Origin of the sequence: Phaeobacter cretensis, from assembly GCF_047372505.1 — a bacterium.
GTDB lineage: Bacteria > Pseudomonadota > Alphaproteobacteria > Rhodobacterales > Rhodobacteraceae > Phaeobacter > Phaeobacter cretensis.
Genome location: NZ_JBKBEU010000001.1, coordinates 2,382,501 through 2,843,873, shown reverse-complemented (window position 1 = coordinate 2,843,873; position 461,373 = coordinate 2,382,501). Strand labels below are relative to the sequence as shown.

The window sequence follows — 461,373 nt, the reverse complement described above, 5'->3', positions numbered from 1 at the left end:
CCACAGCCGTAACCGGGGCGCATATTCATCACTATACCGACGACCTGACGGGGTTTCTCGGATTGCTGTAATCCGCGCCATCTGCACAGCCAGCAAGATCGCCAGCGCTTGACGCCCCATCCTCTCGCCCCTGTGTCGCACTGCCGCGCCTGCCCTTCCCGGCGCTAGATCGTCCACAATGTGCTTTAGTGACCCCGATAAAAAGGACAGTATGTCGCTTGTCATTTCGACTGACCCAGGCCTATCTCAAATACAGTGATGAAAGGCAGGTTCGATGGCTGACAGCTGTGACATTCTGATTTCCGGTGGCGGTATCGCAGGGCTGATTGCGGCAGCGACCTTTGGCGCGGCCGGGTTCGATGTGATTTGCGTCGACCCCACGCCCCCGGTGACGGCCCGGGATGATGCTGGTGCCGATCTGCGTACAACGGCAATCCTGCAACCTGCAAAAGCGCTGCTGCAGGTGGCTGGGATCTGGGCCTATCTCGAAAGCCACGCAGCTCCGCTCGAGGTCATGCGTATTATCGATGCAGGCGGTGCCGAGCCTGAGGCCCGTGTTGTCAAAGATTTCAAATCCGCAGATATCTCTGATCAGCCCTTTGGTTGGAACCTGCCAAATTGGCTGCTGCGCCGTGAACTTCTGGCACGACTGAACGAATTAGATCGTGTGGATTTCCGACCCGGCCTTGGTACCGCCAACCTGTTCACCCGCACTCAATCCGCTCAGGTTACGCTAAGCGATGGCACTCAAGTTTCTGCGCGTCTGGTTCTGGCCTGTGACGGGCGCGACAGCCCAATGCGTCGGGCCGCAAACATTCCCGTGCGCACGACTCGCTATGGGCAAAAGGCGCTGGCCTTTGCAGTCATACATGATTTGCCCCACCAAAATGTCTCAACCGAGATCCACCGCTCCGGCGGCCCTTTCACACTGGTGCCGTTGCCTGACCACGATGGCAAACCCTCTTCTGCTATTGTCTGGATGGAACGCGGCCCGCGCGCGCAGGCCTTGCACCAAATGGAGGCTGACGATTTCGAGGTTGAAATGAACCGGCGCAGCTGCGGTGCCCTGGGGCAACTAAGGCTCGCATCGCGCCGCAGCATCTGGCCGATCATCAGCCAATCTGCTGCTCGCATGTCGGGCGAGAGAGTGGCTCTGATGGCCGAGGCCGCACATGTCGTGCCGCCGATAGGGGCACAGGGCCTGAATATGTCGCTGGGTGATCTGCGCGTGCTTCTGGATCTAGCGCAATCCCGGCCAGAACGGCTCGGAGATGCGACAATGATGGAGGCCTACCACAAGGCCCGTCACGGTGACATTCTGATGCGCGTGAAAGGGATCGATCTTTTGAACCGGACGTCCATGCTGTCACCCCGCCCGTTGCGCGACCTGCGTGCATTTGGTCTCAATGCGCTCTACTCTCTGGCACCAGTACGCAAAACATTGATGCAGATGGGGCTGGGCGTGAAATAACTATGCAGGCCGCAAAGCAGTTCATCAGGGGGCATTGGCAACTCATCTGCCTGACGCTTGCAATCGTCATTCTCTGGCCAACTCAGGCGGTCGTGCCCCTACGTATCCTGACCGTGTTTCTGCATGAACTGTCTCACGCTTTTGCCGCCCTTCTGACGGGGGGCGAAGTGGTTAGCCTCACCATTGATCCCTACGAGGGCGGCAGTGTCGTCTCGCGTGGCGGCAGCCGCTTTTTGACCCTGTCAGCCGGGTACACCGGATCGCTGTTGATTGGGATTACGCTATTTCTCATCGCTTTGCGCACAGACTGGGATCGCAAGGTTCTGGCGTTGTTCGGCGTCATTACGCTGCTAGTCGCCACGATCTACGTGCGGGAGCTCTTTGCGCTTGCGTTTACACTTACGACCGGTATCGCGATGCTGGCAGCCGCCCGCTATCTCAGCCTCAACGTGAACGACATGATACTGCGGATCATCGGCGTCAGCAGCATGATCTACGCTCCGCTCGACATCTATGACGACACAATCGCCCGCTCCTACCTACGCTCGGATGCCCGCATGATGGCCGAGGCATTCGGCGGTGCGACATTGCTGTGGGGTGGCCTTTGGCTGGCCATCAGCCTTGTCGTGATTGGTCTCACCTTGCGATACGGTCTCGGACGCGCCAGCAACATCAGCCTGCGGTAGTTCACCCCAGCGGACCTGGCCTGCGCTCTTCGCTCAACAGAACATTGGCATCAACACTGCCGACGCCTGGAAGGGTCATTACCCGACGCCGTAGCACCCGCTCGAAATCAGCAATATCGCGGGCCGTCACGCGCAACCGGTAGTCATACATACCAAGGACATGCTCCACCGTCTGCACTTCAGGAATGGCGGAGACTGCGCGTTCAAAATCATCCAGACTGACGCGGCCTTTGGTGCCCAGTTTTATGCCCAGAAAAACAGTCACACCAAAGCCCAGCTTGCCAGCGTCCAGATCCAGCTTGCGCCCAACGATAATGCCTGCATCTTCTAACCGTCGGATCCGGCGCCACGCAGCAGGTTGGCTGAGGCCAAGCGCACGTCCAAGCGCGCCAGCCGACTGCGTTGCATCCCGCCCGAGCGCCCGCAGAATTCCGTGATCAATCTCATCCAGTTGGCTCATATCGGCAGCGCCTCATCCGATTTGATCCGCGCCACATGCATCAAGGCCTCAATATCGGTGATATGCGGCAACGTCAGAATACGGGCACGGTAGATCTCTTGGTAATGCGCCATGTCGCGGGCAATTACTGACAGGCGCACATCCACCTGCCCTAGGAAGGTCTGAATTTCCAAAACCTCAGGTATCTCGCGCGCCGCCGGGATGAACTCATCGAAAGCGCGCGGGTTGGTTTTATCCAGCGTGATACGCAAAGACACCTCAACTTCATACCCCAGCGCGCGCCAGTCGATCACCGCACGTTGCCCCAGCAGGATCCCGGCCTCGCGCAATTTCTCCAGCCGCCGCGACAGACGCGAGGCCGTTAGGCCCAGCCGGTCCCCCAGATCCGGGAGCGACTGTTCGGGATCAGCCTGCAGGTGGCGAAGTATACGTCGATCAAGGTCATCAAGCATGACTTTTACAATATACGATAAAATTAAGAATGACTATTGCATCATCTATGCAATTTTCGCCGAAATCGGGGGTCTCTTGTTACGCAACGCCGCCTATGATGCCCTCAAACACGAACGAGAGGAATATGATCATGCGTGTATACTATGACCGCGACTGCGACGTTAACCTGATCAAGGACAAGAAAGTGGCCATCCTGGGCTACGGCTCCCAAGGCCACGCCCACGCGCTGAACCTGCGTGACTCTGGTGCCAAGAACCTTGTTGTTGCTCTGCGCGAAGGCTCCGCCTCTGCCAAGAAAGCCGAAGGCGAAGGCCTGCAGGTTATGGGTATCGCAGAAGCAGCCGCATGGTGTGACGTGATCATGTTCACCATGCCCGACGAGCTGCAGGCAGAAACCTACAAAAAATACGTCCACGACAACATCAAGCCCGGCGCAGCGATCGCGTTTGCCCACGGCCTGAACGTGCACTTCGGTCTAATCGAACCAAAAGAAGGCGTTGACGTGATCATGATGGCCCCCAAAGGCCCCGGTCACACTGTGCGCGGCGAATACACCAAAGGCGGCGGCGTGCCCTGCCTCGTAGCCGTTGACACCGATTCAACCGGCAAAGCACTGGAAATCGGCCTGTCCTATTGCTCCGCCATCGGCGGCGGTCGCTCCGGCATCATCGAGACCAACTTCCGTGAAGAATGCGAAACCGATCTTTTCGGTGAGCAGGCAGTTCTCTGCGGTGGCATCGTGGAACTGATCCGCTGTGGCTTTGAGACTCTGGTTGAAGCCGGTTACGCACCTGAAATGGCCTATTTCGAATGTCTGCACGAAACCAAGCTGATCGTTGACCTGATCTATGAAGGCGGTATCGCCAACATGGACTACTCGATCTCCAACACCGCAGAATATGGCCAGTACGTCACCGGCCCACGCATCCTGCCTTATGAGCAGACCAAGAAAGCAATGAAGGACGTCCTCACCGACATCCAGCAGGGCAAATTCGTCCGCGACTTCATGCTGGAAAACGCCGTTGGTCAGCCCACGATCAAAGCATCGCGCCGTGCCAACGACGAGCACCAGATCGAAGTTGTCGGTGGCAAGCTCCGCGACATGATGCCCTGGATCTCCGCGGGCAAAATGGTCGACAAAGCAAAGAACTAAGGCACCTGTGGGGCAACCCGCTGCCTTTTCCGCTGCAAGGCGTCCCCGATGGGGGCGCCTATTTCTTTTTCGAGTAATGCGACCTTAGCCCCAGATATCAGACGAGTGACGAAATGGACCATTCACCCGGCACCGCCAACTGGACCAAGCTGCTATTCTTGGGGGTTATCTGGGGTGCCTCATTCATGGCGGTGTCTCTGGCATTGCAGGGGTTTCCGCCGCTGACCATTGCCGCACTCAGAATTGCACTTGGTGCGGTCTGCTTGCTTTCATTGATCTATGTCATGGGCATCGGTCTGCCCTTGCTACGCTCTCGCGATGGCCGCATCATCTGGGCCTGCGCCTTGGGCATGGGGGTTTTCAGCAACGCCCTGCCCTTTACCCTGCTCAGCTGGGGTCAGGTCTATGTGGCCAGCGGCTTTGCCGGGGTTTGCATGGCCGTTGTGCCGCTGTTTGTGCTGCCACTGGCGCATCTGTTAGTGCCCGGCGAGCATATGACGCTGCGACGCACCATTAGCTTCCTCATCGGCTTCGCCGGAGTTGTCGTTCTGATCGGGTTGGATGCGTTCCGCACGGCCGGAACGGATTTTGAGTCGCTGGCGCGACTGGCCTGCCTCGGGGCATCGCTTTGTTATGCGGTTGGGTCTATCATTACCCGGCTCTGCCCAGAGGTGAACATGCTGTCGCTCTCAGCGGCGGCTCTAACCTGCGGTGCCGCGATCATGATCCCAGCCGCGCTCTGGAGCGAAGGCGTCCCCAAGATGCCTGCCCCGTTGTCTGTTGCGGCCGTCATCTACCTCGGCCTGCTGCCAACCGCACTGGCACAGCTATTGCTGGTTCAGGTGGCACGTACCGCTGGCCCCGCGTTCCTGTCCACCGTGAACTATCAGGTTCCGGTCTGGTCGGTAATCTTTGGTGCAGCACTGTTGGGAGAGGCGCTACCACCGCAACTCTTCGCCGCACTGGCGCTGATTTTTAGTGGCCTGCTGCTCAGCAGTCGCCGCCGTCCTCGCACAGCCTGACAAGTGGGAAATCGGCGCAAAGAGTTCGTTCCATACCAAAGCAATTGCCATTGACCCTGCCTGCCCGGCGGGGTCTTGTCCCGCGAAACACCGACGGAGCCCTCCATGCCTGACATCGCCCCCCGCTACTGGCTGATGATTGCCACCCTTGGCTTGGTCTGGGGCGGAACCTTTCTGTTGATCAAGCTAGCATTGGAAGGCACCACACCGATCTGGCTTGCCGCCAGCCGTATCGGCTTTGCAGCGGTTCTGCTCTGTGTAATCTGGGGCTGGCGTGGGTTCAGACTGTTCAAGGATCAGACCAATTGGCCCTCTTTGACCATTGTCGGCATCCTCAGCACTGCCCTGCCTTTCATGTTGATTTCCTGGGGCCAGCAGCATGTGTCTTCCGGGTTCACTGGAGTCAGTATGGCCGCGATCCCCCTGATGGTGCTGCCGCTGGCACATGTCTTTGTCCCCGGCGAACAAATGACCCTGCGCCGTGTTATCGGTTTTTCCATTGGCTTTGCAGGGGTCGCTGTGCTGATCGGTGGTAAGGCATTTGAGAGCACCGGCGGCGCGCTTGAAAGCTATGGTCGCATGGCCTGTCTCTCCGCCGCCGCCTGCTATTCAATCAGCTCGATCCTGACCCGCCGCCTGCCAGCGGTCGATCCGCTGGGGTTGGCCGCGATTCTACTCGTGATCGGCGCAGTCATCATCGTCCCAGTAGCCTGGCTCACAGAGGGTCCACCCGCGGTCCCTGACCAACGCACTCTGATCATTGCTGCCGTGTTGGGGCTGATACCAACCGCTGCGGCAAATCTGCTGCGCGTGATCGTCGTTCGTGAGGCCGGTCCAACCTTCATGACCCTAACAAATTACCAGGTGCCTATCTGGGCCGTGGTACTGGGCGCGGTCTTCTTGGGAGAAGAGCTGCCACCCTCAATGTTACTGGCGATGGTAATGATACTGGGTGGTCTCTGCATCAGTCAGTTTGGCGCATTGCAGCGGTTGTTTGGCAGCGCGCGAAAACGCTGATCTGCGCATAAGAAAACCCGCCTCCGAAACTGGGAGACGGGTTTACAACCTAATGATACTGCGGCCAGTGGGATTACTTCGCCACAGCCACCTCAACGGCCGCGACAACACTGTCGACTGCCGCTGTCAGCAAGGCAGCATCTTCGCATTCCGCCATGACCCGAACCAATGGTTCAGTGCCAGATTTCCGGATCAACAATCGGCCTTGCCCCACCAACGACTCTTCGGCGGCCTTGATCGCACTTTGCACCTGATCGCTCTCCAATGGCGTCTGACCAGCCGCAAAACGTACGTTTTTCAACAGCTGTGGCACCGGGGTAAATTGCTGTGCCAACTCTGACGCTGGTTGACCCGAACGCACCATTTCAGCCAGAAAATGCAATCCAGCCATCAACCCGTCACCCGTGGTTGCATAGTCCGTCATCACAATATGCCCGGACTGTTCTCCACCAAGATTGAAACCACCTTCGCGCATGCGTTCCACCACATATCGGTCACCAACCGAGGTCCGTTCCAGCCCGATGCCGCGCGTCTCCAGATGGCGTTCCAGGCCAAGGTTCGACATAACAGTAGAAACCAGCGCATTACCGGCGAGCAAGCCATCCTCGGCCCAGCGGGTGGCCAGTAGCGCCATCAGCTGATCACCATCCGCAACCTTACCCGTCTCGTCGATCAAGATCACCCGGTCCGCATCGCCATCAAGGCAAATCCCCACATTGGCCCCATGGGCCACGACAGTCTCGGCTGCGGTACCGGGATGCGTTGACCCGCAATCCCGGTTGATATTGGTACCATCAGGCGACACCCCTACTGGGATCACCTCAGCCCCAAGCTCCCACAGGATTTCCGGTGCGGCCCGGTGGGCTGCACCATTGGCACAATCGATCACAACCTTCAGGCCATCCAACCGAATATCACGGGGAAGCGAGCTTTTCACACGCTCACCATAGCGAAAACGCGCATCATCAATCCGCTTAGCCCGACCGATATTTTGCGCCTGCGCCAACTCAACGCCTGCCTCGATCAACGCTTCCAGTTCCATCTCTACGGTATCAGAAAGTTTAAAACCATCAGGACCAAAGAACTTTATCCCATTGTCCTCAGCCGGATTGTGACTGGCAGAGATCATCACGCCGAGGTCAGCCCGCATAGACCGGGTCATCAAACCGACAGCAGGCGTCGGCACCGGGCCAAGAAGCAGCACATTCATGCCAGTCGACGTCAGGCCTGCGGTCAGCGCGCTTTCGAACATATAGCCGGAAAGGCGGGTATCCTTGCCAATCACCACACGATGTACATTTGACGCATCACGGCGAAAATATCGCCCCACCGCCGCGCCAATGCGCAGTGCCATATCAGCAGTCATAGGATGAGTATTGGCGGTGCCACGCACGCCATCAGTGCCAAATAATTTGCGCATATTAGCCCTTTCGGTCGGGGTCTTTAACGGACGGCTTGCCACAGGCGAACTGCCTGCGCCGTCTCTGCAACATCATGCACCCGCAGGAATTGCACGCCTTGGGCCAAGCCCGCAAGCCCTACTGCGATTGAGCCCGGCGCGCGAGCGGCAGCATTCGGCTCATGGCCCAGCTTGCCGATAAACCCTTTACGAGAAACACCAAGTAGGATCGGGCAGCCCAACCCATGAAACAAGCTTAAATTGCGCAACAGTGTCAGGTTGTGCTGCAGTGTTTTTCCAAAGCCGATACCCGGATCAACAACGATCTGTTCGCGCACCAGGCCAGTATCTTCCAACCGGTCAATCTGCGTCTTGAGGAAATCATAAACATCCAAAAGCACGTTGTCGTACTGAGGATCGTCCTGCATGGTTGTCGGGTCGCCCTGCGCATGCATGATGCAGGCTGGCACCCCAGCCTGCGCCGTCAAAGGTGCAAGCGCCGGATCAAACGTAAAGCCCGAGACATCGTTGGTCAGGCTCGCCCCTGCGTCCAGCGCCTCGGCCAATACAACGGCCTTGCGCGTATCTATTGAGATTGGCACTTGCGACTTACCTCGGATCGCGGCAATCACAGGTGCAGTGCGGCGGATCTCTTCTTCTTCGGGAACCACTGATGCACCCGGACGGGTCGACTCACCACCAACGTCTATGATGCTGGCTCCGTCCTTCACCATCTGCAACGCCGCGTCGCATGCAACGCTGATATCATCATGCTGACCGCCATCCGAAAAACTGTCGGGTGTTACGTTCAGAATACCCATGACCTGTGGCTGGGTCATATCAAGTCCAGCGATCGTCGCACGCCGTGCCGTCAGCCGGTGGCGCACATCGTCGGCCAGCAATCCCGCCGGCATGATCCGGGGCGGCGCCCCTCGATCCAGCACTTCGACTTCGGTAAACCAGAGCGCGCCACTGATCAGCGACAAAGCTCCTTCGGGGCGATTTTCACCGTGTTGAACCAGCGGTCGGTAATAGCTCACAGTTGGATCTGCTCCACATCCACGGCGCGCAAGCGCACCCCCGGAATATCAGGCAGTGCAGCGCCAATCACAATCATCTCGCCAGCCTCCAATGTGGCGGCGAACCAGGCAGCCAGCGCCACCGCTTCAGAAGGCGCAGCCGAAGGGCCATCTACCGCATCCAAAACGACTTTTGACGGCGCCCAGACGCAAATCTGCCCGTTTTTCATCGCCCAGTCCAGCTCCGTTCGCGTGGAAACGACAACGCAGCGATCATCCTTCGCGGCCAGACGCCAGGCGTTCTGTTCAATAGCCAGAAGATCGATCCGTCGCTGGGTCCATTTGTGCCCAGTCTGCGGCGTGGCCAACTCATGCGCACCGACACATAGGATAAGAGGTCGCTCGCGGCATTCCATCTGATCGATCCATGCGGTCAGCCTGTCGCTGTCGATGGCGTTATTGGAAAGATACATCAATCGTGGGTGCGGACGCTCCTCCGTATCCACCTCGCTCGCAACCTGATCGCGCGCTCGTACGATTTCAACGCCCAACGCACCGGGGCCGCGATCCAACTTCTCGATCCGTACAAAGGCGCGGACGGCCTGCGGTTCCAACAGGATCCGCTCGGCAATCCGTTCAGCGAGGGTTTCCAGCAGGTTTAACCGCTCTTCCGACAGCTCATGTGCAATGGCTTCGCTAACGCGGTCATAAGACAGGATACGATCCACGTCGTCATCCAGATCCGCAGGCAGCGGGGCAATCTCAACAACGACATTGAAACAGATACGCTGCGTGGTTCCCCGTTCGGCCTGAAACGCGCCAATCTCAACTTCTACCGTATGATCACGGAGAGAGATCCGGTCCAGCGGTCCACGGGCCGCAGTTGCCTCCGACCGTTCGGAAGGATGCGCAAATGCGAGACGAATTTCTGACGACATGACGATCGGGCCCCTGAACTGGCTGTTTGGCGGTGAGGTTCCAGCATAAACATGCGGCGATCGCATAGCAGGCCTTCATGCGCCATACCAGTAGTCGAAAGCGGCGCAACCGTGGTTTCCACCAAAGTATGCGCCGTTATCGCACAGCTATTAGTTGTTCAGCGCTGTCCGGAAACGATCATCACGGTAGAACAGATGCACTCCAATACGCGCAGTCTTGGTGAAACTCTTGCTCCAACGCGGGCGTACTGCGTTTGTATGGTAGTATGTCGCCCCATCGGTTATGCCAGTAACCGCGCCATCTATGACCAGACGCGCCACCTTCGACACACGTTCGAAAGCAGTCTTCTCCCGGATCACTTCCTTGTGGCCATCACAGGTGTAAGTGAACTGGCACTGGTACTTACGGCCCGTTCCCTGCTTGATCACCCCACAAAGGCTGTTTGGGAATTGCGCAGATTTCACACGGTTCATGATCACTTCGGCCACAGCGAACTGACCTTTGACAGTCTCGCCACGCGCCTCGAAGTAGAGAGCCTCGGCCAGGCAGGCAAAATTCGCGTCACCTTTGGCAGCAGGGACAGTATCCAGCCAAGCCTTGGTGAATTTAACTTCAGTCGGTTTGGCCTTCTTGACCGGACGTTTGAAGTTGAAGAAATTGTTCAAACGCCCCGTCGGTACGGCGTTCAAGGTGGATTGCTCGCGTTCGAACAAAACGTCCAAACCAGAATCCGCATATACATCTTTTGCCACTGCCAAGGCGGCAGCGAACACGGCAGCTACAGTAAGAAACTTCATCAGGGTATCCCCACTAGAAAGGTCGCGCACGGCCATCCCAACGTCACGCGATCGCACCTCCTAGTCGAAATCTCCACAAACGTCCAGCTGCGGGTCAGCGCACCCCGCCGCCCACGAACTAAGCACTATTCCGCCGCAATGCCCCTCTTCGAGGAAATCCCCTTGTTTTCCTTAGGATTTCACCGATTCGCGTGGCACATTTCCAGTTTGGCTGGAAATCGCCAATTGCGCCGCAGCAAGCCGCGCGACGGGGACCCGGAACGGGGAACACGAAACATAATCGAACCCTGCTTCGCGACAAAACGCAATCGATTCGGGGTTGCCACCATGCTCGCCACAGATCGACAAAGTAATATCTGGGTTCTCGGCTCGCCCGCGCTGCACGCCCAGCTTTAACAGCTCACCCACGCCGTCGGTGTCCAGCACATGGAACGGGTCTTCGGGGAAAACACCTTGGTTGACATAGGCCGACATAAACCGTCCGGCATCATCGCGCGACATCCCGTAGGTCATCTGGGTGAGGTCATTGGTCCCAAAGCTGAGAAACGCCGTATGAGGCGAAATCTCACCGGCGCGCAGGGCTGCCCGCGGTGTCTCCACCATGACGCCCAGCCGGTAGGTGAAGTCCTCGCCGCGCTCAGCCTTAACCGCTAGCGCGACCGCATCAATACGCGCCTTGACCAGCTCCACTTCCCGCTTGGCTGAAACCAGTGGTATCATGATTTCCGGAACCACCGGATCGCCCTCTTTGGAGGCATCCAGTGTTGCCTCAAAAATAGCGCGCGCCTGCATGTCGTAGATTTCAGGGACCGTCACCCCCAGCCGCACCCCGCGCAGGCCAAGCATGGGATTATATTCTTCCATCTCTTCTACACGCCGTGTCACATCGCTGACCGGAATGCCAAGCGCTTCTGACAGCTCGCGCTGCCCCGATTTGGACGTCGGCAAAAATTCATGCAACGGCGGGTCAAACAGTCGGATACAGACCGGCAGCCCTTCCATGATGCGAAACAGCGCAAAGAAATCCTCCCGCTGTATCGGCAGCAAGCGCGCCAAAACAGCAGCGCGCCCGTCCGAGGTCTCGGCAAAGATCATCTCCCGCATCACCGTTAACCGACCGGGATCAAAGAACATATGCTCTGTCCGGCACAGGCCGATCCCCTGCGCGTTAAACGTGCGCGCAGTCTTGGCGTCCTCCGGCGTATCGGCATTGGCACGTATATCGATATCGCGCACTGCATCCGCCCAGGTCAACAATGTTTGGAACGCACCGTCTTCGGCGGCTTCCAGCATTTCCGGCTCGCCAGCCAGCACCTCTCCACTGCTGCCATCAATGGTGATGATATCACCCCGGCTGAACACACGATCATCCCGGGCGATCAACTGCTTGCGTCGGCTGTGGAACTTTAGGTTTGAGGCCCCAACGATACAGGGCAGGCCCAAGCCCCGGCCGATCACCGCCGCATGGCTGGTAATACCGCCCCGTTCCGTCAGAACCCCAACCGAAGCATGCATCCCCCGCACATCCTCGGGCGAAGTTTCACGCCGTACCAGAATGCAAGGTTCACCCCGCGCGGCACTCGCCTGTGCTTCCGCAGCGGTGAAGACCAATCGTCCTGTTGCCGCACCCGGGCTGGCGGCGATCCCGTCGCCGATAACATCACGGATCGCACCAGGCGCGACCTGTCGGTGCAACAACTCAGTGAGGATATGCGCATCTACCCGCATCACGGCTTCCTGATGCGGTATGATCCCATCCTCAGCCAATGCCACCGCAATCCGTACAGCCGCCTGCGCAGACCGGCTGACCCGCACCCCATCCAGAATATGAACCGCGCCGCTGACTATCACAAATTCCACCTGCATCTCTTCGCGCAGGCGCTGGCGCATCAGCCGGGCGTGGGTCTTCAGTTCGGCGAAGGCTTCGGGTGCGGAATCTTCAAGCGATGGCCCCCGTGAATCACACTCTAAAAACAGTGCCTCTGTGCCAGCGCCCAGCGCATCGCGGCCCTGGCTTTGGCTCAGGTAGCGACCGGTGATCTGTGGCTGGCCCGTCTTGGTATTGACCAGCTGCAACACGCCCGACCCGCATTCTCCCTGCCCGAACCCCGGCACCATTTCCTGCACCACAAGGCCCAACCCCGCATCCGCAGGCGCGCCCTTGGCTTGCCGCAGCAAACGCGCTGATGTGCCCTCCCAGGCGCGTGCCATAGACCGCAAAACAGCCGCAAGCTGCTCGGCCGGGTCCTGCGGAAACGGCTCGTCTGTCTCCGCCTCATAGGCGTGCAAAACTTCGCTCAGCGCATCCGGTCCACCATCCTCGACATCGTCGAACACATCCGGGTCCAGCCGCGCAACATGCACCGCATAAGATTGCACGAACCGCAGATACAGCGCCGCCGCGCCATCGCGCCCAAGACTGTCGCAAAGATCGACATAGCGCGCATCATTCATCCCGATATTCAGGATTGCACCCGGACCACCCCAATCAGGATCCTGTGACGACGGGCGCACACAAAGCAGCGCATCAGCGGGAAAGGCCTCAACAATGGCCGCCATATCCGGCATCTGCCCATTGGCGATACCATGCACAGCCTGAAACGACAGCGCAACGGTACGGGGCACCGGTAAATCGAGCCGCACCAAACGCTGCAGACATTTGGCCCGTCCACCATGGGTATAATTGGCAATCGGCGCAACAGATGTGATCAACACCGAGTCAGGCGTCTCCTCATAGGGCGGCTGGGTCATGTTATGATCATTTTTCTGCACTGCGGCGCCTTTCCTTTGCTATGCAGCATAGTCCCGTCACGCGGTCCCGCAAGGAAAAGCACAAGCGCAAAACAGAAAACCGGCGCGCCGCGCGGGCTGCACCGGTTTTCCCTGTCTGATTTGGGGCGACAGCTCCGCTTCGGCGACGACTGGTTGTCGCGCTCAGCCTTCGATTCGGGTCAACTCTGCAACTTGCCCGCAGACCTTGCGGATCTGGCTCAGCAGGTTGAGGCGGTTGCGGCGCACAACTTCGTTATCGGAATTCACCTGTACCGCCTCGAAAAACGCATCCACCGGTGCTCGCAACGCCGCCATGCTGCCCATGGCAGCCGCGAAATCTTCGGCTTCGATGGCTGAAGAGATCGCCCCCTCGCTAGTCTCCAACGCATCAAACAGAGCAATCTCGCTGTCATCCTCGGCAAACTTCTTGTCCGCGCCATAGGAATATTCGACGCCATCCTTCTCCTCGGCCTGCGCGAGAATGTTGTTGGCGCGTTTGAAGCCCTGCAGCAGGTTGGTGCCGTCTTCGGTCTTCATGAAATCTTCGAGCGCCCGAGCCCGTTTCACCAGCAGGGTCAAATCGTCGTTGCCGTCCATCGCGATGCAGGCATCGATCACGTCGTGGCGGATGCCCTGATCGCGCAGGAAAACTTTTAGGCGGTCGTGGAAGAACGAGAGGAGGTTTTGTGCCATTTCTCCAGCAGATGCATCCAACTCTTTGGCAACTTCTACAAATGCCGCGAAATCCGCATGCAATGTCTTCGACATTTTCGTTGCCCAATTCTGAGCAGCCGTGAGGTGGAAGCCTCCTTTTTCTGCGTCACCGACAACATCCGGGACTGCATTATACAGCGTTCTCAGCGTTTCCTCATCAGCAGAGGCTTCAATAACAGCCTGTGCGAAATCACCATGCATCCACGCTCCAAACAGTCGCTTGAAACTTGGGAGAAGCTTGGCTTGAGCATCATTCTCCAGCACCAGCCGGATCACCCCCAGCGCGGCGCGGCGCAGGGCGAAGGGATCTTTGGAGCCCGTCGGCTTTTCATCAATTGCCCAGAACCCAGTCAGCGTGTCCAGCTTGTCCGCCAGCGCCACAGCGACCGAGACCGGCTCGGACGGCACATCATCCGACGGGCCAAGCGGCGAATAATGCGCCTCGCAGGCGTTGGCCACCGCTTGCGGCAGGCCCGCAGCCTCGGCGTAGTAGCGGCCCATCAGGCCCTGCAGCTCCGGAAATTCATAGACCATTTCGGAGCTCAGATCGGCCTTGGCGACCCGTGCTGCCTGCTCCGCCAGATCTGCATCAGCGCCCACCAGCGGCGCAATCTCGCGCGCCAGCGCGGCAATGCGGTCAATCCGCGCCGCCTGCATGCCCAGCTTGTTGTGAAAGGTCACATTGCCCAGCTTTGCAACCCAAGGCTCAAACCCCTGCTCGGTGACCGTGCGCAGATCGTTCTCCCAGAAGAACTTCGCATCCGCCAGACGTGCCGACAGCACCTTTTGGTTGCCCGCCAGAATGGTTGCGCCATTGTCGGCGGTCTCGCGGTTGGCAACGGTGATGAACTTTTCGATCCGCCCGGTCTTTGGATTGCGCACCGAGAAGAACTTCTGATGTTCTTTCATCGAGGTCTGCAGCACCTCCGGCGGCAGCGTCAGGAACTCATCATCAATGGCGCCCATCAGGACTACCGGCCACTCCACCAATCCGGCGACCTCGGCCAGTAACGCCTTGTCGTCAACAACCTCAAGCCCGCTGGCAAAGGCCTGATTGGTGGCATCCTGCCAGATCGTGCCCTCGCGTTCCTTCGGGTCCAGCACCACATGCGCGCGCTTCAGCTTGGCAGCATAATCATCAAACCCGGTGACCGTGATCTGATCGGGTGCCATGAAACGGTGGCCGTAGGTGGTATTGCCCGATGCAATGCCGTCGACATCCAGCGGCACAACTTCGGCACCATCTTCGGTAGACAACAGGCACAGGATCGATTGCAGCGGGCGCACCCAGCGCAGAGAGCCGGTGCCCCAACGCATGGATTTCGGCCAAGGGAAGTTGCGGATCGTATCTTCCAGAACCTCGGCTATGATATCTGCCGCCGGGCGACCGGGCTTCTCGATGGTCGCAAAATACACCGCACCCTTGGGCGTTTCACGCTCTTCCAACTGATCGCGGGTTAACCCTGCACCGCGCAGAAACCCCTCAATGGCCTTATCCGGTGCGCCAACCTTGGGACCTTTGCGTTCTTCACGAACCGTCGGGGAATGATCCAACAGCCCTTCAAGCGCCAATGTCAGGCGGCGCGGCGTCGACAGTGCATGAGCGCCCGCATAGGTCAGACCTGCCTCGACCAAACCATCGGTCATGCGCTTTTTCAGATCCTCAGCCGCACGCGCTTGCATACGGGCCGGGATTTCTTCGGAAAAGAGTTCAATCAGCAGATCGGGCATCGGGAGTCCTCAGAAATTCACTATCGCCTGAATGACGATGGCATTGGCGATATCAACAAAGAAGGCGGATACAAGGGGGAGCACAACAAAAGCAATAGGTGAAGCCCCATAGCGTTTGGTCACAGCCGTCATATTCGCAATGGCTGTAGGGGTCGCACCAAGGGCAAACCCACCAAAGCCTGCTGCAAGCACAGCAGCGCGGTAGCCCCGCCCCAACATCGGAAAAAGAACGAACAGCACAAAGGCAACTGTAAAAGCGGTCTGGGCGAACATGATCACCGCAATGGCCAGTCCAAGACTGGCGATCGTCCACAATTGCAGGCTCATCAACGACATTGCAAGAAAAGCTCCAAGCGAAAATTCGGAGATTAACGCCAATGCGGGGGTACGTGCCACAGGCGGTGCAGCGGGCAGCAAAGCAGTGCGCAGATTGGCGATCAAGATTCCCGCAATCAGACAGGGCACAAACAGCGGCAATTTCAGCCCTGCAGCAGTCAGCGCAAGAGATGCAAAATAGCCAACAATGATTGAAATGTTTAAGTACAGCATGACACGCATCAGCGTCAGATGATCAATCGCGGGCACATTCTCCAAGTCATCGGCGAGACCAACAGTTGGCTCTTCTTCAGGGCGCGCCGGAATCAACCCATAGCGCTCGATCAGAAACCGCGCGATCGGCCCACCAACCAATGCTGCAAGCACCAACCCAAGCGTGGCCACTGCTACACCTAGCTCTGCGGCCCCAATCAGACCACTTTGCAAAGCCACCTCCGGCGCCCAGGCAATCGCAGTGCCATGCCCGCCGATCAGTGCTGCGGATCCGAACAGCACAGACACCTGCAAAGGAAATCCAAACAGCATTGCGCCCACCGCCCCGATAGCGTTCTGCGCAAGGATCGCGAGACAGGTCAGGATCAGCAGCAGCAAAAGCGGGCGCCCCCCCGCCATCAGATCCGCGAACCTTGCATTCAACCCAATGCCTGCGAAAAACAACACCAATAGATAATCACGCGCCGCAATCTCAAAGGTGATAGCCCAGCCGCTGACCAAATAGACACCCATCACGACCCCGGCTGCCAACAGACCGCCGCTGACCGGCTCAGGGATATTAAATCTTTGCAACACCGAAATACGCGCATTCAGCCTTGCGCCCAAAAGGTAGACAGCGAATCCCAGCGTTAGCGAGATAAAGTCCGGTATGGTAATTTGCAAATCCATATCAGATGAGATGTGGCCTTTCGCACGTTGTCGTATTGCGCTGTATTGCGCCGCACCGGCTGGTCGCGTGATCGCAGAAACCTAGCAAAACACCGCCACTTGGCACGTTCAGGTCGGATCAGCTGTCGTCACGGCTGGGCGGTGGCGGGCATTCCTCACCAACGACCGTGCCATCATAGGCCTTCTTGCCGCAATTGTTCAGCTCATGCCAAACATATCCGCGCCCATCATCAGTGACGGCCACGATCCGGTCTACGCCGTAGGATATGTTCTTGGCGGATAGAAAGCTCTGCGCCCGCCCCTCGGCCAAAGCAGACCCAATAGCGACCGCATCAAAACAGTCGAACCATCCCGGTGCATTGCGCGGATCCTGCTGCTCAGAAAGAGTGAACAGCTGTGCCAGTGCCTCGGGCTTCAGATCGGTACGGAAACAGGCGCGATAGCGGATCGGAGAACTGCCCGCATCAATCGCTTCAAAATCACTGTAACGGATCGGCTGAGAGACCTCTTCGCCTAACGGCACCAGCATCACATCGCGGCCCGGCTGCAGCGCCACCTCTTTGTAGTAGCCATAGACCTGTAGGTAATACATCGCCCCCCCGGCCAAAAGGCCCGAAAGGATAAGGATCAGCGAGAGGAACTTGCCCATGTCAGTGGACTCCTACTGGAAATCAGGCTGGGAACCGGGACCGGATCAGGCCGCGTGGCCGCCGGCCTCGGTCAGGACAAAAGCATCGGCGCATTGTTTGGCGAGCGTCCGCACCCGGCCGATATAGGCCTGACGTTCGGTGACAGAAATCACGCCGCGCGCATCTAGCAGGTTGAACACATGGCTCGCCTTGATGCATTGGTCATAGGCGGGATGCGCCATGATGATGCGTTTGCCGGTCTTCGGGTCCAAATGCTCTTGCGCGAGGATCGCCGCACATTCGGCCTCCGCTTCCTCAAAGTGGCGCAGCAGAACTTCGGTGTTGGCGACGTCGAAATTCCAGCGGGCGTATTCTTCTTCGGTTTGCTTGAAGATGTCGCCGTAGCTGAGCGCGATCGGCGTTTGTGGGTCGTTGAATGGCATGTCCATGACGTGATCAACGCCAAGGATGTACATGGCGAGGCGCTCGAGGCCGTAGGTCAGCTCGCCGGATACGGGATGACAGTCGTGGCCACCAACCTGCTGGAAATAGGTAAACTGGCTGACTTCCATACCGTCGCACCAGACTTCCCAACCAAGGCCCCATGCACCGAGTGTCGGGCTTTCCCAATCGTCTTCGACAAAGCGGATGTCGTGCATCTCCATATCGACGCCAATCGCCTCAAGGCTGCCAAGATACAGCTCCTGCAGGTTCGGTGGCGAGGGTTTGATCAAAACCTGATACTGGTAGTAATGCTGCAACCGGTTGGGGTTCTCACCATAACGCCCGTCAGTGGGGCGGCGCGAGGGCTGCACATAGGCAGCGGCCCAGCTTTTGGTCCCAAGAGCACGCAGCGTGGTCGCAGGGTGAAACGTGCCTGCCCCCACTTCCATGTCATAAGGCTGCAAGATGGCACAGCCCTTGGCCGCCCAGTACGTCTGAAGCCGCAGAATGATCTCTTGGAACGAGCGCGGAGCGCCTTTGGTCTCGGTCATGTTTCTTCCCTTTGGGGGCAGCAAATCCGGTGTTCTTCCTATGCAAGCCCCGGCGCAGGGTCAACGGCGCATCGCAGCGCAGGCCAGCTCGACCCCTGCTCGCAGCTGCCAGTTGTCAAAAAACGTTGTGTCAACCCGACGCTAAAGTCCGAATATGGTATCAGCCCCACAGTTTTCCCCCTGCGATCAGGAGTTCCATTTACGCCCCGAAAGTGGTTATGTGCGCGCCAACGACAGATCACCCCGATAGAGGCCTTTTGATGAAGACTTTGATTGCTACGCTGGCACTATCCCTGATGGCGCTGGCATCCGCCTTTTCAGGCGCCGCCACGGCTCAGACCAGCACCCAACAATCCGCACAGGATACCGTCTGGATTCAGATCGCCGCCCGCGCGTCCCTGCGCGAAGCACAAGCCGAAGCCCAAGAATTCGCAGCACGGCTGCCCGATGTCTCGGGTTTCTCGCTCGGTGGTGGCTGGTACGGCATCGTGCTCGGTCCCTATGCACGCGATGACGCGGACCGGGTTTTGCAGGTCTATCGCGCCGAACGCCAGATACCTCGGGATGCGTTCATTGCGTTCGGCCGCAATCTTGGCAATCGATTCTATCCTACAGCGGCATCCACTAATACCGAACAGCAGCCAACCGTCGAAAGCCCAGTGCTGGAGCCCATCGATCCGGCCGTGGTGACACAGGCACCGGCAGAGGAACCAGTGGAGACAGCCCTGCCCGATGAAACCCCGGCCGAGGCCCGTCGCAGCGAATCCCGCCTTACCCGCGACGAGCGTAAGGATCTGCAAGTCGCACTTAAGGCTGCCGGGTTTTATACATCCTCGATTGATGGTGCCTTTGGTCGTGGCACCCGCGGTTCTATGTCAGACTGGCAGTCGGCGCGCGGCTATGCGCCAACCGGCGTGCTGACCACTGCTCAGCGTCAGGCACTAATGGATGAATACAACGCACCGCTGATCTCGGTTGGTATGGCACCTTTGACCGACGCCAAAGCGGGCATAGCCATGCAGGTCCCTGCTGGCGAGGTAACCTTTGATCGCTATGAATCGCCCTTTGCCCTCTACAAAAGCAACGGCGATCTTGGCGCACAGGTGCTTCTCATCAGTCAGCCCGGCGACAAGCGCACACTCTACGGTCTTTATGACATCATGCAGACCCTGAAGATCGTACCTCTGGAAGGCCCGCGTCAGCGCAGCGGAAATAGTTTCACAATCGAGGGCCGCGGCAATGGGATCGTCTCTTACACTGAGGCCCGAGTTTCCAATGGCGAAATCAAGGGTTTCACGCTGGTCTGGCCAATGGGAGATGATGATCGCCGCGCCCGTGTACTGGCCGAGATGTTATCGAGCTTTGAACGTATCGACGGCGTGCTTGACCCCGCAGCCGGCGCAGATGCACCACAGAATGTCGATTTGGTCTCTGGTCTCGATGTGCGCAAACCGCGCCTGTCGCGTTCGGGTTTCTACGTTGATACCAATGGCAGCGTTGTTACCACCTCCGACGTGGTGGCCGGTTGCAGCCGTGTGACACTGGATCATGAATACCAGGCGGAGGTCGCCCTAAACGACGCGGCCGCAGGTATCGCGGTGCTACGTCCGGTGGACGCACTGGCCCCAATGGCCATCGCCAAGCTGGCCAGCGCGTCAGCTCGCCTACAGTCCGATGTTGCCGTTTCCGGTTTCTCTTACGAGGGTGTTCTGGGCGCGCCCAGCCTAAGCTGGGGTACCTTGCAGGACGTCAAAGATCTGGCCGGCAATGCAGGCGTATCGCGACTGCAATTGGCCAGCCAGCCCGGTGATGCCGGTGGTCCGATTCTGACAACAGACGGTGCGGTTCAAGGTATGCTGCTAAGCCAATCCAATGGTTCCACTCAGCTTCCGGATGGTGTCAGCTTTGCTGCCAACGCCGAAACCCTGCGCACCGCGCTAACTGCTGCTGGTGTGACCGCTGCGAGTGCCGGTGCCAATGCAGCGGCGCAGCCCGTAGGAGCGCTGACCCGTCAGGCCAGCGGCATGACCGTATTGGTAAGCTGCTGGGATTAATCTGAGCCCCCGCACTAGGGGCTATGGATTAATCATTCTAACAACTAAAGGCCGGAGCATCTGCTCCGGCCTTTTTATATCGTTCGAGATAAATGCGCTTCGGCCTGAGCCTGAGCCTGAGACATCATCCAGAATATATTTATCAGTAGGCGTGGATGCGCCCATCCCAGGTGTGAAAGCATCCTGAGGTCTCCGTGGTCAGCACGTCAAATTCATGCATCAGGCCTTTGACGGATTCCTCCACCGAAATCTCGCCCTCTTGTCCGCCCATGTCTGTGCGCACCCAACCCGGATGATAGATGCCAACAGCAATCCCCTCGGGCAACAGATCCGTGGCCAGATTGCGCCCTATGTTCAGTGCCGCTGCCTTGGAGGCGCGATAGGCATAGCTGCCACCCGGTGCGCGTGCATGGCTCGCCATCTGCGAGGAAATAATCGCGATCTTGGGATCAGCGGCAAGCCGCAGGTTGGGCAACAGCGCCTGAACGGTCAAAAACACACCGGTCACATTGGCCGCCAGTGTCTTGCCCCAGACCTCGGCGGAGTAATCTTCCAACCCCATCGATTTATCAAGGTAGACCCCGGCATTACACACTAGGAGATCCACCGGGCGCTCTTTGAGTTGTGCCGCGAACCGTGCCTGTTGACCGGGATCGGTGACATCAAGCCGCACGCCCGACGAATGATCGCGCGAGGTTCCCGTCACGTCGTGACCGCCCTCGCGTAGCTTGCCCACCAATTCGCGGCCAATGCCTCGGCTGCTTCCTGTCACAACGACATGCATTAACGGTCTTCCTTCAATTGGTTTTTCTATTGGGCATAAACGGCAGTGGCAGCAGCGGCACGCCATCCTCGATCAATGCTTTTGCCTCTTCGGGCTTAGCCTCGCCGTGAATGGCCCGCTCTGGCGTATCACCCAGATGCATGGCCCGCGCCTCACTGGCAAAATCCTTGCCCACATAATCTGAATTTTTCTCAATTTTACGCCGCAGTTCGGCCACCGCAGCTTCCAGCTCTCCTGACGGGGTACTAAGCGCACCAGCACCTGCCATGGCCTTCGGTGCGGTATTTTGCGAGGGTGCGGGCAATTGACTTTCAGATGCTGAGGCTGCCGCAGAGGATCCATTGTAGCGCGGCCCACTGTCCCCGACCGATGATACAGCATTACGACCCGGGCGTACCCGAGGCGCCATAATCGCCTTTTCAATCTTGGTTGACCCGCATTGCGCACAAGACACCAATCCAGCCGCCGCCAGTTTGTCAAAGGCAGCAGCCGACTGAAACCAGCTGTCAAAGCTGTGTCCTTCGGCGCATTTCAGAGCGTATTGTATCATGGTGATCACTCTTATCAGGAAGGGATGATTAAATCTGCAATCGGCGTAAGTGCAAGGGCAGAAGCGACAATGCGCGCAGGTTCACCCATCGTTCCATCGCAGATCGTTGGTCACGGCCGCAAACGCAGCCCTTAGCGCGGTGCCAGCAACCGATCCTGCAGCCGTGCCACCAACATCTCGTGCGGTTGGTCCGCCGCAACCGCCAGCCGACGCAGCCCAAAATGCACGCGCGCCATTTCCTGATAGTAGCCCGAATAGACAAAATTGGTCGTCGCACCCGCGATAGCCCCCAGAACCGGCAGCGTCTGTGCCGCCAACTTCTGACCCAGAACCATGCTAAATCGCGGTGCGACCTGCGCAATCAACTTTTGAACCGCACCACCAGTCAGTCCCAGCCGCAGCGACAGAAATCCCAGATCCGCTCCGTCATCAGCGGCCAGTGGTCCGGCTGCCGCAAAAACCCGGATGCAATCAAACCGCACGCTCTCGGCGTCCGGGTCAAATCCCTCTTCTGCAGCTATGCCCTGAATGCTGCGCAACAAAAACGCCGTTGTTGCCGGAAGTTCGACCAAAGCTCCCGGTAGCCCCCCCATGCCGCCAGCTGCACCCATGGCCGCACTAACCGCGCGGTTGACCCCGCCGGGTTGGTCCGGCACCAGCCGCCGCGATCCCGCTGCGCCCTGCATCGCCAAATGCAACGCTTGTTCGGTGGCACCGTCCAACCGGCTGCGTACCGGTACAGGCAGTTTGTCCAGCAACCCCTCAACCGATCCACCCAAGAGGTTCAGAATCTGAATCCCAAACCCTCCAGCCGCGCGGTAGCGTTTGGCCAGCGCTTCCAACTCCACCTCTACGGCAGCAGCATCAAGCGGCTTGGTCAGTGTCAAATCCGACGTCGGTGTCTCGGTCATGTCGTACCCCATCATCCCGAAAACATTTGTATTCCCGCTCCGTATTTCAAGGTTGCAGCAGTCATACGTCGCAGTCAGCGTGGTCTTAACCCGGCTGCTGCGGTCCGCGCCAGCTCAGGATCTGACCATGTACATCAGCCCAGCCGTCGGCCACCAAATCCAGGCCAAGCACCCGATCGGGGTTTGTTGGCGGTGGCATATCGACCGCACGCAGCGGAGCAAACCCAAAACGCCTATAATAGGGCGCATCACCGACCAGCAGAACCCGTGACCAACCCGCTTCTGCTGCTTTGGCAAGACTATCGCGGATCAACGCACCGCCCAAGCCTTCGCCCTGATGGGTTGGGTGAACCGCCACGGGCCCCAAAAGCAACGCAGGATCGGCCGCCTCGCCAACCCGTACTGGCCAAAACCGAATTGCGCCTGCAAGAATTCCGCCTTCGTCTCGCGCCACCTGACTTAGTCCACTTACAGGCGGCACAGCTTCACGCAGCCGGTAGGATGATAGTGCCTCGCGGCCCGGCGCAAAACACAGATCATATAGCGCCTCGACCTCCCAGCGGTCTGCTGGCTGCTCTGCCATCAACTCAATCACGCTGCCTGCCTCCGCGCCTGTCGCCTTCCTGCCATCTATTGAGGGTCAGCACGACCGAGGGTTTTGCCCCACAGCACGCCGCAAACTCCCCTCGCAGGCTAGTCATCGGCCTAACACGGGCGTAAGCCTTGGGCAAACCCCGGCAGTCGGATCCGTGAGCAAAGACAGCACACTACCGCTCCGACCCAGATTTTTTTGGAGACCCATAGATGTTCTACCGCCCCGAAAATGGACATGGCCTGCCCCACAACCCATTCAACGCGATTGTCACGCCCCGTCCAATCGGCTGGATTTCCTCACGTGCGGCAGGTTGTACCAACAATCTTGCACCCTATTCGTTCTTCAATGCAGTCGCCTACGAGCCGCCACAGGTGATGTTTGCCTCTACCTCCGCCAAAGCGGATCAGGACGGCACCAAGGACAGTGTTGCCAATATCGAAGAAACCGGTGTCTTCTGCGTCAATGTCGTATCCTACGCCCTGCGCGATGCAATGAACGCGAGTTCCGCTGCATTGTCCAAGGAGGTCGACGAATTTGATCACGCCGGTTTGGACATGGCCCAATGCGAGACCATCGACTGTGGTCGGGTGCTTGCAGCGCCTGCCGCGCTCGAATGCCGTCTGACCCAGATTGTGACCCTGCCCGGCGCGGCCAATAAGGTGGTTTTTGGCGAGGTGGTCGGTGTACATCTCAATGACAGCTGCCTGATCGACGGCGCCTTTGATGTCACCCGTTTCCAGCCACTGGCACGCCTTGGCTACCGCGACTACTCTGTGGTGCGTGAGCTGTTCTCTCTCACCCGTCCCGACGAATGAGGCCCCGAAATGCCCCTTCCTGATCCCAATAACCGCAACCCTATTACCCTGCCCGATGGCACGGCACATGCAGGCACCGTGATGCTGGCCGAGGCCATAGATCATCCGAATTTCACCGTCGGTGCCTTTACCTACGCCTCCGCCTTCGATCCTCCATCTGACTGGGCCAGCTGTCTTGCGCCCTATCTTTTTGCCGGGTCACGCGAACGGGTGGTGATCGGCAAGTTCTGCCAGATTGCAGAGGGCGTGCGCTTTATCACCGCCTCAGCCAATCACGCGCAGGATGGCCTCAGCTGCTATCCCTTTCCGGTATTCGATCAAACCCGGATGACCGGGTTTCAGCCGGATACCCGCGATACAACTGTCGGGAATGACGTATGGATCGGCTACGGTGCAATGATCCTGCCCGGTGCGCGTATCGGCGATGGCGCGATCATTGGCGCAGGCGCTGTCGTGCGCGGAAATGTACCGTCCTACGCAATTGTCACCGGCAATCCTGCGACCACCGTGCGGCACCGTTTTTCCAAACCGCAAATCGCCCGTCTACTTGCGTTGAAATGGTGGGATTGGCCGACAGATCTGATCACACGTGCAGAACCTGCCTTGCTGGCGGGCGATCTCGACATGCTGGAAGGGCTGGCCCCGGACTAACCTCAGACTGAAAAACAGCCTAAGCACCGCCCTTCGAGGGGCACGAAAAACCCGCGACGCCGATGGTGCCGCGGGTTTCTTTGTCTCGATTATCTCGTCGGCCTAGTGCCCGCCCAAAATCCCGGTTTTGACCGAATAGTCCACGGCGATCTCATAGTCCGGATCATCATCGCTATCGACCATAAGATGGCCTGCCTTGGTCAGAAGCTGGTGACAATCGCGGCTCAGGTGCCGCAGAACGAGCGTCTTGCCTTCAGCCTCATATTTTCCGGCCAGTGTCTCTATCGCCTGCAGCGCCGACTGGTCCACCACACGGCTGCGAACGAAATCAACGATCACATGATCCGGGTCATTCGCAACATCGAACAGCTCGATAAACCCATCGGTGGAACCAAAGAACAGAGGACCCTCGATCTCATAGACCTTCGCACCTTTGTCGCTCTCGGACTCGCGGGTATAGGCGTGAATCCGGCGCGCGTTGTTCCATGCATAGGCCAGCGCCGACACGATGACGCCCACCACAACCGCAATCGCGAGGTCGGTCATCACCGTCACCACGGTCACCAGCACAATCACAAAGGCGTCCATCAACGGCACTTTGGTCATCACCTTGAAGCTGTTCCAGGCGAATGTACCGATCACAACCATGAACATCACCCCAACGAGGGCCGCCAGCGGGATCTGCTCAATCAACGGCGAGGCAACTACGATGAACGCCAGCAGGAACAGCGCCGCAGCGATACCGGCAATCCGTGTCCGACCACCGGATTTCACATTGATCATCGACTGGCCGATCATCGCACAGCCCCCCATGCCGCCAAAGAAACCGGTCACCACATTGGATGCGCCCTGTGCAATACACTCCTGCGAGGCACCGCCGCGCTTGCCGGTGATTTCCCCCACCAGGTTCAAGGTCAACAGGCTCTCAATCAGGCCAATCGCCGCCAAGATCACAGCATAGGGCAGAATGATCCACAGTGTTTCCAGCGTGAAGGGGGCCAGAGCAGCGCCATAGAGCCCTTCGCCGGTGCCAAACGGGTTGTGGAACGACGGGAAGCCGCCCTTGATCGACGCCATATCACCCACGGTCGGCACGTTAATGCCAAAGACAATCACCAATGCGGCCACGATACCAATCCCGGCCAACGGCGCCGGTATGATCGAGGTGATCTTGGGCGTGCCCCAGATGATCAGCATGGTCAGTCCCACAAGGCCCAGCATCATCACCAGCTGCGAGCTGGCCAGCCAGGCCTCGGTATTGTTGGGATCCTTGAACTGGGTCAGCTGCGCGAGGAAGATCACAATCGCCAGACCGTTCACGAAACCCAGCATAACCGGATGCGGCACCAGCCGGATGAACTTGCCCCAATGCATCACCCCCGCGATGATCTGCAGGATCCCCATCAGCACCACAGTGGCAAACAGATACTCAACCCCGTGCTGCGCCACCAGCGCCACCATCACCACTGCAAGTGCGCCCGTGGCACCCGAAATCATCCCCGGCCGACCACCGAAAACGGCGGTAATCAGCCCCACCATAAAGGCCGCATAAAGCCCAACCAGCGGGTGCACCCCGGCCACAAAGGCAAACGCCACGGCCTCCGGCACCAGCGCCAGCGCGACGGTGAGACCAGACAGCAACTCGGTGCGCACGCGGGAGACGGTAAATCCCTCGTCCTGCATGATGGAAAGATTGGGCGGGGAAATCTGCTTGGCCAACAGGGCCATCGCGGCGCGTCTCATGGGCATACCTGTGTTCGGAAGGAGGGTGTCTAACGCCGCCCCTAGCGGAAAACCGCCTTTGGGGCAAGGGGACCGGGTGGTTGCCCCCCTTGCGCACAGGGCGCGCCGCCGCAAAACCGCAATTAGATCAGCATTACTGCCGCAATATTTCGCCCGCGAAACATTTGATCAAAGGGGCTGACGTTAAACTTTAGCGTTTGTTATGGTCTGACACCTCGCCCCAGGGCTTGCCAAGCCCCCGCACCTGCGCATGAATACGCCACTCAGCCAAAGGACACCCCAATGCAGCGCTATACCTCCTGGGCAGAGATCGAACCAAGCGCCACCCCGGCGGAAAAGAAGTTGAGAGACGCCGTTACAGCGGCTGCGTTCTGCCATCTTGGCGGCGGCGGCCTGCCGGATACCCCGGATGACTGGACTGCCCCAAATCCCGCCCGCCACATCCGCGCCGATGTCCTGCGCTTCTTTCTGCGCGGCGGCTGCGCAGACTGCCCGGCAACGGAACTTGGGGTCATGCTGGACGGCGCGCTTGTCACCGGCACGCTTTCACTGACGGATTGCAACCTCTCCGGCAATATGCTGCTGCACAATTGCCGGTTCCAGAACGGCATCAACGCCACCCGCTGCAGGACAACGAAAAATTTTCGGCTGGCTTCCTGCAGAGTGCCGTTTCTGGAGGCTGGCGGCCTAAAGGTTGACGGGCAGCTTTCCTGCATAGGCGCGGAATTTCAGAACAAGGGCGGAACGGCCCTGAACCTCCAGAACGCAGAGATCGGCCAAACCCTTTTCCTACGTTCCGCAAAAATCCTTGGGGCGGCGCATCTGAATGGCCTCAAAACCGGCGACCAGCTGGACTGCGATGGCGCGGAGTTCCAGAACAAGGGCGGAACGGCCCTGAACCTCCAGAATGCAAAGATTGGCCAGGCCCTTTTCCTAGACTCCGCAAAAACCCTTGGGGCGGCGCATCTGAATGGCCTCAGAACCGGCGGCCAGCTTTCCTGCATAGGCGCGGAGTTTCAGAACAAGGACGGAATGGCCCTGAACCTCCAGAATGCGGAGATTGATCAGGACCTCTTCCTACGCTCCGCAAAAATCCTTGGGGCGGCGGATCTGAATGGCCTCAGAACCGGCGGCCAGCTTTCCTGCATAGGCGCGGAGTTCCAGAACGAGGGCGGAATGGCCCTGAACCTCCAGAATGCGGAGATTGGCCACGACTTCTTCTTTCCAAGCCAGGACAAAGTGCAAGGCGTAATCAACCTTACCACTGCCAGCTGCGGTGATTTGGTTGATCAACCGGCGGGAGGGCCGGACGGCTGCACTCTCATCCTCAACGGCTTCTCCTACCGCAGTATTCACCGCTTCACCGATGCCCGCACCCGGCTTGACTGGCTGGCGCGGGGGGATCACTGGAAAGGCGAGTTCTTTCCGCAACCCTACAAACAGCTCGCCAAGGTCCTGCATGATATGGGGCATGAGGCTGACGCCCGCGAAGTGCTTTATGTCATGGAAAAGAAACTGGGACAGGAACGTCGGAAATCACTTCGGCAAGAGATAGCTAACCTCCGAAGTGAAACCCCGTCACTCGGCCAGCGTATAGCGAGATATTTCCTCCTGACAGCCGAATACGCGTCAGATTGGCTACAACGTGTCACGGTTGGCTATGGGCGCAAACCCTTTCGCAGCATCGGTGTGCTGGCAGGTCTGATCATAACATTTTGGCTGTTCACCCTTGCCGCGTGGCACAGCGGTGGTTTTGCTCCGAACTCCAGCATTGTTCTCACCTCGCCCCAGTGGGCAGCTTATGACACGCGGGATAAAACACCCAATCCCGCAAATCCCGCCGATCATTGGAGCAACAAAACCATTCCGGGCCGCGACTGGGAGAGTTTTAATGCCTTCGCTTACGCGGCGGATGTCGTTGTACCCATCATCGACTTTGGCCAGACAGAGGCCTGGGCGCCATCAACCACCCGTGGACCGGCGGGCGTTGTCCTCTGGTGGATGCGCTGGGTCTTTACGATATTGGGCTGGATCGTCACCGCCCTTGGCGCTGCCGCTCTCACCGGGATCATCCGGCGCGAATAGGTCGTTCTTTTCAAGGGTCGCGCCCCAATGGCCCGGTGGCTGACGCTGGCGCGGCACTACGTATATCACCTTTGACGCATATCACCTGTGGCGCTTGTCAAACGGGGGCGTCCTCAGGCAAAACCGGACACAGCACAAGCAGGAGAACAGCGCGTGACACAGGAAACAATGATTGCCGTCATCGGCGGCTCCGGCCTTTATGAAATCGACGGGCTGCAAGATGCCGAATGGGTCACGGTGGAAACGCCCTGGGGGTCGCCCTCGGATCAGATCCTGACGGGTATGCTGGAGGGGGTAAAGATGGCGTTCCTGCCCCGCCATGGCCGTGGCCACGTGCATTCCCCGACCGAAGTGCCCTACCGCGCCAATATCGACGCGCTGAAACGGTTGGGGGTGACGGATGTCTTTTCCATCTCTGCTTGCGGATCGTTTCGTGAAAACATGGCGCCGGGGGATTTTGTCATTGTCGATCAGTTCATCGACCGGACCTTTGCCCGCGAAAAGAGCTTTTTCGGGACCGGATGTGTCGCCCATGTCAGCGTGGCCCATCCCACCTGCGACCGGCTGAGCGACGTCGCAGAAACCGGCGCGCGGGATGCAGGCATCACCGTGCATCGCGGTGGCACCTATCTCTGCATGGAAGGGCCACAGTTTTCCTCGGCCGCCGAAAGCAAGATGTACCGCAGCTGGGGCTGTGACGTGATTGGCATGACCAATATGCCGGAGGCGAAACTCGCCCGTGAAGCGGAGCTGTGCTATGCCTCGATCGCTATGGTCACGGATTTCGACAGCTGGCACCCGGATCACGGCGCGGTTGAGATTACCGACATAATCGCGACCCTCACTGGCAATTCCAGCAATGGGCGTGCCTTGGTACAGCGATTGCCTGCGCTGCTGGGACAGACCCGCGATGCCTGCCCCCAAGGCTGTGACCGCGCATTGGACCACGCCATCATGACAGCCCCAGAAAAGCGCGACCCCGCCCTGCTGGCAAAACTGGACGCTGTTGCAGGTCGCGTTCTGGGCTAACGCTGGGTTGAACCTGCCAAGGGTCGGTGGGGGTCGTTCACCTGCGCCAGCCTCCGCGACTCCTGCGCTCAAGGCTCGGCTGGTTCCGAAAGGTCACAGCTGCGTCCCGTGACCGGGATGCATGCGCACCGCCCTTGCCTGCGCCCACGGCATCGGCGACAAATTCCGGGTCGCGTTCCCCGGATGGGCCACAGGCGGCACAGATCAGAAACCCAACTCCGACGACCAAAAAGGGGACACCCCATGGCCCGCAAAACCGCTGTAAAAGACTACATCCGCACCATCGTGGATTTCCCCCACGAAGGCATCATGTTCCGCGATGTCACCACACTCTTTGCTGACCCGCGCGGATTTCGCATGGCAATCGACCAAATGCTGCACCCCTATGCAGGCGAGCAGATCGACAAGGTTGTGGGTCTTGAGGCGCGCGGCTTTATCCTTGGGGGTGCGATTGCGCACCAGCTGAGCGTTGGCTTTGTACCGATCCGCAAAAAGGGCAAGCTGCCCGGCGCGACCATCAGCCAAGAGTATAAGCTGGAGTATGGCGAAGCGATCATGGAAGTGCATGACGACGCAATCCAGCCCGGCGAAAAGATCCTGGTGGTTGATGACCTCCTCGCCACTGGCGGCACTGCGGCGGCCGGCATCAAACTGATCGAGCGACTTGGGGGGGAAATCGTCTCCTGCGCCTTTATCATCGACCTACCCGAATTGGGCGGCCGCAAGGTGCTGGAAGATCTGGGAATGGATGTCACTGTGCTCTGCGAATTCGAGGGTGCCTGAGGCCAGTTTGAGGCTGCAGTTTCTGCAAAACTTAGATTGGATCACCTCAGAATTGTAGCCAGACCACATTACTCAATCACATAAATGTGAGTGGAATTTAGCGAGGTGCGTTGCTTAGGCGGCGCGCCTTTTTTGTCAACTGACGCATGGCGAAAACCCGCCGGATCCAAACCACATCTCTCGCCGTAACACCGTCATTGCCAGCTAGGGCATGCTACAAAAACAGAGGAATGTACTCATGATCCGCAAGACACTTTTGACCGCCGCCGCAACCTTTGCTCTCGCGACCTCCGCCTTCGCCGGCGGCCACTCGAAGGACATCGTCGACACCGCTGCCGGTGCAGGCGACTTCTCGACATTGGTCGCAGCCGTGAAGGCCGCAGGTCTGGTCGACACTCTAAAAGGCGATGGCCCCTTCACGGTCTTTGCACCGACTGACGCCGCTTTTGCCGCGCTACCTGCCGGCACAGTCGAAGAGCTTCTGAAGCCTGAAAATAAGGATAAATTGGTTGAGATTCTGACCTATCATGTTGTTCCTGGCAAAGTGATGTCCGGCGATCTGTCTGATGATATGAAGGCCGCAACTGTTCAGGGTGGTGAAGTCACCATCGATCTGGATAGCGGCGTGATGGTCGATGGGGCCAAGGTCGTGACCGCCGATATCGAAGCTGAAAACGGTGTGATCCACGTCATTGACGCCGTGATCATGCCCTGATTTTTCAGCGGGGCTGGCTGGCGAAGCGGTTCGCGCGGCCTGCCCACCCTGAACGCGTAAGCTTACCCTGACGGCCTTGTTCCTTTCGGGCCATAGGTGTCGTTCTGCGCGATCGTCGTCGGCGACAACCCAAGACGCCCCCGCCGACGCTATGCACCACGGTTTTCACTCTTCTCACTGCTCTGTTTTCCATGAGAGGCGTGATTATCTTTGTAGCATGTCGGCACGTCTCCTGACGTGCCGACATGTCCACCTCATCTATAATTGACAGCTGCTATTCCTGGTCGTGACTTCTGATCACGCTCGCCATTGCCGCCGTGGCAAATGTTGACATGTGGGCCGTAATCGTGGTGATGCCCGCCGTCGAAGTGGAGTTTGGCGCAGATCGCGCCTCAGCATCGTTTCCCTACATATTGACGATGATCGGGTTGGCAATCTGGTGATTGGCCGCCTGGTTGATCGATTTGGTTGTCGGCAGCGCATCTGTTTCTAGGTCTGGGCTCTGCGGCAGGATTTGGCCCGCTGATTGCAGATATCTCACATTGGTTCCAACGTCGGCGCGGTATCGCAGTCGCGTTGGTGGCCAGTGGAAACTACCTGTCTGGAGCGATGTGGTCCACCGCCCTTGCCGGGATGCTGGCTGACAGTTGCTGGCGCAGCGTTTATGCGACTCTGGCGGTTGTCACACTTCTGGTTGTGATCACGTTATCTGTGGTGCTGCGGCGGCGGATCTCTCTTAGTGCGCAAAGCAGCAGCGCCGCCATGTCGGCCGGCGATGCAGCCCGTGTAGGCCTGACACCGCGACAATTACAGTGGATACTAGGATTGGATGGCATCGGCAGTTGTGTCGCAATGTCGATGCCGCAGGTTCATATCGTCGCCTATTATGTCGGGCTGGATCTATGATGCCCGCGGATCCTATGAGCTGGCCTTTTTAAACGGGATCTTCTGGAACGGGCTCAACATCGCGATCATGGTGCCGTTATTGATGCGCAGCCGACCGGCGCGAGCCCGGTTGCAAACCGCCTGATCAGGCCTTAACACCTTGCGTCTTGGTCTAATTTGCCACTGGCACAACTGCGCCCGGGTTCATAATGCCATGCGGATCGAGCGCCTGTTTGATCACCCGCATTACCGCCAGTTTCACCGGGTCACCATAGTGCCCAAGATCGGCAACTTTTAGACGACCGACACCATGTTCCGCACTGACTGAGCCGTCGAACTCATGGGTCAGATCATGCACAGTGCGTTTTATATCATCTCGAAGATGCTCATAGGCGCTGCGATCCCTGCCGTTGGCCGGAAAGACATTGTAGTGCAGATTGCCGTCGCCCAGATGGCCAAAGCAGTTGATCCGCATATCACCCAAAACCGCAAGTCGCTTGCCGCCCTCTAGGATGAAATCGGGAATACGTGAAATCGGGATCGAGATGTCGTGACTGGAGACCGAACCGATCAGGCGATTGCCTTCCGGAATATGTTCACGCACCGACCAGAGCGCCTGTCGCTGCGCCTCTGACTGGGCAATCACCCCGTCTTGGCTCAGGCCCGCCTCCAGCGCAGTCTCGAACAGACGGGACAGCGCCTCCTCAGGGCTACGGCCCTCTGATAAGCCCAGATCAATCAGCACACACCATTCAGGCAGATCTGCAAAGGGCAGCCGTAGGTCCGACAATGTCTCACGCAGAAATTCTAGCCCCTGACGGTGGATCAGTTCAAAGGCGCTGATTGTCTCGCCCAGTTGGCCACGGGCGATCGCCAGCAGATCAATCGCGGCGGCGGGTGAGGCAACGGTCAGGATCGCTGTGCCCTGCTTCGCCGGGATCGGTGACAGCTTGAGCGCAGCTGCAGTGATGATGCCCAATGTGCCCTCAGCCCCAACCAAGAGGTTGCGCAAATCGTATCCAGTGTTATCCTTGCGCAGTCGGCTTAGGCCGTGCCAGATCTCGCCGGTCGGCAACACCGCCTCCAGCCCCAGACACAGATCACGGGCATTGCCATACCGCAGCACGTTAACGCCACCCGCATTGGTCGCCAGCGTGCCGCCGATGCGGGCCGTGCCCTCGGCCGCAAGTGACAGCGGGAACAGGCGATCTGAATCCTCCGCCGCCTTCTGCACGTCGGCAAGGATCATACCCGCCTCAACACACAACACATTCTCCTGCGGATAAACTCCGCGCAGACCTGTCATCCGCTCCAGTGAAATCACCAAAGGCGCGGGGCCATCCCCCCCCATGATCTGTCCGCCGACCAACCCGGTACCGCCGCCATAGGGCACCACCGGTACATGCGCCGCATGGGCTGCACGCACCAGGGTCGCGACATCTTCCGTACACCGCGGCAACCCAATAGCCCCCGCCTGTCCGTGGTATCGGCCCCTTGGTTCCTCAAGATAGCGCGGCTCAGGTGGACGCAACACATCGTCCGGCAGCTGCGCACGCAGATGATCCACAAAACCAGTGTCGGCAGGGTTCAGACTCATGCGTGTTTATCCTTTTGCCATCTGTTTAAGTTCGACCATTGTGATCCGTCGGAGCAATTGGTTCGGCAATTGGCTCGGCCCTGTTGTTGGTGGCCTCAGGCCTGACCAACCTGCGTGCGTCCGCGCCGATCATGGCGCAAGGAAGCATATAGGACGTGGGTGCGCCAACGCCCGTTGATCTGCAAATATGATTGCGCCACGCCTTCGTATTTGAAGCCAGCGCTTTCAAGTAACCCCCGTGAGGCAGCATTTTCCGGCAGGCAGGCGGCCTCGATCCGTGACAGATCCAGCTTGATAAATGCATGATGTACGACGGCGCCAATGGCCTCTCGCATGTAGCCATTGCGGGCAAAGGACTGCCCCGTCCAATAGCCCAGTGTACCCGCTTGCGCAGGACCGCGACGGATATTGTCGAGTGTAATGGCTCCAATCAGCGACTGGTCGCTGCGGCGTATCAGGAACAAGGGCAGCGCCGAGCCGGAACTGACCGCCCGGCGCGCCCAGTAGACACGGTTGGTAAAACTCTTGCGGCTCAGATGATCGGCTGCCCAGCTTGGTTCCCAAGACGTCAGGTAACCCTGGCTGTGTTGCCGCAAAGCGGCCCAGTCGCGAAAATCCGAATGGATCGGCGGCCTGAGCGTCAGGCGTTCGGTCTCGATACGCACCTTGCGTCCGGTCAGCAACATCAGGCCGCGCGCCTCTCCTGCAAACCCGCCAGCGGAGCGGCATCGCCCACCGGACCATAAAGCGCCAAGGCCATTGAGGCACCGTGGGCCATATCTTCGGCCATAGCGCGCACATCGGCGGTGGTCACCGCGTCAATCCGCGCAACCGTATCCGCCAGCGGCGGCACGTCATCCCATATCTGCACAAGCCGTGCCAGACGTTCGGCGCGGTTGGTCGGGCTTTCGAGCCCCATCAACATCCCGGCCTTCATCTGCGCCCGCGCCCGGTCCACCTCGGCGTCGCTCATATCGCAGGCGGCACGCTTCATTTCGTCGATGGTGATACCGGCCAATTCATCCAGCTGATCCCCCGAGGTACCCGCATAAAGCGTCAGCGTGCCGGTATCTGCATAGGCGCCGGTCTGAGCAAAAATAGTGTAACACAGGCCCCGCTTTTCTCGCACCTCCTGGAATAGACGGCTCGACATGCCCCCACCCAGCGCGCTGGAATAGATCTGCGCGGTGTAAATCGCATCATCGCGATATCCCGGACCCTCAAAAGCCAACGCGATATGGGCCTGTTCAAGCGCCTTTTCGTACCTGGCTTCGCCACCAGTGAATGTCGCGCCTTTGGGCATCATCAACGGCTTGGAGGCTAGATCGCCAAAGAGATCTTCAGCCATTTTCACAATCACATCGTGATCCACCGCACCTGATGCCGACAGGATCATCTGGCCCGGCCCATAGTGTTCGCCCACGAAACGCTCCAGATCCGCACGATCAAAGGCCCGCACCCGTTCCGCCGGGCCAAGGATTGTCCGCCCGATGGGTTGGTCGTGATAACTCTCTTCCTGAAGCCAGTCGAAAATCACGTCGTCCGGCGTATCCAACGCCTGACCGATCTCCTGCAGGATCACTCCCCGCTCAATCTCGATCTCACGCGGGTCAAACACTGGATTCAGAACGATATCTGCGACAACATCCAACGCCAGCGGCACGTCTTCCTGCAACACACGAGCATAGTAGGCGGTTACCTCACGGCTGGTATAGGCGTTGATATAGCCGCCTACATCTTCGATCGCCTCAGCAATATCCAGCGCGCTACGCCGCTTGGTGCCTTTGAACGCCATATGCTCTAGAAAATGGGCAATTCCGTTCTGTTCGATCCGCTCATTCCGCCCGCCGGCGGTCACCCAGACGCCGATGGCTGCAGACTGCAGCCCCGGCATGGTTTCGGTGACGATCCTGAACCCGTTAGCGAGTTGGTGTTGTTGAACTGTCAATTGGCGATGTGCTTTCTGATATGGGTCTCAAGCGCCGTCAGATCATTTGCAATCCGCGTCACCCGTTCTAATCTGTCATACAGATCTGCCATGCGCTGGGGAAGGGGCGGATGCACGCCGCTGGCATCTTCCACGGCCGCCGGGAATTTCGCCGGATGTGCGGTCGCCAGCGTCACCATCGGAACCGTCTGATGGCGGTGTTCATTGGCCACCTTTACGCCGATGGCACTATGCGGGCACAACAGTTCCCCCGAGGCAGCACGTTCCGATTTTATGGTCGCCGAGGTTTCATCCTCAGAGCAGCGGCCCGAGACATAATGCTCCTGCAGCGCCTGCATCGCACCCTGACTGACCTCAAAGCCACCTGTCTTCAGCTCATCCATCAGCTGTGCCACGGCCGCGCCGTCCTGCCCATAGGCATAGAACAAGGCGCGCTCAAAGTTTGACGACACCTGAATATCCATCGAGGGCGAGATTGACGGGATGGTTTCCCCCTTGTGATAACCTTGGCCACTCAGGCAGCGGTGCAGAATATCGTTTTGGTTGGTCGCAACCACCAGCTGGTCGATCGGCAGCCCCATCTGCTTGGCAATGAAGCCTGCAAAAATATCACCGAAGTTGCCGGTTGGCACGGTAAAGCTGATCTTGCGATCCGGCGCTCCGAGCGACACAGCGGAGGTAAAGTAATAGACCACCTGCGCCAGCACGCGGGCGAAGTTGATGGAGTTCACACCCGCCAGACGCACCTCATCGCGGAAGTCAAAGTCGTTGAACATGTCCTTCAACGCCGCCTGACAATCATCAAAATCGCCATCTACCGCCAGTGCATGCACATTGGCATCAGTGGGGGTGGTCATCTGCCGGCGCTGCACCTCGGAGACCCGGCCATGCGGGTAGAGGATAAAGACATTGACCGCATCCAACCCGCCAAAGGCCTGGATCGCTGCCGATCCGGTATCGCCGGAGGTCGCGCCAACTATGGTGACGCTTTCGCCGCGTCGTTTCAGAGCGGTCTCAAACAGCTGCCCGATCAGTTGCATGGCGAAATCTTTGAACGCCAGCGTGGGGCCATGAAACAGTTCCAACAAGAAATGGTTGGGCCCAAGCTGCACCAATGGCGCACGCGCAGCATGGCCGAAGCTGGCATAGGCACGGGCGATGATGCCCCGGAATTCCTCATCGGTGAAACAATCCCCAAGGAACGGGCGCATTACACGGAACGCGACCTCCTCGTAGGATTGCCCTGCGAGATCGGCGATCTCATCTTTGGACATTGTGGGGATTTCAGCTGGAACATAGAGACCGCCGTCACGGGCAAGCCCGGTCAGCATGGCGTCTTCAAAGGTCAGCTCAGGCGCTTGGCCTCGGGTCGAGATGTATTTCATCGGCTCAGCCTTCGGATTTTGGGCGCGAGCGCCACAGGAAATAGATGGTCATTGCGGCCCAGATTACGGCCAGCGAGAACCAGGTGATCGCGTATTGCAAGTGATTGTTCTGGATGCCCACGGTGGTGACGGGCTGCGGGACTACGGTCGCCTGAGGAGATGCGCTACGGGCAACAACCAGAACAGGTTCGGTGCCAAGGCGCTCTGCCATATAGGTGACATCGCGCGCATAGAGGATGTTGGTGTCCAGCTCAGGCGTGGGGGTGGTCCAGTCGCCTTCATCCGGCCAAAGGAGGTTGCCAGTAATCGAAATGGTGCCATGGGTACGGGCTGCATCCTTGTCCGCAGCAGGAACAAACCCACGGTCGAGCAGCAACCGGCGCCCGCCTTCGGTCACCAAAGGTACGATGATGCGATAGCCGGTTTCGGCGTCTTTTGTCACCCAGAAGACGTGCAGCTCGCGATCCTCGATCTCACCGGAGACAGTCACGGCGCGGTAGCGGTCCTGATCTTCAATCGGGGTCTTCGGCACGACTACAGACGCAGCTGTGATACGGGCCTCGATGGTCTGCAGAAGGTCTTGCTTCCATGCAAGCCGCTGCATCTGCCAGACCCCCAGAGACAGCAGCGCCGTCAGGCCCAGACCGCCGACAAGGGAAAGAAAGATCAACCGCCGCATCACGCTATCCTTGCGAATGAGAAAGCGCGCGGAGCATGGCTCCGCGCGCTGCATGTCTTACGGGGTCAGGTCAGGATTCGAAACCACAAACCTGTACCCGTTACAATTCAGATCAGTTCCTTAGTGGGCCAGACCGGCGGTGCCCCAGACGTAGACAGCCACGAAAAGGAACAGCCAGACCACATCAACAAAGTGCCAGTACCAGGCAGCTGCCTCAAAACCGACGTGCTGCTCCGGTGTAAAATCACCCTTCATCGCGCGGATCAGGCATACGGTCAGGAAGATGGTACCGATGACCACGTGGAAACCATGAAAGCCCGTCGCCATGAAGAAGTTCGAGTAGAACTCGTCGCCGCCGAATTCCCAACCTTCATGCAGCAGGTGGATGTATTCATAGCCCTGCAGGAAGGTGAAGAACACGCCCAAAGCGATACCAATGGCCAGCCCCTGAATCAGCGCCTTGCGATCGTTGTTGTGAACCAGCGCATGGTGCGCCCAGGTCACAGCACAACCGGACAACAGCAGAACCAGCGTGTTGATCAGTGGCAGGTGGAAGGCATCAACCGGGTAGATGCTCGGCGCCACATACTCGGTGCCAAAATAAGTCTCCATCGGGTAGATCGCGTGTTTGAAAAACGACCAGAACCAAGCGAAGAAAAACATCACTTCGGACATAACGAAGAGAATGAAGCCGTATCGCAGACCGATACGCACCACAGGGGTGTGATCGCCCTGACGTGCCTCGGCTACAACCTCTGCCCACCAAGCATAGGCGCTATACAGCACCATAGTAAAGCCGCCCCAGAAGGCATAGGCCGTGATACCGTGCATCCATAGAACCGCACCGAACAGCATGATGAAGGTGCCAAGCGAGCTGAGCAGCGGCCAGATCGACGGCGGAAGAATATGATAGTCGTGATTTTTAGCATGCGCCATTTAAGTGTCCCTCACCAAAGCGGCCTAGTTCGTGTTTGTGCCTGCCCCGGCTGTATCACCGGTTTCAAGGGCGGCATACCCTTCTGGCAGATCGATTTCATAGAATGTGTACGACAGCGTAATCGTATGCACGTATTTTCCGTCCCGATCCTCGACAATTTCTGGATCGACAAAGAAGGTCACGGGCATTTCAACCCGCTCACCCGGTTGCAAGACCTGTTCCTCAAAGCAGAAACAGGCAATTTTCTCAAAGAAAGCACCCGCCGAATAGGGCGTCACATTGTAAGACGCCTGCCCCGCAACTGGTCGATCTGTCGGGTTGAAGGCTTCGTAGAACGCCAGCCCGGTCTCTCCGATCTTGATTTCCATCTCACGCTCAACCGGGGTGAACTCCCACGGCATGTTGCGTTCTTTTGAGGCATCAAAGCGCACGGTGACGGTATTATCCAAAACTGTCTCGGAGCCTTGTTCGGCAACACCTGTTACGCCACCAAAACCAGTGACCCGGCAGAACCAATCATAGAATGGCACCGACGCCCAAGACAGACCACCCATCAGGACAACGACACCAACCAATTGAACAACGGTTTTCTGCGGTCCCTGCAAAGCCATCAATCCTTACCCTCGGTTTGTTGCGTAGCGGCAGAGGTGTTCGGGAATTTGAACCCAGCCGATGTCACCTTGACCATTGTCAGTGCCAAAACCAGCACCACGAAAGATCCCAGCAACAGCCCGACGCCGATATTGCGCCCCTTGCGCCGCTGGTGCAGCTCATGTTCCTTGTGCAAGCTCATCTTACCAGCCTCCAAATCCGTAGGGTTTCAGGACCGCTTCGACCAGAATCGCTCCGAAGTGCAGGAACAGATAGAGCAGTGACAACTTGAAGAAGCTGCGCTCCACCTTGAAGTCATCCGCCTCGGAATCATTCTCATTACGACGAGAGATCTTCCAGGCACCGTGCAGGAACAGTGCGTTCAGTACCAGTGCAACAGCCAGATAGACAGGGCCACCTATGCCAGAAAACGCAGTGCCAATCGCCAGCAGGGCCAGCAAGGCAGTATAGATCAAGATGTGGTTGCGGGTGGAACGGCGCCCGTGTGTCACGGTCAGCATTGGCACGCCGGCATCATCGTAGTCAGACCGCATGAACAGCGCCAGCGCCCAGAAATGCGGTGGCGTCCACATAAAGGTAAGGGCAAACATCAGCCATGGCTCCACCGACATAGATCCCGTTGCCGCGATCCAGCCAATGACCGGCGGAAAGGCACCCGCTGCGCCGCCAATAACGATGTTCTGTGGCGTCGCCCGCTTTAGCCACATGGTATAGATCACCACGTAGAAGAAGATCGTGAAGGCTAGAAACGCTCCGGCAAACACATTGGTCGCAAGCGCCAGCATAATCACCGACAAGCCGGATAGGGCCAGCCCCAGCGACAATGCTTCGCCGGGTTCAACTTTGCCTGCGGGGATCGGACGGCTCTTGGTGCGTTTCATGATCTGATCGATATCAGCGTCCCACCACATGTTCAGCGCACCGGAGGCGCCGCCGCCGATTGCGATAAACAGAATTGCGCAAAAACCGATAACTGGGTGCACGCCGATGGGCGCAGCCAACAGACCAACCAGCGCCGTGAACACCACCAAAGACATCACCCGCGGCTTGAGCAGGGCAAAGTAGTCCCCAAACTCCGCGTCCGCTTGCTGGACGGTGCTGGCATTGATGCTTGCGTCAGTCATTGTGCTCTCTTTTGGTCGTGATCTGTCTTAGCGAAAGCGGGCGCGCAACACCTGCGCGGCCCGATCCGTTTTCACGTGATAGCTAGGCGGCATCTGCCCGAAGGCAAGCGCCAGCCGGATCGCTCAGTTAGAAGCGACCTGATAGGATTGTGGCAGACCGGCGTATTCTTCGATCGCGCCCTGTAGCCATGCGTCATAGACCTCTTGGCTGACCACTTTAACAGTGATTGGCATATAGGCGTGGTCTTTGCCGCACAGTTCGGAACACTGGCCAAAGTAGATGCCTTCTTTGTCAGCCTTGAACCACAGTTCAGCCAGACGACCGGGAACCGCGTCCTGCTTTACGCCAAACGCCGGGATGGTCCAGGAGTGGATCACGTCCGCACCGGTCACCTGCATCACGACGGTCTTTCCAACAGGCACAACAACAGCAGTGTCTGTTGCCAGCAGATATTCATCCTCGGCATAGCCGTTATCGGCCAGGTCTTCTTTGGCCAGTATGAAGCTTTCAAAACCAAACTCATGATCGACATACTCATAGCCCCAGTACCACTGGTAGCCTGTAACCTTGATGGTGATGTCACCCTCGGGGATCTCCTGCTGGCGGAACAGCTCCGGCAGGGAGAAGGAGCCGATGAACACCAGAATAATGATCGGAACCACGGTCCATGCGATTTCGATCGGGGTGTTGTGCGTGAACTGCGACGCCGTTGGGTTGGCACGGCGGTTGAAGCGTACAATCGCATAGAGCAGAAGCCCGGCAACGAACACACAAACGGCCGTAATGATCACCAAGATCATGTAGTCTAGAGAATGGACGCCTTCGGCTAGCTCGGTCGCTGCCGGCTGAAAACCAAGGCCGCCGTCGACTGGCTTGCCAATGGTTTCCAGACCTTCTTGCGCGATAGCTGGAAGGCTCGAAAGGCCGGAGAAAAGGCCGGAAAGCATCAAAGCGTTCTTCATGTCATGTCCTGATCAGTTGATCGGTTGATCGAGTTGTTCCTGCGCCGACGTCCTATGATGAAATTTTGATTCCACAAAACGCGTCGGACCCGTTGTCTTTGACGCTGCTAAAAATCATATTCTATCGTGCAGTTAAAGAGGAATGCTCGCGTCAAAGCGTCGCTTTCTTGATTTAGATCAAAAAAACCGAGGTCAACCATGGATACCGCAGCCTTCCGCCCATTTGAAACCAACCTGCCCGAGGACGAGGCGCTCGTCGTATTGCGTCAGGCGCTCTCAGGCGCGGACGACGGGGAGATTTTTGTCGAGCGCCGCAAGTCCGAAGCGCTCGTGTTCGATGACGGGCGGTTGCGCAACGCCAGCTATGACGCCGCGGAAGGTTTCGGCCTGCGCGCCGTGAATGGCGAGGTGGCCGGTTATGCCCATTCCACCGATGTGTCCATTGCAGGGCTAATGCGCGCCGCGGAAACAGCCCGATTGGCCGTCGGAGACGGTGGTGGCACCATGGCCCCGCCGCCACCACGCACCAATACCAAACTCTACGCCGACGAAGACCCCATCGGTGCCATGCCATTTGCGGTAAAGGTCGAGACGCTCCGGGAGATCGACGCCTTTGCCCGCGATCAGGATCCGCGCGTTGTGCAGGTCTCAGCCATGCTGGCCGCCTCGCTGCAGGAAGTGGAAATCCTGCGCGCAGACGGCGACCGCGTACGTGATGTACGCCCCATGACCCGGCTCAATGTCTCAGTAATCGTTGAACAGGACGGCCGTCGCGAAAGCGGATCTGCGGGCGGTGGCGGGCGGCTTGGCCTGGATGGTCTGGTTGATCCCGCAGATTGGCAAGCCAAAGTACGCGAGGCCCTGCGTATCGCCTGCGTTAACCTGGAGGCCGTGCCTGCCCCTGCCGGAGAAATGGATGTGGTGCTCGGCCCTGGCTGGCCCGGCATTCTGCTGCACGAGGCGATTGGTCACGGGCTGGAGGGGGATTTCAACCGCAAGGGCTCTTCAGCGTTTGCCGGGTTGATGGGCCAGCAGATCGCGGCCAAGGGTGTCACGGTTCTGGATGACGGCACGATCCCTGACCGGCGTGGCTCCATCACAATTGATGACGAAGGCACCCCGAGTCAGAAAACCACCCTGATCGAAGACGGCAAACTGGTTGGTTTTATGCAGGATCGTCAGAACGCACGGCTGATGGGGGTTGCCAGTACCGGGAATGGCCGTCGCGAAAGCTATGCCCACGCGCCGATGCCGCGCATGACAAACACCTATATGATGGGTGGCGACGCCAATCCCGATGATCTGGTTGCCTCAATCAAGGACGGCATTTGGGCCGTCGGCTTTGGTGGCGGACAGGTTGATATCACCAACGGTAAGTTCGTGTTCTCCTGCACCGAGGCTTATCGCGTAAAAGACGGCAAGGTCGGCGCCCCGGTAAAAGGGGCAACGTTGATTGGCGATGGAGCGACAGCGCTGAACAAGATTCGCGCCCTTGGCAACGATATGGCGTTGGATCCCGGTATGGGTAACTGCGGCAAGCAGGGCCAATGGGTGCCGGTAGGGGTAGGACAACCCACAGTTCTGATGGGCGGGTTGACCGTGGGTGGCTCTGCGACCTGATTGTTCTGCCAAAAAAGGTGACCCTGCCCTGTGAACATTTTGATCGGGATCACCCCTCCTGAATCGTAGTCAGAATCGCCGCCGTGTCGCTGTCCCAACCTCAGAAGGGCCGACTCGGCGGCAATTTTCGCTAATTTTACGATATAGGGAAGGTGGGCCAGGAAGTGGCTATTTATGCGCGTCTGCACCGTTGCCAAAGCTTGGTTTTTTTTCACATATAATAGAATGAGTTAGAAATGAGTTTGTTAAAATATTTCCTTTAATTCTCCGTGTTCACCACCTGTTAACCACTCAAGAGTTAATCATAGTCTTGCAACAAGGCGGAGCGCAGGATGACCGAAGAAGCAAATTCTTCCACTCACCCCCCACTCCCACCCACCACGGAAGATACACGGATTTCCTGGCTCCGTCTTTTGCGCTCAAGACGTGTTGGCGCGGTGACGTTTCACCGTCTCCTCGCGAAATATGGATCAGCGCAGAACGCGCTATCCGCGTTGCCTGAAATGGCACGCGCCGCTGGCATAAAGGGGTATGAAACATGCTCTGTCGATGCGGCACTCGCCGAAATCAAGGCCGCAGAAGCCGCCCATGCGCGGCTTTTGTGCTTTGATGAGGCAGGGTATCCTCCCTATCTAACCGCACTGCGTGATGCCCCACCCATTCTATGGGCTGTGGGCGATATTGCGCGTCTCACCCAGCCCACCATCGCCATTGTCGGCGCGCGCAACGCCTCTTCACTAGGGGTACGTATGGCACGCGCTCTTGCCCGTGATCTTGGAGAAGCCGGGTATTGCGTGATCTCGGGATTGGCGCGGGGAATTGATACCGCAGCGCATATGGCTGCGCTGCGCACCGGCACCTGCGCCGTAATGGCTGGTGGTGTCGATGTGATCTACCCCGCAGAGAATACGCGGCTTGCCGGAGACATCGCTGAACAGGGTGTAATGATTTCCGAACACGCCCCCGGACTGTCACCGCGATCCCGTCATTTTCCGGCACGCAACCGCATCATTGCCGGCGCGGCGCAAGCCGTTGTCGTGGTCGAGGGAGCGGCAAAATCCGGATCTCTCATTACAGCGCGGGATGCCCTGGATCTGGGTCGCGACGTCCTTGCAGTGCCCGGCCACCCGTTTGATGCCCGGTCCGCTGGATGCAATATGTTGATCCGCGACGGTGCCCAACTGGTGCGCAATGCGCAGGATGTGATCGACGCACTGCCACCAGTAGATCTGACCGATCGTATGGTGCAGGACGCACCGACCAATGTACTACAACGCCAAGCATCCAAGACAGTAACCAGCATCGCCGATCTACCACCGCCGCCGCCCGAACAACGCAGCCTCCAGGAAACAGCGGTCTTGCATCAACGCATCCTAGACCAGCTCGGCCCTTCGCCCACCGCGGAGGACCAGTTAATCCGCGATCTTGCGGTCACATCGCGTGATCTGTCGCCCGCGCTCACCGATCTGGAGATGTCGGGCGCTGTCACCCGAGAGGCAGGTGGACTGCTGCTTCGGGGCGATTTCAGCGATGCATCCTGCGCCAAAGATTCCCCCAAACACCGGCGTTGATTGTCGCAACAACGCAAAGTCATTCGAAGCCGGATTGACAATCTCCCCTTGCACCCCACATGTTGCCCCGCCATAGAGCGCTCGCACTCCTGCCCCACAGAGGTTTACGAATTTATGCCCGTTGTTGTTGTAGAATCCCCAGCTAAAGCTAAGACAATCAACAAATATCTTGGCTCCGACTACACGGTGCTTGCCTCTTACGGACACGTGCGTGACCTGCCTGCGAAAAACGGTTCGGTCGAGCCGGATGATGATTTTGCAATGACTTGGGAGGTCGGAGCCGACAGCCGCAAGCACGTCAAAGCCATTGCCGACGCCCTGAAAGACGACAACGCATTGATTCTCGCGACTGACCCCGATCGCGAAGGCGAGGCGATCAGCTGGCACCTGCAAGAGGCGCTCACCAAACGCCGCTCGATCAAGAAGGACACACCGGTCAGCCGCGTAACCTTCAACGCGATCACCAAAGAAGCGGTCGCTGAGGCGATGAAAAATCCGCGCCAAGTCGACATGCCGCTGGTCGAAGCCTATCTGGCTCGCCGCGCGCTGGACTATCTGGTGGGTTTCAACCTGTCACCGGTACTGTGGCGCAAACTGCCAGGCGCGCGGTCCGCCGGTCGGGTGCAATCGGTCTGCCTGCGCCTGATCGTTGAGCGTGAGACAGAGATCGAAGCCTTCAACCCGCAGGAATACTGGTCCGTAAGAGCACAGCTCGTAACCCCGCGCGGTCAGGAACTAGAAGCCCGGCTGACCGTTCTGGCCGGTGACAAGCTGGACAAGTTCGGATTGGCCAACGCCACCGCCGCTGAATTGGCGGTTCAGGCTGTCAGCAGTCGCGCCCTGTCGGTGGATTCGGTCGAGGCTAAACCCGCCTCCCGGAACCCTTCTGCGCCGTTTATGACATCGACACTGCAACAGGAAGCCAGCCGCAAATTTGGCATGGGCGCGAAGCAATGTATGAACACAGCCCAGCGGCTTTATGAAGCGGGCTACATCACCTACATGCGGACAGATGGCATCGACATGGCGCCCGAAGCTGTACAGGCAACCCGAGCCGAGATCGAAAGCCGTTACGGGGCCAACTACGTGCCGTCCAGCCCGCGAATCTACAAGAACAAGGCAAAAAACGCCCAAGAGGCGCACGAGTGCATTCGCCCTACAGAAATGGGACGCGATGCCGCCAGCCTGAAGCTGAGCGAAGACGATCAGCGCAAATTGTATGATCTGATCTGGAAACGGACCATAGCCTGCCAGATGGAAGGCGCCCGGATGGAGCGCACCACTGTCGACATTGGCTCCGACGACAAGCAAGTCGTCCTGCGCGCAACCGGCCAGGTGGTGCTATTTGACGGCTTCCTGCGTGTCTATGAAGAAGGCCGCGACGATGTCGCCGACGATGATGACAAACGCCTGCCACAAGTGATGCAAGGCGAGCCGATGAAATTCGCCTCTTCGCTTGCCGCCCAGGCTGAAAAAGCAGGCCGCGACGCCTCGGTCCTGTCTGACAATGGCGCAGTGCTCGCCCTACAGCACCATACTCAGCCACCGCCCCGCTATACCGAGGCGACACTGGTCAAAAAGATGGAAGAGCTGGGCATCGGCCGCCCCTCTACCTATGCCTCTGTGATCACAACGATTCAGGACCGCGAATATGTCCGCAAGGACAAAAACCGCCTGTTCCCTGAAGACAAAGGCCGGATCGTCACGATCTTCCTGCTGAACTTCTTCCGCACGTATGTGGGCTATGAATTTACAGCCGAGCTGGAAGGTGAACTGGATGATGTCAGCGCTGGCCAGCGCGACTATAAGGATATCCTTGGCCGGTTCTGGCGCGATTTCTCCGCCGCCATCGCCGAAACCTCTGATCTGCGTATCGCCGAAGTTTTGGACGTATTGGATGAGGCGCTGGCGCCGCAGCTTTATCCCCCGCGCGAGGACGGCACTGATCCTCGCGTCTGCCCCAAATGTGGTGCAGGTCAGTTGCACCTGAAAACATCGCGCACCGGCGGCTTTGTTGGGTGCGGCAACTATCCCGAATGCAATTACACCCGCCCTATCTCGGGTGAAGGTGCCGAAGGCTATGAACGTATTCTGGGTGAGGATGAAGGCGATGAAATCCATCTGAAATCCGGTCGCTTTGGCCCCTATGTACAACGTGGTGAAGCAACGCCTGAGAACAAGAAACCACCGCGCTCCTCGCTGCCCAAACAGGGCCGGGACTTCCTGCCGAGCTGGGGCCCGAACGAGATCAGGCTGGAACAGGCGGTCACCTTGCTGACACTGCCACGCGACGTGGGCCAGCACCCGGAGGGCGGCACCATTCAGGCCAATCTCGGACGGTTTGGCCCCTATATTGCGCATCAAAAAGCGGACGAAGAAAAGCCAGTCTACGTGAACCTCAAGGAAACGCTCGACGTTTTTGAAATTGGCATGAATCGGGCCGTCGAAATGCTGGCTGAAAAACGCGCCAATCCCGGTCGTGGCCGTCGTGCTGCGGCCAAGGCGCTGAAAGAGTTGGGCGATCACCCGGAAAGCGGCGGTGCCATCAGTATCATGGATGGCCGCTACGGCCCCTATGTCAAATGGGAGAAGGTCAATGCGACCCTACCAAAGGACGTGGAGCCCAAAGACGTGACCGTCGAGTTGGCCATGCAGCTGATCACCGAGAAAGCAGGTAAATCGGGCGCAAAGAAAAAAGCCCCCGCAAAAAAGACCGCGGCAAAGAAGACCGCCGCCAAGAAAGCTCCGGCCAAAAAGACCGCTGCTAAGAAGACGACTGCGAGCTCCGGCAACGACAGCTAGTCCTGCTCGGAAAAACGCCAGAGAGTGGAAGGTAGCCCGTAGGGCGCAAAATGAATTGGCTCCCTACGGCCACGCATCTCTTACCAAACGTTCGCGTAAAATGCGCTACGTCTGCTCAGCAATGGCGTCTGCAATACCTGGTGTCAGTTTAAGATCCGCCAAGCGCCATCTCAGTAAGATCGAAGGAATAGACTGCGGCCCCACGGGACCACAGTCCGCAGGTCTGCCCATTTACTGCTTAGGCAGATCCGTAGAAATACCCATCTTTATCCGTATCGTTGACTCTGCTCCCAGCGGGCGTCAGAACTTTGCCAACCTGGCTGATGATCATGGGAGATGGATATGAAAAAGGTTTATTCCAACGCTGCCGAAGCGCTGGACGGTCTACTGCACGATGGCATGTTCATCGCAGCTGGCGGGTTCGGGCTCTGTGGTATTCCGGAGCTGCTGCTAGACGCGATCAAGGACTCGGGCACCAAGGATCTGACCTTTGCCTCCAACAACGCCGGCGTTGATGATTTCGGCATCGGTATCCTGTTGCAGACGAAGCAGGTGAAAAAAATGATCTCTTCCTACGTGGGAGAAAACGCCGAATTTATGCGTCAGTACCTCTCGGGAGAGCTGGAGCTGGAATTTAACCCGCAGGGTACTCTGGCCGAACGGATGCGCGCCGGTGGTGCAGGTATCCCCGGCTTTTTCACCAAGACCGGTGTTGGCACTGTGATCGCCGAAGGGAAGATGGAAAAACAGTTCCCCACTGGCCCTGATGGCGCCATGCAGGATTACATTATGGAAGAAGGGATCTTTGCTGATCTTGCCATCGTAAAAGCCTGGAAAGCCGATGAGACCGGCAATCTGGTGTTCCGCAAGACTGCGCGAAACTTCAATGCGCCGGCCGCCACCTGCGGTAAAACCTGCGTCGTGGAAGTGGAAGAAATCGTACCGACCGGGTCATTGGACCCCGACTCGATCCACCTGCCCGGCATCTATGTGCATCGCATCATCAAGGGCGATCACGAGAAACGCATCGAACAGCGCACCACGCGCCCAGCAGCTGAATAAGGAGACCGCGACATGGCATGGGACCGCAATCAAATGGCCGCCCGCGCGGCACAAGAGCTGCAAGACGGCTGGTACGTGAACCTCGGCATCGGCATTCCGACGCTGGTCAGCAACCATATCCCCGATGGCGTCAACGTGACGTTGCAATCTGAGAACGGCATGTTGGGCATGGGCCCCTTCCCCATTGAGGGCGAAGAGGATGCAGACCTGATCAACGCGGGCAAGCAAACGATCACCGAACTGCCTCAAACCGCCTATTTCGACAGCGCACAATCCTTTGCGATGATCCGCGGCGGCAAGATCGCCATGGCGATCCTCGGCGCGATGGAAGTTGCCGAAAACGGTGACCTCGCCAATTGGATGATCCCGGGCAAGCTGGTGAAGGGCATGGGCGGCGCGATGGATCTGGTGGCCGGTGTTGGCCGCGTGGTCGTGGTGATGGATCACACTAACAAACACGGCGACAGCAAAGTCCTGACGGGCTGCACGCTGCCTCTGACTGGCAAGGGTGTGGTGGATCGCATCATCACCAACCTCGGCGTGCTGGACGTGGTCGAAGGTGGTCTTAAGATCATTGAGACCGCAGATGGAGTCAGCGAGGACGAATTGCGCGCCGCAACACAGGCGACCATCGTCAACTGATCCAATTGGGACTGCACTAAAAGATACGGCCCGCCAGATTATCTGACGGGCCGTTTTTTATGCCATGCACCAACGCGTAGGACCTGCGCGGGTGCTCCGGTCGAATTTGCGGCCGCAGAAACGACCAAAGTGGCAGCGTTAACGGGTTCAGGATCTCATAGATATAGACGCGCTTATCATACCAGTTGACGCTCATCTCGCGCCCCTGCTCAAACAGCATGACGCAACAATCATCGCTGGCCAGATCGCGGCTATCCCGACCAAGCACCGTGACGATGATAGGATCCACAAGATGGCGTTTGAACAGAGTCTGCGCCTTGGCCATCTTGCCCGACACATTCAGCGCCACGGCCAACAGAACGCGCCCAAAGCCCGAGAAATTCTTGAGCGGGTTCGCATTTGCCAGACCCGGCCCAAAGGCTACAAAGACCAACCGTCCAAAAAATCCTACAAAAGCGATCGTGCCGAACATAGCAATATTATCGGTCACCGCATGAGACCCGCAGCAATAGCTGACGGATCAATTCTCAAATATAATGCCTGTCTCCAAACTACTTGAGGCAGACAACACGCTCCGTAGATCGGCCAATTTGGGTGGAAAAATGATGCAAAAGAGTCTTTACCAATAGCTAAACGCAAAACCCTAGTTCACTACCTGAAGAGCGCATCAACACCTAATTCATCTGGCGGAAGACACAGCCGTCGGTAATCAGCTCAGGCGGTGTCATGCACAATCCACGCGCCACCTGAAACGCTGCCAGCACCTTGGGCACATAATCGCGCGTCTCAGCAAAGGGAGGCACGCCCTTATGGCTGCGCACTGAGCCTTCGCCTGCATTATATCCTGCCAACACCAGAATTGGGTCGCGGTCAAATTCACCCATTAGCCAATTGAGGTATTTCACACCCCCAGCGATATTCTCGCCGCTATTCAGCGCATCACTAACCCCAAACCGCGTTGCCGTATCCGGCATCAGCTGCATCAACCCTTGCGCACCAGCACCGCTGACAGCCTTGGCCTTACCTGACGATTCCACCGCAATCACAGCCAGCACCAGGGCTGGCGACACATCGGTTCCCACGCTTGCCGTCAGAATCTGCACGCCACGTTCACTGGCGATGTCCTGCAATAGTTGAAGCCGTGGTGCCGCTACGGGCGTGTCGCCATCCAGCGCGCGCAATGCTTTGGCCAACCGTCCGGGTCCACTATCCGCCAGACTGTCAGAGATATCCCGCCAGAACCCGGTATAGCGACCGGTATCTGTCGTTACCGCAGAGGCCGCGCCGTTATCAGTGGCGACAGCTGTCGTTGCAACGGGCGGGTCAATCTGAATGGTGATGCGCTGTTTGGTGCCCGGTTTGGGTGGGCGCACCCGCTTGGCCTCAAACTCCGGGAACGGTGCAGGAGCAGCCCCATCCCTATCCTGAGCACGGCCCGGGACCGTAGCAGTGCCCAAAATGACCACAGACATCGCTATCGCCGCGACTACATTGCACAGCTGCGTCCAGTTTGGGGCGATTCTACCGATAAATCGGTACCTACAACCCGCCATTCCCCTTGGAATGAGGGCCATAGGAAAGCAAACGGGTCGTTTACGTCTCATTGGGCTGCTCTGCCTCTGCGTTTTCGCAAAGGAGACTCGCCCAGACGCTGCCAAAAATCCAGTTTCGCACCCCAAATTCTGGCAATTTCGCCATATTTACCATGATCTGCCGCCCCAAAGTCACGGATCCTGACAAGAGGTAAATATTAAGATCATTAAAAAACAATATCTTACGTGAAAAATTAGCCAAAAGTTAAAGTAGGGCAAACGAGTCCGTGTTTCAGCCCAAATCCTGCCACGCTCCACTGGCTATATAGCTTCACACCAAGTCGAACGGAGCCGAGCAGGAGAGAGCAGGTTCACAAAACGGGCGACAAGGTCGAAACACACTTTTAGATCCTTTGGAGGGACGAACCATGATCAAATTTATCAAAAACTTCCGTAAAGACGACTCTGGCGCCGTGACTGTTGACTGGGTTGTTCTGACAGCCGCTGTCGCCGCTCTGGCAGGTGTTGTTTACACCTCGATCGAAACCGGCGCGTCGAACCTGACTTCGGCAACAGGCTCCTACCTGGGTACCCAAGCTCCAACCTAATCCTAGGTCACTTATGACCTGACGAGTTTGAGGGCCGCGCCTTTTGCATAAGGTGCGGCCCTTTGCCCAAGGAACCTTCGGTTAGCGAGGTCCACTATGAACAGGTTCAAGCAATTTTTTGCCAAAGATGACGGCGCAGTCACCGTTGACTGGGTGGTTCTGACCGCTGCGATCGTCGGATTGGCCGTGCTCATCGCCGCCTCAATGGAGGATGGTGCATTGGGACTGGCCGACATGCTGGCAGCCTATATGACCAATTGGTCATTCAGCTGATCGGGACGCGCTAATCGCGCGTCTCGGCCGCCAACCCTGATCGACATAGGCGGCAGCGCTGGGACAGAACGCCCGGTTCAGGCAACGGTTTGACCGACCCAGGCACCGGTGTTGCATCAGCAACGCCGGCGGCCACTGATGAGAGGTACCACTATGCGTGCAGTATTCGGACTTGTCCTCATTGTCGGAGTCGCCCTTGCAGGGGGGGCTGTGATGATGGCCAAGAACTATATCACCGCCTACCAGAACGAATTGGCCCGCGAGCGAGCCTCGCGAGGTGAAAACATTCCGTTGGTTGATGTCCTCATCGCCAATGGCCAGTTGAAATACGGCGAACGGCTTACAAAAGAGAATGTACGCTCCGTACGCTGGCCTGAAAACGCCATTCCCGAAGGCGCCTTCCTGACAGTGGATGCGCTCTTCCCGCCGCAATACCCCGATGATCATCGCGTGGTGCTGCGCCGCATGGAAAAGGATGAGGCGATTCTGGCCGTCAAAGTTACCAAACCCGGAGAAGACGCGGGCATCACCTCGCGTCTTGCCAAAGGAATGCGCGCCTTTGCCATCCGCGTCGATGTATCGTCAGGCGTGTCGGGTTTCCTGCGCCCCGGTGACCATGTTGATGTCTACTGGACCGGTTCATTGCAGGATCATAATAGTGGTCGCAATGGCGAATTCACGCGTCTGATCCAGACCAATATCGAACTGATCGCCGTCGATCAGACCGCTGGTGGCGATCTGGATGGTGCTGTCATTGCGCGCACCGTCACCGCCGCAGTGCGTCCCGAACAGGTCGCCGCCCTAGCGCAAGCACAATCCACGGGCCGTCTATCGCTGTCCCTTGTTGGTGCCGGCGATGATACCGTCGCTTCTTCGGTGATTGAAGTAGATCAGCGTAGCCTTTTGGGTCTGGGCGCCATAGAGGCCCCGCAACAAGCTGAGCAGGAGAAAGTCTGCACCATCCGCACGAGACGTGGCGCGGAAGTGGTGGAGATCCCGATCCCCTGTACCAACTGATCCCACACCAGGCATTCCTGCAAAGGTTTCAGGTGGATAATAAATCAAACATCGCTCTTCCGAGGGCGGTGTTTTTTCGTGATTGTTGCCGACACCCCACAGGTGAACCAATGTAGCTGCACCCCGGAAGCCATTGATTCTTGCAAAAATTCGCCGATGGGCGCAGAGTAGCGCAAACTTGGGCGAAAAGACCCAACATTGAGGCGTGATCGGAAAGGCAGGTCACATGGCTTTTAGACGGTATGTAGCAGCGGCCCTAACCGGGCTTTCGCTGGTGTGTTTCCCGGTCGCAGATGCGGCCTGGGCGAATGGGTTGCGCGTTGTCAAAAAGGGCACCGCCGCCAATCTTGATGTGCCAATGAATCGGGCGGTGGTGGTCGAAAGCGACGTCCCCTTCTCCGAACTCAGCATTGCAAACCCTAGCATCGCCGATATCTCTTCTCTTTCGGATCGCACCATTTATGTGCTTGGAAAGGCACCGGGGCTGACCACACTGACCCTGTTGGACGCCTCCGGCCGACTGATCACGAATGTCGATGTCCGCGTCGCAGCAGATGTTAGTGAATTTAAGGAACGACTGCGGCAGATCCTGCCCGGTGAAAAGATCGAAGTACGCACCGCCAATGACGGCATCGTACTTTCGGGTGTTGTATCCAGCTCTTCGCGCCTGCAACGCGCGCTCGATCTGGCGGAACGTTACGCACCCGAGCGGGTCAGCAACCTGATGTCCGTCGGCGGCGTGCAACAGGTCATGCTCAAGGTCCGTTTTGCCGAAATGCAGCGCACGGTCTCCAAATCTCTTAGCGCTTCACTGGGTGTGAATGGCGGCAATAGTGTTGGCGTCAATGGTGGCACCAGCACACTCAATACCCAAGGCGCGCTGACAAACAGCCTTGCCGGCAACATACCCGCTGCCAACGACAACACCGGTGCCTTTGTCTTTGGCTTCAATGCTGGAGCGTTTCAGGTCAACCTGTTGCTGGAGGCATTGGAACAGAAAGGCGTCGTACGTACGCTGGCCGAGCCAAACCTTTCGGCCCTATCGGGCCAGGAGGCCAAATTCCTCGCAGGTGGTGAATATCCTATCCCCGTCGCTCAGGAAGACGGCGTTATTACAATCGAATTCAAACCTTTCGGGATCGAGCTCAACTTCGTTCCACGAGTGGTCGATGCCGACGTCATCAACCTCGAAATGAAGGCTGCGGTCTCTGCAATCGACCCTACCAACTCGATTGAGCTGAACGGCCTTAGCATCGCCGCCTTCTCTCGACGCGAAACCTCGACCACGGTGGAACTGCGCGATGGTGAAAGCTTTGCCATCGCTGGGCTGATACGCGACGAGTTCCGTGACAGCTCTTCTCAACTGCCGTGGATCGGGGATGTCCCTGTTCTGGGGTCCCTGTTCCGTAGCGCCAACTACCAGCGCGCTCAGACGGAGCTGGTCATCATTGTCAGCGCCCATTTGGTCACGCCGACGCGCGGTGAGGCACTGAGCCTGCCAACCGACCGGATACGCCCGCCAAGTGAGAGCGAGCTGTTCCTGATGGGTCGGGTCTCCAAGGGCCAGAAAGGCCCTGCCAGCGAAGTCGCTAAACAAGACTTCAACGGCTCTTATGGCTATGTGATGGATTGAGCAGAGGATAATGGGGCAGATGATCAGATATGCAGCACTCTTTGGCCTGTCCCTGACAGTTGCCGCCTGTGGATATGAGGCCGGTGAACCTCTGGATCGCTCGGTCTTTGGCAATGCCACCAATTCCAACGCGGCCGTCATGTCGGGTGAGCGCGATTTTGCAATCCAGCTTGCCACACGCTTTGCTGAGGAAGTGCCCACTACGATAAACTTTGCCTTTGACAGCGCACAGCTGGACGGCAATGCCCGCGCTGTGCTTGACCAGCAGGCCCATTGGATCAAGCAGTTCCCAGAGGTGCGATTCCGTGTCTTTGGCCATACCGACGCCGTTGGCTCCAGTGGCTATAATAAGGCGCTCGGCCTGCGGCGTGCCCGCAAAGCCGTCAACTACCTCGTGTCACGTGGCATCAGTCGCAACCGACTACAAGCGGTTGTCTCGTTTGGCGAGACCCAGCCACTGATCCCGACGTCTGATCGCGAACGCCGCAACCGCCGCACGGTGACCGAAGTCAGCGGTTTCCTGAAGCGCCATCCCACTGTTCTCGATGGAAAATACGCTCAGGTCATCTACCGCGAATACATCGAAAGCGCGATTCCTCGCACCTCGCTGACCAGCGAACGCTCGATCAAAACGACTCTCGAATAACGGCGCTGAAACAGGGTTGCCATCGGTTAACCCTGTTCACGCTTCGTTAGGAATACCCCACAAATGGGCGGCCTTGGCCCCAATCTCGCCCAGATCTTCCCCGACATTGTTCTCAAGAGGTAATGTGCGTCCAACTTCCGGACGTACGTGCTAGCGTGCTCCGACCAACATGGCGCGACACGCCCCGAGAGAAGGATAGTGGTGATGAGCAGCGGTATGCCGCAGACAGAAGCGAATGCGATTGTCGCCTGTACGATCAGTCGGGACGTTCAGAATTTCGACCTATTGATCGAAGACATGGAAGCGACAATGGGCGAATCCTGGGGCGATCTGGGCTTTTCCGAGGCGCTGGCCTTTTTCAACCAAAGCGAAGCCGAAGCACTGGAATTCGTGGCGCTCGCGCTCGACAGCGACGACGAAGACAATCTGCAGCTGATGGGTACCATCATCACCGAGGCAAAATCCCGCAATATCAAGGTGATCCTGATCGCCGAGGATGTAACCCCAGCGGCGTTGCACAGCCTGCTGCGCCAGGGGGCTGATGAATTCATCCCCTACCCCTTGCCCGAAGGTGAATTGCAAGCCGCCATCGAACGGATGCGTCTGGCTGAAGCAGAACGTAACGCCGAACCCCAGCACGCCCTTAAGACCGGCAGTCAGCGCGACGGCGCCGTCATCGTCTGCCATGGTATCGCCGGCGGCAGCGGTTCCACCACGCTGGCCGTGAATCTCGCATGTGAACTGGCACAGCTCTCTACCGCAGAAACGCCACGTGTCTGCCTGTTGGATTTCGACCTGCAATATGGCTCGGTTGCGACCTATCTCGATCTGCCCCGTCGAGAGGTTGTGATGGAAATGCTAAGTGATACCGAAAACCTTGACGAAGATATCTTTGGCCAGGCCCTGGTGACCTACGAAGACAAACTGCAGGTACTGACAGCCCCGGTGGATATGATCCCGCTGGAGTTCATAACACCCGAAGACATCGAACGTGTGGTCACGCTGGCGCGCAGCCACTTCGACTTTGTGGTCATCGACATGCCCCATACGCTAGTGCAGTGGTCAGAGACGGTACTCAATATGGCGCATGTCTATTTCTCCATGGTGGAGCTGGATATGCGGTCGGCGCAGAATGCGCTGCGCCTGAAACGGGCGCTGCAATCCGAAGATCTGCCATTTGAAAAACTTCGGTTTGCGCTGAACCGGGCTCCGAAGTTCACGGACCTGAGTGGCAAGAGCCGGGTAAAGCGTATGGCAGAGTCCTTGGGCATCTCCATTGACTTGCAGCTTCCCGATGGCGGCAAGCAGGTTGCGCAGGCTTGCGATCACGGCACCCCCTTAGCCAGTGCCAACGCTAAGAACCCACTGCGCAAGGAAATTCTGAAATTAGCCCAATCGTTGCATGACCTCGGTCAAAGCGACGCGGCGGCGGCCTGAGACCAGATTTAACCAGGGGCATTCCTTTCATGTTCTCCAAGTACAAAAAACAATCCGCCACACCCAGCGCTGCTGCGCAGCCTGCCGCCGTGGCCGCCCCGACCAAAGCTCCGGCTCCAGCCGCCGCATCTGCTGCATCCATGCGCAAGCCCCTGGCTCGCAAAACTGCCGAAGTCGCGCCAGGCGACAAGGAACGCAAGCGCAAGGAGCGGATGGGTGAGATCAAAATCCAACTACACCGCGAGTTGTTGGACAATCTTAACCTTGCCGCATTGGAACGCGCCAGCGAGGCTGAGCTGCGCACGGAGATTTCCTCCATCACCACTGAAATCCTTGAGGAAAAAGGCATTGTTCTCAACCGTGAGGATCGTCAGACCCTGACTAAGGAACTCTATGACGAGGTCACCGGCCTGGGCCCGCTTGAGACCCTCCTGCAGGATGACACCGTCAACGATATTCTGGTGAACGGCCCGCAGCAGGTTTTTGTCGAACGCGACGGCAAGCTGCAACTCAGCGATGTGACCTTCAAGGATGAAAAGCACCTGATGCGGATCATTGACAAAATCGTCTCCGCCGTGGGACGCCGTGTCGATGAAAGCAATCCTTATGTGGACGCCCGTCTTGCCGATGGTTCGCGTTTTAACGCAATGGTCCCGCCAGTTGCTGTGGACGGCTCGCTGGTGTCGATCCGTAAATTCAAAAAAGACAAGCTGGGCATTGATGATCTGGTCAGTTTTGGCGCCTTCACCGATGAGATGGCTGCCTATCTTCAAGCCGCAGTTTCAACCCGCCTGAATGTCATCGTATCCGGCGGGACCGGCTCTGGTAAAACCACTACGCTGAACGCCCTGTCGTCCTTCATCGACAATGCCGAACGTATCTTGACCATCGAAGACACGGCGGAACTTCAGTTGCAACAGACCCATGTGGGACGGATGGAAAGCCGCCCGCCCAACGTCGAAGGTCGCGGCGAGGTATCGCCACGCGACTGTCTGAAAAACGCCCTCAGGATGCGTCCGGATCGGATCATCGTTGGCGAAACCCGTGGCGAAGAAGTTATCGACATGCTGCAGGCCATGAACACCGGCCACGATGGCTCCATGACCACGATCCACGCAAACTCTGCTCGCGATGGTATCTCGCGTCTGGAAAACATGATCGCCATGGCCGGAATCGAAATGCCGATCAAAGCGGTGCGCAGCCAGATCGCATCGGCTGTGAACATCATCGTACAGGCGTCGCGCCTGCAAGATGGTTCGCGCCGCATGACCTCCATCACTGAAATTACCGGGATGGAAGGTGACGTGATCTCTATGCAGGAAATCTTCCGCTTCCAACGCGTTGGCTTGACGCCGGAAAACAAGATCATTGGCCATTTCACTGCCACTGGCGTGCGCAGCCACTACTCCGAGCGCTTCCGTCTTTGGGGTTACGACCTTCCGTCGTCGATCTATGAACCCACCGTGATGGAGGTCCGCTAATGCAACTGAGTGCAGAACCAATTATCTATGGGTTGATCTTCATCGGCGTTCTGGTGCTGGTTGAAGGTCTCTATCTGGTGACATTCGGCAAATCCATCAGTCTCAACAGCCGCGTCAACCGCCGCTTGGAGATGATGGACAAGGGCGGCAATCGCGAACAGGTACTGGAACAGCTGCGCAAGGAAATGCGTCAGCATATGAGCGCCAAGTCAATCCCGCTCTATTCTCTGCTGGCAGAGCGCGCGCAAAAGGCCGCGATCGCCTTTTCACCGCGCCAACTGATCCTGATCATGGGCGCCGTTGCAGCCATTGCCTTCGTCGGGCTCAGCGTTGGTACGAGCGCCGAACTACCGCTGCGCCTTCTGGCATCTGTGATCATCGGCGTCGGCGCTGTCTTCTTCTGGGTCAACAAAAAAGCCGCCAAGCGCATGGCAATGATCGAAGAACAGCTCCCAGATGCGGTTGAATTGATGGTCCGGTCCCTACGCGTCGGCCATCCGTTTTCCTCAGCTGTGCAGATCGTCGCCAACGAGGTCGAAGATCCGCTGGCCACCGAATTTGGCGTCATCGCCGACGAAAGCGCCTATGGTCGCGATGTGGGCGAAGCGCTCAAGGAAATGGCCGAACGTCTGGATATGCAGGACATGCGTTTCCTTGCTGTGGCCGTGACCATTCAGCAGCAGTCCGGTGGTAACCTGGCTGAGGTTCTGGCCGGCCTGGCCAAGGTGATCCGTGCCCGCTTCCGCCTGTTTCGCCGCGTAAAGGCGATCACCGCCGAAGCGCAATGGTCAGGCAAGTTCCTGTCGGGTTTTCCATTGTTCTGTCTCGGCGGCATTATGGCCAAGGATCCCGGATATTATGATGGTGTGGTTGACCACCCATGGTTCATCCCTGCCTGTTTCATTGTCGGCGCAATGCTGACCATAAACCTCTTCGTCATGCGCATGCTGACAAACATCAAGGTGTGAGGCAAAATCCATGACATCCTTAAGCGATCTCAATGACCTGCTGGTAACACATCTCGGCCCCTTCGGCCCGCTGCTGGTGGTGGGTCTGGGCGGCCTCTTTATGATTTTGCTGGCAATTCCGCTGCTCTTGAACCAGCCCGAAGATCCGCTGAAGAAGCTGCAAAAAAGCATGTCCGCCAGCACCCAGACCAACTCCAAGAAGGAGCGTTTGCGTCAGGCCGATCGCAATGAACAGCTGCAGAAATTCGCGTCCTTCCTGGAACCGCAAGACGCCACTGAGCTCTCCAAGATGGAGCTGAAGCTGCGTCAGGCTGGGTATCAATCCAAGGACTCAGTGCGCTTCTTTCATTTTGCGCAATTCGCATTGGGCCTGATCGGCCTCGCTTTCGGCTTGTTCTATGTCTACGTGCTCAATGCAGATATGGAGTATGACAGCCAGCAGATGGTCATCCGCATCATCGGGCCGGGTGCTGTCGCCTATATGTTGCCCAAGTACTGGATCACCCGACGCGTTGAAGAACGCAAGCAAGAGATCACCTCCGGCTTTCCTGACGCGCTCGACATGATGCTCGTCTGCGTCGAAGCCGGTCAATCGCTGGATCAGGCCATTGTGCGCGTCGCAAAAGAACTGCACGCCTCCTACCCTGCTCTTGCTGATGAATTCGAGGTTGTTTCTCAAGAAATGAAAGCCGGTAAGGACAAAGACAAGGTATTGCGTGACATGGGCACCCGCTGCGGTGTGCAGGATGTGTCTTCTTTTGTCACCGTGATGATCCAGTCTGCTACGTTTGGTACCTCCATTGCAGAGGCCTTGCGGGTCTATGCCGGGGAAATGCGGGACAAACGGGTAATGCGCGCCGAAGAGGCCGCAAACAAGTTGCCAACCAAAATGACCCTTGCCACAATGACCCTTACGGTGCCTCCGCTGCTGATCATTCTGGTCGGCCCATCGGCGCAGGGCATCTCCAATCTGGGCAATATGAGCAAATAACACATGATGACACTGGGTTGGGCTTTCCCCTCCCGTCTCTGTAAAGCGATCACCGCCATCCTCGCGCTTGCGTTGGTGGCGGCTTGCATGTCACCAGGCGGAAAATCAGATCCCAAGGATCCACTGGGCGGACCGGCATTGCCCGGCGTCGATCCGCGAGGAAAATCCGAAAGTGGCCTTCTTGTCGGTCACCGGTTGATGGCTGCGGCCGAATATGAGCTGGCGTTGGATGCATTTACCCGCGCTGCGCTGGAAGACGGGCTCAGCGCTGAAGTGCTCTCGGGCCTTGGCTCAGCCAACCTCGGATTGGGGCGTCTGGGACAGGCTGAAACCCATCTCCGCCGCGCTGTTGAGCGTGACCCGGACTTCCCCGCAGCCATGAACAATCTTGGCGTGGTGCTGATGGAACGGCAAAAATACCCCGAGGCCGAGCAGATCCTGCGCCGGGCCTTTGCGCTTGATAATGGCGAAAGTGACGCAATCCGTGAAAATTTCCGCCTTGCTCTCGCAAAACTTGACCAGAGCACGCATAGTGATCCCCAACAAAAAGGCTACGCATTGGTGCAGCGCGGAGGGGGGAGTTACCTGATTCGCACGTCCCAGTGACGCAAAGCCTCAGGCAGAGCAGCACAGAGGACGCAAAAAATGCGCCAGCAGATTTTCGTATCCGCATGTCTGGTCGGTGGGCTTGTCCTGTCGGCCTGCGCCAAGGACGACACCGAAGCCGTTGACCGCGCCTTTCAAGAGGTGAACGTGGTCGATGAGAGCAATCTCAACGATGTGATGTTGACTGTCGCAGACCCGAATGAGGCCGTCACCTACTTTCAGCGCACGGTTAAATCCGCCCCGGAACGGATCGACCTCAACCGAGGGCTCGCGATCTCATTGATCCGCGCCAGGCGAAACACCGAGGCCGTCACCGCCTGGAAAAAGGTGGTCTCCCTCCCCGAGGCAACCGATGCCGACCAGGTGGAGCTGGCCGACGCCCTGATCCGCACCAGCAACTGGGATGATGCCAAGTCCACGCTTGATAAGGTACCCCCCACCCACGAGACTTACAAACGCTACCGGCTTGAGGCGATGGTTGCCGACTCCGAGCAAAACTGGAAACGCTCCGACAGCTTTTACCAGACCGCTGTTGGCCTTACGACCCAGCCCGCCCGCGTTATGAACAACTGGGGCTATTCCAAGCTGACGCGCGGCGATTATGCTGAGGCCGAACGCCTGTTTGGCGATGCCATCCGACAGGATCAATCGCTGTTTACAGCCAAGAACAATCTGGTGCTGGCCCGTGGCGCGCAACGCAACTACACACTCCCGGTAATCCCCATGGATCAGGTTGAGCGCGCGCAGCTGTTGCACACTCTGGCACTCTCGGCAGTCAAACAAGGCGACGTCCAGACCGGCGAAGGCCTGCTGCGTCAGGCGATCTCGACCCATCCGCAGCATTTCGACGCTGCTGCCCGCGCACTCGCTGCGCTGGAAAACGGTTAAGACCGGAGCCAGCGACCAATGTTGATCTCGGCCCATGTCGCCCTGTGGTTCCTCCCCTTTGTGTTGCCGCTCTGTTGTGTGGTGGCCCTGAACGATCTGCGCCATATGCGGATTCCCAATTGGACCGTAGATCTTCTGGCGGCAATTTTTGTAATTGTCGGCCCCTTTTTGATGAGCTGGACAGACTACGGCTGGCAATTGCTGCACCTGCCGATCGGCATCGGCCTTGGCTTTCTCTGCTATAGCGCTGGCATGGTGGGTGCGGGCGATGCCAAATTCGCAGGTGCTGCCGCGCCATTTGTTGTGTTTGGTGATCTGTCGGTCGTAGTCATGATCTTCTCTGCTATGCTGCTGGCCGGTTTCCTGACCCATCGCATTGCCAAATATACCCCCCTGCGCCGTCTGGCCCCCCATTGGAAGAGCTGGGATGTTGGCAGCAAGTTCCCTATGGGGCTCTGCCTTGGCGGAACGGTAGTGGCCTATCTGGTGCTCGGCAGTCAGTTGGGCCAGTCCGCTCCGATCTGAGCAACTGAAGCCACCGCAGACAAGCTCCTCGAGTTCCTAAAATGCGCCGCATGTCGCGCGCACGGACGCGGAAAAGCACCAGCTTTGCCCCGCTTGTGCCACAGTACTGAATAAACTCTTGTCTACCAGTTCAACGCGCCACCAGGCGTGACTTTGTTCAATAGAGACAGGCAGGCCGCACCATGAACATGCAGACATCAGCCGTAATGGCGCCCCCCACTCCGCGTGGCTTGGAGCAGATGCAACTCCCAATGGTGATGATGCGGGACATCTTGCTGAAAACGATCTTCCGCAAAACCTGTGAGAACGTCAGCGAAATCGCCGCCGCTATTTGCCTGCCCATCCCGGTAACGCAGGAACTGGTGGATATCGCCCGCGAACAAAAGCTGCTGGAGGCCACCGGCACCCTCAATGCCAATTCGGGCAATGAGATGGGCTATCAGCTGACCGAAGCAGGTAAGGCGCGCGCCCTCGATGCCCTGAGCCAGTCGGAATACTACGGCGCAATGCCGGTGCCACTGGATATCTACCGAGAGCAGGTCAAACGCCAATCAATCCGCAATATTCTGGTCACCCGTCAGCAACTCCTAGGGGCCATGGGCCATTTGGTTCTGCCCGACAGTCTGCTGGATCACCTTGGACCCGCTGTCAGCGCCGGCCGCTCGATCCTGATGTATGGTCCACCCGGCAACGGTAAATCCTCCATCTCAAACGGCATTCGCGATGCCTTGGGGGATCATGTCTATGTGCCCCGTGCTATTGAATATGCGGGCCAGGTTATCACCGTTTACGACCCGATTGTACACACCGCCGTACCCCTGCAAGAAGATGACCCCAACAGCCTGCGCCGCGCCCGCCGCTTTGACAGCCGCTATGTGTGTTGCGAACGCCCGACGGTGGTCACAGGCGGCGAGCTGTCATTGTCGATGCTGGATCTGGTCTATAACCCCACCGCGCGCACCTATCAGGCACCGCTACAGCTGAAGTCCACCGGTGGTATTTTCATCGTCGATGACCTTGGGCGCCAGGCCGAGCCGCCGCAGGCGCTGGTCAATCGTTGGATCGTACCACTGGAAGAAAGTCGCGATATCCTCTCGCTGCAATCGGGCGAAAAATTCGAAGTGCCTTTTGATACGCTGGTGATTTTCTCCACCAACTTCCACCCGAATGAGATTTTCGATCAGGCTGCCCTACGCCGGATTTTCTTCAAAATCAAAATCGACGGACCGGACCAGGAGAACTTCCTCAAGATCTTTGCCATGGTTGCCCAGAAGAAAGGCGTCCCGCTGGACGAGGCCGCATTGGTCCACCTGCTGAAACGTAAATATCCAACGATCGACAATGTATACGCCAACTATCAACCGGTGTTCCTGATCGATCAGATGAAGGCGATCTGCGATTTCGAAGGCATCCCCTATAAGATGTCTCCCGACCTCATCGACCGCGCTTGGGCCAATATGTTTGTGAAGGACGAGCATATCGTCAAATAACACGCTGCAGAATTTTCTCTTAGTTTCGATCAGAACATTTAGAAAATCGCAGCCACCGCGACTACATAAGTCGGATGAGCAGTCTTCCACATGTCATAACAGATTGGTTCGTCACCCGTGGTTGGACCATTCACCCGCACCAGAAGGACATGCTGGCCTGCGCCGATGATCCGGCCACCCTGCTTATTGCACCCACAGGTGGTGGCAAAACCATGGCAGGGTTTCTGCCAACACTGGCAGATCTTGCGGGCGGTGATCATGCCGGCCTACACACGCTCTATGTCTCGCCGCTAAAGGCACTGGCGGCAGACATCAAACGGAATTTGCGCACCCCTGTCGATGACATGGGTCTGCCCATCCGCATTGATGATCGCACCGGGGACACCCCCGCCAGCCGCAAGCGCAGCCAGCGCGCCGATCCACCTCATATCTTGCTCACCACCCCCGAAAGCCTTGCTTTGCTGACCTCCTACGAGGATGCAGCGCGCATGTTTGCAGGGCTGAAACGGGTGGTGCTGGACGAAATTCACGCGCTCGCCGAAAGCAAACGCGGCGATCAACTGATGCTCGCATTGACCCGGTTGCAGGCGATTTGCCCCGATATGCGCCGCGTCGGCCTGTCCGCCACTGTGGATGACCCGGCCGCCATCGCACACTACCTCGCACGCCACCCCGATCCTTGCAATATCGTGCAGGCCGATCCTGGGCCCGCACCGGACATCCAGATGCTGCACACAGACGCAGCCCCGCCCTGGGCCGGAGGCGGTGCCGCTCATGCCATCCCCGCTGTGCTGGAGCAGATCCAGGCGCATAACACCACACTGATCTTTCACAACACTCGCGCCCAAGCTGAGATTTTCTTTCGCAACCTGTGGCTCGCCAATGAGGACGCCCTGCCTATCGGCATCCACCATGGGTCTCTGGATCGGGTTCAACGCGACCGGGTTGAGGCGGCAATGGTGCGCGGTGATCTGCGTGCGGTGGTCTGTACCGGGTCGCTGGATCTTGGAATCGACTGGGGTGACGTGGATCTGGTCATCCAGATCGGAGCGCCCAAAAACGTGAAACGATTGGTCCAGCGCATCGGGCGCGCCAATCACCGCTATAACGCCCCGTCCAAGGCGCTCCTTGTGCCCGCCAACCGGTTTGAGGTCGTGGAATGCCGCGCAGCACTTGAGGCCGTCGAGGCGGGCACTCTGGATGGCACCCCACGCACGCCCGGACCGCGCGATGTGTTGTGCCAGCACATCCTGATCCGGGCTTGCGCCGGATCTTTTGCCGCTGATGATCTCTATACTGAAGTCACAAGCGCCGGTGCCTATGCCAGCCTCACGCGGGCCGAGTTTGACGCCTGTCTCGATTTCTGTGCCACCGGGGGCTACGCACTTCGGGTCTACGATCAATGGCAACGTTTGCTGCAACGCCCCGATGGGTTATGGCAACTGCGTGATCCCCGAGCCGCCCTCCGAATTCGCATGAACATTGGCACTATTCAGGACGCCGATCTTTTGAAGGTCCGCCTGAAACGCAGCCGCGGCGGCAAACCACTGGGCGAGATCGAGGAAAGCTTCGCGGCGACTCTGACCCCCGGTGATACCTTCCTGATCGGAGGTCAGATTGTGCGCTATGAATCCTTGCGCGAAATGACTGTCGAAGTCAGCCGCAACCCCAGCAAGAAACCCAAGGTGGCAGTGTTCTCCGGTACCAAATTCGCCACCTCCACCCAGCTCAGCAGACGGATCCTTGATATTCTGCAACGCGATAGCTGGCCTGACCTGCCCGCCCACACAGCCGACTGGCTAGCCCTTCAGCGCGAAGTCTCTCAAATGCCGCGCCGGGGCCACTTACTATTGGAGAGTTTCCCGTTTCAGGGGCGTGAACATCTCTGCGTCTATGGTTTCGCCGGGCGCAATGCGATGCAAACGCTCGGTCTGTTGCTGACCAAACGGATGGAGGAGCTCTCGCTCGACCCGCTTGGCTTTGTTGCCAGTGACTATGCGACGTTGATCTGGGGGCTCACCCCGGTCGAGGATCCCGCCCCGTTGCTTAATCCAACAGAGCTACGCGCCGGACTTGAGGGCTGGTTGGCTGGCAATGCTGTCATGAAACGCAGCTTTCGTACGGTGGCCAATATAGCTGGCCTCATTGAACGCAATACCCCCGGCCGACGCAAGAATGGCCGACAGGCAACGTTTTCCTCCGATATCCTCTACGACACTCTGCGCAAATACGATCCAGACCACCTGCTTCTGGGCATCACCCGGCAGGAAGCCATGGCCGGTCTGGTCGATTTTGGCCGTATCGAAGAATTGCTCGCCCGCATTGATGGTCGTATTACCCTCAACCGCCTGTCATGCGTGTCTCCTCTCGCGGCACCGCTTCTGCTGGAAGTAGGTAGGGTTCCGGTCAAAGGTGCGGCCCAGGAAAAACTGCTGAAGCGCGAGACCGAGGAGTTGATGCGTCTTGCGGGTCTGAGCAATCTTGAGATTCCATACACACCGCCACATTAAATGCCCTCGATCTGCGCTTGCGCCGCCCTGAAAAACCAACGATCAAATCTACCATGACCGGTTATGATTTCACTCTCGCAGGCCAGAGCCTTACCGCGCTCGGCTCCGGTGCGCTTTGGTGGCAGTCTCGCGAACTGATCTGTGTCTCTGATCTTCATCTGGGGAAATCCGAACGTCAGTTGCGGCGCGGCGGCACCGCCCTGCCCCCATATGAGACACGCGACACACTCCAGCGCCTAGCAGACGTGATCGCCCAAACCCGCGCGGAAACCGTGATCTGTCTTGGCGACAGTTTTGACGACAGCAACGCCGCCGATGCCCTGACATCAATGGATCATGCAAAAATCACCGACTTGATGCAGAACCGGCGCTGGATCTGGATAACCGGCAATCACGATCCTGCCCCAACCTCACTGGCGGGGGAGGCTCATGACAGCCTCAGCCTTGGTCCGTTTCTCTTCCGCCACATCGCGGATCCTGCTTTTCAGGGCCAGAGCAGGGCCGAAATCTCGGGACACTATCACCCCAAGGCGCGCCTGCGCGGTACATCGCGACCCGCTTTTCTGGCCGATCATCAGCGCCTGATCCTGCCCGCTTTTGGTACATACACAGGTGGCCTTTGTACGACCAATGCCGCATTCTCTGGCCTCATGGCTCCGCGCGCAGTTGCCATTCTCACAGGTCCCCGCCCACTGCCCTGCCCTATGCCCCGCTGACCCCGTTCAGACACAGCAGAACTGTGCCGCCGCGTCACATCCCACAGGTGCCATCCCTCTTATATGCTGCAGATAACGGATAGGGGGCTCTGAATGGACAAGCGCATTCGCGACAGCTTTGACAAACAAACGATGATGCAAACTCTGGGCGCAAAGATCGCAAAGGTCGGCGACGGCACTGTTACGATCACTGCGCCCATCCTACCCAGCAGCCGCCAGCAACACGGCGTTGCCCATGCGGCACTCAGCTTCGCCATCGGTGACAGTGCCGCGGGCTATGCCGCCCTGACTCTGATACCCGAAGGGTCCGAGGTGATGACTGCCGAGATGAAGATCAATCTGCTCGCACCAGGTGCGGGTGATCTGTTGCGCGCCACCGGCAAAGTGGTGAAACCGGGTCGCCGTTTGATCATCGTTACCGCCGAGATCCACGCCATCACAGGTGATCAGGAAAAACTGGTCGCGCTTTTGCAAGGCACCATGGTTCCTGTCACTGCAGCCGTCTGATCCGTCACCACCCTTCTCCGTCACCCGCTGTCATGTTTCCAAAAAATACTCCCGCCGGAGGCATCCGACGGGAGCAGAAAATCTTACATCTGCGCTGAAACGGCAAAGGCCGCCAATCAGGCGGTCAGCCCATCCGGCTCTGCCAAACCATTGGCGCGGCAGCAGGCCGTCACAGTATTGGCCAGCAAGCAGGCAATGGTCATCGGGCCTACGCCACCCGGAACCGGGGTGATGGCACCGGCACGTTCGGCACAGCTCGCATAGTCCACATCGCCCACAAGACGGGTCTTGCCCTCGCCCTTTTCCGGGGCGTCAATTCGGTTGATGCCCACGTCGATTACGGTCGCGCCTTCCTTGATCCAGTCACCGGGAACCATTTCGGGACGGCCGACAGCAGCAACCACGATATCGGCGCGGCGCACAACGTCCGGCAGATCCTTGGTACGGCTATGTGCAATGGTCACGGTGCAGCTGTCACCCAGCAGCAGCTGCGCCATCGGCTTGCCAACGATGTTAGAGCGGCCAATAACAACCGCATCCATCCCCGACAGCGAACCGTGATAGTCACGCAGCATCATCAAACAGCCCAGCGGCGTACAGGGCACCATAGATTTCTGGCCAGTGCCCAGCAGGCCCACATTGGAGATGTGGAAACCGTCCACGTCTTTTTCAGGTGCAATGGAATTGATGATCAGATCTTCGTTCAGATGACCGGGCAGAGGCAACTGCACCAGAATACCATGCACCGACGGATCCTTGTTCAGCTGGTCAACCACCGCCAGAAGATCCGCTTCAGAGGTATCGACATCCAGCTTATGTTCAAAGGAGTTCATACCCACTTCGACAGTCTGCTTGCCTTTGGAACGCACATAGACCTGGCTTGCGGGATCTTCGCCGACCAGCACCACGGCCAGGCCGGGGGTGATCTCATGCTCTTCCTTCAGCCGGGCCACGTGGCCTGCGACTTTTTCGCGTACGGTCGCGGCAAAGGCTTTACCGTCGATAATATTAGCTGCCATTGAAACTGTCCTCTTGCTGCGCGCGCCCGGCGGACGGCGCGTTAATCCTCGCGAATAACCCGCGCTTCGCGGGCAATCGACCATTCCACCAGCTGGCGCCACAGGGTCTCGATCAGATCAGGATCAAGCCCCGCAGTGTCGGCCATGGTCCGGGCATTCATCACCACCTCTTCGACACGTGCCGGGATACGGGCGGGCCAGCCATTGTCCGTCTTCAGCGCGATCGCGCGGTCAATATATCCAGCGCGCTCTGCCAACATCGCAATCAGATCCCGGTCCAGCCTGTCGATCTGCTGTCGCAGTGCAGGCATATCTGCGCAGTCCTGCGGCGGGTGTCGTTCAGTCATCTTCAAACTCCTGCGGCCCGAGGGGGTCCCCGGGCCGCAGATTGCCTATTTCAGGCCTTAGAACAAGCCTTCGATCTGGCCGTCATCGTTTAGGCGGATGCTTTCCGACGCTGGTTTGCGTGGCAGACCCGGCATGGTCATGATCTCGCCGCAGACTGCAACGATGAAACCTGCGCCCGCAGACAGGCGAACTTCACGAACAGGAACCGAATGGCCGGTTGGTGCGCCGCGCAACGACGGATCAGTTGAGAAGGAATACTGGGTTTTCGCCATGCAGACCGGCAAATTGCCGTAGCCCGCTTCTTCCCATTCTTTCAGCTGGTTGCGGATCTTATTGTCGGCCAGAACCTCGTCAGCACGGTAGATGCGCTTGGCGATGGTTTCGATCTTCTCAAAGAGCGGCATGTCGTCGGGGTAGATCGGTGCAAAGTTGGCCGAGCCACCTTCGATGATTTCCACGACTTTTTCGGCCAACGGTGCTGAGCCTTCAGATCCCAGTTCCCAGTGACGCGACAGAACCGCTTCAACACCATGGGTGGCGGCGTAGGCTTTGACAGCGTCGACTTCCGCATCAGTGTCAGTCACGAAGTGGTTGATTGCGACAACAACCGGCACACCAAAGGATTTGATGTTCTCGATGTGACGGCCAAGGTTTGCACAGCCGGAGTTAACCGCGTCGACGTTCTCAGCGCCCAGATCCGCCTTGGCCACACCACCGTTCATCTTCATCGCACGCACGGTAGCAACCAGTACTACCGCGGAAGGGGCGATGCCTGCTTTACGGCATTTGATGTTCATGAACTTCTCAGCGCCGAGGTCGGCACCGAAGCCTGCTTCGGTCACAACGTAGTCGGCGACTTTCAGCGCGGTTTTGGTCGCGATGACAGAGTTACAGCCGTGAGCGATGTTGGCAAACGGGCCACCGTGGACAAACGCGGGGTTGTTTTCCAGTGTCTGCACCAGGTTGGGCTGCATTGCATCTTTCAGCAGAACAGTCATTGCGCCCTCTGCCTTGATGTCGCGGCAGTAAACCGGGGTTTTGTCACGGCGGTAGGCCACGATGATGTCGCCCAGACGCGTTTCCAGATCTTTCAGATCGTTCGCCAGACACAGGATCGCCATGACTTCGGACGCCACAGTAATGTCAAAACCAGTTTCACGTGGGAAACCGTTGGACACGCCACCCAGCGATGCAGTGATCTGACGCAGAGCCCGGTCATTCATATCGACCACACGGCGCCACGCAACACGACGAATGTCGATTTCGCACTCATTGCCCCAGTAGATGTGGTTGTCGATCATCGCCGACAACAGAGAGTGCGCAGAGGTGATCGCGTGGAAGTCACCGGTAAAGTGGAGGTTCATTTCCTCCATCGGAACGACCTGTGCGTAGCCACCGCCAGCGGCACCACCTTTCATACCGAAGTTCGGGCCGAGGCTCGCCTCGCGGATACAGATCATCGCGTTTTTGCCGATGCGGTTCAGGCCGTCACCCAGACCAACGGTGGTGGTCGTCTTGCCCTCACCCGCAGGCGTTGGGTTGATTGCAGTCACCAGGATCAGTTTGCCGTCTTCTTTGCTCTGGACTGAGTTGATGAAGTCCTGGCTTACCTTGGCTTTGTCGTGGCCGTATGGCAGCAGATCGTCGCTGGAGATGCCGATCTTGGCACCGATTTCCTGAATCGGACGCTTCTGCGCCTCGCGGGCGATTTCGATGTCACTCTTGTAGCTCATAGCCGGTTTCCTGAATTGTGAGTCGAAAAATACATAGGCACAGCAGTGCCGGTTTCCCGCAAGACTTAGCCCTTCTGCGACATATCGTGCGCGTGATTTCCGACATGATCAGGCATTGAAACGGCGTTCATTCACCCAACGGCAACCAAAGATTGCCAATCGTGTCGTCCCGACGCCTATCCGCAACCCATAGGCTGCGACTCAAGGCGCCCAGGCCGGTTGATCCGGCACAAACAGGCGCAGGCTTTCGCCCTGTCTCAGTACACCCGGCCGCTCTACCCATGCCATTACCCCCCGCCGCGCGGTCGCCGCAGGCTTGAACCTGGGACCAAAGCCAGTGTGATCCTTCTCGATTTCCTTGGCCGGAAAGATACATGGGCGGTTTTCGATATCCACCGTCAGCGTGACACCATCTGGCCCCTGCAAACGGCTGGAGGGCGGCAGGTGACTGAGGTCAGGGACACCACGCAACACCAGTGTCGCCCCAAGATGCACGGGATCGATCCGTTCCATGCCCATATCTGCCGCGATCAGCGCCAGCTCTTCCTCCGACAGAATACTGATTTGACGCAGATTGCGGATCATCGTGCCTTCCGGATGCAAATTACGCACCCGCACACAAGAGGCCCGCAACGCCCCCTCATGCCGTTCGCCAGCAATGCCCTCGAAACCCAGCGTCAGCTGTTCCTGACGTTCTGAGCGCAGACCACCGGAAGCTGCCGGAACATAACCGATCCAGGTGACCTCTCCCTGAAATTCCGTTTCGCGCATGACAGGCATTGGGCGTCTCCTCTGGGCTAATTTCATCCATAAATTTGCCACACCATATGGGTGATATCTGCCCCTGACCAGTCAGATTGACCGGCGATGCCACTATTGGAAACGCATCAAAAAACCCAGCCACCATAACAGTGACCGGGTTCAATATTAGTCAAACATTCAAGACATTACCGTCAGGTCGACGGCTCTGGCTCCATTCCGTCATCCGACGCGGGTTTCTTTGGCTTGGCCTTGGGAATGGCAGTGACAGAGGCGCTACCGGCATCGGTATCATCGCCCTCGTCCTCGCCCGCCTGCGGCGGCTCACCCTTCATTACGCGTTTGATCTCGTCGCCGGTCAGGGTCTCATATTCCAGAAGCCCCTGCGCCAAGCGCTCCCACTCTTTGTTCTTGTCTTTCAGGATCTGCAAAGCCCGATCATAGCCCTGCTGGATAAAGCGCTTCACTTCATCCTCGATCAGCTCTTTGGTATTGGCAGAGACCGAAAAACCACCGGTATTGCCGGAATAGCCTTCGTGGGCTTCGGCGTAGTCGATGTTGCCAACCTTGTCCGACATGCCCCAGCGCAGCACCATCGCGCGCGCCAGCTGACTGGCCTGCTGAATGTCACCTGCCGGGCCGTTGGATACGTGATCTTCACCGTATTTGATCACTTCGGCGGCCTTGCCGGCCATGGTCATCGCCAGCTTCTGCTCACACTCATCACGGTGATAGTTCAGGCGGTCCATTTCCGGCAGGCTGACCACCATCCCCAGTGCACCACCGCGCGGAATGATCGTGGCCTTATAGACAGGATCACAAAGCGGCAACTCCAGGCCAACAACAGCGTGACCGGACTCATGATAGGCAGTCTTTTCCTTCTGGTCCTGCGTCAGCACCATAGAGCGACGCTCGGCCCCCATCATCACCTTGTCTTTGGCCGATTCGAAATCTTCCATGGTCACAAACCGGCGCCCCACACGGGCCGCCATCAAAGCCGCCTCGTTGACCAGATTGGCCAGATCCGCACCAGAGAAACCGGGGGTACCTCGGGCGATGATCCGCAGATCAACATCAGGACCAAGCGGTGTCTTGCGCGCATGAACGCCAAGGATTTTTTCACGGCCTTTAATGTCTGGGTTGCCCACTGTCACATTGCGGTCAAAACGACCCGGGCGCAGCAGTGCGGGGTCCAACACATCTTTGCGGTTGGTCGCAGCCAAGATGATAACGCCCTCGTTGGCTTCGAACCCGTCCATCTCAACCAGCAGCTGGTTCAATGTCTGCTCACGCTCGTCATTGCCACCGCCGTAGCCTGCACCACGGTGGCGCCCCACGGCGTCGATCTCATCGATAAACACGATGCAGGGCGCATTCTTCTTCGCCTGCTCAAACATATCGCGAACACGGGATGCACCCACGCCAACGAACATCTCGACAAAGTCAGAACCGGAAATGGTGAAGAAGGGCACCCCGGCCTCACCTGCGATGGCGCGTGCCAACAGCGTCTTACCAGTGCCCGGAGGACCAACAAGCAGCGCACCCTTGGGAATTTTACCACCCAGACGCGAGAACTTCTGCGGGTTGCGCAGAAATTCAACGATCTCTTCCAACTCTTCCTTGGCTTCATCGATACCCGCGACATCGTCAAAGGTGACGCGCCCGTGTTTTTCGGTCAGCATCTTAGCCTTGGATTTACCAAAACCCATGGCGCCGCCTTTGCCGCCACCCTGCATCCGGTTCATGAAATAGATCCAGACACCGATCAGCAGCAGAAACGGCAACAGCGTCAACAGGAACGACTGGAACCCAGACTGTTGCTGCTTTTCAGCACGCACCGGGATGTTGTTTTCGATCAACAGCGCCGTCACCTCGGCATCGCCGGGCTTGATGGCTATGAAGTTCTGCCCGTCCGACGTGGTATAGCGGACCTGTTCACCATCCAGCGTAACCGTGCTGACATTGCCGTTTTCAACCGCGCTGACGAAATCAGAAAAAGTCTTCTCTCGGCTCTGCATTGTACTGCCGGAGCCACTGAACAAGTTGAACAGAGCTAAGACGAGTACAAACAGAACAACCCAAAAGGCGATATTGCGTATGTTGCCCAAGGAAAGTCTCCCAATATGCGAGGCGCACCTGGCGGGCGGCCTTCGTTGCCTCTAAAATAGGGATACTTCACCGAGGTTCAATGCGATAAAAGAGCTGTGAAGAACTCTTCGCTGTCTTGAACCAGTTCTGCGGACCATCCATTGCCATTTCCCGCCAAAGGAGCGGCGATCAGCTCATCACCTTTCCACACGGCGGGCGTCCCCTCTAGCACCGCTGCCGGAACCTCGACGCTGCGCCAATCAGGGCAGTATTGCAGTCCTTTGGGGCCCAACGCACGCACCTCATAGCTTTGTACATCACCACCAAAAATCCGCCAACGCTGATCCCAGATTTTTCCAGGCGCTGTCACTTCATCAGCAACCGGTTTCAATTCGCGGCACACCCAGGTTCGTTGCCCGCGCGTGACCAGACGGCACCCCCCAAGGGTAAATGAACCACCATGGCGTACCGCGTCCTTGGCCTCTCCCATGGGGCCACGCCGTGGCGGATACACAGCGCCGGTCACCCATTGAACAGCACGCACCAGCAAGCGATGCGCGATTTCATCCGGCAAGGTCCGGAACTGACGCTGGTCGAGCACAATTGCGCCTATGTGCACCTCAACCAATTCGCGAGCCGCCAAAAAAGTGTACCAGTCCAATGCTTCACGGGCCGCAGCCATGTTGCGAGCCACGGCTGCAAGACTGTCAACCGTCAGCCCCAGTGGCTCCAGCGCCTCCATTGCCTGACGCACCCGTACCCTCTCAAACCGGGTGTCGTCGTTGCTGGGATCCTCAATCCAATGCCAATCCCGATCGCGCAAGAACTGGCGTAGCTCATTGCGTGTGACCTCTAGAAGTGGACGCAACAGCATCACGCCGTCTATGGCCCGGCTGCGCGGCATTGCAGCTAAGCCTGATACGCCGGCAGACCGCCCCAATCGCATCAGAAGCGTTTCGGCCTGATCGTCAGCAGTATGACCAAGCGTGACAACAGATATTCCGTTCAACCGCGCCCAGGACGTCAGCAAGCCATAGCGCGCGTTACGCGCCTGCTCTTGCAGATTGCCGGATTGTCCTTCAACCGGATGGTCGCGCCATTGCAGGATATCATGGCTCAACCCCAGTTTCGCAGCGACACCGGCAACCATCTCAGCCTCCTCGGCGGAGGCCTCACGCAAGCCGTGATCAACAGTCGCGACACAGATTTCGACGCCCACATCGGCAAAACACTCATGCAGAAGATGCAACAGCGCCATCGAATCACCCCCGCCCGACACCGCGACACCCAACCTAGCGGGCAAGGCAGATCGAAACTGCTCCTGCACGATGGCGTGGATATCCCGACCGGTACCGGTCAATTGCAGGCCAGTTTCGCGCGCTCCGCCTCTGCTGTAGCGGCTTCTCCGGCGGCCGGAAAACGGCTGCCAACCTCGGCCAGAGTTACACAAGCCTGACTGGTCTGGCCTAGGCGCCCCAAGGCGGCCCCCAATTCAAACAGGGCTTTTGGTGCTGTCTCGCCCGCTGAATTACCAGAGAACGACGCCAAATAGGCGCGCGCTGCCTCGCGGGTATCGCCCAGCCCATCCAGCGCCTTGCCGCGATTGTACTCGACCGCAGCCGCCAACGGGCTGCCGGGGTAAGCCTGAGTAAAGGCCGCAAATTTCTCTGCCGCTTCCTGATAGGAACCACTATCCAGCGTGGCCTTGGCGGCATCAAAATCGGCCTGCTCCCCGACCGCCAGTTCTGATGCGCTTCCGGGTGCGGTACCGGGCGTTGCTGGCAACGCAGGCGCGCCACCTGCTGGCAGCTCACCGCCCCCCAGCGTGCTGGTTTCGCCCAACTGCGAGATGTCGCCACCTTCCAGTTCGACCAATCGGAATTCCAGATCACCGATCCGGTTCGTGCCATCCTGCACAACGCGGTCTACACGATAAGACAGCTGCTCGGTCTTAGCAGTCAGTCGCTGTAACTCTGCTTCGATGGCGCCAACACGGTCTAACACGCTACCACCCGCGACATTGGTCTGCGGGCTTCCGGTGGTCGACATTTCCCGTTTCAGCCGCTGGATCTCAACATGCAATATGGTCAATTCCTGCCGGATATCGGCGAGCGTCTGGTCATCCTGCGCCTGTACCGCCAGCGGCGGCAGTGCCAGGGTTAACGCAAGAGCAGCAATCGCAAGAGAACGCAGTTTCATGATAGTTTACCCCGTCAGACCGCCCGCCAGCACGGTCACCGCGCGACGGTTCTTGGTATAGCAGGCCTCATTAGAACAGATTTCCAACGGGCGTTCTTTGCCAAAGCTGACAACTTGCAGCCGATTTCCCGCAATCCCTTGAGAAAGCAGGTACTCCCGCGCCGCATTGGCACGACGCGCGCCCAGAGCGAGGTTATATTCCCGCGTGCCCTGCTCATCGGCGTGACCTTCGATGGTGACAACGTAGTCAGGGTTCGCCGTCAGCCAGCGCGATTGTCCCTGCAGCACGTTTTGCGCTTCGGATGACAGTGTGGATTGATCGACTGCAAACAATACCCGATCTCCGACGGTTTGTTGAAAATAGGCTGGGCTGCTGGGATCCAACTGCCCTGCGGTACCCGTGCCAGCACCTGTCCCAGGACCACCACCACCGGCCGTATCGTCCCAAGGATTGCCTGAACAGGCGCTCAGCCCCAATGCTGCTGCCACCAGCATCGCTTTTGTCAAACCGCTCATCATATCCGCCTCGTTCCGTTTACGTTTCTTGCACCATATTTATCATAGGCCCGGTGCTGGTGCCACTTTGCTCTTTGTCACAATATCGCGCACCAGCCGGTTTGGCCGCCGCGCGATGTCTCAATTCTGCAGCGGTGACCACGCCGGATCAGACGCCCCGTCCGGAGTGCGCACAGGTTTCAGGTTTCGCCCTGATACATCGACCGAATACAACAGGGCGCGACCACTGGCCCCTTGGGTTTCGCGGGTGAACATGATCACTCGGCCATTGGGCGACCAGCTCGGACCTTCATCCAGGAACGACGCCGTCAGTAGCCGTTCTTCGCTGCCATCGGTCCGCATCACCCCAATATGGAAACGCCCCTTGTTCTGCTTGGTAAAGGCGATCATGTCGCCGCGTGGCGACCAGACCGGCGTCCCATAGCGGCCCGCACCAAAGCTGATCCGCCGTGCTTCACCGCCGGTTGTGGCCATGACGTAGAGTTGCGGCGCACCGGAGCGGTCACTTTCAAATACGATCTGACTACCATCAGGAGAGAAAGACGGAGCCGTTTCAATCGATGGTGCGCTGGTCAAACGGGTGCGACTGCCGGTGTTGATATCCATGGTGAATATGTCGGTATTGCCGCCCTGCGACTGCGAATAGACCACGGTGCGCCCGTCCGGTGCGAACCGCGGTGCAAAGCTCATGACACCATTGTCGGTAGACAATATACGGCGCTGGACGCTGCCCACATCCAGCACGTGGATCTGGGGAAAGCCGCTTTCGTAGCTGGTATAAAGCACCCTGTCGCCGGTGGGTGAGAACCGCGGTGCCAGCACGATCGAGGCGCTATTGGTCAGATACTGAACATTGGCGCCATCGTAGTCCATGATTGCCAAGCGCTTGCGTCGGTCGTTTTTGGGACCGCTTTCAGATACGAACACCACCCGGCTATCAAAATAGCCACTTTCGCCAGTGATCCGGCTGTAAATCACATCCGCCACTTTATGTGCCATGCGCCGCCATCCATCGGTGGTACCGGAAAACTGCAAACCGGTGCCCAGCTCATTCTCGGCAAAGACGTCGTAGCCACGGAACCGCACTGTTAGGCGGTTACCGTTGATACTCAGCGCACCGGTGATCAGCGCTTGCGCGTTGACTGCCTTCCAATCCGCGTAGGAAATCCCCGCGTCAAAATCAATGATCTTGGAAATATGCGCCGAAGCAGGCACCTCGCGGAACAGACCCGTGCCACTCAGATCTGCGGCGATCACCCGTGAAATCTCACGTGCCAATTCAGCCGCAGCAGGTGTTTCGGGCACAAAGCCGGGCACCGCATACGGCAGGGGTTCGATCACCCCGTCGGTGATCTCGATCCGCAGGGGGCCATCCTGTGCCTGCGCAGGCAGAACCGGTGCCATCACCGCCGCTCCCAACAGGGTGGCGCCCATCATGAGCGTCGCCAGATATGTCCTCATTTGATCCGCATCCTTTCGGGATTGAACGTCATTTCGATATTACGCCATTGGGCATATTTGTCAGACGGAAGTTGAAAGCCGCGCGCACCGCAGCGCAAAATCGCGCGCCGTGCTGCGCCAAAGGCCTGTTTGGCTGCTGCCCCTGAGCCACCAGTACTGGAAAGCATACGAATGCTCCCTTCCTCTGGTCGGCCATCCTGAGCCAGCGAAACCGACACCACCACCGTGGTGCGCAATGCTTCTGATGACAGTGACCCAACATTCCAACACTGCTGTACAGCAACCCGCAATGCATCCTTTTCACCACTGGTAAGCGGCGGGCCCGAAGGTTCTGGCGCCTCTATCTCTCCGCCACCTGCAAGGGCTGCCGCAAGGGCATCCTCCACCGCATCAGCACGATCAGGTGTTGGCTCAGAGGGCGTCTGTGTCGCTTGTGTGGAGGCGGGTTCCGGTTGCGCCGCAGCGGTTGGCCTATCGGGCCGTGTGCGAGGCCGCAGAGATTGCGCCGGTGCCGCACTGGCCACCTGCTCGGTCTCGGCCTCAACCTCTTCTGTCACGATCCGGTCGTTGGCAGCTGCCTCCGCGGTGGCCTGCTGCGCGTCGCGCTCTGCTTCGCTACCGGCCTCATTGGCGATTTCAGGCTGAGCGATATCGTCGATCTGAGTATCTGGTTCAGGCGGTGCAACCGGCGTCGGTGCGACCCGGTCCAACGGTCGCAGTTGGGGCCGTTCGCTCAGTTGCGGTGTGACGGTGCTGGTCTCGGGCACATCCGGGGCGGTCGGTGCGGCCACCGGCGGTGTTGGCTCCACTGGCTGCGGCTCTGGCCGTTCAGCCAGCTCCGGATCCGGCTCTGGTGCGGTGATCGGTGCAGGCTGGGTGATCTGCGGTTCAGGCTCGGGATCTGGCGACGGTATCAGCTCTGGGCGAGTTTCAGGCTCCGGCTGGGTCAGATCACCGGCGGTAGCGGCCACAACCGGGGCTGCGCGTTGCTGGCTCAGCTTCGCGAATTCTTCCGAACTGATCAACGCCACATCCTGCACCGCCAGTGTCAGTGGTTCGGACGGGAACCAAGCGCCGAATACGACCCAGCCCGATAGCAGCGCATGGCCTGCAATAGAGATCTTGGTTCCGGTTTGCACACCCGTGCCCCGCCTATTGTCCGCTGTCGTCGACAGCACGTCCGTCCAGAGCTGGGCCGCCTACATCCGTGACGAGACCAACGCTGGAGAAGCCGCCGGCGTTGAGCGCACCCATCACCTGCATAACGGCCTCATAGGGGATTGCCCCATCGGCACGCAAAAACACCTGATCCGATGACCGCTCAGCCGCGATGGCCCGCAGTTTGGAGATCAACTCGTCCGGTGCAACGGTTGTGGTCTGGATCTGAATTTCACCGGTGGCGGTCATGGTGACAGTTAGTGGTTCTTCCTCGTCTCCCGGCAGGGCACCAGCCGCTGTCTTAGGCAACTCAACCGGCACGCCAACTGTCATCAGCGGAGCGGCGACCATAAAGATGATCAGCAAGACAAGCATCACATCCACGAAAGGCGTCACGTTGATCTCTGCCATGGGCCGCGCGCGGCTGCGCCGCCGACCCCGGCGTCGGCCATTGGCGGCTGAGGGTTGAACCGATGCACCCATAGATCAGGTATCCAGCTGACGGCTTAGGATGGTCGAGAACTCATCAGCAAAGGCCTCGTAACTGCCGATAATGCGGTCACTATCCGCGCTGAGCTTATTGTAGAAAATCACCGCAGGGATAGCGGCGAGCAAGCCCAGACCGGTGGCCATCAGCGCTTCGGCAATGCCGGGCGCTACAACAGCGAGATTGGTGTTCTGCTGTTCTGCGATTTCGATGAAAGCGGTCATGATGCCCCAGACCGTGCCAAAAAGACCGACAAAGGGCGCTGTTGATCCCACTGTGGCCAAGATCGACAAGCCGCTTTGCACGCTTTCACTTTCTTTCGCGATTGCAACATCCATTGACCGTTCGATCCGGGCCTGCGCCCCGGCGATTAGCGCCCCATCGGTGCGGTGACTACGTCGCCATTCAGTCATGCCCGCTGCAAAAATCCGTTGTGACTGCCCTTTTGGCTGCGCGCCGATCTGATCGAACAGGCCATCCAATGGCTCACCAGACCAGAATGCACGATCAAATTCTGCGGCCTCGCGTCGGGCAAGCCGGTAGTTGATCAGCTTTTGCAGGATGATAGCCCAGGACCAGATGGAGGAGCCGACCAGCATCAGCATCACCAATTTGACCGTAACGGTCGCGCGTTCGAATAGCCCCCACATGGAGAAATCAATCTCCTGCGCCAACGCCAGAGTTTCTGCTTCCATGGACCTGCTCTATGTTTTTGGCCGTTATTTCCAGCCGTTTCCCGGCTTTCATTTGGCAAAAGGCTATCTCAGTTCAAGGCCAAATGCCAATGAAACAGCCGTGACAGTAGGAATTGTTACAGTAATGCGCGAATCTCTGCCGGCAGGCGGATCGGCGACCCTGTGTCGGCATTGACGCAAACCACCGTGACGACAGCGTGAAACAGCTCTGTCTCACCACGCCAAACCCGTTGCGCCATGGTGAGCCGCGCAGGCGTCACTTTTTGCACCTCGGTCTCAATCATCAGCTCTTCATCGAATTTCGCGGATGCCAGATAATCGGCCTCGATCCGGCGTACGACCCAGATCAGCCCAGCATCGCGCATGGCGTTCTGATCATTGCCGAGATTGCGCACCCAGTCGCTGCGGGCACGTTCGATAAAGCGCAGATAATTAGCATGGTAGACGATCCCGCCCATATCGGTGTCTTCGTAATAAACGCGAACCGGAAAGCGGTGGGTCATTTTATCAGGCCTCCTGCCTTGGTGAGTGGATCACGCTGCATCCGATCAATGTTTGGTTGGGTTTGAACCATCTGTCGATGTCTCAATCGGGGCCTGCAAGCGCGCAAATAAACGCAAGGCATGGGAGGCGTCGGCCGCTGAGACAGGCATCATCCGGTCGTAGGCTGCCGCAATCACGCCTGCGATCTCGGGCCGCAGAATGGTGGCGCCGGTGTCCGGAATGACGGCCAACGGTGACGTCTCAGCAAAGGCCTGATCACCCCAGGTCAGGATCGCCTGTACCGCCTGCGTCAAAGCCAAGGTTTCGGCAGGCAGCCTGGCCATGTCACCTGACATGCGCAGGAATACAAAACAGGCCTGGATGCCGCCCTGATCATCAAATCGGAAAGCACGATATTGGCTTGCATCAGCCTCGTTGAGCTTTCCGACCAGCGGATCTAGATCAGGGATCAATCGACCTAGGTCGGGCACCTCCAAAAGCTCTTTCCAGTCGCGAAAGAAAAACACCATCAGATTTGCACCCAGCTCAGGGTCTGTTTCGGCCATCTGATGACCCGCAAGTGTCACCACCGCCTCCAGCGCTCCCTTGACGGTTTTCAACGTCTCGTCCTCAACACCAAAGACGATCGGCGCAATCGGTCTCCCCCAGCGCGCAAAGGCATAAGAGCCATCGGCACGGATAAACAGGGCTTCGATCTCGGTTGGGGTCATCAGTTGGCTCTCTGCTCAGACTGTGGTCATCAGGCGCTTTTTGCCCGTTTGGCCGTAGAACGGCAAGGGTCGCGGATTTCGCAAACCGATCTTCTTGTTGCTGGAAACATCTCCTGCTCTGGCAGCGGCACAGATCGGTTCAGGCTAAGGGAGAAATGGCCGATCCGGTTTCTCAACACTCGCTTTAGTCCTGCAGATACGGCTCCCACTTACGTTGCAGAGCAGCTGCAGGATCAATGCCCTGCCACTGCGCAAACAGCAGAAGAAATCCAAACAAATCGGCAACCTCTTCTTCAAGATCACGGAGAGATGCCTCTCCTCGTCCTTGGCCGGAAAACTTCAGATATGCCGCCCTGACCTCTCCTAATTCTTCAGTCATCTTGCCGAGATACCACGTCGGGTTCTGATCAATCCCAAACCGTTTCGCATAGATATCGGCAACCTGCCGAGCGAGTCCGGTCAGCTCAGCGACACTGTCAGCCTGTTTCATGTTTCATCCTGTCCACTCCGGTGTCACGCAAGAAAAGTCAGGTTCATTGACCTAATGTTTCGCGTGCGAAACATATGCTAAAATTCAGTCTAATTTTTCAAATCGACGTTAATGATTTTAGGCGCATCCGACGCCAACCCGCAGAAGGCCCGCACGTAGGATGACGCCGATACGCGACACATGGCGCGCTATAGCAGCATGTCACCCTGACCGCGGGGTGGGGTCATCCCAAGATGGGTCCAGGCCTTATGCGCCAGCATCCTGCCCCGCGGGGTGCGTTGGATTAGCCCCTGTTGCAACAGATAGGGTTCAATCACCTCCTCCAACGCATCCCGGCTTTCGCTGAGAGCGGCTGACATGGTCTCGATCCCGACCGGGCCACCGCCATAGTTTTCCGCAACCATCCGCAAATAGCGACGGTCCGCTCCATCCAGTCCGAGCTGATCAACGCCGAGCCGGGTCAATGCCCCATCGGCCAGCTCTCGGGTGATGGTTCCATCGCCTTCCACAACCGCGAAGTCCACAACGCGGCGCAAGAGCCGCCCGGCGATCCTAGGGGTGCCGCGGGCGCGCCGCGCGATCTCACGGGCACCATCATCATCCGCCGGGGCACCCAGCTTGCGCGCATTGCGACTGACGATTTCGAACAGTTCATCCACCGTGTAGAACTGCAGCCGGGTCGGAATACCAAAGCGATCCCGCAGCGGCGTCGTCAGCAACCCCATACGGGTCGTGGCCCCAACAAGCGTAAAGGGTTGCAACTCAATACGCACGGTGCGGGCCGCGGGACCTTCGCCGATCACCAGGTCCAGCTCGAAATCCTCCATCGCGGGGTAAAGCACCTCTTCGACAGCCGGGTTCAGCCGATGGATTTCATCAATGAACAACACGTCACGGGATTCCAGATTGGTCAGGATCGCCGCCAAATCACCGGCCTTGGCCAAGACAGGCCCGGAGGTCATGCGGAAATTCACGCCAAGCTCGCGGGCAACGATCTGCGCAAGCGTCGTCTTGCCTAATCCGGGAGGGCCGTGGAACAACGTATGATCCATCGCCTCACCCCGGCGGCGCGCACTTTCGATGAAGACGCGAAGATTGGCGCGGGCCTCAGCCTGTCCGATAAATTCACCAAGCCCCTGCGGCCGCAGCGCCCGGTCGTTTTCGGGAGCGCTGTCTTCAGGCAGCGGAGTCGGGCGAAGGGTGGGATCGCTTTCGATCATCAAGAAACTTTCGGTATGTCGGTTGTGGGCATTGCGCCCGACCTTTCGAGCGGTGAGCGAAGCACAACCGCAAAACAGCCTGTCATCTTATCACCCTTTCGGTGCTTATCACCCTTTCGGTGCCAACAGGCGTAGGGCGGCCCGGATCAGCTCAGCCTCGTCAGCATCCGGATAGGTCGCAGCAGCCTCTGCGACAGCGGCGGCCGCATCAGATGGGCCATACCCCAGATTACCCAGCGCCGACAGCGCCCCGGCGGAGGCGGCAGCTGCTCCAGTGGGTTTCTTGGGCGGAGCTTTGCGGGGGCGCTTCGCTGTGTCGACTGGCTCAATCGGTTCCACCACATCCAGCCCCGGCCCGTCCATGGCGTCGGCGATGGTACCGCCCATGGCCATCACACCTGGCGCTTTATCTTTCAGGTCCAGAACAATCCGCTGTGCCGTCTTGGGCCCAACCCCCTTGGCGGCCTTGACCGCGGCCCAGTCACCAAGAGCAATGGCTCGGCTGACCCCATCCGGCCCAAGCGCGCCAAGAATGGCAAGCGATACCTTCGCGCCGACGCCCTGCACTGACGTCAAAAGCCGGTGCCACTCCTTTTCAACAAGCGAGGGAAAGCCATAGAGCTGCATCAGATCTTCGCGAACGACCATATCGGTATAGAGCGCCACAGCCTCTCCCGCGCCGGGAAGAGCCGCCATGGTGCGGTCAGAGCAATAGACGATATAGCCAACCCCGCGCACATCAATCAGCAAGTGATCGGTGCTGCGGTACTCCAAACGCCCGGTGAGTTTTCCGATCACGCGCGCTTCTCCTTCAACTGACGTTGTTGTGTCCCCCCATAGAACGCATGACAGATGGCAATGGCCAGCGCATCCGCCGCATCGGCATTTTTGGGCAGGCAGCCCGGCAATTGCAGTTTTACCATATGCAAGATTTGTTCCTTGGCGGCATGGCCGACGCCTACCACAGTTTTCTTTACACGGTTGGGTGCATATTCGCCCACCGACAACCCTGCCTGTGCCAGTGTCATCAGGGCTACGCCCCGGGCCTGACCGAGTTTCAGCGTGCCTGCGCCGTCTTTATTCACAAAGGTCTGTTCAATAGCAGCCTGATCAGGTCGGTAAGCCTCGATCACTTCGACGACCTGATTGTGCAGCGACAAAAGCCGCTCGCCCAGATCATCCCCGTCAGAGGTACAGACGCCATTGGCGATATGGCTGAGACGGCTACCCTGTGATTCGATCACGCCCCAACCGAGGTTTCGCAACCCCGGATCAATGCCCAATATTCGCATGTCTGCCCTATCCCTGCCCGGTCTTGAGGTCTGATTTTCCTCAGAACTAGCACAAAACACGAACATGTCCAATTGCTTTGGCGGTTCGCAATATGTGCTCTGCCGTGATGTCGACGCATGCGTCGGGATCGAAAACATGTAAATCCTGTTCTGAATACGACCCTCTTCCAAGGTGAAACCGACATTATCGCCCGGATGTCTAAAATGCGTGTAATCCCCTTGTTTTCATAGGAAATCAGTCATGCAATTTGCGCATATGACACATGCAATTTCAGCGATTGTCAGCGACTTTTCTCATCACTATGTGCCATTCATCGCCGCATCGCGGACATCTTTAATTCAATCTCCGAAAGGACGAGGACATGGCTGCTTTTGACACCACCCGCACCACCTATGGAACCAGCAGCCTGTTTGGCCGCTTGACCACCATGATCGCCAACCAACTGGCGGCTATCGTCGACTGGAACGACGCCCGTTCAACCCGTGAGACCCTGGGCCAACTGAGCGATCGCGAACTGGCTGATATCGGCCTGTGCCGTGGCAACATCGACGCTGTTGCCGAGGGCAAACCGGTCTTCTGAAACATGGCGCGCCTGCCTTGAACATATGCGGGTCTGCCGCCCGCATTGAATATGAAAAACGCCGCCTCCTTTCGGAGAGCGGCGTTTTCTATGAGGTCTGGTTTGCACGTTTTCGCCAAGGCGAAACCCTGCTGCGTCGGACATGACCGCGTGACCAAGATATGCCGAATGCCCCCCAGCGCCCGACATGTAGCCCGCTAGCCTGCCCCTCTACCGCAGCACAGGCCCGATCTTTTCGGCGAGAAACTGCGACACCGGATCCCGCTGCATGACAAATGCACCAGCTTTCTCCAGTCCCGTTCCTGCCCGCAGCTGGTCGACACGATAGTCGTAGCTGCCAAGTCCCAGCGCTGCCATCAAAAAGCCCTTGAACAGCAAAAACGCCGCGACAAACAAGATCACTGACCGGCCGGAAATCCGCGACTGTACACGCCGCGGCGCAACCACAATCAAGCCATCCGGCCCCACCTTAGCGGTGTAGCCCTGCGACATGGCCCCGTGCTTGCGCTCCAATCGGTCAAGCCGAGCGTAGAAATTATTACTATGTTCACCCATAACCAACACCCTGCAATGGCTCCCACCATCCACAAATTAATGTTTAGGTAGGCATTGGGACCATATTGAGGCGGGTCGTTAAAATGCTCAACAAACTTGAATGAATCAGCCGTTTTTCTGCAAAAGCAGCGTCGTCCAGTCACCAATCTCATTGCGTTGCTGAAGATTGATGCCATTTCGTGCATAAACAGCCTCCACTTCATCCGCCTGCTCGTTCAGCAAACCAGAGAGAATCGCATAGCCATCACTGCGCAGATGAGCTGCGATGTCAGGGGCCAATGCAACCAGAGGGCCTTTTAGGATATTCGCAAAGATCAGATCGAAGGGGGCTGCTTCGGTAAGAGCGGGCGCATCAAAGCCAGCGGCTTCGAGACAGCGAACCCGGCCTTCCATATCATTGGCTTTCAAATTGGCTTCGGCCACATCAACGGCAACCTGATCGATGTCACTGGCGAGGATCTGCCCATCCCAGACACGCGCTGCGGCCATTGCCAGCACCGCAGTCCCACAACCAATATCCGCAACCTTGCTGCCAACAAAACCATCGTCGATCAGCTTATCGAGCGCTTTCAGACAGCCCAGGGTAGTGCCGTGATGACCGGTCCCGAAAGCCATCGCCGCTTCAATTAGAAGTGGAATCCGATCACCCGGCACCTTGTCCGCGTCATGGCTGCCATAGACAAAGAAGCGACCGGCTTCGACCGGGGCAAGCTCGCGGCGCACATGGGCGACCCAGTCGGTTTCCGGCAGTTCGGAGATCACAAAGGGCTGGGCTGCAAACATGGTGGCCAGCAGTGCCAGCCCCGCCTCATCCGGGGTTTCAGTGAAATAGCCACCGACTTCCCACAGGCCGGAACCGTCTTCGACTTCAAACACGCCCAGACCTGTGGGTTCCGGGATCAGACGCTCCATCGCCGCGCCAAGCGCTTCGGCTGGGGCTTTTCCTGCAAGTGTCGTAAGGGCTGTGAATGTGGGCATGACGGTCTCCGGGCAATGGTTGCACAGCGCCTAGGCCCGTCCGGTCCGCAGGTCAAGTGCAGTGCCACGGCTCCGAGTGTCACTGCAGCTGGCGATTGCGCCTTACTCTGCCGGGGCGGCGCTTTGCCATTTGGCGAATATCGTCTCATTGCCGGGTTCCGGGTGGCGTGGGATCAACAGTGACAGCGTCAGTGAGATCAGTGCCATACAAGCCGCCAGCGCGAAGACTGCCCCCGGAGAGACCACCCAGAGCAGACCCAGCGTGACAGGTAGTACCACGGCAGCGATGTGGTTGATGGTAAACGCCACAGCCGCGGTCGGCGCGATATCTGCAGGATCCGCGATCTTCTGAAAATAGGTTTTCAGGGCCAGCGCCAAGCCAAACAAAATGTGGTCAATGACATAAAGCGCGCCCGCGAGCACAACGCCCCAGCTGAACCAATAAAGCCCACCATAAGCGGCAAAGACCAGTGCAAGCCCGGTGTATTCAAAGATCAGTGTACGGCGCTCGCCAAACCGAGCCACAGCACGCCCCAACAATGGTGCAGCGATCATATTGATCACCAGATTGATCAGATAAAGGCTGGTCAGCTCATGCACCGCAAAGCCGAATTTCTCGACCATCATAAAGCCCGCAAAGACCACAAAAATCTGCCGCCGCGCGCCCGCCATGAACTGAAGCGCATAATAAAGCCAGTAACGACGGCGCAGGATCAGGCGTTTGATCTGTGGGTGCGGTGCGTCGAACTGTGGGTAGGCCAGCAAGCAAAACAAAGCCATCAATGTGGTGGCACCGCCGGCCATCATGAAGACGACATTATAGGTAAGCCCCAAAGGCTCCCACAGCAGCGCGATCAGACTGTAGACTACCAGCGTGGCGGCAGAGCCAGCCGCCACCAACCAACCTAAGATCTGCGGCGCGCGCAGTTTCGGCAACCATTGCAGTTGCAGCGACTGGTTGACCGTCTCGTAGTAGTGAAAGCCGATAGAGCTCAGCAGTGTGATGGTCAGCAACCCACCAAGGCTGGGGAACCAAGCTGTAACCGCTGTCGCCACCCCCAGCATCATCAACGACACCATCCCCAGAATCTGTTCGCGCATGAACATGATCACCGCGATCACTCCGACAGCAAGAAAGCCTGGGATCTCCCGCACTGTGTGCAGCAAGCCGATGTCAGCACCATCGAAATGCGCCGCCTCAATCACAAAATTGTTGAGCAGCGCGCTCCAGGTGTTGAAAGCGATCGGCATCGTCAGCGCCATCACGAACAGCAAGGTCGTGGGGCGGCGCCACAGCGGCAACGAAGCAGCAGCTTCAATGGGGACAGGTTTGAACATAGATGTGCATCTACGCCTCTCAGCACGATCAGGCGAGCGGAAAAGCACATTGCACAACTGATCTGCACCAGCGCACGGACCGTGCCCGAGAGCTTATTTCGTTTTTCGAAGAATAGAAGGCGGTCGTATGGGGTTGGGGCTGGGTGTGGCCGCGCTTGCGCGACCTCCGATGCAAGGAGGTCGCGCTTCCTTCCTGACCGGGTTTAGAAAAAATTCTGCGGATCGATGTCAACGGAGAGCCGTAGATCGCCCTTGAGCCGTGCAGGTTTTATCCAACGTGAGATGGCGTCTTGCAGGGCTGTGCCTTTGGCGGCCTTCACCAGTAGACGCACACGATGCCTGCCACGTATGCGCGCAATCGGGGCCGGGGCCGGGCCAAAGACCTGCGCTCCGATTGCGCGCAGGGGCATATCGTTGCGTGACAACGCCATGCCGAGATCCATCACAGCCGGGAGGTCAGGCCCGGACAGCACAATCCCCGCCATTCGGCCATAGGGCGGTACGCCTGCAGCCTGGCGTTCGGCGGCTTCGGCCCGCCAGAAAGCTTCCTCATCACCTGACAGGATAGCGCGAATGACCGGATGTTCAGGCTGAAAGGTCTGCATCAATGCCTCGCCCGGCTTATCGGCACGCCCGGCCCGGCCGGCAACCTGACGCATCAGCTGAAACGTACGCTCCGCGGCGCGCAGGTCAGAACCTTGCAGACCGAGATCGGCATCGATCACGCCGACCAGTGTCAGAAGCGGAAAGTTGTGCCCCTTGGCCACCAATTGGGTCCCGAGGATAATGTCAGCCTCGCCTGCCGCAATCTCCTCGATCCGGGCTTTCAGTGCGCGGGCTGAACCGAAGAGATCAGACGATAGCACAGCAATGCGAGCCTCTGGGAAAAGTGCGGCGGTCTCCTCTCCCAGCCGCTCGATGCCGGGACCGACCGGGGCCATCTTGCCCTCAACACCACAGGTAGGACAGGCCTCAGGCACCGGCTTGGTCGCACCACATTGATGGCACATGAGCCGTTTCATAAAACGGTGCTCTACCATCCGGGAATCGCAGTGATCGCAGGCCACATGGCCACCGCAGGCACGGCAGATGGTAACCGGGGCAAAGCCACGGCGATTGAGAAACAACAGCGATTGCTCACCACGTTCCATTCGCGCGGTTATGGCGCGCTTTAGTGTTGGCGAAATCCAGGTCGATGGCGCGAGCTGTTCGGCGCGCATATCAATCGCTTTCATATCCGGCAGCACCGAGGCCCCATAGCGGGATTTCAAATCCAGCCGCTTATACTTTCCAGCCTCAGCATTAGCCCAAGTTTCCAGCGACGGCGTTGCCGACGCGAGAACCACCTGCGCGGAACACGTCGCGGCGCGCAGCACCGCCATGTCGCGGGCATTATAACAGACGCCCTCGTCTTGCTTGTAAGAGGTGTCATGTTCCTCATCCACGATGATCAGGCCGAGGTTCTGATAGGGTAGAAACAGCGCAGATCGCGCACCGATTACCAACTGCGCCTTGCCTTGCCCCACCATGCGCCAAACACGGCGGCGCTCGGTCATTGTCGCGCCCGAGTGCCATTCTGCCGGCGTCGCACCAAAGCGCGCTTCGACCCGTTTCAGGAATTCAGCTGTCAGCGCAATTTCCGGCAATAAGACCAAGGCCTGCCGACCCGCGCGCAAAGCTGCGGCAACGGCCTCCAAATAGACCTCGGTTTTGCCGGAGCCGGTAACGCCTTTCAGCAGCGTGGTACCATAGCTGCCACCCGCAACGGCATCTCCCAATGCCTGTGCCGCCGCGGCCTGATCTTCGGTCAGAGTTTTACTTGGAAGGTTGGGATCCAGCTTTGGGTATGGCAGATCACGTGGGGCTTCCTCCTCGCGCAGGGCACCCTGTTTGATCAACCCCTTGATCACCGACGTGGTGACACCGGCGAGATCTGCAAGTTCTTTGGACGTGAAGGCCAACCCACCGTATTCATCCACCACTGAGAGCACCCGCTGGCGCGCGTCGGTCATGCGATCCGGCATTGCATCACCGGCGCGCAGCACCTTGCGCATTGAGACCGGATCGGAAAGGCCCGACACACGGGTGGCCAAGCGTAGCATCGCAGGCAGCGGGGTCAGGGTATAGTCGGCAGATTTACTCAGAAACTGGCGCATCTCATCGCGCATGGGTGCGACGTCCAACACACGGTTTACTGGGCGCAGTTTAGCCGAATCGAAATCGCCGGCCCCGGACCCCCAGATCACGCCCAGTACTCGGCGCGGGCCTAGTGGCACCTCAACGTAGGCGCCCAGATGACATCCGCCTTCGGGGGCACGGTAGTCGAGCACACGGCCCAATGGCTGCGTTGTCAGCACGCCAACCCGTTCGCCTTCGTGAAAAAATGCCTGCTCCTGCACGTTGCCTGCCCTTCCTTTACGCCGAGGCTGTTCCCCCGATGCAGCCCCCGGCATCAGACGCCTGGGCCACGGGGGGTTTTTAATGCCCGCCCCATCAGGTAAAGGCTAGCGTAATCAAGGCCAACCCATCCAGAGGACCCTAGCCGATGAAATTCTTCGTAGACACCGCCGAAATCGACGCCATTGCCGAGCTGAATGCCCTTGGCATGGTCGATGGCGTGACCACTAACCCGTCACTGATCAAGAAGTCGGGCCGCGACATCATCGAAGTGACCAAGGAAATCTGTGATCTGGTCGACGGTCCGGTTTCGGCCGAAGTGACCGCAACCGATGCGGAAACAATGATCGCCGAAGGCCGCAAGCTGGTAGAGATCGCTGAAAACATCGCCGTGAAAGTTCCACTGACATGGGATGGTCTGAAAGCCTGCAAAACCCTGAATGACGATGGCCACATGGTGAATGTGACCCTGTGCTTCTCAGCCAATCAGGCTTTGCTGGCGGCAAAGGCCGGTGCCACGTTCATTTCGCCCTTCATCGGCCGTCTGGATGATATCAATCTGGATGGTATGGACCTGATCGCCGACATCCGCACCATCTATGACAACTACGGCTTTGAGACTGAAATCCTCGCGGCGTCGATCCGCAGCGCCAACCACGTGCTGGAAAGCGCGCGTATCGGGGCCGACGTGATCACCGCACCACCTGCTGTGATCAAAGGCATGATCAACCATCCGCTGACCGACAAAGGTCTGGATGCCTTTCTTGCTGACATCAAAGCAGCGAACATCAAAATCCTGTAGGCATAGCCGCAGGATCGATGACATGAAGGGGCGGCCTGCGGGCGCGCCCCTTTTTCGTTCCATCACGTTCTTAGGTCACTACATATATGCCTGACCTATGCCTTAGATGGCCTGCTACACATATGTATCTGCAAGCCTTCAGCGGTTTTCGCCACGCCTGGGGAAAATTATGCCACCCCGCCTAAATCCCGTGTTATAACCCCTGCAAAACCCACCAGAGGTCATAAAGAGCAGAACATGAGCACGACGGCAGAACTTGAAGACACGCTGCGCCAGGCTATCCTGGCCAAACCCGATGCACTACTTGATGATCAAAGCGTGATGAGAGCATTGGTTAGCGCCAATGAGCGCGCGATGGGGTCGAATATTGTTGACCTGCGCGGTATCGCAATGGAGCGGATGGAGGCACGGCTTGACCGGCTTGAAGACACTCATCGTTCAGTGATTGCTGCCGCTTATGAGAATCTTGCCGGAACCAACCAAATCCACCGCGCTGTTCTGCGCCTGCTTGATCCAACCGATTTTGAGAGCTACCTCGCCAACCTTGGCGGTGAGCTGAGCGAGATCCTGCGGGTCGATTCGGTAACGCTGGTGCTGGAATCGGCGCAGCCCGAACAAGACGCCGCCGTGCAACGTATGGATCAGGTTCTAAAGGTCGTCGAGCCGGGATTCGTGGCACAATATATCAGCCAACAGCGCAACGGTTCTGATCGTCAGGTCACCCTGCGCCAGATGCAGCATGGCAATGCACGTACACATGGGGCCAAGGCAGACTTCATCCGCTCCGAGGCCTGTTTACGTCTGGAACTGGGCGAAGGTCGCCTGCCGGGCCTTCTGGTTCTGGGGGCCGAAGATCCGCACCAATTCACCCCGCAACATGGCACTGACCTGCTGGCGTTTTTTGCAGGTGTTTTTGAACGGTCGATGCGCCATTGGTTGTCGTGACCGCACCGACCACAGATCCGGCTACGATATTGATCTCCCCGGCCTGCCGTGATGCGTTGGAGCAATGGCTGGCAGGATTGGCCGCGCTGCAAGGTGCCGCAGAGAATACCATTACCGCCTATCGCGGCGATGTGGTGGAGTTTCTCGCCTTTATGACACAGCATTTTGGCGGCCCGCAGGGTCTGGGGGCCTTGGCGCAGATTTCCACCAGCGACATGCGTGGCTGGATGGCGGCGATACGGGGTAGCGGCACCGGCGCGCGGTCTCTCGCGCGGAAACTCTCGGCTGTCAAAAGCTTCTACACTTGGCTGGCAGAACGGCAGGGATTTGAACCAACGGCCGTGATGTCCGCGCGCAGCCCGAAGTTTCAGAAAAAACTCCCCCGCCCACTGGCGCAAGAGGCCGCACGCGCGGTCATTGAAACGGTCGAATATCAATCCGCTACCGATTGGGTGGCGGCGCGTGATGTGGCTGTGGTCACGCTTCTATATGGCTGCGGCCTGCGTATTTCCGAGGCGTTGGGTTTGACGGGTGCAGTAGCGCCCCTGCCCGCAGTACTGAGGATTACCGGTAAAGGCGGCAAGGAACGGATTGTGCCAGTGCTGCCGGTGGCCCGCGATGCGATCGATCGCTACCTGCGGCTTTGCCCCCACCCCCAGGAGCGCGACGCACCTCTGTTTCGCGGGGTCCGCGGCGGAGCGCTGAATCCGCGGATCATCCGCGGCGCAATGGCACAGGCCCGTGCGCAGCTGGGCCTGCCGGCCAGCGCCACACCACATGCACTGCGTCACAGCTTTGCCACCCATTTGCTGGAAGCCGGTGGTGATCTGCGCGCTATTCAGGAGCTGCTGGGCCATGCCTCACTGTCGACGACACAGGCCTATACAGCCGTGGATACGGCGCATCTGATGGATGTCTACAATCGCGCCCACCCCAAGGCATAAAATTACCGAAAAATAGCAATTCGCAGCGATGGCTTAATCCAGCAGTAAGGGCACAACGGCAGTGTGGAGGCCTCAAATCCAGAAGGACCCACACCATGAGTATCGTTACACAAAGCCAATCAACCGAAACCGCCCCCCTTGGCGCGCCTTACAAACCTGCTAACAGCAATGCGGCCAATGCCACCACATCCGATATTGGTGAAATAGATTTCAGCCAGTTCTATGAACAATTGCTGGCCGATCTCGATAGCGATGGCGATCGCCAGATTTCGGATCAGGAATGGGCGGCGTACCGAGCAGATAAGCAAGCCCGCGGTGAATTCAGCCCCAGCCCCGTTAAGACAAACACAGGTAATGGCCCGCAGGTGCTCGACAGCCGTACACTGACGGAAACACTGTTTCGTGACGCTCTGACCGATGACGCCCCTAGCGATTGATCAGGATAACTTGGTCTGTGGCATGCGCAGCGCGTAGGCATGAGCAGCGATGTCAAACGGATCCACTAATGTGTCGAAGCGATGCGCCACTGCCTGCCCCCTATCAGAGGTGGCGCAGGGGCATTCCTGATGTAAAAATCCGCCCATAACGGGTCCGTTTGACCATTGACTACTTGCGAGACGGAGGGAAATTCGCCATCACGAGCAAATGACTCCTCAAGTTCGCGCCCTCTCCGTCCATCTGCTCACCGCCAGCGGTGCAGTGTTTGCAATCCTCGCCATGCTGGCCGCTGCCGATGCCAAGTGGAGCCTGATGTTTGTCTGGCTTGTTGTTGCCTTTGCCGTGGATGGCATCGATGGGCCGCTAGCGCGTCACTATGAGGTGAAGCGATATGCGCCGGAGTTCGATGGCGTATTGCTGGATCTAATCATCGACTACCTCACCTATGTGTTCATTCCCGCATTTGCACTGTTCAAATCTGGGCTCATGGCCGGATGGACCGGATGGGTGGCGCTGATCGTGATCACGTTTGCCAGTGCATTGTATTTTGCAGACACCCGAATGAAGACCAAGGACAATTCATTTTCTGGCTTTCCTGGGTGCTGGAACATGCTGGTGCTGGTGATCTTTGCGCTGGAGCCCAGCCATTGGACCAGTCTGGCGTTGGTGACGCTCTTGTCGATTGCCATGTTCCTGCCGCTGAAATTCATCCACCCTGTGCGCACCGAACGCTGGCGCAAACTGTCGCTGCCCGTCGCTCTGGCCTGGACATTTTTTGCCGGCTGGGCAGCATGGGTCGACTTCCATCCCGAGAGCTGGGCGCATTGGGGGCTGGTACTGACGTCAATCTATCTGATTTTTGTTGGTATTGCGCAGCAGATCATCCCGGAAGGACGCAGCTGATACCCGTCACGGCGATGACGCCATCCAGCTCGTTTCATCGCAGTATTTAGATCAACAGCCCTGCAGCACCTTCATGGCGTAGCAAAGACACTTTGGTCTCGACCCCGCCTGCACCGGAAAACCCACCCAAGCCTGATGCCCCCAAGACCCGATGACACGGTATAATCACCGGGATTGGGTTGGCGCCACAGGCGTTGCCAACAGGTTGCGCCGCCGCACCAAGATCCTTGGCAATTTCACCGTAGGTGCGGGTATGCCCCAGCGGGATGGCAGACATGGCGGCGCAGACATCCCGTTGGAAATCACTCCCCTCCACCACAAGCGGCAGATCAAATTCGATCAGCTCATGTGCGAAATAGGCCCGCAATTGGGCAATGGCCAAATCCGTCACAGCCGATCCTTCGGTGCCTTCGGGGGCTTCCTGCCAAAGCAGCCGAATGATCGCACCTTGATCTTCCACCACGCAAAGCGTCCCCACAGGTGTCGTCAGGCTAGCATGGGCCATGCTGGAGGTTGCGATTTCGATGTTATGCGTGGCCATGGTGTCTCTGTGTCTCTCTTACCGGGGAGCTGGCAACCAAGTCCGAGCTAGAATTCTGCCAGAACTTAAGCAGACAGATACCATGCGCCTACGATTCGCAAACTACAACTCCGGACAAATAGATGTCGGCGCAACCGCGTTTCCTAACCTTTAGGATAGGCACCTATACCTCCGGCCTTTGCTGCTAACCGCAGGTGTCGATGACATTGGATCGAATTTTAGTAAATATGATTTCAGGAGTTTAGAAAGGGGTCAGGACCCATGAAAATTAGCGGTCAAGGAAACGTCAGCGTCTATCGTATGTTCAAAGGCGACTCAAATGAGCAGGCTGCATCACAGCAGGCTCAGGAGCAACAAACGGGACAACGACCCGGCGGATTAGAATCCGTCTCTTCACTCACAGAGCAGAGCGAAGCCGTGACCAAACAGGCGTCCATGACCGGGCCAATCGAAGGAGCAAGCATGGTGCCAGGAGCACAATATCTTCGCGCGGCGGTACAGCAGAAGCTACAGGATCTTCAGTCAGGCTGTCATGCAGGGCCAACGCCCGTCAGTGAGTTAATCGCCCAGAGCCAGTATCGCGAGGCACAGCGCGTGCTCAGCTAAGCCCAGCTGACTGTTTTCCCATACATCGAAACCCCCGGCGATTTTTGGCGGCGCAACACCGTCAAAGACGTCAAAAGCGGCGCGCCGCCCACCCGTTTTTTTGGGAGGGGCGGCGCGCATTTGTTTTGAGTTTCGGCGGCCTGATTGTTCCTAGCTAATACGAGCCAAACCCGGACCAGCCAAATGGGTTCCGCTTAGCCCAAAGCCACATTGCAACGGCCACAGACACCAGGATGACGATACCGGCCAACGTCAGGCAGGATCTTCCAGCAACGCTGGCACTTTTCGCCATCGGCCTTTTCAAACACCACTGACACACCATCGACCTCGGGCATACGGAAGGCCTCTGCCGGCGCCGGATCACCGCTGAGCGCAATATCCGATGTGATACAGACATCCGCAAAGTTCACTGTTTTCAGCGCTGCGAGGATTTCAGCCTCGCGAACATGCACAACCGGTGCCGCTTCCAATGAGGCCCCGATCACTTTATCGACGCGTTGAACCTCTAGCGCGGCTGTGACCACGCGCCGGGCCTGACGGACCTTGGCCCATTTGGCAGCCAGTGGCTCGTTCAGCCAATCGGCCGGGGTCGCAGGGATATCCTGCAAATGCAGGGAGCTATCATCTCCGGGGAAACGCTCCAGCCACACCTCTTCCATGGTGAACACCAGAATAGGTGCCAACCAGGTTGTCAGGCGGTGGAACAGGATATCCAGGACTGTGCGCGCGGCGCGGGCATTCAGCGTGTCACCATCGCAATACAGCGCATCCTTACGGATATCGAAATAGAAGGCGGAGAGATCCACGGTGGCAAAGTTGAACACTGCCGAGAATACACCTTGGAAATCATAGGCTTGATATCCGGTGCGAACCTTATGATCCAACTCAGCCAGACGGTGCAGAACCCACTGCTCCAGCTCGGGCATATCGGCCGGATCCATGCGCTGATCTTCAGAGAAGTCTGCAAGGCTACCAAGCATATAACGCATGGTGTTGCGCAAGCGGCGATAGCCATCGGCCACGCCTTTCAGAATTTCCGGCCCGATACGCTGGTCAGCGGTGTAATCGGTCTGAGCCACCCAGAGACGCAGGATATCAGCGCCATATTGCTGGATGATCTTTTCCGGCACGATGGTATTGCCAAGCGACTTGGACATCTTGTTGCCCTTCTCGTCCAGCGTAAACCCATGGGTCACCACATTGCGATAGGGCGCACGACCGGTGGTGCCACAGGCCTGCAACAGCGAGGAATGGAACCAACCACGGTGCTGATCGGTGCCTTCCATATAGACATCTGCGATACCGTCTTCGGTGCCATCTTCGCGGTCACGCAGCACAAAGGCATGGGTCGACCCTGAATCGAACCATACATCCAGCACATCAAAAACCTGCTCCCATTCGTCGGCTGCGTAGTCATTCCCGAGGAAACGTTCCTTGGCACCATCCGCGTACCAGGCATCAGCGCCTTCGGCTTCGAAGGCCTCGATGACGCGGGCGTTGACGGCTTCGTCACGCAGAAGGAACCCCTCGTCGGTGGGCAGCAGACCCTTTTTCACGAAACAGGTGAGCGGTACGCCCCAGGCGCGCTGACGTGACAACACCCAGTCCGGGCGGCTTTCGATCATAGAATAGAGCCGGTTGCGGCCGGTCTGTGGCGTCCATTTCACCAATTGGTCGATGGAGTTCAATGCGCGGCTTCGGATGGTGTCGCCCATCTCGCCCATGCCATCAGCCAGTTCACGATCCACGCTCGCAAACCACTGCGGCGTATTGCGGAACACGATCGGCGCTTTGGAGCGCCAGGAATGCGGGTAGCTGTGGGTCACGCGACCACGGGCGATGATGCCGCCGGCCTCGACCAGCTTGGCGATCACGGCGTTGTTGGCTTTGCCCTCTTTGCCTTTTTTGTCAAAGACCTGAAGCCCTGCAAAGAACGGCACATGCGGCATGAATTCGGATTCTTCACCCACATTGTGGGTCATCCGGTCAATCCAGTTTCGCGCAACAAAGCACTCATAGTCATCCGCACCATGGCTGGGTGCGGTATGGACAAAACCGGTGCCAGCATCATCGGTGACGTGATCGCCATCGATCATCGGCACATCGTAGTCCCAGAACCCATTGGCGTCGTCGGTGCCGTGGAACGGGTGTTTGCAGATCAACCCGTCGAATTCGGACGGCTCTATATCGCGCACTTTGGTGAATTCGGTGACGCGGGATTTTTCCAGCGCATCTGCCGCCAGCGCATCGGCGAACAGGTACAACTCACCCGGTTTGGTCCAGCTTTCATCCTGGGTCGCATCCACACGGTAGAGGCCATAGGCGACCTTGGGATTATATGCGACGGCCTTGTTGGACGGAATGGTCCAGGGGGTAGTCGTCCAGATCACCACACGTGCCTCGGACAGATCATCTGCCGCATTGGCAAAGCCAAAGGGCACCCAAATGGTGTGAGACTTGTGATCGTGATATTCGATCTCGGCCTCGGCCAGAGCGGTCTTTTCCACCGGCGACCACATCACGGGTTTGGACCCCTGATAGAGCGTGCCATTCATCAGAAACTTCTGAAACTCACCCGCGATGACCGCCTCAGCGTGGTAGTTCATGGTCAGATACGGATCATCCCAATTGCCGGTGATACCAAGACGCTTGAACTCCTCGCGCTGGATATCGACCCAGCTGTCGGCAAAGGCGCGGCATTCCTGACGGAAGTCGACGATGTTGACCTCGTCCTTGTTTTTGCCCTTCTTGCGATACTGCTCTTCGATTTTCCATTCGATCGGCAGGCCGTGGCAGTCCCAGCCCGGCACATACCGCGCATCAAACCCCATCATCTGATGTGAGCGGACGATCATGTCTTTGATGGTTTTGTTAAGCGCGTGACCGATGTGCAGGTGGCCATTGGCGTAGGGCGGGCCATCGTGCAGGGTAAAGGGCTTGCGCTCGCCATCCGTGCCCTTGGCCGCGGCCGCCTTCTCGCGCAGTTTGTCATAGACGCCAATCTGTGCCCAGCGTTCCAGCCAGCCCGGCTCACGCTTGGGCAGACCCGCGCGCATTGGGAAATCGGTTTTGGGCAGATTGAGGGTGTCTTTGTACTCAGGCGTCTGAGGCGTGTCGGCACACATGTGCAGCGTCCTTTGGATGATCTGGTCGTATTTGGAGATATTCGGTTCGGTGCGATGGCTCAAGCACCTTTGCCCGGCAGCTCAGCTGATCAGAGCGCCGGGGATATAATTCGAATAATGATGGCCGCAATATGGGACATGACGGCCTTATAGGGCGGCGCGGCAGGAGGGTAAAGCGGCAGATCAAGATTGGCAGATACATATCAATGCGCAACGTTATCGACATTCTTTCAAAATCATTGAGCTATCAAACGTATGCCCTCAACTGATGCCGTTACTATTTCGCTCCCCTTCACGCATCATCAGCTAACATTGCTTCTGGCGACAGTCGGCCTTGTTGGTCTGCTGCTGCTAGCTTGGTACCTCATATCCGTGCCGACCTACAAACAAAAGAGACACCGCTGGACCAGTAACAGTGCTCTGCTGAGTTATGGACTATGCGTGCTGCCAATCTGGGCCTTTCTCCTGTTTCAGACAGTTTCCGCACTATGGCTTCTATAGGGGAATTTCCCGCCAGATACTGGCGTCGATCTGCGTTGGCATGTGCTTGCCTTTGTGGGGCTGGTGACTGCCACCGGAGGCTTGGTTGGCGCCCCCTTGGCACTATTGCGCGCCTGGGCAAATGAGCGTCAAACCCGAACCGCCGAGCAGAACCATGTGACGGACCGCATCACCAAAGCTGTGGAACAGCTTGGTGCAGAAAAGACCATCAAACGCGTGATAGGTAATGAAGCTAGTGACGCCGGATCAGCACTATCATTGCTGCAAGCGACACTGAAACCAGTCATTGAGGAAGTTACCGAGCCAAACATCGAAGTCCGTATTGGTGGGTTGCTTGCATTGGAGCGAATATCACAAGATTCGATGACATATGATCGCGGCCGGGACCACCTGCTGGTCATGGATATTCTCTGTGCCTATGTCCGAAATAATTCGCCGGTGAACGCCGCCGAGGATGTTGCCGAAGGGCGTTTCGTCCGTATGAAAAACAACCATGCGATCTCAACTCCGGATAATCTTCCGACATCGCAGTGGACCGATATCCACAAACGTGTTTTTGAGATACCCAGCCCTCGCTCCGACATTGCCTTTGCGATCAAGATCCTCGGGCGCCGTACCCATGAACAGATCCTACATGAAAGACGGCACGACTACCGCCCGTCGCTATCACGCTGCAATCTTCAACGTGCGGATTTTACCGATGGCGATTATTCACACATCAGTTTCTTCGAGTCGCGTATGGAAGGGGCATATCTGAACGGAGCCAATTTCTCTCACTGTAACCTGTCGGGGGCTGTGATCACCAAAGGAAATCTAAGCAACACAACACTCGACTTCGCGGAGCTGTCCTGCGCAGATTTCAGTCACGCCCAACTACACTCGACCTCCATGAGGAAATGTGGCTTTTCCTTTACTTATTTCGACCAAACACAAATTAAAGATACCGTCTTTGATATCGAATTAAAGTCGGGAGCGGTCAATGCCATTTGGTTTATAGAGTCCAATCTATGCTCTGCGCGGTTTCAAGGCACGATGGGCTACGCGTTTAGTGGGCACTTGGAACCAATTCACAAACATGTTCCGCGCGCGTGGAGCGCCGTTGTTTTCAGGAATGCGACGGTTTCCTCCGCTGCGCTGCATTTTTTCGACCCGCATCGCACCTTTGGGGATGGCTCTGTCATTTTGACGAGTGGCCAACGGCCGGACCATTGGGTCGATGAAAGGTTGGACGATTTTGCATTCGACGCTGCGGTACAGGCCTGGGGCCAAACCTACGAGAGATTGCCTGAGGAAGACGGTGAAACAGGATTGCCACGGTAGTAACAATCGCACAATTGGTCGCAGGGATTGCCCCGCGCGGTGGGTGTACCAGCCGCGGGCTCTGGTGTAGCGACGGGTCGGAAAGGTGACATTTGACATGACCCAAGCCCCGCTCGCGCGCTTCGATATCTCAGCTGAGCAGATCGCCTATGTGGTGGATGTTTTTTATGCCCGCGTGCGTGCGCATCCGGTGTTAGGACCCGTGTTTGCAGCACATGTAAAGGATTGGTCCGAACATGAGGAGACGATCACTCAGTTCTGGCGCAATGCGATCCTGCGGGAGAAGTGTTACAACGGCAACCCGATGCGGGTGCACGTCAGTCGACCGGATGTGAAGGCCGAACATTTTCCGATCTGGCTAGGACTGTTTCATGAGGTTCTGCAAGCCGAACTGCCTGACCCGACTGCACGGCAATGGGGCGCACTGGCTGATCGTATCGGCGAGGGGTTTCGTGCCGGGATTGTATCCATGCGCCAACCCAAAGACGCGCCGCCAAAGCTGTTCTAAGCGCCATCCCATGCCCATAAACTAATAGGGCCGCGCTACTTATCCTTGGAAAACAGGCCCGTAAGTGCCCGTTGAACCACCTTGCGGGTGCTGGGCTTCTGCGCCTTGGAAAACGTCATCGGGCGGCAGACTTCCATGGCGGCGATGCCGACACGGGCGGAGAGTGCTCCGTTTACCAGACCTTCGCCAAAGCGACGGGAAAGTTTGGAAAGGATCGACCCGCCCAATACCGGTTCTAGAAGATCGTCGCCGACGGCCACCGCACCGGTGGTCACAAGATGGGCCAGAACCGCGCGGGTCAACCGCCAGGAGCTAAAAAACCCCGCACGACCGCCGTAGATATCGGCGATACGGCGGATCATCCGCAGCGACGTAACAAGTGCCGTTGCCACATCAGCCAGTGCTAATGGTACCAGTGCCGTTACCGTCGCTACCTGGCGCGCGCTGCCTTCGACGACACGCAGGGCGCGGGCGTCCAGTGGGGCAAGTAATTCAACCTCAGCCAATTGCAACAGCGCGTCGGCGTCCATGATCTCGCTCTTGCGGTCTTGCAGCCGCGCCAAGCCCCAGGTCAGGTCTTTGCGGCCCTTATAGAAACGCTCCAGCCCCTCAACATATCGGTTAGCGGCTTTCAGATCAGAGGTGGAATTGGCAGGCTGACCACCGGCATGATCCGGTGTCAACGAGGGCTGAGTATCGCGCAGGCTTTCAACCCGGCGGAGACGAGACAAAGCCGCCAGCTCGCGCAGCCCCATAAGCAAGGCCAGCAACAAGGCCACGGCAAAGCCGACGGTAACGGCCCACCCCAACAAAGGCAGGCGAACGATCAGACCAGTCGTAAAATCCCAAGCCGCGACAGAGACGACCGCACCGATAAGAGCGATCACAGTGGCCCAGAACCAGCGCGCCAACCGGGATGGGCGACGTGTTGCCAACTCTGCCACCTGAGCCAAGGCGGGTTGCGGCAGGTCTTCGGTGGCCCCCACCAGATCAGGGACAGGCGGCGCGTTTGCTACATCCGGCGCAGCCTCTCCGGGGCCGCTGCCGGAGAGGTCAAAGAGGACGGCGTCCTTTCGGGTCATGCGGTATCCTTTGGTGAACCAGTTGGCTTGGTGACTGGGCTGTCGGCCGCTTTATCCGGCTTACTCTCCACCGGTTTGGGCGCAGGTTTCGGCGCAACCTTGGGTTCGGGTTTTGGCGCAGGCCAGATGTACTGGATATCGGGCAGGCCCTCTCCATTGGTGGCGCCATCTGTCCGGGTCTGTTCGACAAATCCTTCGCGCAGATAAAAGCGCTGCGCACCCTCATTCGCCTGAAAGCTCCACAGTTGCAGCGGCGACTGAACAGATTTGGCGTAGTTCAGTAGTGCGCGCCCGATCCCATGCCCGCGCGCCGCATCACGAATGTAGAGCGCGCAGACCTCTGCCCCGTCGCGGGCGAGAAAGCCATCTACTCGGCCTTCGATCTGCGCGATGATGACCCAGCCGCGATCGATCATTGTGCCACAAAAGCTGATTGCCTCGGCGCCGGTGTGCTGTTTGGGCATCCAGGGAGTGTCCACCTCAAACCCGTGTAGGATCTCGGCAATCTTGCCCGCGTCAGTACTGCGAGCGGGTCGCAGGACGGGCTGTGGGGAGGTGGTCATAGGCGATCTCCGATCAGGAAGTCAGCGGCCCGGTCCAGACGGATATGTGGTGGACCATCGCCGGGGTGCAGAGTGAGTGGGGCGGGCGCAAAAGCCATAGCCTGATAATCGCTGTCCAGCCAGCTTTCTGCGCCTTGACGAGCCGGGGTGAGCAGATGCGATGGATCCTGTGGCAACGCGCCAGGATAGAAAGCGGCGGGTTTTCCGCTCTCCAGAAGTGTTCCGCGCACGCAAGGCAGATCGCCACCATCATGGCGGCGCATCTCCTCGGTGGTGGCACGCAGCGCGGCGAGTGACAGGGCCGCCGTCTCTGCCCCGGCAAAGCGGGCACGGTCACGGGCCTCGCGGGTCAGCGCTTCGATGATGGCTGTGAGCTGCGGATGCTGCTGGTGATGCAGATGATCCGCTTTTGTGGCAGCAAAGAGGATCTTTTCCACCCGTTTGCCGCGCAGAATCTGGCGCAGAAATCCATTTCGACCCGGACGGAAAGCCGCAAGAATATCGGTCATTGCGTGGCGCAAATCCTCAACCGCGCGAGGGCCGGAGTGAATAGCGCTCAGGGCGTCGACCAACACCACCTGACGGTCAATCCGGGAGAAATGATCTCGAAAGAAGGGTTTCACGACCTTGGATTTGTAGGCCTCAAAGCGGCGTTCCATTTCGCGGTGCAGAGATCGGCGTGGCGCCGTATCTGAAAGCGGGATCGGAGCAAAGGTCAGCACCGGTGAGCCCGCAAGATCCCCCGGCAACAGGAAGCGCCCCGGCGTGCAGTCATAATAGCCAGCAGAACGCGCAGCCTGAAGATAGGCCGCAAAGGTAGCTGCCAGATCCTGCGCCAACAGTTCGCCATGCGGTGCGGTGGCGTCCACCTTCTGCGCCAAATCAAGAAAGCTTTGCGCCTGCGACCGACCTCGGATACGGGTCAAAACCTCATCGCACCACTGCGCATAGGTTTTGTCCAAAAGCGCCAGATCCAGTAGCCACTCGCCGGGATAGTCTACGATATCAAGGTGAATCGTTCGTGGCCCTTGTAACCCGGAAAGCAGACCCTTGGGCCGGACCCGAAGGCTGAGCCGCAATTCGGAAACCGCTCGGGTGCTGTCGGGCCAATAGGGGCGTGGACCGGTCAAGGCGCCGAGATGGTTTTCATAGTCGAAGCGTGGCACCGTATCGTCGGGTTGCGGTTGCAGAAACGCGGTTTCGATCCGCCCTTCGCGCGCTGCTGCAAGCTGCACCATGCGGCTACGGTCCATTAGGTTGGCCACCAGTGACGTGATGAACACCGTTTTGCCTGCCCGTGCCAGACCAGTAACACCAAGGCGGATGGACGGTTCAAACAGGCTTTCTGAAACGGAAGCACCTGCCCCCTCGACGCTGCGCATTACCCCGTCTGCAAGTGATGTTAGTCCCAAATCGTTGCCCCGCGTTACTGGCGGCATGGCCCACCGGATCCGTGTTCAATCTGATCAAGATAGGGGTTGCCGGGGTATGATACCACCCCGCCTGAGGTCGTGGGGCTTGCACCGGAGCAGTTGCCGCGTTACTTGCCGGCCCATGCCGCGTTTTGCCTTGAAAGTCGAATACCACGGCGCGCCCTTTGCCGGGTGGCAGCGCCAGAAGGATCAACCCTCTGTTCAGGGGGCGATTGAAGACGCGCTTGCGCGGCTGGAGCCCGGCCCCCACACGATTGCAGCAGCCGGCCGGACAGACACCGGCGTGCATGGTCTGGGCCAAGTCGCGCATTGCGACATGATCAAAGACTGGGACCCCTTCCGCCTGTCGCAGGCACTGAACTTTCATCTGAAACCTGCACCCGTGGCGATTGTTGCCTGCGTTCGCGTGGATGATGAGTGGCACGCCCGGTTCTCAGCCATTGAACGACAGTATCTGTTCCGCCTCCTGCCCCGCCGTGCCCCTGCCATCCATGATGCAGGGCAGGTCTGGCAGGTGAGCCATGATCTGGATGTCGACGCCATGCAAAAGGCAGCCAGCCACTTGATTGGTCAGCATGATTTCACCACTTTCAGATCATCGATATGTCAGGCTGCCAGCCCGCTGAAGACACTAGATGAGCTGCGCGTCGAACGGGTACAGGGGTTTTCCGGTTCGGAGATCCATTTTCACGTACGCGCGCGGTCGTTCCTGCACAATCAGGTCCGCAGTTTTGTCGGAACACTGGAGCGCGTTGGCGCGGGTTCCTGGGCCCCCCAGGATGTGAAATCCGCACTAGAGGCTGCCGACCGCGCGGCTTGCGGACCGGTCTGCCCCGGTCATGGTCTTTATCTGGCGCGGGTTGGCTATCCCGTCGATCCCTTTGCAGATACTGACTAGTTTTCCCATGACCGCTTAGGACACGCCTGCTGGCTATACCGGAGCAACGGTATCAATGGCGACCCTCTGCGCTTATGAGTGATACAGCATGGAGATAGAACAGGCCAAACGGCCTGGTTTCAACGCTTTACGAGATTTCCAGTGATCCGTATCGAATACGCGGCGATCACCCACGGCCGCGGTAGGGTGGGACACCTTGATCGGGGATCCAGACACTCTCTGGCATTGCGCCTGTCTGCCAAAACACGTCAATGGGGATGCCACCGCGGGGGTACCAGTAGCCACCAATACGCAGCCACTGTGGATCAAGAAAATCGGCCAAACGACGTGCAATCGAGACCGTGCAATCCTCATGGAATGCACCGTGGTTTCGGAAGGATCCAAGAAACAATTTCAAGGATTTGCTTTCTACCAGCCATGGGCCCGGTACGTAGTCGATGACCAAATGCGCAAAATCCGGCTGGCCAGTCATCGGGCAAAGCGATGTGAACTCTGGCGCGGTGAAACGCACATTATAGGCGACATCGGCCTGCGGATTGGGAACCCGCTCCAGCTCGGCCTCATCGGGATTGCCGGGCATCACAGTGGCACCGCCCAGCTGTTTCAGGTCTTTGTAGATATCGTCGCTCATCTTATCTTCTCCTCGCCTCATTCTGCGCCTAGACGCCGCGTTTGTTACCCCAGACCAGCACATGCAACTGTGGCAGGACACGGGGTGTAAACCAGCGGTCGGTGGTCACTTTTTCAATCAACCAATGCAAACGCTCAGTCGCCTTTGTCAGATCAACAGGCACATCGGGATCGGACTCCGGATTGCCGGGTTGCAAGTAGAGAGGCAGGTTTGGAAAGCGTTTAGCGACCGCACGTGCCCAATCATAGTCCTGATCATCAAAGATCACGATCTTCAGGACGATCTGCCCGCTACCTTCTGCGGCACGGAGACAATGATCGAATTTCTGCCAATCTACGCGGTGACCGCTGGAGGGAGGCTTTGGACTGAGCACGAGGGTGTCCAGATCGGCGAACCAGGCCTGGCTGATCGAGCCTTGGGTCTCGCACGCGAAACGATAGCCTTCTTCCTTGCCTCTGGCGATGAGTGGCCCGAAATTCTGGATCGCCGGGTTGCCGCCTGACAGCGAAATGGTCAGTGGCTCTCCCCCACTTAGGCCGGAGACCTGTTGCCAGATCTCATCTGTATCCATGGGTGTCCAGGTTTCGCGATAGCGGCTGTCGACCGCATGCAGGCTGTCGCACCAACTGCACCGATAGTCACAGCCGCCCGCCCGCACAAACACGGTCGGCTCGCCGATCAGCGCACCTTCGCCCTGAATCGTCGGACCAAAGATCTCAGCGATACGCAGGATCGTTTTTGCAGATCGGCTCATGTTAGACTTCTCAGTTGTCACCTGCGGCGCAGTTGCTGACCGAAACGCAGATGATATCATAGCGGCTGTCATGGTCGATACTCTGCCCAGGTTTTGGGGGTTTCAGAGACGCGCACGGCTGCCGTTTCAGGCCAACGCGCGGCGCACCACTCATAGAAATGTCGCGCCAGGTTCTCTGCTGTAGACGGCCCGTCAATCAGGTCGTTCAGGTGGCGATGGTCAAAGGTGCCATCGATGTAATTTTTCAACGGAGCCAGCTCATGGTAGTCCCGGATAAAGCCGTCACTGTTCAGCTCGGCTCCAGCCAGCTCGATCACAACGATATAATTGTGGCCATGCAACCGCGCGCATTGATGATCCTCCGGCAAATGCGACAGTTGATGCGAGGCGGAGAAGTGAAACTCCTTTGTAATGCGATACATCAGGCGGCCCCCTCTTTGGTCACCGTCAGCCAATAGTCCGGGTCTTCGTAGATAGTCGGATCTGTGACACCGGCGAGATGAAAGGCCTCCCGCCGTTCCACACAGGTGCCGCAGCGACCGCAGTGGTCTTCACCACCTTTGTAGCAGGACCAGGTTTCTGCAAATGGGGTGTCCACAGCTGCGCCATCTGCAACGATGTCACCTTTGGAACGATGTACAAACGGGGTGACAAGCGACACATCCGCATATCCATCCAACGCCATGCGCTGCATCTGGTCGAATGCATCGGTAAAGGCCGGGCGGCAATCCGGGTAGATGAAGTGATCACCCCCATGTACCGCCGTTGCAACTGCGGTATCGCCTTTGGCAGCGGCAATCCCGTAAGCGATGGTCAGCATAATGGCATTGCGATTAGGCACCACAGTGACTTTCATGGACTCTTCTGCGTAGTGCCCATCAGGCACGTCGATATCATCGGTCAGCGCCGAGCCGCTGAGTGCCGCCCCAATGGAGCGCATGTCGATGATCTCATGTGGAACCCCTAGTCGTTGCCCACAAGCGGCCGCATAGTCGAGTTCCTTACGGTGGCGCTGCCCGTAGTCGAACGACACCAAGCGTGAAAGCTGCCCTTTGGCTGCAAGAATATGCGCGAGGGATACCGAATCCAGCCCGCCCGAGCAGATGACAAGTGTTTTCAATTTATCAGTCCTTGTTTTGATATCCGGGTAGGCTGCGACCGGAAGAAAGTGCGTATAGCGACTGAAAATTGGCTTTGCAACTAGATCTCACTCAGAGTGACCTAACGGCAACTTCAGCCTGACAAACAGGTATCGATATAGTGCATTATCAATATAATTCAATAAATTAGATCCACTTTTTCCGATAGAGATACAGTTTCAAACGCTATCGGAAAGCGTGGACGACAACTGTTGCACCCACAAAATCAATGGAACCAAAGAAAACGAGTTAACCAAGATCTTCCTGACTATAGGCCTTCAGCTCGGCACGGGCGACCTGCCTGCGGTGTACCGCATCGGGGCCATCGGCCAAACGAAGCGTGCGCACATGGGTCCAGGCCTGCGCCAGAGGGGTATCCTGACTGACGCCTTGTCCCCCATGCATCTGCACGGCCTCGTCAATGACCTTCAACGCGACACGTGGGGCGACCACTTTGATCTGACTGATCCAGGGAGCGGCAGCGCGCGGATCTCCCTGATCCATGTACCATGCGGCCTTAAGGCAAAGGAGCCGCGCCATTTCTATCTCCATCCGGCATTCTGCGATGATATCGTAGTTTGCCCCCAGCTGCGCCAGTGGCTTACCAAATGCCTCGCGCCGCAGTGATCGGCGGCAAAGCTGTTCCAGAGCGATTTCCGCCTGACCAATAGCGCGCATGCAATGATGGATCCGCCCCGGCCCAAGACGGCCCTGAGCAATCTCAAACCCCCGGCCCTCACCCAGCAGCATATTCTCTGCCGGAATGCGCACATCTGTAAACCGGATGTGCATATGACCATGTGGGGCGTCATCGTGGCCGTAAACCTCCATCGGACGCAACACCTTGATCCCCGGCGTATCAGCAGGCACCACAATCATCGACTGGCGTCGATGTTTGGGCTGATCGTCACCCGCAGTCCGGACCATGACGATGTAGACTTTGCAGCGCGGATCGCCTGCCCCCGAAGCCCACCATTTTTCACCGTTCAACACATAGTCAGCACCGTCGCGCACACAGGACATAGCCACATTGGTGGCATCAGAGCTTGCCACATCAGGTTCCGTCATCAAATAGGCCGAGCGGATTTCACCCTCCAACAACGGCGCGAGCCACTGCTGCTTCATCGCTTCAGTGCCGTAGCGCTCGAAAACTTCCATATTGCCGGTGTCCGGAGCGGAACAGTTAAAGACCTCGGCCCCAAGCGGTGTTTTGCCCATTTCCTCGGCAAAATAGGCGTATTCCACGGTCGACAGGCCAAAGCCCTTGTCGCTGTCGGTCAACCAGAAATTCCACAAGCTTTCGGATTTGGCCTTGGCCTTTAATCCTTCGAGAATTTCAGACTGTCGGTCGGTGTAGCGCCAGCGATCGCCCTTGCCGATTTCGGCGTGATAGGCGCCTTCCAGCGGCATAATCTCCTCGTGGATCATTTTCGCCACCCGATCCAAAAGGGCGCGGGTTTCGCTCCGCATTCCGAAGTTCATGTCCATGCCTGCGCCTCTTTGGTTCCGATTGTCAGTTGTAGCATGGCGTGGGGTTGGTTGGGCTGTCCAGTCGACTGACGGAACGTAACAGGCAATAATGCAGACGTCGGGTGACTGCATTTACCCATGTGTCCGAATGTGCTGGAATGCCCCGCCCGGAACATTGGTCGGCGGGGCAACCTGGTCAGCCGATGAAGCTCTTGTAGCCAGCTTCGTCCATGTAGTCGTCCATCGCAGACAAGTCAGATGGCTTGATCTTGAAGAACCAGGCATCGCCCTGCGGGTCTTCGTTGATTTTGCCAGGATCGTCGGTCAACGCTTCATTCACCTCAACAATTTCACCATCCAGCGGCGCAAGGATGTCAGAGGCGGCCTTAACGGATTCGATCACAACGATCTCGTCATCCTTGGAGACTTCGGTACCAACTTCAGGCAGTTCCACAAACACAACATCACCCAGCTGCTCGGCCGCGTGGCTGGTGATGCCCACTGTGATCAAATCGTCGTCCTCTGGCAGCAGCCATTCGTGTTCTTCGGTGTATTTCATTTGTCTCTTCCTTTGAGTGGGCATCAATGACCGCCATGTCAGACGGTCGAGGTTGTATATTCGTAAGGGCGGTGGGGGCGGATCGGGAAGCCTGGATGGCCCAGGTCAGGGAGCTGCGCAATCAACGGCAAAACCCGTTGCAGCATCGAATTTCCATCTATCTCATCGGTCATGCCGATCCGCCCCATAAATTCAAGGACGGTCCGATCAAGATTGATGGCATGGTCCCGGCACCCAGTCGCTACGCAGGCAGAACCTGCGCAGTGTAATGCCCCCTCTGTCCCTTTGCCTGAGATCGTTATCCCTTCGGCGCCCTGATGTGGTCAGGATCTCTCCAGAGTACGTTGCGTTTACGGTCCCTTTGGCCTGAGAGTTTCCGGGGCGGTTGCTCCTTCGGCACCAATGTCTACGGGCAAATCCCGCTGCGATGGTTCTCCCGCATACGCCCGAATAATCTACCAATAACACCGTTTTCATTCAAGCTGCATTCCGGTCAAATGAGCCGACTACCACTCCGTGAAAGAGCGGTTATCTCGTGGTCTGGTGCAGACCCGCTGCACTCTCTCAAGCCTCAGTAAAGGTTAAAATATTCGGCCTGCTCCCATTCGCTGACCGTATCGAGATAACGAGACCACTCAACCTGTTTCAAATGGGCAAGATAGTTGACCACATCTGCCCCCAGCGCGCTGCGAAACAACTCTGAGGCCGTAAAGGCCTGCAACGCCTGACCAAGCGAGCGCGGCAGTTTTTCGGCATTATCCGAATAGGGCGAATCCGTGGGAGCGGGCGCGCGTCGCCCGGCAGTCAGCCCCTCACAGCCCGCAATAAGCTGCGCAGCCAGGGCGAAGTAAGGGTTCGCCGTGCTGTCTGGCGCGCGGTTTTCGATCCGACTTGCAGGATCACCGGGTCGCATCAACCCCCGCAGCATTGCGCCGCGATTGTCGTCCCCCCATTGCACGCGGTTTGGGGCAAGCTGAAACGGCAAATACCGTTTATAGCTGTTAACGGTCGGGGCGACCAAAATCGAGGCCGCCTCTGCGTGGGTCAGAAGCCCCGCGATCCAGCCACTGGCTTCCTCTGTTAGCACCCCATCGCTCTCCGGCATGAACACGTTGCGGCCAGTCACCGGATCGATCAGCGACTGATGAATATGCCAGCCGTTGGCCATGGTGTTGTCCTGACGAGGCTTGGCCATGAAGCTCGCATGTAAACCACGCGCGGCACAGACCTCCTTGACCATGGTCCGGAACATGACCATCGCATCGGCTTGGGTCATCGGATCAGCGGGATCAAATGTGAACTCGAACTGGCCGGGACCCATCTCGATTTCAACTGTGCGCACCGGCAGGCCCAGCGCCTGTGCGTTGCGCCGCAGCGTATCAAGGATCGCCTCCGCTTCGCCATAGCGGGTCTCAGTCAGATATTGAAACCCCTGGGCAAGATTGCGCGTCTCAATCGGAGCATTGCCCACCCCCTGTAGAAATTGACTGGTGGTCGACACAGTGCGTTCAAAAATCTGGAATTCAACCTCCAGCCCTACCACCGCCTGCAAACCCTGCTCAGTCAATGTCGCGACGGCACGGTCCAGTACATGAGTCGAACCAAAAGGCACAGTTGCGCCATCACGGAACGCTACATGGCAGAAGATCCAGGCAGAGTGGAGCGACCAAGGCAGAACGCGAAACGTTTCGGGCCGTGGAACCAGCAGCACATCGCTGGCCCCCTGCATCGGGGTCACAACGTCCTCGGGATTTTCGCTCCATACCGGGAAAGCCGTGCGATGGGCCGTATCCTTTAACAGCAGGGTCGAGGGCACAGCGATACCCTGTTCAAACACCGCCCTGAAAGCGGACGCGACCAGTGTCTTACCCCGCAGAATACCGTGCTGATCAGCAAACAGCACCCGTACGGTTTCGATCCGCGCTGCCTCACATTGGGCAAGTACAGACTCAGCATCCTGACAGGCCCGATCTGAAAGCAAACCCTGGCGCGCGAGCACACCCTTATTGAGCGACGTAGTCATCTTAGTATTTTGACCTTTTCCTTTCCTGCGCGTCCAGTTTTGCACTGCTACTGGCTACACTATGTCCGATTACCATTATGTCGCACCTTACTGGCTCTTTTTGTTATGCAAACGGATAATTTAAGGTTGAACTAAAAAACTAGTTCAGGTCCAGTCAGTTATCAGGAACAATACGGCGAAGTGGCGGATAACGACCGAATTTTTCGCCCTAGCTGAAAACCAAAATCAATATGCCACCCTGAGTGGCGAAGACAGGGGCGCCGACAGCCACAACAGCACTACTACAAGTTCGTTGTGCTGGATTTGTGAACGTTCAAGCCGGACTGTGATCTGCCGATCACATGTGCTGGTCAGAACGGAGTAGCTGCCCGGTATGAGTGGAAGAGACCATGAGTGAGCAAGACCGAAATATATCCTCCAGCTTTGCTAAAGGCCTAGCTGTACTGGCGGCGTTTGACGCAGCCACCCCAACATTGACACTTGCCGATATTGCCCGGCGAACGGGTCAGGATCGGGCCACCGCACGACGCGGAGCACTGACGCTTGTGCAGGCCGGATATCTGCGCCAGCAGGGCCGCGTTCTGTCGCTGACCCCGCAGGTGCTGGCACTATCCGGCGGGTTCCTGCAGGCTAATCAATTTGGTCGCAAGGTGCAGCCGGTTCTGAACCGCCATGCCCGCAATCTTGGGGCTGAAATCACGCTGGCGACACTGGATCAGGGGCGTGTGCTCCTGCTCGCTCAATCTACCGTCGAACATGCGCCGGTCACCTATGGATTTACAGCTGGCTCCCATATCCCACTGGTCCACACCAGCCTCGGCAGAATGCTGATGGGCTGTCTCCCAACCGAGGAGGCCGCCGAGGTGCTGGGAGAGGCTTGCATACCGCGTCATACCGAACAATCGTTGACTGAGGTTGGTCAGATTCTGGAACGGGTAAATGCCGCACGACAGCAGGGCTATGCCATGACCGACAGCGAATTCGAGACCGGCATTGTCGGCTACGCGGTGCCTGTTTCAAGCCCCGGTCATCGGCCTGTCGTGGTGGGCAGCTCTTCTCCGCGTGGGGTAAACCTGTCGCAGGACGCAGAGACCTCGCTGCGGGCGCTGCAACTTTGCGCCGCCGAGCTGCGCCAGAGCCAGATATTGGCGGATCTCTAACGGCCAGGCTCACTGGCCGAACTCGACTGCAAAGCAACGTAAGAACGTAACTCTAAAGAACGATATACCGTCGACCCTCTCACACCGTCCGATATTCAAAATTTCGCGAAGAATGTTATCCGCAGCGCGCCCCTTGGACCTCGATTGGCGAGTCTCCATAAATGCTCCACGCATCACGAAAGGATCAAAGATGTCCGCGCCCCACTATTACACCCCCAAGGGAGGGCATCCCGGTCAGGAGCAGCTCCTGACTGACCGCGCCATGTTTACCGACGCCTATGCAGTCATTCCAAAGGGCACTATGCGCGACATCACCACGTCATATCTGCCTGGATGGCAGGGAATGCGTATGTGGGTAATCGCCCGACCACTCAGCGGGTTTGCAGAGACGTTTTCGCAATACATCGTTGAACTTCAACCCGGCGGTGGATCGGATGCCCCTGAACACGACGACGCAGCGCAATCGGTTTTGTTTGTAACTGAAGGCAAGCTGGATCTGACAGTGGATGGAGCCGCTCACACGCTGGAAGCGGGCGGCTATGCCTATATCCCTGCGGGCATGAAATGGACCCTGGATAACAGCAGCGATAGCCCCTCCGGCTTTCATTGGATCCGCAAGTGCTGGCAAGCTGCGCCTGGCGTCGAAAAGCCCGCACCGTTTATCACCAACGAACGTGACGTCGCCCCCACCGTGATGCCAGACACAGAGGGACGCTGGGCGACCACACGCTTTATTGACCCCGCAGACATGTCTCATGACATGCATGTGACCATTGTCACCTTTGAGCCCGGCGGTGTTATTCCGTTTGCTGAAACCCACGTGATGGAGCACGGGCTCTACGTTTTGGAGGGCAAAGCAGTTTACCGCCTTAACCAGGATTGGGTGGAAGTGGAGGCCGGTGACTTCATGTGGTTACGCGCCTTTTGCCCTCAGGCCTGCTATGCTGGCGGACCGGGCCGGTTCCGCTACCTGCTCTATAAGGACGTCAACCGGCACATGCCGTTGAGCCCACCGCGCTAACCAAACAACTGTTCAACCATTGCCAGATCGCAGCTTGACGTTAAGATCACAAAAACACTTGTCACGCGGGTCGATAGCGACCCGCCTGCAAAGACGGAGCCTGCGTCAATGCCAATCATATCCACCGTATTTACAGCGACTGCACTCGGGCTGGTGGCCCTTCTACTGAGTAGTATGGTCACCAGAGCCACACCCCGAAAAGCAATAGCCGTGTGCGCCGCCGCAAATCGTAAGTCACCAGCACGCAAAATGTTCATTGTGACACTCGCCGCTGGCATCGGTATTGCGGGTTTGGGCATCCCGACCATATCCGAAGCCGGATCCAAGCCCGTGGCGGAGATCAAAGTCGTACAGGTTTTGGGCCGCAGCTGGCATGTCGCCAAAGTGGAAGAGAAACATGGCAGCGGTCAGCATGATGGTGACGCAACCAATACTGGTCGCTATATGGCACAACGTCAGAACGCGGAGCTGGATCCGCTGCGCCCACCAGCGGTATTGACCGCCCGACAGGCAGTACGTGCCTTTCACGCCGCAACCGGCTGTCGCGCGAATATCAACACGATGGTCCGCTCCATCGATGGGACGTATTCCGCACAACTCATCTGCCGCTAGGTCCGCCTCCGTCACAGAGTATCAAATTGAAACACGGTACTGGAAAATGTGACCGAAACCGGGGGGCTATTGTCGCTCTTGCGGATTGAGCCGGGTGCCGCCGCCTGTCATAGCTTGGCCATGAAACTCGCAATCAACGGATTCGGCCGCATCGGCCGCGCTATTCTGCGCCAAATCCTGACCACGCCACGCGGCGCCGGGATTGAGCTGGTCTGCATAAACGATATCGCGCCCTTGGACATGTGCGCCTATCTGTTTCAATACGACAGCACTTACGGACCCTACCCTGATCAGGTCACGATCGAAGATGATTGCTTGCGCGTTACCGATAAGGTGATCCGGTTTCATCAGGCTGCCGACCTCAGCACCTTGGATCTGAGTGGTGTTGACGTGGTGCTGGAATGCACAGGTATCGCCCGCACCTCAGATGTCGCAGGTCGCGGCCTTGCTGCTGGCGCGCGTAAGGTGTTGATTTCCGGCCCGTCGCCGGCCGCAGAGCGCACAGTTGTTCTGGGTGCAAACGAGGCGGAATTGGGTGAAGGTATGATCATCTCAAATGCCTCTTGCACCACCAATGGGCTGGCGCCGCTTATCAAGCTATTGGACACGCTCATCGGTATCGACAGCGCCCATATGACGACCATTCATTGCTACACCAGTTCGCAGCCGATGGTGGATGCGCCGCGTGGTGATTTTGCACGATCACGTGCCGGCGCGCTGTCGATGGTGCCGACAACGACCTCTGCGACCCATTTGATCGACGTGGTGCTGCCGCATCTTGCCGGACGGATCAGCGGAGCCGCCGTGCGAGTCCCAACCGCAAGCGTGTCAGCCGTAGATCTGGTGGTACAGACCGCCCGTCCGATACAGGCAGATAGTATAAACAAAACCCTGTACGATGCGATTGACGCCTCATCCGTTCTGGGCTGGACAGATCACCCGCTGGTTTCATCTGACCTGCGCGCACGACCGGAATCGTTGATACTGGCGGGACCAGAGACCCGTTCCATTGGTGAACGCCAGCTTCGTCTGTTTGGGTGGTATGACAATGAATGGGGCTTTTCCGCACGAATGCTGGATATGGCACGACTGATGGCGGAACCCGCATAAGGGCAAAACTACTGCATCAGCGAATTTGGCTGATACAAGAAAGGGGCCGCGCATGTCTGCTCCGGCCCCAAGTTACTAATAACGGGGTTCGTTTAGAGAAATCCGCCTTATTCCCCTGGCAGGCTGCCGCGCCCCTGCCCGGCCAAGCCACCCGATACTTCTTCTGTGGCTTCGCTGGCGAGGTCGACTGGCAACACTAGGTTCAGTACGACCGCTATCAACGCCGCCGGCAACAAGCCCGATGTCATCAGAATACGCAACGTATCCGGCAGATGCTGCACTGCCCCGGGCTCCAGCTGAAGCCCCAGCCCGATAGACAGGGAGATCGCAAAGATCACCATATTTCGGCGGTTCCAGTCGACATCCGACAACATGGAAATACCGGCAGCCACCACCATGCCAAACATAACGATGACACCGCCGCCCAGCACCTCGATCGGGATCGTACGGATGATCGCGCCGACCTTGGGCACCAATCCGCAGATGATCAGGAACAGTGCCCCGATGGTGACGACATGGCGGCTCATCACGCCGGTCATGGCTATCAATCCGACATTCTGACTGAAGGAGGTATTAGGCAGCCCACCGAATACGCCTGCGAGCGCCGAGCCGAAACCATCCGCATAGGTCGCGCCAGAGATTTCCTTGTCGGTGGCCTCTCGTCCGGCACCGCCACGGGCAATCCCGCTGATGTCTCCGACGGTTTCCACGGCGGAAACCAGCCCCATCAAACAGAAGCCGAGGATAGCAGCAAAAGAAAACTCAATCCCGTATTTGAACGGCACCGGCAACGCAAAGGCGCTTGCACGCGACCAGCTCGTGCCAATGGCCTCGACCGTGATCATGCCCATCATCATCGCATAGATATAGCCGACAACCAGTCCCAGCAACACCGCTGAGATTGACAGCATTCCGCGCGTAAAAAACTTCAGCCCAAGGGTAACGATGATCACCACCAAAGCGGCGGACCAATTGAGCAGTGACCCGTATTCAGGTGTGCCGATCGCAGGTACCCCGCCGGCGGCGTATTGGATGCCCACCTTGACCAGCGCAAGGCCAATCATGGTGACCACCAGACCAGTAACCAACGGCGGTAGGGCAAACCGGATACGTCCGATCACCAAACCCAGTGCGGCATGAAAAAGCCCCCCAATCAGCACCCCGCCAAACAATGCAGCCAACGCATCAACGCCCTTGCCCGCAACCAGCGGAATCATAATCGGCAGGAACGCAAAGCTGGTGCCCTGAACAATAGGCAACGCCGCACCAACCGGGCCGATTGTCAGCGTCTGCAATAGGGTCGCCGCCCCGGCAAACAGCATCGACATCTGGATCAAGTAAAGAAGTTCAGGAAAATCAGGCGAGTTGGAGCCAAATCCAAACCCGGCCGCACCAGCCACGATGATAGCGGGAGTGACGTTTGATACGAACATTGCCAGTACATGCTGAATACCCAGCGGTATCGCCTTTGCCAGCGGTGGGGTGTAGTTAGGATCGCGCAGCTGAGCTGGCGTCCCTATTGAGCCATTGGCCATTTATTTTCCCTCTCTGTTTACAGATATTGGACCGTCGATTGGGGTCTCTAGTTTTTGGTTTTGTCGTTTTTCTATCGTCTTGTTTTCGACACTCTCATTTCGTGGAGTGGCTGATAAAAAAGAAAAAAGCGCATCGCTGTCAGGAGCGCTGCGCTTTTTGAATTTGGTCAGGGTCTGGCCACCTGATATGGGCTTTCGAACCAATGTTCTTCCAGATTGCCCCCCTGTCCGATGCGATCAACCACTGCAAACAAGCCTGGCGCGCTCAGGGGTGTCAGCACTCCGTGCCACGTGCCGCGATGGAAGTTGATCGCCTGCCCTGGTGTTGTTTCAAAGGCGATTGGCAGGCCCGGGGCTGCGTCCTCATCAGCGGCGACGATCACCAGAAAGCCAGTTTCGCTCATCGGAACAAAAGCCTGACTGCCATCGGGGTGGCGTTCCATCATCAACAGTGGCATCGGAAGCGCGCGAGGTTCGGCATTGAACAGGCTGAGCCCGGCCTGCCCATCACCGAAATCAAGTTCAGCGCGGTCGTGGTATCGCCCGCATAAACCCTGATTGATGATTTTGTCCGGTGCGCCGCTGCAATCAATAAGGTCACCGTATGAGGCGAAGGCCTCGGCGGAGATTGGCTGAATGTTGATGGTTCTCATGTGCCAGCCTCGGTCTTTTTGCATTTGCTATCATGAGTCATGGCAAAATATCCTGTAGCCGGAACTCCGCGATACGTTCGACCTGACGGCAGGCCTCGGCAAATTCGGTCTCGCGATCATGATCGATGCGTCGCTCAAACGCCGCGAGGATCGCCGATTTGTCATGGTCACGCACCGCGATGATGAAGGGGAACCCGTGTTTTTCCACATATGCGGTGTTCAACTGAGTAAACCGCATGCGCTCTTCGTCTGTCAGCGCGTCCAACCCGGCAGAGGCCTGTTCGCTGGTACTTTCTGCAGTCAGACGCTTGGCCGCGGCCAGTTTACCGGCCAAATCGGGATGAGCGGTGAGAACACCCAAGCGTTCGTCTTCGCTAGCGGAACGGAACATCCGACTCAGCGCATTGTGCAGGCCTGCCGCGCGATCATGCGCCGGACCGAGCTCTAATCCATGCGCCCGCGCAGCAATCCATGGCGAATGTTCAAAGATGCCGCCGTAAGCCTCGACAAAGCGGGCTTGCGTCATCTGGCTTGGTCGTTCGCGGCGTTGGTGCGGATGCGTTTTGGCCCAATGGTCCGCGATCTCAATCCGGCGCGGGCACCAGACGCCATCAAATCCGCGGACATAGTCAAGGAAACGTTTGAGCCCTGCCGCCTTGCCCGGACGGCCGATCAGACGACAGTGCAACCCAACCGACATCATCTTGGGCGCGCCCTGTCCACCTTCGGCATATAGTAGGTCGAACGCGTCTTTGAGGTACTGATAGAACTGCTCCCCGGTGATGTACCCAGGAGCAGTGGCAAAACGCATGTCGTTGGCTTCCAACGTATAGGGAATAATCAACTGGTCCCGCGCGCCGACCTCAAGCCAATAGGGAAGATCATCGTCATAGGTGTCAGAGATGTAGTCGAACCCGCCTTCCTCAGCGGCCAGACGCACGGTGTTTCCACTGCATCGGCCAGTATACCATCCCCGCGGGCGCTCTCCGACAACCTCGGCGTGTAGGCGGATGGCCTCATTGATAGCCACGCGCTCCTCGGCCTCTGCCATGTCCTTGTGCTCGACCCACTTCAGCCCATGGGAGGCGATTTCCCAATCAGCTGCTTTCATCGCTGCAACCTGCTCGGGCGAGCGCGCCAATGCGCTGGCTACGCCGTAGATCGTGACCGGGATATCCGCGTTTGTGAACATCCGATGCAGACGCCAGAACCCAGCCCGCGCGCCGTAATCGTAGATCGATTCCATGTTCCAGTGGCGTTGCCCAGGCCAGGATGCTGCGCCAGCAATGTCGGACAGAAATGCCTCTGATCCTGCGTCGCCATGCAGGACATTATTCTCCCCACCCTCTTCGTAGTTCAACACGAACTGCACAGCGACCTTGGCGTTGCCCGGCCAGGCGGCCTCAGGCGGCGTCGCGCCATATCCGATCATGTTGCGGGGATATCTCTTCATTGCGCAAGCGCCTCTTTCCAAACAACCGTCGGTCATTACTATGGCAGAAGGCCTCAGCGATTTTTCAAATTTTCCCGAATACACTATCAGATCTGGCAGGTTTGCAGCTTTTGTCCGCATAAGGCAGAGGTAGCCCACAGTAGGAGGACATAAAATGAGCACAACCACCGATCCCGGCTATCTCACTACCCATGTACTGGATACCGCACGGGGTTGCCCGGCTGAAGGGTTGCCAATCCACCTCTACCGACTCGATGCTACTGGGCGCACCGAACTTGCTGTGATGCAGACCAATTCCGACGGGCGGACCAACAGCCCCATATTGCCCAAGAGTGATTTCGCAACCGGCCTATACGAGCTGGTGTTCAAAGCCGGAGACTATCTGCGCACAAGCGGCCAGGCCGCAGAGGGCTTACTGTTTCTGGACGAGGTTCCGATCCGCTTTGGAATCACTGACGCAAGCGCGCACTATCATGTGCCACTGTTGCTCTCACCCTTTGGCTACTCCACCTATCGCGGCAGCTGATTGAGGCTTGCGGTCTACTGATCCGCATTATGTGGCAGCGTAGCCATCAGACTGCGCCTTTGGTCGTCACCCTTCAGGAATCCATGGCTTCAGGTTCGGAAGGGTTTGCCGTGCCGTCATCGCGCAGAGCCGATGCCAATCGCGCAGTCATGTATTCCATAAACAACCGCGTCTTGGGGTCCTGGTGGCGACGATGCGTATAGAGACACGCCAGTTGAACCGGCACTGGCGGCGTCGCCTCGGCCACTGGCACCAGTCGCCCGGCAGCTAGATGTTCGGCAACCTCGAACCTTGGCTTCAACACCACGCCCTCGCCTGCCAGCGCCCAATCGGTCAGCACATCGCCGTCATCGCATTCATAGCGCCCACTGACCGCAAACCGCCGCGGGCCGTCGCTGGTCTCCAAGAGCCATTGAAACTCACTTGCGCCGGGATAACGCAGGTTCAAGCAGTTATGCCCGTCCCGCAAAAGAGCATCGCCATCAGCCGGTGACCCCCGCCGCGCAACATAATCCGGCGCAGCACAGAGGACACGCTGACAGTCTGCGATCTTTCGAATGCGCAGATTGCTGTCTTCGGGTTGACCCAGAAAGAATGCAAGATCCAGCCCCTCGCTGGTCAGGTCCACTGCGCGGTCCGAGAGCCGTAACCGGAGATCGATCTCAGGATAGGTCGCCAGAAACTCTGGCACTTGCGGCGCAAGTAGCCGACGCCCTAATCCAAGAGGAGCAGCAACAAACAACGTCCCGCGCGGCGTGTCGGTCAGATGCATCACCTTTGCTTCCGCTACGTCCACGGCATCCAGCACAGCAACGGCCCCGTCGTAGAACGCGCGACCCTGTTCCGTGGCGGTCAGATTTCGGGTCGTGCGTTGGAACAGGCGCACACCGAGGTAGTCTTCCAACTGGGAAATCCGCGCTGAGGTAACCGCAGGCGACACCCGCAGATCACGCCCGGCGGCGGACATAGATCCCAGTTCATAAACCCGGACAAAGGTTCGGATATTGTCGAGATAGGACATGACAGAGGCCTGCGATTGTTCCAGAATTTTTGATACAGTTTGGCAGTATATGGGAATACCGAAGAAACCCTGCTTTGCATAGTGTGGCTGGACCACGCCATGGGTGGTGTGTTTACACCGACCTCACCTGCGACAAATGGCTGCTAACTTGGCCCTGGCTGACGCTAGCCTTGATCAAAAGAAGGATAGGATCTGAATGTTTGAGCTGCTGATGATGTGGGATTGGCTGGGATTTGCCATCCGGTGGCTGCATGTCATCACCGCCATGGCATGGATCGGCTCGTCGTTTTACTTCATCGCGCTCGATTTGGGCCTGCGCAAAGCGCCGGATCTACCGCTGGGCGCTCATGGCGAGGAGTGGCAGGTCCATGGCGGCGGCTTTTATCACATCCGTAAATATCTGGTCGCCCCCGCCGAAATGCCGGATCACCTGACGTGGTTCAAATGGGAAAGCTATATGACATGGCTTTCGGGATTTGCGCTGTTGATGGTGGTTTATTGGGTTGGCGGAGAGCTGTATCTGATTGATCAGTCAAAGGCGGATCTAACGCTGTGGCAGGGCATCCTGATCTCAGCGGCGACACTATCGGTGGGCTGGCTGGTCTATGACCACCTGTGCAAGTCCGGTCTGGCTGACCGCCCTACGCTGCTGATGGTGCTGTTATTCGTGATGCTGGTGGCAATGGGTTGGGGGCTCAACCAGGTGTTCACTGGTCGCGCCATGATGCTGCATTTGGGTGCGTTTACTGCCACCATCATGACCGCGAATGTGTTTTTCATTATCATGCCGAACCAGCGCATCGTGGTTAAGGATCTGCAGGAAGGTCGCAGCCCAGATTCCAAGTACGGCAAGATTGCCAAGCTCCGCTCCACCCATAACAATTACCTGACGCTACCAGTCGTCTTTCTGATGCTGTCGAACCACTATCCGCTGGCCTTTGCCAGTGAATACAACTGGCTGATCGCTGCATTGGTGTTCCTGATGGGCGTCACCATCCGGCATTATTTTAACACTCGCCATGCTCGCACCGGGGATCCGACCTGGACATGGCTTGCTACGGCGTTGTTATTTCTGGGCGTGATCATCCTGTCGTCTTTGGGGCTGGAGCACGAAGGCGATGATGCACCGCAAGAAGCGGCACTTACAGGCACAGCCCTGACCATGGCCAATACTGCGGGCTTCGAGGAAGTGCATGAGATCGTCATGGGGCGCTGCAGTATGTGCCACGCGCGCGAGCCTTTCTGGGATGGCATTCGCACCGCCCCTAAGGGTGTTCTTTTGGAAACCGAAGGTGACGTTGCCCGGCGCGCGGGCGAAATTTACCTGCAGGCGGGTGTAACCCATGCGATGCCCCCAGCCAATATCACCTATATGGAACCTGAAGACCGCGCCGCAATCCGCCGCTGGTTCCGCGCGGCGCAAATGTAGGCCACTGGACTAAACCAGTAGAAGCATGTCCTGCTGCACCCCCTCGACCCAGGCGATCTCGGACATGCTTGCAAATACTCTAGCGATCTGTCGAAGTGTTGAACGGAAAACGGCCTGGGAACACTGTGTGATCCATTGACGTTTCACACTAGGTTAACCCTATGTTAGGACTATTCTCGGCCCTTCGCCTCGAAAGCGTCCGCACATTCGCCCGAGGCTCGCGGCCGACCTTGTAGTCCGCCCGGAGCGCCCATGTTCAATCGCCGATCAAACTGCCGCTCCGACAGTCGTATATCTCATCGATGCCACGCGGCCTGTTGCAACTGCAAACCCAAGCTGATCGGCATAATTGGACAGATCAGCTTGGCCGCCACTATCTGCCTTAGCAGTGCTGCTGCACTGTCTGCGGCGGACACACGGTTGGTAGCCCCCGGATCAGATGGTGATCTGCGTGACCTGTTGCAGGATGCCTCAGCCACGCTGGCAACAAGTGCCCGAGGCGAAACCGAGGTCCAACCGCTGATGGCCGCCGCGCTGTCGGATTATCGCACTTTGGTGCAAGTGCTCTATGATCAGGGGTATTTCTCACCCGTAGTCCAGATTAACGTTGACGGACGCGAAGCAGCGCGCATCCAGCCACTGAGCCTCCCACGTGAGATCAAATCCATTGAAATCACAGTCAAGGCAGGCCGGAAATTCACTTTCGGCACCGCAAGACTGACACCGCTGCCCTCAAAGCGCGAGGTGGAGGTCCCGGAAGAGTTCGCCACCGGCCGCACCGCCACCACCGCAGTGCTGCGAGATGCGGCCAACGCCGGGGTGGAGAACTGGCGGCATGCGGGCCATCCTCAGGCCAAGGTCGGAGATCAGTCGATCACCGCCAACCATGTGGAAGCAAGGCTGAATGCCGAACTCCGGCTCGCCCCGGGCCCGCAGTTGCGCTTTGGCAGCCTGAAACTAGCAAATCCCTCTGCTGTACGTGCCGAAGCGATCCAGCGGATCGCGGGTTTTCCGACTGGTGAGGTGTTTCACCCCGATCTACTGACACGATCAGCTACACGATTGCGCCGCACAGGCGCGTTTTCAGCGGTCACAATTCGACCAGCCGAACACGCCAATCCGGATGGTACATTGGACTATATTGCCCGGATCGAGGACCAACCCCCAAGACGTTTTACCTTTGGTGCAGAGCTCAGCTCTTCCGACGGGCTTGAGATCAGCGGATCATGGATGCATCGCAACCTGTTTGGCGGAGCAGAGCGTCTGCGGTTCGAGGCACGCCTCTCTGGCATAGGCAGTGCCAATGACCTGGGCGGACGCGTCGCACTACGCCTGGACCAGCCCGCCGCCTTTGGCCCTGATGACAGTCAGTTCTACCTGCTGGAAGCCGAAAAGCTCGATGAAGAACATTACACCGCCGTCCGTGGATTGGGCGCGGTTGGGATCCGCAGGGTCTACTCTGAGAAGTTATTCGCCGAGGTCTCGATTGGTTTTGAGAGCATTCTGGCAGAAGATGTTTTTGGCAAGCGACGTTTCAAGTATGCCGTCGGACAATTGCGGGCCGAATATGATGGACGCGATAACAGCCTAAGCGCCACAAGCGGCTACTACCTGGATGCCCGCGCTGTACCATTCATTGGCATTGACGGCAGCAGGTCAGGGGTACAGTTGAAATTCGATGGCCGCGCTTACAAAGGCTTCGGCAAAGAAGGGCGCATTGTACTGGCTGGACGGTTACAGATGGGTTCCGTGATCGGCCCGGCCCTGTCTGAGGTATCTCCGACATTGTTGTTCTATTCTGGCGGTGCCGGATCCGTACGGGGACAAGAATTCCAATCGCTTGGAGTGCCCGCTGTGGGCGGCACATCTGGCGGGCGAGGCTATCTGGCACTCTCGGGCGAGGTGCGCGGCCGCATTGGCGAGAAAGTCACCCTTGTCGGGTTCTACGACGTGGGTCTGGTGGACGCAGACAGCTTTGTTTCTTCTGATTCAGCCCGCCACGCCGGGGCAGGCGTCGGACTGCGCTATGATGTGGCCGGGATCGGCGCCATCCGTCTGGATCTGGCCTATCCGGTGGATGGCGGCAGCGACGACGGGCTGCAATTCTACATCGGCATAGGACAGGCATTTTGAAACATCTCATCCCAGCTCTGAGTCCTACCGCCTTCCTGTCGCCACTGTTGTTAACGGCGGCACTGTCTTTTGCTCCGACTGATGTTGCCGCACAGTCAGAAGAGGAGCCCGGCGGGTTACTAGTCGACTTTCTGGAAAACACGCTGTCCGGCGATAGCAGAGCGATCCGGGTTACGGGGCTCGAGGGCGCACTGTCCTCTCAGGCGACGTTAGAGAAGCTGACGGTGGCCGATAGCGAAGGCATCTGGCTGACCATCGAAGGTGCCGAGCTGGACTGGAACCGCCTTGGATTGCTGCGCGGCAATTTTTCCGTAAACGCGCTGAAAGCGGATCGCATTCACATCGAACGCGCGCCTACGGCCCCTATTCAAGACCCGGACCTGCCTACGCCCGAGGCCGCGCCTTTCCAGCTGCCGGAATTACCTGTGTCGATCAATATCGGCGAAATTAAGGTTGAGCGCCTCACCCTTGGGCAGGATCTGGTTGGGGTCGCGGCAGTGCTAAGCCTTGATGGCTCAATGAGCCTGGCCGATGGCGCACTCGACAGTGCGTTGCAAATCACCCGATTGGACCGCGATAGCGACACGCTCAAGCTTGCGGCCGGCTTTGCCAATGAAACTGGCAACATAAAGATAGACATGGTTCTTCAGGAGGACGACGGCGGATTGGTCTCCTCCGCGCTGAAGTTACCCGGCGGCCCCGATATACGTCTGGCTCTGCAGGGCAATGGCCCGGTTGAAGACTTCACCGCCGAGCTCTCCTTGGATACGGATGGTGCCCGTCGTCTCGGCGGGACGCTGGTATTGGCACCCGCGGGCGATGCGCCTGCGGACCCAAGTCAAGGCAGCCGCCCAATCGGGTTTCGAGCAGATCTGAACGGCGATATCACGACGCTGGTTGATCCGGTTTATCAACCCTTCTTCGGGCCGGACATGCGTGCCCGGCTGCGCGGCCAGACCCGCGCCATGGGCGGGGTCATGGTCCACGATCTGGCGCTCTCCACCCGGGCGCTTGAAGTTTCGGGGTTGCTGGAGGTCGCCGCCGGAGGTTTGTTGGAAAGCGCGGATCTACGCGCTGGTGTGACCCCGCCTGACGGGCAAGCGGCCGTGGTTTTGCCCGTGGCTGGAGGGTCGACGACCGTCGCCGATCTCTCGCTACATGTAGAAAAAGCTGCAGGCAACGACTGGACAGTGGCCGCGCTGATGAACCGGCTCAGCAATCCTGCCCTGCGCATTGACAAGGCTGAATTGGAGATGACCGGCACCCTAGACCAAACCAGTGGCCTAGCGTTGGATGGACAGATCGCCGCCGCATTGACCGGGCTGGTCCCCACAGACACCGCGCTTGCACATGCCCTGGGTCAGGCGGCAACATTTGACGGGCAGATCACCACCGACGGCCCAGGCGCATTGCGTATTACAAACATGCTGGTGCTTGGTGCAGATTATGGCGCAACTGGCTCACTGACGGTTGACGGCTTGGAAAGCGGGTTGCGCATCGTCGCTGATGTCGAAGCGAACGCTCAGAACCTTGCCCGGTTTTCCGCACTGGCCGGACAGTCTCTGGAGGGGCGGATGACCGCTACCGCGGTTGGTACTGCAACGCCACTATCGGGTGCTTTCGATATTGATATGTCGGTTCTTGGTCAGGACCTTTCAGCCGGATTACCCCCTGTCGACGACCTAATTGGCGGCACGACCACTATCGCACTGAAAGCAGCGCGGGACGAGACCGGTCTGCGGATCGACCAATTTGAATTGAACGCCAAAGCCCTCTCGGCACAGGCCAATGGCCAGTTGGGCAGCACCACTGGCAACCTCACCTTGGCTGCGACGCTGAAACAGCTCGAAAACATACTGCCGCAGGCCCCTGGAGCGCTGGAGTTCAGCGCCAATGTTTCCCGCGAAAACCAGACCTTTTCTGGTATCGCAGAGTTGAGAGGCCCAAAGTCGTCCCATGCGGAGCTGACAGGCCAAATGAATGTCAACGGCGACGGGGATCTGGATTTCGGGGCCGCAATCAATGCGCTGGAACGGTTTGTACCGACGCTTGCAGGATCACTGAATGCCACCGGCACCGCAAGTCGCCGCTCCGGTATCTGGACATTCGATGGCGGCGCCAAAGGCCCCGCCGGGCTTTCAGCGGATCTGGAGGGTACCGTCTCTGAAAACAAGGGCGACGCAGACATCACCTTTGACGCGTTGGTCGCTGAAGTGCAGCGGTTTGTACCCGGCCTTCCCGGACGGTTGACGGCCGACGGCACCGCCCGCCGCCGCGATGGAATCTGGCAGATCAATAGCCGCGCACTTGGCCCTGCAGGTGTCACAAGCACCGTTGCGGGTAGCTGGGATGAGCTGCAGGGCCGCGCCGATATCAGTGCAAAGGGGCAATTGCGGTTGGAAGGGCTAAACCCTTTTATCGCGCCCAATCTGGTCCGAGGACCGGCGCAATTTGATATGTCGCTCAAAGGTGAGCCAACGCTTGCGAACCTCAAAGGTCGGATCAGCACCAACGGGACATCGCTTGCCATTCCCGCCGCTGCACAGCGGATAGATGCGATCAATGCAACCGTCTCTATTGCGCAATCCAGAGCCAATATTCAGCTGACGGCGCAGCCTCGCGATGGCGGTCAGCTGCGTGTCAGCGGCCCTGTGGGCATGAAAGCGCCCTTTGACGCACGGCTGCAGATTGCACTCTCCAATGTTGGATTAAGCGATCAGCTTTCTTATGAAACCGAGCTTTCTGGCGCACTGACCCTTGCGGGCGGTCTGATAGGAACCAATCGGCTGTCAGGGCGCATTGATGTCGGTGAGACCAATATCAACCTCGCGACTGCTGGCGGATCCGTAACCGCTGCCCCCATCCCGGAGATACGCCACCGAGGCGAATCAGGCGAGGTCCGCCGGACCCGTACGCGCGCTGGACTGACCAATAGCGGCAGCAGCGGCGGCGGCGGGTCTGGCAGAACCCTTCTGGACGTGCAGATCAGCGCACCAAATCGTATCAATGCCCGCGGTCGCGGAGTAAGAGCCGAGTTGGGTGGGCAGATCCAGCTGCGCGGCAGCACTGCGAACCTCGCGCCATCAGGTCAGATCAGCCTGATCCGGGGCACTGTCGATATCCTAGGGCGTCGCCTTGATCTGGACGAAGGTAGGATCACGTTACAGGGCGATCTGCGACCTTACCTGCTCCTGCGTTCGTCGGCGGCGACATCAGAAGGTACAGCGACGTTGGAGCTTTCTGGCCTTATCGACAATCCGACCATCAAGGTAACATCAGAACCGGAGCGGCCCAGCGAAGAGGCCTTGGCGCTTTTGTTGTTTGGCGACAATATTCAGGATCTCTCTCCCTTGGCGCTGGCGCGTCTGGCCAGTTCGGTCGCGACGCTGAGCGGTCGCGGTGGCAGCAACCGGGCAGAAGATAAGCTACGTGATGAAACTGGTGCCAATAACGTCGAGCTAGGCCTCGACAATATTGGCGCAGGCTTGTTGAACATCGGCGGGTATGTTTCGGAAAACGTCTATACCGATCTTAATGTGAACACCCGTGGCGACAGCGAATTGAGCATCAACTTAGATGTAAACAAGAGCCTGACGGTTACGGGCAAAGTCGACGGCGAAGGCGAAACCGGTATCGGACTGTTTTTTAAACGCGACTACTGACTGACTCCCTGGAGCGCTGGATCGTACTTCGACAACAGTGATCCAGAGAGCCCTAGTCGCTAGCTGAAACCTACTAAACTAATTTAGTAGGCACTTGCTCAAGCGCTCGTCCAGAGCCGCAAGGACTAGAGAAAATGGACACCACAAGGACATCGCCCTCAGTCATGGGCAGCTGGGAAACTACTCCAGCCAACATGATAATAACAGTAGTTCTCGGTATGTTGTTTTTCTACCTATGGATTAGGCACCTGATTTTTGCCCTAATGTTCATGGATATAATCGTTGGCTGGCTGCGCAGGTTTGAATGGTTTCCGAAAGAAGGAAAACGCCGCAAAGCAATCATCCATTGGATCATTGCAATAGTCAGGTTCTTTGGCTTCCTTACAACGGCAGGTTCTGTCGGTTGGTTAGACGTCGCTCCGCGGCGATAACCGACAGAAATAAAACGGATATGTATCGACTCAGAATAAGTTCAATGCATGTTGAAAAGTACTTCCGAACCTCACCCGATCATTCAGTACCACTTGCCATTTCGATCGCGAAACGCGCTGCGCCGCTGACACCTGCCGCATCATCTGTGATCAACCACAGTGGCGTGGTTTCACAACGGCTCTGTACGCCGGTGGAGGGCTGCAGAAAACTGTCGAGGAAAATCTCACAGGCCTGGGTCCCAAGCACGCCACGTGCCACACTGCCTGCAAAGAAAATCCCCTGCCCCGGCATATAGGTCGGGACCAATTCGCGGGCAAAGTCGCCCAGAAGCCGCGCCCAGCTGGTTACGGTTTGCGCGGCCGGGCTATCAGAGTCCGCAACATAGTCCGCAACGATCTGCGCGCCCCCTTCGGCAGCGACACCATGCAGAGCCTGATGATAACGTACCAAACCTCGACCTGAAAAAAGATCCTCATTGGTCGCAAATTCATCTGCCTTCTCTGCCAGAAGCCCGCGCAGAGAACAGGACACAGGTGCCGACAGGCTTGTGTGGCCCATTTCCGCCTCCGCAGTCTGGCCATTGATCGACAAAGACACGTTAAAACCAGTGCCGATACCCGCCACCAGCGCTTGTTTGCCACGCTGATGTCCCGCCCGCAACGACGCCAGCTGACCCGGGATCAGGGCTGGAAGTGAATGACCCAATGCGGCCAGATCATTGATAACATCGACGCGGGCGCCTTCAGAAAGCTGAAGCTGCTGGGCCAAGTCAGCAGCAGTGCCCTGCCAGTTTCTATTGGTGAGTTGGTATTCATTGCCATAGACCGGACCGGCAACTGCGATGCAGGCCCCGGCCAGCGATGGCAAATCAGGCTGTGCACAATACGCCGCCAACACATCATCAAGGCTCGCAAAGCTATCGTTGGCGAAACTTTGTAGGGCGGTGACCCCAATTTCAGGACCGGCAAGGGCAAGCCGCGTATTGCTGCCGCCCACATCGCCAACCAGCACTGTCATGTCCGAGCCCATGTGCTCTGCCTTTCTGAATGTCAGATTTTTTTGCGAGACACTGCCGCATTCAGCGCCGAATTGCAATTCTGGCCGCGGTCATAGTTTTAGCGCTAACATAATGCAATAGGCTTGCCACGGCGAGGTGTTTTTGCACAGTTTGCATCAGCCTTTTCAGGAGTCCCGATGTCAGGCATAGAAGATCACACCAGCGATGACGCACCGGTCTCTACCGGTGGAGTGCGCGAGCGGTTGCTGTCACGCCTTACCCGATGGCTGGATGACAATATCACCCTGCCTTTGGACCGGCTGCGTTTTCGGGCATCTGTCCGACATCTGTCTGGGCCGCGACATAACCAGACATCACGGGAGGCCGTTACAGTGGTCGCGCTGGTGCGTGACGGTTCCTATTACCTTGATGTGTTTCTGGCCCACTACCGTGCACTTGGTGTCGCGCATTTCGTATTCTGCGACACCGGCTCCAGCGATGACACATTGACCCGACTGGCTCTGGCACCAGATGTCACGGTGTTGCAATCGCGCTTGCCCTGGGGGCGATTTGAAAACATGTTTCGCGGCTACGCCGCCAGCAACTTCTGCGCCGATCGCTGGTGTCTCTTTGCCGATATGGATGAAATCCTTGAGTTTGAAGGGCAAGAACAGCTCGGTCTCTCGGGGTTAGTCGGTTATCTGGACCGTCATGGGTATACTGCGATGATGGCTCAGATGTTGGAGATGTTCCCGGAGGCCCCGCTGCGATCGGTAGCGCAGCTGTCTTACCCAGAAGTACAGCAGACATTCTGTCACTATGATATCACGGCAGTCCGTGCAGTGCCCTATCATGATGCCTCAACAGGATTGGAATTTTTTCTGACACAGAACGAGCTGCCAGACAGTACTGAGCCGAAAATGCAATTTGGTGGCATTCGTGGAGCCGTTTTTGCTGAGCGCTGCTGCCTAAGCAAACATCCTTTGGTGTATGTCGGTGACGGCGTCATCCCGGCTGTTCACCCACATCTATCAACCGGCGTGAAGGTGGCCGATACAATGGCAGTGCTGAAACACTATAAGTTCGCCAATGATCCGATGGCACGGGATCAGGCCTCACTTTCAACGTCGGCCATTTCGCATGGCGAGGATGCGCTGCGCGTTGCAGGGTTTGCTGCATCGCCCGACCTGACGCTGTGGTCGCCGGCCGCGCTGCGCTACGACAGACCGCAAGCCGGTTCAGAAACCGGACCTGAACAGCTGCGCAAAGCCGGTTTCCTGCGCGTTTCCCCGCGCTATTTGGCGGAGCTTAACTGATGACAACCAACACCACACCAGTGCTGGCGGCAGAGGCACAGCCATATGTCGATGCGGTCATCATTGGCCGCAACGAAGGCGCGCGACTGCTGGCATGTCTGCGCAGCTTGCAAGATCAGGTGCGACAAGTGATCTATGTCGATAGCGGCTCAAGTGATGGTTCGGCCGCCGCAGCCGAGGCGATGGGTGTCAAAGTGATCAGCCTCGATATGAATGAGAGATTCACTGCAGCGCGTGCACGCAATGCCGGGCTGGCTCATCTCGACGGAGATTGCGCATATGTACAGCTGGTGGACGGCGATTGCGAAGTAGTTCCGGGCTGGGTCGCGACCGCGACCGCGCGACTAGACGCAGATCCTCAGCTGGCAGTGGTCTGTGGGAGACGACGTGAACGTCATCCTGAGGCCTCAGTCTACAACCAACTCTGCGACTACGAATGGGACACGCCGGTCGGCCCGGCAAAAGCCTGCGGTGGAGATGCCTTGATGCGGTTGCGGGCTCTGCAAGAGGTTGGCGGCTATCGCAACGATCTGATCGCAGGCGAAGAGCCCGAGCTGTGCCTGCGTCTGGCGCGCGCCGGTTGGTCGATATGGCGCGTGGAGGCCGAAATGACCCTACACGATGCCCAGATGACGCGATTTGCGCAATGGTGGCAGCGTAGCCGCCGCGCCGGATTTGCCTTTGCGGAAGGGGCCGCCCTGCATGGGGCAGGTCCGGAGCGCCATTGGGTGGCTGAAACCCAGAGAGCGTTGATTTGGGGCGCGGGTATCCCGCTCATCATTGTCGTGTTGCTGATGTTCTCTGGCTGGGCATTGCTGTTCTCCGTGATTTATCCAACTCAATGGCTTCGACTGTCTGCCCGGATGGGCCGCCGCCGCGCATATTATTCCTTGCTTGGTAAATTTGCCGAGGCACAAGGCGCACTGGAGTATCATTGGCTGCGGCTGCGGGGGCGCAACCGCGGTTTGCTGGAATATAAATAAAATAGCCGTCGGGCGACCTTTCTCAGGTCAGGGGTGACGCAGCCGCAGCGCATGAAGCAATTGACCCGGCAGGATGCCAAGGCAACGCAAATAACGCGGCCCCAATCGGCGTGGGCTGCTTAGCGCACGCCACAGCCATTCCAAAGCCAACCGACGCACCCATTCAGGTGCGCGTTTCTGATGCCCGCCAATGAAATCCAGCCCTGCACCTACCGAGGCAAATCCAACTTCGGGGGCCAATGCCCGGCCACGGGCCGCCATCAGCTCTTGTTTGGGTGCACCCAGCGCCAAGAAACACAGGCCGATCTGCTTGCGCGCCAATTCTGACAGAATTTTCTCAGCCTCCTCTCCGTTGGGATCAAACACGCCTGAGGGCGCATGACACCAGCCGACCTCTAGCCCCGGCACTTTGGCCTGCAACGCAGTAGACGCATCCTGAAGTGCTATTTCCGTGCTCCCTACCAGCGCAATCGGCACACCCGCACGGGCAGCCCAGCGGCAAAGCGGCTCCACCATATCCGACCCCGGCATCAGCGCGACCGGTCTTTGTGCCAATCGTGACAGCCAGACAATAGGACGGCCATCCGCGACCACAAAATCCTGAGCAGCATAAGCTTTCAGAAACGTAGGAGATCCACGCATTTTCACCAGATGATCAAGGTTCACCGTTGCCAGCGCAAAGCCGCGACGGGTTTGAAAATGCCCCATCACTGCCTGCTCCAATCGTGCCGGATCGGCGATATTCACGTCGATCCGTGTACTCTGAATATCGAAATACACCCGCTCTCCCCCAAATACGACTGAACGACCCTTGCTCTTCGATCACATGGCCTTGCGTCCGTTTCAAGAGTTTACCTCAGAATACGAATGCGGGCGACAGCATCGGCATCTGGAGCTAAACTTATGATCACGGGGGCAAATAGGAGTGTAAGGTCCGCACGCGATGCCAAATGCACTGGCTTATCTGATGCTGATCGCCTGGCCGGTGATCGCCTATAAACTGTTTCGGCGCTTACCGCTGCAACAGGCGATTTTGTGGTGCGTAATCGGCGGCTACCTGTTTCTCCCACCATTGGCGGTGTTCGACCTGCCCTTGGTGCCTGATATGGATAAAGATTCTATACCTGCAGTCGTAGCCTTTGTGATCTGTGTCTACATCCTGCGCCAAAAGGTAGAAATGTGGCCGCGCCACCCGGTGATGCGCGCATTAGTGGCATTATTTCTGGGGTCGGTTATCGCAACCGTTCTGACCAATGGCGATCCGATCGTGTTCCGAGTGCTGGAAAACGCCGAACCCATTGTTTTTCCCACCTATTCCCTACCCGGCCTTCGCTGGCGCGATCTGGGATCGGTGATGATTAATCAAATGATCGTGTTACTTCCCTTCTTCCTGGCGCGGCGCTACCTGTCCCATCCTGACCAGCAGCGTCAGCTGGTGATCGGGCTGATGATCGCCGGGCTGGTATATTCGATCCCATCGCTGTTTGAAGTCCGTTTCAGCCCTCAGCTGAACACCTGGGTCTACGGTTTTTTTCAGCATGATTTCAGCCAAACCATGCGCCAGGGCGGCTTTCGTCCCATCGTATTCTTGCCACATAGTCTTTGGTTGGCGCTGTTCATGCTGATGTCCGTGCTCGCGGCAACATCTCTGGCTCGTAGCGCAGAAGCGCCGGATCAAAGACGATATGCAATGGCGGCGGTCTATCTCTTTGCGGTGCTGGTGCTTTGTAAGAGCATCGCCTCACTGGTGTACGGCCTTGTATTCATGCCTTTTGTGGCAATGGCCTCTTACCGGATGCAAATGCGGCTGGCCCTGGTGTTGGGTGTGGTTGCAATTGTCTACCCGATGCTGCGGACTCTGGGGCTGGTACCTGTGGATGCTATTCTGGCACAGGCACAGGCCTTTAGCCCCGAACGCGCGCAATCGCTCGGATTTCGCTTCACCAATGAAGCATTGATGCTGGATCGCGCGGCTGACAAGCCGTGGTTTGGTTGGGGTGGTTGGGGCCGCAATCTGGTGAGAAACCTTGAGACTGGCGAGATTGAATCGATCCCGGATGGACGCTGGATTCTGGTTTTTGGCACGTTTGGCTGGGTTGGCTATATCGCTGAAATGGGATTGCTCGCCGGCCCCTTGGTGTTGCTCTGGCAGCAAATGCGGCGCCATGCCGCGACTACTTTGTCTCCCTTTGCCGCACCTTTGGCATTGATGCTGGCGGCAACACTGGTGGATATGCTGTTGAATGCCACGCTGACCCCCGTAACCTGGCTCTGTGCCGGATCTGTCTTGGGCTATGCCGAACGCCTGCAATACACAGGATTGTTCACACCCAAACGGCAGTTGTTTGATGGCAATCAAGCGTTGACCTCTGCATCGCAGTCAAAGAAGCAGCGTAGCGTGATGTGATGCCTCATTCTCTTCGCAATTCAGGCGGGTTTGGACACAATCTGACCCTAACCATACCTTATATTTCTCGCAGAGTTTACATCATGCACAGGTGTTTTCGTTGGCTTGGGGGCCAGCGGACGAATGGCCTGTTCATAGGTTGGGGATCAATTCGTGCCATTGTTGAGAGATCTTTGCGATAGCGGGGTCGGTATTATTGATTGGTTGGGACTATATTCGGGGCGCTACATGCCGTCCGGGCAACATGGGTAAGGACCATTGGAGCAATTGAGACCATCAGGGAAAGCTGCGGATCAAGGTCTGTTTGATGCCGCGCGTTACAGCGGAGATATTGCCATTGTGGGGATGTCTTTATGCGTGCCTGGGGCGCAATCTCCCGGCGTCTTCTGGCAGAACCTCCGTAATGGTGAGGAATCGATCAAACCCATCAGCGCGGAGGATCTTCTGGCCGCGGGTGAAAATCCGGATACCCTGTCTGATCCCAACTACGTCGCCGCCACCGCCGCACTGGAAGGATATGCCGAGTTTGACGCAGACTTCTTTGGCTTCAGCCCCAAAGAAGCTGCAATACTTGACCCTCAGCACCGTAAATTTCTTGAGGTTGCCTGGAGCGCGATGGAAGACGCCGGCCATCCTCCTGAGAACCTTGATGGTCCGATTGGCGTTTATGCCGGTTGCGGCATGGGCAGCTATTTCTACTTCAACATCTGCTCCAACAAACCCTTGGTAGATGATGTGGGCATGTTCCTGCTCCGCCACACCGGCAATGACAAGGATTTCCTGTCGACGCGTGTCAGCCATGTATTTGATCTGAAAGGTCCTTCAGTCAATATCCAAACAGCCTGCTCGACCTCTCTGGTGGCTGTGCATTACGCCAGCAAAGCCCTGCGTGAGGGTGAGTGCGAGATGGCCATCGCAGGCGGTGTCACGATCGAGCTACCTCAGGGTCGTGGTTATGTATTCAGGGAAAACGAGATTTTGTCGCCGGATGGGCACTGCCATGCCTTTGACCACCGTGCCCAAGGCACAGTGTTCGGTTCTGGCGCTGGAGCGGTTGCCTTGCGGCGACTAGAGGACGCAGTGGCCGATGGTGATCACATTTGGGCCGTGATCAAAGGCTCCGCGATCAATAACGATGGCGCGGACAAGGCCGGCTATCTGGCTCCGTCTGTTGAAGGCCAGGCCAACGCTGTGCGAAAAGCCCTGCGCGCAGCCAAAACGCCGCCGGATACCATCGACTATGTCGAATGCCACGGCACAGGCACCTATCTGGGGGATCCAATTGAGGTCACAGCACTGACAGAAGCCTATCGCGAAACCACGCAAGCCGTGGGCTACTGTCGCATCGGATCAGTCAAAACCAACATCGGACATCTGGACACGGCTGCAGGAGTCGCGGGACTGATCAAAACTACGCTCTCACTGCATCATGGCCAAATTCCACCCAGCCTCGGATATGAGGCTCCGAACCCGGCCATTGCTTTTGACACAACACCGTTTGTGGTCAATGACCAGCTACGCGACTGGTCCTCAGCCAAAGGGCCGCGCCGCGCTGCGGTCAACGCGCTAGGGGTTGGTGGCACCAATGCCCATGCCATTCTGGAACAAGCCGCCCCACGCCCTGCCCCAGATGAAAGCGATTTCCCCTTTCAAGTTCTGTGTCTGTCTGGCCATTCTAAGGCGGCATTGAATGCCAATGCGGCGGCTCTTGCGGCTCATCTGCGCAGCAATCCTGACCTACCGCTGGCCGATGTTGCCTATACACTGAAAGAGGGGCGACGCGGCTTTGCCAAGCGGCGTACCTTGGTCGCCGAAACCGCCGAGGAAGCCGCCATACTGCTGGAGACTGCTGATCCCCGGCGTGTGTTCGACCATGACAGCGCCGACCGTCCACCCGAGGTCGTCTTCATGTTCCCCGGTGGCGGTGCACAATATGCAGGTATGGCACGGGATCTGTATGAAACCGAACCAGTCTTTGCCGATTGGATGGATCGGGGGCTGGATCACCTTCAGACGCAATTGGATTATGACATCCGCGCGCTTTGGCTGCCGGAGCCGGGTGACGAGGCCTCAGCAGATGCCCGGTTGCAACAACCTTCGGCGCAATTGCCGTTGATCATGATCGTAGAATTTGCACTGGCACAGCTCTGGATCAGTTGGGGAGTTCGCCCCTCCGCCCTGGTCGGGCACTCCATGGGGGAAAATACCGCCGCCTGTCTGGCCGGGGTGTTGTCGTTTGAGGACTGCATTGACCTTGTGCTGTTGCGTGGCCGGTTGTTCGACAAGGTACCTGCTGGCGGAATGTTGTCGATCTCCCTCCCGCTGGATGAAGTCGAAGCCCGGCTGACCCCAGATCTGGACATCGCCAGCGTCAACGCCCCGCGACTGACCGCGGTATCAGGTTCACAGGACGCCCTTGATGCGCTCTCCGCGCTCTTGACTGCGGATGATATTGATCACCAGCGTATCCAGATCGATATCGCCGCCCACAGCAGAATGCTTGAGGGCATTCTGGATGAATACCGCCAATTCCTGCGTGGCTTATCCCTGTCGGCGCCCGGCCGGCCGATCATGTCTAACCGTAGTGGAAAGACCCTCACGGATGCCGAGGCCACAGACCCCGAATATTGGGTCGGACAGTTGCGCAACACGGTGATGTTTGCGGCGTGTCTCGATACGCTCGCCGAGGTGCCAAATCGCATTTATTTGGAAGTCGGCCCCGGCAAGGCCTTGTCGTCTCTGGCACAGATGGCCCCGAAGATTAAATCAGGACAAGCATTCAGCTCATTGCGCCACCCCGATCAAGATATAGCTGATGACGCCTATTTCTTTAGCGTCATCGGACGTCTCTGGGCCAGTGGGTTGGATGCGGACTGGGATCAAATCTGGGGCGATACAAACCGACAACGCCTGCCCTTACCAACCTATGCGTTCCAGCGCAGTCGCTATTTTATTGAACCTGCCGCCGAAGCTGCACCCGAGACCGCAACACATACGCCTGCGCGACATGATGCGCTGTCACAGTGGGGATCCCGCCCCAGTTGGCGACCCGCGTTGGCCAGCTGCGATCTTGACGTCGTCACGGAACTGGACCAACAGCCCGAAACATGGCTGTTGTTTGAAGATGACACTGGCCTATGCGCCGATATGGCCGCCAGGCTGGAGCAAGCAAACCATCGGGTGGTGCGCGTTGTTCCGGGCGATACCTATGCTCAGCTAAGCGAAACTAAGTATATGCTGGCCCCTGAGCAAGGACGCTCCGGCTATGACGCGCTGCTCGCTGATCTTGCGCTGGCTGATCTGCTACCTAAGCGCATCGGTCATTTCTGGTTGGTCACCGAGGGCGAGACATTCCGCCCTGGCGCATCGTTCTTTGACCGCAATCTGGAGATGGGGTTTTACGCGCTGACTGCTCTTGGTCAGGCCTTGGCCCAGATCGATCTGCCGCACCCGCTACATATGAGTGTCTTCACCACCGGGGCCGCGCAACTGCGAGACGAAGCCTTGCCCTATCCGGAAAAAGCCATGATTGCGGGACCCGTGGGCGTGCTGCCAAGGGAAATCCCCGGCCTCACCTGCGCCACAGTGGATGTAGAATTGCCAACCCGGCCCAGCGGAATACGGCGCTGGCTGTCGGGCGTCGCCCCTACGCCAATTACCGACCGTCTGCTGGAAGAGCTGCTAGCCGAACCGGCAAATGACACCGCTCTCTGGCGCGGTGACAAACGCTATGCCCTTCGATGGCGGCCAGTGGAGTTGCCGGACAATGATCAAGTAGCGCCGCAACGCCCCGTTTTTCGCGACGGCGGTACATATCTGATCACTGGTGGTTACGGTGGTATCGGGCGCACGATCGCTGCGGATCTGATGCGAACCTATGGGGCAAATGTCGTTCTAGTTTCGCGCGGCGGTTTGCCTCCTAGCAACGATTGGGACAGCTACCTAAACCGCCACAGTGCGGCCAACACAACCGCCCAGCGCATCCGCGCCATTATGGCGCTGGAAGCTATCGGCACGGGCAACGTGTTGCCGCTGGCGGCGGATGTCTGCAACAGCGAACAAATGCGCGCTGCTGTTGCAGAGGCCGAAGCCGCCTTTGGCCCGATCACTGGTGTCCTACATGGCGCAGGTCGAATCAGCGACGCACCGGTCCTTGCCAAAACCGAAGACGATATAGCTCAGATATTGGCCCCCAAGGTCAGCGGACTGCGGGTTCTGGACAGCATATTTGGTCCTGACAAGCTGGATTTGATGGTGCTGTTTTCCTCGTCTTCGACGGTGACACGCCCCATCGGTCAGGTCGATTATGTGGCGGCCAATGAATATCTCAACGCCTTTGCAAAACACCGTAACGGCATCCAGCCTGACGACCACAATACCCATGTCGTTGCCGTTGATTGGGGGGTCTGGGCAGATGTCGGCATGGCGGCGGATGCGATTGGCTCCCATCAACCAAAGGCGAGCCATGATCCCGTGCTCTGTGATCAGCCGTTGTTTGACAGCCGTCAGTTTGCGCATGACGGCGGCTTGCTGTTTCATCGAAGGTTGACCGGTGATCAGTGGATACTAAACGAGCACCGCATCGCAGATGGGACAGCATTGATCCCTGGCACGGCCTATATTGAATACGCCGCCGAAGCCCTTGCTGCATTGGGCCATAACGCACCATATGCCATGCGAGATATGTATTTTTTACGGCCGCTGGTCGTTGGAGAGACTACGCCCAGCGATATGATCGTTCGATTGGCTCCGGTTGAGCAAGGCTACGAATTTGCAGTCTACAGCCAAACATCAGAGGGCTATGCGCTGCATGTGCAGGCGCTGTTGGAAACCGATATCGAGGCGACACAGCCGCCAGCGCTCCCGCTGGCCGAACTCCTGCAATGCGGCACCATGGTTACAACCTCAGCCGCCGCTGAGCGATTAAAATCTCCACAGGAGGCCCATCTGAAATTCGGCCCTCGCTGGCATGTTCTGCAAGAGATGCAGCTCGATACCCAGACCGGAATCGCTCGCTTAAAACTGCCAGAAGTTGCCGCCAATGACGGCACGATCTTGCCGCCCGGGCTGATGGATCTTGCCACAGGTTGGGCCATCGATCTGGTGCCCGGTTATCGTGGCACCGCGCTTTGGGTACCTGTTTCCTACGACAGCATTCAGATCTTTGCCCCGCTATCGGAAGAATTACTGAGCCATATGCGACTGGTGGACAGCGACGCCACCAGCGCCCGCTTTGACATCACGCTTGCCGCTGCAGACGGAACGGTTCTGGTAGAGGTCCACGGCTTTCAGATGCAGCAGTTGCCGGGGTCCACCAAGCTTGCGCCCGCCGAGGATGCAGACGCCAACGCCGGAGATCTGGGATTGGCAGCCCCCGGCAGTGCGCAACCACTTTCTGCTGAAGAGCGTCGGCTTCGCCGCAATATCGCGCAAGGTATCCGTTCAGAGGAAGGCCCAGAGGCATTGCGTCGCGCACTCGCCACCGGCCTCACTCAGGTGGTCGTCTCCTCCCTTTCGTTGCCCGATCTGATCGCCCAGGCGGATCAGCCACCAAAGCAGATCGACGAGGATAGCCAGAACTTTGAGCGGCCCCAGCTCGACACCGACTACCTGGCTCCACGCAACGCAGTGGAGGAAGATATCGCTGCACAGTTTGCCCGGCTTCTCGGTGTGTCCCAGGTTGGCGTCGAGGACAGCTTCTTTGACCTTGGCGGTCATTCCCTGATTGCAGTACGTCTCTTTGCGCAGATCAAGCGCAGCTTTGGGGTTGATCTGGCGATATCCACTCTGTTCGAAGCCCCCTCTGTCGCAAAGCTGGCAGAACTGGTGATCGCGCGAACCGGTGGCGGTCACACCACCGAGGCGACGGCAGACAGCACAAGTGACGGCACGACAGAGACAGACAGCTATACGCATCTCATTCAGCTCCATCCCGGCGATGGCACCGGGCGTCGGCCCTTCTTCCTTGTGGCTGGTATGTTCGGCAATGTGCTGAACCTGCGCCATCTGGCCCTGATGGTTGGCAAAGACCGTCCTGTCTATGGGTTGCAGGCCCGTGGTCTGATCGGTGACGACGCCCCACATGATCGACTGGAGGAAGCCGCCCAGGATTATCTGGCAGAAATCCGCAGCATACAGCCAGAGGGCCCCTATCTTCTGGGTGGTTTTTCCGGCGGAGGGCTGACCGCCTATGAAATGGCCCAGCAATTGCAGAAGCTCGGAGAGGAGACCGCTTCACTGATCCTGCTGGATACCCCGCTGCCAATACGACCCAAACTGACCCGTCGCGACAAAGCGCTGATCAAATGGGCTGAGTTGCGCAGCAAGGGGATCGGCTATCTGGGCGAATGGATCAGCAATCGTATTACTTGGGAAATCGAAAAACGGCGCTACGTCGCGAATGATGATGACGCCGCGCCCGTCTTCAACAATCGCAAGATCGAACTTGCCTTCCGCGCGGCGCTGCCAGCCTATGCCCTGCGCCCCTGGACAGGGCCGCTTACTTTGTTCCGTCCACCGCTTGATCGTCACTGGCAAGTCTCGGCTGGCAATTGGATCAGCCGCGAGCGTGAATATGTGTTTGACGATAATGACTGGACTCGCTGGGCGCCGTCGATCGAGGTGGTTGAGGTCCCTGGTGATCACGACAGCATGGTTCTTGTACCCAATGTCAGCGTGCTTGCGGGTGAGGTTAAGGCGCGGCTAGACGCCGCCGATGCCGCAGCATTGATCCAAAGCGCACCAAAGGCTGCAGAATGATCGAAACAACCACCGCCAGTGCAGAATTCTCCGACCCTGCCGCACGCCCCGCGCCCGGCCAGGAGCCTGCACGCATTCTGACAATCATCCTGAACTACAAAACGCCTGAGATGACGCTCGACTGCGCGACAGCCGCGCTGGAGCAGATGGAAGAGTTGCAAGGCGAAATCGTGATCATTGACAATGGCTCTGCTGATGGCTCTTTCGAGCAACTCCAAAAGGCGGTGCACGCGCGGGGCTGGGTGGACAGCGGGCGTTTGCGCCTGATCGCGAGTGAGCACAACGGCGGCTTTGGCGCCGGCATGAACATCGGTTTTCGCCTTGGTCTGTCCGACGGTAGCGCGCCAGAATTCTATTATCTTCTTAATTCTGATGCATTCGTGCAGCCTGGAGCCATTTGCACCTTGCGCAACTTTCTGCAGACCACGCCGACCGCCGGTCTGGTTGGCTCCTATATTCGCGGGACTGACAGCATACCACATTGCACCGCCTTTCGGTTTCCGACCATCGCGGGGGAATTTGAATCCTCTGTCCGAACGGGCATCGTGACCCGCCTATTGAAAGATGCAGTGGTGCCAATGGAGATCCCGACCAAACCAACGCAACTGGATTGGACTGCGGGCGCCAGCCTGATGATCCGCCGTGAGGTGATTGATGCCGTTGGCGGCTTTGACGAGACGTTCTTTCTCTACTTTGAGGAAACCGAACTGTGCCACCGTGCTGCCCGCGCCGGATGGAGCACGCACTACCTCCCCGAAAGCGAGGTTGCCCACGTGGGTTCAGCCTCGACCGGGATGAAGGAATGGCAGCGGACGCCGCAGTATTGGTTCGACAGCCGCCTGCATTACTTTCTAAGTACCCATGGGCGCGCATATACCGTCGCTGCTACCCTAGCTTTGGTCACTGGCAGCCTTCTCTATAGCCTGCGGCGGCTGGTCTCAGACAAACCGGCGTCCGACCCGCCGCATTTTCTGCGAGATCTGATTTGTCATCACGTTAGCGCGATCTTTCGCCACCCGAAAGACCGCCCAATAAAAACATGTCAAACCCCGTCCCAACCGGAGGAGCAGAAATGACCCCTTTCTCCTGTATTGTGCTTGGTAGTGAATCACTGCTGGTCGCCTGTGCTGACAGCCTGCTGACCCGTGGCCACAGTATCGCTGCTGTTATCACTAGGGATGCCGAAATACGTCAATGGGCCACAGATAAAGGCTTGACAGTACTGGAGGATGCCCGCGCCTTTGACGGGTCGGTTGACTGGCTGCTGTCGATCGCCAACCTCGACATAATTCCCGTCTCGGTCCTTGCCCGCGCGCAGAAGGGAGGCATCAATTTTCACGACGGCCCGCTGCCACGCTATGCTGGCCTCAACACTCCTAACTGGGCCCTGATCGAAGGCGCACAGGACTATGGCATCACCTGGCATATGATCGAGGGCGGCGTAGACGAGGGCGACATTCTTGCCCAGCGCCTGTTCGACATTGCCGATGATGAGACCGCCTATAGCCTCAACGCCAAATGTTATGCCGCCGCAATGGATAGTTTTGGCGATGTACTGGATCAGCTGGAAACCGGTGATCTGGAACGTGTTGTTCAGGATTTCAGCACTCGCAAGCTTTATACCCGTGCCACCCGTCCCGACGCTGGAGCAGTGTTGGATCTATCTCAGCCGGCAGATGTTTTGCACCGTCTGGTTCGTGCGCTCGATTTCAACGGTTACTGGAACCCACTCTGCGCGGCCAAACTACAGGTTGGCAGCGATACCGGTTCTGATGGCGATCCAAAGATCCTGTTGATTGGCACTGCAGAACTCGCGCCAGGGTCGGAAGCACCGGCAGGCAGTGTTTTAGCTGTCGATGACAGCACTGTTACGATTGCCTGCGGTCGGGCTGCGCTACGGCTCGGCGGGCTGCACCTGAGCGACGGCCGCCCCATCCGACCGGCAGACCAGTTTAAAGCTGGAGATATTCTCCCCATCCTTGATGCAGACGCGCGCAGTGATCTGACCAAGCGCTTGGTTGCGACGCAGAAATCAGAACCCAAATGGCGCGCGGCTCTAGCTGCCTTACCTTTGGCGAACCTGCCGCTCGCCAAACCCAGATCAGACGCACCCGCGAAAACCACTCGCCATACCATCGCCGTGCCCGCAGGCACAACGCTGACCGAGGTCGAAACCTTAGCGATCACCCTCGCGCTTGCCCTGCGAAGTTCCGGAACGGAGGCTGCCGGGGTCGCACTCAGTACGGACGAGCTGCAACGGAATGCGGTACCTGACATGATCTGCGACTGGATCCCGGTTCAGATCGACCAATACGCCTCGCTGTCAGAATTGCAAAACCATGTGGGAGAGGTGCTCGCCAATGCACGTCAAGACGGCGGCTTTGCGGCCGACCTTGTCGGCCGTGCACCAGAATTGCGTCAGACAGCAGGCAGCGGTCTTTGCCCCGACATCGGCTGCGCAATTGGGCGCGCACGACATATCAATGGCTGCGCGGCGACCCTGTGCCTGAACGGGGGTACACTGACGCTAGAGGTTGATAGCGCGCGCCTCGATGTGCGAGCTGCTCAATTGCTGGTGGGCCGGATTGAAATGCTGATCACGGCGCTTAGTACGGCGTCCGGTGGCGGTGGCACGCTCAAAGATCTGCCTGCCCTGCCAGAAGCAGAACGGCGGCAGGTGTTGGTGGAGTGGAACAGCACAGCGCAGGATGCAACGGATCAATCCACCATTCCAGCCGAATTTGCGGCGCAGGTTGCGCGCACCCCGGATGCCACCGCACTGGTTTATGAAAACGAACACCTGACCTATCAAGAACTGGCCGCACAGGTCGATGACCTGGCCGGCGTGCTGCGCCAACGCGGCGTCACGGTCGGGGCACATGTTGGGATCTACCTTGGGCGCGGATCAGACCTGGTAATTGCAGTCCTTGCCACTATGGCCGCCGGTGCCGCCTATGTGCCACTTGACCCGGCCTATCCCGCAGATCGCATTGCGCATTTCATCGCCGACAGCCAAGCAAGTGTGATCCTGACCGACACATCCATGCAAGGCCAGCTGCCAGATACAGACTCTGCCGATGTCCTGTGCCTAGATGCCCTGCAGGATGCGCCCGTCCCAGAAAACCAGCCTGCCACTGAAAAACCAAAACCCGAAGATCTGGCCTATGTGATCTATACCTCCGGTTCCACTGGCACCCCCAAGGGTGTGATGGTGCGTCATGGCAATGTTGCAAACTTCTTTGCCGCGATGGACCAGCGCATCCCGCATCAACCAGGCGATTGCTGGCTCGCGGTTACCAGCCTGTCCTTTGACATTTCGGTGCTGGAACTGTTCTGGACCCTGTCGCGGGGTTTCAAACTTGTCCTCTCCAGCGATGACGCACGATTGCAGTTGTCAAACGGCCCGATCGCGACCAGCGATCGTGGCATGGATTTCAACCTGTTCTACTGGGGCAATGATGATGGTCCGGGCCCGCGCAAATACGAACTGCTGCTGGAGGGTGCAAAATTCGCGGATAAGCATGGGTTTAATGCCGTCTGGACACCAGAGCGACATTTCCATGCCTTTGGTGGTCCCTATCCAAACCCGGCCGTTACCGGTGCGGCGGTTGCAGCCGTCACACAGAATATCGGAGTTCGCGCTGGTTCCTGCGTTGCGCCGCTACACCATCCTGCCAGAATCGCCGAAGAATGGTCGGTAATCGATAACCTGACAGCTGGGCGCGCAGGCATCGGATTTGCCTCAGGCTGGCAGCCCGATGATTTTATCCTGCGGCCGGAAAATACCCCTCCTGCCAACAAACCTGCGCTGTTTGAGGCGATTGAAACAGTTCGCAAGCTGTGGCGCGGCGAGGAAGTCGCCTTTCCCCGGCAGGACGGTGGTGAGCACGCGGTGATCACCCAACCCCGCCCAGTGTCGGCTGAACTGCCCGTCTGGGTCACGACCGCCGGGAACCCTGAAACCTGGCGCGAAGCCGGCAGTATCGGGGCCAATGTGCTGACGCATCTTCTGGGGCAAAGCGTGGATGAGGTTGCGGGCAAAATTGTGGTCTACCACGACGCCTTGCGGGCTGCGGGCCATGATCCGCGAGATCACAAAGTAACGCTAATGTTGCACAGCTATCTGGCTGACACACGCGAAGAGGCCCGCGCCATCGCTCGTGAGCCTATGAAAGATTATCTGCGCGCGGCCGCCGGTTTGATCAAGCAATACGCATGGGCCTTTCCCGCATTCAAAAAACCTGTAGGCGTGAAAAACCCATTTGAAATGGACCTCGGCATGTTGTCCGAGGAGGAGCTGGAAGCCATTCTGGACTTCGCCTTTGAGAGGTATTTCGAGGATTCAGGCCTATTCGGGACCATCCCCGATGCCTTGCATCGAGTTGAGCAGCTCAAACGGATTGGTGTCGACGAAATTGCCTGTTTGATCGACTACGGCATCGCACCAGATGTGGTGCTGGAGGGCCTGAAACCGCTGGCGGATGTGCTGCGCCTGTCCAATGTCCCACAGGAAATTGCGGCAGATGATGTCTCGCTTGCGGCACAAATCATGCGCCATGGGGTGACCCATATGCAGTGCACCCCGTCGATGGCTCGGATGATCACCGCCGACACCGACGCGCGACCTGTGCTGGGGCGGCTGTCACATCTGTTGGTCGGCGGAGAAGCATTGCCGGGCGATCTCGTGGCCAGCCTGCGCGAGGCGACCGCCGCTCAAATCCACAATATGTACGGCCCGACAGAAACGACCATCTGGTCCACGATGCAAACACTTGTAAGCCTTCCGGCAGGCACGGCGCAGATTGGTGCTCCGATTGCCAATACAACCGTCTATGTGGTCGATGAGGCCCTAAATCCGCAACCAGTTGGCGTACCCGGAGAATTGCTAATAGGGGGCGCAGGTGTCACCGCTGGCTATTGGCAACAGCCTGAGTTGACAGCGGAGCGGTTCATTCCCGATCCCTTTGCCGATGTCGGCGCAAATGTGACCTCTACCCATCTCTATCGTACCGGCGATCTGGTCCGCTGGCGTGAGGATGGCCAGTTGGATTTTCTGGGGCGCAGTGATCATCAGATCAAGATCCGCGGCCAACGGATCGAACTGGGTGAGATCGAGACGGCATTGGCCGCTATGGATGGTATCTCTGGTGCCGTTGTCATCGCGCGGGAGACCGCAGGCGACACCCGGCTGATCGCCTATGTGACAGGGCCGATATCACCAGATCAGGCAGCACTTAAGGCAGAGTTGTCGCAGAAACTGGCCACCGTCATGGTCCCGAGCCGTATCGAACACATCGAGGCCTTCCCACTGACACCCAACAAGAAGGTTGACCGCAAGGCGCTCCCCGATCCGAAACCTGTGCAGATTAGCGTACCAACCTCAGACGCACCCCTTAGCGTCGGAGCCCAAAGTAAGATCGCCGATATCTGGGCCGGGCTTCTTGGCGTCAACGGAATTGGTGCAGAGGACAATTTTTTCACTCTTGGCGGGCACTCTCTGCTGGCTGTTCAGGCTCATCGCGATATTCGCAGCGCCCTTGATGTGCCAAAACTATCAATCACCGATATCTTCCGGTTCCCGTCGCTGTCTGCTCTTGCAGGTCATATCGATACGCTGACCGGTGCAACCCCGGCCGAGGCGACAACCGCCGAACCAGCGGTGGATGCGACCGCGAAGTCCGATATGATGTCCAAGCGTCGCGCCATGCGCGCCAACCGCAAAGCCCGCAGCGTATGACTCTTGCAATACCACTTTCACGCAGCGCTCGACACAAGGCGTTGATCCGCCCGTTGTTTGATGAATGCGTTGCGGTGGAGACCTGCGATCCACAAGCAGATCCACCATCCCCCTTCCCCGAAGAAGCTGCCTGCCTGTCAGCCAACGCGGTGCAAAAACGACGTCATGAATTCGCTGCGGGGCGCGCCGCAGCTCATCAGGCGATGGCCTCTTTGGGAACGGAGCCAAGCGCAATCCTTGTCGGCCCCAAACGCGCACCAATCTGGCCCGCAGGCCTGGTCGGCTCTATCAGCCATTGTAGCAGCGCCGCAATCGCTGTGCTTGCCTTGCCCAGGCAAATGCGCGGCTTAGGCGTCGATGTGGAGGAGGACACACCGCTTGCGGACGATCTGGTACCGCAGATATGCCGCCCTGCGGAGCGTGAATGGCTTAAAAAACAGAACAACCCCGGTCAGCTTGCCAAAGTGATATTCTCTGCCAAGGAAGCCGCGTATAAATGCCAGTATCGCCTCAGCGAGTGTTTTTTTGGCTTTGATGGAATGGAACTGGAAATGACCGTGGCACAAGGCACAGATCAATTAACCGGTCAATTCTGCGCCCGGTTTACGAGTGATCGGCCACCGTTTCAGCAAGGCGATACGATTGAAGGGCGGTTCGCCGTTGGGGAGGGGCTGATCGCGACCGCCGCGCAGCTGCCACAGGTGCGATGATCGGCCGTCGCGGATTTCTTGCGCTGTTGTCTCTGCTACCGATTGGTGCGCAGGCAACGCCCTATGCCTTACCCCCTGTAGCGGCACCAGCAGGCTCAATGCGAGTTTTCCACCTTGGTCATTCGCTGGTTGGTGCCGACATGCCGCATATGCTGCAACAGCTTGCGCCGGAGGGGCACAGCTACAACAGTCAGCTAGGGTCCGGCACGCCCCTGCAAGATCACTGGGAACCGGATCTGGAGATTTTGCATTTTGAACAGGTGAACCAGTCGCCGGTCTGGCGAGACGCGCGAGAAGCGGTTGGATCCGGCGTCTATGACGCCGTTGTCATGACGGAAATGGTCGAGTTGCGCGACGCGCTACGCTATTTCAAAGGCGCTCGCTATTTTCGCCGTTGGGCAGATCTTGCCCGGGCAGGTTCAACCCAAACTCGGATATATCTTTATGAAACCTGGCACCCTTTGGATACGCCGGATGGCTGGCTATCGCGGCTGGATGGCGATCTGGATCAGCTTTGGCTGGGAGGGTTGGCCGGTTCAGACAGCCGCCGCAACCCGCAACACCCGGCTTATCTGATCCCCGCTGGCCAGGTGATGGCGGCTGTCGTACGCGCAGCCGAGGCCGGGCATATCGATGGGCTGACAAGCCGCGAAGATCTCTTTGCTCGTACTGCAGAGGGTGAGCTGGATCAAATCCATATCAACGATGTTGGCGCCTATATCGTAGCGCTCACACATCTCAGTGTGCTCTACCATCAGAACCCTGTTGGCCTGCCTCATCAATTGCAACGCGCTGACGGCACCATGGCAGATTCGCTGAGCGCACAGGCCGCGCAGGAGGTGCAAGAAATCGTCTGGCGTGTGGTAACCAGCCATCCACGAACCGGTATCCTTCCATGACGTTGGCGGATCTTGTCACAAGTGTCGTGATGGTTGGCCATTCCCTATTTGGGCCTAACAATCCTGTGATGCTGGAACAACTGCTGTCGAAACAACCGGATGCCGCATCAAAGCAGGTGACGGTCGAAGCTCAAATCATCAACGGCGCACCGTTGAGTTACAATTGGGAGCATGCCGACAAGGCCGAAGGTATTAATGCACTCATCCGGCTTGAGCAGGGTGTGGATGCCCTAATTGTGACAGAGGCTATCCCACTAGCGAACCATCTGAAATGGAGCGACTCCGAAGGCGCACTGACACGGTTCTATACCCTGGCCCACAACGCCAATCCTGAGGTCGAGGTGTATCTGCAGGAAACCTGGCACAGCCTGAACAGTGGCACCGGTGTCGAGATCGCGTTTGATCCTGGCGCTGCGATGCCCTGGCGTGACCGGTTGGCGGCTGATCTCCCTCGCTGGCAAAAACTCGTCGATACCGTGAACCGCAAAACCGGTGGTGACATCAAACTGATCAGTGCGGGACAGGCGATGGCACGTCTGGATGATGCGATACAGGCCGGCACGGTGCCAGGCCTGTCAGGTATTCAAGACGTATTTGCCGATGATGTTCACCCCAATGAACTGGGATTCTATTTCCTATCAACGCTGCAATATGCGGTACTGACAGGCCAATCGCCGGTAGGTCTGCCATCTAAGCTGCGGTCGCGGTGGAATGGTAGTTATGAGGCGCCTTCACCTGCACTGGCTCAGCGTTTGCAGGAAATAGCCTGGGACGCCGCTCAGGATAGGGTTCAACGCGCTGCACTACCGGCGGAACCTTCGCCGCTACCTTCGGATCCTTCGCTGCCTGACTTGAACATGCCTGTACCAGCGACCGCGATCGTGACGCCCGCAGCAGCGACAACGAGGAAGGCGCAGCTTGAGCAGACCGAGGTACCGCAGCAGCCAATTGCCATGAACCTTGCATCCATAGCGGATTGGAGCCCACAGGCCCCATTCCTTGATCACTTCAAAACAGCGCGGCCCTGGATTGGCCACCTTGCCGGACAGTGGGGCGGCGCAGATTATTCTGATCTGGAGGCGGCGGGCTATTTGGACCCCGATGGTTGGCCAACTGGGATTCCGCCTGAGCTCGGCTCGATCGGCACCTTGATCCTGACTGATCTGCCTGAAGACGCAGTAACTCTGGCCGGGCGCTATGTTCTGCAGTTTGAAGGCGACGGGATTGTCGAAGTAACCGGACGCGCTGGAAACATCCGATACGGTAAAAACGAAATCCGGTTTGACTACACCCCGGGGCCCGGAGCGGTCGAAATCCGCATTCAGCGCAGTGACCGCCAGAGGGCCGGTGACTATATTCGTAATATTCACGTGGTAATGGAAAAACACCTACCGGAGTGGCGGGCTGGTGCCATTTTCAACCCGGATTGGACCGCCCTGATGCAGGGGTTTTCGGCGTTGCGGTTCATGGATTGGATGGCCACCAATGACAGCACTCAAATCGGCTGGGAGGACCGTCCGCGTGTTCAGGACTATAGTTGGGCCGCCAACGGCGCTCCCGCTGAAGTGCTGGTGGCGTTGGCCAATCAATTGCAAACTTCACCTTGGTTCACCCTGCCCCATATGGCCGACAACATCTATATTCGCAACTACGCCCGTTTGGTGAGCACCCAGCTTGACCCCGGATTGACGGCCTATGTAGAGTATTCAAACGAGGTGTGGAACTGGCAGTTCGAACAGGCCGTCTGGGCCGATGATCAGGCGCTCGCCCGTTGGGGTGGGCAGGATCTATGGATGCAGTTTTATGGAGGCCGCGCCGCCGAAACCGCGCAAATCTGGACCGAAATCTTTGGCGATGCCGCTGAGGATCGTTTGGTGCGCGTTGTCTCCACCCAGACTGGATGGCTGGGACTGGAGGAGCAGGTTCTAACTGCACCCCTTTGGGTCGCGGAAGACCCGACACGCCAATCGCCCGCTCAGTCGTTTGACGCCTATGCAGTCACTGGTTATTTTGGCGGAGTTATAGGCTTGCCAGAACGTGCGCCCACCCTGCGTGCCTGGATCGCGCAAAGCCGCGAACAGGCCCGGGCCACAGCCGAGGCCAAGGGCCTGCGTGGAGCTGCAGCATCTGAATTCATAGAAGCACATCAGTATGATGCCGCCAGCGCTCTGGCCGCTGCAGAACTGGGCGATGGCTTGGTATCCGGCAGTTCTGACGACACGATCAGCGACCTAGTGGGCCGGGTCCTGCCCTATCACGCCAAAGTTGCTCAATCCCACGGGCTTGATCTGATCATGTATGAGGGCGGCAGCCATGTGGTTGGCCTCGGTCCTATGGTGGATGACGAAATGCTGACCGGTTTTTTCAGACACTTTAACTACACCGAAGAAATGGGGGCACTATATCGCGACCTGCTAGCGGGCTGGCCCGCACTGGGTGGAACTCTCTTTACCGCGTATTCGGATGTATCGACTCCCGGAAAATGGGGCAGCTGGGGCAGTCTGCGTACCCTGAGCGATGACAACCCACGCTGGCGCGCTTTAGAGGCCGCAAAATGACACCGCTTTTGAGCGTTCTGATACCAGCACACAATGAAGCCGGTTACATCGGGCCATGTTTATCAGCGCTGTTTGCCAGCGATCAACTGCCGGGTAACGCTCGTGGAGAGGTGTTGGTGATTGCAAATGGATGCACTGATACTACGGTGGCAGAGGCCAGCGCGGTGCCAGTGCCACCCAAATGGACATGTACGGTGGTTGACCGGAGCGAGGGCGGCAAGATCGGCGCGCTACAAGAAGGGGAAACACGCATAACGGGTCATATCCAGATCTATCTGGACGCGGATGTTATCGTGACGCCCACGTTGATGGCACAGATCTGCGACGCGCTGGACGTTGATGCACCACGATATGCCAGCGGATCGCCACGACTCGCCCCAGCCAAGAGCATGGTCAGTCGCCTCTATGGGCGTTTCTGGGTAACGCTGCCGTTTATACGCCAAGGTGTTCCCGGGTTTGGACTGTTTGCGATGAACGCCGCTGGCCGGGCACGTTGGATGGATTGGCCCGATGTGATTGCCGACGATATCTACGCCCGTCTCAGCTTTGCCCCGGCTGAACGCATCCGCCTCGAGGCCAGCTATCAGTGGCCGCTGATCGAAGGATTTCGCAATCTGGTCCGGGTGCGGCGACGTCAGAATGCCGGAGTCGCGGAAATAGCCCAGCGATTCCCTGAGCTTCTGGAAAATCAGGATGTGGAGCGCCCGGGTGCTGGCGTAATTCTTAGAGCTGCATTGCGCGACCCGGCAGGGTTTCTGACCTATACAGCAGTAGCCCTTGCCGTAAAATCGCCGCTGTTTCGCCACCGGCAAGAGGCCCGCTGGACTCGCGGCAGGTAAAATTTTCCCTTTCGGCATCTCGAACCTAGTCCCGAAGTGCTGCGCGGAAATGATCCGCCAGCTTTACAGCCTCGGTGTCGCTGTCGTGGCGATCCAGAACCCGAGCACGCCCTTTCTGCCCCATCGCGACCAGCGTGGCATGTGGCGTTGCAGCTAGCTCCCGGATTGCTTGCGCCAGAACGTCTGGATCACCCGCAGGCACCAACCAGCCAGTTTCTCCGGGCAGCACCAGTTCCGGCGTGCCGGCAATATAGGTCGCAATCACCGGACGTGCTGCAGCCATCGCCTCCATCACCACCATTGGTAGCCCTTCGGCAAAAGACGGCATCACCAATGCATGTACGCGGGCCAACTCGGCGCGCACTTCCGCCTCCGACAGCCAGCCGGTCAGGGTTACGTGATCGCCTAGGCCGTAGGTAGCAATCGCGGCTTCCAAATCGGGACGCATCTCGCCATCGCCAACCAATGAAAGATGCAGATCCGGGTGCTCCGCCACCAATTCTGACAGAGCCTGAATAAGCACCATCTGGCCTTTTTGCTCAACAAACCTGCCAATCGCCGCCAGCCGAAGATCCCCTTCAGGCAATGGCACGGGATCGGCAAAACGCGCAGGCTCAATCCCGCAATGCACCACCTTCAGCTGCTCCCAACTGCCAAAGGCAGCCCATCGGCTCAGTTGGCTACGACCAAAGCTGCTGATAGCCACCGCAAATTCAGCCTGATCCACCTTTTTACCCAGCGATAGGGCAAGTGGCGCATCAAATTCCTCAGGCCCATGAGCAGTGAAACTATAGCCAAGGGGCCCGAGAGAAGCCGCCAGCATCGCCACGGTTGTCGCATTGGTTCCGAAATGTGCATGCAGATGCTCAATCTCATGCTCCATAGCATATTCAATCACATAAGCGGCCTCAGCAAGATAGATCAGATGGCGTAACTGCCCCACCTTCGACGCCTTCCCCAAGCGCCAAGCCATGGATAATGCCGATGCGATGCGTCGCGGAGCCCGCCATGCAGCCCGCAAAACCGCGCCTGCCAGCCGCAAGGAACCTGCCTCAAGCACATAGGTGGTACGGTCCTGTTCTGCCTGATCTCCGGGGTCTACCAAAGGTACCCTGGCGCGCCGCATGGCGATCCGATGCACCACCTGGTCTTGTCGTTCCAGAGCCTGTATCTCGCGCCGGATGAAACTATGCGATGGCTGCGGATAGGTGTTGAGAATATATGCAATTTTCACGAGGACGACGGCCCATTTTGTGCAAGAGTTATCGTACGGTATCCTCAGTTGCGACACTTGCCCAGCATTGCCGCGAAGGTGCCGCGGAATTGACGCCTTCGAAGACCAATATCGCACGCGTATCGTAAGACCTCGAGGATATTGATGCACAAGGTTCTATCTCGCTTCAAAGGTGCAAGCCTTGCAGCACGTGTGCTGCGCTCAGCCTCGTGGTTGATGATCGGCTATGGCGGCAGTCAAGGGCTGCGGCTGGCAGCTAATCTGGTGATGACCCGACTGCTTTTCCCCGAAGCCTTTGGCCTGATGGCGCTGGTCAGCGTGGTCATCACCGGGCTGGCACTCTTTTCCGACATGGGCATAGGGCCATCTATCGCCCAAAGCAAACGCGGCGACGATCCGGAGTTTCTTGATACCGCTTGGAGCGTGCAGGTGGTGCGCGGGTTTGCGCTTTGGGGAATGACGTTGTTGCTCGCCTGGCCCATCTCACAGTTTTACGGCGTGCCCGAACTGTTTTGGTACCTCCCGATTGCGGGTATCGCGCTGGCAATCAATGGATTTGATCCCATTCGGGTGGAGACCGCGCACCGGCATCTGCTGGTCGGTCGCCTGACCGCATTGGAGCTGACCAGTCAGGCGATAGGCATTGGAGCGATGGTGCTGCTGGCCTGGATCACGCAATCAGTGTTGGCGCTGGTGTTGGGAAGTGTAATCCAAGCGGCCGTATTCCTACTAAGCGTCCATCTGGGGCTGCCCGGGCGTCGCAGCCGTTTCCGCTGGGAACCGAAGGCGCTGAAGGAGTTGTTGCACTTCGGAAAATGGATATTTCTATCAACGGCCTTCTGGTTTCTTACATCACAAGGTGATCGGGCAATTCTGGGCAAATTCGTTCCGCTAAACGTGCTTGGCATCTACAACATAGGGTTCTTTCTGGCGAGTTTTCCGATGGCTCTGGGCCATGCGGTGAACCAGAGATTGATGATCCCAGTCTATCGCGACAAGCCTGCGCACATAGATCCAGTATCTCGGCGTAAACAAAGACAGCTGCGAGCAGGCCTAACTGCGACGATCCTGTCAATTCTGTTGACCATGGCTTGGCTAGGCCCTTGGCTTGTCGATTTTCTGTATGATGCCCGCTATGCTTATGCAGGGCCAATGGTGGTGCTCATTGCACTTGCGATGGCACCTGCAGTCATCACCATGACCTATGATCAGGCTGCTCTGGCCGCAGGAGACAGTCGATCATTTTTTGTGTTCACTGCCGCGCGGGCGCTTGCTCAAACCGGTCTGTTCCTGACCGGTGTAATCCTGTTTGGTTTATCTGGCGGTATCGCGGCACTGGCCGGTGCCATGCTTCTGGCCTATCCGGTGATGGTCTGGCTGGCTTGCAAGCACCGCGTCTGGGATCCACTGCACGACCTTCTGTTTACATCCATCGCAATATCAGTCGGCTTTTCAGCGATTTGGTGGCACCGCGATAGCATTGCAACAATGATTACAGCCATCGGTTAGAGCAACAATTGCGACAGGGTACTAGCCGCTGAATTCAGCATCTGGATCCAGCCGTTCACGCCGCGACAGACCCATGCGTGCAAACAGACCACGACGTTTGGGCATCGTATCAAGATAGGGTATCGCGACCACGGGAGTCAGGCCGGTTTCGCGCTCCATCTGCGCTACACTGCGCAGAACAGGGCGTCGTAGCTCAAGTAGGAACGCGATACCAAGCGCGAAGCCTATGCTCGCGACGGCACCCATCAAAGCCTTCTTCTTGCGTCCTCCGGTGACGGGATAGTCTGGCAGCGGTGCAGGTTCTATCACTGTCAGCCGCTCCGATTGACGTGATGACTCAAGTCGAAAACCGACCTCGGCCTCTGTCCGACGTTGAGAAATCACCTCAAGCTCACTTTGCAACTGGTCAATCCGGCGTTCATAGACGCCCAGTTGCCGTTCCACTTCCGGCGTGGTTTCCAGTGACCGTTCCAAGGCCGTGCGACGGGTCAACAATAGTTCGCGTTGTGCATCCAGCGTTGCCAGTTTTTCCTGGAACACCTCCAGCATCCGCTGAGCTGTTGCCCGACGCTGGTTCGCAGTCGTTTGGTCCGCTTGTCGGCGCAATTCGATCTGTTCGCGCTCGATTTCCAGAAGGCCTGTATTAAGCGTCGAAATTTCCTCGCGACGCATCTCAACCCCACCGGGCAGTGCCACATTGTTGGCATTCCGGTAGGCAGTGATCTCATTTTCAAGTGCCGCGACCTCACCGATAAGGGCTTTTTCCTTATCGACGAAGAAGGTCAGCGTTTCACGTGCTTGTTCGATACGAGAGCTCTGACTAAGCTCGATCGTGCGCGTTGCAAATTCGCTTGCAACAGCCTGAGCCTGTTCCGGTGTGGGCATCAATGCCGAAATCGTAAGAACTGAAATCGTGCCATCATCAGCAAAGCCCTCGCGCGCAGCCGCAACCCCGGTGAGCGATACGGATTCACGGAGCAGAGCCACCTTTTCGGACGGGACAAGACCGGGCAGATCCTGGTAGAGGCCGAATTTTTCGATGATGCCTAAGACTGACCCACGCGCCATAAGCCGTTGTTCTATCAATTGCAGTCGCCGTGCTGAGGAGCCATCTACCGTGGATTTGGCAAGATCATCGGCGATCTTCGGTCGGGTGATCTGCAGGACTGATGAGCTTTCGTAAGAATGCTGCTGCTTGGCTGCGACCCAAAGCGACACCATCGCACCCAGAAGGAAGACCCAAAAGATCACCGACGCGCGACGCCGTAGCATATCCAAAATGTCATCCAGCGTGCGGATCGGTCCCATATCTCAGCTCTTCAACATTGTGTCATTTTAGTCTGTCAGGCGTAAGTGCGCGGTCTATTGCGGGTTCTGTTTGACTTGGTGAAAATGGGCCGAGATTGGCTCATTGGCTATATTGCAGCAGACCGGAACCGCGGGCGCGATTTAGGCTGACGCCCAGCAATTGTGTCTGCCCATCGAACATTTTTTCACAGGCCACAAGATGCGCCGCCGTGGTGCGGGTGCCGTCAGCGATTAGCAAAACGCCATCCACCTGCGGCAGAAAGGCGGCGGCGTCGTCATGTTCCAGAACAGGCGGCAAATCAAACAATGTGACATCCGCCCCAGTGCTTAGAACCATGTCATCAATGACGCTGGCGCAACGCCCATCGTGCAGGATTTCAGCAGCATTACGATCAGGTGCAGCGGTCAACCCAACAGCAAGAGACGCTGCCGGGCGCACTAAATGATCGGCTAGCGTCACGGCACCTGCAAGGAAACCAGGCATGTCGCCAGATGGCGGCAATTTCAACGCCGAGGCGACGCCCGGACGGCGAAAGTTCATGTCCATCAGGACTGTGCGCGTACCAGGTACTCGCGCCATGCTAAGTGCCAGGTTGACAGCAGAAAAGGTAGCGCCACAGCCCGCGGTTGGGGAAGCGATGGCCACCCGTTTCCAGCCTTGGGCCTTGAGGCTGTGCAAGAGCCGGGTGCGCAATAGATCAAAGGCATTGGCCGTGGGCGAATTGCGAAAGAAATTAACCAACGGCGAGCGGGATGCCTTGTGAGCGCGTATGTCCAGCGGTACACGCTGAAGCCGTTCCCACATTTCGGGCAAGGTGGCGGGTAGCTGCTGTGGTTTCGGGTCAGTGTTGGCGAGCTCTTCTAACGGTTGGCTCTGCTGAGGTTTTGGACGGCGAGCGAAGCGGCTGCCTTCGTTCTCTTGAGCCAAGCGCGACATTGCCTTGGCCGCAGGCGCTGCCATATCTCGAGCGGTCGCATCATTATTCAGCCCCGACTGCGAAACGGACTCACCCTGCTCTGTCAGAGCCCCGTCGTGCTCCGGTTCCAAGGTGTCGCGTCCTTTGCGGCGGCGAAATCTCTTAAATCCTTGTTGCGTCATCGCAAAGGGATCGTCCCGTTCTAGTTTCTGCGTAAAGCTATCGAGGGGCCCCGCTCCGGTCATCATGTCTTTCATGGTACCCCTCCGCAGTTCTACCACGTTCAGCAAGACCCGCCTATAGCTCGACTATCACAGTTAAACTAGGATCGGTTAATATCCGGTGCCCCGCAGTACAACGCCGATGGTGCGCCACAACAAATCAAGGTCGGTGCGGAACGACAGGTCGCTGTGATAGTTGGTATCGGCACGTGTGCGGACCGCAAATCCGCTCTCGTTACGCACAGAAACCTGCCAAAGTCCGGTGATCCCGGGCTTGAGATCAAAATAGGCTGTTGCATCCCCATAAAGAGGCAGTTGATCCGGCATCATCGGGCGCGGCCCAACAAGGCTCATCTCGCCAATCAAGACATTCCACAATTGGGGTAGCTCATCGAGGGAGGTGGTGCGCAGAAAACGACCGACAGGCGTGATGCGAGGGTCCTTTTTCAGCTTTTGTGTCTCATCCCATTCACGCCGTAAAGCAGGACTACTGGCCAGATGACGTTCAAGCAGGCATTCGGCGTCGCGCACCATCGTGCGCAGCTTCAAGATCGAAAATACACGCCCACGCTGGCCGAGACGGTCCTGTGTGTAAAACGGACTTCCACCTTCTATCCACAAAGCAAACGCAGCAATCAGAATGAGCGGCAACGTGATCGGCAAGGTTAGAAGAACCAGCGCGATATCGAGCATACGCTTGCCAAACAGTGCGTAGCCAATCTGCGGCACATGGGTGGGTATTGTCTGAGCTGTGCCGTGCAATATTCGATGTTGATCTCCAGAAGAGACATGTGACATCGGCGACCGCATAGTGAGCTCTGCATTCATATTCGCAACGCTCTTGGCAATGAACGGCACACTCCCAAGCAGCGCTACTGGATAGCTGACGCTTAACATCGGCCACCGAGAACCAGCCAGTCGTCCGGTCGCAGCGCCGGACGGGCGTACGGCCCCCTCTTGCATGAAATCCTTCATTTCCAACCCCAATCTCTAACCGCCCCCGCGGTTCTTAACCTCTGCGCTGAAACAACAGCGTCTCTGCCCCGCCAAAGCGGGCCTACTCGCACCAATTTGAGCAGCCCGGCACGGCAGCGCCCCGGAGCTTCAAATCCGATAAGATCGATGGTTTTTCTCCGGCCGCACCCCCATGCAGCGGGAACCTTCGTCCCAATCTAGCGACCCATCTGGGGCGCCATCCCATACCGCAGTTGCGGCAAGTTCTTAATAAGCCAATTTTACACAAATCTCAGTAAATTCTGGGAGATGGCATAATTCAGTAGAATTTTAGTTAATCAGGGTATGTTTTGAGAAACAATTCCCCAAAAGGATAGGAACTGTCCCAACAAGCTACCCATAAGTATAAGGAATCAACGGATGTTGAGCGGACAATTCATGTCAATATCGGACACCGGTAAGACGCGACGTTAATCTATATCAACACGGCAAGGCTTCTGTTAACCAAATTTGCTTGACCAGCTAAGGCAAGAAGCGAACCCCAGCAAGCACCAATGCCCACATACCGGCAACTGATCCAAAACACGGTTGGCGTTGATCATCTCTTTAGAACTTGGCAAGTGGAGCGATGGCGATGGTGCCAGCAACAGTCTCCAATCTATCGTGCAAACTGGAGCGAAAGGACGTCGATATGTGCGCTGCCTCTAATCTTCAATCACCGGCATCAAGCGCGGGTCTATCTCGCACAAAAGCGGCCAGATGGATCGCTGCGGATCATTCGAACGGGCGGCTTCTGGTCTGGCTTATGAACGAGAGCGATGTCCTACAGCGGGCATCTCAATACTCTGGCTCAGACCCTATGGCGGATCTGGCGAGACTGGTTGCGGAATTAGACGACTGCCCGCCAGAAACGCCAATCCTACTAAATGATGACAGCCTGCGGGGAGACGACACCGGAACAATCACAGTTCCGGCAAAGCCGGCGGACCTACCTATAGGACAGACCACGCTAGGCACTCACCCACTTCGTTTGCTTGGCGGGCTCTCCCAGAGCAATCCTCGTGTTGTCATGCGTGGTTCAGTCAACCGCGTCGCGGGGTTCCTTAGCCTCAATCCCGATTGGGACGGTGTAATCTGTATACCTGGAGAGACAACTCACTGGGCACTCATCAGCGCAAATGAGGTCGTAAGTTTTCAGAGCTTTCTCACGACTGAGTTGTGGCGCAGTCTGGCTCGGATCTTGGGGGTGAATAATGCAGCAAATTTTGATGTGTCGGATACCAGTGCCTTGACCGGGTCCATGGAAACCATTCAATCCAAGCCAGAAGCCCTGGCAGCAAGGCTAGCGGAATTGCAGGCAAGCCACAGCTCTAAGGATGCAACACTTGCGGCCTGTTTATGGGGTCTTTTGTTAGGGGCAGAACTGTCGGCGGCACGCCCCTATTGGTTGGGGCAGAATATCGCGCTTATTGCACCGCCCCCGCTAGATGCCATTTATGAAGCCGCTCTAACTCACCAAGGGGTCCCATTGATCCGTACAGACGCAGATCGTATCGCACTCTCTGGCCTGATCAGTGCATGGCGTGGAATGGCCGCCTGAAACAGAAAGAGCAAACTAGGGCAACGGCCCGGTCTGAAACAGTCGTATCTTCAAACCGCCGTGGGCGACCGGAGCGCCAAAAGGCTTGAACGGTAGTTTTGTAGCTTTGGCCAGCGATGTCTCGCTGGTCACAATACCGACGCGCCAGCCACTGAAGCGCGACATCAGCGTTTCCCCCAGGGCCGCATAAAGCGCATAGAGAAGTTTCTTGTTGCCAATTCGCGCGCCGTAAGGCGGGTTCACGATAACAAGCCCCGGTTCCCCATTCGGGTCCAGAACTGGCGGTGTCAGATCGCTGACAGCGTGCTGAGTTATCTGAACCAGTTCAGCGAGACCGGCGCGCTCAGCATTCGCGGTCGCCATCTCAACAGCGCCCGCGTTGCGATCCGATCCATAAAAGCGGGCGCTTGTCTCGCGCGTTTCTTGTTTGGCCCGAAGAGCCTCCCACGCCACGGAATCAAAACTGGCCATCTGCTCAAATGCAAAGCTGCGGCTACGGCCGGGAAATAAGCCCTTGGCGATCTCGGCAGCCTCAATCACGAAGGTTCCAGAGCCGCACATCGGATCCACGACCGGCTCATCCCCGGTAAAACCGCAGTCGCGCAAAAACAGCGCCGCTAAGTTTTCACGCATTGGCGCCTTGCCAACGGCTGTCTTGTGGCCTCGCTTGTGCAAACCCTCACCCGAGGTATCAACGCTGAAGGTACAGAGATTATCTTCGATCCGTAGTTTGACGGCTATCGGGGCTTCCGCACTAATTTCTGCACCCAGTTCTTCTGATATAGCGCGTTCAATGCGCTGAGTCGCCGCGCCGGCATGGTAAATCTTCGACTTCTTGTTGGTCGTGGTCTCCACCCTCACCGGCACGTCGGCGCGCAGGACATCGGACCAAGGAAACTTACGCGCCCGTTTGTCCAGCTGAGCTAGGTGAAAGGCGCGGAAAGACCCGATACGTGCCAACACGCGCGCCGCACCACGCAGTTGCAGATTTGCGCGCCAGACATCTGCCCAATCGCCCTCAAGTGTGACGCCACCGGGCACCGTTTTGGCACCCGAAAATCCGATCTCAACTGCTTCTCGCTGCAAGGTCTGTTCCATCCCTGGAGGGGCGGTCAGGAAAATTTCAAATGTATCGTTTGTGTCCATGCCCTCTCCTTAGCGGCAAAAACCACAGTCAGCGACGGCAAATTTACTTTATCCGTGCCGGAACAGGGGTGATCAGCATCGACGCATAAAGCCGTTCGGATCCCGAACAATGAAATCCCGCAGAAGAATGCCGCGACGCAGCACGGCAAAACGCCGTTGCGTCACCCACCCTGCATCTAAGGGTTGTATATTTTATTGTTGCAAAACAATTTATTATCAAGAACTAAAAAATTAGTTTGACAAGGTGCGCCCCGGTGTGGAACCTGTTTGTCAGCCAGGTGCAACGAAGCATCTTTGGCCACAATAAATCACTAGGGAGGAGAAAGATGCGTAAGTATCTTTTGTCCGCCGCCGCGGTTATTGCCGTGGTCGCGGGACAAGCAGCCTATGCCGATGAGGCCGCTGCCAAGAAATGGATCGACGAAGAATTCCAGCCATCGGTTCTGACCAAAGATGAACAGCTTTCGGAGATGCAATGGTTCATCAATGCATCTCAGCCGTTTTCAGGTATGGAAATCAACGTCCTGTCTGAAGGCATTCCAACGCATAGCTACGAATCCGAGGTTCTGACCAAGGCATTCGAGGAAATCACTGGAATCAAGGTGAACCACCAGATTCTGGGTGAAGGTGAGGTCGTTCAGGCCGTGCAGACCCAGATGCAGACCAAGCGGAATCTCTATGACGCCTATGTCAACGATTCCGACCTGATCGGGACCCATTCTCGCCTGCAGCTCGCCTATAACCTCACCGACATGATGGACGGCGATTTCAAGGACGTGACCAACCCTGGTCTCGACCTTGGTGACTTCATGGGCACCCAATTTACCACCGGTCCTGATGGCGATCTGTACCAGCTGCCCGACCAGCAGTTCGCGAACCTCTATTGGTTCCGCAAAGACTGGTTTGACCGCGAAGACCTGCAAGCCGCATTCAAAGCAAAATACGGCTATGATCTCGGCGTTCCGGTCAACTGGTCCGCTTATGAGGACATCGCTGAATTCTTCTCGGAAGACGTAAAAGAAGTCGACGGGACCACAATCTACGGCCACATGGACTACGGCAAACGTGCGCCGGATCTGGGCTGGCGAATGACCGACGCCTGGCTTTCCATGGCTGGCGCTGGCTCAAAAGGTGAGCCGAACGGCGTTCCGATTGATGAATGGGGCATCCGGATGGAAGCGGGTTCCTGTAACCCAGCCGGCGCAAGTGTCACCCGTGGTGGTGCGGCAAACGGCCCGGCGGCGGTCTACGCGATCCGCAAGTGGGATGAGTGGCTGCGCAAATACGCACCTCCAGGTGCGGCATCTTACGACTTCTATCAATCCCTGCCAGCCCTCGCTCAAGGCAACGTGGCCCAGCAGATCTTCTGGTACACCGCCTTTACCGCCGACATGGTGAAGCCGAAGTCCGAAGGCAACAACACCGTTGATGACAGCGGTACGCCGCTGTGGCGGATGGCCCCTTCGCCACATGGCCCTTACTGGGAAGAAGGCCAGAAGGTTGGTTATCAGGATGTTGGCTCCTGGACTTTCCTCAACTCCACTCCATTGGACCGTGCACAGGCCGCATGGCTCTATGCTCAGTTCGTGGTTTCCAAGACCGTGGACGTGAAGAAATCCCATGTCGGTCTGACGTTCATCCGCGACAGCTCGGTAAACCACGAGAGCTTCTCTGAGCGCGCCGATAAACTGGGCGGCCTGGTGGAATTCTATCGCTCCCCGGACCGTGTTGCTTGGTCTCCGACTGGCGTGAACGTACCGGACTATCCCAAGCTGGCCCAAATCTGGTGGCAGCAGATCGGTGACGTGAATTCGGGTGCCTTCACTCCGCAGGAAGCCATGAACCGTCTGGCTGAAGAAATGGACATCACCATGGGCCGCATGCAGCGTGCCGATGAGCAGGCCAATGTCTATGGCGGCTGTGGTCCGCGTCTGAACGAAGAGAAAGACGCAGAGTGGTGGTACTCCAACGGTGGCGCCAAGCCAAAGCTGGAGAACGAGAAACCCGCAGGTCAGACCGTCAACTATGACGAACTGGTTGCTCGCTGGGCATCTGAGTAACCCCTAGTCCTTGTGGGGAGCGTACGGATCAATCCGCGGCGCTCCCCACTTTTGCCCCGGAACCTGGCACGCACTCTCCGGAGCTACCTATTTCCCTAAAAAATGATCGCGCATGCCGCGCGCAACAGGCCGTCCGCCGGAAAGTCAAAGCAAGATGGCACTCGAACTAATAAACGTGACCAAACGCGTCGGCGCTCAGCTGCACATCAAGGAAACCTCCCTTGTGCTAGAGCCAGGTCACTTCAACGTCCTTCTGGGCGCTACCGGGTCAGGCAAGACCTCTCTCATCAAGATGATGGCAGGACTGGACCCGATTGCCAGCGGACAGGTTGTCATGGACGGTCAGGACGTGACTGCCCTTAGCACTCAAAAACGCAACATCAGCTTGGTGCATCAGTTTTTCATCAACTACCCGCATATGACCGTCTATGAGAACATCGCCTCACCGCTGAAGGTCGCAGGCATGGCCAAATCAGAAATCACCGACCGCGTGGAAGAGGCTGCGGATATCTTGCAACTTCGACCGATGCTGCATCGCCGCCCCCATGAACTATCCGGCGGTCAACAGCAGCGGACCGCGCTGGCCCGAGCGATTGCCAAAGAAAGCCGCGCGGTTTTTCTGGATGAACCACTGGCGAACCTCGACTACAAGCTGCGCGAAGAATTACGCGACCAACTGCCCGAGCTATTTGCTGGCCGGGGCGCAGTGGTGGTCTATGCAACATCAGAACCCGAAGAAGCGCTGCTGCTGGGTGGCAAAACCGCCCTGATGCGTGACGGCCGCGTCAGCCAGTTCGGCACCACCGCCGATATCTATCGCACCCCAAGGAACCTTGATGCCGCACGAGTGTTCTCGGATCCGCCCATCAACACTGCACCGATTATCAAAGAGGGCAACACGGCGAGGATTGGCCATGATGTCAGTTGGTCGCTGGTCGGCGCTGCCGCAGACCTGTCAGACGGCCCCTACACCATCGCTATCCGCCCCTATCACGTTCTGCCAACTCCCCGCCAAGCAACAACAGTGCAGCTGTCAGGTCGAGTGCAAGTGACCGAGTTGTCAGGCTCTGAGAGCAGCGCGCATTTCGACATGGGACTGGACGTCGGCCACGGCAGCTGGGTTTCCCTTTCGGCGGGGGTCCACCCTTATGAGGTGGGCGAACTGCATGATTTCTATATGGATCCTTCGGCGGCATATGTTTTTGCCCCCGATGGCTCCCGCGTGGCGTGAGGCGCAAATGGCTAAGATTACACTCTCAAAACTGCGGCACAGCTATGCGCCGAACCCCTCAAGCGAATCCGACTACGCCTTGAAGGAAATTGACCTCGACTGGACAGATGGCGGCGCTTATGCACTGCTGGGCCCGTCAGGTTGCGGTAAATCCACGCTGCTGAACATTATCTCCGGGCTTCTCGTCCCGTCTGAAGGGCAGATCCTTTTTGACGGCAAGGATGTCACCAAACTGCCGCCCGATCAGCGCAATATTGCGCAGGTATTTCAGTTCCCCGTGATCTACGACACGATGACTGTCTACGATAATCTGGCGTTTCCGCTACGCAATCGCGGCAGGGATGAAGCAACGGTCAAAAACCGCGTCATGGCAATTGCTGAGATGTTGGAAGTTACCGATCTGCTGACTACGCGGGCCGCCGGCCTGTCGCCGGATAACAAACAAAAGATCTCCATGGGGAGGGGGCTAGTGCGTGAGGACGTGAACGTTGTCATGTTCGACGAACCTTTAACCGTGATCGACCCGCATCTGAAATGGAAGCTACGCTCCAAGTTGAAAGAGCTCCATCAGCGTGTAAAAGCCACGATGATTTATGTCACACATGACCAGACAGAGGCGCTAACCTTTGCTGATCAGGTTGTGGTGATGCAGGACGGTATGGTTGTGCAAATTGGCACGCCGGTTGAGCTGTTCGAACGACCTGCACATACATTTGTCGGTCACTTCATCGGCTCGCCTGGTATGAACGTTCTGCCATGCGATCTGCACAACAACCAACCGTTCCTTGGTGATACACCAATTGCGCTGGAAGGACCGACCCTTGGTACTGCTGAGGGCCAAACCGAGATCGGCATCCGACCCGAATTTGTCTCACTTGCAGAGGCTGGGCTACCGGCTACCGTGACCAAAGTCTCCGACGTCGGCCGCCATACGGTTGTGGAATGCAACGCCGATGGTCAGCGCATCAACGCGGTGATTGACGGCGCTGGCCCGGCCAAGGGCAGCGCCGTTCATCTGGCCTTCCGTCAGGATCAGACACGGCTTTATGTCGATGGCTGGATCGCCACCGAAGCCGCCCAACCTGCCACCCGCACGAAGGAGGAGGCACAATGAAAACCGAAAACCAAAAGGCGTGGTTCTTTGTGCTCCCCGTCCTCTTGCTGGTCGCGTTCAACGCGCTGATTCCGATGATGACGGTGGTCAACTACTCGGTGCAGGAAACCTTTGGTGACAACGTCTTCTTCTGGCAGGGGTTAGACTGGTTCCAGCAGATACTGCGCTCTGACCGGTTTCATGCGGCACTTGGCCGTCAGTTTCTGTTCACTTTCCTGATCCTGATCATCGAAGTGCCGTTGGGCATTGCAATCGCTCTGTCGATGCCCCGCAAGGGTTTTTGGGTACCGGTTTGCCTTGTGACTATGGCGCTGCCGATGCTGATCCCATGGAATGTGGTTGGTGCAATGTGGAACATCTTTACCCTGCCCGATATCGGCCTGTTGGGGTATTTTCTAAACCACACGCTGGGTATCAACTATGATATGACGCAGGATCCGATTGCGGCCTGGGTGACCATCATCACGATGGATGTCTGGCACTGGACCTCGCTTGTTGTGCTGCTGAGCTATGCAGGTCTCGTATCGATCCCGGACGCCTATTATCAAGCCGCCAAGATCGACGGCGCTTCTAACTGGGCCGTGTTTAGGTTCATCCAGTTACCTAAGATGAAGACGGTTTTGACCATCGCAATCCTGCTGCGGTTTATGGACAGCTTTAACATCTACACCGAACCTTTCGTGCTCACGGGCGGTGGTCCCGGCAACTCGACCACGCTTCTGTCGATTGATCTGGTGAAGATCGCATTGGGTCAGTTTGACCTCGGCCCTGCCGCTGCGATGTCGCTGATCTATTTTGCAATCACACTTCTGGTCAGCTGGCTATTCTACACGCTGATGACCAAAGACGACCAGAATTGAGGATCTGATACGATGCAAAAACGTACCATAGTCCCCATCGTCTATATCCTGTTCCTCATGCTGCCGATCTATTGGCTGGTCGCGATGAGCTTTAAGACGACAAACGAAATCCTGTCCGGCTTCTCGCTGTTCCCCCAGACTTTCACTCTGGAGAACTACGCGACAATCTTTACCGATCCGAGCTGGTACTGGGGTTACATCAACTCGATCATATATGTGTCAATCAATACGGTGATATCCGTCGCTGTTGCCTTGCCTGCGGCCTATGCGTTCTCGCGCTATCGCTTTCTGGGTGACAAGCAGCTGTTCTTTTGGTTGCTGACCAACCGGATGGCGCCGGCGGCAGTTTTCGCCCTGCCCTTCTTCCAGCTTTATTCAGCTGTTGGTCTGTTTGATACCCATCTAGCGGTGGCTCTGGCACACTGTCTGTTCAACATTCCGCTAGCGGTCTGGATTCTAGAAGGTTTCATGGGTGGTATCCCCAAAGAGCTGGACGAAACCGCCTATGTAGACGGCTATTCTTTCCCGCGCTTTTTCGCCACGATCTTCATTCCGTCGATCAAGGCCGGCGTCGGCGTCGCAGCCTTCTTCTGCTTCATGTTCTCCTGGGTCGAACTGCTGTTGGCCAAGACATTGACCGCTGTGGCCGCGAAACCGATTGCAGCAACCATGACCAAAACCGCATCGAGTGCCGGCTATGAGCTAGGCCTGCTCGCGGCTGCCGGCACGCTGACAATCATTCCGGGCGCGATCGTGATCTATTTCGTCCGTAACTACATCGCAAAAGGCTTTGCGATGGGGAGGGTATAATGCTGAGTTGGATGGCCTGGACATGGCCCACCGCCTTTGTCTTCATCGGGATTTTTTCGGGCATAGGCCTGATGATCCTTCTGGAAATCCGCCAGCCCGGAGGCGACACCCGTAAAGGTGTGCTGGGGCTGGTAACAACCCGCGGCGACCGCCTGTTTATCAGTCTTCTGGGCACGTCTTATATATTTTTGGCCTGGCTCGGCTTGGTGGGTATGCCGCTCTGGTGGCCGCTGGGCCTGTCAATTGGATGGTTCGCCTTCACCTTCTGGAAAGTCTGAAACACGCTTATTAGCAAAGGGCCCTAGCCGGGCCCTTTGTGACATTCAAAGATACAACTTTTGCCGTCTCAGGCGCTACTCTCCTAAAAAAGTAGTTTTCAAACGCCTCTCAAATCCCCTAGCATGAACAAAGCCCAAAAGAACCGGACACTAAGTGATGCGAAAGAAACAGGACAACCCGCTTTTGACCGAGGTTGAACTCGAGTTCATGACAGTTGTGTGGGAAACGGGCGGCGGCACGGTGCGTGATATTCTGGCCGAATTGAACAAACGCCAGGAACGTGCCTATACCTCAGTTGCGACCGTGTTGAAAATTATGGAACAAAAAGGGTTTCTGACCAGCGAACGGGCTGACAGGTCCTTGGTTTACCGCACTGCGGTACCCAAGGCAGATTATCAGAAAACCACTCTCAAGAACCTTTCGAGCAAGCTCTTCAATGGCGCACCAGCAGCTTTGGTAGCCCGCCTGGTGGACGACGAGGATATCACCGACGAGATGCTCGTGGAGATACGGGCCTTGCTGAACGAAAGGTTGGGGGACGATGAACGCTGAGAGTTTTCTGAACGCCTATATAGACCTGAATTTACTTCTGTTTGCTGGCACCGCTCTTTGGTTGGCCTTACGTGCCGTGCTGACGCGCAGTCGATTGGGGCCAGCGTTTCGCCCGCAGCTGAAGCTGCTGAACAGCATGACACTTTTGTTGACCTTATCCCCTGTACTAGCAGTGGCTCTGACCACCTATGTTGTCTCGCACCCCCCGACCCTGTCGGACATGCTGGTTGCGCAGTATCTTCAGGGTAACGTCAATATGAGCGCCACCCGGCTTGAGAGCATTCTTGGGCTGCGCGAAGATCTTGTTCAGGCATTGATGGCCCAAACCAGCCTCTGGTCACAGCTTGCGGTCACCGTTTTGATCCTGGGGGCAATTCTCTCGATCATGCAAAGCTCAATGGCGGCATTTCGGCTGCGCGCAGGGCTTCGGCAGGCCTATATCTGGAAGCATCTGGGCCGTGTACAGATCCGTATTAGTGACAAGAGCACCGTCGCCTTCTCTACACGCGGCCTGTTCACCCGATATATAGTGCTTCCATCGGCTCTGGTTACAAACCCATCGGATTTGCGTCTGAGCGTTGCGCATGAATTGCAACATTTCCGTCAGAGCGATGTGGAATGTGAGTTTCTGTTAGAAGCGTTGCGTCCGTTTTTGTTCTGGAATCCGGCCTACCATCTATGGCGTCGCGAAGTGCGAATGTTGCGTGAGTTTGCCTGTGACCAAGCACTCATGACCCATGGCAGACGAGACATTCGCGCCTATTGCGAATGCCTGATCCGAGCATGTGCCCTGGCGACACAGGATCCGATCCGGTTTGTACAACCTAGCCCTTCCGTGGCGCTGGTCGATCGTCGCGAACTACGCAGAGGTGCTACGTTGGCACGACGGATCGATGTCGTGACTACGACGCAGCCGCAGGGCACACATCTGTTCGGCTGGATGTTGGTGTCTGGCATGCTGGTTACAGGTGTTTTTTCCACCGCATTGTTAATGCAGCGCCCGGGTGATTGGAGTCACGATCGCATCATGCTGTCGACCATCGTCAATCTTGAACGAATGGCGCATCGTAATTCAGTGCCAGATGTGAACCAGACCGCAGTCACAGCATTGCAGGGTGGGTTCATGACTCTAAGCCAGTAACAGCTCAGGGTTTGATCAGCACAACTGCTTAACAAGCACATGATTTCGTAGCAGACACCGGCCATCCCAACAACGAAGCACGCTCTGAATATCAGCCCGTGCTTCGCTATTTCATTAGCGGGATTGCTTAGCCATAAGTCGCTTTCCCGTTGGCGACATCATCAGCTGCGCTCCAGTCGTCCGTGTTTGCGGCAGTAACTCCGCCCCCAAGCTGAAAACGAGAGACCACACCCGTCAAGGCCTGCGCCTCATGCTGAAGCAGCTGGCTAGCGGCAGAGGCTTCTTCAGACATGGCGGCATTCTGTTGCGTAGTCCCGTCCAGACGGCCCATGGCATTGTTGATGTTCTCCAACCCTTTGGACTGCTTTTGAACCCCGTCTGCAATTTCGGTGACAAGACCGGATACATTGGAGACTTTTTCGATGATCCCACTGAGAGCATCTCCCGCGCGGCCAACCATCGCCACCCCGTTTGCTACATGTTCCTCACTCGCTGTGGTCAATCCCTTGATCTGACCCGCGGCTTTCGACGCGCGCATGGCAAGCGCCCGCACTTCAGAGGCTACAACGGCAAATCCTGCACCAGCTTCACCAGCTCGGGCTGCCTCAACACCGGCATTCAAGGCAAGCAGATTGGTCTGGAACGCGATGTCGTCGATCATGTTGATAATCTGCGAAATCTGTTCGGATGCATCCTGGATCTGATCCATAGCCTGCACCGCCGATGTAACAATGTGATTGCTGTGCTCTGCATCATCCCGCGTGCCGCGCATGGTATCATCGACCTGCCCGGCCCGATCGGCGGTATCGCGAATACTGTTGGTCAAATCCTGCAAGGCAGATGCTGTTTCTTCCAGAGTGCCGGCCTGGCTTTCTGTACGATGCGCCATCTCTTCCGCAGACCCGCGTTGCTCTTCTGAGAATTTATCAACGTTATGAGCCGCATCAACCACTTCAGAAAGCGAATCTCTCAGGTTGACCAAACTACGATTAAAGTTCTCACGCAGAGTTTCGTAGTGCTCAGCAAAAGGGGCTTGAATATCGCAGGCCAGATTTCCGCGTTGCAACTCAGCCAAAGCGCCACTCATCTCTTCGACAACGGCAGCTGTCTGTTTAGCGGATTTTTCCTCGCGCTCGGCAGCCGCATCCGCAATCAGCAATTTGTCCCGGAACGTATCCAGACTGCGAGCCAAATCCCCCAACTCGTCGCCCCGGTTGCGACCACTAATCTCGGTCGCGTAGTCCTCTTCTGCAAGAGCGTTGGTCGCCTTACGTAGCGCCAGGATTGGGCGCGTGACATGCCGCGCCGCCACGAATGAAACAACGATAGCGATCAGCACAGAAACACCAATCATCAACATTGCGGCTAGCCGGATTTCACTGACTTCGGCAAAGGCTGTGCGTTCATCGGTTTGCAGCACAAGCGACCAATCGAACCCATCTATTGCCAGAGGCTGCACCAATGCGACCACCTGCTCGCCGGATATTGATGTCGTATCTTCGAACAAGCCTGCCTCGCCTGCCGTTGCTGCTGCTATTTCGGCGCTATCCGGAAGTGTGTCACCTGTGGCGAACTGCCCCTCAATCACGGATGGACTGCGCGCTGCGCCATCTCGGCCGACCAGGAAGATGTTCTGATGCCCATCGACGTCCATGTTGGAGGTCAGTGCCGTCACAACCGAACCGCTGGAAATCTGCACGGCCATAACGCCGATGACTTCTTTTTTCTTGTTGAAAACTGGAACGCCCAAAAAAGCTCCAGCTGCCCCGCCACCCGGCTCATAGGCGGCGAAATCCGCTGTGACGACCTGACCGGCCTCGGCCTTGAGTGCTGCACTAAAAACTTGACCCAGGCCACTTTCTGCATTTGGGCCCGATCCAAACTGCTGAATATAGTCTTCACGTTTTTTGACGGAGTAGAGCAACTGGCCTGCAGCATTCAGGAGGTATAGGTCTTCGTACCCATTGACCTCCAACGACTGCAAAAAGGTTGGGTGATAGGTTGCATGGGATTGACTATAGTAAGATCCATCTCCGGGGTCCGCGAGGAGATGACGCTCGTTTGTCGCGTTGGGGTTTTCTTCCATGTAGTGACGCCGCAGAAAGCCAACCGGCTCTTCTTCGATCATCTTATAAACACGGTCAAAGTTGTTAATGGCGCGAAATACCGTTGGCTGAGACGCGTTGATCGATAGGTCCCGGCGTGCGGCTTCGATCATATAGGTTAGCGCCTGTTCACCGGAGCGAGCGGTGGTTTCCTTGGAGGCATAAACGAAATCGCGAATGCTCTTTTCCGCCATTGAATAGACGAGGAATGAAACCGTAACCAGAAACGTTGCAGTCAGAGCCACCATGATGAGAGGCAGCTTTAGCTTGAGCGATAGTTTCGGGGCCTTGGGCATTGCACGCATGTCTCCTGATTTTTAGTACTGATTCTGTCGCTAAGTGACGGAACGCCTTTGAGGTAACCACGCAATTCCTTCGAATTCGTTCACGGTTGTTTTGCGGATCACTCAAGGGTGTGAGCAACGGTTCGCCCCAATTAGACAACCGGCGGATTTATCTACTTTTTACGTAGCAGGCACAGCATCAAAAACGATCAGCCCCAAATGGGACCAAATCAATAGAGGGGCTCCTCCCCTGAACCAGATCCGTAACCAGTTCAGCAGTCGCCGCCGATTGGGTTAATCCGACATGGCCGTGGCCGAAAGCATAGGTAATCCGCGGGTCGCGCTTGGCTGGTCCGATCACCGGCAGACTATCGGGCAGAGATGGACGGAAACCCATCCACTGCGTACCACCAGTCGTGTCCAGTTCAGGCATGAACCGCGAAGCCTTGGACAAGAGCGTATCAGCACGTTTGAAATTTGGCGGCAGCTTCAGGCCGCCGAGTTCAACCGCCCCGCCGACCCGTACACCACCACGAATACGGCTTACCACAAACCCATGCCCACTAAACGTGATATGGGTGCGCAGATCAAAAGAGCCTGCTGGCAATGTGGTATTATATCCCCGCTCGGTTTCCAGTGGTAACTTCTCGCCCAAACGATTGGCCAGATGGTGGGACCATGCACCAGCTGCTACGACCACTTGGTCAGCGGTGATACTCTCGCCATTGGTGGCAAGCGTCACGACGTTATCAGTAGATTCCAAATGAAGCACCTCAGTGCGCCGCAACTGGCCGCCACGCGCCATGAAAGCTTGAAAAAGATGCTCAACCCAAGCTTTGGGATCACAGGTGTTCATCCAGTCCGGAGTGAAACCCGCATGCGTAAAACGGGAACTCAGTCCTGGCTGGATCTCGGCAATTTCGGCTGGGCTGTGTAGCAGGGAAAACCGGATATCATGATCACGGCGCAGCTGCCATCCACGCTGGCTGGCGGCAAACTCAGCCTCGGATTCATAAAGTTGCAGAGCCCCTTCGCGCTGGATCATCGCTTCACCTTTGGTGTCAGAGATCTGGCGTTCTGCTGCGGCCTGAGCCAAATTCATTAAGGACGCCTGCGCCCTGACTACCGCCTGATAGCGATCTCGCCAACTCGCGCGCCAAAATCGGATCAGCCAAGGCGTCAACTGTAGCGCATAAGCAGGCGGTACTGAGAGCGGTCCTAGAGGATCCAAAAGCCAGGCCGGAGCTTTTTTCATGATGCCGGGCGTGGCGAGCGGTTCAAGATCGGTGAAGGCAAAGGCCCCGGCGTTGCCCGCTGAGGTTTCTTCTGCGACACCCTTGCGATCAAGCAAGATAACCTGACCGCCTTCGGACGCCAGCTCGCTCTGTAAACGCAACGCGGTGCTGACACCTACAACGCCCGCACCGATCACCAAAACTGTCTTTGCCATATGCCCTGCCTTCATAGAAGTGGCGGAGCCTAAACCCCGCCACCTGACCGCCTTTACGCTAGAGTGTAGGCGGTTTTGACTTTTGTATAAAACTCTTTCGCATGGCTGCCCTGCTCGCGCGCACCGAAGCTGGAGCCCTTGGTGCCGCCAAACGGAACGTGATAATCAACCCCTGCCGTTGGCAAGTTCACCATGGCCATACCAGCCTCGACATTGGCCTTGAAATGCGTGGCGTATTTCAGTGACCCGGTGCAGATCCCGGCACTAAGACCAAAGGGCGTATCGTTGGCCACCATCAGCGCCTCATCGTAGCCTTCAACACGGATGACCGACGCCAGAGGGCCGAATACCTCTTCTTGGTTGATCCGCATATCATTTGATGTCTCGGTCACAAGCGCAGGCGCGAGATAGAAACCATTGGTCGTACGTTGTAGCGTTTGACCTCCCAGAAGCCGCCCGCCTTCCATAGCTGCAACATCCAGATAATAGAGATCCTTTTCCAGCTGACGCTCATCAACAACTGGCCCAATCTGGGTGCTGTCGTCTAGCGCATTGCCAACCTGAAGACTGGTCATGCGTTCGCCAAGCGCGGCAACAAACCGATCGTGGATCCCTTCTGTCACAATCAGCCGTGAGGAGGCGGTACAACGTTGACCGGTAGAATAGAACGCACCATTCAGGCTGGCCTCAACGGCTGTATCCAGATCAGCATCATCCAGCACCACCATCGGGTTCTTACCGCCCATCTCTAGCTGCAATTTCTTACGTTGCGTGCCACATGCAGCCGCGATCGCACCCCCCGTTTCAACCGATCCGGTGAAAGAGATCGCATCGACATCACGACTGTTTACGAGGCTCTGACCAACCGTGCGGCCGATGCCAAAGACCACATTGAATACCCCAGCCGGCAAACCCGAGCGATCAATAATCTCAGCCAGTGCGTGGGCACAGCCGGGCGTCAGCTCAGCAGGTTTCAAAACAACGGCATTGCCGTAAGCCAGCGCCGGGGCGACTTTCCAGGCGGGGATAGCGATAGGAAAGTTCCAGGGCGTGATCAGGCCAACAACCCCAACCGGCGATCGAGTGACCTCAACACCGACGCCCGGGCGTACAGAGCCAAGGGTTTCTCCCGCTTGGCGCAGGGTCTCACCGGCAAAGAACTTGAAAATCTGCCCCGCGCGCGCGGCCTCTCCGATGCCTTCTGGAAGTGTCTTGCCCTCTTCGCGAGACAACAGGTGACCGAGTTCGGCCTTGCGGGCCAGAATCTCAGTTCCGATGGCATCCAACACGTCAAATCGCTGTTGTGGTGTGCTGGCCGCCCATCCAGGTGCCGCGTCGCGCGCGGCTGCTATTGCACGGTCCATATCTTTGACCGGGCTATCTGCCGCATATCCCAGAATATCCTGAGTATCGGAAGGGTTGATATTGGCGCTCGCGGCGGCGGTGTCTGACCAGCCGCCTGCAATCAGGTTACGATATTCCATTGCTGTACCTCTTGGGTAGTGATCCCGGCCCGATAAGGGTCTGCGTGATCAAAGTTCAAAACAGTTTCTCCGGTTACAAATGCTGAACCGGTAATGGTTGCGATCACGCCACCAGTTGGGCCAGGACGGTAGTGCAGCGCATAGGTACTTCCGATCACGCTTTCCTGTATCCAAGTCACGCCGGGAGCCAGATCGCCCGCCGCTGCTAGGCAGGCCAGTTTAGCCGCCGACCCTGTTCCACAAGGAGACCGGTCGTACGCGATCCCCGGACAGAGCACAAAGTTACGTGCATTTCCTGTCCGGCTCATTGGGGCCCCAACAAACTCCACATGATCGATCAAAGCGCCATCGCGACCTGTAATCTTTGCCGCGACCAAGGCGCGACGCACGGCCACGGCGCTACTGGTTAGCACATCAACATTGGCCAATGTCAGCGGTGCCGGTGCATCCGAGGTGAGGAAAAACCAGTTCCCCCCCCATGCAATATCGCCAATAATCTGGCCCAGCTCTGGCACATCCACCGAGACATTGGTGCGATAGCGTTCGCTCTCGACATTCTCGACCGCCGCTTGGTTTGGCGTTTGCAGGTGAACCCCGACGACACCAACAGGTGTTTCGAAACGATGCTCTCCGAGATCAAGACGACCCAAATGGTTGAGACTGACAGCGGTGCCGATGGTCGCATGTCCACACATACCCAGCGGCCCAACCGGATTGAAGTAAATCACACCGGCAGCGCAGGTCGGATCCGTTGGAGGCACAAGTAGCGCGCCGACCATAGCATCATGGCCACGCGGCTCAGACAGTACAGAGGCGCAAAAATCTTGATGCTCACGGGACAGGCGTTCCGCCCGTTCTGCCAGAGATCCGTTGCCGAGATCCGGCCCGCCTGACAGGATCAGGCGGGTCGGCTCACCGCCGGTATGACTGTCGATTACTCGCATAGCGCCGCGACATCCGGCTGTTTGCTCCAATCAGCATACCAGCTGCGGAACAGCTCATATTGTGCTTCAACGTAAGCCTGCTGACTGGCACTAAGCCTATCACTTTCATTGAAGTGCAGGCTGTACTCACTGTCCCCGTTCAATACCATCAGATGTTTGTAGTAGAGAACGAGATCCGCGCCTTCGTCAAAGGAGGACAGGACTGCCAAGGCGGCTTCCAACTCCTGAGCCTGACGGCGTGCTGTCGCGTTACCCTTTGCGGCCAGTTGACAGAGCGAGACAAGGTGCAGCACCTGACTTGGCAGCGCGTTTCCGATGCCGGTGATTGCACCACCTGCCCCACAATTCACGTAACCGTGGAACACTGTGGTATCGACGCCAATCATAAGAGTAACGCTGCTATCCTGCGAGGTAATGTTCTCTGCTGCGTAGCGCAGGTCATCCGCGCCGCCGAATTCTTTGAATCCGATCAAATTGGAATGATCGCGCCGCAGATCGAAAAACAGATCCGCGCGCGTGGCAAACCCGTAGTACGGGCTGTTGTAGATCACTGCAGGCAACGTCGGAGCGGCAGACAGGACGGCGGCAAAATGATCGCGTTGCGCGGCTACCGAGCTGCCGCGAGACAATACGCGTGGAATCACCATCAAACCAGCAGCGCCGATCTCTGCCGCGTGGGCTGCATGCGCTGCAGCTTGCGTTGTGTTCACTGCACCAGTGCCAACAATGGTCGGCACACCAGCCGCGACCAAACGCGCGACACCTTCCATCCGCTCAGCGTCGCTGATCAACGGCCAGTCTCCCATTGACCCACAATAGACGACCGCTGACATACCCTTTGAGATCAGCTCTTGCCCCTTCTTCACCAGCGCATCGAAATCCGGACGGCGATCTGCCGTGCAGGGTGTCATCAGAGCTGGAATACAGCCGGAAAATACGGGGTGTGTCATCGTTGGGTCCTCTTCAATGGGTCTAAATCCGAGCTCAAGGGAGACTCGGTATCTCTGTATATTGCATAACACATATTGGATCCAATATTCAATATAAGAACTATCCAGTCTTTCCCAACGCCCGTGAACGGGGATATAAGATAGAGAAGGAGCGCAAAAATGAAGTTGAAATCTGTTGATATATCTAAGACCGCCTCGGCCTCGGCGATCGTCTTTGACGCGTTGCGAAAGGCGATCATTGAAGGAGACCTGAAAGAAGGCGAGCCGTTACGGCAGGATGAAATCGCGCAGATGTTCAATACAAGCCGAATCCCGGTACGTGAGGCGATTTCACGCCTAGAAGAGCAGGGTCTGGTCAAAACCCAACGCTACAAGGGGGCTGTTGTATCGAGCTTATCTGCGCAGGAAGCCCAGGAAATCTTTGATTTCCGTGCGGTTCTGGAACCAGAGGTAATCCGTCGCGCGGTGCCGCGCATGTCACCAGCTGCTCTTTCGAAGGCCAAAGATTGTCTGGAGGCGTTTTCGCAGTCGGAAGACCCGATGACCTGGGGTGATTTGAACCGCGATTTTCATTCGACCCTCTACCGCGAGAGCGGGCTGCACTACCATATGGATGTGATCGACAATGCGATGGATCGCGTCGACAGCTACCTGCGTGCGCAGCTGGTTCTATCCGACGGCAATGAACGCGCCAACAGTGAACATCTGGCCATCTGGAACGCCTGTGTGTCTGGTGATGCAGATCTGGCGGCCTCGTTGACGCGCGACCATATTACCGGGGCCTGCGAAACCCTGCTTCTGACACTGAAGGAACTGGGATGAGGTCAAGAGCGACCTACCCCAGCAATACTCTCTTCTTCAACTGAGACTTGACCGCAGCGCTGACTGGCAAAGCACCGAAGTCATAGCGCAGTCGAAGCCGCCTCATAAGACTCAATCCCCGCCAGATCCGTTTTGGCACATGCATCTTACCGGCTGCTACCCATCGTTCAGCATTGTAGTCTGAACTGCGATTACCCAAACGCATCAGGCTATTCGGTGGAGGTAAAATATCACCTTCGGCGGCGCTGCGCACCCTCTCCGCCACAGCCTCAACCGACAACAGCGACACTATATCTTGTCTGACTGTGGCGATGTCATAAAGGTAATCGGCGCCATTCAGAAATGCGGCAAGATCCTGCACCATGCTTGTCATATCGGGCTGGCGAAGCACGTCGGTTGGGCTGACACCGGGTGCCGCCCCCTGATTGAGGGCAAAGGCCGGCAGTCCAGCCATAACCGCCTCGGGAAAGACACTGCCACCGTCAAGTGGAAAGCTGTCTACGTAACAAGACGAGGTGGCAAATGCCGCCCTCAATCTTTCGGCAGGTTGCACACCACACAACCGTACGCGACCTGGGTATTTTGTCAGGATCGGTTCCCACCACGGATCTTTTTCGCTAGGTCCAATCAGCATCACATCATTGGAAACCAATGGCAAAATCCGATCGAGAAAATCGGGAAAACTCAAATCTCCAATCGGCGCAAATTTTCCAGGCCCACCGATAGACAGGATCGGCCCTGAGCGATTGTCAGTGGTCGTCGGCATCTGGTGGTCAGATCGTACTGCCGGGATACCCATGAATTGCTGGGCATGTGCAGTTCGGCGATTTTCGGTTGTCCGCCAGCCAGTTGCGCAAATCTCAAGAACGACATCGGCCGCCCCTGGCCCGAAGGAAAAGACGTGATCGGCGTGGTTCACGAACAATACCCGCCGTCCCGCAGCCCGCAGGCACCGCGCAGCCAGCGCCGCGCCGATATCATCCGGATGATTATGCATCAGCACTACTTCGGCCCGCGCTGCTTCTTGGCACAATCTGCGAGCGATGCGCTCTGGCGAGCCGTTCAACTCCCCAACAGCATCAAGCGCTTTGGGCAGTTTACCGATAGCCTCACGCGATGATCGCTGTGTCAGCAGCAGCGTTTGTTGCGATACATTTCCCTTTGCGCCCTCAACCAGGGTCCGTAGGAGCCGGGTGTGCCCGCCCGCCGGATAGATGCGAGTTGCGATATGGCACCAATGCCCAGGTTCCGCCAACGGAAGCTGCTCCGCGCCCTCAGGCATCAGTTTTTCTTGCCAGCGGTCAAATAACGCCTGCTCAAAAGCGTCATCGCCAAAGAAGCCTGAAATATTGTCCCAATGTAAGCGTCCATAAAGGCGGCCAAAAATCAGGGCATCACAAAAGCGGCGGGCCCCGAGCGCTTGCTCTCGCAAAGTCGAAGACAGCACGTCAAGATCATGCTTTTGCGTGTCTTTGTCTGTCGTCTGATCCGGGCTCGCACTCATGCAGTCAAATCCAGCGTGTAGTGTTGGTAGATCGTGGTTCGAGCGCCAAACATTTCCTTTTGCTGTGCCAGACCTTCGTTCAGTGCCATGCCGTGATCTGTCGTTGAAATCCCAAAGTCCAACCACTTGCGATCAGAATAGACCTCTTCAAGCAGGGTTTTAACAATCAGATCCACCCCGCCATGCTGGCGACCTACCGGACTGGAAGCGATGTATTGAACATGCACGGCGGGCCCACAGTCAAAAATCACTAGCGCCGAAATCATCTGATCTTCATCATAGGCACCGAACAGGCGGATCTGATCCGGGAAAAGCACGGCAAGCCGCTGAATTTCGTCTAAGCTATGAACAGGTCTGGCATCATGACGCTCTGCGAGCACAGCAGTTAGCAGTGCCCAACATTCTGGCCAATCATTGCTTTGACGGGCGGTTAGGCCGGCCTTGCGAGCTTTGCGCAGCCCGTCTTTCTTACCGCTACCAAATGGCAGCCTATCGCCGATCAATACTGTCGCTGAGGCATCCACACGCACCAGGGATGCGCCATGGCGAAACAAAGCATACAGGTCCTCTTCGGCAGGTTGGCGGTGATAAATATGCGGGATCGGCTTGTAGTTCAACTCCGTCAGGCCAGCGACCATCGCGTATCGTTTCAGTGAATCGAACACCGACAACATCAGCGCAGCACTCATTTTTGGACCTGTAAGAACCCCGCCATAGGTTAGCCCGCCATGGCTCACTAGGGTCTGCCCAATCTGACTGGCTGGCAACAACGCAACAATGGTATCCTCGCGCAAGACCATGAGCGAATGGTCTGCAAAACGATCAGCGTGGTATTCCATGAAACCACGCCGCAATAGGAACGTGGCATTCTTCGAAGTCGCTACAAACCCATCCCATTGCTGTGCGTCTGCTGCTGTGTAGCGTTTAACTGTTAAATCCGCGCTCATGATGCCGGTTCGAGCCGCGCAACACCGACGCCTGTCTCACCCATGTTATTGCCGTTATAGAACAGATAGCTGCTGCCATCCGATGTATCCAGCCGCGCTGGATAACAGGTCATTTCACTATCCCATGTGCAACTGTCGCCACGGGGAAGTTCTTCATCCGCTGTCCGCTGCCAGACCACACCATCGGGCGAAACCGCGCGAAAGCAGGCATATTGCTTACTGAGCGTGTCGGAAGTTACGCGCATCTCGTAGCTGCCATCCGCGAGCTGGTTCGCCCGTGGGCGGCCAATGCGGTACTCGTCGCCCTCGCAGTCCAGCGTCGGCACTGCTTCGGACATATCAAAGCATAGGCCGTCCGGACTGGTTACAGTCCAACAGTTATACTGAGGAAACACCCGCTCTGCGACGGCCTGCCAGCGCTGGCCGCATGAAATCCAAGCGCGGTATCCCTCATTCGTCTTCTGGATGCTGTGCAATGCATTGATAAACAGCGCCTGCGGCGCGCGATCCAGAACCGGTGTGACCTGCACCCGCTGAAAACTGCCACCATTGTCGTGACTAATAGCAACCCCAGTGAAGGCCAAGAACTTGGCTTTCTGAACCAGCTGAAATCCGACGTAGTACATACGCATTTCTTGCGGACCGATACGGATCACATCGCCAAGAATGACGCCATTGTCATCAAACATACCCGGCGCGCCCAAATCGAGTACTGGTTCCGGAGAAACGCCAAGAACTTCCAGCGGATTGCCGCGTGCCACATCGACCCATCCAATGCGACTAACACCGTGATCATCCCGCATGCCGCCATAGATGCGAATGACATCCTGACTAAGTTCAATCGGAACCGGCGTCATAAAGCTGTGTTTGGCCCAAGGCGAGCTGCCATCGGGACAGAAGACCCGGCCTAGTTTTTCCCAAGCCATCGTTCAGGCCTTTACCTTAAAGTAGCGATAGGCCGAGACCCTTGAAGGTTCAGCATAATGGCCAGAAAGGATTTGCCCCGCATCAGGGAAGCTCTTGTTCACCACTGCGGCCAAAGCCACAAAGCTATCAGCCCCAATAGTGATATTATCGGCAAAGCTGGCGTTCACACCGACAAAGCTGCGCCGCCCAATGGTGCAATATCCCGAGATCACCACATGGCTGGAGATAAAGCAGAAGTCCTCAATGCTGGTCTGGTGGCCCACATGGTTGCCGCTCCACAAGACAACACCCGCTCCGATTTTGACGCCATGCTGCACAACATTGTTTTCAAAAATGAAAACATTGTCACCCAACTCAGCCGTTTGCCAGACAAACGCGCGGCTGCTGATATAGTTGCACAGGCGATAGCCCATCTTCTCGGCCTCACCGACCAAACGTTCGCGCACCTGGTTGAGTTTGGTTGACGTGACCGCGACATGCGCCTCAACCTCGGCTGGGGCAAAATGTTCTGTCGCGCTTTCCAAGGCCACAATGGGAAGACCGAATTTTTCCGTCTCTGTCAGATAGGCTTGTTCGACCGCAAATCCGACAACCTCATAGTCAGAGTCATGGGTAAAATACTCATAGGCGATATCAGCAAATTCACCCGCCCCAATCAGCAGTAGCTTCTTTGATTTTGACATGGTTCAATCTGCTTTCCTACCAGCCTGCCCGTATGAGCAAGTCGTTAATTCGATTGATCGGAACCTACAATATGCTAGACAGCTTCGCCAAGGGACAAAGCCGGATCAAGCACCAGCAGCAATGGGTCCGGCATGGATTGAACCCGCCATAGGGCGCCAGTCCGAACGCCACAATACCGGAGAACGGATGTGCCACTCAATGATTGCCAACTTATTGACCTGCCCAAGATCGAAGATGCTCGCGGCAACCTAACGTTTGTCGAAGGAATGAACCACATACCGTTCGATATCAAACGTGTCTATTACCTCTATGATGTGCCTGGAGGATCTGACCGGGGTGCCCATGCCCACAAGGGCTTGCACCAATTCATGATTGCGATGTCTGGCAGCTTTGACGTAGTCTTGGATGACGGGTTCAATGAAAAACGCTTTCATCTGAACCGATCATATTTCGGCATCTATATATGCCCTATGATGTGGCGCTATCTCGATAATTTTTCGTCTGGAGCCGTCTGTATGGTCATGGCTTCTGCCCCTTACGATGAAGGCGACTATATTCGCGATTATGGTGACTTCCGCCAAGCCGTTGGAGCCAAATGATGCAGGTCCCTTTTCTCGACCTGAAAGCCGCCTACGACGAACTGGCCGAGCTCAGTGAACCAAAGATGCTCGAGAGCCTTCGATCCGGATGGTATATTCTCGGACCGGATGTCGCCCGATTTGAGCGAGATTTTGCCCGCTATTGTGATGTCTCTCATGCCTTTGGCGTCGCGAACGGACTGGATGCCCTGCGGTTAGCGCTTGTAGCGCTGGACATCGGTCCAGGAGACAAGGTTCTTGTACCGTCAAATACATATATCGCCACCTGGCTGGCGGTGTCGCAGTGTGGCGCGATACCGGTTCCGGTCGAACCCGACCTGGCAACGCACAATATCACTGCGACTGGCATCCGCGCAGCCATGGCTCCCGGTGTTAAGGCAGTCATCACGGTGCATCTTTATGGTCAACCTGCCGATATGCCGGCAATCATGACTACAGCCCGTGATCTGGGCCTAAAGGTGATCGAAGACGCCGCACAGGCTCACGGGGCACGCTGGGACGGGCGCCGGATTGGCGGTGCCGGCGATATCGTTTGCTGGAGCTTCTATCCCGGCAAGAACCTGGGCGCTTTGGGTGATGGCGGCGCGGTTACCACCAACTCCGATGCGCTCGCCGAACGTTTGTCGCTGCTGAGAAACTACGGCTCGCGCGAGAAATATCGCAATGAAGTTCCGGGTTTTAACAGCCGCCTCGATCCAGTTCAGGCCTGTTTCCTGTCAATCAAGCTTGCGGTTCTTGATAGCTGGAACGCCAGACGTGCACATATTGCCAGTCGCTATATGTCAGAATTGAGCGGCCTGGGGCTAACACTGCCTCATGTTGCAATGAAAGCCGATCCCGTCTGGCATCTTTTTGTCCTACGCCACCCAAACCGGGATCAGTTGGCCAATGATTTGGCGGAAGTCGGCATTCAAACTTTGGTTCACTACCCGATCCCACCACATGCTCAGGCTGCATATTCTGAGCTGCAGTTGACGGGTGAGGAGCTGCCACTGGCTGCAAAACTTGCCAAAGAGGTGATCAGCCTACCTATCGGCCCTCATCTAAGCCAAGACCAAACCGATCACGTCATCCACACCTTAAAGCGTCTCGCCTGAGTCGAGAAAATCGTAAGGTTAGTATGCTCAGTTGCCAATCGGCAGGAAGTTGTTGTCGAGGTGGTCGACCACCTCAACCGCAGCTGGATTTCCTAACAATTTGGCAAATTTATACTTAAAGCGACCACTGGAGAGGGCAACAGCCTCCGCTGCTACCCATTTGGGATCAAGCATGCTTGATGCATTCTCGTCGATCGTCTGTCTACGCTCCTTAGCGACACCGGACGTCGCAACAATCAGGACCTTACCAATCAATCCCGTCGCCGCGGACCAGGGCAGCGCCCAGCATGCCGAGGCCAGCCTGGATGGCGCAATCAGCTGGCATATTCCCTTGCGGCCTATACTGTGAACTGGAAGTGATCAGCATAAGTTTAAGCGGGCCAGTAACCTGCCGGACAAGTCGCTGGATCATCATCATCAGCGCAAGCAATCCGACGTTTGTCAACTACGCAAGCGTCACATCCTCTAAAGCGGCTATTGGACCGTGCTGCACAAAATCCGCGCAGTAGATTAGGGTTTGAACATCCCCAACCTGTTTCGCCAACCCATCGAGTGCATTAGCCATCTCGAAAGTATCTTCAGAAATCGACAACGAGTGAAACCGCGCCCCTAGGCAACCAGCATCAGTCGGACTGGCTATGGTGACACTATGTCCGTCGCGGACGTAGTGCTGCGCCAATGCCAACCCAACGCCCAAACTCCCATCAACAATCAGAATATTCTTCTTCAAAAAAACACCCCATGCGGCTGCCCGCATTGTAGCGAAATCTGTGAGATTTTTCGCGCCGTAATAGGCCATGGAGATAATGGTATCGACCACGCCAACAACGTATCATCAATAGAAAACATAGTAAGGTGGCGGAGACGAAGGGATTCGAACCCTCGAGACGGTTTCCCGCCTACTCCCTTAGCAGGGGAGCGCCTTCGACCACTCGGCCACATCTCCGCTGACCCGTATATTTGTCAGCGTCCAGAGAGACAAGGCGTTTTTTCGAATTTTCTCACACCACCTGAAAGCCGAGCCCGAACAAGAAATTTCACCGAAATATTGCCTGATTCAAAATGAGGTACATGCACCTATCAAATAGAAATTCTCACCCTCCCGCCTCCCAGCACGAAGCAAATTGCGAGCTAGCGTGCCAAAGGCTACCGCTTTCAGTTCTGGAGATTGTAGACGTCGCCGATGCTCTTATTTGTAGCACGGGCTCCATATGTAATTAGCATGGGCTCTGAATACGCAAGCAGGTGCATTTTGTCCGTCCCGAACGATCCGGACGCCAGTTATCACACCTTGTGGCAAGGGCTGAGAAGCGGGCCAGTCGGTTCGTTTCACCAAAGACTTCCACAAGGATTACAAGACATGTCCCACTTTGACCCAGACGCCCTGAAGAGCGCGCCTGCGCGAGCTCTGTTAGATTTCGCAGAGACCGGCCCAGCACCTGCCGTTTTGATTGAAATCGCCCGTGATGGACTGTCGGTGCGCAATGCCTTTGGTCAGGTGGAACTAAACGGCAGCCAAGCCGCCAGTACTGCCAATCAATTCGAAGTTGGGTCGCAGACCAAGATGATGACCTCCGTCGTCGTACAGCAATTGGTTGGTGAAGGTGCGATAGATTTCGATGCTCCGCTCGCCGATCAATTAGATCTGTCGGGTTTGGAGGGCATCGCCAATATTCACGAGGTCACAGTGCGAGAGCTGCTGGCGAACCGGTCCGGTATCCCGGATTTCGATACGGTGCCCGGCCAAACCGGCAACCCAGCCTTTGTTGAACTGCTCTTGCGTCATCCCGGCCAGCCAGTTGGCACGGACAAGATGCTGTTCATTGACCGCTCCTAGAGTCTTCGTCGCTGACCTACAGATAGCGGCTGCTGCCTCCATAATGCATAGCACCAAAAAATCACCTATTCAGGGTGATTACTTATTGTAAAACAGTAAACAATGATGCAATAGCAGTAATCACGTATCAACAGCTCTACGAGGTTTCACATGGGTGAACGACGTTTGTCTATTCTGTCTTGGTGGCTACATCTATTCGCCACAATCTTCGCCATATTTCTTGTCGTCGGCGTCATCCTGTCTGGCTTCCTTTTCGTCAGCTCTCCGGATTCCATCGACCTAACGGACTTTCAGGTGCCTCCGGAGATCATCGTGATTGGGCCGATGTTCTGGTTAGGCTTTGCGGTGAGCGTCATTCCTACCGGTTTCGCTATCCGAGCGATCCTCCTGCTTCGCAGGTTGTTCCGCTGCTACATGGAACACGAAGTATTGACAGCCAACTGTGCAACGATGATCAAGAAAAGCGGTATGGCTTTGTTGATAATGGAGATATTGAGTCTCGTTCTCCAACCTATTGTTACAGTCTTGATGAGCTGGGAGGCACCTAAGGGAGAGCGTGTGCTTGCATTCGATATAGGAAGTCAGGATCTGAACTTCTTCTTTGTTGCAGGCGTATTGGTTGTTATCGGTTGGGCCATGAGTGAAGCAGCTAGTACTGCTGAGGAAAACAGAGCGTTTGTATAATGGAAGTCGTTGTCAGATTGGATGTCGTAATGGCGCAGCTCAAGGTAACAGGGCGTGACCTTGCTCGGGACATCGGCATTACCGAACAAAATCTGAGCCTTCTCAAATCTGGGCGCGTCAAAGGCATTCGCTTCGAAACACTCGCCAAGCTTTGCGTTGCATTGGATTGCCAGCCCGGTGACCTCCTCGAGGTGATCGATCCGAGCAAATTGAAGCAGCCCTAAGCGCACCAGCACTTGAAGCTAAATCTCCAACAACAGCTCAATGCTGCTTCAGGAAAATACACGGCATCATTGACGCAAGAAGAAACCCGCTGCAACGGCGTTGCAGCGGGCCAGAACTCCAGTCGCGCTTAGACAGCTTAAAGCTTTGAATTCAAGATCTCTTTAGGGAAGCAACGCAAGGCGCTTCACGAACAGGGTCTTAACCGCTTCCGCGTCGACAGCCATATAAACATCAATCGGCTTACGATCGACATCCGCGGCCAGGCGGGTTTCACCGGAAGTTTCGCCATCACATGACACTTCCATTGCAACACACCGGGCCGTGAACAGCTCCGGATGCGTACACGCAATAACTGCAGCGGGGTCGTGCAATGAGCAGCCATCAAATTTCCCTACCGTTTCGTAGAAATGCAAATAGAACACTGACATTTCCTGCAGCATCCCGCCCAACTCCGGCGATTGCGCGGCAATTGAGGAGAAGTCATCCTTGGTGCAGAGGATTCGATGCGTGACATCAAGACCAACCATTTCGACCTTGGCGCCTGAGCCAAATACAACATCAGCGGCATGGGGGTCATGATAGATATTGGCCTCTGCATGAGGGGTGATATTGCCCCCCTCTTCCAGTGATCCACCCATAATGACGATACGTTTGACGTTTTTCACAAAGTCAGCATCGCGCTGGATCGCATGGGCGATATTGGTCAGGGGACCAATAGGGCAGACCACAAGCTCTCCCTTGTGCTCTTGTGCCATACGGATCAGAAAATCAGCCGCATCTTCATTCAGCGCCTGACCTTTCGGAGCTTTGGCCGGAATATCGCCAAAGCCTTCGGCGCCATGTACATGGGCAGATGGCGTGAAGGGAGGCAGCACCAATGGGGTCTCTGCACCATGCGCCACGGGCAGATCCAAGTCCGCCGCTTCCAACAGACGCAGGGCGTTACGGGTTGCCGTTTTGGTGGTCACATTGCCAAAGATTGTGGTGAGCCCCAGAAGATCGATATCGGGTGCTGCAGCAGCGTAGAAAATCGCCATCGCATCGTCGATACCGGGATCAGTGTCGATGATCAGCTTTGTCATTTTTATCCTTCCGACTGACTAATCGTGCGGGTTTAGCATTTCCGTCGGCGGCAACTCAAGTCTGCCACTTTCTGAAACGAGCGACAGCTGTATCAAGAAAAAGCCCACCTTCGATTGAAGACGGGCACTAGTTTCCATGCTGAATTGGGCGCAATCAGTTGTTGAACAAGAAGTGCAACACATCGCCGTCCTTAACGATGTAGCTCTTACCCTCCGCCCGCATCTTGCCAGCCTCTTTCGCGCCCTGTTCACCGTTACTGGCGATGAAATCGTCATAAGCAATTGTTTCAGCCCGGATGAAACCTTTTTCAAAATCACCATGAATAACACCCGCCGCTTGCGGCGCCGCAGTGCCATTGCGGATCGTCCAGGCGCGGGCTTCCTTTGGACCAACTGTAAAATAGGTTTCCAGATGCAACAGATCGTATCCTGCGCGGATCAGACGATCGAGGCCCGCCTCAGACAAACCCATTTCGGAAAGAAACATCTCAGCTTCATCCGGTTCCAACTGGCTGATCTCTTCTTCGATCTGAGCTGAGATGATGACATGACTATTGCCCTGTGCCGCGGCCATCTCTGCCACTTTTTCTGAGTAGGCATTTCCATCAACCGACTCCGCCTCACCCACGTTGCACACATAAAGCACAGGTTTGCTGGTTAGAAGCTGCAGCATTTTCCAGGCTTTCGCATCCTCGGCATCAACTTCGACCAGACGAGCAGGCTTACCATCCTCCAGCATCGCCTGCGCCTCAGCCAGCAGGCGGTCTTGCTGTTGGGCCTCTTTGTCGTTGCCCTTCAACTTGCGAACCAGATTGGCACGACGTTTTTCGATGCTTTCAAGATCTGACAGCATCAACTCAGTCTCGATCACTTCTGCGTCGGTCACCGGATCAACGCGGCCATCCACATGGGTCACGTCTCCGTCTTCGAAACAACGCAGCACATGGGCAATGGCATCGGTCTCCCGAATGTTTGCGAGAAACTGGTTACCTAGGCCCTCGCCCTGGGACGCGCCCTTAACAAGACCTGCGATATCCACAAATGTCATCCGGGTCGGAATGATTTGCTTTGAGCTCGCGATTGCCGCCAGCTTGTCCAGACGGGCGTCCGGTACGCCAACTTCGCCAACGTTTGGTTCGATAGTGCAAAACGGAAAGTTCGCCGCCTGCGCCGATGCAGTTTTGGTCAATGCGTTGAACAGAGTCGATTTACCAACGTTCGGTAAACCCACGATTCCCATTTTAAAGCCCATATCGGCCTCCTGATGCCACTTGGGAGGTGCTTCTAGGCACCATTTTGAACTGACGCAAGCGCGCATCTGTTGCCCCGTGATCTGCATAGGCGCGCAAGTCCCGGTTCTCTGCTACTCTCAAGCACATGCCGACGACCTCAACGCAGATCCTCTAGACAAGGCAAAGCTAGATGCAACCACTTGGAGATACTCGCGTTCCTTTGAACGAAACGTGATTCACATTGATCCCTCACGATGTCGACATACCTCATATTTAACGGGCATCCCAGACAAGCCGACCAACAATGAGACGATCAACGATGAGACTGCGCTATTTCGCTAGAGCCTCTTCCCTCGCCTGTATCCTAGTGCTTGCAGGCACCATCCCCTCGATCGCTGGGGACTGGATCTTTGCCGCAGGCTATTCCAGCTTTTCCCGTGAAGGCGCAGAAGACAGCGCGCTGGTATCAATTGAATACCAACACGGCGCTTTCTGGCAACGTGGCAGTTTCGACGCATCTTTCGGCGCGGCGCTCGATGTTCAAACCACTGGCGACCTGTTTATCGGGGCCGGAGTAGTCGGAAAATGGGCGTTGCAGCATGGCTGGTTTATTGAAACCAGTGTTATGCCCGGCGCATATGCTGAGAGTGTAAGGCTGAACGATCTCGGCTCGACGTTTGAAATCCGCAGTGCGTTTGTCGTTGGCAAGGAATTCGATAGCGGCAAATCCCTGTCGCTGGCCCTGACACATAAATCCAACGCGTCAACTGCGAATATCAACCCAGGAGTAAACACACTGTTGCTGCGTTGGCATGTCCCATTTGAGGACTAAGCGGGGCTGGGGTGCCGTGATGCAATTAATGCCAGATAGTGCAGCAAAAAAGGACGCGGGATTGATTTCCTCTGCAACATTCGGCACACCGGGGCAGACACTCCTAAAAGGCCCGATCATGACCCGCATTGACGCCAAATTCGCCGAATTGAAAGCTGCCAACAAGAAGGCCTTCGTTGCCTATGTTATGGCGGGCGATCCTGATTTTGACACCTCACTCGAACTTGTCAAAGGCCTGCCTGCGGCGGGTGTAGACGTTATCGAATTGGGCCTGCCTTTTACCGACCCGATGGCAGATGGTCCGACCATTCAGCTGGCCGGCCAACGTGCGCTTGCATCCGGCATGACATTGGAACGAACATTGGAACTGGCGCGCGCGTTCCGAACCGAAGATGACACCACTCCGATTGTGATGATGGGTTACTACAACCCAATCTACAGCCGCGGTGTCGAAAAATTCCTAGACGATGCCAAAGATGCTGGCATTGACGGATTGATCGTTGTCGACCTGCCACCAGAGGAAGACAGCGAGCTATGCTTGCCAGCGCAGGAAGCCGGCCTGAACTTTATCCGCTTGGCCACTCCGACAACCGATGACAATCGCTTGCCCCGCGTCCTGCAAAACACCTCTGGTTTTGTATATTATGTCTCCATTACCGGGATCACCGGTGCGGCCGAAGCTGAAGCCACCAATGTCGAACCGGAAGTCGCCCGGATTAAAGCGAGCACCGATCTGCCAGTGATCGTCGGCTTTGGCATCAATACCCCTGAGAAATCCAAGGCCATCGCCTCGGTCGCGGATGGAGCAGTCGTGGGGTCTGCCATTGTTAGCAAGATCGGCGAGGGCCTACCCGTCAAAGATGTCCTCAGCTTTGTAAAAACTCTTTCAGACGGAGCTCACGCCGCATAGTCGCAGGCTGCCTTCGCCCAACACATCACCCAACAAAACGGCCGCACCATCCTGTGCGGCCTTTTTTGTCATTGCCTACGCTGTGCATGCATCCCGCATTGCATAGCGCTCAATCAATTGGTAAGAAATTATTACCGCACAAAGTCGAGGACGGAACAGTGCCGATCATTACCAATATCGACGATCTAAAACGCATCCATGAACGCCGCGTCCCGCGCATGTTCTACGATTATGCAGAAAGTGGCAGCTGGACCGAACAGACGTTTCGCGACAATACCGGTGACTTTGAAAAAATCAGACTTCGCCAGCGTGTAGCAGTTGATATGGTCGGGCGTAGCACCGCCAGCCAGATGATTGGTCAGGATGTGGCAATGCCCGTTGCATTAGCGCCCGTCGGCCTGACCGGAATGCAGCACGCCGATGGCGAAATCAAAGCCGCGCGCGCAGCCGAGGCATTTGGAGTGCCTTTCACCCTATCAACGATGTCCATCAACTCGATCGAAGAAGTCGCCGAAGCGACCACAAAACCCTTCTGGTTTCAGCTCTACACCATGAAGGATGACGACTACATGCGCCGACTGATCCAGCGTTCCAAAGATGCCAAATGCTCCGCCTTGGTCATCACATTGGATCTGCAGATCTTGGGCCAGCGCCACAAGGATCTAAAAAACGGGCTATCTGCACCGCCGAAACTCACACCCAAAACGATTGCCAACCTGATGACAAAATGGTCCTGGGGCATCGAAATGCTGTCAGCGAAGAGACGCAACTTTGGCAATATCGTTGGCCATGTAGATGGCGTTTCTGACGCATCATCCTTAGGCGCTTGGACGGCAGAGCAATTCGACCCCTCTCTCGACTGGAGCAAGATCGCAAAGTTAATCGAGATGTGGGATGGCAAGGTCATCCTAAAGGGCATCTTGGACGTTGAGGATGCTAAGATGGCGGCCAACCTTGGTGCTGATGCAATTGTCGTCTCCAATCACGGTGGTCGCCAACTGGATGGCGCACTCAGTTCCATCCAGATGTTACCCGCCATTATGGACGCCGTCGGAGATCAGATCGAGGTTCATCTGGACAGTGGCATTCGCTCCGGTCAGGACGTACTGAAGGCACTTGCCTTGGGAGCCACAGGCACAATGATTGGGCGGGCATTTATCTACGGGCTTGGTGCTATGGGAGAACTCGGCGTGACCCGCGCACTGGAGGTGATGCACAAGGAACTAGACACCACCATGGCCCTATGCGGTGAAAAATCCGTAACGAGCCTCGGGCGTCACAACTTGCTCATTCCAGAAGACTTCGGTGGCCGCTGGCAGTAATATCTGCAGCCTCGGTCCGATATCCGGTTTGCAGCTTGCAATAATTGGCAATCCAGTCTATGCGCACGTCTTCACGCGGGGTGACAGCCTTGGAGGCACCCCCATTGTCAAATTGGAGAATTATTATGGCTGGTCAGATTCCTGATCTTGTTTGCCAAGAACGTACGGGGTCGGGCAAGGGCGCCGCTCGTGCGGCACGTCGTGCTGGCATGGTTCCTGGTGTTGTATTTGGTGGCGACGCCGATCCTGTGTCGATCCAAATCCCCTTTAACGAACTGCTGAAGAAACTGAAAGCCGGTCGCTTCAAGTCCACATTGTGGAATCTGAAAGTCGAAGGCCAGGAAGACGTACGTGTGATCTGCCGTGACGTTCAGCGCGACGTTGTTAAAGACCTGCCGACACACTTCGACCTGATGCGCCTGCGCCGCACCTCGAAGGTGAACCTCTTCGTTCCTGTTGAGTTCATCAACGAAGAAGAGGCCCCCGGCATCAAGCGTGGCGGCGTTCTGAGCGCTGTGCGCCCCGAAGTTGAGCTGGTTGTAACCGCAGGTGACATCCCTGAGAAACTGGTTGTTGATCTGGCAGGTCTGAACGTTGGCGACACCGTCACCATCTCGTCGATCAAGCTGCCTGAAGGCGCAAAACCGACCATCGATCGCGACTTCGTTGTGGCCAACATCTCTGCTCCATCGGGCCTGAAGTCCGCAGACAACGAAGAGTCTGCAGAAGAAGCCGAAGTAGCTGTAGAAGAATAAGGTCTGACCGTAAGGTTCTGGACCAGAGAGCGAGGCCAGGTTTGGCCTCGCTTTTTTTTGGCTGATAGACACCGCAATGGGTAGTTACACTGCCCGTAGCAAAATCTACCGAAGGTCTGGATTTTTCTCCCCAAACCCGTCATCTAGCCATCCAAGACAGTAAGCCACCCTAAACGCATCGGTGAATTGCCCATGAAGCTCTTTGTTGGTCTCGGAAATCCCGGTGCAAAATACGCAGGCAACCGGCATAATATTGGCTTTATGGCGCTGGATCAGATTGCCACCGATCATGGATTCTCGCCGTGGAGATCCAAGTTTCAGGCACAGATATCCGAAGGCCTGCTTGACCGAACTAAAGTGCTTTTGGTCAAACCTCAGACTTTCATGAACCTGTCCGGTCAGCCCGTCGGTGAAACTATGCGCTTTTACAAGCTCGACCCGGGCGATGTAACTGTCTTACACGACGAACTTGACCTGGCCCCCGGTAAAGCACGCGTAAAACAAGGCGGCGGCCACGCAGGCCATAACGGGCTGCGTTCGATTCACTCACATATTGGTGCCGATTACGAACGCGTACGCTTAGGAATCGGCCATCCTGGACATAAAGACGCCGTAGCAGGGTATGTGTTGCGTGACTTCACAAAAGCCGACGAGGCATGGCTGGATGATCTGATGCGGGGAATTTCGGACGGGGCAGCCCATTTGGCAGCAGGGGACGGCGGCAAATTCATGAATGCTGTTGCACTACGCGTCGCCCCGCCTCGCAGCTCTAAATCCGGCGCAGCGCAAAAGGCGCAAGACACAAAGCCGGCGCAAACGAAGACTCCACCCACTGAGGCGTCAAACGCGCAAAAAAAACAAGCCGCGCCTGCGAAGCCGTCAGCCCAAGACGCGACCGGTGACGCACCCCATTCCGCCATAGCGCGACTTTTAAATAAGTTCAAATAAACGTAGTTTCCGTTGCGTCATATTTGCACGTCCGGACCACGGCTGGCTAGGCTTAGCCGTGTCCGAGGAGGGTTATTATGGGCAGATTTATAAAATTATTTTCTTATTTTCTCATTATGTTACTGATATTCGCAGCTGGAGCCGCCTATTGGAAACGTGACTCTATACGCCGCTTGATGGCCGTGAATACGTTGTTTAACGAGGAACGCATTGTTTCCAATTTTTCAAATATGAATTCCGCATTCCTAACGACCTCGCTTGATCGAGGCGACGGTCCTGTCAGCACCTTGCCTGACGGCGTAGGGATGACGCTACCTGCGGGCGCTAAAGACTGGATTGAAGAGCGCAAGGTCACTTCCCTACTGGTGTTAAAGGGCGGGCAGATCCGCCATGAGAGCTATCATCAAGGCACCAAAGCGGAAGATCTGCGGATATCCTGGTCAATGGCCAAAAGCTATCTCTCCGCGCTTTTGGGTATTCTATTGCAGGAAGACCAGATCCGCTCACTCGATGATCTTGTTATCGACTACGCGCCGGAACTGAAGGGCAGCGCATATGAAACGGCAACCATTCGTAATGTCCTCAACATGGCAAGCGGTGTGAAGTTCAACGAAGATTATCTGGACTATGATTCAGACATCAACCGAATGGGGCGCACCCTGGCACTAGGTGGCACGCTGGATGATTTCACCACTGCCATGACCGAAACCGTGGCCCCCCCCGGAGAAAAGTGGCAATACGTCTCCATCGATACCCATGTTCTGGGTATGGTTATTCGCGGCGCAACGGGGCGCTCCGTCCCTGATCTGCTGTCAGAAAAAGTCCTGCAGTATCTCGGGCTGGAACAAGGGGGTTACTATCTTACGGATGCCGCCAGTGTTGCCTTTGTGCTTGGCGGGATCAATCAGACCACACGCGATTACGCTCGTTTTGGCCAGTTGGTTGCACAGAATGGTCGCTACAACGGACGTCAGATCGTTCCACAAGCCTGGGTCGCTGCCTCGACCCGCCCATCTGCCCCAACCAAGGCAGACCGGATTGGGTATGGGTTTCAGTGGTGGATCCCAAAGAACGCTTCACCTGGTGAATTTCTGGCCAGAGGTGTCTATGGGCAATATATCTACATCAACCAAGGTCGTAACGTTGTCATTGTCGTAACAAGTGCTGATCGGGAGTTCCGCAAACCCGGTGTAAGTGATGAGAACGTTAAAATGCTGCGCGCATTGGCCAAATCGCTGTAGGATCAAAACATGGACCAAGACGAAAGCATAAATGTACTGGGGGGCGCTCTTGCCCTTTGCTCTACCGCTCCTGTGACCGGTTTCTTTCGGGACGGGCATTGTAACACCTGCGCGCAGGACCAGGGCAGCCATACGGTCTGCGCTGTGATGACAGACGAATTCCTCGCCTATTCAAAATATGTTGGGAACGATCTTTCGACGCCCCGACCAGAGTTTGGGTTTTCCGGCTTGAAAGCAGGTGACTCTTGGTGTCTCTGTGCCGGTCGGTTTTTACAGGCTGCTGATGAAGGCTGCGCGCCGATGGTCAATCTTGCGGCCACGCATAAACGCGCACTGGAGATCGTACCGCTCAAAGTGCTGGAGGAATTCGGCTTACCAGCACACCCTAGTCTGTAGCGAGCAGACCCGTTCTCAAACCATAAAAAAGGCGCCCGTAATGCGAGGCGCCTTTTCTCTTACTTGCCTCTAGCGGTTAGTCGCTATCACGACCCTCGGTATCGGACATGTCAAACCCGAGGTGACGCGCTACAGTGAAGATATCTTTGTCGCCACGACCACACATGTTCATCACGAGAATATGGTCCTTAGGCAAGTCGGGCGCAATTTTCATCACATGTGCAAGCGCGTGACTGGGCTCAAGCGCTGGAATGATACCCTCCAACGCACAAGAAAGCTGAAAGGCCTCAAGCGCCTCCTTATCGGTGATCGAAACATAGTCGGCGCGGCCGATGTCACTCAACCAGGCATGTTCCGGCCCGATGCCGGGATAGTCGAGACCCGCAGAAATCGAGAAGCCTTCGAGGATCTGACCATCGTCATCCTGCAGAAGATAGGTCCGATTGCCATGCAGCACGCCGGGGCGGCCACCGGTCAACGAGGCGCAGTGCTGCATCTTCTCGTCCACTCCCTTGCCGCCAGCTTCGACCCCGATAATGTTGACAGATTTGTCGTCAAGGAACGGGTAAAACAAACCCATTGCATTGGAGCCACCACCGATCGCGGCAATCACCGTATCAGGTAAGCGCCCCTCGCTCTCTTGCTCTGCAAGTTGCCAGCGAACCTCTTTGCCGATCACCGCCTGAAAATCACGCACCATCGCCGGATAGGGGTGCGGTCCAGCTACGGTCCCAATGCAATAGAAGGTGTCGTGCACATTGGTCACCCAATCGCGCAGAGCATCATTCATAGCGTCTTTCAGCGTACCACGACCAGAGGTCACCGGAATAACCTCAGCACCCAGAAGACGCATGCGGAACACGTTAGGGGCCTGACGCTGCACATCGTGAGCCCCCATATAGACCACGCATTTTAGGCCAAACTTTGCGCAGACTGTCGCGGTAGCGACCCCATGCTGGCCGGCTCCGGTTTCGGCAATGATCCGGTCCTTGCCCATACGGCGAGCAAGCAGAATTTGCCCCAGAACATTATTGATCTTATGCGCGCCGGTGTGGTTCAATTCGTCACGCTTCAGATAGATCTTCGCGCCACCAAGATGATTGGTCAGACGCTCCGCGAAATAAAGCGGACTCGGGCGACCCACGTAGTTCTTCCACAGGTCGTCCATCTCTGCCCAGAATGTCGGGTCGTCCTTGGCGCGATCATATTCCTCTTCCAGGCTTAGGATCAGTGGCATTAAGGTCTCACTGACAAACCGACCACCAAAAATACCAAACCGCCCCTGTTCGTCGGGGCCGTTCATAAAGCTGTTGAATAGATCTTCGGCCATGGTTCTTTCCTTCTTCGCGGCGCTCGATATGAGTATAGCGCGACCCGCCCCGGGTAAAGAGAGAGGCAGCGGTTTATCGGTCCTGATATGCAATGTCGCTTCGCTGAAACCGTGTTTAGTTCTGCTTGTGTCGTGTCAACGGCGTGGAACGCATGCGGTTTCGCAAAACGCCTTTATCCTTGCAGGATCTTTGACGCCGGGCGCGCGCTCCGCACCGGAGGCGACATCAACCTGACGCGCACCTGTAACCCGGATCGCCTCCGCTACATTTTCTGGGGTCAAACCACCCGCAAGCATCCACGGAGTGCGCCAGTACTTCTTCCGGGCTAACAAGCCCCAGTCAAAGGTCACGCCATTGCCACCAGGCAAAACCGCATCCCTAGGCGCCTTAGCGTCGACCATAATCTGATCGGCTACGGTTTCGAAGGTTTCAATCCGCTGAATGTCCTCTACGTTGGAAACGCCCAGAACTTTCATCACTGGCAGACCGTAGCGCGCCTTAACCTCGGCTACGCGTTCGGGGGTCTCCTGACCATGCAGCTGCAACATGTCCAACGGCACGCGACCGGTTATCGCATCAAGCGTTTCGTTGTCGGCATTTACGGTCAAAGAAACTTTGCACAGCCCGAAAGGCGCATTACCTGCCAGTGTCGCGGCTTCCTCAATGAGAACAGAACGCGGTGACTTTGGGAAAAAATTGAAACCAACATAGGCTGCGCCCGCTTCAGCCGCAGCGACGATATCCTGCGGAGTTTTCAGCCCGCAGATTTTTACCCGAATGTCCATCATATGACGCGTCAGCTCGCTTCGTCGAGTATTGCGAGGACCTCGTCCTTGCCCTCATGTTTTTGCTTTTTCAGACGGTTTACCTCGCGCGCGAGCTTTTTCGCTTCACGAGCCTTCTGATCAGCTTCTCGACGGTGCTTATGTTCACGCAGCCATTCGATGACAAAGCCAATGATCAGGCCAACAGCAATGCCACCCAAAACAACGACAAAAAGCGGAAGCTCGATCCTAAAATTATAGCCAACAAACTCAGCCAGCGCTGTAGGCATCAGCTTGAGTTCAACAAGCCCCCGATTTGCCAAAGAGATCGAGATCAGGGCAATGGCAATTACCCCAAGGTAGGCATAGCGAATATAACGCATCAAGCTTTTCCGTTCAGGCGGTCTCTCAAGAGTTTACCTGTCTTGAAGAACGGCACATGTTTTTCCTCAACATGAACGGTTTCACCGGTACGGGGATTGCGACCAACGCGCGAATCCCGCTGTTTCACTGAAAAGGCGCCAAAGCCTCGCAGCTCCACACGATCACCGCGCGCCATAGCGTCGGTTACCTCTTCAAATACCGTATTAACGATCCGCTCCACATCACGCTGATACAGGTGCGGGTTTTCGTCTGCAATCTTCTGAATCAATTCCGAGCGGATCATTTCTCGGCCCTCCCAAGCCAAGCTAGGCACAGTTTCTATCCATAGACTATAGGTACAAAACCTCTAACCGGGAACAGTGGATGCAGGCCTGCCCCATAAATAAGTCAGTGTTTGCCTATCATTAGGCATATTCAGACGCCTTCACCTCCCAAACCAGGGCTATAGCGACCAAAATTCATCAGCTGGAGGAAGGATGAGTTTGTGATTCGCAGTCGAGCATAGAGATGCTGCTCCGCTTCAATCTCGCCACAACGCGTGTTCTTGCAACCTGCGACAAAAGGAAACGGCCCCACCTCTGAGAGGTGGGGCCGTTCAAAATCATCAGCTAAGCGCGCTACTGAAATCAGTCGCCGGTATTCAGAGCTGCGCCCAGAATGTCGCCCAGCGACGCGCCGGAATCGGAGGAACCATACTGCTCGACGGCTTCTTTTTCTTCCGCGATTTCGCGTGCTTTGATCGACAGACCCAGACGGCGAGTTTTGCCGTCCACATTGGTCACGCGCACATCAACCTTGTCACCAACCGAGAAACGCTCAGGGCGCTGTTCGGCACGATCACGAGACAGATCGGAGCGGCGGATGAAGGACTTCATACCTTCGTATTCTACTTCGATGCCGCCTTCTTCGATCGCGGTGACATTCACAGTTACGATGGAACCGCGCTTAACACCGCCCACTGCTTCTGCGAACTTGTCGCCACCTAGTGCTTTGATCGACAGGGAAATACGCTCTTTTTCAACATCCACTTCGGAGACAACGGCCGAAACCATGTCGCTCTTGCGGTAGTTCTGGATCGCATCTTCGCCACGCTCGTCCCAGCTCAGGTCGGAGAGGTGAACCATACCGTCGATGTCGCCGTCGAGGCCGATGAACAGACCGAATTCGGTGATGTTCTTGACTTCGCCTTCGACCTCAGTGCCCTCGGGGTGTGTTTCTGCAAACACTTCCCATGGGTTACGCATGGTCTGCTTGAGGCCAAGGGAGACGCGACGCTTGGAACCGTCGATTTCCAGAACCATAACGTCGACTTCCTGGCTGGTCGAAACGATCTTGCCAGGGTGAACGTTTTTCTTGGTCCAGGACATCTCGGACACGTGAACCAGACCTTCAACACCTGGTTCCAGCTCAACAAATGCACCGTAATCAGTGATGTTGGTAACGCGACCCTTGTGTACGGACGACAGCGGGTACTTGGCACCAACCAGATCCCACGGATCTTCCTGCAGCTGCTTCATGCCGAGGGAGATACGGTGAGTCTCTTTGTTGATCTTGATGACCTGAACCTTGACGGTTTCGCCGATCGACAGGATCTCTGAGGGATGGTTCACACGGCGCCATGCCATGTCGGTGACGTGCAGCAGGCCGTCAACGCCGCCGAGGTCTACAAACGCACCGTATTCGGTGATGTTCTTGACCACGCCGTCAACCGCTTGACCTTCGGAAAGATTGCCGATGACTTCAGCACGCTGTTCGGCACGCGATTCTTCGAGAATGGCACGACGGGACACAACGATGTTGCCACGACGACGGTCCATTTTCAGAATCTGGAACGGCTGCTTCAGACCCATCAGAGGGCCGGCGTCGCGCACAGGGCGCACGTCAACCTGCGAGCCGGGCAAGAACGCAACAGCGCCGCCCAGATCGACAGTGAAGCCGCCTTTGACGCGGCCGAAGATCGCACCTTCGACGCGCTGATCGTCGGCATATGCTTTTTCCAGGCGATCCCATGCTTCTTCACGACGGGCCATCTCACGCGAGATGACAGCTTCGCCGCGGGCATTCTCAGCCGCGCGCAGGTAGACTTCCACCTCGTCGCCAACAGAGATTTCGGGTGCTTCGCCAGGGTTTGCGAATTCTTTAAGCTCAACGCGGCCTTCCATTTTGTAGCCGACGTCGATGATAGCCTGGCCCGCTTCAATCGCGATAACCTTGCCTTTTACGACAGACCCTTCTTCGGGTGTGTCCATTTCGAAGCTTTCTTGCAGGAGGGCTTCGAATTCCTCCATCGATGTTGTTTGAGCCATGTGGTCTCAGGTTTCCTTTACAAATCGGTTTTATCTGGCCGGGCGGTTGTCTCCACCGGTCTTGAAGATTGGTCCGTATGAGGCGCAGCACATGCCGGTCTGATCAAACAAACACAAAGGGCCGAGGTATGCCCCGACCCTGCTCAGAATGCCGCCCGTGCGTTAACCGCCTCTATAGTGACAGCGCGCTTAGTATGCGGATTCCCTCAACAGCGCAAGAGAAACCGTCATCAGAGCCAATAGTGTGGAAGAATGTTTCACACACCAACGCGCGTCCACCCGTCAGTGTCGCAAACCTATCTCATACCGGAGACCCAGTTTCACAGCGGGCTTCTATCGCTGCGATGGCCGTTGCGACCGCTTCATCAATGCTCAATGCGCTTGTATCAATAAGCACGGCGTCACTGGCAGGTCTCAAAGGAGATTCAGACCGGTTGGTATCGCGCGCATCGCGCGCCTTCACATCTTCCAACACTTCGTCAAAACTTGTGGGGTTTCCTGCAGCCATGAGTTCCTGCAATCTGCGCTGCGCGCGCACCTCTGCACTGGCGGTAACAAACAATTTGGCCTGCGCACGCGGACAAATCACCGTCCCGATATCACGGCCATCCAGCACCGCCCCACCTGCCCGACGTGCAAAAGCACGTTGAAAATCGACAAGCGCGGCACGGACCTCTGCGATCACAGCGACCTTGGATGCGGCCTGCGCTACCTGCGCAGTGCGTAGCTCCGGACGTTCCAGATCTTCCGGCAACAGCGCAAGAGCGGCCTCAATTGGCTTGCCACCTTCCAGCATCCGCGCGCCAACCGCGCGATAGAGCAACCCGGTATCCAGATGAGCAAAGCCAAAATGTGCCGCGACTGCCCGCGATATGGTGCCTTTGCCTGCTGCTGCAGGGCCGTCGACTGCTACCGTAAAGCTCATTCCGTTGTCTCAAACCGGGCCCCCAGCCCAGTCATCAAGGAAGTGAAGATAGGGAAGGATGTGGCAATCGGCGTTCCGTCATCCACGGTCACTGGTTTTTGCGCCCCCATGCCCATCACCATGAATGACATTGCAATCCGGTGATCCAGGAAACTCTCACACGTGCCGCCACCGGGCACTCCGTCCGGACCTAAACCTGACACAGACCACCAGTCATCGCCTTCTTCAACCATCAAGCCGTTGGCACGCAAGCCGCGCGCCATTGCGTCAATTCTGTCGCTTTCCTTGACCCTCAGTTCCTTAACGCCGGTCATCATCGTTTTGCCGGTGGCAAAAGAAGCCACAACCGAGAGAACCGGATATTCATCGATCATAGATGCGGCTCGTTCTGGAGGAACGTCGATCCCCCTCATATCGGGTGAGTAGCGCGCCCTTAGGTCAGCGACGGGTTCACCACCCTCTTCGCGCATATTCTCAAAAGTAAGATCCGCACCCATGTCTTGCAGGGTGTAGAACAAGCCTGCCCGCGTTGAATTGAGACCGATACCAGGCACCAGCACATCGGAGCCAGGCGTAATCAGCGCTGCACAGACAGGAAAGGCTGCGCTGGACGGATCGCGCGGAACCGCGATAGTCTGTGGCTTCAGCTCAGGTTGCCCAGTTAGGGTAATCACCCGTCCCTCATCCGTGTCTTCAACAGTTATCTCTGCGCCAAAGCCCGCCAACATCCGTTCGGAATGATCACGCGTGGCTTCTTTCTCAATAACCACCGTCTTTCCAGGCGCATTTAATCCTGCCAGCAACACCGCAGACTTCACTTGTGCCGATGGGACTGGCACTGTGTAGACAACCGGTGTTGGATCGGCAGCGCCAACAATTGTCATCGGCAGACGGCCGCCCGAGCGGCCAACAGACTGAGCGCCGAACAAAGATATCGGGTCAGTGACCCGTGCCATTGGGCGTTTGTTCAGGCTGGTATCTCCGGTAAAGGTCACCGTGATGGGAGAGGTTGCCATAACGCCCATGATAAGGCGTACCCCAGTGCCCGAGTTTCCACAGTCGATGACTTGGTCTGGCTCGGCAAGTCCACCAACACCAACCCCATGTACCGACCAAGTGCCACTGCCGTGGTTTGTGACTTCGGCTCCCATAGCCTGCATCGCCTTGGCAGTGTCCAGCACATCTTCGCCTTCAAGCAAGCCGGAGATCTTGGTTTCACCAACCGCCAGCGCACCAAGAATCAGCGAGCGATGTGAGATCGATTTGTCACCTGGCACTTCGGCAATGCCGGTCAGCGGATCCGCGCGGTGCGAAGTCATCGGGAGGGGCGTGCCGTGTCCGGACATAGGGAACCTTTCGAAATGCTAGCGTTCACAATTGGACCTACCCAATCGCTCGGTTTCGGTCCAGCGTGTTTTCCCGTTGTCGCGCCCTCAAGATATTGTTTGGGCGATAAAGTACGCGGAAAGAAAGCTCAGAGACGTCGGAAGGTCATGTAGTGCGGAGTTCGCCCTTCGCGTAGTGCCTTCTGCTCATACCGAGTTGAAATCCAATCATCCCAGGCCATGCGCCAGTCATCTGGCCCCTCCGCCAGCCATTCGAACCCTGCCTTCGGCACTTCGTCCATTGTCTGACGCACATAGTCTGGAATGTCCGTTGCAATGCGGAAGATAGCCCCTGGTTTCAGGCATTTCGCCAACGGAGCAAGATGTTCCTGGGTCACAAAGCGGCGGCGGTGGTGGCGTGCCTTCGGCCAAGGATCTGGGTATAGCAGAAATGCGCGCGAGATGGATTGCTCCGGCAGCACATCCATCAGATCACGAGCATCACCTGGATGTACTTTAATGTTGTCCGCACCAGCACGCCGGATTTTACCCAGAAGCATGGCCACGCCATTGATATATGGTTCTGCACCGATAATCCCAACATCCGGATTAGATTTAGCCTGATGGACCAGATGCTCACCGCCACCAAAACCGATCTCAAGCCAGACGTCGCGCCCTTCGAACATGGCTGCTAAATCAAGATTGGTGCGGTCTGGATTAACATCCCATCCCACCGCGCCCGGGCTAAGCGAGGCGAGATCCTCATCAATATATCGCTGTTGACTGTCTTTGAGTTGCTTCCCTTTCAACCGCCCATAGAAGTTACGCCACGGCGCGCCGCTCTGATGTTTGTCAACCGCGTTGGGCCGACTATCGCCGGAGGGCGCTTGGTTGGGCTTGTTGTCATCAGACATCGGGGGACTTTCCTATCGAGCGATCAAAACCTGGCCGCTCCTGTGCCCGATGCCTGCGCTTGGGTCAAGCCGAGGACAGCTATTCCAGCCAACGTCAACAACGAGAGCAGCCTATCTTGCGGCTTGCCACAAAGTGATCTGGGAAACGGCACACATAAAAAGGCGGGGCAAACCCCGCCTGTCCTCAGTTTTCGCCAAAGGCCTATGCCTCTCAGAGCGCTTTGGTCAGCGCATCAACAAGATCTGTACGCTCCCAGCTAAATCCGCCGTCGGCATCTGGCTCACGGCCAAAATGCCCATATGCCGCCGTCCGTTCGTAAATTGGTTTATTCAGCCCAAGATGACTACGGATGCCGCGCGGCGTCAAATCCATGATCTGATCGATTGCCGCCTCGATCTTGGCCGCATCCACATCGCCGGTGCCATGAGTGTCAGCGTAAATCGACAGCGGTTTGGCCACGCCAATCGCATATGAAAGCTGAATGGTGCATTTATCCGCAAGGCCCGCAGCCACAACGTTTTTCGCCAAATAGCGGGAGGCATAAGCAGCCGAGCGATCAACCTTAGTTGGATCCTTACCCGAGAATGCACCACCGCCATGTGGGGCCGCGCCACCATATGTATCAACGATAATCTTGCGGCCAGTCAGGCCAGCATCGCCGTCAGGGCCACCAATGACGAATTTCCCGGTTGGGTTTACGTGCCAGATAGTTTCATTGGTCAACCAACCGTCTGGCAGCGTTTCGCGAATATAAGGTTCGATGATCGCCCGGATATCATTGGACGTCAGTGTCTCGTCAAGATGCTGGGTAGACAAAACCAAAGAGCTGACGCGCACCGGCTTGCCGTTTTCATAGATCACCGAGAGCTGCGACTTGGCGTCCGGGCCAAGAGTCGGTTCGCTTCCATCTTTTCGCACTTCGGCCAGTCGGCGTAGAATCGCATGACTGTACTGGATTGGTGCTGGCATCAATGCGGGCGTTTCATTGGTGGCAAAGCCAAACATGATGCCTTGATCACCGGCACCTTCTTCCTTGTCGGCTGCCGCATCGACGCCTTGTGCGATATGAGCAGATTGCTCATGCAACAAGTTGGTAATATTGACCGTTTCGTGATGAAACTTGTCCTGTTCATAGCCGATGTCTTTTATGCAAGCGCGGGCGATCTCATCGATGCGGCCCATGTAGTCGTGAAGTTTGTCCTGATCCGACAAACCGACTTCCCCCCCGATGACCACACGGTTGGTGGTCGCAAAGGTTTCAGCTGCAACGCGCGCCTCGGGCTCTTCTTTAAGAAAGGCATCAAGAACGGCGTCCGAGATACGGTCACAGACCTTATCCGGGTGACCCTCGGAAACCGATTCCGAGGTGAAGGTATAATTCGTGCGGGTCATGAAAGGTGCTCCGTTGGGTTTAGCCTGCCACGCCAGGAAGCCGTTGTGGCAGTAATCGATCCGCAGTACGCGGGGAGACGTGTGTCGTCAATCTATAAAGCCGAGAGGTTAAGCAGCTATGACTGACGCGCAAGTACGTTGCAGCGATGCAGCGCGAACCCACCCAGAATGACGCAGAAAAGAAACACAGGCCAATCTCCGGTCCTAGTATACAGCGTCGGCCTTAGAGGAGCTGGAAGGGCTGCGTCCAGATATCCTGCCTCTCCCAAAGGCAGTTCACCTAACACTCTCCCGTTGGGGTCGATCATTGCCGAAATGCCCGTATTGGCGACCCTTACCATGGGTAGCCCCTGCTCAATTGCACGCATCCGCGCCTGAACCATATGTTGATAGGGACCTGAGTAAGTACCGAACCAGGCATCATTGGTAATCTGGATCAGCAGGTCAGCCCGCCCCGGTGCGGCATTTACATCCTGTGGGAAGACAGCCTCATAGCAGATCAGAGGCAAGGCTTTGCCCACTGCTAAATCCAGCAGTCGAGGCCCCGGCCCGGCCGCATACCCAGCACCCGCCTGCGATGCAAATCCATAGATGCCAAAACGCGCCAGAAGGTTCCCAGCCGGAACATATTCACCAAAAGGTACCAGATGAGACTTGTCATAGATTTGGCTGGGGACTCCATTGCCCTCCAGCACGATAGCAGAGTTATGATATCGACCCTCGGTCTTGCGCTGGATCCCCAGCAACACCGGCGTATCTCCTGCTGCCTTTGCGATCTGATCCAGCACATCATCTGCATAATTCAGCATCAAGGGAACAGCCGTTTCCGGCCAAACAATAAGGTCAACAGCTGACCCGTCGACCGTTGGGGCCCGTGAATATTCCAATTGGCGCTGCACGAAGGACCAACGCAAATCTGGATGCCATTTTTCATCCTGCGGTGCGTTGGGCTGCACCAAACGCACTATTTTATCGGTCAACACTGCGGTGGGAGGTCTCGGCGCCATCAAAACGGCGAAACCAACTACAAAGAACGGTGCCAATGCAACGACTGGATGGTAACGGATGAGGCCAATCGGCAACGCAGCAATAAGTGTCAACACCGCCAAGCCATGCGGACCGATCCAAGGCAACAGCTGCGCTGCAGGAGTATCGATCCAGAACTGTCCAAACGCGGCCCAAGGCAAGCCGGTGAAGACATAGGCGCGCGCAAATTCGGCAAGCGACAGTGTGGCAATCAGTAAGACAAGGCGGAGGTGTCCGCGCGCCCATCGTATGGCCAAACCAAAAGCCAACGCCCAGAACAAAGCCAAGCCGACAGCAAGCCCCACGACTGCAAAGGGAGCCATCCAGGCATAGCGTGCAGCATCGATCTGAAACGGCTCATAGATCCAGATCATTCCAACTGAGAAGTAAGCCGTTCCCAACAGCCAGCCAAACAACGCACCCTGCCGAGCGCTGGAGAGTTGCAGCAGTTGATAACCGACCATCCCGAAGCAAGGCACAACCAGCCAAAGCGCGTGGAAAGGTGCCAGAGCAAAAGCCAAAAGCGCCCCAACCACAATCGCGATAGTCAGGCGTCGAACCAAAGGCGACAGGCCAAAACTGCGCCATCCGATGGTGATCACCCCGAATAGTCCGGCAGCCGCACCCTCAGCCGCTTGATGCGCCGTGGATCAGCGTCCATGACCTCAAATTCTGGGCCGTCAGGATGCTGAATGACTTCGCCGCGTGCCGGGACTCGCCCTGAAAGCATAAAAACCAAGCCACCGAGTGAATCGATTTCCTCGCCGTCGACATCCTCATGGCTGGTAAGCGAGCACCCGATTTCGTTCTCAAATTCATCCAGTGGCGTGCGTGCCTGCGCGATATAGCAGCCCTGTTTCTCTCGAAACCAAGTCTGATCTTCGCCGGCGTCATGCTCGTCTTCGATTTCGCCTACAACTTGCTCAATCAAATCTTCGATGGTCAACAGCCCGTCAACGCCGCCGTATTCGTCAATCACCAACGCCATATGCCGTCGCTCAGCCTGCATTTTGGTCAGCAGTACGCCAATTGTCATCGACGGAGGCACGAACAACAATGGCCTCACCATGCTCTGCAATCCGAAGTCAGCATCAGTACCGTTGAAACCATGCATCAAGGCAAAGTCTTTGAGATGGACAAACCCGATGGGCGTATCCAGCGTTCCCTCGTAGACGGGGATACGGGTAAAACCGCTTTCACGAAAGATCTGAACCAACTCGTCCTTGGGTGTCGATACTGGGATCGCCACAATTTCGGCCGCTGGTATTGCGACGTCTTCTACCCTAAGGCGACGAAGGTTGATCATCCCATGCGGCTGGTTCGTCTTATGCGCCTCCACACCGGAGACTACATCTTCGTTGGTTTCGGTAGGAGTGAAAGAGCTGAAAATACGCCCCAGAAACCCCGTTGATTGTACGGCAGCTACGGCTTCGCCAACGCTACCCTTGTTCTCCAGCGCGCCCTGCGCCGCGTTAGAACTTCCGTCTATATCGTCCATCGTTCCTATCCGATACGCCCGTGATCTGGGCTGTCATCCAAAGTATATGGGTCATCGATACCCATTTTGCCAAGTATCTCCACCTCAAGACCCTCCATCAGAGTGGCGTCAAGGTCACGAATGTGATCGTAACCTAGAAGATGCAACACTCCATGAACGATCAGGTGACGGAGATGGTCGGCCAATGGCTTGTCTGCGGCCTCGGCTTCACGCATGCAGGTGTCGTAGGCTATCGCGATATCTCCGAGCGGAATTTCGCCGGTGAAATCCGCCTCGGGTGGCAGTGGTTCGCCGCCGGGCCGCTCGGCCGAAAGGTCACCGGCTGGCCAACTAAGCACATTGGTCGGTTTGGCCTTCTGACGAAATTCCGTATTTAGCTCCATGATGCGTGCGTCATCGCACGCCAGCAATGACAGCTCGCAGTCTTCCGCGTCTAAATCGAAATACCCAAGAACTGCATCAATAGCTTGAGTGGCATGCACTTCCAGGTCGGCATGCTGCCAGCGGGTGTCGTCGATGGAGATATCGAGGGTCATTGCAACAATCTACGTGACGGGGCCACCCGCGAAAGCAGGAAGATACAGGAGGATCCGGGGCAGCAGTTCCTTGTAGCGCCGCCCCTAAATAATTCCCTGCCATCACTCAGTAACAACGCATCGGATCAAGCGGGTTTCTCATCCGCCTCATATGCCTCAATGATCGCCGCCACAAGCGGATGGCGCACCACATCCCGCGAGGTGAAGTAATTAAAGCTCACCTTGGGAATATTGCTTAGCAAACGTTCAGCATCTGCCAAACCGGATGATACACCGCGCGGCAGATCGACCTGGCTACGGTCACCGGTGATGACCATGCGCGATCCCTCACCCAGACGTGTCAGGAACATTTTCATCTGCATTGTTGTGGCATTCTGCGCCTCATCCAGCACAACAAAGGCGTTCGACAGTGTCCGCCCTCGCATGAAAGCCAGTGGTGCAATCTCGATCTGCTTTTCTTCCAGAAGCTTGGCCAATTGCTTGCCTGGCAGAAAATCATTCAGCGCATCATAGAGCGGCTGCATATACGGGTCGACTTTGTCCTTCATATCACCCGGGAGATAGCCAAGCTTTTCCCCGGCTTCCACAGCCGGGCGGCTAAGGATGATCTTGTCCACATGACCGGTGATGAACATGCTCACACCAACGGCCACGGCAAGGTAAGTTTTGCCAGTGCCCGCCGGGCCGATACCAAACGCAAGCTCATGTTCGAACAGGGACTGAACATAGGCTTTTTGCGCGTCAGTGCGCGGTTCAACCAGTTTTTTGCGGGTTTTGATTTCAACTTTACCACCACGGAACATCTCCAACTGGCTACCGGAGCTGGCAGCCTGTACCTGTCCCATGCGCAACTCGCGGTCGATATCTCCGGCCTCGACGCTCCGACCAGATTCAAGCCGGTCATATAGCGCAGCCAGAACCGCGGCTGCCTGGTCACGAGCAGGCTCAGCACCCAACACAGAGAGTTGATTGCCACGTCGGACGATCTGCACTTCCAACTTCTGCTCGAGCGTTGCGAGGTTGCGATCGTATTCACCGCACAGATCTATCAATAGTCGGTTATCAGGAAATTCGAGCAGCGCCTCATGAGTGGCGTCCTGCTCCTGCGATGGGGTCAAAGTGCCAATGGCCAATCCGGTCTCCTGTCTTTGACGTTGTTCTTTCAGTTTGCCCCTCCGGTCGCCCCGGCGCAAGCTACGCATACGCAATTTCACGCGATTGAAACAAATTGGCCGCCCCAATAGGGCGGCCAACACATACGAGTCCGAATAGGCCGAACAATCAAATCAGATCGGGTCCGAAACGCTGGATCCGGATTTAAATGGCCCGGTCGCGGTATTGGGAGGCGCCACGCCCGAACACACAGGGCGGCCATCCGGAGCAAGGCGCTGCGACAGGTAGCCCTCGACGCCATCGTCGATAATCCAGTGGTCGCATCCGGTAGGATCAACCCAAATCCCCGCCTTCAGCTGAGAAAGGTGTTTACTGTCGAACCCACGGTCAACGGTCTTATCGACCTTTTCGCCGCAGGCAGACAAGCCAATGGCTACGGATACAAGAAGCGCAGTTTTGATAAATGACATAACTATGCTCCTCAGCGTAGGCAGATGATTTCGACACGACGGTTCTGCGCCATGTTAGAGGCAGAATCATTCGGCACGCGTGGGTCCCGCTCACCGTAGCCACGTGCCTCAAGGATGCGGGCACCAGTAGACTGTCCGACTTTCGCTACCGCGTTGGCACGGCGTTGCGACAGGCGCATGTTGTATTCATCCGAAGCGCGGCTGTCGGTATGGCCGGTGATGATGAATGATCGCGCGTTGGCGGTTTGAAAGAACTCACGCAGACGTTGCTGACCCGCAGCGCTGATCCGATGTTTATTTGTGGCAAAGAACTGATCACTGGGCATGACGCCGCAGATATCGCCGCGACGGCACACCGGCTTGCCGTCTCGTGTGACATGCGGGGTCATGAAACCTTCAGCGCCATCATCCATCACCCAATGTTCACAGCCGTCAGGGTCGACCCAGATCGTTGGCACGTAACTCTGGCCAACCACACCGCCAATGCCAGCGTCCTGCGCCATTATTGCGCTTGCGCCAAAGCCGACGGTTGCGACGGTAACGACAAACAGCCGACCAAGATGTTTCCTCATTGGTTTCAACACACCCAATTTCCCTCTCACCAGTCGTTCGTACGCGTCACGCGTGCCGCCCCAGACGCTCTTGTTACAGATCGTTGAGTTAATATTCGCAGGTATAGGGCGTAAATTGCAATCATTTGCTTAAGGAAAACAAAAGTTTCACGCGTTGATGCTCTGTCGCAACCTCAGAAGGGCCGACCGAAAGATGGCAACCAACCAAGGGAACCCGCAATCAATCGATTAGGGCGGCAGCCAGCGAGTTGGTACCGGACGACAAAATCCGCACGCGGGCGAGATCACCAATTGCACGATCACAATCTGCCACGTGAACCGCATGCAGGTAATCAGATTTGCCAACCATCTGGCCCGGGAACCGGCCTGCTTTTTCGAAAAGCACGCCAACTTCACGCCCTACCATACTGTCCTGTATCTCACGCTGCTGTTTTGTCAGCAGCGCCTGCAAGCGCTGGAGCCGGTCATCAGCCTCAACCGGATCGACTTGGGGCCGCTCGGCCGCGGGTGTTCCTGGACGGGTTGAATATTTGAACGAATAGGCAGTGCCGTATTTGACCTCTTCCACAAGATCGAGAGTAGCTTGGAAATCAGCTTCAGTCTCTTCCGGGAAACCGACAATGAAATCGCCAGAGATCAGGATATCAGGGCGTGCTGCGCGGATGCGTTCAATCAAGCGAAGATAGCTTTCAGAAGTATGAGCGCGGTTCATTCGCTTGAGAATCTTATCGGACCCGGCCTGCACAGGAAGATGCAGATATGGCATCAATTTGGAACATCTGCCATGCGCCTCTATCAGGTCGTCCTGCATGTCATTGGGATGACTCGTAGTAAAGCGGATCCGTTCTAGGCCATCAACCTTGTCCAGTTCCCAGATCAGCTGTGCCAATGTACAGTCACTTCCATCGCTACCTGCACCATGATAAGCATTCACATTCTGCCCCAGCAGCGTAATTTCACGCACTCCGCGCTCCACCAGGTCCCGCGCCTCCCCCAAGACCCGATCAACCGGGCGACTGACCTCGGCACCACGGGTGTAAGGAACCACACAGAATGCACAAAACTTATCGCAGCCTTCCTGAACGGTAAGAAATGCGGTCGGGCCTCGTTTTGCTATGGGACGGCTCTTGAGTTTCTCAAATTTGTCTTCGTCAGGAAAATCAGTATCGAGAACCTTCTGACCTTCACGCGCCTTCGCCTCCATTTCAGGCAGACGGTGATAGCTTTGCGGACCAACCACCAGATCAACCAACGGCTGCCGACGCATAATTTCTTGACCTTCGGCCTGAGCAACACAGCCTGCAACCCCGATTTTCAGATCAGGCTTCGCAGCTTTCAGGCCTTTGAAACGGCCCAATTCCGAATAGACTTTCTCGGCGGCCTTTTCCCGAATGTGGCATGTATTCAGCAGGATCATATCCGCGTCATCCGGCGACTTTGTCTCGACATAGCCACCACTGCCCAGCGCCTCGGCCATACGTTCACTGTCATAGACATTCATCTGACAGCCATAGGTCTTGATAAACAGCTTCTTAGGGGCGCTCATAGGGACAACCTTTTCACCGGAGGGTCGCAACAGCAGCGTGGAATAGCGGGAAACGCCTCTGCTTGCAATGGCGCGCGGATTACACGACTTTAGCAACAATCGCCAGACAGGGAAGTCGGCAGATAAAAGCAGGCAAGCAGATATGATGCATTCATCACTTCAGGGGTTTCTTGACGACGCCGAAAAGATCCTGATCAAGGGGCCTGTCGCCTTGATCTTCGTTGAAGACAAGGTTGAGATCGCGACAACACTGCGTCACCATCTGGATTTAGGCTTTACCGAGGTTGTGGCCTTTATGCCGGATGCCTTTGACATCCCCTATGATCTGGAAAAGCGCATACATCGGGTGCCTTTTGATTGCGGGGTTCCTGCGCTGGTGTTTTCAGCTATCAACAAGATCATTGCGGCTGCGGAGACTGGATGCTGGCTATACTACTGTTACAACGCCGAATATCTATTCTACCCATTCTGTGAGACCCGTAATGTATTAGAACTGCTTGGATTTCATGCCGAAGAACGTCGCGAGGCAATGCTAAGCTATGTCATCGACCTCTATGCGACGGATCTGGAAATCGCACCTGACGGCGTGTCGCTAGAAACCGCACATCTCGACAAATCCGGCTATTATGCGCAGGCACGCAATGACATCCGAACTGGCAACCCTCTTGAACGTCAATTGGATTTCTACGGTGGCGTGCGCTGGCGGTACGAAGAACACATCCCTGCTGCCAGCCGCAAGATCGATCGGATTTCACTGTTCCGTGCGAAACCCGATCTTGTCCTATTGGATGACCATCGATTCAGCGAGCCGGAGTACAACACCTATGCTTGCCCATGGCATCATAATCTGACTGCTGCCATATGCTCCTTTCGCACGGCAAAGGCCCTGAAACGCAACCCTGGATCATCATTTGAGATCGACAGCTTTCACTGGCACAATTCCACGCCTTTTGATTGGCATTCGCGACAGTTGCTAGACTTGGGATTGATGGAACCCGGGCAATGGTTTTAACCCCTAAAGTCACAGCACCACCTTGTGCTTGAGCAACGCGCAAGACCATTCGATACGCGTTGCTTTGCGGTTCAGCGTTGCAAGAGCACTGGAAACCAGTCTTCGCGCAAAACCTGTCCATGTGTCATTTCGTGGCCCGGATAGGGCGGTGAAGTGGGGCCGGGTCGCTCGACATAGCGAACGTCATCCCCCACCAAACGCAACGAAAAGGCACGACGGCGGGTTTTGCTGATATTCGCACGCGCACCATGCAGGGTTCGGTAGTTAAACGCCACAGCATCGCCCGGCTGCATATCCCATTCCTTGATCGTCATACCCTCAGCCTCGGGGTCGGGCACAGGCATATATTGGCCTTCATCAGCAAAGAACCCCTCCTCAGACACCCAGCGGGTCGGCAAAACTTCCTTTTGCCAGCGATGGGAGCCTGCAACACAACGCAGAGACGCATCCGTCACCGGATCAAGCGGGGACCAAAAACTGACCGTCTGTTGACCTTCCACAAAATAATACGGCCCATCCTGATGCCAGGGCGTAGCCATCGAAGTGCCGGGCTCCTTCACCAAGACGTGGTCATGGAACATCTGCACCCGCCTGGACTCCATCAAATCGGCGGCAACCTCAGCCACCGGTGACTGCTTGATCGCCTGCTGGAACTGAGGAATGCGGGTCCAATTGCAATAATCATCAAAGAAACGGCCGGTTTGCCCTTTCTTTTCGTTGTTGGATGCATAAGGGCCAGGCTCTGCCATATTCACCTCGACCCCGTCGCGTAAAAGCTCCACTTGATCAGCAAACAAACCGCGGATCAGCACCACGCCGTCACGCTGAAACTGCCCGATGTGATCTTGGGTTATAAGAGGGTGAACCATGTCGCGCTTCCTAATGTGCAGGCACCATTGCCGATCGGCGCCATCGTTCCGGTGCGCCTGCTGAATCTGATCAGGCCAAGGCGGGTATAAGAGCTTATCTTGCAGCCAAGATCGAAGCATGTTCAAATAATATATCATGATCCAGCATATTATCTGATGTTATACCTTACTCTTCGTCACTACGAATATGTTTGTGCAATCGCGAAGCATGGCAGCCTGTCAGCAGCGTCGGCAGCGATCCATGTCAGCCAGCCCGCGCTGTCGACCGCGCTTGCCCGGATTGAAGCCCAGTTGGGGGAAATCTTGTTTCTGCGTCGCCGCGGTGCCGCAGTGATATTAACACCTCAAGGACGCAGCTTCATCGCACAGGCGCAAACGCTTCTTGAACAAGCTGCACGACTCGAACAGCAAGGAACCGAATACACAATAGGGCAACGACTGACTTTGGGCTGCTTTAACGACCTCGCCCCCTTTCTACTGGCACCAGTTCTCAAGAGTCTGCGAGCTGCCCTCCCCGGTGTAGCTATCAGGTATCGAGTTGATCATTTTGAACCTCTAGTTGCCGCGATGGTTTCAGGGGATATCGATATCGCGCTCAGCTATGATCTTGGTGTCGACGTCGGCTTCGCGCGGCGTGAAGTGTCTCGCCGGAGACCCGTCGCGCTAGTTCCACAGGATCATATGCTGACAAGTCGCAGTCAGCTGTCGTTATCCGATCTATCGGATCAACCATTGATTCTATCGGAAGAGGGGCTGTCCGTCCGCCATATGCTCGGACTATTCAAATCAATCGGGGCGCTGCCGCGTATTGCCCACCGAGCCGCATCCGTCGAACTACTGCGCAGCCTTGCCGCGAACGGCGAAGGCATCGGCATCACCTATAGTGCTCCGCCCAGCAAATGCTCATACGATGGGAAACTACTGGTTGCTATCGCTATCACCGACAAGATAGCCGAAGAACCTCTGGTTCTGATAAGTCACAGCACACCTGCCAAGAATAGCCTGATGGAACGCGCGCAGGGTGTTCTTACAGAAACGCTGGCTGTTGCCTCACGAACACCTGATAGTTTTGCCGACTGAAGCATCGGCCAAATTGGGCCAACCGGCATTCAGACCTTGCGTAACCGGATCACGACATCAACCGAAGCAATTTCTACGCCTTTAGGGGCAGCCGGAAGGCTTTTGATGACGAGCTGGTCAGACGGAGCATCCGATAGGCGCCCCTCATCTTCCCAATAGAAATGGGGGTGATCATGAGTGTTGGTATCAAAGTAGCTCTTTGAACCATCCACGGTGATTTCTTGCAGCACGCCGGCTTCACAGAATGCACGAAGCGTGTTGTAAACCGTCGCCAGCGACACTGCAGCACCCTTGTCCTTGGCCGCATCAAACAGGCTTTCGGCAGTGACATGGCGATGTTTGCCGTCACCAACCAGCAATTCTGCGAGCGCCACCCGCTGGCGAGTCGGGCGCAATCCAGCTGTCTCAAGCCAGTTGGTAGCGATGTCTGCGGGTGTTGGCGTCATAAAGCAGGTCCTGCATTGCGTTGCTGCACGCGTTTATAGGCCGAAAGGGCCTATGTATTCAATTCAATTTGCGCGGCTTCGATATCTATCCTGTGATTGTCACAGTTGAAAAACCTGAAGGCAACAGGCCGGACGCTGGTTCAGCCGCAACGGCCGCAACCCTTGCAGGAGAGTCGAAACGGGTGCTACAGGGGGCCAGATACGCGATCATAACATAGGCAGGAGAAGCGCCAGCATGGCCGATTACCCCAGCAGCTTTGACAAAGACGACTTGCTGAAATGCGCCAGAGGCGAGCTGTTCGGCCCAGGCAATGCGCAGCTGCCTGCGCCCCCTATGTTGATGATGGATCGCATTACAGATGTTTCAGCCGATGGCGGTTCCCATGGCAAAGGCCACATTACGGCGGAATTCGATATCACACCTGGTCTCTGGTTCTTTGATTGCCACTTCCCTGGCAACCCAATCATGCCCGGTTGCCTGGGTCTGGATGGCCTGTGGCAACTTACTGGGTTCAACCTGGGCTGGCGCGGCTGGCAGGGGCGTGGCTACGCGCTGGGTGTTGGTGAGGTCAAGCTGACAGGCATGGTGCGACCAGATCGCAAGTTGCTGACTTACAAGATCGACTTCACAAAAGCTATTCAGACCCGCCGCTTGACCATGGGCGTTGCCGATGGGATCGTCGAGGCGGATGGCGAAGTCATCTATCAGGTCAAAGATATGAAGGTGGCCTTGTCCGAGAGCTGACCTATAGCTTTCCTCTGGCCCCCTGAATTAGCATAGGAGTACGCAGCATGCGTCGTGTCGTCGTCACCGGTCTGGGCATCGTTTCGTCCATCGGGAACAATGCCGAAGAGGTTCTTGCCTCTCTCAAAGCAGGTAAATCTGGCATTGAAGCCAGCCCTGAAATGGTTGAGCATGGTTTCCGCAGCCAGGTAGCGGGAACGCTTAAGCTGAATGTTGTCGACCACATCGACAAACGTTCCTTGCGGTTTATGGGCGCCGGTGCCGCTTATGCCCATATCGCGATGACGCAGGCGATTGCCGATGCGGGCCTCTCCGAAGGTCAAGTCGTGAATGAACGCACGGGCTTGGTTGCAGGCTCTGGCGGACCATCCACATCGGCGATGCTCACGGCGCACCAAACCGTGCTCAAAACGGGTGCCACCAAACGGATCGGGCCGTTTGCCGTCCCCAAGTGCATGTCCTCGACTATCTCTGCCAATCTTGCGACTGCGTTCAAGATTAAGGGCATCAACTATTCGATCACCTCGGCTTGCTCCACCTCACTTCATTGTATCGGCAATGCTGCAGAACAAATTATGATGGGCAAGCAAGACGTAATGTTCGCCGGGGGCGGCGAAGAACTGGACTGGACTCTGTCCTGTCTGTTCGATGCAATGGGCGCAATGTCATCAAAATATAATAGCACGCCCGAAAAAGCGTCGCGTGCATTTGACCAAGACCGCGATGGCTTCGTGATCTCCGGCGGTGGTGGCATCGTTGTGCTGGAGGATCTTGATCATGCATTGGCTCGTGGCGCAAAAATCTACGCCGAAGTCACTGGTTTTGCTGCGACATCAGACGGACACGATATGGTCGCCCCCTCGGGTGAAGGTGGCGAACGGGCCATGCGCCTAGCGCTGCAATCCCTGCCCGAAGGCCGCAAGGTGGGCTATATCAATGCGCACGGCACCTCGACGCCAGTAGGCGATGTTGGTGAGATAGAAGCCGCCCGCCGCGTGTTTGGTGCAGGCAAAGTGCCACCAGTCTCTTCGACCAAGTCGATGACCGGTCATGCGCAGGGTGCTGCCGGCGCATTGGAAGCCATCTTCTGCCTGCTGATGCTGGACAGTGATTTTATCACTCCGTCAATCAACGTCGACACGTTGGCCGATGGCATCGAACCGGAAGAGGTCGCTACTCAGCTGGTTGAAGATGCTGGCCTAGATAGTGTGATGACCAACAGCTTTGGCTTTGGCGGCACCAACGGCTCAATGGTTTTGAGCAAATACAAAGGATAACGGCGTATGTCGGGAGTACTAACGGGGAAACGTGGCCTGATCATGGGAGTCGCCAACGATCGTTCGATCGCTTGGGGTATCGCCAAGGCTATGGCTGAAGCCGGCGCCGAATTGGCATTTACCTATCAAGGTGACGCCTTTGGCAAGCGACTAGAACCACTTGCACAAAGCGTCGGCAGCGACTTTATGGTAGATGTGGATGTCACCAACGACGCATCGCTTGACACAGCGTTTGAACAGCTGACAACGCGCTGGAATAGCATCGACTTTGTGGTTCACGCCATTGCGTATTCGGACAAGTCTGAGCTGACGGGGCGTTTTCTTGACACGAGCCGCGAGAACTTCAAGAACTCGATGGATATCTCGGCGTATTCCTTTGTCGAGGTGGCTCGCCGCGCCTATCCTCTGATGAAGAACGCAGGCGGCACATTGCTGACACTTACCTATCAGGGCTCCAACCGTGTGGTTCCCAATTACAACGTGATGGGTGTCGCAAAAGCTGCTCTGGAAAGCGCAACCCGGTATTTGGCCAATGACCTTGGCCCGGAAGCAATACGCGTCAATGCGATCTCACCAGGGCCAATGAAAACCCTGGCGGGCGCTGCCATCGGCGGGGCGCGCAAGACTTTCAAACACACTGCACAAAACACACCTATGCGTGACAATGCGACCTTGGAAGCTGTGGGTGGCACTGCCGTCTACCTTGCCTCTGACGCAGGCGCCTGCACGACGGGTGAGATTATTCGCGTCGACGGTGGGTTCCACGTGCTCGGGATGCCGCAGCAGGACAACCTTTGACTGCCTTTTGCTTGGTCTAAGAAATAGCCAAGGGCACCCATTGCGGTGCCCTTTTTTGATCGTGACCTATGGCAGTATCTTACTTCGCCTCAGCCAGCTCTGCCTCAAGCAACCGCATCAAATCGGCTACCGGCACAGCGCGTGTACTGGCTGCGCCCTGCCCCGCCCATTGCGCCCCGTAACCCATCTCTCCCGCTTGTTTGGCGGCCACATTCAAGGCTTTGCCTGCGTCATAGGCTATGGGGTAATCCGGTATCAGCTCTCCATCAATTTCCGCTGCCCACTCGGTAAAACGGTTTCTCAAACACCGCGCAGGGCGGCCTGAAATCACTGAAACCATCTCGGTTTGCAGGTCGTTCGCCTGCAATGCAGCCCGATATCCGTCGTCGGCGCTGCTTTCCGGACATGCAATGAAGGCTGTGCCCAACTGTGCAGCGACAGCGCCCGACGCGATCGCCTGCGCTATGTCAGAGCCAGCCATCAAGCCACCCGCTGCGATAACGGGCAACTCGACTCCAGCCACCAATTCACGAACCAAAGTCATTGTCTCAAGTCTTGCATCCTTAGCGGTCGGATCGAAGACACCCCGATGCCCGCCGGCCTCCCACCCCTGCGCGACAATAGCGTCGAGACCAGCGGCCTCCAGCATCCGTGCTTCCGCCAGAGATGTCGCTGTCGCCAGCAATAAGATTCCAGCAGCCCGCAAGGCTGAAATCACCGCTTGTGGAGGGATGCCAAAGTGAAAACTGACAACGGCAGGGCTCTGTGCAAGCACCATGGCCTGCATATCCGCATCAACGCAAAAACTGGTATAGATTTCGTGTAATTTCTGCGGCGGGTTCGCATCGTACTTGTGAAATACAGGCGCTAGCCTCTGCAGCCACATATTCTCGCGCGCAAGGTCTTGAACCGCAGGTTCATGGCAAAACACATTGATATTAATAGGGCCATCCGTCAGAATCGCGGCCTGGCGTAACATTTGCTCAGCTTGCGTGACCGTTGCAGCACCGACCCCCAAAGCTCCGAGGCCGCCAGCATTGCTGACTGCCGCTGCCATCTCTGGGGTGCTGACGCCAGCCATGGGTGACTGCAGGATCGGCAAGGAAATCCCAAAGCGGTCCATAAAAGCCGCTGAAGTGGTAAAATTGGTCATCCCGTTCTCTTTCACCGCGAACTATACCGCTGTTAAGAGAGCCGGTTTGACGAGGCGGCGCAAGGGGCACCGCCTCAGGTGCATCAGTTGATAGACACCAATTCGATGTCAAAAATCAGATCCTTGCCTGCCAAAGAATGGTTTGCGTCCAACGTCACCGTGGCCTCCGTCACTTCAACAACAGTTACCGGCAGAACTTCGCCCGTCGGAGCTTGCATTTGCAGCTGGGTCCCGACCTCAAGTGGGATGTCATCAGGGATCCCCTCACGCGGGATGGTCTGCCGGGCTTCATCGTGACTTGGCCCATACGCCTGATCCGCGGGAATATTGAGCGTCTTTTTCTCACCAACGGTCATACCAACCAATCCGGCGTCCATTCCCTCAATGACCTGGCCAGAGCCTACGGTGAACTCAAGCGGCTCGCGCCCTTCAGAGCTGTCAAAGACACTGTCGTCTGTCAGCTTGCCTGTATAATGGATGCGCACGGTATCGCCGCTTTTTACCTCGGTCATAGGACCCCCAGTTCGAATTAGGTTACAAAGCCGCGCACAGTATAGGTTCGAACCATGATGTAAACCCGATGGATCAGTGCGGGTCCGGGTAACTGCTTTTCCTGTGTGTCCTACGGGATTGTGGCTGGAGTTAACGCCCAATTTGCGCCTAGGCTTAACCAACTGAAGACCACCGAACCGGAGCACCAATGGCGATCAGCACCTGTATCTTCGACGCGTATGGAACATTGTTCGATGTAACCGCCGCCGCCCGCCAAGCCGCCCAGGAACCTGAGTTTCCACATTTAGTTGATAACTGGGTAGAGCTTGCAAACCACTGGCGCTTAAAACAGCTGCAATACACCTGGTTGCGCGCCATTACCAAAACGCACACCGATTTCTGGGACGTCACACAAGACGGCCTGGACTGGGCGATGGAAGCAACCGGCCTTAGTGGCGACCCCCAGCTGCGAAAACGGCTACTGGATCTCTACTGGCAGCTTCAGGCCTATAAGGAAGTGCCGCAGATGCTACGCGCGCTTAAGGCAGCGGGAATGCAGACTGCTATTCTGTCCAACGGATCCCCGGAAATGCTGGACGGAGCGGTACGCTCTGCTGGGCTAGGCCAAGTGCTGGATGATGTCTTGTCCGTCGAAAGCGTCGGTGTTTTCAAGCCTGACGAACGTGTTTACGACCTTGTTGGCAGACGTTTCAACTGTCAGCGCGACGAGGTGCTGTTTGTATCCTCAAATGGTTGGGATGCGGCGGGGGCTTCAGGCTATGGATTTGTAACCGCTTGGGTCAACCGGAATGGTGAACCAATTGATCGCCTACCCTGGAAGCCCCAACATGTGTTAGGCGACCTAAGCAGCATTCCCGACCTAATTGGCGGCTAGAACTGTGTCTAATACAATGAAGACACCCGCATATTTTACCACTTCAGACGGGCTGCGGTTGGCCTACGACGATCCGGGTGGCAACATCGGCGTTGGCCCTCCATTGTTGTGTCTCGCCGGGTTGACACGCGACGGTCAGGATTTCCGCTATCTGCGTCCGCATATCCGTGACAAACGCATGATTACTCTGGATGCGCGAGGTCGAGGCCACTCACAATATGCCGACGACTTCCATAGTTATTCAGTCCCGCGAGAGGCACAGGATGTCGTTGAACTACTGGATCACCTTGGCATCGTACGCGTCACGCTTCTTGGCACGTCACGCGGGGGGTTAGTGGCAATGGTTCTGGCTGCTCTGCACAAAGAGCGTTTGGCGGGGGTGATCCTGAACGACGTCGGACCAGAAATCCCAACAGATGGCATCACGCGGATTATGGCCTATATTGGGCATCGCCCTGCAGCAAAGACCCATGCGGAGGCAGCTACAACGCTCGCAACCCATATGGGCGCGACCTTTCCAAATGTGTCGGCTTCTCGCTGGCGTGAAGAGGTCGAGACCTTCTTTCGTGAGACCCCAACAGGTCTTGAACTACGTTATGATGTGCGATTGCGCGATGCATTGCTGGCACAGGCTGCAACCGGTAGCACACCGGATCTTTGGCCTTTATTTCTATCATTAAGCGGAGTGCCATGCGGCGTTATCCGTGGTGCCAATTCCGACATTCTCAGCGCAGAAACCTACCAAAAGATGCAGCTTAGCTTACCTGAACTGATCGCGTCGGAAGTGCCGGACCGTGGGCATGTCCCATTTCTGGATGAACCGCAATCGCTTGCGCTCATCCATCACATTTTGGAGATTGCACTATGACATCCTTCGCCGCGATCAGTGCCGCAGCAAAGCGTCTGCAAGGACATGCAAGCAGGACACCCCTGTTATCCTCGCCCTTTCTGGACGAACTTGCCGGTCGCCGGTTGTTCGTCAAGGCCGAGTGCCTGCAACAAACCGGGTCGTTCAAATTCAGAGGCGGATGGGCCGCGCTGTCAGCCCTAACGGATGAACAACGCCAACGCGGTGTGTTAGCCTACTCAAGCGGCAATCATGCCCAAGGCGTTGCAGCCGCTGCATCGGCGCACAACACACCTGCAGTGATCCTGATGCCCCAGGACGCCCCGGCCATCAAGATTTCCAACACGCGCGCACTCGGAGCCGAAGTCGTCCTATTCGACCGCGCTACCGATGATCGCGATGCGATTGGTGCCGAACTGGCGAAGACACGTGGCCTCACCTTGATCAAACCATACGACGAGGAACAAGTCGTGGCCGGTCAGGGTACGGTCGGGCTGGAAATAGCCAGCCAAGCCGCAGAAGAGGGCATAACCAAAGCCAATGTTCTTGTATGTTGCGGCGGCGGTGGCTTAACCGCTGGCGTGGCCTTGGCCCTGGAACAAACCGCGCCAGGAATGCAAGTACGCCCCTGTGAACCGGAAAGCTTTGACGATGTAGCCCGTTCGCTCGCTTCTGGACGCATCTGCCGAAATGAGACCACCGCTGGCTCGATCTGTGACGCGATATTAACGCCATCCCCCGGTGAGATAACCTTTCCAATTTTGGCTCGACTGTGTGGTTCCGGCGTCGTCGTCACAGAAGACGACGCTATGCGCGCAATGGTCGAAGCTTTTCTACGGCTGAAAATTGTGTTGGAACCCGGCGGCGCAGTGGCTCTTGCAGCGGCACTGTTTCACGGCGATCAACTTGACGACATGGCTGCCATCGCCGTCGCTACCGGCGGCAATGTCGATGCCAGCATATTTGCAGAGGCTCTGCGCCGGTTCGGTTGATCTGCCACTGTTGCCTTGTTCGAATTTGGAGTACCCTGATGACCAGTTTTACCATTGCCTCTTTTAACGTAAAAAACCTGATCGGACCGGATCAGGAGTATTACGCGTTCCAAAGCTACACACCCGAAGAATATGCGTGGAAATCGGACTGGATGGCTGACCAACTGCTGACGCTAGATGCGGATATCGTTGGGTTTCAGGAAATTTTTGACGAGACGCCTCTAAGGGAGATCATCGCGGAAACCGACCGGCGCGGTATAGACGCGAACGCGGCCAGCGTACCTGATCGCTCCAAACGATATCATCGCAAGGCAATTTTTCGCAAACTGGCCTACACGCCCTACACCGATGCTGAGCTAGCCTTTGCGCCAAACGTGAACGACAGTGATACACCCGGCAAGCGGCGCCCCGGTCTTGCAATTCTATCGCGCCACGGATTTGCAGAACCGGTCGAGATTATCCAGGAATTACCTCAGCCATTGGAAATACCGATGGCCTGCCTTGGTGGTGAGGACGACGCCGGGTACTATACATTGCGGCGACTATCACGGCCGGTCATGAAGGCCCGTATCCCGGTCGGTGACCAAATTGTCAGCGTATTTAACTGCCATCTTAAATCCAAACTAGGCGAATTCATAACTCCACAAGATGCACCCTACGCGCCAGAAAGCGCCCTCACGGCCTATGATGCGAGTGGCCGCGCCCTTGGTGCATTGCGTGCTGCCCTGCGCCGCATGGCAGAAGCCTGGGTGCTAAGGCGGGCAGTGCTGGAGGAGCTCCAACAAAACCGCCCGGTGATGGTGCTCGGGGATTTCAACGATGGAGAATATGCGGTTAGCTCAGAGATTATTAGCGGTGAAACTCCGTTTCGCAATTATTCGTGGATGTTACGCCATGATGCCCGCCATTCAGGTGATCGCTATAGCTCGGAAGAAGACCACAAGATCCGCGAGACAATTGACCGGCTTCGGCTCCGCGCTGCTGAGAGAATGTTTCTTAAAAAATCGCTCCGCGACGTCGTCTACACGACGGCATTTGGCGGCGTTCACGAAAGCATCGATCAAATATACATGTCGCGTCACTTTGACCCAGAATGGCGAGGATCCATCGGCGAAATGCAGTACTTTAGTGTCTTCAATGACCATTTAACCGACGGGAGTCATCCCGAAGCGCCATATAATAAGCTGGCTTCTGACCACGGACAAATCATGGCCCATATGCGACTCAATTCTGCTGAATAGAACAGCATCCGACCGCCTCAGCGGCACGCCCGCCGACTTTACTTCCGATATGTTGCACGCTAGACGGTTGCCCCAAAGAAGCCTCGGAGGAGTGTGATGCAGCTTGCTGATCTAGGCGACGTCCAGCTGAACTACCAAGTGGACGGAGCCGCCGACGGACCTCCCTTGGTTTTTGCAAACTCCCTCGGAACCGACCTGCATCTTTGGGACGCGGTACTGGAGCGTCTTCCGATGGAACTCCGCATCATACGCTATGATTTGCGGGGGCATGGTCTCTCACCCGCGACACCTGCACCCTATACTATGGGCGCTTTGATCCGCGATGCAGAACGCCTGTTGGATCATTTGCAAGTGAAGGATTGCATTTTCGTGGGGCTTTCAATCGGCGGCATGATCGCGCAGGGGCTCGCAGTCAAGCGGCTGGATTTGATGCGTGGGCTGGTGCTCTCAAATACTGCGGCCAAGATCGGGACCGCCACCAACTGGCAGCAGCGGATTGATGCTATCCAACAAGGTGGTCTCGAAGCCGTAGCCGACGCCATCATGCAACGTTGGTTCGCGCCCGAGTTCCTTAAATCTCCGGAAGTCGCACATTGGCGAGCACATGTTTTGCAACAGTCGGTCGAAGGTTACATAGGCTGCTGCGCCGCCATAGCCGGTACCGACTTTTATACCCCGACCAGTGGCCTACGCCTCCCAACACTGGGCATTGCTGGATCTGACGACGGTGCCACCCCGGCAGACCTGGTTCGCGAAACCGTGAATCTGATCCCTGGCTCCAAGTTTGAATTGATCCGCAAGGCAGGCCATCTGCCCTGTATAGAACAGCCCGATGCATTTGCCGACCGTTTGATCTCCTTTCTGCAGGAGCTCGGTCACATTGACTGATCTGTTGTTGGTCCACGGGTCCTGCCATGGCGCATGGTGCTGGCGTGACCTATTGCCTGCCTTGGCGGATCAAGGCCTCAGCGCCGGGACAATCGATCTTCCCGGGAATGCTCGCAGCGATAGCGGCCAGAGCCGTGACATGGCATCCATAACGCTGAGTGAAACGGCCACAGCCATTCGTGAAGCTACGGATTCCAATACTGTCCTGCTCGGGCATTCTTGGGCGGGCTACCCGATTTCAGCGGCTGCAGATATGGCAACACCTCTACGCGGGCTGATTTACCTCTGTGCCTATGTCCCTCAAGGCGGAGTGTCGATGATCGAAATGCGGAAACGCAGCCCACGTCAAACCCTGGCTGGTAAAACTGTCAAAGCAGCGGATGGCCATAGCTACTGTTTCGATCTCACCACAGCGACGGATCTGCTGTATCATGATTGCCCGGCATCGACGGCGGCTTATGCTCTCCCGCGATTGAGCCCGCAGGCTATCAGACCACAAGACACACCGCTTCAGCTGGGCGCGCAATGGCAAGCGACCCCCAAAGCCTATATCCGATGCACCGGTGATCGCGTCATTCCGCCGGAATATCAGACGCAAATGGTGACCGATTGGCCCCCACATAAGGTAACGGATCTGGATACCTCGCATTCTCCGTTCTTTGCCGCTCCGCAACGATTGGCGACTATGATTGCAACTCTAGTGAAAGATCTCTGATGGCCGCTTCTCTCTTTGACAGTCAGCTCTACAACCCGCTTTTTCCCGTCGGGGATATCTCCCGGTTGTTTTCAGACAGTGCAGAGGTCCGCGCCATGCTGTTGGTCGAGGGGGCACTAGCAAAAACCCAGGGCAAAATGAGCCTGATACCCGAAGAAAGTGCAGCAGCGATTGGGCGTGCTGTGATGGAGGTAGCCCTCGATCCGGCAGCACTGGCTCGCCAGACCGGACAGAATGGCGTTCCAGTACCGGGTTTAGTTGCCGCATTGCGAGAGGAGATGAACGCGCCGGAACATGCGCAATACGTCCATTGGGGCGCGACCTCGCAGGATATCATGGACAGCGCGTTGATGTTGCGGCTGCGTCAGGCTCTCGCAGCAATAGAAGCCGATCTAACCACGCTCCTGGGCCAACTTGCCGCTTTGGCTTCGGCGCATGCTGACCTGCCGATGGCTGCTCGAACCTATGGGCAGCTAGCGACGCCGACGAGTTTCGGCGCGGTTGTGGCGGCATGGGGGCATCCCCTGCTCTCCCTGCTAGAAGAGCTGCCAAATCTCCGCAACGCCTGCCTTCTTGTCTCCCTTTCCGGCGCAGCGGGCACCGCCAACGCCCTCGGCTCACAGGCCGCTGAGGTGCGTAGCGAATTGGCCAATGCGCTTGCGCTGACAGATCCCGGTCGGAGCTGGCACACCGATCGCACACCGGTATTGCGTATTGCTGAATGGCTCACTCGTGTTACAGCCGCTTTGTGCAAACTGGGCAAAGACTGTATTGCTCTAAGACAGAGTGGCATCGAAGAGGTTACCACTGGTGCCGCCGGCGCATCCTCGACAATGCCGCAAAAACAGAATCCCGTTGCCGCTTCTGCGTTGGTCGCACTTGCGTCTCAGGCAAATGCCCAACTTACGGCTCTGCACCAAGCGGCCAGCCATCAAAACCAACGAGACGGTGGCAGTTGGTTCGGCGAATGGCTGAGCTTGCCGCAAATCGTGTTCTGCGCTGCCGGCGCGGCAAAAACTGCCTGCTCAATGACCAATGGTTTAGAGCCAAACCCAATCCAGCTGACGCACAACCTGAATGCCAGCAATGGCATTATCCACGCCGAGGCCTTGAGCTTTGCTTTGGCTAAAGTCATGCGAAGAAGCGACGCGCAGGCTGCTGTCAAAACGCTCTGCGCCGATGCCGCCGGACAGAACCGGCCCTTGCAGGAGGTTGCAGTCGCGCAATATCCTGATCTCGACCTTTCCACTATTTTTGACCCGGCGCAGCAACTTGGCAGAGCCCCCGAAGAGGCTCAGGAATTTGCCAAAGCGGTTGCCACCTTGCAAGATTTGCAACCCGCCTCCTAATTGGACCGAGGACGAATAGCGAAACTTGCGGGTAATCGCCCTGCGGAAGTTGATTGTTCAACATCTGACCCAACATATTAGCGATACCCGACATGATTGACGGTTTCAGACTTGCAGCCCCACTCTCCCCAGTCCACCGTGATCAGAAAATAGGGAGAGAGATTGCATGCCGACAATCAAAGCCGCCGTTTGTCATGAGTTCGGTGCCCCTCTGGTAATAGAGGATGTGCACCTCGCCCCTCCTAAGGGTGGTGAAGTTGAAGTCACGCTTGGTGCTGTTGCGATCTGTCACAGCGACATCTCATTTGCTGAAGGCGCTTGGGGCGGTTTTCTACCCGCGGTCTATGGCCACGAAGCCGCAGGCGTCATCAGCGCCGTTGGAGATGGTGTTCATGGCTTCGCCGAAGGCGACAGCGTGGTGGTAACCTTGATCCGATCCTGCGGCGGTTGCCCTAGCTGTGCGAGCGGAGCACCAACTCTCTGCGAAACACCTTATGACGCTGTCAATGGCCCGCTGAAAACGGCGGAAGGTGCTCCTTTGATGCAGGCCATGGGCTGCGGTGCCTTTGCTGAAAGAGTGGTGGTCGACCAGCGACAGATCGTAAAAATCCCACCAGAACTAGGAAAAGACGTGGCAGCGCTGATTTCATGCGGCGTGATCACGGGTGTCGGTGCCGCGGTGAACGCCGCACAGCTCAGAGCAGGTCAGGATGTTGTTGTGATCGGCGCTGGTGGTGTCGGGCTGAATGCCATTCAGGGGGCCCGTATAGCCGGAGCCCGGCGGATCGTAGCTGTGGATATTAGTGAAGACAAACTGGAGATTGCCAGAGAGTTTGGGGCTACCCACACGGTCTTAGGCAGCGCGGATGCACCATGGAAGGCCTCTTACAAGGCGCTTGGCGGCAAAGGTGCTGATGTTGTTTTGGTTACCGTTGGGGCCATCCCCGCGTATGACCAAGCCACGCGCTATCTTGGCATGGGTGGACGGATAGTGATGATCGGCATGCCTCACTCCGGTGCAAAAGCCACCTATGAACCAGTCATCATGGCCGCCTTAGGTCAGGGCATGATCGGGTCGAAAATGGGAGATGTTGTGATCCAGCGCGATATTCCGTGGATGGTGGATCTTTATCAACAGGGGCGATTGAAGCTGGATGAGCTGATCTCCGGCCGCTGGACACTCAACGGCATCAACGCTGCCATCGCTGACACCAAAACGGGATCTGCCCGCCGAAACGTCATCATTTTTGATAGCTAGACTTCTGATCAGATACGGAAAATCCGATATGAAACTGCAAGACTTGGACATTATCGTTACTGCTCCACCAGCCCCGGGCTGGGGTGGCCGCTATTGGATCTTGATCAAACTGACCACTGATACAGGCATCATTGGTTGGGGTGAGGTCTATGCCGCATCCGTAGGCCCGCAGGCGATGACCCATGTGATCCGTGACGTATTTGACCGCCACATGCAGGGTGTGTCACCGGAAAACATCGAATGGATGTTCCGGCGCGCATATTCGTCAGGATTTACCCAGCGCCCAGATCTAAGCGTCATGGGCGCGTTCTCTGGCCTAGAGATCGCGTGCTGGGATATCCTGGGCAAAGACCGCGACCGCCCCGTTCATGCACTTATTGGTGGTCGCATGAACGACCGCCTTCGCGCCTATACTTATCTTTACCCACAGTCTCATCATGACATTGGTGCATTCTGGAACGCGCCCGAACTGGCAGCAGAATCGGCTGTCGCAGCGGTAGAGAGCGGTTACACTGCAGTCAAATTCGACCCAGCTGGCCCCTATACGATGCGAGGCGGTCATATGCCCGCACAATCCGATATTACGCAATCGGTCGCATTCTGCCGTGCCATTCGTGAGGCCGTAGGCGATCGCGCTGACCTCTTGTTTGGCACCCACGGCCAATTCACCCCAGCAGGCGCTATCCGGTTGGGCCAAGCACTCGAACCCTATCAACCCTTATGGTTTGAAGAACCAACCCCTCCCGATTTGATTGAGGACATGGCCCGCGTCGCTGAACGCGTCCGCATTCCCGTTGCCACCGGTGAGAGGCTTACAACAAAAGCGGAGTTTGCTGCAGTCTTGCGGGCGGGGGCCGCTGAAATTCTTCAACCCGCGCTCGGGCGCTCTGGCGGTATATGGGAAACCAAAAAGATCGCCGCTATTGCCGAAGTCTTTGGCGCGCAGATGGCTCCGCATCTTTATGCTGGCCCGGTGGAATGGGCCGCCAATATCCAATTAGCTGCGTCTATCCCTAACCTATTGATGATCGAGACAATCGAGACACCGTTCCACAATGCCCTGATCAAACATAGCATCGATGTCGAGGATGGCTTTGTCATCCCATCTGACGCACCTGGCCTGGGCATTGAGGTAGACGAAGACTTAGCCCGCGCACATCCCTTCGAAGGAACTGATTTGCACCTGAATATGCAGGATGCCCCATGCAACTACGCCGAAGGCAACAACTTTGTTGGCGGTGCCCCACCCATCGAAGAGTGATGTGATTTTGACCCGCCAGAGTAGCCTAAAGGCAGTTGGAGAGCCGTACTGAGGCAAAGCAGCGATTGGGCAGGGATAGCCCCTGCCCAATGTGCGCCGATCTTACGCGTATCCGACCGCGCGTTGCAGTTACTGCCCAATCCCTTCGACAGCATTGCGCATAAATATGACGGGGTTTCAGATAGGTTAGCATGGGCTTCTGCCCCATGCCAACGTCTGGAGGAATTCTGGTGGCAACACATCTCCGGGATACAATGTCATCAACAGACTAAGGTGCGAAACAACTTCGGCCACTGAGAAGATCATATTGCGGCTACGAACCTGCTACATAAGCGCGCCGCTTAGTTCCAATATAGGCTCAGATTTTGCGGACCAGGCCCTTCATCTCTGGTCAGCAGCTATGGACCAATCGCACCGAACTCTTTCTCTTGGCTAACTGTCCACTCAGGCCTAGCTTCCAAGAGCATTCAGAGACGTCGTTAGTCACGCAGCACCTTACACTTGCTTAAAATATACTGTTCCAGCTCTCGCTAGCCACCGATGGAAAGCGATTGGGCAAAGGGCGCGAAGCATTAGCTCGACACGTAACCCGCCACGACCTGCAAAAGTTTGAAGGCTGTGGCAGCATCGTTTTCAACTACCGCGAGGAATTCTTCCTCACCAATACGCAGACATGTCAAATCGCTTTCGGCAATCATGCTGAGAGCTCGCGGTTCTTTTCTGATCAGCCCCAGTTCGCCGACCAGCCGACCTGCCCCCACCTTAGCAACAAAGCGATTTTCACCGCCTTCCTGCGGCAAATAGAGACCGGCTTCGCCTTCCAGCACCATGTAAGCGCCATCACCTGCTTCATCATCTTTGAGGAACACTGTGTCACCAGCCTTGGCAGTGTACCAACGCGCGCCAAACGCCAATAGACGGAGCTGCCGGCGGTTCAACTTGGAGAACAGCTCCGTCTGCTCCAGGGCCCTCAGCTTACGCGCCAAATCAGCGCTCCCGACACCATCACCGCGCTCATCGGTGACCGGACTGTCGCTGACCAAGCGGCCCTGGCGCAGCTCATAGTAGCTGTCAAAGACTTCCGGGCTCTCAAAACTGCTTCCAAGATAGATCAGTGTCGTCAGTGGCAAAAGCCGCCGCAGGTTTTTATGAATTGCAATGCGGGTGTCCAGGTCATAGCTGGCCATTGCGGAATCGAGGATCAAGATATCCGGACGCTTGATCGTCGCCCGTGAAAAGGCCAGCGGCTCCGCAAAGCTGGCAGGTAGTCCCTGCCCACCTAGCGCAATCGGCAGATCAAAGATCAGTTCCACAACATGATCACGCACGCCATTCCCGACCAAGACATCGGAAACCAGTTTCTGGACGTCTTCTGCACGCCCACCCGCACCGTCAGAAATTTTCCCGAACAAGGCGTTTTCCAGCACGGTCAGCCCCGGGGCAAATCGCGATTCATCCAACGGCTCAAAGATATCGTCTAACGTCGCCATCAGCTGCTTTGAGTGGCTTTGACGGAACGCAAGAATGCGCTCTTCGATTTCGGTGCTGAAGGCCGCGCCAATCTGCTCGGCGGAAATGCTAAATGGCACGATCAGCAACCGTGCCAGCTCCTCATGGCTCAACGCAGAAACCCCATCATCACGGGTTTTATCTACCAGTGCCAAAGCGCCTTCATAGGCTGATACCTCCAGCCTTAGTTTGCGAAACAGCGGGTGATCCGTGCCGTCGATGCCAAAGATCTGCCGCAACATTTCAACCACATCACAGCTGAGAGTAACCAGATCCACGTCAAGATTGAGTTCCCTGAGCTGATCAAGAAAGTCATCCTGTTTCCTCAACACATCTTCAGTTATGCGGTGCTGCATGGTCGCATAGAGAAGGTTTTCGGCGACTGGCAGTGCTGGGTTATAGCGGTCTGGAGCTAGAAAATGAACATAGCTTCCGAAGCCTGCATTTGCGACTGCCTCCCGCACCTTTGGGCGTAAATCTACCAGTCTCTGCGCGAGTTCAGGATGATTGTTAACACTAAATCGCTGCTCAACACCTCGGCGAAACAGCGCCGTATCAGAACCAATTCCCGCTATAAGCCGCAACCACCAATCGCGTAACTCCGTCTCGCTGGAAAATCCGGCCAGTGCGGGATCCAACCAGGACGCATCCAATGGATCAGGGCTATTGCCAGCCTGTAGCGCTACATCATACCGCCGCATATCCTGCGCCGTTCCCAGTGGTCGCTGACGGATCGGCATCATCACATTGTCGCCAAAAGAGCCTTGAAATAGCACCGGGCGGGAAGTTGCATGCCCGATACGTGCCGCAATCACCGCCTGATGGATATCGCTCAGGTTTTGGTCCTCTATACAGACCTTGCCCGCCGAGGGTAGCAATTCACGGGTCAACAACCCGGCCATAGCGCGCCGATCTTCCTCCGAAGGGGCGGCAACCCCGATCACCTTGCCCGCTGGGAAGCGCGCATTCAGATCTTCCAGAACAAGATTCCCATTCGCATCACGGACATTGACGCCTTCTACGATGATATCACCCTGCAACCGTTCCAGATGATCCGGAGCACCAGTCATCAGCGCCTCATTCACCATTCCCGGTGGGTCAAACCGCTCGAGGATCACATCCCAGCGCAACGCCATATCCTGTGTCTGGTTGTAATAGGCCAGCAACTCTTTCCAAGGGGATGCCAGGTCTTTGTAGGCTGCCAATGCTGCTACCAGTGCGCCCAGTGAAACCTGGCCTTCCAATACCAGGTAGCCACCAATGGCGTAAAAAAGGAACGGCGTCAGCTGAGTGATGAAGTTGTTGAGAAACTTCATGAAGAATTTCTTCTGATAGATCTCGAACCGGATGTCGTAAAGCCAACCGAGCCGATCTGTGATAACAGCCATACGGTACCGCCAGCCACCGTTCAGGCGTAGAGTTGACGCCCCGGCGGCACTTTCGCCAATCTCTGATGCAAGGGCCCGAATCTGACGAATACGCTTTTTGTTCAATAAGTTGATTTTGCGCTGCAACATCGGGATCAACCATCCCTGTAGAGGGATCAGCGCGACGGCCGCCATTCCGAACCAGACATTCTGCATAAATAGAAAATAGAGGATCGTCAGCATCTGGCCGGCCTGCAGTACCGGCTGGCTAACGGCATCGCCCATTAGGCCACCCATTGGCTCACTCTCGGAGGTGACCATGGAAACCAATTCGCCTTGGCTGACACGCTCAAAATAGGGCTGGGGAAACCGCAACACCCGCGAAATCAACCGATAACGGAATCGCCTGAGCATCCGCTCAGCCAGAATGCCTTTCATCGTATTGATGCGCATCTTCAGCAGACCGTGGACCAGAACCGCCAGAAGAAACCCACCGCACAGAAGCCAAAGGTAGTGCAGCTGGATCAGCTCATAGCCAAACAGATCAATTGTAGAGCTTCGCGCACCAATCGCATCATTGATGATACGCTTGGGCAGCTCCAGTGTCAGATACAACAGTGGAAACAGACAGGCCGTGACAACCAGCAGAACCAGTTGGTCGCGCTTGGAATATTTCCAGATGAACCGAAAAAGAGTGCGTTCTATGGGACGGCTCCGAAATGGCGAATGAGACGGAAACTGATCCCGATATGCCTAGCCTGAATTCCCCACAACAGGCAATGCCAAGACAGCCCCCCTCGTCTTTGGTGGGGCCTCGACAGCTTATTCTTGCACCATATCGGGCATAAGTTGACGGGGCGTCGCTACGAATATTGTCAGAGGCCATTTGCCAGTCTCAAAAAAAAACGTAAGCTTTTAAAGCTTGCTACATAAAATGGGGCCGTTCCTTTGTCAGACCATCTTGCATCCCTATTGGGTTTGCTCTGCCTGCTTCAGATCAAGCATATGTTTGGCGATTTCTATCTACAAACGCCTAAGATGCTGTCGGGGCGCGGGGAGTATCTCCATGCGGGGCGCGCACAACATGCCGGGGTACATGTACTGGGCTCGATCATCGCCTTTGTCATTATGGGAGCTCCAGTTGGCTTCATTTTGATGATCGGCGCACTTGAGTGGGTGGCGCATTTCAATATCGACTACTGCAAGGCATGTTATTCCAAACGCAAGGAACTAGCGCCTGATATGGCTGTTTACTGGCGTGCAATGGGCACCGACCAAGCATTGCACCAGCTGACCTATATTGCCATGGCAGCAGCTTGGGCGCATGTAACCTTCGGGTAAGTCGATAGCTATCTCTTAGAGCCGGTCGCGGTTTCAACACCAGAAACTAAGGCGTGATGGTCTCATCGCGTTTTATTGTTCTCAAAACAACATTCGTTTGCGCACTGGCGACCGCAGGCAGACGGAATAAAAAATCCTCCAAAAAGCAGTTGTACGCATCCAAATCGGGCGCCAGCACACGCAGATGATAATCCGACTGTCCGGTGGTGGCATAACACTCCTGAACCAGACGGCTTGTCTCTATCGCACGGATAAAATCTGCCAGCTTGTCACGATCGTGACGTGTCAATTGAACATGCACAATGGCATGGAACCCCAGTCCCATGGCAGCGGCATTCACAACCGCACCATAGCGTTCAATAATACCTGCTTCTTCAAGCGCACGAACCCGGCGCCAAAGTGCAGAGGCTGACATGCCCACGGCCTCAGCCAAGTCTGCATTCGACAGCCGCGCGTCTTGCTGCAACAGCGTCAAGATACGGTGGTCGCGGTGATCAAGTTCCAAGCTATCGCCCATGGGTGCATTATCCACATTATCGAAAAATCTGGAATAAATATTCAGATACCCTGTAGCATCCAAAAAATCTGGTGAAATATTTCAATCATGCCGGATTACTATTTCTCAAATCCATATCACCAATGCAAGGGATACCTTTGATGACCCGGCTCAGCCATGATTTTCGCAGCTACCAGCTGGATGACCGCTATGAGATGACAGCTGGTCGTGTCTTTTTGACAGGCACCCAAGCGCTGGCGCGTATCATGCTGGATCAGGCGCGACGTGACAAATCATCAGGATTGAACACCGCAGGGTTTGTATCCGGGTATCGTGGATCGCCTCTCGGTGGAGTAGATCTTGAGTTCTGGCGTAGTCGCAAACGCATGGACGCGCACAACATCACGTTCATGCCAGCGGTCAACGAGGATCTTGGTGCAACGGCCGTGCTTGGGGCACAGCAGGCGATTCTTGATCCACATTGTGAGGTCGAGGGCGTTTTCTCCATGTGGTACGGCAAGGGACCCGGTGTCGACCGTTCCGGCGATGCTCTAAAACATGGCAACGCCTATGGATCTTCTGAAAAAGGTGGCGTGCTGGTCGTAGCCGGAGATGATCATGGCTGCGTCAGCTCCTCAATGCCGCATCAATCCGATGTGGCATTCATGTCGTGGTTCATGCCCGTACTGAATCCGGCTGATGTGTCTGAGTTCTTGCAATTTGGCGAGTACGGCTTTGCTCTATCGCGCTACTCCGGCACCTGGGTGGGCTTCAAGGCAGTTTCGGAAACTGTGGAAAGCGCCCGTTCCGTTGAGCTGCAGCCAGATCGTGGGTTCACCTACCCAGCACCGCAAGACTATCCCGGCGGCTTGCATATTCGCAGATCGGATCTGCCATCCCCCGAGATTGAGACCCGCATTCACGCCAAGCTACGTGCGGTGCGGGCATTCGCCGAAGCCAACCCGCTTGATACCCGTATCTATGACCTGCCGGGGGCAAAATTCGGTTTTGTCACGACCGGCAAAGGTCATTTGGACTTGATGGAAGCACTGCGGCTTCTGGGATTGGACGAAACCGCCTGCAAACGGCTCGGCATCGATATCTATAAGGTCGGGATGGTTTGGCCACTAGCTCGTACCGAGGCCCTGCGCTTTGTGAAAGGTAAGCAGGAAGTTCTGGTCGTTGAAGAAAAGCGCGGTATTATTGAGAGCCAGTTCAAAGAATACTTCTACGACTGGCCCGGCGACAAGCCCGAACGGATGGTGGGCAAACACGATAGCAAGGGCAATCCACTCATTCCATGGACCGGTGAACTATCGCCGCTGACGTTGGTTCCGATCGTTGCTGAACGGCTAAACCGTTTTTTCCCTCAGGAAAACTTGTTGGACAAAGCCCGTGCCTTAGGCCAGCAACCGCCTCGTTTGTTAAATGTACCCGGCGCTACCCGAACGCCCTATTTTTGCTCCGGTTGTCCGCACAATACATCGACAAAACTACCTGAGGGCAGCAAAGCGAATTCGGGCATCGGGTGCCACGTCATGGCAAGCTGGATGGACCGCGACACCGCAGGCTATGCACAAATGGGTGGCGAGGGCGTGCCGTGGACGGTTGCCTCTAAATTCAATGGCGGCAAGCATGTGTTTCAAAACCTCGGCGAAGGGACCTGGTACCACTCCGGCTCTCTTGCGATCCGTCAAGCCGTCGCAGCACGCACCAACATCACCTACAAGATCCTTTACAACGATGCCGTCGCCATGACTGGCGGTCAGCCTGTGGATGGCCCAGTTAGCGTTTCCGGGATCGCCCAAACATGTCGCGCCGAAGGAGTTGACCGAATCGCATTGGTGTCCGACGACATCGGCAAATTTTCCATCGCCGATTTCCCGGCCGACACCAGTTTTCACGATCGCAACGATATGGATACCGTTCAGCGCGAACTGCGGGAGATCCCCGGCGTAACCGTACTGATCTACGAGCAGACCTGTGCAACCGAAAAACGCCGCCGTCGCAAACGCGGCACAATGGACGACCCCAAACGGTTCGCCTTTATCAATGATCTTGTTTGTGAAGGCTGTGGCGATTGTTCGGTTGAATCCAACTGCCTGAGCGTAGAGCCGAAAGCGACGCCCCTCGGCCGCAAACGCAAGATCAACCTGTCGAGCTGCAACAAGGATTTTTCCTGTCTAAACGGATTTTGCCCCAGCTTCGTCACGGTCGAAGGCGCGACACGGCGTAAGAAAGAAGTCTCGGGACTGGATGCGTCTGCACTAACTGCCGACTTACCCTCCCCCAAGCTACCCTCGTTAAAAGATCCCTTTGATCTGCTTGTAACCGGCGTTGGTGGCACAGGGGTTGTGACTGTAGGCGCGTTGATCACTATGGCTGCACATCTGGAAGGCAAAGGTGCCAGTGTGCTGGACTTTACCGGGTTTGCGCAGAAATTTGGAACCGTACTCGGGTACATACGCCTTTCTAACACTCCAGACGCATTGCATCAGGTCCGCATCGATCAAAGCGCGGCCGACGCAGTGATCGGATGCGATGTGGTAGTGAGCTCCGCGCCAAAGGCGTCTGCCCACTATCACTCCGGCACCAAGATGGTACTGAATCGCGCCGAAATGCCAACAGGCGACATTGTATTGCGCCGCGATGCTGATTTGATGACCGGCCTGCGCGAAAAATCTATCGCGGAGGTGATAGGTGCTGAAAACCTATCGGGTTTTGATGCTAATGACGCGGCTGAAACTCTGCTCGGCGATGCTGTTTTGGCCAACGTCATGATGTTGGGGTTCGCCTGGCAAAAAGGGCTCGTACCGGTCAGCCTCGGAGCCTTGGATCAAGCCATTGTTCTAAACGGCGTCGCAATAGATAAGAACCGCCTCGCTTTTGCTATCGGGCGTGCAATCGCCCACGATCCTGCCCGGCTCTCGGAATTCTATACCGAGGAGACGATCACCGAGGAATCTCTACCAGAGTTGATCGAACGACGCGCGGCTTTCCTGACCGAATATCAAGACCCAGCCTACGCAAAGACTTTTACAACGCTATTGGAAGCCTTGCGTGGTGCTCTCCCTATAGATGGTTCCAATGAACTACTCACCGCAGCTGCACGTTCCTTGTTCAAACTCATGGCCTATAAGGATGAGTTTGAGGTTGCACGCCTGCTGAGCGGTGACAGTTTCAAGCATCAGCTTGAGGCCGAGTTCGAAGGTGACTTTCAGGTCAACTATCACCTCGCGCCTCCACTCTTAAGCCGCAAGACAGATGCGCGCGGGCGGCCTCGCAAATTGCAATTCGGTGCCTGGATGCGACCTGCGATGCGTATACTCGCGAAAGGTCGAAACCTGCGGGGACGTCGCTGGAATCCCTTTGGCTATCACGAAGAGGCCCGCTTGCACCGGGATTTGCTCAGCTGGTACCAGGACATCATCAAGCAAACTGAGGCGCGCTATACCGCCGACCATCACGATACTTGGTTAGCTGTGCTGAGCGCGCCGATGGAAATTCGGGGTTATGGACCAGTGCGTTTGGCAGCCGCTGAGAAAACCAAGGCTAGTGTCAGCGCGCATTTGGCATCACTTTGATACCACCTGTCAGGGCCGCCAGAACCGTTTGACGTAATCTGCAAATTCAGCCAGCTCTTCGGAGCTGGCAGATTGGCCCGTAAAGGCCTCCAGATAGGCGTCCGTCATACTAAGCCTCTGTTCATATGGTTCATTGAGCCCCGCCATGTCGTACCCAAGTTGCATATAGTAAAGCACTTTTGCCCGCGTTTCTGCTTCGCGCTCCACATAGCCATATCGCAGGAACATTGCTGTCAGCGCATCGATCCGCCGAGCATCCGACGTATCTAGTATATTACGTACATGGCCCGATCTGCGCGCCCAGTCGCGAACAGCAAAGTCCAACGCCGTATTGAACAATTGCGGGTTAGCAGTGCAGCGGAAAACATTCAGCACCGCGCCTGTAATGGTTTCGCACCCGATCTCAGCCTGCCCGATCATACCTGCCGTGTTGGTCTGCTCCCAACTTGTCAGCAGCGCGTCCAGCAGATCCTGCCGTGATTTGAAGTACCAATAGAACGAAGAGCGCGAAACGCCCATGCGCTCCGCCAACGCCAACACTTTGACCTGTTCTACGCCGTCAGTAATCAAGACATCCATAGCGACGTTCAACCAATCAGCACGCGTCACTTTGATGTTCCCAATCAAAGGCGCGGCATCGGGATCGTCGCGGTGGAGGATGGGTTTGTCTGCCATTCGAGGCCTCTGAAATGCGAGATGGATGTAACGGAAAAAGCGCCGCTGGACGTTAGGCTAACCTGCCGGGGATTGCCTGCTCTGTCCATCCATTCAAGGGACTACAGTTAGATCCTGGCGCTCGGGCGCTCCGAAATTGTATCATACCATGCACGGGTCGCGCTATTCCCCTCTGGGATGCGCTTCTTGATGACACGTGCAAAATCAACAAAGACAAACGCCGCAATATCGGCGAGTGTCAGATAATCCAACGCGACAAATTCGCTTTGCTTTAGACGCACTTCCAGCAGCTCAAAAAATTTCCCGGCTCGGGCGTGACCTCGCTCTGCCAGATTAGGAAGCTGCGCATAGTTTTCAGGCCCGGGAATGGCCCTGTTGGCGAAAGCCGGATGACTATTGCGCAAAGCCTCGGCAATTGGCATGCCGCCTTCCGCTTCAGCAATGGCGTGCCACATCAATACCTGCCCCTTTTCCGCCGGAGTACGCCCCATTAGTGGCGGTTCTGGGTGCAAGGCTTCTAGATAGGCTGCGATCCCCAGATTTTCGGTTAATGTTTGACCGTCATCCGTTACCAGAACCGGCAGGGTTGCCCGAGGATTGATTGCCCGAAATGCCTCCGATGCCTGCTCGCCATTGGCGATGGAGATGTCGCGCGTCTCAATCTTAAGACCTTTTTCTGCGATAAACATCCGCGCACGCCGCGGGTTGGGAGCAGTACTGCAATCATAGAATATCATTTGGCTGCCTCTCGTGTGCGCTGCATCATGCTCCGATCCGCCTAGGCTCGGAAATAAAACCAACGCCGATGAACCCAACGTCGCAGGGAACCGATACGCCCGCGATGAACGCTGTCAGCCAGCGCGGCGATAGATAAAGCAGCGCCCGGGAACCGCACCCTCAGGTAGCGGTTGTTCTTCAAATGCGTCAAAATACATCCGATCAGAGGACACCATCAACCCACCCAAAGCCAGGAGCGGCTTGATCAATGGAGAGATCATCCGTGCAAAAGCATCATTTTTTTCGCGATTGTGGCCGCCGAGATCAGCATGAATTAGACTGGCCCCATCTGGAAACCGATCACGTGCAGCGGGGAGAGTATCGCGAACATCGCCAAGAATAGTCAGATGTTCCGCCGGCGCGCTGTCCGGATGTGATCCCAATGCCCGCTCGAACACATAGACATCACGATCATGAATACGTTCACGCATATGGTGAAATGTTCGACCATTACCCAACCCTAGCTCGAACACCGGCTCATTCCGGCCCTTCGTCTGTGCAATCGCGGCATCCAGGCAGGCACGCTGCGAAACCATCCGATCAATGAAAAGATCGAGCCTGGTCGTAGTCTTATGGTCGCTCATGGCGGTCTCCTATAGGGTGCGCGGGGTTCTCGTAGGCATTAATTGCGATAGCTGTGACAGAGATTGTCGTGAATGTGTAGCATCCGCAGGTTATGCGTCCGCGCGCACTTCGGCGAGATCCAGCAGCTCTCATACACTCAATTTTTTGGCATCGATCTTTAGGGGATCGAAATGGGATTTGACTATTACCCCAGTGGCGCGCGACAGTGAGCGAAAAAAACAGGGATATGGAACCGCAATGCAAGCGCTACAATGGCTTGGCGGCTTTGGCTAGATGAAGCCTCTGCTGTCTGTCGAAAACCTAAGTATCGGATTTGGTCCGGGCGATCCTGTCGTGCGGGATGTCAATTTTTCAATCTCTGCCGGAGAAACCTTAGCCTTGGTTGGCGAAAGCGGCTCTGGAAAGACTGTGACATGCCGCGCAGTTCTGAGAATACTGCCAAAGGCGGCACAAATCCGCGATGGCCGAATGCTCTGGGGTGGTGCCGACCGGAACGGCGGGCGAGATCTGCGAACGCTTGGCGAGCGACAGATGCGCGATATTCGCGGCAATGAGATCGCGATGATTTTTCAAGAACCGATGCGATCCCTGTCACCGCTGCACCGGATCGGCAATCAGGTCTCTGAAGTTCTTTGGCTACATGGGGGAAAAAGCGAAAGTACTGCAAAACGCGACGTGCTCAGTTGTTTTGAACGCGTCGGCTTCCCCGATCCTGAGCGCGCATACAGATCCTACCCATTTGAATTGTCCGGCGGAATGCGTCAACGCGCGATGATTGCAATGGCGATGGTGGCAAAACCAGATTTGTTGATTGCAGATGAACCAACCACCGCTCTGGATGTGACCACCCAGGCGCAAGTGCTTGGACTGATGAAAGACCTCCAACGCGACACCGGTATGGCGATGATCTTGGTCACGCACGATCTGGGTGTTGTGGCTAATATGGCCGAACAGGTTGTAGTGATGCATAAGGGCCGTGTGATGGAGGCCGGTAGCGCTGCAACTGTACTAGGCACCCCAGCGCATCCATATACTCAGGCTTTGTTCAAGGCCGCACCGCAGATTCCTGAGACCCCCGAACCTGTCGGCCCCGTACCACATGACGACCTGATACTTCAGCTTCGCAATGTCTCTAAGACATATGCCCTGCGCGCTGGAAAGGGTTGGTCCGCACCGACACTGATACATGCATGCAAGGAACTGAACCTGTCGCTGCCTCGTGGCAAAACCCTCGCGATAGTCGGCGAAAGCGGCTCTGGAAAGACGACGGCGGCCCGCATAGCGTTAGGGGCCGAAACGCCTGATCCAGGCGGGGAGGTCCTGTTTCAAGGAACACCAGATTCGGCACCGATTGCGGTTCACGAGATGGACCGGAGCAGCCGAACGGCGTTTCAACGGGCTGCTCAAATGGTGTTTCAGGATCCCTATTCCTCGCTTTCACCACGCATGCGGGTCCAAGATGCTTTGGTAGAACCGATGGAAATCCACGGGCTAGGCAACCGCAGCAGCCGACGCGATCGTGCGGCAGAGATGCTTCGCCTCGTCGGACTGCAACCCGAAATGCTGCTGCGATATCCGCATGCGTTTTCTGGCGGGCAACGCCAACGTCTATCGATAGCACGTGCCCTGATGTTGGATCCATCTTTAATCGTCTGCGACGAGCCGACATCCGCCTTGGATGTCTCCGTTCAAGAGCAAATTCTGCGTCTTCTGGAAGACATTAGAGACCAGCAACAACTGTCTTACCTCTTCATCAGCCATGACCTTGCAGTGGTGGCGCGCATTGCGGATGAAGTGGCGGTTATGCGCCGTGGTATGGTTGTGGAACAGGCTCCGCCCGAAACGCTATTCTACAATCCGCAGCATCCATACACCAAGGCACTGATTGCCGCTCAGCCAGAGCCAAGCATTAAGCGCCCGATCAATCTCAAGCTGGTGGCACAGGGCGCAGGATCGCCCGATAGCTGGCCAGACCGCTTCAAGTTCTCCGGCACCACAGCGCCATCACTGGTGCAAGTGGAACCCGGACATAAGGTACGTTGTCATGTTTAAATTGCGCTCATCATTCAAGACAATTGCAACGAGCGCGTTACTGGCTCAGGCTTTGGCACTTGCCGTGGCATCCTCTGTTGCTGCCAGTCCAGCGCAAATGATTGAAAGTGGCTTTTGGGAGCAAGAGGTAAAGTCCGGAGACCTACCCCCGGTTGCCGAGCGCATCCCCCAAGTGCCCTTGGTGGTCGATCTAAAGGCCAAGGGCCGCCAAATTGGCGTTCAGGGCGGCACGCTAAACACTATGGTAACGAGGTCAAAGGACATTCGTCAGATGGTGGTCTACGGCTATGCCCGACTGGCTGGCTATGACGAAAGCTATCAGCTGCAACCAGATATCCTTCTTGGGTTTGAGGTTGAGGACAACCGACGCTTCACTTTGAAGCTTCGCCCCGGCCACCGCTGGTCAAATGGCGATCCATTTACCTCTGCCGATTTCGAATATTGGTGGAAAGATGTGGCTAACAATCTCTTGCTGAATCCAACAGGTGCGCCAGACTATCTGCGGGTCAATGGCACGCTGCCGACCGTAAGTTTTCCTGATGAGACGACGGTGATTTATGAATGGAACGTCCCAAATCCCAGCTTTCTGCATAGTCTTGCACAAGCCAGCCCACCGTTCATCTATCGCCCCTCGGTTTATCTGAAGCAGTTCCACGCAGATTACGCAGACCCTGAAACCCTTGCCGAAGAAGTCGACTATGCCCGTGTCAAAAGCTGGGCAGCACTGCACAACAAGCTCGACAATATGTACAAGTTCGACAATCACGAACTTCCAACACTGCAGCCCTGGATCAACGCAACATCAGGTAAGAAAATCCGGCATCTCTTTGTGCGTAACCCCTACTACCACCGTGTCGATAGCCATGGCGTCCAACTGCCCTATATCGACACCGTCGAGATGGAAATAGTTGCGGGCGGCCTGGTAGCTGCCAAGACCAACGCAGGTGAGGCCGATCTGCAAGCCCGTGGACTTGGCTTTCGAGATATTCCGATCCTACGCAAAGGCGAAAGCGATGGTGCTGATTACAAAACCTATCTCTGGGGTAACGGCACCGCTTCACAGATAGCCATTTACCCGAACCTGAATGTGAGCGATGACCAATGGCGTGAAGTGTTGCGCGATACGCGCGTTCGCCGCGCACTATCGGTGGCGATCAACCGCGCGGGCATCAACAAGGCTCTCTATTTCAAACTGGCTAAACCGGGCGCAATGACCGTGCTGGAAGCTAGCCCGTTCTTTGATCCAGCCCTTCGCACAGCATGGGCACAGTATGATCCGGACCTCGCGAACAAACTGCTAGACGAAGCCGGTCTGGCTAAGCGCGATAGTTATGGAATCCGCAAACTGCCGGATGGGCGGCCGATGGAACTCGTTGTCGAAACCGCCGGTGAACGGCAAGAGGTCGAGAATGCCCTTCAGATCATCTCCGACGACTGGCGTGATGTTGGCGTTAAGCTGGTCATGCGTCCGCTAGACCGCGACATCCTGCGCAATCGGGTATTTTCCGGAACGACTATGGCGTCGGTCTGGTATGGCTGGGACAACGGCTTGCCGCAGGTCTACACGTCACCGGCCTATCTGGCACCAACCGATCAGGTCTTTCTATCTTGGCCAAAGTGGGGCCAGTTCCACCAGACCGGAGGTGACGTTGGGCAAGCTCCGGATCTGGAACCCGCCCAGCAACTCATGGAACTTTGGCATGATTGGGAAACTGCCAATTCCGATGAGGATCGCATCAAGGCTTGGAAGCAAATGCTAAAAATCCATGCCGAAGAAGTTTACGCTATCGGCCTTGTGGCAGCAGCTCCGCAGCCGGTTGTGGTCAATAATCGTTTGCGCAATGTACCCGCCAAGGGCATCTGGGCTTGGGATCCCGGAGCGCATTTCGGCATCTATCGCCCGGATGAGTTCTTCTTTGAAGACGGCAAAGGCTGAAGGATAGCGACCAATGGAGATCCTGCGCTACGCCATTTATCGTTTTGGAACTATGCTGCTGACGCTGCTGGTGGTGTCGGTGTTGGTCTTCGTAATCATAAATCTTCCTCCCGGCGACTACCTGTCGAACCAGATCGCAGAGCTGCGTGCCTCTGGCCAATCCTCAGGCGTTTCAAAAGCAGAATTCCTGCGCAAGGAATATGCACTGGATCGCCCGCTATGGCAGCAATATATGATCTGGATGGGCTTCATGCCTGGCCCCCATGGGTTTTCAGGTATGATACAGGGTAATTTTGGGTGGTCGTTTGAGTTCGATCGACCTGTCGCCGAAATCGTTGGCGAAAGCCTATGGCTTACAGTTCTGGTCAATGTTGCAGCGGTGCTGTTTGTCTATCTCGTCGCTCTGCCTCTAGGGGTACTCGCTGCAGCTCGATCACGCACTTGGGTCGACTATACATCTGCCTTCGTGGGGTATCTTGGGCTTGCAACGCCGAACTTCCTGCTCGCATTGATCTTATTCTATTACGGGCACAAATATTTTGACCTTCCTATCGGCGGCCTGATGGATCCCGCTTTTGAAGGAGAGCCGATGACCTGGGACAAGGTCAAATCGATCCTGATTCACTTGATTGTGCCGACTTTCGTTATCGGCACCTCCGGCGCCTCGGCGATGATGCAACGGTTACGCGCTAATATGCTGGACGAATTGGGTAAGCCCTATGTGGAAACTGCCATTGCAAAGGGTATGGCACCTGCCCGTATGCTGACAAAATACCCCCTACGGGTCGCGTTCAATCCCTTTGTGGCGGATATCGGTAATCTACTACCAGCGATGATCTCCGGGTCGGTTCTGGTGTCCGTTGTTCTGGGCCTTCAAACTATCGGCCCGACACTCCTGACCGCGCTCAAGACACAAGACATGTTCCTCAGTGGATTTGTCCTGATGTTCGTGGCCTTATTGACACTGATCGGTACCATGATTTCTGACGTACTGCTGGTGATGCTCGATCCCCGCATCCGCTATGAGGAGCGCAACCGATGAGCAAGCAACCTGACGGTCACTATGTCGATACCGCTCCGTATGATCCCGATGTCGCCCTGCAAGAGCTGGAGCGCAAGGATCTGGACGCCCCTAACTGGATCCTGATCTGGCGTAAGTTCAAAACCCATAGGCTCGGCCTTACCTCAGGCGTCTTCCTACTCATCTGCTACCTGCTGCTACCCGTCATTGGGTTCATCGCGCCCTATGGACCGAACGACCGCGACAGTGAGCATATTTACTCGCCCCCACAGTCGGTCAATCTCTTTCATGACGGCAGCTTGCGCGCGCCGTTCATCTACCCGATGACCTCCGAAGCTGACCTTGAGACCTTTCAGTGGATCTTCAAACCCGACCTTGAAAACCCGCAACCTGTGAAGTTTTTCTGCGAAGGGGCCACTTATAAAATCGCGGGGCTTATTCCGTCGAACACCCATCTGTTTTGCGCGCCCGACGGCGCTACGCTGTTCCTTTGGGGATCAGACCGATTGGGCCGAGATATTTTCACCCGCATTCTGTATGGGGCACAGTTGTCTCTGACGGTAGGCCTTATCGGCATCACTGTATCCTTCGTACTTGGGATTTTCTTTGGGTCTCTGGCCGGTTACTTCGGCGGCACGCTGGATTGGGTGATCAACCGAATGATTGAGATCTTGCGCTCGCTCCCGGAACTTCCATTGTGGCTGGCGTTGTCTGCTGCCGTGCCTTCGAATTGGTCACCCGTCGCTGTGTTCTTTGTCATTTCGATAATCTTGGGAATTCTGGATTGGCCCGGTTTAGCACGATCGGTAAGGGCCAAATTTCTATCCCTACGCGAGGAAGAATATGTGCGCGCCGCCGAGATGATGGGTGCCTCATCAGGGCGCGTGATCCGCAAGCACTTGTTGCCGAACTTCATGTCTCATCTGATAGCTTCGGCTGCTCTGTCGATCCCCGCGATGATCCTTGGCGAGACCGCGCTGTCGTTTCTTGGTCTTGGTCTACGTGCACCTGCAGTAAGCTGGGGTGTCATGCTCAACGACGCACAGAACCTCGCATCGATCGAGATCTATCCATGGACCGCGATCCCGATGTTGCCGATTATCGTTGTGGTACTGGCGTTCAATTTTCTAGGCGATGGCCTTCGCGATAGTCTCGATCCCTACCAGCACTAAATCGTTGCTTTGAACCTTCCCAAGGCAGTCAGTTTCTACAAAAGAGGAAACCGCAATGCGAAACCTGCCCGGCAACGATGGCTTTCGCCTCACTCCAGGTGAACGCTGGTCAAGTTGCTATGCGGTTGATCAACTCGCTAATCAGTCAGTGGCGGCAGTGGGTATCGCCCTCGCAGAGTTGATGCAGGCCACAAATCTGACTGCGAATGTGCAAGAAACAAAGGTAAGCGAACGGCTCACGGCGCTTTGGTTTCGATATAGTTTCCGCCCTAGCGGGTGGGATATGCCGAACCTCTGGGATCCACTTGCAGGAGACTATCGCACCACCGATGGGTGGATCCGTCTCCATACCAATCTACCCCATCACCGTATGGCCGCACTTGGCGTACTGGGATGTAAATCCGAACCAGAGGCCGTGCGAGATACCGTTGCCCAATGGTCAAGCGACACCTTAGAGCAAGCCATTGTCGCAGCGGGCGGCGTCGCTGCCGCGATGCGCAGCCACTCAGATTGGCAAACGCATCCACAAGGGCAAGCTGTCGCATCCGAACCATTGATCCACTGGGATGACACATCGTCATATCAAATCCACCTGCGAGACCGCCCCACGGCAACAATGGAACGTCCCTTGGCTGGGCTGCGCGTTCTTGACCTGACCCGTGTACTGGCCGGTCCGGTGGCCACACGGACACTGGCTGGGTTTGGCGCTACGGTTCTAAGAATTGACCCACCTGAATGGGATGAACCCGGGGTGCTGCAAGAAATTGCACTCGGCAAGCATATGACCGCGTTGGACCTGCGCGCTCCCGATGACCGAACCCGCTTCGAAGACCTGCTATTGGGTGCGGATGTTCTAGTCCACGGCTATCGTCCGGGGGCCCTGGAAGGGCTGGGTTACGATACGTCAAGGCTAAGAGGCCTAGCACCGAATTTGATAGAGGTTCGTCTAAATGCCTATGGTTGGTCGGGGCCCTGGGCCAAACGCCGAGGGTTCGACAGCCTCGTTCAGATGAGCAGCGGCATCGCGGACCGTGGACGGCAGTGGACAGCTGGGTTCCCTGCGCAGGTCGATCTGGATGCCAAACCCGTTCCCTTACCGGTTCAGGCGTTGGATCACGCCACCGGCTATCTTATGGCAGCCGCCGTACTTCAGGCGCTGTCCAAAGCGGCCAAGGGCATGCCGGTCGCAAATGCCTCCCTTTCACTTGCCCGCACAGCGCAAGAGCTTCACTCATTAACAAGCAGGAACGCCGTTAAACCCGCGGCTACTGAAAACCTACTATGTGCACACGACAGCGACTATTCAGCCTCAACAGAGGCAACCAGTTGGGGACCCGGGCACAGGTTGTCGCCTCCATTCAAAGTTGGTGAGACACAAATGTGTTGGGAAAGGCCGGCAACGGCATCGGGAAGTGCCGGGCCGTTTTGGCCCGACTGAGACCTCAGCGATCATCACCACCATCGTTCACATCCATCAGATCCTCATCGATGGCGGCCTGCACACCACCGACGGCCAGATCACGCTTCTCCTTGGAGACGTGATCTGACTGATCTTCGGCCAGACGGACAGTCACTTCACGGTGCGCAAATTTAATGCCTTCACGGGCAAATAGATCCCGTATTTCCTGGAATACCTTTTTGCGGACGAGCCATTGATCGCCAGGCTTGGTCATGAACTTCACACGGATGATCATCGCTGAATCCTGCATCTCGATGACACCCTGCGATTTCAACGGTTGGATAAACGTGTCACCAATGACGGGATCATCCAACAATGCCTGCCCCAAGTTTTTGATCAGTTTGCGGACCTTCTCTACATCGGTATCATAGGTCACACGCAGCGGCAGTTTCATCATGACCCAATCACGCGAGTAATTGGTGAGCACGCGGATTTCACCAAATGGGATTGTATGCAACGCACCAAGGTGGTGACGCAGTTGGAATGATCGCACCGAAATACGTTCGACCGTGCCTTTTACGTCACCGATGTCGATGTATTCCCCTTTCCGAAAGGCGTCATCCACTAAGAAAAATGCACCCGAAAAGATGTCTCGGACCAAAGTCTGTGAGCCAAAGCCAACCGCCAGGCCAACAACACCAGCACCTGCGAACAAGGGGCTTACATTGATCCCGAGTTCCAGCAGCACGATGAGAGTGATGGAAACAACAACAACTGCTAGGATCGCACCTCTGAACAATGGCAGCAGAGTCGCCAGACGACTGGCCCCCCCCGCTCCACCTTCGTCCCCCAACTCTCCGACGGGCATGTCCCCGACTTCTTCATCAATCTTACTGTCAATCCAGATGCGGGCGATGTGATAAACAATATAGCCGATGAACAGGATCACAATGACATCGCTTACCCGATCCAGGCGGGAGTTTTCCATCCAAGCCGTTTCCGGGTTCCAGATCGCTACCATAGCAAAACTGCCAACCGTAAACGCCAAGATGCCCGCGATACGACGCGCGAGATCTTCGAAGGTTGCAATCGAATGTCGCGGTTGCGGAAGAACGATCTCCTCCATCCCCTCATCGTTTTCGTCTGGCTCAGACTCATCAGAGCCGCTGATCAATATCCGTTTCTGCGATCGGTTGAACGACCGTTCGATCACGTAGTTGATAATCCCATAGACGACGAGGATGGACGTAAGTACCGAATAGCTGCCAGCCATAATCGGCAGTGACATATCCCGTTCCAGCACAAGATCGAATGCCAATTCAAGCCATCCAAAGATGATATAAATCATCAATACTGGGGCCCAGGCCATAGACAGTAGGCGCACCAGCCATGAGCAGGCTTCTGGTGAACGGCCTGCACGAATGGCGTTAGAAATCGCACGAGCGTTGACCACCACCATCAGCAGATTACCCAGCGTCCCTGCGAGTGCGAGCACGCCATAGACGAGGGCGTAGACGTTGTAGTTCAGTCCAAAATCACCAATCCATGTGGCAAAGAGAACAGAGCATATATCGTAGGTGGCCAGCGCAGAGGCCCAGACATATAGATGTCGTGCATCTCGATCTGAGAATACGGGAATGCGATATTGACTCAGGTAAGGCGACAGCACCATTCGCCACAAGTCAGAGACGGACCGCGACAGGAAAAATGCTGTATATATAGCAGTGACCGTGAACTTCACCGATGAGTTACCCGACGACCCGAAGAGAAGATAAGAGGTCAGCAGTGCAAAGGTCATGGCTATGATTGTTCCGCCCACGCCCATCAGGAAGCGGAACACCAAGAACGGCATCTTGTCTTGATAGCCTTCGGGATGCTCTTTGATCCGCGCGACCACGTGTTTTTTAGCGATACGCTTGCCGTAAACTTCTACGGAAACCCATCGGCCAATGAACAGCAGTAGCAGGCTCCAACCAAGCACTTTGACGTAGGTGAAAATGCGACCATCAGGGCTGGTTTGCCGCAGAACATATTGCACCTCAAAGATCGAATAAGGCATCGCCTCTAGGCGGCTTTTCAAGGCCGCTCCGAACTCGTCGACCTCGGATTGCGCCTTCATCAGGGCCGAAGCCCCTTCCATCTTATCGCTGGTAGATACAGGTATTGCCCCATCCGAAGTGTCCGCAGAGGAAACGAGTTGTCCGCGTCCATCAACAATGATCACGCCAACACCGCTGTCTGCAGCCTGTTCAATCGCCTTGGCGAGGTTCCCTCCGTCGTCAGACGTTGCTGACTGTGCTCTCGTTTCTGCCGCAGCAAAAACAGAAAAAGCGACCGCCAAGACTGAGCAGATAAGAAATTGCGATACCAGTCGCCACATGCGCACTACCCCAAATTTTGCAATCATCATGTTACCAAGGCCGCAAAACGCCGAAAATATCAAGTCTTTGCACCCTTGCGCACTGTTTGACCCGAGAATATTCCCGCTTTGCAGCGCTTGATTGCAACTTATACCTCTGCGCGTTATAGAAAATTCAGCGTATCACCCAAGACGCAAGGGAACGGCAATGCATGCCGCCTTGCGCGCTTTGGATCAGACGCGACAATGATCTATGCCTTGGCTCGTTGCGTGTCAGGCTGAGCAACCTGAGGCGACACTATGCTGAGGCGGACCCTAGCCGAGCCAAAACACACATCCGTTGATGCGGATTGTGGGTATCTGTGTTCGAGCAGCTGTTGTGGCTGGAGCTCGCCCAAGCCACTGGATGGCGCATCTTTTCAATATTCGTATCAGACGCAGGCACAGCGATGACATCAAATGCTATTTCCAGCACCCCCCGCGGGGCCCGTGTCATGCTCTACAGCCACGACACTTTTGGATTGGGCCATCTGCGACGATCGCGGGCCCTCGCAGGAGCAATCACTGACGCTGATCCTACGGCATCTGCTTTGATCCTAACCGGTTCGCCGGTGGCCGGACGCTTTGCCTTTCCTTCGCGGGTCGATCACGTGCGCCTCCCCGGTGTGATCAAACGCTCCGATGGATCATACGCCTCTCGAACTATGGGGATGTCTATCGAAGAAACAACAACTCTGCGTTCAGGATTAATCCGCTCTACTGCGATGGAGTATGCCCCAGACGTACTGATTGTCGACAAGGAGCCAACTGGCTTTCGCGGTGAACTGCTGCCAACGCTGGAAGAGCTACACTCCCAAGGTCAAACGCGGCTGATCCTTGGCCTCCGCGATGTCCTGGATGAGCCGGAGGTCCTGGCCGCCGAATGGGATCGCAAGGATGCGGTCAGCGCAACCGAGCAATATTATGACGAGATCTGGGTCTACGGAATTCGCTCCGTCTATGACCCCACCGCGGGTCTACCGCTCAGCCCTGAGGCGCAGGAACGGATGCATTGGACAGGGTATCTGCGCCGCGATCTAGGCAATCTGGGCAACCCTCCAGAACAACCCTATGTGCTGATCACTCCCGGCGGCGGCGGCGATGGCGCAATGATGGTCGATCTTGTTCTGACCGCTTACGAACAGGATGTTGGCTTGGCTCCGCGAGCAATGCTGGTCTATGGCCCTTTTCTATCCGGCGAGACCAGAACTGAATTCGAGACCCGTGTCGCAGCCCTGAATGGCCGGGTCACAGCGGTAGGCTTTGAATCCGAGATCGAGACCCTATTTGCGGGCGCGCAAGGTGTCGTCTGCATGGGTGGCTACAATACTTTCTGCGAAGTACTGTCCTTCGACAAGCCTGCCGTTATCGTACCACGTACCACACCGCGTCTGGAGCAATGGATTCGGGCGAGCCGCGCCGAAGAGCTGGGCCTGACTGCTATGCTGGACGAAAACCGCGATGGCTGGACTCCAGAAGCGATGATCCGTGCGATCCGTGCCCTTGTTGACCAGCCCCCGCCCTCTGCCGCGATCCCCGAAGGGCTGTTAGACGGGTTGGACTATGTGACAGACCGTGTCGACGCACTTCTCCACGGCTCAAGCGCAAAGGCCGCAAAATGACCTCACAAACATCTGGCGCATCGCGCCCTCCGCTCGCCATTGTGGTTAAAGGCTGGCCCCGTTTGTCGGAAACCTTCATTGCGCAGGAACTGGTCGCACTGGAGGCTGCAGGTCATAGTTTTGAGATCTGGTCCTTACGCCAACCCACAGATTTAAAACGCCACCCGTTGCATGAGAAACTAAGCGCAGCAGTGCACTATCTGCCGGAATACCTCTATCAAGAACCCGATCGCGTTTGGACGGCACGTACGCAGGCAAAAGCGATGCCCGGGTATCAGACCGCCTACAAGATATGGCGTGAAGACCTACGCCGGGATCCAAGCCGAAATCGCATTCGCCGGTTTGGCCAGGCCTGTGTGCTGGCAGCTGAGATGCCAGATGAAGTCCTGGGGCTCTACGCGCATTTCTTGCACACCCCTTCCTCCGTCGCACGTTATGCCGCTATCATGCGTGGTTTGCCTTGGAGCTTTTCTGCCCATGCCAAAGACATCTGGACCTCCCCAGACTGGGAACTACAGGAAAAGCTGTCTGCCAAGACCCATGGGGCGACCTTTGGAGCGACCTGCACAGGTTTCGGCGCGAAGCACCTGCAGGATCTGGCAGACACCCGTGATAGGGTTGATCTGATCTATCATGGCCTGGATCTGTCGCGCTTCCCCTCCCCGCCTCAACGCAAATGGCGTGCACCTGGGGACCCCTTACACCTGATGTCAGTCGGGCGGTTGGTCGAGAAAAAGGGCTTTGACAGGCTGATCGGCGCGCTCGCACTTTTGCCCGAGACATTGGACTGGCACTGGACCCATATTGGCGGTGGCGATATGCGAGATCTGTTGCAGGGAATAGCAGAGGATGCCGGTGTTACTGATAGAATTAGTTGGCGCGGAGCCTGCGATCAGCCGGAAGTGATTGCGGCTATGCGCGCCTGCGATATGTTCGTATTGCCGAGCCGCATTGCTCGGGATGGTGATCGGGACGGTCTACCAAATGTGCTGATGGAGGCTGCATCGCAGCGCCTACCGATCATATCGACAGCCGTATCCGCGATCCCGGAGTTCATCGACAGCGGTACACACGGTCTCCTCAGCAAAGATATGCCGGAGGCGCTGGCAAACGCCATTCTAACGCTCAGTCATAATCCTGAACAGGCGGCTCGCATGGCCGAAGCCGCATTGGGTCGACTGCGTAAAGATTTTGGCATGGACCCGGGCATCGCGCGCCTGTCCCAGCGGCTGAACGCAATGATGCAGGTCGCATGACAGCCGGCCAAGGCCGAACCATTGCCTTTTACGCGCCGATGAAATCGCCGCGCCATCCGGTGCCCTCGGGCGATCGGGAAATGGCACGTAATTTGATAGCACTACTGACCGGGACAGGAGCGACTGTAGCACTGGCAAGCGAGCTTCGCATCTACGATAGATCAGGTAATCAAGAGCACCAGAGTATTCTGCGCGCCAAGGCCGCACATGATGTGGACCGCATTTGCGCTGAGCAGGCTAAGCAGCCGATAGATAGCAGAGCCGCCCTATGGCTGACCTATCACAACTACTACAAGGCCCCCGATTTGATTGGTCCCGCCGTCGCTCGCCGCCTTGGTATTCCATACGTACAGGTCGAATCCACCCGCGCCAAGAAGCGGCTCACGGGGCCATGGTCCGATTTTGCCAAAGCCGCCCACGAGGCCGCTGATGCCGCATCGATCATTTTCTATTTTACAGAGCAGGACCATGAAACGCTGTTGCGGGATAGATGTGGCGACCAACAACTGGCCCATCTCCCTCCGTTCCTGCGACGGGACACACTACCGGTAGCCAGTAATTTGTCCGGCCCCATCCTGAGCGTTGGTATGATGCGGCCGGGTGATAAACTCACCTCCTACGGCTTGCTTGCCGAAGCCCTGGAAGCGGTGGCCTGCCCATGGCGATTGGACATCGTTGGCGATGGTCCCGCCCGATCAGACGTCGAAGCGCTTATGGCACCGTTTGGCGAACGAGTACGTTTCCTAGGCCAGTTGGACAGCGTCGCACTCGAGGAAGCCTATCAAAACGCCTCCCTGCTGGTATGGCCGGGTATCAATGAGGCGTTTGGCATGGTGTATCTGGAAGCGCAGTCTCATGGTGTACCCGTACTTGCGCAGGACCGGCCCGGCCTGCGCGACGTGGTTACAGTGTGGGACGATCCTAGCCTGATGCCCAAACCAGAGAGAGGTGCTGCAGGTTTTGCCGATGCTCTGAGCCGTGTACTGACTGACAATGGATTGCGCGAACGGCAGGCCAGAAAGGCCCGCGAACAGATAGCAGACAAACATCTTGCCTCAGTTGCCGCCAAACAGCTTTGGTCTGCGCTCTCACCTTTATTGGAGACCACACCATGATCAGACTTGCCCTTTTGCGCCATGGCCACACTGACTGGAATAGGGCCGGTCGCATCCAAGGCCGCAGCGACATTCCATTGGACGATACCGCTCGATCCGAACTGGCAGCGCAAGTTCTTCCAGCCCCGTGGGATTCTGCGGCTCTATGGTCCAGCCCCCTGAAACGCGCCGCAGAAACCGCCCGGCTGGTAGGGGGTCGCGTGCCACACACCACTTCCGCTCTGATCGAGATGAATTGGGGCCGTTGGGAAGGGCAGCACGCCAAAGAATTGAGAGCTGAGCCAGACAGCGGGTTTCGCGACATCGAAAACTGGGGATGGGATTACCGCCCACCCGGTGGTGAAACTCCACAAAAGGTCTGGGATCGGATTGCACCGTGGTTGGCCACACTTACGCAAGACACCGTTGCAGTTTGCCACATCGGAATCATGCGGGTCATTCTGGCGCGAGCAAATGGCTGGAATTTTGATGGATCCGCTCCGTTTCAAATCAAACGCAACCGACTGTTCGTGGTGGAATTGGATGCAGACGGCCGCCTCACACCCGTTGCTGAACCGATACGCCTTAGTAAGCGGGATGCTGCATGAGGGTATTAATTGCGGTTACTCATTTGTTGGGTACGGGGCATTTATCACGCGCACTAACACTGGGCCGCGCCTTTTCAGCGGCAGGGCATCGGGTCCAAGTCGTGTCCGGCGGCGGCCCAACGCAGCAACTCGATTGCAAAGGCGTCGAATTGATCCAGCTTCCTCCCTTGCGGTCAAATGGCGTGGCCTTCTCCCAGTTATTGACTCCGGCCGGCGCTCTCGCAACCGACGCCTATCTCGCCAGTCGTATCGAGAGGCTGTGCGAAGCTGTTCGGCAGGTGCAGCCTGATGTATTGATCACCGAACTGTTTCCCTTCGGTCGCCGCAGCCTGCGTCGGGAGTTTCTGGCACTTTTGGAAACGGCGCAGGCTCTGCCGAAACGCCCCGTCGTACTTGCGTCAATCCGCGACATCCTCGCTCCACCGTCAACATCGAAGAAGGCCGTTGATGCAGCGAGGGTATTGGCAGAACATTATGATGGCGTGCTTGTTCATTCAGATCCCCACGCAACGCGATTGGAGACGTCTTGGCCGGTTACCCCAGGAATTTCCGCGATGCTCCACTACACAGGTTACGTCGCGCCTGAGCCGCCAGCACCTCACCCAGAAAAGTTGGGTGAAGGTGAGATCCTTGTCAGCGCTGGCGGAGGCAGCGTTGGTGAGGCACTTTATCGCATAGCACTACAGTCAGCCCTTCTATGGCCTGAGCGCCCTTGGCGCATTCTGGTTGGTGGAAACGATTCTAAGGAGCAAATCAAGCGTCTGATAGAAGAACAAAGCGGATCTCCCGCACGGCTGGAAGCTGCACGACCAGACTTTCGCCAAATGTTACGAAGTGCAGCGGCATCGGTCAGCATGTGCGGCTACAATACCGCAATGGACCTCCTGCAGACGGGTGTACCGGCTGTGATCGTTCCCTTCGATGCTGGCAATGAAGTTGAGCAATCCCTGCGCGCATCCAGTCTCACACCGCTTGATGGCATCGCTGCGATCTCAGCTGCGGATTTGACGCCAGAGACGCTATGTACTGCGATTGACAGTGTCATAGCTGCCCCCGCACGACCAATAGATGGCTTCCGGTTTGACGGCGCTGTTCGAACGGTAGAGATTGCCGCCAAATTGACAAAGGAACGCGCATGATACCGGATTGGACCGCATTGGACCGAGAGCTCGCCCGATGGCAGGACGACGGGCTGATCCTGCCGATCTGGTGGCGCGATGATGACGCGATTGCCCCCACGCCGCAACTGGACCGCTTAACCGATCTGTCCGAACGTTTCGCGTTGCCGGTGCATTTGGCGATCATAGCCCGCGACGCATCGCCCGAGCTGGTGGCAAGGGTGTCAAATACACAAACGCTGGTGCCCGTCGTTCATGGCTGGGCGCACCAAAACCACGCGCCTGCAGGGGAAAAGAAAGCTGAATTCAGTGTTCATCGCCCTGTGGACAATGTCCTACACGATGCCGAACAGGCGTTACACCAGCTTCAAAACCTGTTCGGCAGTCAGCTAAGGCCCATGTTTGTACCGCCTTGGAACCGAATAGGTGCCGAAATCGTACCTTGGTTGGCGGGGCTTGGATACAGTGCGCTCTCGACTTTCATGCCACGCGCGCGTGCCAAAGCTGCGCCAGGCTTATGGCAAATCAACACGCATTTGGACCCGATAGATTGGAAAGGCACACGTTCGCTTGTTCCGCCGGCGTTGTTATTGTCGCAGGTGGTCAGCCAGCTCGCTGCGCGACGCAAAGGACACGCCGATGTTGCTGAACCCTATGGGATCTTAACTCATCATTTGGCGCAAGACGATGTAACTTGGGCGTTTTGCGCAGACATAATGCGCCGTCTTCTGGAAGGCCCGGGACGTGCTTGGATATTTGACGAAAGGATGACTTGAATGAGCCGATTGGATTCCATGTTGCGCCGCCTGACTGCGCAGCGGGATGGGCTGAACTGGGCCGCTGAGCAGGTTGCTTCGCTGGAAGGTGTCGTACTGGACATCGGTCTAGGCAATGGCCGCACCTACGACCATTTACGAGAGACGCTGCCGGACCGGCGGGTGCGGGTCATCGACCGCGTTTTGCAATGTCACCCCTCTTGCGTGCCGCCCGAGGTCGATTTTCTGCAAGGTGAAGCCCGCCCGATGCTGAAACAGCTTGCCCAAGAAAATGGCGTCCAAGTTGTGCTTGCTCATTACGACCTTGGTTTTGGCGTCAAGGAGAAAGACGTGGCAGAGGCTGCGCTTCTTTCGCCCACAATCAGAACCGTAATGGCGTCGGGTGGTATCATCGTGTCAGGTCAACCACTCGTCGGATTCGAAGAATTGGACGGCCCCGAAGGCATCCCACCGGGCCGGTATCTATTCTACAGGGCCTGATACCAGCCGTCCCTGATTTCTCTCGGATCCGGCTTCGGCTAGTCGGATCCGAGTTATTATCGCGCCTTACGCAACGCGTTTGCCCCGAGACCAGACTGACGTCAAAGCAGGAACACCTGCACGCAGGCGGAACCGGATAATGTCAGCGCGCTTGCCAACTTCAAGACTGCCGCGATCCGTTAGATTTACCGCGGTTGCAGGGGCAGATGTCACCGTTGCCAGTCCACGTGCCATGTCGCCCCAAATGTCTCCCAACTGCACTGCCGCCAGTAACAATGCCGCCGGAACATAGTCTGATGAGAGGACATCCAGCAGTTCCAATTCGGCCAGTTCCTTCGCAGCCACGTTACCGGAGTGCGAACCACCGCGGATCAGGTTCGGTGCGCCCATCATTACCTTGATGCCATGGGTATGACAGGCGCGGGCCGCTTCAACAGTGGTGGGGAACTCAGCGAGGTGAATGCCATGTTTCGCCGACACAGCGACCTGCTCAGCCGTTGTATCATCATGGCTGGCCAAGACTGCTCCAAACCTGCGTGCGGCCTTCACCGCCTCAACTTCGTGCAGATCACCATATGTGTCGCGCATCTTTTTGAGCCCGGCCACATGAACCTTGAATCCTTCGTCATCCAAACCGTGCTTGCCCTTCACATAGGCTTCCAGTTTGGAAATATCGCGGAACTGACGCTGGCCCGGTGTGTGATCCATGAGCGAGACCAGCCCGACCCGGTCAGCATCACCAAATTCATCCAACTCCTGTACCAGGGTTTCGGAACAAACCTCGGCTCTGAGATGCAAGAAATGGCTGATTTTCAACGCATCCTGGTCGCGCAGCTCCAGCAGCTCAGTGGCAAGACTGCGGGCATATTGGCCGTAGCGTGCCTCTTTAGCTTTGATTGACCCAACACGCATCGCGTCGAAAACCGTCGTAATACCAGTGCCTGCCAGCTCTGTGTCATGGGCGATAATGGCAGCGGCATGGGGCCAATCAACCTTGGGTCGTGGTTGGATATGCCGTTCCAGATTGTCGGTGTGGAGCTCGATCAGACCGGGGCAGAGATAGTCGCCCTCGATATCGACCGCCCCGCGCGGAACAGAGGCTCCATCTGCAATATCCGTGATCTCTCCCTCTTTCAGGGTGATCGACCCGGTGCGGGTTTCACCGGGAAGGGCAAGCGTGGCATTGGCAAGGATCAAAGGTTCTGTCATCTGAGTTTCACATGGTTTGAGGTATATAACAGGCCACATTTAGGAGGCCATTGTGACATTCACGCGATACGCGATCTATTATGTGCCGCCCGCACAGGCGGAATGGGGTCAATTTGCTACCAGCTGGCTGGGTTGGAACGTCTATGATGGAGGTTTTGTTGACCACCCTCAGGGCATTGATCTCGATGTTGCGACGATCACTGATGTCCCGCGAAAATACGGGTTGCATGCCACCATCAAGCCGCCGTTTCGCCTTGCGGATGGCAAAACCGCAGAGGATTTGGCGGAACGGTTTGTTGCTTTCGCAACGCAAGCTTCGCCGGTGGCCCTGGAGGGTCTGACACTGGCCCGGCTGGGCCGTTTTCTGGCCCTCTGTCCGGTCGGCGATCAGTTGGGCCTGAATCGTCTGGCCTTTAACTTCGTTCGCGATCTGGATGAATTCCGCGCGCATGCCTCGGCGTCCGAACTTGAGAAGCGACGTGCGGGAGGTCTTACTCCTGCACAAGAACAAGCGCTTGTGACTTGGGGCTACCCCTATGTTGGAGACAGTTTTCGCTTTCACATCACGTTGAGCGGCAAACGCCCCAAGACCGAACTCCCCGCGATTGAGGCAGTGCTTCAGGATCGGTTGGTGCCCCAATTGCCCTCGCCCTTCAGCATCACCGATTTGGCGCTGGTGGGTGAGGACAGCGATGGTCGCTTTCACTTGATCCACCGTCACGCCCTCACCGGCTGAAGCCATGGCATCAAGGCTGCTTCCGCGGATTTGATGGCCACCTCGAGATCTCCGCTATTGTCGATCTCGATCACATGCTCCAATCCGTCAGGCAGTGGCGTTGCGGCGCGCGCAAGACGGCGTTCAACCTCTGCGCTGTCTTCACGCCCGCGCGACCTGAGCCGGGCCGACAGCGCTTCAGGCGTCGCGGTCACCGATAGAACTATCAGGGTGCCAAACACAGATTGGGCTTCCAGCAACACTTTGCGCGAGAGGTTCACCAAAGTGCCAGAAGCAACATGGCGAAGCTCGTCGATTTCGCGCGGAATAGCGTAGTGTAGCCCATGCGCTTGCCAGTGCAGCGCAAAACTCCGCTTGGCACAGAGATCTGCGAACATGTCTTCACTGACCGCGTCGTAGTTCTCACCCCCCAGTTCCGGCGCTCGGGTAATAACCCGCCGCTGTGTCTGCAATCCCGGCAAGCGCTCCAGCAGCGCGTCCATCAGGCTGTCCTTGCCCACGCCGGATGGGCCAACAACCGCAATCACAGGGGATTTGGCGGTAGGTGACATCATGCGGCTGCCTTGGGCGTAAAGGTTGAGACATCAACAAAGCGGTCGCAAACCTGTTGGCGGGCGGCCTCATCGTGGAAAATACCGATAATTGCGGCTCCGCGAGACTTGGCTTCCTCAATGAGTGACAGAACCGTGGCACGGTTCTGTGCATCCAGGCTCGCCGTCGGCTCATCAAGCAACATCGCCGGGTAGGTATGGGCAAACCCACGTGCGATATTCACACGCTGCTGTTCTCCGCCAGAAAAGGTCGTTGGGCTGAGCTGCCACAACCGTTCAGGAATATTGAGTCCAGCCAAAAGCGTCGCTGCCCGATCCCGCGCAGCATTTTCGGCGACACCAACCGCCAGCAATGGTTCAGCCACGACATCCAACGTCGGTACACGGGGCACGACACGTAGGAACTGGCTGACATAGCCAAGCGTTTCACGACGCAGAGCCAGAATGTCCCGGGGTGCCGCCTTTGCAACATCGACGTTCCCGACCATGACGCTGCCCGATGCCGCCAGATAATTGCCGTAGATGACGCGCATCAGCGTTGATTTCCCGGCCCCGGATGAACCCGTAAGGCCAATACACTCTCCGGGCGCCACTTTCAGTGTGGCACCCTCCATTACCGGAATGGTCGCGCCGCCCTGATTGTGCAGGGTGAAGCTCTTGCTCACGTTATCAAGTTCAATCATCTCGAGACCTCAGACCTGAAGGACGCTGGAAACCAGCAATTGAGTATAGGCGTGCTGTGGATCATCCAGCACCTGATCCGTTAGTCCGGATTCCACCACATGACCGTCTTTCATAACCATCAGCCGGTCAGCCAACAGACGCACTACGGCCAGATCATGTGTCACGATAATGGCGCTTAGACCCATTTCGCGTACCAACCCTCGCAACAAGTCGAGAAGGCGCGCTTGAACCGAGACATCGAGGCCGCCGGTGGGTTCGTCCATAAACACAAGACGAGGACCCGTGACGAGGTTTCGAGCGATCTGCAACCGCTGCTGCATCCCGCCAGAGAATGCCGAAGGGCGGTCATCAATGCGCGTATCGGATATCTCAACCCTTCCCAGCCAGTCTGCGGCACGGGCACGAATATCACCATAGTGACGATCACCTACCGCCATGAGCCGCTCGCCGATATTGCCTCCGGCAGAAACCGACATCCGCAACCCATCGCGTGCATGCTGGTGAACGAAAGCCCAGTCCGTGCGGCTCAACATGCGGCGTGCAGGTTCGGACATAGTGACGGTATCCACCGGCCCGTCTGCGCGGGTGTCAAAAACAACCTCGCCGTGGTCGGGAGTCAGGTGCCCTGCCATACTGTTCAGCAACGTCGACTTACCCGAACCGCTTTCGCCAACGATCCCCATGACCTCACCCGGATAGAGATCAAAGCTGACATCAGTGCAGCCAATACGAGCACCATACATCTTCGCCAGATTTTTTACTTGCAACAAAGGTGTCATCAGGCGGCCTCCTCGCCCAGTCTGCCGATGTGCCCTGCATCACGCCGGGAACGGCAAAAATCTGTGTCAGAACAAACAAACATCCGGTTGCCTGCGTCATCCAGGATCACCTCGTCGAGGTAGCTGTGCTCTGCCCCGCAAAGATCGCAAGCATGTTCCGCTTTACTGGCTTCAAACGGGTAGTCTTCGAAATCCAGCGACACGACTTCGGTGTATGGTGGGACAGCGTAAATGCGCTGCTCTCGCCCGGCACCAAACAACTGGATCGCAGCCATGTTCATTTTTGGGTTGTCGAACTTCGGGATCGGAGATGGATCCATTACGTAACGATCAGCAACCTTCACCGGATAAGCGTAAGACGTCGCGATGGCCCCGTGCTGGCTGATGTCTTCATAAAGTTTCACGTGCATCAATCCGTATTCCTCCAAGCTGTGCATCTTGCGGGTTTCGGTTTCGCGTGGCTCAAGAAACCGCAAAGGCTCAGGGATCGGCACCTGATAGACAAGGATCTGATCTTCACGCAGTTCCGCCTCAGGAATCCGGTGACGTGTCTGAATGATGCTGGCCTTGGCAGTTTCTTCGGTTGTCTCTACGCCAGCCGTATTCTCAAAGAACTTGCGGATCGACACAGCATTGGTGGTGTCGTCAGCGCCCTGATCAATCACTTTCAGCGTATCATCCGGTGTCAGCGTTGCCGCAGATACCTGAACCCCGCCGGTACCCCAACCATAGGGCATCGGCATTTCGCGACTGGCGAAAGGCACCTGATACCCGGGTACGGCCAACCCCTTGAGGATCGCACGGCGGATCATCCGCTTGGTTTGTTCGTCTAGATATGCAAAATTATATTCAGACATTGGATGCCCTCTCAGCCCAAAGTTCAGAACCCGCCAGTGGGTTACTTTGGAAGCGTTTATTGCAGTGGATATCGCGCTCGCAGCAGCTGTAGCGTTTGTGACCTTCGCAGCATGTAACGGCTTTGAAATTGACTTTGAAAAGCTCCATGATGACGATTGGGATCATCATTCCGCGGCCTCTCTCGCCGACATCTGCTCTGCCAGTTCCTGCGCTTCGCGACGCAGTTTCCGCACCAGTTCAAGTTCAGATTGAAAGTCAACGTAGTGCGGCAGCTTGATGTGCTCCAAGAAGCCGGTCGCCTGAATGTTGTCCGCGTGGCTTAGAACAAATTCCTCGTCCTGAGCGGCAGCTCCTAGGTTGTCTTCGCCCAACTCTTCCCAGCGCAGCGCACGATCTACCAGCGCCATTGCGATGGATTTGCGCTCTGACTGACCAAAGACCAGACCATACCCGCGGGTAAACTGTGGCGGCACGGCTTTGGAGCCTTTGAACTGGTTCACCGTCTCACATTCGGTCAACTCAACTTCCCCGATCTCAATCGCGAAGCCCAATTCCGGAATTTCCATCTCAACCGGCACGGTGCCGATACGCAATTCACCGACAAAGGCGTGGTTGCGGGCGTAACCACGCTGAGTTGAATAGGCCATCCCAAGGATGAAACCTTCGTCTCCACGAGTTAGCGATTGTAGCCGCACAGCACGACCCGCAGGAAACGACATAGGCTCACGCGTCAAGTCACCGGGTTCTGCGTCGCTTTTGCTTTCTTGTTCGATGATGTTTTCGCCATCTAAAAACGACAGAATATGTGGCGTGTCCTCAATCCGGGGTTCTGCTGTCTGGGCCTGTTGTAGATCCTCGTCACCGCTCTCGGCAGCCAGTTTGAAGTCCAGCAGACGATGTGTGTAGTCAAAGGTCGGGCCTAGCACCTGACCACCGGGCGCATCCTTGAAGGTCGCTGATATGCGGCGATCACAGGCCATGCGTCCGGTTTCAATCGGCTCGGACGCGCCAAAGCGTGGCAGCGTGGTCCGGTAAGCGCGGATCAAAAAGATCGCTTCGATCAAGTCTCCCCGCGCCTGTTTGATCGCCAGCGCAGCCAGATCCGGATCATAGAGCGAACCTTCGGCCATCACCCGGTTTACAGCGAGGCTGAGTTGCTCGCGGATCTGCGCGAGGCTTAGCTCAGCGATAGACGTATCCCCGCGACGCTCCTCTGCCAGCCAAGCATGGGCGTTGTCGATGGCACGTTCGCCTCCTTTTACGGCAACATACATATCTTAGACCTCCTCGGTGGCCATAGGGATGATCCGGCTGGATCGGGGCAAAGCACAAAGCTGATTGCCAGCGGTAAAGTAGGTATCAAAACCCAGTGGGAAGACGTCCGAATTGGCTTCAAATCCCGCGTGTTCAGGCAGGTAAATCTGCGAGCTGTCTTTGATACCTGGACCACGCAACTCTGTGTTGGGATTAGAAAATTCACCCATTTCGACGATCAAAGTGGCCGAACGATCCGGGTATTCAGCCGTACCAATGCGGTATGCGTCATGGGGCCCCAAGGCTGCCCAACCGCCAAGTGCGAAATCGGCCTGGCCAGCCGCGACAAAAGGCGCGCCGGTGTGAAATGTGATCCACTCTCGCACCGCGGGCCTGTCGACATCAGCAGCCAGGAACAACCGGGTATCGGGATCACATAGCGTCAGAAGAAGGCTGCCAGCCGCAACTGATAGACCATTTGGTGGCGTTGCACCGGTGATTTCATTGATCTCACCGGGTCGTGCCATAGCAGTCATGGCTGCGCGGAAGGCGTGGGCCGACTGAACAGCCGGGGCCGTAAACCCGCCCGCAAAATGAGAAACTTCGATTTGCGTCGACATCAGTCCTCGCCTCGCACCATGGTGAAAAAATCTACTTTTGTGGCGGCAGCCTTGGCGGCACGTTTCGTTTTTTTAGCTTGTTTCGCTGTTTGCAACGGCGTCAGAATCTGTCGCTGGACATCGTCGGAAGCATCCGTCTGCATCAGAGCGTCGACCTTGGCGGCAATCTCTGCCTGCGCCTTACTGCGCCCTTGCACATACCCATGGCCAACTGTGCCGTCAGCCAAGGTTAGCGCACAGCGGGTAACAGTCATTTCACCTAGGTTGAACGGCGCACCGCTCGCACCCATACGACCCCGCACCATGACACCACCGGCTTCCGGTGTACGCAGCCACGTATGTTCCGGGTTCCGACCGTAGCCTTGCCACAAGTCTTGCAACACCTTGACATCTGCGCTGGCAACAAGGCTCATCCACGCTTTACGATCGACACCACTCTCGGGAGTGTCCGCTTTCATACTCGTTTCACTGTTCATCTGGTCTAAGCCTCTTGGCCTGCTTGTCTAGTTAATCTATACAACTAGACAAATCTTACCTGAGTCGCCCCTCCCGGCGCAACGACAACCTTGTGAAAGTTTCGTGACATGTCCCGCACCCCCGTCTGGAAATCCATCACCATCAGCCTCACCGACGATATCGCTCAGGGACGCTACCAGACTGGTGACAAGCTTCCGCCCGAGGTCAAACTGGCCAGCAGATTTGGCGTAAACCGCCACACGGTCCGTAGAGCGCTGTCAGAGATGGCAGATCAGGGCTTGGTCCATGCCAGACGCGGTGCAGGGGTTTTTGTCGCAGGACAGCCAACCGATTATCCAATTGGTAAAAGAGTTCGGTTTCACCAAAACGTTGCCCGATTAGGGCGTATTCCTGCAAAGCGAGCCTTGTCCCTTGAGACCCGCGCCGCTGGGCCACATGAAGCAGAGGCACTTGAGGTGGAGCCGGGATCGCCGGTGCATGTTTACAACGGGCTATCCCTAGCGGATGGCCAACCGATTGCTCTGTTCCAGAGTGTATTCCCTGCTACGTCGCTGCCCGAGCTGCTTGATGCGCTAAGGGACAGCCAGTCGGTCACGACTGCGCTAAGAGACTGTGGAGTCCATGATTTCACCAGAGTTGAGACACGCATAACCGCGAAATTGGCGACAGCAACGCAGGCATTGCATCTAAACATCACTGAAGGAAGCCCCATCCTTCGCACAACAGGAATCAATGCAACGCCCGACGGACAGCCGATTGAATTTGGTCGTACCTGGTTCGCGGGCGATAGAGTGACCCTTACGGTCAGTGACGATAACAGCAGCGTATCAGATGGTGTGTGATTCTAGGCGTGAGCTAAGCCTCTGAAAGACCTGCTACGATCGGTACTTCTCCAAGAACGCCTCAGCGCTCAAGGCACGGAAATCTTTTACCGCCTTCTTCAGCCGGGCACTCTCCCAATCCCACCAAGCCAGTTCCATCATCCGCTCAGCGACCGCTTCTGTGTATCGCCGACGGATAAGCCGGGCCGTGTTGCCTCCTACAATCGTGTAGGGTGCCACGTCTTTGGTCACTACAGCGCCCGACGCAACCACAGCGCCATGGCCAATAGTCACTTCCGGTTTAATCAAAGCACCGTGGCCAATCCAAGTGTCGTGACCGATATGTGCTAATCTGCTTGAGCGATGCTGAAACCAGGCCGCGTCATCCTCAATATCGTCCCAATAACTAGAGGAACGATACAGAAAGTGGTGCAAAGAGGCTTTGTGCAACGGATGGTCGGTGGCACCGATGCGAGTAGCGCTGGCGATATTCGAGAACTTACCAATCTCTGCATTGGCAATATCGCAGTTGCGATCGCAATAGCTGTAGTCACCGAAGCGACTATTCAGCACACGGCTGTCGGCTCCAATCTCAACAAAAGCGCCGAACTCACTGTTTGTAATAGCGCAATTGGGGTGCAAGAACGGCTGGTCTGCAGAGAGGCGGGACATATGGAGGCTTTCAAAGTCATGGATATTAGGCACGCGTATTGGGTAAGCGCACACGGATCATGACGATCTATGTGCGCTAAGGTAATTCAGAATGTGCGATTAGCTGATCACGGCAGCAGCATTGCGGCACCTTGGCGACGAGCCTTGCGACCCGGCTCGCCTTTGATCAGGCGACGGCGAAGCCAGCCAGACAGCCAATCCATCATCATCACCATCAGGATAATCAGGACGATATAGTAGGCAACTTCTTCCCAGTCCTTTTGGGTGATGATGGCCTGGGTCAGCAGGAGACCGATGCCACCCCCGGTGATCGCCCCAATTATGGTTGCACTGCGGGTGTTGGATTCCAAGAAATACAGCAGCTGGCTCAGCAGCACCGGCGTGATCTGAGGAATAACGCCAAAGCGATAGCGTTGCGCGGGCTTGGCTCCTGTCGAGGAGACACCTTCAATTTGCTTCTCATCGACATTTTCCAATGCCTCAGAGAAGATCTTTCCAAAGGTACCAGTGTCAGTCACCAGGATTGCTAATGCCCCGGTCAAAGGCCCCGGACCAAAGGCGCGCGCCAAAACCACCGTCCAGATAAGCGAATCCACACCGCGCACGAAGTCAAAAAATCGACGCGTCGCAAAGCGGACGGCGCGAAGCGGCATGAAGTTCCGTGTGGCCGCAAAGGCAAGCGGCAATGCAATTATGCCTGCTCCCATAGTACCAAGGAAAGCCATCAACAGCGTTTCAAGGATAGCCCATGCAACATCCTGATGGCGCCACATTTTGTTGGTCCAGAAGTCTTGGAAGATAGCACCTGCTTCACCAGTAGCCGCCCGAGTCATCAGCTCGCCAAAGGCCACGCCGTGATAAGGACTGTCCAGGGTGAAGAAGAACAATTCCCACCCCGCAAAGTAACGAAAAACTTCCGCCCGATTGCGGGTCACCGTTAGTCGCCCCGCATCTGTCGTAACTGCGAGACGGTTCTTCGACACGTTGATCCAATCAGGCACTTCGCCCACAGGAAATTCGGCTTGAACACCAGCACTTCGGCTCGGAGTGGTGCGGATGGTGCCGTAGCCCGGAATATCAAAGGAAATTTCTTTGGAACCGAAGCGCACCTGATAGCCGTCTTCCAAATCGATCACGGTATCGCCCGAGGTGGTCTCCGCGAGGGTTACCCAGTCAGGTGACTGTCCTTCGGGATAAGCGCCCTTGCGCTCACCTTCGACAGCAATGCTGACCTCACCACTACGGTTGTCGCGGGTAACATGGGTTTTATAGCTATAGCTGTCAGCCACCAAAGTGCGGGCGTTCTGCGGGTTCATCCGCTCCGCCAAACTAGCCACATCAAAAGCGACAAAGACATAGGCAAGATAGGCCAGGACTATCAACGGCAAGGCAAAGCTCAGCGCACGCTTACGTACAAACAGGCGTTCCATGTCCAATTTACGCTGTGGCGGCGGTACAGTGGTATCAAAAGTAGTCATTGTTTGGCTCCATGGGTCAGCCGATCGCGCAGCAGGCCCGACAGTTGATCCACCAGGACGATGGTGAAGAACAGCAGAAGGAAGATGGCAGCAGCTTCGTCATAGCGCCCCTGCCCCCATGACATGGAGTTGCGCAGCTCATAGCCGATACCGCCGGCCCCCACGAAGCCCAAAATTGCTGAAGCACGAATATTGATCTCAAACCGCAAGAGCGCATAGCTCACATAGTTTGGCCCAACCTGAGGAAAGACGCCCAGTACCATACGCTGTGCCCAGCCTGCTCCTACCGAGCTAAGCCCTTCTATAGGGTTAAGAGATGCGTTCTCATTCACCTCAGAAAAAAGCTTGCCCAGAGCACCAGCCGTGTGAATGGCGATTGCGATCATGGCAGGTACCGGCCCGCCCCCCAATAGGAAGATGAGCACCAGCGCGATCACGATTTCCGGGATAGCCCGAAAGATATCCAACATCCTGCGAAACACCGGTATCAATGCTGGCCACCGGGCCAACCCACGGGTCGCAAGCAAGGATAAAATGGTGCCAAAAACTGCGCCGATCATAGTAGCTGCAGCGGCGATGTTCAGTGTTTCGATCAATGCCGGGAAAAAGTGCAGAAGATGACCAGGTAACTGAGAAATCTTTTCAACGGCTTCTGAGAGCACTTCGGCAGGATAGTCAAAGACATGAGTAATCCCATCCCAGAATGATCCCGCGTTGCGATCATCCGCAACTTGAAATCCGGCCACCATCATCGCCACGAATACTGCCAAAAGCACCCCGCCATAGAGGCGTTTGCGCTGGATCAGCGCCTGATAGTCGGCCTGTATTTCGGCTACCGACGGAGCCGAGGCTGTTGCATCTGTCATGAATGGGGTCCTGTGTCGTCAGGGTCTGCCAATGGTAGTCCTATTCGCGATGCTCTTGATCACGAGGCTTCACCTGTGCTGGATCGCGAAGAACGTCTATTAACAGTTAAAAAAATGGCGAGGCCCGGTGCTATTGCTCCGAACCCCGCACGCTTTGGTGCTGAAATTAGTTGGACTTCAATTTCCGCGCTTCGATAATCACTTCATAGGCTTCATGAGTGATCGGCATGAAACCTTTGGCCTCACCTGCAGCAACACCGTAGAAGCATTCAGCATCCATCGATTGCAGCGATGCCATCAGGCCGGTCATCTTCAGCTTCACGTCTTCGGGCAGCTCAGTGCGCAGCACCACAGGACCTTCAGGGATCGGCTTAGACTGCCAAATCTGAACCAGATCATTCATGTCCACGAGACCGGCATCCACAGCGCGGCGCAATGCGCCGGAGTTGAACCCGTCTTCCCAGTCGCCCAGACCATCAGCCCAGCTCACACCTGCGTCAACATCACCATTTGCAACCGCTACGATGGTTTGCTCGTGACCACCCGTGAATTTCACTTCACCAAAGTAGTCGCCCGAAGTCATGGTCGAACCGGTTGCTTCCGGGATTTCGATCGATGGGATCAAAAAGCCGGATGTGGAATTCGGATCACCAAACCCAAATGCCTTACCCTGCATATCATCCAGCGAAGTGATCCCGCTGTCAGCACGGGCAAAGCCGATCGAATAGTAGCCGAAGCCACCATCATTGTTCACCTTCACCAGGATTGGCTCAACCGCCTCTGGGTCGCTGAGATATGTCTTGGCATAACCAGACGCGCCAAGCCACGCCATGTCGATCGTGCCGCCGAGCAAACCCTGAATCACACCGTTATAGTCAGCTGGTGCAAACAGTTTGGTTTCAACACCCAGCAGGTCTTCGGTTTTCTGACGCAGGCATTCGTTATTGTTCAAACGATCCTGAGCGTTCTCACCACCAAGAATGCCAATGCGGAATTCCTGAATTTCGGCAGTTTCAGCCAATACCGGCGCGGTCAGCGCGGTGGTTGCCAGAATGGCAGCAAACAGATTTTTCATAGTCAGTCTCTCTGGTTGGAGTCCCGGCACAACAGTGGCCGGGATAGGAAAAGGATCAAACCGCTTAGGCCGGTTGCAGGCGCGGCGGGGTGGTGTTCAGGGTCTCAATCTCGGTAGAGGTCGCCGCTTCGGAGAAGTCGGAACCTGCGCCGTAGATTTCGCGGGCTACACCGGTGGTGAGCTGCTCTGGCAGGCCATCAAAAACAATGCGCCCGTCGCGCATGCCAACAACACGGTCACAATAGCGACGCGCTGTATCCAGCGTGTGAAGGTTGGCAATCACTGTGCGACCATCTTCTTCGTGGATGCGGCGCAGCGCTTCCATCACGGTCTGGGCATTCATCGGATCAAGCGACGCAATCGGCTCATCGGCGAGAATAATCGATGGGTCCTGCATCAAGGCGCGTGCGATGGCGACGCGCTGTTGCTGCCCACCTGAGAGCGCTTCGGCCCGCTTGGCCGCATGTTCTGCGATACCTAGCCGATCAAGAATATCGATCGCCCGGTGAATATCATCCATCGGATAGAGGTTGAACAACGTCGCGAGGGTGGAGCGGCGGTTCAGCGTGCCATGAAGTACGTTAGATACGACATCCATACGCGGAACCAGATTGAACTGCTGAAAGATCATCGCACAATCGGACTGCCACGCACGCTTTTCCTTGCCACGCAGTTGTGTGACATCCAGTCCTTCAAACAGGATACGCCCTTCGCTGGCATCACCCAAACGATTGATCATCCGCAGCAATGTAGATTTGCCCGCACCTGAACGGCCGATGATCCCGATCATGCAAGGTTTGTCGATATCCAGCGTCGCGGCATCTACCGCAATCTTGTCGCCGAATCTCTTGGTCAGTTTGTCAATTCGCAGCACCTGAGGCTCCCGTCTCTTTGCGGGACTCCCTAAGGCGCTAGATCAAAACTTGTGTGTCACCACGATGAAGCTTTTGTAACGTTGCCGATGCTAGCCGGTAGCAGGCCTCTAGGCGCGCGGGTGACAAGCCGCTATATGGCGGCGCAACGCTGTCCATGAAACCAAGGAACTGCTGCCATGTCTTTCGACCGCACTATCAAGATCGCACCTTCGATCCTGTCTGCCGACTTTGCCAATTTTGGCCAAGAGATACAGGCGATCGAAGCTCAAGGGGCCGACTGGGTCCATATCGATGTGATGGACGGACATTTTGTTCCGAATCTCACCTTTGGACCGATGGCGGTCAAGGCATTTCGCCCGCATGTGAAAACCGTGATGGATGTGCATCTGATGATAGCGCCAGTCGACCCCTATATCGACGCCTACGCTGATGCAGGGGCCGACGTGCTGACTGCGCATGTTGAAGCTGGTCCACATACTCACCGCACCCTGCAAGCCATCCGTGGCGCAGGTATGAAAGCGGGCGTTGCCCTGAACCCCGGCACCCCCGCTGAAGCCGTAGCACATCTACTGGATCTCACAGATCTGATTTGTGTCATGACCGTGAACCCGGGGTTCGGCGGCCAGAAATTCATCGATATGACAAGCAAGATCCGCAGCCTTCGCGCCATGATCGGCGACAGACCTATCCATATCGAGATTGATGGTGGCGTTGACCCGAATACAGCGCCAATGGTGACCGAAGCCGGTGCCGACGTACTCGTCGCCGGATCTGCGGTCTTCAAAGGCGGGTCCGTAGATACACCAGAAGTTTATGGCGAGAACATCCGAAAAATCCGCACCGCTACTGAAGGTGTCTGGATCTGAAGCATCGGACATTCCTGAGGCACTATGACGATGCGAAAACTCTGCGTCGTTCTTCTTGGCAGATTCGCCTTTCAGGAGAACTATCTTAGCCGATGAGCCTAGCGTCGCGCGCTGCGCGACGCAGCCACTCTAAACCAGCCGATCCGCAAAATGCGCCAGAAGCAAGTGCTTCAGGATCTTGCCCGTGGGCGCTGCTGGCAGGTGCTTTGTAAGAATAATCTGACTGGGGCATTTATACCCAACCAACTGTTGCCCGACGAAAGATCTTAGATCTTCCACATCCGGATGGTCTTCAGCTGCAACCTGCACAAAGGCTATGACCTGCTCGTCGCCGTCCAGCGGTCGACCAACCACCGCTGATTGAATGACTTGAGGGTGCGAATTCAGCGCTGTCTCGACCTCCGGCGGGAAAACATTGAATCCACCGTGGATGATCAACTCTTTTGCACGACCATCAATATGCAAGTTACCCTTGGCGTCCAATCGGCCCATGTCGCCACTGCGCAACCATCCCCCAGCATCCAATACTGCTCGTGTAGCATCCGGATTGCGAAAATATCCCAGCATTACATTTCGACCGCGAATGCAAACCTCCCCTAACCCATCTCCGGCACCAGGAACGTTTTGATCCAAACGTACGGATACGCCAGGTAGTGCTGGGCCAACAGATGTGTCAGGATCCCCTATGGTGTTGCGCGTGGCACAGATACCCGCGGTGGCTTCAGTCATCCCATAGCCGTTTTGCAATGCAACACCGTAGAAAGCTTCCGCACGGCGCTTGCAATCCGGATCCAGAGGTGCGGCACCCGAAGACACGTACCGCAGATCCGGACTACCAAGCTGCTCCAGCCCCTGTTCTTTGGCATATTGAATCACCAGGGCATGCATCTGCGGCACAGCGGAGACCAGAGTTACGCCAGCCCGCAATGCCTGATAAAACCGGGCAGCCGAAAAGCGTGCTTCCAACCGAACTTCAGCTCCGATCATCACTGATGCAGTAAGGACAGACGCCAGGCCGAACACATGGCTAAGAGGCAAAGCGCCATAGACTACATCCTGAGCCGTCATATCGCGCAGCCTTGCGGACGCGCCCCCGCCGAACGTCAAGTTATCGTGACTGAGCATGACGCCCTTCGGGTCACCGGTTGTTCCTGTAGTGTAGAGCAACACCGCAAGATTTTCCGGGCTCTGTGTTCCAGCATCCTCGTCAGATCCGCCTTTCTCTTTCGCGCAATCCGAAATCTCGGGGTACACAGGCGTTGCCATCGCCAACGCGCCAAACTCACCTGAGATCTCCTGCGCGCCAAGCCGCAAGGCATGAGTGGCTGCGTCTGGTGATGCTGCGCCCGTAAGCAAAACAACCCTGGGATGGGAATGGGCCAGAATGCGATCCACTTCGGCCGCTTGCATCCGCGCATTAACGGGGACGGCTACACCCCCCATTTGCGATATTGCGAACAGTGCAACAACCGCAGCACAGCAATTCTCGCACAGCACCATAACCCGATCACCCGGCTGAAGCCCAGCGGCGGTCAGATGTGGGCGCAAATCATCACAAGCACGCGCCAATTCTCGATATGTCCACGCTGTTCCGCCGTTGTCCTTAAACGCCGGGGCATTCGGACGTTGACGGCTGTGCTGCTCGAAGTATTCGTGCCAAAGCGTCATCGGTCATCCAATTCAACTAAACCTAAGATCTAACGCAACATGGGGAACAAACCCCGCAATGATGCATCAGCTTGATATCCGCTTGAACACGCCACTTGCCGTGGCAAGGACATCATCATTATCGTCCAGCAGCTCACCCGCTACATAGGCGAGAGACCTACCACCTCCCGAGATTATTGCGGAGGCCATAACCCGACCTGTACGGGCTGCCGCTACATATGAGAGGGTTAGGGAAACAGTGACCACTGGAGGATGGAGTTCTGGGTCAAAATACTGAGACGCCGCATTCCCACAGGCCACATCCATGAGTGTTGCTACGATACCCCCATGCAACAACCCGTTGCGGTTCTTGTGCTGCGGCGCAAGATCCAGCGATACACAGCAAAGACCCGATTGTGCATCAATCTCCGTGCGATATCCAACCAACTGCTGACAGCCGGGATCGTTGATTACCCGCTTCTTCCGATCCAGAGATGGATCGTTAGCTGATGTACTCTTCGCTATTGCAGGATTAGGCCGCTGAGAGGTCAATGAACCGCTCCAACTGAGTATCTGCATCACCGAAACGGTGCTCCGCAAGTACAATCCGTTTTGCGATATGCGCCAATTCGTATTCCGCTGTCATCGCAATACCGCCGTGTAGCTGGATCGATTCCTCTGCAATTCGGCGTCCGGTACGACAGATAAGATTGCGCGCTGCAGCGATTTGGCGATTCCTTAGATTTGGAAGATCTTCAAGATGCCCTGCCGCATTAATCACTGCAGAGCGTGCTTGTTCGACCTCAATCAGCATCTCGGCCATGCGGTGCTGCAAGGCTTGAAATGTGCCAATCCGCCGCCCGAACTGCTGTCGGGTTGCTAGGTAGTCCATTGTCAAACGTGTAGCCGTTTCCATTGCCCCAAGCGTCTCCGCCGCAAGTGCTACCTCTGCACGGGCAAGCGCTGTTTCTATGCGACCAGCAGCTTTGCCTGGTACGCCAAGGCGCGCGGATTGCGATACACGGACGCCATCCAGATCAATCTCAGCGGCGCGGCCTCCAGCCATTAACGCGCTGCCTTGCATACGCAGACCTACTGTGTCCGGATCAAGTAGGAACAGTGAAACACCATCGCTATCACCTGCAGCCCCCGTTTCGCGAGCTGATATGATTAGAAAATCTGCGGTTTCGGCATTGACCACGACGGACTTGCGCCCTGTTAGAACGATTTCATCGGCGTCTTCTACAGCTTTGGTTTCGACCCAATGCCGATCATATCTGCTGGTCGGCTCCGCATGGGCGAAGGCGAGCTGCATCTCTCCGGCAATAAGTTGATCAAGTAGGTATTGACCACGCGTGGAACACGCACTGTCACCAGATGGGCTCAGCAGGCTGCCGCAGAGCACAATACTATCAAGCACTGGCTCAACAACGCCAGCCCGCCCCAATTCCTCACATACTGTGGCGATATCGAACCCCTCACCACCGTATCCACCAACCTCAGGCCGCAGCAATGCCCCGAGCACGCCAAGTTCAGCAAGCTGCTTCCAGATCGTAACGGAGTATCCCGAAGGGTCTTCAATGGAATCCTTACGAACGGCTACAGTGTACCGATCCGCAAGAAACCGACGCAAACTATCCTGCAACATCCGGCGTTCTTCGGTCAGTTGGAAATTCATGACCGACCTCCCAACGACACCTTGGCGATAATGTTCTTCTGGATCTCGTTAGAGCCGCCAAAGATCGACAGTTTGCGGTTGTTGAAATACTGCGCCGCTACCGCTTCGCTACCGTCCGGTGGTGCGAGCTCACTGTTGTCGCCTGCGACACTTTCGGAAGCAAAGGGCAGCGCATAGGTCCCTGCTGCGCGGCGAGCAAGATCATTGATCTCTTGCCGTATTTCGGTGCCCTTCACCTTCAGCATGGAGCTTTCGACACCCGGCGCCTGACCTTTTGCGGCGGCTGAAATAATACGAAGGTTGGTTGTGGACATCGCCATCAGATCGATTTCCGCTCGCGCCACTCGTGCAGCAAAATGCGGATTTTCGAGCAATGGGCGTCCGCGATGCAATTGCTGACGCGCCAAACGTTTCACAGCCTCTAGCCCCGCCTGACTAAAGCCCACGCCCGCGATGTTTGTCCGCTCGTGGGTCAGTAAGAACTTGGCATATGTCCACCCCTTGTTTTCCTCACCGACCAAATTCTCTACCGGGACACGAACGTCAGTGAACCACACCTCATTCACCTCATGGGTCCCATCCAGCAGCTCAATAGGGCGCACTTCGATGCCCGGCGTGTTCATGTCGATCAGCAGAAAGGAAATCCCTTCCTGTTGCTTGGCCTCGGGGTTCGTGCGGACCAGACAGAAAATCCAGTTGGCGTATTGCCCAAGCGTGGTCCATGTTTTCTGACCATTGACTATATAATGATCGCCATCGCGAACCGCTCGGGTGCGTAGGCTGGCCAGGTCGGATCCGGCCCCGGGTTCCGAGTAACCCTGACACCACCAGTGTTCGCCCGACAGAATCCGAGGCAGGAAGTACGCTCGTTGAGCATCGGAACCGAACTGTTGCAGAACCGGTGCCAGCATGGTCAGGCCAAATGGAACAATACGTGGCGCATGGGCGCGACAGCACTCTTCCTCAAAGATGTGGCGCTCGACCGCGTTCCAACCACATCCGCCGTGTTCTTGCGGCCAAGTGGGCGCCAGCCAACCGCGTTCGTTCAGAATGCTATGCCAGCGATCGTGCTTATCCTTGCACATCCCTTTGCCCTGTCGCACGGCTTCTGACAAATCTTGTGGCAGCTTTGCCTCCAGAAATACGCGCACCTCGTCACGAAAGGCCAGTTCCTCAGCTGAATAGTTCAGATCCATTTGCCACGCACCTCCTCGTGCTAGTCAATGCTGCCTTTGTGCTCGCCGCCTGCTCCTCAAGACAGGCATAAAACGCCCCTACAGGCATTCCGTTGATCAGTAGATCTCGAACAAACCTGCGGCCCCCATGCCGCCGCCTACGCACATGGTCACGACGCCAAGCTTAGCGCGGCGTCGGCGCCCTTCATGCAGCAGATGGCCAACCATCCGGGCACCGGTCATGCCAAAAGGGTGGCCAATCGCAATCGAACCGCCATTCACGTTGCAGATCTCGTCGGGGATCCCCAGGTGATCGCGACAATAAAGCGCCTGACTTGCGAAAGCCTCATTCAGCTCCCACAAATCGATATCCGCGACAGTTAGCCCGTGGCGCTGCAACAAACGCGGCACAGCATGTACAGGGCCGATACCCATTTCATCAGGCGCGCAGCCCGCGACGCAGTACCCCCGAAAGGCTCCCATTGGATTCAAACCTTGGCGGCTCGCCTCGTCGGCCTCCATCATCACGACGGCTGCCGCACCGTCTGACAACTGACTGGCATTGCCTGCGGTAACGAACTTACCGCCGCCGCGTACAGGTTCCAACTCTGCCAGCCCGCCCAATGTGGTCTTTGGACGACTGCACTCATCCTGATCCACAATCACCTCACGAGTGCTGATGAAACCTGTGTCTTTGTCTTTGATGGCCATGACAGCATTCATGGGGACAATTTCATCGTCAAACACTCCAGCAGCCTGCGCCCCCGCGATCCGGTGCTGGCTTCGCAATCCATAGGCATCCTGCGCCTCTCGGCTGATCCCATAGCGATCTGCAACGATATCCGCAGTATCGATCATCGCCATGTAGACGTCAGGTTTGTGCTCTTGCAGCCAAGGATCCTGCACCTGCGTTACATTTGGCTGCACCATGGAGATGCTCTCAACGCCACCTGCTACCATCGGGCCCGTGCCTTCGGCGGTGATCTGCTGTGCGGCAAAAGCGATAGCCTGGAGGCCTGACGCACAGAACCGGTTTATCGTCATACCCGCTGCCGTCTGCGACAACCCAGAACGAAAGGCAATCTGACGTCCGATATTGTGGCCGGTGGCCCCTTCAGGAAATCCACAGCCGATGATGCAGTCCTCGATTGCACCGCGGTCTAGGCCCGCCCGTTCGACTGCGGCTGAAACAACATGCCCACCCAACGTGGCACCGTGGGTCTGATTGAATGACCCGCGAAATGACTTGGCCAAACCAGTGCGGGCAGTCGAAACAATAACTGCCTGTTTCATATCAGGTGACCTCTCGGTTGAGGTCATCAAAAATACGCCCCTCATTCACCAGCTGCTCCAGCAATGGGGCTGGCCGCCAGAAGAACGCATCTTCCTTTGCGTAACGCCGGATATCGTCGAGGATTGCTGCCGGTCCCTGCAAATCCGCCCATTTCAATGGGCCGCCCCAAAATCGTGGAAAGCCGTAACCGAACAACAGCACCATATCGACATCCAAGGGGCGTCGGGCTACCCCTTCACCCACCACTTTGGCAGCCTCATTGACCATCGCGCACATATAGCGTCGCAGGATATCCTCGTTGGAAAAACTCTTTGGTGTCACACTCTGATCGCGCTGATCACGCTTGATGTACTCTGCCACCTGCGGGTTGGCGCTCCCCCCACGTTTTCCAGCTTCGTATGCATAAAACCCTTTGCCCGTTTTTTGCCCGAAATCACCGCCTTCACAAAGCATGTCTGAAAATTGCACGACACGTTCCCTAGGATTCCGCGTTGGTGCACGACGCTTGCGGGCAGCCCAACCGATGTCCAGCCCGGCCAGATCAGCCACCGCAAACGGCCCCATCGCAAAGCCAAACTCGGTCATCACCTTATCGATTTGGTAGGGCGATGCGCCGTCCAGAACCATATAGTCAGCGGCTCTTCGATAGCTGTTCATGATCCGGTTGCCGATAAATCCATCACAGACGCCTGAACGTACTGAGATTTTCTTCAGCCGCTTGCCAAGGGCAAACCCGCTCGCGACCACCTCAGGGGCAGTCTGATCGGCAACTACGACCTCAAGCAATTTCATGACATGCGCTGGAGAGAAAAAATGCAGCCCAATCACGTCTTGTGGCCGACTGGTCGCGGCGGCAATTTCGTTTATATCTAAATAAGATGTGTTGCTGGCAAGGATGGCACCGGGCCTACAATGGGCATCCAGCGCGGCAAACACCTCGCGTTTGACGGCCATATCCTCAAAAACAGCCTCGACCACGAGATCAACTTCCGAAAGATCTGCGTAGTCTGTCGCTATTGTCAGCGCTTCGACGGTCATCGATTCAAGCTGCGCCTGATCGACTTTACCTCGTTTCAGCGCTCCCTTAAGATTCCCTTCAATCCTGTCGCGTGCCGCTGCCGATGCATCGTCGTCACGTTCTACCAATACGACGGACAAACCAGACAACAGTGCGGTGGTTGCTATACCCGCGCCCATGGTTCCGCCGCCTATGACCCCCATCGATGCGATATCGCGTGGCGTTACCTCAGTCAGCTCGGGCAATTTGCTGACAGCACGCTCAGAGAAGAATGCGTGGATCAACCCTTGCCGCTGATCGGTTTCCATCAACTGCATGAACAATTCGCGTTCCTGCCGCACCCCATCTAGGAAGCTCTCCGCCTCCCAAGCCGCTTGAACAGCACGCACGGCAATTGCCGGAGACAATTGCCCACGGCCACGCGCAAGAACCTTTTCATATGTGTCATCAAAATCCACTGGATCTGGCAACGGCATATAGCAGACCGGGCGGCGCGGTGCGCCTTGCTCCAGCAACTCGCGTGTATAGGCGAGGCCGATTTCACGCGGGCTACCTTCTGCAACACGATCAATGACGCCTTTGTTCAACGCATCAGCAGCAGAAATAGGGCGACCTGTCGTAATCATCTCCAAAGCGGCGTCGATCCCAGCGATACGTGGCAAACGTTGAGTACCGCCCGCGCCCGGTATGACACCGAGGTGCACCTCTGGCAGCCCCATCTTTGCGCCCGGCACTGCGATCCGATAATGCGAAGAAAGCGCAACCTCCAATCCGCCGCCCAGCGCAGTGCCATGCAAGGCAGAGACAACGATCAACTTGGTCGCCTCGATGCGGTTACATAGATCCGGCAACACAGGGGCTACCATCGGCTTTCCGAACTCGCGGATATCTGCGCCCGCAAAATAGGTCCGCCCTTCACCATATATCAGTACCGCACGCGCACCTTCCTCTTCGGCGCGCTCGATCCCTGCAAGAAGCCCACGCCGCATGTCGATGCTAAGTGCATTCACCGGTGGGTTCTGTGCGCTGAGCACAGCAATATCGCCGATCCGCTCGTAAACAATGGCTTCAGTCATGGATCTTTCCTTTTTTGCGGGTTGTGCAGATCAGGTCGCGTCACTTTTACAGCAATAGGCGAGAAGCCATAATTCGCTTCATGCGCCAGACTGATACGAGAGCACAGACATCACATATTTCGCAGTGCGGAATAAAGTTCCGCAAATTAACGTAGACACTAAATCGGGCTTCGCTGGCTGACAAGACCCATCATGCCGGGCCAAACCGCAGCTTGCCAAGCTATACTATCTGTGGATTTCCAGTGACGGTGCGTCCCGTGATGTTCAGACGATGATGATCATATGCCTGACTTGGGCCCGTTGCCGCGAGATAGATCAGCCCTACTGCATGTTTTTGATACAGTGATAGCCAAACCAAAAATACGTTACATAGTTATACAGAATTGAATATTTCAGTTACACGTCTCTTGCTCAGAATCACTTCACAGCGTATCCCCGACTATATGGTCGGCTTATTTCTTGCCGCGATTTGGAGACGCATAACCATGGATGCTTTCATCTGCGACGCAACTCGCACTCCCATCGGTCGCTACGGTGGCGCCCTAAGTCAGGTGCGCACCGATGATCTAGCCTCTCTGCCGATTGCGGAACTGATGGCGCGCAACCCCGAGGTTAACTGGGGCAGCCTTGATGATGTCATCTATGGCGACGCCAATCAGGCAGGTGAAAGCAACCGCAATGTAGCCCGCATGGCCGCCTTGCTTGCAGGCCTGCCCACGACTGTACCCGGCACCACGATCAACCGGCTTTGCGCATCAGGAATGGATGCCGTCGGCATGGCGTCTCGCGGCATAAAGGCTGGCGACTATGAGTTGGCAATTGCAGGCGGCGTGGAAAGCATGTCGCGCGCGCCTTTTGTTATGCCCAAAGCCACCTCGGCCTTTAGTCGCGCAAATCAGATCTATGACACTACGATCGGCTGGCGTTTTGTGAACAAGAAGATGCAGGCCATGTATGGCACCGACTCAATGCCCCAAACTGCCGACAATGTGGCTGAGACCTATGGTATCAACCGCACAGACCAAGATGCCTTTGCCGCGCGCAGTCAAGCCCGCTGGGCCGCCGCACATGAAGCAGGCCTCTTTCACGATGAAATCACAGCAGTGTCAGTACCACAGCGCAAAGGCGATCCTCTGATCGTCGACACTGACGAGCATCCCCGCCCTGGTACATCGGCGGAAAAACTAGCTAATCTTAAGGGCGTCAACGGCCCCGATCTGACCGTAACCGCCGGCAATGCTTCTGGCGTCAATGACGGTGCTGCGGCGATCTTGATGGCGAACGAGTCTGCAGCCACCAAAAACGGCCTGAAGCCAATGGCCCGTATTGTCGGCATGGCAGCCGCAGGGGTCGAGCCGCGTATTATGGGGATTGGCCCGGTGCCAGCTACTCAAAAGCTACTGGCCCGTACTGGTCTGACCATTGAACAAATGGATGTGATCGAACTGAATGAAGCCTTTGCCAGCCAAGGTCTCGCAACACTGCGTGAACTTGGCGTAGCGGATGACGCACCCCATGTTAACCCCAATGGCGGCGCGATTGCACTTGGTCACCCGTTGGGCATGTCCGGTGCGCGACTGGTACTGACCGCCGCCTACCAATTGCAGCGTACCGGCGGCCGGTATGCCCTTTGTACAATGTGCGTTGGCGTCGGTCAGGGCACTGCCCTGATCCTAGAACGCGTTTAGAAAGCCCTAAGGAGGTCCCAGACATGTATGCACAGATGGTTAAATCCGAGGCGACCCAGGACGATCCGGATCAGCTGGCTGCCTTTCAGGCTCGCATCGATGCTGGCGAGAAGATTGAGCCAAAAGACTGGATGCCTGAAGGCTACCGCAAAACATTGATCCGCCAAATCGGGCAGCATGCTCATTCCGAAATTGTCGGACAGCTGCCCGAAGGCAACTGGATCACCCGCGCGCCTACGCTGGAGCGTAAAGCGATCTTGCTGGCCAAGGTGCAGGATGAAGCGGGTCATGGCCTTTATCTTTATTGTGCGGCAGAGACGCTGGGCGTATCCCGCGACGAGATGACTGAAATGCTGCTTGATGGCCGCATGAAGTATTCCTCCATCTTCAATTACCCAACACTGAACTGGGCCGACATCGGCGCGGTGGGCTGGCTTGTTGATGGGGCTGCAATCATGAATCAGGTGCCGCTTCAGCGCACTTCGTTCGGCCCTTACTCCCGCGCAATGATTCGCGTCTGCAAGGAAGAGAGCTTTCATCAGCGTCAGGGCTATGATGCCATTCGCAAAATGGCCGAAGGTACGCCCGAACAAAAAAAGATGGCTCAGGATGCGCTGAACCGCCTCTGGTATCCGTCGCTGATGATGTTCGGCCCATCCGATAAGGACTCAGTTCACTCGGCCCAGTCGATGGCCTGGAAGATCAAGATGAACACAAATGATGAGTTGCGTCAGAAGTTCGTCGACCAAACCGTCCCACAGGCGGAATACCTTGGCCTGACAGTTCCTGACCCGGATCTAAAGTGGAACGACGAACGCGGCCACTATGACTACACCGACCCTGACTGGAACGAGTTTTTTGAGGTGATCAAAGGCAATGGCCCCTGCAACACCGATCGCCTCGCTGCACGGAACAATGCCTGGGAAGACGGCGCTTGGGTTCGCGACGGCCTGCTGGCTCACGCAAAAAAGAAAACCGCGCAGAAACACGCTGCCGAATAGCCTAAAAATTCTTGCGCCCGCTTCAGCGATTGCGCCCCTCAGCCAGGAGGATTTGAGACATGAAAAATGAATGGCCCCTCTGGGAAGTTTTTATCCGTGGACAACATGGAATGAGCCACCGCCACGTCGGCTCCCTGCATGCCCCTGACGCTGAAACGGCGATCAGAAACGCTCGTGATGTCTATACCCGTCGCAATGAAGGCGTGTCGATCTGGGTGGTCGAAGCGAACAATATCGCAGCCTCCTCGCCCAGCGACAAAGGTCCTCTGTACGAGCCGTCAGAGTCAAAGGTCTACCGTCACCCGACCTTTTTCGACATTCCCGACGAAGTGGGAGCAATGTGATGACGAGGGACGAAGCCTTTACCCAGTTCCTACTACGAATGGGGGACAATACCCTGATCTTGGGCCACCGGATCAGTGAATGGTGCGGCCACGCACCTGCATTGGAAGAGGATATTGCTCTGGCGAATATCGCACTGGACATGATCGGCCAGACCCGACTGTGGCTTGATCTAGCCGCCGACGTTCAAGGAGCGGGTAAATCAGCAGATGATCTGGCTTTTCTGCGCGACGCATGGGATTTCCGCAATGTGTTGCTAACGGAAGTGCCGAATGCTGATTTCGGCCGTACTCTGATGCGCCAGTTCCTATTTGATGCCTGGCATTCGATCCAACTGGGCCGCCTGATGAAATCCTCGGATGAGCGTGTCGCGGCCATTGCCGAAAAGGCCTCGAAAGAGGTTGCTTATCATTTGGAACGTTCTGCCGGCACCGTGGTCGGCCTCGGAGATGGTACCGCAGAAAGCCATCGTCGGATGCAGGAAGCGCTGGATTATCTCTGGCCTTATGTAGGCGAGATGTTTCAATCCGATGACGTGGATGATGAAATGGTAAAGGCGGGCATCGCGCCCGATCCATCGATCTTGCGCGATGAGTATGATGCGCTGGTTTCCCGTGTTCTGAGTGAGGCCACGCTGACCATTCCGGAAAGCCGCTTTGCCCACAAGGGCGGGCGCAACGGCGCCATGCACACGGAACACCTGGGCCATTTGCTAACACAGATGCAATGGCTCCAGCGGGCCTATCCCGGCGCCGCGTGGTAAACCCACGATCACAAACCTAAGGATTTACCCACCTTGTGAGCGGGAGAGCGCAACCCGGCCTCACAGACGGATGGGGCGCAGCAAGGACAAACCACATGAGCCCAATGCCAACTCAGCCAAGTATCAGCCAGGTTTGGGAGTGGCTTCACGCAGTACCGGATCCAGAAATCCCAGTGATATCACTGGTGGATCTTGGGATCATTCGCGATGTCTCCTGGGACAACGATACCCTGGTGGTAACAGTCACTCCCACCTACTCCGGCTGCCCCGCTACGGCGATTATTAACATGGACATCGAAACAACCCTACACGACCGCGGTATCACCGACCTAAGATTGAGAACCCAGATCTCGCCCGCTTGGACGACCGACTGGCTTTCGCAGGAAGGTCGCGCCAAGTTAGAGACTTATGGCATAGCCCCACCTCAAACCGTCGGCGGTCCGGAAAAATGCCCCAACTGCGGCAGCAAACGTGTCACCAAGGTCAGCCAATTCGGCTCGACCCCATGTAAGGCCCACTGGCGCTGCCAGCATTGCCTCGAACCTTTTGATTATTTCAAGTGCATCTGAGGAGCCCCTGATGGCGCGCTTTCACGACCTAGAAGTTACCAACATCCGTAAAACAATTCGCGATGCGGTTGTTGTCACCCTAAAACCCGTGAAAGGATCTGAGGATGAATTCGGCTTCACCCAGGGGCAATACCTGACCTTTCGCCGCAAGTTTGATGGCGAAGAGCTACGTCGTAGCTACTCAATCTGCGCGGGGCGAGACGAAGGTATCCTGCAAGTTGGTATTAAGCGTGTAGATGGCGGAGCGTTTTCGACATGGGCCAATACCGACCTAAAACCCGGTGACACCATTCAGGCAATGCCGCCCATGGGCAACTTCTTCACAGCGCTCGATGCTGCGTCTGAAAAACACTACCTGGGTTTCGCGGGCGGCTCCGGCGTTACTCCGGTGTTGTCGATCCTCAAGACAACACTGTCGAGCGAGCCAAACGCCTCCTTCACGCTCGTCTACGCAAATAAAGGCGTGAACACGATCATGTTCCGGGAGGAGCTGGAGGATCTAAAAAACCTCTACATGGGCCGCCTCAATTTGATTCACGTGCTGGAAAGCGATGCGCAGGAAATCGATCTGTTCACCGGTCTAGTTACCGAAGAGAAATGCGCTCAGTTGATCGAGCATTGGATCGATATCGAATCGACGGACACAGCCTTTATCTGCGGGCCAGAACCCATGATGTTAGGTATTGCCAACGCCCTGCGGGCAGCAGGCCTGGACGACAGCCAGATCAAGTTCGAACTGTTCGCCTCGGCCCAACCGGGCCGCGCAAAACGCAAGGCCACAGCAACTGGTGATGCAGGCAAAGGACAGCAAACCACACTCAGGGTTACGCTCGATGGCGCGACCCAAACGGTTGAGATGTCCAAAGACGTAACAGTTCTTGATGCTGCATTGGACAATGCCATGGATGCCCCCTATGCCTGCAAAGCGGGCGTGTGCTCCACCTGTCGCTGCAAAGTCATTGAAGGCGATGTCGAGATGGTCGCCAATCACGCGCTTGAGGACTACGAAGTCGAAAAAGGCTATGTACTGTCCTGCCAGGCCTACCCGATCAGCGACCGGGTGATTGTGGACTACGATCAGTAGTCCAAATGGCCGCCGAGTAATCACCGGCGCGCAGCCGAAGACACAAGGGAAAAAAAGCATGAATGACGAGATGAGCATTGAGACCTACCTGGCGGCAGGTGGCGTTCTCAGCAATCCCACAAATGTTCCCCCACGCTATCGCGCCGAATTGATGACAATCATGGCCAGTTTTGTCGACAGCGCGCTGGCCGGTGCTGCGGGTTTTGTCGACATAATCAATGAAGGTCCGGGCATCAAATCGCGCATGGCCGCCGCCCGGATCGTTTTGGAAAAAACCTCAAACGCCGACCGGGTTTTGCAGGTCATGGGAGACTTCGGGGCCGACACTGAACGCTATGTTGACCACCACCCCTGGACCGCCCGGTTAGAGCGTGAGGCAGGACTTGATCAAGCACGATCAAAGCACGACCGCCGTCTTGCAGTATTCAATTACCCCCTTGAAGGCTGGGCCGATGCCGTCGTTATGAATCTGCTGATGGGCCGCGCCGTTGCAGTACAACTGGCAGAGCTATCCATGGTTTCATACCAACCGTTGGCCGAAGCATTTCGTGCCATTGCTCCGGTTGAAGCGCATCACGCGCGTCTCGCACATGAAGGCATGTCAAGACTGGTACAGGAAGCCGATATAGGCATGCTGCAGGACGCTATCCAATACTGGTGGCCACGCGTGGCCATCAGCTTTGGTGCTGATACGTCAGAAAAATTCGATACTCTTTGCGCTTTTGGCCTGCGTCAACGAAGCAACGCAGAGCTGCGCGCCCGTTGGCAAAGCGAGATGCGCGGGAGCCTGCGAGAGTTGGGGTTAGATGCCCCGGATCCCGGTTGATCCGGGCAAAATAGCATCCAAAAAACATGGTAGTTTGCGCTGATCAAAACGGCTGGAAAAGGTCTGGACGGCTGACCCACTGATCCCTAGGCTCGCCTCAATTCAGCACACCAATGAAACGAGGCCTGACATGGCGATCAGCAAGACCATTCGCACCTATTTCAACGGTAGCTGGCACGACGGTGACGTAGCCATAATGAAGGCTGCAGACCACGCCGCTTGGCTCGGGTCATCTGTCTTTGATGGAGCACGGTTGTTTGATGGCGTCACGCCCGATCTGGATCTGCATTGTGCCCGCGCCAATGCCTCTGCAGATGCACTAATGATGGCCCCAACAATGAGCGTTGAGGATATGGTGGCCATCAGCAAAGAGGGCCTGTCTCAATTCGCTCCCGGAGCCGCTGTTTACATTCGCCCAATGTATTGGGCAACTGGCGGCGATTCCACAATGATCGCACCCGAGCCGGACAGCACTCAATTTGCACTGTGCCTAGAGGAAATCCCAATGGCCTCGCCAGCGGCCTCGGCAACCTTGACGCGCACCACTTTCCGGCGGCCTATCTTGGAAAGCGCTGTCGTCAATGCCAAGGCAGGCTGCCTTTATCCTAACAACGCCCGTATGTTGCGAGAGGCGCGAGCGAAGGGGTTCAGCAACGCGCTGGCGTTGGATGCTATGGGTAATGTTGCCGAAACTGCCACAGCGAACATCTTCATGGTGCGTGATGGTGAGGTCTTTACTCCTATCGCCAACGGTACGTTCCTCGCAGGCATCACCCGAGCCCGCCACATCGCGAACCTGCGCGCCGATGGGATCACTGTTCATGAAACTGTGCTTGGCTATCGAGATTTCGACCAAGCTGATGAAATCTTCGTGTCCGGTAACATGAGTAAGGTGACCCCGGTCACGGCCTTTGACGACTGCCAATATCAAATCGGGCCAATCGCAAAGCGGACCCGCGAGCTTTACTGGGATTGGGCGACCAGCAGCCATAGCTGATAGTCCAAGCTTAACGTCACGTGTAGGTCTATTGCGCAGCGGGATCGCTTGCGCCATGATCTAACCGAAACAATCAGAGGGTCAATATGCGCAAATTTCTTGTGGTATTGGATGACAGCCGCGAATGCCTAAACGCCATGCGGTTTGCCGCTATGCGCGCAGCCAAAACTGGCGGCGGGGTCGAGATCCTTTCCGTGATTCCACCCGATGAGTTCAATCACTGGATTGGCGTCGGCGAGGTCATGCGTGAAGAGGCCCGCGAACGGATACATGCTCATTTTGAAGTTTTTGCTAAATGGATGCGTGATCGTCAGGGTATCGAACCAGAGCTCGTAATCCGCGAAGGCGAGGTTGTGCCTGAGATCATTGCCCAGATTGAATGTGACCCTGAAATCGGTGTTGTGGTGCTTGGTGCTGGCGATGATCGCAAGGGACCCGGTCCGCTTGTAACCCAATTGAGCCGCTCATCAGGCAGCCTGCCGGTTCCAATCACAATCGTGCCTGGAGACCTTTCAAAAGAAAAACTGGAAGCGATCACCTGATCGATTTCTGCCTGCCAGCAAGACTTGATCTTTGCCCCTTTGAATATGGGTTCAACAAGATATGCGAGCTGCGCCCGAAAGGGTTTTCGCATTTAGAACCGTTCCAAATCTTGACTTAAGCAGACCGGAAGCGCATATCTCTGGCACGCTTTAAGGAGGCCCGACATGTTCATTCAGACAGAATCCACGCCCAACCCGGCGACGCTGAAATTCCTGCCGGGCCAGACCGTTCTGGAAATGGGTACCGCCGATTTCCCAACTGCGGAAGCCGCAGGCACCTCACCCCTGGCACAACGCATCTTTGCTGTAACCGGCGTGACCGGCGTGTTTTTCGGCAATGATTTCGTCACCGTAACAAAATCGGACGAGGTCGAGTGGGACCATATCAAACCCGCCATTTTGGGCGCGGTGATGGAGCACTTCCAGTCAGGACAGCCGGTGATTTCCGAAGGCGGAGAGCAGAACTCCGGTCATGCGGAACACACCGGCGAAGATGGGGAAGTCGTAAACCAGATCAAGGAACTACTCGACAGCCGAGTGCGCCCAGCAGTGGCCCAGGACGGTGGCGACATCACATTCCACGGATTTGATCGCGGCGTTGTCTACCTGCATATGCAAGGCGCATGCGCCGGTTGCCCCTCTTCTACACTGACGCTCAAGATGGGGATCGAAAACTTGCTACGCCACTACATCCCCGAAGTAACCGAGGTCCGACCCGTTGCCGTCTAACGCCCTGATCTTGGGATTTGATACATCGGCCGCGCATTGCGCGGCCGCTTTGTTGTGGGGGGATCAAATCCTCGCTTCCGCCTGTGAAACTATGGCGCGCGGACAGGCCGAACGTTTGATATCATTGCTTGAAGAGGTTCTGGCGGACGGTGGTGCAAGCTGGTCAGATCTTGATGCTTTAGGCGTGGGTATCGGACCAGGAAATTTCACTGGAATCCGTATAGCCGTTTCCGCTGCGCGCGGGCTTGCTCTTGGACTGGATATCCCCGCCATAGGTGTCAACGGGTTTGAAGCACGTAAAAAAACCGGGACACTTGCAGCGGTGCCAGCGCCACGAGAACAGGCCTATGTATGTCCACCCGGTGACAAACCTTGCCTGATACCGCTTGCCGAAGCCGAGAAGGTGGCGGCAACCCATGGCCTGGCTCTTACCGTCGAAGCAACCCCGCCAGATATAGCCGATATGATCGCACGCGTCGCTGCTAGCCGCTATCAGATCGAGACTACCGCTCCGGCCCCGCTATATCTCAGAACCGCTGATGCCGCACCGGCCCGCGATACGCCACCGCCCCTTATCGATAGCTGACACTCGTCCTTTCCATGATGACAAAATCGAAAAACCACCCGGAGGGCCTATCGCCCGAAGACATGGATCGTACCCACCATGCGGCGTTCACGCAGGGACGTCCCTGGTCAGCGGCAGAGTTCGATGCCTTACTCGACAGCCCATTTACCTACGCCGTTGGTGATCCGCGCAGCTTTGCGCTAGGTCGCGTTGTAGCTGGGGAAGCCGAACTATTGACCATCGCAACCCATCCCGATCACCAACGGCTAGGATTGGCGGGCAAAGTTCTGAAAAACTGGCAAGATGCTGCAATGGCCCGCAACGCAACCGAAGGGTTTCTTGAAGTCGCAGCAGACAACCAGATCGCCCGCACACTTTACCTGTCGTATGGATTCGCAGAGAGCGGGCGTCGGAGAGGCTACTACCCCCGTAAAAATACGTCAGCAGTGGACGCAGTGCTCATGTCTGTCGATTTACGCAAGGCCCAGACCGCAGAATAACACCAAAAGGTCAAAAAACGGTTGACCCTCTCCGCAGGCTACGGCCTAAATTGTCGCACCTTTTTAATAACACGTGGGTTGGGGCGGTCAAACTGGCCGCATCAAGAACAACAAAGTGGGAGTACCCCTATGACCCTGATGAAATCCCTGATGAGCGCTGCGGCCGCAGTAGCGCTTACAGCAGGCGCTGCAATGGCAGAGCCGGCGCTGATCTTCGATCTGGGCGGCAAATTCGACAAATCCTTCAACGAAGCCGCCTTTGCCGGTGCGCAGCGTTGGGCAGAGGAAACTGGCGAAAGCTTCCGTGAGATCGAACTGCAGTCCGAAGCACAGCGTGAACAAGCGCTGCGCCGCTTTGCTGAGGCAGGTGCCAACCCGATCGTTATGGCCGGTTTTGCCTTCGCAGACGCACTGGGTCAGGTCGCTGGCGATTACCCGGATACTAAATTCGTCATTATCGATATGGTTGTTGACGCTCCAAACGTCCGCTCCGTGGTCTTCAACGAGCACGAAGGTTCCTACCTCGTCGGTATGCTTGCAGCCAAAGCCTCCAAATCAGGCACGGTTGGTTTCATTGGTGGCATGGATATCCCGCTGATCCGCAAATTCGCCTGCGGCTACGCCGAAGGTGTGAAAGCAGCGAACCCCGATGCGACCGTGATTGCGAATATGACCGGAACCACTCCGGCAGCATGGAATGACCCGGTCAAAGGTTCCGAACTGACCAAGGCTCAGATCAGCCAGGGCGCTGACGTAGTTTATGCAGCAGCAGGCGGCACCGGCGTTGGCGTTCTGCAAACCGCAGCCGACGAAGGCATCCTGTCGATCGGGGTGGACAGCAACCAGAACCACCTGCACCCAGGCAAAGTTCTGACCTCCATGACCAAGCGTGTTGATAACGCTGTTTTCGAAGCGTTCACTGACGGCACTGATTTGGAAGCCGGTTTCTCTGTTATGGGTCTGTCCAATGGTGGCGTCGGCTTTGCAGTGGACGACAACAATGCACCGCTGATCACTGCAGATATGCAAGCGGCAGCAGATGATGCCGCAGCCAAGATCGCAACCGGCGAAATCACCGTTCATGACTATATGTCGGATGACAGCTGCCCGGTTCTGTCCTTCTAAGCACTAGACTGTCCCCCGGCCCATGTTGATCTTGTTATGATCACGATGGCGACCGGGGGTTTCACATTACCCGGAGGCTGCGCCTTTGCCGCCTCCGGGTTTGGTTTTTCCTAGGCCGGTTAAGTCGCAGCCACTAACTGCCCGCCGCCTCCGCTCGGGCTAATACCGACCGATCCAGGACGAATAAGGGGAGCCCGAATGACGGCACCAGCAATTGAATTAAAAGGCATTTCCAAAGCCTTCGGACCGGTTCAGGCCAACAAGGATATCTCAATCCGTGTTTCCCCCGGCACGATCCATGGGATCATCGGCGAGAACGGCGCTGGCAAATCAACGTTGATGAGTATCCTCTACGGATTTTACAAAGCCGATAAAGGCGAGGTTTGGATTCACGGGAAACGTACCGAAATTCCCGATAGCCAAGCCGCGATCTCAGCTGGTATCGGGATGGTCTTCCAGCACTTCAAGCTGGTCGAAAATTTCACGGTGCTCGAGAATATCATTCTGGGTGCCGAAGATGGCAGGCTATTGAAGCCCTCGCTTAGCAAGGCCCGAAAATCACTCAAAAACCTAGCGTCTGAGTATGAGCTGAACGTTGACCCAGACGCGCGCATCGATGAAATCGGCGTCGGTATGCAACAGCGTGTCGAGATCCTGAAAGCTCTATACCGTCAGGCCGACATTCTAATTCTCGACGAACCAACAGGTGTGCTGACACCAGCTGAAGCCGACCAGCTGTTTCGTATTCTTGATCGCCTTCGCACTGAGGGTAAAACGATTATCCTGATCACGCACAAGCTACGCGAAATCATGGAATATACTGACACGGTGTCGGTTATGCGACGCGGGCAGATGACCGCAACCGTGAAAACTGCCGAAACCAGCCCTGAACATTTGGCCGAACTGATGGTCGGCCGCAAGGTCCTCCTACAAGTGGACAAGATCCCGGCTACACCCGGCAAACCAATCCTGGAGATCGAAAACCTCAGCGTTGTTGACGAGGCTGGTGTTTCGCGGGTCAAGAATATTGATCTAACAGTAAGGGCTGGCGAGATCCTTGGAATTGCGGGCGTTGCCGGTAATGGGCAATCCGAACTGATGGAAGTACTGGGTGGCATGCGCGAAGGTAAGGGCACCATTCGCCTCAACGGCTCGCCACTGCCCCTTTCCGGCGCTGGATCCGATGCCCGTGCCCGCCGCGCAGCCCATGTGGCTCATGTCCCCGAGGATCGGCAGCGTGAAGGCTTGATTATGGAGTTCCACGCTTGGGAAAACGTGGCGTTTGGATACCACCACGCGCCCGAGTACCAGCGCGGTTTGCTCATGAACAATGCCGCTCTGCGCGCCGATACTGAGGCGAAGATGGCCAAGTTTGACGTACGTCCTCCTGATCCTTGGCTTGCTGCCAAGAACTTCTCCGGCGGCAATCAACAAAAAATCGTCGTCGCCCGTGAGATCGAGCGGAACCCAGACCTGTTGTTGATCGGTCAGCCAACACGTGGCGTCGATATTGGTGCTATCGAATATATCCACAAACAGATCGTGGAGCTACGCGATCAGGGCAAAGCCATCCTTCTGGTCTCTGTTGAGCTGGAAGAGATCCTGTCGCTTGCCGACCGTGTTGCCGTGATGTTTGACGGAATGATTATGGGTGAACGCCCTGCTGATCAAACCGATGAGAAAGAGCTGGGCCTGTTGATGGCCGGCGTCGCGGGGGAGGCCGCGTAAATGGATAAAATGCCCAAATGGGCCGATGTAGTGCTGATCCCTCTGATCAGCCTCATGTTGGCCGCAATTCTGTCTGCCCTGGTTATTCTTGGTATTGGCGAGGACCCGATTGCCGCTGTGAAACTGATGGTTTCCGGTGCCTTGGGATCCACCTATGGCTGGGGCTATACGCTCTATTATGCCACTAACTTCCTCTTCACCGGTCTTGCTGTATCGGTGGCCTTTCATGCGCGGCTGTTCAACATCGGTGGTGAAGGCCAGGCTATGCTTGGTGGCTTAGGGGTTGCATTGGTTTGCCTCTATATCCCATGGCCGCATTGGTCACTGGCCCTGATTTTTGCCAGCCTTGGCGCCGCGCTCTTTGGCGCAGCCTGGGCCGCCATCCCGGCTTACCTACAGGCAAAACGCGGGAGCCACATCGTGATTACGACCATCATGTTCAACTTCATTGCCGCAGCAGTATTGAACTACGTATTGGTCAACCTACTGCGCCCAGAGGGCTCAATGGATCCGGCAACGGCCCGTTTTTCTGAAGCGGTCCATCTGCCCTCACTCCATGAAATTCTGGCACCTCTCGGAATTGAGTTTTCCAAAGCCGCGCCTGCAAATGTCAGCTTCCTCGTCGCCGTTGCCGCCTGTATCGCAGTCTGGTTGCTGATCTGGAGAACCAAACTCGGATACGAAATCCGGGCTTATGGCAATTCGGAACACGGCGCATTGTATGCCGGGATCTCGCCGGTCAAGATCACCATGATTGCCATGCTGATATCCGGCGGTCTTGCGGGCATGATGGCGACCAACAATGTGATGGGCGAAGCCGAGCGTCTGGTACTCAACTCCACCGAAGGCGCTGGTTTTATTGGTATCGCCGTTGCTCTTATGGGGCGGAGCCATCCCTTTGGCGTGTTTCTGGCGGCGATCCTATTTGGATTCCTCTATCAAGGTGGTGCTGAACTCGCGCTCTGGACCAGCATTCCACGCGAGTTGATTGTCGTTATTCAGGCACTGGTGATCCTGTTTACTGGGGCATTAGACAATATGGTACGGGGACCGCTAGAGCGGATCTTCCTCGCTCTGCGTCGGGGGAAAGCGTAATGGATTTCCTGACACTCATCCAAGTGCTCGACAGCACTGTTCGTCTAGCAACGCCTTTGCTGCTGGCCTGTCTCGCAGGCCTCTTCTCAGAACGTGCCGGAATCTTTGATATTGGCCTCGAAGGCAAAATGCTGATGGCCGCCTTCTTCTCGGCGGCTGTCGCTGCAGCTACCGGCAATGTCTGGCTCGGCCTACTCGCTGGTATCGCGTCTTCTTTAGTGCTTAGCGGGTTGCACGGGCTAGCTTCTATCACTTTCCGTGGGAATCAGCTGATCTCCGGTGTCGCAATCAATTTCCTCGCCGCAGGCATGACAGTCCTGATTGCGCAGGATTGGTTTCAACAGGGCGGCAGAACACCTTCGCTTTTCTCCGGCGGTCGGTTTGAACCGATCAACCTGCCATTTGCGGAGACACTGGCAGATGTACCGGTTTTTGGGCCGATTTATAGTGAGCTTCTATCAGGCCACTCTGTACTAGTGTACCTGGCGTTTCTGGCCGTGCCCGCCACAGCGTGGGTTCTGTTTGGCACACGCTTTGGCCTGCGTCTGCGCGCAGTGGGAGAAAATCCTGCCGCTGTAGACACTGCAGGTGTTTCAGTTGTCGGCCTGCGCTATGCTGCTGTGATGATCTGTGGCCTGCTCTGCGGTATTGCAGGCGCATATCTTGCGACGGCTCTCCAGGCTGGTTTTGTTAAGGATATGACTGCCGGTCGCGGCTTTATTGCTCTGGCCGCGCTGATCTTCGCGAAATGGAGACCATGGCACGCACTCGGTGCCTGCCTGCTGTTCGGTTTGTTGCAAGCCGTGGCGTTGCGCTTTCAGAATATTGAAATCGGAACCTTTGTAATTCCCGTTCAGGTGATGGACGCATTGCCATATATTCTGACCGTGGTGATCCTGGCAGGGTTTGTTGGCAAGGCCGTTCCTCCAAAGGCAGGTGGGGAACCGTACGTCAAAGAACGCTGATCGCTAGAGGCGACACGCACCGTCCGCAAGGACTATACGAAAGAAACCAGCAAACGCCCGGTTTTGTCCGGGCGTTTTCAATTTAGAGCAGCCCGCTTTCTTGCTGTGTCATGCATCGCGCCTATTGAAAGCAATTATCCGTATTCATAGGTCCAGTTTTCCGATCACAGTCAGTCCTGTTTTCTGCATAGCGGCATAGACAGTTGATTTTACGGAAGTGCTGCGGTCTAACACTCATATGCAGATTTATCTTCCCATCGCCGAGGTTTCGGTCAACGCATTCCTGCTCTTAGGGCTTGGCGGCATGGTCGGCGTCTTGTCAGGCATGTTTGGTGTTGGCGGCGGTTTCCTTATGACGCCACTCTTGTTCTTCATCGGCATACCGCCGGCTGTTGCTGTTGCGACCGAGGCCAATCAAATCGTCGCTTCTTCCTTCTCTGGTGTTCTCGCACATTTCAGGCGAAAAACCGTCGACATAAAGATGGGGCTTGTCCTTCAGGCTGGCGGTCTCGTCGGCGCGGCAGTTGGGGTTGTGGTCTTCAACTACCTCAAGGCGCTTGGTCAGGTCGATCTGCTGGTAAAACTCTGTTACGTCGTCTTCCTTGGTGTCGTCGGCGGGCTCATGTTCATCGAAAGCCTGAATGCGATTCGAAAATCGAAGGCATCAGGCGGTAAAGGGCCTGCAGCTCGTCGCCAACGCGGCTGGGTTCACTCATTGCCATTTAAGATGCGGTTCCGCACTTCGGGTCTGTACATCTCTGTGATCCCTCCCCTGATCGTCGGCGTCTTGGTTGGTATCCTTGCGGCGATCATGGGCGTGGGCGGTGGCTTCATCATGGTACCGGCGATGATCTACATTCTGGGCATGCCCACAAAGGTCGTCGTTGGCACATCCCTGTTTCAGATCATTTTGGTGACTGCATTCACCACAATGCTGCATGCAACGACAAACTATACCGTGGATATCGTCCTCGCCGTTCTCTTGCTGATCGGTGGAGTGATCGGTGCTCAAATCGGCACCCGTATCGGTGTCTACCTTAAGGCTGAGCAGCTGCGCATCTTGCTCGCTCTGATGGTCCTGGTCGTCTGTATCAAGCTAGGCCTGGATCTGCTGCTTATGCCGTCCGAACTTTATTCACTTGGCAGCGAAGGAGGGCACTGAGATGTCCCGTCGCACCGCCCCTTCCCGCTACATGTCGCCATTGCGTTCCAGTATTGGCCGCCTGTGCCATATTGCTTGTGCTGCCGCTTTTCTTCTCATGCCCATCGCTCAGGCCGCTTGGGCTCAGACGTCCTCAAATGTGACAGACACCGAGCAGCATTCAACCGGCCCGAAAGAAGAGGTTGTGTTAGGCCTCAGCCAGGATCGCGTCGCCATCACAGCTAATTTTGACGGATCCGAGATCCTCATCTTCGGCGCAGTAAAGCGCGAGGCACCTATTCCACAGGACGATCCGCTGGAGGTAATTGTTGCTGTGTCTGGACCCGCGTCACCGGTGATGGTCCGCCGCAAAGAGAAAAAATTGGGCATCTGGATCAATACCGACAGTGTATTGGTAGACTCCGCCCCTAGCTTCTATGCGGTAGCAACAAGCGCTCCTTTGTCTCAAATACTAAACGACACCGAAGATCTCCGTTATCGCGTGTCGGTAGCACGTGCGATCCGCTCTGTAGGGGCTGGAATGCATATCCGCGGCGCGCAACAGTTCGCCGAAGCGGTTATGAGGATCCGCGCTGACAACAGCCTATACTCGCTACGAGAAAACACTGTTGCGGTCGATCAGCAGACCCTGTTTCGTACTGCGATCAAAATGCCCGCTGACCTAACTGAAGGCGCTTACCGCACACGCATCCTGCTGACGCGGGGCGGCTCCGTCGTGGCGCAATATGAAACGAGCATTGATGTTCGCAAAGTCGGGTTGGAGAGGTTTCTCTACACTCTGTCACGCGAACAACCCTTTCTCTACGGGCTGATGTCACTTGCCATTGCCATTGCAGCGGGATGGGGCGCCTCAGCTGCTTTCCGCCTGTTGCGCAACAGCTGACCTTGGTGGCCGCCGCGTCTTGAGCGGCTCCGCCCAGGACGGGCGCGGAGCCAATTTTCTGATGATATTGGAGCGGTCGCGGACGACGGGAATTTCCTAGCCGCGCCCGATGTATGGCATCTTGGTCGCCATGACTGTCATGAACTGCACATTAGCGGACAAAGGCAAGTTTGCCATATGCAACACCGACGCTGCTGCATCCTCCACAGCGAAAGTTTCCATTGGTGCAGCAGTAGGATCGGTTTGAGCCTGTCGGTCACTTAACTCTGCCACCATTGGCGTGCATGCATTTCCGATATCAATCTGTCCACACGCAATATCAAATGGCCGCCCATCAAGGGATAGGCTGCGGGTCAGGCCCGTGATCGCAGATTTTGTTGCCGCATAGGGAGCGGAATGGGGGCGAGGAACATGGGCCGCGATGGACCCATTGTTGATAATCCGTCCCCCTTGAGGCGTCTGCTGACGCATTTGCCGAAACGCAGCGCGCGCTGCAAGAAACATGCCATTCAGGTTCACGTTCACTGCAGCGAACCAATCATCCAACCGGATTTCATCGATCGTGCCAGCGGGTGTGAAAATACCAGCGTTGTTGAACAATACGTCAAGCCGCCCTGATTGTTTGACAAAGGCATCAACGGCGCAATCTACTGCCATCGGATCCGTCACATCAGCAGGCAGCGCATAAGCTCCCGCGCGGCCTTGCGCTACCTCGCTTAGCTTCTCCGCACGGCGCGCCAGCAGGCCCACCTGCCAACCTTCCTCCAGAAATACTTCGGCGACCGCGCGGCCAATGCCAGAACTGGCTCCGGTAATCAGGATTGAACGACCACTTTGATTTTCGTGATTGCTCATACTGGGCTGTCCTCTTCAATTTCCAAGGTCAGCGCACTGGCTGGCGCGGCGCGTAGATCGTCCACTTGCAATGGCCCCGTAGGCTTAGCTAGGCGATTACGTACCACCCAGATCAATCGTTCCTGAGCGCGCGTGATTGCCACATAGGCAAGGCGTTTCCATAGCGGTTGCCCCGCCTCTACCCGCCCCATACGCGCCGCCGCGTAGATATCAGGGGCAAAGACCTGCGCGGTGTGCCATTGCGATCCCTGCGCTTTATGAATGGTTACAGCTGCCCCGTGCAGGAACGCCGCCCCCATACGTGCCGCAAACGGAATGAAGGGTTCTTCTTCATCAGGCTTTTCGATTTTTACGATTGAAGCCGCAGAAACCTGTGGGTCTTCCGCCCCCATCACGTGAAGACGTGAAAATCCCGGTTTGCGACCTGGCCCAAGATAGATCACTTGCGCCCCTTTGATGAGACCTCGCGCTTCCAGATCTAGGCGTTTCTTTCGATGTTTCATCGGCAACTCAATACCGTCGCAGATCAAAGGCTCGCCCGCTAGCAAGCTATCCTCTGGCGCTCCATGTACATTGCGAAAGGCATTGATCAGCCGGATGCGGGTATTGTTGCGCCAGACCAAAACGGGGGAACGTGCCATCAGATCGACCTCAACCCGCTGTCCCCATACGACGCGGTCATCGGCACGGGATAGGTCCTCAACCATGCGTTCGAAATCCTCAAACCCAACATCGGGGTCAGCCAACGCATGAGCCAGGTCCAAAATAGGGTTACCTGCTTCCTGACGGTGGATGCGGTTTAGGATCAGTTTTCTCTCTTCAGGCAGCGTTTCAAAAACCATCGCACCTGATTGGTTAACAGGGGCAAGCTGTGCCGGGTCGCCGAACAATAGCAGCGTTGGAAAAATCTCCTTTAGATCCTGAAACTGGCGGTCATCCAACATTGACGCTTCATCGATAAAACCGATGTCCAGCGGCTCTTCTCGCCGCTTCCAACCGGTGATGAAATCAGACCCGCGCAACCCTGCAGCGGCCAGCGCACCGGGAATGGACTTGTTGCGCTCATAGAATGCTTTTGCTCGCGCAAGCGCTTCTTCTGTCAGCCCCTCAATCTCAGGCTCATCCCCTGTGCCGGCTAACCACTCAGCAATCCGTTCATACTCCGGGTCGTAGACTGGTGTGTATAGAATACGATGTATCGTAGTAGCAGGCACGCCGCGAAGGCGCAGCACGCTGGCAGCTTTGTTTGTCGGCGCTAGAATTGCAAGTGTGCGTCGATCTTCATTTTTCTTCCGGCTTTCATAGTCACCCGAAACAACCTCAACACCGGCCTGCTCAAGCGCCTTGTAAAGCTCCGCCAATAATAGTGTCTTACCAGATCCGGCCTTACCAACGACCGCCATTGCACCGCCATCACCACGCGGTGGATGTAACAGATCATCTTCAAGATCCACTCCTGCGTCATGAAGAAGATTACTGACGCGATCGAATGCAACCGCCTGATCATCGGAGAATTTAATGGGTTCTGCGCTCATATCGGGACCCTACAGGCGCCGGGCCGGCTGCACCAGAGCAGACGGCCCAGCCTGGCCTTGTTTAGGCTCATATCAGGTTAGCTCGACCTGAGTAGTCATCCCGTTTTAGTTAGCCAGTCAGGGCAACCGGATCCGGTTGCCATGTCCCACCAAACGAGCGATCAAACCACATCGCCGATAACTCCGGCTGAATCCCCGCACGCTGGGCAACGCGGTGATAGGCCTCGGCTGAATAGTCCCACAGCCCGAGACAAATTCGATCACGTCCCTCACCTATTGTTCCCACCACCTCAGGGCTGAATCCAAGCGAGCGATAGATCCGCACCATACGGCGGTCAAACACCCCCGCGAAATGCGCTATATTGAAGTTTCGCATGATCTCTAACCCGGCCAGTGTCAGCGCGCCGGCAACATTGCCGCTTGCATTGCGCGATAGGCAAAACCGTGTGCACTCCCAAATCAACGGGCTACGGATCATCTCACCCCCCGTTAGCTCAGGGAAAACGTCGTTTACCATGATCGGGCCGGTAGAGGGTAAAAAGCGCATTGAGCCACCATGGCTTCCATCGGGCTGCTCCCAGATCACATACAAAGGGTTGAGCGCGTCATATTCATCTCGCTCTTCACCCAAAGCATTCACCGAGACGTCCCAACCCAAGCGCGCTTTAAATTGATCTGCGCGATCGACGAACATCGAACGGGCCAGATCACGGTGCTTATTCAAGTCGTGTGCATATACATAGCGAAGCATAATTTAGTCCCCTTTAGATAGAAAAGTGGGACCAGATTACGACTAGAAAAGAATTTCAACTATAAGGTTAATGATTGCCAGCGGCTTCAATGCTTTAGATGATGATCAATCCAAGACTCAATGCTCGGGCAATTGCATGCGTCGTATTGATAGCCCCCAATTTGAATCGGGCACTCTCGATGTAAACACGAAGTGTATGTTCAGATATTGTGAGCGTCTTTGCGACCTGAGCGCGACTGTACCCCATAGCGAGCAGTGTAAGTGCATCGATCTCTCTTGGGGATAAAGGTTGTACATGCTCAGGGCTGCGATCAGGCTCGAATTCCAGCGCTTTGCGATTGAAATAGTGGCCGATCAGGATCAGATCTCGGCTATGTTTGTCGATAAACTTTGTCCATGCTTCATCGTCGCAGTTATGGCTGACGGTGAACAACGCGAATTGCCCATTAGGGCCGCGGATCGGGATTGAATAGCCCTGGTTCCCCACATCATGTGCCAGCGCGTCTTGCATAAATTCGCGGGCTGGTTTCGACGACCAGTCAAGACGACGCCAGTCGACCGGGTGAAACCGCTGATAACATCCGATGATGACTGGATCGGCGCGCACGTAGGATTTTTCCTGATACCGCTCGACCCACTCCTGCGAATAAGTGCCGAAATGATAGTGGTCCCCGGCGCTATCAACCCAGTGGTACATCGCGTGGTCGACGTCAAACGTGTCGCACACACGCTGAATGATCTCCTGCAACCCATCAACCGAAGTTGTGGCGTCTAATACCTCAAGGATCAGATCAAGATTAACTTTTGTCGCCATAAATTCCCTGAAGTCTCACTTGTTGCTTGCGCAGAATAGCCGTGCTCTTGCGGATAGAGTACACAGCCATCATGTCTTTGTGCCGCGATCACCGATGCAGCGTCAACGGCAAGACCTCATAACGAGCTACTTTTTGTTATCCACAATCTATAGCGCTGCCGAAAAACTCGGCCCTATTGGCGCGCAACTTCCCACCATGTCTTGCTGCACATACAAGTAACACAAAAACTTTCAGGAAACAAAAACCCGCCAGACGCACAGCGCTACTGGCGGGTGTTACTCAGTGTCTGACTTAAGAAGCGTACTTACCTCGCCAACACATCCTCGAGTGTGCGCAAGCCAGTGCGCGGCGCTTGAACCAGAACAGACATATTGCCCGGTTTGTGCTCGTTGCGCAGCATCTTCATATGTGCTTCAGGCAGATCCGACCACGAGAACACCTCAGACATGCATGGATCCAAACGACGCTCTACCATCAATTTGTTGGCCGCAGCAGCCTGTTTCAGATGTGCGAAATGTGACCCCTGAAGACGCTTCTGGTGCATCCACATATAGCGCACGTCAAAAGTTAGATTATACCCGGTTGTACCTGCGCAGATGACGACCATACCGCCTTTTTTGCAGACGAAGGTCGAGACCGGGAAGGTGCTCTCACCGGGGTGTTCGAAGACCATGTCAACATTCACACCTTTGCCAGTAATCTCCCAGACGGCTTTGCCAAATTTGCGCGCTTCCTTGAACCAGTTTGCATATTCAGGCGTGTTCACAGTGGGGAGCTGACCCCAGCAATCAAAATCTTTGCGATTGATGACACCCTTGGCACCCAATCCCATGACAAAGTCGCGTTTACTTTCGTCCGAGATCACACCGATAGCATTCGCACCCGCGGTATTGATCAATTGGATCGCATATGATCCCAAACCGCCGGACGCTCCCCATACCAGAACGTTTTGTCCCGGCTTTAGATCATGCGGCTCATGTCCAAACAGCATCCGATAGGCCGTAGCCAGGGTCAGCGTGTAGCAAGCGCTTTCTTCCCAAGTCAGATGCTTGGGCCGCGGCATCAATTGCTGTGATTGTACGTTGGTGAATTGTGCAAAGGAGCCGTCCGGTGTCTCATATCCCCAGATACGCTGGCTGGGTGAATACATAGGATCGCCGCCGTTGCATTCCTCATCGTCGCCGTCATCCTGGTTGCAATGAATCACAACTTCATCGCCGACCTTCCAACGCTTCACCTTATCCCCGACTGCCCATACAATGCCTGACGCATCGGATCCTGCTATATGAAATGGTGCGCCATGGCCATCGAACGGGCTGATCGGCGTACCAAGCGCCGCCCAAACGCCATTGTAGTTCACGCCCGCCGCCATAACGAGGACCAGCACATCGTGGCTGTCCAGCTTGGGAACGTCGACTACCTCCTGCACCATCGCAGTATCCGGGTTGCCATGACGTTCCTTGCGGATGGTCCACGCGTACATTTTCTGTGGAACGTATCCCATCGGCGGCAGCTCACCGATTTCATAGAGTTCTTTTTCAGGGGCCTCGTATGAGAGGGCGCCATTTTGCGTGTCCAAAGCCATGCTGGCCTCCTTTTGCTGTTTGCCGCGATGCAGAATCGTAGCTTCCACATACGGAATAGGATTCAACAAGCAACAATGCAACAACAATTACTCTTTTTGGGTAATTTTATAACCCAACGAGTGCAGCAATTTACTTTGCGCGCGCAGCATTTCTTGCGCTTTCGGGATCCTTACCCAGTGGATCTGGGATCAGGTGCCGAATAGCATTCGCATAAAAAATCAGTAGATCACGCTGTTTCGGTGCTATCTGAAAATGGCCGTCCCGCTCCTGCAGAACTCCCCTCGTTACCAACTCACGTAGTGCCACTTCTGCGGCATACTCCCGGCTTTCGTGGGGGGTGTGGATATAGGCGTACGGTATTTGTTCAAGCAAACCGTCCATGGCCTGTTTTATTTCAGAGCGGCTAAGCGGGTTTGCCCCCTCCAGTACACCCGTCATTGCTGCAGCCAGCAGGGACACCGGCAGGACGGGGACACATTCCCCTATCCTCCCCATCAACTCCTGCGCCAACACCGTCGGCGTATCCCTGCCTCCCTTCTGTGATCTGAAGTCCTGAAGACTAAGCGGGCGACCAAAACTGACTGCTGCATAGCCAAACCTGTGGTAACGTCCGGTTACCAACAACAGCAGCTGGCGCAACAAGCGGATCGCAACGACATGGATTCGGGCGCGAAAGCGCCTGTCGCCAGACTTTGCCGCAGATGTCAGAACATTATCCTCAAGGACGCGGTCGTAATTCAATGCGACCGGCACGAAGACTACATCACGGCCATCTTCCTCCTGCGCAACTTGGCCGTCGACGATGTATTTCAGCAACCCAATTTTTGGTTCTGCTAGGGCTCCATCCAGACTCAAGCCGCCTTCGGGGAAGATTGCCTGGGTGACCCCTCCCTGTGTTGCTAAGCGTACGTATGTCGCAAGAACACGGCGGTAGAGATCATTGCGTGATTTACGCCGGATGAAATAGGCACCCATAGCGCGGATCAATCGCGACAATGGCCACACCCGCGCCCATTCGCCGACGGCATAAGATAAAGCCGACCGATCTGCCACGAGATAGGTGATCAACACATAGTCCATGTTGGAGCGGTGATTCATCACAAACACCACCGTAGCGTCCGGATCGATGGCCTCGATCGCCGCCTCATCCATATGACCAAGGCGAACCCTGTAGATTGCGTTCGACAGAAATCGTGCAAGACGGATCGCGATACTGAAGTAAGCCACTGCAGAAAATGATGGTACGATTTCCCGCGCGTAACGTCGGGCTTCTTCAAAAGCCACGTTTTCCGGGACACCTTGCGCGCGCGCATGATCCGCCACGCCCTGTGCTACCTGAGGATCGTAGATCAGTCGCTGAATCATGTCATAGCGCCGTGCCAGTTTGAACGGCTGGATCGGCCGCTCAAGACGGCGGTTCAACCGCTCTACGGCACGTTCCAAACGATGGCGAAAAAACCACCGGACGGATGGAAAGAGAAAGTGGGAGGCAAAGGTGATCGTAGCAAACAGCACGATCAGCAAAAACAGCCAAAGCGGGACTTCCACGGTCTGCATCATTCTCTAACCCTTTCCCATGCTCAGCACCGTTACAAGCACTTTGCTGAACTCGGTATGTGGTATTGACTGTCGGATAAGAGTGTATGACCAACCAGATCCTGTACCATCCGGCGCCCGCACGCAATTCGCCGATCACCGCATACGGGACGACAGCGTAGCAGAAATTTAGTTAATCATTGGCATGAATAACTCGACCAGACGCCAGGTGTCTCAGGGGGGCGACCACACGCATGAGGCACAATAAGAATTGTAGCGAAAGCACCGTGTCGAATGCAGTCGAGGCAATGCCGCAATGCAGCGAATTGACAAGGGTCAATAATTACTATTTAGATCCTAAAATCGAAACATAATTACCAACACCTCGATCGGGAGCTGATAATGCCGCAGACGCAAAAAGACCGCCCTTGGCTGATCCGCACCTATGCCGGTCATTCGACCGCCAGCGCATCCAATGAACTTTACCGCAGCAATCTAGCAAAAGGGCAAACCGGCCTTTCTGTGGCCTTCGACCTGCCGACCCAAACGGGATACGATAGCGACCACGTGCTGGCACGCGGCGAAGTAGGCAAGGTCGGTGTACCGGTCGGCCACTTAGGCGACATGCGAACATTGTTCGACCAGATCCCGCTGGAACAGATGAATACCTCCATGACGATCAACGCCACAGCGCCATGGTTGCTATCGCTCTATATTGCCGTAGCTGAGGAGCAAGGTGCCGATGTGGCCAAGTTGCAAGGCACGGTACAAAACGACCTGATCAAGGAATACCTCTCCCGCGGCACATATGTCTGCCCGCCCAAACCCAGCCTTAAGATGATCGCGGATGTGGCAGAGTATTGCTACACTAACGTACCGAAGTGGAACCCGATGAACGTGTGCTCCTACCATCTTCAGGAGGCTGGAGCCACGCCAGAGCAAGAATTGGCCTTCGCATTGGCGACCGCGCAGTCTGTGCTGGACGAGTTGAGACCGCGGATCGCACCAGAGGATTTCCCAGCGATGGTCGGGCGCATTTCTTTCTTCGTAAATGCAGGCATCCGGTTTGTGACCGAGATGTGCAAAATGCGCGCATTCGTCGATTTATGGGATGAGATTTGTGAGAAGCGTTATGGCGTCAGTGATCCAAAATTCCGGCGCTTCCGTTATGGGGTGCAGGTAAATTCGCTGGGCCTTACCGAGCAACAGCCCGAAAACAACGTTTACCGTATCCTAATCGAAATGCTCGCCGTTACACTCTCGAAGAAAGCACGCGCTCGTGCCGTGCAGCTTCCGGCTTGGAATGAAGCGCTTGGCCTCCCTCGCCCTTGGGATCAGCAATGGTCAATGCGGATGCAACAGATCCTGGCCTATGAAACCGATTTGCTCGAATATGATGATCTATTCGAGGGAAATAAGGCGGTAGATACCAAGGTTGAAGCGTTAAAAGAGGGCGCACGCACTGAGCTGGCCACACTCGACAGCATGGGCGGTGCTGTTGCCGCCATCGACTATATGAAAGGCCGCCTCGTCGAGTCCAACGCCGAACGTCTGAATCGGATTGAACGCAATGAGACCATTGTTGTTGGCGTCAATAAATGGACAGACGGTGAGCCCTCCCCCCTGCAAACCGAAGATGGTGGCATTATGGTGGTAGATCCGGCGGTAGAGCAGGAACAGATCAACCGTCTGAATCTCTGGCGACAGGAGCGAGATGCAAGCGCAGTGGAACAGGCTTTGGCTGATTTGCGTAAAGCAGCCCAACAAGGTGCAAACATCATGCCACCGTCTATTGCAGCGGCAAAAGTTGGTGTAACAACAGGCGAATGGGCTGAAGAAATGCGAAAGGTATATGGCACGTACCGCGGACCAACCGGCGTTTCTGGCTCAATCTCCAACCAGACAGAGGGCTTGGATGAATTACGTGAAAAGGTGAATTCAGTCAGCGACCAACTTGGTCGCAGACTAAAGTTCCTTGTCGGCAAACCCGGTCTTGATGGCCATTCCAACGGCGCTGAGCAAATTGCTTTCCGCGCCCGAGACTGCGGCATGGACATCACTTACGATGGGATCCGAATGACACCTGAAGAGTTAGTCGCCTCCGCTATTGAAGACGACGCCCATGTCGTTGGCATGTCAATCCTCTCCGGCAGTCACCTGCCCCTGATTGAAGAATTGATGGGGCGGATGAACGACGCAGGTCTCTCGCATGTCCCGGTCGTCGTCGGGGGAATCATTCCGGATGATGATGCCGATCGTTTGAAAAAGATGGGAGTAGCGCGCGTTTACACACCCAAGGATTTCGAGTTGAACGCAATCATGGGAGATATTGTTGAACTGGCGAAACAACCACAAACGGCTGCACACTAGCGGATTTCCGCAAATAACAATAAGCTGAGCAATTTTTCTGGTGAAATCCCTGTGAAAATAAGATCATAAACCAATGCACCTCGAAATATGATGTTGTGCATTCATTTATGGAGAAGAGAATGGCCGTTGATCTGACATCGATGTCGCGAAAAGAACTTTTGGAATTGCAGACAGATGTTGAAAAGGCGCTAAAAAACGCAGAGCAGCGTGAGCGCGTTGAAGCACTGAAGGCCGCTGAAGAAGCCGCTGCGAAGTTTGGTTTCTCGTTGGATGAAATTGCTGGAAATGGCCGGGCAACTGCGAAGAAAGCTAAAGCAGCTCCAAAATACCGCAACCCCCAGAACCCGGAAGAAACCTGGACAGGCCGCGGTCGCAAACCCCATTGGGTGCACGCTGCGCTGACGTCCGGAGTTGATATTTCCGACTTGGAAATCTAATTTTCCAAAGCTGAGGACGCACCATGACTGTTCATATCGGAGCCGCCAAAGGCGAGATTGCCGAAACCGTTTTGTTGCCGGGAGATCCTTACCGCGCAAAATGGGCTGCTGAGACATTTCTGAAAGACGTTCGCCTCGTAAATGAGGTGCGTGGGATGCTTGGCTTCTCTGGCACTTGGAATGGCCATCCGGTCACAATTCAAGGCAGTGGCATGGGCATGCCATCACTCTCGATCTACGTAAACGAGTTGATCCGCGATTATGACGCCAAAACCCTGATCCGGATCGGATCCTGCGGTGGCATGCAGGATAACGTCAAGATCCGAGATGTGATCATCGCCATGACAGCCACAACAGTCAGCTCTCCCTCTCGCGGGATATTCAAGGAAGTAAACTTCGCTCCTTGTGCAGATTGGTCATTGCTTCATGCCGCAATGAAAGCCGCTGATGCGCATAATCTGACGCCACATGTCGGCGGCATCTACTCTTCTGATGTGTTTTATGACGAGCGCCCAGATTTGACCGAACAGATGGTGCGCCACGGTATTCTAGGCGTCGAGATGGAAGCATCTGAGCTTTACACTTTGGCGGCTAGGTATGGCCGCCGCGCACTGGCTGTGCTGACCGTTTCCGATCACCTTGGAACGGGTGAAGCGCTACCATCTGATCAGCGCGAGCAAAGCTTTGGAGAGATGGTAGAAATCGCACTAGAAGCCGCCTTCGCCTAAGGCTGTCATCGCACACAAACTACCACAAAAAGGCAGCGCAAAACGCGCTGCCTTTTTCAATTCAGTTAGAACTGACCTTAGCCCCGCCCGTGGCGGCCATCGTAGCCATTCCTACTAGGTGACTGCCAGTCCTCCAGAGTATTGGCACCCGGCGCGAACACCTCAACCAGCAACGGATGGCAGGCCGCGCTATCACTGGTATGTTCCGCACTGCAATCTCCCCCCGGGCATGCGCTTAACGCACCCAACAGGTCTATTTCAGCAAAAAATTCTAGATAGTCGCCAGGGCGGACCGGGCTTGCCTTCATGAAGTATTGCCCGGTGTCTCGCGTAAACCCAGTACACATAAAAACGTTCAAAACATCATGGATATATGGCTCGGCCTCCGCCAATGTCATACCAAGATAGTCTGCCACCGCGCGGGTAAGGTTGGAATGGCAGCAGTGGTGATAGTGGTCGCCTGACAACAGGTTTCCGGTATAGGGATCGCAGCGTGTGCCTATCACATCGTGAACAGATCCACCGTAGCTATCGATCCCGTACCATCCCAGACTATCTGCGATGATGGTCGCCATTGGGCGTAGGTACGGCAGGTTACTCCACAGCCGCTCGCCTGTTGTTACATGAGTACCATGCAGCGCACGCGTCTTGCCCGAGAAAAACCGTTCACTGAGATCGGCTTGGTTCCAAAGATTCAGATCTCCTACCTGTGGCCCTTCAACGGACGTAACACGGAAAAAATGCCCGGCATCGACGCTAAAACAGGAAGCTTCCCGAGGTGAGACCAGAACTTCGTCTAGTTTCTGGGCTGTTTCACGTGCTGCAAGATATTGGGACAGATCCGGTTTTGGCAACGTCTCGTTGGGATAGCAAATCACCGGCATGATCGCGCGCCTTTGTTCAGCATCTGCCGGGGGCCGCACGTCAGTGGCGGCAACATGGTTTTGAGACATAGAGCAAACCTTCTTGTTGTTTGCACTATGAAAACCAAGGTTGCAGCCAGTGGCAAGTAATCCCTACTAACATTCTGGTAAGATCAGCCTATGCATCAAATACAAGATGGATGATCCCAATATTCTACGCAAAGCCGATATCCAAAGATCGTTCTATCGTGTTCTCATAGACAGACCATTCGTCCGGCTTTGTACCGTCGAAAAGGTACTTCTCGCTCTCAGCGTGGCTAGCGACTAGCGGTGTCATAATCGACCGGGATGCGGGCACGGCCATACAACTGGACGTGCCCATTCACTTCACCCAACCGAGAGTTCAGTATCTATTGCTACGATCAAGGTTCAAACCAGAAACGCGTCGTCAGTAAAGACAATGCTGTCTGTTAAGAACTCTTCAACGTCTCGCAGCACCACAACATCTCGATCCCCATCCAGACGGATAATTGTGTTGCCATTGCGCTCCGACACGCTCGAAATACTGGCCCCGTTTTCCAGAAGCAAGGTATCGTTAGTGGTATCAAAGTCTCGGATCACATCACGGTCTCTGCCACCATCCCGGGCATCCGCACCAAAGACAAATGTGTCAGCGCCGCCGTTTCCGGTAAGCCGGTCATTCCCGTTGCCGCCAATCAACACCTCATCTTCTCCAGTCCCGAACAGTCGGTCTCCGCCTCCGGTGCCCTCAACCAAATTGAGACCCGGGGTAGGTGTTGGTTCTGGATCCGGCAGTGGAGCAGCCCCAAAACCCAGATCAGAATAGTCCAGACTATGGTCAATGGTGGCGTCTAGGCTTACATTCGCAACATCCGCCAGCGTTTTACCGGCAGAGGCCAGTGCATCTTGATCAAGTAAAAAGAGATTGTTGGTGGAACCAAAATTGAAAACGAGTCGGTCATGCAGCGCTGAAACATCCGAAAGAGATGAGCCATCATTAAAAGTCACCGTAGTGCTGGTCTCACCATCTCGAAATTCGCGCACTATGCTATCGAGACCTGTTCCAGTTTGTACAAATGCGGTAAATCCGTTGAAGATCGATAGTCCAGATGCGCTTTCGATCCGCTCTCCGTCCGAATTACCTCGAATGAGATCGTCATCGAAAAGCGTCGCTTCGAATACTCCAGTGGAGCGCCCGGATAGGCCATTTGAGATCGAAAAATACTGAGCAGTGGAAGAAATGTTCATGAGGTTTCTCGCGCGTTAATCCGTTTCAAGGTCTCGGGCGATTGCCTGGGAGACTCTCACAAGTTCCGGGCAGGGAGTGCATTGTACAATTCAACTGAGATAAACAATCTGGGAGTAAAGTTTATCAATCATAAGTTGTTTTGATGTTGCGCTGATGCCGCCAGGGTCAACGATGCGCAGAAACCACAATATACTTGGAAAGCCATTTTGCCTGTAAATTCAGTGCCGCTCAGATATGGGTACGGCGTTAGGCGATCTGATTTTCCGGAGCAGTCCTAGCAATCCAAGAAAAACGCCGCCTGCGGCATGCAGGCGGCGTTCTCAGTTGGCGATATTTCGTATCTGATCAGACCGCGCGTTCGACCATCATCTGTTTGATGTGGGAAATTGCCTTGGCCGGATTAAGGCCCTTCGGGCAGGTCTTGGCGCAATTCATGATGGTATGGCAACGATAAAGCTTGAACGGGTCTTCTAGCTCATCCAGTCGTTCAGGCGTCGCCTCATCACGGCTGTCAATAATCCAGCGATAAGCATGCAAAAGCGCAGCTGGCCCGAGATAGCGATCACCATTCCACCAGTAGCTGGGGCAAGACGTCGAACAAGACGCGCACATTACGCATTCATATAGCCCGTCAAGCTTCTTGCGATCCTCTATGGACTGCTTCCACTCTTTTGCTGGGCGATTGGTCTTTGTTTCCAACCACGGCATGATTGAGGCATGCTGAGCATAAAAATGGGTCAGATCTGGAATCAGATCTTTGACCACTGGCATATGCGGCAGTGGATAGACCTTCACATCACCCTTAATCTCATCAAGCCCGTAGATGCAGGCCAACGTGTTGATACCGTCGATGTTCATCGCACAGGAACCGCAAATCCCCTCGCGGCAGGATCGACGGAATGTCAGGGTCGGATCGATCTCATTCTTGATCTTAATGAGCGCGTCCAGAACCATCGGGCCACATTTGTCCATGTCGACAAAATAGGTATCCACCTGCGGGTTCTTGCCGTCATCCGGATTCCAGCGATAGATGCTGAACTTGCGCACATTTGTTGCGCCTTCGGGCTTGGGCCAGGTTTTACCCGTGGTGATCTTGGAATTTTTCGGAAGTGCGAATTCGACCATAGATCGTTCTCCTTGCTTAACTACCCACCATCCGCAAGCGCAAAGCGCTGCAACGGCAGGAGATCCGTGTCTGCGGCCCGGAAACACCGGAACGAAGCTCTGTGAATGTAGCGACCGTGTCGGCCGTATAATAGTGGGCATGGGGCCGCATCAAAGGAGCCCTCCCGCCGTAAAAGGTCTGTAGTCTGCCAGTCGCACCAGCCGGGTGGCATCAACGGGATAGTGGTGCGTCAGCACCTCGATCAATGCTTCATCGCGGGCCGCTAGATGCAGGATCGCCTGATACTCGGAATTCTGGTCCATCTGCCGCCAGCGCTGGTCAGTGGCCAGATCGAAATCTGTACCGGCCTGTGCACCATCAAAAGAGGACCCACCACCGTAGCTCTGTACCTCGCCCAGAGTATTATCAACACAAGGCAATCCCAAATCATCCAAGCAGTCAGCACGGTACTTCGCTTCGCGAACCCAGATATCATAGTCGATCACCGTTAATGCGAGGTCACCCGCCTGTCCGGCTAAATCCAACATTCTACGATAGCTATCGATAGCCCGAAGTACGATGGCGCTGCGATGCGACACCGAGAAGTCTGGATTGCCCTGTAGCTTCTTTGTCAGTGACGCTGACCAGTTGAGAAACCCTCGGATCAGTAGGATATCGCCACTAATGAATGTCTCATCGAGGTCACCGGAAACCGGTCGATCCAGAGTATAGTCTGATGGTACCACGTCCTCGTAAGAGAGCAGTAACAGGCCACCTCGCCCTATTGACGCACCGAGTGCTGCAAGATCACGTCCGTTCTGACGTGACAAGCGCAGACCATTGCGCTCGATCCCCTGGTGATGCGTCAGCGGTGCACGCTTTGGTTTGCAGTTGTTGAAGAACAGAGCCTGCCCAGTTGGCGCATTACGTTGCAACCAATTGGCAATCGCATGATTGCCAGACCGGCGCATCCCAAACAACCTTAACGCGACATCAGGTTGCCAGTGAAGATCAGTCCAATATCCGGTCTCGCCCGTGGAAGCAGCAACCAACGGCATCGAACAGCTCTGTTCAACAGCCATCATGACACCCTCTTTCCACGCGTTGTCAGCACCCACGCAATGTGGGAACTGATAACAGCGTGATATGCTAGGCCTGACTGCATACCGACCTTAAAACGTCCGTGCCTTAGGGGCGATCTTCGCCTCACTGATACCTCCTTCGGCCTCAGTTGTAAGGGGATCTACGATTACTGGACGGTAGGTCAAATCCACCTTATTTCCATCAACACGGCTGACAGTGTGGACGCGCCACTTTTCATCATTGCGCTTGGTGAAGTCCTCATGCGCATGGGCTCCACGGCTTTCCTGACGCGCCTCCGCTCCGACGATTGTCGCCAATGCGTTGGGCATCAAGTTAGTAAGCTCGAGCGTCTCCATCAGATCAGAATTCCAGACCAGCGACCGGTCAGTCACTGCCAGATCGTCGATCTTGGCCGCGATCTCATTCATCTTGGTGACACCCTCTGCCATCGTCTCAGAGGTCCGGAACACCGCCGCGTCACTTTGCATGGTACGTTGCATCTCCAGACGCAGATCCGCAGTTGGAATACCACCTTTGGCGTGGCGCAGACCGTCGAAGCGATCAAAGGCCTGATCCACTTTTGCTTGGTTCAGAACTGGATTGGCCGTATCCGGGTCGACAACCTTGCCTGCACGGATCGCCGCAGCACGGCCAAATACCACCAAGTCGATCAATGAATTGGAGCCGAGCCGGTTTGCACCATGTACAGAGGCACAACCTGCCTCACCGACAGCCATGAGCCCCGGCACAATGGCAGTCGGATCGTCGGCGGTAGGGTTTAGCACTTCGCCCCAATAGTTGGTCGGGATACCGCCCATATTGTAGTGCACCGTGGGCAGAACCGGAATTGGTTCTTTGGTCACGTCGACACCTGCAAAGATTTTCGCGGATTCGGAAATCCCGGGCAACCGTTCCGCCAAAGCTTCAGCAGGCAGGTGGCTGAGGTTCAGGTGAATGTGATCCCCATGTTCGCCAACACCGCGGCCTTCACGTATCTCCATCGTCATAGACCGCGAGACATAGTCGCGGGGAGCCAAGTCTTTGTACTGAGGCGCGTAGCGCTCCATGAAGCGTTCGCCTTCGGAGTTGGTCAGATAACCACCTTCACCCCGGGCCCCTTCGGTTATCAAACAGCCCGAGCCGTAGATACCAGTCGGGTGGAACTGCACGAATTCCATATCCTGTAGTGCCAGGCCGGCACGGGCAACCATGCCGCCGCCGTCACCAGTACAAGTGTGGGCAGATGTCGCGGAGAAATAGGCACGACCGTAACCGCCGGTTGCAAGAACGACCATCTTGGCATTGAACACATGCATTGTGCCGTCGTCCAGCTTCCAGCAAACAACGCCCTGACACTGTCCATCATCAGACATTATCAGATCGATGGCAAAATACTCAACATAGAACTCAGCATTGTTCTTTAGAGACTGGCCATACAGAGTATGAAGGATCGCGTGTCCGGTCCGGTCAGCGGCAGCACAGGTTCGTTGCACTGCAGGGCCTTCGCCGAATTCAGTCGTGTGACCACCAAATGGGCGCTGGTAGATTTTGCCTTCTTCAGTACGGGAAAACGGCACACCATAGTGTTCCAACTCGTAGACCGCCTTGGGGGCCTCACGTGCCAGATATTCCATCGCGTCGGTATCACCAAGCCAATCAGAACCTTTGACGGTGTCATACATGTGCCACTGCCAGTGATCAGGACCCATATTGGACAACGATGCTGCGATACCTCCCTGTGCCGCAACCGTGTGGGAGCGGGTCGGAAATACTTTGGTTACACAGGCAGTACGCAGCCCCTGTTCCGCCATACCGAGAGTTGCACGCAGACCGGCACCACCGGCACCAACAACGACCACGTCATAGTCATGTGTTTCGTATTCGTAAGCAGCCATTTGAAACCTCGGGATTTACAGCGCCAGGCGGATCAGCGCATAGGCGCTGACCGCGGCTACGGCATAAGACAGGCAGGTGACCAGAATGATCGTCAGACGGCCAGCAAAACCATGGACATAGTCTTCGATCATGATCTGAGCGCCAGATTTGAAGTGCATCATACCGACCCAGATTGTCAGTAAGGCAACCAGAGCCGGAAACGGACGGGCGTAATAGGCCGTGATCTCTTCATAGGATCCACCCAGCGCCGAGCCGAAAGTAAAGACAAACAGGGGAACGAGGATCAGCAACCCAATGGAGCTGACCTGCATAGACCAATGATGTGCAGTACCGGATTTCGCAGCACCCATACCAACGGCACGCTTGCGATCTGTTAAATAACGCATTGCGATTGCTCCTTCAGCTCAGACGATGACGAGTGTGAGAATGGTCAAGACAGCCGATCCGATGATGACCACCCAGCCCAGCTTTTGTGCAGACTCAAGGTCAAGCATCTTACCGTTATCCCAGATCAGGTGACGCACGCCGGCCAATGTATGATACCAAAGGCCCAGTACCGACAGGCTCATGACAATGTCTCCGAACCAGCTGGTCATAACAGCGTTGGCGGTGCGGAAGTAATCTTCAGAGGTTGCCGCCGCCAAAAACCACCAAGCGATCAACAGCGCGCTTACAAGCAATGCATTGCCCGTAATACGCGTTAGGATCGAGGTGATCGAAGTAATCTGCGGGCGATAGACCTGCAAATGTGGCGAAAGCGGGCGATTGCCCCGATTTACATCGGCCATGTTGGCTCCTTTCCGGTTAGCTGACGACGTTTTAGCGGTTTTTTACGTCCTGTCACGCAAACGAGCGGTAAAAATGCACAGTTATTCTTATGAACACTGTGAAAACAACAATATGTGATCACACCCTTCCAGTAAGTGATCACAAAATAGGATAATCGAGAATCCTTACAGAATCACATGGTGTTCCGTAAATTAGTGAATGGCTGGTACAATGTTGCCCAGATCCGCATTTTGTTGCGCTACCTCGCGTAAAAGCTTTTTTCGGATGGCTTGCGGATAATCATCGAACCCAGCCGCGGTCTGCACAAATGCGCCAGGACCGTGAATGACATGCTCAAAAAAATAGGCCGTTAAATCCGGTTCGCTCTCTTCAATTGCGAGGGCGTTGACCGTCACACCAGCAGCACGGATAGCACTGCGAATAGCTGTCGGTTCCAGTCCTTCATTTGATGGGCCATCTCCAGATACATCAATCACCCGCCGACGGCAGTTGGGCACCTGCTGAAACTGATCCAGTGACAGCTGCAGTGCCTCCCCTATCCCGGTTGCATAGTTACGCCAGGGGCGCGGCGCTGCCGCAATATCGGCAGCCAATTGATTTAGCGCCGAGAAATCGACAGCTCGCCGCCAACCCAACGTGACATCTTGCCGACCGCTGCCAGACCATTGGATCAATGTCACTTGCGCCTGCGCCCGAACGAGGGCCTCAGCTACAACACCGTCTTGCAGCGCAGTAGCCAGACCTTCCATCTGTGTTCGATACTCTTCGACATCAACACTGCCCGAGACATCCACCGCCAGGACCAGCGCGAGATCGCAGGCCCGCGCAGATATTGGTACTTGGGTGAAGAGAGCGAGAACCAAAATTCGAAAAATCCACATATCTCAAGCTTATGCGAAAACCGAACGACAGACCTATTGTTTTTCGTCTCTGCCATCTTAGCCCGAAAACAGACACTCAATAGGCGACCAATGGCCCAACACCCGCCGACTCTGCCTGTCGTACGCGAACCAGTTACCGCCGCCACCGGCGGGCTGATCCCAACGCCGGTCAATCGCTACTTCAGCTAAGGCGCAATAAAGTAAGCTCCCAACTGCGCCGTGACCGCAGAGGATCAGCGCGTGGTCTGGGTACTCTTGCTCTGCAGCCAGTACCTCACCCAGGATACGGTTTTGGGCATCTACTGCCCGTTCCCAACCCAAGACCGATTGCGATGGACTGGCAAAGAAGGCATCCGCCTGCGCCTCAAATGCAGCAGGAGGCAAAAAGCCGGTGCTGGATCGATCATTTTCATGCATACTGGGCCGCTGTTCTACGTCGACACCCAGCGCTGTTGCCAGCGGCGTGGCGGTTTCGACAGCTTTGCGTTCGGCACTAGTGATCACCGCCGCCTTGCAAGACGATTGCAGCGTAGCGACCCGTCGAGCCAGTTCTGCTACTCGATCTTCACCAATCGGGGATAGACTCCAGTCCGGCACCGCTATTGAGGCGTCTACCACCACTTGTGGATGCGTGATGTAGAGCACAACACTGGGATCAAGTGTTCTCATAAATACCTCATGTGCCAGACTACCCCAGTCGAACCAAGATCCGATCCGGCCCGATCGAAGGTACCTTATCGTGGCATCAATGCCCAATAATCGAGATCTAGCAATACCTCAGAACGGTATTTGCCATCATCCCCCTTCAATTGGAATGGAGCGTCACCGCTGGTCGCAACCAAACGCAGCCTAATCGCACCTACACCAGGGGCACTGGTTTCAGCCTTGTCCAAGACCTCAGACCACGCCCGGATTGTCATGCCAAACGTGCAGGGGTTTGCATGCGCCCCCCCGTTTAGCCCGACGATCATCTGCGCGTTAGCCAAACCATTAAATGAGAGGGCCCGCGCCATCGAAATCACATGCCCACCATAGATCAACCGTGATCCATCTGGGCGTGCGGTGGTGTCAAAATGAACCTTGGCAGTGTTTTGCCATAACCGGGTCGCCAACATGTGTTCGGCTTCCTCAATCGTGACACCGTCCACATGGTCGATCTGCTCTCCAACCTCATAGTCGTCCCAACGGTGGGGCTCGCCCGCCAAAGAAAAGTCGTAGCGAGAGAAGTCCAAACCGTCTGGAACAACCAGATCTTTTGCTGCGATAGCCTCATTCAACTCCGGAATGAATGTTTCGGGCGCAGGCAGCTCAAGGTTACCTTTGCGCACCATAACCCAGCGCACATAGTCAAGCACGCACTCGTCGCGTTGGTTCAAACCGCGCGTACGCACATAAACTACGCCGGACTTTCCGTTGGAGTTCTGTTTGACCCCGATCACTTCGCTCTCTGCGCGCAGGGTGTCGCCAGCATACACTGGCAGATGCCAGCGCCCTTCAGCATAGCCCAGATTAGCAACAGCGTTCAGCGAAACGTCGGGGACCGTTTTGCCAAACACCATGTGAAACGCAGCCAGATCCTCAAGCGGCGATGCAGGCAGACCACATCCGCGCGCAAACTCATCCGAGGAGTAGAGCGCATGCCGGGCAGGGTAAAGCGCGTGATACAGTGCGCGCTCCCCCCCAGAAACAGTGCGTGGCACCGCATGATGCAACACATCGCCAACGGCATAATCCTCAAAGAACCGGCCCGGATTGGTCTTGGCCATTAGTGATCTCCCAGTTTTGTATCGGGGGTGTAGGTGCCTGGCACTTCTTTCACCACGGATTGACCACAGCGCATGATGCCTTTGACCGGATCAAAGGTCTGTGTCGGGCTACCGTACAATTCCCAGCCTTTGTTCAGCGCATCCGTAACCTTGTGGCAGAACGCAGCGGTATCGTCCTCAGACAGGAAGCGATAGAGTTTCATTGATGCTTACCCTGGAAATGGAGAGGGCCCGACAAGCCCATGAACAAAGCCGATCACACCGAGCAATACGGTCGACGCAGCAAAGAATATTCCATCCTTGGCAATTCGGCCCTTGGGGTTCGGAGTCCAGTCAGGCTCAGCCCGGTTAATAACAACCATTTCAGCCAACGCCCAAACCAACATACTGCCGAACAGCACAAACGACGCCGGATCCCAATTCACCAACAAATGCGCAACCGCCCACATGGCAAAGCCCAACAACATGGGATGGCGCAGTTTATAAAACAGCGCTCCCTTCGCAGGACCGGGGCTAGTGAAATACAACGCAAACAGCATCAATGTGTTATTGATGTGCGTAAAATACGGAGGCGGTAGAGCCAGGTCGAAAGAGTCCGCACTACGATACCCAATGATCATCAGCACAACGCTTGCCACGAGAGCGAGCGCGATCAACCCTTTACCACGCCGCCCAAGCGAAGCCCGTGCATCCGGAGCAAAGCGTCTAAAAAAATGCGCACCCCACCAAATCAGGATGCCTAGAAGCAATAAAGCCATGTCAGTCTCCCAAAGAAATATGACTGACCCAACGCCTAGGCCGAAACTGTTGCGATTGCATCCGCTTTTGCAAGAATTTCACGCGCGGTGACCACATGAAGGTTTTCGACAATCTTGCCATCCACCACAGCCACACCCTGCCCGCCTGCCGCCGCTTCATCGAAAGCGGCAATTTGGCGGCGGGCGAGATCAATCTCATCTTCTGACGGGGCAAAGGCGACATTCGCCACTTCGACTTGCGCCGGATGGATCAACGTCTTGCCGTCGAACCCCATGTCGCGCCCTTGGATACACTCAGATTGCAACCCTTCCGCATCCTTGAATGCATTGTAGACACCGTCCACAATGATCACTCCTTCAGCCTTGGCAGCCAGGAGACACTGGCCCAACCCCGCCATCAAAGGCAGTCGATCCGGGCGGAACCGCACCTGAAGCTCTTTGGCGAGATCATTTGTACCCATCACCATTCCCTGCAGTAATGGGTGCGCAGCGATCGCTGCGGCATTCAAAATGCCACGTGGGGTTTCCATCATCGCCCAAAGAGGCATATCTCCCGTGATCTTGGCCAACGCATCCAGGTCCCCGGGTGAGGACACTTTGGGCAGTAGGATTGCGTCGCAGCCCATCTTAGCCGCGGCCTCTGCATCCGCCTGCCCCCAGGGGCTATCCAACCCATTTAGACGTACAATTTTTATCCGCGCGCCATAGCCGCCTTCTTTCAAGGCACCAGACAAGGTATCCCTCGCATTCTCTTTTTCATCCGGGGAAACCGCGTCTTCCAGATCAAAGATAATCGCATCAACTGGCAGATTGCGCGCCTTGTCCAGCGCACGAGGCTTGGAGCTGGGGATGTACAGAACCGAACGATAGGGGCGTGTGCGCGGGTTCATGCGTAGTCTCCTAGGTCATTTTGTTGCGCAAACGGCTACCCAATTGAAAGTAAGCTTTCAAGTGAAATTACGCCGCAGCGCAGAATATGCCGCGTCACAGCTACTAGAAAACACGTCAGTATTACCTCCATCATATTGTTTTCTATAATTTATTGTACAAATACAGAGTCACGAACGCTGCGTTAAGAGGATATCAGCATCTATTTGCCACCCTTATAGGACCGGATAACGATCGAACCAAAACGGCATGACAAATCCGGGAGCGGGCAAACTGCCCGTGCAGACGATGACGCGATACCGGTACGGTGTACGACCTTTCCGGGTCTGATCGAACGACCCGAAGGGCACACCCCGCTGCCGGATCTTCCGGAAAGGGTAAAACCCATGTTGAAGACGACGTTTGAAATTGCAGTTCTGAGATGCGCGACATTGGCGGCAATCTGCCTGATGTCGCTGCCCGCAGCCGCGCAAACCAGCAACAACTGCGCACCGCGCGATCAGGTGGTGCAACGCCTTGCCGAACGGTATGGCGAAAGCCGCCAGAGCATCGGCATCGGCCAACGTGGCGTTGTGATGGAAACATTTGCCTCTGCTGATACAGGCAGCTGGACTATCACAATCACCACACCCGGCGGTGTTACGTGTCTGGTGGCCTCTGGGCAGTCCTTTGAATTCTTGGCCGAGGCGCTACCCGTGGTTGACAGCGATGCCTGATCTCTGGAGACAGTCGGTTTTGCTAAGGGGGCAGCGTGGAAACAACCTTCTGCCAACCAGTTCACTACGATAGATGAGGGGTTCGCGTGCTTTGCAGCCTACAATTCGGGCTAACGCTGTGTTCATTCGGACTCAGATCAGCCCATCCCAAATCAGCTTCGCGCCAGTTGTGAGCAACAGCAGATAGGTCAGGCTAAAAAATAGCCGTTCCGATACCTTGTAGTGCATCCGCACCCCCATCCATGCTCCCAATAGGGCAAAAGGTGCCAGCATAAGGTCAAGCTTTAAAGACGCAGGCGTCACCAAACCTAGCATGGCATATGGTATAAACTTGGCCGCATTCAGAACTCCAAATACCAGCACTGAGCAAGCTTGATATTCGGTCTTGGTCATGTCGCGGCCCAACAGATAAAACGCCGCAGGAGGACCCCCGGCATGGCTTACGAAACTGGTGAACCCTGCAACCAGCCCCGACGCAACGCCGGTTACATCCGCATTTTCACAAGGTTTCGCCAACCGCGGCCGAAGATGCCCGGACAGCTGCCAGGCCACAAACGCTACTGAGATGCCCCCTATGAGAATACGCATGGCGTCGGCATCAACCGATCTATAGAATATGGCGCCCAGGGCCACCCCAGGCATCCCACCGAGGAGAAGCAAAAGAGATTCCCGCATACGCCAGCGCCTCCAGTACGGCCGTAATGATGCGACATCGATCAGCATCAGAAGTGGCAACATAAAGGCAAGCGCCACCCCTGGATCCACAACCAGAGCGAGAATCGATGAAGATGCGAAAGCAGCCCCTGATCCAAAGCCGGCCTTGGAAATACCGGCAAAGGTAACCGCCAACACCGCTACCAGAAAAAACATAACCGTGATCTCGGGCATCTAAGATTCCTCTCTAAGTGCCTCATAATTCGAATATTTAACCGCCTACATCAGATTTGAACAGTGTGCCTTGCATACCCCTCTCAGCGCTGGGAGCTTGCACCACGGCACGGAAGGCCTTAGTCCTCCCCGCAATTACAACCGGACCGGAGAGATATCCCAATGGCTCGACCCAAAATCGCCCTTATCGGCGCAGGTCAGATCGGCGGCACACTTGCCCACCTCGCAGCACTGAAAGAACTGGGCGACGTTGTCCTGTTCGACATTGCTGAAGGCACCCCCGAAGGCAAGGCGCTCGACATCGCAGAATCCGGTCCTTCGGAAGGCTTTGATGCCGACATGAAGGGCACTCAGTCCTACGCGGACATCGCAGGTGCCGATGTCTGCATTGTGACTGCAGGCGTTCCGCGTAAACCCGGCATGAGCCGCGACGACCTTCTGGGTATCAACCTCAAGGTGATGAAATCGGTCGGTGAAGGTATCCGCGATCACGCGCCAAATGCGTTTGTCATCTGCATCACCAACCCTCTCGACGCAATGGTCTGGGCTCTCCGCGAGTTCTCTGGCCTGCCACACGCCAAAGTATGTGGCATGGCTGGCGTTCTGGACAGCGCGCGTTTCCGTCATTTCCTGGCTGACGAATTCAAGGTCTCCATGAAAGATGTCACCGCCTTCGTATTGGGTGGCCACGGCGATACAATGGTGCCGCTGACGCGTTACTCGACCGTCGCGGGCATCCCCCTGCCCGATCTGATTAAAATGGGTTGGACAAGCCAAGAGAAACTGGACGCGATTGTACAACGCACCCGTGATGGTGGCGCAGAAATCGTCGGCTTGTTGAAAACCGGTTCTGCTTTTTATGCTCCTGCTACCGCTGCAATAGAAATGGCTGAGGCATACCTCAAGGACCAGAAACGCGTCCTGCCTTGTGCAGCCTATGTTGATGGCGCACTGGGGCTGAACGGCATGTACGTTGGTGTTCCCACGATAATCGGTGCAGGCGGGATCGAACGCGTTATCGATATCAAGATGACCGCCGAGGAACAGACCATGTTTGACAATTCTGTCAATGCGGTCAAGGGCTTGGTCGAAGCATGCAAAGGCATCGACGGCTCGCTCGCATAAACCTTCGCTCCGATACAGCAACTAAAGGCCTGCCATTTCGGCAGGCCTTTTTGTTGAGCAAATGGGGCAGGCGTCAGCCCAAATGTTTCAGAACAAAATCCGCGCGCGCTGAGACGTCGGCCATGGGCAGAATGATTATCTCATACACAAGCGCGCTATAGGCCACATACAATCGGTCATATTCCTCAAGCGCATCCTCAAACCTATGCTGTCGTTCAGCATCGCGAATAAATATTTCAGGCCATGGTGGTGTCAAAAAACTTCAGAGTGATAGGCATCTATCCCGCTCAACGTATCAGCAATGGGAACCCCCGCTGCCTGTTCCAAAGCAACAGCGGCATCAATCGGTCCCCGGTCAAAAAACAGCCAACCACCGAGAAGACCTTTGTCGCGTCGGCCCTACCGAGCCAAATCAATCGCCTGGTGCTCAAGGGCCTTAAGGCTGACCCATGGCAGTGCTGCACCGTAACCGCAGCTTTCTTCAATGACGATACGACGGACCGACTCCGGCACGGTTTCGTATCCACGGCGCGTTAGTTCTCGCAGCACCGTAGATTTACCGCCTCGGAACATCCTGACAGAACCACATGGCGGCTTTTGATCTTTTCGTGCATGATCATTCTCCTTGTGAAGTGGTTGCAAACGGCCCCAGCTAATCGCGCGCTGTAGAGTTAATATTAGATTCACGTGCCCAGATGCTGAACGACCGTGTCAGGTCACTGCCCCGCCGAACAACACGCTGACCAAATTGCCGCAATTGCATCACGGACAGTCGGAGTTGATCTGAACATACGACATCGAATCAGCCTTGTTCACCTTCTGTAAATTTGTGATCACACGCTGGAAAGCCGTGATCACAAAACCGATAAATCTTCGGGATTTTTTTGCCGACTGTAAGAAAACCCTTTAAACATTGGCGCTAAGACGTCGTATTAGACAAGACAATTGCAGCCAGACGGGACAGTTTCAAATGAACATCCACGAATATCAGGCCAAGGCCCTCCTCCGCAGCTACGGCGCGCCGGTTTCGGACGGGCGCGTGGTTCTCAAGGCGGAAGACGCCAAAACAGCAGCAGGCGAATTGGACGGCCCTCTCTGGGTGGTCAAAGCCCAGATCCACGCGGGGGGTCGCGGCAAAGGCTCCTTCAAAGAAGCCGACGCCGGTGAAAAAGGCGGCGTACGCCTGACCCAATCGGTTGAAGAAGCTTCAAACGAAGCCAAGAAAATGCTGGGCCGCACTCTTGTGACTCACCAAACTGGTCCTGCAGGCAAGCAGGTGAATCGCATCTACATCGAGGCAGGCTCCGGCATTCAGACCGAGCTGTACCTCGCGCTGCTGGTAGATCGCCAAACCTCGCGCATTTCTTTTGTCTGCTCCACCGAGGGCGGTATGGACATTGAAGAGGTGGCCGCAGAGACACCGGAAAAAATCCTGTCCTTTAGCGTTGATCCAGCCACCGGATACCAAGCGTTCCACGGCCGTCGCGTTGCGTTTTCGCTGGGCCTCGAGGGCGCTCAGGTCAAACAATGCGTCAAACTCATGGGTCAGCTCTTTCAGGCCTTTGTCGACAAAGACATGGAAATGCTGGAGATCAACCCGCTCATCGTATCTGACAGCGGCGATCTGAAAGTGCTGGATGCCAAAGTCGGCTTCGACGGTAACGCGGTCTACCGCCACGCCGATATCGCTGAACTGCGCGATACCACAGAAGAAGACCCCAAAGAGCTGGAAGCCTCCAAATACGACCTCAACTACATCGCTCTTGATGGCGAGATCGGCTGCATGGTGAACGGTGCAGGTCTGGCGATGGCCACCATGGACATCATCAAACTCTACGGTGCTGAGCCTGCGAACTTCCTTGATGTTGGCGGCGGCGCCACCAAAGAGAAAGTGACCGAAGCGTTCAAAATCATCACCTCGGATCCCAACGTTAAAGGCATCCTAGTCAACATCTTTGGCGGCATCATGCGCTGCGACGTGATTGCCGAAGGCGTGGTTGCCGCAGTAAAAGAAGTTGGCCTGAAGGTTCCGCTGGTTGTGCGCCTGGAAGGCACCAATGTCGAAGCGGGCAAAGAAATCATCAACACCTCCGGTCTTGATGTGATCGCAGCTGACAACCTGTCCGACGGCGCCGAAAAGATCGTGAAAGCGGTTAAGGGGTAATAAGGTTGGCTGTTGTGTTTCTTGTAACCACGACAATCGCTGTTGCGCTAAGCGCGATTAGCTACAGGTTCTCATCAGTGATAGCCTTGGTTATTTGCGTGTTCAGCGCGCTACTCTGGATACTTACTGTCGGGCTATTTTGGCTAAACGACATAACTTTTCCTCTCAATGAGGTTCACCGGGAAGCGGGTGAGTGGATTGCCACTGCGCCTCTTCTCTTGGTGATCCCATTCTCATTGATTTGGCTCGTCCTGTTTGTCACAGGATGGAACTCGAAAAAGGAGACTCCTAAATGGCAGTCCTCATAGACGAAAACACCAAGGTAATCTGTCAGGGCTTCACCGGCTCGCAGGGCACCTTCCACTCCGAGCAGGCCATTGCCTATGGCACCAAGATGGTCGGCGGCGTAACACCCGGCAAAGGTGGCCAAACCCACCTGAACCTGCCGGTCTTCAACTCGGTCCACGAAGCCAAGCACGTGACCGAAGCCAACGCATCCGTGATCTACGTACCACCGCCTTTTGCGGCAGACTCGATCCTCGAGGCAATCGACGCCGAGATGGAGTTAATTGTCTGCATCACCGAAGGCATCCCGGTTCTGGACATGATGCGCGTCAAGCGCGCGTTGGAGGACAGCACATCACGCCTGATCGGCCCGAACTGCCCCGGCGTGATCACCCCGGATGCGTGTAAGATCGGCATCATGCCCGGCCACATTCACAAACGTGGTTCGGTTGGCGTTGTGTCCCGCTCGGGCACCCTGACCTATGAGGCGGTGAAGCAGACAGCAGACATCGGGTTGGGCCAGTCCACTGCTGTCGGCATCGGCGGCGACCCGATCAAGGGTACAGAGCATATCGACGTTTTGGACATGTTCCTGGACGACGATGAAACCCAATCGATGATCATGATCGGCGAAATCGGCGGCTCGGCCGAGGAAGAAGCCGCAGAATTCATCGCCGATCAGAAGAAAAAAGGCCGCTGGAAGCCCATCGCAGGCTTTATCGCAGGCCGCACGGCACCTCCCGGCCGCCGCATGGGTCACGCTGGCGCGATCGTTGCCGGAGGCAAAGGCGGCGCGGAAGACAAGATCGAAGCGATGAAGTCCGCTGGCATCGTTGTTGCTGACAGCCCTGCAACCCTGGGCGAGGCAGTGCTGAAGGCCATAGGCAAGTAATGCCGCCGATGGCCACATACGGCTCAGGCCATTTTAACCGGGGCAGAACATCAGCGTCTGCCCCGGTTCCAGACGCTCAGCAGACGCGCTCAACTTCCAATTTTCTGGATCCTTTTGCCGATAGGATTGGTGTCCATAGAGACCGATCACATCTGCTGCAGGATTCTGCGGGCGTTTTACTTTTCCGAAACGCCTTCTGATCAGGCTGCCACTCATGACCCTAGGTCGCACTAGAACCGGTCCCAACCCGCAAGAGGTAATTACATGACCGACCAGAGCCCCAACGATCTCTTCCATGCCTCCTCCTTCATGCAGGGGCACAACGCAGAGTATCTCGAGCAGCTTTATGCCCAATACGCCAATGACCCGAATGCGGTCGATGCGGCCTGGGCAGAGTTTTTCCGCCAGATGGGCGATGCTGATCTCGATGTAAAGGCTGAGGCCTCTGGCCCCTCTTGGGCTCGTGCCGACTGGCCACCTGCGCCAAATGATGATCTCACTGCCGCGCTGACCGGCGAATGGCCTGCTCCGACAGAAACAAAAAGCGCTGGCAAAAAGATCAAAGACAAGGCCGAAGCCAAGGGCGTTGAAGTCACGGATGATCAGATCCAGCGCGCCGTGCTGGACTCGATCCGAGCGTTGATGCTGATTCGGGCTTATCGGATCCGGGGCCATCTAGCGGCAGATCTGGATCCGCTCGGAATGCGTGAGGGCAACGCTCATCCTGAGCTGGATCCGCGCAGCTACGGGTTTGCCGAGGCCGATATGGATCGCCCGATTTTCATCGACAACGTGCTTGGACTTCAGGTGGCGTCGATGCGCCAGATCGTGGATATTGTTAAGCGAACCTATTGCGGGACCTTTGCGCTGCAATACATGCATATTTCCGATCCCGAACAGGCAAGCTGGCTGAAAGAGCGGATCGAAGGCTACGACAAGGAAATTCGCTTCACTCGCGAAGGCCGCAAGGCGATCCTCAACAAAATGGTCGAGGCCGAGGGATTCGAGAAATTCCTGCACGTCAAATACATGGGCACCAAACGCTTTGGTCTGGATGGCGGCGAGAGCCTGATTCCCGCGATGGAGCAAATTATCAAGCGCGGCGGCGCATTGGGGATCCGTGATATTGTGATCGGCATGCCGCACCGGGGTCGTCTCTCGGTGCTCGCAAATGTGATGCAAAAGCCGTACAAGGCAATCTTCAACGAATTCCAGGGCGGCAGCTTCAAACCAGAAGATGTCGACGGCTCGGGAGATGTAAAATATCATCTAGGAGCCTCTTCGGATCGTGAATTCGACGGTAATTCCGTTCATCTGTCGCTGACCGCCAACCCTTCGCATTTGGAGGCGGTGAACCCTGTTGTTCTTGGCAAGGTCCGCGCCAAACAGGATCAGCTCAAAGACGGCGACCGCAGCAAAGTTCTACCGATTCTGTTGCACGGTGATGCGGCCTTTGCCGGTCAGGGTGTCGTTGCCGAGTGCTTCGCCCTATCAGGTCTGCGTGGCCACAAGGCAGGCGGTACAATGCATATCGTGGTCAACAACCAGATCGGCTTTACCACCGCTCCGCATTTCTCGCGCTCCTCCCCCTATCCCACCGACAACGCGCTGGTGGTTGAAGCACCGATTTTCCACGTCAACGGCGACGATCCAGAGGCGGTGGTCCATGCCGCCAAGGTAGCGATAGAGTTCCGTCAGAAATTCCACAAGGACGTAGTGCTGGATATCTTCTGCTATCGCCGGTTTGGTCACAACGAGGGCGACGAGCCCATGTTCACCAACCCATTGATGTACAAGAAGATCAAAGGTCATAAGACCACATTGTCGCTATACACTGAGCGTCTGGTGAAGGATGGCTTGATCCCTGAGGGCGAGATTGAGGATATGAAAGCCTCCTTCCAAGCGCGCCTGAACGAGGAATTTGAGGCCGGGAAGAACTTCAAACCGAACAAGGCTGACTGGCTTGATGGCCGCTGGTCTCATCTCGACAAACAAGACGCCGACTATCAGCGTGGAAAAACATCTGTATCACCGGAGACCTTCGAAGAGGTCGGCACTGCGCTCAGCCGCGTGCCAGAGGGATTCCCAGTTCACAAGACAATCGGCCGTTTCCTCGACACACGTGCAAAGATGATCGACACTGGCGCGGGCATCGACTGGGCGACCGGGGAAGCGCTGGCATTTGGTTCGCTCCTGACCGAAGGCTATCCGGTGCGCCTGTCGGGACAGGATGCCACCCGTGGTACTTTCTCTCAACGCCACTCCGGCATCGTTAATCAGAATACCGAAGAACGCTACTTTCCGCTGAACAACATTCGCACGGGCCAACCCCAATACGAAGTGATCGATTCTGCCCTGTCGGAATATGCTGTTCTGGGGTTTGAATATGGCTATTCGCTGGCCGAACCAAATGCGCTAACGCTGTGGGAAGCCCAGTTTGGTGACTTTGCTAACGGCGCGCAGATCATGTTCGACCAGTTTGTCTCCTCCGGCGAAAGCAAGTGGCTAAGGATGTCCGGCCTCGTCTGCTTGTTGCCGCATGGCTTCGAAGGCCAAGGTCCAGAACATTCTTCTGCACGTCTCGAACGCTTCCTGCAAATGTGCGGCCAGGACAACTGGATCGTAGCAAACTGCACCACACCGGCAAACTACTTCCACATTCTGCGTCGTCAGTTGCACCGTACCTTCCGCAAGCCTCTGATTTTGGTTACCCCAAAATCGCTCTTGCGGCACAAGTTAGCGGTCAGCAAGGCCGAGGAGTTTACCACCGGCTCCAGCTTCCACCGAGTGCTGTGGGACGACGCCCAGCAAGGCAACTCCGACACAAAATTGGCTGCCGATGACAAGATCAAGCGCGTCGTTCTCTGTTCCGGCAAGGTCTACTACGATCTTTTGGAAGAACGTGATGCTCGCGGTCTTGATGATGTCTACCTGATGCGCGTGGAGCAATATTACCCGTTCCCCGCCATTTCGATGGTTAAGGAACTTAGCCGTTTCAAACATGCCGAGATTGCGTGGTGCCAGGAAGAGCCGAAGAACCAAGGCGCCTGGACATTTATCGAGCCAAACATCGAATGGGTGCTGACCCGTATCGGTGCCAAAAACAGCCGCCCGATCTATGTCGGTCGCGCCACATCGGCCTCGCCCGCGACGGGTCTGGCCAGCGAACACAAAGCCCAACAAGCTGCGCTCGTCAACGAAGCGCTGAGCATCGAAGGATAACACCCCATGACCACCGAAGTTCGCGTGCCCACCCTGGGCGAATCCGTGACCGAAGCCACCGTCGCCACCTGGTTCAAAAAACCGGGTGATCCTGTGGCCGCCGACGAAATGCTCTGCGAGTTGGAGACAGACAAAGTCACCGTTGAAGTGCCTGCACCCGCCGCTGGCACCTTGGGTGAAATCGTCGCCGCCGAAGGCGAGACTGTGGGTGTCGATGCCCTGCTCGCGACGATATCCGAAGGCGCTTCCTCAGGCTCAATAGCATCAGATGCGCCCAAAGCTGCGGCAGCACCCGCCGCTGAGAGCGTTTCTAAAGGCGGCGCGAGCACTGATGTGATGGTCCCCACACTCGGCGAATCCGTTAGCGAAGCCACCGTTTCCACATGGTTCAAAAAGGTCGGCGACAGCGTCGCGCAAGACGAGATGCTCTGCGAACTAGAAACCGACAAGGTTTCGGTTGAGGTCCCTGCCCCGACTGGCGGCATTCTTACTGAGATTACCGCGGCGGAAGGCAGCACAGTAGATGCAACCGCCAAGCTCGGTGTGATCTCTGGCAGCAGCACAGGCGCTAACGCACTGCCGTCGGAGGCGAGCACTGCACAAGCGACCCAGCCTTCTGTGGGTAGCGATCCTTCAAAGGACGTCGCCAATGCACCCTCTGCAGAGAAGGCTATGGCCGAGGCTGGCCTGTCGGTCGATCAGGTTCAGGGCACCGGTCGCGACGGTCGTATCATGAAAGACGATGTTGCTCGCGCGGTCGCGGCGGCGGCGGCAGCACCGGCCACTACCTCAGCTCCGGCGGCAGCTGCACCTGTACGCGCACCTGTCGCTGCAGATGACGCAGCGCGTGAGGAGCGGGTCAAGATGACACGCCTACGCCAGACCATCGCAAAGCGTCTGAAGGACAGCCAGAACACCGCTGCCATGCTCACCACCTACAACGAGGTCGACATGACCGAGGTGATGGCGCTGCGCAATGAGTACAAAGACCTGTTCCTGAAAAAGCATGGTGTAAAATTGGGCTTCATGTCCTTCTTCACCAAGGCCTGCTGCCACGCCCTGAACGAGGTACCCGAGGTCAACGCCGAAATTGACGGCACCGATATCGTCTACAAGAAATTCGTCCATATGGGCATCGCCGCCGGTACACCGACAGGCCTAGTAGTTCCGGTTATCCGCGATGCCGATGCGATGTCTTTCGCTGAAATCGAAAAAGCGATTGCAGAAAAGGGCGCACGCGCACGGGATGGGAAACTGTCTATGGCAGAGATGCAGGGCGGCACCTTCACCATCTCGAACGGTGGTGTCTATGGCTCGCTGATGTCCTCGCCAATCCTGAACCCGCCGCAATCCGGCATCTTGGGTATGCACAAGATCCAGGACCGCCCCATGGCCATCAACGGCAAGGTTGAGATCCGCCCGATGATGTATCTGGCGCTGTCTTATGATCACCGCATTGTTGATGGCAAAGGCGCTGTAACTTTCTTGGTTCGCATCAAGGAAGCCCTGGAAGATCCGCGCCGTCTGCTGATGGATCTGTAACTTGCCCAAGCCGGTCGGTATCTGGATCGATTCAATTGTTTCAGGCCTAATTATTTTCGCCTGCTTGCGGAATGTGGTCCAGAAATTGACCGGCTCGACTGGCCCTCAACCGAGTATGTTTCGCTCAGAAGCGATTCTTCTGATCTCCGTGGCCGCCGCACTTCCAACAAGTTTCTGGAGCCTGCTAACTTTTCTGCAATCAAAAAAGGCTGGCTTTACAGGCTGCTTTATTATTCTTGTATTTGTTTGCGTAGCTGCGATTGGCGTATTTTTCCCTGACCTGATCGCCAGACCTGCTTACACTAGTGTTTTCTCTGTTCGGCCAATTCCATTCCTAATCTGGATCTCTGGTCTAACTCTCCTAGTGATTTGGACCCACCTAATGGTAAATCGACAATGACCCCAGAACTTACCAGCCTCACCCTTGCCGCTTTGCTACAAGCCCTACAGTTCTTCGCTTATGCATTCACTGCCAATCGGCAATTGGATACCAAAACGGCCTTGGGCCCTCGCGATACCCCGGTAACTCTTACTGGCACTGCCGGACGCTTCAAACGCGCGATGGAAAACCACTACGAAGGGTTAGTACTCTTCACCATAGCTTGCGTTGTGGTGTCGATCAGCGGCCAATCAACTGGATTCACATCAGGCTGTGCTTGGGTCTACCTCGTTGCGCGCATCATCTATGTTCCTGCCTACGCGCTTGGCTGGACGCCCTGGCGCTCCGCTATCTGGTTTGTCGGCTTCTTTGCCACAGTGTTCATGCTGATCGCGGCGCTGATATGAACCGTCGCCTTTCCCCTATTCCCCGTGGGAGCCCGCAATAGTGGCCCGGGGCAGCGCCCCACTCCACAGAGCTTTTTTCTGCTAAACCCTCAAGGAGCACACCAATATGGCATCCTATGACGTGATCGTAATCGGCGCCGGCCCCGGTGGCTATGTCTGCGCTATCCGCTGCGCCCAACTGGGCCTCAAGACCGCTGTGGTCGAAGGTCGCGAAACCCTAGGCGGCACCTGCCTCAACGTGGGCTGCATCCCATCCAAGGCACTCTTGCATTCGACCCATCTGCTGCACGAAGCAGAACACAACTTTGCCCACATGGGCCTGAAGGGTAAGAGCCCCTCGGTAGATTGGGCACAGATGAAGTCATACAAGGAAGAAGTCATCGGTCAGAACACCGGTGGCATTGAATTTCTGTTCAAAAAGAACAAGATTGACTGGATCAAAGGTTGGGCCTCGGTTCCTGAAGCCGGCAAAGTCAAAGTCGGTGATAACATCCATGAGGCCAAAAATATCGTCATCGCCTCCGGCTCGGTTCCCTCGGCCCTGCCCGGTGTTGAAGTTGATAATGACAAAGCCGTCGTGGTAGATTCCACAGGGGCGCTTGATCTGCCGAAAATCCCTAAGAAAATGGTTGTGATTGGTGCTGGTGTTATCGGGCTAGAGCTTGGCTCGGTTTATGCACGCCTTGGCTCAGAAGTTACCGTGGTCGAATATATGGACGCGGTCTGCCCGGGTATGGACAAGGATGTTCAACGCGGCTTCAAGCGCATTCTGGAAAAACAAGGTCTGAATTTCGTGATGGGCGCTGCGGTTCAAGGGGTCGAAGCCTCAAAAACCAAGGCGAAAGTCAAATACCAACTGAAAAAGGGCGGTGACGCCGAAGTCATTGATGCCGATGTCGTGCTGGTTGCAACTGGCCGCAAACCCTACGCTGACGGGTTGGGGCTGGACGCGCTTGGTGTCAAGATGACGGAACGTGGCCAAATCGCCACCGATGCGCACTGGGCGACCAACGTCAAAGGCGTCTTTGCGATTGGTGACGTCATTGAAGGTCCGATGCTGGCGCACAAGGCCGAAGATGAGGGCATGGCGGTTGCCGAGGTGATTGCTGGCAAACACGGGCACGTGAACTACGGTGTAGTGCCCGGGGTGGTTTATACCACACCTGAGGTTGCAACAGTTGGCCAGACTGAAGATGCGTTGAAGGCCGAAGGCCGCAAAATCAAGATCGGTAAATTCATGTTCATGGGCAACGCCAGAGCCAAAGCCGTCCATCAGGCCGAGGGTGGCTTTGTTAAACTGATCGCGGACAAGGAAACGGACCGGATCCTTGGCGCAGCAATTATCGGGCCCGGTGCCGGCGATCTGATCCACGAAATCTGTGTGGCAATGGAATTCGGTGCATCGGCAGAGGATCTGGCCCTAACCTGCCATGCACATCCAACCTACTCCGAAGCAGTGCGCGAAGCCGCACTTGCCTGTGGCGATGGGGCGATCCATAGCTAATCGGTCTGCACGACAGGAAACAGAGTGTCCTGCCCTGCTACTCCTGTTAGACAGTTTTCCACACCAAAGCGGCCCATCAATTGGTGGGCCGCTTTCTCTTGAACCGGAGCCACGGCCATGACCGTCAGCCTACAAATTATCTACCCCGCCTCAGCCGATGCGACATTTGATTATGACTATTACGAAGAAACCCATCTGCCGCTGGTGGAAGAACACCTCGGCGAGTTAATGGAAACAGTGGAAGCCTCGCGCGGAATTGCAAGTGGCCCCGACATGCCACCGGCCTATCTGCTGATCGCTACGATCACCTTTCCCGATATGGAAACGTTGGATCGCGCGATGGGAGAAAAAAGCGGTCCGGTTATCGACGATGTTGCCAATTTCACCAATGTGCAGCCACAGATCCTTGTAGGCCAAGTCTTGATGAGCTGATCTGACAAACTTACGCGCTTGGGCGGGGAGCAATCAGTCAAAACAACAGCAGGCTAAGAAGCCTGGCCATCCACGGCTACCACATCGTCTGTGCAGCTCGGGAGGGCCAGGCTTTATCATAAGCGTCCCCGCCCTCTTCACCAGCGGTTTGCTCAGCCAATATATCCCCCATTGAAGGCAAATCAGCGCTTTCATCTCCGGCGGACCAGACCCGCGCACGCATAAAGGCACGGGCGCACTGGCTGTATATTTCGGCGATTTCGATCACAACAACGGTGCGCGGCTGTTTACCATTCTTTTCAAAGCGCGCCAACATATCCGCGTCAGCAGTCACTCGCGCACGCCCATTGAGACGCACAACATTGTTTGAGCCCGGCACGAGAAACATTAGAGAAACGCGTGGGTCACGGACTATGTTTCTCAGGCTGTCGATGCGATTGTTGCCACGCCAATCCGGTAGCGCCAGCGTACCCGGATCAAGCTCTAATACCGCCGGACCATCGTCGCCGCGCGGGCTGTCATCGGTGCCTTCCGGACCTACAGTGGCCAGCATACATAACCGCGACGCCATGATCCATTGGCGATAAAGTGGCGTCATCCGCCGCGCGACTTTACGAAGTGACGGTGCTCCAGGTTGTCCGTAACACGCTTCCAACTCTTCAACTGTGTTGAGATACTTCATCCCGCCTTGAACCCCGCTTCTTGCATCAGTTTATCGGAATGCGTCTCAATCTCACGCTCCAGCGTCGTCATGAAAATATCACGCTCTAATCCAGGAGCGATGGCAGGCAAGAACTCAACCACACCCAAGCCCGGTTTGCGCAGAATACCGGTACGTGGCCAGAACAGGCCTACGTTGGTTGCTGCTGGCACACAGGGCTGTTCTAACTCGGCATAAAGCACACCTGTGCCAATCTTGTATTGCTTATCAGCTCCCGGCGCGACCCGTGTGCCTTGCGGATAGATCACCAGCTGGCCTGGTTCAGAAAACTCTGCCGCAACATCCTTCACCATACGGGCAATAGCGTTACCCTTTTTGCCTCGGTTTACCGGCACGCAGCCGAGCCGTTTTGCGTAGATACCAATGATCGGCGTCCAGAGCAGCTCACGTTTCATAATAAACTTGGCCGCCGGCGTGGTGTGAAAGATAATCAGAATATCAAGGAAGCTCTGATGCTTAGCAGCAATGATCACTTCTTCGGTCGGGATCGGCCCGCGTACCTCGGTACGCAAACCCAGCATCCATCGGGCACACCACAGAACGTAGCCCGCATAGCTCCGGCAGGCCATTCGGGCACCGCGTGGTGAAACCACGGCCCAAGGCGCAAAGGCCAGTCCAAAGATCAGCATCATCACATAAATCTGAACCATAAATACGGCAGACAATAGCCATCGAAATGAAGTCTTCACGCCAAATCTCCAAGACGTTTTTTGGCCGCACGTGTTGTGGCGGCAAAGGCGACAAGCGCACCAAGAACGGGAATGCACAAGGGAAGAAGCCAACCCCAGCTCTGAAAGCCGAGGCCGGTCAGAAATCCACCCTCGCGTGAGGCTTCGGGCATCAGCCAGACACCAACGATACCGAGCGCCATACCGACGCTTGCACCAAGTAATGCACGAAGAGTGAAACGCCGGATAAAAGCCTGCGCGATATAGGTATCCAGCGCGCCAACCAGGCGAAGCACCTCAATCACCTGAGCGTTGGCCGCAAGGGCCGCATTTGCCGCAAGGGTGATCATCGCAGCAGTTGCACCACCGATCAGAAGAATAGAAACCCACGCCAAACGCCGTAGCGCCTGCGCGGCATCAACCAGCGGGGCTCTCCATCGAGTGTGATCATCCAAGATCGCCCCTGGCACCTCGGCCTGAAGGCGTAATCGCAGGCCTGTGTCATCATAACCTGGATCGTCTTCAATGACCTCAATCAGCTGCGGTATCGGCAACGTCTCCAGCGGCAGCTTTGTGCCAAACCATGGCGTTAGAAGTGCCGCCTGCTCTTCGCGACTAAGCGCGCGTGCCGAAGCAACGCCCGGTGTCTGCTCTAAAATGGCCATCGCGGCTTTTGTCTGAGCGGCTCGCTGTTCCGTAGGTGCATTGATACGCAAGGTGGCAGCACGGGCGAGTTCTTCTGCCCAGCGGTCTGCCAACCGACCTGACGCCAGAGACAATGCCAGCGCAAAGACAGCAAGGAACGCCATCGCGCCCGATACGAACAATGTCAGTTGAGCGGTAAACCCGCTCGGTGGGACAACTCGATCGGCCTGGGCGTCCCCAATGATCAAACTGCGCAAACGGGTCAGATTCAAAGGTCCACCCCCGACTGCTGAAGTTGCCGGTTGGAGATCCGAAGAACCCGTGCCTGCACCTGCTTTTTCGCCGCCCGGATCAATGACAGGTCATGCGTCGCCACCAGCACCGTTTTGCCCATGTGATTCAACTCGACCAGCAATTGCAGCAGCCGTTGAGACATTTCCCAGTCGACATTGCCAGTGGGTTCATCAGCGACAATCACCTCCGGCGACAAGATCACAGATCTGGCAAGGGCCGCGCGTTGTCGCTCTCCTCCGGACAATTCAGGCGGCGTCGCATGCGCTCGCTCGGACAATCCCACCCAGTTCAACAACTCGTGCAAATTGGCCTCTTCCTGGGCAATGTCACGCCCGGAGACGGTCAGCGGCAACGCAATATTTTCAATAACCGGTAGATGATCCAAAAACCGGCAATCCTGATGTACCACGCCAACGCGGCGACGTAGATAAGCCATCTGATCGCGGTCCAAGCCATTGATATCCATATTAAAAGCACGTGCACGACCAGACGTCGGGGTAAGCGCTCCATAGCACAGTTTCAACAACGTCGTCTTACCGGCACCTGAGGGGCCAGTAAGGAAATGGAACGAGCCGGGCGCAAGTTGCACCGATACGTCGCTCAGCAGTTCCCCGCCACCGTAGTTGTACCCCACATTGTCCAGCTCGATCACGGCGATCCCCTTTTGGTCACCGGTGTTTTGCCCGACTGTGCGTCCAGTTTCAATGGTCAGCGCTGTTGCCATGCTGCCCCGGCAGAAAACAGTCGATGAAGGGTCAGGCGATTGGCTCTTTCGTGATAGCCCGGAACTGCCTATGATTACTCAACAATCATCCGCCGACAGCCGCCGGACCCCCCCGGAGCCACCCTAGGTCCCAAGGAGTGACCCATGCGACTGACATGCCCAAACTGCGCTGCCCAATATGAGGTGCCGGATGATGTGATCCCTGATGAGGGTCGCGACGTGCAGTGTTCCAATTGTGGACAGACATGGTTTCAAGCTGGCCCGGCGACGGCCGCCGAGGAACACCTCGCGGAACCCGAAACAGATGAGTTTATCGGCGAGATACCTCCTGAAGAGGGCATTGCCCCTGACGATGACGCACAAGACCAAGCTGGAGAGGCCTTGGAGGATAACTCAGTTGAAGCAGTCGACGCTGATGAAGACACGCTTCCCGACGACCAAACCTTTCAAGAACCGCCCCCCGAGGTCACAGAAACCGCGCGCGGTTTAGACCCAGCGATCAGCGATATTCTGCGTGAAGAGGCAGAGCGTGAAGCCAATCTCCGCGCAGCCGAAAGTAGTGATCTTCAGACACAAACGGATTTGGGGCTTGATTCTCTTCCTGAGGAAGAATCCGCCCGCCGGGCCCGCGAAGCGCGCGAGCAGATGGCCCGGATGCGCGGAGAGGATCCACAGCAGCTGGCCACAGCAGAGACAGAATCCCGTCGCGGACTGCTGCCGAACATCGATGAGATCAACTCTACGCTGCGCTCAGGTGAGATCCCTGCAGCCCCAATAGCGCCGCCTGAGGATGTGCGCCTTCCGAAGAAGAAACGTAGCTTTGCCCGCGGTTTTGCCGTTGCCCTATTGATCGCTCTTGGCCTCGCTATGGCATATGATAACGCACCACTGATCGCGCAGAAGCTGCCGCAAGCCGACCCCTACCTCAGCACATATGTCGCAAAGGTAGATGCGGCGCGGCTGTGGCTTGATACGCAGGTCCGTACCTTCACCGTTCAGCAATAATGCACTCAGAGGCGCCTTGCAATCAGGCCAATGATTGACACATGGCAGTTGCTCACCGGTATCAAAACCGATCCAGAAGTCGTTCAAGATAGCTGCGTTCTGTATCGCTTCGGCTGCGTTCACCTGAACGCCGACGTATTTCTTCCAGTAGGTCCCAGGCGCGGCGATACGCCTGTCCATCACTGAATTGCCCGTCAGACATCCCGCCGCTGCCCTGCTCACCGTTGCGCCGTCCAAGCGGATCCGTGCGATCCCCCTGAGCCGAGCTGCTGGCACGCCCCTGTCCTTGTTGCTGACCCGGCTGCTGTTGTTCGGCCATTGCTTCGCCCAGCGCCCGCATTCCCTCACGCAGGGCCTCCATAGCATCGGATTGGCGATCAATGGCTTCAGCCAAATCACCCTGTCGCAGTGCCTCCTCAGCGCCATCCATCGCCCGCCCAGCATCGTCCAGCGCATCACGCGTGGCATCACTGCCCTCTCCTCCACCGAGAGGAAGACCTTTGCGTTGGGCACGCAACTGGTCGCGCAGTGCTTGCTGCCTATCTGCGAGTGAGCCACTCAACCCTTGTTGCCCATCCTGTTGGCCGCCGCCGGGCTGGCTATTTGAGCCGCTCTGCTCGCTACCATTTTCCGGCGCGCGCTGGCCCTGTCCGCCCTCGCCGAGTTGCTGGCTACCACTGGGATCACCTGCTCCGGGACGATCACCTTGACCGCCCTGATTGCCCTGTCCTCCTTCATGGGATTGGCCCTGCCCAAGACCACCATTGCGGCCTTCATTTCCCTGGCTCTCGCCACGGCGGGCACCTGGATTGAACTGTTCCTGAAGATCCCGAAACGCCTGATCCGACAGGCCTTGTTGTTCACGCAGGGTTTCGGCAAGATCTTCCATGCTCTGCTCACCGGGATTGCCATCCTTGCCCTGCTGACCTTCGGTGACGCGCATGTTTTCCATCATTTCCTGAAATTCACGTAGCGCCTGTTCAGCCTCTGCCATACGCCCCTGTTCCATCAGTTCCTGAATACGATCCATCATCGCCTGCAAATCCTGCTGGCTCAGCTGCATGGCATTTTCATCCGGACTGCCTTGCTGGTCTCCCTGATCACCCTGCTCCTGTGCCTGCTGCCGCTGCAACTGACGAAGATAGTCCTGTGTAGCGTCGCGTAGTTGCTGCATCAGCCGCGCTATTTCTTCCTCGGTCGCACCGTCGCGCATTGCTTGGCTCAACTGTTCCTGCGCGCGCTCCATACGGGCCAATGCGTCTCCGACATCCCCCTCTTCCAGCTGGATTGCGAGGGTCCAAAGCGCCTCAGCTAGTTCTTCCTGCTGCTCTGGCCCCAGAGTTTTGTCTCTGCTGTGCCGTTCAAGCCGACGCAGGATCGTGCGCAGGCGCAGGTAGTCTCCGTGGTCGCGAAAGACCTCGGCCGGGTAAGTTGAGAGAGTTCGCAGGATTTGGGCGACCCGTGGCGCATTGGCGCGAGCCCAGAGCAAATCACGCCGCTGTTCTGCTACAGCTGCCGCCATCGGATCAAAAAAACGACGGGTCACGAGCGGTGCTTTCAGTGCTTCGGTCTCGCTCTTCTGTTCCGCCGCGTCCTGCGCCGTCATCTGATAAATAACTGGCATATTGGCCCAGGGATGCTTTGTAAAAGCATCAATCATTTGCTCATCAAAAGCGCGACGGTCGCCGCTCAATGGCAACGGCAGGTCCAGCACAATCGGGTCGCGGGCATCCGGCGTTGCGGCCAGTCCATGACGACGGTCAAGTGCGGCCATATCAAGTGAGATCTCAACGCCGCCTGCCACTACGCCGTAGTCATCGCTGGCAGTATACGCCAGTGATGTTGTATCATCCGATTCAAGAGCTGGACTACCGACAATGGCGATCGTCGGGGCCTGGTCTTCTATCAGCACGACAGTCCAACTGCGTCCTCCTGTGCCGTTGATGCTCAGCGTACCATCGGTTGTGATCTTAAAACGCTGCTCGGCCGCAGCTGCCGATGGCAAATCTCCGATACGTCCAGAGATAGTCTCATCCAGCGTCAGGTCACCCACGTCGCCATAAAAGCGCAGTGTGAGTTGACTATGCTCAGGCAAGGTCAGCACCTCATCGACTTGATCATTGAGGTAGAGCACCGGCAAGCCGGTATAACGCGGCGGCTCTATCCAGCCTTCCCATGTTGGTCCTGTCGCAGCAGCAGCCCCGGGCGTCATCTCACTCAGGCTGCCCACCCGCCAGATCGACCCAAACAACAGGCCAACCGCCAATGCAAGAACTGCCATATAACGTAGCGCAAACGGATCGGCACGCGCGACCGACAGATCTGGCATAGGTGCAACTGCCGTGGCGGCACGCGTTTGCATGCGGTATTGATGCGCTTTCCACAATGCTTGTGATGCGGGATCATTTGATCCGATCGCTTGCGCGTCCAACAATGCCGCTATGGGATGTCCCCGAACAGTCGTATCCAAACGCATCAGCGCATCCGACAGGCGCGGCCACCGATAACGCCATAGCCCAAAACCGACTGCCGTCGTACCGGCCAGTACCAGAACCACAGCACCGACCCAGACCATTTCGACGGGCAATTCTTCATGCAGCCCCAGCATCACCGCAGCCAGAGCAATCATCACAAGCGTTGTTAGAGGCCAGAACGAACACACCAACCGTTCAACGATCAATCCGAGCCAAGTAAAGCGTAACGGCCACCGAATGCTTCGAAGACGCGGATCAGACAGCCTCAGATCATGTGCCTTCCGATCAGATTGTTTTGCGGCTGCACTGCGTCGCTCAGTCTGTTCAATACCCACCGATGAACTGCTCAAAAAGCCAGTCCTATCAGCAGATGTCGCATCAGCATTGCGGCGAAACTCTCGATCATTGGCCATTCGGGTGGCGCCTCCGGTCAGCCCCGCGCCGCGCCAGATGCCGCGAAACCCGTCAGAGCCACTCAGGGATGGTATCGCGGTTTATCATTTCGTCAAAGTCCGGACGTCGGCGGATAACCGCGAATTGATCCCCATTCACCAGCACTTCTGGGATCAAGGGACGGGAGTTGTATTCACTCGCCATAACTGCGCCATAGGCCCCAGCGCTTCGGAAGGCGACCAAATCACCGGCCTCTAGCGGTGGCATATCGCGATGACGGGCAAAAGTATCGCCGGTTTCGCAGACTGGTCCCACAATATCATATGCACGCTGCTCAACACCGGCGTCCGCTTCAATCACGGGCACGATATCGTGGTACGCTTCGTACATCGCCGGGCGAATAAGATCGTTCATAGCACCATCAATGATCAGAAAATCACGATCTTCGCCTGACTTCACATAGATCACCTTGCTGACCATGACACCGGCGTTGCCCGCAATCAGCCGTCCGGGTTCGATTTCGATCTCGCAATCCAGATGGCCCAACGTACGCTTTACCATAGCCCCATATTCAACCGGCAACGGTGGCGTGTCGTTGGAGCGAGTATAGGGAATTCCCAAACCGCCACCCAGATCAAGGCGGTGGATGTCGTGACCATCGGCACGCAGCTGTTCGGTCAACTCCGCGACTTTTTGATAGGCCAGTTCAAATGGCGCAAGCTCTGTCAGCTGCGAGCCGATGTGCACGTCGATACCGATCACTTTGAGCCCTGGCAGTCTAGCCGCACGAGCGTATACTTCACGCGCACGCGCAATGGGAATCCCGAATTTATTCTCGGATTTTCCAGTAGCAATTTTGGCGTGTGTCTTGGCATCCACATTCGGGTTTACGCGTATGGTGATCGGCGCAGCGACACCCAACTCCAGCGCAACCGCGTTGATCACATCCATTTCCGGTTCAGATTCGACATTGAACTGGCGAACCCCGCCGCTGAGCGCGGTGCGAATTTCATCCTGTGTCTTACCGACGCCAGAAAACACGATCTTATCACCGGGAACACCAGCCGCCTTCGCACGCAGATATTCACCCTGACTGACCACATCCATGCCCGCTCCGGCTTGTGCCAGGGTTTTCAGAATCGCCTGATTGCTAGCCGCCTTCATCGCGTAGCACACCAGATGATCCATACCTTTCAACGCATCGTCGAAGAGATGGAAGTGCCGCAGAAGCGTCGCGGTGGAATACAGATAGAACGGAGTGCCCACAGCAGCCGCGATCTCAGCTACTGGCACATCTTCGGCGTAGAGAGCGCCGTCACGATAGAGAAAATGATCCATAGGTCGCGCTTAGACCAGAACCGGGGCGTGGATCAAATGATTCCACGCAGTTTCAGAGACCAAGATTGAGGCTAAGTGGCCCTTTGTGCAGGCCAAGACTACCGCCTGCATGTACACCGCTGTTGGAAACACCAACACCAGCGCTAAGAGAGGGTCGCACTGGTTCACCATCGACACCACAGGCCGCTAGACCCGTGCAGGTTGCAAGCGCGCATAGGATCAGAACGGTTCTCGTCATAGTGTCCTCTTTTGTATTGTAAGGTTGCGGCCGAATTCATTCGCCAGACCGCAACCGAACCTGCAATCAATCAGCCAAGGCTTTCCGCCAGCGAGCAACCTGCGCCCGCACTTGTGCGGGTGCGGTGCCGCCATATGATGTGCGTGAGTTTACCGAGTTTTCAACACCAAGCACAGTGAAGATGTCATCGGTAATACCATCGTGAACGCCTTGCATATCTGCGAGGCTAAGATCCGGCAAATCGCAACCGCGCTTTTCAGCCATCGCTACTAAGGTGCCAGTGACGTGGTGCGCATCGCGGAATGGTACCTTCAGTACCCGTACCATCCAGTCTGCAAGATCTGTGGCAGTGGAAAAGCCGGAACCCGCCGCTGCGGCAAGAGAGTCCCGGTTGCCGGTCATGTCTTTGACCATGCCTTCCATCGCCGCCAGTGCCAGCATCCAGTTATCCGCAGCGTCAAAGACCTGTTCTTTGTCTTCCTGCATATCCTTGGAGTAAGCGAGCGGCAGCCCCTTCATCACAATCATCAGCGCGGTATTTGCCCCAAAGATCCGGCCAACCTTGGCACGGATCAGCTCCGCCGCATCCGGGTTCTTCTTCTGTGGCATGATCGACGAGCCAGTGGAGAAGCGATCCGACAGGGCCACGAAACGGAATTGCGCCGAAGACCATATCACCAACTCTTCCGCAAAACGGGAGAGATGCACAGCGCTGATCGATGCAACAGAAAGGAACTCCAATGCAAAATCCCGATCGCTGACCGCATCCAGCGAATTTGCCGCCGGGCGGTCAAAGCCCAGCGCCTGCGCTGTCATGTCGCGATCGATAGGGAAGGAAGTGCCTGCCAGTGCCGCTGCACCCAGTGGCGATTCGTTCATCCGTGCCCGCGCATCGCGCACCCGTGACAAATCACGGCCGAACATTTCCACATAGGCCATCATATGGTGGCCCCAAGTCACCGGCTGCGCGGTCTGTAGGTGAGTGAACCCCGGCATGACCCAATCTGCACCCGCCTCCGCCTGTGACAGAAGCGCGCGGATCAACGCCAGGAGCCCCGATTCAGCCGCGTCCAATTGATCGCGAACCCACAGTTTGAAATCTGTTGCCACCTGATCGTTGCGGCTGCGGCCGGTATGTAGACGTCCTGCAGGCTCTCCGATAATTTCCTTCAGCCGAGCCTCAACATTCATGTGGATGTCTTCAAGCGCAGCGGAGAACTGGAAAGTTCCACCCTCGATCTCTGACAATACGGTGAGCAGCCCTTCCCGAATGGTCTCAGCGTCATTATCCGTAATAACACCTGTTGCAGCCAACATAGCTGCATGGGCTCTTGAGCCTGCGATGTCCTGTGCTGCCATCCGCTTGTCGAACCCGATTGAGGCATTGATCGCCTCCATGATCGCGTCCGGACCAGCGGCAAAGCGGCCGCCCCACATCTGGTTCGAGGATTGATCTGTCATGGTGTGGAACCCCGGAGATAATATGCGTCTGTTACGTCAGCTTTCCCTTTATATGGCCCTGGCCTTGGGTGCAAATGCAGCCTTGGCCGCCGACCCTGCCGCGCTGGCAGAAATGCGCGAGGGTGATATGAAAAAACTCGTGCTTCACAAAGCACCCAAACCTGTGTCTGGCGCTGAATTCCTGCTGGCAGATGACGCCGGTACAGCAACGCTCGCCGACTACAAAGGCAAGATCGTCCTGCTGAACTTCTGGGCGACATGGTGTGCACCGTGCCGCGCCGAGATGCCAATGCTGTCAGATTTGCAAGCCGAATTCGGCGGCAACGAGTTTGAGGTTCTGACTCTCGCAACCGGACGAAATTCCCCTGTAGGGATCCAGAAATTCTTTGACGAGACAGGCATCGACAATCTGCCTCGCCATCAGGATCCCCGACAGGCGGTCGCCCGTGAAATGGCGGTACGTGGCCTGCCGATCACGGTACTACTGAATCGTGACGGCCAGGAAATCGGCAGGCTGCTTGGCGATGCCGAGTGGAATTCCGATAGCGCCAAAGCGATTATCCGCGCCGTAATAGACTCTGAATAAACGCGTGGGGCGGTCCATAATCTGGGCCCTCCCAATAACAATCAGGTCCGCCGACAGCGATCGCATTGCGGGCCCGGCCACCTGATCATTGGATCAAACCGGATCAACTTTACCCAACGCCACCTTTGACAGACCCATTGCCCTGCCACCAATTTAGGTGTCAGGGAGGATGTAATGCCGTTGGAAATTTTAGTGACAATGGTGCTGGTTGGCATTGTTTTCATAGCTATACTTCTGCACTGCACCGGACGTTCAGCTGCGGTTTCTATGACGCGGGAGACTGCGGCTAAGGCCTGGTCCCGTCACGATCCCGATACTCAGATCCGAAATGCCCTACCAAACGCTATTGGTCATGCCGCCTTGGTCGACACAAATAAGGGGCTTGGTCTGGTTTGGTGTTTTGGCGCAGATACAATCGCGCGCCCATTAGCAGGTTGCCGCCTTGCGGATCACCCGAAAGGACTGCTCGTCCGGTTTGTCGATTTCGCTGCGCCGTCCGTGTTGCTGCACCTTTCCGAGGAGGAAAAGACAAGTTGGCGCCGGCACATCAACGATGCCACCACTCCGCCATCCGACATTGCCGCCTTAGAACAGACTGGAGAGACACATGGCTGATACGATTTCTTACCCTGATGTCACCCAGTGGGCAGTACCTTTCTTCATTGCCGCTATTCTGGCGGAATTTCTCTGGATCGCCCTCAAAGGGCGCGGCGGCCGGTATGAGACACGAGATGCGATAACCTCCCTGGTAATGGGAGCTGGCAGCGTCGCCTCAGGCATTGCACTCGGCTTCATAGCTTGGGCGTTTTTCATGCTGCTGTGGCGGGTCACACCGCTGGACCTTGGGACTGCGGTCTGCGCGATCATCCTATGCTTCGTATTAGACGACCTGCGGTACTATTGGGTGCACCGCTTTGGGCACCGCGTGCGCTGGGTCTGGGCCAGCCACGTTAATCACCACTCCAGCCAGCACTACAATCTGACCACCGCTTTGCGCCAAACATGGACCGGGACATTTACCTTCATGATGGTGGTCCGCGCACCCTTGGTCCTATTAGGGTTTCATCCCGCCATTGTGCTATTTGTCGGGGGCCTCAATCTGATCTACCAATTCTGGATTCATACCGAGACCATAGGCCGCATGCCACGTTGGTTTGAGGCCGTGATGAACACTCCCAGCCATCACCGCGCCCACCACGGGCGAAATCCTCGGTATCTCGATTGCAACTACGCCGGGGTGTTTATCATATGGGATAAGATGTTTGGTACGTTCGTCCCAGAACAGGAACACGACCGCCCTGACTACGGCTTGGTTCACAACATCGGTACATTCAATCCGCTACGTGTCGCGTTTCACGAATGGGTAAGTATTTTTAAAGATATAACCCAACCCGGCATCACTATTCGGCAACGTCTTCTCTATGCCGTAGCACCACCCGGGTATAGCCACGATGGCAGCCGTGACACTTCAGAAACGATCCGCATCAAACATCTGCGACGTCATCCGGAGGACGCCGATAGCCCAGGCTTTGATAGGCTCTGAGTATCATCCACTAATTTAGGTAAAACTGTCACTTTAATCCAAGTGCAACCCTTTTGCGCCAAGCTCTGGCCTGACCCATATTGATCATACCACGCCACCGCCAAGGGACATCTCCGTGAAGAAAAATAAAAAGGTCATGGCTGACATGCCAGAGGGCGGGGAAAACCCGCTGATCTCGGCCGTTGTCAAGCGCGACCGTTCGGCCCTTGAGATGGTCAGCGATGCGATTCGTCACAATCAGACCCTACTCGCCTATCAGCCTATCATGCAGGCTATGCGTCCTCAGGAAGTCGCATTTTACGAAGGTTATATCCGCGTATTGGATGCGACCGGTCGCGTCATTCCAGCGCGAGATTTCATGCCTCTTGTCGAGGATAAGGAAGAAGGTCGCGAATTGGACTGCCTTGCCCTGGAACATGGCCTGAAGGCTCTTTCCCGCAGTCCAGCGATCCGCCTGTCCATAAATATGTCAGCTCGTTCCATTGGCTATCAACGCTGGATGAGGGTGCTGGAACGCTACCTAAAAAAAGATGCGGCAATCGGCGAGCGACTCGTTCTGGAAATCAATGAGGCCTCTGCCATGACCACTCCTGAACTGGTTATCGACTTCATGGGCCGGATGCAGAAATACGGCATCGCCTTTGCGCTTGACAACTTCGGCGCGAAGACCACTGCTATCGGCTACTTCCGGCAATTTTTCTTTGATGCCGTCAAAATTGATGGCCAGTTCATCCGTAGTATTCATGCCAACCACGACAACCAAGCTGTCGTTCGCGCGCTGATTGGAATTGCCAAACAGTTTGACATGCTGGTGGTCGCCGAATCTGTAGAAAGCCCCGCTGACGCCGAATTCCTGATCTCAACCGGTGTTGATTGCCTGCAAGGCTATCTATTTGGTGCACCATCAGTAAGCCCGCCCTGGTTGGAGAAACTACGCAAAGATAGCCACGTCACCTGACCTGGTTCTTACTATAAATGCCTGCACTTACGCCTTAGCCTTGTGCGACAATAGTCTTTTTTCGAACGGTTTTGCACCTGCAAGCAATGCTTCCTTGGCAAATACCCCACCCTTCCCCAATATGCCGCCCATAGTATCGATTGACACAGGCTCTAGCTGTGGCACAACTTGCACGTGCTGCATCTGCAGCGAGACACATAGCCTTATTCACATAAGGCAGGAGGATCCCAATTGCTGCGATTGCAAAATGCGGACTGCACGATTGGCCTCCAGGGACTATGAATGGCAGAGGACCCTAACTGATGACCAATGTAGTAATTGCATCCGCCGCACGCACCGCCGTCGGCAGTTTTGGCGGCGCGTTCGCCAAGACCCCCGCCCATGATCTTGGCACCGCAGTGTTGGAAGCAGTGATTGAGCGTGCCGGGATCGACAAATCCGAAGTTTCCGAAACCATTCTCGGTCAGGTGCTGACTGCCGCGCAGGGACAGAACCCGGCGCGCCAGGCTCATATCAACGCAGGACTGCCACAGGAAGCCTCGGCCTGGGGTATCAATCAAGTCTGTGGATCTGGCCTACGCGCCGTTGCGCTCGGCGCGCAGCACGTCCAGCTGGGGGATGCATCTATCGTTTGCGCAGGCGGTCAGGAAAACATGACTCTGTCGCCCCATGCCGCGAATCTACGCGCCGGTCAAAAGATGGGCGACATGAGCTACATTGATACTATGATTCGCGACGGTCTGTGGGACGCCTTCAATGGCTACCACATGGGCCAAACTGCGGAGAACGTAGCAGACAAATGGCAGATCTCGCGGGAAATGCAGGATGAGTTCGCTGTCGCCAGCCAGAACAAAGCAGAAGCGGCGCAAAAGGCTGGTAAATTCTCTGATGAAATCGCTGCCTTTACTGTGAAGACACGTAAGGGTGATATTATCGTGGACCAGGATGAGTACATCCGCCACGGAGCGACGATGGAAGCGATGCAGAAATTGCGTCCTGCGTTCGCCAAGGATGGATCAGTCACTGCCGCCAATGCGTCTGGCCTCAATGACGGCGCCGCTGCAACCTTGCTTATGTCTGCCGACGATGCGGAGAAACGCGGTATTGAACCACTGGCGCGCATTGCGTCCTACGCTACCGCAGGTCTAGATCCATCGATCATGGGCGTTGGACCAATCTACGCCTCGCGCCGGGCGCTGGAAAAGGCTGGTTGGAGCGTCGAAGATCTGGATCTCGTCGAGGCCAACGAAGCCTTTGCCGCCCAAGCTTGCGCGGTGAATAAAGATATGGGCTGGGATCCTGCGATTGTGAACGTCAACGGCGGTGCGATCGCAATCGGTCATCCGATTGGCGCTTCTGGCTGTCGTGTTCTCAATACACTGCTATTTGAGATGAAGCGGCGCGATGCCAAAAAAGGCCTCGCGACACTGTGTATCGGTGGCGGCATGGGAGTCGCTATGTGCTTGGAGCGCCTCTAAAGTACGACACACTGGACATAGTAGGGCGCCCCTGTGGCGCCCTTTTCTATACCCAACTCATTTCACTCCCACGTAGTCCTCCAAGTGGAGGGAGAGCGAGTGATGAAATTCATGTAAATTTTCAAATTTTTACAAGGTAATATAATTGCGCAAGATCACCAACAATAGTAGCAAGATTACCAGGCCAAATAGCGGAGGATTTTTCCATGGCACGTAACGCACTCGTCACCGGTGGCTCTCGCGGCATCGGCGCTGCAATTTCTCAAGCGTTGAAAGCGGAAGGTTATGCGGTAGCCGCAACCTATGCCGGCAACGATGAAGCGGCGGCAAAGTTCACCGAGGAAACTGGCATCAAGACCTACAAGTGGAATGTTGCCAACTATGAAGACAGCAAGGCCGGCATTGCCAAAGTAGAAGCAGACATTGGCCCAATTGACATCGTGGTTGCCAATGCAGGCATCACCCGCGATGCTCCGTTCCATAAAATGACGCCTGAACAATGGCAGCAGGTGATCGACACCAACCTGACCGGCGTGTTCAACACTGTACACCCAATCTGGCCAGGCATGCGCGAGCGTAAATTCGGCCGTGTTATCGTTATTTCATCGATCAACGGCCAAAAAGGTCAGTTTGCGCAAGTAAATTACGCGGCGACCAAGGCGGGCGATCTGGGCATTGTGAAATCACTGGCCCAAGAAGGAGCCCGAGCAGGCATCACCGCCAATGCAATCTGCCCTGGCTACATCGCGACTGAAATGGTGATGGCCGTCCCTGAAAAGGTGCGCGAGGCAATCGTTGGCCAGATACCGACTGGCCGTCTAGGCGAGCCGGAAGAAATCGCCCGTTGTGTCGCCTTCCTCGCATCTGAGGATTCGGGCTTTATCAATGGCTCAACCATCTCGGCTAACGGCGCTCAGTTTTTCGCCTAAGACCTTAGAACAGCGCTACGGTAAGGGCCGGTCCACATTTGGACCGGCCCTTTTCAAATCCCGTAAGGACATGCGCGCTATGCCCAGCGGGAAATTCCTAGATATAGCCCACGTGTACGGCTTAGAGTAAAGAGACGCACCCAAAGAGCGCGAAAGACCTGACCGCGTTCTTCATGTGCACGCTGCATGGCCTGTTTAACTGTTGAATTGGCAGAACACTCCATCGGTACGGCCTCCATTCAGATCAATGTTGCTGACTTGATCCAAATATGCGCCTTTATATGGAAGCTGACAAATGAGACTTTTACTGCCGTCAGTTAAGTAATACTTATGCGAAATGTCTGATCGCCTTCCTCCGCTGACGGCCCTGCGCGCATTTGAGGCCGCTGCCCGCCATATGTCCTTTGCTCGTGCAGCACAGGAGCTGAATGTGACGCCTGCCGCACTGTCATTTCAAATCAAATCGCTTGAAGAGCATCTCGGCACGCCGGTGTTTCGCAGACTGAACCGCGCAGTAGAGTTGACTACCGCCGGTGCTGCGCTGGCCCCAGGTGCAACCGATGGATTTCAAGCACTAACCAAAGCTTGGAGAGCCACGATACGCCTACAGGATGAGGGCGCGCTGACGGTTACGGCTGGCCCGGCCTTTACCGCTAAATGGCTCGCGCCAAGATTCTACGAATTCGCCCGTGCGCACCCCGAAATCGACCTGCGGTTTTCTGCAAGCTTGCGTAGAGTTGACCTGGCGCGTGACGATGTTGATGTTGCGATCCGCTTTGGCTACGGCCCCTATCCTGACGTCTATTCAATGCCTTTGCCCGTAGAATGGGTCATGCCTGTTATGACTCCGGAATTGGCCCGCCAATACCCGACCACAACAGCGTTGAAGAACGCTCCGCTGATCCACGACGATTCGCTCAACTTCATGTCGCCGATGCTTGATTGGGCCGCATGGTTCAAAATGATGGGCGAAGAATTCACCCCCAGCCATGGTGCCCGGTTCAGTAATTCCGATCATGCGGTTGATGCAGCGCTAGCAGGCGCAGGAGTCGTGCTCGGGCGGCGCGCGTTGGTAGTAAAAGATCTTGACGAAGGACGTTTGGTGGCCCCATTCAGAACCGCTCTCACAGGCAAGGCTCGGTTTAGCTTCCTTTGCCAGAAGGGAGCTGAAACCCGCCCCCAGATAATCGCGTTCCGCGATTGGATCCTAGCAGAGATTGAAAAGACCGCAGCGGTTTCAGAAGGACTAACCATAGTGCCAGTAGAGGACATCACATGACTCGCAATCGTGCCACTGCAGTTGGATTTATTGCCGTTTTGCTGTGGGCGTTACTCGCTGTTCTCACCGTGGGCACGGCTCCAACTCCACCACTGCTTTTGAACGCACTCTGTTTTACGATTGGCGGCCTTCTGGGAATAGCCTGGTGTTGGCCTAACGGCGGGCTCAACGCACTGCGCAATGTTTCTTGGCGGGTCTACCTTTTCGGCAGTCTCGGCTTGTTTGGTTATCACCTACTCTACTTCTCAGCCCTCCGGTTGGCCCCTGCAGCCGAGGCAGGGTTGATCGCCTATCTCTGGCCGCTGCTTATCGTGTTGTTTTCCGGCCTTTTGCCCGGTGAGAAGTTGCGCGCGGGCCACCTGCTCGGCGCTGTCCTTGGGTTTGCCGGTGCTGCGACCATTATCACTGGTGGCGGAGCACAATTTGATACGGCAGCGCTTCCTGGCTATGGGCTAGCGCTGCTCTGTGCATTGACGTGGTCAGGATACTCAGTGCTAGCGCGTCGTATGGGCACAGCCCCTACCAGCACAGTCGCCGTCTTTTGCCTGCTTACCGCTGCGGCATCTTGGGTGTTGCATTTCACGCTAGAGGCCAGCCAATGGCCAATCGGTCTTGGCGGCTGGGGAGCGACGCTAGCACTGGGATTAGGGCCTGTTGGTTTAGCCTTCTATGTTTGGGACATCGGGGTAAAGCAGGGCGATATCCAGATGCTAGGCACCAGCTCTTATGCCGCGCCCCTTCTATCAACGGTCATTCTGGTTATTGCCGGTATCGCGGCCCCGTCCTGGACACTGGCGATTGCAGCCTGCCTCATCACCTGCGGTGCGTTGTTGGCTGCCCGTGCAAGCAGTTCTGCGTAATCAATCTCATTCTGCTAAACACAAAAAAGGGTCACCGGCAACGCCGATGACCCCTGACATCCTATTGGCCTATTCTCCTATCGTCGCGACGGTGGGGATCACAACGATAAGGTTCAGCCGCTACTAGACAGCGTATTCTTCGGTCGAGAGCCGCCCGATTTCTTCTTTTAGTTTCAGTTTTTGTTTTTTCATCGACGCGATACGCAGCCCGTCCGTGGCGGGCGAGCGTTGGGCGTGTTCGATCTCCATGCTCAGATGCTCGTGCTTTTTCTTTAGTTCGGTCAGATGCGAGCTGAGGCTCATGTCATTCCTCCTTCATTGAGCGCGTTGCGTATGAATTGAGTGGAGCACAAGAAAATTGCTCTGTCACGCTGCAGAAGCATATATTTTGTCATGAAACCGTCATTTCGGCGTGTCCTTGCCGAGGGCCATCGAGATTCTAAAGAATCAACCCCAGAGATCAATCTGGCCAAGGCAGCCTGTTTGCAGCGCGCAGAACCGCCCGGATTTCCGGTCGGTAATTTTCAGCGTCACGCAGATGGGTATCACCCTCGTGCAGGATCAGCGGGGCGTGTAGTCGAAACCCCGCGCGCCCTCCCTTGCGGGCCCGTAAAATTACCAGCTCTGCACGTCGACCTACACGGGCTGCCAATGGCAATACTTCAATTGATCCAAGTCGGTCCAAACAGGAACCCAACATTTCCGGCAGACGATCCGCGCGCTGGATCATATGCAAATATCCTTTGTGCGATAGTCGGCGCGCAGCTGTATCGAACCAGGCGTCCAACTCCGTCGCGCCGCCAAGCGCGATTTGTCTCCCAATGTCTTGGGCTGGGCTATGTGCACCTGCCCGGTAGTAGGGCGGATTGGCAATGACATGATCGAACTGCTGCTGGCGCAGCATTGGAGGAAGTTCGACTAAATCTCCCTCGACAACTGCTATATCTATATCATTTAGCGCGGCATTGCGTCGCGCCAGATCTGCGTAATCCGCCTGCAGTTCCACTCCCGTGAGATTAAGATCCGTAACCCGCGCTGCAAGGCACAGTAACGCTGGTCCACCACCACACCCCAACTCCAGCACCCTTTCGCCCGAGCGCGCAGGGATGGCAGCCGCCAGCAATACAGGATCAACACCGGCTCGATATCCCTGTTTTGGTTGCAGCAGCTGTACCTGGCCCCCAAGAAACGCATCCTGGCTGAGCGAGGTATCTTCGAACCCAGCCATTACCGTAGCGGAATATCGTTGTCGCGCATCACCCGTTCAGCGGCAGCATGATCATCGCTGCGCACCATTAGCCTACGCGGGAAAATACCTATGCCTCCTTCGAGGATGCTCATATTTACGTCCATTTGAAAGCAGTCTATATCCTCACCCTCAAGAAGGGCGCTGGCAAAGGCCATAACGGTCGGGTCGGTGCTACGCAAAAGTTCCTTCATGGGGATGGATCTAAGGGCAAGGCCTGTGCCTTGTCGAGCCTTGCAAGCGGGAAAACGATGAATCAAATCCTGACGCAAAAGCCGCATGATATGCTGGCCGCGACACTCAGCAACGAAATGTCAGCGGTAAATACGCTGATCCAGACCCGGATGGCCTCGGAGCATGCGCCGCGCATTCCCGAAGTTACAGCCCATTTGGTAGAGGCAGGCGGCAAACGTCTGCGCCCTATGTTGACGCTCGCGGCTGCGCGCCTCTGCGGATACACCGGTGAAAACCACATAAAGCTGGCTGCAACTGTCGAGTTCATCCATACCGCTACCCTACTGCACGATGATGTCGTGGATGAAAGCGGCCAGCGGCGCGGACGGCCAACAGCGAACCTGCTTTGGGATAACAAAAGCTCAGTACTGGTGGGCGACTACTTGTTTGCCCGCAGTTTTCAGTTGATGGTTGAGACCGGATCGCTGCGGGTTCTCGATATTCTCGCCAATGCTTCGGCAACCATTGCCGAAGGCGAAGTCTTGCAAATGACCGCTGCCAGCGATCTAGGCACAGATGAAGATATCTATCTTCAGGTAGTACGCGGCAAAACCGCAGCACTTTTCTCCGCCGCCACACAAGCCGGTGGCGTGATCGCAGGCGCTACCGAAGCGCAGGTCGAGGCGCTGTTTGCCTACGGAGACGCGCTTGGTGTCGCGTTTCAGATCGCCGACGATCTCTTGGATTATCAGGGGAATAGCTCATCCACCGGCAAAAACGTCGGAGACGACTTCCGTGAGCGCAAGCTGACACTACCTGTGATCAAAGCCGTCGCACAAGCCAGCTCTGAGGAACATGCATTCTGGGTCCGCACGATCGAGAAAGGGCGCCAAGATGAGGGCGACCTGGATCACGCGCTTGCGCTGATGGATAAATACGACACGCTCAACGCCACTCAGCGTGATGCGATGGACTGGGTAGCCAAAGCGCAGGATGCTTTGACCGCTCTACCCGAGGATCCGATCCGCCAGATGTTGCATGATCTGGCTGACTATGTGGTGGCCCGCTTGGCCTGATGGGCTGAGCAAAATCCCGTCACCGAAAGACGGCATCAGACCTATTAAAGCAGCTTTCCCGATTGTACCCACCAATCGGGATGCGCAGCAGTTAGGCGCGCAGCGTGTTTCTGAGCCAGTTCACTATTCTCAAACAGCGCATAGCAAGTCGCACCGGATCCTGACATCGCAGAAAATAGCGCATCGGTATGGTCCAACGCCTGTAAGACGTCATCGATCACTGGCTGGATTTTAATAGCCGGCACCTGAAGATCATTGCGCTGCGTCTTGAGCCAGTCAGCCAAATCGTTGGCTGTGGCACAACATGGCAGAACCTTCGGCATAGGTAAGTTGTTCCGATGCTGCAGAGCCCGAAAAATCGTAGGCGTCGCCACCGAAACCCGTGGGTTGACCAAGACTATCGAACAATTCGGCAGGGGGGAGACCGGGGAAAGTTGCTCGCCGATACCGCTCATCCGCTGAGCGATTGGCGCCATACAGACAGGTAGGTCCGCTCCGAGACCGAGGGTATCCTCAGCCTTTGGCAAAGGCATCTGCCAAAGCTCTGACAGGACCCTTAGCGTCGCGGCAGCATCCGAGGACCCGCCTCCGATACCAGATGCGCCAGGTAAATGCTTCTCCAGCGCGAGAGCCGCACCGCGTTTCGGATCGATAAGCGCAGCAGCCTGCACCATAAGGTTGCGACTGTCCGATGGAACACCTGCCTCCATTGGTCCCGTGACCGTCAGCGACAGTTCTTCAGCGAAAGATGCCGTAACCCGATCACCGATATCTGCAAACGCCACCAGAGAATCGAGCAGATGGTAGCCATCAGCGCGCTGGCCGGTCACATGCAGGGTCAGATTGATCTTGGCGGGAGCAAAGCCCTCAACCGTCATGTGCAACCTTCAGCGGCGCGGCACCTTCTTCCAACAGCACAGCATCGAGACCTGTTTCCAGCTTACGGCGAATACGCTCCGGATCAGCTTCGCTATCGGTATCTTCCGGATCGATGAACGACAATGCGCGTTTCCACTGGAACTCCGCCTCACGGGCACGGCCAACAGCCCAGTAAACGTCACCAAGGTGATCGTTTACCACCGGATCAACCGGCATCAACTCAACTGCGGTCTCCATTGGTTTAACCGCGTCCTGATAGCGGCCAAGCCGGTATAGAACCCATCCGAGGCTATCTACGATATACCCGGCATCAGGTCGCGCTGCGACAGCGCGTTCAATCATCGACAGCGCCTCATCCAGTTTTTCCTGCTTCTCAACCAGAGAATAGCCAAGATAGTTTAACACTTGCGGCTGATCGGGCCGGATTTCCAACGCGGCCCGAAAATCCGTCTCGGCCTGCTCCCAATTCTTCAGTCGCTCGTGACAGATGCCGCGTGCGTAAAGCAGGAACCAACGCCCCTCGACACTTTCATCCATCAGCCCAAGCGCAGTGTCATAAGCGGCAACGGCGCCTGTATAATCTTCTTGCTGACGCAACAGATCACCCAGATTGGTATATACTGGAGCCTCTTTCGGGAAGTCACGTGCCAGTTGTTGCAACACCTCGGCCGCAGCATCAGGCTTCGCGGCGCGGCGCAACGCTTCAGCCCGCCCCAATTCGGCAGCATGGTAATCCGGGTGAGTCCGCGGCACCTGCTTATAGAGCTCAATAGACAGGGCGTAGCGACCCAATTGATCAAATAGCTCTGCCGCCAGCAATAGAGCATCCACATGATCTTCACGCAGAGCGGACGCGACACGTGCGTACATCAGCACGTAGTCATCAGCCATCTCACCGTTGAGCGCCGCGCCCATGGTGAAAAACACCTCGGCAATACCATGTGTTGGGGTCGCCGCTAGCGCATAAGGAAGAGTTTCCCCGTCCTTCAACCGCTTCGACAAAGCTGCAAGCCCTGGATCTAGCTGGCCACTAAATGCATCAGCCAGCACCTCAAGCGCCTGCTCGTTCCTACCAAGCTGAGACAGGATTTCAAGCCGCGCAATCACCGCTCGGCGTGAGGTATTCGTCAGCTGTCCCTCCGCCGCCGCGAATAGAGCTTCCGCCCCTTCGTAGTCCCCGACAGATGCCAGCGCCAACGCCCTATGATAGCGTGCAAATAGGCCGAGCCCTTCTTTCTGACCCAAGCTGTCAAACTGCCCTAGGGCATCCGCGACAGAGCCGGCACCCAGATGGGCCCAACCAAGCAATAATCCGTCAACAAGAGCATTAATCTCATAGTGGCCATCTTCCTGCGACGTAATCCGGTCGATGATCGTCTTGTAGTCTTGTTTCATCACCGCGTTGGCAGTCATGACGATATTGGCAATCTGGCTGCGCGCCCCCATTTCCGACAAGCGCGTGGCCACCGGGGCTGCGCCTTTGATATCGCCGAGCGCAAGTCGGGCAAAAACAACATGCTCCATCAATAGGGCGTTCTGCGGATCCCGCACCAACGCGCGGTTATAATAGTCAGCCGAGGCCTTAAAATCGCTATCCAATGTCGCAGCCCTTGCGGCCAGATATGCACCGGCCAACCCATCAGCCTGTACAAAGGTCGGCAGGGCGGTTGCCGCAATCAAAGCGGTTGCACAGGTCAGGCTGCGAATAAATCGGACGGGCACGCTGGGCCTCCTCGTTGGTGACTGGTCGATATCTGCCTCACCACAAAGCGTAGAGCCCCACCCCCCGACACGCAATGGGGCAGCCCGCAGACTGCCCCTATTATTCCGGCAAATACCTGCCGAAACCGATCGCAAAGTGATCACATATTCGGGTAGTTCGGTCCGTCACCCCCTTGAGGGGTCGTCCAAGTGATGTTTTGGCTAGGGTCCTTGATGTCGCAGGTCTTGCAGTGAACACAGTTCTGAAAGTTGATCACGAATTCAGGTTTGCCGTCTTTTTCCACAACTTCGTAAACACCAGCAGGGCAATATCGTTGCGCCGGTTCCGCGAATTTTGGCAAGTTAACGCTAATTGGCGCTTGCTGATCACCCAAGCGTAGGTGACAGGGCTGACTTTCTTCGTGATTGGTCGCCGCAAATGCCACATTGGTCAATCGATCGAAAGACAGGACACCATCAGGTTTGGGGTAATCAATCACCCTATGCTGATCAGCGGGTTCGGTTGCTTCGGCATCATTTTTGTCATGGCCAAGAGTTCCAAACAGTGACAAGCCAAGGATGTTATTGGTCCACATATCCAGCCCACCCAACATGAGCGAGGCGGTCAGGCCCCACTTCGACCACATCGGTTTGACGTTGCGCACCATCTTGAGATCCTTGCCAATGGCACCGTCGCGCACATCGCTCTCGTAGGTGGATAGTTCATCACCGGATCGGTCGGCCCTGATGGCGTCAAAAGCCGCTTCTGCCGCAGCCTTGCCGGATAGCATCGCATTGTGGTTGCCCTTAATACGCGGCACGTTGACCATACCGGCGGAACAACCCAGAAGCGCCACGCCCGGCGCTACAAGCTTCGGCATCGCTTGCCAGCCACCTTCGGTGATGGCACGAGCACCATAGGCGACGCGTTTGCCGCCTTTAAGCAAATCAGCCACCATCGGGTGATGCTTGAAACGCTGGAACTCCATATAAGGGTAGAGATGCGGATTCTTGTAGTTCAGGTGAACCACGAAACCGACGTAAACCTGATTGTTGTTCAGGTGATAAATGAAAGATCCACCACCCGCGTTGGAACCCAGAGGCCAGCCCATAGTGTGGGTGACAGATCCTTCCTTGTGTTTGGCCGGATCGATCTCCCAGATCTCTTTCATGCCAACACCGTATTTCTGTGGCTCTTTGCCATCAGATAACCCGTATTTCGTGATGACCTCTTTGGAGAGCGAGCCTCGAACCCCTTCTGAGAGGAATACGTATTTACCGTGAAGTTCCATGCCCGGCTCGGTGTTTGGCCCGTAGGAGCCATCCGCTTCCAGACCAAAAACACCAGCAACAACGCCTTTGACTTCGCCGTTATCGCCGTAGACCAACTCCGAGCAAGACATGCCCGGAAAGATCTCGACACCCAGCTCTTCTGCCTGCTCGGCCATCCAGCGACACACGTTGCCCATCGACACGATGTAGTTGCCGTGGTTGTTCATCAGCGGTGGCATCGGAAAGTTGGGGATCCGGATCTGCCCTGCTTCACCCAGCATGTAGAAGTTGTCATCCTTGACCGGCGTGTTCAATGGCGCGCCCTTCTCTTTCCAGTCAGGGATCAGTGCGTCCAACCCGCAAGGATCGAGCACCGCACCTGACAGGATATGCGCGCCCACTTCGGACCCTTTTTCCAACACAACAACCTGCAGTTCGCTGTCCAGTTGCTTAAGTCGGATCGCCGCGGACAGACCTGCCGGGCCTGCCCCAACGATCACAACGTCGTATTCCATCGCTTCACGTTCAATCTCGGCCATTGCGGGCTCCTTGGCTGTGGGTCTGCGCCATCCCATGCGGGCGGCGTATCCTTGGCGTAATTTTGTTTCGCGGTTGCTTAGCGGGTGGCAGAGGCACTGGTCAATCCAAACTCTACGTTACACAACTCTAGAACCCGGAATTGCGACAATTCGAGCGTCAATTTCCGTCATTTGACAGAGTATTCCCGTCCTTCGCCGTATCCGAGGCCTTATCACCCATCAGATAGCGCGGTCCTTGCCCTTTGGCAGCGGCAGCATCGTCGGGATTATAAAGTTTGCAACTAGGCAGTGACAGACACCCGCAGCCAATGCAGCCATCAAGATCGTCGCGTAGTTTCATCAAGGTTTCGATTCGCGCGTCCAAGTGGCTGCGAAAGGCTGTCGACAGCTTTGTCCAATCAGCTTTCGTCGGCGTTCGCCCTCCTGGAAGACTTTTGAGGAACCCTTGGATTTCAGGCAACGAGAAACCGAATTTTTGCGCGATCATGATGAAACTCAATCGTCGCAGATCCGCCCGGTGAAAGCGTCGCTGCCCACCTGCGTTGCGCCAGGGTTCAACAAGCCCCTGCGCCTCATAGTAGCGAATTGCCGAGACCGCGAGACCCGTCCGCTCAGCCAGATAACCGATTGAAACTCCTGCTGATACCGCCATGCCTGCGTCTCCTGCTATTTTTTCACCGTTTAACGGTCCCAATTGGAGGGATTCTGCGAGGATTTCTACCTGCGACAGAACCTACTGCAATACAGTTCAAGAAAAAGCTTGACCTAAAGTTAGGTTAAGAAATTACGGTAACTCATATCGATCAAACTTGCAAATGTAGGAGCACAGAAATGACCACACGCCTTGAACACGCCAATATCACTGTCACCTCGCCCGAAGCGACTGCAGCATGGATGACCAAAGTGTTTGGCTGGCATATTCGCTGGCAGGGAAACGCGATTTCTGGCGGATATAGTATCCATGTCGGGAGTGCCGACAGCTATCTGGCACTGTACTGCCCACCCGGGGAGCAACAACCAGTCCCCGATAGTTACACCTCTACCGGCGGCCTCAACCATCTGGCCGTTGAGGTTACAGATATCGAAGCCTGCGAAGCCGCTGTAAAGCATGCGGGCTTCACACCGAAAAACCATGGGGATTATGAACCTGGCCGCAGATTCTACTTCAACGATGACAATGACATCGAATTCGAGGTGGTAGAGTATGATGCTTGATCTTCTTTGGCACAGCAGCCGCCCGCGTTCGGTATTGCCACCCAGGCATTCGGAACAACACCATCTCACATTGGCACAGCGAACAGAGGTGTCAGCCCGATTAGGGCAAAAAAGGAAACGCATCTGGTCCAGTATTATGCTGGCGATGCTCCAACGACTCGATCCCCGTCCGCCTGTGCCCCGCCACAGCGTCTCAGGCAAGACGTCCAGGCTACCGGAGACTCCCTGACAGCAAATGGTCTCTGCAATACTGCGCCAAATCTAGCAAACGGGCGGCCCACTTTATGCCGCTCCCTAAACTGAGTGGACGTAAAAAAGTGGAGTTTTCCGCCTGTTGGCACGAAATCGCTGTGGACACCCTATGCCGCCCTCTTGCATTCGGCGGCAGGATTGGGTCAGGTAAATAAGACACAACCGGTTTGTCCCTCTGTCAGCGTGGCAGTGGAACAAACCGGTTTTGCTATAGACGCGAACCGCCACGGCCGGTGGCCAAACCTGACACGATATCTGGACACAGACATGGAAAAGATCCCGATGACCCCTACGGGTCACGCCGCCCTAGAAGCTGAGCTGAAGACCCTGAAATCGGTAGAACGCCCGGCCATCATCAAGGCTATTGCCGAAGCCCGCGAACTCGGCGATTTGTCGGAAAATGCCGAATATCACTCCGCACGCGAGAAGCAGTCCTTCATCGAAGGTCGCATCAAAGAGCTGGAAGGCATCTTGTCACTAGCGGATGTGATCAATCCCGCGAAACTAACTGGCGCGATCAAATTTGGCGCTAAAGTTACCGTCGTTGATGAAGACACCGACGAGGAAAAGACTTGGCAGATTGTCGGAGAGCACGAAGCAAATATCGAAGCCGGTCTCCTCAACATCAAATCTCCAATTGCCCGTGCCATGATTGGCAAAGAAGAAGGCGATAGCGTCGAGGTTCGCACCCCCGGTGGCGATCGCGCCTATGAAATCCTCAAGATCGTCTTTGCCTGATCTTTGATGTTGGCCCGGCACCTTTTGCAGGTATCGGGCCAATTCCTCCGAGCCGCCGTACCATGCGGCCTAAGCCAACCTATCCAACCAACCTCTGTTTCCGAGCAACAGTTATGACCCGTACCAATGCCACCGCTGCAACACCGCCGACCAGCGCCCTAGATGCGCCGCCGGACCGGTCGGCTATTGGCCTGATTGAAGCCTCCGCACTGGGGCTTTGTGCTTTGTGGTTCCTGTTGGTCGTCGCCATCTATGTGTTGGGCGCCACGCCTGACGCCGCAACAGACGCAGCGACAACCTGGCCCGACATCTTACTGCGCGTCGTCGCCGTGCTCCTCCCTGTTTTGTTAATCTGGGTTGGTGCGGTTGCACTGCGATCTGCGCAGATTATGCGAGATGAATCGCAGCGACTACACGCCGCCATCGATGGCATACGCAACGCATATATAATGCATGCCCAACAGGCCGCATCAGTCGCTGAACCCTCGGTCACGCGCAAGCTGGACGAAATCGCCGCTGCAACGCGCAAAACCGAAACCGCACTTGCGACCTTTCAGACAAGCCGTCGGGACCGACCCATGCCGGGCGTCGCGGCCCCGGCAACCAATAGCGGCGAGGCCGCAGATCAGGGGCTGCTCGCACTTGGCACGCCAGCCGAAGATCTGGCGACGCCGTTGCCTTCACCACAGTTGATACGGGCACTGAACTTTCCGGAAACCGCCGAGGATGAAGAAGGGTTCGCAGCCCTGCGTCAAGCACTTCAGGACCGCAAGGCCGCGCAAGTTATTCAGGCTGCACAAGACGTGCTGACCTTACTCAGCCAAGATGGCATCTACATGGATGATCTTCGCCCCGACATGGCTCGCCCAGAAACTTGGCGTCAGTTCGCACAGGGGACCCGTGGCCGGGCTGTTGCAGCACTCGGCGGAGTGCGAGACCGCAGCTCATTGGCACTAACCTCCGCACGGATGAAGCAAGATCCGATCTTTCGCGATGCCGCACATCATTTTCTACGCCGCTTTGATCAGATGTTGGCCGAGTTCGAAGAAGAGGCCACCGATTCCGACATCTCATCACTTGGTGAAACCCGCACTGCACGTGCTTTCATGCTGCTGGGCCGCGTTGCGGGAACATTCGACTAGGGGATTACCTTCGAAACTGCCGCTCTACAGTCTAAAGCTAGAGTAGGGAATGAAACGCACTGGTGCTCCGGGCTTGATTTCTCCAGCACCGTCCGCCAGCTCCACCAATCCTTCCGCCCAGCTGAGCGAACTAACGCGGCCCGAGCCTTCGGACTGGAAAACCTCGACCTTGCCATCTCGCACACGAGCACGGAGATATTCCCGGCGTCCAGGTTTTTTGCGCTTCTCAAAAGCCGCGGGCAAATCAAATCCCTGAGGTTCTGCCCAGCTTGCCCCGGCCATGAGCCCCATCGCTGGTCGTGCAAAAATCAATGTACAGACCATGGCCGCCACAGGGTTTCCCGGCAAACCAAAAACCGGTGTCCCCTTCCACAACCCCAAAGCCAACGGTCTGCCCGGCTTAAGTGCAATCCGCCATTGTTGCATGGCCCCGCTTTCGCGCAATAGCGCTGACATATGGTCCTCATCGCCCGCCGAAGCTCCGCCACTGGTCAGGATCGCATCAACCTTTGACGCCGCACTGTCCAGATGCGCTCGCAATGCCGTGCGATCATCAGCCGCCTTCCCAAGGTCGATGGCCACGAATCCCATCTGCGTGAGCAGTGCCAACAACATCGGTCGATTGGCATCATAGATCTGCCCCGCTGCTGCTTGCATACCGGACTCGACCAGCTCATCTCCGGTCGATAGCACGCCTATGCGCAATGGCTGCCGCACCAGCAGCTCTGGCAGTCCGGTTGCAGAAGCCAGCGCGAGATCAGCCGGCGTGATGACCCGCCCCTTGGGTAAGATCAAATCTCCTGCACAAGCGTCCTCGCCAGCTTTGCGTGTGTTGCTCCCCTTCTTCAGCGGCCCGCGAAACGCGATTTTTTCCCCATCACTGCTAACGTCCTCTTCAAGGATTACAGTGTCCACGCCCTGTGGCAGAGCCGCGCCCGTCAGGATACGAATGGCCGTTCCATGCGGAACCTCACCATCATAGGCTTGCCCAGCAGCGGCACGCCCGGTGACCAGAGCCATAATCTGAGGCCCGTCGGCGACCGGTCCCGCAAACCCATAGCCGTCAACAGCAGTATTGGGTTGCGGCGGATTGCTGCGCGCCGCGTGAACATCTTCGGCCAGCACACACCCCAGACATTCTCCCAATGGCAAAACTTCAGACAGCGTTACGGGCGTTAGTGTTTGCCGCAGGTGATCAAGTGCGACATCCACCGGCGTCCAATCCACTCCTGCAGGTAAGGCGAAGCAATCGTTGCGCAAAGGTGGCGGGGTAAGGGTCATATTTGGTCCACTCCTAGTATGCAGCCCTTTTGGGGCACACTAACGGTCAACAAACGGTCAACTCTGTCATAAGCTCACAAGGTGATCTCTTGCGCAATGAAATCCGCAATGACCTCAGTAGCATCTAAATCAAAAACGGGGCGATCCAGGTGTAGCGGAATATCACTCGCAACAGCCCGTATGGATGTGTCCTGCGGTGCGATGAGAGACTGACCAGCAGCAGTACGATAGGCCTCAATCTTGGGGTGAGATTCCCGTTTGAACCCTTCTACCAAGACCAGATCAACTGGGCGCAGCCGTGCAAGCAATTCCGTAAAACTAGGCTCAGGCGTATCACGCAACTCTTGCATGATGGCAACCCGGCTGGGCGAGGCCAAAATGACCTCGGCAGCTCCAGCTTCGCGGTGGCGATGACTATCTGTACCTGGGTGATCGACATCCGTAGAATGGTGTGCGTGTTTCAAAGTCGAAACGCTGAGCCCACGCCGACAGAATTCCGAAATCAAACGTTCCATCAATCCGGTTTTACCACAGTTCTTCCAGCCCGTGATGCCGTAAATCTTCATCACAACAACGCCTCGGCCTGTACGAGATCTTCAGGTGTATTGATGTTAAAAAACGGGTCAAAAGGCTCCGCTTCAAACAAGGCTTCGCGGCCATCATGGAGGTCCGTCCATGCAACAACCTTCCGCAATCCCCCATCCAGTGCCGCCCGTAAGTCATCGCGCAGCGCAACCGGCCAAAGGCCAAATGTCGGATGCCGGTTCACACGGCCCTTGCCGCCGGATTTCAACTGTTCCTCACCAGTCTTCGGCGTTGTCGCCAACACCAGTGGATGCACCTGCCCGTCAGCGCTTTGCTTTAACCTCTCCGTCAAATTCGATGGAAAAAACGGCGAATCAGCAGCTACGGTTACGATACTTGTAGCCCCCTTATCAGCTGCCCAGTCCAACCCCGCGAGAACGCCTGCTAGAGGGCCTGCAAACCCATCGATACTGTCCGGAATTACCGGCAACCCAAGATCATCGAACCTTCCGGCATCGCCATTGGCGTTGAGTGCCATATGCGCGACCTGCGGTGACAGTCGATCAATCACATGGGTCATTAGGCTCCGCCCGCCAATCAGCAATCGCCCTTTGTCGCCACCACCCATCCGAGTGGCCAAGCCACCGGCCAGAATAACCCCCAACGTCCGCTTCATCCCGCGCTCTTTCGTCTGTGCTTCCGTGGTTCCGCCGGTACTTTGGCCGGGTCCACATCTCGGATCAGCCGTTCGTCACCGGCCAAACAAATAAACCGCTGCCCTCGCATCCGCCCAATAAGCGTCAGGCCAACTTCCTGCGCAATCTCAACCCCCCAGGCGGTAAAACCCGACCGCGATACCAGAGCCGGGATACCCATCATTGCCGTCTTGATCACCATCTCGGAGGTCAGCCGCCCAGTGGTATAGAGGATTTTATCAGATACGTCAGAGCCGGTGCTTTGGATCCAGCCTGCGATTTTGTCCACGGCGTTATGGCGACCGACATCCTCCATGTAGACCAACGGTCGATCTTCCTGACATAGAACCGTGCCGTGAATGGCCCCGGCCTCAAGGTAGAGCGAAGGCGTCCGGTTTATCTTATGTGCCAGCGCATAGAGCCAAGAACTGCGGACCGCCGTCTGTGGCAGCCTCACACCGTCAAGACCGTCCATCATATCACCAAACACCGTGCCCACCGCGCAACCAGATGTGCGGGTCTTTTTCTGCAGCTTATCTTCATAGGAGGTTTCGATCGCCGTGCGTACGACCACGGTTTCCAACTCCTCATCATAGTCAATTCCGGTGATCTCATCACTCGGGTGCAACATGCCCTGATTACGCAGAAAACCGAGCGCCAAATACTCCGGATAGTCGCCAATCGTCATCGCAGTCACGATTTCCTGACGGTTCAGGTAAATCGTCAAAGGTCGCTCCTCGACAACTGAAATCTCAGTCGGCGCGCCCGTATGATCGACACCCTGAACCGCACGCGTCAGCCGCGCATTATCTGGTGAGGGCGCGACGATATATTCAGCCAATACCGACGCCAGGTCAAAATTACTTTCAGCCGCCATCAATTGCAAACCTCCGCCGTCGGGCTTATGCCATTTCAGCAATAACCTAGGACCTGATCATGGCAATCACCACCACGAAATCTGCCTTTTGGAAGGGGTTTCGCGACGGCGCTCCTTTCCTTTTGGTCTCGGGACCATTTGGCCTGTTATTCGGCGTCCTTGCAGCCGAAGCCGGACTGATTGTCCCCGAGGCGATGGTCTTCTCGCTGTCGGTCTTTGCCGGGTCGGCTCAGTTCACGGCGCTACAACTGGTGCAAGAAAACGCGCCCTTGGTAGTTATCCTGATTTCAGCCCTTGCGGTGAACCTGAGGGTAGCAATGTACTCCGCGTCACTGACGCCTTACCTGGGCGATGCACCATTGTGGCAGCGCGCTTGTGCAGCTTATCTGACAGTTGATCAGTCATATGCTCTGTCTATTGTTCAATTTGAAACCTACCCACAGATGACATTATCTCAGCGCATGGCCTATTTCTTTGGCACCAATGGCTGCGTTGCGCCCGGATGGATGTTGGCCACCTTTATCGGTGCACTTGTGGGGGCTCAGGTGCCAGACAGCTGGGGCTTGGATTTTGTGCTACCGCTGGCGTTTCTGGCCATGATAGGGCCTATGTTGCGCACGCCCGCTCACCTAGTCGCCTGCTTTGCCGCCGTCGTAACTGCTCTACCCGCCACTGCTCTACCCTATAACCTCGGACTGATCGTCGCTGGCCTTATTGGCATGATGGCCGGCGCCCAGGCTGAGATCTGGCTGGAACGACGCACGCCCTTGGAGGAGCGGTCATGACCCAATCCCCCGACCCTACTTTGCTCTGGACTATCATCATCGGTCTGGCGATAGGCAGCTTTGCCCTGCGGTTTGCCTTTATTGGATTAATGGGTGGGCGGACCATGCCACCATGGTTGATGCGTCATCTGCGCTATACAGCTGTCGCGATTATTCCTGCACTGGTAACGCCACTGGTAGTTTGGCCGACCTCGACGGATGGCACTCCCAGCTTGCTACATTTTGCGGTCGCAACAACGGTTTTCGTGCTTGGCTACTGGACACGGAATGTGCTGATTGCGATGGGCAGTGGTGCGGCAGGGTTCTTGCTTCTGTTCCTGCTCTCAAACTAGCTCCGCGCCAGAAAAAGAAAAGCCGCAGGCAATGCCGCGGCTTTTGACTAGACTATCAACGGCAGAAGCACTCGAGGATCAGCCACCTGCATTCAGAACCGCATTGTTCTTTGCAAGTCCCTCTTTCAGATCCGCGCTATCGTTCTCGCGGTAGCTGCTGGTCGCAACACCCGGCAGAGCACCGAATTGTTCCGACAATTTACCTGGGTAAAAAGTCACATTTAGGGAAGCAAACCCAGGAACCTGTTTCAGGATTGAGCCGGTAGCATTGGCACAAAACGCACCCGGCACACGGCCATTGGCCTTGACCAGCTGATAAGCGCGTTGCGCTTGTTCCGGCGTCACTTCGATCCTTTGAACAACCACATGATGGGTGCTGCGCGCATGTGATCCACGATACGCCTTCTCGACTCCGGGTGTGATCCCATAAAGCACATCGTCCCGCTCAGGTACGACATCCGCATAGAATGAACCGGCCGGGTCAAAAATCACCCGCTCCGAGGCGTTGATCATAAGTGATGTATGCGCGCCCTTACCGGTCCGATTGTTGATCATAGTATATAGCGTCAGCGCCGGTGGGCCATCGTGCCGATAGGCTACGCGCGCCAATGTGGCATCATCTGCGTTGGGCTGCTGCTGGGCAGCGCACGCAGCAAGCACCGCAATCGCACTGCCAAAGGCCGAAAATCGCAGGCCTTTCGCGAAGCGCCGGACGCCAATACGCCCGCTAAGATCAGAACCGGTCACGGGACGATCAGGTCGCGAAAATCGCAAGAAACAACACAAAGATCACTGTTGCGATGCAGAACCGAGTGGTGAACTTAAGAAAGCTATTGTAGGTTTTTTCCTGAACGGTGATATCCATCGAACCGTGCTTGTGGTCAGCCATGTGTCTATTCCAATTCGCGTGTGTTTTTCGCTGAATACTGGATTTCTTAGACCCTGTCACCACGTCAATCCGGCGCAGCCCAAGCAAATCACCTTGCGAAATCCGCGTAACAAGGGCGATACCCATAGCCCCAACGCCAACTCAGGCCGCTGCAGGGCGCACCGCCGAATCGCACAGCGCGGTACATCACCGCTGCAACCGTGGTTGCTGTGGGGGCTGCAACCGAGCTCTGGTCCATCAGCCTAGTTTCTACACAGCGACGCAGATCCCTATCAGCATCAAGCCGAGCAAGTTGGCTGGCCGCAGCGAAATTCACATCGCTGTGACCTGTCGCCGCGCTGCGCTCTCTGGTGTTCCGGCCAATCCCTGCTGCGTTGTGATAGAGGCGATCGTGCGCCACACAGCAGGCTTCAAACGGCGGGCCACCATCCAGACTACCGTCGCCAGTTATCTGTCGCCAAATCGCCGACAGCCCTCCGCTACACCCATCAGTGACGAAAGGCACTGGCATAGCATTCGCTGCTACTATTTCCTGCGCCAGACCTTGGTGAGCGGCGTATTCCACTCTCCCCCAGATCCCTGTCGGCGCATCTTCCTCTTCTGCATGAGCGCCTGCGACAACACTGCAAAGTAGCGCAGCGCTAACCGCAGTGCTCAAGCAACGCAAGCGACTAGGATTCAGCTGTTTCGTTCTCAAGATCAGACACCAGACGAAACCCAATACGATTGGCCGGGGCAGTCTCGTTACGTTTGGGCAAAGCGCGCAGCATTACATTGAGCTGGCTAACATGTTGCACCAACTGGGTGCGGGCACCGCCGGAATCACTGCCATAGTAGGTAATGATATCAGGATCGTAATAGCCCATACCTTCGATCCGCATGACGCCTGCATCGCCGCCGGCGAATCCCATGGCGATCTCATGTTCGCCATCTAGCTGCTCTTCGAAATTCTTGATGTATAGGATCAGACGCTCGTAGGCCCAGCGCGCTGCACTCTTGTTGGCCACCGGCTTTTGCATAGGCTCAGGCACTTTTTCGATGCCGGTACAAACGTCAGGATCGGCGTGGACCTCATGAACACAGGGCAGGATAGCCGCCTCTAACGCCTCGGCGCTGGTTGCAATTTCATCCGTCATGCTCTTTCCCTTCCCAGGGGAAAATCACCCCTTGCGCTGGTAGAGCCAGGCCCCGTCTGCACGACGGCTGCGGTCGACCTGACCCAAATGGTACAGATGATTTACATGGGCCACTGCCTCTACCAAAGCAAGCCCGTATTCCCCCGACCCGATCTTACGCTTGAACAACGGGGCAAAACACTCCGCCGCGCTGCACGGCTCATCAAGATGCGCCAACAACCTCGCAAGCGCTCCATGGTGATTGTCGATCAGTTGCGCCATACGATGAGGCAAGCCAAGAAACGGTAGCTTATGCCCGCCCAATGCAAGTTGATCGGGCCGCGTCAGTGGGGCTAGCCGTTCACACGCCTCCAGCCACTCAGCCACCGGATCGGCCATCGGCTCGGTCGCATACACGCCGATATTGGGACTGATTGAAGATAGGATCTGGTCGCCGGTAATCACAAGATTGTCATCACGGCTCCAGAATGTAGCGTGTTCGGGTGCGTGGCCATTGCCAATATGGATATCCCAGTCACGCCCCCCCATACGAAACACGTCGCCCTGTTTGATACGGGTAAAACCCAAAGGCATCGGGAATACTGTATCGGAGAAATTGAAAGGCCGCTCCGTCACCCGTGCCTCATATACCGCAGGATCCATTCCGGCGCTGCGATAAAATGCCAGCGTTTCCTCCGGCCAGCTTTCCTGCACATCCAGCGTTAGCATTCTTGCAAATAACCAGGACGTGCGCGTTGTAACCAGCTCGGCCCCATGAACGGACTGGAACCACCCCGCATTACCAATGTGATCAGGATGATGATGAGTCACGACTACGCGGGTCACCGGCTTGCCTGCCAAAGGACCGGCAATCAGCTTTTCCCAGATAAGGCGTGTCTTATTTGAAGACATCCCGGTGTCGACGATGGTCCAACTATCACCATCATCCAACGCATAGACATTCACATGATCGAGCTTCATGGGCAGCGGCAAGCGCATCCAAAGGACGCCTTCGCCAATCTCAATCGCCTCGCCCGCAGCGGGCGGCTCGCTCCACGGGCAATCTGGTCGCGGATTGGTCATCCGTCGGCCAACTCGTCAAGCGTCAGCGCATGCGCACCATCTGCTCCGGCCTGCGCATGAACCAACAAAGACGCATGTTCCGGTAGCATCCGGTTGATGTAGAACCGCGCCAGCTTTTCACGCGCACCACCAACATCCGCCATGGCAGCCGCTAGGTGATAATGGCCACCCAACACACGGGCAAAAGCATGAAGGAAGGGCACAGCCCCGGCAAAACGCTCATTCATATTATCTTGCACCGTCAGCCATTCGGTGGCCTCACGCAAAGATTCGCAGGCCTGCCAGACAGCCTCGGCCATATTGGGATGCGTGGCGCGTGCTCTCTCAGCTTGTTCTTCTATTTCATCAATCAGACGGTGCGCCATATCGCCACCATCCATCATTTTGCGGCCGACCAGATCCATCGCCTGGATGCCATTGGTTCCCTCGTAGATCGCCGTTACGCGCACATCACGATAGAACTGAGCCGCGCCGGTTTCCTCAACGAAGCCCATGCCGCCATGAACTTGCACCCCGGTCTCCGACACACGCATTCCGGTTTCAGTGCCAAACACCTTCGCGATAGGTGTTAAAAACGCCGCGCGCGCGGCCCAATCCTGTGCACCGGTGGCAGTCTGCATATCGATCGCCTGTGCACAGGCCAACAAGATGGCTCGTGCTGCAAAAAGATCCGCTTTCATTTCCATCAGCATCCGCCGCACATCAGCATGGTCCACGATCGTTCCGGAGGCGGATTTGCCCTGCCTGCGTTCCAGCGCATAAGCAAGCGCCTTTTGATAGGCCGCCCCGGCAATACCGACCCCCTGACCGCCCACACCCAGGCGCGCGTTGTTCATCATGGTAAACATCGCAGCCAGACCACCGCCCGGCTTGCCGACCATCCAGCCAACAGCATTGTCGTACTGCATCACACAGGTCGGTGAGCCGTGCAGACCCATCTTGTGCTCCAGACTGACGACCTTCAGTGTATTGGCCTTGCCGGGGTTACCCGCATCATCCGGGAGAAATTTAGGCACCAGAAAAAGAGAGACCCCCTTAGTACCGGATGCGGCATCCGGCAGGCGTGCCAAGACAAGATGACAGACGTTACTCGCAAAATCATTGTCTCCCCAAGAGATATAGATCTTCTGACCACTGATCTCATAGGCACCATTATCAAGTGGCTCAGCTTTCGAGCTCAGCGCACCTACATCCGATCCTGCCTGTGGCTCTGTTAGGTTCATGGTCCCAGACCATTCCCCCGAAATAAGTTTCGGCAGATACAGCGCCTTGATCTCATCACTTGCATGGAATTCCAGCGCCTCGATCTGACCTTGGCTCATTAGTGGAGCCAGCTGCAGAGACAGGCAGGCACCTGACATCATCTCATTCACCGCGGTGGTCAAGGTCATGGGTAGACCCATACCGCCGAATTCCTCGGATGCACTCATCCCAATCCAGCCGCCTTCGGAAATCGCCTGCCATCCGGCGGCATATCCCGGCGACGTCCGTAAGACGCCGTTTTCAAGATGCGCTGGCTGTAGATCTCCTCCACGGTTCAAAGGGGCCATAACCTCGTCGCAGAACTTTCCTGCTTCGGTTAGAATCGCCGTTACAACATCATTGCTGGCCTCACCAAAGCGTTCGGTAGCTGCGATTTCATCAAAACCGATAATATGCTCAAGAAAAAACTGATACTCGGGAACCGGGGCACGGAAGGTCATGTCTGGCCTCTTTCAGAGAGCAGGTCAGGACAGCCTTGGCATCATTGCCCTAAACCCTTATGTTAAACGTCTTGCCCGATTACCTAACCGGCCCCCTTTTTCAAGCAACCAAAACGCCGCGTCACCCGCCATGTCCAGCCCTTCTACCCGCATCCTGACCGCGCGACCGCAGGATATCAGCACTGCTGCCGACACTTTGCGCAGCGGCCAGCTGGTCGCTTTTCCTACTGAAACCGTCTATGGGCTTGGCGCTGATGCTCGTCAAAACGACGCCGTTGAAGCAATCTATGCAGCCAAAGGGCGCCCCAGTTTCAACCCGCTAATCGCCCATATTCACTCTGCCGAGGCAGCCCAGAAATATGTGGTCTGGTGCGACGCTGCCAGCAAACTGGCCGAAGCCTTCTGGCCCGGCCCTCTTACGCTGGTTCTCCCCTTGCGAGAAGATCACGGCATCTCACCTCTGGTCACTGCTGGGCTCAATACGCTTGGCATCCGTGTGCCCGCCCATCCAGCTGCCCGCGCGCTCCTATCAGCATTGAACGGCCCAGTGGCCGCCCCATCAGCCAACCCGTCTGGCAAGATCAGCCCAACGACCGCAGCGCATGTGGTCGCGGGCTTGAACGGACGTATCGCCGCAATTGTGGATGACGGCCCCTGTGGTGTGGGCGTTGAATCCACTATCGTTGGCCTTGCGACTGATACGCCCCTTCTATTGCGCCCAGGTGGACTGGCGTCAGAGGAGATCGAGGTCGTCCTAGGCCACACTCTAAAGCAGCGCGATGCCAGCGACCCGCTGACCGCTCCGGGGCAACTGATGTCACATTACGCACCGCAGGCCGGCGTACGTCTGAATGTCACCAATCCCAAGAAAGCAGAGCTTTACCTCGGTTTCGGCGCAATGGAGTGCGATCTCAATCTCTCTGTTAGCGGAGATCTGCAAGAGGCCGCAGCGAAACTCTTTGGGCATTTACACAAGCTCGATACCAAGGCATATCCCATAGCCGTCGCCCCCATTCCCGAAATCGGTCTGGGCGTAGCCATCAACGACCGCTTGCGCCGCGCTGCTGCGCCGCGCTAGTCATCGCTTTTTTTGTAATCAGAAGTCGTTCGCTTAAGCGCGGCCTGCACTGGTGGATAGCGTAAGCGGGTCAACGCCCAGAGACCGTAACGCGGCCTCCCATTTCGTAGTATCCTCCTGCTCGAACACCACTTCGGGCGTAGCAGGGGCGGTCAGCCAGCCATTGCTAGCAATCTCGCTCTCCAGCTGCCCAGGCCCCCAACCCGCATAGCCCAACATCACCAGCACCTGCGTCGGTCCTCGGCCCATGGCAATGTCCTCAAGCACATCCACGGTCGCCGTCATCGAAAATATATCGGACACCTGCAGCGAGCTGACATTGGATTCATACTCAGGAGAATGCAGCACAAAGCCACGCTGGGTCTCAACCGGACCGCCAAAGCGCACTGGTAGCGCCGCGTCCTCCGCACTACGCGGAGTAATCTCCAATTGTTCCAGGAGATTGGATAAATCGACGCCTGTTGCAGGCTTGTTCACAATCAACCCCATCGCGCCGTCATCTTCATGCGAACACAGTAAGATCAGCGAGTGTTCGAACCGTGGGTCACCAATGCCAGGCATCGCAATCAGCAGTTCGCCGGTAAGATCCATATGCACCTGTCGTCCTTCTTGTAGCTGCCATCGCACGTTGCCGCATGTTGTGCCTGTCCTATCACAATGGCCACCCTCAAGCAGAGGTTCAAGGCCAAGCCGCACCAAACAACCCAGTCACTGCTTCTGACCTGAACGTGACTTGGCATTTCATGCGAAAATGCGCATTTAGTTGGGTATGATAGCGCGCCCCACTCTCTCCACTTTCGCAACGCCACTGGCGTTTCTGAACACTATGGCCAAGGCAGTAGCCAAAGGGGGCTGCGCGGCACTCGCCCTTTTCGCTTTGCCGACTGAAGCGCCTGCAGAACAGATGTCCGATATTGTACAGATCGAGGTCCTGGACGGCGGCACCACCCGGAGCGGCACGCATATCGGTGCGCTGCGCCTGACACTGGCAGATGGCTGGAAAACCTATTGGCGTGCGCCCGGCGATGCAGGGATCCCTCCAAGGTTCAGCTGGAAGGGATCTCGCAATGTCGGCTCGATTGAAATCCGCTGGCCCACGCCCGAAGTTTTCCTGACCTCCGGATATCGCACTATCGGCTACCATAACCAACTAGTGCTCCCGGTTGAGATCACACCAGCGAAGCCAAACCAACCCCTGCGACTGAAGGGACGGATGGAGCTGGGTGTCTGCAAAGATGTCTGCATCCCGTCAGAGCTGCGCTTCGATCAAGCACTGCAACCTGATAGCCGCCGCAATCCGGTTATTGTAGCCGCACTTGCAGATCGTCCTTGGTCAGCCAAAGAGGCAGGCGTTAAGGCTGCAACCTGTGCGATCAAACCTAGCCGCTATGGCATGGAACTGGTCGCAAGGATAGCCATGCCAAGCGCCGGTGGTGAAGAGGTTGTGGTGGTCGAACCCGGTTCCCCCTCTCAGGTCACAACCGAGACCATTGTTACACGGCAGGGGCGCGAACTGATAGCAAAGACCGAGATCATATCAGCCGACGGCAGCGCATTTGCCGTTGATCGATCACAGATGCGTTTCACAGTACTGGGGCGCAACCATGCAGTAGACATTCAGGGCTGCAACCGGCACTAACATGTGGATTGTCTGACAGACTGGACACATATGTTATGGCCAACACCCCAACTCATACCGTTCTACCTCGCCGCCCGGTACTGGGCGCACTCGCCGTTGTCTGCCATCCTCGGAGTGGCGGCGATCAGGTGATCTTGGTTCAACGTAAATCACCACCCAATGCCGGTTGGTGGGGATTTCCCGGGGGCCATGTTGAACTGGGCGAGACCGCGATGCAGGCTGCCGCACGAGAGTTGGAGGAAGAGACGGGCGTCATCACGGCACCACGCGAGGTTCTGACCCATGTCGATGTTATGCTGCGCGATGATGCTGGTGTAGTGCAGCGACAGTATCTGCTCATCGCAGTGCTTTGTGACTATATATCCGGTCAGCCGACACCAGATGATGATGCCCTACAGGCGGAATGGGTGGCGGTAGCCGATCTCACTGCGGGTTTTGGCAATACGCCAGATCGTATGCTGATAGATCAGGTCGCTGAGGTCGCCGCCCTTGCTCAAAAACAGATGCACAGGCAATCTACTTGATCGATTAACAGGTGCGGTGGCCGTTGCGTCCGCTCACCTTGGTAGGCTAGCCCTGCGCCCGCCAACCAACCGCCCACTGATGTAACCCAGAATACTCAATGTGGCGGCACCCAACAGGAACAGAAGACCTGCAGCGCGTACCGGATCCATATCTGCCAGCCCCGGCGCCGACGCCCTCAGCACAGGATGCAATGCCCCGACAGCCATCGCATAGCCAAGTGTCGCCGCCAACCACATCAACTGCGCTGCACCAAGCCCCAGAGTAAGCCAGCGCAAATCACCGGCGCGCGGTTTCAAACCGCGTCGCAATGCCGCAAAGGGTCGGGCGATATCTGCCTGCACTGCAACCAACGCCGGTACCACCAGAAGCACTAGAAACATCCCAAAGCCGAGGCCGTAAACCAACGTGATCACGGTCGGCTTCAAAAACTGCGCCTGCTGCGAGCTTTCATACATCAGAGGTGCGAGGCCCAGAACTGTGGTCAAAGTGGTTAGCATAACCGGCCGCAACCGGTCGGCTGCCGCGTCGATAATCGACGGTCCCAAGCCGCGCTCTTCTGCGTATTCATCGATAGTAGTCACGAGTACGATGGAATCATTTATAATTATCCCGGTCATCCCCAGCAGTCCTACAACCGTGAACATCGACAACGGCACTTCCCACAGATAGTGGCCCCAGATTGTCCCAACGAGACCAAAGGGAATGATTGCCATCACCACCAGGGGCCGTGTCCAGCTGGCAAAGATCCACGACAACACCAGATAGATTCCCGTCAGGCATAGGATCAAACCCGTTCTGGCGTCATTCAGAAACTCGTTTTCTTGCTCGCTCAGCCCAGAAAGTTGCCAATTTACCTGCCTCTCGCTCGCGATTTTGGGCAGGATCTCCTCCTCCAGCGCGGTGGCGATAGTTTGTGCGCGCTCCGGATTATCCTCCGAAATATCGCCAGTCACGCTGATCACCCGAACACCGTTTTCACGTCGTACGGTAGAAAAACCGGTGCGCTGTGTGACAGAGACAATGTCGGCCAATGGCAGATAGACACCCGCCGGACTGCGCATGAGCGTACGCTCAAGAAAATCGGCGGTCAGCTCTCCTTCCGGAAGCTCCACACGGATTTCCGCACTGCGCGGACCATCAGGGTAAGTCGCGGCCTCAATCCCGTTCAGGCGCGCCCGCAGAGCACGGCCCAGCGTTTCAACCGTGAATTCTAAAGCCCGCCCCTGCGCTGTAAGCTCGAGTACCAATTCTTCCTTGTCATAGGCCAGATTATCTTCGACCGCTGAAACCTCAGGGTAACGCAGGACCGCCGTCTTAAGATCTTCTGATGCGGCTTTCAACACCTCGACCGCTGCTTCGCTGAACTGAACGTCCATCGCATCGCCACCTGGACCCGACCGCCACCCACGGAATGATACTGTCTCAGTCAACGGATGGCGTTTAACAGCCTCCTGTAGCTCTGCGACAAAGGCAAAGCTAGAATAGGGGCGCAGATCCGCATCAATCAATTCAATCGAAATCCCTCCGAGCAGATCGCTGTTCTTTGTATCAACACCCGCCAGCCCACGTCCGGCGTTGCCACCAATCTCAGCCATGACAAAATCGATGGGGTCTCGACCAAAACGACTTTGGTATTCCATGCCCAGCGCAGCAACAGCGCGCTGCATCTCGCGCATCATTTCCAAGGTATCGGCGCGAGTGGCCCCCTCCGCCATAGCAAAATTACCGGTTACCGATCCGCGCTCAGGCGCATTGAAAAACCGCCATTTAACGTCACCTCCGATGAACAATGCCAACTGGCTGGCCAGGATCACCACAGCCCCTGCCAGCACCACATAGCGGGCCTGCACAACCAGCCCCATCAAGGGACGAAACAGGCTGTCGCGCAACTTTCGAAAGCCGCGATTGACCACACGGTTGGGTAGATCATACCAGTGTTCTTTGGCGCTATGGGCCAGTGCATGGGCCAAATGGTTGGGCAAAATCAAGAAGCACTCGATCAGTGACCCAGCAAGCACCGCTATCACTGTGAGGGGGATGTCGCGGATCAACTCGCCGAACCGGCCGCCGATCGACACCAGCCCGAAAAACGCGATAACCGTCGTCAATGTGGCTGCGAATACTGGCATCGCCATGCGGCGCGCGGCGTTTTCAGCCGCTGCTACGGGATGCTCGCCCAAACGCCGCGCACGGAAATCGGCATGTTCCCCCACCACAATCGCGTCATCCACCACAATGCCTAGCGTAATGATCAGACCAAAAAGGCTGATCATATTGATGGTAAGACCCGCCATATACATGAACGCGACTGCGGCAAACATCGCCGCCGGGATACCCGCTGCGACCCAAAAGGCTATGCGAGCGTTCAGAAACAGGAACAACAGTGCCAACACCAATCCCAGCCCCATCAACCCGTTGTCCACGAGGATATCCAAGCGTCCAGTAATGGCCTCCGCCCGAGTGCGGATCAGATCAGCGCTCACTCCTTCAGGCAGGCTAGCCTGCAGCGTCTCTACAACTTCTTCAACCTGATGCTGAATATCGATGGCATCACCCTGATCAGATCTGTCGATCCGGATCGAGATCGCCGGGTTCTCACCCACAAAGTAGGAGCGATTGCGGTCAACACCCTCGACCCGGATCTCTGCGATATCGCCCACGGTCAATGCCGAACCATCGGCATTGGTGCGCAGTACGATACCAGCCAGCTCCTCCGGTGTACGTTTTTCGCTGCCGGTGCGGATGCGGGCATTTGCACCGCTGACATCTCCTGCCGGATTGGCGTCAACCTCAGCGGCAATTGCGGCGGCGATGTCTGTCATCGCGATATCATGTGCAATCAAACTGGATGACGGCACCTCGATCGTGGTTTTCGGTGCTGCAACACCCCGGATCGTGGTGCGAGTGACCCCGACTTCAAACAAGCGCGTGACTAACTCATCCGCAAACAGCCCCAACTGTCGGGGCGCAATCGGGCCCGTGATTACGACATCGGTGACCCGGTCGCGCCATGCTCCCCGGCGCACGTTCGGATCTTCGGCTTCCTCGGGTAAAGTGGTGACGCCATCAACAGCGCTTTGCACATCATCAGCTGCAAGCGCCATATCCCAGCCCGGTTCAAAATCCAGAGAAATGCTCGCCCGTCCTTCGCGCGACGTCGCACTGGAACTTTCGACACCATCTACGGCGAGCAGGGCGGGTTCCAACGCCTGCACAATGGCACTGTCGATATCCTCAGGCCCCGCCTCTGCCCATTCCACGGAAACTGACACGCGGTCCACAATCACATCAGGAAAGAACTGCGCCCGCATGTTCGGGATCGCAGCCGCACCCACCACCAGTAGCAGCACCAGAAGCAAATTCGACAATGTTCGATGGCGCGTGAAATAGCTCAGAACGCCGCCAGCTGACTGGGGTAGGTTTCGCAGCACCGCGCCTATCCCCCCATCCGGGTTTCGATGCGGTTAATCAGCCTAGCTGGCACCTTCGCCTCGGCAAGTTGCGCCAGCATGCGTGCCTTGGCCGCTTCCGGCATGCCACTGTTCCGCTCGACCATCGCTACCAGCTTGGCCCGCTGATCCACGGTCAGTTCGATCAACTCCGCCCCTGCCGGTACCGTGCCAATCTCGCCGGTGATCTCTGCCCCCTGCCGCAGCGGACGTACCTTTATCCCCGCACCCAAAAGCGGCGTCCGTCCAGTGACAATTTCACGCCCTTCCAGCGCCTCACCACGCAACAACACATCATCCTCTTGCCGACGCACCAGCGTGACTGGCAACTCCTGCAAGCGGTCGTCCTCGCCCAGTACCAAAACCGTACCATCCGTTCCGTACGCAGATGCTGGCAACCGTGCCACCTGCTCCAGCACCGGTTCCTCTAAATGCACTGTAACAAAATCGCCGGGTTTAAATCCGGGGGCAGGATCCAATCGCGCATAGATCAACCGCCCGGCTAGGCCTTCACCCGCATCACCGCTGGCGCGCATAGCCACCCCTGTCGCCTGCAGCGCAGCGCCGGTGACATCCAGCGTAGCCTCAACCGGGGCGGACAACAGCTGTCCGTCCGCGTCCAATAGACGTGCGTACTGTACTGTAGAAACACGAAAAGCCACATCCAGCTGTGCCGGGTCCACAAGATCGGCGAGCTTTTCATTTGCGGAAACAAGCCGCCCCTCGACCAGATTAACCGATTGCAGTATCCCATCGAAGCCAGCGGTAATCGCTGTATCGTCAAGATTGCGGCGCGCGTCTTCCAGCGCAATCTCCACACGCGCCAATCGTGTGGCAGCCTGATCAATTCGCGCCTCAGCCAATGACAGCGCTTGCCTGCGCGAGATCACCGCTTGCCGGGCTTGCGCTGCTGCCAATTCCGCGACCTCAACAGTAGCAGCCGAGCCGACGCCGCGACTTTCCAAATTCTGCTGTCGTTCCAGTGCCCGAGCACGCAGTTTGGACTGATCCTCGGATGCCGCTAACTCATCTTGCGCCAGCCCCAGCCCGCGCCTTGCCTCTCGAGTTTCCGCTTCAGCATCCATCATATCTGCCTGCACGTTTCGCAAGGCTGCCTGGGCATCCGCAGGGTCGATCTGTACCAGCAACGCGCCCTCTTTGACCGTACCGCCATCCTCGAAACCCGGTGCCAGATCAATCACCCGTCCGGCAGCAGCAGTACGCAGCTCCAGCCTGCGACGGCTTTCAATCCTGCCAAATGCGGTCAATCTTGGCTGTACTGGGCCGAGCTCTGCGCGTTCAACATTCACGGCAAATACCCGTTCGCGGGCAGGCGGCGTACGGCGTTCTTCTCCCATCCGGCTTTGCACAGCGGAAATCACCATTTGGACGGCCAATAGGAGCAGCGCCGCCGTCAGCGTTGCCATAAAAACCCCAATCACCGTTTGCCGCAAAAAGCGCATTCTCTATCCTTCAATCAGCCAAACGAACTGGCTTTGAAGCCTGGCACGTCGCTGAAAAACAACCACCATCAGGCCTCAAGGTTACCAGTTTGCACTAAGCTATACGAGGTTACACGCAGTCGCGGATCAATTCCGTCTCACTTCCGGCGCAAATGTTCATCAAGTCGAGGCATGATTTCCACAAAATTGCAGGGACGGTGCCGATAGTCGAGTTGCTTCACGAGAATTTCATCCCAGGCATCTTTGCAAGCACCCGGACTGCCGGGCAGCGCGAAGAGGTAGGTCCCACCAGCCACCCCGCCCGTTGCACGCGACTGCACCGCTGAGGTGCCGATCTTCTGCATCGAAACGATTGTGAAAACAGTACCGAAGGCATCAATTTCCTTCTCATAAACATCCCGGTGCGCCTCGACCGTTACATCGCGGCCGGTCAAACCCGTCCCACCGGTCGAAATCACCACATCGATCGCAGCATCCGAAACCCATGCGCGCAACTGATCAGCAATCTCTACGCGCTCATCGGGCAGGATTTTGCGATCTGCCAACTGATGCCTCGCAGCCTCCAACCGGTCGACAAGCACCTGACCAGAGCGGTCTTCGTCAATAGACCTGCTATCCGAAACGGTTAACACTGCAATGCGAACGGGAATAAAGTCCTGGGTATCATCGTGTTTTGCCAACGTTGCAGCCCTTACATCAAAAATTCCATAGTTGCGGCCGCCATGTATGCCGGGCGCTGCGCATTGCCGCCCAAGCGGGTACTACACCCCGTCGAGCCTTGCCTTGATTGCCAACAGATCAGACCAAGCAGCACGTTTTTGCAACGGCTGGCCAAGCAGATAGGCCGGATGGAACATAGGCATTACTGGCATGCCCTGCGCCTCGTGCCAGGTACCGCGCATCCGGCTGATGCCGCGTTTCCCCAGCAAAGCGTCACAGCTGATGTTGCCCATAGCAATCAGTATATCCGGCTCCGCTAGCGCGATATGCCGTTCAAGAAATGGAGCCATCATGGCAATTTCCACGGGCAATGGATCACGGTTTTGCGGTGGCCGCCATGGCAATACATTCGCAATATAGACACTATCCTTGCGCGACAGCCCAATGGCGGCAAGCATCCGATCCAGCAATTGCCCGGCACGACCCACAAACGGTTTGCCCGCTATATCCTCATCCCGGCCGGGAGCCTCTCCCACCACCATTACACGAGCACCCGGGTGGCCATCAGCGAACACCAGATTGCGTGCACCCTTTTTGAGATCGCAATGCTCAAACTGGGCAAGCGCATTATAGAGTGTCTCGAGCGTGTTTGCTTCCCTGGCCATCTGCCGCGCAACATCGACCGGGTCTATCTCTTTGGGCTTTGCCGGTTGGGCTTGCGTAGCCGCTGCCTTGGGCAGTCGCGCCTGCAGTTCATACCGATTGACCGGCAAGTCACCGATAGCATCGGTTGCTCCCAGTTCCATCTGCCAAGCCAAGAGCGCCCGAACGTCGTGATAATCCAATGCCGATTCCATGACCCAAACTACTCTGCCCGGCGTCAGAGCAAAACACCTGTCTTTATGTCAGTGTTTTGCGCTCCATTTGCGTGGAGGTCTGCCTCCGCTTGTGGCCGATCTTGCCGGACGCGGTAGCCCTGCTATAAGAGCGCCAAACATCGCGGAGCCCGTCCATGCCCAATGCAACTTCGTCACTTGATCCGATGGCCTTTTCCCAACGGCACCTTCTGGGCATTGAACCGCTGAAGCCGCATGAAATCACTGCCATTCTGGATCTGGCCGACAGTTATGCCGAGCTGAACCGCCGTCCAGAAAAACACGCGACTGCTCTGGCTGGACTGACCCAGATCAACATGTTTTTTGAAAACTCGACCCGCACTCAGGCCAGCTTCGAAATTGCAGGTAAGCGATTGGGGGCAGATGTCATGAACATGGCGATGCAAGCCAGTTCGATCAAAAAGGGTGAGACCCTGATTGATACGGCCATGACGCTGAACGCGATGCACCCTGATTTACTGGTCGTACGACATCCCCATTCCGGTGCCGTGGATCTGTTGGCCCAAAAGGTGAACTGTGCGGTGCTGAACGCCGGTGATGGGCGCCACGAACATCCTACCCAGGCACTGCTGGACGCATTGACCATCCGCAGGGCAAAGGGGCGTCTGCACCGGTTGAATATTGCCATATGCGGCGATGTCGCGCACTCACGCGTAGCCCGGTCAAATTTGATCCTTTTGGGGAAAATGGAAAACCGCATTCGTTTGATTGGGCCACCTACACTGGTGCCCGGCCATTTCGCGGACTTTGGCGCAGAGGTCTACGATGACATGCGTGAAGGCCTAAAAGACGTAGATGTCGTCATGATGTTGCGCCTGCAAAAGGAGCGTATGGATGGCGGTTTCATCCCATCAGAACGCGAATATTATCATCGGTATGGTCTGGACGCTGACAAGCTGTCGCTCGCGAAACCGGATGCCATTGTAATGCACCCGGGACCGATGAACCGTGGTGTCGAAATTGACGGGACATTGGCAGATGATATCAATCGCTCGGTGATCCAGGAACAGGTCGAAATGGGCGTTGCTGTACGCATGGCGGTGATGGATCTTTTGACCCGAAACCTGCGTGCAGCCCGTGAGCACTCAGCTGTCCAACAGGGACAGGGCTAGCCAGTGGCGACTCCGGTAGCACAGCCTCTGACGATCGATGCAGGTGAACAGCGGATGATTCACGTTTTCGATCTCGATATGCGGTCAGAGCAGGCGCGTTTTCTACGCGAACCCGGTGCACTTGCACAGGTCTTGGGGATTGATGATATCGATCTCGATCACGTCGAGGTCTTCCCGATAAGCGACTTGGAAGATCTGGGACTTGTTGGTTATCTGCGCGACGGCTGTGGTATTTCGGCTGATCAGCTTAACCGGGATATCGCGCGACTATCGGCGATCGAAGGTTATGTGCTGTTGCTAAGGTCGCGTGCATTGCGCGGCGAAGAAACTCGGCTCACCCCCGCCAGCCAAATCCAACATATTGGCGACTATGGCGAGCTTGGTGCAGATTGGGCCAGCCTACCCAGCAACCCTGACGAGACCCCGGAGAGCGCCAAGCCCTATTCCTCCCCGCGCACTTCACCACGTAGTGCACGCTCGCGTGCCCGGCGGATCGGGGCAACGGTCTTTGCAGTTGTGATGGCGCTGATACTTCTTGCCGTCCTATTGCTGGCGACCTGACATGTACGAAGCCCATTTTCCACCTGACAAAATGGCCTTTTGGCGCCGCCACGCCTGGCACGCCGTTATTGGCCTGCTTGGAAGTTCAACACAGATCGTCACACATGACGGTCAAAAACACCTAACCAAGTATCCACCTGGCCCATCGGCGCCCCCAACCGCAATTAAAACAAATCTGTCTGCTCCCTTCGAAAGTCAAAGCGCATGACCCTATTGTTCACCAACGCCCGACTGATCGACCCCGAAGCCGGCACCGATAGCCTTGGCGCGGTCTTGGTCCAGAACGGGCACATAGCAGCGGTCGACAAAACCGTAACTGACCCTGACCAACTGTTTCGCACAAGAAACATTGAGGCAGCGAATGTCACCCACATCGACTGTAGCGGCCGATGCCTCGCACCCGGCATTGTCGATATTGGCGTTAAAGTCTGCGAACCCGGTGAGCGGCACAAGGAAAGCTATAAATCCGCAGGCCTTGCAGCAGCAGCTGGCGGGGTCACCACGATGGTGACACGTCCAGATACCACCCCCGCAATCGACAGCCCGGAGACACTCGAATTCGTTACCCGCCGCGCGCAAGCCGATACCGCTATAAACGTACTGCCAATGGCGGCGCTCACCAAAGGCCGTGAGGGTCGTGAAATGGCCGAAATCGGTTTCCTCATGGACGCAGGCGCGGTGGCCTTCTCTGACTGCGACCACGTGATCACTGATACCAAAGTATTCTCTCGCGCGCTGTCCTACGCCCGCAGCTGTGGTGCCTTGATCATAGCGCACCCGCAGGAACCTGGATTGAGCAAAGGTGCCGCAGCAACATCCGGAAAATTCGCCACTCTACGTGGGCTTCCAGCAGTTACGCCCATGGCGGAACGCATGGGTCTAGACCGCGATATCGCATTGCTTGAGATGACCGGCGCCCGCTACCATGGGGATCAGATTACCACAGCCCGTGCCCTGCCCGCGCTGCAACGCGCCAAAGCCAACGGCCTGGATATCACCGCCGGCACATCGATCCACCACTTGACACTGAACGAGCTGGACGTCGCTGATTATCGTACCTTTTTCAAAGTAAAGCCGCCGCTGCGATCAGAAGACGACCGCCTGGCGCTAATCGATGCAATTCGTGAGGGGTTGATCGATACCATTTCCTCGATGCACACACCCCAGGACGAAGAAAGCAAGCGCCTGCCGTTCGAAGAAGCTGCGGCAGGTGCGGTCGCGCTGGAGACACTCTTGCCCGCGGCACTGCGGCTATATCATGCGGATCAATTGGATCTGCCGACACTATTTCGGGCTATGTCGCTGAACCCAGCAAGACGTCTGGGCTTGAGCTGCGGTCGTCTGGCTACAGGTGCACCAGCGGATCTGGTGCTGTTTGACGCAGACCAACCCTTTATCATGGATCGATTTGCACTGCAGTCAAAGTCCCAGAACACCCCCTTTGACGGCCAACGCATGCAAGGTAGGGTACTTGCAACCTATGTGGCCGGCGAACCGGTCTACCGGAGAGACTGATGCCCGTTATTGTGACTGCTGCCCCGCTTTTGTTGCTTTGGGCCATTATCGGCTATGGCCTTGGGTCTATCCCATTTGGGCTGTTGCTGACCCGACTCATGGGGCTTGGCAATCTGCGCACCATCGGATCCGGCAATATCGGCACAACAAATGTGTTGCGGACAGGATCAAAAAAAGCAGCGGCCTTGACCCTACTGCTGGACGGCGGCAAGGGGGCAGTGGCTGTCTTTCTGGCTCGCATGTTGGCGGGGGAGGATGCTGCACAATTGGCCGGCCTTACAGCGTTTTTGGGACATTGCTTCCCTATCTGGTTAAAATTTCAGGGTGGCAAGGGTGTGGCGACCTTCCTTGGCCTGATGCTGGCGCTAGCTTGGCCGGTGGGTATCGCCTGCTGCCTGACCTGGCTTGCAGCCGCCTATCTCAGCAAGATCTCCTCTATGGGAGCCCTAGTTTCGGCAGTATCTGCCCCACTGTGGTGCTTGTTGCTCGGGGTACCGATGACATTTTTACTGTCTGCTGTTTTGGCCGGGCTCATCCTGTGGCGTCACAAGGATAATATTGTGCGCCTTCGCTTGGGTAACGAGCCTAGGATTGGCCAAAAATAAAAAATCAACTCCTGTAACCGTCTGTTTCAAAACAAAGCTCCAATCCACATAGGATGGGAGCTTTGTTTGTTCACGTGAATGTGCCACAGCGTCTGCGCAGAATTTATGTGCACCAATACACATTCAAAAGGAGTTGTTTTGAACGTGAGCGAAAGGTCTCCCATATCAGTATCGTGACCAGAAAGGTCCGATTTCAACGACCCGCATTTTGATGACGTACTGCTTTATTGTTCCAACACAGGGTGCTGATACACCCGACAAATCGAAAGGTTCATACCGATGAACACCGTAAAATCCATCTTGGGCGGAATCGCCCTCTCCGTTACTTTGGCAACCTCTGCGCTGGCAGCTGGCGTTGACGTAAATGCGTCCACCACTGGCCTAGCAATGCAGGGCTACGATCCGGTTGCCTATTTTAATGCAGGTGAGCCCACAAAAGGCTCCTACAAAGTGACCTCCACATTTGATGACGCGACATATTGGTTCGCAACTGAGGAAAACAAAGAACTGTTTGAAGCCAGCCCAGAGGCCTATGTTCCCGCCTACGGTGGTTACTGTGCCTTTGGCGCCGCCATGGGCTTCAAATTCGACGGTGACCCGAACCAGTGGAAAATCGTTGACGATGTGCTGTACCTGAACTTGTCAAAAGACATTCAGGAGCGTTGGGTTTCCGATATCCCTGGCTTCATCGAAAAAGCAGATGTGAACTGGGAAGATATCGAAGAGGTCGCGCCTGCCAAGCTGCTGGAGTAATCCAGCGGTAGCACGCTGCTGAAATTTGACAAGACCGGTGGCGGGAAACTCGCCACCGGTTTTCCGTTTTAAACACGTGGTCAGAGACATCGAATTCACAAAAAGGGCACACAAACGGTGCCCTTCTTCCATTTCTGATCTGCGTATGATCGCAGAAACGTGAATCAGTAGCTGTATTCAGCGTAGATGCGGCTTAGATCGCCGTTCCAATCACCATTGTACCTGTCCAGCAATTCATCTGCAGGGACTTTCCCCGTTTCGATACTATCTTTCAAAGCGTTGAGGAAATGGGTTTCATCCGGCACCAAGCCCCCAGCTCCTGCGCGGCCACGCGATTTAAGGCCTGCCTCAGAAACCGCGACAACCTCTCGCGCAAGATCATGCATCTTGATGCCGCCGACCTCGGCCTGTAGCCCCTCTTCGGAAGCCGCAATGCGAAGAGCTTCCCGAGTATCGGCATCCCAGCCCTTTGCCAGATCCCAAGCTGCATCCAGGCTTGACTGATCATACATCAGTCCAACCCAGAACGCAGGAAGCGCGCACAGGCGGCGCCAGGGGCCGCCATCCGCTCCGCGCATTTCCATATATTTCTTGATGCGAGCTTCGGGGAAAGCAGTTGTCAGATGGTCCGCCCAATCGCTCAACGTCGGAGTTTCGCCCGGCATCGCAGGCAGCTCGCCTTTCAGAAAATCGCGGAAGGACATACCCAGAGCATTGATGTACTGGCCATCACGATAAACAAAGTACATCGGCACATCGAGCGCATACTCCACCCAGCGTTCAAAGCCGAATCCCTCCTCGAATACGAAGGGCACCATACCGGTACGATCCGCATCCAGATCGCGCCACACACGCGAACGCCAGGATTTATGGTTGTTCGGTTGGCCTTCCAGAAACGGGGAATTGGCAAAAAGAGCTGTCGCGACCGGCTGCAGCGCAATAGCAACGCGCATCTTCTGAATCATATCTGCTTCGGAACCGAAATCGAGGTTCACCTGAACCGTGCAGGTACGGCGCATCATAGTGCGACCCATGGTACCGACCTTGCCCATATAGGCATCCATCAGCTTATATCGCCCCTTGGGCATCAGGGGCATTTCGTCGTGGGTCCAAACCGGGGCAGCACCAAGCCCGATGAATCCGACACCGATCTCGTCAGCAATATCCTTAACCTCGCGCAGGTGCGTATTCACCTCGTCACAGGTTTCGTGGATCGTCTCAAGGGGCGCACCCGAGAGTTCGAGCGCACCACCAGGCTCAAGCGAGACATTGGCTCCGTCTTTTTCTAGACCAATCAAATGGCCACTTTCGCGTACCTCGGACCAGCCGTGACGATCGCGCAATCCTTCAAGGACGGCGACAATGGAGCGCGTGCCCTCAAACGGAAGAGGCTTCAAGGAGTCCTTGCAGTAGCCGAATTTCTCATGCTCGGTGCCGATACGCCATTGGTCACGAGGCTTGCAGCCAGAAGCAAGATATTCAGCAAGCTGTTCGTGACGTTCGATCGGCCCACCGCCGGATTGAGGGATAGACATCTAGGGCTCTCCGTAAGGTTGATCCGTCTTGCGATGCAAGTCGTGGTCGGTATTTCCAGAAGTGTCAATGCAGCCTGTGCAAGGTCGGTCGAGATGATGCGCGCTCCCAGATCACGACCTGGTGAACGCCCGATTTATGTAATTCTGCCAACATTCGCTCCGTGCGCAACCCGGGCAGGGTTGCAAAGGCATCAAAGAGCGCATCGGAATTGGTCGCATTAACCGGAATTGCCAGCGCCAACTGCCCCGGTTGATCCAAAAGCCAATGAGCAGGTTTAGCAGCGTGATCCAGCGTCAGACGCTCAAGCTCTGAAAGTGCTATTGCGCCGCCAGTCAACGGACCAAAATAGGCGATCTGACCTTCGTCAACTTGCACTACGCCGGGCCCAGCCCCGCCAAGACGGAACCGCATCCGTTGAACGCCAATGATTGACACTATAAGGCCAAGCCCAATCAAAACCCACCCCATGAGCGCGACAAGACCGAAGCTGCCTAGGGCCCATATCAGTCCGAGCCCGCCCAAACCGGCAGCGGCGATCAACTCTCGCCAACGCCAAAGGGCCGCGCGGGCTTCCGGGCGGATAAAGCTCATGTGATAGCCGCTCCTTGGGCGATAGAGGGCTGCGTATCATGATCAAACAATACCAGCGAATAACCGCCAATGGGCTGAAACCCGACAGCCCGATAAGCGCGCACCGCAGCATCCCCTGCTGCGAAGAGAACGGATTGCTTGGCGCCTGTCTTGCGGGCCTCTTGTAGATGCAATGCCAGTGCACAACGGGCATAACCGTGTCCACGTTGCAGCGGTGGCGTGTAAACACCACCAATCTGTACCACCTCCGGAAGTTGAGCGTTGAAACCGGTCATCGCAACCCATTGGCCTTCGACTTCCAGTACCCGATGCGAGTCTCGCAAGAGGTAGCTATCAATATCATTGGCTGCGAGGACAACCGCCTCCGACGCCGGAGTGCCAAGGGTTTCCTGGTGATAAGCCGCACGCCACTGTACCAACACCGGGCGCGGCGCAGCGGAAAGAGGATGCAGCATGGCGCTTTGCAATTGTGGACGGTCAAGACAGCTGAGATCCAGCTGGTTCAGTTCCAGTGCTAATCCCGGTTCATCACGGTCAAGACGTTTGGGCCGATTATCCAAGCCCGTAGCCGCCAGATAGCGACGCAATTGTTCCGTTTCGCCGAGTACGCCGACCTGTTGTTGCGATGTGCTTTCAACCAGTCTCTGGTCAACAAGTTGTTGTAGCTGACGCCAACCCTCAGCGCTGGTTTCGCCAGCTTGAATTAACAACGTGCCATCATTAGTAAGTCCGGCCACCCCGTTTCCCGCTGTTTCCCGCACCCAGACGCGCATCGCCTTGGACGTGGAACCATGTAAACCGTGGTCTCGCAGATTGGTAAGCAAAAACATAGAACTAGCTACGTACCGATGCAGAAAGTCATGTATTCCCGCCAAATCGTTGCCTTGTGCCGGCCTCCACGTCATCCCCAATCTCCGTATTTCTGTTGCCAGACGGTGAGTGCGGCAACCGCAGCCGTATCCGCGCGCAGGATGCGGGGCCCCAAGCTCACGACATGAGATTGCGGCAATGCGTGCAAACGCTTACGCTCCGCCTCGGAAAACCCTCCTTCGGGCCCAATTAGGATGGCCCAAGGGGTACCCATTGCCGCTTCATCTGCAAAAGTGAGCGCCGCGCCGACCTCTGCCTCGTCGCAGAACATCAGTTGGCGATCAGTGGGCCATTGGTCCAAAAATCGCGAGAGCTTTTGAAGATCAGCGACTTCAGGGACGTAAGTGCTGCCACACTGCTCTGCCGCCTCAACCGCATGTGCCTGTAGACGATCCTGGCGAATGCGCTCGGAATTAGTGAAATCGGTTTGCACCGGAACAATTCGGGCAGCGCCCATTTCGGCAGCCTTCTCGACAATAAAATCTGTACGCGCCTTTTTAATCGGCGCAAACAACAGCCACAGATCCGGAGGCAGCACCAATGCTCGGATCTGCTCTTGGCAGGTCAGAACGCCACCGCGTTTACCGGCTTCGGCCACGTCAACGCGCCATTCACCGTCGCTTCCGTTGAACAGCAGCAGCTGCGCCCCTACCTGCAGCCGCATCACCCCGAACAGGTAATGCGCCTGATCACGGTCCAGAGGAACCGATTGCCCTTCACCCAGCGGGTGCTCTACATACAGTCTGATCTTTGCACTCATGAGGCATACATATGCAAGGCGGGACGCCAACACCAGATGGACAGGTCGCGGATGCGGTCAAAGGCAATTGGGTCGATCTATACGCCCCGACATGGAGCCGACCCTATCTGCGTCTCAGCAGGGCGGATCGTCCCATTGGGACATGGTTGCTGCTGATCCCTTGTTGGTGGGGACTGATGCTTGCAATCCTATGGGATCAGAGCCCGCGCTGGAGCGATCTTTGGATTTTTGTCGCTTGTGCCGCCGGGGCTTGGCTGATGCGCGGGGCCGGATGCACCTGGAATGACATCACTGATCGCAACTATGATGATAAAGTCGAACGCACCCGGTCACGCCCCATTCCATCAGGACAGGTGTCTCTTCGGGGCGCGGTTGTCTGGATGGGACTACAGGCACTGGTCTCCTTTGGCATTCTCCTGAGCTTCAACCAAGCCGCTATCGCAATGGGGATACTCGCGCTTTTTCCGGTGGCCATCTACCCCTTTGCCAAGCGTTTCACCTGGTGGCCACAAGTCTTCCTTGGGCTTGCCTTCAACTGGGGAGCCATGCTGGCTTGGGTCGCTCACAGCGGCACCTTGAACTGGCCTGCCGTCGTCTTGTATCTCGCCGGCATCGCCTGGACGCTATTTTACGACACGATTTATGCCCATCAGGATACTGAAGATGACGCGTTGATCGGAGTCAAATCGACCGCTCGGTTGTTTGGCACGGATACGCCGACGTGGTTACGGCGGTTCATCGTGGCCACAGTAAGCCTGATGGGGGCCGCGATCATTCTTGCGGTGCAGCCGCAGGGCTCTGTTCTGGCGCTGATGCTGGCGCTGGTGGCACCATGGGCCATGGGTTGGCATCTGACCTGGCAGCTACGGGCGTTCGATGCAGAGAAAAGCGACCGGTTACTGCAACTGTTTCGTCTCAACCGAGATACAGGCCTGATTCCGCTTATCTTCTTTGCCGCTGCATTATGCGCATGATTGAACCCATCGCGCAGCCCCTGTAAGACAAGCAAAAGCCGTCTCAGACGGACGCCTTAACGGAGACCAGCCTGCCCATGCACCTGTCCTCGCTTTTGATCTCTGGCCTGACATTTGTTGCCGCCGCCGCGCTGAGCCTGGTGGTAGCCGGGTTTGCTGTAACAGGTATCGAGGCAGGTAGTGAAACCGCTGTGCGCCGTGCGCTGGACAAGGCCGGGTATACTTGGGCTGAAGTGACCGCCAATGGGCTGCGGGTGATTTTGAATGGTACTGCTCCGGATGAAGCCACACGTTTTGGGGCTATTTCTCTAGTGGGTGGCGTCGTTGATGCCGCGCGGGTGATTGACGACATGCAGGTCACCCCGTCCAAAGGTATTGCACCGCCGCGATTTTCCGCAGAAATCCTACGTAACGATAGCGGCATTTCCATCATCGGTCTGATTCCCCGTGCCACTGATCGTGAAACAGTGATCACCGAGCTTAATACAATCGCCGGTGCCGATCAGGTCGCAGATCTTCTGGAAACAGCCAACTATTCAGCCCAGAAGGGTTGGATGCCTGCGATGGACTATGCACTGGAAGCACTGAGCCTGCTGCCTAGATCAAAAATATCGGTCGAAGCGGGGAAAGTTTCTATCACTGCGATCTCTGATAGCGTTGCGGCGAAAGAGCAGATCGAAAAGCGCTTGTCCCGCATGGCGCCCGCCGGATTGCGGTTGTCACTCGACATCGCGGCCCCGCGCCCGGTCATCGCCCCCTTTACTTTGCGCTATAGCATCGATGGTTCAGGTGGCCATTTTGATGCTTGCTCCGCTGAAAGCGAACTGAGCCGAAACCGTATTCTGCGTGCAGCCAAAAAAGCAGGGTTTGACGGTGAGACCGATTGCATCATAGGGATGGGTGTTCCCTCTCCGAATTGGGCGCGTGCTGCGGAACTGGGCATCGCGGCGCTGTCAGAGTTGGGTGCAGGATCGGTGACGCTGGCCAATGCAGATATGACGCTTGTCGCAGCCGAGGGCACCGCACCTGCACTGTTTGATCATATCATTGGAGAACTGGAGAACGCCCTGCCACAGGTGTTCGCCCTGCACGCCGTTTTACCCGTCCCTGAAACGGACACAGGCGGCGGCACGCCAGAATTTACCGCCACGCTAAGCCCGGAAGGCCAGGTCCAGCTTCGCGGACGTATCTCAGATGAAGCATTGCGCCAGATCAGCAGCAGCTATGCCAAAGCTCGCTTTGGGTCGGACAATGTGCACAGTGCTACACGTGTGGTAGAAGATCTCCCTGCCGACTGGTCACTACGTGTACTTGCCGGGCTAGAAGCACTCTCCTTTTTGCAGCGCGGAGCCGTTTCAGTGATGCCCGATAGCCTATCACTCAGAGGGATGAGCCATCGTGAAGACGCGCCAGCTGAAATCGCAAAATTGCTTTCGGCCAAGCTGGGCGAGGCCGAGAGCTACGAGCTGAACATCAGCTATGAGCAGCCGCCGGAGCCAGCGGACAAACCGATGTCGCCGGATCGTTGCGAGGCTGAGCTGGCCGCAGTACAGGCGGACTCCAAAATCACGTTTGAACCGGGTTCCGCAACCGTGGCAGCAGGCAGCCGCGACACACTGGATCAAATTGCAGATATTCTTTCGCGCTGTGACGGTGTGCGGCTAGAAATTCAGGGCCATACCGATAGTCAGGGCCGCGAGGAAATGAATCAATCTCTCAGCCAATCGCGCGCGCAATCAGTTCTAAATGAACTGCGTAGTCGAAGGGTTATCACCAGCAGCTTTACCGCCAAAGGCTATGGCGAAAGCACCCCGATTGCCACGAATGACACCCAAGAAGGCCGCGAAGCCAATCGTCGGATTGAATTCCGCCGGATCCTCCCGGCCAATGACGCCAGCAGCGAAACCACTCTTGATGCGGCAGCCTCCGTCCCCGAAGCAGCCCCCGACAGCGAACAGGAGACCTCCGGACAATGAACAGGACAGAGTTCATCATCACCACCGCCATCATCCTGTTTGTCGCCTTTGCGATGGGATGGTTTGCCAATTGGCTAGTGCACCGCTTTACCCGTGTGAAGCAAAGCGACGTAGCCGATCTGGACCGGATGAGCCAAGAGCTGCATGAGGCAGAGGAAACCCGTGATCAAGCCATCACATATCTGCAACAGCGCGAGGCGGAACTGTCCAACCAACTAGCCCAGACCGAGGCGGAGTTGGGAGCGGCTATGGACGGGCTGCGTGATGCTCGCCGTGAGGCCGAAGAACTGCGTAGCCACCTTCACCAGGGCTAAGCGCGCGTTTCGTCTGTACTAGTCGCTATGACTTGCCCCTGCGACGGGGCATAAGGCAGACCGGGCCTCTCTTCTACTAGCCCAGCCTAATCCCAACGAGTTAGTGCGTCCTCGTCGCTGCCTTTTGCCTCAACCCATGCGCCTTCGCCGTCTTGGCGTAGTTCTTTTTTCCAGAACGGCGCACGAGACTTGAGATAATCCATCAGATAAGAGGCTGCTTCAAAAGCACCGGATCGATGGCGTGCCGCAGTGGCAACCATCATGATCTGCTCACCTGGGATCAATCTGCCGTGACGGTGGATAACCAGTGCATCCGCAAGCGACCAACGCTGCAGCGCGGTTTCCGCTATCTGCCCGATCGCGCGTTCGGTCATGCCAGGATAGTGTTCGATCTCCATTGCGACCATATCACCGCTGTCAGATCCCCGCACAACACCGGTAAACGTCACGATGGCACCTGCATTCGCTCCCGAGGCCGCCACCTCAGCCACAAAACGCTGGCTTTCCTCACCAAGATCAAATTGGTCGCCCTGCACAGAAATCCGCATGGCTCACCCCCCAGTCATCGGTGGAAAGAAAGCCACTTCGCATACACCCTCCAACGACGCATCAAAATCCGATAAATCCTGATCAAGCGCCACCCGCAATGCCGACAAGTCAGCGAAGGCGGCACCATAACGTGGATCACGGGCGCTAAGCTCCGCTACAAGATCACGCACGGTCTCGGCTCTCGTCTCAACCTTTTCTTTTGGCAAGCCAATGCGTTCACGCACCCAAGCGAAATAGAGAACATCCATCAGCGCGTCTCCTTCAGATATGGTAACGCCTTGCGCATATAGTCAGCACCGGTGATTAGCGTGAGCGCTGCAGCGATCCACAGCAGCCACAATCCCAGACGACTCGTCCATATCATACCTTCGAATTTCCAGCGCAATCCGAATTCATCGCTCACCTCCCCTAACATGATCTGATCCACCAGGATCTGATCCATACCAAAGGAGGACATCACCAGATAGTGTTCGAAGATACCTTGGGAAAACAGCGTGGCAATCGCGATCATCTGCGCTGTCGTCTTCCATTTGGCGAGCGGCGTCACCTTCAATGTCCCGGCTGTGTCACCCAGAAACTCGCGTAGACCTGAAACAAAGACTTCGCGGAAAAGTATCACCGTCGCAGGCACCACCAACCATGGCGTCCAATGCTCGGCGGCATAGCCAACAAGGATCATCAACGCGATCACAACCATCGCCTTGTCAGCAATTGGATCGAGCATGGCGCCCATCTTGGTCTCCTGCCCCCAGGATCGGGCTAGGTAGCCATCGAACCAGTCCGTGATCGCTGCGCTGACGAAAAGGATCAGCGCAAACCAATCTGCATAGGGGCGCGAAAAGTAGAGGAACATGATCGCGAGCCCCGGAGCCGCCAGTAGGCGCAACAGGGTGAGGATATTTGGGACGGTCCATTTCATGGCTGCACACTAGCCCGCGCTTTCACGAGTGGAAAGCGGAACAGATGAATTTTCAAGCGCGAATGGTCACATCTTACGCGCTGTTTTTTGACCAATAAGTCAGGACCTTGTATTGTTTCGCTATTCACCAGCTCTCCAGCGCGCCGGTGGATGCTACTCAGCTACCCTTGACCATGAAAGAAATCGTAGATCCGCTGCGCCAATGCTGCCGACACGCCGTCAACGGCCTTCAAATCTGACAGGTTTGCGCGGCTCACCGCCTTGGCGCTGCCGAAATGGGCCAGGAGAGCCCGCTTGCGAGACGCACCCACACCCGGCACCTCATCAAGCGGGGTAGCGCCCATTGCCTTGGCCCGTTTCGCACGATGGGTTCCGATGGCAAACCGGTGCGCCTCATCCCGCATCCGCTGTACAAAATAAAGCACCGGATCATTTCGTTGTAAAGCAAAGGCCGCTTCACCCAAGCGATGAAACTCCTCTTTGCCATGATCGCGGTCGACGCCTTTGGCTACTCCAATCATCGGAATATCCTGAACCCCGTGTTCGGCCATGATCTCCGCCACAGCACTGACCTGCCCAGCACCGCCGTCGATTAACAGAAGATCAGGCCACAGACCTTTTTCCCGGTCCGGATCTTCCTTCAACAGACGCGAGAACCGCCGGTTTAGAACCTCTTTCATCATGCCAAAATCATCACCAGGCGTCAGGTCATCGCCCTTGATGTTGAACTTACGATAGGCATTTTTCATGAACCCTTCTGGGCCTGCGACAATCATGCCACCCACCGCATGGCTGCCTTGGATGTGTGAGTTGTCGTAGACCTCAATCCGTTGGGGAGGTCCATCCAGCCCAAAGGCTTCAGCGACACCGCGCAGCAATTTGGCCTGCGTTGCACTTTCGGCCATGCGACGGGCAAGTGATTCACGGGCATTGCGTACCGCACCAGCAACCAGTTCGGTTTTCTCTCCGCGCTGCGGCACTAGAATTTCGACGCGGCGCCCGGCCTTCTCACTTAGCGCCTCTATCATCAGATCACAGTTTTCAATTTCATCTGACAGTAGCAACTGTCGCGGTGGCTCCTTGTTGTCGTAGAATTGGCCGATAAACGCCTCCATCACCTCTGCCGGGGATACATCTCCGGTAACACGAGGGTAGAAATCCTGATTGCCCCAGTTCTGATTGGCCCGGATGAAGAACACCTGAACACAGGCTTGCCCTCCGTCGAGGTGCAGACCGATTACATCCGCTTCGGCAACTCCACGCGGATTGATACCCTGGGATGTCTGTACCTGTGTGAGTGCCTTGATCCGGTCGCGCAGGGCTGCGGCCCGCTCGAACTCCATCGCCTTGGAGGCTTCAGACATCTGTTCAGCCAGTTCTTCCTGAATTTTGGTGGAGCGACCTGATAGGAAGCGTTCAGCATCGCGTACAGATGCCGCATAATCCTCCGCCGAGATCTCGCCAGTACAGGGCGCGGTGCAGCGTTTGATCTGATACTGGAGGCATGGTCGCGTCCGGCTTTCGAACATAGCATTACTGCAATTGCGGAGCAAAAATGCCTTTTGCAACTGATTGAGTGTGCGGTTCACAGCGCCTGCACTGGCAAAGGGGCCGAAATAGCTTCCCTTCTCGCGCCGTGTGCCGCGGTGTTTTTTGATTTGAGGAAAGGCGTGGTCCTTAGCGACCAGAATATTAGGAAAACTCTTATCGTCGCGCAGCAGTACATTGTATTTGGGCTTCAGCTGTTTGATCAGGTTCTGCTCAAGCAGTAGCGCCTCAGTCTCCGTCCGGGTTGTCAGAAACATCATCGAGGCAGTGCCCGCAATCATTCGCTCAATCCGAGGGGTATGACCCGGCCGGGAATAGTTCGACACCCGCGCCCGAAGATTGCGCGCCTTGCCGACATATAGCACCCGACTTTCGCTATCGAGCATGCGATAAACACCTGGTGAGCTATCCAGCGTTTTCAGATAATCCTGAATCACGGCGTACCCCGTTCGAGATACAGCCGGTGTCATTTCGGATGATGGATCGGACTTATGGTCTGTCATGTTTCGAGATGTATGATTCCCAAGGCCGGTCTGCAATGTTAGAGCACCAGGATCAACAAGTAACAAATCCACCGATGCTGTGGATAAGTCTGGTAGTATCTTATGGCTATCAGCGATTTTCCCTTAGTTTCGGCTGATTTCCAGCATTTGCACAAAAAATAGGCAATGCCGTAAGGTATTGATTAAATTGAAAACATTTTCGAAACCCTGACAAGGTTCTGTTTTCAAAAGGATTTTTGTAACGGATTTGCTACAAGTTGACGCTACGTGCACAACTTCGCGGCTACCACTTTTGAACCCGACCACTGGCGAGGTCATTCTAGTCCCACAACGTCCGGGGTTTCCCAACTGATATGCTGACCGCTATCGATGCAAATCAGCTGGCCGGTAACAGATGGGGCGTCCAGAAGATAAACAAGAGCCGCAGTGATATCCGCCGGATCAGCACCACGTTGCAGAGGTGTGTGGGCACATTGGCGCGAGAACTGGCTCTCACTCTGGCGCGGACCTCTAAGCGTTGGACCGGGACCAATCCCATTGACCCGAATGCGCGGAGCCAAAGCCTGAGCGCTAGTCCGGGTCAGTGTCCAAAGAGCCGATTTCGCAAGCGTATAGGTCATGAATTCCGGCGTCAGCTTCCGAACTCTTTGGTCGATCATGTTGATCACAATAGCAGCCGCAATCGCCCGCCCCTTGTCATCCACTTGCTGCGGTATGGCCTGAGCGGCCAGCTGCTGAGTCAGGATGAAAGGTGCACGCAGGTTGCTATCTATGTGTCGATCCCAGCTGTCGCGGGTTGCCGTCTCAAGACTGTCATGCTCGAAGATCGACGCATTGTTGACCAGACAGGTGATCGGACCACCCAAGGCCGTTGCCGCAGCAGGTAGCAGGGCCTCGGCCCCGCCTTTCTCCAACAGGTCTGCCTCTAGAGTAACGGCTCGACGGCCCATAGCACGAATATCAGTCGCCGTAGCCTCGGCCGCATCGGTAGAGCTCGCATAGTGGACGGCGACATCATAGCCGTGTTCAGCCAATTTCAACGCCATCGCGCGCCCAAGCCGTTTGCCCCCGCCGGTTACCAATGCCCGCATATTGATCTCTCCTCATGTGCCCGTTTGGCTATGAGTTAGAATAGCTGCACCAAGTAGACCACATATGTGACAGATAAAATCACGCCCCAGGTGCGCGTAATGTCCATTTTAAGAAAAACAAATGGCACCAGTAGCAACGAAGAGGCCAACATGACCCAGAGATCCACCCGCAAGAAGGACGGGTCAACATCTATCGGCCCAATAAAGGTTGCGATACCCATGATCGCAAGCAGGTTGAACATATTGGAGCCGATTACGTTGCCCAGCGCGACATCTGCCTGACGGCGCAGGGCAGCCATGACTGTGGTTGCCAGTTCAGGCAACGAAGTGCCAATAGCTACCAGTGTGAGACCGATCACAGGTTCCGCCACACCATAGGTACGCGCGATAACTGAAGCGTTGTCTACCAGAAGATCAGCGCCCAGTGGCAACCCAATCAACCCGAGTAGCAAGTAGATCCCAATGCGCCAATATGGCATATCGGGGTCCGCCTCTTCGATATCATCCAGTTCACTTTCTTTACCGTTACGGCGATGGGCGCGGGCTTCGCGAAAGGCAACGCTCAGGACAATTGTAAGCGCCGCTAGCAGGATAACCCCGGACCAGATAGTGAATGTGCCGTAGAAGGCAAGGGCAATGAAAAGAACCGACGCGATCAGCATAAATATATAGTTTTTTCGGGTATCGCATTCGCTGGTGTGCAGCGCCCGCATAAGCGCCGGAATACCTAGAACCATAAGAACATTGGCAGTGTTGGAGCCGACAACGTTACCAAGGGCGATCCCGTCAGCGTTTTCTCCCACAGCCCGGATGGCGATCAGCAGCTCGGGCGCTGACGTGCCAAAGGCCACGATCGTCAGGCTCACGATCAGCGCGGGCACGCCTAACCGCAGACTGAGGTTGACAGCACCGCGTACCAGTGCATCCCCAGCCAGAAGCAGGATCACAAGGCCAAGCCCAGAAAACAGCCATGGCATCATTGCCGAGGCCCTCCATTCTTTTTGCAGGCGCAGGGGCCTTTTCCGATCTTAAAGCGACCGCAACTATTGCAGCGTCGCGAGGTCAGATGTTTTTGGCCCGGCACCTTCAGCTTGCCGAACATCGCAAGTACAGCCATCGCCACAAGAAACAGGGAAACAATTTTGAAAATCACGTCAGAGGCCAAACCGCGCATATTCAGCGCGTTCCTCGATGCCGCTAAGCGCATCTTGTGCGATCTGCACACCGATCCGTCCCAACAATGGCTTCTTGATCCCGAAGCGACGGAACCGCACCTTGTCACCAAAACGCGCCTGCATCTTCGGGCGTAGATGGCCGATGCCATCAATCAATCCCAGCGATACTGCACGACGACCGAGCCAGATTTCACCGGTGTAGAGATCCTCGCTGGTATCCAGCTTGTCCCCTCGGCGTTTTTTGACATGGGCGATGAAGTTATCGTGGATATCTCCCAGCAGCTGCTTCAGACGCTTTACATCATCAGCACTTTCAGGGCGGAACGGATCAAGCATCGATTTGCTGCGACCAGCGGTGTATACCCGCCGCTCCACACCCTGACGCGCCAAAAAAACGTGAGCGCCAAACCCTGCCGAAATGACGCCTATTGAGCCGATGATCGAGCTCTCGTCAGCCCATATTTCATCCGCCGAGGCTGCCAGCCAATACCCCCCCGAAGCCGCCACATCCTCGACAAACGCAATCGTCGGGATTTTTAGTTCGTCGGACAGGCGGCGGATTCGAGCACCAATCAGGGCGCTTTGCACGGGTGAGCCGCCGGGCGAATTGATTTCGAATGCCACCGCAGAGGGTTTACCCTTACGAAAGGCGCGTTCCAGTACCGGTCCAAGAGCGGCGTCATTCAGTGCACCACGACCGGCCATACCGATAGCGCCATTTAGGCGCACCACAGCGACCAGCGGTGCCTTATTCAAAAAGGGCAATTTGAGGTTCATGGCGCCGATGTAGAATGTCGACAGCCTTGAAACAAGGGATCGCGCCGGAACGAAGCAAAAGCAGCGTCAAAAAAGCTGCAAAGCTTGGGTAAAATTGCAACGCTTGCCTCAAATGCGCGGAACACGCGCCAACCAATAGAGATCGAGAAGCCCACACACAATTGTATCGGCGCATACCACGACACGCCGATACAACATTTCTTGGAAGGCTCAACCGTTCAATCAGGAGCGGATGCGCCACCCCGTCTTGAAGATCCACCAGATCACCGCAATGCAAAGTGCCGTGAAGCCGCCGATGGCCAAGAGGCTCAACCCTACTGGTACATCCGACGCACCGAAAAATGACCAGCGGAAGCCCGAAATTAAATAGACGACAGGGTTAAACAAAGTGATTTTCTGCCAGATCGGCGGCAGCATTGAGATTGAGTAGAAAGATCCGCCCAGAAACACCAACGGCGTCACAATTAGTAAGGGAACCAGCTGCAACTGCTCGAAGTTCTTGGCCCAGACACCAATAATAAATCCCAAGAGCGCAAAACTGACGCACGTCAGCACCATGAACAGCACCATTGCTATCGGATGCGCGATAGTCAGATCCACAAACAGAGATGCCGTCACCAGAATGACCACACCGATAAACAATGCCTTTGTAGCCGCGGCCCCGACATAGCCGATCACAATCTCAAGAAAGTTCACGGGCGCTGACAGCAGTTCGTAAATCGTGCCGATGAATTTGGGGAAATAGATCCCGAAAGAAGCGTTGGAGATGGCTTGGGTCATCACGCTCAGCATGATCAGGCCGGGCACGATGAAAGCCCCATATGGCACGCCTTCGACCTGATCGATCCGGCTCCCGATAGCCGCGCCAAAGACCACGAAGTAAAGCGAGGTCGACAGAACAGGTGATAGAAAACTCTGCATGAGAGTGCGGAAAAACCGCGCCATTTCAAATCGGTATATTGAGGCAACCGCTGTCCAGTTCATGTCGTTTCTCCTGAAACCAGCCCAACGAAAATGTCTTCAAGACTGGATTGCCGGGTCTGCACATCGGCCAGAGTCAAACCGGCTTTGGCGACATCGTTAAGCAGCGTAGTGATGCCGGTTCGCTCAGCGTTGGTATCGTAGGAATAGATCAACCCCCGGCCACCTTCGGCCAAGACCACCCCATAGGCAGATAGACTGTCAGGTATCGCCGTCAGAGGTTCTGTCAGTTGAACTTCCAGCTGCTTTTGACCCAGTTGCGCCATCAGCTTGTCTTTGTCCTCAACCAACAGGATCTCTCCGTTGGTAATAACACCCACTCTGTCTGCGATTGCCTCAGCCTCTTCGATGTAGTGAGTGGTCAGAATGATGGTTACACCGTCACGCTTAAGTTCGGCCACGACATCCCACATGTCCTTTCGCAGCTCGACATCTACACCAGCAGTGGGTTCATCGAGAAACAGAATTCGTGGCTCATGGCTCAGCGCTTTCGCGATCAACACCCGGCGTTTCATGCCGCCCGACAGCTCTTTGATCTGGCTCTTGCGTTTATCCCAAAGCGACAGCTTGCGCAGAATATCCTCAAGCAAAACATCATTGCGCGGCTGACCAAACAGGCCTCGCGAAAATCTGACCGAGTTCCATACGGTTTCAAACGGCTCCAGGTTGATCTCCTGTGGAACCAATCCGATCAGGTTGCGAGCTGCTCGAAACTCGTTGATAATATCATGACCACCAACAGAGACGCTGCCAGAGCTGGGTCTGGTGATGCCGCAGACCGTTGAGATCAATGTCGTTTTTCCGGCCCCGTTAGGCCCTAGCAAGGCGAGAATTTCCCCCTGCTGGATATCGAGCGAGACGCCTTTGAGCGCCTTAAATCCGCCTTCATATGTCTTTTCCAGATCGCGGATCGATAGGATGGCTGACATTCCTGCCTCCCTTAAAAGTAAACTCATCAGTTCAGAGCACGGTATCGCCAACGCTCTTCCCCCGCTAGAGAGGAATGCATCCGAGACGTTTGCCTATGCGCACTAACTTGTGCATCTGCGCAGAGAACTGGATTGCAGATCGAGAATGGATTTTCTTCTGGTGCAAGCTACGCGTGGGCTGATCGAACTTTCATTACGCTCTGCTACGCGGCCATCGCACAATCGCCCTTCCGGACTACGCAGACAGGCTGAGCCCCACTAGTGAAACGCCAACTAGAACGACTGCATAGATGTATTGATCAGTTTTCACGCGCCGACCAACTTCGTCGGCAGGCACCAAATCAAAATCAGCATTCTACGGCCGACGCTCGGTCAGAAAGCGGTAGTGGTAGACCAAGAAAAACACGACCCCCATATGATTTATGTCTGATGACCATCTATGACAGAACTCAATACGGCAATCCTACATAGTTTTCGGCCAACGAAGCCTGCGCTGCATCAGAGGAAAATAGATACTCAAGATCGGCCTGCTGCAACCGCAGATCCGCTGGCGAAGCGTCAGGGAATTGGTGCAGCAAACTGGTCATCCACCAACTGAACCTTTCTGCTTTCCAAACCCGCGCCAATGCCTTTTCAGAGTACCCCTCCAGCGCTTCATCATCGCCGCGTAGGAAGTGATCTGACAGCCCCTCAAAAAGATAGTGGATATCCGAAGCAGCTAGATTCAACCCCTTGGCACCGGTGGGCGGCACAATATGCGCCGCGTCTCCCGCCAGGAACAGTGCTCCGTATCGCATCGGCTCGGCTACGAAACTGCGTAGCGGCGCAATTGTTTTCTCAATCGAAGGTCCGGTTTGCATTCCTTCGGCGACATCCACCGGAAGCCGCCGTTTCAACTCCTCCCAGAACGCCTCATCGCTCCAATCCTCAGCCCTATCTGTCAGGGGAACCTGAATATAATAACGGCTCAATTTCGCATTGCGCATCGAACACAGAGCAAAGCCGCGATCGTGCTGGGCATAGATCAATTCGGCTGCAGCTGGTGGTGTTTCAGACAGGACCCCCAGCCAGCCAAAGGGATAGACTTTTTCATATTCACGAAGGACATCTGCTGGAATCGATTTACGGCTCACCCCGTGAAAACCGTCAGCTCCAACAATGAAAGTACTGTCAATACGGTGTGTATCACCGTGCAGATCATAGGTGACATATGGACGATCGGTTTTGAGATCATGGAGCGCAACATCTGCCACTTCGTGGACGATCTTACCGCCCATTGCGTCCCGAGCGGCGTAAAGATCGCGCGTGACCTCGGTTTGGCCGTAAACCATAACGGTCTGTCCGTCGGCACTGCCTGCGAGGTCAATCCGGTCCAGCCGCCCCTGATAGGCGATGTGAAACCCGTGGTGCTCATGACCGTCACGATCCATACGCTCTCCGACCCCGGCTCGGCGCATCAAATCCACGAATCCGTTTTCAAGAACCCCGGCGCGAATACGGCCAAGCACGTAGTCCCGGGTCTGTCGTTCCAACACCACGTTGTCAATTCCAGCACGATGCAGCAATTGCGACAGCAACAACCCCGATGGGCCTCCCCCTACGATCACAACCTGTGTTGACTGACTCTGCATTCGCTCTTCTCCTATTTTTCGGCCTATCTTGACCGTAAAAATCCAACGTGCGAATAGACCCTCCCATCGACTTATTGTACATTTCATACATGAACGAAAAAAAAGGGATCAATACATACTCGCTTTTTGGGGAGAATGCCGAGCTGGCAGATCTTTTGCATATCGAGAGCATTCAATCGCGCTCGTCGCTCCACAACTGGGCGCTGAAGCCACATCGGCACGCACGCTTGCACCAACTACTCGTGATTAAGAAGGGGGGAGGCCAAGCCACATTTGACGGTATCAAACAAACTCTTACACCGCCCTGCATGATAAATGTGCCACGCGGCTCAGTGCACGGTTTCCGGTTCGATCCCGAAACTCGCGGATGGGTAGTGACTATAACATCTGACCTTATGGATCAATCACTTAGCGGAAGCCCCGACGTACTAACGACATTGGATCGCGCGACGGTTACGCCGTTGGAGAACCATTTGATGCATCTCATCAAGAGCATTCGCAATGCCTACGAGATAGAAGGATTTGCGCGCGCCCAGATCCTCCGAGGCCTTGTTGGTGCAATCACCGGTGTTGTCGCTCATTCAATTGATGCTCAGCAGCACCGGGATACGAATCCAAAGACGCACCAACTGTTCGCACACTTTGAAACCTTGGTGAATCGAGATTTTCGCAAGCGGCACCGCGTCGGAGATTATGCTCGTGAACTTGCCATTTCGGCAACGCACCTTAATCGGATCAGTCACCAAGCAACTGGGCAATCCGCATCGCAATTAATCAATGAACGCATGTTGCGCGAAGCTCGGCGTCTGCTGATCTATACAACGCTGAGTGCCTCCGAGATCGCGTATGAGCTCGGCTATGCTGACCCTGCGCATTTCAACCGTGTATTTGCCAAAGGGACAGGGTTGCCTCCACGCCGGTTTCGGCGCCACGTCACGAGCGGAGATCAACCGCTCGATTGAACCAATGCCTTGGCCCGCATAAAGCAGGACGCAAAAAACCGCCCCAAACGTAGTGGGGCGGTTCCAAACTCACACACGTAAAAGCCGGGTGCTTAGTTCTCCGGCCCCAGCTTGGACAAGCCTTTGAGGATATCGATAGCATAGGCTAGCTGATAATCCTCTTCCCGGCGTTCCGCTGCAGCCTCGGCCTTGGCACGGTCTTCCTCTATCAGACGGATTTCGTCTTCAGAGAGGCTATCGTTGTTCAAACGCCCCCGCAGATCGGCTTCGGACCGGGTGCGGCGGGCAGCGGATGTGTTTTCCTCTTCCTCTTCTGAATTCGGATCACGGCGAGGTTGTTCAACGACGATATCGGGGGAGACTCCCAACGCCTGAATCGAACGACCAGACGGGGTGTAGTACCGTGACGTAGTTAGGCGCATCGCACCATCGCCCTTTAGCGGCATCACCGTCTGCACCGAGCCTTTACCAAATGATTTAGTGCCAACTACAATTGCGCGACGGTGATCCTGCAAGGCACCAGCAACGATTTCCGACGCCGAAGCTGATCCGCCATTGATCAGAACCACAATCGGTTTTCCCTCCACCAAATCACCTGGTGTGGCATTGAACCGCTCGCCGTCTTCGGGATTGCGACCACGGGTTGAGACAATTTCACCGCTATTGAGGAAGCTATCCGCTACCTTGATTGCCTGCGTCAATAAACCTCCGGGGTTATTCCGCAGATCCAGAACAATACCGTTAACGTTGTCCATGCCACCCGCTGCTTCCAACTGCTCTTTCAGTCCCGACTCCAGATTGGGTGTTGTCTGGTCATTGAATGTGGTCAGACGCAACACAACCGTGTCGTCTTCGGTACGTGCACGCACCGCCGTGAGTTTGATGGTGTCGCGAATAATTGACACGTCAAATGGCTCGGTCTCGCCTTCCCGTACTACGGTGATCACGATTTCAGAGCCAACTGGACCGCGCATAAGATCAACCGCTTCGTCCAGCGCAAGGCCGAGTACGCTTTCACCGTCAACATGAGTAATGAAGTCACCTGACTCCATCCCGGCTTCATCCGCTGGGGTGCCATCGATAGGCGAGACGACTTTGACAAAGCCCTCTTCTTGCGTGACCTCAATCCCAAGGCCGCCGAACTCGCCACGGGTCTGCACGCGCATATTGGCTGCGTCGTCCGGGGACAGATAGCTGGAATGCGGATCAAGCGAGGCCAGCATACCCCCGATGGCCGCTTCGATCAGCTCGGTCTCATCAACATCTTCGACATATTGAACGCGGATACGTTCAAAAATGTCGCCAAAGAGATCTAGCTGTTCATAAACGCTGGCCTCCCGGCTGCCTTCCTGTGCCAGAAGTGGCTCAGCTACATAGGTTGTGGCAAGGATACCTGCCAGCGTGCCGCCAACTGCGGCCATCGCAAATTTTCTCATGAACTAATTTCCATCCTTGTCGATGCGGAACCAGGTTTCGGGATCCACCGGACTGTTGTCCATTCTCACTTCTATATAGAGCGTTTCTGTGCGGTCAGTTCCAGCCCCTTCACCGCTTAGTGACAATATGGCGCCGATTTCCGGGTTTTTCCCTCCCATCAAACCAACAGGAGTTCCGGCTGGGATGACCTCCCCCATGGTTCCATAAACCTCAGCCAGCCCCGAAAGCACAAACAGTGTGTCCGGTTGCGGCTCCAGAATGACCACATTTCCGAGATCCAACAACGGTCCCTGATAGCGGATTGTAGCTGCTGTTGGCGACTCCACCAGGGCACGTGGCCGCGCGGCGACCAACCAACCGGGTCTGGCGATCCCAGCTGCGTCTTTCTCACCGTAGCCACGCAATAACAATCCTTCGACCGGAATCGACAACACACCACGAAGGGCGCTGACATCCGCATCTGTCGTTACAATCTCACCTTCAGCAATTTCAGCCAACCCGCTAGCAAATCCGCTAAGGGTCTCGGTAGAGGATATCAAGATAGCGGTGCGCACGGGATCCTGTGTGAAACGGCGCGGCAGGCCCGTCCGATCTGCAATGGCCGCTGACAACTGCACGCGGGCCTCCTGCACGCCATTGAGGCCACCTTGTAGTGTATCCGCAGCGCTTTGCTGCAGAAGGCGCAACGTCTGAACCTCTTCGAGATCGCGGCGCAGTGCTGTTGCGCGCGCCTGCAGGGCCGGTGTTATCTCTGCCAAAGTCATTGCTGACCTCGCTGCACCAAGAGGCCCCGATGGATGCAGCATTAATACAGGCGGTGGAGATGTTTCAATTGTCTGCAACACACCAAGAAGATCCGCCACCTCATCTTCTCGGGCCTTCAGTTGGACCGCCAACTGTCCCTCACGATGCGCGACCCGGCGCAACCCGGCGCGCATCGCCGCAAGTCCGGCTTCATATGCACGAACGGTTTTAGTCAGCGCGGCGACGCGGTCACGCGCCGTTTCCGCCTGCTGTAGGGTGACCGTTGCCGCCTCCAGCTGGTTTGCGGCCTGCTGGGCAGCACGTGCAGGATCATCTGCAGCAACTGCAGCTATCGGCAGTGCAAGCCAGATCGAAAAGATCAGCATCACTTTCCGGATAGAACCAGATCCGGAGAGGCCCATATCTTGCCTCATACCAGCAGGCTCTTTCCGGTCATCTCGTCTGGTTGTGGCAACCCCATCAACTGCAATAGTGTCGGCGCGATATCTGCAAGACGTCCTTCTCGCAGTTGCGCACCCTCAGGTCCGCCCACAAGAACGACTGGCACAAGATTGGTCGTATGTGCGGTGTGCGGCCCGCCTGTCTCGGGATCAACCATCATCTCGCAATTGCCATGATCAGCCGAGACCAACATTGCTCCTCCAGCAGTTTTCAAAGCGGCCAAGGCTGCACCAAGCCCCTGATCAACTGCTTCGCAGGCCTTGATCGCAGCGTCCAGATCACCGGTATGGCCAACCATATCCGGGTTGGCGTAGTTGGTTACAATCAGATCATAGCCAGCCTCAATTGCTTCAACAAAACGCTCAGTCACTTCGGGAGCGGACATTTCTGGCTGCAAATCATAAGTCGCCACCTTCGGCGACTTCGGCATGGCGCGATCTTCACCCTCCTCGGGGTCTTCCTTGCCACCGTTGAGGAAGAACGTCACATGCGGATATTTCTCGGTTTCAGCCAGGCGAAATTGGCGTTTACCGTGCTTGGCAACCCAAGCTCCCAATGTGTTGATGATCGCCCGTTTTGGAAACACTGTCTGCATGTAGTTATTGTGGTCGGCGGAATACTCCACCATGCCCAAAAGCGCCGCGAGATCAGGGCGCGGGCCGGTATCGAATGCGTCGAATTCCGGCTCAGCAATCGCTCGTAGGATTTCGCGCGCACGATCAGCCCTGAAATTCAAACAGAACACACCATCGCCGCTGCTAACACCGCCATAGCCTCCGACTACCGTGGCCTTGACGAATTCGTCCAGTTCCTCTCGGGCATAGCTTGCTGTAATTGCGTCGGCAGCTGTGTCGGCTGTATGCTGCCCGTCGCCATTAATCAGGGCGTGGTAGGCTTGGCTAACCCGCTCCCAACGATTATCCCGATCCATCGCATAGTAACGTCCAGTTACAGTCGCGATGCGTGCGCCGTCGGCCAGATTGGCCTCAAGAGTAGTCACAAAACCTAAGGCGGATTTAGGGGCAACGTCACGACCATCTGTCATCGCATGTAGCCAGACGGGGATTCCTGCGTCGCGAATCGCCTTCACCGCCGCAATGATATGCGTGACATGCCCGTGAACACCTCCATCGGAGACCAGACCCATAAGATGTGCCGCACCGCCTGTCTGTTTCAGCTTAGCGATAAATGTCTGCAAGGCATCGTTTTCAAAAAAGGAGCCATCCTCAATCGCAAGATCGATCTGACCAAGATCCATTGCGACGACCCGGCCTGCGCCAATATTGGTGTGCCCCACTTCGGAATTACCCATCTGTCCACTGGGTAGACCGACATCTGGCCCATGCGTGATAAGCTGCGCACTTGGGCCTTCAGCCATGATCGCATCAAACGTTGGTGTATTAGCCAGCGCAGGAGCGTTGGCACGCCCAGCATAACTGCTTCCCCAGCCATCGAGGATACACAAGACAACAGGTTTTGGCGTCGGCATAGTTTCGGGCTCCAGCTCTGAGTAGCGTTACTGCCTTCTACAGATTTGCCGGGGATTGGGAAACCGCCGATACGCCGTCCCTACCGTTCAGGATCAGGCATAGGGATCACGCCGATTGGCTGGCCAGTGTGCGATACTGCCGTTCGATATCCAGCAATCGCTGTTTGCGCCAAAGCCCGCCACCATACCCGGTCAGTGATCCGTCCACACCAATCACTCTGTGACAAGGAACCACCAGAGCAATCTGATTGGTTCCGTTGGCGCGCGCCACTGCTCGGGCGGCCTCGGGGCGGCCAATCTCACGCGCAATTTCGGAATAGCTACGCGTTGCTCCAGCTGGGATCTCGCGCAGCGCATTCCAGACCTGCCGCATAAAAGGTGTCCCATGATAGGCTAGCGGCGTTTCAAACCGGGCTGACCTTCCGTTAAAAAAAGCGCCCAGCTCATCACGAATTTGCTCGCTTGGTGGTGTTGGTCCGATGCCAAGGTCGCCGTGGACTGCCTTTTGCAACTTATCGAGCTCTCCCTTCAAAGCCTTGCGTTCCACAAATTCTAGCAGATGAAGTTCAGTTTGACTGCTCACCGCAATCATATCGCCCAGAGGTGTCGCGATCCAATCCGCCAACAACAAACCATCGCGCCCGAGACTTCCCGGTGCCCTCCCCAATAATCTGGCAAAAGCCGCACGAAATGCGCTGGGTGACTCGAATTGCGCATCCAACTGCGCGTCAATAACCTTGCCCCCATCAGACAGTACGGTGAACCCCTCCCGCAATCGGCGTTGCCGCGCCATTTCAAGGAATGTCATTCCGAATTGCCGTCTAAAACTGCGACGTACAGTCGACAGGTCAAGTCCCAAACGCGTGATATCGCTCTCGCTCCAGCGATATTTCGGGCGTTCTTCCAAGGCAGCCAGAAGAGTGGCAACCGCAGGATCTGCATCCGCCATCGGGCGCAGTGGGTGACACCGTTTACAGGCGCGAAAACCCGCTTCGATACATTCACCAACACTGGCGACGAACGTACAGTTCTCACGTTTGGGCTTGCGCGCCGGGCACGTCAAACGGCAGAAAATTCCGGTTGTGGAGACACAGACATAGGCCTGCCCATCATACCGGTCAAGGCGATCTAGCAGCGCTTGATAAAGCGTCTCGTGGTCAGGAAGGTCAAACAACATGCACTCTGTTTAGCATGACAGCATTGGTATGCCGCCGATAATCAGGCGTAGATTTCGCAATGGCAGAGATTTTATATGCCGTAGCATTGAACGTAAAAGATGATCGCCCGGTCGGAGAATGATCTACCCAATACGTTCACTCCAAGGTGACGCGGCACCAGACTGCATCGTGATCGGACAATGGGCGACCGTTTTCATCAACTGATGACACCAACCGATTCTCAGTCGCACGCATGCCACGGGTGCAGAACCAATCCAGTTTCATTTCCCGCTCAGGATGCGGGGTTATGAGACTCGGGCGGGTTGTGATACCGTCAGGCGTTGCGCTCCAGTCATAGCCATGGGATCGGGCCAAATCGAACAAGGTCTCGCGTTGCCAGTCGAAATCTGGTGGCAGATGGTTGCCCGTATTCAGATCGCCGCCAATCAGAACCGGCATATCCGGGGCAAACGCGTCAATGGCCCGCAAGAGACGCTCGAACTGTGCGTGACGATGGGCTGCGTCGGCGTTGCTCTCTAGGTGGGTGGAGACCATACAGATCGGTCCAGCATCAGTTGGCAGTACCGCCGCGATAGCCATACGTCCGCCAAGCCGTGGTTGTTCAGGGTCCGCGGGCACCTCGTCTGAGGAAAACCAATGGCCATGATCATCGAGCCTTATCAGCTTCACTCGCTCGGGCGCGACCGCAGATAAGATGGCATTGCCGTGCCAGCCGAACCGATTGAAATCGTCCTCGCAAAAAGCCATCTCGGTTGGCCCTCCCAGATCCAGCTCGTGGAATTCCACGCCGAAGACATAGGTCATGCCAAGCGCATGTGCCATGGCCTCAGTTGTGTGCCGTTGGCCGGTGCGAGCCATGCCGTGGTCAACCTCTGATAGCAGCACAACCTGTGGCTCCAATGGCTGAATATGACTGGCAGTATCCTCTGGGAACAGGCAACGTTCGACATTCCAGGCCACGACCGACACCGAAGCGGCCAATGCGTCCTGACGACCCTGCCCCCCCGATTGAAGTCCCGACATTGCCGGAACCTCCGCCATGAGAGCGCGGTGCGCTGCAGCAGTTCGCGGCGCTTGCCGGATCTGTGCCTGCATCTCCGGTGTAACCGGAGGCAGCCTATCCAGTACCTCTGTCATCGCCGCTGGCCGTCCTCTGCATCGAACAGGCAGATGATCGCGGGATCTACTGCAATCTGGTGATGTCCCGGTTTCACCGGGATGTCTTTCAGAACGTGGATGGTGAAGGGTTGACCGCCCAGCTGACCATGCAGCAAACGGTGTGCGCCCAACTCTTCGATCAGCTCCACTTCGATAGAAACACCACCTTCGCTGACCAGCTGCACATCCTCAGGGCGAATACCCAGTTTGACAGCACCAGATGCGGCACCTTCGAGCACACCCATAGACACACCATCTTCCAGTGTAACCTTTCCATCGGTGATGGTCGCATCAATCAGGTTCATCGGCGGCGCCCCCATAAAGGACGCGACAAAAACCGAAGCCGGGTTGTGGTAAATTTCTGACGGGGTGCCGATCTGTTCGATCCGTCCTCCGTTCAGAACAATGATACGATCCGCCATGGTCATTGCTTCTACCTGATCATGGGTCACGTAAATCGATGTAACACCCAAGCGGCGCTGCAATGCCTTGATCTCGATCCGCATCTGATTGCGCAGTTTGGCATCCAGGTTCGACAGGGGCTCGTCAAACAGGAACAATGCCGGATCGCGCACAATCGCGCGCCCCATGGCCACCCGCTGGCGTTGACCACCAGAAAGCTGCGAGGGTTTACGCTCAAGATATTCTTCGAGGTTCAGGATCTTGGCGGCCTCAGCCACCTTGCGGTTGATCTCATCCTCGGGGGTTTTGCGATTTTTCAGACCATAGGCAATGTTCTTGCGCACAGTCATATGCGGATAAAGCGCATAGTTCTGGAACACCATCGCAATATCGCGATCCGCCGGGTCGACGTTGTTCACCACCCGATCGCCTATCTCCAGCGTTCCTTCGGTGATATCCTCCAGCCCTGCGATCATCCGCAACAGGGTGGATTTACCACAGCCGGACGGGCCAACCAGGACGACGAATTCACCGGCCTCGATTTTGAAACTAGAAGAGGTGACGGCCTCAACCCCGTTGGGGTAGACCTTGCGTACAGAATTCAGGGTAACCTGAGCCATTGTGTGAAGTCCTTACTTATCGGATTCCGTCAGGCCCTTGACGAACCAGCTTTGGAAGAAAATGACGACTGCCACAGGTGGCAGGATGGCAATCACTGCCAGAAGATTTGCGCGACCGTACTCAGGTACGTTGTTACCTTCGAGATCCTGAGTGATCTGCTTGATACCGCGCACAAGCGTATACATGTCCTCATCAGTGGTGATCATGGTGGGCCAGAGATACTGGTTCCAACCAAAGACAAACATGATGATGAACATCGCTGCGATCATGGTTTTGGACAGCGGCACAAGGATATCGATGAAGAACTTTCCCGGTCCTGCTCCATCAATACGAGCGGCCTCCACCAGTTCCTCGGGGATAGAGCGGAAGTACTGGCGGAAGAAGAAGGTCGCCGTCGCCGAAGCAATCAGTGGAATGATCAGCCCCTGATAGGTGTTCAACATCCCCAGCTTCTGCACGACCTCATAGGAAGGCAAAATTCGTACCTCAAGCGGCAGAAGCAATGTGGTGAAAATCACCCAGAATGCCAGCGAAGCAAACCGCAGACGGAAATAGACAATAGCGTAGGCCGCCATCATCGCAATCACGATTTTACCCAAGGCAAAGCCAATGCCCAATACGAATGAATTAAACAGCATCCGCGTGCCAGTATTCACACCTGAGAAACCGGATGCCTCAAACATGGCCTTCTGGAAGTTGTCGTCGAGTTGATCACCAATCTTCAGCTGAGGGCCGTATTTAATAACGTCGATATCCGGCACTGTCGTTGTCAGGACAACCATGATCAGCGGCACCAACATAAACAGAGAACCAAGAATCAGAACGGTATGGTCGCCGATAGATCCCCAATTGATGGAACGGCGCGGCGTGTGGGCGGGTGTTTGATCAGCCATATCAGCCCCCTCAAGTATAATGGATTCGCCGGTCGATCAGTCGGAACTGAAAAACCGTGAGTGCCAGGACAAGGACCATCAGAATGACCGACTGTGCAGACGATCCACCGAGATCATTGCCACGGAATCCGTCAACGTAGACCTTGTAAACAAGCGTCATAGGGTTGTTCCCCGGCTCGCCTTTCACCAGCGTATCGACGATGCCAAACGTATCGAACAACGCATAAGTAATATTTATGATCAGCAGGAAAAAACCGGTTGGCGCCAGCAATGGGAAGGTCACATCCCAGAAGCGTCCCGTGGCTGAGCCGTTGTCGATTAAAGCCGCCTCGCGCACAGAACGCGGAATGGACTGAAGCCCTGATAGAAAGAAGATGAAGTTTACCGGGATCTGTTTCCAGACTGAGACCAGCACCATGGCGGCGGCAGTGTCATCAAAGTTCACCCCAAGGACAAAATCCCATCCAAAGAACCCTGCAAGCCGAGTGAGCGGCCCCCAACTCTGATCGAACATGATCAGTCCGATAAATCCTGCCACCGGCGGGGCAACCGCATAAACCCACATCAAGAGAGTCCGATAGGTACGCGCTCCACGCAGCACATTGTCCGCCTTGACCGCCAGCAACAATGCGATTGCCAAAGAGAAGAAAGTCACGAGAACCGTGAAAACCAAAGTGAATACGGCGACGCGGCGATATTCGTTGTTACCCAGAAGATCCGTGTAGTTCTCCAGCCCGACAAATGTAGACCCAAAACCAAACGGGTCCTGCAGGTAGAATGACGACTGGATTGCATGCCAGGCGGGCCAATAAAAGAAAACAGCGATAATGACGAGCTGCGGCAGAAGCAGCAGGATCGGCATCCACTTGGTTGAGAATCCGGCGCGTTTCACGGTGTGCCTCTTCATTAGAATGCGTGACGGCCGCAGTGGCTGCGGCCGTCACAAGTTAAGGGAAGTCCCTGCGATTATTAGCCTTGGGTCTTAGCGAAACGTGCCAGCAAGTTGTTGGATTCGTCTTCGATCGCTTTGAAGGCGTCTTCAACTGAGGTTTCACCGGTTAGGATGCGGCCGTATTCACGGTTCATCACGTCACGGATCTGCACGTAGAAGCCCATGCGGTAGCCTTTGGTATTGTCACCACCGGGCAGCGACAGCTGCTGGATGCCAACTTCGGCAGCAGGCGCACGGTCATAGTGACCGTCGGATTTCGCCAGCTCGTAGGCAGCTTCGGTGATCGGAACATAGCCGGTCTCTTTGTGCCAGAAATACTGAACCTCGGACGAAGTCAGGAAGTCAAAAAATGCCGCCGTTGCTTTGTTTTCTTCCGCGTCATGGCCCGCCATCGCAAACAGCGACGCGCCGCCGATGAATGTCTGTGTAGGCTCGGTGGTTACGCCTTCCCAATAGGGCAACATAGTCGCAGAGAATTCAAACGGCAGGTCTTTCTTGCTCAGACCACCAAAGGAGCCGGAGGAACCCAACCACATAGCAACCTTGCCTTCTTCAAATGGTGTCTGGTTGTCACCCCAACCGGTGCCGAACCATTCAAAGTGACCGTTTTTCTGCCACTCCGTAACCGCGCTGAAATGCGCTTTGATCGCGTCGTTGTTCACCAGGATCTGGGTGTCGACACTTTCGTAGCCATTGTTGTTGGTCGCAAACGGCAGGTTGTGACGCGAGTGGAAGTTTTCGGTGAAGATCCAAGGCAGATGTGACTGCGACAAAGCAGTGTAGCCTGCTTCTTTCAACGCCGGGGCGGTGACGGACTGGAACTCTTCCCAAGTTTTAGGTGCAGCAACACCGGCTTTTTCCAGCGCCTGGATGTTGTAGTACATGATTGGCGTGGACGAGTTGAACGGCATGCCAATCATTTTGCCGTCGCTGTCGGCATAGAAGTAACGCACGCCAGCGATATAGTCATTGATGTCAAAATCAACGCCATTGTCGGCCAGAAGATCCTGAACCGGGATGGTCGCTCCCTTGGCGCCGATAACAGTGGCTGCGCCCGCATCAAAAACCTGCATCACATTGGGCTGCTCGCCGGCGCGGAACGCCGCGATGCCAGCGGTCAGGGTCTCTTCGTATGTGCCCTTGAACACCGGGGTGATCTTGTAATCATCCTGGCTGTCGTTGAAGTCGGATGCGATCTGGTTGACGGTGTCGCCAAGTGCGCCACCCATTGCATGCCACCACGTGATCTCAGTTTCAGCAAAAGCAGCATTTGCAGCAAATGCCAGCGTCGCAGCGGTCGTGAACGTAATACGTTTCATCATCAGTCTCCGGTCTGCCGTTGCCTTTTCAGGTCAACGATCTCAATTGCCCACGGCAGCCGAGACGGCCATCCATGGTGTTATTTTGAAGCGGCCTCCCCTGGGCCTGTGCGGCTCGCTGCGTTTGTCCGTCCGGCTTCTTTTGCCAGCACCTTGTCCGTTGCACCAGAACTGCACACGTGTTCATATAGGCGCGCTATGTAACGTTTGTGTCAAGGGTTGCGGTGTTTCATAAAAAAATCACCTCACCCGAGAAGGGCAGCAGATGAAACGACAAGGGCCGGTTGGCCGCAAGCGCCAGACACGTGTAACCGCAGCAGATGTTGCTGAAATCGCAGGCGTTTCACGCTCGGCGGTATCAAGGGCCTTCACCGAAGGCGCCTATCTTGATCAGGAAAAACGTGAGCGGATACTGCTTGCAGCGCATGAATTGGGATATCAGCCAAATGCCTTGGCAGCCACATTGCAGGGCGCACGCTCCAACCTTGTTGCAGTGTTTGCCGGTGAGATGCGCAATGAATACGACAAGGAAGCAACATCAGCTTTAATTGCCGGCTTAAATGCTGTTGGCAAATGGCCAGTAGTGATCGCAGGCGGGGGTGATCATGCCCGCGATGCGGTTACTCAGGTCTTACGCTATCCGCTCGACGCGATGATTCTACGCAGTGGAAGCCTTGCGACAGAAATCGTAGAGCTTTGCAGCAAACTGCATATCCCCGTCATCGCATCCGGTCGAATCATCGATGCAGAGGGCGTCGACAATATCTGTCTGCGCAATCACGAGGCGGCAGAACTGGCCGCAGATCTCTTTTCACAACGCGGCCGCTGCAGAATCGCGCTTGTTGGCGGACCCGGAGAATTTGGGGCAACAGCAGAGCGACGCAGCGGGCTACTAGCAGGGCTGGAAGAAAAAGGGATCACACTCGCGGGCGAGACCGCCGGCAACTACACGACCGAAAGCGGGTACTTCGCCACCCAAGCGCTGCTCGCGGACACAAATTTCGACGGCATATTCTGTGCCAATGATGCGATGGCCATTGGCGCGCTCGGCGCGTTGCGAGATACAGGTCGCGTGGTGCCCAGCGATGTTTCGGTAGTTGGGTTTGATGACATCGAAATGGCACGCTGGCCAACCATCCGCCTGACCACGTTGCGAAACCCAATCGACGAAATGGTTGCAGCAGTTCTGCGCTGCTTGGATAGTCGCCTTGATCACCCACAAGCCGCCAAAGAAACCGTGCGACTGGACGCCGAGATGATCCTACGCGACACCCACTAAGCCACAGATACCGCCCCACACAAACACTGCGGTAAAAATCCCGCGCCGTGGCAGAATAGCTTACGGAGACGGCCAGCATTACCGCTAGGCATAGTTGACAAATCTATGTTGTTTTGCCGAACCGATGGCTGGGGTGGTAGGATTCGAACCTACGATCTTCAGTACCAAAAACTGTTGCCTTACCACTTGGCCACACCCCATCGGTGAGCGGCTGTCTAATGCCAGATATCCGGGGGCGCAAGAGGGTTTGTAGAAAAAAATGCAGTTTTGCTTCTGCCTTTTCGCCCCCTAGATCAACCCTCTGAAACAACTAAAGCCTGCAGCTTATTCCACCCTGATCAACTGGTCTTTATGACGATGGATCCAGCTCGTTTGCCACATTCAACGGCCTCATGCGCCTTCGCAGTATCTGCGAGCGTAAACACCTCGGCGACTGGTAGCGAAAGTGCATTATCACCCGCAGCTTTGTTAATCTGCTCTATGGCACTCAAACGCACCTGCGGCGGTAGCAGATACACTAACGCCAATTCCAACGTCACAGATTTAAACATCAAAGGATAGAAAGGCAGGCTGGGCGACATCACCGCCGCAGACCCATAGGCCGTGATACGACCGTTAGGCGCGATAACGGCTGAATCGACCTCGCTATTTTTGCCAAATTCCACCTCCACAATATGCTCGACCAGCCGCCCGGCATTTGCCTCCAGGATCTGATCCGCAAGATCGCCGTCGCTGTAGTCCGCTACAGCATCGGCCCCAGCGTTCCTTACCCTGTCAAATGACACAGGAGAGCAGGTCGCAATCACCCGCGCGCCGCCCCATTTCGCCAACTGCACCGCCAAATAACCGACAGTACCAGCACCGCCCTGCACCAGAACTGTCTTTCCCTTGACGTCGCCTGCTGAAAAAACCGCGTGAGCTGCTGTGAGCGCTGGAATACCTAAGATAGCGCCCTGCTGCAGATCCAGCCCCTTCGGCATTCGTACGGCCTGATCTGCAGGCAAGGTTATCGAGCCGGCTGCAGTGCCGAAAGGTCGCTGCCATTGGCCGTTCCAGATCCAAACTTCCTCACCGACCCGGTTCGGGTCGATCCCTTCACCCACCTCGGCAATCACGCCGGATCCAGCGCTATGTGGAATGATTTGCGTATAAGGCAGTTCAGTAACACCGGCACGCGCCCCCGCCCGCGCCTTGACGTCCGAGAGGTTAACACCGGAATACGCCAAATCTACGCGCAGCTCACCTGGGCCTGGTGGAGTTTCTGGTAGGTCTTGCAGGCGCAACACGGCCTCAGCAGGGCCGAATGTTTGATATGTGATTGCTTTCATGGGGGCCTTCTCAAACTGACACGACTGATATGAACGCGCGCCGACAATAGCCTCTCACAAAAGCCGAGACGCGGCGGACCTTCAAGCCCTCCGCGTCTTACTGCAATCAATTACCCAATGTCTTCATCTTACGCCGATCGGACTCAGGCAGGCACACCCGCAGATCGAAGAGCCTTGCTCCAATCCTTGCCAAAAGATGCATTGGCCGCTGCGTGTTCTTTCTCATAGAAAGTTATGTTGAAATCAGGCAGCACATCCAACAGAGACTTAACAACGTCCCGCGCCTTGTCTGACTGTCCCAGAGCTTGCAAAGCAATCGCCTTGGTTCTCAGGGTGGCTGGAAACGTCGGATTTGCCTGTAGCGACCGATCCGCCAGGCTGACCGCACGGTCATAGTTTTGCGCGCCGAGATTGGCTGTCGCCGAGAGTGAATCAAAGTAATATCGTTGCGGCCCCAGTGGCGACAATCTGCGTGCAGCATCGGTCAGGCGCACTGCATCTTCCGGCTGGTTCTGATAGGCGAGAGTTGTCCCTTTCAATAGCAACGCTAGCGCCTCGTTCGGGTTGTCCTTCAGGGCAAGATCATAGGAATCTTGTGCCAGATCGAACCGGAACATCAGATGGCTTGCGATAAGTCCGCGAACCGTCAGAGCCAAAGAGAAGGATGGATCTTGCGCCAAAGCCGCTGCGACGAGCTGATTGGCGAGATGTGCATCCAGCTGCCTATCCGTTGAGAAGCCCTTCTGCACGCGCATCACATGCCACATCGCCATCCAAGTCAGTGCTACCGGATGCTGAACCTCGCGCTCCAGCAATACCGTAAGAATTTCCTGAGCCTGATTGAAGTGGGGCATCTGCATGTCCTGCATCAGCGCTATCGCAGCCATTAACAACGTGTGGCTATCGTGTTTGGACAAGGGTCGGAAGCCAACCAGCCGCACAGATTCGCCAACAACCGTCCAGCCAATTTGTGCTGTCACATCCCGAAGCGCGGTACTGGAACCACTTGTCAAAACTGACAAGGATTCAGAGAAATCACGTGACCAGATCACGCGCTCACGCTCAGCGTCATGCAGGTCAACCTGAAGGCGGTAGGTCTGACCCGTAACATTCACGGTTCCAGACACCAGATAGCTTGCCCCTGCCTGTGAATACACTTCACTAGGACGGACCTGATGCGGGTCAAACTGTCGTGACGCCAGATAAGATGTCACACAAAATGCGTGGCTGCGTGACAGGTGACGCACCAATTCCTCAGAGAGCAAAGCGCCAAGAGGCGACTTTGCCTCACCCGGAGCGCGATGAACAAAAGGAAGAACAGCGATTGGTGGCGACAGGCTGTCAAGCACGGCACGGCTATAGTCACGTAGCATTCCAGTTGCTGCGCGGTTTCGCGCATCAGCACGCGTCAGCTCGTTGCGTTGCTGTTCCAACCAAACCGCAAACGTCGTCTCATGAGGGAGTTCGAACCCCTCCATAAAATCACCCCGGCTAGGATCGGTATCCACTTCAATCTTGGCGAGATCCAGAACCACCCGTTCACGATTCGCGGAAAGTAAGGCCGCAGATTCAGATCCGAGATGCCGCCTGAGGGTCGAAAGAGCCGTTCGCAAACTGGCTTTTGCCTGTTCTGGCTGTGCAAGGCTCCAAAGAGTCCGTTCCAAAAAGGCTCGGGTCCGAACGCCCCCTTCCGCAGTAGACAACAGTGCTAGCAATGCTTGGTGCTTTGACCCGAGGAGAAGACTTTCTCCTTCAGGCAAAAAAACTCCAAACGCGCCGAAATGGCGAATTCTAAGTTTATTTTCCATATCCCAAACCCAATACCTTTAGCAATGCGACCGGAACCTAAACCCCCTCATTCCGATCAAATTGATTACCCACTTATTAACCATCTCACACTGTATGATAAATGTCATCAAAAATTATACAACCTAAGCGATTATAAGTGTGTGAATAGCGCACACATGTGGAGTTTCTTGTACGCCATCGAAAATGCCCGCTATGGGAGCGCTTTTGCTAGAAAACCTGAAATATTCAAATGTGCTAGCTTGCTATGCTTCCGGCACAAACCGGTAACCACTACCTGCCTTCACTACGTGACCGACGCCGCCATTGGGCAAGTGATATCCCACAATTCTCATTTGTTTTGCAGACAACCATTGCAATAGCTGGCGCCGTACTTTTGCAGCAGTCCCGGGATCTTGGTCAGAAGCGATTTCCCAGTCTGGCTCGGAAAAACTAAGATGTGCATTAGTCACAGAATCTCCCAACACCATCACACTGTCATGTTCGCCAGCGATCTCGAACGACATATGTCCGGGAGAATGACCAAAAGTCGCCCTAGCGGCGACACCCGGAAGGATCTCCGCACCATCGGGAAACAGGCTGATCCTCTCAGCCAACGCCATCAAGCGCCGTTGTGCTCCCACAGCCATAGAGGCACGCTCATCACCGATGGCTTCAACCGTTGCCGGGTCAGACCAATAGTCCCATTCTTGTCGCCCCATCATGTGCTCGGCATTGAGAAACAAGGGCTCGTCAAAATCATCCAGTACTCCCCACAAATGGTCCGGGTGGCAATGTGTGAACACGACATGAGTGACATCCTCCGGGCTAACACCAACGGCTGCCAAAGCATCTGAAAGCAACCCCGTTCCTTCCTGAAACGCTGGCCCTGCGCCCGTATCGAAGAGAACAATGCGATCTTCGTCTCGCAACAGCGTAACATTTAACTCTGGTGTAAGCTGATCACTGGGAGACATCCCGTGCTCAGCGAGGACCGGAGCAAGGATCTCTGGGTCGAGATCGCCGTATAGAAAAGTGGGCGGCAATTGCATTTGTCCATCTGAAAGACTGAGGATCTCGGCCTTGCCAAGCGTCACTTTGGTTTCCGCCCAGACGCGGCCGGACGGCGCCAGTGCCATCCCAGACCCCAACCCCTGTACAAAGCGTCGTCTTGTTACTGCCATGACTGTTCTCTCCCAATTGATGTGAGAAATAATATTCGAATGTATGCATGAAATGAAGCCCGGTAGACGAAGCCAGTTGGATATTGCCTGCCCTAGACCAATTTCAGAATGGCCAAAGCCGACAGATATATATCTGTCGGCTGTGTTTCTTTAGGGACGGCAGTGACCGCTTACTTACGGCTAAGCTCTTTCCAGATGCCATTCTCGACGACCGAGATCACAATCACATCCGCGCCACGATGGTCGTCTGGTCCGTAGGTGATCTGTGTATCGGTCAACGCGTCAAAGAAATCGAGGCTTTCCATTGCGCTAATAAAGCTCTGATGCGTCAGGTCTGGGCCAGCAGCCTCTAACGCGTTCACTACGGTGTTGGCGGCGCTATACCCGAGCATGGCAAATCCGCCTGCGGGCTGGCCAAATTTTGCATCGTAGTCAGCGATAAATTTTGCAGGCGCTTCATCGTCGGATCGGGCAATTAAGTCCGCCCAGCCGGCCGCCGCATAAAGCCCATCGGTTACCCCACCGGGAACCGCAGCCACGACCTCAAGAAACCCGGCTGAGGTATTGAGGAATTTTACATCGGTCCAGCCTAATTTCTTAGCAGTTCCGACGACGGTAATACCTTGACGCACGCCCAGCGCCATCGTGACAACGTCGCAGCCTTCAGCTTTCAGCTTGGTCAATGACCCAACAAAATCTAGCTCATCAGGTTTATGCGTTGTCTCGGCCGCAAAACTCAGCCCCAATTCCGCCGCGATATCCTCACTGCCTTCTTTGATCTCTTTGCCGAAATCAGATGGGATATACATCGAGCAAACTTCTTTGGCATCGAATTCCTCTGCCAAATAGATCACCCCGGCTTGAACCTGATCATAGTAGCTGGAAAAGCCAATAAACTTATTTTCAACCGGGTCCTGCAACATCTGCCGAGCTGCGGTTAGCGGACTGATATTGGGAATGCCTTTGGGGTCTAGTAATTTGAAACCTGCAATATTCATTGGGGTTCCAAGCGACAAAAGCATCGCAAAGGCTTTATCGCGGTTCAAAAGCTTGTTGTACCCCTGCATCGCACGCGGAATCTGGTAGCCATTGTCCTCGACCACGAAACGGATTTGGCGACCGTGAATACCACCGTTTGCATTTGCTTCATCGAAACGCAGATTGGCACCATTCACCGCCGGAACGCCCACAGCAGCAAATATCCCGCTTAGATCGTTGACCGACCCCAGCACGATTTCACTGTCACTGACACCCTGCGTTTCAGCCAGTACATAGGGCGCAAACCCTACTGCCATTGCAGCCCCGACGAGCCTCGCTGTCCATATCTTCATCTGCGCTTACTCCCTTATTTCCCCTGGCGCAGTCGCGCCTGTTTGTCAGTACATCTCATCAATCAGGTTCTTGTGCTTTTCCTCCACAAGCCCGCGTTTCAGTTTCATCGTTGCCGTCAGCTCGTCGTCCTCAGCCGTGAGCAGAACATTGATCAGGCGGAAATCCTTGAGCTGTTCAACGCGGGCAAAGTCCTTGTTCACCGCATCAACTTCACTCCGGATCAGGTCGACCACCGGAGCTGCTGCGCAGAGCGAAGCAAAATCACTAAAGGGGATTTTCCGGTCTTGGGCAAATTTCTCGACGTTTTCCTGATCGATCATAATAAGGCAGGTCAGAAACTTACGCCGATCTCCAATCACCACCGCATCAGCAACATAGTGGCTGAACTTCAATCGACTCTCGATTTCCGCCGGAGTGATGTTCTTTCCCCCGGCGGTAATGATGATATCCTTGATCCGCCCCGTAATGGTGAGAAAGCCGTCTTCATCCAAACGTCCGACATCTCCCGTGCGCAACCAGCCATCGTCGGTATAGGTCTCGGCGGTCTTTTCCGGTTTGCGCCAGTATCCTTGAAAGTTATTAAGCCCCCACAGTTGGATTTCACCATCCGGCGCAATTCGAACTTCAACGCCCGGTACCGCTTGACCGACGGTCCCAGGACGGTGTGACAAAACTCGATTCACAGCAGTCAGGCCTGCGTTTTCAGTCATTCCGTATCCCTCGATCAGGGGCACGCCAATAGACCAGTACCACAGCAGAAGCTGCGGTGAGATTGGTGCCGCTCCGGTGCCGCCTCGTCGCAGCCGGTCTAAACCCAACATGCGACGCAGATTGCGCAGAACTAACATATCCCAAAGGCGATAGCGCAGCGCGATGACAGTCGGCACCGGTTTAGATGCCAATACATACTCCGCCCGTGCTGCACCTGCAGCCACCGCTCGATTAAACGCCCAACGCCCCAAACCGGTGGCTTCCTGCGCCAGTACCAAAACACGGGAATAGACTTTCTCCCAGACGCGCGGCACGGCAAAGAATGTCGAAGGTGACACCTCCTGCATATTGTCAAAAACCGTTTCCGGGCTCTCCGCAAAATTCACTGTGCTACCTGCCGCCATCGGCAAATAGACAGAAACGTTGCGCTCAAGGATATGACACAGCGGTAGAAAACATAGCTGCTCGTCTTCCGGGAACACTTCAAGCGCGCGTGCTCCCGCCTCCATCGTTCCGAGGATATTCTCGTGGCTCAGCATCGCACCCTTGGGCAACCCAGTCGTGCCCGATGTGTAGATCAGCAGCGCTGTCTCCTCAGGTCGGGATTGTGCAATAGCATCCTCAAACGCAGTCGGGTTGGCGTTCTTAAACGCCGTACCTTGATCATAAAGATCATCAAGAGACATACATTTATCGTGCCTCAGATCGTGCAGCCCGTCGCAATCCAGAATGATGACCCAACGCAGATGCGGAACGTCGCTCTCGATCTCCAGAAACTTATCCAGCTGCTCGTCATTCTCTACGACAAGAAACCGACTGCCGCTGTCTTTGATCAGATAGGCGAGTTGCTGGGCTGAATCTGTCGTATAGACACCTGAAGCGATCGCACCCGTACACTGGATGCCCATATCGAGATAGAGCCACTCCTTGCGGTCTTCGCTGAGGATTGAAACAACTTCGCCACGTTCCAACCCCAGAGCCATCAGACCGAGGCTGATCTTCTCAGCACCATCCCAGTAGTGCCGCCAGGAATAGGCCTTCCAGATGCCCATATCCTTTTCTCGGTGGGCAGTACGATCCCCCAGCTGGTTACAGCGCAAAGAGAACAGCTTGGCTACCGTATCGCAACCATCAACCATGACGGGCCTCTGCCCAGGCGTAGCGTTGTAGATCGCACCGTTTAGTTCGATCTGCGGAAGCGGAGCCTCCGTGTTACCGAACCCTGCTTTACTGTGAGTCGCTGCCGCTATCTGTGTCACCGCTGTCCCCATCCCCGCATCGATATCTCCGTCCATTTTCTCTCTAAATCACGGGCTACCTTAATCACGGGCTACCTTACTGGTTAGCGCCATGTCTTCTTTCGCTTCCACCGTTTCTCGCTGCGCTGCCCCGCTTCCTGATGACCAAGGTAGAACGACTTGATGTCGTCACTCTCCATCAAGCGATCCGCACTACCGCCCATCACAATGCGCCCAATCTCCATGACATACCCGACATGCGCCAATTCCAGCGCGATTCGCGCATTCTGCTCGACCAGCATCATGGTCACACCCTCGTCACGATTGAGACGTTTGAGAATGCCAAAGATTTCCTGCACCAACAGAGGTGACAGGCCAAGGCTGGGTTCATCCAGCAGCATGATACGCGGTCGCAGCATAAGGCCCCGCCCAATCGCCAACATCTGTTGCTGACCACCCGACAAGGTGCCCGCCTCCTGATTTCGTCTCTCCGCAAGGATCGGGAAGTAATCGAACACCATCTGGCGGTCGCGCTCAATCTCTCCATGATCACTGCGGGTATAGGCGCCCAGTGTCAGGTTTTCCTCAACGGTGAGAAGCGGAAAGACTTCACGCCCCTCCGGTACATGCACTACGCCTCGGCGGACGATACGGTGCGGCTCCTCGCCCTGGATCTCCGTTCCGTCAAAACTGACGGTGCCTTTTTCGGGATCCATGATACCGGAGATTGTCTTGAGCAGAGTTGATTTCCCTGCTCCATTCGCGCCCAGCACAGTAACGATTTGACCCGCGGCGACCGACAGTGAGACACCACGTATGGCCATGATAGGCCCGTAAAAGCTCTCCAGATTGCGAATGTCCAACAAGGCTTCGCCCATCACATGGCCCCCGCGCCCAGATAGGCTTCAATTACTGCTGGATTGGCCTGCACCTCTGATGGCGTGCCTTCAGCCAATTTTGCACCGTCAGCAAGGGCCAACACCCGGTCCGACACCCCCGAAACCAATCCCATGTCATGCTCAACCATCAACACCGTGATGCCCATCTGCTTGCGGATGTCGTCGATCCACCAGCGCATGTCCTGGGTCTCCTCCACCGACAACCCTGACGCAGGCTCATCCAGCAACAATAGGCGCGGCTCAGAGGCAAGCGCACGCCCCAGCTCGACCACCTTACGCACCCCATACGGGAGTCCCGCGATCATCTTGTCGCGATAGGGTTGGAGGTCGAGAAAATCGATCACTTCTTCCACCGCCTCACGATGCTGACGCTCTTCTCGCCTGACACGTGGGGCAAAAAACAGCTCCTCAATCAGTGTTGTACGCCGATGGCGATGGCGGCCAACCAGTAGGTTCTGCAGTACCGTCGCATGATCGAACAATTCTATGTTCTGAAACGTCCGCGCGATCCCGAGGTCAGCCACGGCATCTGCATTACATTGCAACAAATCGCGCCCATCAAAACTGAAACCGCCATTATATGGCTGGTAAAACCGCGAAATCAGATTGAAGACAGTCGATTTTCCAGCACCGTTTGGTCCAACGATGGCGTAGACCTCCCCCTCCTCGACTGAGAAGCTCAGATCATTGACCGCCACCACGCCGCCAAATTTCAACGTTGCATTCTCGATCTGTAACAGGCTCATCGCAGACGCTCCGTTTTCAGATAGGATTTTTGACGCCGGAACATATCTTTGCGGGCAAAGGGAAACAGTTCGAACCAAATGCGTATTTTCAGCCAACGCCCGTAAAGACCCATCGGCTCAAACAAGATGAACAAGATCAGGATCATTCCAAACACACCGGTTTCTAACCCCGGAATCGCGACACCGCTGCCCAGCACACTGTCTTTCAAAATCGACAACCCCTGCGGCAGAAAGGCAACCACAGCCGCTCCGAAAAATGCGCCGTGGATAGACCCAAGCCCGCCGATCACGATCATCATCAACAGGGTAATGGAGATCACCAACGAGAACGTCTCGTTGTTGAAAGCACCGGCATAGTACCCCATCAACGCCCCGGCCCAGCCAGTAATCATGCAACTCAGACCAAAAGCCGTTGCCTTGGTCCGGGCAATATGAACGCCCATCGCAGTGGCGCTGACTTCACTGTCGCGTACAGCGGCGAAGGCCCGACCAATGGGCGATCGCAACAGATTGCGGTAAAATAGCGTACAGATGACCGTTACACCCAGAACCAGATAGTAGAACCGCACGGGCATGGTCCAACGTTCGATCTCTATCCCAAACAGGCTGATCACATCCGGAAACTTGCCAGACACACCGCCGGTCCACGGTTCAAGCAAAACGATAATGTCATCCGCAAGGATTGATAGAGCGATGGTCGCAATTGCCAAGTAGATGCCATGCAGCCTCAGCGCCGGTATGGCGATGATGGCTCCGACTAGGCCGGTCAAGACACCTGCCAGCGGAAACGCAAGTACGAAAGGCAATCCCTGTTCAATCAGGATTGTGTTCGTGTAGCAACCAATCGCCAGAAACGCCGCATGGCCAAGGCTGGCTTGTCCGGTTTGCCCAGTTAGCAACATCAACCCCAAACCGGCGACCGCCCAGATCAGAACATTGGTGACTTCACCGATATAAAACTCGTTGATCAGCATCGGCAGGAGCAGTGCCAGCACCATCAGTGCGCCATAAATCAGTAGACTATGACGGTCGGGAAACAGGCGAATGTCGTGATCGTAGCTCGTTTTGAACTGAATCCGCATCCGCCTATACCTTCTTAGTTCGGACTTGACTGAACAGACCATGTGGACGGAAGACCAGCACCACAAGCAGCAGCGCGTATGGTGCGATCTGCGAATAGCCTGCGGCCAGATACCGGGCAGCAAACGGTTCAATGATGCCAACGATCAATCCACCAGCCAATGCCCCCGGAAGCGAGCCGAAGCCGCCGATGACTGCCGCCGCAAATGCCTTGATGCCCAACAGGCCTGCATTAGGGTCTATTGCGCCCTTCGAGGCAAAAAGTATGCCGGCAACCGCCGCAGTTGCACCCGAAAGACCCCAAATAAACCCCTGAACTCGTTTGACCGGAATACCCATAAAGTAAGCCGCCATCTGGTTCTGGCTCGCGGCCTGCATAGCAAGCCCAAGTTTGGTGCGTTGAAAGAACTGATAAAGTGACCAGGTCAGCAACACCGTGACCACAATAATGGCTATGTCGGCGAGACCCAAAACCACGCCGGCCAGCTGCACATCACCCAGGGCCAGCGGGCTCTTCAACGTCTGGGGTTCATGTCCCCAGATCGCGCCAGCAACAAACCGAATAACGAACCCCAATGCGATGGTCAGGATTACAACCGCAGTCTGGTTCTGACCAAAGAGGTGGCGTAGAATTATAAGGTCAAGCAGATAGCCAAGCCCAGCCATGATCGCGATAGACAGGGGCGCGGCCAGCCAGAACGGAAGATGCAGGTATTCGGCGTTGGTAAGCCCCAACGTCACGAATGCACCGAGCATCATAAAGTCGCCTTGAGCGAAATTAACCGCCTCAGTGGCTTTATATATCAGCACGAAACCAAGCGCGATAAGGCCGTAGACACAGCCGTTCGCAAGCCCGCTCACCAGCAGCTGCACTCCGTCCAAATTGTCCTCCCCTGCCCTTTAAGGGCGGTTTTGCGCAGCCGATATGCAATACGCGCTTCCTCAGGCTCGTTTGTTGCTGCGATTAAACCCAGAGTAGAGAGGATGAATTTCACCTGTCAATGCGCGCGACCCTGCGTCAAAGCCAGAAAAACGGGGTTCAAGATTCGCTGAATCCACCTAGCATTCGCGGCAGATCGCTTGGGCGGAAATTTCGTTCTGGCTGATTATCTGACTGTCTACGCCTGATCAGGCGATTCAGGTACAGAGACCTTTCAACGCTGCACAAAATCTCGCAGCCGCAGGCGACAGCCTGTGTTCGCTGCGCAAGCAAAGCCCAACCGGCCCGCGCGTGCTCTCAGTATCTACTGGCAGTTCGACCAAAGCTCCGACGGCGAGATCAGATCGTACAACACCGTGGCTGATGATCCAAATCCCCTGATGCGCCAATGTGAACTGGCGCCCAAAAGTCGAAGACACAGTCTCAATCGCTGCGACCGGCATTTGAATACGTTGCTCCAGAAACATCCGCTCAACTGCGGATCGAATGATAGACGTTGGCGGTGGCATTAAGACCGGAAACTCACCAAACAAAGCGTCCGGCAGATCATCCGCTGCGATGCGTGTAAGCGGATGGTCCGGAGCCACCACCACAATGACGCGCTCACGAAACAGCGGATCGAAATCTATACCGACCATGCTATCTGGGGCGGGTAACCGTCCGACGACAATGTCCAACTCCCCTCGGCGTAGAAGATCAAGAAGATACCGGTTGTCACCGGTGCTCACTGTAAATCGATTGCGCCCCCCCTGCTCCCATATGCTAGCCAGCGCCTGTGGAACGACTGTGGCTGAAACTGTCGGCAAAGCTCCAATTGCGACCTTGGAGCCTTCGATCGCATCCATTTCGCGCAACATCTCAACGCCGTCACGTGTAAGCGCAAGGCTACGTCCGGCGTAGTCGCGAAACATCTCGCCGTAAGCGGACAACCGAATGCCACGTCCGTGTTTCTCCACCAGGGGTTTTTCGCAGATAGCTTCCAATTCGCGCAGTGCCCGCGTGACGGCCGGTTGGGTCATTCCCAACCGCTCGGCTGCCTGGGTCACGCTCATCTTTCTGGCGACCTCTACAAAAACCTCAAGGTGGCGGAGTTTTAGTTGAGACGATAGACGCATATCATTTTCAACATAAAAACATCCAAGTTACAGCATTATACAGATCAATAACGATATGAAATAAGACATAGCGAATGGAGGACCATATGCGCAACCCACTGTATGACATCGGCAAAGATGTTCGCCGCCAGGTGCTTGGTGACGCCCATGTCGCCGGCGCAGATGCCGCGATAACGCCACTGGATGCACCTTTCCAATCGCTCATTACTGAGGGTGCTTGGGGAACCGTATGGGCCTCTGACCAGATCAGCCAACGTGAGCGATCCATGCTGACGTTGGCGCTGCTTGCAGCATTGGGCAACTTCGAAGAGATCCCGATGCACATACGTGCGACCGCCAACACAGGCGCGACGTCGACGGATATAGCGGAGGCTTTCCAGCATGTTGCCATCTATGCCGGAGTGCCGCGTGCCAATCGCGCCCTGAAACTCGCGAAAGAAACCTACGCCGAGATGGCCAACGAACAACTCGATGCAGAATACAGTGCAGGAGACAGCAGTGGCACCCCCTGACTATTACACCCGTGATCGCCAATGGCATCCGCCCGCTTTTGCGCCAGCCTATAAGACATCCGTTAGCCGGTCGCCCCGACTGCCGCTTCTCAGCCTTGAAAACACAGCAAGTGAGATCACCGGCCCTACGTTCGCGCCAACGGATATCGGTCCGACTGACAATGATCTGCTGATAAACTATGCAAGCGACGGTGGTAGCCCGATCGGTGAGCGAACATTACTGCATGGCAGAGTTCTAGATGAAAACGAGCGGCCTGTACCCAATACACTGGTCGAGATCTGGCAAGCCAACGCTTCAGGCCGGTATCGGCACAAAAAAGACGGCTATCTCGGCGCATTAGACCCGAATTTCGGTGGCTGCGGCCGCGTTTTGACTGATGACCAAGGCCGCTATTCCTTTCGCACAGTGAAACCGGGGGCATACCCTTGGCGCAATGGCATCAATGACTGGCGCCCGGCTCACATCCATGTCTCCGTCTTTGGACATGCCTTTGCGCAAAGGCTGATCACACAGCTATATTTCGAGGGCGATCCGCTTATTCCTCGTTGTCCTATCGTCAATTCCATTCCTGATCCCGCTGCCGTTCAACAGCTTATTGCCCGGCTTGACATGGACGAAACGCTTCCGCTGGATATGATCGCCTATCGGTTCGATATTGTGCTTCGCGGACGTCGATCGACGATTTTCGAAAACCGGATGGAGGGAAACTGATGCTTCCACCCCTAACACATCTGAAAGAAACGCCCTCTCAAACCGCAGGGCCATATGTGCACATCGGCCTGGCCCCTGGCGCCGCCGGGTTTGCGATCTATGAAACCGAACTTGGTCAGGACATTGCGGGTCCGGAAGCCAAAGGCCAGCGCATCCGGATTGAAGGTCAAGTCTTTGACGGCACCGGAACTCCTCTAAAGGATGTGCTGATCGAGACTTGGCAAGCCAATGCTGACGGCATCTATGCGCACCCGGAGACACCGGACCGTGCGCCAAGCGATGGCCAAAAGCGGGTAGAGCCGGGTTTTCGGGGTTGGGGGCGCGCAATCTCAGATTTTGACACCGGAGGCTGGCAATTCGAAACGGTCAAACCCGGATCTGTGCCCGGACGCAACGGCCGGATAATGGCGCCACATATCAATCTCTGGATTGTGGCTCGCGGCATCAACGTAGGCCTGAACACCCGCCTCTATTTCGAGGATGAGCAGGACGTAAACGACGCCGACCCGGTCCTCGCGCTAATCGAGCAAACCCACCGCCGCTCAACCCTGCTTGCACGCCGAAAAAAGCCGAGTGATGCAGGTCATAAAGACCTCTCACTGGTTTACCGTTTCGATATTCATCTACAAGGCTCGGACGAAACCGTGTTCTTCGATATTTAAGGTTCCGCTATGACAACTCCCTGCATCATTTGCGTCGCGATTACGGGTTCAGTCCCGCGCAAAGAACACAACCCAGCGGTGCCAATCAGCATCACAGAGCAAATCGACAGCACTCATGAGGCCTACGAGGCCGGTGCCAGCATTGCCCATTGCCATGTTCGGCAAGAAGATGAGACCCCCACCACGGACCCGGATCGCTTTGCCGAACTAATGGAGGGAATCCGGCGCAACTGTCCTGAGATGATCGTTCAGCTCTCCACCGGGGGCAGGGCTGGAGCCGGGCAAGAACGCGGTGGAATGTTGTCGCTGCAGCCCGATATGGCCTCGCTATCCGTGGGCTCCAACAACTTCCCGACCCGCGTTTACGAAAACCCTCCAGAGCTCGTTGATTGGCTGGCATCGCAAATGCTCAAGTATGACGTCAAACCCGAAATCGAAGCTTTCGACCTCTCTCATATTCATCAGGCAGTTTCGATGTCGCGCGACGGACGTCTCAAGGCTCCGCTTTATGTTCAATTTGTTCTGGGTGTAAAAAACGCAATGCCGGTCGATCGCGATGTGTTCAACTACTATGTCAGAACCATGCAGCGGCTCGCCCCAGAAGCACAGTGGTGTGCGGCAGGGATCGGAGCTGGTCAGATCCAGGTAAACGAATGGGCGATCGCAGCAGGTGGGCATACGCGCACCGGACTTGAAGACAATCTACGGATAGATCGCGAAACGCTGGCTCCGTCCAATGCCTCGCTGGTGCGGAGCGCAGTTGATCTGTGCCAAAAATACGAACGCCCCGTAGCCAGCTGCGAGGAGGCGCGAACGATCCTTGGGCTGCGCCCTGCAAGCCCCTAACTGGAGTCTTCCGTAACAGATTAACGAAGTTGCGCCGCGCAAATTCGATACCGGCGTCGGCCAGTTTTCGCCATCCTCGAAAGAAGCAGCCTCAGTCTGTATTCGCCTCTTGTTTACGCTAATATCGCACCCTATCTCGATAGTGCGCGCGACGCATTCGCAGCAAGAGCCGCTCCTCCCTCGGCTGCTGTTGCCCGTTTGTCTGACCCTCCCAAATAGCAATAGGGCGCAGAATGCGCCGCGCGTTACCAACAAAAATTAGAAACTCCGAGCGCCACCGCCCTGTCAGCCAAAGGTGGACGTCCGCAATGGAGATGAGCGCGGTCAATCAGCAATCTATATTTGGTCAGGCGCTTGTGCCAGGTCTCTCAAAATAGGGCAGTCCGGCCGGTTGTCGCCTGCACAGCAGGTCACCAACTCGGACAGGGTGTCACGCATAGCCTTCAGATCTGCGATTTTAGCACTAATTTTCTCCAGATGCTCTTGCGCCAGTTGTTTCACGTCAGCGCTTGCACGACTCTCATCTTCGTATAGTGCGAGCAGTGTACGGCAGTCTTCTATAGTGAAACCGAGCGCCCGCGCCCGTCCCAAAAACGCAAGTTTATGAAGATCAGTGTCTGCAAAACAGCGATACCCATTGTCGCTACGCTGCGGCTTGATAAGACCAATATCCTCATAGTAGCGAATGGTTTTGGCTGGCAGTCCAGAGCGGCTCGCCACGTCACCGATATTCATGGTTGCACCTCTTCCAATTGCCGCGCGCCCCGAATTTTGAGATCCGCCTCTGACAGATCTAAGTCAGAACGCAGCCGACGCAAGCGCAACGCGTTAGTAATAACAAAAACGCTGGACAACGCCATCGCCCCAGCAGCAAGTCCCGGCGATAGCAACGGACCACCAAACGGCACCAAAAGGCCAGCCGCAACCGGTACCAACAGAATATTGTAGCCAAAGGCCCACCCCAGATTCTGCCGAATATTGCGAAGCGTCGCCCGGCTAACGGTGATGGCTTTTACCACACCATGCAAATCACCTGATACAAGGACGATATCCGCAGTCTCTATCGCCACGTCAGTGCCGGTTCCGATTGCGATACCAACATCGGCAGCTGCCAGCGCCGGGGCATCATTGATCCCGTCACCGACGAAAGCCAACCTACCGTGGTTTCGCTGCAGGGCCTCCAAAGCAGTGACCTTGTCGCCAGGCAGGCAATTTGCCTCAACGATGTCGATCCCCAGGTCGTCTGCAACAGCCTGTGCCGTGGCTGAACCGTCACCTGTTAGCATTGCAACTTTCAGCCCCTGTGCTCTCATCGCGCGAACTGCAACACGGCTGCTGGATTTGACAGGGTCGGTCACTGCTACCAACCCTGCCAATTTCCCATCAACCGCCGCAAATAGAGTGGTCGCCCCCTGCGCAGCAAGCCTCTCAGCCTCTTTTTCAAAGAGCTGAGAAGAAATCCCTTCACGCTGCATAAGACGCGTGGCACCGATCAGAACCTGTTGATCAGCGATACGTGCACGCAAACCATAGCCGGGGATTGCCTCGACATTGGTCGCTACGGGAATATCGTCCCCAGCAGCGGCCATGATCGCTCGCCCAATCGGGTGTTCGGATTGCACCTCTGCCGCTGCCATCAGTCGCAGTAGCTCGGCACGATCAAACCCGTCTGTACAGCGCAGTTCCGTCAATACCGGATGCCCTTCTGTCAGGGTGCCGGTCTTGTCCAACGCAACCACACGGGTTTCCTGTAGCCGTTGAAGTGCATCGCCCTTGCGAAACAGCACCCCCATTTGCGCCGCCCGCCCAATCCCGACCATGATCGATGTCGGTGTCGCCAACCCCATGGCGCACGGACACGCGATGATCAATACAGACACCCCAGCAACCAGAGCATATGGCAAAGCCGGTACCGGCCCAAATACCAGCCATACAAAGACTGTCAGCGCCGCAACCACCATGACCGCAGGTACAAACCAAAGCGTGATCCGATTTACCAACGCCTGCACCGGCAGTTTGGCACCCTGCGCCTGTTCGACCATCCTCACAATCTGTGCCAGCAGCGTATCGGCCCCAACATGGGTTGCCCGATAGTCCAGCACAGCTGAGCCATTGATCGTCCCCGCGCTCAGCATGTCTGCGTCGCTCTTTCCGACCGGAACGGGCTCTCCTGTTATCATACTCTCATCCACGTAGGAACGACCGGTTAGTACAACACCATCAACCGCAATCCGTTCGCCTGGGCGGGCGCGCAAGCGATCGCCAACACTCAACTCAGTCACCGGGCGTTCTTCGACCGCTTGCCCAACGACTACAAGCGCCGTCTTGGGCTGCAAACCAACCAATGCTCGGATCGCCGCTCCGGTTCGGCCTTTGGCGCGGGCCTCAAGCCAGCGTCCCAATAGGATCAACGTGACGATAACCGCAGCAGCTTCATAGTAGACATTCGCGGTACCCGCGGGCAGGACACTCGGCACAAAGGTCGATACAACCGAAAACCCATAAGCCGCCATCGTCCCCATAGCCACCAGTGCATTCATATCAGGTGCACCGCGAAGTAACGCAGGTATGCCCTGACGGTAGAACCTAAGACCGGGCCCGAACAACACCAGTGTAGTCAGCAGGAATTGCAGAATGTGGCTGTTAGAGGTGCCAACTATTTGCGCAACCCAGTGGTGCAATGCAGGAACCACATGCCCCCCCATCTCGATCACAAAAACCGGTAAAGTCAACGCGGCAGCGATAAGGACCCGTCGACCAAGGCTCTGCAATTCTTCCTGCATTTCAATCTGACGACTGTCGGTTCCGGTCCCGTCCACCGGTTTCGCCAGGTACCCCGCAGTTGCACTAGCACGGATCAGACGCTCCAGCGTCAGGGTTTCAGAAACATATGTAACGTGAGCCTGCTCCTGCGCGAGGTTTACATCGGCCGAGATCACACCGTCCACTGCCTGCAAAGCGCGTTCGACCCGACCGACACAGCTAGCACACGTCAACCCAGTGATCCGCAGATCCACTGTGGTCTCTGCCGCAGGATAGCCTGCTTTTGCAAGCGCCACTCTAAATTCAGAAACTGATATATCTGCCAGACCAATTACATGAGCCTTGCGGGTTGCCAGATTAACCGATGCAGTATGCACACCGTTAACCGCTGCAAGCGCCCGCTCTGCCCGGCCAACGCAGCCTGCACAGCTAAGTCCAGTCACCTCGAAACGGAGTTCTCTGACTTGAGGTTTTTCCATCGCTGACACCTTCTTAACATCACACTCTTGATAGATATGGGGCTTCCAGTCAGGGGAAGGTCAAGAGATTATGGGCCGACATCGTTCTGCCCCATCCATAGAATTCCGAGCACTTGGCATACCTCCGCCGGTGGCGGGAACGGCAACCCCATCGTCGCATATTGGTGCGGCAGATCAGGCCAGCTGCGCTAGACTAACAACTGTAAGAATTGTTTATCTCAAAGCGGCGAGCGGTTTACGCCTTCCAGTGGGTCTGCCAATATACTGCTCAACGCAATTTGGCGGCTGCCGTCTCTGACAGAACAAAGGAATTTCACCATGATACGCACTCGTGCCGCTGTGGCTGTTGCACCAGGAAAACCACTGGAGATTATGGAGGTGAACCTCGAAGGTCCTAAGGCGGGCGAGGTTTTGGTTGAAATAAAAGCAACCGGCCTGTGCCATACGGATGAGTTCACCCGTTCCGGAGACGATCCCGAAGGTATCTTTCCTGCGATCCTGGGCCATGAAGGCGCTGGTGTTGTTGTAGAAGTTGGAGAAGGCGTAACCAGTCTGGAAGTTGGAGATCACGTGATCCCGCTTTATACACCAGAATGTCGCGAATGTGATTACTGCCTGAACCCCAAGACCAACCTCTGTCAGGCTATCCGCTCCACCCAAGGAGCAGGTCTCCTTCCTGATGGTTCGACCAGGTTTTCCATGTTGGACGGCACGCCGATCTACCACTACATGGGCTGCTCGACATTCGCCAATCACACTGTGGTGCCGGAAATCGCACTCGCGAAAATTCGCAAAGATGCACCCTTCGACAAAGTCTGCTACATCGGCTGTGGCGTCACCACTGGTATTGGCGCTGTTATCAACACCGCCAAGGTAGAAATCGGCTCACGCGCGATTGTCTTTGGCCTCGGTGGCATTGGATTGAATGTCATTCAGGGCCTGCGGCTTGCAGGTGCTGATCAAATCGTTGGCGTTGACCTCAACCCCGGCAAGATCGAAATGGCAAAGCAATTCGGCATGACCGACTTTGTAAATCCATCCGAAGTCGACGGAGACCTGGTTGCCCATCTCGTAGAGATTACCAAAGGTGGTGCCGATTACACGTTTGACGCCACCGGCAACGTGAATGTCATGCGTACTGCGCTTGAAGCCGCTCACAAAGGCTGGGGCGAAAGCATCATCATCGGCGTGGCACCGGCCGGTGCCGAAATTTCAACCCGCCCATTCCAGCTGGTCACTGGCCGCAGCTGGCGTGGTACCGCCTTTGGCGGAGCGGCGGGGCGGACAGACGTGCCAAAAATCGTAGATTGGTACATGGACGGTAAGATCGAAATTGATCCGATGATTACGCATAAACTATCCTTGGATGAGATCAATCACGGGTTTGAATTGATGCATGAAGGCAAGTCGATCCGCGCGGTCGTCGAATTCTAATCAGCCATCTAGACCGAGATTTTGACGCAGGCCACACGGCCTGCGTTTTTTGTTGTGCGACACCAATAGCCGCCCCGTTGGGTAAGATCTGCCAACGGGGCTAGCGGGCGGGTTCAACCAGAGGCATAATCGACCGACACACACCCCGCTTTGGCTGAGGATGCCTCTTGAAACTACAAGTCCGCGATATCTCCAAAACCGAGTCCGCCGCGACAATCATCTTTCGCACCTTGCGCAGGGCAATCATTACTGGCGAACTCACAGATGGGACACCTTTGCGACAAGATGAGATCGCCAAAGTATTTAAGACTTCCCGCTTTCCTGTCCGAGAAGCTATCGCCCGCCTCGAACAACAGGGGTTGGTAACGGCAAAACGTTACAAAGGGGCCGTGGTGGCGACCTTGTCGATGCAGGATGCATCTGAGATTTTCAACCTACGTGCCAAACTGGAAGCGGATATCATCCAAGCAGCCATAGCGCATATGACAGAGGATGTTACGGAGAAAGCTCGAATGTACCTGGATGCGTATTCCAGCTGCACCGAGCCGATGCAATGGGGAGCGCTGAATCGCAAATTTCACTGCACACTATATAGCGTTAGCGGCCTGCCCTACCACGTTGAAATCGTCGAAGCGTCTATGGACCGGATTGATCGCTACCTGCGCGCGCAGTTGATAATGAGCGATGGCATGGCCCGAAGCGACAGAGATCACCGCGCGATCCTCAGCGCCTGCGAAAACCGTGATGCCGACCTGGCCGCCCAATTGACAGCAGAACACATTCTAGCTGCAAAAACCTCGCTTGAGGATCAGCTGCGCGCGCAGATCCCTTAGGACCTCGCGCCGCTACACACCTGCGTCCACCGCCTCCAGACTGACATCATATCCCCAAAGCCTGCGTAGGTGCTTCAGCACCTCATCACGATTTTCCTCGGACAGATGAATACCATCCCGCACAGTATGGGTCAGCTTCAACTCACGATCGCCTTTTAAATCCGCATCGGTGACCTGAATATCAGGCTCTAAATATGCCAAATCGTAAGAATGCGCGAGGTCGCGCCTCACCGAACGATATCCTGTCCGATTGTGGATTTGGCTCACCACTAGGTGCGATTGCTCAGCATCATCAGCAAGAGTGAAGAGCTTAAACTTGCGGATCAGATGTGGCGATAAGAACTGCTGAATGAAGCTCTCATCTCGGTAATTTGCCCATGCATCCCGCATCACCCGACGCCAGTCAGGGTCTCCTGCAAAATCGGGAAACCACTCCCTGTCTTCGTCTGTCGGGTCCTCGCAGATCCGGCGAATATCCTGCATCATGGCAAAGCCTAGCGCATAGGGGTTTAGACCGGAATAGCGTGGGTCATCATACTCGGGCTGTAGCACCACATTCGTATGACTGTGCATCATCTCCATATATGCGCCTTCAGTCAGACGTCCCTGCTCAAACAGCTCGTTTATGATGTAGTAATGCACAAAGGTGGCACAGCCTTCGTTCATCACCTTGGTTTGTTTTTGCGGATAAAGATACTGCGCTAGCATCCGCACGATACGCAGGATCTCACACTGCCAAGGTTCCAGAACCGGGCTATGTTTTTCCAGGAAATACAGCAGGTTTTCCTGCGGCAAATTCATTAGCTTGCGACGAGCACTATAGGGTTCATCCTTGATCTGCTCCAGCTTGTCCTGGCCAAGCGTAGCATCTGTCCAGATATCCAGAACACTCTGACCGCTCTCATGTCCTTCCCGAACCTTTTGCATTGCCGCCAGTTCTTCGGCAGTCGGTTTCGGTGGACGTCCATATCGGAACACCCCCTGAGCCTGCAGCGCATGAGCGGCATCGAGGATCTCCTCAACGGCACTCAAGCCATACCGCTCCTCGCAGGCGGAAATGTAATTCTTAGCAAAAGCCAGATAGTCATGAATGCCAGAAGCATCTGTCCATTGCTGAAACAGATAGTTGTTCTTGAAGAAATGATTATGCCCAAATGCAGCATGCGCCATGACAAGCGTCTGCATAGACATGGTATTTTCTTCCATATTGTAGCTGATACAGGGGTTTGAGTTGATCACAATTTCATAGGCCAGGCCCTGCCGCCCGGTACGATAAAGCGCCTCATCGCGGGCAAAATGTTTCCCAAACGACCAATGTTGATACATCAGGGGCAGCCCGACGCAGGAGTAGGCATCTAACATCTGCTCCGCTGAAATAATCTCAATCTGGTTCGGGTAAACATCCAGCCCCAGATCATTCAGCGCGATATCTTCAATCGCATCCCGAGCAACCTCCAAAAGTTCAAAGGTCCATTCTGGGCCCGTAAACAGCGGTTTCGCTACAGTATCACCCGCCTGCATTCTGAACTCCTTTTGTCTTGGGAAGGAAGAACTCGCGGAAAATCGGATAGATATGCGATGGTTGCGATACCCGTTGCATTTCAAAATGCGCGGCCTGTGCCTTAACTTGGCGATAGTTCTGCCAAAGATCCTCGCCAGCCTCAGGATTGCTCAACAGCATCTCCGCATTTTCTTCGACGATTTCTACATAGGCATAATATTGGCAAACCGGCAGCAAATCCCCGAGCAGCAGTGCCTTACATCGGGAGGAGTCATTGCCAAAATTTTCACCATCAGAGGCCTGCGCACCATAGATGTTCCACTCATCGGGTGGGTAGCGATCTGCAATGATCTCTTTCATCTTTTCCAGCGCGGTAGAGACTATCGTGCCGCCCGTTTCACGTGCATAGAAGAATGTCTCTTCATCGACCTCCTGCGCGTGATGGGTATGGCGCACAAACACAAGTTCAGTGTGCTCATAGCTGCGTGTGAGGAACAGGTGCAGCAATAGGAAGAACCGTTTTGCCAGATCCTTCTCCCGCTCCTGCATAGAGCCTGAGACATCCATAAGACAGAAGACCACCGCACGCGAATTGCGGATTTTTTCCGGAACATGTGTATCATACCGCAAGTCCAGCGGGTCAATATACCCAACCACGCGGCGTTTGCGTTCAAGAACCTCCAGCCGGTGAAGCAGTTCTTCGAGATTTTTTTCCTGTTTTTTACTACGCTCGGGCAGCGCCTCAAGCGCTTCGATCTCAGCCCGCAATTCCGTAATCAACCCAGCAGACGGCCTCTGCAACGCTATTCTGCGCCCCAGTGAATTGCGCATCGTACGCACAAGATTGAGGTTATTGGGCGTGCCAGCAGTGGTGAGTCCAGCACGGCGTGTGCCAATGGTTTCAGTCTCTACGGTGGCCTTCTCAACCAGATCAGGCAGCTCCAATCCGTCAAACAAGATTTCCAGATATTCATCCCTGGTGAGGGTAAATGAGAACTCATCTGCGCCGTCACCCTCCTCAGATGCCTGCTTGCCACCTTCACCTGCGCCGCCCTGCGGCCGCTGTATGGTATCCCCAACAACAAAATCCTTGTTGCCCGGCAACACGTGGCGCCGCTGTCCTCCCTTCGATGAGTGATGGAACCGCGGCTCTTTTAGCCCCCGCGAGGGGATCGTCACCTTTTCACCCTCGGCCGGGATGCCGCCACCATCCTTGATCGATTTATCCCGAACCGATCTGTCTACGCGCTCTTTTATACTCTCGCGGGCGCGTTCAAGGAACCGTTGCCGGTTCCCCAAACTCTTGCCCTTGGGATTGGCGCGCCTGTCGATAAAATGATGCATCTGGCACCCGCCCTTTTGCTGTTAGCCCGCCTTGTTTACACGCATGTACCATTCAACAAGACGCCGGACCTGCCGATCTGTGTAACCATGGCTGCGCATCCGTTCGACGAACTCCTGATGTTTGCCTTCGGTCTTGCTGTCTTTCTTAGATCCAAAGGAAATCACCGGCAGCAGCTCTTCCACCTGACTGAACATATGTTTTTCGATCACGTCGCGCAGTTTTTCATATGAATTCCACGCAGGGTTCGACCCCGTGTTCGCGCGGTGGCGCAACGCGAATTTCACAACCTCATTTCGGAAGTCCTTGGGGTTTGCGATGCCAACCGGCTTTTCAATCTTGCTGAGTTCAGCATCCAACACTTCGCGATCATAAAGCTGTCCGGTGTCAGGATCCTTGTAATCTTGCTCTTCGATCCATGCATCCGCATATGAGATATAGCGATCAAATACGTTCTGTCCGTATTCGGTATAGCTCTCCAGATAGGCTTTCTGAATTTCGTTGCCGATGAATTCCTCGTATCGCGGGGCGAGCTCCGTCTTGATAAAGGCGAGATATTTTGCCTCAGTTTCGGCGGGGAACTGTTCACGCTTGATCATCTGCTCCAGCACGTACATCAGATGCACCGGGTCAGCTGCCACCTCATCGGTGTCAAAGTTGAACGTGGTCGAAAGCACCTTGAACGCAAATCGGGTCGAAATGCCATTCATGCCCTCATCAACACCCGCGCGATCCTGATACTCCTGCACGGTCTTCGCTTTGGGATCAGTGTCTTTCAGGCTTTCGCCATCATAAACGCGCAGCTTGGAATAGAGATTGGAGTTCTCATGCGGTTTCAGGCGGGTCAGAACCGAAAAACGGCTTAGAATCTTGAGTGTTTCGGGGGCACAGGGTGCCGCAGCCAGCTCGCTGTATTCTATTAGCTTGTCGTAGATTTTCGCCTCTTCCGCGACACGCAAGCAATAAGGCACCTTTACGATCGACACCCGATCAATAAACGCCTCATTGTTCTTGTTGTTCTTGAACTGCTGCCACTCACTTTCGTTCGAATGAGCCAGAATTAATCCGGTAAAGGGTATCGCGCCAAAGCTTTCTGTCCCCATATAGTTGCCTTCCTGCGTGGCGGTCAGCAGGGGGTGCAGCATCTTGATCGGTGCCTTAAACATCTCCACAAATTCCAACACGCCCTGCGTTGCCCGGTTTAGACCACCGGAGAAGCTATAGGCATCAGGGTTATCTTGGCTGAAATGTTCCAGCTGACGTATGTCAACCTTACCCACGAGGGTGGAGATATCCTGATTGTTCTCATCTCCCGGTTCGACCTTGGCAACACAGATTCGACGCAAGCGTGACGGATAGAGCCGCACAACCGAGAATTTATTGATATCGCCACCGAACTCATCCAGCCGCTGCACAGCCCAAGGCGACATCAAGCCAGGCAGGCGATGCTGTGCAATGCCATATTCCTCGCTCAGTAGTTTCCCCATACGCACCGGATCAAAAAGACCGAGCGGACTCTCAAAGATTGGCGACAACTGGTCGCCCGCCTTGAGGATATAGATCGCTTGATCTTCAACCAGTCGTTTCAGTCGTTCCGCAAGTGAGGATTTGCCACCTCCGACTGGACCAAGGAGATAGAGAATCTGTTTGCGCTCTTCCAATCCCTGAGCAGCATGTCGGAAGTACCCCACGATCCGTTCGATCGTGTCCTCCATACCGTAGAAATCCTTGAAGGCCGCGTATCGCTTGATCGTGCGGTTTTGAAAGATCGGACCCAGTCGTGCATCTTTGGAGGTATCGACCAGCTCTTCGTCACCAATCGCCTTAAGCATTCGTTCGGCAACATTGGCATACATGCTGGGATCATCGCGGCAGGCATTCAGATAGTCCTGCAACGACATCTCCTGCTCGCGCGTTTCACCATATTGTTCGGCAAAAATTTCGGCAATGTCTTTCATCTGGCTCTAGCCTCCTTGTTACTGCTTGCTACTGCGCGCCGGTCCTCCTGGGGTTCAAGATCGCACACGGACAGACGGCGCCCAGCGCGAGGGCCAAGTAATGTCCGCGTCAAATATTAGTCTGAATTCTGCTCGGCGCCGAACCTGGCGATACAAGACAAGCGGGTCACTCTGCGTGGTGACGTTCCGGCTTTGGCCTGGATTTCGGCGTCGTGTACTTAGGATCAACTCTACACCAATTATGCTCTTCATCCTATCTGAAACTGGTGTCTTTTTGGTTAATTGCCAGTACGTTTTAATAGAACGCTTGTTCACACATCGGCGACAAACACGTGACATGAACGATCAGCGCAGTCGATCAAATGCACTCCTAGCCGACGGAGAAGTTCTCGAAACAGCCTTAGATACAAGGCTCACGATCAAGAATGGGCCGCGATCACATATTGTAGCGTCGCCACAATATGTTCCCTTGCGTCAACCGGAGGAATCTTAACAAAATTAGACCGATATAGTTTGCTGCAAATTGAATACAAATTAGCCACACCCAGATTTTTTCGGTAAAAAACCGCTCATCAAAACCTAGACAAGGCCGCTGAGAAGGCAGCAATATGGCGGCAATATGGCCGCGAAGACGGCTGATGGGCAAAACAATGCAGGCTACCTAGGCGCTTAAGTTTCCGGCGCTATGGTCTTTTCACGAGCGGTATACAAAAATGAGTACGGTTGGATACATAGTCCGCGACATGGCGGGCACTAAGCAGCATGGTACATCTGCTGACACTCCTCAGGCGACTATTGCAACGGCACAGGCGAAAGATATCTCGCTGAACCTCGGGCCATCCGACGTCGAAAGCTATGCAAGACGCGGCCAGGATCTCCACATCACACTGATTGATGGCCAAGTGGTGGTTCTGGATGACTTCTTTAATACCGGTGCGACAGGTGGCAAAAACCTGTTCCTTAGTGAAGAGGGCAATTTCATCGAAGTGGTCCTGGAGGATCGAACAGATGGAATGCTATATGCCAGCTACGAACCTCTGGACCTGAGCGGCAAGTGGAGCGCCTATGATGATATGGTGTTCCTTGACGTGGAACGTATTGAACCGGTTGTCGCGCCCCTAGTGGCCCCACTGCTCGGCGGTCTGGGTACCGCTGGTGCTGCTGCCGGTGTCGTCGGCGCAGCAGCGATCGTTGGCGCAGGTGGTGGTGGTGGCGGAGGCGGCGGTGCTGTTACACCAACAGTCAACGACCCAGATGCAACCTACCCTGTGGCCGGCTCCACAACTGATGACGTCGTTATCAGCGGTACCGGCGCGCCCGGCTCCACCGTAGAGGTTACGCTTGGGACAATTACTGAAACCGTCACTGTCAAGGACGATGGCACATGGGTCGCTAACTTCCCAGTGACCAACCTGCCACCGGATGGGTCTTACGATACCACCGTCTATGTAAAAGACCCCAGTGGCACTGAATTTAACCTTGATGGCCCATCGGTAGTTATCGACACCACACCTCCGCCGATCAACGTCAACACCGTCGAAGGCAACGACCATATCAACTATATCGAAGTGGCCGATGGTGTTGAAATCAACGGTACTGGTGAAGCGGGCGCAAGCATTAGCGTCGTGTTTCAAGGCATAACCCGTACGACGACAGTGACTGAAAATGGCACTTGGTCGGTTAACTATGGTTCGAACGAAGTACAGACGGGCATTTATAGCTCCACAATCGAGGTCTCCAGCGCCGATTCCTTTGGTAACACCAGCACCACGACCCACACAGTGGATGTCGATACAGAGACCCGCGTGACAATCAATACGCAGGTCGGCGCTGATCATATGATCAGTGGCGCTGAGCAGGCAGCGGGCATCACACTGACCGGTACTGCCGAAGCAGGGTCGAGTGTTGTCGTGACATTCCAGGGCACCAGCCGCACCGTGACCGCCGATGCGCAGGGCAACTGGTCTGCGAGCTACATCAGCTCAGAAATCGCGACTGGAACGTATGATGCGACGGTCACCGCCGTGGCGACTGACACCAGTGGCAACATCAACTCCACCTCGACCACGATCCCAGTTGATACTGAAACCACGGCCTCTTTGGATGCTACGCAGGCCGGGGACAACGTAATTTCCGCTCCCGAAGTGGCAAATGGTGTGACCCTGACAGGCCAAGCCGAAGCAGGCGCGACCGTTGCTGTGACAATGGAAGGCACCACTCGCACAGTGACTGCTGACGATCAGGGTAAGTGGAGCGCAGATTTCACAAGCAGCGAGATCCGCACCGGTGAATATGACGCCAGTGTTTCGGTGACAGCAACTGATGCGCTTGGCAATACAGCTTCGACAACAGGGACAGTCCGCGTCGACACTGAGACCACAGTGGCCCTCAGCAACCCGCTGGCAGGGGACAACCTGATCAATGCCGCCGAAGCAAACAATGGCGTCGCGTTGACAGGCTCTGCCGAAGCAGGTGCCAGTGTTGTGGTACAGCTCGGCAACGCCACGCGCACCGTGACAGCCAATTCGCAAGGTCAATGGTCCGCGACATTTGCGGGATCAGACATTTCCGATGGCACCTATGATGCGACAGTGACCGCAACAGCGACCGATCTTTATGGAAATACCGCCTCGACCAGCAGCCAGCTGCGTGTAGATACGACAACTAGTGTAAGCCTTGATAGTGGCCAGGCTGGGGGCGATGACCTTTTGAACGGGACCGAAGCTGCAAACGGCCTAACTCTAACCGGCTCCGCAGAGGCCGGTGCCTCTGTTGCCGTTACCTTCCAGGGTGTTACCCGAACTGTCATCGCTGATGCTCAGGGTCGCTGGAGCGCGCCTTATGCTGCAGGTGAAATCACGCAGTCAGCAACGCCCTATGACTCACCAATCAGTGTGACCGCGACCGACAGTGCAGGCAATTCCGAAAGCACGTCCGGGACCTTACGTGTCGACACCTCGACTTCGGTCAGCATCGACGCCAATCAGGCAGGGGGCGACAATATCGTCAATGCCGCCGAGGCTCAGGCTGGTGTCACGCTCACAGGCTCCGCTGAACCCGGTTCCACCGTGGACGTTACTGTTGCAGGTGTTACCCGCAGCGCAACTGTCACCTCCAACGGCAACTGGAGTGCCGTGTTTGAGCCAGGTGCGCTGACGGCAGGCGAATACAATACCTCGGTCACAGTGTCGGCAACGGACGCGGCGGGTAACACCGCTTCGGCCTCCTCTGCCCTAAGGGTAGACACCGTTGCAGGCGCTGTGACGCTATCACCCGACCCAATCGAGATCGATGACGTTATCAACGCTGTCGAACGCGCCGATGGCGTCGAAATCAGCGGCACCGCTACAGCGGGCCTGACCGTCACCGTGGGCCTTGGGGCTGCCACTCGCCTGGCTGTCGCCGATGGTAGTGGCAACTGGTCAACAACCTTTCCGGCCGCTAACATCCCAACTGGCACCCAATCTCTGCCAATCACGGCGTCCATCGTTGACGATGCAGGCAACACCGCAAGCGCGTCAGACACCGTCAACCTTGATACCGAAGTAACACCTCTTACGGTGCAGTCGAACCAGACCGCCGATGATGTTGTGACCAAAGCCGAACAACAGGCCGGTGTGACCTTCAACGGAACCGTCGAACCTGGCTCAACCGTCAAGGTGATGATTGAGGGCCAAGAACAGACCGCCACTGTGGATGCACTTGGCAACTGGACCGCGACTCTCAGTGATGCGCAGTTGCCAGATGGTGACCGCACTGTGACAGCTAGCATCATGGCAACTGATGCAGCCGGAAACGAACGCAGCATCACCGAACAATTCGACATCGATACAGTGGTTGATCCAGCCTCGATCTACGCGCTCAAGATCACGGGTCAGGGCATTCTTGAACTGGAAACCAAGGACGCGACCGATAACTATGCGGTCAACACGCTGGATCCGGCAGGAACAGTTGGATCTCCGGCTGCGACCAGAACTGTCGATCCTCAGGACGGCACCGAATTCGCCTTCGGCACGCCTATACCGGATGGCACCCATCTGGTCCTGTCCCGCAACGATAATCTCGGCAACACCTCAAGCACGCTTGTCGTGTTCGACGACAATGCCACAAACGCTGGCACGCTTGATCATGCTGGCTTGGGTCAGTTCAACATCGACCATCTGGACCTTCAGTTTGCGACCGATGTGAACCTCACGCTCAACGAAGCTGATATCAAGGCCCTCTCGAACAACTCTGACACTTTAACGATCCATGGCAGCGACAATGACGCTGACACAATCACCCTGACCGGCGGCAATGCTGCCAGCGCAGGGACGCGGGTCGTCGATGGTGAGCTCTACAATGTCTATACCATCGGCAACGATGGCACGACGCTGGTGGTCGATCAGGACGTCCAGGTGGTCATCTGATCCACTGTGAATATTCGGGGGCTGTTCCGGCGTATGTCGATGGCCCCCGAACAAAATACCCGGCAACAAGGGTAAGGACACGAGCGATGCGAGGGGGCAAAATGCAACTGGGACGACCCATTGGCGCGGTGGCACTATTGTGCTGCATGTCGGCTTGTATGCAGTCCCTGCCCTTTGCCAAACCCGGCAAGGACGCCGAAACGGATGTCAGTCGCCGTGCTAGTAGTTTTGCGCAGCCGGATGCAAAAAATCCGTCAACTGTGATCTCTAACCTAATGCAACGTCAGTCTCTGCTGGCAGATGACAGCGTCTATGATGTCGTTGCCCAATCAGCTATTTCTGCCTCTGCTCGCGCCTCAGAGGCTGAGCTGACCAGCGCAAAATTGCGCGCCGAGGCCAAATCAAAGAATTGGTTGCCTACTATTGGCCCCTCCGTCAGCCTTACCGATCTTGGCGATCTGGTGGCCGGTATCCTGATTGAACAGGTCTTATTCGACAATGGTCGCCGTAAAGCCGAACGCGCCTTTGCAGCAGCTGATGTCGAAGTGGCTGCCGTCAACCTATCGATTGATATGAACGATCGGGTTGAAAGCGCGCTTGGTCTATATATCTCCGGCCTGCGCGGTACGGAGAAAGCTGCAGTCGGCAACCGCGCTCTGTCGCGGATGCATGAATTTGAGCGTATAGTACGTGGCCGCGTCGATGGAGGCCTGTCGGATCGCTCTGATCTCAACGTTGTACAAAGCAAGATCAACGGTATGCGCTCTGCAGTTGCGACCGCCAATGATGCCACGGCCACGGCCTCCGCAGAATTGAAGGCGATCACGGGACAGAGCTTTACTGACAAGCCAAGCCATCTGCAGTTGGCATCCCCACCAGAGGCGAGCGCCTATCTGACTGTGCTGAAAGCCGAAGCTGAGGCGACGCGCAGTGTTGAACAGGCCAAAATGGAACGCGCAGGTCTACTGCCGCAGGTTTCCGCAGCTGGCAATGTCACCAGTGACGGCTCTGGCGCTGGCCTGACGCTGGATCTAGCGCAGCCCTTCGGCCTTGGCACGCCAGCAGCGCTGAAAGCCATTGAAGCCTCGAAAGAAATCGCCAAACGTCAGGTTTCCGAAGCCGAGGAAGACGCCCGCCGCGATCACAGCCGTCAGATACAGCGCCTTGCATCCTATCGTAGGCAGGAAGCTGAGGCGGCATCACTTGCGCAGACAAGCCGCGAGACATATCGCCTGTTTCAGGCACAGTTTAAGGCCGGGCAGCGCTCGGTCATGGATGTGGTGTCCATCTACGAAGAAGTGGTACGCCGCGAACAAGCCCATATCGATGCAAAATACGAAGTCGTTCTGATCCAGTTGGCTCTGGCAAGCGATATGGGACTATTGGCCGATGGGGACCGGATTTGAGCAACTCCAACCGTCCAACCGATGACAAGGGCCTAAGGACTGTCCCCCCTGCTCCTCGCGAGACAGGGGATACGCCACGTACAAGCGGCGGAAAGCCAATGTTGCGGGCCATTGATACCCAGGCCGAGCCGCATCTCGCACCCGCCTCCGCATCTCCACCGCCTTCGCCCAGCCCTGCAGCCCCACCTACGGCTGATGTTGATCTGGCGGGTCTACTTGAGAACGGGAACGTCGGCGAAGTCAGCGCGCTGATCGAAGACGCAACCGCACGGATCCAGCACCGTGCGGCGTTGATCGCTACTTTTGCCGCCCTCAAGGGTACAAACGTCTCCCTGAGCGACCTCGCTGAGCATATGTGGCGCAACGACCCCGGTGATGTATCCGTAGACTCATTGGCACGGGCACTTCAGACCACGGGGATGCAGGCACAGATCAACCATCAGGTGCAGCTAAACCCCGACAGCTGGCCCGCACTGGCGATGATGAACAACGGGCAATGTGTGCTCGTACTGTCTCAAAGCCGCGACATGCTGAGCGTCTATGATACCACTTGCATGGACAATCGCGCCGATGTGCCCATGGCAGAGTTCGGCCCCTATTTCACCGGCACCACGCTGGGGGCACGCAACTCACTAAAGCAAATCGCCGCGCGGCACACGCCGCAGCTGGAAAGTGATCATTGGTTCTGGGGCGAGTTCCCCAAATACCGTCGGCAGGTTGGCGAGATCATGCTTGGCTCGCTGGTGGCCAATATTCTGGCGGTATCCGTCGCCCTGTTCTCGCTGCAGGTCTATGACCGCGTCGTGCCGCACCAATCCCATGCAACGCTTTGGGTACTGGCGGTTGGCGCGTTCATGGCCATCATGCTCGAAGCCTTGTTGAAACTGGCGCGTGCACGCCTGACAGATGCCGCAGGGCGACAGATCGAGCTTTCGGTACAGAACAACCTGATGCGGCGACTGATCGGGATGCGGTCTGACAAGAAACCGCTCCCCCCCTCGGGCCTGTTTGCAGCCATGAGGGACTTCGGTTCGGTCCGGGAGTTTTTCACCTCCACCACCATTTCGACGCTCGCCGATATTCCATTTATCGCAGTGTTCCTATTGCTCGTAGCCTCTATCGCTGGACCTATTGTCTGGATCATCATCTGTGGCGGCGTCTTGATGCTGTTGCCCGCGTATTTCATGCAAAAGCGCATGATCGCGCTGACTCGTCAGACACAAGGCGCAAATGCCAAGGCAGGCCGTCTGCTGCACGAGGTGGTGAATGAGCTGGATACGCTTAAGAGCCAACGAGGTGAAGACCGTGTTCTACGTCTCTGGGATGAGCTGAACACCCTCTCCGCACACGCGTCGACCGAACAACGCCGCCTAGCGAGTGCTCTGACGCATTGGTCACAGGGCGTGCAGCAAGCAACGTACATCGGCTCGGTGGTCGTTGGCACATTGATGGTCTTTGCCGGTGAATTTACCGTCGGCACAATCATTGCGACGGGCATTTTGACCAGCCGTACCTTGGCACCGCTGACACAGTTTGCCGCGACCTTGGCCCGCTGGAGCAATGTCATCGGCGCCTTGGAAGGCCTCGACGCCATCGCTAACTCAGCCCAGGAAAAAGAAGACGAACGCACATACCTACGCCGCGATAGCCTGCAAGGGCGGTTCGAGCTTCGTGAAGTTATGTTCCGCTATGATGAAGATGGTGCACCTACGCTGGACGTTCCGGGTGTTGCGGTCACGCCTGGGCAGCGGGTTGCGGTACTTGGCGTCAATGGATCTGGCAAATCCACCCTGCTCAAGCTGATGTCAGGTCTCTATGCACCGGATCGCGGTCGGGTGATGATTGACGGCACCGACATGACCCAGATCGACCCGCGCGACCTACGCCGCCATATCGGCTATCTCAGCCAGGATGTGCGTCTGTTCGCCGGCTCCCTGCGTGAAAACCTCAACCTCAATCAGCTGGAGCGCGACGATGAGCGTTTGATGACTGCACTGGATTTTGCAGGCCTTGGCGCACATGTTCGCAATCACTACAAGGGCCTCGACCTCGAGATCTCTGATGGCGGTGGCGGGCTATCGATCGGTCAGCGTCAATCTATCGGTTGGGCCCGTCTGTGGCTGCAAAACCCTGCAATTGTTCTGCTGGACGAACCGACTGCGGCTCTGGATCAAACCTTGGAGCGTACGTTGGTCAGCCGCCTCGAAACCTGGCTGGAGGGGCGCACCACTGTAATCGCCACGCACCGGATGCCGATCTTGTCACTGACCAACCGCACACTCATCCTCCAATCCGGCCGCATGGTTGTTGATGGCCCCCGTGATCAGGTACTGGCTCACCTCGCAGCGGGTGAAGGCAAATGACGTCGACCGGCTATGATCTTCGCGAAACGTCGCGCGGGGCAAGCCGTATCATCTATCTGGTGGCCGGCGCGCTGGTGGTGTTCTTGCTTTGGGCAAGCTTTGCATGGGTTGATGAAATTGTCCGCGCCGATGGCGAGGTGGTCTCATCTTCCAGATCACAGATCGTGCAGAACCTCGAAGGCGGAATTCTTGCGGAACTGCATGTCCATCAGGGCGATGCTGTAAAGGCTGGTCAGGTTCTGGCGCGTTTGCAGGATACCAAGTTTCGCGCGGCAGCTGATGATCTTCAGGACCGCATCGACGCGCTTGAAATCAAGCAATACCGGCTTGAAGCAGAACTGGAAGGTGCGTTTGATTTCAACGTACCAGAGGCGCTTGCCGAACGCTCCCCCGGCATCTACACTTCCGAACGCGCGCTCCTAAACGCGCGGCAAACTGATTTTACCAGCCGCCGCGACAGCGCCCGCGAGATCCTTGACCAGTTGAAAGACGAACTGGCCAATATGCAGCGACTCTACAAAAAAGAAATCGTTGCCCTGATTGAGGTGAACCGAGCTCAAAAAGCGGTCAGCGACGCCCAAGCGAAGTACAATGAAATTGGCACCCAGTCGGAATTGGAACTGGCCGAAGACTACTCCAAGACGCTCCGCGAACTGACATCTTATCGTCAAGAACTGCGTCTGGCGAAAGACCAGCTGAACCGCACAGTCATCACCTCCCCAATGGCAGGCATTGTTAACAGTCTAGCCGTTACCACCATCGGTGGCGTGATTAGACCCGGCGAAGAAATCGTCGAGATCATTCCGCTGGGCGAGGAGATGTTTGTTGAAGCACGGGTGAAACCCGAGAATATCGCGAGCGTACAGCCTGGTCAGGACGCCACGATCAAATTATCCGCCTATGACTACACCATTTACGGGTCGCTGCGAGGCAAGGTAGATTTCGTGTCCGCCGATACGTTCGAAGACGAGCGGAACCCGCGAGCCGAGCCTTATTATCGTGTCACAGTTAAGGTGGATCGCTCCGAGTTTACGGAGCGTCAACAGGCGATTGAGATCCGTCCCGGCATGCGTGCCACAGCAGAGCTGCAGACCGGCAGTAAGACGATCCTAAACTACATGCTGAAACCGCTGTATAAATCTCGCGAAGCGTTGCGGGAACCTTAGGTTCGTACCTGAGCCTTGCCGCACTGCCATCAATAGATGCTCAACCCCAGCTATTGCTTGTATGTAGAAAGCAGATATCCGGTTGGATTCAAGACACAGGGTGAACCTGTTCTGACGGCTCTAGTTAATCTGGATCTGACCAAGTACCGGTATCATCGAAGTCCTTAGCAGATAACAGAATCAGTGTTTTAAAGGATGGGTCTAACGGTGGCTGCTAGACCGGTCTAAACCGCCGGTTTCCCCGTTTCGTCATCACATCAGCTGGCTGAGCGCATCATCGCAAGAACGGTTCGGTCAAAAGACGTCCCAATCGATACGCGGCGATTTCCCATCGCCGCTTTGGCCGAAATCACAGAGACAAGCCTCGGCATACGGCCCGGCACAACATCAAATACCGGAGCGCCGGACGCGCCAAAGTCTACGCGGCAAGTCATCACAAGAACCTGTGCCTGTCGGGCCAGGACGTGACAGTTTTGTTCCAGATTGGGACGGTTCTGTTGCGCCAATGAATAAGACAGCACCTCAACGGATGCACCACGTTCAGGCCGATTGGCCAGCTCAAACGGCCGGATCATCCGGCGGCTGATTGGGCGATCCAGACGCAGTATGGCGATATCACTGCCTAGCTGTGAATCGCCAGCCGCCTGATATTGATAGCCCGGGTGTACGACCGCCTTTGTTACAGACCGCGCGGCCTTAGCACGTCGACCATTCAGTCCTGCTTCAAACCGGATACTCGTCGGATTCACCTGTCGGCCTGTGTCCGGATCGTAGACGCAATGCGCGGCCGTCACCACCAGATCAGGTGCCACCAAGGCCCCAGTACACATGTTACGCCCCGAGATGTTCAGCCGTCCGACGGCCTCCCATCCAATGACGGAGGTTACGCTCGACTGCGGATCGTCCGCAGCTGCGCCGTTAGGCATGCCAAACAGGAGGCATGCCGCAAAAGCAGCAAAAATGCGTCTCATCGACCACTCCAAATTCCCACGCTCACACCTTGGTGTAAGGGTGCGGCTGGAATGAGACGCAAGTTTGCCGAACATGGCCGAAACCATGTGCGGAATAAGTCTGTCTTAACAAATCATGACCCCCCCCAGGGTTTTGATGCCCTATCATGGCAAAAAAACCTCAAAAGGCACACAATTTGTTGGCGATTCCATTAACTAATTATCAAGCGCCTGTTTACGCTTAATAATTATCCGCATATCACGCGCAACGAATGGAGCAAATCTATCCGCTTAACCCTTACTAAGGCATCGGTTAGACTGTTTGGCCACATTGCAGTGCGAAGCACATCAGCGCGCGGCATCTAGCCATGATAAAAGCTGAGTTTAAATTTCAAAAAATCAAAACTAGGGCTTAACCTATCGTTAAGAACTGCCTGCAATATCTTAACGATAGAGGCGTGCTGTGCCAATTTTGTCTACTTCGAGCGTCGTAGCACCTCAGACGGTGTGAGAATAATCGTTCTGAGACGGGGAATCAGGGCCCACACAACTGCGCTAAATGCCAGAGCGGCCAACAGCGCAGCCACCGCACGAAACAATCCAAAGAAGCCGCCGGTCGCGATTCCTGGAATACTCACCATCGGTGACAATATCTGCCCAAGGAACACCGCGGCCGTCAGCACACCTCCAACGGTACCGCGTTGGCTGGCTGGAGACAGCGTAAGTGCCAGTGCAACAAAGTTAGGCATGACCGTCGCGAAACCAGCGCCAATAGCAACGACTGCGACGCTCAGGCGCAGCGTATCTTCGCCAACGGTCAACAACAAAAAACCGCCGCTCATCAATGCGTAGCCGATCGCGTAGGCCCCTGCAGAACCCAACTTGCGATTAGTACGAACATAGAGCAGCGCCGCTAACCCCCCGGACAATGTCAGCGCACCCAGCAGCATACCTGTCATCGCCGCATCGTCCCCGCCCAATGACGCTAAGAAAAACGGCAGCTGAGTAGGTATCATGAAGAATGCTAGACTTGTGGTCATCTGCAAAATGGCCAGGCCCAAAAGAAGCAAGCGCCATCTTGTCTGAGGTCCTCTCTCTGATGATCCGCTAGTGTCTTTTTTCCGCGTCTCCTGCGGCGGCTCCAACAGGTGTCGTGCAACAAAGGGCAACAGAATGATTGCAGCAGCGTATATCACGAAGGGTAAGCGGGGTGATACTAGTGCCAACCACCCAGCCGACGTGATGAAGATCAACCCGCCAAAATTCCGCGCCGAGGTTTGCAATCCCATCATTGATTTTCGCGCGTCACCAGTAAAGTAGTCCCCGATCAATGCGGTTTGGGCTGTCATGATCATCGCCACTGCGACGCCCAACAGTAACCTGCTCGCCATGATCATAGTCAGATTGGGAAGCACCAGCCCGGCGGAACCGCTAAATGCAAACAATGCGATCCCAGCCAGCAGCATCCCGCGCCGCCCATATTTATCCGCAAACCAACCCGCTATGGGCGCACAAACGAGCACTGTGAGCGACGGGGCCGAAACCAGAAAACGAGTTAATAGCCCTGCGTTCCAAGTTCCTGCGAACTCTTCCTCTATCCCCGGCAAAGCTGGGCTGATGGTTGCGTTGGCCATTACCGTAAGAGTCGCAGCCAGCAATAGCGTTATGGCGCGTTGATCCTTCCAGACAGCCGATGGATGGGATTGTGTAGATGCGACCATAGCGGGCGTCCTCTTGTGATATTCAACAGAAGCAGGCAATCTGCCACTTCATGTTCACTTGAGGTCAAGAGGAAAGGCATATGCGCCTATATGATATCGGAGAGGTCGCTACAAAATCTGGCGTCACCCCAGCGACGCTGCGCTACTACGAGGACATTGGGCTGATAACCTCGCTGAGCAGGAAGGGGTTGCGACGACAGTTCGGCCCGGAGACCCTGTTGCAGCTATCGCTTATCGCGCTTGGCAAAGCAGCTGGTTTCACCTTGGCAGAAATCACCGGTATGTTCGGTTCAGACGGCCAACCTGATCTGCCCCGCGCTGATCTGCACAAGAGGGCTGACCAACTAGATAAACAGATCAAGAATCTATCGACACTAAGGGACGCCATGCGCCATGTAGCCAACTGCCCTGCTCCGTCACATATGGAATGCCCGACATTTCAACGGTTGTTGAACGCCGTACAGCGTACGCGAGTAGCAGCAGGAACGGGCTAGCCCTAGGTGTCAATCGAGAGCTGCCAGTTATGAGATTGCCTAACTCGAAATTACAGAAGTCGTCGCTAGTTTGATATTTTCGCCTGCGTCTCTGCGGGCTTTTAGGTGGCGCAGGATGGCGCTGCCAACCATGCCGCGGTGGCCGGCCACATAGATTTTCACCCCGGTCGATCCCATCTGCTCAGCCCTCGACACTGACCGGCAGATCCATGCCGTGTTCCTTCAGGAGCGCATGGCGGCGGGCGGTTTTGAGATCCTCGCGCACCATCTCGGCGCACATCTCTTCTGTGGTGATCTCCGGCACCCAGCCCAGTTTCTGCTTGGCCTTGCCGGGATCGCCCAACAGCGTCTCAACCTCGGCCGGGCGGAAATAGCGCGGATCAATGCGCAGCACCACATCGCCCAGTTTCAAAGCCGGTGCCATGTCGCCCTCAATCGCGGTGACCGTGGCGATCTCATCCACGCCCTCCCCGCTAAAGGCCAGCGAGATGCCCAGCTCTGCAGCCGACCAGCTGATGAACTGGCGCACCGAATATTGCTTGCCGGTGGCGATCACGAAATCCTCTGCCGCCTCCTGCTGCAGCATCATCCACTGCATGCGCACATAGTCTTTGGCGTGGCCCCAGTCGCGCAGCGCGTCGATATTGCCCATATAAAGACAATCTTCCAGACCCTGCGCGATATTGGCCAACCCGCGGGTGATCTTGCGGGTCACAAAGGTCTCGCCCCGGCGCGGGCTCTCGTGGTTGAACAGGATGCCGTTGCAGGCATACATGCCATAAGCCTCGCGGTAATTGACCGTGATCCAATAGGAATACAGCTTGGCCACGGCATAGGGGCTGCGCGGGTAAAATGGCGTGGTCTCGCGCTGCGGGGTTTCCTGCACCAGCCCATATAGTTCCGAGGTCGAGGCCTGATAGAACCGGGTTTTCTTCTCCAGCCCCAGAAAGCGGATCGCCTCCAGCAGGCGCAGCGTGCCGATCCCATCCACATCTGCCGTATATTCCGGCGCCTCAAACGAGACCGCAACATGGGATTGCGCGCCGAGGTTATACACCTCATCCGGCTCGATCTCGCTCAACAAGCGGGTCAGGTTGGAGGTATCAGTCAGATCGCCGTAATGCAGTTTGAACCGGGCGTGATCCACATGCGGATCCTGATAAATATGATCCACACGGGCCGTGTTGAACGACGACGCACGCCGCTTCAGCCCATGCACCTCATAGCCCTTCTCAAGAAGAAACTCCGCAAGGTAGGACCCGTCCTGACCCGTAACACCTGTGATCAGCGCCTTTTTGACAGTTGGCATATCAAGTTCCGTCTTTCTCGTTGTGCTGCTACCAGCCTACAATCCATGTCAGGCCGCGCAGTCATGCAGGGCCTTCGGACGGGCCACCTCCTTGAACGCACGGGTCACGCTGGTGACATCCGTCGTGGAAAGATTATGATGATTGGGCAGGTAGATACCGTAATCGTGGATCAAATCGGCATTCGGCAAGACCTGACGCCCGTAGTGCCGGATCCAAAATGGATGACGGGCAATATTTCCACAGATGAGGGGGCGGCATTCGATCTGTTCCGCTTTGAGATGTTCATACACCTCCATCCGGTTTGCAACCAGCGTCCCATAAGCAAAAGACGACAACAGCTCTGTCTCGCTTTCCTGACAGTAGAAATCTCTCAATTGCGCGGCATAGGTTTCAAAATTTCGCTCTCGCACACGGCAAATATGATCAAGCTTCAAGATTTGCTGTCGCCCAATAAACGCCTGCAGATCTGTCGAGCGCAGGTTAAAGCCTGCATAGTAGAACGTGTAGAGATTGCGGAAGTCATCGATATTATGATCCTGCTGCAATTGATCACGCAAAGTCGGATTTAGGTCCCGACTCCAGCCATGTGATCGCAATGACAACATGACCTGATGCAATTCGCTGTCATCAGTAACAACCATGCCACCTTCAATGGTCGAAATATGATGACCATAATAAAATGAGAAACTGCCAGCCGCGCCATGGCAACCAAGTTTGCGACCATCGCTGATCGATCCCAAGGCTTCGCAGCTATCCTCCAGCAACAGCACATCGTAGCGATCGCAAATTTCCCGGATCGCCTTCATATGGTTAGCATGTCCCAGGACATGCACGAGGATCAGCATTGCTGGTGCGTCTTCTTTGCAGAGCTGTTCAAGATGCTCCAGATCCAAGCCAAGGTTCGTAGGATCACAGTCACAAAGTCGAACATCAAACCCAAACTGAATGAGCGGTGAAACCGTCGTCACCCAACTGACGGCAGGCGCTATAACCTTGTTGTTTTTTAATCGCCCGGCCTCTCGGGCGGCATAAATCATCAATAAGTTGGCCGACGAACCCGAGTTTACAAACACCGCATGTTTACATCCCATCCAAGCGGCGAATTCGTCCTCAAAGAAAGTGGTTTCCTCTGCTTTGGTCAGACGGTTTCCTGCCAACATCCAGTCTGCGGTCTGCTGCAGTTCACGCCGCGAGATCGTGTCTTGCGCAAGGGTGATGGGGTGTGGAGGCTGGAAGTTTTTCATTGTTGTGCCCCTCTCACGGACTGCATCGCCTTCAGTTCAATGTAGTAGTGACGCACTTCGTTATAGGCCGCTGCGATATTCGCCGCTTTCTCTTTGTCCTTGAACGCGTCGATAGTGATGGAACCATCGTGAGCGCGAAAACTGGCAAGTGGTTCCTTCACAAAACCAACCTTCGGGTACCGCAGCATGGATAGGAGAGACGCGAAGATATCGGGCCCGACACCGTGATATTCACTGTTTTGAAGCGGAAGACGCCCCTGATACAATGCATCGATCAACACTTGGCGCCTAAACAATGCCGCCCCGGGAGAGATCAAGGACGCTACAATCTTCTCTTCAGCCACACGGTTTTCAAATATGCCAGTGTCCGGGAGCCACTCTAGGAATTGTGTCATCATTTGCTTGCCGGTTTTGTCGTCGATGACCTCTGCCCCAGAAAAAGCAAAGCCAACGTCATCTCCAAGAACCGATACACATTTTTCGATAAAGGTCGGTGCAATCCAGTCATCATCGTACTGCAGATGTACAAATTCGCCTGCTGCATGCAGAACGCCCTCGAGCCAGCAGAAATGCGGGCCAAAATCTCTCTCACGGCGTACATACGTAATTTTATCGGCATACTCTGCAGCAATCTGCGACGTATGATCGGTTGACCCGTGGTCAGAAACGATAACCTCACAAGCAACTGTCTGGTTAAGTGCGCTATCAATCGCTTTGGGCAACATATCCGCGCGATTGTAGGTTGGAATTACAATGGAAACTGTCTTAGTCATGGCTTTCTCCAAGGATCGTAAGCAGACGCGTCACATCGGCCTCGAGCGTGTCGTTTTGGCCCATAGGGCGGATATTCAAGGGAAATGGTGCGAGTGATTGAGCAAATTCTGCCACGCTCATCGCCCGGCCGGAGGCAACATTGACAGGGCCCTCGGCCTCGGAAAGTGCTAGGCGAACAAGGAGGCGTGCTGCCTCTTCAGCCGACAGAAAATCGCGAAGGCTGCCTGCTCCGTGAAGGTCAAACGTTGCCTCAGGCGACATGCCACTGAAACGACGCTCAAGCGTAGGCCGTAAAAAACTGCCAATTTGATCCGGGTCGTGTATGGAAAACAACCTAGCCATACAAACCGATCGCCCTGTCGCCGAACAGATCTGCTGTGCCGCAACCTCCGCTAGCCGTTTGGTTTGCCCATAGATAGAAAGCGGCTCCGTCTCATCCGTTTCACAAATTGGCCCGGCCTTACTCGCGTAAACATGGCTGGACGAGCACAATAGCAGCCGGGCGTCGCTGTCCGCCAAAGCGCTAAGCAAATTGATCGTCCCGCCAACATTCACCGCGAAAGCGCGGTCGGGCCTCGCAGTTACATCTTTTACGGGGACGATGGCTGCGAGGTGGATCACCAGATCAATTGGCCCCGCTGCATCGATCATATTAGCCGTAGCCACAGGGTCGGTTAAATCTGCCGTGTTACGCAGAACGTCTGCCTCTGGTGCCATGTCCGATAGCGCGTTGAGTACATGACGGCCAACAATGCCACCACTACCTGTTATGAAAATACGGTTTTGCATGGGTTCTGCTATGTTGCGGCCCGCGGAGCGGTATGTGGGCCAAGTCCCATAGTTCGGAACTGTCCAGCGAGTTCCTCGCTCGCCCTCTCAATGCTGTTCAGGTCCAAAGCATCGACTGCAGCTGTTTCACACGCGGCCCCTGGCCATTTAGAAAAATCACCTGAAGTGACGAAATTGGCGAAGGAAACTGTGCTTATTCCATGTTCTCGGAGAAATTCATTGTCCTGATGCGGCCGGAACTCAGCCTGCGATTTCTGATCAGAATAATATCGACCAATCACCATCGGGATACGCGTGAATTTTCTTTTTTTCTGAGCTAACACCTGCCAAAAAATAGCATCTCCGATCGATTTGATAGGCGTTTGATTACCAAAATAGCTAGGATACCACTGGCCGACCTGCTCCAGACTCCACAGCGTAGCCGGCCCATAAGTCCCGCGCTCTCCTGTACCGCTGCCTAGACGAAGGCCGGGCTTTGCTTTTGGCGGCCACTCAACGGAGAAGCACGTATTCCAGAGATCGTCGACTGTAAAACTCTGCTCGAGATGGCTCTCATCAAAATTGATCAACCACTCCCCGCCGACCAGCACGGATTGAGTCGCTTCTGCGGTTGACACCAAAGCTTGGACAGCGTTGGTCGCCAAACGGTCATCCATATTGAGATTCATAATGTACTTGGTACGCGCGAGAGCAGTTGCAGCGGACCAAGCCTCGTAGATCGTCAACGGTTCATCGAAACTATGCCAAGGGGCATCTAGCCAATCAGGGGCTTCATCACCGTTGTCGAAGATATAGCAAGCCTCAACCGGAATCGATTGTGCCTTTAGATTCTCCCAATGAGACCGCAACAGCTCAATCTTGTTCGGCTGCTTGTGCCACACGGCACAAAAGACCGTAGCCAATGGGCGATCATGCACGCTTAGATCAGGCGCATTGAACGAACTAAACTGCATATGACTGGTTCTCCAGAAAGCCGAGCACGGCGGCATGCACGTACCTCTTCAAGAATAGTCGCAGAAGAAATAAATTTGAGTTAAGTCGCAGCGGTTTTCATGGACACCTCTGTATTAAATACAGATTGCTTACTGCCAATCGGTTGTCTGGTCGTGGAAAGCCACTGGCGTTGTCGAAGCAGCAACCAAAGCCGAAGTCGAGGCCTTGGTTCAGGACGATTGACGCGCGGATCGATCCCGGCCAGGGCACAGGCCCGCCGCTGGTTGTAGTTCTTCTCTGTCATAGCCCAGTCCACGGCTCTCCGCCTTGCACCGGATCTCTTTCAGCGTTGCCACATCAAGCATCTGCTCGGCCAACATCTTCTTGAGCTTGGCGTTCTCGACCGCCAGAGCCTTCAGCCGCTTGGCCTCGGACACTTCCATGCCGCCATACTTCGAACGCCATTTGTAGAAAGTGCCATCGCTGATGCCGTGCTTGCGGCACAGTTCCTTCGCCCCCATTCCGGCTTGGTGCTCCTTAAGGATGCCGATGATCTGCTCTTCGCTGAAACGGCTTTTCCGCATCGCCTGTCTCCTCGCTTGGAGAACAGGCTAACTTCAAATCGCGGACTTTTCAGGGGAGCATGTCAGGATCCATTCTACTTTCCAGAACATAGATCGTTTGAAGTCTTCACTTGGGGAAAGCTCCTCGAAGACCAAACCACAACACTCTAGGACTTGATTTGACTGATGAATTTGGTCCCACTAAAGGCCTTTTCGGTGCTCTGAGTGAACAACAGGCCAAGTTTCTCGTACGATGACCCGTCAGTCCGCTCAGTTCTTTGATGCCCCTATTTGGGGGATGCCCTCGGTACCTTTATGCTAAACTTGGTAGCCACAGGACGATCTGGGGAAAGGCCACCAGAAGTCCGATCGTTATCGCATCTGCAATAAAGAACGGCGTAACGCCCTTAAACACGTCCTGTACCGTCAAATCATCACGGACACCTGCTACAACAAAGCAGTTCAAGCCGATGGGTGGGGTTATCAGGCAAAACTCCGCCATTTTGACCACCAATATCCCAAACCAAATCGCGCACATTGGCCCAGACATACCAAACGCGCTGTCTGCCGCCGAGACGGCCTCACCGCCGTTCAAAGCCATGACCGCCGGATAGACGACCGGAAGCGTCAGCAACAGCATGCCGATTGCATCCATAAACATGCCTAAGACTGCATAGGCCAACAGAATACAAATCAGGATCAACATGGGCGCCATAGTCAGCGACGTAATCCAATCCGAAAATGCACCAGGAAGATCTGCAAAACCCAGGAAGCGGACATATATCAATACGCCCCAGATGATCGTAAAGATCATCACGCTGAGTTTTGCGGTCTCTAGCAGCGCGTCGCGCAACTGAGTCCAGCGCATACCCTGATAGAGCGCCATCAAGAAGACAACGAATGCCCCGATCGCACCGCCCTCCGTGGGCGTGCCCCATGCGTCACCGCCGAATGGATTGTAAACAAAGCAGATGATCGTGACGACAACAAATATGATCGGCAGAGCAGGTGGAAGGGAGGCAAAGCGTTCCTTCCAGGTGAAGCCGCTGACCGGCGGACCAAAACCTTTGATGGTCAACGCCAAGCCAATGATCAGGCACGCATAAATGAGCGCGGAAAACGCACCGGGTATAAAGCCTGCCAATAGGAGCTTACCCACGTCCTGCTCTACGATAATCGCGTAGATCACGAGGATCGCAGAAGGTGGGATCAAGGAAGCAAGCGTACCGCCGGCCGCAACAACACCGGCGGCGAATTGTTTGTTGTAGCCGATCTTCAACATTTCGGGGATCGCGATGCGTGCAAACACAGCGGAAGTCGCAACTGAGGCTCCTGATACTGCGGCAAATCCGGCGGTGGCAAATACGGTCGACACGGCCAATCCACCGGGTACCCAGGCAATCCAGCGTTTTGCGGCTTCAAACAGGGCCTTTGTCAGACCAGCGTAGTAAGCGAGATATCCAATGAGAATGAAGGTCGGGATCAAGGACAACGCCTGTGATGATACTTTGGAATGGGGCACCTGCCCTGCGGTCTTGACTGCAACGCCAAGCGCCCAACCGAAATCATCAAACCCGTAGTCTTTCTTGGCCCAGAAAATCCAAATTAAACCGACCATTCCCGCCAGACCAGCGGCAAAGGCGACGCGCATGCCCAATACCACCAAGAGCAATAGGCCGCCTGTGACCCAGAGACCAATTTCAATCGGTTCCATCAGTTCTGTTCTTTCAATTGATCGGCTTCCATTTGAGCCTGTTTCGCGGCGTCCGCGATAAGCGGAATGGCAACCGTCTGACCTGTTACGAGTCCACGTATGTACGCCCAAACCTGAAGACAAAGGCGCAGGCAGAGCACGAAGAATGCGACCGGGGCCAAGAGCTTTGCCGGCCAGATCGGCAAGGCGATATCCATCGAGCTGTCGCGGCTCCACATTGGAGAGCCGAAATCAAAGCTACGTCCGAAATGCGCCCAGGTGCCCCATACGAGCAGTATCATCAGCAACAAGACAGCTAGCGTTGTGATCAGTTCTGCGGTGTAGAGTGCGCGTCCACGTAAACGCCCGACCAAGATATCCATGCGAATATGGGCACCTTCGCGCATGACATAAGCAATGCCCATGAATGCTATCAACGGCATCGCCTGTTCAATCCAGTCAACATAGCCTGGCAGCGGCGCATTCACGAGGTTGCGCCCGCTTACAGAAACGACGGCCAATACCATCAGAGAGAACACAGCCAACCCGCTGAGCAAGGCCAGAAAAGTTTCCAGACGCAGGAGTGCCACATCAAGTTTACTAAGCGTACTGCGATCGCGCAGCACTAAGGACGCGGATGCCATAGATGCCTCAAATATCGGGGGGACGAGATTGGTCAAAAGGCCCCGCACACAGATATGCGCGGGGCTTTCGATGAAGGTTTAGCTGCCGTTGGCAATCATACCCGTGACAAGGTCATAGAGATCTTGAGCAGGCAGACCCGCAGCAGTGTTTTGCTCGATCCATGCTGCAGCAGCAGGCGCGGCTGCTGCGTCTTTGAAAGCTGCGATCTCTTCATCAGAGAACGTCACACGTGTGATTTCGCGCTCGTCGAGTGCAGGACCCCAGGCTTCCATTGTTGCCCCATTGTAATGAGCAACATAGTGATCAAGTGCTTCGTCCACCGACCCCAACAGAGCGTCGCGGTGCGCATCCGACAGGCTATCAAGCGCATCCGTATTCACGACCACAGGGCAGTTCACGGTGCCCGGGTTCAGGTTCTCGGTCCACCACGTCGCGTTTTCGATGGTACCGAACGACATATGCGCATGCGGTGCAAAAGCCACTGCCTTTACGACGCCCGAGTCCATGGCCTGGCGTACTTCTGACGCAGACATCGAAGTTGGCACTGCGCCCACTGTTTCCATAGCCGCCCCGATACCACCGGTTGCACGCACGCTCAGACCGTCGAAATCAGCCAAACTGCTGGGTGCGTCACCAACACCAACAATATTATACTGTGGCAAAGGCGATGGCATCAGCAGTGTGGCATTCCAACGGCCAAGGTCGTTCACAGCGGCAGGATGCTGGTAAACAGCCATCGAAAGCTCGATTTCCTGCTCAAGCGAAGACACGCCAAGAAACGGCAATTCCATAACTGTGATCGACGGGTTTTTGTCGCGGTGATAGCCCGCACAAAACTGCGCCATTTCAAAAGCACCGATCGAAATACCGTCAAGGTTTTCGCGGTTGTTGGACAAACCACCATAGCTGATATTCAATGTGAATTCACCGTCGGTCTTCTCGTTAACAAGTTCTGCCAAGCGTTCGACATGTTCGGTAAAGGCACGACGTTTGCCCCATAGAGAGACGTTCCACTCTTCGGCTACGGCTGATTCAGTACCAAACGCAACAACGAGAGCGGACATAGCCGCATAGCTCAGATACTTTTTCATGTAAGGTTTCCTCCCAAAAACGATGTGCGGGAAGAAAAGCATATTCGGTCTGCTTAGACTCATGAAGAAAATTGCGTCTCGCGTCCGATCTGCCCTGCGGAAATCCGCATAGCTATAAAAAAGCGTCTTTGTCCAAGCCTAGTTTCACAATTTTCTCGTTTAGGGTCCGCCGCCCGATCCCCAGGGAATCTGCGGCATCGTCCATACGACCTTGATTGGCGTGTATGGCTTTTCCGATCATTTGGCGTTCGAAGGCGGCGACCGCTTCACGCAATCCCGGAAGCGGTGGGTTTGTGTCTTCAGCGATCAGGAGAGCGTCGGCGATCGTGCCATGCCCGTGTTGCGCCAAAATAACGAAGCGTTCTACGACATTTCGCAATTCACGGACATTTCCAGGCCAATCATGTGCGATTATGGTCGCTAGATCGGCCTCAGTCAGCTCAGGAGGCGTTGATCCATGAACGGATGCAGCACGAGCGATAAAATGCTGCGCTAACAAAGGTATATCGTCTAATCGTGCTTTCAGCGGTGGTAGCGAAAGTCCAAACCCTTCAAGACGAAATAGCAAATCTTGCCGTAGACGTCCTTCGGTCACAGCCAGGCCGGTATCTTCGTTTGTTGCCGAGATGATTTGCAGGTTGACCTTTACTGGCGCACCTGTCCCCTCCGGCAAGACCTCCTGTGCTTCGATTAGACGCAACAGGACCGGTTGAATGTTTGCAGGGCATGCGCAGATCTCATCCAGAAACAGTGTACCGCCTGATGCATTTTGCGCGATAAGCGGTAGCTGCTGTGCATTCATCTGGGCGGCATTTATCGTAACAAAAGGGCCATCGCAGCGATCCGAGATATCGTGCAACGCCCGCGCGATAAGGTCTTTCCCGGTCCCGGTATCCCCCCGTACCAAAACGGCAGCACGAGATTGTGCAGCCATGGCTATAGTCTCGCGCAGTTTCACCATTTCTGCGGTTTGACCCAAAATAACGCGATCAACACCTGACAACTGCTGTAGCCGTGTCTTTAGCCTCTGATTGCTTTCCTGCATTTGATGTTGCTCAGCCGCATGTGACAGGATCAACAACAACCTCTTGGGATCATGGGGTTTTTCAACGAAACTATAAGCGCCCTCGTTCATCGCCTCAACCGCGGTTGGGATGTCGCCATGAGCGGAAATCAATACCAACGGCGGCGCTGCCTTCAAGCTTTTTAGCAATTCAATCCCTGTCATTTCAGGCATACGCACATCCGAGAGAATGACATCCGGCTGAAACCGCGAGATCCAACGTTCCGCATCGGTTGCCCGCGCCAGAGCTTTGGTTGTCCATCCTGCAGCTTCGATGAGATCCACCAACGAATTACGCATCATTCGATCATCATCGATTATAAGTATGCGAAATGCGCTCACGTCTGCGTCCCCTCTTCTGCACGCGGGAGTTCTATCCGGAACACTGCTCCGCCTTGTTCCCGGTCCTCGGCTGAAATCGTACCGTCGTGATCAGCAACAATCCCAGCAGAAATCGTCAGGCCAAGGCCCATTCCACGCCCACTTTCTCGCGTGGTGGCAAATGGCTCGTTGAGATCATCATAGGTTTTGCCACCCAGCCCATGGCCCGTGTCTTGTACGGTAAACCAGACATGCCTAGCGTCTTGGCCCATTACAATCCGGATTTGGCGAATAGGTTCGACCTCCACAGCATCCAAAGCGTTGCGAACAATATTTGTCATGACCTGTTCGAGCCTTAAACGATTGGCCTTCACCAATACCGAGCCGCCAAACCGCTCAAAGGTCACCACCGCATCACAATGGTTGATAGTTGGCTCCAATAGTTCAAGTGCATCGTCCATAACGTCTTGGACATCCACAACTTCGAACTTGTCACGGCCCTTCCGCGAAAAAAATTTCAGCTGCCGCGTGATGTTTTCCATGCGCGCCACAAGCCCCTCCATCTTATTGGTCAGCGGAGACGCCCCCGATGTGATCTCGGCGGCAACCAACTGGTTGCGCATCGCGGCAATCGGCTGGCCCAGTTCGTGAGTCACAGAGGATGCAAGCTGGCCTAGGGCTGCCAATCGCCCTGCCCTCTCGAGCTCGACCTGCGTCTTGTGCAATCGCTGTTCTGCCACCCGACGTTCATCAATTTCACGTGCTAGTTTGTCATTGGTCTGACGTAGTTCAGCCTCTTCGCTTTCCGACCTGCGAAGCGCTGCACCAATCCGCCTGACGCGAAGAAGCTGAATCGCAATGAGCGCCACCATCACAAATACCAAAAACGCCCCAGTGGTTAGCCAGGCACGTGTCACAGCAACATCATCCGGTACAAAGAAATGCAAAGACCAACTATTCGGTAATTCGTTGGTATGCAGATAGAGCAGCTGTTCTCCCGCCACCTGCGCAGTTTGATTGACGTGATCGGCAGACCATTCGAATGCGACTAACTTTTCATCTGAAAACTGGCGAGCTGTTGCGATCTGTTCGCGCTGTATTTCAGACAGCGGTTCTAATGTTCGATATCGCCAAGACGGATCTGAGGCAAGCAACACGACGCCATCCGCATTCGCCAAAACGATCTGCTCGCCAGACGCTTGCCAGCTTTCCTGCAAGGCCATCAGATCAATCTTGATGGCAATAGCGCCATGGCCGTCGTTCTCGGGGTTCTGCACTGATATCGCATAGAAGTACCCAGGTTGGCCCGTAGTAGCACCGATCCCGTAAAATTCTCCCAGTTCTCCTCGCTGGGCTTCCTGAAAGTACGGGCGAAACGCATAGTTCTGACCTTTGAAGCTCGCCTCTGTCTGCGCGTTTGAGGCAGAAATTGTCTGTCCGGTTCCATCCATCAGAAATATTGCGTCTATCCCGGCACTCTGGGAGAACCGTGCAAGCCTGTAATCAAGCGCTTCCGGGTCAGCACCTCCAAGCGTCGCCGTCACAACAGGATCCAAGGATAGCAAAAAGGGTAAATGCGAAAAATGTCGCAGCTCAGCGACTAAGGTACTCCGATAGAGAGTCAGCCTTGCCTTGGCCTTTTCAATTTCCTGTGCCTTAAAATAGGAAAATGAAGTCCAGAACAAAACGGCCGAAAGAGCAGCCGAACAGGCTATCAGGAAGAAGTTAGTCGCTCGCATCAGCTAACCTAGCGCGTTCATGACATTGATATCAATCAAGCTAGTGTGCGATCTTCTCTGCCGCCAAGCGTGCAGCTTAGCAGTATTCGATATGCTAGTTTTATTTAGAACTAGACTAGATGAACTCCAGCGCGACCACTCAGGTCTTTTTTGCGTTTTTGAACTGTTAGAAACGCCAACAGCGATTTTTATGTCGTTAGTTTGTTGTTTTAAGGTGTTTTTGATTTTGTAAGATTGGTTGCGGGAGTAGGATTTGAACCTACGACCTTCAGGTTATGAGCCTGACGAGCTACCGGGCTGCTCCATCCCGCGACACTTTTGTTGGGCGATCGCTTACGCTACTTGAGCCCTTTTGTTTGTCCTATCGCCGATTTTGGCGGTTTAGGACTATTGCAGTATTGCTTGTAGCACGACTGCGTGTCCCCTTCAGGGTGATATGGTCTGAAGGGTATTCGTTATTAATATCGTTTAAGAGTTATGGATTTTACTAGGTTTGGCGGTGACCTACTCTCCCACGCCTTAAGACGCAGTACCATCGGCGCAACAGTGCTTAACTTCCGGGTTCGGGATGGGACCGGGTGTTTCACTTGCGCTATGACCACCAAACCGAGAAAAATCCATATATCGACGATGTTTCACAATTTTTGTGAGACGCTCGTCGAGATACAACCAACATGAAGTCCAGTTTTGTTTTGCTTTTGGTTCATTGTGTCACTGACTGTTACTGGAACAGATCAAGCCTATCGGGCGATTAGTACCGGTCAACTGAATGCATTGCTGCACTTACATCTCCGGCCTATTGACGAGGTGGTCTACCTCGGCCCTCAGGGATACCTTGTTTTGAGGGGGGCTTCCCGCTTAGATGCCTTCAGCGGTTATCCTGTCCGATCATAGCTACCCTGCACTGCTGCTGGCGCAACAACAGGTCCACCAGTGGATCGTTCACCCCGGTCCTCTCGTACTAGGGGCAACTCCTCTCAAGTATCCTACACCCACGGCAGATAGGGACCGAACTGTCTCACGACGTTCTAAACCCAGCTCACGTACCTCTTTAAACGGCGAACAGCCGTACCCTTGGGACCTGCTCCAGCCCCAGGATGAGATGAGCCGACATCGAGGTGCCAAACACTGCCGTCGATATGGACTCTTGGGCAGTATCAGCCTGTTATCCCCGGCGTACCTTTTATCCGTTGAGCGATGGCCCTCCCACTTGGGACCACCGGATCACTATGGCCGACTTTCGTCTCTGCTCGACTTGTCAGTCTCGCAGTCAGGCTGGCTTCTGCCATTGCACTCAACGAGCGATTTCCGACCGCTCTGAGCCAACCTTCGCGCGCCTCCGTTACGCTTTAGGAGGCGACCGCCCCAGTCAAACTACCCGCCACGCAGGGTCCCGGATCCGGATAACGGACCGCGGTTAGACATCAAGAGTGCGAAGGGTGGTATCTCAAGGGAGGCTCCACGTGAACTAGCGTTCACGTATCGATGCCTACCACCTATCCTGCACGTCACAATCCTGATGCCAGTGCGAAGCTGTAGTAAAGGTGCACGGGGTCTTTCCGTCTAACCGCGGGAAGCCTGCATCTTGACAGGCAATTCAATTTCGCTGAGTCGATGTTGGAGACAGCGGGGAAGTCGTTACGCCATTCGTGCAGGTCGGAACTTACCCGACAAGGAATTTCGCTACCTTAGGACCGTTATAGTTACGGCCGCCGTTTACCTGGGCTTCAATTCGGAGCTCTCACCCCTCCTTTTAACCTTCAGGCACCGGGCAGGCGTCAGACCCTATACGTCGTCTTGCGACTTCGCAGAGCCCTGTGTTTTTAATAAACAGTCGCCACCCCCTGGTTTGTGCCCCCAGCTCCAAGTTGCCTTGGAACCGGGCCTCCTTCTCGCGAACTTACGGAGGTATTTTGCCGAGTTCCTTCAACATCGTTCTCTCAAGCGCCTTGGTATTCTCTACCAGTCCACCTGTGTCGGTTTAGGGTACGGTCTCATGGAGGGCTATTTCCAGGGACTGATCAGCAGCCCATTCAATCCGATAAGGATGAACTACCTTCACAATCCGTCACATCCTCCTGGCCTAGGAATATTAACCTAGTTCCCATCGGCTACGCCTTTCGGCCTCGCCTTAGGGGCCGGCTTACCCTGCTCAGATTAGCTTTAAGCAGGAACCCTTGGACTTTCGGCGAGAGTGTCTCTCACACTCTTTGTCGCTACTCATGTCATCATTCTCGCTAGTGATCTCTCCACGGGATCGCTCACGCGCCCGCTTCATCGAAAGCCTCGTGTCTCCGGCACTCATTATAAAATGAGTAAAAGAGACATGAGACTATGTCACACTACGCTCTGCTACCATGCACTATGTGCATCCTAAGCTTCGGCTCATGGCTTGAGCCCCGTTACATCTTCGCCGCAGGACGTCTTAATTAGACCAGTGAGCTGTTACGCTATCTTTAAAGGATGGCTGCTTCTAAGCCAACCTCCTGGTTGTTTTGGACATCCCACCTGCTTTCCCACTTAGCCATGAATTAGGGGCCTTAGCTGTAGGTCAGGGTTGTTTCCCTCTCCACTACGGACGTTAGCATCCGCAGTGTGTCTGCCATCTAGTACTCCCGGGTATTCGGAGTTTGGTTAGGATCAGTAAGCCTGTGGGGCCCCATTACCCATCCAGTGCTCTACCCCCCGGGGTATTCGGATGACGCTCTACCTAAATAGATTTCGCAGAGAACCAGCTATCTCCGAGTTTGATTGGCCTTTCACCCCTAGGCACAG

General features: G+C 56.2%; 421 protein-coding genes, 3 tRNA genes, 2 rRNA genes, 3 pseudogenes and 2 riboswitches (2 of these 431 running past the window's edge). Of the genes and pseudogenes, 187 read left to right on the top strand and 242 right to left on the bottom strand.

All coding sequences use genetic code 11. The annotated features are described in order from the left end of the window. The 3 genes from ACEWZM_RS13530 to ACEWZM_RS13520 all read left to right on the top strand — a co-directional run. Positions 1-71, top strand: the 3' end of a protein-coding gene (locus ACEWZM_RS13530; RefSeq protein ID WP_414006932.1) for a pyrimidine 5'-nucleotidase. The gene continues 571 nt to the left of window position 1, outside the view; the window shows 71 of its 642 coding nt (coding positions 572-642); the start codon falls outside the window, past its left edge; its stop codon occupies positions 69-71. Between the two features lie 203 nt (positions 72-274). Beyond that, positions 275-1,471: a UbiH/UbiF family hydroxylase gene (locus tag ACEWZM_RS13525; protein ID WP_414006931.1), complete on the top strand. Its 1,197-nt coding sequence runs from the start codon at positions 275-277 to the stop codon at positions 1,469-1,471. A gap of 2 nt (positions 1,472-1,473) precedes the next feature. Continuing rightward, positions 1,474-2,157: a M50 family metallopeptidase gene (locus ACEWZM_RS13520; protein WP_414006930.1), complete on the top strand. Its 684-nt coding sequence runs from the start codon at positions 1,474-1,476 to the stop codon at positions 2,155-2,157. Between the two features lies 1 nt (position 2,158). On the opposite strand, the gene ACEWZM_RS13515 is transcribed toward ACEWZM_RS13520, so the two are convergent. Together ACEWZM_RS13515 and ACEWZM_RS13510 are read right to left on the bottom strand one after the other, a co-directional pair. Continuing rightward, positions 2,159-2,617 carry an Lrp/AsnC family transcriptional regulator gene (locus ACEWZM_RS13515; protein WP_414006929.1) on the bottom strand — a complete coding sequence of 153 codons (459 nt, stop codon included), beginning with the start codon at positions 2,615-2,617 and terminating at the stop codon, positions 2,159-2,161. Further along, positions 2,614-3,069, bottom strand: a complete 456-nt coding sequence (locus ACEWZM_RS13510) for an Lrp/AsnC family transcriptional regulator (RefSeq protein ID WP_414006928.1) — start codon at positions 3,067-3,069, stop codon at positions 2,614-2,616. Before ACEWZM_RS13510 ends, ACEWZM_RS13515 begins: the two co-directional genes overlap by 4 nt. 131 nt (positions 3,070-3,200) lie before the next feature. Between ACEWZM_RS13510 and ilvC the strand changes: the two genes are divergently transcribed. The 3 genes from ilvC to ACEWZM_RS13495 all read left to right on the top strand — a co-directional run bounded on the left by ilvC (position 3,201) and on the right by ACEWZM_RS13495 (position 6,262). Next, a complete protein-coding gene (gene ilvC / locus ACEWZM_RS13505; RefSeq protein ID WP_414006927.1) occupies positions 3,201-4,223 on the top strand; it encodes a ketol-acid reductoisomerase in 1,023 nt (340 codons plus the stop codon). A gap of 113 nt (positions 4,224-4,336) precedes the next feature. Further along, complete coding sequence (locus tag ACEWZM_RS13500) at positions 4,337-5,245, top strand: DMT family transporter (RefSeq protein ID WP_414006926.1); 909 nt, start codon at positions 4,337-4,339, stop codon at positions 5,243-5,245. 105 nt (positions 5,246-5,350) lie between these two features. Continuing rightward, positions 5,351-6,262: a DMT family transporter gene (locus ACEWZM_RS13495; RefSeq protein WP_414006925.1), complete on the top strand. Its 912-nt coding sequence runs from the start codon at positions 5,351-5,353 to the stop codon at positions 6,260-6,262. Positions 6,263-6,335: 73 nt separating this feature from the next. On the opposite strand, the gene glmM is transcribed toward ACEWZM_RS13495, so the two are convergent. From glmM to ACEWZM_RS13450, 9 genes are all read right to left on the bottom strand, one after another. Continuing rightward, complete coding sequence (gene glmM, locus ACEWZM_RS13490; RefSeq protein WP_414006924.1) at positions 6,336-7,682, bottom strand: phosphoglucosamine mutase; 1,347 nt, start codon at positions 7,680-7,682, stop codon at positions 6,336-6,338. A gap of 23 nt (positions 7,683-7,705) precedes the next feature. Continuing rightward, on the bottom strand, positions 7,706-8,701 hold the full coding sequence (folP, locus tag ACEWZM_RS13485) for a dihydropteroate synthase (RefSeq protein ID WP_414006923.1): 996 nt from the start codon (positions 8,699-8,701) through the stop codon (positions 7,706-7,708). Next, entirely contained in the window at positions 8,698-9,618 is a 921-nt protein-coding gene (locus tag ACEWZM_RS13480) for a dihydroneopterin aldolase (protein WP_414006922.1), read from the bottom strand. The genes folP and ACEWZM_RS13480 overlap by 4 nt, the downstream gene beginning before the upstream one ends. A 150-nt stretch (positions 9,619-9,768) precedes the next feature. Beyond that, complete coding sequence (locus tag ACEWZM_RS13475) at positions 9,769-10,452, bottom strand: cell wall hydrolase (protein ID WP_414008040.1); 684 nt, start codon at positions 10,450-10,452, stop codon at positions 9,769-9,771. A 135-nt stretch (positions 10,453-10,587) separates the two neighbouring features. Next, entirely contained in the window at positions 10,588-13,167 is a 2,580-nt protein-coding gene (locus tag ACEWZM_RS13470) for a putative PEP-binding protein (protein ID WP_414006921.1), read from the bottom strand. A gap of 183 nt (positions 13,168-13,350) precedes the next feature. Continuing rightward, positions 13,351-15,633 carry a glycine--tRNA ligase subunit beta gene (gene glyS, locus ACEWZM_RS13465; protein WP_414006920.1) on the bottom strand — a complete coding sequence of 761 codons (2,283 nt, stop codon included), beginning with the start codon at positions 15,631-15,633 and terminating at the stop codon, positions 13,351-13,353. Positions 15,634-15,642: 9 nt separating this feature from the next. Further along, entirely contained in the window at positions 15,643-16,851 is a 1,209-nt protein-coding gene (gene gltS, locus ACEWZM_RS13460) for a sodium/glutamate symporter (RefSeq protein WP_414006919.1), read from the bottom strand. Positions 16,852-16,969: 118 nt separating this feature from the next. Then, the gene (locus tag ACEWZM_RS13455) at positions 16,970-17,500 is read right to left on the bottom strand and encodes a DUF6446 family protein (protein ID WP_414006918.1); all 531 of its coding nucleotides are present in this window, start codon (positions 17,498-17,500) and stop codon (positions 16,970-16,972) included. Between the two features lie 45 nt (positions 17,501-17,545). Next, complete coding sequence (locus ACEWZM_RS13450; RefSeq protein WP_414006917.1) at positions 17,546-18,475, bottom strand: glycine--tRNA ligase subunit alpha; 930 nt, start codon at positions 18,473-18,475, stop codon at positions 17,546-17,548. Between the two features lie 260 nt (positions 18,476-18,735). On the opposite strand from ACEWZM_RS13450, the gene ACEWZM_RS13445 reads away from it, so the two are divergent. Beyond that, complete coding sequence (locus ACEWZM_RS13445) at positions 18,736-20,529, top strand: serine protease (protein ID WP_414006916.1); 1,794 nt, start codon at positions 18,736-18,738, stop codon at positions 20,527-20,529. A 142-nt stretch (positions 20,530-20,671) separates the two neighbouring features. Here ACEWZM_RS13445 and ACEWZM_RS13440 read toward each other — a convergent pair whose 3' ends face one another. The 4 genes from ACEWZM_RS13440 to ACEWZM_RS13425 all read right to left on the bottom strand — a co-directional run bounded on the left by ACEWZM_RS13440 (position 20,672) and on the right by ACEWZM_RS13425 (position 23,369). Further along, on the bottom strand, positions 20,672-21,313 hold the full coding sequence (locus ACEWZM_RS13440) for an SDR family oxidoreductase (protein ID WP_414006915.1): 642 nt from the start codon (positions 21,311-21,313) through the stop codon (positions 20,672-20,674). 13 nt (positions 21,314-21,326) lie between these two features. After that, positions 21,327-21,863, bottom strand: coding sequence for a DUF1178 family protein (locus ACEWZM_RS13435; protein ID WP_414006914.1), 537 nt, complete (start codon positions 21,861-21,863; stop codon positions 21,327-21,329). A 131-nt stretch (positions 21,864-21,994) separates the two neighbouring features. Beyond that, on the bottom strand, positions 21,995-22,774 hold the full coding sequence (locus ACEWZM_RS13430) for an EcsC family protein (RefSeq protein WP_414006913.1): 780 nt from the start codon (positions 22,772-22,774) through the stop codon (positions 21,995-21,997). An 85-nt stretch (positions 22,775-22,859) separates the two neighbouring features. After that, a complete protein-coding gene (locus tag ACEWZM_RS13425) occupies positions 22,860-23,369 on the bottom strand; it encodes a GNAT family N-acetyltransferase (protein WP_414006912.1) in 510 nt (169 codons plus the stop codon). A 209-nt stretch (positions 23,370-23,578) separates the two neighbouring features. Here ACEWZM_RS13425 and ACEWZM_RS13420 point away from each other — a divergent pair, with 209 nt between their 5' ends. Further along, positions 23,579-24,184, top strand: coding sequence for a flavin reductase family protein (locus ACEWZM_RS13420; RefSeq protein WP_414006911.1), 606 nt, complete (start codon positions 23,579-23,581; stop codon positions 24,182-24,184). 9 nt (positions 24,185-24,193) lie between these two features. After that, complete coding sequence (locus tag ACEWZM_RS13415; protein WP_414006910.1) at positions 24,194-24,835, top strand: CatB-related O-acetyltransferase; 642 nt, start codon at positions 24,194-24,196, stop codon at positions 24,833-24,835. A 102-nt stretch (positions 24,836-24,937) separates the two neighbouring features. Here the strand turns inward: ACEWZM_RS13415 and ACEWZM_RS13410 are convergent, their stop codons facing one another. Continuing rightward, complete coding sequence (locus ACEWZM_RS13410; RefSeq protein ID WP_414006909.1) at positions 24,938-26,578, bottom strand: SulP family inorganic anion transporter; 1,641 nt, start codon at positions 26,576-26,578, stop codon at positions 24,938-24,940. 282 nt (positions 26,579-26,860) lie between these two features. Between ACEWZM_RS13410 and ACEWZM_RS13405 the strand changes: the two genes are divergently transcribed. The 5 genes from ACEWZM_RS13405 to ACEWZM_RS13385 all read left to right on the top strand — a co-directional run bounded on the left by ACEWZM_RS13405 (position 26,861) and on the right by ACEWZM_RS13385 (position 32,096). Further along, complete coding sequence (locus ACEWZM_RS13405; protein ID WP_414006908.1) at positions 26,861-28,663, top strand: hypothetical protein; 1,803 nt, start codon at positions 26,861-26,863, stop codon at positions 28,661-28,663. Positions 28,664-28,831: 168 nt separating this feature from the next. Further along, a complete protein-coding gene (locus ACEWZM_RS13400; protein WP_414008039.1) occupies positions 28,832-29,692 on the top strand; it encodes an S-methyl-5'-thioadenosine phosphorylase in 861 nt (286 codons plus the stop codon). A gap of 243 nt (positions 29,693-29,935) precedes the next feature. After that, positions 29,936-30,475, top strand: coding sequence for an adenine phosphoribosyltransferase (locus ACEWZM_RS13395; protein WP_414006907.1), 540 nt, complete (start codon positions 29,936-29,938; stop codon positions 30,473-30,475). A gap of 238 nt (positions 30,476-30,713) precedes the next feature. Continuing rightward, entirely contained in the window at positions 30,714-31,190 is a 477-nt protein-coding gene (locus tag ACEWZM_RS13390) for a fasciclin domain-containing protein (RefSeq protein ID WP_414006906.1), read from the top strand. 468 nt (positions 31,191-31,658) lie between these two features. Then, positions 31,659-32,096: a hypothetical protein gene (locus tag ACEWZM_RS13385; protein WP_414006905.1), complete on the top strand. Its 438-nt coding sequence runs from the start codon at positions 31,659-31,661 to the stop codon at positions 32,094-32,096. 151 nt (positions 32,097-32,247) lie between these two features. On the opposite strand, the gene ACEWZM_RS13380 is transcribed toward ACEWZM_RS13385, so the two are convergent. From ACEWZM_RS13380 to coxB, 10 genes are all read right to left on the bottom strand, one after another. After that, the gene (locus ACEWZM_RS13380; RefSeq protein WP_414006904.1) at positions 32,248-33,672 is read right to left on the bottom strand and encodes an FAD-binding oxidoreductase; all 1,425 of its coding nucleotides are present in this window, start codon (positions 33,670-33,672) and stop codon (positions 32,248-32,250) included. Between the two features lie 95 nt (positions 33,673-33,767). Next, positions 33,768-34,358, bottom strand: coding sequence for a GNAT family N-acetyltransferase (locus ACEWZM_RS13375; RefSeq protein WP_414006903.1), 591 nt, complete (start codon positions 34,356-34,358; stop codon positions 33,768-33,770). After that, complete coding sequence (locus tag ACEWZM_RS13370; RefSeq protein WP_414006902.1) at positions 34,358-35,620, bottom strand: M16 family metallopeptidase; 1,263 nt, start codon at positions 35,618-35,620, stop codon at positions 34,358-34,360. Before ACEWZM_RS13370 ends, ACEWZM_RS13375 begins: the two co-directional genes overlap by 1 nt. Beyond that, on the bottom strand, positions 35,617-37,005 hold the full coding sequence (gene thrC / locus ACEWZM_RS13365; RefSeq protein WP_414006901.1) for a threonine synthase: 1,389 nt from the start codon (positions 37,003-37,005) through the stop codon (positions 35,617-35,619). The genes ACEWZM_RS13370 and thrC overlap by 4 nt, the downstream gene beginning before the upstream one ends. A gap of 4 nt (positions 37,006-37,009) precedes the next feature. Further along, on the bottom strand, positions 37,010-37,684 hold the full coding sequence (locus ACEWZM_RS13360; RefSeq protein WP_414006900.1) for an SURF1 family protein: 675 nt from the start codon (positions 37,682-37,684) through the stop codon (positions 37,010-37,012). A 120-nt stretch (positions 37,685-37,804) separates the two neighbouring features. Next, positions 37,805-38,620 (bottom strand): cytochrome c oxidase subunit 3, encoded by an 816-nt coding sequence (locus ACEWZM_RS13355; protein WP_414006899.1) that lies wholly within the window; start codon positions 38,618-38,620, stop codon positions 37,805-37,807. Positions 38,621-38,644: 24 nt separating this feature from the next. Then, the gene (locus ACEWZM_RS13350; protein WP_414006898.1) at positions 38,645-39,232 is read right to left on the bottom strand and encodes a cytochrome c oxidase assembly protein; all 588 of its coding nucleotides are present in this window, start codon (positions 39,230-39,232) and stop codon (positions 38,645-38,647) included. Next, positions 39,232-39,414, bottom strand: a complete 183-nt coding sequence (locus ACEWZM_RS13345) for a cytochrome C oxidase assembly protein (protein ID WP_414006897.1) — start codon at positions 39,412-39,414, stop codon at positions 39,232-39,234. The genes ACEWZM_RS13350 and ACEWZM_RS13345 overlap by 1 nt, the downstream gene beginning before the upstream one ends. Before the next feature lies 1 nt (position 39,415). After that, positions 39,416-40,357, bottom strand: coding sequence for a heme o synthase (gene cyoE / locus ACEWZM_RS13340; RefSeq protein ID WP_414006896.1), 942 nt, complete (start codon positions 40,355-40,357; stop codon positions 39,416-39,418). Positions 40,358-40,480: 123 nt separating this feature from the next. Beyond that, positions 40,481-41,320 carry a cytochrome c oxidase subunit II gene (coxB, locus tag ACEWZM_RS13335; protein ID WP_414006895.1) on the bottom strand — a complete coding sequence of 280 codons (840 nt, stop codon included), beginning with the start codon at positions 41,318-41,320 and terminating at the stop codon, positions 40,481-40,483. A gap of 198 nt (positions 41,321-41,518) precedes the next feature. On the opposite strand from coxB, the gene tldD reads away from it, so the two are divergent. The 5 genes from tldD (at position 41,519) to ACEWZM_RS13310 (ending at position 49,017) form a co-directional block, all read left to right on the top strand. Beyond that, a complete protein-coding gene (tldD, locus tag ACEWZM_RS13330; RefSeq protein ID WP_414006894.1) occupies positions 41,519-42,940 on the top strand; it encodes a metalloprotease TldD in 1,422 nt (473 codons plus the stop codon). Between the two features lie 332 nt (positions 42,941-43,272). Further along, the gene (dprA, locus tag ACEWZM_RS13325) at positions 43,273-44,511 is read left to right on the top strand and encodes a DNA-processing protein DprA (RefSeq protein WP_414006893.1); all 1,239 of its coding nucleotides are present in this window, start codon (positions 43,273-43,275) and stop codon (positions 44,509-44,511) included. A 114-nt stretch (positions 44,512-44,625) separates the two neighbouring features. Then, positions 44,626-47,313, top strand: coding sequence for a type I DNA topoisomerase (gene topA / locus ACEWZM_RS13320; RefSeq protein WP_414006892.1), 2,688 nt, complete (start codon positions 44,626-44,628; stop codon positions 47,311-47,313). 342 nt (positions 47,314-47,655) lie between these two features. After that, positions 47,656-48,375, top strand: a complete 720-nt coding sequence (locus tag ACEWZM_RS13315; protein ID WP_414006891.1) for a CoA transferase subunit A — start codon at positions 47,656-47,658, stop codon at positions 48,373-48,375. A gap of 12 nt (positions 48,376-48,387) precedes the next feature. Beyond that, entirely contained in the window at positions 48,388-49,017 is a 630-nt protein-coding gene (locus tag ACEWZM_RS13310; protein WP_414006890.1) for a 3-oxoacid CoA-transferase subunit B, read from the top strand. A 16-nt stretch (positions 49,018-49,033) separates the two neighbouring features. Here ACEWZM_RS13310 and ACEWZM_RS13305 read toward each other — a convergent pair whose 3' ends face one another. Next, positions 49,034-49,507, bottom strand: a complete 474-nt coding sequence (locus ACEWZM_RS13305; RefSeq protein WP_414006889.1) for a hypothetical protein — start codon at positions 49,505-49,507, stop codon at positions 49,034-49,036. 184 nt (positions 49,508-49,691) lie between these two features. Next, positions 49,692-50,489 carry a lytic transglycosylase domain-containing protein gene (locus ACEWZM_RS13300; RefSeq protein WP_414006888.1) on the bottom strand — a complete coding sequence of 266 codons (798 nt, stop codon included), beginning with the start codon at positions 50,487-50,489 and terminating at the stop codon, positions 49,692-49,694. A 488-nt stretch (positions 50,490-50,977) separates the two neighbouring features. Here ACEWZM_RS13300 and ACEWZM_RS13295 point away from each other — a divergent pair, with 488 nt between their 5' ends. The 16 genes from ACEWZM_RS13295 to ACEWZM_RS13220 all read left to right on the top strand — a co-directional run bounded on the left by ACEWZM_RS13295 (position 50,978) and on the right by ACEWZM_RS13220 (position 66,845). Beyond that, positions 50,978-51,157 (top strand): hypothetical protein, encoded by a 180-nt coding sequence (locus ACEWZM_RS13295; RefSeq protein ID WP_414006887.1) that lies wholly within the window; start codon positions 50,978-50,980, stop codon positions 51,155-51,157. A 96-nt stretch (positions 51,158-51,253) separates the two neighbouring features. Beyond that, positions 51,254-51,430, top strand: coding sequence for a hypothetical protein (locus ACEWZM_RS13290; protein ID WP_414006886.1), 177 nt, complete (start codon positions 51,254-51,256; stop codon positions 51,428-51,430). A 153-nt stretch (positions 51,431-51,583) separates the two neighbouring features. After that, entirely contained in the window at positions 51,584-52,447 is an 864-nt protein-coding gene (cpaB, locus tag ACEWZM_RS13285; RefSeq protein ID WP_414008038.1) for a Flp pilus assembly protein CpaB, read from the top strand. 226 nt (positions 52,448-52,673) lie between these two features. Continuing rightward, positions 52,674-54,080, top strand: a complete 1,407-nt coding sequence (locus ACEWZM_RS13280; protein WP_414006885.1) for a type II and III secretion system protein family protein — start codon at positions 52,674-52,676, stop codon at positions 54,078-54,080. Positions 54,081-54,099: 19 nt separating this feature from the next. Continuing rightward, on the top strand, positions 54,100-54,726 hold the full coding sequence (locus ACEWZM_RS13275) for an OmpA family protein (RefSeq protein ID WP_414006884.1): 627 nt from the start codon (positions 54,100-54,102) through the stop codon (positions 54,724-54,726). Positions 54,727-54,930: 204 nt separating this feature from the next. Then, on the top strand, positions 54,931-56,163 hold the full coding sequence (locus tag ACEWZM_RS13270; RefSeq protein WP_414006883.1) for an AAA family ATPase: 1,233 nt from the start codon (positions 54,931-54,933) through the stop codon (positions 56,161-56,163). Between the two features lie 29 nt (positions 56,164-56,192). Then, entirely contained in the window at positions 56,193-57,644 is a 1,452-nt protein-coding gene (locus ACEWZM_RS13265) for a CpaF family protein (protein WP_414006882.1), read from the top strand. Further along, positions 57,644-58,612 carry a type II secretion system F family protein gene (locus ACEWZM_RS13260; protein WP_414006881.1) on the top strand — a complete coding sequence of 323 codons (969 nt, stop codon included), beginning with the start codon at positions 57,644-57,646 and terminating at the stop codon, positions 58,610-58,612. The genes ACEWZM_RS13265 and ACEWZM_RS13260 overlap by 1 nt, the downstream gene beginning before the upstream one ends. 10 nt (positions 58,613-58,622) lie before the next feature. Then, positions 58,623-59,603 (top strand): type II secretion system F family protein, encoded by a 981-nt coding sequence (locus ACEWZM_RS13255; protein WP_414006880.1) that lies wholly within the window; start codon positions 58,623-58,625, stop codon positions 59,601-59,603. Positions 59,604-59,606: 3 nt separating this feature from the next. Continuing rightward, on the top strand, positions 59,607-60,209 hold the full coding sequence (locus ACEWZM_RS13250) for a tetratricopeptide repeat protein (protein ID WP_414006879.1): 603 nt from the start codon (positions 59,607-59,609) through the stop codon (positions 60,207-60,209). 39 nt (positions 60,210-60,248) lie between these two features. Beyond that, positions 60,249-61,097 carry a tetratricopeptide repeat protein gene (locus ACEWZM_RS13245; RefSeq protein ID WP_414006878.1) on the top strand — a complete coding sequence of 283 codons (849 nt, stop codon included), beginning with the start codon at positions 60,249-60,251 and terminating at the stop codon, positions 61,095-61,097. 18 nt (positions 61,098-61,115) lie between these two features. Next, positions 61,116-61,622 carry an A24 family peptidase gene (locus ACEWZM_RS13240; RefSeq protein WP_414006877.1) on the top strand — a complete coding sequence of 169 codons (507 nt, stop codon included), beginning with the start codon at positions 61,116-61,118 and terminating at the stop codon, positions 61,620-61,622. 182 nt (positions 61,623-61,804) lie between these two features. Then, positions 61,805-63,112, top strand: a complete 1,308-nt coding sequence (locus tag ACEWZM_RS13235) for an ATPase (RefSeq protein WP_414006876.1) — start codon at positions 61,805-61,807, stop codon at positions 63,110-63,112. 74 nt (positions 63,113-63,186) lie between these two features. Beyond that, positions 63,187-65,622: a ligase-associated DNA damage response DEXH box helicase gene (locus ACEWZM_RS13230; RefSeq protein ID WP_414006875.1), complete on the top strand. Its 2,436-nt coding sequence runs from the start codon at positions 63,187-63,189 to the stop codon at positions 65,620-65,622. A gap of 53 nt (positions 65,623-65,675) precedes the next feature. Further along, positions 65,676-66,338: a ligase-associated DNA damage response endonuclease PdeM gene (gene pdeM, locus ACEWZM_RS13225; RefSeq protein ID WP_414006874.1), complete on the top strand. Its 663-nt coding sequence runs from the start codon at positions 65,676-65,678 to the stop codon at positions 66,336-66,338. A 93-nt stretch (positions 66,339-66,431) separates the two neighbouring features. After that, positions 66,432-66,845, top strand: coding sequence for a PaaI family thioesterase (locus tag ACEWZM_RS13220; protein ID WP_414006873.1), 414 nt, complete (start codon positions 66,432-66,434; stop codon positions 66,843-66,845). Positions 66,846-66,961: 116 nt separating this feature from the next. Here the strand turns inward: ACEWZM_RS13220 and folD are convergent, their stop codons facing one another. The 18 genes from folD to ruvC form a co-directional block, all read right to left on the bottom strand. Then, positions 66,962-67,864 (bottom strand): bifunctional methylenetetrahydrofolate dehydrogenase/methenyltetrahydrofolate cyclohydrolase FolD, encoded by a 903-nt coding sequence (gene folD / locus ACEWZM_RS13215; RefSeq protein WP_414006872.1) that lies wholly within the window; start codon positions 67,862-67,864, stop codon positions 66,962-66,964. A 41-nt stretch (positions 67,865-67,905) separates the two neighbouring features. Then, positions 67,906-68,211, bottom strand: coding sequence for a chorismate mutase (locus ACEWZM_RS13210; RefSeq protein WP_414006871.1), 306 nt, complete (start codon positions 68,209-68,211; stop codon positions 67,906-67,908). A 57-nt stretch (positions 68,212-68,268) separates the two neighbouring features. Then, positions 68,269-69,945: a formate--tetrahydrofolate ligase gene (locus ACEWZM_RS13205; protein WP_414006870.1), complete on the bottom strand. Its 1,677-nt coding sequence runs from the start codon at positions 69,943-69,945 to the stop codon at positions 68,269-68,271. A gap of 201 nt (positions 69,946-70,146) precedes the next feature. Next, positions 70,147-70,725 (bottom strand): MOSC domain-containing protein, encoded by a 579-nt coding sequence (locus ACEWZM_RS13200; RefSeq protein WP_414006869.1) that lies wholly within the window; start codon positions 70,723-70,725, stop codon positions 70,147-70,149. 173 nt (positions 70,726-70,898) lie between these two features. After that, a complete protein-coding gene (gene ftsH / locus ACEWZM_RS13195) occupies positions 70,899-72,812 on the bottom strand; it encodes an ATP-dependent zinc metalloprotease FtsH (protein ID WP_414006868.1) in 1,914 nt (637 codons plus the stop codon). Between the two features lie 77 nt (positions 72,813-72,889). Continuing rightward, on the bottom strand, positions 72,890-74,152 hold the full coding sequence (gene tilS, locus ACEWZM_RS13190; RefSeq protein WP_414006867.1) for a tRNA lysidine(34) synthetase TilS: 1,263 nt from the start codon (positions 74,150-74,152) through the stop codon (positions 72,890-72,892). After that, positions 74,149-74,991, bottom strand: coding sequence for a tol-pal system protein YbgF (gene ybgF / locus ACEWZM_RS13185; RefSeq protein ID WP_414006866.1), 843 nt, complete (start codon positions 74,989-74,991; stop codon positions 74,149-74,151). Before ybgF ends, tilS begins: the two co-directional genes overlap by 4 nt. Positions 74,992-74,997: 6 nt before the next feature. Further along, a complete protein-coding gene (gene pal, locus ACEWZM_RS13180) occupies positions 74,998-75,507 on the bottom strand; it encodes a peptidoglycan-associated lipoprotein Pal (protein WP_414008037.1) in 510 nt (169 codons plus the stop codon). 120 nt (positions 75,508-75,627) lie between these two features. Further along, on the bottom strand, positions 75,628-76,968 hold the full coding sequence (gene tolB / locus ACEWZM_RS13175; RefSeq protein WP_414006865.1) for a Tol-Pal system beta propeller repeat protein TolB: 1,341 nt from the start codon (positions 76,966-76,968) through the stop codon (positions 75,628-75,630). Then, positions 76,965-78,107: an energy transducer TonB gene (locus ACEWZM_RS13170; RefSeq protein ID WP_414008036.1), complete on the bottom strand. Its 1,143-nt coding sequence runs from the start codon at positions 78,105-78,107 to the stop codon at positions 76,965-76,967. The genes tolB and ACEWZM_RS13170 overlap by 4 nt, the downstream gene beginning before the upstream one ends. 13 nt (positions 78,108-78,120) lie before the next feature. Then, entirely contained in the window at positions 78,121-78,609 is a 489-nt protein-coding gene (gene tolR, locus ACEWZM_RS13165) for a protein TolR (RefSeq protein ID WP_414006864.1), read from the bottom strand. Positions 78,610-78,612: 3 nt separating this feature from the next. Then, positions 78,613-79,308 (bottom strand): protein TolQ, encoded by a 696-nt coding sequence (gene tolQ / locus ACEWZM_RS13160; protein WP_414006863.1) that lies wholly within the window; start codon positions 79,306-79,308, stop codon positions 78,613-78,615. A 116-nt stretch (positions 79,309-79,424) separates the two neighbouring features. Next, positions 79,425-79,811 carry a tol-pal system-associated acyl-CoA thioesterase gene (ybgC, locus tag ACEWZM_RS13155; RefSeq protein ID WP_414006862.1) on the bottom strand — a complete coding sequence of 129 codons (387 nt, stop codon included), beginning with the start codon at positions 79,809-79,811 and terminating at the stop codon, positions 79,425-79,427. Between the two features lie 45 nt (positions 79,812-79,856). Then, a complete protein-coding gene (locus ACEWZM_RS13150) occupies positions 79,857-80,522 on the bottom strand; it encodes a hypothetical protein (protein ID WP_414006861.1) in 666 nt (221 codons plus the stop codon). Positions 80,523-80,706: 184 nt separating this feature from the next. Next, positions 80,707-81,012 carry a nucleoside triphosphate pyrophosphohydrolase family protein gene (locus tag ACEWZM_RS13145; RefSeq protein ID WP_414006860.1) on the bottom strand — a complete coding sequence of 102 codons (306 nt, stop codon included), beginning with the start codon at positions 81,010-81,012 and terminating at the stop codon, positions 80,707-80,709. Positions 81,013-81,200: 188 nt separating this feature from the next. After that, positions 81,201-82,232, bottom strand: a complete 1,032-nt coding sequence (gene ruvB / locus ACEWZM_RS13140) for a Holliday junction branch migration DNA helicase RuvB (protein ID WP_414006859.1) — start codon at positions 82,230-82,232, stop codon at positions 81,201-81,203. A 108-nt stretch (positions 82,233-82,340) separates the two neighbouring features. Further along, positions 82,341-83,030 carry a Holliday junction branch migration protein RuvA gene (gene ruvA, locus ACEWZM_RS13135; RefSeq protein ID WP_414006858.1) on the bottom strand — a complete coding sequence of 230 codons (690 nt, stop codon included), beginning with the start codon at positions 83,028-83,030 and terminating at the stop codon, positions 82,341-82,343. Continuing rightward, positions 83,027-83,524 (bottom strand): crossover junction endodeoxyribonuclease RuvC, encoded by a 498-nt coding sequence (gene ruvC, locus ACEWZM_RS13130; protein ID WP_414006857.1) that lies wholly within the window; start codon positions 83,522-83,524, stop codon positions 83,027-83,029. Before ruvC ends, ruvA begins: the two co-directional genes overlap by 4 nt. 362 nt (positions 83,525-83,886) lie before the next feature. Between ruvC and ACEWZM_RS13125 the strand changes: the two genes are divergently transcribed. Next, the gene (locus ACEWZM_RS13125; RefSeq protein WP_414006856.1) at positions 83,887-84,105 is read left to right on the top strand and encodes a DUF1127 domain-containing protein; all 219 of its coding nucleotides are present in this window, start codon (positions 83,887-83,889) and stop codon (positions 84,103-84,105) included. Positions 84,106-84,315: 210 nt separating this feature from the next. Here the strand turns inward: ACEWZM_RS13125 and ACEWZM_RS13120 are convergent, their stop codons facing one another. The 4 genes from ACEWZM_RS13120 to ACEWZM_RS13105 form a co-directional block, all read right to left on the bottom strand. After that, entirely contained in the window at positions 84,316-84,660 is a 345-nt protein-coding gene (locus ACEWZM_RS13120; protein WP_414006855.1) for a hypothetical protein, read from the bottom strand. A 105-nt stretch (positions 84,661-84,765) separates the two neighbouring features. Continuing rightward, a complete protein-coding gene (locus ACEWZM_RS13115; RefSeq protein ID WP_414006854.1) occupies positions 84,766-85,638 on the bottom strand; it encodes a 50S ribosomal protein L11 methyltransferase in 873 nt (290 codons plus the stop codon). Positions 85,639-85,740: 102 nt separating this feature from the next. After that, positions 85,741-86,976, bottom strand: coding sequence for an MFS transporter (locus ACEWZM_RS13110; protein ID WP_414006853.1), 1,236 nt, complete (start codon positions 86,974-86,976; stop codon positions 85,741-85,743). Positions 86,977-87,179: 203 nt separating this feature from the next. Further along, entirely contained in the window at positions 87,180-89,375 is a 2,196-nt protein-coding gene (locus tag ACEWZM_RS13105) for a primosomal protein N' (RefSeq protein WP_414006852.1), read from the bottom strand. A gap of 146 nt (positions 89,376-89,521) precedes the next feature. Between ACEWZM_RS13105 and fsa the strand changes: the two genes are divergently transcribed. From fsa to ACEWZM_RS13080, 5 genes are all read left to right on the top strand, one after another. Further along, the gene (gene fsa, locus ACEWZM_RS13100) at positions 89,522-90,175 is read left to right on the top strand and encodes a fructose-6-phosphate aldolase (RefSeq protein ID WP_414006851.1); all 654 of its coding nucleotides are present in this window, start codon (positions 89,522-89,524) and stop codon (positions 90,173-90,175) included. A gap of 237 nt (positions 90,176-90,412) precedes the next feature. Then, a complete protein-coding gene (locus ACEWZM_RS13095) occupies positions 90,413-91,120 on the top strand; it encodes a DUF484 family protein (protein WP_414006850.1) in 708 nt (235 codons plus the stop codon). Then, the gene (locus tag ACEWZM_RS13090) at positions 91,117-92,064 is read left to right on the top strand and encodes a tyrosine recombinase XerC (protein ID WP_414006849.1); all 948 of its coding nucleotides are present in this window, start codon (positions 91,117-91,119) and stop codon (positions 92,062-92,064) included. The genes ACEWZM_RS13095 and ACEWZM_RS13090 overlap by 4 nt, the downstream gene beginning before the upstream one ends. Positions 92,065-92,159: 95 nt before the next feature. Beyond that, entirely contained in the window at positions 92,160-92,501 is a 342-nt protein-coding gene (locus ACEWZM_RS13085) for a hypothetical protein (RefSeq protein ID WP_414006848.1), read from the top strand. A 208-nt stretch (positions 92,502-92,709) separates the two neighbouring features. Next, positions 92,710-93,405, top strand: a complete 696-nt coding sequence (locus tag ACEWZM_RS13080; RefSeq protein ID WP_414006847.1) for a CDP-alcohol phosphatidyltransferase family protein — start codon at positions 92,710-92,712, stop codon at positions 93,403-93,405. Positions 93,406-93,451: 46 nt separating this feature from the next. Here the strand turns inward: ACEWZM_RS13080 and ACEWZM_RS13075 are convergent, their stop codons facing one another. Further along, entirely contained in the window at positions 93,452-93,910 is a 459-nt protein-coding gene (locus tag ACEWZM_RS13075; protein ID WP_414008035.1) for a methylated-DNA--[protein]-cysteine S-methyltransferase, read from the bottom strand. Positions 93,911-94,207: 297 nt separating this feature from the next. Between ACEWZM_RS13075 and ACEWZM_RS13070 the strand changes: the two genes are divergently transcribed. Next, the gene (locus tag ACEWZM_RS13070; RefSeq protein ID WP_414006846.1) at positions 94,208-94,552 is read left to right on the top strand and encodes a hypothetical protein; all 345 of its coding nucleotides are present in this window, start codon (positions 94,208-94,210) and stop codon (positions 94,550-94,552) included. A 194-nt stretch (positions 94,553-94,746) separates the two neighbouring features. Here the strand turns inward: ACEWZM_RS13070 and ileS are convergent, their stop codons facing one another. Then, on the bottom strand, positions 94,747-97,677 hold the full coding sequence (gene ileS, locus ACEWZM_RS13065; protein ID WP_414006845.1) for an isoleucine--tRNA ligase: 2,931 nt from the start codon (positions 97,675-97,677) through the stop codon (positions 94,747-94,749). 657 nt (positions 97,678-98,334) lie between these two features. Between ileS and ACEWZM_RS13060 the strand changes: the two genes are divergently transcribed. Together ACEWZM_RS13060 and ACEWZM_RS13055 are read left to right on the top strand one after the other, a co-directional pair. Further along, entirely contained in the window at positions 98,335-99,498 is a 1,164-nt protein-coding gene (locus ACEWZM_RS13060; RefSeq protein WP_414006844.1) for a pentapeptide repeat-containing protein, read from the top strand. Between the two features lie 97 nt (positions 99,499-99,595). Then, entirely contained in the window at positions 99,596-100,006 is a 411-nt protein-coding gene (locus tag ACEWZM_RS13055) for a group III truncated hemoglobin (RefSeq protein ID WP_414006843.1), read from the top strand. A gap of 35 nt (positions 100,007-100,041) precedes the next feature. On the opposite strand, the gene ACEWZM_RS13050 is transcribed toward ACEWZM_RS13055, so the two are convergent. The 3 genes from ACEWZM_RS13050 to ACEWZM_RS13040 are packed head-to-tail and all read right to left on the bottom strand — an operon-like array spanning position 100,042 to position 103,090. Continuing rightward, positions 100,042-101,088 carry a YcjF family protein gene (locus ACEWZM_RS13050; protein ID WP_414006842.1) on the bottom strand — a complete coding sequence of 349 codons (1,047 nt, stop codon included), beginning with the start codon at positions 101,086-101,088 and terminating at the stop codon, positions 100,042-100,044. Then, positions 101,085-101,651 (bottom strand): GNAT family N-acetyltransferase, encoded by a 567-nt coding sequence (locus tag ACEWZM_RS13045; protein ID WP_414006841.1) that lies wholly within the window; start codon positions 101,649-101,651, stop codon positions 101,085-101,087. The genes ACEWZM_RS13050 and ACEWZM_RS13045 overlap by 4 nt, the downstream gene beginning before the upstream one ends. Then, entirely contained in the window at positions 101,648-103,090 is a 1,443-nt protein-coding gene (locus ACEWZM_RS13040) for a YcjX family GTP-binding protein (protein WP_414006840.1), read from the bottom strand. Before ACEWZM_RS13040 ends, ACEWZM_RS13045 begins: the two co-directional genes overlap by 4 nt. Positions 103,091-103,205: 115 nt before the next feature. Between ACEWZM_RS13040 and truA the strand changes: the two genes are divergently transcribed. Further along, on the top strand, positions 103,206-103,982 hold the full coding sequence (gene truA / locus ACEWZM_RS13035; protein WP_414006839.1) for a tRNA pseudouridine(38-40) synthase TruA: 777 nt from the start codon (positions 103,206-103,208) through the stop codon (positions 103,980-103,982). A gap of 166 nt (positions 103,983-104,148) precedes the next feature. Here the strand turns inward: truA and queF are convergent, their stop codons facing one another. From queF to gcvH, 6 genes are all read right to left on the bottom strand, one after another. Further along, a complete protein-coding gene (queF, locus tag ACEWZM_RS13030) occupies positions 104,149-104,613 on the bottom strand; it encodes a preQ(1) synthase (protein ID WP_414006838.1) in 465 nt (154 codons plus the stop codon). A 28-nt stretch (positions 104,614-104,641) separates the two neighbouring features. Then, a complete protein-coding gene (gene queE, locus ACEWZM_RS13025; RefSeq protein WP_414006837.1) occupies positions 104,642-105,367 on the bottom strand; it encodes a 7-carboxy-7-deazaguanine synthase QueE in 726 nt (241 codons plus the stop codon). 68 nt (positions 105,368-105,435) lie between these two features. Beyond that, entirely contained in the window at positions 105,436-105,789 is a 354-nt protein-coding gene (gene queD, locus ACEWZM_RS13020) for a 6-carboxytetrahydropterin synthase QueD (RefSeq protein ID WP_414006836.1), read from the bottom strand. Beyond that, positions 105,789-106,487 carry a 7-cyano-7-deazaguanine synthase QueC gene (gene queC / locus ACEWZM_RS13015; protein ID WP_414006835.1) on the bottom strand — a complete coding sequence of 233 codons (699 nt, stop codon included), beginning with the start codon at positions 106,485-106,487 and terminating at the stop codon, positions 105,789-105,791. Before queC ends, queD begins: the two co-directional genes overlap by 1 nt. 268 nt (positions 106,488-106,755) lie before the next feature. Then, positions 106,756-107,994, bottom strand: a complete 1,239-nt coding sequence (locus tag ACEWZM_RS13010; RefSeq protein ID WP_414006834.1) for an acyl-CoA dehydrogenase family protein — start codon at positions 107,992-107,994, stop codon at positions 106,756-106,758. A 178-nt stretch (positions 107,995-108,172) separates the two neighbouring features. After that, complete coding sequence (gene gcvH, locus ACEWZM_RS13005; protein ID WP_414006833.1) at positions 108,173-108,535, bottom strand: glycine cleavage system protein GcvH; 363 nt, start codon at positions 108,533-108,535, stop codon at positions 108,173-108,175. A gap of 95 nt (positions 108,536-108,630) precedes the next feature. Between gcvH and ACEWZM_RS13000 the strand changes: the two genes are divergently transcribed. Further along, positions 108,631-108,804 (top strand): hypothetical protein, encoded by a 174-nt coding sequence (locus tag ACEWZM_RS13000; protein WP_414006832.1) that lies wholly within the window; start codon positions 108,631-108,633, stop codon positions 108,802-108,804. Between the two features lie 74 nt (positions 108,805-108,878). Further along, positions 108,879-108,984: riboswitch (glycine riboswitch) on the bottom strand. A 122-nt stretch (positions 108,985-109,106) separates the two neighbouring features. Here the strand turns inward: ACEWZM_RS13000 and ACEWZM_RS12995 are convergent. After that, a complete protein-coding gene (locus ACEWZM_RS12995; RefSeq protein WP_414006831.1) occupies positions 109,107-110,558 on the bottom strand; it encodes a glutamine synthetase family protein in 1,452 nt (483 codons plus the stop codon). Between the two features lie 389 nt (positions 110,559-110,947). Between ACEWZM_RS12995 and ACEWZM_RS12990 the strand changes: the two genes are divergently transcribed. From ACEWZM_RS12990 to ACEWZM_RS12975, 4 genes are all read left to right on the top strand, one after another. Next, entirely contained in the window at positions 110,948-111,718 is a 771-nt protein-coding gene (locus ACEWZM_RS12990) for an IclR family transcriptional regulator domain-containing protein (RefSeq protein WP_414006830.1), read from the top strand. 190 nt (positions 111,719-111,908) lie between these two features. Next, the gene (locus tag ACEWZM_RS12985) at positions 111,909-112,739 is read left to right on the top strand and encodes a bifunctional allantoicase/(S)-ureidoglycine aminohydrolase (RefSeq protein WP_414006829.1); all 831 of its coding nucleotides are present in this window, start codon (positions 111,909-111,911) and stop codon (positions 112,737-112,739) included. A gap of 108 nt (positions 112,740-112,847) precedes the next feature. Then, positions 112,848-113,351: a hypothetical protein gene (locus ACEWZM_RS12980; protein ID WP_414006828.1), complete on the top strand. Its 504-nt coding sequence runs from the start codon at positions 112,848-112,850 to the stop codon at positions 113,349-113,351. Between the two features lie 48 nt (positions 113,352-113,399). Continuing rightward, a complete protein-coding gene (locus tag ACEWZM_RS12975) occupies positions 113,400-114,461 on the top strand; it encodes a type I glyceraldehyde-3-phosphate dehydrogenase (RefSeq protein WP_414006827.1) in 1,062 nt (353 codons plus the stop codon). A gap of 107 nt (positions 114,462-114,568) precedes the next feature. On the opposite strand, the gene ACEWZM_RS12970 is transcribed toward ACEWZM_RS12975, so the two are convergent. From ACEWZM_RS12970 to puuE, 3 genes are all read right to left on the bottom strand, one after another. Then, the gene (locus ACEWZM_RS12970; RefSeq protein ID WP_414006826.1) at positions 114,569-115,996 is read right to left on the bottom strand and encodes a uracil-xanthine permease family protein; all 1,428 of its coding nucleotides are present in this window, start codon (positions 115,994-115,996) and stop codon (positions 114,569-114,571) included. A gap of 167 nt (positions 115,997-116,163) precedes the next feature. Next, positions 116,164-116,649 (bottom strand): ureidoglycolate lyase, encoded by a 486-nt coding sequence (locus tag ACEWZM_RS12965; RefSeq protein WP_414006825.1) that lies wholly within the window; start codon positions 116,647-116,649, stop codon positions 116,164-116,166. 37 nt (positions 116,650-116,686) lie between these two features. After that, on the bottom strand, positions 116,687-118,102 hold the full coding sequence (gene puuE / locus ACEWZM_RS12960) for an allantoinase PuuE (protein ID WP_414006824.1): 1,416 nt from the start codon (positions 118,100-118,102) through the stop codon (positions 116,687-116,689). 154 nt (positions 118,103-118,256) lie between these two features. Between puuE and uraH the strand changes: the two genes are divergently transcribed. Then, complete coding sequence (gene uraH, locus ACEWZM_RS12955) at positions 118,257-118,628, top strand: hydroxyisourate hydrolase (RefSeq protein WP_414006823.1); 372 nt, start codon at positions 118,257-118,259, stop codon at positions 118,626-118,628. 73 nt (positions 118,629-118,701) lie between these two features. Here the strand turns inward: uraH and ACEWZM_RS12950 are convergent, their stop codons facing one another. Further along, the gene (locus ACEWZM_RS12950; RefSeq protein WP_414006822.1) at positions 118,702-119,649 is read right to left on the bottom strand and encodes a LysR family transcriptional regulator; all 948 of its coding nucleotides are present in this window, start codon (positions 119,647-119,649) and stop codon (positions 118,702-118,704) included. A gap of 196 nt (positions 119,650-119,845) precedes the next feature. Here ACEWZM_RS12950 and ACEWZM_RS12945 point away from each other — a divergent pair. The 3 genes and pseudogenes from ACEWZM_RS12945 to ACEWZM_RS12935 all read left to right on the top strand — a co-directional run. After that, positions 119,846-120,722: pseudogene (locus ACEWZM_RS12945) on the top strand (urate hydroxylase PuuD); the annotation flags it as partial. 719 nt (positions 120,723-121,441) lie between these two features. After that, on the top strand, positions 121,442-123,211 hold the full coding sequence (locus ACEWZM_RS12940) for an autotransporter assembly complex protein TamA (protein WP_414006821.1): 1,770 nt from the start codon (positions 121,442-121,444) through the stop codon (positions 123,209-123,211). Further along, positions 123,208-126,873 (top strand): translocation/assembly module TamB domain-containing protein, encoded by a 3,666-nt coding sequence (locus ACEWZM_RS12935; protein WP_414006820.1) that lies wholly within the window; start codon positions 123,208-123,210, stop codon positions 126,871-126,873. The genes ACEWZM_RS12940 and ACEWZM_RS12935 overlap by 4 nt, the downstream gene beginning before the upstream one ends. 510 nt (positions 126,874-127,383) lie before the next feature. Here the strand turns inward: ACEWZM_RS12935 and ACEWZM_RS12930 are convergent. Next, positions 127,384-128,334 carry a glucokinase gene (locus ACEWZM_RS12930; RefSeq protein WP_414006819.1) on the bottom strand — a complete coding sequence of 317 codons (951 nt, stop codon included), beginning with the start codon at positions 128,332-128,334 and terminating at the stop codon, positions 127,384-127,386. A 165-nt stretch (positions 128,335-128,499) separates the two neighbouring features. Between ACEWZM_RS12930 and ACEWZM_RS12925 the strand changes: the two genes are divergently transcribed. Together ACEWZM_RS12925 and ACEWZM_RS12920 are read left to right on the top strand one after the other, a co-directional pair. Next, positions 128,500-129,618, top strand: coding sequence for a glycosyltransferase family 2 protein (locus ACEWZM_RS12925; protein ID WP_414006818.1), 1,119 nt, complete (start codon positions 128,500-128,502; stop codon positions 129,616-129,618). Continuing rightward, on the top strand, positions 129,618-130,601 hold the full coding sequence (locus ACEWZM_RS12920; protein ID WP_414006817.1) for a glycosyltransferase family 2 protein: 984 nt from the start codon (positions 129,618-129,620) through the stop codon (positions 130,599-130,601). The genes ACEWZM_RS12925 and ACEWZM_RS12920 overlap by 1 nt, the downstream gene beginning before the upstream one ends. Before the next feature lie 27 nt (positions 130,602-130,628). Here the strand turns inward: ACEWZM_RS12920 and ACEWZM_RS12915 are convergent, their stop codons facing one another. Next, the gene (locus ACEWZM_RS12915) at positions 130,629-131,381 is read right to left on the bottom strand and encodes a WecB/TagA/CpsF family glycosyltransferase (protein ID WP_414006816.1); all 753 of its coding nucleotides are present in this window, start codon (positions 131,379-131,381) and stop codon (positions 130,629-130,631) included. A gap of 163 nt (positions 131,382-131,544) precedes the next feature. On the opposite strand from ACEWZM_RS12915, the gene ACEWZM_RS12910 reads away from it, so the two are divergent. The 8 genes from ACEWZM_RS12910 to ACEWZM_RS12875 all read left to right on the top strand — a co-directional run bounded on the left by ACEWZM_RS12910 (position 131,545) and on the right by ACEWZM_RS12875 (position 150,510). Further along, positions 131,545-133,008 carry a hypothetical protein gene (locus ACEWZM_RS12910; protein ID WP_414006815.1) on the top strand — a complete coding sequence of 488 codons (1,464 nt, stop codon included), beginning with the start codon at positions 131,545-131,547 and terminating at the stop codon, positions 133,006-133,008. 267 nt (positions 133,009-133,275) lie between these two features. Then, positions 133,276-139,767, top strand: coding sequence for an SDR family NAD(P)-dependent oxidoreductase (locus ACEWZM_RS12905; RefSeq protein WP_414006814.1), 6,492 nt, complete (start codon positions 133,276-133,278; stop codon positions 139,765-139,767). Further along, entirely contained in the window at positions 139,764-140,843 is a 1,080-nt protein-coding gene (locus ACEWZM_RS12900; RefSeq protein ID WP_414006813.1) for a glycosyltransferase family 2 protein, read from the top strand. Before ACEWZM_RS12905 ends, ACEWZM_RS12900 begins: the two co-directional genes overlap by 4 nt. Beyond that, positions 140,840-145,504, top strand: coding sequence for a MupA/Atu3671 family FMN-dependent luciferase-like monooxygenase (locus ACEWZM_RS12895; protein ID WP_414006812.1), 4,665 nt, complete (start codon positions 140,840-140,842; stop codon positions 145,502-145,504). Before ACEWZM_RS12900 ends, ACEWZM_RS12895 begins: the two co-directional genes overlap by 4 nt. Further along, a complete protein-coding gene (locus tag ACEWZM_RS12890; RefSeq protein ID WP_414006811.1) occupies positions 145,501-146,214 on the top strand; it encodes a 4'-phosphopantetheinyl transferase family protein in 714 nt (237 codons plus the stop codon). Before ACEWZM_RS12895 ends, ACEWZM_RS12890 begins: the two co-directional genes overlap by 4 nt. Continuing rightward, positions 146,211-147,113 carry a hypothetical protein gene (locus ACEWZM_RS12885; RefSeq protein WP_414006810.1) on the top strand — a complete coding sequence of 301 codons (903 nt, stop codon included), beginning with the start codon at positions 146,211-146,213 and terminating at the stop codon, positions 147,111-147,113. The genes ACEWZM_RS12890 and ACEWZM_RS12885 overlap by 4 nt, the downstream gene beginning before the upstream one ends. Further along, complete coding sequence (locus ACEWZM_RS12880) at positions 147,110-149,671, top strand: hypothetical protein (RefSeq protein ID WP_414006809.1); 2,562 nt, start codon at positions 147,110-147,112, stop codon at positions 149,669-149,671. The genes ACEWZM_RS12885 and ACEWZM_RS12880 overlap by 4 nt, the downstream gene beginning before the upstream one ends. Beyond that, a complete protein-coding gene (locus ACEWZM_RS12875; RefSeq protein ID WP_414006808.1) occupies positions 149,668-150,510 on the top strand; it encodes a glycosyltransferase family 2 protein in 843 nt (280 codons plus the stop codon). The genes ACEWZM_RS12880 and ACEWZM_RS12875 overlap by 4 nt, the downstream gene beginning before the upstream one ends. Positions 150,511-150,535: 25 nt before the next feature. On the opposite strand, the gene ACEWZM_RS12870 is transcribed toward ACEWZM_RS12875, so the two are convergent. Beyond that, a complete protein-coding gene (locus tag ACEWZM_RS12870) occupies positions 150,536-151,744 on the bottom strand; it encodes a glycosyltransferase (RefSeq protein WP_414006807.1) in 1,209 nt (402 codons plus the stop codon). A gap of 144 nt (positions 151,745-151,888) precedes the next feature. On the opposite strand from ACEWZM_RS12870, the gene ACEWZM_RS12865 reads away from it, so the two are divergent. Further along, the gene (locus tag ACEWZM_RS12865; RefSeq protein ID WP_414006806.1) at positions 151,889-153,253 is read left to right on the top strand and encodes an oligosaccharide flippase family protein; all 1,365 of its coding nucleotides are present in this window, start codon (positions 151,889-151,891) and stop codon (positions 153,251-153,253) included. Between the two features lie 21 nt (positions 153,254-153,274). On the opposite strand, the gene ACEWZM_RS12860 is transcribed toward ACEWZM_RS12865, so the two are convergent. The 3 genes from ACEWZM_RS12860 to ACEWZM_RS12850 all read right to left on the bottom strand — a co-directional run bounded on the left by ACEWZM_RS12860 (position 153,275) and on the right by ACEWZM_RS12850 (position 156,674). Further along, complete coding sequence (locus tag ACEWZM_RS12860) at positions 153,275-154,561, bottom strand: GumC family protein (RefSeq protein ID WP_414006805.1); 1,287 nt, start codon at positions 154,559-154,561, stop codon at positions 153,275-153,277. Positions 154,562-154,661: 100 nt separating this feature from the next. Then, a complete protein-coding gene (locus tag ACEWZM_RS12855; protein ID WP_414006804.1) occupies positions 154,662-155,735 on the bottom strand; it encodes a CpsD/CapB family tyrosine-protein kinase in 1,074 nt (357 codons plus the stop codon). A 75-nt stretch (positions 155,736-155,810) separates the two neighbouring features. Then, positions 155,811-156,674 (bottom strand): sugar transferase, encoded by an 864-nt coding sequence (locus ACEWZM_RS12850; RefSeq protein ID WP_414006803.1) that lies wholly within the window; start codon positions 156,672-156,674, stop codon positions 155,811-155,813. Between the two features lie 670 nt (positions 156,675-157,344). Between ACEWZM_RS12850 and ACEWZM_RS12845 the strand changes: the two genes are divergently transcribed. Continuing rightward, positions 157,345-158,253, top strand: a complete 909-nt coding sequence (locus ACEWZM_RS12845) for a 2-dehydro-3-deoxygalactonokinase (protein WP_414006802.1) — start codon at positions 157,345-157,347, stop codon at positions 158,251-158,253. A gap of 15 nt (positions 158,254-158,268) precedes the next feature. Here the strand turns inward: ACEWZM_RS12845 and ACEWZM_RS12840 are convergent, their stop codons facing one another. After that, on the bottom strand, positions 158,269-159,399 hold the full coding sequence (locus ACEWZM_RS12840; RefSeq protein WP_414006801.1) for a THUMP domain-containing class I SAM-dependent RNA methyltransferase: 1,131 nt from the start codon (positions 159,397-159,399) through the stop codon (positions 158,269-158,271). Positions 159,400-159,725: 326 nt separating this feature from the next. Between ACEWZM_RS12840 and ACEWZM_RS12835 the strand changes: the two genes are divergently transcribed. From ACEWZM_RS12835 to ACEWZM_RS12800, 8 genes are all read left to right on the top strand, one after another. Next, positions 159,726-161,459: an ABC transporter substrate-binding protein gene (locus ACEWZM_RS12835; protein ID WP_414006800.1), complete on the top strand. Its 1,734-nt coding sequence runs from the start codon at positions 159,726-159,728 to the stop codon at positions 161,457-161,459. 154 nt (positions 161,460-161,613) lie between these two features. Then, positions 161,614-162,690 carry an ABC transporter ATP-binding protein gene (locus ACEWZM_RS12830; protein ID WP_414008034.1) on the top strand — a complete coding sequence of 359 codons (1,077 nt, stop codon included), beginning with the start codon at positions 161,614-161,616 and terminating at the stop codon, positions 162,688-162,690. Between the two features lie 7 nt (positions 162,691-162,697). After that, positions 162,698-163,804 (top strand): ABC transporter ATP-binding protein, encoded by a 1,107-nt coding sequence (locus ACEWZM_RS12825; protein ID WP_414006799.1) that lies wholly within the window; start codon positions 162,698-162,700, stop codon positions 163,802-163,804. Continuing rightward, positions 163,801-164,664, top strand: a complete 864-nt coding sequence (locus tag ACEWZM_RS12820) for a carbohydrate ABC transporter permease (RefSeq protein WP_414006798.1) — start codon at positions 163,801-163,803, stop codon at positions 164,662-164,664. The genes ACEWZM_RS12825 and ACEWZM_RS12820 overlap by 4 nt, the downstream gene beginning before the upstream one ends. A 12-nt stretch (positions 164,665-164,676) precedes the next feature. Further along, on the top strand, positions 164,677-165,474 hold the full coding sequence (locus ACEWZM_RS12815) for a carbohydrate ABC transporter permease (RefSeq protein WP_008561997.1): 798 nt from the start codon (positions 164,677-164,679) through the stop codon (positions 165,472-165,474). Beyond that, positions 165,474-165,752 (top strand): DUF2160 domain-containing protein, encoded by a 279-nt coding sequence (locus ACEWZM_RS12810; protein WP_414006797.1) that lies wholly within the window; start codon positions 165,474-165,476, stop codon positions 165,750-165,752. The genes ACEWZM_RS12815 and ACEWZM_RS12810 overlap by 1 nt, the downstream gene beginning before the upstream one ends. 157 nt (positions 165,753-165,909) lie before the next feature. Beyond that, positions 165,910-166,305, top strand: a complete 396-nt coding sequence (locus ACEWZM_RS12805) for a BlaI/MecI/CopY family transcriptional regulator (RefSeq protein ID WP_414006796.1) — start codon at positions 165,910-165,912, stop codon at positions 166,303-166,305. Further along, entirely contained in the window at positions 166,295-167,446 is a 1,152-nt protein-coding gene (locus tag ACEWZM_RS12800; RefSeq protein ID WP_414006795.1) for a M56 family metallopeptidase, read from the top strand. Before ACEWZM_RS12805 ends, ACEWZM_RS12800 begins: the two co-directional genes overlap by 11 nt. Positions 167,447-167,573: 127 nt before the next feature. On the opposite strand, the gene ACEWZM_RS12795 is transcribed toward ACEWZM_RS12800, so the two are convergent. The 5 genes from ACEWZM_RS12795 to ACEWZM_RS12775 all read right to left on the bottom strand — a co-directional run bounded on the left by ACEWZM_RS12795 (position 167,574) and on the right by ACEWZM_RS12775 (position 174,663). Beyond that, complete coding sequence (locus tag ACEWZM_RS12795; protein WP_414006794.1) at positions 167,574-169,856, bottom strand: methyl-accepting chemotaxis protein; 2,283 nt, start codon at positions 169,854-169,856, stop codon at positions 167,574-167,576. A gap of 178 nt (positions 169,857-170,034) precedes the next feature. Continuing rightward, positions 170,035-171,285 carry an NAD(P)/FAD-dependent oxidoreductase gene (locus ACEWZM_RS12790; RefSeq protein ID WP_414006793.1) on the bottom strand — a complete coding sequence of 417 codons (1,251 nt, stop codon included), beginning with the start codon at positions 171,283-171,285 and terminating at the stop codon, positions 170,035-170,037. 53 nt (positions 171,286-171,338) lie between these two features. After that, on the bottom strand, positions 171,339-172,769 hold the full coding sequence (locus ACEWZM_RS12785; RefSeq protein ID WP_414006792.1) for an aldehyde dehydrogenase family protein: 1,431 nt from the start codon (positions 172,767-172,769) through the stop codon (positions 171,339-171,341). Next, positions 172,751-173,713, bottom strand: a complete 963-nt coding sequence (locus tag ACEWZM_RS12780; protein ID WP_414006791.1) for a 4-hydroxyproline epimerase — start codon at positions 173,711-173,713, stop codon at positions 172,751-172,753. Before ACEWZM_RS12780 ends, ACEWZM_RS12785 begins: the two co-directional genes overlap by 19 nt. Then, positions 173,704-174,663, bottom strand: a complete 960-nt coding sequence (locus ACEWZM_RS12775; protein ID WP_414006790.1) for a dihydrodipicolinate synthase family protein — start codon at positions 174,661-174,663, stop codon at positions 173,704-173,706. The genes ACEWZM_RS12780 and ACEWZM_RS12775 overlap by 10 nt, the downstream gene beginning before the upstream one ends. Before the next feature lie 159 nt (positions 174,664-174,822). Here ACEWZM_RS12775 and ACEWZM_RS12770 point away from each other — a divergent pair, with 159 nt between their 5' ends. After that, entirely contained in the window at positions 174,823-175,485 is a 663-nt protein-coding gene (locus ACEWZM_RS12770; RefSeq protein ID WP_414006789.1) for a GntR family transcriptional regulator, read from the top strand. A 13-nt stretch (positions 175,486-175,498) separates the two neighbouring features. Here the strand turns inward: ACEWZM_RS12770 and ACEWZM_RS12765 are convergent, their stop codons facing one another. From ACEWZM_RS12765 to ACEWZM_RS12750, 4 genes are read right to left on the bottom strand one after another with little or no spacing between them, the layout of a single operon-like run. After that, positions 175,499-176,989, bottom strand: a complete 1,491-nt coding sequence (locus tag ACEWZM_RS12765; protein WP_414006788.1) for a hypothetical protein — start codon at positions 176,987-176,989, stop codon at positions 175,499-175,501. Next, complete coding sequence (locus tag ACEWZM_RS12760) at positions 176,986-177,936, bottom strand: GNAT family N-acetyltransferase (RefSeq protein WP_414006787.1); 951 nt, start codon at positions 177,934-177,936, stop codon at positions 176,986-176,988. The genes ACEWZM_RS12765 and ACEWZM_RS12760 overlap by 4 nt, the downstream gene beginning before the upstream one ends. Then, positions 177,933-178,862 carry a hypothetical protein gene (locus tag ACEWZM_RS12755; protein ID WP_414006786.1) on the bottom strand — a complete coding sequence of 310 codons (930 nt, stop codon included), beginning with the start codon at positions 178,860-178,862 and terminating at the stop codon, positions 177,933-177,935. Before ACEWZM_RS12755 ends, ACEWZM_RS12760 begins: the two co-directional genes overlap by 4 nt. 3 nt (positions 178,863-178,865) lie before the next feature. Continuing rightward, a complete protein-coding gene (locus ACEWZM_RS12750) occupies positions 178,866-179,546 on the bottom strand; it encodes an acetyltransferase (RefSeq protein WP_414006785.1) in 681 nt (226 codons plus the stop codon). Positions 179,547-179,735: 189 nt separating this feature from the next. Here ACEWZM_RS12750 and ACEWZM_RS12745 point away from each other — a divergent pair, with 189 nt between their 5' ends. Both ACEWZM_RS12745 and ACEWZM_RS12740 read left to right on the top strand, forming a co-directional pair. Beyond that, positions 179,736-180,146, top strand: a complete 411-nt coding sequence (locus ACEWZM_RS12745) for a sugar 3,4-ketoisomerase (protein ID WP_414006784.1) — start codon at positions 179,736-179,738, stop codon at positions 180,144-180,146. Then, a complete protein-coding gene (locus ACEWZM_RS12740) occupies positions 180,146-181,243 on the top strand; it encodes a DegT/DnrJ/EryC1/StrS family aminotransferase (protein WP_414008033.1) in 1,098 nt (365 codons plus the stop codon). Before ACEWZM_RS12745 ends, ACEWZM_RS12740 begins: the two co-directional genes overlap by 1 nt. A 27-nt stretch (positions 181,244-181,270) precedes the next feature. On the opposite strand, the gene ACEWZM_RS12735 is transcribed toward ACEWZM_RS12740, so the two are convergent. The 3 genes from ACEWZM_RS12735 to ACEWZM_RS12725 all read right to left on the bottom strand — a co-directional run bounded on the left by ACEWZM_RS12735 (position 181,271) and on the right by ACEWZM_RS12725 (position 182,189). Next, positions 181,271-181,498 carry a hypothetical protein gene (locus ACEWZM_RS12735; RefSeq protein ID WP_414006783.1) on the bottom strand — a complete coding sequence of 76 codons (228 nt, stop codon included), beginning with the start codon at positions 181,496-181,498 and terminating at the stop codon, positions 181,271-181,273. A 190-nt stretch (positions 181,499-181,688) separates the two neighbouring features. Beyond that, the gene (locus ACEWZM_RS12730; protein ID WP_414006782.1) at positions 181,689-181,973 is read right to left on the bottom strand and encodes a Rossmann-fold NAD(P)-binding domain-containing protein; all 285 of its coding nucleotides are present in this window, start codon (positions 181,971-181,973) and stop codon (positions 181,689-181,691) included. A 126-nt stretch (positions 181,974-182,099) separates the two neighbouring features. After that, positions 182,100-182,189, bottom strand: a tRNA-Ser gene (locus tag ACEWZM_RS12725). A 414-nt stretch (positions 182,190-182,603) separates the two neighbouring features. Here ACEWZM_RS12725 and ACEWZM_RS12720 point away from each other — a divergent pair. The 3 genes from ACEWZM_RS12720 (at position 182,604) to ACEWZM_RS12710 (ending at position 183,988) form a co-directional block, all read left to right on the top strand. Next, positions 182,604-183,080, top strand: a complete 477-nt coding sequence (locus ACEWZM_RS12720; protein ID WP_414006781.1) for a serine hydrolase — start codon at positions 182,604-182,606, stop codon at positions 183,078-183,080. A gap of 150 nt (positions 183,081-183,230) precedes the next feature. Beyond that, the gene (locus ACEWZM_RS12715) at positions 183,231-183,764 is read left to right on the top strand and encodes a hypothetical protein (protein ID WP_414006780.1); all 534 of its coding nucleotides are present in this window, start codon (positions 183,231-183,233) and stop codon (positions 183,762-183,764) included. After that, positions 183,764-183,988 (top strand): helix-turn-helix domain-containing protein, encoded by a 225-nt coding sequence (locus ACEWZM_RS12710; protein WP_414006779.1) that lies wholly within the window; start codon positions 183,764-183,766, stop codon positions 183,986-183,988. The genes ACEWZM_RS12715 and ACEWZM_RS12710 overlap by 1 nt, the downstream gene beginning before the upstream one ends. Before the next feature lie 162 nt (positions 183,989-184,150). Here ACEWZM_RS12710 and ACEWZM_RS12705 read toward each other — a convergent pair whose 3' ends face one another. Continuing rightward, positions 184,151-185,071, bottom strand: a complete 921-nt coding sequence (locus tag ACEWZM_RS12705) for a nucleoside hydrolase (protein WP_414006778.1) — start codon at positions 185,069-185,071, stop codon at positions 184,151-184,153. Between the two features lie 154 nt (positions 185,072-185,225). Beyond that, on the bottom strand, positions 185,226-186,323 hold the full coding sequence (gene ychF, locus ACEWZM_RS12700) for a redox-regulated ATPase YchF (protein ID WP_414006777.1): 1,098 nt from the start codon (positions 186,321-186,323) through the stop codon (positions 185,226-185,228). A gap of 299 nt (positions 186,324-186,622) precedes the next feature. On the opposite strand from ychF, the gene ACEWZM_RS12695 reads away from it, so the two are divergent. The 7 genes from ACEWZM_RS12695 to ACEWZM_RS12665 all read left to right on the top strand — a co-directional run bounded on the left by ACEWZM_RS12695 (position 186,623) and on the right by ACEWZM_RS12665 (position 192,707). After that, positions 186,623-187,135, top strand: coding sequence for an acyloxyacyl hydrolase (locus tag ACEWZM_RS12695; protein WP_414006776.1), 513 nt, complete (start codon positions 186,623-186,625; stop codon positions 187,133-187,135). A gap of 118 nt (positions 187,136-187,253) precedes the next feature. Further along, positions 187,254-188,045: a tryptophan synthase subunit alpha gene (gene trpA, locus ACEWZM_RS12690; RefSeq protein ID WP_414006775.1), complete on the top strand. Its 792-nt coding sequence runs from the start codon at positions 187,254-187,256 to the stop codon at positions 188,043-188,045. Between the two features lie 158 nt (positions 188,046-188,203). Further along, positions 188,204-189,367, top strand: a complete 1,164-nt coding sequence (locus ACEWZM_RS12685; protein ID WP_414006774.1) for an alpha-hydroxy acid oxidase — start codon at positions 188,204-188,206, stop codon at positions 189,365-189,367. Positions 189,368-189,492: 125 nt separating this feature from the next. Next, positions 189,493-190,122 carry a 50S ribosomal protein L25/general stress protein Ctc gene (locus ACEWZM_RS12680; protein ID WP_414006773.1) on the top strand — a complete coding sequence of 210 codons (630 nt, stop codon included), beginning with the start codon at positions 189,493-189,495 and terminating at the stop codon, positions 190,120-190,122. A 192-nt stretch (positions 190,123-190,314) separates the two neighbouring features. Next, the gene (gene pth / locus ACEWZM_RS12675) at positions 190,315-191,070 is read left to right on the top strand and encodes an aminoacyl-tRNA hydrolase (RefSeq protein ID WP_414006772.1); all 756 of its coding nucleotides are present in this window, start codon (positions 190,315-190,317) and stop codon (positions 191,068-191,070) included. Positions 191,071-191,147: 77 nt separating this feature from the next. Further along, complete coding sequence (locus ACEWZM_RS12670) at positions 191,148-192,311, top strand: serine hydrolase domain-containing protein (RefSeq protein WP_414006771.1); 1,164 nt, start codon at positions 191,148-191,150, stop codon at positions 192,309-192,311. 9 nt (positions 192,312-192,320) lie between these two features. Further along, positions 192,321-192,707 (top strand): DUF2237 family protein, encoded by a 387-nt coding sequence (locus tag ACEWZM_RS12665; protein WP_414006770.1) that lies wholly within the window; start codon positions 192,321-192,323, stop codon positions 192,705-192,707. A gap of 76 nt (positions 192,708-192,783) precedes the next feature. On the opposite strand, the gene trpB is transcribed toward ACEWZM_RS12665, so the two are convergent. The 16 genes from trpB to miaB all read right to left on the bottom strand — a co-directional run bounded on the left by trpB (position 192,784) and on the right by miaB (position 208,810). Continuing rightward, positions 192,784-194,037: a tryptophan synthase subunit beta gene (gene trpB, locus ACEWZM_RS12660; RefSeq protein WP_414006769.1), complete on the bottom strand. Its 1,254-nt coding sequence runs from the start codon at positions 194,035-194,037 to the stop codon at positions 192,784-192,786. 135 nt (positions 194,038-194,172) lie between these two features. Further along, positions 194,173-194,826 carry a phosphoribosylanthranilate isomerase gene (locus tag ACEWZM_RS12655; protein WP_414006768.1) on the bottom strand — a complete coding sequence of 218 codons (654 nt, stop codon included), beginning with the start codon at positions 194,824-194,826 and terminating at the stop codon, positions 194,173-194,175. Positions 194,827-194,834: 8 nt separating this feature from the next. After that, positions 194,835-195,185, bottom strand: coding sequence for a lipopolysaccharide assembly protein LapA domain-containing protein (locus ACEWZM_RS12650; protein ID WP_414006767.1), 351 nt, complete (start codon positions 195,183-195,185; stop codon positions 194,835-194,837). Further along, a complete protein-coding gene (gene ihfB, locus ACEWZM_RS12645) occupies positions 195,185-195,469 on the bottom strand; it encodes an integration host factor subunit beta (protein WP_414006766.1) in 285 nt (94 codons plus the stop codon). Before ihfB ends, ACEWZM_RS12650 begins: the two co-directional genes overlap by 1 nt. A 343-nt stretch (positions 195,470-195,812) precedes the next feature. Then, positions 195,813-197,492: a 30S ribosomal protein S1 gene (gene rpsA, locus ACEWZM_RS12640; RefSeq protein WP_414006765.1), complete on the bottom strand. Its 1,680-nt coding sequence runs from the start codon at positions 197,490-197,492 to the stop codon at positions 195,813-195,815. A gap of 301 nt (positions 197,493-197,793) precedes the next feature. Then, on the bottom strand, positions 197,794-198,417 hold the full coding sequence (gene cmk, locus ACEWZM_RS12635) for a (d)CMP kinase (RefSeq protein WP_414006764.1): 624 nt from the start codon (positions 198,415-198,417) through the stop codon (positions 197,794-197,796). Beyond that, the gene (gene aroA, locus ACEWZM_RS12630) at positions 198,414-199,763 is read right to left on the bottom strand and encodes a 3-phosphoshikimate 1-carboxyvinyltransferase (RefSeq protein WP_414006763.1); all 1,350 of its coding nucleotides are present in this window, start codon (positions 199,761-199,763) and stop codon (positions 198,414-198,416) included. Before aroA ends, cmk begins: the two co-directional genes overlap by 4 nt. A gap of 128 nt (positions 199,764-199,891) precedes the next feature. Continuing rightward, positions 199,892-200,656 carry a tRNA (guanine(46)-N(7))-methyltransferase TrmB gene (trmB, locus tag ACEWZM_RS12625; RefSeq protein ID WP_414006762.1) on the bottom strand — a complete coding sequence of 255 codons (765 nt, stop codon included), beginning with the start codon at positions 200,654-200,656 and terminating at the stop codon, positions 199,892-199,894. A 211-nt stretch (positions 200,657-200,867) separates the two neighbouring features. Continuing rightward, the gene (gene metK / locus ACEWZM_RS12620) at positions 200,868-202,049 is read right to left on the bottom strand and encodes a methionine adenosyltransferase (RefSeq protein ID WP_414006761.1); all 1,182 of its coding nucleotides are present in this window, start codon (positions 202,047-202,049) and stop codon (positions 200,868-200,870) included. Between the two features lie 6 nt (positions 202,050-202,055). Continuing rightward, positions 202,056-202,104: riboswitch (SAM-SAH riboswitch) on the bottom strand. 61 nt (positions 202,105-202,165) lie between these two features. Next, positions 202,166-203,668 (bottom strand): apolipoprotein N-acyltransferase, encoded by a 1,503-nt coding sequence (gene lnt / locus ACEWZM_RS12615; protein ID WP_414008032.1) that lies wholly within the window; start codon positions 203,666-203,668, stop codon positions 202,166-202,168. Positions 203,669-203,673: 5 nt separating this feature from the next. Next, positions 203,674-204,573 (bottom strand): hemolysin family protein, encoded by a 900-nt coding sequence (locus ACEWZM_RS12610; RefSeq protein ID WP_414006760.1) that lies wholly within the window; start codon positions 204,571-204,573, stop codon positions 203,674-203,676. Positions 204,574-204,578: 5 nt separating this feature from the next. Beyond that, positions 204,579-205,109, bottom strand: a complete 531-nt coding sequence (gene ybeY, locus ACEWZM_RS12605) for an rRNA maturation RNase YbeY (RefSeq protein ID WP_414006759.1) — start codon at positions 205,107-205,109, stop codon at positions 204,579-204,581. 125 nt (positions 205,110-205,234) lie between these two features. After that, positions 205,235-206,242, bottom strand: a complete 1,008-nt coding sequence (locus tag ACEWZM_RS12600) for a PhoH family protein (RefSeq protein WP_414006758.1) — start codon at positions 206,240-206,242, stop codon at positions 205,235-205,237. Positions 206,243-206,395: 153 nt separating this feature from the next. Further along, on the bottom strand, positions 206,396-206,692 hold the full coding sequence (locus ACEWZM_RS12595; RefSeq protein ID WP_414006757.1) for a hypothetical protein: 297 nt from the start codon (positions 206,690-206,692) through the stop codon (positions 206,396-206,398). Between the two features lie 11 nt (positions 206,693-206,703). Beyond that, a complete protein-coding gene (locus ACEWZM_RS12590) occupies positions 206,704-207,195 on the bottom strand; it encodes an OmpA family protein (protein ID WP_414008031.1) in 492 nt (163 codons plus the stop codon). A gap of 289 nt (positions 207,196-207,484) precedes the next feature. After that, positions 207,485-208,810 carry a tRNA (N6-isopentenyl adenosine(37)-C2)-methylthiotransferase MiaB gene (gene miaB, locus ACEWZM_RS12585; protein ID WP_414006756.1) on the bottom strand — a complete coding sequence of 442 codons (1,326 nt, stop codon included), beginning with the start codon at positions 208,808-208,810 and terminating at the stop codon, positions 207,485-207,487. 142 nt (positions 208,811-208,952) lie between these two features. On the opposite strand from miaB, the gene ACEWZM_RS12580 reads away from it, so the two are divergent. Continuing rightward, on the top strand, positions 208,953-209,822 hold the full coding sequence (locus ACEWZM_RS12580; protein WP_414006755.1) for a glycosyltransferase family protein: 870 nt from the start codon (positions 208,953-208,955) through the stop codon (positions 209,820-209,822). A 71-nt stretch (positions 209,823-209,893) separates the two neighbouring features. Here ACEWZM_RS12580 and ACEWZM_RS12575 read toward each other — a convergent pair whose 3' ends face one another. Next, positions 209,894-210,691: a phytanoyl-CoA dioxygenase family protein gene (locus ACEWZM_RS12575; RefSeq protein WP_414006754.1), complete on the bottom strand. Its 798-nt coding sequence runs from the start codon at positions 210,689-210,691 to the stop codon at positions 209,894-209,896. A gap of 156 nt (positions 210,692-210,847) precedes the next feature. Here ACEWZM_RS12575 and ACEWZM_RS12570 point away from each other — a divergent pair, with 156 nt between their 5' ends. Further along, positions 210,848-211,771, top strand: a complete 924-nt coding sequence (locus ACEWZM_RS12570) for a LysR family transcriptional regulator (protein WP_414006753.1) — start codon at positions 210,848-210,850, stop codon at positions 211,769-211,771. Between the two features lie 29 nt (positions 211,772-211,800). Here the strand turns inward: ACEWZM_RS12570 and irrA are convergent, their stop codons facing one another. Further along, positions 211,801-212,217 (bottom strand): iron response transcriptional regulator IrrA, encoded by a 417-nt coding sequence (gene irrA / locus ACEWZM_RS12565; protein ID WP_414006752.1) that lies wholly within the window; start codon positions 212,215-212,217, stop codon positions 211,801-211,803. Positions 212,218-212,452: 235 nt separating this feature from the next. On the opposite strand from irrA, the gene fabA reads away from it, so the two are divergent. The 3 genes from fabA to ACEWZM_RS12550 are packed head-to-tail and all read left to right on the top strand — an operon-like array spanning position 212,453 to position 215,037. Next, on the top strand, positions 212,453-212,962 hold the full coding sequence (gene fabA / locus ACEWZM_RS12560) for a bifunctional 3-hydroxydecanoyl-ACP dehydratase/trans-2-decenoyl-ACP isomerase (RefSeq protein ID WP_414006751.1): 510 nt from the start codon (positions 212,453-212,455) through the stop codon (positions 212,960-212,962). Positions 212,963-213,009: 47 nt separating this feature from the next. Beyond that, entirely contained in the window at positions 213,010-214,239 is a 1,230-nt protein-coding gene (fabB, locus tag ACEWZM_RS12555; protein WP_414006750.1) for a beta-ketoacyl-ACP synthase I, read from the top strand. Between the two features lie 6 nt (positions 214,240-214,245). Further along, a complete protein-coding gene (locus ACEWZM_RS12550) occupies positions 214,246-215,037 on the top strand; it encodes an enoyl-ACP reductase FabI (protein WP_414006749.1) in 792 nt (263 codons plus the stop codon). 79 nt (positions 215,038-215,116) lie between these two features. Here ACEWZM_RS12550 and ACEWZM_RS12545 read toward each other — a convergent pair whose 3' ends face one another. Together ACEWZM_RS12545 and ACEWZM_RS12540 are read right to left on the bottom strand one after the other, a co-directional pair. Next, the gene (locus ACEWZM_RS12545) at positions 215,117-216,190 is read right to left on the bottom strand and encodes an NAD(P)H-dependent flavin oxidoreductase (protein WP_414006748.1); all 1,074 of its coding nucleotides are present in this window, start codon (positions 216,188-216,190) and stop codon (positions 215,117-215,119) included. 83 nt (positions 216,191-216,273) lie between these two features. Then, a complete protein-coding gene (locus ACEWZM_RS12540; protein ID WP_414006747.1) occupies positions 216,274-216,702 on the bottom strand; it encodes an FKBP-type peptidyl-prolyl cis-trans isomerase in 429 nt (142 codons plus the stop codon). Positions 216,703-216,890: 188 nt separating this feature from the next. On the opposite strand from ACEWZM_RS12540, the gene ACEWZM_RS12535 reads away from it, so the two are divergent. From ACEWZM_RS12535 to ACEWZM_RS12495, 9 genes are all read left to right on the top strand, one after another. Further along, positions 216,891-217,577 (top strand): haloacid dehalogenase type II, encoded by a 687-nt coding sequence (locus ACEWZM_RS12535; protein ID WP_414006746.1) that lies wholly within the window; start codon positions 216,891-216,893, stop codon positions 217,575-217,577. A 16-nt stretch (positions 217,578-217,593) separates the two neighbouring features. Continuing rightward, the gene (locus tag ACEWZM_RS12530; RefSeq protein ID WP_414006745.1) at positions 217,594-218,445 is read left to right on the top strand and encodes an alpha/beta fold hydrolase; all 852 of its coding nucleotides are present in this window, start codon (positions 217,594-217,596) and stop codon (positions 218,443-218,445) included. Further along, positions 218,442-219,416, top strand: coding sequence for a threonine ammonia-lyase (locus ACEWZM_RS12525; protein ID WP_414006744.1), 975 nt, complete (start codon positions 218,442-218,444; stop codon positions 219,414-219,416). The genes ACEWZM_RS12530 and ACEWZM_RS12525 overlap by 4 nt, the downstream gene beginning before the upstream one ends. Before the next feature lie 38 nt (positions 219,417-219,454). Next, the gene (locus tag ACEWZM_RS12520) at positions 219,455-220,657 is read left to right on the top strand and encodes an endonuclease/exonuclease/phosphatase family protein (protein ID WP_414006743.1); all 1,203 of its coding nucleotides are present in this window, start codon (positions 219,455-219,457) and stop codon (positions 220,655-220,657) included. A gap of 96 nt (positions 220,658-220,753) precedes the next feature. After that, positions 220,754-221,545, top strand: coding sequence for a 3-oxoadipate enol-lactonase (gene pcaD / locus ACEWZM_RS12515; RefSeq protein WP_414006742.1), 792 nt, complete (start codon positions 220,754-220,756; stop codon positions 221,543-221,545). After that, on the top strand, positions 221,538-222,260 hold the full coding sequence (locus tag ACEWZM_RS12510; RefSeq protein WP_414006741.1) for an alpha/beta fold hydrolase: 723 nt from the start codon (positions 221,538-221,540) through the stop codon (positions 222,258-222,260). The genes pcaD and ACEWZM_RS12510 overlap by 8 nt, the downstream gene beginning before the upstream one ends. Beyond that, on the top strand, positions 222,260-223,609 hold the full coding sequence (locus tag ACEWZM_RS12505; protein WP_414006740.1) for a lyase family protein: 1,350 nt from the start codon (positions 222,260-222,262) through the stop codon (positions 223,607-223,609). Before ACEWZM_RS12510 ends, ACEWZM_RS12505 begins: the two co-directional genes overlap by 1 nt. A 166-nt stretch (positions 223,610-223,775) precedes the next feature. Continuing rightward, entirely contained in the window at positions 223,776-224,867 is a 1,092-nt protein-coding gene (locus ACEWZM_RS12500) for a Zn-dependent alcohol dehydrogenase (protein WP_414006739.1), read from the top strand. Positions 224,868-224,895: 28 nt separating this feature from the next. Continuing rightward, positions 224,896-226,128 carry a mandelate racemase/muconate lactonizing enzyme family protein gene (locus ACEWZM_RS12495; RefSeq protein ID WP_414006738.1) on the top strand — a complete coding sequence of 411 codons (1,233 nt, stop codon included), beginning with the start codon at positions 224,896-224,898 and terminating at the stop codon, positions 226,126-226,128. Positions 226,129-226,314: 186 nt separating this feature from the next. On the opposite strand, the gene ACEWZM_RS12490 is transcribed toward ACEWZM_RS12495, so the two are convergent. Continuing rightward, entirely contained in the window at positions 226,315-226,434 is a 120-nt protein-coding gene (locus ACEWZM_RS12490) for a hypothetical protein (protein WP_414006737.1), read from the bottom strand. A 266-nt stretch (positions 226,435-226,700) separates the two neighbouring features. Further along, positions 226,701-229,658, bottom strand: a complete 2,958-nt coding sequence (locus ACEWZM_RS12485; protein ID WP_414008030.1) for an ABC transporter transmembrane domain-containing protein — start codon at positions 229,656-229,658, stop codon at positions 226,701-226,703. Positions 229,659-229,952: 294 nt separating this feature from the next. On the opposite strand from ACEWZM_RS12485, the gene ACEWZM_RS12480 reads away from it, so the two are divergent. Next, on the top strand, positions 229,953-230,345 hold the full coding sequence (locus ACEWZM_RS12480; protein WP_414006736.1) for a DUF3307 domain-containing protein: 393 nt from the start codon (positions 229,953-229,955) through the stop codon (positions 230,343-230,345). 46 nt (positions 230,346-230,391) lie between these two features. Here ACEWZM_RS12480 and ACEWZM_RS12475 read toward each other — a convergent pair whose 3' ends face one another. Then, entirely contained in the window at positions 230,392-230,862 is a 471-nt protein-coding gene (locus tag ACEWZM_RS12475) for an Lrp/AsnC family transcriptional regulator (protein ID WP_414006735.1), read from the bottom strand. A gap of 140 nt (positions 230,863-231,002) precedes the next feature. Here ACEWZM_RS12475 and ACEWZM_RS12470 point away from each other — a divergent pair, with 140 nt between their 5' ends. After that, positions 231,003-234,425, top strand: coding sequence for an indolepyruvate ferredoxin oxidoreductase family protein (locus ACEWZM_RS12470; RefSeq protein WP_414006734.1), 3,423 nt, complete (start codon positions 231,003-231,005; stop codon positions 234,423-234,425). A 9-nt stretch (positions 234,426-234,434) separates the two neighbouring features. On the opposite strand, the gene ACEWZM_RS12465 is transcribed toward ACEWZM_RS12470, so the two are convergent. The 3 genes from ACEWZM_RS12465 to ACEWZM_RS12455 form a co-directional block, all read right to left on the bottom strand. Next, positions 234,435-235,100: a TetR/AcrR family transcriptional regulator gene (locus ACEWZM_RS12465; protein ID WP_414006733.1), complete on the bottom strand. Its 666-nt coding sequence runs from the start codon at positions 235,098-235,100 to the stop codon at positions 234,435-234,437. 107 nt (positions 235,101-235,207) lie between these two features. Further along, entirely contained in the window at positions 235,208-235,837 is a 630-nt protein-coding gene (locus tag ACEWZM_RS12460; protein WP_414006732.1) for a glutathione S-transferase family protein, read from the bottom strand. A gap of 114 nt (positions 235,838-235,951) precedes the next feature. Further along, on the bottom strand, positions 235,952-236,461 hold the full coding sequence (locus ACEWZM_RS12455) for a class I SAM-dependent methyltransferase (RefSeq protein WP_414006731.1): 510 nt from the start codon (positions 236,459-236,461) through the stop codon (positions 235,952-235,954). Positions 236,462-236,735: 274 nt separating this feature from the next. Between ACEWZM_RS12455 and ACEWZM_RS12450 the strand changes: the two genes are divergently transcribed. Genes ACEWZM_RS12450 through ACEWZM_RS12430 form a run of 5 tightly spaced genes read left to right on the top strand, consistent with a single transcriptional unit; the run spans position 236,736 to position 244,081 of the window. Further along, complete coding sequence (locus tag ACEWZM_RS12450) at positions 236,736-238,514, top strand: ABC transporter ATP-binding protein (protein WP_414006730.1); 1,779 nt, start codon at positions 236,736-236,738, stop codon at positions 238,512-238,514. After that, a complete protein-coding gene (locus tag ACEWZM_RS12445) occupies positions 238,507-240,450 on the top strand; it encodes an ABC transporter substrate-binding protein (RefSeq protein WP_414006729.1) in 1,944 nt (647 codons plus the stop codon). The genes ACEWZM_RS12450 and ACEWZM_RS12445 overlap by 8 nt, the downstream gene beginning before the upstream one ends. Positions 240,451-240,463: 13 nt before the next feature. Beyond that, the gene (locus ACEWZM_RS12440; RefSeq protein ID WP_414006728.1) at positions 240,464-241,492 is read left to right on the top strand and encodes an ABC transporter permease; all 1,029 of its coding nucleotides are present in this window, start codon (positions 240,464-240,466) and stop codon (positions 241,490-241,492) included. After that, a complete protein-coding gene (locus tag ACEWZM_RS12435) occupies positions 241,489-242,643 on the top strand; it encodes an ABC transporter permease (protein ID WP_414006727.1) in 1,155 nt (384 codons plus the stop codon). Before ACEWZM_RS12440 ends, ACEWZM_RS12435 begins: the two co-directional genes overlap by 4 nt. 55 nt (positions 242,644-242,698) lie before the next feature. Further along, on the top strand, positions 242,699-244,081 hold the full coding sequence (locus tag ACEWZM_RS12430) for a CoA transferase (protein ID WP_414006726.1): 1,383 nt from the start codon (positions 242,699-242,701) through the stop codon (positions 244,079-244,081). A 4-nt stretch (positions 244,082-244,085) separates the two neighbouring features. Here ACEWZM_RS12430 and ACEWZM_RS12425 read toward each other — a convergent pair whose 3' ends face one another. Then, on the bottom strand, positions 244,086-246,422 hold the full coding sequence (locus ACEWZM_RS12425) for a mechanosensitive ion channel domain-containing protein (protein ID WP_414008029.1): 2,337 nt from the start codon (positions 246,420-246,422) through the stop codon (positions 244,086-244,088). A 428-nt stretch (positions 246,423-246,850) separates the two neighbouring features. Here ACEWZM_RS12425 and ACEWZM_RS12420 point away from each other — a divergent pair, with 428 nt between their 5' ends. The 7 genes from ACEWZM_RS12420 to ACEWZM_RS12390 are packed head-to-tail and all read left to right on the top strand — an operon-like array spanning position 246,851 to position 253,394. Next, positions 246,851-248,062: a glycosyltransferase family protein gene (locus tag ACEWZM_RS12420; RefSeq protein WP_414006725.1), complete on the top strand. Its 1,212-nt coding sequence runs from the start codon at positions 246,851-246,853 to the stop codon at positions 248,060-248,062. Continuing rightward, a complete protein-coding gene (locus ACEWZM_RS12415) occupies positions 248,059-249,318 on the top strand; it encodes a glycosyltransferase family 4 protein (protein WP_414006724.1) in 1,260 nt (419 codons plus the stop codon). The genes ACEWZM_RS12420 and ACEWZM_RS12415 overlap by 4 nt, the downstream gene beginning before the upstream one ends. After that, positions 249,315-250,433, top strand: a complete 1,119-nt coding sequence (locus tag ACEWZM_RS12410; protein ID WP_414006723.1) for a glycosyltransferase family 4 protein — start codon at positions 249,315-249,317, stop codon at positions 250,431-250,433. Before ACEWZM_RS12415 ends, ACEWZM_RS12410 begins: the two co-directional genes overlap by 4 nt. Beyond that, positions 250,430-251,020: a histidine phosphatase family protein gene (locus tag ACEWZM_RS12405; protein WP_414006722.1), complete on the top strand. Its 591-nt coding sequence runs from the start codon at positions 250,430-250,432 to the stop codon at positions 251,018-251,020. The genes ACEWZM_RS12410 and ACEWZM_RS12405 overlap by 4 nt, the downstream gene beginning before the upstream one ends. After that, positions 251,017-252,159, top strand: a complete 1,143-nt coding sequence (locus ACEWZM_RS12400; RefSeq protein ID WP_414006721.1) for a glycosyltransferase family protein — start codon at positions 251,017-251,019, stop codon at positions 252,157-252,159. Before ACEWZM_RS12405 ends, ACEWZM_RS12400 begins: the two co-directional genes overlap by 4 nt. Next, a complete protein-coding gene (locus tag ACEWZM_RS12395; RefSeq protein ID WP_414006720.1) occupies positions 252,156-252,914 on the top strand; it encodes a polysaccharide deacetylase family protein in 759 nt (252 codons plus the stop codon). Before ACEWZM_RS12400 ends, ACEWZM_RS12395 begins: the two co-directional genes overlap by 4 nt. Further along, positions 252,915-253,394 (top strand): class I SAM-dependent methyltransferase, encoded by a 480-nt coding sequence (locus ACEWZM_RS12390; RefSeq protein WP_414006719.1) that lies wholly within the window; start codon positions 252,915-252,917, stop codon positions 253,392-253,394. 66 nt (positions 253,395-253,460) lie between these two features. On the opposite strand, the gene ACEWZM_RS12385 is transcribed toward ACEWZM_RS12390, so the two are convergent. Beyond that, positions 253,461-254,603, bottom strand: coding sequence for an alpha-D-ribose 1-methylphosphonate 5-triphosphate diphosphatase (locus tag ACEWZM_RS12385; protein ID WP_414006718.1), 1,143 nt, complete (start codon positions 254,601-254,603; stop codon positions 253,461-253,463). Positions 254,604-254,655: 52 nt separating this feature from the next. On the opposite strand from ACEWZM_RS12385, the gene ACEWZM_RS12380 reads away from it, so the two are divergent. Next, a complete protein-coding gene (locus tag ACEWZM_RS12380) occupies positions 254,656-255,339 on the top strand; it encodes a DUF1045 domain-containing protein (protein WP_414006717.1) in 684 nt (227 codons plus the stop codon). On the opposite strand, the gene phnN is transcribed toward ACEWZM_RS12380, so the two are convergent. The 7 genes from phnN to phnG all read right to left on the bottom strand — a co-directional run bounded on the left by phnN (position 255,321) and on the right by phnG (position 260,561). After that, positions 255,321-255,890: a phosphonate metabolism protein/1,5-bisphosphokinase (PRPP-forming) PhnN gene (phnN, locus tag ACEWZM_RS12375; RefSeq protein WP_414008028.1), complete on the bottom strand. Its 570-nt coding sequence runs from the start codon at positions 255,888-255,890 to the stop codon at positions 255,321-255,323. The two genes, ACEWZM_RS12380 and phnN, sit on opposite strands and share 19 nt — an antisense overlap. After that, on the bottom strand, positions 255,890-256,573 hold the full coding sequence (phnL, locus tag ACEWZM_RS12370; RefSeq protein WP_414006716.1) for a phosphonate C-P lyase system protein PhnL: 684 nt from the start codon (positions 256,571-256,573) through the stop codon (positions 255,890-255,892). The genes phnN and phnL overlap by 1 nt, the downstream gene beginning before the upstream one ends. Positions 256,574-256,582: 9 nt before the next feature. Then, positions 256,583-257,353, bottom strand: coding sequence for a phosphonate C-P lyase system protein PhnK (phnK, locus tag ACEWZM_RS12365; RefSeq protein ID WP_414006715.1), 771 nt, complete (start codon positions 257,351-257,353; stop codon positions 256,583-256,585). After that, positions 257,353-258,210, bottom strand: a complete 858-nt coding sequence (locus ACEWZM_RS12360; protein ID WP_414006714.1) for an alpha-D-ribose 1-methylphosphonate 5-phosphate C-P-lyase PhnJ — start codon at positions 258,208-258,210, stop codon at positions 257,353-257,355. The genes phnK and ACEWZM_RS12360 overlap by 1 nt, the downstream gene beginning before the upstream one ends. Before the next feature lie 165 nt (positions 258,211-258,375). Then, positions 258,376-259,485: a carbon-phosphorus lyase complex subunit gene (locus ACEWZM_RS12355; RefSeq protein ID WP_414006713.1), complete on the bottom strand. Its 1,110-nt coding sequence runs from the start codon at positions 259,483-259,485 to the stop codon at positions 258,376-258,378. Between the two features lie 3 nt (positions 259,486-259,488). After that, a complete protein-coding gene (phnH, locus tag ACEWZM_RS12350) occupies positions 259,489-260,085 on the bottom strand; it encodes a phosphonate C-P lyase system protein PhnH (protein WP_414006712.1) in 597 nt (198 codons plus the stop codon). Then, positions 260,085-260,561, bottom strand: coding sequence for a phosphonate C-P lyase system protein PhnG (phnG, locus tag ACEWZM_RS12345; protein ID WP_414006711.1), 477 nt, complete (start codon positions 260,559-260,561; stop codon positions 260,085-260,087). Before phnG ends, phnH begins: the two co-directional genes overlap by 1 nt. Positions 260,562-260,669: 108 nt before the next feature. Between phnG and phnF the strand changes: the two genes are divergently transcribed. Continuing rightward, entirely contained in the window at positions 260,670-261,404 is a 735-nt protein-coding gene (gene phnF, locus ACEWZM_RS12340) for a phosphonate metabolism transcriptional regulator PhnF (protein WP_414006710.1), read from the top strand. A gap of 33 nt (positions 261,405-261,437) precedes the next feature. Here the strand turns inward: phnF and ACEWZM_RS12335 are convergent, their stop codons facing one another. From ACEWZM_RS12335 to phnC, 5 genes are all read right to left on the bottom strand, one after another. Continuing rightward, positions 261,438-262,055 (bottom strand): LbetaH domain-containing protein, encoded by a 618-nt coding sequence (locus ACEWZM_RS12335; protein WP_414006709.1) that lies wholly within the window; start codon positions 262,053-262,055, stop codon positions 261,438-261,440. Between the two features lie 107 nt (positions 262,056-262,162). Continuing rightward, positions 262,163-263,533, bottom strand: a complete 1,371-nt coding sequence (gene phnE / locus ACEWZM_RS12330; protein WP_414006708.1) for a phosphonate ABC transporter, permease protein PhnE — start codon at positions 263,531-263,533, stop codon at positions 262,163-262,165. Beyond that, positions 263,530-264,399 carry a phosphonate ABC transporter, permease protein PhnE gene (gene phnE, locus ACEWZM_RS12325; protein ID WP_414006707.1) on the bottom strand — a complete coding sequence of 290 codons (870 nt, stop codon included), beginning with the start codon at positions 264,397-264,399 and terminating at the stop codon, positions 263,530-263,532. The genes phnE (ACEWZM_RS12330) and phnE (ACEWZM_RS12325) overlap by 4 nt, the downstream gene beginning before the upstream one ends. A gap of 166 nt (positions 264,400-264,565) precedes the next feature. Then, the gene (phnD, locus tag ACEWZM_RS12320; RefSeq protein WP_414006706.1) at positions 264,566-265,474 is read right to left on the bottom strand and encodes a phosphonate ABC transporter substrate-binding protein; all 909 of its coding nucleotides are present in this window, start codon (positions 265,472-265,474) and stop codon (positions 264,566-264,568) included. A gap of 64 nt (positions 265,475-265,538) precedes the next feature. After that, complete coding sequence (gene phnC, locus ACEWZM_RS12315; RefSeq protein ID WP_414006705.1) at positions 265,539-266,348, bottom strand: phosphonate ABC transporter ATP-binding protein; 810 nt, start codon at positions 266,346-266,348, stop codon at positions 265,539-265,541. Between the two features lie 177 nt (positions 266,349-266,525). On the opposite strand from phnC, the gene rpe reads away from it, so the two are divergent. Continuing rightward, on the top strand, positions 266,526-267,215 hold the full coding sequence (gene rpe / locus ACEWZM_RS12310) for a ribulose-phosphate 3-epimerase (protein WP_414006704.1): 690 nt from the start codon (positions 266,526-266,528) through the stop codon (positions 267,213-267,215). A 129-nt stretch (positions 267,216-267,344) separates the two neighbouring features. On the opposite strand, the gene ACEWZM_RS12305 is transcribed toward rpe, so the two are convergent. The 6 genes from ACEWZM_RS12305 to ACEWZM_RS12280 all read right to left on the bottom strand — a co-directional run bounded on the left by ACEWZM_RS12305 (position 267,345) and on the right by ACEWZM_RS12280 (position 275,103). Next, positions 267,345-268,883, bottom strand: coding sequence for a class I adenylate-forming enzyme family protein (locus ACEWZM_RS12305; RefSeq protein ID WP_414006703.1), 1,539 nt, complete (start codon positions 268,881-268,883; stop codon positions 267,345-267,347). 66 nt (positions 268,884-268,949) lie between these two features. Then, positions 268,950-269,354: a PaaI family thioesterase gene (locus tag ACEWZM_RS12300; RefSeq protein ID WP_414008027.1), complete on the bottom strand. Its 405-nt coding sequence runs from the start codon at positions 269,352-269,354 to the stop codon at positions 268,950-268,952. A 40-nt stretch (positions 269,355-269,394) separates the two neighbouring features. Then, positions 269,395-270,540: an acyl-CoA dehydrogenase family protein gene (locus ACEWZM_RS12295; RefSeq protein WP_414006702.1), complete on the bottom strand. Its 1,146-nt coding sequence runs from the start codon at positions 270,538-270,540 to the stop codon at positions 269,395-269,397. After that, positions 270,537-271,736 (bottom strand): acyl-CoA dehydrogenase family protein, encoded by a 1,200-nt coding sequence (locus tag ACEWZM_RS12290; RefSeq protein WP_414006701.1) that lies wholly within the window; start codon positions 271,734-271,736, stop codon positions 270,537-270,539. Before ACEWZM_RS12290 ends, ACEWZM_RS12295 begins: the two co-directional genes overlap by 4 nt. Positions 271,737-271,832: 96 nt before the next feature. Further along, positions 271,833-273,008, bottom strand: a complete 1,176-nt coding sequence (locus ACEWZM_RS12285; RefSeq protein ID WP_414006700.1) for an acetyl-CoA C-acyltransferase — start codon at positions 273,006-273,008, stop codon at positions 271,833-271,835. 1 nt (position 273,009) lies between these two features. Next, entirely contained in the window at positions 273,010-275,103 is a 2,094-nt protein-coding gene (locus ACEWZM_RS12280; protein WP_414006699.1) for a 3-hydroxyacyl-CoA dehydrogenase NAD-binding domain-containing protein, read from the bottom strand. Positions 275,104-275,588: 485 nt separating this feature from the next. On the opposite strand from ACEWZM_RS12280, the gene pcaF reads away from it, so the two are divergent. From pcaF to ACEWZM_RS12190, 18 genes are all read left to right on the top strand, one after another. After that, a complete protein-coding gene (gene pcaF / locus ACEWZM_RS12275; RefSeq protein WP_414006698.1) occupies positions 275,589-276,791 on the top strand; it encodes a 3-oxoadipyl-CoA thiolase in 1,203 nt (400 codons plus the stop codon). 23 nt (positions 276,792-276,814) lie between these two features. Continuing rightward, positions 276,815-277,792 carry a 1,2-phenylacetyl-CoA epoxidase subunit PaaA gene (paaA, locus tag ACEWZM_RS12270; protein WP_414006697.1) on the top strand — a complete coding sequence of 326 codons (978 nt, stop codon included), beginning with the start codon at positions 276,815-276,817 and terminating at the stop codon, positions 277,790-277,792. 59 nt (positions 277,793-277,851) lie between these two features. Then, positions 277,852-278,136, top strand: coding sequence for a 1,2-phenylacetyl-CoA epoxidase subunit PaaB (gene paaB, locus ACEWZM_RS12265; protein WP_414006696.1), 285 nt, complete (start codon positions 277,852-277,854; stop codon positions 278,134-278,136). Next, a complete protein-coding gene (paaC, locus tag ACEWZM_RS12260; RefSeq protein ID WP_414006695.1) occupies positions 278,136-278,897 on the top strand; it encodes a 1,2-phenylacetyl-CoA epoxidase subunit PaaC in 762 nt (253 codons plus the stop codon). Before paaB ends, paaC begins: the two co-directional genes overlap by 1 nt. 95 nt (positions 278,898-278,992) lie before the next feature. Continuing rightward, on the top strand, positions 278,993-279,466 hold the full coding sequence (gene paaD / locus ACEWZM_RS12255; protein WP_414006694.1) for a 1,2-phenylacetyl-CoA epoxidase subunit PaaD: 474 nt from the start codon (positions 278,993-278,995) through the stop codon (positions 279,464-279,466). A gap of 10 nt (positions 279,467-279,476) precedes the next feature. Beyond that, positions 279,477-280,550 (top strand): 2Fe-2S iron-sulfur cluster-binding protein, encoded by a 1,074-nt coding sequence (locus ACEWZM_RS12250; RefSeq protein WP_414006693.1) that lies wholly within the window; start codon positions 279,477-279,479, stop codon positions 280,548-280,550. Between the two features lie 58 nt (positions 280,551-280,608). Further along, entirely contained in the window at positions 280,609-281,376 is a 768-nt protein-coding gene (locus ACEWZM_RS12245) for a Phenylacetic acid catabolic protein (RefSeq protein WP_414006692.1), read from the top strand. 130 nt (positions 281,377-281,506) lie between these two features. Then, positions 281,507-282,373, top strand: a complete 867-nt coding sequence (locus ACEWZM_RS12240; protein ID WP_414006691.1) for a branched-chain amino acid aminotransferase — start codon at positions 281,507-281,509, stop codon at positions 282,371-282,373. 86 nt (positions 282,374-282,459) lie between these two features. Further along, positions 282,460-282,915, top strand: coding sequence for a universal stress protein (locus ACEWZM_RS12235; protein ID WP_414006690.1), 456 nt, complete (start codon positions 282,460-282,462; stop codon positions 282,913-282,915). Between the two features lie 165 nt (positions 282,916-283,080). Further along, entirely contained in the window at positions 283,081-283,644 is a 564-nt protein-coding gene (locus tag ACEWZM_RS12230) for a NifU family protein (RefSeq protein ID WP_414006689.1), read from the top strand. Continuing rightward, the gene (tsaB, locus tag ACEWZM_RS12225) at positions 283,634-284,230 is read left to right on the top strand and encodes a tRNA (adenosine(37)-N6)-threonylcarbamoyltransferase complex dimerization subunit type 1 TsaB (protein ID WP_414006688.1); all 597 of its coding nucleotides are present in this window, start codon (positions 283,634-283,636) and stop codon (positions 284,228-284,230) included. Before ACEWZM_RS12230 ends, tsaB begins: the two co-directional genes overlap by 11 nt. A gap of 14 nt (positions 284,231-284,244) precedes the next feature. Further along, positions 284,245-284,709 (top strand): GNAT family N-acetyltransferase, encoded by a 465-nt coding sequence (locus tag ACEWZM_RS12220; RefSeq protein WP_414006687.1) that lies wholly within the window; start codon positions 284,245-284,247, stop codon positions 284,707-284,709. Positions 284,710-284,838: 129 nt separating this feature from the next. Continuing rightward, positions 284,839-285,834 (top strand): BMP family lipoprotein, encoded by a 996-nt coding sequence (locus ACEWZM_RS12215; protein ID WP_414006686.1) that lies wholly within the window; start codon positions 284,839-284,841, stop codon positions 285,832-285,834. 198 nt (positions 285,835-286,032) lie between these two features. Then, the gene (locus ACEWZM_RS12210; RefSeq protein ID WP_414006685.1) at positions 286,033-287,562 is read left to right on the top strand and encodes an ABC transporter ATP-binding protein; all 1,530 of its coding nucleotides are present in this window, start codon (positions 286,033-286,035) and stop codon (positions 287,560-287,562) included. Further along, positions 287,563-288,657, top strand: coding sequence for an ABC transporter permease (locus ACEWZM_RS12205; RefSeq protein ID WP_414006684.1), 1,095 nt, complete (start codon positions 287,563-287,565; stop codon positions 288,655-288,657). Further along, positions 288,657-289,622: an ABC transporter permease gene (locus ACEWZM_RS12200; protein ID WP_414006683.1), complete on the top strand. Its 966-nt coding sequence runs from the start codon at positions 288,657-288,659 to the stop codon at positions 289,620-289,622. The genes ACEWZM_RS12205 and ACEWZM_RS12200 overlap by 1 nt, the downstream gene beginning before the upstream one ends. A 238-nt stretch (positions 289,623-289,860) precedes the next feature. Beyond that, a complete protein-coding gene (locus ACEWZM_RS12195) occupies positions 289,861-290,784 on the top strand; it encodes a sulfite exporter TauE/SafE family protein (protein WP_414006682.1) in 924 nt (307 codons plus the stop codon). A gap of 97 nt (positions 290,785-290,881) precedes the next feature. Beyond that, on the top strand, positions 290,882-291,667 hold the full coding sequence (locus tag ACEWZM_RS12190) for a TIGR02186 family protein (protein ID WP_414008026.1): 786 nt from the start codon (positions 290,882-290,884) through the stop codon (positions 291,665-291,667). A gap of 96 nt (positions 291,668-291,763) precedes the next feature. Here the strand turns inward: ACEWZM_RS12190 and ACEWZM_RS12185 are convergent, their stop codons facing one another. The 6 genes from ACEWZM_RS12185 to ACEWZM_RS12160 all read right to left on the bottom strand — a co-directional run bounded on the left by ACEWZM_RS12185 (position 291,764) and on the right by ACEWZM_RS12160 (position 298,769). Then, a complete protein-coding gene (locus ACEWZM_RS12185) occupies positions 291,764-292,522 on the bottom strand; it encodes an SDR family oxidoreductase (protein ID WP_414006681.1) in 759 nt (252 codons plus the stop codon). Then, entirely contained in the window at positions 292,519-294,057 is a 1,539-nt protein-coding gene (locus tag ACEWZM_RS12180; RefSeq protein WP_414006680.1) for an ATP-dependent DNA helicase, read from the bottom strand. The genes ACEWZM_RS12185 and ACEWZM_RS12180 overlap by 4 nt, the downstream gene beginning before the upstream one ends. Before the next feature lie 109 nt (positions 294,058-294,166). Then, positions 294,167-294,808: an acyl-homoserine-lactone synthase gene (locus tag ACEWZM_RS12175; protein WP_414006679.1), complete on the bottom strand. Its 642-nt coding sequence runs from the start codon at positions 294,806-294,808 to the stop codon at positions 294,167-294,169. A 94-nt stretch (positions 294,809-294,902) separates the two neighbouring features. Further along, positions 294,903-295,622 carry a helix-turn-helix transcriptional regulator gene (locus ACEWZM_RS12170; RefSeq protein WP_414006678.1) on the bottom strand — a complete coding sequence of 240 codons (720 nt, stop codon included), beginning with the start codon at positions 295,620-295,622 and terminating at the stop codon, positions 294,903-294,905. 305 nt (positions 295,623-295,927) lie between these two features. Continuing rightward, positions 295,928-297,208, bottom strand: a complete 1,281-nt coding sequence (ccrA, locus tag ACEWZM_RS12165; RefSeq protein WP_414006677.1) for a crotonyl-CoA carboxylase/reductase — start codon at positions 297,206-297,208, stop codon at positions 295,928-295,930. Between the two features lie 130 nt (positions 297,209-297,338). Beyond that, positions 297,339-298,769, bottom strand: a complete 1,431-nt coding sequence (locus ACEWZM_RS12160) for a 1-acyl-sn-glycerol-3-phosphate acyltransferase (RefSeq protein WP_414006676.1) — start codon at positions 298,767-298,769, stop codon at positions 297,339-297,341. 378 nt (positions 298,770-299,147) lie between these two features. Between ACEWZM_RS12160 and ACEWZM_RS12155 the strand changes: the two genes are divergently transcribed. The 3 genes from ACEWZM_RS12155 to deoD all read left to right on the top strand — a co-directional run bounded on the left by ACEWZM_RS12155 (position 299,148) and on the right by deoD (position 302,280). Next, a complete protein-coding gene (locus tag ACEWZM_RS12155) occupies positions 299,148-301,115 on the top strand; it encodes a protein meaA (protein WP_414006675.1) in 1,968 nt (655 codons plus the stop codon). Between the two features lie 119 nt (positions 301,116-301,234). Next, positions 301,235-301,552 (top strand): H-NS histone family protein, encoded by a 318-nt coding sequence (locus ACEWZM_RS12150; protein ID WP_414006674.1) that lies wholly within the window; start codon positions 301,235-301,237, stop codon positions 301,550-301,552. Positions 301,553-301,575: 23 nt separating this feature from the next. Next, complete coding sequence (gene deoD, locus ACEWZM_RS12145; protein ID WP_414006673.1) at positions 301,576-302,280, top strand: purine-nucleoside phosphorylase; 705 nt, start codon at positions 301,576-301,578, stop codon at positions 302,278-302,280. A 77-nt stretch (positions 302,281-302,357) separates the two neighbouring features. Here deoD and ACEWZM_RS12140 read toward each other — a convergent pair whose 3' ends face one another. From ACEWZM_RS12140 to ACEWZM_RS12080, 13 genes are all read right to left on the bottom strand, one after another. After that, positions 302,358-303,233, bottom strand: coding sequence for an urea carboxylase-associated family protein (locus ACEWZM_RS12140; protein ID WP_414006672.1), 876 nt, complete (start codon positions 303,231-303,233; stop codon positions 302,358-302,360). 339 nt (positions 303,234-303,572) lie between these two features. Then, a complete protein-coding gene (locus ACEWZM_RS12135; protein WP_414006671.1) occupies positions 303,573-304,412 on the bottom strand; it encodes a calcium-binding protein in 840 nt (279 codons plus the stop codon). 346 nt (positions 304,413-304,758) lie between these two features. After that, positions 304,759-305,538, bottom strand: a complete 780-nt coding sequence (locus tag ACEWZM_RS12130) for a succinate dehydrogenase iron-sulfur subunit (RefSeq protein ID WP_014873480.1) — start codon at positions 305,536-305,538, stop codon at positions 304,759-304,761. A 150-nt stretch (positions 305,539-305,688) separates the two neighbouring features. After that, positions 305,689-306,603, bottom strand: a complete 915-nt coding sequence (locus ACEWZM_RS12125) for a hypothetical protein (RefSeq protein WP_414006670.1) — start codon at positions 306,601-306,603, stop codon at positions 305,689-305,691. 87 nt (positions 306,604-306,690) lie between these two features. Next, on the bottom strand, positions 306,691-308,496 hold the full coding sequence (sdhA, locus tag ACEWZM_RS12120; RefSeq protein ID WP_414006669.1) for a succinate dehydrogenase flavoprotein subunit: 1,806 nt from the start codon (positions 308,494-308,496) through the stop codon (positions 306,691-306,693). Between the two features lie 15 nt (positions 308,497-308,511). Next, positions 308,512-308,883, bottom strand: coding sequence for a succinate dehydrogenase, hydrophobic membrane anchor protein (gene sdhD, locus ACEWZM_RS12115; RefSeq protein ID WP_014873477.1), 372 nt, complete (start codon positions 308,881-308,883; stop codon positions 308,512-308,514). Positions 308,884-308,901: 18 nt separating this feature from the next. Then, positions 308,902-309,285 carry a succinate dehydrogenase, cytochrome b556 subunit gene (gene sdhC, locus ACEWZM_RS12110; protein WP_414006668.1) on the bottom strand — a complete coding sequence of 128 codons (384 nt, stop codon included), beginning with the start codon at positions 309,283-309,285 and terminating at the stop codon, positions 308,902-308,904. Between the two features lie 192 nt (positions 309,286-309,477). Further along, complete coding sequence (locus ACEWZM_RS12105) at positions 309,478-310,167, bottom strand: DUF1194 domain-containing protein (protein ID WP_414006667.1); 690 nt, start codon at positions 310,165-310,167, stop codon at positions 309,478-309,480. Between the two features lie 57 nt (positions 310,168-310,224). Next, positions 310,225-310,836 (bottom strand): histidine phosphatase family protein, encoded by a 612-nt coding sequence (locus ACEWZM_RS12100; RefSeq protein ID WP_414006666.1) that lies wholly within the window; start codon positions 310,834-310,836, stop codon positions 310,225-310,227. 65 nt (positions 310,837-310,901) lie between these two features. Next, a complete protein-coding gene (locus ACEWZM_RS12095) occupies positions 310,902-311,933 on the bottom strand; it encodes a MaoC family dehydratase (protein WP_414006665.1) in 1,032 nt (343 codons plus the stop codon). Further along, positions 311,933-312,136, bottom strand: a complete 204-nt coding sequence (locus ACEWZM_RS12090; RefSeq protein ID WP_414006664.1) for a DUF1737 domain-containing protein — start codon at positions 312,134-312,136, stop codon at positions 311,933-311,935. Before ACEWZM_RS12090 ends, ACEWZM_RS12095 begins: the two co-directional genes overlap by 1 nt. A gap of 6 nt (positions 312,137-312,142) precedes the next feature. Then, complete coding sequence (locus ACEWZM_RS12085; RefSeq protein ID WP_414006663.1) at positions 312,143-312,691, bottom strand: NnrU family protein; 549 nt, start codon at positions 312,689-312,691, stop codon at positions 312,143-312,145. A 35-nt stretch (positions 312,692-312,726) separates the two neighbouring features. Then, on the bottom strand, positions 312,727-313,581 hold the full coding sequence (locus tag ACEWZM_RS12080) for an HpcH/HpaI aldolase/citrate lyase family protein (RefSeq protein WP_414006662.1): 855 nt from the start codon (positions 313,579-313,581) through the stop codon (positions 312,727-312,729). Positions 313,582-313,965: 384 nt separating this feature from the next. On the opposite strand from ACEWZM_RS12080, the gene ACEWZM_RS12075 reads away from it, so the two are divergent. Continuing rightward, a complete protein-coding gene (locus ACEWZM_RS12075) occupies positions 313,966-314,295 on the top strand; it encodes a hypothetical protein (RefSeq protein ID WP_414006661.1) in 330 nt (109 codons plus the stop codon). Positions 314,296-314,427: 132 nt separating this feature from the next. On the opposite strand, the gene ACEWZM_RS12070 is transcribed toward ACEWZM_RS12075, so the two are convergent. Next, positions 314,428-315,183, bottom strand: coding sequence for a sulfite exporter TauE/SafE family protein (locus tag ACEWZM_RS12070; protein WP_414006660.1), 756 nt, complete (start codon positions 315,181-315,183; stop codon positions 314,428-314,430). Positions 315,184-315,345: 162 nt separating this feature from the next. Between ACEWZM_RS12070 and mdh the strand changes: the two genes are divergently transcribed. Then, the gene (gene mdh, locus ACEWZM_RS12065) at positions 315,346-316,308 is read left to right on the top strand and encodes a malate dehydrogenase (RefSeq protein WP_414006659.1); all 963 of its coding nucleotides are present in this window, start codon (positions 315,346-315,348) and stop codon (positions 316,306-316,308) included. Between the two features lie 73 nt (positions 316,309-316,381). Here the strand turns inward: mdh and ACEWZM_RS12060 are convergent, their stop codons facing one another. Together ACEWZM_RS12060 and ACEWZM_RS12055 are read right to left on the bottom strand one after the other, a co-directional pair. Next, the gene (locus ACEWZM_RS12060; RefSeq protein ID WP_414006658.1) at positions 316,382-316,564 is read right to left on the bottom strand and encodes an AAA family ATPase; all 183 of its coding nucleotides are present in this window, start codon (positions 316,562-316,564) and stop codon (positions 316,382-316,384) included. A gap of 143 nt (positions 316,565-316,707) precedes the next feature. Continuing rightward, positions 316,708-316,857: a hypothetical protein gene (locus tag ACEWZM_RS12055; protein ID WP_414006657.1), complete on the bottom strand. Its 150-nt coding sequence runs from the start codon at positions 316,855-316,857 to the stop codon at positions 316,708-316,710. Between the two features lie 421 nt (positions 316,858-317,278). Here ACEWZM_RS12055 and sucC point away from each other — a divergent pair, with 421 nt between their 5' ends. The 7 genes from sucC to ACEWZM_RS12020 all read left to right on the top strand — a co-directional run bounded on the left by sucC (position 317,279) and on the right by ACEWZM_RS12020 (position 327,135). After that, complete coding sequence (gene sucC / locus ACEWZM_RS12050) at positions 317,279-318,472, top strand: ADP-forming succinate--CoA ligase subunit beta (protein ID WP_414006656.1); 1,194 nt, start codon at positions 317,279-317,281, stop codon at positions 318,470-318,472. 292 nt (positions 318,473-318,764) lie between these two features. Further along, on the top strand, positions 318,765-319,649 hold the full coding sequence (sucD, locus tag ACEWZM_RS12045) for a succinate--CoA ligase subunit alpha (protein ID WP_414006655.1): 885 nt from the start codon (positions 318,765-318,767) through the stop codon (positions 319,647-319,649). 264 nt (positions 319,650-319,913) lie between these two features. Beyond that, a complete protein-coding gene (locus tag ACEWZM_RS12040; protein WP_414006654.1) occupies positions 319,914-322,871 on the top strand; it encodes a 2-oxoglutarate dehydrogenase E1 component in 2,958 nt (985 codons plus the stop codon). A 6-nt stretch (positions 322,872-322,877) separates the two neighbouring features. Next, positions 322,878-324,413 carry a 2-oxoglutarate dehydrogenase complex dihydrolipoyllysine-residue succinyltransferase gene (gene odhB, locus ACEWZM_RS12035; protein WP_414006653.1) on the top strand — a complete coding sequence of 512 codons (1,536 nt, stop codon included), beginning with the start codon at positions 322,878-322,880 and terminating at the stop codon, positions 324,411-324,413. A 396-nt stretch (positions 324,414-324,809) separates the two neighbouring features. Next, positions 324,810-325,199: an MAPEG family protein gene (locus tag ACEWZM_RS12030; protein WP_414006652.1), complete on the top strand. Its 390-nt coding sequence runs from the start codon at positions 324,810-324,812 to the stop codon at positions 325,197-325,199. 106 nt (positions 325,200-325,305) lie between these two features. Continuing rightward, positions 325,306-326,703 carry a dihydrolipoyl dehydrogenase gene (gene lpdA, locus ACEWZM_RS12025; RefSeq protein WP_414006651.1) on the top strand — a complete coding sequence of 466 codons (1,398 nt, stop codon included), beginning with the start codon at positions 325,306-325,308 and terminating at the stop codon, positions 326,701-326,703. A gap of 117 nt (positions 326,704-326,820) precedes the next feature. Beyond that, positions 326,821-327,135 (top strand): EthD family reductase, encoded by a 315-nt coding sequence (locus tag ACEWZM_RS12020; protein ID WP_414006650.1) that lies wholly within the window; start codon positions 326,821-326,823, stop codon positions 327,133-327,135. 76 nt (positions 327,136-327,211) lie between these two features. Here ACEWZM_RS12020 and ACEWZM_RS12015 read toward each other — a convergent pair whose 3' ends face one another. Genes ACEWZM_RS12015 through ACEWZM_RS12000 form a run of 4 tightly spaced genes read right to left on the bottom strand, consistent with a single transcriptional unit; the run spans position 327,212 to position 330,115 of the window. Further along, the gene (locus tag ACEWZM_RS12015) at positions 327,212-327,817 is read right to left on the bottom strand and encodes a pyridoxamine 5'-phosphate oxidase family protein (protein ID WP_414006649.1); all 606 of its coding nucleotides are present in this window, start codon (positions 327,815-327,817) and stop codon (positions 327,212-327,214) included. After that, a complete protein-coding gene (locus ACEWZM_RS12010) occupies positions 327,814-328,545 on the bottom strand; it encodes a lysophospholipid acyltransferase family protein (RefSeq protein WP_414006648.1) in 732 nt (243 codons plus the stop codon). The genes ACEWZM_RS12015 and ACEWZM_RS12010 overlap by 4 nt, the downstream gene beginning before the upstream one ends. Beyond that, the gene (locus ACEWZM_RS12005; RefSeq protein ID WP_414006647.1) at positions 328,542-329,441 is read right to left on the bottom strand and encodes a cell division protein FtsX; all 900 of its coding nucleotides are present in this window, start codon (positions 329,439-329,441) and stop codon (positions 328,542-328,544) included. The genes ACEWZM_RS12010 and ACEWZM_RS12005 overlap by 4 nt, the downstream gene beginning before the upstream one ends. Continuing rightward, positions 329,438-330,115 carry a cell division ATP-binding protein FtsE gene (locus ACEWZM_RS12000; RefSeq protein ID WP_414008025.1) on the bottom strand — a complete coding sequence of 226 codons (678 nt, stop codon included), beginning with the start codon at positions 330,113-330,115 and terminating at the stop codon, positions 329,438-329,440. Before ACEWZM_RS12000 ends, ACEWZM_RS12005 begins: the two co-directional genes overlap by 4 nt. Before the next feature lie 216 nt (positions 330,116-330,331). On the opposite strand from ACEWZM_RS12000, the gene ACEWZM_RS11995 reads away from it, so the two are divergent. Beyond that, complete coding sequence (locus ACEWZM_RS11995; RefSeq protein ID WP_414006646.1) at positions 330,332-331,192, top strand: zinc-ribbon domain-containing protein; 861 nt, start codon at positions 330,332-330,334, stop codon at positions 331,190-331,192. Between the two features lie 61 nt (positions 331,193-331,253). Here ACEWZM_RS11995 and ACEWZM_RS11990 read toward each other — a convergent pair whose 3' ends face one another. From ACEWZM_RS11990 to argH, 4 genes are all read right to left on the bottom strand, one after another. Next, positions 331,254-333,935 (bottom strand): DUF4175 domain-containing protein, encoded by a 2,682-nt coding sequence (locus ACEWZM_RS11990; protein WP_414008024.1) that lies wholly within the window; start codon positions 333,933-333,935, stop codon positions 331,254-331,256. A 196-nt stretch (positions 333,936-334,131) separates the two neighbouring features. Continuing rightward, positions 334,132-335,397 (bottom strand): diaminopimelate decarboxylase, encoded by a 1,266-nt coding sequence (gene lysA, locus ACEWZM_RS11985; RefSeq protein ID WP_414006645.1) that lies wholly within the window; start codon positions 335,395-335,397, stop codon positions 334,132-334,134. Between the two features lie 52 nt (positions 335,398-335,449). Further along, complete coding sequence (locus tag ACEWZM_RS11980; protein ID WP_414006644.1) at positions 335,450-335,635, bottom strand: hypothetical protein; 186 nt, start codon at positions 335,633-335,635, stop codon at positions 335,450-335,452. A gap of 66 nt (positions 335,636-335,701) precedes the next feature. After that, positions 335,702-337,096, bottom strand: a complete 1,395-nt coding sequence (gene argH / locus ACEWZM_RS11975; RefSeq protein ID WP_414006643.1) for an argininosuccinate lyase — start codon at positions 337,094-337,096, stop codon at positions 335,702-335,704. A gap of 22 nt (positions 337,097-337,118) precedes the next feature. Here argH and ACEWZM_RS11970 point away from each other — a divergent pair, with 22 nt between their 5' ends. The 8 genes from ACEWZM_RS11970 to yddG all read left to right on the top strand — a co-directional run bounded on the left by ACEWZM_RS11970 (position 337,119) and on the right by yddG (position 344,729). Beyond that, positions 337,119-337,682: a TlpA disulfide reductase family protein gene (locus tag ACEWZM_RS11970; RefSeq protein WP_414006642.1), complete on the top strand. Its 564-nt coding sequence runs from the start codon at positions 337,119-337,121 to the stop codon at positions 337,680-337,682. A 174-nt stretch (positions 337,683-337,856) separates the two neighbouring features. Then, positions 337,857-338,297 (top strand): hypothetical protein, encoded by a 441-nt coding sequence (locus ACEWZM_RS11965; protein ID WP_414006641.1) that lies wholly within the window; start codon positions 337,857-337,859, stop codon positions 338,295-338,297. After that, the gene (locus ACEWZM_RS11960; RefSeq protein ID WP_414006640.1) at positions 338,290-339,225 is read left to right on the top strand and encodes a sterol desaturase family protein; all 936 of its coding nucleotides are present in this window, start codon (positions 338,290-338,292) and stop codon (positions 339,223-339,225) included. Before ACEWZM_RS11965 ends, ACEWZM_RS11960 begins: the two co-directional genes overlap by 8 nt. Positions 339,226-339,361: 136 nt before the next feature. Beyond that, complete coding sequence (locus ACEWZM_RS11955; RefSeq protein ID WP_414008023.1) at positions 339,362-340,183, top strand: EAL domain-containing protein; 822 nt, start codon at positions 339,362-339,364, stop codon at positions 340,181-340,183. 302 nt (positions 340,184-340,485) lie between these two features. Further along, complete coding sequence (locus tag ACEWZM_RS11950; protein WP_414006639.1) at positions 340,486-341,661, top strand: acetyl-CoA C-acetyltransferase; 1,176 nt, start codon at positions 340,486-340,488, stop codon at positions 341,659-341,661. 206 nt (positions 341,662-341,867) lie between these two features. Next, on the top strand, positions 341,868-342,590 hold the full coding sequence (gene phbB / locus ACEWZM_RS11945; protein WP_414006638.1) for an acetoacetyl-CoA reductase: 723 nt from the start codon (positions 341,868-341,870) through the stop codon (positions 342,588-342,590). Between the two features lie 337 nt (positions 342,591-342,927). Further along, positions 342,928-343,869, top strand: a complete 942-nt coding sequence (locus tag ACEWZM_RS11940; RefSeq protein ID WP_414006637.1) for a transcriptional regulator GcvA — start codon at positions 342,928-342,930, stop codon at positions 343,867-343,869. Next, positions 343,866-344,729 (top strand): aromatic amino acid exporter YddG, encoded by an 864-nt coding sequence (yddG, locus tag ACEWZM_RS11935; RefSeq protein ID WP_414006636.1) that lies wholly within the window; start codon positions 343,866-343,868, stop codon positions 344,727-344,729. Before ACEWZM_RS11940 ends, yddG begins: the two co-directional genes overlap by 4 nt. Positions 344,730-344,852: 123 nt before the next feature. On the opposite strand, the gene ACEWZM_RS11930 is transcribed toward yddG, so the two are convergent. The 3 genes from ACEWZM_RS11930 to ACEWZM_RS11920 all read right to left on the bottom strand — a co-directional run bounded on the left by ACEWZM_RS11930 (position 344,853) and on the right by ACEWZM_RS11920 (position 346,169). Next, complete coding sequence (locus ACEWZM_RS11930) at positions 344,853-345,032, bottom strand: YdcH family protein (protein ID WP_414006635.1); 180 nt, start codon at positions 345,030-345,032, stop codon at positions 344,853-344,855. A 157-nt stretch (positions 345,033-345,189) separates the two neighbouring features. Continuing rightward, entirely contained in the window at positions 345,190-345,957 is a 768-nt protein-coding gene (locus ACEWZM_RS11925) for a tRNA1(Val) (adenine(37)-N6)-methyltransferase (RefSeq protein ID WP_414006634.1), read from the bottom strand. Continuing rightward, on the bottom strand, positions 345,957-346,169 hold the full coding sequence (locus tag ACEWZM_RS11920; protein WP_414006633.1) for a putative signal transducing protein: 213 nt from the start codon (positions 346,167-346,169) through the stop codon (positions 345,957-345,959). The genes ACEWZM_RS11925 and ACEWZM_RS11920 overlap by 1 nt, the downstream gene beginning before the upstream one ends. Before the next feature lie 57 nt (positions 346,170-346,226). Here ACEWZM_RS11920 and ACEWZM_RS11915 point away from each other — a divergent pair, with 57 nt between their 5' ends. After that, on the top strand, positions 346,227-347,225 hold the full coding sequence (locus ACEWZM_RS11915; RefSeq protein ID WP_414006632.1) for a polyprenyl synthetase family protein: 999 nt from the start codon (positions 346,227-346,229) through the stop codon (positions 347,223-347,225). A 44-nt stretch (positions 347,226-347,269) separates the two neighbouring features. Here the strand turns inward: ACEWZM_RS11915 and ACEWZM_RS11910 are convergent, their stop codons facing one another. The 4 genes from ACEWZM_RS11910 to soxR form a co-directional block, all read right to left on the bottom strand. Continuing rightward, positions 347,270-348,103: a 4-(cytidine 5'-diphospho)-2-C-methyl-D-erythritol kinase gene (locus tag ACEWZM_RS11910; RefSeq protein WP_414006631.1), complete on the bottom strand. Its 834-nt coding sequence runs from the start codon at positions 348,101-348,103 to the stop codon at positions 347,270-347,272. Next, a complete protein-coding gene (locus ACEWZM_RS11905; protein ID WP_414006630.1) occupies positions 348,093-349,826 on the bottom strand; it encodes a tetratricopeptide repeat protein in 1,734 nt (577 codons plus the stop codon). The genes ACEWZM_RS11910 and ACEWZM_RS11905 overlap by 11 nt, the downstream gene beginning before the upstream one ends. Positions 349,827-349,966: 140 nt before the next feature. Beyond that, positions 349,967-351,616 (bottom strand): electron transfer flavoprotein-ubiquinone oxidoreductase, encoded by a 1,650-nt coding sequence (locus ACEWZM_RS11900; RefSeq protein WP_414006629.1) that lies wholly within the window; start codon positions 351,614-351,616, stop codon positions 349,967-349,969. Between the two features lie 157 nt (positions 351,617-351,773). Then, the gene (soxR, locus tag ACEWZM_RS11895; RefSeq protein WP_414006628.1) at positions 351,774-352,268 is read right to left on the bottom strand and encodes a redox-sensitive transcriptional activator SoxR; all 495 of its coding nucleotides are present in this window, start codon (positions 352,266-352,268) and stop codon (positions 351,774-351,776) included. Between the two features lie 179 nt (positions 352,269-352,447). Between soxR and ACEWZM_RS11890 the strand changes: the two genes are divergently transcribed. The 3 genes from ACEWZM_RS11890 to ACEWZM_RS11880 all read left to right on the top strand — a co-directional run bounded on the left by ACEWZM_RS11890 (position 352,448) and on the right by ACEWZM_RS11880 (position 354,963). Beyond that, the gene (locus ACEWZM_RS11890; RefSeq protein ID WP_414006627.1) at positions 352,448-352,831 is read left to right on the top strand and encodes a VOC family protein; all 384 of its coding nucleotides are present in this window, start codon (positions 352,448-352,450) and stop codon (positions 352,829-352,831) included. A 519-nt stretch (positions 352,832-353,350) separates the two neighbouring features. Next, the gene (greA, locus tag ACEWZM_RS11885; RefSeq protein WP_414006626.1) at positions 353,351-353,821 is read left to right on the top strand and encodes a transcription elongation factor GreA; all 471 of its coding nucleotides are present in this window, start codon (positions 353,351-353,353) and stop codon (positions 353,819-353,821) included. Positions 353,822-353,934: 113 nt separating this feature from the next. After that, positions 353,935-354,963, top strand: a complete 1,029-nt coding sequence (locus tag ACEWZM_RS11880) for a hypothetical protein (protein WP_414006625.1) — start codon at positions 353,935-353,937, stop codon at positions 354,961-354,963. A 24-nt stretch (positions 354,964-354,987) separates the two neighbouring features. Here the strand turns inward: ACEWZM_RS11880 and ACEWZM_RS11875 are convergent, their stop codons facing one another. The 4 genes from ACEWZM_RS11875 to ACEWZM_RS11860 all read right to left on the bottom strand — a co-directional run bounded on the left by ACEWZM_RS11875 (position 354,988) and on the right by ACEWZM_RS11860 (position 358,341). Then, positions 354,988-356,244, bottom strand: a complete 1,257-nt coding sequence (locus ACEWZM_RS11875) for a molybdopterin-binding protein (protein ID WP_414006624.1) — start codon at positions 356,242-356,244, stop codon at positions 354,988-354,990. 74 nt (positions 356,245-356,318) lie between these two features. After that, entirely contained in the window at positions 356,319-356,810 is a 492-nt protein-coding gene (gene mobB / locus ACEWZM_RS11870; protein ID WP_414006623.1) for a molybdopterin-guanine dinucleotide biosynthesis protein B, read from the bottom strand. Beyond that, on the bottom strand, positions 356,810-357,445 hold the full coding sequence (gene mobA, locus ACEWZM_RS11865; protein ID WP_414006622.1) for a molybdenum cofactor guanylyltransferase MobA: 636 nt from the start codon (positions 357,443-357,445) through the stop codon (positions 356,810-356,812). The genes mobB and mobA overlap by 1 nt, the downstream gene beginning before the upstream one ends. Then, positions 357,442-358,341 carry a formate dehydrogenase accessory sulfurtransferase FdhD gene (locus ACEWZM_RS11860; protein ID WP_414006621.1) on the bottom strand — a complete coding sequence of 300 codons (900 nt, stop codon included), beginning with the start codon at positions 358,339-358,341 and terminating at the stop codon, positions 357,442-357,444. The genes mobA and ACEWZM_RS11860 overlap by 4 nt, the downstream gene beginning before the upstream one ends. A 59-nt stretch (positions 358,342-358,400) precedes the next feature. On the opposite strand from ACEWZM_RS11860, the gene ACEWZM_RS11855 reads away from it, so the two are divergent. Both ACEWZM_RS11855 and ACEWZM_RS11850 read left to right on the top strand, forming a co-directional pair. After that, complete coding sequence (locus tag ACEWZM_RS11855; protein WP_414006620.1) at positions 358,401-359,126, top strand: AzlC family ABC transporter permease; 726 nt, start codon at positions 358,401-358,403, stop codon at positions 359,124-359,126. Continuing rightward, entirely contained in the window at positions 359,123-359,458 is a 336-nt protein-coding gene (locus tag ACEWZM_RS11850) for an AzlD domain-containing protein (RefSeq protein ID WP_414006619.1), read from the top strand. The genes ACEWZM_RS11855 and ACEWZM_RS11850 overlap by 4 nt, the downstream gene beginning before the upstream one ends. Before the next feature lie 78 nt (positions 359,459-359,536). On the opposite strand, the gene ACEWZM_RS11845 is transcribed toward ACEWZM_RS11850, so the two are convergent. From ACEWZM_RS11845 to ACEWZM_RS11820, 6 genes are all read right to left on the bottom strand, one after another. Further along, positions 359,537-360,151 carry a hypothetical protein gene (locus tag ACEWZM_RS11845; RefSeq protein WP_414008022.1) on the bottom strand — a complete coding sequence of 205 codons (615 nt, stop codon included), beginning with the start codon at positions 360,149-360,151 and terminating at the stop codon, positions 359,537-359,539. 61 nt (positions 360,152-360,212) lie between these two features. Further along, entirely contained in the window at positions 360,213-360,347 is a 135-nt protein-coding gene (locus ACEWZM_RS11840) for an aa3-type cytochrome c oxidase subunit IV (protein ID WP_414006618.1), read from the bottom strand. A gap of 88 nt (positions 360,348-360,435) precedes the next feature. Beyond that, positions 360,436-360,912, bottom strand: a complete 477-nt coding sequence (locus tag ACEWZM_RS11835) for a hypothetical protein (RefSeq protein WP_414006617.1) — start codon at positions 360,910-360,912, stop codon at positions 360,436-360,438. Positions 360,913-361,018: 106 nt separating this feature from the next. After that, positions 361,019-361,483, bottom strand: coding sequence for a DUF6173 family protein (locus tag ACEWZM_RS11830; protein ID WP_414006616.1), 465 nt, complete (start codon positions 361,481-361,483; stop codon positions 361,019-361,021). A gap of 24 nt (positions 361,484-361,507) precedes the next feature. Beyond that, entirely contained in the window at positions 361,508-362,545 is a 1,038-nt protein-coding gene (locus tag ACEWZM_RS11825) for an MBL fold metallo-hydrolase (RefSeq protein ID WP_414006615.1), read from the bottom strand. Beyond that, positions 362,542-364,248, bottom strand: coding sequence for an acyl-CoA dehydrogenase (locus ACEWZM_RS11820; protein WP_414006614.1), 1,707 nt, complete (start codon positions 364,246-364,248; stop codon positions 362,542-362,544). Before ACEWZM_RS11820 ends, ACEWZM_RS11825 begins: the two co-directional genes overlap by 4 nt. 130 nt (positions 364,249-364,378) lie before the next feature. Here ACEWZM_RS11820 and ACEWZM_RS11815 point away from each other — a divergent pair, with 130 nt between their 5' ends. Further along, positions 364,379-365,326, top strand: coding sequence for an L-threonylcarbamoyladenylate synthase (locus tag ACEWZM_RS11815; RefSeq protein WP_414008021.1), 948 nt, complete (start codon positions 364,379-364,381; stop codon positions 365,324-365,326). A 33-nt stretch (positions 365,327-365,359) separates the two neighbouring features. Here the strand turns inward: ACEWZM_RS11815 and ACEWZM_RS11810 are convergent, their stop codons facing one another. Continuing rightward, positions 365,360-365,917 carry a YqgE/AlgH family protein gene (locus ACEWZM_RS11810; protein ID WP_414006613.1) on the bottom strand — a complete coding sequence of 186 codons (558 nt, stop codon included), beginning with the start codon at positions 365,915-365,917 and terminating at the stop codon, positions 365,360-365,362. Positions 365,918-366,152: 235 nt separating this feature from the next. Between ACEWZM_RS11810 and ACEWZM_RS11805 the strand changes: the two genes are divergently transcribed. Next, a complete protein-coding gene (locus ACEWZM_RS11805) occupies positions 366,153-366,965 on the top strand; it encodes a protein-disulfide reductase DsbD domain-containing protein (RefSeq protein WP_414008020.1) in 813 nt (270 codons plus the stop codon). Between the two features lie 35 nt (positions 366,966-367,000). Further along, positions 367,001-367,489 carry an NUDIX hydrolase gene (locus ACEWZM_RS11800; RefSeq protein ID WP_414006612.1) on the top strand — a complete coding sequence of 163 codons (489 nt, stop codon included), beginning with the start codon at positions 367,001-367,003 and terminating at the stop codon, positions 367,487-367,489. Between the two features lie 33 nt (positions 367,490-367,522). Here the strand turns inward: ACEWZM_RS11800 and ACEWZM_RS11795 are convergent, their stop codons facing one another. From ACEWZM_RS11795 to ACEWZM_RS11780, 4 genes are all read right to left on the bottom strand, one after another. Beyond that, positions 367,523-370,921, bottom strand: a complete 3,399-nt coding sequence (locus tag ACEWZM_RS11795; protein WP_414006611.1) for an efflux RND transporter permease subunit — start codon at positions 370,919-370,921, stop codon at positions 367,523-367,525. 5 nt (positions 370,922-370,926) lie between these two features. Next, positions 370,927-372,402 carry an efflux RND transporter periplasmic adaptor subunit gene (locus ACEWZM_RS11790; protein WP_414006610.1) on the bottom strand — a complete coding sequence of 492 codons (1,476 nt, stop codon included), beginning with the start codon at positions 372,400-372,402 and terminating at the stop codon, positions 370,927-370,929. A 137-nt stretch (positions 372,403-372,539) separates the two neighbouring features. Beyond that, positions 372,540-373,082: a molybdenum cofactor biosynthesis protein B gene (gene moaB, locus ACEWZM_RS11785; protein ID WP_414006609.1), complete on the bottom strand. Its 543-nt coding sequence runs from the start codon at positions 373,080-373,082 to the stop codon at positions 372,540-372,542. A gap of 81 nt (positions 373,083-373,163) precedes the next feature. Beyond that, the gene (locus ACEWZM_RS11780) at positions 373,164-373,919 is read right to left on the bottom strand and encodes a uracil-DNA glycosylase (protein WP_414006608.1); all 756 of its coding nucleotides are present in this window, start codon (positions 373,917-373,919) and stop codon (positions 373,164-373,166) included. Positions 373,920-374,074: 155 nt separating this feature from the next. On the opposite strand from ACEWZM_RS11780, the gene ACEWZM_RS11775 reads away from it, so the two are divergent. The 5 genes from ACEWZM_RS11775 to ACEWZM_RS11755 all read left to right on the top strand — a co-directional run bounded on the left by ACEWZM_RS11775 (position 374,075) and on the right by ACEWZM_RS11755 (position 378,504). Continuing rightward, a complete protein-coding gene (locus tag ACEWZM_RS11775) occupies positions 374,075-375,070 on the top strand; it encodes an aspartate carbamoyltransferase catalytic subunit (RefSeq protein ID WP_414006607.1) in 996 nt (331 codons plus the stop codon). A 54-nt stretch (positions 375,071-375,124) separates the two neighbouring features. Further along, positions 375,125-375,631: a hypothetical protein gene (locus ACEWZM_RS11770; protein ID WP_414006606.1), complete on the top strand. Its 507-nt coding sequence runs from the start codon at positions 375,125-375,127 to the stop codon at positions 375,629-375,631. Positions 375,632-375,835: 204 nt separating this feature from the next. Continuing rightward, on the top strand, positions 375,836-377,146 hold the full coding sequence (pyrC, locus tag ACEWZM_RS11765) for a dihydroorotase (RefSeq protein WP_414006605.1): 1,311 nt from the start codon (positions 375,836-375,838) through the stop codon (positions 377,144-377,146). Continuing rightward, on the top strand, positions 377,146-377,751 hold the full coding sequence (gene plsY, locus ACEWZM_RS11760) for a glycerol-3-phosphate 1-O-acyltransferase PlsY (protein ID WP_414006604.1): 606 nt from the start codon (positions 377,146-377,148) through the stop codon (positions 377,749-377,751). Before pyrC ends, plsY begins: the two co-directional genes overlap by 1 nt. Before the next feature lie 279 nt (positions 377,752-378,030). Continuing rightward, entirely contained in the window at positions 378,031-378,504 is a 474-nt protein-coding gene (locus ACEWZM_RS11755; protein WP_414006603.1) for a YHS domain-containing (seleno)protein, read from the top strand. Positions 378,505-378,668: 164 nt separating this feature from the next. Here ACEWZM_RS11755 and ACEWZM_RS11750 read toward each other — a convergent pair whose 3' ends face one another. From ACEWZM_RS11750 to ACEWZM_RS11735, 4 genes are all read right to left on the bottom strand, one after another. Next, positions 378,669-380,039 carry a glutamate--cysteine ligase gene (locus ACEWZM_RS11750; RefSeq protein WP_414006602.1) on the bottom strand — a complete coding sequence of 457 codons (1,371 nt, stop codon included), beginning with the start codon at positions 380,037-380,039 and terminating at the stop codon, positions 378,669-378,671. Positions 380,040-380,103: 64 nt separating this feature from the next. After that, complete coding sequence (locus ACEWZM_RS11745; protein ID WP_414006601.1) at positions 380,104-380,631, bottom strand: hypothetical protein; 528 nt, start codon at positions 380,629-380,631, stop codon at positions 380,104-380,106. Then, positions 380,628-381,461: a GNAT family N-acetyltransferase gene (locus tag ACEWZM_RS11740; protein ID WP_414006600.1), complete on the bottom strand. Its 834-nt coding sequence runs from the start codon at positions 381,459-381,461 to the stop codon at positions 380,628-380,630. The genes ACEWZM_RS11745 and ACEWZM_RS11740 overlap by 4 nt, the downstream gene beginning before the upstream one ends. 71 nt (positions 381,462-381,532) lie before the next feature. Continuing rightward, a complete protein-coding gene (locus tag ACEWZM_RS11735; RefSeq protein WP_414006599.1) occupies positions 381,533-382,261 on the bottom strand; it encodes a 16S rRNA (uracil(1498)-N(3))-methyltransferase in 729 nt (242 codons plus the stop codon). Positions 382,262-382,272: 11 nt separating this feature from the next. On the opposite strand from ACEWZM_RS11735, the gene ubiA reads away from it, so the two are divergent. From ubiA to ACEWZM_RS11720, 3 genes are all read left to right on the top strand, one after another. Beyond that, on the top strand, positions 382,273-383,235 hold the full coding sequence (gene ubiA, locus ACEWZM_RS11730) for a 4-hydroxybenzoate octaprenyltransferase (protein ID WP_414006598.1): 963 nt from the start codon (positions 382,273-382,275) through the stop codon (positions 383,233-383,235). Between the two features lie 77 nt (positions 383,236-383,312). Next, entirely contained in the window at positions 383,313-385,211 is a 1,899-nt protein-coding gene (locus tag ACEWZM_RS11725) for an OmpA family protein (protein ID WP_414006597.1), read from the top strand. Next, complete coding sequence (locus ACEWZM_RS11720; RefSeq protein ID WP_414006596.1) at positions 385,208-385,525, top strand: hypothetical protein; 318 nt, start codon at positions 385,208-385,210, stop codon at positions 385,523-385,525. Before ACEWZM_RS11725 ends, ACEWZM_RS11720 begins: the two co-directional genes overlap by 4 nt. A gap of 86 nt (positions 385,526-385,611) precedes the next feature. Here ACEWZM_RS11720 and ACEWZM_RS11715 read toward each other — a convergent pair whose 3' ends face one another. From ACEWZM_RS11715 to pobA, 11 genes are all read right to left on the bottom strand, one after another. After that, a complete protein-coding gene (locus ACEWZM_RS11715) occupies positions 385,612-386,073 on the bottom strand; it encodes a molybdenum cofactor biosynthesis protein MoaE (RefSeq protein ID WP_414006595.1) in 462 nt (153 codons plus the stop codon). A gap of 3 nt (positions 386,074-386,076) precedes the next feature. Continuing rightward, positions 386,077-386,322: a molybdopterin converting factor subunit 1 gene (gene moaD / locus ACEWZM_RS11710; RefSeq protein WP_414006594.1), complete on the bottom strand. Its 246-nt coding sequence runs from the start codon at positions 386,320-386,322 to the stop codon at positions 386,077-386,079. Next, positions 386,322-386,993: a CDP-diacylglycerol--glycerol-3-phosphate 3-phosphatidyltransferase gene (gene pgsA, locus ACEWZM_RS11705; RefSeq protein ID WP_414006593.1), complete on the bottom strand. Its 672-nt coding sequence runs from the start codon at positions 386,991-386,993 to the stop codon at positions 386,322-386,324. The genes moaD and pgsA overlap by 1 nt, the downstream gene beginning before the upstream one ends. Before the next feature lie 161 nt (positions 386,994-387,154). Beyond that, positions 387,155-389,044, bottom strand: coding sequence for an excinuclease ABC subunit UvrC (uvrC, locus tag ACEWZM_RS11700; protein ID WP_414006592.1), 1,890 nt, complete (start codon positions 389,042-389,044; stop codon positions 387,155-387,157). Between the two features lie 314 nt (positions 389,045-389,358). Beyond that, on the bottom strand, positions 389,359-390,135 hold the full coding sequence (locus ACEWZM_RS11695) for an SDR family oxidoreductase (protein ID WP_414006591.1): 777 nt from the start codon (positions 390,133-390,135) through the stop codon (positions 389,359-389,361). A 35-nt stretch (positions 390,136-390,170) separates the two neighbouring features. Continuing rightward, positions 390,171-391,115 (bottom strand): calcium/sodium antiporter, encoded by a 945-nt coding sequence (locus ACEWZM_RS11690; RefSeq protein WP_414006590.1) that lies wholly within the window; start codon positions 391,113-391,115, stop codon positions 390,171-390,173. Beyond that, positions 391,112-391,309 (bottom strand): hypothetical protein, encoded by a 198-nt coding sequence (locus tag ACEWZM_RS11685; protein ID WP_414006589.1) that lies wholly within the window; start codon positions 391,307-391,309, stop codon positions 391,112-391,114. The genes ACEWZM_RS11690 and ACEWZM_RS11685 overlap by 4 nt, the downstream gene beginning before the upstream one ends. Beyond that, positions 391,290-392,087 (bottom strand): S49 family peptidase, encoded by a 798-nt coding sequence (locus tag ACEWZM_RS11680; RefSeq protein ID WP_414006588.1) that lies wholly within the window; start codon positions 392,085-392,087, stop codon positions 391,290-391,292. Before ACEWZM_RS11680 ends, ACEWZM_RS11685 begins: the two co-directional genes overlap by 20 nt. Before the next feature lie 222 nt (positions 392,088-392,309). Beyond that, positions 392,310-393,071 carry an ABC transporter permease gene (locus tag ACEWZM_RS11675; protein ID WP_414006587.1) on the bottom strand — a complete coding sequence of 254 codons (762 nt, stop codon included), beginning with the start codon at positions 393,069-393,071 and terminating at the stop codon, positions 392,310-392,312. Further along, entirely contained in the window at positions 393,068-393,997 is a 930-nt protein-coding gene (locus tag ACEWZM_RS11670) for an ABC transporter ATP-binding protein (protein ID WP_414006586.1), read from the bottom strand. Before ACEWZM_RS11670 ends, ACEWZM_RS11675 begins: the two co-directional genes overlap by 4 nt. Before the next feature lie 449 nt (positions 393,998-394,446). Next, positions 394,447-395,628 carry a 4-hydroxybenzoate 3-monooxygenase gene (gene pobA, locus ACEWZM_RS11665; protein WP_414006585.1) on the bottom strand — a complete coding sequence of 394 codons (1,182 nt, stop codon included), beginning with the start codon at positions 395,626-395,628 and terminating at the stop codon, positions 394,447-394,449. Positions 395,629-395,717: 89 nt separating this feature from the next. On the opposite strand from pobA, the gene ACEWZM_RS11660 reads away from it, so the two are divergent. Next, a complete protein-coding gene (locus tag ACEWZM_RS11660) occupies positions 395,718-396,590 on the top strand; it encodes a helix-turn-helix domain-containing protein (RefSeq protein ID WP_414006584.1) in 873 nt (290 codons plus the stop codon). Between the two features lie 92 nt (positions 396,591-396,682). On the opposite strand, the gene ACEWZM_RS11655 is transcribed toward ACEWZM_RS11660, so the two are convergent. The 9 genes from ACEWZM_RS11655 to ACEWZM_RS11615 all read right to left on the bottom strand — a co-directional run bounded on the left by ACEWZM_RS11655 (position 396,683) and on the right by ACEWZM_RS11615 (position 407,245). Continuing rightward, the gene (locus ACEWZM_RS11655; RefSeq protein WP_414006583.1) at positions 396,683-398,026 is read right to left on the bottom strand and encodes a S41 family peptidase; all 1,344 of its coding nucleotides are present in this window, start codon (positions 398,024-398,026) and stop codon (positions 396,683-396,685) included. A 3-nt stretch (positions 398,027-398,029) separates the two neighbouring features. Beyond that, entirely contained in the window at positions 398,030-399,157 is a 1,128-nt protein-coding gene (locus ACEWZM_RS11650; RefSeq protein WP_414008019.1) for a murein hydrolase activator EnvC family protein, read from the bottom strand. Positions 399,158-399,201: 44 nt separating this feature from the next. Further along, complete coding sequence (gene gpmI / locus ACEWZM_RS11645) at positions 399,202-400,722, bottom strand: 2,3-bisphosphoglycerate-independent phosphoglycerate mutase (RefSeq protein ID WP_414006582.1); 1,521 nt, start codon at positions 400,720-400,722, stop codon at positions 399,202-399,204. 106 nt (positions 400,723-400,828) lie between these two features. Then, on the bottom strand, positions 400,829-401,899 hold the full coding sequence (locus ACEWZM_RS11640) for a bifunctional transcriptional activator/DNA repair enzyme AdaA (RefSeq protein WP_414006581.1): 1,071 nt from the start codon (positions 401,897-401,899) through the stop codon (positions 400,829-400,831). A 136-nt stretch (positions 401,900-402,035) separates the two neighbouring features. Then, positions 402,036-403,037 carry an endonuclease/exonuclease/phosphatase family protein gene (locus ACEWZM_RS11635; protein ID WP_414006580.1) on the bottom strand — a complete coding sequence of 334 codons (1,002 nt, stop codon included), beginning with the start codon at positions 403,035-403,037 and terminating at the stop codon, positions 402,036-402,038. After that, positions 403,034-404,080 carry an ABC transporter ATP-binding protein gene (locus ACEWZM_RS11630; RefSeq protein WP_414006579.1) on the bottom strand — a complete coding sequence of 349 codons (1,047 nt, stop codon included), beginning with the start codon at positions 404,078-404,080 and terminating at the stop codon, positions 403,034-403,036. The genes ACEWZM_RS11635 and ACEWZM_RS11630 overlap by 4 nt, the downstream gene beginning before the upstream one ends. Before the next feature lie 12 nt (positions 404,081-404,092). Next, a complete protein-coding gene (locus ACEWZM_RS11625; RefSeq protein WP_414006578.1) occupies positions 404,093-404,974 on the bottom strand; it encodes an ABC transporter permease subunit in 882 nt (293 codons plus the stop codon). Positions 404,975-404,984: 10 nt separating this feature from the next. Next, positions 404,985-405,866, bottom strand: a complete 882-nt coding sequence (locus tag ACEWZM_RS11620) for an ABC transporter permease subunit (protein ID WP_414006577.1) — start codon at positions 405,864-405,866, stop codon at positions 404,985-404,987. A 77-nt stretch (positions 405,867-405,943) separates the two neighbouring features. After that, positions 405,944-407,245 (bottom strand): extracellular solute-binding protein, encoded by a 1,302-nt coding sequence (locus tag ACEWZM_RS11615; RefSeq protein WP_414008018.1) that lies wholly within the window; start codon positions 407,243-407,245, stop codon positions 405,944-405,946. A 265-nt stretch (positions 407,246-407,510) separates the two neighbouring features. On the opposite strand from ACEWZM_RS11615, the gene ACEWZM_RS11610 reads away from it, so the two are divergent. Continuing rightward, positions 407,511-408,524, top strand: a complete 1,014-nt coding sequence (locus ACEWZM_RS11610; RefSeq protein ID WP_414006576.1) for a LacI family DNA-binding transcriptional regulator — start codon at positions 407,511-407,513, stop codon at positions 408,522-408,524. Between the two features lie 125 nt (positions 408,525-408,649). On the opposite strand, the gene ACEWZM_RS11605 is transcribed toward ACEWZM_RS11610, so the two are convergent. The 11 genes from ACEWZM_RS11605 to pcaQ form a co-directional block, all read right to left on the bottom strand. After that, positions 408,650-408,724, bottom strand: a tRNA-Gln gene (locus tag ACEWZM_RS11605). Between the two features lie 138 nt (positions 408,725-408,862). Continuing rightward, positions 408,863-409,852: an NADPH:quinone reductase gene (locus tag ACEWZM_RS11600; protein WP_414006575.1), complete on the bottom strand. Its 990-nt coding sequence runs from the start codon at positions 409,850-409,852 to the stop codon at positions 408,863-408,865. A gap of 143 nt (positions 409,853-409,995) precedes the next feature. Further along, positions 409,996-411,660, bottom strand: a complete 1,665-nt coding sequence (locus tag ACEWZM_RS11595) for a tetratricopeptide repeat protein (protein WP_414006574.1) — start codon at positions 411,658-411,660, stop codon at positions 409,996-409,998. Between the two features lie 243 nt (positions 411,661-411,903). After that, entirely contained in the window at positions 411,904-412,821 is a 918-nt protein-coding gene (locus ACEWZM_RS11590) for an MBL fold metallo-hydrolase (protein ID WP_414006573.1), read from the bottom strand. Positions 412,822-412,991: 170 nt separating this feature from the next. Continuing rightward, a complete protein-coding gene (locus ACEWZM_RS11585) occupies positions 412,992-414,152 on the bottom strand; it encodes an ABC transporter substrate-binding protein (protein WP_414006572.1) in 1,161 nt (386 codons plus the stop codon). Between the two features lie 45 nt (positions 414,153-414,197). Then, positions 414,198-416,135: an AMP-dependent synthetase/ligase gene (locus ACEWZM_RS11580; protein WP_414008017.1), complete on the bottom strand. Its 1,938-nt coding sequence runs from the start codon at positions 416,133-416,135 to the stop codon at positions 414,198-414,200. 71 nt (positions 416,136-416,206) lie between these two features. Continuing rightward, positions 416,207-416,980 carry an ABC transporter ATP-binding protein gene (locus tag ACEWZM_RS11575; RefSeq protein ID WP_414006571.1) on the bottom strand — a complete coding sequence of 258 codons (774 nt, stop codon included), beginning with the start codon at positions 416,978-416,980 and terminating at the stop codon, positions 416,207-416,209. After that, positions 416,980-417,747 (bottom strand): ABC transporter ATP-binding protein, encoded by a 768-nt coding sequence (locus ACEWZM_RS11570; RefSeq protein WP_414006570.1) that lies wholly within the window; start codon positions 417,745-417,747, stop codon positions 416,980-416,982. The genes ACEWZM_RS11575 and ACEWZM_RS11570 overlap by 1 nt, the downstream gene beginning before the upstream one ends. After that, positions 417,744-418,829, bottom strand: a complete 1,086-nt coding sequence (locus ACEWZM_RS11565) for a branched-chain amino acid ABC transporter permease (RefSeq protein WP_414006569.1) — start codon at positions 418,827-418,829, stop codon at positions 417,744-417,746. Before ACEWZM_RS11565 ends, ACEWZM_RS11570 begins: the two co-directional genes overlap by 4 nt. 4 nt (positions 418,830-418,833) lie before the next feature. Next, positions 418,834-419,709, bottom strand: coding sequence for a branched-chain amino acid ABC transporter permease (locus ACEWZM_RS11560; protein ID WP_414006568.1), 876 nt, complete (start codon positions 419,707-419,709; stop codon positions 418,834-418,836). 255 nt (positions 419,710-419,964) lie between these two features. Next, positions 419,965-420,882 carry a pca operon transcription factor PcaQ gene (gene pcaQ, locus ACEWZM_RS11555; protein WP_414006567.1) on the bottom strand — a complete coding sequence of 306 codons (918 nt, stop codon included), beginning with the start codon at positions 420,880-420,882 and terminating at the stop codon, positions 419,965-419,967. A gap of 86 nt (positions 420,883-420,968) precedes the next feature. Here pcaQ and pcaC point away from each other — a divergent pair, with 86 nt between their 5' ends. Genes pcaC through ACEWZM_RS11535 form a run of 4 tightly spaced genes read left to right on the top strand, consistent with a single transcriptional unit; the run spans position 420,969 to position 423,614 of the window. Then, positions 420,969-421,394 (top strand): 4-carboxymuconolactone decarboxylase, encoded by a 426-nt coding sequence (pcaC, locus tag ACEWZM_RS11550; RefSeq protein ID WP_414006566.1) that lies wholly within the window; start codon positions 420,969-420,971, stop codon positions 421,392-421,394. Further along, the gene (pcaH, locus tag ACEWZM_RS11545; protein ID WP_414006565.1) at positions 421,381-422,106 is read left to right on the top strand and encodes a protocatechuate 3,4-dioxygenase subunit beta; all 726 of its coding nucleotides are present in this window, start codon (positions 421,381-421,383) and stop codon (positions 422,104-422,106) included. Before pcaC ends, pcaH begins: the two co-directional genes overlap by 14 nt. Further along, a complete protein-coding gene (gene pcaG / locus ACEWZM_RS11540) occupies positions 422,106-422,768 on the top strand; it encodes a protocatechuate 3,4-dioxygenase subunit alpha (protein ID WP_414006564.1) in 663 nt (220 codons plus the stop codon). The genes pcaH and pcaG overlap by 1 nt, the downstream gene beginning before the upstream one ends. Before the next feature lie 9 nt (positions 422,769-422,777). Further along, positions 422,778-423,614 carry a 3-oxoadipate:acetyl-CoA acetyltransferase gene (locus ACEWZM_RS11535; RefSeq protein ID WP_414006563.1) on the top strand — a complete coding sequence of 279 codons (837 nt, stop codon included), beginning with the start codon at positions 422,778-422,780 and terminating at the stop codon, positions 423,612-423,614. 336 nt (positions 423,615-423,950) lie between these two features. Here ACEWZM_RS11535 and cueR read toward each other — a convergent pair whose 3' ends face one another. After that, on the bottom strand, positions 423,951-424,349 hold the full coding sequence (gene cueR / locus ACEWZM_RS11530) for a Cu(I)-responsive transcriptional regulator (RefSeq protein ID WP_414006562.1): 399 nt from the start codon (positions 424,347-424,349) through the stop codon (positions 423,951-423,953). Then, the gene (locus ACEWZM_RS11525; protein ID WP_414006561.1) at positions 424,346-426,856 is read right to left on the bottom strand and encodes a heavy metal translocating P-type ATPase; all 2,511 of its coding nucleotides are present in this window, start codon (positions 426,854-426,856) and stop codon (positions 424,346-424,348) included. Before ACEWZM_RS11525 ends, cueR begins: the two co-directional genes overlap by 4 nt. Positions 426,857-427,174: 318 nt before the next feature. Between ACEWZM_RS11525 and ACEWZM_RS11520 the strand changes: the two genes are divergently transcribed. Further along, positions 427,175-428,290, top strand: a complete 1,116-nt coding sequence (locus ACEWZM_RS11520; protein ID WP_414006560.1) for an S-(hydroxymethyl)glutathione dehydrogenase/class III alcohol dehydrogenase — start codon at positions 427,175-427,177, stop codon at positions 428,288-428,290. Between the two features lie 167 nt (positions 428,291-428,457). Beyond that, entirely contained in the window at positions 428,458-429,123 is a 666-nt protein-coding gene (locus ACEWZM_RS11515) for a GntR family transcriptional regulator (RefSeq protein WP_414006559.1), read from the top strand. 12 nt (positions 429,124-429,135) lie between these two features. Here the strand turns inward: ACEWZM_RS11515 and ACEWZM_RS11510 are convergent, their stop codons facing one another. From ACEWZM_RS11510 to ACEWZM_RS11500, 3 genes are read right to left on the bottom strand one after another with little or no spacing between them, the layout of a single operon-like run. Beyond that, on the bottom strand, positions 429,136-430,644 hold the full coding sequence (locus tag ACEWZM_RS11510) for a SpoVR family protein (protein WP_414006558.1): 1,509 nt from the start codon (positions 430,642-430,644) through the stop codon (positions 429,136-429,138). Then, positions 430,631-431,968 (bottom strand): YeaH/YhbH family protein, encoded by a 1,338-nt coding sequence (locus ACEWZM_RS11505; protein WP_414006557.1) that lies wholly within the window; start codon positions 431,966-431,968, stop codon positions 430,631-430,633. Before ACEWZM_RS11505 ends, ACEWZM_RS11510 begins: the two co-directional genes overlap by 14 nt. Positions 431,969-431,989: 21 nt before the next feature. Next, positions 431,990-433,924 (bottom strand): PrkA family serine protein kinase, encoded by a 1,935-nt coding sequence (locus ACEWZM_RS11500; protein WP_414006556.1) that lies wholly within the window; start codon positions 433,922-433,924, stop codon positions 431,990-431,992. A gap of 713 nt (positions 433,925-434,637) precedes the next feature. Here ACEWZM_RS11500 and ACEWZM_RS11495 point away from each other — a divergent pair. The 4 genes from ACEWZM_RS11495 to ACEWZM_RS11480 all read left to right on the top strand — a co-directional run bounded on the left by ACEWZM_RS11495 (position 434,638) and on the right by ACEWZM_RS11480 (position 443,268). Next, positions 434,638-438,333: an Ig-like domain-containing protein gene (locus ACEWZM_RS11495; protein ID WP_414006555.1), complete on the top strand. Its 3,696-nt coding sequence runs from the start codon at positions 434,638-434,640 to the stop codon at positions 438,331-438,333. A 101-nt stretch (positions 438,334-438,434) separates the two neighbouring features. Then, on the top strand, positions 438,435-439,739 hold the full coding sequence (locus ACEWZM_RS11490) for a TolC family protein (RefSeq protein ID WP_414008016.1): 1,305 nt from the start codon (positions 438,435-438,437) through the stop codon (positions 439,737-439,739). Continuing rightward, complete coding sequence (locus ACEWZM_RS11485) at positions 439,736-442,102, top strand: ATP-binding cassette domain-containing protein (RefSeq protein ID WP_414006554.1); 2,367 nt, start codon at positions 439,736-439,738, stop codon at positions 442,100-442,102. Before ACEWZM_RS11490 ends, ACEWZM_RS11485 begins: the two co-directional genes overlap by 4 nt. Beyond that, positions 442,099-443,268, top strand: a complete 1,170-nt coding sequence (locus ACEWZM_RS11480) for an HlyD family type I secretion periplasmic adaptor subunit (protein ID WP_414006553.1) — start codon at positions 442,099-442,101, stop codon at positions 443,266-443,268. Before ACEWZM_RS11485 ends, ACEWZM_RS11480 begins: the two co-directional genes overlap by 4 nt. 257 nt (positions 443,269-443,525) lie before the next feature. On the opposite strand, the gene ACEWZM_RS11475 is transcribed toward ACEWZM_RS11480, so the two are convergent. Beyond that, positions 443,526-444,239, bottom strand: a complete 714-nt coding sequence (locus ACEWZM_RS11475; protein WP_414006552.1) for a trypsin-like serine peptidase — start codon at positions 444,237-444,239, stop codon at positions 443,526-443,528. Positions 444,240-444,694: 455 nt separating this feature from the next. Then, positions 444,695-445,939: an MFS transporter gene (locus ACEWZM_RS11470; protein WP_414006551.1), complete on the bottom strand. Its 1,245-nt coding sequence runs from the start codon at positions 445,937-445,939 to the stop codon at positions 444,695-444,697. An 80-nt stretch (positions 445,940-446,019) separates the two neighbouring features. Here ACEWZM_RS11470 and ACEWZM_RS11465 point away from each other — a divergent pair, with 80 nt between their 5' ends. Next, complete coding sequence (locus ACEWZM_RS11465; protein WP_414006550.1) at positions 446,020-446,433, top strand: helix-turn-helix domain-containing protein; 414 nt, start codon at positions 446,020-446,022, stop codon at positions 446,431-446,433. Between the two features lie 60 nt (positions 446,434-446,493). Here the strand turns inward: ACEWZM_RS11465 and ACEWZM_RS11460 are convergent. The 15 genes and pseudogenes from ACEWZM_RS11460 to ACEWZM_RS11390 form a co-directional block, all read right to left on the bottom strand. Next, positions 446,494-446,610: pseudogene (locus ACEWZM_RS11460) on the bottom strand (GDP-L-fucose synthase); the annotation flags it as partial. Positions 446,611-446,614: 4 nt separating this feature from the next. After that, on the bottom strand, positions 446,615-447,742 hold the full coding sequence (gene gmd / locus ACEWZM_RS11455; RefSeq protein ID WP_414006549.1) for a GDP-mannose 4,6-dehydratase: 1,128 nt from the start codon (positions 447,740-447,742) through the stop codon (positions 446,615-446,617). A gap of 48 nt (positions 447,743-447,790) precedes the next feature. Beyond that, positions 447,791-448,987, bottom strand: coding sequence for a DegT/DnrJ/EryC1/StrS family aminotransferase (locus ACEWZM_RS11450; RefSeq protein WP_414006548.1), 1,197 nt, complete (start codon positions 448,985-448,987; stop codon positions 447,791-447,793). After that, entirely contained in the window at positions 448,984-449,760 is a 777-nt protein-coding gene (locus tag ACEWZM_RS11445; protein ID WP_414006547.1) for a glycosyltransferase family 2 protein, read from the bottom strand. The genes ACEWZM_RS11450 and ACEWZM_RS11445 overlap by 4 nt, the downstream gene beginning before the upstream one ends. After that, on the bottom strand, positions 449,753-450,550 hold the full coding sequence (locus tag ACEWZM_RS11440; protein WP_414006546.1) for an NAD-dependent epimerase/dehydratase family protein: 798 nt from the start codon (positions 450,548-450,550) through the stop codon (positions 449,753-449,755). The genes ACEWZM_RS11445 and ACEWZM_RS11440 overlap by 8 nt, the downstream gene beginning before the upstream one ends. Before the next feature lie 8 nt (positions 450,551-450,558). Further along, a complete protein-coding gene (locus ACEWZM_RS11435; protein WP_414006545.1) occupies positions 450,559-451,452 on the bottom strand; it encodes a glycosyltransferase family protein in 894 nt (297 codons plus the stop codon). 265 nt (positions 451,453-451,717) lie between these two features. Continuing rightward, positions 451,718-452,067: pseudogene (locus ACEWZM_RS11430) on the bottom strand (transposase); the annotation flags it as partial. A 292-nt stretch (positions 452,068-452,359) separates the two neighbouring features. Further along, positions 452,360-453,760 (bottom strand): TRAP transporter large permease, encoded by a 1,401-nt coding sequence (locus ACEWZM_RS11425; RefSeq protein WP_414006544.1) that lies wholly within the window; start codon positions 453,758-453,760, stop codon positions 452,360-452,362. After that, entirely contained in the window at positions 453,760-454,383 is a 624-nt protein-coding gene (locus tag ACEWZM_RS11420; protein ID WP_414006543.1) for a TRAP transporter small permease subunit, read from the bottom strand. The genes ACEWZM_RS11425 and ACEWZM_RS11420 overlap by 1 nt, the downstream gene beginning before the upstream one ends. A gap of 78 nt (positions 454,384-454,461) precedes the next feature. Beyond that, positions 454,462-455,475, bottom strand: a complete 1,014-nt coding sequence (locus tag ACEWZM_RS11415) for a type 2 periplasmic-binding domain-containing protein (RefSeq protein ID WP_414006542.1) — start codon at positions 455,473-455,475, stop codon at positions 454,462-454,464. Positions 455,476-455,587: 112 nt separating this feature from the next. Beyond that, positions 455,588-456,880: a sigma-54-dependent transcriptional regulator gene (locus ACEWZM_RS11410; protein ID WP_414006541.1), complete on the bottom strand. Its 1,293-nt coding sequence runs from the start codon at positions 456,878-456,880 to the stop codon at positions 455,588-455,590. Further along, positions 456,877-458,598: a sensor histidine kinase gene (locus ACEWZM_RS11405; protein ID WP_414006540.1), complete on the bottom strand. Its 1,722-nt coding sequence runs from the start codon at positions 458,596-458,598 to the stop codon at positions 456,877-456,879. Before ACEWZM_RS11405 ends, ACEWZM_RS11410 begins: the two co-directional genes overlap by 4 nt. 235 nt (positions 458,599-458,833) lie before the next feature. Then, positions 458,834-458,910, bottom strand: a tRNA-Met gene (locus tag ACEWZM_RS11400). Between the two features lie 179 nt (positions 458,911-459,089). After that, positions 459,090-459,204: ribosomal RNA gene (gene rrf / locus ACEWZM_RS11395) — 5S ribosomal RNA — on the bottom strand. A gap of 124 nt (positions 459,205-459,328) precedes the next feature. Beyond that, positions 459,329-461,373: ribosomal RNA gene (locus ACEWZM_RS11390) — 23S ribosomal RNA — on the bottom strand; it runs 830 nt beyond the window's last position.

Bases quoted from the DNA above. Each gene is read 5' to 3' on its own strand.
- ACEWZM_RS13525 (WP_414006931.1), top strand. From the start codon at position 275: ATGGCTGACAGCTGTGACATTCTGATTTCCGGTGGCGGTATCGCAGGG.
- ACEWZM_RS13520 (WP_414006930.1), top strand. From the start codon at position 1,474: ATGCAGGCCGCAAAGCAGTTCATCAGGGGGCATTGGCAACTCATCTGC.
- ACEWZM_RS13515 (WP_414006929.1), bottom strand. From the start codon at position 2,617: ATGAGCCAACTGGATGAGATTGATCACGGAATTCTGCGGGCGCTCGGG.
- ACEWZM_RS13510 (WP_414006928.1), bottom strand. From the start codon at position 3,069: ATGCTTGATGACCTTGATCGACGTATACTTCGCCACCTGCAGGCTGAT.
- ilvC (WP_414006927.1), top strand. From the start codon at position 3,201: ATGCGTGTATACTATGACCGCGACTGCGACGTTAACCTGATCAAGGAC.
- ACEWZM_RS13500 (WP_414006926.1), top strand. From the start codon at position 4,337: ATGGACCATTCACCCGGCACCGCCAACTGGACCAAGCTGCTATTCTTG.
- ACEWZM_RS13495 (WP_414006925.1), top strand. From the start codon at position 5,351: ATGCCTGACATCGCCCCCCGCTACTGGCTGATGATTGCCACCCTTGGC.
- glmM (WP_414006924.1), bottom strand. From the start codon at position 7,682: ATGCGCAAATTATTTGGCACTGATGGCGTGCGTGGCACCGCCAATACT.
- ACEWZM_RS13480 (WP_414006922.1), bottom strand. From the start codon at position 9,618: ATGTCGTCAGAAATTCGTCTCGCATTTGCGCATCCTTCCGAACGGTCG.
- ACEWZM_RS13475 (WP_414008040.1), bottom strand. From the start codon at position 10,452: ATGGCCGTGCGCGACCTTTCTAGTGGGGATACCCTGATGAAGTTTCTT.
- ACEWZM_RS13470 (WP_414006921.1), bottom strand. From the start codon at position 13,167: ATGACCCAGCCGCCCTATGAGGAGACGCCTGACTCGGTGTTGATCACA.
- glyS (WP_414006920.1), bottom strand. From the start codon at position 15,633: ATGCCCGATCTGCTGATTGAACTCTTTTCCGAAGAAATCCCGGCCCGT.
- gltS (WP_414006919.1), bottom strand. From the start codon at position 16,851: ATGGATTTGCAAATTACCATACCGGACTTTATCTCGCTAACGCTGGGA.
- ACEWZM_RS13455 (WP_414006918.1), bottom strand. From the start codon at position 17,500: ATGGGCAAGTTCCTCTCGCTGATCCTTATCCTTTCGGGCCTTTTGGCC.
- ACEWZM_RS13450 (WP_414006917.1), bottom strand. From the start codon at position 18,475: ATGACCGAGACCAAAGGCGCTCCGCGCTCGTTCCAAGAGATCATTCTG.
- ACEWZM_RS13445 (WP_414006916.1), top strand. From the start codon at position 18,736: ATGAAGACTTTGATTGCTACGCTGGCACTATCCCTGATGGCGCTGGCA.
- ACEWZM_RS13440 (WP_414006915.1), bottom strand. From the start codon at position 21,313: ATGCATGTCGTTGTGACAGGAAGCAGCCGAGGCATTGGCCGCGAATTG.
- ACEWZM_RS13435 (WP_414006914.1), bottom strand. From the start codon at position 21,863: ATGATACAATACGCTCTGAAATGCGCCGAAGGACACAGCTTTGACAGC.
- ACEWZM_RS13430 (WP_414006913.1), bottom strand. From the start codon at position 22,774: ATGACCGAGACACCGACGTCGGATTTGACACTGACCAAGCCGCTTGAT.
- ACEWZM_RS13420 (WP_414006911.1), top strand. From the start codon at position 23,579: ATGTTCTACCGCCCCGAAAATGGACATGGCCTGCCCCACAACCCATTC.
- ACEWZM_RS13415 (WP_414006910.1), top strand. From the start codon at position 24,194: ATGCCCCTTCCTGATCCCAATAACCGCAACCCTATTACCCTGCCCGAT.
- ACEWZM_RS13410 (WP_414006909.1), bottom strand. From the start codon at position 26,578: ATGAGACGCGCCGCGATGGCCCTGTTGGCCAAGCAGATTTCCCCGCCC.
- ACEWZM_RS13405 (WP_414006908.1), top strand. From the start codon at position 26,861: ATGCAGCGCTATACCTCCTGGGCAGAGATCGAACCAAGCGCCACCCCG.
- ACEWZM_RS13400 (WP_414008039.1), top strand. From the start codon at position 28,832: ATGATTGCCGTCATCGGCGGCTCCGGCCTTTATGAAATCGACGGGCTG.
- ACEWZM_RS13395 (WP_414006907.1), top strand. From the start codon at position 29,936: ATGGCCCGCAAAACCGCTGTAAAAGACTACATCCGCACCATCGTGGAT.
- ACEWZM_RS13390 (WP_414006906.1), top strand. From the start codon at position 30,714: ATGATCCGCAAGACACTTTTGACCGCCGCCGCAACCTTTGCTCTCGCG.
- ACEWZM_RS13380 (WP_414006904.1), bottom strand. From the start codon at position 33,672: ATGAGTCTGAACCCTGCCGACACTGGTTTTGTGGATCATCTGCGTGCG.
- ACEWZM_RS13375 (WP_414006903.1), bottom strand. From the start codon at position 34,358: ATGTTGCTGACCGGACGCAAGGTGCGTATCGAGACCGAACGCCTGACG.
- thrC (WP_414006901.1), bottom strand. From the start codon at position 37,005: ATGAAATACATCTCGACCCGAGGCCAAGCGCCTGAGCTGACCTTTGAA.
- ACEWZM_RS13360 (WP_414006900.1), bottom strand. From the start codon at position 37,684: ATGCGGCGGTTGATCTTTCTTTCCCTTGTCGGCGGTCTGGGCCTGACG.
- ACEWZM_RS13355 (WP_414006899.1), bottom strand. From the start codon at position 38,620: ATGGCGCATGCTAAAAATCACGACTATCATATTCTTCCGCCGTCGATC.
- ACEWZM_RS13350 (WP_414006898.1), bottom strand. From the start codon at position 39,232: ATGGCTTTGCAGGGACCGCAGAAAACCGTTGTTCAATTGGTTGGTGTC.
- ACEWZM_RS13345 (WP_414006897.1), bottom strand. From the start codon at position 39,414: ATGAGCTTGCACAAGGAACATGAGCTGCACCAGCGGCGCAAGGGGCGC.
- cyoE (WP_414006896.1), bottom strand. From the start codon at position 40,357: ATGACTGACGCAAGCATCAATGCCAGCACCGTCCAGCAAGCGGACGCG.
- coxB (WP_414006895.1), bottom strand. From the start codon at position 41,320: ATGAAGAACGCTTTGATGCTTTCCGGCCTTTTCTCCGGCCTTTCGAGC.
- tldD (WP_414006894.1), top strand. From the start codon at position 41,519: ATGGATACCGCAGCCTTCCGCCCATTTGAAACCAACCTGCCCGAGGAC.
- dprA (WP_414006893.1), top strand. From the start codon at position 43,273: ATGACCGAAGAAGCAAATTCTTCCACTCACCCCCCACTCCCACCCACC.
- topA (WP_414006892.1), top strand. From the start codon at position 44,626: ATGCCCGTTGTTGTTGTAGAATCCCCAGCTAAAGCTAAGACAATCAAC.
- ACEWZM_RS13315 (WP_414006891.1), top strand. From the start codon at position 47,656: ATGAAAAAGGTTTATTCCAACGCTGCCGAAGCGCTGGACGGTCTACTG.
- ACEWZM_RS13310 (WP_414006890.1), top strand. From the start codon at position 48,388: ATGGCATGGGACCGCAATCAAATGGCCGCCCGCGCGGCACAAGAGCTG.
- ACEWZM_RS13300 (WP_414006888.1), bottom strand. From the start codon at position 50,489: ATGTCTGTGGTCATTTTGGGCACTGCTACGGTCCCGGGCCGTGCTCAG.
- ACEWZM_RS13295 (WP_414006887.1), top strand. From the start codon at position 50,978: ATGATCAAATTTATCAAAAACTTCCGTAAAGACGACTCTGGCGCCGTG.
- ACEWZM_RS13290 (WP_414006886.1), top strand. From the start codon at position 51,254: ATGAACAGGTTCAAGCAATTTTTTGCCAAAGATGACGGCGCAGTCACC.
- cpaB (WP_414008038.1), top strand. From the start codon at position 51,584: ATGCGTGCAGTATTCGGACTTGTCCTCATTGTCGGAGTCGCCCTTGCA.
- ACEWZM_RS13280 (WP_414006885.1), top strand. From the start codon at position 52,674: ATGGCTTTTAGACGGTATGTAGCAGCGGCCCTAACCGGGCTTTCGCTG.
- ACEWZM_RS13275 (WP_414006884.1), top strand. From the start codon at position 54,100: ATGATCAGATATGCAGCACTCTTTGGCCTGTCCCTGACAGTTGCCGCC.
- ACEWZM_RS13270 (WP_414006883.1), top strand. From the start codon at position 54,931: ATGAGCAGCGGTATGCCGCAGACAGAAGCGAATGCGATTGTCGCCTGT.
- ACEWZM_RS13265 (WP_414006882.1), top strand. From the start codon at position 56,193: ATGTTCTCCAAGTACAAAAAACAATCCGCCACACCCAGCGCTGCTGCG.
- ACEWZM_RS13260 (WP_414006881.1), top strand. From the start codon at position 57,644: ATGCAACTGAGTGCAGAACCAATTATCTATGGGTTGATCTTCATCGGC.
- ACEWZM_RS13255 (WP_414006880.1), top strand. From the start codon at position 58,623: ATGACATCCTTAAGCGATCTCAATGACCTGCTGGTAACACATCTCGGC.
- ACEWZM_RS13250 (WP_414006879.1), top strand. From the start codon at position 59,607: ATGATGACACTGGGTTGGGCTTTCCCCTCCCGTCTCTGTAAAGCGATC.
- ACEWZM_RS13245 (WP_414006878.1), top strand. From the start codon at position 60,249: ATGCGCCAGCAGATTTTCGTATCCGCATGTCTGGTCGGTGGGCTTGTC.
- ACEWZM_RS13240 (WP_414006877.1), top strand. From the start codon at position 61,116: ATGTTGATCTCGGCCCATGTCGCCCTGTGGTTCCTCCCCTTTGTGTTG.
- ACEWZM_RS13235 (WP_414006876.1), top strand. From the start codon at position 61,805: ATGAACATGCAGACATCAGCCGTAATGGCGCCCCCCACTCCGCGTGGC.
- ACEWZM_RS13230 (WP_414006875.1), top strand. From the start codon at position 63,187: ATGAGCAGTCTTCCACATGTCATAACAGATTGGTTCGTCACCCGTGGT.
- pdeM (WP_414006874.1), top strand. From the start codon at position 65,676: ATGACCGGTTATGATTTCACTCTCGCAGGCCAGAGCCTTACCGCGCTC.
- ACEWZM_RS13220 (WP_414006873.1), top strand. From the start codon at position 66,432: ATGGACAAGCGCATTCGCGACAGCTTTGACAAACAAACGATGATGCAA.
- folD (WP_414006872.1), bottom strand. From the start codon at position 67,864: ATGGCAGCTAATATTATCGACGGTAAAGCCTTTGCCGCGACCGTACGC.
- ACEWZM_RS13210 (WP_414006871.1), bottom strand. From the start codon at position 68,211: ATGACTGAACGACACCCGCCGCAGGACTGCGCAGATATGCCTGCACTG.
- ACEWZM_RS13205 (WP_414006870.1), bottom strand. From the start codon at position 69,945: ATGAGCTACAAGAGTGACATCGAAATCGCCCGCGAGGCGCAGAAGCGT.
- ACEWZM_RS13200 (WP_414006869.1), bottom strand. From the start codon at position 70,725: ATGCCTGTCATGCGCGAAACGGAATTTCAGGGAGAGGTCACCTGGATC.
- ybgF (WP_414006866.1), bottom strand. From the start codon at position 74,991: ATGAAACTGCGTTCTCTTGCGATTGCTGCTCTTGCGTTAACCCTGGCA.
- pal (WP_414008037.1), bottom strand. From the start codon at position 75,507: ATGAGCGGTTTGACAAAAGCGATGCTGGTGGCAGCAGCATTGGGGCTG.
- tolB (WP_414006865.1), bottom strand. From the start codon at position 76,968: ATGAGGACATATCTGGCGACGCTCATGATGGGCGCCACCCTGTTGGGA.
- tolR (WP_414006864.1), bottom strand. From the start codon at position 78,609: ATGGGTGCATCGGTTCAACCCTCAGCCGCCAATGGCCGACGCCGGGGT.
- tolQ (WP_414006863.1), bottom strand. From the start codon at position 79,308: ATGGAAGCAGAAACTCTGGCGTTGGCGCAGGAGATTGATTTCTCCATG.
- ybgC (WP_414006862.1), bottom strand. From the start codon at position 79,811: ATGACCCACCGCTTTCCGGTTCGCGTTTATTACGAAGACACCGATATG.
- ACEWZM_RS13150 (WP_414006861.1), bottom strand. From the start codon at position 80,522: ATGACCCCAACCGAGATCGAAGCCCTGTTTATCCGTGCCGATGGCTCT.
- ACEWZM_RS13145 (WP_414006860.1), bottom strand. From the start codon at position 81,012: ATGAAACAGGCTGACAGTGTCGCTGAGCTGACCGGACTCGCTCGGCAG.
- ruvB (WP_414006859.1), bottom strand. From the start codon at position 82,232: ATGATCGAAAGCGATCCCACCCTTCGCCCGACTCCGCTGCCTGAAGAC.
- ruvC (WP_414006857.1), bottom strand. From the start codon at position 83,524: ATGCGAATATTGGGCATTGATCCGGGGTTGCGAAACCTCGGTTGGGGC.
- ACEWZM_RS13125 (WP_414006856.1), top strand. From the start codon at position 83,887: ATGGCTGCTTTTGACACCACCCGCACCACCTATGGAACCAGCAGCCTG.
- ACEWZM_RS13120 (WP_414006855.1), bottom strand. From the start codon at position 84,660: ATGGGTGAACATAGTAATAATTTCTACGCTCGGCTTGACCGATTGGAG.
- ACEWZM_RS13115 (WP_414006854.1), bottom strand. From the start codon at position 85,638: ATGCCCACATTCACAGCCCTTACGACACTTGCAGGAAAAGCCCCAGCC.
- ACEWZM_RS13110 (WP_414006853.1), bottom strand. From the start codon at position 86,976: ATGTTCAAACCTGTCCCCATTGAAGCTGCTGCTTCGTTGCCGCTGTGG.
- fsa (WP_414006851.1), top strand. From the start codon at position 89,522: ATGAAATTCTTCGTAGACACCGCCGAAATCGACGCCATTGCCGAGCTG.
- ACEWZM_RS13095 (WP_414006850.1), top strand. From the start codon at position 90,413: ATGAGCACGACGGCAGAACTTGAAGACACGCTGCGCCAGGCTATCCTG.
- ACEWZM_RS13085 (WP_414006848.1), top strand. From the start codon at position 92,160: ATGAGTATCGTTACACAAAGCCAATCAACCGAAACCGCCCCCCTTGGC.
- ACEWZM_RS13080 (WP_414006847.1), top strand. From the start codon at position 92,710: ATGACTCCTCAAGTTCGCGCCCTCTCCGTCCATCTGCTCACCGCCAGC.
- ACEWZM_RS13075 (WP_414008035.1), bottom strand. From the start codon at position 93,910: ATGGCCCATGCTAGCCTGACGACACCTGTGGGGACGCTTTGCGTGGTG.
- ACEWZM_RS13070 (WP_414006846.1), top strand. From the start codon at position 94,208: ATGAAAATTAGCGGTCAAGGAAACGTCAGCGTCTATCGTATGTTCAAA.
- ileS (WP_414006845.1), bottom strand. From the start codon at position 97,677: ATGTGTGCCGACACGCCTCAGACGCCTGAGTACAAAGACACCCTCAAT.
- ACEWZM_RS13055 (WP_414006843.1), top strand. From the start codon at position 99,596: ATGACCCAAGCCCCGCTCGCGCGCTTCGATATCTCAGCTGAGCAGATC.
- ACEWZM_RS13050 (WP_414006842.1), bottom strand. From the start codon at position 101,088: ATGACCCGAAAGGACGCCGTCCTCTTTGACCTCTCCGGCAGCGGCCCC.
- ACEWZM_RS13045 (WP_414006841.1), bottom strand. From the start codon at position 101,651: ATGACCACCTCCCCACAGCCCGTCCTGCGACCCGCTCGCAGTACTGAC.
- ACEWZM_RS13040 (WP_414006840.1), bottom strand. From the start codon at position 103,090: ATGCCGCCAGTAACGCGGGGCAACGATTTGGGACTAACATCACTTGCA.
- truA (WP_414006839.1), top strand. From the start codon at position 103,206: ATGCCGCGTTTTGCCTTGAAAGTCGAATACCACGGCGCGCCCTTTGCC.
- queF (WP_414006838.1), bottom strand. From the start codon at position 104,613: ATGAGCGACGATATCTACAAAGACCTGAAACAGCTGGGCGGTGCCACT.
- queE (WP_414006837.1), bottom strand. From the start codon at position 105,367: ATGAGCCGATCTGCAAAAACGATCCTGCGTATCGCTGAGATCTTTGGT.
- queD (WP_414006836.1), bottom strand. From the start codon at position 105,789: ATGTATCGCATTACAAAGGAGTTTCACTTCTCCGCCTCGCATCAACTG.
- ACEWZM_RS13010 (WP_414006834.1), bottom strand. From the start codon at position 107,994: ATGGACATGAACTTCGGAATGCGGAGCGAAACCCGCGCCCTTTTGGAT.
- gcvH (WP_414006833.1), bottom strand. From the start codon at position 108,535: ATGAAATACACCGAAGAACACGAATGGCTGCTGCCAGAGGACGACGAT.
- ACEWZM_RS13000 (WP_414006832.1), top strand. From the start codon at position 108,631: ATGGCCCAGGTCAGGGAGCTGCGCAATCAACGGCAAAACCCGTTGCAG.
- ACEWZM_RS12995 (WP_414006831.1), bottom strand. From the start codon at position 110,558: ATGACTACGTCGCTCAATAAGGGTGTGCTCGCGCGCCAGGGTTTGCTT.
- ACEWZM_RS12990 (WP_414006830.1), top strand. From the start codon at position 110,948: ATGAGTGAGCAAGACCGAAATATATCCTCCAGCTTTGCTAAAGGCCTA.
- ACEWZM_RS12985 (WP_414006829.1), top strand. From the start codon at position 111,909: ATGTCCGCGCCCCACTATTACACCCCCAAGGGAGGGCATCCCGGTCAG.
- ACEWZM_RS12980 (WP_414006828.1), top strand. From the start codon at position 112,848: ATGCCAATCATATCCACCGTATTTACAGCGACTGCACTCGGGCTGGTG.
- ACEWZM_RS12970 (WP_414006826.1), bottom strand. From the start codon at position 115,996: ATGGCCAATGGCTCAATAGGGACGCCAGCTCAGCTGCGCGATCCTAAC.
- ACEWZM_RS12965 (WP_414006825.1), bottom strand. From the start codon at position 116,649: ATGAGAACCATCAACATTCAGCCAATCTCCGCCGAGGCCTTCGCCTCA.
- puuE (WP_414006824.1), bottom strand. From the start codon at position 118,102: ATGAAGAGATATCCCCGCAACATGATCGGATATGGCGCGACGCCGCCT.
- uraH (WP_414006823.1), top strand. From the start codon at position 118,257: ATGAGCACAACCACCGATCCCGGCTATCTCACTACCCATGTACTGGAT.
- ACEWZM_RS12950 (WP_414006822.1), bottom strand. From the start codon at position 119,649: ATGTCCTATCTCGACAATATCCGAACCTTTGTCCGGGTTTATGAACTG.
- ACEWZM_RS12930 (WP_414006819.1), bottom strand. From the start codon at position 128,334: ATGGGCTCGGACATGACAGTGCTGGTTGGCGATGTGGGCGGCAGCAAT.
- ACEWZM_RS12925 (WP_414006818.1), top strand. From the start codon at position 128,500: ATGTCAGGCATAGAAGATCACACCAGCGATGACGCACCGGTCTCTACC.
- ACEWZM_RS12920 (WP_414006817.1), top strand. From the start codon at position 129,618: ATGACAACCAACACCACACCAGTGCTGGCGGCAGAGGCACAGCCATAT.
- ACEWZM_RS12910 (WP_414006815.1), top strand. From the start codon at position 131,545: ATGCCAAATGCACTGGCTTATCTGATGCTGATCGCCTGGCCGGTGATC.
- ACEWZM_RS12900 (WP_414006813.1), top strand. From the start codon at position 139,764: ATGATCGAAACAACCACCGCCAGTGCAGAATTCTCCGACCCTGCCGCA.
- ACEWZM_RS12895 (WP_414006812.1), top strand. From the start codon at position 140,840: ATGACCCCTTTCTCCTGTATTGTGCTTGGTAGTGAATCACTGCTGGTC.
- ACEWZM_RS12890 (WP_414006811.1), top strand. From the start codon at position 145,501: ATGACTCTTGCAATACCACTTTCACGCAGCGCTCGACACAAGGCGTTG.
- ACEWZM_RS12885 (WP_414006810.1), top strand. From the start codon at position 146,211: ATGATCGGCCGTCGCGGATTTCTTGCGCTGTTGTCTCTGCTACCGATT.
- ACEWZM_RS12880 (WP_414006809.1), top strand. From the start codon at position 147,110: ATGACGTTGGCGGATCTTGTCACAAGTGTCGTGATGGTTGGCCATTCC.
- ACEWZM_RS12875 (WP_414006808.1), top strand. From the start codon at position 149,668: ATGACACCGCTTTTGAGCGTTCTGATACCAGCACACAATGAAGCCGGT.
- ACEWZM_RS12865 (WP_414006806.1), top strand. From the start codon at position 151,889: ATGCACAAGGTTCTATCTCGCTTCAAAGGTGCAAGCCTTGCAGCACGT.
- ACEWZM_RS12860 (WP_414006805.1), bottom strand. From the start codon at position 154,561: ATGGGACCGATCCGCACGCTGGATGACATTTTGGATATGCTACGGCGT.
- ACEWZM_RS12855 (WP_414006804.1), bottom strand. From the start codon at position 155,735: ATGAAAGACATGATGACCGGAGCGGGGCCCCTCGATAGCTTTACGCAG.
- ACEWZM_RS12850 (WP_414006803.1), bottom strand. From the start codon at position 156,674: ATGAAGGATTTCATGCAAGAGGGGGCCGTACGCCCGTCCGGCGCTGCG.
- ACEWZM_RS12845 (WP_414006802.1), top strand. From the start codon at position 157,345: ATGTGCGCTGCCTCTAATCTTCAATCACCGGCATCAAGCGCGGGTCTA.
- ACEWZM_RS12840 (WP_414006801.1), bottom strand. From the start codon at position 159,399: ATGGACACAAACGATACATTTGAAATTTTCCTGACCGCCCCTCCAGGG.
- ACEWZM_RS12835 (WP_414006800.1), top strand. From the start codon at position 159,726: ATGCGTAAGTATCTTTTGTCCGCCGCCGCGGTTATTGCCGTGGTCGCG.
- ACEWZM_RS12830 (WP_414008034.1), top strand. From the start codon at position 161,614: ATGGCACTCGAACTAATAAACGTGACCAAACGCGTCGGCGCTCAGCTG.
- ACEWZM_RS12825 (WP_414006799.1), top strand. From the start codon at position 162,698: ATGGCTAAGATTACACTCTCAAAACTGCGGCACAGCTATGCGCCGAAC.
- ACEWZM_RS12820 (WP_414006798.1), top strand. From the start codon at position 163,801: ATGAAAACCGAAAACCAAAAGGCGTGGTTCTTTGTGCTCCCCGTCCTC.
- ACEWZM_RS12815 (WP_008561997.1), top strand. From the start codon at position 164,677: ATGCAAAAACGTACCATAGTCCCCATCGTCTATATCCTGTTCCTCATG.
- ACEWZM_RS12810 (WP_414006797.1), top strand. From the start codon at position 165,474: ATGCTGAGTTGGATGGCCTGGACATGGCCCACCGCCTTTGTCTTCATC.
- ACEWZM_RS12805 (WP_414006796.1), top strand. From the start codon at position 165,910: ATGCGAAAGAAACAGGACAACCCGCTTTTGACCGAGGTTGAACTCGAG.
- ACEWZM_RS12800 (WP_414006795.1), top strand. From the start codon at position 166,295: ATGAACGCTGAGAGTTTTCTGAACGCCTATATAGACCTGAATTTACTT.
- ACEWZM_RS12795 (WP_414006794.1), bottom strand. From the start codon at position 169,856: ATGCGTGCAATGCCCAAGGCCCCGAAACTATCGCTCAAGCTAAAGCTG.
- ACEWZM_RS12790 (WP_414006793.1), bottom strand. From the start codon at position 171,285: ATGGCAAAGACAGTTTTGGTGATCGGTGCGGGCGTTGTAGGTGTCAGC.
- ACEWZM_RS12785 (WP_414006792.1), bottom strand. From the start codon at position 172,769: ATGGAATATCGTAACCTGATTGCAGGCGGCTGGTCAGACACCGCCGCC.
- ACEWZM_RS12780 (WP_414006791.1), bottom strand. From the start codon at position 173,713: ATGCGAGTAATCGACAGTCATACCGGCGGTGAGCCGACCCGCCTGATC.
- ACEWZM_RS12775 (WP_414006790.1), bottom strand. From the start codon at position 174,663: ATGACACACCCCGTATTTTCCGGCTGTATTCCAGCTCTGATGACACCC.
- ACEWZM_RS12770 (WP_414006789.1), top strand. From the start codon at position 174,823: ATGAAGTTGAAATCTGTTGATATATCTAAGACCGCCTCGGCCTCGGCG.
- ACEWZM_RS12765 (WP_414006788.1), bottom strand. From the start codon at position 176,989: ATGAGTGCGAGCCCGGATCAGACGACAGACAAAGACACGCAAAAGCAT.
- ACEWZM_RS12760 (WP_414006787.1), bottom strand. From the start codon at position 177,936: ATGAGCGCGGATTTAACAGTTAAACGCTACACAGCAGCAGACGCACAG.
- ACEWZM_RS12755 (WP_414006786.1), bottom strand. From the start codon at position 178,862: ATGGCTTGGGAAAAACTAGGCCGGGTCTTCTGTCCCGATGGCAGCTCG.
- ACEWZM_RS12750 (WP_414006785.1), bottom strand. From the start codon at position 179,546: ATGTCAAAATCAAAGAAGCTACTGCTGATTGGGGCGGGTGAATTTGCT.
- ACEWZM_RS12740 (WP_414008033.1), top strand. From the start codon at position 180,146: ATGCAGGTCCCTTTTCTCGACCTGAAAGCCGCCTACGACGAACTGGCC.
- ACEWZM_RS12720 (WP_414006781.1), top strand. From the start codon at position 182,604: ATGTCCCACTTTGACCCAGACGCCCTGAAGAGCGCGCCTGCGCGAGCT.
- ACEWZM_RS12715 (WP_414006780.1), top strand. From the start codon at position 183,231: ATGGGTGAACGACGTTTGTCTATTCTGTCTTGGTGGCTACATCTATTC.
- ACEWZM_RS12710 (WP_414006779.1), top strand. From the start codon at position 183,764: ATGGAAGTCGTTGTCAGATTGGATGTCGTAATGGCGCAGCTCAAGGTA.
- ACEWZM_RS12705 (WP_414006778.1), bottom strand. From the start codon at position 185,071: ATGACAAAGCTGATCATCGACACTGATCCCGGTATCGACGATGCGATG.
- ychF (WP_414006777.1), bottom strand. From the start codon at position 186,323: ATGGGCTTTAAAATGGGAATCGTGGGTTTACCGAACGTTGGTAAATCG.
- ACEWZM_RS12695 (WP_414006776.1), top strand. From the start codon at position 186,623: ATGAGACTGCGCTATTTCGCTAGAGCCTCTTCCCTCGCCTGTATCCTA.
- trpA (WP_414006775.1), top strand. From the start codon at position 187,254: ATGACCCGCATTGACGCCAAATTCGCCGAATTGAAAGCTGCCAACAAG.
- ACEWZM_RS12680 (WP_414006773.1), top strand. From the start codon at position 189,493: ATGGCTGGTCAGATTCCTGATCTTGTTTGCCAAGAACGTACGGGGTCG.
- pth (WP_414006772.1), top strand. From the start codon at position 190,315: ATGAAGCTCTTTGTTGGTCTCGGAAATCCCGGTGCAAAATACGCAGGC.
- ACEWZM_RS12670 (WP_414006771.1), top strand. From the start codon at position 191,148: ATGGGCAGATTTATAAAATTATTTTCTTATTTTCTCATTATGTTACTG.
- ACEWZM_RS12665 (WP_414006770.1), top strand. From the start codon at position 192,321: ATGGACCAAGACGAAAGCATAAATGTACTGGGGGGCGCTCTTGCCCTT.
- trpB (WP_414006769.1), bottom strand. From the start codon at position 194,037: ATGGCCGAAGATCTATTCAACAGCTTTATGAACGGCCCCGACGAACAG.
- ACEWZM_RS12655 (WP_414006768.1), bottom strand. From the start codon at position 194,826: ATGATGGACATTCGGGTAAAAATCTGCGGGCTGAAAACTCCGCAGGAT.
- ACEWZM_RS12650 (WP_414006767.1), bottom strand. From the start codon at position 195,185: ATGCGTTATATTCGCTATGCCTACCTTGGGGTAATTGCCATTGCCCTG.
- ihfB (WP_414006766.1), bottom strand. From the start codon at position 195,469: ATGATCCGCTCGGAATTGATTCAGAAGATTGCAGACGAAAACCCGCAC.
- rpsA (WP_414006765.1), bottom strand. From the start codon at position 197,492: ATGGCTCAAACAACATCGATGGAGGAATTCGAAGCCCTCCTGCAAGAA.
- cmk (WP_414006764.1), bottom strand. From the start codon at position 198,417: ATGAGCTTTACGGTAGCAGTCGACGGCCCTGCAGCAGCAGGCAAAGGC.
- aroA (WP_414006763.1), bottom strand. From the start codon at position 199,763: ATGTCCGGACACGGCACGCCCCTCCCGATGACTTCGCACCGCGCGGAT.
- trmB (WP_414006762.1), bottom strand. From the start codon at position 200,656: ATGTCTGATGACAACAAGCCCAACCAAGCGCCCTCCGGCGATAGTCGG.
- metK (WP_414006761.1), bottom strand. From the start codon at position 202,049: ATGACCCGCACGAATTATACCTTCACCTCGGAATCGGTTTCCGAGGGT.
- ACEWZM_RS12610 (WP_414006760.1), bottom strand. From the start codon at position 204,573: ATGGACGATATAGACGGAAGTTCTAACGCGGCGCAGGGCGCGCTGGAG.
- ybeY (WP_414006759.1), bottom strand. From the start codon at position 205,109: ATGACCCTCGATATCTCCATCGACGACACCCGCTGGCAGCATGCCGAC.
- ACEWZM_RS12595 (WP_414006757.1), bottom strand. From the start codon at position 206,692: ATGTCATTTATCAAAACTGCGCTTCTTGTATCCGTAGCCATTGGCTTG.
- ACEWZM_RS12590 (WP_414008031.1), bottom strand. From the start codon at position 207,195: ATGGCGCAGGACGCTGGCATTGGCGGTGTGGTTGGCCAGAGTTACGTG.
- miaB (WP_414006756.1), bottom strand. From the start codon at position 208,810: ATGAGCGCCCCTAAGAAGCTGTTTATCAAGACCTATGGCTGTCAGATG.
- ACEWZM_RS12580 (WP_414006755.1), top strand. From the start codon at position 208,953: ATGATGCATTCATCACTTCAGGGGTTTCTTGACGACGCCGAAAAGATC.
- ACEWZM_RS12575 (WP_414006754.1), bottom strand. From the start codon at position 210,691: ATGGTTCACCCTCTTATAACCCAAGATCACATCGGGCAGTTTCAGCGT.
- ACEWZM_RS12570 (WP_414006753.1), top strand. From the start codon at position 210,848: ATGTTATACCTTACTCTTCGTCACTACGAATATGTTTGTGCAATCGCG.
- irrA (WP_414006752.1), bottom strand. From the start codon at position 212,217: ATGACGCCAACACCCGCAGACATCGCTACCAACTGGCTTGAGACAGCT.
- fabA (WP_414006751.1), top strand. From the start codon at position 212,453: ATGGCCGATTACCCCAGCAGCTTTGACAAAGACGACTTGCTGAAATGC.
- fabB (WP_414006750.1), top strand. From the start codon at position 213,010: ATGCGTCGTGTCGTCGTCACCGGTCTGGGCATCGTTTCGTCCATCGGG.
- ACEWZM_RS12550 (WP_414006749.1), top strand. From the start codon at position 214,246: ATGTCGGGAGTACTAACGGGGAAACGTGGCCTGATCATGGGAGTCGCC.
- ACEWZM_RS12545 (WP_414006748.1), bottom strand. From the start codon at position 216,190: ATGACCAATTTTACCACTTCAGCGGCTTTTATGGACCGCTTTGGGATT.
- ACEWZM_RS12540 (WP_414006747.1), bottom strand. From the start codon at position 216,702: ATGACCGAGGTAAAAAGCGGCGATACCGTGCGCATCCATTATACAGGC.
- ACEWZM_RS12535 (WP_414006746.1), top strand. From the start codon at position 216,891: ATGGCGATCAGCACCTGTATCTTCGACGCGTATGGAACATTGTTCGAT.
- ACEWZM_RS12530 (WP_414006745.1), top strand. From the start codon at position 217,594: ATGAAGACACCCGCATATTTTACCACTTCAGACGGGCTGCGGTTGGCC.
- ACEWZM_RS12525 (WP_414006744.1), top strand. From the start codon at position 218,442: ATGACATCCTTCGCCGCGATCAGTGCCGCAGCAAAGCGTCTGCAAGGA.
- ACEWZM_RS12520 (WP_414006743.1), top strand. From the start codon at position 219,455: ATGACCAGTTTTACCATTGCCTCTTTTAACGTAAAAAACCTGATCGGA.
- pcaD (WP_414006742.1), top strand. From the start codon at position 220,754: ATGCAGCTTGCTGATCTAGGCGACGTCCAGCTGAACTACCAAGTGGAC.
- ACEWZM_RS12505 (WP_414006740.1), top strand. From the start codon at position 222,260: ATGGCCGCTTCTCTCTTTGACAGTCAGCTCTACAACCCGCTTTTTCCC.
- ACEWZM_RS12500 (WP_414006739.1), top strand. From the start codon at position 223,776: ATGCCGACAATCAAAGCCGCCGTTTGTCATGAGTTCGGTGCCCCTCTG.
- ACEWZM_RS12495 (WP_414006738.1), top strand. From the start codon at position 224,896: ATGAAACTGCAAGACTTGGACATTATCGTTACTGCTCCACCAGCCCCG.
- ACEWZM_RS12490 (WP_414006737.1), bottom strand. From the start codon at position 226,434: ATGATCTTCTCAGTGGCCGAAGTTGTTTCGCACCTTAGTCTGTTGATG.
- ACEWZM_RS12475 (WP_414006735.1), bottom strand. From the start codon at position 230,862: ATGGGCGATAGCTTGGAACTTGATCACCGCGACCACCGTATCTTGACG.
- ACEWZM_RS12470 (WP_414006734.1), top strand. From the start codon at position 231,003: ATGACCCGGCTCAGCCATGATTTTCGCAGCTACCAGCTGGATGACCGC.
- ACEWZM_RS12465 (WP_414006733.1), bottom strand. From the start codon at position 235,100: ATGGCAGACAAACCCATCCTCCACCGCGACGATCCCGATGCCGCGCCT.
- ACEWZM_RS12460 (WP_414006732.1), bottom strand. From the start codon at position 235,837: ATGATATTCTATGATTGCAGTACTGCTCCCAACCCGCGGCGTGCGCGG.
- ACEWZM_RS12455 (WP_414006731.1), bottom strand. From the start codon at position 236,461: ATGAGCGACCATAAGACTACGACCAGGCTCGATCTTTTCATTGATCGG.
- ACEWZM_RS12450 (WP_414006730.1), top strand. From the start codon at position 236,736: ATGAAGCCTCTGCTGTCTGTCGAAAACCTAAGTATCGGATTTGGTCCG.
- ACEWZM_RS12445 (WP_414006729.1), top strand. From the start codon at position 238,507: ATGTTTAAATTGCGCTCATCATTCAAGACAATTGCAACGAGCGCGTTA.
- ACEWZM_RS12440 (WP_414006728.1), top strand. From the start codon at position 240,464: ATGGAGATCCTGCGCTACGCCATTTATCGTTTTGGAACTATGCTGCTG.
- ACEWZM_RS12435 (WP_414006727.1), top strand. From the start codon at position 241,489: ATGAGCAAGCAACCTGACGGTCACTATGTCGATACCGCTCCGTATGAT.
- ACEWZM_RS12430 (WP_414006726.1), top strand. From the start codon at position 242,699: ATGCGAAACCTGCCCGGCAACGATGGCTTTCGCCTCACTCCAGGTGAA.
- ACEWZM_RS12425 (WP_414008029.1), bottom strand. From the start codon at position 246,422: ATGTGGCGACTGGTATCGCAATTTCTTATCTGCTCAGTCTTGGCGGTC.
- ACEWZM_RS12420 (WP_414006725.1), top strand. From the start codon at position 246,851: ATGACATCAAATGCTATTTCCAGCACCCCCCGCGGGGCCCGTGTCATG.
- ACEWZM_RS12415 (WP_414006724.1), top strand. From the start codon at position 248,059: ATGACCTCACAAACATCTGGCGCATCGCGCCCTCCGCTCGCCATTGTG.
- ACEWZM_RS12410 (WP_414006723.1), top strand. From the start codon at position 249,315: ATGACAGCCGGCCAAGGCCGAACCATTGCCTTTTACGCGCCGATGAAA.
- ACEWZM_RS12405 (WP_414006722.1), top strand. From the start codon at position 250,430: ATGATCAGACTTGCCCTTTTGCGCCATGGCCACACTGACTGGAATAGG.
- ACEWZM_RS12400 (WP_414006721.1), top strand. From the start codon at position 251,017: ATGAGGGTATTAATTGCGGTTACTCATTTGTTGGGTACGGGGCATTTA.
- ACEWZM_RS12395 (WP_414006720.1), top strand. From the start codon at position 252,156: ATGATACCGGATTGGACCGCATTGGACCGAGAGCTCGCCCGATGGCAG.
- ACEWZM_RS12390 (WP_414006719.1), top strand. From the start codon at position 252,915: ATGAGCCGATTGGATTCCATGTTGCGCCGCCTGACTGCGCAGCGGGAT.
- ACEWZM_RS12385 (WP_414006718.1), bottom strand. From the start codon at position 254,603: ATGACAGAACCTTTGATCCTTGCCAATGCCACGCTTGCCCTTCCCGGT.
- phnN (WP_414008028.1), bottom strand. From the start codon at position 255,890: ATGTCACCTACCGCCAAATCCCCTGTGATTGCGGTTGTTGGCCCATCC.
- phnL (WP_414006716.1), bottom strand. From the start codon at position 256,573: ATGATTGAACTTGATAACGTGAGCAAGAGCTTCACCCTGCACAATCAG.
- phnK (WP_414006715.1), bottom strand. From the start codon at position 257,353: ATGACACCTTTGTTGCAAGTAAAAAATCTGGCGAAGATGTATGGTGCT.
- ACEWZM_RS12360 (WP_414006714.1), bottom strand. From the start codon at position 258,210: ATGTCTGAATATAATTTTGCATATCTAGACGAACAAACCAAGCGGATG.
- ACEWZM_RS12355 (WP_414006713.1), bottom strand. From the start codon at position 259,485: ATGTATGTTGCCGTAAAAGGAGGCGAACGTGCCATCGACAACGCCCAT.
- phnH (WP_414006712.1), bottom strand. From the start codon at position 260,085: ATGTCGACGCAAATCGAAGTTTCTCATTTTGCGGGCGGGTTTACGGCC.
- phnG (WP_414006711.1), bottom strand. From the start codon at position 260,561: ATGAACAGTGAAACGAGTATGAAAGCGGACACTCCCGAGAGTGGTGTC.
- phnF (WP_414006710.1), top strand. From the start codon at position 260,670: ATGTCCCGCACCCCCGTCTGGAAATCCATCACCATCAGCCTCACCGAC.
- ACEWZM_RS12335 (WP_414006709.1), bottom strand. From the start codon at position 262,055: ATGTCCCGCCTCTCTGCAGACCAGCCGTTCTTGCACCCCAATTGCGCT.
- phnE (WP_414006708.1), bottom strand. From the start codon at position 263,533: ATGACTACTTTTGATACCACTGTACCGCCGCCACAGCGTAAATTGGAC.
- phnE (WP_414006707.1), bottom strand. From the start codon at position 264,399: ATGACAGATGCAACAGCCTCGGCTCCGTCGGTAGCCGAAATACAGGCC.
- phnD (WP_414006706.1), bottom strand. From the start codon at position 265,474: ATGAAAAATCTGTTTGCTGCCATTCTGGCAACCACCGCGCTGACCGCG.
- rpe (WP_414006704.1), top strand. From the start codon at position 266,526: ATGTCTTTCGACCGCACTATCAAGATCGCACCTTCGATCCTGTCTGCC.
- ACEWZM_RS12305 (WP_414006703.1), bottom strand. From the start codon at position 268,883: ATGACGCTTTGGCACGAATACTTCGAGCAGCACAGCCGTCAACGTCCG.
- ACEWZM_RS12295 (WP_414006702.1), bottom strand. From the start codon at position 270,540: ATGAATTTCCAACTGACCGAAGAACGCCGGATGTTGCAGGATAGTTTG.
- ACEWZM_RS12290 (WP_414006701.1), bottom strand. From the start codon at position 271,736: ATGGATCTGAACTATTCAGCTGAGGAACTGGCCTTTCGTGACGAGGTG.
- ACEWZM_RS12285 (WP_414006700.1), bottom strand. From the start codon at position 273,008: ATGAAACAGGCAGTTATTGTTTCGACTGCCCGCACTGGTTTGGCCAAG.
- ACEWZM_RS12280 (WP_414006699.1), bottom strand. From the start codon at position 275,103: ATGACTGAAGCCATTGTTTACGAGCGGATCGGCGATATTGCTGTGCTC.
- pcaF (WP_414006698.1), top strand. From the start codon at position 275,589: ATGGATGCTTTCATCTGCGACGCAACTCGCACTCCCATCGGTCGCTAC.
- paaA (WP_414006697.1), top strand. From the start codon at position 276,815: ATGTATGCACAGATGGTTAAATCCGAGGCGACCCAGGACGATCCGGAT.
- paaB (WP_414006696.1), top strand. From the start codon at position 277,852: ATGAAAAATGAATGGCCCCTCTGGGAAGTTTTTATCCGTGGACAACAT.
- paaC (WP_414006695.1), top strand. From the start codon at position 278,136: ATGACGAGGGACGAAGCCTTTACCCAGTTCCTACTACGAATGGGGGAC.
- paaD (WP_414006694.1), top strand. From the start codon at position 278,993: ATGAGCCCAATGCCAACTCAGCCAAGTATCAGCCAGGTTTGGGAGTGG.
- ACEWZM_RS12250 (WP_414006693.1), top strand. From the start codon at position 279,477: ATGGCGCGCTTTCACGACCTAGAAGTTACCAACATCCGTAAAACAATT.
- ACEWZM_RS12245 (WP_414006692.1), top strand. From the start codon at position 280,609: ATGAATGACGAGATGAGCATTGAGACCTACCTGGCGGCAGGTGGCGTT.
- ACEWZM_RS12240 (WP_414006691.1), top strand. From the start codon at position 281,507: ATGGCGATCAGCAAGACCATTCGCACCTATTTCAACGGTAGCTGGCAC.
- ACEWZM_RS12235 (WP_414006690.1), top strand. From the start codon at position 282,460: ATGCGCAAATTTCTTGTGGTATTGGATGACAGCCGCGAATGCCTAAAC.
- ACEWZM_RS12230 (WP_414006689.1), top strand. From the start codon at position 283,081: ATGTTCATTCAGACAGAATCCACGCCCAACCCGGCGACGCTGAAATTC.
- ACEWZM_RS12220 (WP_414006687.1), top strand. From the start codon at position 284,245: ATGATGACAAAATCGAAAAACCACCCGGAGGGCCTATCGCCCGAAGAC.
- ACEWZM_RS12215 (WP_414006686.1), top strand. From the start codon at position 284,839: ATGACCCTGATGAAATCCCTGATGAGCGCTGCGGCCGCAGTAGCGCTT.
- ACEWZM_RS12210 (WP_414006685.1), top strand. From the start codon at position 286,033: ATGACGGCACCAGCAATTGAATTAAAAGGCATTTCCAAAGCCTTCGGA.
- ACEWZM_RS12205 (WP_414006684.1), top strand. From the start codon at position 287,563: ATGGATAAAATGCCCAAATGGGCCGATGTAGTGCTGATCCCTCTGATC.
- ACEWZM_RS12200 (WP_414006683.1), top strand. From the start codon at position 288,657: ATGGATTTCCTGACACTCATCCAAGTGCTCGACAGCACTGTTCGTCTA.
- ACEWZM_RS12195 (WP_414006682.1), top strand. From the start codon at position 289,861: ATGCAGATTTATCTTCCCATCGCCGAGGTTTCGGTCAACGCATTCCTG.
- ACEWZM_RS12190 (WP_414008026.1), top strand. From the start codon at position 290,882: ATGCCCATCGCTCAGGCCGCTTGGGCTCAGACGTCCTCAAATGTGACA.
- ACEWZM_RS12185 (WP_414006681.1), bottom strand. From the start codon at position 292,522: ATGAGCAATCACGAAAATCAAAGTGGTCGTTCAATCCTGATTACCGGA.
- ACEWZM_RS12180 (WP_414006680.1), bottom strand. From the start codon at position 294,057: ATGAGCGCAGAACCCATTAAATTCTCCGATGATCAGGCGGTTGCATTC.
- ACEWZM_RS12175 (WP_414006679.1), bottom strand. From the start codon at position 294,808: ATGCTTCGCTATGTATATGCACACGACTTGAATAAGCACCGTGATCTG.
- ACEWZM_RS12170 (WP_414006678.1), bottom strand. From the start codon at position 295,622: ATGGCGACAAAAGTTAATCTTGATCTGATCCTTGAGGTATTAGACGCC.
- ccrA (WP_414006677.1), bottom strand. From the start codon at position 297,208: ATGGCTTTGGACACGCAAAATGGCGCCCTCTCATACGAGGCCCCTGAA.
- ACEWZM_RS12160 (WP_414006676.1), bottom strand. From the start codon at position 298,769: ATGATGCAGACCGTGGAAGTCCCGCTTTGGCTGTTTTTGCTGATCGTG.
- ACEWZM_RS12155 (WP_414006675.1), top strand. From the start codon at position 299,148: ATGCCGCAGACGCAAAAAGACCGCCCTTGGCTGATCCGCACCTATGCC.
- ACEWZM_RS12150 (WP_414006674.1), top strand. From the start codon at position 301,235: ATGGCCGTTGATCTGACATCGATGTCGCGAAAAGAACTTTTGGAATTG.
- deoD (WP_414006673.1), top strand. From the start codon at position 301,576: ATGACTGTTCATATCGGAGCCGCCAAAGGCGAGATTGCCGAAACCGTT.
- ACEWZM_RS12140 (WP_414006672.1), bottom strand. From the start codon at position 303,233: ATGTCTCAAAACCATGTTGCCGCCACTGACGTGCGGCCCCCGGCAGAT.
- ACEWZM_RS12135 (WP_414006671.1), bottom strand. From the start codon at position 304,412: ATGAACATTTCTTCCACTGCTCAGTATTTTTCGATCTCAAATGGCCTA.
- ACEWZM_RS12130 (WP_014873480.1), bottom strand. From the start codon at position 305,538: ATGGTCGAATTCGCACTTCCGAAAAATTCCAAGATCACCACGGGTAAA.
- ACEWZM_RS12125 (WP_414006670.1), bottom strand. From the start codon at position 306,603: ATGATGGCTGTTGAACAGAGCTGTTCGATGCCGTTGGTTGCTGCTTCC.
- sdhA (WP_414006669.1), bottom strand. From the start codon at position 308,496: ATGGCTGCTTACGAATACGAAACACATGACTATGACGTGGTCGTTGTT.
- sdhD (WP_014873477.1), bottom strand. From the start codon at position 308,883: ATGCGTTATTTAACAGATCGCAAGCGTGCCGTTGGTATGGGTGCTGCG.
- sdhC (WP_414006668.1), bottom strand. From the start codon at position 309,285: ATGGCCGATGTAAATCGGGGCAATCGCCCGCTTTCGCCACATTTGCAG.
- ACEWZM_RS12105 (WP_414006667.1), bottom strand. From the start codon at position 310,167: ATGTGGATTTTTCGAATTTTGGTTCTCGCTCTCTTCACCCAAGTACCA.
- ACEWZM_RS12100 (WP_414006666.1), bottom strand. From the start codon at position 310,836: ATGAGAACACTTGATCCCAGTGTTGTGCTCTACATCACGCATCCACAA.
- ACEWZM_RS12095 (WP_414006665.1), bottom strand. From the start codon at position 311,933: ATGGCCAAGACCAATCCGGGCCGGTTCTTTGAGGATTATGCCGTTGGC.
- ACEWZM_RS12090 (WP_414006664.1), bottom strand. From the start codon at position 312,136: ATGAAACTCTATCGCTTCCTGTCTGAGGACGATACCGCTGCGTTCTGC.
- ACEWZM_RS12085 (WP_414006663.1), bottom strand. From the start codon at position 312,691: ATGGCTTTATTGCTTCTAGGCATCCTGATTTGGTGGGGTGCGCATTTT.
- ACEWZM_RS12080 (WP_414006662.1), bottom strand. From the start codon at position 313,581: ATGAACCCGCGCACACGCCCCTATCGTTCGGTTCTGTACATCCCCAGC.
- ACEWZM_RS12075 (WP_414006661.1), top strand. From the start codon at position 313,966: ATGTTGAAGACGACGTTTGAAATTGCAGTTCTGAGATGCGCGACATTG.
- ACEWZM_RS12070 (WP_414006660.1), bottom strand. From the start codon at position 315,183: ATGCCCGAGATCACGGTTATGTTTTTTCTGGTAGCGGTGTTGGCGGTT.
- mdh (WP_414006659.1), top strand. From the start codon at position 315,346: ATGGCTCGACCCAAAATCGCCCTTATCGGCGCAGGTCAGATCGGCGGC.
- sucC (WP_414006656.1), top strand. From the start codon at position 317,279: ATGAACATCCACGAATATCAGGCCAAGGCCCTCCTCCGCAGCTACGGC.
- sucD (WP_414006655.1), top strand. From the start codon at position 318,765: ATGGCAGTCCTCATAGACGAAAACACCAAGGTAATCTGTCAGGGCTTC.
- ACEWZM_RS12040 (WP_414006654.1), top strand. From the start codon at position 319,914: ATGACCGACCAGAGCCCCAACGATCTCTTCCATGCCTCCTCCTTCATG.
- odhB (WP_414006653.1), top strand. From the start codon at position 322,878: ATGACCACCGAAGTTCGCGTGCCCACCCTGGGCGAATCCGTGACCGAA.
- ACEWZM_RS12030 (WP_414006652.1), top strand. From the start codon at position 324,810: ATGACCCCAGAACTTACCAGCCTCACCCTTGCCGCTTTGCTACAAGCC.
- lpdA (WP_414006651.1), top strand. From the start codon at position 325,306: ATGGCATCCTATGACGTGATCGTAATCGGCGCCGGCCCCGGTGGCTAT.
- ACEWZM_RS12020 (WP_414006650.1), top strand. From the start codon at position 326,821: ATGACCGTCAGCCTACAAATTATCTACCCCGCCTCAGCCGATGCGACA.
- ACEWZM_RS12015 (WP_414006649.1), bottom strand. From the start codon at position 327,817: ATGAAGTATCTCAACACAGTTGAAGAGTTGGAAGCGTGTTACGGACAA.
- ACEWZM_RS11995 (WP_414006646.1), top strand. From the start codon at position 330,332: ATGCGACTGACATGCCCAAACTGCGCTGCCCAATATGAGGTGCCGGAT.
- lysA (WP_414006645.1), bottom strand. From the start codon at position 335,397: ATGGATCATTTTCTCTATCGTGACGGCGCTCTCTACGCCGAAGATGTG.
- ACEWZM_RS11980 (WP_414006644.1), bottom strand. From the start codon at position 335,635: ATGACGAGAACCGTTCTGATCCTATGCGCGCTTGCAACCTGCACGGGT.
- argH (WP_414006643.1), bottom strand. From the start codon at position 337,096: ATGACAGATCAATCCTCGAACCAGATGTGGGGCGGCCGCTTTGCCGCT.
- ACEWZM_RS11970 (WP_414006642.1), top strand. From the start codon at position 337,119: ATGCGTCTGTTACGTCAGCTTTCCCTTTATATGGCCCTGGCCTTGGGT.
- ACEWZM_RS11965 (WP_414006641.1), top strand. From the start codon at position 337,857: ATGCCGTTGGAAATTTTAGTGACAATGGTGCTGGTTGGCATTGTTTTC.
- ACEWZM_RS11960 (WP_414006640.1), top strand. From the start codon at position 338,290: ATGGCTGATACGATTTCTTACCCTGATGTCACCCAGTGGGCAGTACCT.
- ACEWZM_RS11955 (WP_414008023.1), top strand. From the start codon at position 339,362: ATGGCTGACATGCCAGAGGGCGGGGAAAACCCGCTGATCTCGGCCGTT.
- ACEWZM_RS11950 (WP_414006639.1), top strand. From the start codon at position 340,486: ATGACCAATGTAGTAATTGCATCCGCCGCACGCACCGCCGTCGGCAGT.
- phbB (WP_414006638.1), top strand. From the start codon at position 341,868: ATGGCACGTAACGCACTCGTCACCGGTGGCTCTCGCGGCATCGGCGCT.
- ACEWZM_RS11940 (WP_414006637.1), top strand. From the start codon at position 342,928: ATGTCTGATCGCCTTCCTCCGCTGACGGCCCTGCGCGCATTTGAGGCC.
- yddG (WP_414006636.1), top strand. From the start codon at position 343,866: ATGACTCGCAATCGTGCCACTGCAGTTGGATTTATTGCCGTTTTGCTG.
- ACEWZM_RS11930 (WP_414006635.1), bottom strand. From the start codon at position 345,032: ATGAGCCTCAGCTCGCATCTGACCGAACTAAAGAAAAAGCACGAGCAT.
- ACEWZM_RS11925 (WP_414006634.1), bottom strand. From the start codon at position 345,957: ATGGCTGGGTTCGAAGATACCTCGCTCAGCCAGGATGCGTTTCTTGGG.
- ACEWZM_RS11920 (WP_414006633.1), bottom strand. From the start codon at position 346,169: ATGAAGGAACTTTTGCGTAGCACCGACCCGACCGTTATGGCCTTTGCC.
- ACEWZM_RS11915 (WP_414006632.1), top strand. From the start codon at position 346,227: ATGAATCAAATCCTGACGCAAAAGCCGCATGATATGCTGGCCGCGACA.
- ACEWZM_RS11910 (WP_414006631.1), bottom strand. From the start codon at position 348,103: ATGACGGTTGAGGGCTTTGCTCCCGCCAAGATCAATCTGACCCTGCAT.
- ACEWZM_RS11900 (WP_414006629.1), bottom strand. From the start codon at position 351,616: ATGGCCGAGATTGAACGTGAAGCGATGGAATACGACGTTGTGATCGTT.
- soxR (WP_414006628.1), bottom strand. From the start codon at position 352,268: ATGGCGGTATCAGCAGGAGTTTCAATCGGTTATCTGGCTGAGCGGACG.
- ACEWZM_RS11890 (WP_414006627.1), top strand. From the start codon at position 352,448: ATGACCACACGCCTTGAACACGCCAATATCACTGTCACCTCGCCCGAA.
- greA (WP_414006626.1), top strand. From the start codon at position 353,351: ATGGAAAAGATCCCGATGACCCCTACGGGTCACGCCGCCCTAGAAGCT.
- ACEWZM_RS11880 (WP_414006625.1), top strand. From the start codon at position 353,935: ATGACCCGTACCAATGCCACCGCTGCAACACCGCCGACCAGCGCCCTA.
- ACEWZM_RS11875 (WP_414006624.1), bottom strand. From the start codon at position 356,244: ATGACCCTTACCCCGCCACCTTTGCGCAACGATTGCTTCGCCTTACCT.
- mobB (WP_414006623.1), bottom strand. From the start codon at position 356,810: ATGAAGATTTACGGCATCACGGGCTGGAAGAACTGTGGTAAAACCGGA.
- mobA (WP_414006622.1), bottom strand. From the start codon at position 357,445: ATGAAGCGGACGTTGGGGGTTATTCTGGCCGGTGGCTTGGCCACTCGG.
- ACEWZM_RS11860 (WP_414006621.1), bottom strand. From the start codon at position 358,341: ATGGCGGCTGAAAGTAATTTTGACCTGGCGTCGGTATTGGCTGAATAT.
- ACEWZM_RS11855 (WP_414006620.1), top strand. From the start codon at position 358,401: ATGGCAATCACCACCACGAAATCTGCCTTTTGGAAGGGGTTTCGCGAC.
- ACEWZM_RS11850 (WP_414006619.1), top strand. From the start codon at position 359,123: ATGACCCAATCCCCCGACCCTACTTTGCTCTGGACTATCATCATCGGT.
- ACEWZM_RS11840 (WP_414006618.1), bottom strand. From the start codon at position 360,347: ATGGCTGACCACAAGCACGGTTCGATGGATATCACCGTTCAGGAAAAA.
- ACEWZM_RS11830 (WP_414006616.1), bottom strand. From the start codon at position 361,483: ATGACGGATGAAATTGCAACCAGCGCCGAGGCGTTAGAGGCGGCTATC.
- ACEWZM_RS11825 (WP_414006615.1), bottom strand. From the start codon at position 362,545: ATGACCAATCCGCGACCAGATTGCCCGTGGAGCGAGCCGCCCGCTGCG.
- ACEWZM_RS11820 (WP_414006614.1), bottom strand. From the start codon at position 364,248: ATGACCTTCCGTGCCCCGGTTCCCGAGTATCAGTTTTTTCTTGAGCAT.
- ACEWZM_RS11815 (WP_414008021.1), top strand. From the start codon at position 364,379: ATGTCCAGCCCTTCTACCCGCATCCTGACCGCGCGACCGCAGGATATC.
- ACEWZM_RS11810 (WP_414006613.1), bottom strand. From the start codon at position 365,917: ATGGATCTTACCGGCGAACTGCTGATTGCGATGCCTGGCATTGGTGAC.
- ACEWZM_RS11805 (WP_414008020.1), top strand. From the start codon at position 366,153: ATGGCCAAGGCAGTAGCCAAAGGGGGCTGCGCGGCACTCGCCCTTTTC.
- ACEWZM_RS11800 (WP_414006612.1), top strand. From the start codon at position 367,001: ATGGCCAACACCCCAACTCATACCGTTCTACCTCGCCGCCCGGTACTG.
- ACEWZM_RS11790 (WP_414006610.1), bottom strand. From the start codon at position 372,402: ATGCGCTTTTTGCGGCAAACGGTGATTGGGGTTTTTATGGCAACGCTG.
- ACEWZM_RS11780 (WP_414006608.1), bottom strand. From the start codon at position 373,919: ATGGAATCGGCATTGGATTATCACGACGTTCGGGCGCTCTTGGCTTGG.
- ACEWZM_RS11775 (WP_414006607.1), top strand. From the start codon at position 374,075: ATGCCCAATGCAACTTCGTCACTTGATCCGATGGCCTTTTCCCAACGG.
- ACEWZM_RS11770 (WP_414006606.1), top strand. From the start codon at position 375,125: ATGATTCACGTTTTCGATCTCGATATGCGGTCAGAGCAGGCGCGTTTT.
- pyrC (WP_414006605.1), top strand. From the start codon at position 375,836: ATGACCCTATTGTTCACCAACGCCCGACTGATCGACCCCGAAGCCGGC.
- plsY (WP_414006604.1), top strand. From the start codon at position 377,146: ATGCCCGTTATTGTGACTGCTGCCCCGCTTTTGTTGCTTTGGGCCATT.
- ACEWZM_RS11755 (WP_414006603.1), top strand. From the start codon at position 378,031: ATGAACACCGTAAAATCCATCTTGGGCGGAATCGCCCTCTCCGTTACT.
- ACEWZM_RS11750 (WP_414006602.1), bottom strand. From the start codon at position 380,039: ATGTCTATCCCTCAATCCGGCGGTGGGCCGATCGAACGTCACGAACAG.
- ACEWZM_RS11745 (WP_414006601.1), bottom strand. From the start codon at position 380,631: ATGAGCTTTATCCGCCCGGAAGCCCGCGCGGCCCTTTGGCGTTGGCGA.
- ACEWZM_RS11740 (WP_414006600.1), bottom strand. From the start codon at position 381,461: ATGTTTTTGCTTACCAATCTGCGAGACCACGGTTTACATGGTTCCACG.
- ACEWZM_RS11735 (WP_414006599.1), bottom strand. From the start codon at position 382,261: ATGAGTGCAAAGATCAGACTGTATGTAGAGCACCCGCTGGGTGAAGGG.
- ubiA (WP_414006598.1), top strand. From the start codon at position 382,273: ATGCAAGGCGGGACGCCAACACCAGATGGACAGGTCGCGGATGCGGTC.
- ACEWZM_RS11725 (WP_414006597.1), top strand. From the start codon at position 383,313: ATGCACCTGTCCTCGCTTTTGATCTCTGGCCTGACATTTGTTGCCGCC.
- ACEWZM_RS11720 (WP_414006596.1), top strand. From the start codon at position 385,208: ATGAACAGGACAGAGTTCATCATCACCACCGCCATCATCCTGTTTGTC.
- ACEWZM_RS11715 (WP_414006595.1), bottom strand. From the start codon at position 386,073: ATGCGGATTTCTGTGCAGGGCGACCAATTTGATCTTGGTGAGGAAAGC.
- moaD (WP_414006594.1), bottom strand. From the start codon at position 386,322: ATGGATGTTCTCTATTTCGCTTGGGTGCGTGAACGCATTGGCTTGCCA.
- pgsA (WP_414006593.1), bottom strand. From the start codon at position 386,993: ATGAAATGGACCGTCCCAAATATCCTCACCCTGTTGCGCCTACTGGCG.
- uvrC (WP_414006592.1), bottom strand. From the start codon at position 389,044: ATGACAGACCATAAGTCCGATCCATCATCCGAAATGACACCGGCTGTA.
- ACEWZM_RS11695 (WP_414006591.1), bottom strand. From the start codon at position 390,135: ATGCGGGCATTGGTAACCGGCGGGGGCAAACGGCTTGGGCGCGCGATG.
- ACEWZM_RS11690 (WP_414006590.1), bottom strand. From the start codon at position 391,115: ATGATGCCATGGCTGTTTTCTGGGCTTGGCCTTGTGATCCTGCTTCTG.
- ACEWZM_RS11685 (WP_414006589.1), bottom strand. From the start codon at position 391,309: ATGCGCGGTTTGGCCTCTGACGTGATTTTCAAAATTGTTTCCCTGTTT.
- ACEWZM_RS11680 (WP_414006588.1), bottom strand. From the start codon at position 392,087: ATGAACCTCAAATTGCCCTTTTTGAATAAGGCACCGCTGGTCGCTGTG.
- ACEWZM_RS11675 (WP_414006587.1), bottom strand. From the start codon at position 393,071: ATGAACTGGACAGCGGTTGCCTCAATATACCGATTTGAAATGGCGCGG.
- ACEWZM_RS11670 (WP_414006586.1), bottom strand. From the start codon at position 393,997: ATGTCAGCCATCCTATCGATCCGCGATCTGGAAAAGACATATGAAGGC.
- pobA (WP_414006585.1), bottom strand. From the start codon at position 395,628: ATGCAGAGTCAGTCAACACAGGTTGTGATCGTAGGGGGAGGCCCATCG.
- ACEWZM_RS11660 (WP_414006584.1), top strand. From the start codon at position 395,718: ATGAACGAAAAAAAAGGGATCAATACATACTCGCTTTTTGGGGAGAAT.
- ACEWZM_RS11655 (WP_414006583.1), bottom strand. From the start codon at position 398,026: ATGAGAAAATTTGCGATGGCCGCAGTTGGCGGCACGCTGGCAGGTATC.
- ACEWZM_RS11650 (WP_414008019.1), bottom strand. From the start codon at position 399,157: ATGCTGATCTTTTCGATCTGGCTTGCACTGCCGATAGCTGCAGTTGCT.
- gpmI (WP_414006582.1), bottom strand. From the start codon at position 400,722: ATGCCGACGCCAAAACCTGTTGTCTTGTGTATCCTCGATGGCTGGGGA.
- ACEWZM_RS11640 (WP_414006581.1), bottom strand. From the start codon at position 401,899: ATGTTGTTTGACCTTCCTGACCACGAGACGCTTTATCAAGCGCTGCTA.
- ACEWZM_RS11635 (WP_414006580.1), bottom strand. From the start codon at position 403,037: ATGACAGAGGTACTGGATAGGCTGCCTCCGGTTACACCGGAGATGCAG.
- ACEWZM_RS11630 (WP_414006579.1), bottom strand. From the start codon at position 404,080: ATGGCTCAGGTTACCCTGAATTCTGTACGCAAGGTCTACCCCAACGGG.
- ACEWZM_RS11625 (WP_414006578.1), bottom strand. From the start codon at position 404,974: ATGGCTGATCAAACACCCGCCCACACGCCGCGCCGTTCCATCAATTGG.
- ACEWZM_RS11615 (WP_414008018.1), bottom strand. From the start codon at position 407,245: ATGAAACGTATTACGTTCACGACCGCTGCGACGCTGGCATTTGCTGCA.
- ACEWZM_RS11610 (WP_414006576.1), top strand. From the start codon at position 407,511: ATGAAACGACAAGGGCCGGTTGGCCGCAAGCGCCAGACACGTGTAACC.
- ACEWZM_RS11600 (WP_414006575.1), bottom strand. From the start codon at position 409,852: ATGAAAGCAATCACATATCAAACATTCGGCCCTGCTGAGGCCGTGTTG.
- ACEWZM_RS11595 (WP_414006574.1), bottom strand. From the start codon at position 411,660: ATGGAAAATAAACTTAGAATTCGCCATTTCGGCGCGTTTGGAGTTTTT.
- ACEWZM_RS11590 (WP_414006573.1), bottom strand. From the start codon at position 412,821: ATGGCAGTAACAAGACGACGCTTTGTACAGGGGTTGGGGTCTGGGATG.
- ACEWZM_RS11585 (WP_414006572.1), bottom strand. From the start codon at position 414,152: ATGAAGATATGGACAGCGAGGCTCGTCGGGGCTGCAATGGCAGTAGGG.
- ACEWZM_RS11580 (WP_414008017.1), bottom strand. From the start codon at position 416,135: ATGGGGACAGCGGTGACACAGATAGCGGCAGCGACTCACAGTAAAGCA.
- ACEWZM_RS11575 (WP_414006571.1), bottom strand. From the start codon at position 416,980: ATGGGCGAAGCCTTGTTGGACATTCGCAATCTGGAGAGCTTTTACGGG.
- ACEWZM_RS11570 (WP_414006570.1), bottom strand. From the start codon at position 417,747: ATGAGCCTGTTACAGATCGAGAATGCAACGTTGAAATTTGGCGGCGTG.
- ACEWZM_RS11565 (WP_414006569.1), bottom strand. From the start codon at position 418,829: ATGCGGATTCAGTTCAAAACGAGCTACGATCACGACATTCGCCTGTTT.
- pcaQ (WP_414006567.1), bottom strand. From the start codon at position 420,882: ATGCGTCTATCGTCTCAACTAAAACTCCGCCACCTTGAGGTTTTTGTA.
- pcaC (WP_414006566.1), top strand. From the start codon at position 420,969: ATGCGCAACCCACTGTATGACATCGGCAAAGATGTTCGCCGCCAGGTG.
- pcaG (WP_414006564.1), top strand. From the start codon at position 422,106: ATGCTTCCACCCCTAACACATCTGAAAGAAACGCCCTCTCAAACCGCA.
- ACEWZM_RS11535 (WP_414006563.1), top strand. From the start codon at position 422,778: ATGACAACTCCCTGCATCATTTGCGTCGCGATTACGGGTTCAGTCCCG.
- cueR (WP_414006562.1), bottom strand. From the start codon at position 424,349: ATGAATATCGGTGACGTGGCGAGCCGCTCTGGACTGCCAGCCAAAACC.
- ACEWZM_RS11525 (WP_414006561.1), bottom strand. From the start codon at position 426,856: ATGGAAAAACCTCAAGTCAGAGAACTCCGTTTCGAGGTGACTGGACTT.
- ACEWZM_RS11520 (WP_414006560.1), top strand. From the start codon at position 427,175: ATGATACGCACTCGTGCCGCTGTGGCTGTTGCACCAGGAAAACCACTG.
- ACEWZM_RS11510 (WP_414006558.1), bottom strand. From the start codon at position 430,644: ATGCAGGCGGGTGATACTGTAGCGAAACCGCTGTTTACGGGCCCAGAA.
- ACEWZM_RS11505 (WP_414006557.1), bottom strand. From the start codon at position 431,968: ATGCATCATTTTATCGACAGGCGCGCCAATCCCAAGGGCAAGAGTTTG.
- ACEWZM_RS11500 (WP_414006556.1), bottom strand. From the start codon at position 433,924: ATGAAAGACATTGCCGAAATTTTTGCCGAACAATATGGTGAAACGCGC.
- ACEWZM_RS11495 (WP_414006555.1), top strand. From the start codon at position 434,638: ATGAGTACGGTTGGATACATAGTCCGCGACATGGCGGGCACTAAGCAG.
- ACEWZM_RS11490 (WP_414008016.1), top strand. From the start codon at position 438,435: ATGCAACTGGGACGACCCATTGGCGCGGTGGCACTATTGTGCTGCATG.
- ACEWZM_RS11480 (WP_414006553.1), top strand. From the start codon at position 442,099: ATGACGTCGACCGGCTATGATCTTCGCGAAACGTCGCGCGGGGCAAGC.
- ACEWZM_RS11475 (WP_414006552.1), bottom strand. From the start codon at position 444,239: ATGAGACGCATTTTTGCTGCTTTTGCGGCATGCCTCCTGTTTGGCATG.
- ACEWZM_RS11470 (WP_414006551.1), bottom strand. From the start codon at position 445,939: ATGGTCGCATCTACACAATCCCATCCATCGGCTGTCTGGAAGGATCAA.
- ACEWZM_RS11465 (WP_414006550.1), top strand. From the start codon at position 446,020: ATGCGCCTATATGATATCGGAGAGGTCGCTACAAAATCTGGCGTCACC.
- gmd (WP_414006549.1), bottom strand. From the start codon at position 447,742: ATGCCAACTGTCAAAAAGGCGCTGATCACAGGTGTTACGGGTCAGGAC.
- ACEWZM_RS11450 (WP_414006548.1), bottom strand. From the start codon at position 448,987: ATGAAAAACTTCCAGCCTCCACACCCCATCACCCTTGCGCAAGACACG.
- ACEWZM_RS11445 (WP_414006547.1), bottom strand. From the start codon at position 449,760: ATGACTAAGACAGTTTCCATTGTAATTCCAACCTACAATCGCGCGGAT.
- ACEWZM_RS11440 (WP_414006546.1), bottom strand. From the start codon at position 450,550: ATGCAAAACCGTATTTTCATAACAGGTAGTGGTGGCATTGTTGGCCGT.
- ACEWZM_RS11425 (WP_414006544.1), bottom strand. From the start codon at position 453,760: ATGGAACCGATTGAAATTGGTCTCTGGGTCACAGGCGGCCTATTGCTC.
- ACEWZM_RS11420 (WP_414006543.1), bottom strand. From the start codon at position 454,383: ATGGCATCCGCGTCCTTAGTGCTGCGCGATCGCAGTACGCTTAGTAAA.
- ACEWZM_RS11415 (WP_414006542.1), bottom strand. From the start codon at position 455,475: ATGAAAAAGTATCTGAGCTATGCGGCTATGTCCGCTCTCGTTGTTGCG.
- ACEWZM_RS11405 (WP_414006540.1), bottom strand. From the start codon at position 458,598: ATGCGAGCGACTAACTTCTTCCTGATAGCCTGTTCGGCTGCTCTTTCG.